The organism is Cryobacterium breve, from assembly GCF_027594785.1.
GTDB classification, from domain to species: Bacteria; Actinomycetota; Actinomycetes; order Actinomycetales; family Microbacteriaceae; genus Cryobacterium; species Cryobacterium breve_A.
Genome location: NZ_CP075584.1, coordinates 1,551,262 through 2,012,634, shown reverse-complemented (window position 1 = coordinate 2,012,634; position 461,373 = coordinate 1,551,262). Strand labels below are relative to the sequence as shown.

Genomic DNA, 461,373 nt, shown 5'->3' with positions numbered 1-461,373 from the left:
CGCGTATAGTGCTCGCCACGGGTATCATCACCCTCCCTCTCGAGGCCCCGCTGCGGGTCGCCGAGGATGCCGCCGTGCTGTGGCTGCTCGCAGACGGTCGCTTCGAGCTCGGCATCGGGTCGGGGGGCACGGCCACGTCCTTCCCGCCGTTCGGCCTCGACGTCGCAGACCGGCCGACCGTGTACTCCGCCAACAAAGCAACCCTGTTGCGCAGCCTCAGGGGCGAGGTGCTCACGTCGGATGGCGGGGCGCTTTACCCGCCGGCTCCCCGGCTCATCGACAGCCTGTGGGAGGCGACCTTCTCTGCCGGCGGTGCCGAGCGCATCGGTCGCGAAGGACATGGGCTGATGCTCTCACGCACCCAGCCCCGACGCGAATACACCGGGCACGGCTCGGTCGACGACCAGGTCGCGCTCGTCGACGCGCACCGCACGGCTTTGCCCGCCGGCGTACCCCCTCGCGTGATGGCCTCGCGGTCTGTGCTCGTCGTGGACACGGACGACGAGGCGCGGCGCTGGCGTGCCCAGGGCATCGCGCGTTCGCTACCCATGCTGGCCGCTCAAGGAGTCACAGTCCCGGACGGTGTCGACGACGCCGAGCTGGCCGCTTATCTCGACCTGCACGTCGGCACTCCCGAACAGGTGCTGGCGACACTCGCAGCCGACCCGGTTCTGCCGCGAGCCACGGACATCGTCTTCCAACCGCATCCGGTCGACCCGCCGCACGAGGTCGTGCTCCGTTCGCTTGAACTCATCGCCGCACACGTCGCCCCAGCACTCGGCTGGGTGACGCAGAACTGAACCCCCGAAGCTTCGGAAAGGAAACACCATGGCCGTCGATGTCATCGACCAGCTGATCGGCGTAGAGGAGGGCGACGCGCTCTTCGAACTGCGACTCCAGCGCCCCGAAGCCAAGAAGAACGCGCAGACGAGTTTCACCGCCCTGTTCGACTCTGCTGAGCTCGAGCACGCTAGCCGGCTCGAGCGTCTCGCCGTCGCGTACTGGACGACGGCACTCTCCGGGAGTCTCACCGCGTCCTTCTACCGCGGGCTGCTCGCGGAGGAGTCTCCCGACACACTCGCCGCATTGGAAGTCGCCCTTCCGGGCGCGGTCACCAGCGGACCGTACGGCGACTACCCGGAGGGGCCTCTCTCGACGGAGAATGCGCCCGGCCTGCACTGGGAGCCCGATGCCGCCCTGGCCATCTCAGCCGGCCCGCGGCTTGCCGTAGCGCTCGCTCACACCCACCTGCTCGTCTACCGCCCGCGCGACTCCTCCGCCGACGCGCTCCAGACCCTCCTGGATGCCGGTTGGACCACAACGGGCATCGTCACGCTCTCGCAGCTCGTGGCGTTTCTCAGCTTCCAGCTTCGCGTTGTCGCGGGCCTCACCGCCCTGAAGGGAGAACTCGCATGAGCGAGAAGGTCATCCGACACGCGTTCGAGGCGCCCAACGCTTTCACCCAGGCCGAGCTGGGCTGGGAGCCGTGGCTGGAACCGCTGCCGCTCGACGAGCTCACCGAGCGCCACTATTCCGGTCTCGTCGACAAGGGGCGCGCCAACAGTTCCTACTTCCGGCTGCTCGTCCGCGATCCAGACATCCTCGGTGCGCGCACCCGCACGGACAACGACATCTTCTACAACGAGAAGGGCGGGTTGCCGCGTGCGCAGCGGGAGCTTTCCGCAGCGGCTGCATCGCGCACCAACGGCTGCATCTTCTGCGCGTCGGTGCATTCCCGGTTCGCAACGCATCGCTCGAAGCGCCATGACGACGTCCAGCGGCTTCTGGACGAGGGCCCCGGCGGTCAGCAGGACGACCCGCAATGGCGGGCGGTTATCGACGCATCGGTGGATCTCACCAGGACTCCGGGCGACTTCGACGCGTCAAACATCCGCCAACTGCGCGAGGCCGGCCTCGATGACCTCGCGATCGCCGACGCAATACACGGTGCCGCCTTCTTCAACTGGGCCAATCGGCTGATGCTCTCACTCGGCGAGCCGACCCCGCCCACGGGCTCGTGAACTGACCCGCTGCCCGCCCGTGCGGGCCAACCCGCGGCCGAGCCATACGGCCGGCCGCGGGCCTGGTTGCTAGGCGCGTGCGAGCACCGGTTCCACGCTCTCCCGCAACGCCCGGAGCACGCTCGGCGGAGTGTCCGAGTGCAGCGTGCATCCGGGAGCCACGATGATGCGGTCGCCTGCATCGGCGCGCGCGGCGAGCACTGTCTCCCTGACCCTGCTCGGCGGCCAGTAGAGAGACTGTACTTCGTCCAGTCCGGACATGGCTACCCGCTTGCCCTCTCGAACTGCGTCGCTGATCGTCGGAGCGGATGTGGCCGGCGACCAGTTCAGAACCTCCGCCGGGTAGTCGTCAAGGAGGGCCAGGTTGAGGTTGTCGCCGTGGGCGTGGATGATGCGCGTCAGTCCCTCTGCGGCGCGGAGAACGCGCCGGTCGAAGGGGGCGATCCAATCCGAGAACTCGTCGGGAGTGATGCCCCAGCTCGACGCATCGCTTGCCGCGCCGGTCACGGCGAGGAAGAGTCCGTCCACGCCGGTGTCGACGGCGTGGTGCACGTACTCTTCGAGTCTGGACGTCACCCGGTCGAGTACCTCCTTGGCCAGCTCAGGTGACCGACGGAAGTAGGGGATGACGGACTCTCCGAGGGAACGCACGACGGTCTGAAGCGGCGAGAAGACGGTGTCGACGACGGCCGCTTCCGGCGCGGCCGACCTGATGAGTCCGAGCACGGCAAAGCTGCGCTGCGAATCCCGGGTAATCCGCGTGCGCATCTCCGAGGGCCGCGAACTGCCCCTCGTCGGTAATCTCAGAAAGGTCGCCAGGAGTGGCAAACCGATAGTCGTTCATCACCTTGATGTAATCCCAGTCGTACTCCCGGTAGAAGCGCAGATGTGCGGCTGCCGAGTCTTCCGGCTGCCAGAGGGCGCTGCCGAAATGTATCCAGGCACCCACAGGGGGGACGATCGGTGGGTATTCCGGCTGATGCCGCAGCGAATCGTTGGCGCTTGCTCATGTCCTGCTCCGTAGTTTCATGCCCTCACTGGGCTAACGGAGGGATTGAAACCAGTCTGGCCGTGCCGACTTTCGACGGGTCTTCTCGGCGTCACAAATCGTATTCGAAGGGCCGTGCCGGCCACCCGTTCCGGGGTCGAGTCAGGTCCACCGCGTCAAATCAGGTCTACCGCGTCGACCCTGCGCGCGGTTCGGGAATCGACTAGAAGTCGCTGAGGTTGTGGCGCAGGCCGCCGGTGCCGAATTCGGTGCGGAGCAGCCCTCGCCGGCGCAGGATCGGCACGAGTTCGTCCAGCATCCGGTGGATCGTGACCGGGTGCAGATCGCCCGAGAAGATGAAGCCATCGTTGTCGGCCTCATCGCCGAGCTCCTGGATGAAATCGGCCACCTCGTCTGCCGTGCCGACGACTCCGGAGCGATCGGAGATCCGGCCGAGGCGCGCCTTTGCTGTCAACAATTGCCGGAGCGGAACCGAGGCGAAACTCTCTGCATCACCCAGCAGAGCCCGGATGCTGCCGCGTGAGACGTGGTCGGCGAAAATGGCGGGGTCGAGGGGCCGGTCGAGATCGAGCCCGGTGAGGTCGGTTTCAAGGTCACTCGACTGGGCCTCGGCGATCCGCAGTAAGGACCCGTCATCGGGCTCGGCGGACGCCCGGACAAGACGGTCGGCCTCGTCGCGACTTGACACGACGATGGGCTTGAACACGAAGAGGATCTTCAGATCGTCGCTGCGCCCGCGCGCACGGGCGGCGGCCAGGACGCGGGCACGGTAGTCGCGCACGGTCGCGATATCGAGCGAGGCGAGGGCCAATTGCACGGTGGAGTTCTTGCCCGCGAAGTCCAGTCCGCGCGGGGAGCCGCCGGGGGAGACGATTGCAGGTTCCCCTTCTGGGAACGGGAGGGCGTTGAGTGGTCCGTCGAAGGTGAAATGTTCGCTGCGGTGCTGGAAGGGCGGCACTTTCGAGCCGTCGGCGAACCGAAACGTTTTCGGATCCTCGACCAGTGCACCGTCCTGCCAACTGTTCCACAACCTCCGCACCCCCGCGAGCCACTCATCGGCCCGGTCGTAGGCGACATCGTGACTGACCGGTTCGGCACCGAAGTGCCGGCTGCTGCCGACGTCGGTGACCACATTGATGCCGAACCGGTGGCCGCTCAGGTGCTGCAGTGTGGCGAACTGGCGTGCGGCGAGGTAGGGCGGGTACGCCAACGGGTTCACGGTCGGCGCAATGCCGATATGGGACGTGACGTCGAACAGGTACGGTGCGAGGAGGAGCGGGTCGTGCTTCGGCCCGCCGTAGGCCGAGCGGATGCGCAGGTCCAGGGTGTCCGCGTTGCCCAGCGAGAGAGCGTCTTCGATGATGAGGAGGTCGAAGCCGGCCTGTTCGAGTTCGCGAATCGAGTGCTGGTAGAGACGGGGCTCCTGCCAGCGGTAGTTCCACTCGTAGTAGGCATGTCCCCAGCCGTGCGGGCCGAAACCCCGGGACAGGAACCAACCGAAGTGCTGCGGTGCCGACATGTGAGTCGTCTACCTCTCTGTCGTGCGGGTGGATACGGTGACGAGCGGCCCAGCCGACAGGCCGGCGGCGACGGCGCCGTCCGGTGGCGAGTTCGTGCCCGAAAATGCGGCCTCGATATCAAACGATCGTGGAATCGCGGCGAGGCCGCGCTCAAGATCCGCGATCAGGTCGGCGGCGTCTTCGACCCCGACCGACAGCCGGATCATGCCGGGTCCGATGCCCTCATAGCGGAGTTGAGCGTCCGTGCGATGGGCATGGGACGTCGACGCGGGATGCTGGATCAAGGAACGCACGTCGCCGAGATGTGCCATGTGAGTAAAGAGCCCGACAGCGTTGATCAGTGCCTTTGCTGCTGCGACGCCACCCCGCAGGGTGACTGCGAAGACCGATCCCTGGCCGCGCGGAAGGTAACGGCGGGCAAGCTCGTAGTGCGGATGCGACGCCAATCCGGCATAGTCCACGGACGAGACCTCTGGTCGTCCCTCCAGCCAGCGTGCGAGGGCGAGGGCAGTGGCCGACTGGCGATCCAGGCGCAGGGACAGCGTCTCGATGCCCTGCTGGATAAGGAATGCCGTGAACGGCGAGGCCGTCGGTCCCAGCCGGGAGACGATGACGCTGCGCGTGTACGCGGAATATGCCGTTCGGCCGAATCGCTCGAGGAAGCCGGGGCCGCCATCGATGCCGGGGTGCGTCAGCTGGGAGAAGCGATCGGGGTGCGCGCCCCAGTCGAAGCGTCCTCCGTCGACGATGACTCCGCCGAGGACAGTTCCGTGACCGGAGAGGAATTTGCTGGCCGAGTGGACGACGATGTCCGCCCCGTGTTCGATGGGTCGCAACAGATAGGGGCTGGCAAAGGTGTTGTCGATGACGAGCGGGATCCCATGCCGCCGGGCGACGTCCGCAATGGCGGCGACGTCGAGGATCCGGTTCCGGGGGTTAGAGATCGATTCGGCGAAGAGCGCTCGGGTGTTCGGCCGGATCCTCCGCTCCCACTCTGCCGGATCGTTCGCGTCCTCTACGAAGGTGGACTCGATATCGAGTGCGGGGAAGTTCTCAAGGAACAGGGCGCGAGAACCCTCGTAGATGCTCGATGCCGACACCACATGGTCGCCCGCGCGCAGCAAACCTAATAGGGCCGAGGAAATGGCGGCCTGTCCGCTGCCCACGAGGATCGCATCGGCGCCGTGTTCGAGGGCCGCGATTCTCTGCTCGACGGCGGCCACCGTGGGATTCGCGTACCGGCTGTAGATGTACCCGGGGTCGACGCCGGCGAAGCGATTCCGTGCGTCGTCGAAGTCGTCGAAGACGAATCCGGCCGTGAGATAGATGGGGGGTGGCGCGAGGGTTCACTCCGGCAACGGCGACCCCGCCCGCGTGTACCTGCTGGGTTGCGAATCCGAAGGAATGGTCGACGACTGTCCGTGTAGTCACGTGCGCACCAGCCCTGTTGCTATCTCCGAGTGCGCGCCGAGGCGGTGCCAGGTGCGGTTGTGATAGACGAGCGGGGCGGATGCCTCAGTATCCTCGGTGATCCTGGACTCCAGGGCGTGCACAGCGACGACCGTCGAACTGCCGGCGGACATCCTGTTGATCACCCGTCCCCTGATCCAGGCGTGAGCGCTCGGGAAATAGGGCTCTCCGGTTTCGAGGCGGTCCCACAGGCTCGTGTCGGCGAAGCGGTCGATGCCGCTCGTCGCGCAGAGTTGCGCGATCTTCAGTTGGTCGGAACCAAGAAGGTGCACGACCACGGTATCGGCCGCGCGGATGGTCGGGGTGCTCGAGGACTGGTCGGAGAGCGAGAACACCAGCAGGGGCGGCTCAGCGCTGACTGAGAACACGGATGTCGCCGTCAGGCCGACGGGGCCGTCTCCCGCGTCCGCGGTGATGACGGCAACCCCCGCCGGGTGGTTCCGGAAGGCGAGTTTGAAGTCGGCGGGGCTGAGACCGCCGAACGGCTCGAAGGCGGGAACCGCCCTCGGCGGTAGCGGATCGGCCTGAAAGGCGAAGTTGTGGGAGCTCACGAGGGTCCGTTCGGTGTCGTGGATCGAAGGATCCATCGTGCGCCTCCGGCGCGGCCGGATGTGTGAGTGTGTCCGAGTATGTCCGAGGTTGCGGAACGTGACGAATGCGGTGAGGGCGGTCGAGCGGCGCCCGGCTGGTGAGAATCCGCCCGTGCGCAAGACGGATTACCGCATGTTGCGTGCATGACTGTTCGTGTCGGCATCCGCCCGCATCGGAAGAGACGAAAACTAACGTCGGTGCCATGACAACAGACACGATCTCACCGACCATCGATAACGCGCATTTCGCCTCCGACTGGGAGGCGTGGCATGCGGCGCACGAGGCACAGCGTGCGGCGCCGGACGGATTCCTCGCCATCACCGGGCTGCACTTCCTGACCGTTGAGTCGGAACGCTTCGACGACGCACCCGGCGCCTGGTCCTTCGACGACAGCGGACCCGTTGTCGACCTCGCCGCGGGGAGAGCAACTGAGCATCGACGGCGTCGAGCCTGACCGGCAGGCACTCGTTCGGTGCAATCAACGAACGCGAGGGCGTCAATGCGCTGGCCGGTGACGCGGTGATCGAAGTCGCCCGGCGCGGCGGCCACCTGCTCGTGCGGCCCCGGCACCCGGACACCGAGTTCCGGGCCGGGTACGCCGGCACTCCGACGTACCTGCCGACCCCGGGCTGGCGTCTCGAGGCGCGCTTTCTGCCCTTCGACGAGCCGCGCGATGTCACGGTCGGTGCCGCCGTCGAGGGGTTGCAGCATGTGTACGCGGCACCGGGCGAACTCGAATTCGCCACGGACGGTCAGATCTTCCGGCTGACGGCGTTCAACGGATACGTTCCCGGTACCCTGCTCGTACTCTTGACGGATGCGACGAGCGGCGTCACGACGTACGCCGCGAACCGGTCCCTCACCGTTCCCGCGCCCGACGCCGACGGACGGACGACTCTCGATTTCACCCGTGCGGTGAACCTCCCGTGCGCGTACACGGACTACGCGACCTGCCCGCTGCCGCCGGCCGAGAACCGCCTGCCGATCCTCGTCGAGGCCGGCGAGAAGACGCCCCTCTCCCGCATCACCGTGACGCTTTGATCCGTCGATGAAATTCCAGATTCTCGACATCATCCCGTACCAGACGAACCCGATCACCGGCCGGATCGTCTCCCCGAGCGACCGCTTTGCGCAGACGATCCAGGTCGCCCACCGGGCCGAGGAATTCGGTTTCGACGCGTTCTCGGTCGGAGAACGGCACGCGGGGCACTTCCTCTCCTCGTCGCCCACCGTGCTCCTCGGTGCGATCGCGGCGGCGACCACCCGCATCCGCCTTCACAGTGGGGTGACTGTGTTGTCGCTGCTCGACCCGGTGCGGGTGGCCGAGGACTACGCCACCGTCGACCAGATCTCGAGGGGGCGGCTCGAACTCACCATCGGCAAGGGCAACGAGGCGAAACACTTCCCCCTGTTCGGTCTGAACATCGAGGACCAGTGGCGGCTGCTCGCCGAGAAATACGAACTCCTGCGCCGACTCTTCCGCGAGGAGGACGTCACCTGGTCCGGTGAGTTCCGTCCGGCCGTTGACCGGGTGACGACCCTGCCCCGTCCCTTTGCCGGGGCCCCGCGCATCTGGCACGGCTCGGCGACGACGCTCGCCTCCGCCGCGCTCGCCGCGAAATGGGGAGACCCGCTCTTCACGGCGAATGCCATCCAGCCGCGGGAGAACTACGCCGTGCTGATCGAGCACTACCGGGCCGAGTACGCCCGCCACGGCCACGACCTGCGCTTCGCCTATCTCGGCTCGGGTTCGGGGAGTCTCTTCATCGCGGACACCACGCAGCAGGCCAAGGAGCAGTACGGCCCCGTCTACGAGGCCATCGTCGCTGCGACGAACGTTCCGGGCAACAACACGCCCTTCCGCGACATCGACCACGCCGTCGCCGAGGGTCCCGCGCTCGTTGGGAGCCCGCAGCAGATTATCGACAAGATCCTGTCTTACCACTCCGTGTTCCGGCACGACATCCAGTCTGTGAGCCTCCCGACGACGATCCCGTTCGAACAGCAGCTCGACATCCTGGAACGGTTCGCGACCGAGGTCATCCCGGTCGTCCGCCGGGAAGCACCGACCACGCTGTGGAGCGCCGCCGACCCGTACGGCCGCCGGCCCGCTTTCACGGGCGCCCAGGTGGCGGATGCCGCGGCCGAGGTCTCGGCGTCGCGCGGGTCCGCGCCGGCAGATGCCGCCCTCGTCACCGCCTGACCATCCAGAACCCCGATGACCTCCCCGATCAAGGACACTCCATGACCCGACCACTCGCACTCGCCATCGAACTCGACGGCGACGGCGCCCATCCATCCGCCTGGCGTGCCGCCGGTCACGCTCCGCGCGCGCTCCTCACTGCCGCCCGCATCACCGAGGTCGTGACCGCCGCCGAACGGGCTGGCTTCACGTTCGCCACCTTCGACGATTCCGGGGCGGCCCCCGGCGCGTACCCGAATATCGTCGCGCGGATCGACGCCGTCCTCCGGGCGGCGTTCGCAGCACCGTTGACGTCCGGGATCGGCCTGGTCCCGGTGATCAGCGTGGCGTACCGGGAGCCCTTCCACGTCGCGACGCAGGCTCGCGAGCCTCGACTATGCGTCCCACGGCCGGGCGGGCTGGATCGTCTCCGTCTCCGGGGACCCGACGGAGGCCGAGGCCTTCGGCCGCGATGTCGTCACCGAACCGGCCGCGCTCGCCGGGGTCGCGTCCGACGTTGTCGAGGTCAACCGCCGGCTCTGGGACTCCTGGGAAGACGACGCCGTGATCCGCGACGAACCGACCGGCCGTTACCTCGACCGCGAGCGCGTGCACCGCATCGATTTCCACAGCGAGAACTTCGCGGTCGTCGGCCCGTCGATCACGCCCCGGCCCCCGCAGGGCCAGCTTCCCGTATTCGGCCGGGTGGGCGAGGTCGATTCCGGCCTCCTCGACGTCGCCCTGGTGAGCGGCCCGACCGTCACCGCCGTCGAGGCCGCCGTCCTGGCCGCACGTGTCTCGGGGGTGCCGCGGGTGATCGTCGAGGTCGAGGTCGTCCTCGACCACGCCGGAGAGCCCGCCGGAGACCGGCTGGGCCGCCTGGATGCCTCCGGATCCTGGCTCGACTCCGGACGATACCGCTTCGTCGGGGACGCGCCCGGGCTCGTCGCCCTCATCGCAGAGCCTGGCGGAGTTCACCGACGGCGTTCGCTTTCTGCCCGCCGTCCTCGACGTCGACCTCGAAGAACTCGGTCGCGCGGTTCTCCCCGCACTCCGGGCTGCCGGGCTGAGTGTCGCGCCGGCGGCCGGATCCACCCTGCGTGAAGCCCTGGGGCTTCCCGCGGCTCTCAACCGTTACGCGACCGGGACTCTCCCGGAACCGCTGTCTGTCTGAAAGGCGCATCATGACCAACGACATTCCCCGCTCCAGCGGCCAGATCCAGTTCGGCGTCTTCTTCCAGGGCGTCAATTTCGGCACCATCTGGTCGGACGAGACGAGCGGGTCTCAGACCGACTTCGAGTCGTTCCGGCGCATCGCCCAGACCGCGGAGCGTGGCCTGTTCGCCGGGTTCTTCCTCGGCGAAGGGCTGCGGCTCCGCGAACACCTCGGCGCGCTGCACCACCTCGACGTCGCGGGGCGACCGGATGCGCAGGTGCAGTTGGCCGCGCTCGCCGCGGTGACCCGGAACATCGGCCTCGTCGCCACCCAGAACACGACGTACAACGATCCGGCGGACCTCGCCCACCGTCTCGCGAGCCTCGACCTGCTGAGCGGCGGGCGGGCGGCCTGGAACATCGTCACCACGGACAACGCCTGGACCGGCGAGAACTTCCGCCGCGGGGGATACCTCGATCACGCGGACCGCTATACCCACGCCGCGTTCGTCGTCGAGACCGCGAAGCGCATCTGGGACTCGTTCCCCGATGACGCCATCGCAGCATCCGCGACGAGTGCCAGCTGGGCCGACCCGGGCATCGCCGCACCGGTCAGCGCCGAGGACGCCTACTTCAAGGTCTTTGCCAGGTCGCGGCTTCCCCGCAGCCCGCAGCAGCATCCCGTCTTGTTCCAGGCGGGGGACTCCGCCGACGGCAGGGATTTCGCCGCCCGCCACGCGGACGTGATCTTCTCCGCGCACAGCGAGTTCGAAGACGCCACGGAATTCGCCGCCGACGTGCGCACCCGGGTCGTTGCGGCCGGCCGCCCTGCCGACGACCTCAAGATCTTCCCCGGGGCGCAGATCATCCTCGGCGACACCACGGCCGAGGCCGAGGAGAAGGCCAGGTGGGTGCGGCGCAAGCAGGTGACCCCGCAGACCGCCCTCGCCTACCTCGAGCAGATCTGGGGCCGTGACCTGTCCGGGTTCGACGCCGAGGGCCCGCTGCCGGATGTCGAGCCCGCGCAGGAGGCGGCCGGTGCGACCCGCGGAACGCTCTTCCACGGCACCCGGCCCGCCCAGATCATCGCCCAGTGGCGGGCCCTGAGCGCGGAACGCGACTTCTCGATCCGCGAGCTGGTCATCCACCTGTCCGCCGAGCGCGGCTTCGTCGGCAGCGTGACGGATGTCGCCGACGAGCTGGCACGCTACGCGCGGCACGGCATCGTCGACGGTTTCAACATCACGCCGTACCTCGTGCCGACGGGCCTCGACGACATCGTCAACAAGCTCGTGCCAGCACTCCAGGAGCGTGGCGTCTACCCAACCGAATACGCGGGAACCACCCTAAGGGAGAATCTCGGCCTGCGCGACCCCCTCACCCGCCGCACCCGCGAGCTGAGCGAGGCTCGACTATAGCGCCTGAGAACGTGCCGCGCACCTATTCGGATCCACCTGACCTCCCGTGACTTTTCCTACGTCCCGTTACACACCACACTCGCCGGACTCAGGACCGCGACTCCACACTGAGAGCCGCCACCAACTACGCCAACAACGAAAGGAATCGCCATGACCGCTGTGGAGACGAGCACCGCAGTCCGCGCGCTCGACACGCTTGCCCGGGAGCTCGCGGAGCGGCACCCCGAGATCGAGGTGTGGCCGGCATCCACTGAGACGATCCGGTACGGCCACGACGCGGGGACCGCGCCACGCGCATCCGCCCTCGACCGGGATGCGACCCCCGACGGGGACACGAGTGGCCCGGCCGTCGCGTTCCCGACGAGCGTGGAGCAGGTGCAGGCGCTCGTCCGCGCTGCCGCCGACCTCGGCGTCACCGTCGTACCCCGCGGGGCCGGTTCCGGACTGTCGGGGGGTGCGACGGCGCACGGGCACCAGCTGGTCGTCTCCGTGGAACGGCTCGACTGCATCACGGAGGTCTCACCGCTCGACGAGGTCGCCGTCGTGGAGCCCGGGGTCATCAACGCGGCGCTCAACGAACACCTGGCTCCGTACGGCCTCTTCTACGCGCCGGACCCGGCCAGCTGGGAGATCTCGACCATCGGCGGCAACATCGCCACGAACGCGGGCGGGCTGCGCTGCGCGAAGTACGGCGTGACCCGCGAGTCCATCCTCGCGCTCGACGTCGTCCTCGCCGACGGCAGCCTGATCACCGTCGGCCACCGGTCGATCAAGGGCGTGACCGGCCTGGACCTCACGTCGCTGTTCGTCGGTTCGGAGGGCGTGCTGGGCATCGTGGTCGGTGCGACCGTGCGGCTTCGCCCGATCCCCGTCGCCCGGAAGACGCTCACCGCCTTCTTCGACAGCACCGAGGCCGGGACCAACGGCCTCGGCGCGATCACGCTCTCGTCCGTGCGGCCGTCGTCCATCGAATTTTTCGACACCACGACGTTGGCGGGCATCGACGAGCACTCCGGTTCCGACCTTCGCGAGCGCGGCGCTTCCCTCATCCTGATCGAGATCGACGGCTACGGCATCGACGAGCAGGCTGCGGACCTCGTCGCCGCGCTGACGCGGGCAGGGGGCCGCGCGCGTGTCGAGACCGACGCCGACGCCGTCCGGCTGTGGGAGCCTGCGGCGACACGGCCGGGGCTTCCCCGAGTCTCACTGGTTCATCGGTGAGGACATCGCCGTGCCGAAGTCGCAGCTCCCTGCCATCTATGCCTCGTTCCCGGCCCTGGAGGCGCGCTTCGGAGTGACGATCTCCGCTGTTTCCCACGCCGGAGACGGCAATCTCCACCCCCTCGTCGCAAAGCAGATCGGACCCGGCGGCGACCCGGCGCATCCGCCCGCCGAATTGCACGAGGCGGCCACCGAACTCGTCCGGATCGCCCTCTCCCTCGGTGGGACCGTGACCGGAGAGCACGGCATCGGCACGCTCAAGCATGACTGGGCAGCACTCGAACTGTCGGAGCGGGTTCGGGACGCCCAGCACGCGATCAAGCGGGCACTCGACCCCGGCCACCTGCTCAACCCCGGGAAGGCCATCTAGGAGCCACCGCCTCCCGGACCACGACCACTCACTTTTTCCACACGGCACAGCACGGCAGCACTGCACAGCACAGCAGCACGGCACGACACAGCAACACAGCCAGCACAACACAGCAGCGCATTCGCACCCATACCCCTGCACCACTCAGAAGGAGAAGCACCATGATTTCCCCCACCAGATTCAGACGATCGCTGCTCGCGATCACGACGGCAGCCGCGTCCCTCGCGCTGCTCGCCGCCTGCACGAGTCCGGCCTCGAGTGTCTCGTCCGCGACGGCATCCGCCACGCCCGTCGACGGCGGCAACCTGACCTTCCTGATCCAGGGCTACGACGTCGGCTGGGTGTCCAGCAAGACGGCGATCTCCAGCTACGAGGGCAACCTCTGGGGAGAGCTCACCGACAAGCTCGTCTACGTCGACTCGAAGGGCGCCCTCAGCCCCTGGATCGCGACCAGCTGGGAGGAGCTCAACGGCGCGAAGGACTTCGTCCTCCACCTCAAGGAGGGAGTGACCTTCTCCGACGGCACCCCGCTCGACGCGGCCGCGGTCGTCGCCAACATCAACCTCTGGGCCAAGGGCGACGCCACCCGCGGCATCACCAAGGTGGGACTGTTCCCGTCCGCGCACTTCGACCGTGCCGAGGTGACGGATGCGAGCACCGTGCACGTCTATTTCAACGCGCCGACCCTCGGGTTCATCCCGACTCTTGCCTATCACGGCACCATCCTGCTGTCGCCGAAGACCCTCGCTCTGCCGGCCGAGGAGCAGGCCGACCTCAGCAAGGAGATCGGCAGCGGGCCGTTCGTGGTCAAGTCCTGGAAGCAGGGTGACAGCTACGTGCTCGAAAAGCGCAAGGACTACAACTGGGGTCCCGCCGCCCTCGGCCACACCGGTCCGGCCTACCTCGACACGATCACGTACAAGGTGATCAAGGATGCCTCGGTGCGCACCTCGACGGTCGTCTCCGGCCAGGCCGACGTCGCGTACAACATCCAGCCTCAGGAGATCAGCTCACTCAAGGACCAGGGTTTCACGGTCGGCACTCCGCAGTACCTCGGGTTCACCGACGGCTTCCAGGTCAACACGACCGCGTTCCCGACGAACGAGCTCGCCGTTCGCCAGGCCATCCAGCACGGCATCGACCGCACCGAAATCGTGAACACCGTGTACACGGGCGACTGGAAGGCGGCGACCTCGTTCCTGCAGGGCAACGTTCCTGAGACGGGCGACTACTCGACCACGATCGCCTATGACCAGGGGAAGTCCACGAAACTGCTCGAGGACGCCGGCTGGACCCTCGGCGCTGACGGCTACCGAGTGAAGGACGGCAAGACGCTTGAGTTCACGCTGACGCCGAACCCCTACGTTCCGTCGACGCAGGCCGAGGACGAGCTCATCGCCCAGCAGCTGAAGCGTGTCGGCATCAAGGTCGACCTCAAGGTCGTCGACGTCTCCGGGTACACGGCCGTGATCGCCGCCAAGCCGCCGCTGTTCCAGCAGTCGCGCAGCTTCGTCGACGTGGGAACCGTTGCCGGCGTCCTGACCAGCCAGAACAAGGGCGAGGACTGGTACAGCCTGGGCACGAGCGACACGAAGCTCAACAAGCTGGCGGATGGCATCGCCACCTCCTCCGACCGGGATGCGCGCGCCAAGCTCGCCGGCGAGCTCCAGCAGTACGTGCTCGAACAGGGCTACGCGATCCCCACCGTGCAGCTCATCCAGCGGCTCTACCTGATCGCGCCGGGAGTGCAGGGCGTTTCCTACAACGGCCTGGCGTACGCGAACTTCTACACCGCGTGGATCGCCAAGTGACCTCGGTGACTCCCGCACCGACTCGAGAGGCCCGCTGACGACATGAGAAGCCACTACCTGCGGTACGCGCTCGCGCGGGCCGCGCAGGCGGTGATCGTCATCCTGCTGGCGTACGTGCTGACCTTCCTCGTTATCAGCGTGTTGCCAGGGGATCCGATCTCCAACTCCCTGCATGACCCGCAGAACGGACTCAGCGACGCGGAGATATCGCAGGTGGTGGCCTTCTACGGGCTCGACAAGCCCGTCATCGTGCAGCTGGGCCTGGCCCTCGGCCGGTTCGTCGTCGGAGACCTCGGGATCTCGCTGCAGTCGAGCCTGCCGGTCGCCCAGATGATCGGGGACGCCCTGCCGTCAACGCTCGCCCTGGCGGTATCCGCCCTGGCCCTGTCCCTGCTGCTCGCCGTGGGCATCGCTTATGGTGTGCAGAACCTTCCCGGAAAGTGGGCGCCGGGCCTGCTGCGGTCCATCCCGTCGTTCTTTCTGTCGGTACCGAACTTCGTGATCGGTCTCGTGCTGATCGAACTGTTCGCCTTCCGGTTGCACGTCTTCACGACGATCGACCCGAACAGTCCCGCCGCGACGTTCTTCGCGGCACTGACACTCGCCATCCCGGTGTCTGCGCCCCTGGCCGAGGTTCTCATCGCGAACCTCGACCAGGGGGCGCGGCAGGAATATGTGCTTGTCGCCCGTTCGCGCGGGCTCACCCAGGCGAAGCTCTTCGCGAAACACCTCGTCAAACCGTCGATGCTCCCGGCGGTCGCCATGATCGCCCTGATCGTCGGCGAGCTGCTCGGCGGCGCCGTCATCACCGAAACGATCTTCGGACGGGATGGCATCGGCACCGTCGTGCAGAAGGCGGTGACGAGTCAGGACCTGCCGTTGTTGCAGGCGGTCGTTTCGCTCGCCGCCGTGGTCTTCGTCGCGGTCAACCTGGCCGCAGACCTCGTGTCGCCGCTGCTGGACCCGCGCCTCGAACTCGGCACCATCCGCCGAGAGCCGGTGACCGCATGACGACCGATTTGTTCACCGGAAGGCTCCGCAGCATCCCGGCCGCCGGCCGCCGCGTCGCGATCGCCGTGCCGCCGACCGTACTCGCCGCCGTGTTCGTGGTCCTCGTCGTCCTGCTCTGGTCGGTCGTTCCGGGGATCTTCACCTCCCACGATCCGGTCACCGGGAACACCGGCGAGAAGCTGATCGCCCCGAGCCCTGCACACTGGTTCGGGACCGACTACCTCGGGCGCGACGTCTATGCCCGAATCGTCTACGGCACGGCCTCGTCCGTGACGAGCGCGCTCGTAGCGGTCCTGATCGGCCTGATCGTGGGGAGTGTCATCGGCCTGGCCAGCGGCTTCCTGGGCGGCGGAGTCGACACGATCCTCGGGCGGGTCGTCGACGTGCTGCTCGCGATCCCCGGCTTCCTGCTCGCTGTCGTCGTCGTGAGTTCGCTCGGCTTCACGACGCTCAACGCCGCGATCGCGACGGGCGTGTCCGCGGTGGCGGTCTTCGCCCGGCTCATGCGAGCCGAGGTGATCCGCACCCGGGGGTCCGTCTTCGTCGAGGCCTCTTACCTTCAGGGTGGCAATCGGCCGCAGGCCCTGCTGCGGCACATCCTGCCGAACGTGTACCCGTCCATCGTGGCGCTCGCCGTCCTCCAGTTCGGGATGTCGATCCTCGTCATCGCCGCGCTCGCCTTCCTCGGTTACGGCGACCCGCCTCCGGCCTCCGACTGGGGGCTCCTGGTGTCCTCGGGCAAGAACTACCCGACGGCCCCCTGGCTGGTGTACGCGCCAGCACTCGTCATCGTCGCAACCGTGCTCTCGGTGAACCGGATCAGCACGTGGCTGCGACAGGCCAGGTGACCGCCGTGGACGGCGCAAACGAAAGGACGAAGGACATGGCCCGACAGCCGCAGATAGCGGACGAACGGAACACGCCCCCACTGCTCAGCGTCGAGGGGTTGTCCGTCGCATACGGGGAGACCGCCGTCGTCCACGATGTGAGCTTCGCCCTGGCCAGGGGCGAGAGCCTTGCGCTCATCGGCGAGTCCGGCTCCGGCAAGTCCACGATCGCCAAGACGGTGCTCAGGCTGTTGCCGCGGTTCGAGACCACGGTGAGCGGGAGCATCCGCCTGGACGGCAGAGACCTGCTCGCGCTGCCGGAGAAGCAATTCCGGCCACTGCGCGGCCGGGCCCTGGGCTTCATCCCGCAGGATCCGTCCGCGGCGCTCAATCCGGTGCGCACGATCGGATCGCAGGCGCACGAGGCGGCCGTTCTGCTCGGCGAGACGGATGCCGACACCCGGCGCTCCCTCATCCTGGCCGTGTTCGAGCAGGTCGGCCTCCCAGACCCGAAGCGGGTCTACGACTCTTACCCGCATCAGTTGTCCGGCGGCATGCTCCAGCGCGTGCTGATCGGGCTGACTATCCTGCCGCGACCGGCGTTGATCGTGGCGGACGAACCCACGTCCGCTCTTGACGTGACCATCCAGAAGCTCATCCTCAACCTGCTCTCCGACCTGCGCGAAGAGCTCGGGATCAGCCTGCTCCTGATCACCCACGACCTCGCCATCGCTGCGGAACGCACGGATTCCCTCGTGGTCTTGAAAAACGGAGCCTGTGCAGGAGAGCGGAACGTCGCGCCAGGTCTTCTCGGCGCCGCGGTCCGAGTACTCCCGCAGCCTGCACGCCGACGTCCCGGCGCTCAATCCCGACCGCTATCGGAGCCAACGCTCGACCGGCGACCTGGGGGTATCCGCACGGGAACCGCGTACGCACATCGAGGTGCGGAACGTCTCGAAGCGATTCCGGGTGGGCAGCACGGATGTCGCGGCGCTCGACGGTGTGTCCTTCTCCGTCGAGCGCGGGAGCACCCACGCCCTCGTCGGAGAATCCGGATCCGGAAAGACAACCGCCGCACGCCTGCTTCTCGGACTGGAGCACCCGGATTCGGGAGAAATCCTGGTGTCGGGGGAGGCCGTCCACGGTCGCAGCCGCGCCGGGCTCCGTGATGTGCGGCGGCATCTCCAGCTGGTCTACCAGAACCCGTTCACCTCGCTCGACCCGACCTGGCGCGTGCACCGGATCGTGAGCGAACCGCTCGATCGGTTCCGGATCGGGGACCGGGCGGAACGGGCCCGGCTCGTGCGGGAGGCCGTCGACCTCGTCGGACTGCCGGACAACGTCCTGGCCCGCAGGCCGACCCACCTGTCGGGCGGTCAGCGGCAGCGCGTCGCGATCGCGCGCGCCCTCGTCATCCGCCCCGACGTCGTCGTCCTCGACGAGCCGACCTCGGCTCTCGATGTGAGTGTGCAGGCCGGCATTCTCGAGCTCCTCTCCCGGCTGCAGCGCGAGCTCGGCCTGACCTATCTGATCGTGTCGCACGACCTTGCGCTCGTCCGGCAGTTCGCCGACACAGTCACGGTCCTGCAACGGGGCCGGGTCGTCGAGGACGGCCGAGTCGAGCAGATCTTCACCCAGCCGAAGCACGCATATACCCTCGCCCTGCTCGACGCCATCCCGCGGGTCGACACCGGCCCCATTCGGCACATCCCCGTGCCCGCACTCGTAAGGACCTGACACCGTGACCGTGACCATCACCGATACCGGTTCGGCACCCAGCCGCCGGCCGACCCTGATCAAGGCTTTGACCGCCCCGAAAGGATTCGGCGACGCCACGCTCCGCGACCGGCGCGAGGACGCCATCGAACTCCTCGGCGGCATTCCAGACCCGGCAGTGCTCCCCGCGGCAGAGCTCGCCGAAGCAACCATTCGCGTTCTGGCCCGGCCCGGCGTTCCCGCCCTGCAGTATTCGCGCACAGAAGGCATCTCGCCCCTCCGGGAGTGGATCGCCGATCGCGAAGGGGTACCGGTGGAGCGGATCATCGTCACCAACGGCGGCTTCCACGGCCTCTCGCTGGCCATCCACACCGTGCTGGAACGCGGCGATCTCGTTGCCGTGGACAACCCGATCTTCCCCCTGTTCCTGCGCGGATTGGAACTCTCCGACGCGCGGATCCTGCCGGTGCGCGTCGGTCCGAACGGCCTGGACATCGACCAACTCGCGGACCTTCTCCGTGACGGGGCGCGGCCGAAGGCGCTCTACACGGTGCCGGACTTCCACAACCCCACCCAGGGTACGGTGCCCTCGAGCGTCCGCGCCGAGCTCGTGCGCCTGGCCGAACGCTATGGTTTCGTCATCTTCGCGGACAACCCCTATCGCGAGCTCTGGTACGAGGGTGGACCGGAAAGCACCGAGGCATTCAACAACTCCGAGCACGTCATCCACATCAACACCTTCACGAAAACCCTGGGCCCCGGCCTGCGCCTCGGCTGGATCGTCGTGCCCGAGTATCTCGCCGGGGACATCGTGGCGCTGCGGAGCCGCCAGGACTCGCACAGCTCGACCCTCGTGCAGGCGATCGTCGGGGAGTTGCTGACCGCAGATGCCGGCCTCTTCGACGCTACCCTCGATCGGGCGCGGCGCCTCTACAAGTCGCGTGCGGAGACTCTCGTGGCCGCGCTCGAGCGTGAGGCGCCCGGAGCATTCGAGGCCGTCGTCCCCGGGGGTGGACTCTTCCTGTGGCCGCGACTCCGGGATGACGCCGTCGACCCGGACCGGTTGGCGGTCGATGCCAGCGACGAAGGCGTCGAGTACCAGCGCGGATCCTTCTTCCCTTCCGGACCCGGCACGGACGCTGACCGGCACCTGCGCCTCGCCTACGGCCACGTCCCCGAAGCGCAACTCGACGACGCTGCCGTCCGGCTGGGTCGTGCCCTCCGCAGGCAGAGCATCCCGAAGGCGTCGTTGTGAGAGCAAACATTCGTGATCCGTCAGCGCTCGAACGGCGTTCCCCGGCCACGGTCGCGCTGTGACCGGGCCGTCAGTTCCGAACCGGCATTACCTCGAAACCGTCGCCGCGGGCACCGCTCTGAAGGCGGCCGAGGCGGCTCCGATCACGTCAAACCATGCCGGTGCGCCAGACGAGATATCCGACCGGATTCGTGCCGCACTGACCTCATTGCGCCCGGAGCCTGATCGCGCTATCTCATCGTATCTTCGACTACGCCGAGGAGGCGTTCGCGGAGATCGAGAGTGCCGCTGATATCGTCGCGGTGCTCCGCGCCAAGGGCATTAATGCCCGCACTGGCGTCTATGGGCTTCCGACCGCCTTCGAGGCCGAAACCGGCTCCGGGTCGGGGCCCACCCTCGTGATTCTCGCCGAGTACGATGCCCTGCCGGGCATCGGCCACGGATGCGGCCACAACATCATTGCCGCGGCGGCCGTCGGAGCATTCCTCGCGCTCGCAACAGTGGGCGAAGAACTGCCGGGTCGGATCCTGCTGCTGGGAACGCCAGCGGAGGAAGGCGGCAACGGCAAAGAGATCCTCGCGAGGGCAGGGGCTTTCGCTGACGTCGACGCAGCCATCATGGTGCATCCGTTCGGCTACGACGCTGCCGATCATCCATTTATCGGACGCAGAATTGTACGTGTGCGTTATACCGGGGTGGCATCGCACGCCTCTTCGAGTCCGTTCATGGGGCGGAATGCCCTCGACGCGGTTGCCCTCAATTATCAAGCTGTGGCGTTCCTGCGGCAACACATGCCGCCGGGCGACCGGATTCACGGAATCATCGTCGCCGGTGGCGATCGGCCGAACATCGTGCCCGCAGATGCCGAGCTTGAGTATTATCTGCGGTCTCCAGCAATTGAGACCCTCAAAGACCTGAGTCAACGTTTCGACGAGATCGCGGCTGGGTGCGCACTGGCCACTGGCACGGGCTTCGAGGTCATCTGGGACCCTTCGCCGTACTCGCTGCCGATCAGATTCAATGGTCCGCTGACGGCTCGCTGGGCTGTTCGCCAGGCCGAAATCGGTCGAACCGTACTCACACGGGCAGTAGTGCCCAGCGAACTCGCGGCGTCGACCGATTTTGGGAACGTGAGCGCCCGTATCCCGGGAATCCACCCGGTCATCCAGGTGAGCCCTCCCGGGGTCGCCCTGCACACTGCTGAATTCGCGGACTTCGCCTCCGGGGAGGGTGGCGATCGCGCGGTCAACGATGGCGCAGGTGGCCTCGCGCTCACCGCGGCAGACTTCCTCTTCGACTCCGATCTGCGGCAGGCCGTCGAGGACGACTTCCAAGCAGCAGGCGGCGTGTTGGATGTCGAAAACTACTTCGCCTGAAGACCAATGACACGTAGCACAGATTCAAAGTGCGGGGTGGCTCATAATCACTGCATTGATCGGACTAACCCCGCATTTACCCCGCACATTGATTGAAATCACCCCATCGCGCAGTGATCACCGGCGAGAAGAAATGCAGGTCAGAGTGACCACTGCGAATCCTCATGAACGGACAAAACTCTCTAATTCAGAATCGTGGTGTCGCGGGTTCAATTCCCGCTCCCGCTACACATAGCCCCGGACTTCTGCGAAGTCCGGGGCTTTTTTGTTGCCGTCCAGAGGGACAACCCCGCACAAGCCCCGCACTTGGATTCAGGGACAATCCTCACGTCTCGTGCCGTGGCCGAGCGGCGACGGCCCCGTGCCACCTCGTGCGGCGATTGTTCGACGGAACGGCGAGCTTGTCGGTGAGCTTCTCGTGTGGATGAAGGATGGTCGACTGGTGGGGATCGAACAGACGTGGTTCACCGAAGAGCCCCCTACACGTTGGCCGTCGGCTGGAGAACTGGCTTTCCGGTGATGGGCCGGGCGGCTACCACGTCAGGGAGCGGGGCGATGTCCCCCCGCCAGCTAAATTCGGTTTGGTTGTTCGTCTGTGGTTTGCGTCAGAATGCTGGCGTCAACGAGGCGGTCGATACACTCTGTCGGCCTCTTCGGTCAGGGCTTGCAGCTCGCGGTTCAGCGACGTGTAAGCCACCCCCTGCCCATGTCTACTACCTCTCCACTGACACGGAACCTCAGAACTTCCGACTTATTCCGCATGGCTCGTAGCCCGGCCTAGCCCGAGCAGCCAGCCGGCACCGAAGGCGAGCGCGACCAACCCGACGATGAACACCACCATCCCGATCTGACTCTGTGGCGAGAGCAGCCCGGCTGGCGGAAAGAAGGTCGAATCGCCGAGCGGCGCATACGCGTACCAGCCGAAGCTCGCTTGATTGCTCGGCAGGAGCAGGAGCACCAGGCCGATGGCGGCTGCCACGGCGCCGAGGATGACCAGGAACACGCTCACCCGACGCGAGGGGTGTGAGTGTGAACCTCCGCCGTGCCCAGCCTCTATCTCGCCCATGAGGTCATGTTAGAGGACGGATCGCGGACGCGAAGCGTCACCCGCGCCGCCGCGACTACCCCGCGAAGTCTCCGAGCGCGAGCCTCGTCACGACCTCGGTGAACACGCGCGCGCCCGCGACCAGGTCGGTGTCGTGGGTGAATTCCTTCTCATTGTGGGACACCCCGTTCACGCTCGGTACGAAGATGAGGATGACGGGAACCGTTTCCTTCAGGTTCGTGGCGTCGTGGCCGGCGAGGGTGAGCACCCGCATGCTGTCGAGCCCGAGGTGCTCGGCGGCCGTCTCGGTGATCGCCAGCCCGGTCTCGAGAAAAGGCCCGCTCTCCCAGACGCTGGAGGTGAGGACTTCGATGCGCACGCCGGTTTCCGACTCGATGGTGTGCATCCGCTGTTTCAGAATTTCGAAGGCACCGGCAAGGATGCTGGATTCCCGGGCCCGCAGGTCGGCGAGCAGCCGCACTTCGCGGGCGATGGTCACGGGGGAGTTGGGCCCGACCGTGAACTCGCCGACGGATGCGTGTAGCACCTCGTCGTCGAACTCGCGGACCAGCTCGTTGATCGCGACGACGAGCCTGGAGGCGCCGAGGAGGGCGTCGCGGCGGTCCCGCATCAGGGTTGAGCCGGTGTGGGACTGCTCTCCGAGCATGACGATCTCGTATTTGTAGGCGCACCAGGTGCTCGCGACGACGCCGATCGGTACCCCGGCGTCCTCGAGCGTGCGGCCCTGTTCCACGTGGATCTCGGCGTAACCGGCCACGTCGGGTCCGACGAAGCCGCCGCGGCCGCCGATGGCGTCGAGCGCTTCTCGCACGCTCGTGCCTCTCGGGTCTGTCGTCGCGAGGGCGACCTCGAGGTCGAGCCGGCCGGTGAAGACGGCGCTGCCCATCATGCTCGGCTTGAACCGTGACCCCTCCTCGTTGAACCAGTCGACCACGGCGATGTTGTACCGGGGAGTGATGCCCGAGGCCGCGAAATCACGGTGTGCGCGGTGCGCGGCATGCCCGGCGGCGAGCACGCCGTACGCGCCGTCGTACCGACCGGCGAGGGGCTGGCTGTCCAGGTGCGAGCCGAACAGCACGTACGGGGCGCCCGGCACGAGCTCGAGCAGGCCGAAGATGTTGCCGATCGGGTCGACCTCCACCCGGAAGCCGCGGTCGGCCAGCCAGGCCGAGAACCAGGACCGCGTCTGGCCGTCGGCCGCGCTCGCCGCCTGGCGGTCGACACCGCCGCCGCTGGTCGCGCCGAATTCGGACATGGTGCGGAAATCGGCCAGGAGCGCTGCGGCATCCGCTTCGGCGTTCGCGTCGACAATCGTGTTCGCGGTCATCGTCTAGCTCCAGTCTCTCTGCAGTTCCATGGTCGAGCAGTGCACGCTGCCGCCGTTCTTGAGCATCTCGCGGTAAGCGACGGGCAGGACCTCGACGTCGTGCCGGTCGCTGAGAATCTCGGCCGTCCGAGGGAAGTGGTCGGGCATGATCACCTTGCGGCGATCGAGGGCGAGCATGTTGCACGCCCACTCCTCCCGGGGATCGACCTCGATGGTTTCGATGCCGAGGTCCCACAGCTGCGCCATGTAGTCGTAGGGCGCCAGCCTCGGGTTGACGAGGGCGAGGTCGTCGTCGAGCATGACGGCGCACATGTCCAGGTGGATGAGGTACCCCGGCAGGGTCACGCGCTTGAGACTGATACCGAATTCCTCGAGGATCCGGGCCAGCTGCCGGTACCCCTCCGGGTTGCAGCGCACCGAGGTGCCGAAGAACGCCGTGTCCGGCCGCACCTTCTGGAAGCTACCGCCCTCGGCGAGGCCGGAACCGGTGACGGTGCCGAGGATGGGCATCCCCGCGGCGGCGACCGTTGCCGTGATCGACTGTTCCTCGCCCCGGCGCATCCGCGGGGCGAGGCGCCCGATGATGGCTCCGCCCGGGATCGTGATCAACGGGTCGCGGGTGTACACGGATTTCGTGAACGTGGCGGGAAGCTCGGGGGCGAACACCACCTCGACGTCGTTGCGGGTGAGGGTGTTGACGAAGTCGTCGTACTGCGCGTTGAGAAGGTCGAGGTCCGGCGTGTCGCGCCCGGTCCAGTACCAGCGCAGTTCCGGGTCGACGAGGGCGCCGAGTTCCTCGTTGTAGGTGTTCGCGCGCACATTCGCGAGGCCCTGGCTCGGGCGTCGCATCAGCACGGAGCGCAGCCGGCCGACCTCGTCTGCGGCGCCCCAGCGACGACCCCAGGTCGCTTCGAGTTCCCCGGTGTCGCCGAACGCGGGGAACGCCTCCGGTCCAAGGAGCCGGTGGAACTTTCCGTCGGATATCTCGAGGGTGGAATCGATCTCTTGCATGAATGCTTCCTTCGCTGACTGGGTGGTGACGCGTGTCGATAGGGTCATGGGCGGATGCCGGATGCCGGATGCCGGGTGCGGCTCGGTGGGGAGGCTCAGGTCCTCGCGGAGAGGTGCTCGTGCACGGCCAGCCACTCGCCGCCCCGGTTCTCCAGAACGATCGACTCGCGTTCGGCGAGAGTCTCCACGGTGCCGTCGAAGCTGACGGTGCTGGCGACGTCGTGGCTGAACACGGCGACCTCGCCGAAGACCTGGATCCGACGCTCAGTTGAGACGCAGGAGATCACCCGGAAGTGGTTCTGCCGTTCCCACTCGTCCCACAGCTGTTCGTAGGCCGCCCGGGACTCGAGCCGAGCAGGCGTCGAATGGAAGAGGAATGTCGACTCCGGTGCGAACCGGGAGAAGTAGGCGTCCCGTCGATGGTTTCCGAAGTCGGAGATCAACGCGTCTGCGGCGGCGAGGGCTTCGGCGCCCGGGGTGCCGGCGACGACCGTGTCGTCGCTCACGACGCACGCCGTGCGGCAGCCCTGGCGTGCACGCGGGCAGCGCTCGAGGCGTGGTCGGTCACGACCTCCTGGAGCGGCGCATTCGAGGAGGGAACCAGCCGCGGGCCTTCCTCACCGAAGACGTAGCGGGGCTCCGGAAAGATCCAGAGGGCGCCGAGGTAGAGCACGGCTCCCGCGACGACGGCTGTCACGAGGCTGAGGTCCATGCCGCCGCCCAGGGAGCCTGAACGGGCCGACGATGACGGGCGGGTAGTTCGCGAAGAGGAGTCCGATCGCGGCAGCGCCGATCCAGGCGACCATGCCGCGCCAGTTGACGCCGGAGTTGAACCAGTAGACGCCACCGGTCTCGCCCTTGTTGAAGACCTGCAGGTTGCGAGCGTCGAAGTGCCCGCGGCGCACGATGAACCCGATCGCCATGATGACCATCCAGGGAGTCGTGGTCACGATGATGGCCCCGATGAAGGCATTGACGGCACCGAGCAGGTCGAAGAACAGCCGCCCGGTGAGGATGAACAGGAAGGCGATGACACCGATTCCGATGGTGGCCTGCACCCGGCTGAAGCGCGGTACTACCGAGGATAAGTCGAGGCCGGTGCCGTAAAGCGACGTGGTACCCGTCGACAGCCCGCCGATGAAGGCGACGACCATCAGAAGCACGGCGTACCAGATCGGGGAGGCCTGGATGAGGGCGAAGACGTAGTCGGCCTGGCCGGCGACGATCGTGGCGGTGGCGACGCCGAACAGGAACGGGATGAGCGTGAGCGCCTGGCCGAGGAAGGTGGCGAGGAGGAGCTTGCTCGTCGGCGTCGATTTCGCGATGTAGCGGGACCAGTCGCCGAGGAACGCGCCGAAGGAGATCGGGTTCGCCATCACGATGAGGGCGGAGGCGACGAAGGTGGGCCAGAAGCCGCCGAGGGCGAGGGCGTCGGGTCCGGGGTTGTAGCCCGCGTCGAAGGTGCCGGAGAAGGCGACGAACGCGAGCAGGATCAGGGCGGTGTTGGCGATGACAGCCGTCTTGTTGACGAGGAGCATGAACTGGAAGCCGAACACGACGACGACGATCACGATCACGCCGATGATGCCGTAGACGAGGGTGCGGAGTCCGACGGAGTCCTCGATGCCGGCGAGCCGGTTGAGGGCGCCGACGAGGGCGTCGCCGCTCACCCAGACCGAGATCGAGTAGAAGGCGATCGCGGTGAGGAGGGACAGGAAGGAGCCGACGACCCGGCCGCGAACGCCGAAGAACGCGCCGGACGAGACGGCATTGTTCGTGCCGGTGCGCGGGCCGAAGAGGCCCATCGGCATCAGGAAGACGGTGCCGACGAGCACGCCGGCGACGGTGGCGAGCACGGCCTGCCAGAACGAGAGGCCGAGCACGATCGGGAAGGTGCCGAGCAGCACGGTCGCGAAGGTGTTGGCGCCGCCGAACTGGATGCGGAGGAGGTCGACCCACGTCGATGTGCGGTCAGGGTGTGGAATGGTGTCGATCCCGTGGGTTTCGACCTCGGTGATCTTGGGGCGGGCATTGAGCACGGCGGTACCGGAATCGCCGGCGCCAGTGTTGCTGCTGGTCATGGTGAACGCCTTGTCTTTCGTAGCGGGTGGGGTCTCCGACTGCGCAGAAGAAGTTGAGATGACATTACGTTCACTGGGAGAAAATTGATAGATATGCAAGAATTATTTACCATGACGAAACAATCGATTGTCGATCTCTCCGTTCCCGTCGGCGCGGGCACGCAGGTCTACCCGGGTGATCCGGTGCTCGAATTCTCCGTGCACAGCACCATCGAGCGGGACGGCTTCAATCTGCTCAACGTGTCCATGGGCTCCCAGACCGGCACCCACGTGGACGCCCCCTTCCACTTCAGCGAGACCGGCCTGAAGATCGACGAGATTTCGCTCGACCGCTTCTTCGGACCCGGCGTCATCGTCGACGCCCGGGCAGCAGGGCCCCGCGGCCGCATCGGCTGGGAGTTCATCGAGCCGGTCGCCGACCAGGTGCAGCCGGGCTCGATCATCGTCCTGCACACCGGCTGGAGCGAGTACTACGGCACCGACCGGTATTTCGAGAACCCGTTTCTCGATGCGGATGCCTGCCGCCGCCTGATCGCGCTCGGCGCGCGAACGTTCGCGATCGATGCGATCAACATTGATGAAACCCCCGATGGAACCCATCCCGGTGAGGGATTCCCCGTGCATCACCTCATCGCGGATGTCGACGGCGTGATCGGGGAGAATCTGACGAATATCGCGGCGATCGACTTCCCTGCGCCGGTGATCTCGCTTCTTCCGATAGCTTTTGAAGCGGCAGATGGTGCCCCGGTGCGAGCTGTGGCGATTCGGCTCGAACCGTAGGGACGTTGAAATGGCACGTCAGATTCCGATTGGAGCGCGGCTCCGCGCTGCCCGGCAGGCCAAGAACCTGACCCTGGAGGCGGTCTCCACCGCGGCGGGAGTCACTTCGGGGTTCCTGAGCCGCATGGAACGCGACCAGGTGTCGCCCTCCGTCTCCTCCCTCGTCGCGATCTGCGATGTCGTCGGGCTCCGAGTGGGAGAACTCTTCGAAGCGCCGGCCACCCAGGTAGTGCGTGCCGGCGAAGGGGCGCCGATCAACTTCGGGGGGCAGGGTGCCGAGGAGTTCCTGCTGACGCCGGGGTGTGCAAACCCACATGCAGGTGATCCACTCCCGCATCCAGCCAGGTGGGTCGGCGGGCCCGGACCTCTACGAGCTCGAGAGCGAAGCGGAGTTCGTCCTCGTTCTGGCCGGAGGCTCTCGAGCCTGGTCATCGGCGAAGACGTCTTCCTGCTCGATACAGGCGACGCGATGACCTTCCGCGGACGGGATCCGCATCGCTGGCGCAACCCGTCCTCGGCAGAATCCTGCGAAGTCATCTGGATGCTCGCCCCCGCGCCGTAGATGCACAAGGCTGGCTCGCACCCGCAGGTCTGCCCCTGCACCGCGCCTCAGCGCGGGGTCGGCGGTCTCAGCGCACCGAACCGGCTGCCGTCGCAGCGGGCACCTCGACGAGCCGGCCTGTCGTCACGTCGTAGATGTAGCCGTAGACCGGGATCCCCGCGGGAACAAGCGGATGCGCCTTGATGCGTGCTACGTCCTCCAGCACGCTCGCTGCCTGGTCGGAGATGGTCAGCCAGTCGACGTACTTCGCCTCGGTCGAGCCGGGGCCGGTGCCGACGTCGTAGAAGCCGGCCTCGCCGAGGGCGGCCGTCTCGAGGCTGTTGCCGAGCAGTCCGCGGATGACCTCGTCGGTGAAGAACTCCATCCCGCAGTTGGTGTGGTGGATGACGAACCATTCCTTGGTGCCCAGAAGCTTGTAGGAGATGACGAGCGAGCGGATGGCGTCGTCGGAGGCGCGGCCGCCGGCGTTGCGGATCACGTGCGCGTCCCCTTCGCTCAGGCCCGCGTACTTGGCCGGATCGAGGCGCGCGTCCATGCAGGTGAGGATGGCGAAGCCCCGGGCCGGCGGCAGGGCGAGCTCTGACTTGTCGCCGAATGCTTCGGCGTAAGCGTTGTTTGCTGACAGGACTTCTTCGAGAACGGTCATGGCTGGTCCTTCACGATGGGGTAAGCGGCCTCGGCTGGCGGACTTTCGAAAAGCGTAGTCAGCGATTCCGGAACAGGGAACTTTTGTTGCGCAGTGTTCCGTCCGTCGACAACGGCGCACATCGACCAGTTCATCGTGGGCAATGAGATCAGAGGCTTTTCGCCCGTGAAGGGGTCAGTAGCTACCGGCCGCTCCGGTCGGGACGGCGCCGGCGAGCAGCGCTGCGCTACCGGAGACGCCGAGCCGGCTCGCGCCCGCTTCGATCATGGCGAGGGCATCGTCGAAGCTGCGGACTCCGCCCGATGCCTTCACCTGGGCCCGGTCGCCCACCGTCCGCTTCATCAGGCGCACGGCATGCACCGTGGCGCCGCCAGCGGGGTGGAATCCGGTGGAGGTTTTGACGAAGTCAGCGCCGGCGGCAACCGCGGCCTCGCAGACGGCGACGATCTCGGCATCGGTCAGGGCCGCGGATTCGATGATGACCTTGAGCACCTTCGGTGCGGGGACGCTGGACCGCACAGCCGAGATATCGGCCTGCACGTCCGCGAAGCGGCCGGACTTGGCAGCGCCGATGTCGATGACCATATCGACCTCGTCGGCGCCTTGCGCGATGGAGAGGGCTGCCTCGGCGGCCTTGATGACGCTGTGGTGCTTTCCGCTGGGGAAACCGCAGACGACCGCGACCTTGAGGTCGGCGTCGGCGGGAATGGTGAGCGGCAGCATCGAGGGGGAGACGCAGACCGAGTAGGTGCCGAGCGCGATGGCCTCGGCGACGAGGGCGGTGACGTCGGCGGTGGTGGCTTCGGGCTTGAGTAGGGTGTGGTCGATGTAGCTGGCGATGCTGATGGTTTCGACGAGGGGTGTTGTCATGGGTGGGTCCTTACCTGGTGACGAATTCGGGGAGCCGCGCGACACGGGCGCGAGCGGTTGGCGTGGGGATGGGGCAAGCGTGGTTGCGATCCACGGCGCCGAGCTGGATGCTGCGGCGACCGAGGACTTCCGGCTGCTGCCCGATGCGCTGATCTCCTCGATCAAGACGAGGTGGCGGTCCAGTCCACCCAGCGAAACCAGGCATCACTCCGGCCGGCTTCGATGGCGATTCGGGCGATTCGGAAGCCGAATACGTTGTGCCGCACCGACGCCCGGAGCCTGTGTCGGCTCACACATCCACTCTACGCTGGGCGTGGGGCGCACGGTCGGGCGAGAGCAGCCGGAAGCGAAACGGGATGGTTCTCCGGCCGCGGCCGCGGCCACGGCCAGGGCGTGGTGTCGCACACCCTGGTGGCCGGGCGGAAGGGTGACTCCCGCCATCGCGAGGACCGATACCCACGTGCCAGGAACGGCAGGGTGCTGAGACAATAACGGCATGCGTTCAACCGGTGCCGTCGATACCCAGGCGGTTCTCCTCCGGCGGGGGCGGCTGCTCGAGTACATCACCCTGGGCTGGAATGTGGTCGGGGTCGTTGTCCTGGCTGTTCTCGCGGCGATGGCGTCGTCGGTTGCACTCGTCGGGTTCGGCTTGGACAGCCTCATCGAGATCGGTGCCAGCACGGTCGTGCTGTGGGAGCTGTCCGGCACCGGCGAGGACCGGCAGCACCGGGCGCTCCGGTGGATCGGTATCGCGTTCGTCGCGCTCGCCGCATATCTCTCCGTGCACTCGACCGTAGCCCTGGTGTCCCGGCAGCACGCATCGCCAAGCGTCGCTGGAATCGCCTGGACCGGCGTGACGGCCGTGGTCATGTTCGCGCTGGCATTCGGGAAGGCCCGCACGGGTCGCGACCTGGGAAATCCTGTGCTGATCACGGAAGGGCGGGTAACGTTCATCGACGGCGTGCTCGCCGTAGCCGTGCTCGGCGGACTCGTACTCGACCTGGTTCTCGGCTGGTGGTGGGCCGATCCGCTCGCCGGTTATGTGATCGTCTACTACGCGGTTCGCGAAGCGATCCACATTTTCCGGCCGGAAGCTCGGCCTCGGCCATGACCTCGGCCATGACCTCGTCCAGTCGACCCGGTCAGAAGGGTGTCGGGTTGCCGGGGTTGTCAGGTGTGGGGTCGAGGTTCCAGACGTCCACGACCGGGGTCGGCGGTTTGGGTGCGGGTGCGGGTTTCCGGGGTGGTCGCATATCGGCGGAGGGTTCGACGATGTAGCTGTACCCGGCCGGGGACGTCCACTCGATCCGACCATCACCGAGGTGTCTCGGTGTCCACCTCGTGTAGCTCTTGACCGCGTGGTGGTACGGGCACAGGTGGGCGAGGTTCATCGCGTCGGTCTCGCCGCCGTGCTGCCACTCGACACTGTGATCCAGGTCCGAGCGTTTCGCGGAGCGGCGGCAGCCGGGGAAGGTACAGGTCTCATCCCGCACCTCCAGCCATTTCTTGAGCGCGGCCGGGACCTTGTAGGTGTCACGTCCCATCGAGAGGACGACCCCGGTCTCGGGGTGGGTGAGGAGCCGGGTGAAGCTCGGCGCCCCGGCCGCGAGCCGCCGCGCGGTCTGGCGACCACGGCGGGCGCCTCCCACCCGCGCGCTCGGCCGCCTCCGCGCGGGCCCGGCCGACATCGGCCAGCACCCGCTGGGCGGTATAGATCGCCGCGGCCCGGCGAGCGGCGGCCTGATTGATTTCGCGGTCCGCGTCCCGGATCGCGTCATAGAAGTCTGCGAGGGACGGCTCCACGAGACCGAGGTGCGGTGGGTTCACATTCGGGTCGGGAGGGGTCCCGGGCGGGGGTTCCGCGGTGCTGTCGACCGGGCTGTCCACCGGGCTCTCCAGAGGGCTTTCCCGGTGGGGTTCTGAGGTATTTTCAGCTGTCATGCCGGTCACTCTACGGACCACCACCGACATTCCCGCGGCATCCACCACCCCACAAACCACCTGTGGATAACCCGGTCAGAACCACTTTGTTGAGGAGTGGCCGTCTCGGAAACCGGTCTCCTCGTCAACGTCCCGGGTGCGGTCACCCAGGCGTCTGAGAGACTGTGCGGATGAATACTTCATCACCGCAGAACAGCTCAAGGGCGGGTGCCCTCGCCAACCGCGGGGTCCAGGCTGCGTTGGTGTCGGCGGTGCTGTTCGGCGCAGGAACGCCGCTGGCCAAGCTTCTCCTCGGCGAGGTCAGCCCGTGGATGCTGGCCGGCCTGCTGTACTGCGGATCCGGGATCGGCCTCGGCCTCATCCGGCTGATTCGCCGGTCGCCCCGGGTCCGGCTCAGCCGCGCCGAGTGGGTGCCGCTCTCCGGCGCGATCCTGTTCGGCGGGATCTTCGGCCCGGTGCTCCTGATGCTCGGCCTCTCGAACATGCCGGCCTCCGGCGCATCCCTGCTGCTCAACGCCGAAGGCGTCTTCACTGCCGTGCTGGCGTGGTTCGTCTTCAAGGAGAATTTCGACCGGCGCATCGCCCTCGGAATGCTGGCGATCGTTGCCGGGGCCGTAATCCTGAGCGCTCCGGGCGGGGCGAACTTCGGCAGCGCCTGGCCGTCGCTGGCCATTCTGGGCGCGTGCCTCTGCTGGGGCCTCGACAACAATCTCACCCGCAAGATCGCGCTGACGGATGCGACGTGGCTCGCCGCCGTCAAGGGTTCCGTCGCCGGCCCGGTCAACCTGGCACTGGCGTTCCTCCTCGGAGCGCACCTCCCGGCAGCCGGCAACATCGCCGCGGCGCTCGTCGTCGGCTTCTTCGCGTACGGCATCAGCCTGGTTCTGTTTATCGTCGCGATGCGCCACGTCGGCACGGCGCGCGCCGGGGCCTACTTCTCGATCGCCCCGTTCTTCGGCGCTGTGCTCGCCATCATTCTCGGTGACGCCGTGACGTGGCCGCTCGTCGTCGCCGGCCTCCTGATGGCTGTCGGGATCTGGCTTCACCTCACCGAACGCCATGAGCATGAACACACGCACGAACCGATCACGCACGATCACTGGCACACCCACGACGAGCATCACCAGCACGCACATGCCGAGCCGGTGTCGCCGGGGACCTGGCACAAGCACGAGCACACGCACGAAGCCCTCACCCACACGCATGAGCACTACCCCGACATGCACCACCGGCACGAACACTGAGGTCGCTGCGCGACCGTTGCTCGTTGATCGTTGTCCGCTTCCCTTCGCGCGCACGGGGAACCGGGACGCGATGACCTCGGCGGCCTAGGACACCTTGCCCGGTCCATCCAGGCCGCCCGTGCAGGGCGAACCTGGTTCTGGCGCGGTGGCGGCGCCCCGGTAAGCGGCGATGAAGGCTGCGAGTCGGGGGTCGGCAGGGTCGGTCAGGTCAAGCTGGGCACCCCAGGCCGAGGCGACGACCGACGTGGGAAGCCCCACGAATGGAGAGAGGATCGCGTACGTCGACGGGATCGCCTTCCGCAGGGTGGCAAGCTGGTCGCCCGTGATGGTAGACGCGTCGTAGGTGATCCAAACGGCACCATGCTCGAGCGAGTGCACAGCGTTCTCATTGGGGACGTTCTCGGAATAGACGCCGCAGTTCAGCAGGGTGACCGAGTGGTCGCCGCCCACGGGAGGCAGCGGGGCGTACGCCACGGTTCCGGTGACGTGCTGGGCAGTCTGTTTCGGGAAGGTTTGCACGCCGGCAATGGCCGAGGGGGTCGCTGTCGACGCACTCGCGTTCTTCGGGGTGCCGCTTGTCGTGATGACGAGGACGACAACGACGACGAGCACAAGGACGGCGGACCAAGCTGCCGCGATTCCGATCTTCCGTTTTCGTTGTGCGACCGATTGTTCGTGCTTCAGGGCCGCGACTTTTTCCTGTCGGGAGGGCGTCTTGGGTGTCATTTCAGGATCCTTTTCGGTCTGGTGATACTTCGGCGGGAGGAATGCGGGTTACAGGCCGGCAAGGAGGTCGTGCATCTCCGTGATCTGTGCGGTTTGGTCGGCGATGATCTTCGTGGCCAGCGCCCGCGCGTCGGGGTTCTGTCCGTCCGTGAGCTCGGCGTTCGCCATGTCGATGGCGCCCTGATGGTGCTGGATCATCTGCTCGAGGAACAGCCGGTCAGCGGCCGGGCCGGTCGCGGCAACCAGGGCGGCCATGTCGCCGTCGGTCATCGACCCGGTGCTCATGTCCATTCCGGGCATGCTGGTGTCCGTCGCACTCCAGGCCGTCACCCAGGAGCTCATCATTGTGATTTCCGGCCCCTGCGCGGCCTTGATCCTTTCGGCGAGGGCCGTGACCCGGGGATCGACCCCGGTCTTGTCGAGCACGGTCTGGGCCATGGTGATCGCCTGCGTGTGATGCTCGACCATCGGCATGGCGAACGACACGTCGGCGTCATTGAAAGTACCGGTCGACTCGCCGGCGGATGCTGGGGTCGACGGGGTGCCACCGGCCACGCTGGTGCCGTTCGAGCACCCGGACAGGGTGAGGGCTGCAGCGAGGATGCCGGCGGCGATGAATGTGATGTGGGTTGTGCGCATGAGGAGAATCCCATCGATTGGAAGGCCAAAAAGGAAGTCGAATACAGGTCGGCGCGGTCGACGAGGGTCGACGAGAACGCCGTGCTACTGCGGGAGGGGTGGCTCGGTGATCAGACTCGACTGATCGACAGTGCGGTCAGCGACGGTGGTCGGGCGACCGGCACACTCCTGGCCAGTGCGGAGCCGGGCCGCGGCACACCGGAGTGGAGGGGAGTCAGCACATGGTGCTGTGTCGCAGCGCCGGTGTTCAGCGCGATCGGGCCGGTCGCACACGGGACCCCCGCCATCAGGCATCCGTCGGCGCACATTCCGACGCAGGTGGGAGACGCATTTCCCGGACGTGAATCCAGCATCGCTGTGACCTCCGCACCGGCGCCGCCCCCAGCGTGATTGCTCGGCAGGGCCGAGTCCATCGAGTGGGAGTGCTCGTCGGTGTCCTGGCCCTCGAGCATCCCGGCGTGCATGAAGAGCATCCCAACGAGGACGACTGTGAGGGAGAGGAAGGCGAAGAGCAGCCGCGTCCGCGAGGAACGCCGTTTGTCGTGGGTCATCGCCACCGCGCCCCTTGCCGATGCTGTGCGTGATGTTCACGCTCACTCTGACACTGTAGCCAGAGCCGGCTCGCGACTGCCTGACAAGTCTCGACGTTCGGGTCCAGTGCGATCGTCGCCGTCAAAGCCCTCATGCTCAAGCGCCTGCGACTACCCACGGAGTCCGAAGCCTCCCGAGCCTGAGCTGGCGCCGGGGGCCCGACCTGGATCAGGCCGTCTCGCCACGGGCAACCGAATGGCGATCGTCATTCCTTGCCCGGGGAGGGACGCTGCATCCGCTGTGCCGCCGTGGCTGGCCGCGATTTCCCGCACCAGGGCGAGGCCGATTCCCGATCCGGAGATCCCCGCCGCATCCCGGCCCCGCCAGAGCCGGTCGAAGACGTGCGGGAGTTCATCGGCGGTGATGCCGGGGCCGGTGTCGGCCACACAGAGCACCGCCTGGCCGTCGTCGGCCGACACGATCAGCGTCACGGAATCGCCCGGCCTGCAGTAGCGGGCGCTGTTGGCGAGGAGGTTCCCGACGGCCTGATGCAGACGTCCGGCGTCTGCGCGCACCCAGACCGGGTCGGCCAGGCGTGCGACAACAGTGAGCCCGGCGACCCGCAGTCGCGGCTCCCACTCGGCCAGTGCGTCGCGGGTGACCTGGGTGAGGTCGACCGTGGCCAGACGCATGGACAGGCCGCTAGTCTCAACAGCCGACAGCTCGGCCAGGTCCGCGACGATTCGTCCCAGCCGTAGCGACTGGTCGTGCAGCCCGGCGAGGCTTGCGGGCGTCGGCTCCGCGAGGCCGTCGCGCAGGCTCCTCGAGGCCGGCCTGGAGGGCCGCGAGCGGGGTGCGCAACTCGTGGGCCACATCCGCGGTGAGGGTGCGCAGATCACGATCGGAACGGACGACCGCGTCGGCCATGCCGTTGAACGCGGATGCCAGCTCGCCGAGCTCCCCAGGCGCTGGGCTCGTGGCCCGGGCACTCCGGTCGCCGGTTGTGAACAAGGTGGCAGCATCCGTCATGGCCCGGATCGGGCGCACGAGCAGCCGTGTGACGAACCAACTCGCGCCCAGCGCGATCACGAGCGCGACGGCGGCGGCGACGGCGATCCACGCCCAGGTGACGTCGAACACGGTAGTTCCCGCCATTGAACCGAACGTCAGCCGGACCGTGCCGACCTGGGTGCCGTCGACCATGACCGGCGCCGAGGCCACGGCCTGACCCATCCCCGAACCCATTCCCATGCCCTGGCCGTCGGTCGTGCCGCCCATCATTCCGCCGCTCGACGTGATCGGCGCTCCCGCCATGTCGAGGACCGTGAGACCTGCGGATGCGGCGTCACCGATGGCGAGGGTGCGCCCCAGTTCTGCGGTCTCCCACCCGCCGGCCGATCGATATGCGTCGGCCGCGGCCGCGGCTGCGGAGTCAGCGACCTGTTCGCGGCCGGCCTGCTGGGTGACCTGCACCCCCCGATCGACGCCGATCAGGGCAGCGACGCTGAGTACGAGCACCGACGACACGGCCACGAGCGCAAACGCGAGCAGGAGCCGTCGCCCCAGGGAGCCGAGACCCAGAACCTTCATGAGGGGTCGTCCTGGCGGAGCGCGAGGCGATACCCGACGCCGAGCACTGTATCGACGATGTCGGCGCCGGAGGGCCCGAGCTTGCGGCGCAGATTCTTGACATGGGAATCGATGGTGCGCTCGTACCCGACGTATTCGTAGCCGCGCACCCGGTTCACGAGCTCGTAGCGGGAGTAGACCCGACCGGGAGCGGCCGCCAAGGCCGCCAGGATGCCCCATTCGGTGGGCGTGAGGTCGAGCGCGGCGCCATCGAGCCAGGCCTGGTGGGCGCTGTCGTCGATCTGCAACCGGTGGCCGCCGTAGTTTGCCGGGCCGGTCGTGGCCGCCGAACCGCCGTACCGGTGGAGCACAGCCTGAACGCGCAGCACCACCTCGTGGGGACTGAACGGCTTTGTCACATAGTCGTCGGCGCCGAGTTCCAGCCCCTGAATTCGGTCCTCCGTCGTGCTGCGGGCCGTGAGGACAATCACCGGGAGGGTTCCGAGAGCGTGGATTTCCCGGAGGATGTCGGTGCCATCGATATCGGGAAGGCCCAGGTCGAGGAGCACCAGCTCACACGCGGACAGGAGGCGCAACGCCTCAGCGCCGGACGCTGCCGTGAGTACCGAGAACCCGGCTCGTTCGAGGTAGCGACGGAGGATATCGCGGATGTCACGCTCGTCCTCGACGACCAGCACTGTGGGCATACCTCACCCTAACGCTGGTGTTTCCGGAGGCGCCGACCCCCCGCTAAACCTCCACACCGTCTCCACACACCCGGCAGCCGGCCTGCACACCGGGCACCCAGAGTGGTCACCATCGACCCACTCGTCAGAGGAGAAACATCGTGCGCAGGAACACACTCATCGCCACCGCGATCATTGGCGCGATCGCGACAATCGTCGGTCTTGCCGGGCTATCCGTCGGCGCCGTCAGCGCCATGAACGGGAATGCCGCGGACGGCACAACCCGAGCCGGATCGTCCTGCACGCCTCCCCGACCGGAAGGAGCGATTGTGAACGTGTCACTACGGAATGCCGGCGGCTCCATGATGGGCGGCAACACCACGATGATGGGCAACGACGCACGGCGACCATCGGAAAGTGGCGGCCACATGCAGGGAAACGGCCAGGGCATGATGTCCGGGAACGGCAATGGAATGATGCCCAGCGGGGAGATGAGTCTGATCATCGACCGATCCAGCGTCCACTCCGGAAAAGTCTCCTTTGTGGCGACCAACGACGGCAGCATCACCCATGAGCTCGTCGTTCTTCCGCTGGCGGAGTCGAAGGCCGCAGGCAACAGCCCGATGTCCACCGAGAACAAGATCGACGAGACCGACAGTCTCGGCGAAGCATCGGCGACATGCGCTGCAGGTGCAGGATCCGGGATCGCTTCGGGCACCGCCGGCTGGGTGACGCTCACCCTCGCGCCCGGACGCTACGAGGTCGTCTGCAACCTGCCGGGACATTACGTCGCAGGGATGTACCGGGAGCTGACCGTCATTTAGAACGGATGCCGTCCAGACTGGCCGACGAGGGCATCCGTTGGTTGGTTCGCTCGATCGAGGCGAACCGGTCTGACCGGCCGTTTCCTCGGGCTACCCGGCCGTGCTGAGCGTACCGTGGGAAGGGAAGGACCGTCGCGGCTTCTCCGAAGAAGTCGCACCCTTGACAACGATGTTGGCGGGTCCACTCAACCAAGGAGGATACCGCTACGTCAATCCTGACTGTCCCAACGATTAAGACTGCACCACCAGCATCCGCTGCACCCACGTCTCCGGCGCTGCCCCGCGCATCCGTTCGATATCGCCGGCTCTTCGAGCCGACGAATATCGGGTCGATGGAGCTCAAGAACCGCTTCTCGATGGCGCCGATGGGGCCCCTGGGTTTCTCCGATGCGGAGGGCGGCTGGAATTCGCGCGGCATCGAGTACTACGTCGCGCGAGCCCGCGGCGGCGTCGGGCTCATCATCACGGGAATCACGCCCGTCACCAACCCGGCGGAGAAGTTCCCGAACGGCAGCGTGCCGATGCCGATGCGGAACCCCGGAGCGTTCCTTCGCACCAGTCGTGAACTTGTCGAGCGGGTGCACGCCTACGACGCCAGGATCATGCTCCAGCTCGGCGCCGGCTTCGGGCGCGTCATCATGAGTTCCTTCCTGCAAGGCGGCGCGCAGCCGGTCGCGCCGTCGCCGATCAAGCACCGCTGGTCTGAGGCCATCTGCCGCGAGATGACGGTCGAGGAGATCCACGCGACCGTGCGCAGCATGGGCGATTCCGCGGCACTGGCCCAGCGCGCCGGGTTCGACGGCGTGCAGATCCACGCTGTGCACGAGGGATACCTGCTCGACCAGTTCGCGACGTCGTTCTATAACCAGCGCACGGATGCGTACGGCGGAAGCCTCGACAACCGGTTGCGCTTCGCCCGGGAGATCGTCGACGAGATCAAGGAACGCTGCGGCGCCGACTACCCGGTCACGCTGCGATTCAGCCCCAAGTCGTTCGTGAAAGACTGGCGAGAGGGCGGCCTTCCCGGCGAGGACTTCGTCGAGAAGGGTCGCGACCTCCCCGAAGGACTGGAGGCCGCGCGCCTCTTCGAGGAGTACGGCTACGACGCCCTCGACATCGATGTGGGCACGTACGATTCCTGGTTTTGGAACCACCCGCCGATGTACCAGAAGAAGGGCCTGTACGTGCCCTTCGCCAAGGCGGTCAGCGACGCGGTCGGCATCAAGGTCATCTGCGCCGGCCGGATGGACGACCCGGACATCGCACTCGCCGCGGTCGAGGACGGCGCGACCGACCTCGTCTCGCTCGGCCGCCCACTGCTCGCCGACGCCGACTACGTCAACAAACTGCATAGCGGGCACCAGAACCTGATCCGCCCGTGCCTCTCCTGCCAGGAGGGCTGCATGGGTCGGATTGAAGCGTTCGCCGCCATCAACTGCGCGGTCAACCCGCAGTGCGGACGCGAGGCCGAGTGGCGCCTGCACCCGGCCCTGCGGTCGAAGACCGTGATGATCGTCGGCGGCGGAGTCGCCGGGTGCGAGGCGGCCAGGGTGCTCGCGCTGCGCGGGCACGTTCCCGTCATCTATGAGGCCTCCGCGGCCCTCGGTGGAAACCTGATTCCGGGAGGCGTCCCCGATTTCAAGGAGGACGACCTCGCGCTGATCCGCTGGTATGAGGCCACGCTCGCCGACCTCGGAGTCGAAGTTCACCTGAATGCGCGGGTCGACGAGAAGATGATCGAGGCATCCGCCGCGGACGAGATCATCGTCGCGACCGGTTCGGTGCCACGGCTCTTCGCGCTTCCGGGCGGCGTGCCGGTATTGTCGGCCGCCGACGTGCTCGAGGGCGTCTCGGATCCGGGCGCGACAACGGTGATCGTCGGAGGCGGCCTCGTCGGGTGCGAGCTCGCCCTGCACCTCGCCGACCGCGGAGTGAACGTCACGATCGTCGAGCAGGCCGAGGACATCCTCGACGTGTCCGGCCCGCTGTGCGAGGCGAACCACATGATGCTGCACGAACTCATCCCGTTCAAGGGCATCGCGACGGTGACGTCGGCCACGGTGCTGCGTGCGACACCGCAGGGTGTCGTCGTGGCCGTCGGCGGCAGCGAGCGGGAGATCGCGAGCGACTCGGTGATCCTCTCGGTCGGCTACGCCTCGAACGACACGCTGTACCGGAGCATCCGCGATTCCGGCAAGGAGATCCACCTCCTCGGCGATGCCCGCAAGGTGTCGAACATCATGTACGGGATCTGGGACGCCTTCGAGGTCGCCTCCGGCCTGTAGGCGGCGGCCTTCGCGCACCGAGCGCGGGTGTTGCGCCCTTCCGCCGGTGGTCCGCCACCCGCGCTGCGGCGCAGCACCCGCGCTCGTGCGAGAGCGAGTCTGGGGCTGAACGTGAGTATCGTCCGCGTTGATTACTAGTATGGTAGTAGTCAACGCAACCAGGGACCATCCGTCTCAGGAAGAGCTCCATCCCCAGGAAGGTGGCGACAATGACCGTCGCACACGCACCAGCACAACCCAAAGCGCACGCCGGCACGTACAAGCTCGTCCCGGAGAATAAGGGCAAGACGCTCGAGCAGATCCAGGTCGAACTGACAACGGCGGGAGCCAAGAACTGATGCTGATGCTCACGACCGAAACCATTCAGAACCTCGCCGCATTCGAAGCGGCCGGCATCACCGTGCCGCACTTCGACCGCGCCGCGGTCACGCGAGCCACCACGGCGAACCCGGCCTGGATCCACTTCGGCGGCGGCAACCTGTTCCGCTGCCTGCACGCCTCGCTGCAGCAGCGACTGCTCAACGCCGGCGAGAGCGACACCGGCATCGTCGTCGTCGACACCTACGACGACGAACTGATCGAGACGATCTACCAGGGTCGCGACAACCTCTCCCTGACCGTCGTGATGAATGCGAACGGTGATATCGAGAAGGAACTGATCGCGAGCATCACTGAGAGCCAGTACCTCGCGGAGTCGAACCCGGCAGGCACGGCACGGGTCAGGGCGATCTTCGCCAACCCGAGCCTGCAGCTCGCCACGGTCACGATCACCGAGAAGGGCTACAACCTGAAGGGTCCGGACGGCGAGCTCTCCGGGCTCGTGCTGGGGGACATCGAGGCGGGCCCGGACCACGCGCGGCACACCATGGCGCACCTCGCGTCGCTCCTCCTCGAGCGCTACAGGGCCGGCGCGACCCCGATCGCGATGGTCAGCACCGACAACTTCTCGCACAACGGCGAAAAGCTCCGCGACGCGATCCTCGTGGTCGCCCGTGCCTGGAAGGACCGGGGCTTCGTCGATGACGGGTTCCTCAGCTACCTCTCCGACCCGGCGAAGGTCGCGTTCCCCTGGAGCATGATCGACCGGATCACCCCGAGCCCCTCGGCCTCCGTCGCGAGCGAGCTGCGGGCGGCGGGATTCGGCGACACCGAGATTCTCGTCACGCTGAAGCACACGACGACGGCGCCCTTCGTCAACACTGAGGAAGTCAACTACCTCGTCGTCGAGGACACCTTCCCGAACGGCCGTCCGCCGCTCGAGAAGGCCGGGGTGTACTTCACCGACCGCGACACCGTCAACAAGGTCGAACGCATGAAGGTGTGCACGTGCCTCAATCCGCTGCACACGGCCATGGCGATCTACGGATGCCTGCTGGGCTTCACGTCGATCGCCGACGAGACCGCAGACGCCGACATTTCGGCCCTGATCGCGGGGATCGGCTACCGCGAGGGGCTCCCGGTCGTGACGAACCCCGGCATTATCGACCCGAAGAGCTTCCTCGACCAGGTCGTGGGGGAACGGCTGCCGAACAAACGCATTCCGGACACCCCGCAGAGGATCGCCTCCGACACCTCGCAGAAGGTCGGCATCCGCTTCGGCGAGACGATCAAGCTCTACCGCAACACCGACACCGTCGACGATCTGACCTTCATTCCGCTCGCGATCGCCGGCTGGTGCCGCTATCTGCTGGCACTCGACGACGAGGGAGAGCCGTTCGAGCCTGAGCCCGGACCCGATGAACGAGCACCTGCGCCGGTACGTGAGCGACATCAGTCTCGGCGACCCGGCGAGCGTCGGCAGGCGGCTGCATCCGATCCTCTCCAACCGGGAGATCTTCGGACTGAACCTGTACGACACCGGACTCGGTGCGCGGATCGAGGGGTACGTCGAAGAACTCGTCGCGGGCCCGGGAGCGGTCCGGAGCACGCTGCACAAGTACGCGAGCACCACAAGCACAAGCACAAGCACCACAAGCACCACAAGCAACGGCACCACAAGCAACACAGAGGAGACAGCATCATGCAAATGACATTTCGGTGGTTCGGACCTGACGACGACAAGATCACGCTCGGGCAGGTACGGCAGATTCCGGGCGTCCAGGGTGTCGTCGGCGCCCTCTATGACGTCCCGGTCGGCGAGGTGTGGCCCAAGGCCAAGATCGCTCAGCTGAAAGCACAGATCGAAGAAGCCGGGATGAGCCTCGAGGTCATCGAGAGCGTCAACATCCACGACGACATCAAGATCGGGCTCCCGAGCCGCGACCAGTACATCGAGAACTACAAGGAGACCATCAGGAACCTCTCCGAGTTCGGCATCAAGGTCATCTGCTACAACTTCATGCCGGTCTTCGACTGGGTGCGCACCGAGCTGGCCAGGACGCTTCCCGACGGTTCGACGACGATGGCCTACGACCAGTCGATCGTGGACACCATGGACCCCGAGGGCATGGCCGCATCGGTCGAGGGCGACTCGAACGGCTACGTCATGCCGGGCTGGGAGCCCGAGCGCATGAAGGGCCTCAAGGCCCTGTTCGCCCAGTACGCGGATGTCGACGAGCAGAAGCTCTCCGACAACCTGCGGTACTTCCTCGAGGCGATCATCCCGACCTGCGAGAAGTACGACATCAAGATGGCCATCCACCCGGACGACCCGCCCCGCCCGATCTTCGGCCTGCCCCGGATCGTGAAGAACTTCGACGACCTCAAGGCCATCGTCGAGATGGTGGACAGCCCGCACAACGCGCTGACCCTCTGCACCGGCAGCCTCGGCGAGAATCCGGAAAACGACGTTCCCGCGCTCATCCGCTATTTCGCGGGACGCGACCGCGTGCCGTTCGCCCACGTGCGCAACATCAAGCACCTCGGCAACGACAACTTCGAGGAGGCCGCGCACCTCTCGGAGATGGGTTCGCTCGACATCTACGAGATCATGAAGGCCTTCCACGACGTCGGCTTCGACGGGTACATCCGTCCGGACCACGGCCGGATGATCTGGGGAGAGACCGGACGCCCGGGATACGGCCTGTACGACCGTGCGCTCGGAATCGCGTACCTGAACGGGCTGTGGGAAGCCATCGACAAGGGCTCCAAGGCCTGAGTCGTCTGGTCGGGCGGGCCCGGACTGCCGCGCCTGCCCGACTGCGCCGTACCATGCAAGAACACCAGCGCCCCATACTAGAAAGATGACGATGGATTCGGGAGCGATTCGGGCCAGGCCCGCGACCACACGGCGCAACGCCCGCACGCACGCCCTCGAGATCATCCGCCAGAAGATCATCACTCTCGACCTGGCCCCCGGCACCCGGCTCTCCGAGAACGAGCTCGCCGGCCAGCTCGGGTTGTCGCGCACCCCGATCCGCGAGAGCCTCATCCTCCTCGCCGAGGAGCAACTCGTCTTCGTGGTCCCCCAGGTCGGCACGCTCGTCGCGCCGATCCTGCTCTCGGAGATCGAAACGGCCCAGTTCGTGCGTGAGTCGCTCGAGCTCGCGGCGCTGAACGAGTCCGTCGCCCGGGTGACGCCCGACGACATCGCCGAACTCAACGCGATCATCGACGCGCAGCGAATCGCGGACAGCCGCAAGACCCAGTCCGGATTCTTCACCCTCGACGAGGAATTCCACGCGACCCTGATGGGCATCAGCGGCCACGGCTCCGCCTGGCGGACCGTCGCCCAGGCCAAGGCGCACCTCGACAGGGCGCGGCACCTGTCGCTCTCCTTCACCGGGATGAGCGTGCTGATCGACCAGCATCAGGTCATCACCGACTCGCTCGCCGCTGGCGATGGGGATGCTGCCGCGAGCGCCATGCGGGAGCACCTGCGTCGGGTCTTCAACGACATCGCCGCGGTGCGGCAGACCAACCCGGAGCCTGTTCACCCTCGACCCGTCCCACTAGGGCTCGACCCAGGTACCCGGCCGGGGGCGCACCGGGCCGCGCCTCCCAAGTCGCGCGCCCGTTCCGCCGCTTCGCGCCAGGCACGCCTGGCGCGAAGCGGCGGAAGTGGCGCGTTGGCTCGTGACGCGGTGGCGCAGCGGGCGCGAAGCTGCGGAAGTGGCGCGTTGGCTCGTGACGCGGTGGCGCAGCGGGCGCGAAGCGGCGGAAGTGGCGCGCGGGGCGGCGGTGAGACAGCGCACCGGGCCGCCCGGGCATCCGCTGCCCGTTCGCATAGACTCACGTCTATGCGAACCGACCCCGCCGAAGCTACTGAGGACGCGTTGCGGCCGCTCGACCGCGCGGCAGCCGAGGACATCGCCCGGAGCCTGCGCGCGATGGCCGATCCCACCCGGGTGCAGCTTCTCGGCATGATCGTCGGTCGGCCGGACGGCCGGGCACTCGTCGGCGAACTCGCCACGGCGCTCGGGCTGAGCCAGCCGACCGTCAGTCACCACATGCGCATCATGACCGAGGAGGGCTTGCTCGCCAGGGACCAGGTCGGGCGCCAGGTCTGGTACTCGGTCGTGCCCGAGCGGGTGGGGGACGTCCTCGAGACGACCAGGAACGACGACGACACGATCGCTGCCGTCGTGGCGGTGCCCGTGCTGGCTCGCATTGCCGACGACCTCGCGACCCGGTTCCGCGGCACGTTCTCGCACGAAACCGTCGAACGGTACGTGCAGGAGAGCTACGAACTCCTCGCCCGGCAGGCGAAGATCACCCGCTACCTTCCCTCATTCACGGCGCGCTTCGCCGGCGACCGGCTGCGGTCGCTGGCCGCGGCAGACGGTGGGACCGCAACGGACGATCGCCTCGGGACAGACGCGCCGGGCATTCCGGGTGCTCCCGACGTTCCGGAGGTGCTGTTCGTCTGCGTTCAGAACGCGGGACGATCCCAGCTCGCCTCGGCCATTCTGCGGTCGCTCGCCGGGGAGCGCGTGCGGGTCCTGACGGCAGGGTCGGCCCCGGCCGGCCGGGTCAATCCGATGGTCGTCGCCGCGCTCGACGAGATCGGCGTTCCCCTCGCCGGCGAATACCCCAAGCCGTTGACGGACGAGGTCGTCCGGGCGGCGGACTACGTGATCACGATGGGCTGCGGAGATGCGTGCCCGGTGTATCCCGGCCGCACGTACCTCGACTGGGACCTCGCCGACCCGGTCGGGCTCCCGATGGAGGGCGTCCGGGCGATTCGCGACGACATCGAGGCGCGGGTCCGGGCCCTTCTCGCCGACCTCGACCGGATGCCGCCAGCCACCACCTGAGGAAGAGCCTCCATCCGGGCGCTCGGGTGTCCGCGCGTCGGGCCGACCGTCGCAAAGTCGGAGGTTTTCGCGACACGCCGTCATCCCGGGCGGCGGATGCCGCGAGTCGCGATTTTCTCCGACATAACTGTTCTCGCCCGCTCCGGGCGCACCCCGCGGGCGGCGGTTTCGGCATGGAACAATGACCTATGACCGTGCGGGCTTCCAGGTGGCTGATCGTGCTCGCGGCCGTCTGCTTCGGCACGACGGGCACCGCCCAGGCCCTCGGCGCCCTCGGCGGAGCCCAGGCGAGTGCGACCTCCCTCGGCGCGGCGCGCATCGTGTTCGGTGGCGCGCTCCTGGCGATCCTCGCATTCGCGGTCGCGCTCACGGAACGCCGGAGGCGGTCGGCCGCGGCAGTCCGCGACGGCGCAGGGGATACTGGCAGCCGTCGCGAGCCGGGCCGGGTCAGGAGCCGGCCGCGCGGGTCGAGCGTGGCGCTCGTGCTCCTCGGCGCGGCAGGCGTTGCCGCGTACCAGCCGGCTTTCTTCACCGGGACCGCGCAGAACGGGGTCGCGGTCGGCACACTCGTCGCCCTCGGATCGGCTCCCGTGCTCACGGGGCTGCTCGAGTGGGGCTGGTTCCGCCGGCCCCCTGGCTTCCGCTGGGCGTGTGCGACGTTCGTTGCGGCGACCGGGGTGGCCGCACTCTCCGGGCTGTTCAGCGGGGGAGGCAGCCCCGTGACCGCGCTCGGGATCGCTGGCTCACTCGGTGCGGCCGCGTCCTACGCGGTGTACACGCTGAGCACCAAGCTGCTTCTCGATCGCGGCTGGTCGCCCGCGACAGCGATGGGCGCAACGTTCGGTGCGGCCGCGGCGCTGATGCTGCCCGTGCTTCTCGCGAGCAACCCGGCCTGGCTCGCCCAACCGGCCGGGCTGGCGACGGCCGCGTGGCTCGCGGTCGTGACGACGGCCCTCGCATACACCCTGTTCGCGCGCGGATTGCGGGGCCTGTCGGCATCCCAGGTGTCGACGCTCACGCTCGTCGAACCGGTGACCGCGACCGCACTCGGCGTGTTCGTGCTGCACGAGGACTTCACGCCGGCCACCGTCGTCGGCGTCGTTCTGCTCGTGGCCGGACTCGGGATCCTCACGATGACCCGGCGGGCCTCGTCCTCAGCGCCGTCCTGATCACGGTTCCCGCGGTCGCCCTCAGCGTTCGCGGAGATCAGGCTGCCCGTGCGGGTCGGGTCCCGGCGGGCCGAGGTCGTCAGCCCGCTGAAGCGGATGCCGCAGCCGGCCGGGTGAGGTCCCTGCCGTACTCGAGCCGCAGCTCCAGTTCGTTCATGACCAGGGCGGCGAGGTCGCGCAGGGTCTCGATCTCGGCATCCGTCACGGTTCTCGGTTCGAAATCGAGCACGCACAGGGTGCCCAGGTTGAACCCGTCCCGGGTGCGCAGCGGGACTCCCGCGTAGAACTGCAGGCCGAAACCGCCGGAGACCAGGGGATTCGTGAGCGCACGGGTATCCGTGCGCGCATCTTCGATCACCCAGGGGCCTTCCTGCATGATCGCAGAGGAGCACAGGCCCGGGTCTCGGGAGATCTGCTCGAGGTCGAGGCCGGGATGGGACTTGAACCAGATGCGGTCGTGGTCGACGATGCTCACGATCGCGATCGGCACGGAGAAGATCCTGGCGGCGAGCGCGGTGATCCGGTCGAAGGTGTCGTCGGGCGGGGTGTCGAGGATGTCCAGGCGCGCGACGGCCGCCATCCGCTCGGCCTCGTCGGTCGAGAGGGGAACCTGGCCGTCGCCGCGGTGCCTGCCCGTTTCCGTGATGACGGCCTGGCGGAGCGCGAGCACGACCTCGCCGATCTCGGGGCGGTCGGCGGGATTCCGCGCGAGCATCGTCGACAGCAGGTCGCGCCAGGCCGGCGACATCGACGCTGGAATCCCGGGGTCGCGCAGCAGGCGTGCGACCGCGGCGGGCACCGGCTGACCGGGGAAGGCCAGTTCCCTCGTGAAACACTCCAACAAGACCAGCCCGAGCGAGTAGATGTCGCTGGGAGGTCCGACCTCATCGCCCTGGGCCTGCTCCGGGCTGAGGTACGCCGCCGTCCCCGACGTCGCTCCGCCCTCCGTGAGGCGCGCACTCGCCGGTGACAGCGCAATGCCGAAATCAGTCAGTTTGGCGCGGGCCCGGAACCGGCTGCTGTACTGCGCGAGGAGGATGTTCGCCGGCTTGATGTCGCGGTGCACGATGCCGCGCCCGTGGATGTAATCAAGCCCTTCGGCGAGGTCATAGCCGATCTGGGCGATGTTCCGCACGGACAACGGGCCCTCGAGCAGCCGGTCCCGAAGGTCGGCGCCGTCGATGAGCTCCCATCACGAGGAAGATCTGGCGCCGTTCCGGCGACGCTGTGTGTACGCCGACGTCGAAGAGCGTCACGAGGCTGTGGTGGCTCAGGCTCGCAAGCACGTTGATCTCGGCCTGCTGGCGCTCGATGTCGCCCTGTTCGATGGCGACGGTCCGGAAGACCTTGATCGCGACATCCCGGCCCAGCCGGTCGTCGGTCGCACGGTAGACGGAGGCCATGCCGCCGCTTCCGATCAGCTCCTTGAGCTGGTATCGATGGCCGAGCGGGCCAGTGGGTTTCGCGGTCATCAGGCTCCCTGTGACCCGAGTATAGGGGATGACCGGGCCCGAATGAGGGGGTCAGAACCCCCGTTCCGCAAGCAGTCCGGGTTGCCCGGCTGGTCCGGACGCGTTCGCCGCGCTTCCCTGCCCCACGGGGAGCATGCTGCCGATCCAGCTTTCTGCAGTCCATCCCTCGAGAGGTGATCCGGTCACGACGATTGTTCCGGTATTGCTGAGCTGATTGTCCGTCACGTAGCCGGCGTGCAGGTTGCTGCAGGAGTACCCCGTCCAGGCGCGCAGGATCGCTCCGTGGCTGACGAAGGCGACGGTCTCGAGCCCGAGATCGTCGGCCTCCGTCACGACCCGGTCGAACCGGGCGAAGGTGTCCCTGCCGGACTCTCCTCCGGGCATCACGGTGTCGAGGTCGCCGTTCGCCCAGGCCAGGAACGTCGTGCAGTACGCGTCGACGGCGGCCCGGTCGTGACGCCCCTCGAGGTGGCCCGCGCTGACCTCGCGGATGTCGCCGCGGACGCGGGCCTCGAGGCCCCGTGCTACCGCGAGTGGTTCCGCCGTCTGCTGGGTGCGCACGAGGGTGGAGACGTAGAGAGCGTCGATCGTGACCGTCGCGAGGGCGGCCACGAGGTTCCCGGCCTGCTCACGACCGAGTGGCGTGAGGTCGGCGCCGGGGTGCGCGGTGTCGAGGAGACCACCGACATTGGACACCGTCTGGCCGTGTCGGATCAGGATGAGGCGCATGGCTACCTTTCGGGACGCCGAGTCGTCGGGCATCCGCTTCTAGGATGCCCAACGTTCGGCTGTCGCGGAAATCAGGCCGGGAGCGGCGTGAGCCAGGTCAGCACGGAGCCGTCGCCCTCGATCAGGTCGCCGAGCGCGCCGTTGAACACGGCCCCGTAAGGTGCCGTGATGTGCGCCTGGAATGCCTCTGCATCGCGATAGACCTCGTAGACGAAGAACTCCCGCGGGTTCGAGGCCCGGCGGTGCGGGTCGAAGGCCAGGTTGCCCGGCTCCCGGCGCACGTCGACCGTGAGCTCGGAGAGCAGGGCTGCGACCTCGTCCTCACGGCCGGGGAGGGCCGTGAACTCGGCGTAGAGGGCGACCGGCTCTCCGGGAACCTGGGAGGGAGTGGTGCTCATGCCTTGCGGGCCCCTGTCATGATTGCGACGGCGTCCGTCATGGAATGTGATTGTGGCGTGATCGTCGCGGCGCATTTGCCGAGACGCTGGATGTGGATGCGGTCGGCGACCTCGAACACGTGCGGCATATTGTGGCTGATCAGGATGACCGGGATGCCGCGCTCGCGCAGGTTCTTCACGAGCTGGAGGACCTGGTTCGATTCCCGGACGCCGAGCGCCGCCGTCGGCTCGTCGAGGACGACGACCTTGGAACCGAACGCCGCCGCGCGCGCGACGGCGACGGCCTGGCGTTGGCCGCCGGAGAGGTTCTCGACCGCGACGGTCACGTCCTGCAGGGTGCTGATGCCGAGGTCGGCCAGCTCCTGCCGCGCGCGCTTGCGCATGCCCTTCTTGTCGACCATGCGGAACACCGAGCCGAGCAGGCCCGCGCGCCGCAGCTCGCGGCCGAGGAACAGGTTCGACGCCACGTCGAGGGCCGGGGAAACGGCGAGGGTCTGGTAGACCGTCTCGATGCCGGCGGCGTGTGCGTCCTGCGGCCGCTTGAACTGCACGGGCTTGCCGTCGAGGGTGATCTCGCCCTCGTCGGCAACCTCGGCGCCGGTCAGGCACTTGATCAGGGTGGACTTGCCCGCGCCGTTGTCGCCGATGATCGCGAGGACCTCTCCGGGGTAGAGCCTCAAGGCTGACCCCGTCGAGGCCGACGACGCGGCCGTAGGTCTTGACGAGCTTCGTCGCCGTGAGGATGGGCGTGCGCAGTGGTGCCGGTGCGCCGGCCGCAGCCGCGCTGTCGTCGATGAGGGTCATTTGCGTACCTTTCGAATCCACTGGTCGACGGAGACGGCGAGAACGATGAGCACGCCGACAGCGAAGGTCTGCCAGAGCACGTCGAGGCCGGCGAGGGAGAGCCCGTTGCGGAAGACGCCGACGATGAGGGCGCCGAGCAGGGTTCCCCAGATGGTGCCGCGGCCGCCGAAGAGGCTCGTGCCGCCGATGACGACGGCGGTGATCGAGTCGAGGTTGAGGTCGGTGCCCGCGTTGGGCGAGGCGGCGTTGCTGCGTCCGATCTGGATCCACGCGCCGATCGCGAGGATGGCACCGGCGGCGAGGTAGACGCTCATCAGCACCCGGCTGACGCTGATGCCGGCCAGGCGGGCAGCCTCCTTGTCGTCGCCGACGGCGTAGACGTGCCTGCCCCATGCGGTCTGGGAGAGGATGAAGGCGATCACGATGTAGAGCACAAGCATGAGCAGCACGCCCATCGTGAAGTTCACCCCGCCGACGGAGAACGTCGTCCCTGTCCAGGTCAGCAGGTCGGGCATGTCGCCGCCACGAACCGTCGCGCCGTTCGAGTAGAGCAGCGTGAGGGCGACGAAGACGTTGAGGGTGCCGAGGGTGACGATGAACGGGGGAGGCGCAGCCGCGTCACGAGGAACCCGTTGAGGGCCCCGGCCGCGAGAGCGACGAGAAGTCCGGCGAGCAGGCCCAGGATGGGCGAGAGGCCGTTCTGGACCGTGAACTGGGCGATCACCATCGAGCCTGAGCACCATCACGGCGCCGACGGAGAGGTCGATGCCCGCGGTGAGGATGATCAGCGTCTGGGCGATCGCGAGGGTGCCGACGACGGCGACCTGCTGGGTGATCAGGGAGAGGTTCGCCGGGTTGAGGAACCGCTCGTTGAGCATACCGAACACGATGATCGCGATGACGAGCACGACGGCCGGGCTGATCGCCGGGTAACGGTGCATGACGCCGCGCAGCCGGCTGAGGGGAGTGGTGCGGTCGAGGAATTCCTCGGCGAGGTCGTGCGCGCCCGTTGCCGGGTGCGCGGTTTGGGTGGGTTGGGTCACGATGGGCTCCGGTTTCCTAAACGCCTACGGTAAGACCCCGTGGGATGCCGGAATCGATTCTCGGCACCCCACGGGAGCGGTAGTGGTTCTGGCTAGCCCCAGCAGATGCCGGATGCCTTCGTCGTGTCGATCGAGTCGACCCCGGTCTGCGGGGCGTCCGTCACGAGCGCGACACCCGTGTTGTAGAAGTCGAGGCCGGGGCTGGTGGTCGGCTTTGCTCCCTTGTTGATGAGGTCGACGATCGCCTGCACGCCGAGTTCGGCCATCTTCACCGGGTACTGCTGGGCGGTCGCGCCGATGATGCCGTCCTTGACCTGCTTGACGCCCGCGCAGCCGCCATCGATCGAGACCACGATCATGTCGGTCTTGCCGGCGGCCTTGAAGGCCTGGTACGCGCCGTATGCTGCGGGCTCGTTGATCGTGTAGACGACGTTGATGTTCGGGTTCTTGCTCAGGAGCGTCTCGGCCGCGGTGCGTCCGCCGTCCTCCGCGCCGTTCGTGGGCTCATTGCCGACGATTTCGTAGTCGCCGCCGCTGTAGGTGCCGGTTTTGGCTTCGTCGCCGTTCTTGGCCTTGTCGGCCGTGTTGATGCCCATCCCGTCGAGGAATCCCTGGTCGCGGTTGACGTCGACGGAGACGATCTTGTCGCCGAAGAGGTCGAGCATGGCGATGGTGGCCTTCTGCCCGGCGAGCTTCGCGGCGGTCCACTTGCCGATGTCCTGGCCGGCGAGGTAGTTGTCGGTCGCGAAGGTGATGTCGACGGAATCCTTGTTCGTCGGCGGCGTGTCCAGGGCGATCACGAAGAGGCCGGCGGCGCGGGCCTTGACGAGCGCGTCCTCCACGCTCGGGCCGGTCGGGGTGATCAGGATGCCCTTGTCGCCCTTGGAGATGGCGTTCTCGACGGCGGTGATCTGGCTCGCCTCGTCGCCGTCGGCCTTGCCCGCCGCGAGGGTCAGGGTGACGCCGGCCGCGTCTGCGGCCTTCTTGGCGCCGTCTTCCATGGCGACGAAGAACGGGTTGGTGGTGGTCTTGACGATGAGCGAGACGCCGATCGGGCCGGACGCGGCCCCCGTGGTGGAGCCTGCTCGAGGCGTTCGAGGAACAACCGGCGAAGCCGATCGTGGCGAGCGTGGCGACCGAAGCGGCTGCAATCATCCGCTTGACGGTGGAAGGTGTGGTCGTGCGATTCATCTTTGAATCTCCTCTTGGTAGGGGGAGGGTGCTCCCTGACAACGATGTCAGTGATCATCCTCAGTGCAGAATGTAATAAGGTCAAGTGCAATCGTGAGGCGGAGACCAAACTGTGACATCGATGTCAGGACCGGAGGACTGGGCGGCGAGCCCGGTCGACGCCGTCGATCCGCGTGCCCGCCCCACGATGAAGAACGTTGCGGCGCTCGCCGGGGTGGGTGTGAAGACCGTCTCCCGGGTGATCAACGGTGAACCGAACGTGTCGCCGGCCACCGTAGCCCGGGTGCGTGCCGCGGCCGAGAGCCTGGATTTCCACCCGGACCTGCACGCGGGCAACCTGCGCAGGGCAGACGGCCGCAGCAGCACCCTCGGTCTGCTCGTCGGCAGCGTCGGCAACCCGTTCTCCGGTGCGATGCACCGCGCCATCGAGGACCTCGCGAGCGCCCGCGGTGTTGCGGTCTTCGCGTCGAGCCTCGACGACGACCCCGACCGTGAAGAAGTGGCGGTGTCCGCATTCCTGCGCCGTCGTGTCGACGGCCTCATCCTCACGACCGTGTCGAAGAGCCAGGGCTACCTGTTGCCAGAACTTCGCCGCGGGACGCCGCTGGTGTTCGTCGACCGAGAGCCCGCGGGTGTCCAGGCGGATGTCGTCGTGAGCGACAATGCGGCGGGAGCGGCGGCCGCGACGCGGCATCTGCTCTCGTATGGGCACCGGCGAATCGCCTTCCTCGGCGACCGGACGGACATCCAGACGGCCCAGGAACGCCGCAGAGGATTCCTCGAGGAACTCGGGCGGGCCGGGGTCGCGACCGCGGACATCCCGGTCATCACCGGCCTGCACGACGAAGACGCCGCGAACCGTGCGCTGATCGCGTTGCTCGAGTCGGAGCATCCGCCGACCGCCGTGTTCAGCAGCCAGAACCTGATTACGATCGGTGCGGTGCGCGGCCTGCGTGAGCGGGGCGCGCACCACACCGTTGCGCTCGTCGGCTTCGATGACGTGCCTTTGGCCGACCTGCTCGAACCGGGCGTCACGGTCGTCGCGCAGAACCCGTATGAGATCGGGCGGCTCGCCGCCGCACGGATCTTTGCCCGACTCGACGGAGACCGCTCCGCCGGGAGAACCTATGTTGTACCAACCGAGCTGATCACTCGCGGATCAGGGGAGATGAGACCGAAATGACAGAAGACCAGTCTGCGCCAGGAACCGAGCGTGCAGGTGACGAGGTGACCCGCCCGCGCGTCGTCGTCGTGGGCGACGCGCTCATCGACGAGATGCGCGAGCCCGACTCTGTGCAGGAATTCCCCGGTGGGGCGGCGCTCAACGTCGCCGTCGGCCTCGCCGTCCTCGGCATTCCGACGACCCTGATCGCGATGGTCGGAGACGACGCAGACGGCGCCGTGCTCCGCGACTTCATCGCCACCTACGACGTGGAACTGATAGCGACGCCCGGACCGTTCGGGAGCTCCCGGGCGACCTCGGACCGCACCGACGGTGAGCCGCGGTACGCCTTCAACGAGGCCGCGCAGAAGCGGCGCATCGAGTTCGGTCCCCGGGAACGGGCCGCCCTCGACGCCGCGCCGCTCGTCGTCGTGAGCTGCTTCCCGTTCGACGACACCGCGCAGACGGATGAGTTCCTCGCCGCGGTCGGTGACGGCGAGCATCGCCTCGTGATCGACCCGAACCCGCGGGCCGGGATGCTCCACGACAAGGCCCGCTTCGTGGAGAACTTCGAGCGCGCCGCGGCACGCAGCCTGCTGACCAAGGTCGGCGACGAGGACGCGGAGGCTCCTCTACGGCAGCAGCCTCGAGGAGTTGCGCGAGCGCCTCGTCGCGAGCGGAACGCACCACGTGCTCGCGACCGCTGGCCGCGCGGGCGCCTCGATCAAAACCGACGACGGCCTGCTCGTGAGTGAGCCGATCGCGTCCTTGCCCGGCACGGTCGTCGACACCATGGGCGGCGGCGACGCGACCCTGGCCTCGAGCGTGCAGACCTTCCTCAGCGACGGCGTCCCGACGGATGCCGCTGGCTGGCAGCAGCTGCTCGCGAGCGCCATGCGCATCGCGGCCGCGACCTGCCGCTCGGAGGGAGCCCTGCTCCGCGTGCCGCCAGCCCTCTGAGCCGCGCCGCCGAGCGGCCGTGAGGTGTCGCAGATCGACGTTCCCGGCGCACAGGAACGTGGATATGCGACACTTCAGCGCGTGGGTGGTGGGCCTCGTGAGGTGTCGCAGATCGACGTTCCCGGGGCTCAGGAACGTTGATATGCGACACCTCAGGGCGTGCGGGGGTCGTTCAGGCGGGGTCGACGGCCGTGAGGAGCGGAATCTTGGGCTCGCGGCCGTCGCCTGAGGACTTCCCGGTCAGGCGCCGCCCGATCCACGGCAGCACGTAGCCGCGGTAGTAGGCCGCGGTGCGCATCCGCTGGGCCGGAGGGGCCGTCGGAGCTCCCGACGCATCCGCGCCCGACCACTCCGCGGGAACCGGCACGCCGAGAGCCGTGAGCACGTTGGACGCGATCAGGGTGTGCCCGCTCGCGTTCAGGTGCAGCTTGTCCGCCGACCAGTACCGGGTATCGGTGAGACGGGCATCCGCCCAGTTGTCGACGAGCGTGACGCCGGGCCGGGTGAATGCCGCACGGGCGGCCTCGGCGAGCTGGTCACCGCGGCGCTGCATGAGCGCGCCGAGGGGGAGCTGCTTCGAAGGGTTGCCGCCGCTCAGCACGAGAACGTGCGCGCCGCGCGCGAGGCCGGCGTCGACGACCTCGCCCATCAGACCGACCACGCGGGAGATCTCCACGCGCGGGCGCATCATGTCGTTGCCGCCGCCGCAGATGGAGAGCAGGTCGGGCGCCTGGACGAGCGCGGGTTCGAGCTGTTCGGCGACGATCGGGCCGAGCAGACGGCCACGGACGGCGAGGTTCGCGTACGAGACCGGGGCAGCGGATGCCGCGGCGAGCCCGAGCGCGACGAGGTCGGCCCAGCCGCGCAGCCGCCCATCGGGGAGTTCGTCGCCGACTCCCTCAGTGAAGCTGTCGCCGATGGCGATGAAGCGCTGATACATCCGACCCCCTGTTGCTGCGGGCGTCCCCGCATCCGTCACCAGCGCGATGTTACCCGCCCGCGGCGGGGCTCAGCGCTCGGGGTGGGCGTGCTTCGTTCCGTGGCTGTGCTTCGTGCCGTGGGTCTGTTCCTCGCCCTGGTTCGGGTCGCGGGAGAGCTGCCAGCGTTCCTGAAGCACATCGCGGGCCTGCTGGGCGGCGCGGCGCACCTCCTTGTCGGGGTCGCGCAGGCGCTGCACGATCGTGGGGAGGTTCTCCTCCGTGCCCTGGGCGGCGAGCGCGTGCAGGGCGGCGGCGCGCACGCGCGGCACCTCGTCCGTCGTGAGACGCACGAGCTTCGGGGCGACCTGAAGTTCGCGCAGCTGGACGACGCGGGCGCACATCTCGCGCACCCGCCAGGCCTGGTTGTTCAGGCCGACGACGATGTACGGCGCGGCGGACTCGCCCCAGACGTAGAGCAGCGCACGTGCGCCCCACAGCTCGGGCCAGTACAGCGCGGGTGCACCCTCGAGGATGCCGAGCGCGTGACGACCTCCGGCGTAGAGGAGGAAGTCCTTGCCGGCGTTCTTGGCGCGCAACAGGGCCACGGAACTGTCGACCACCGCGGTCTCGCCGTAGTGCTCGACGGCCGCGTGGATGCGCTCGGCCGTCGGAAGGTCGATGGGAAGGTCGGGGTGTGGCTCTAATTTGTTATGCATAGCACTCCCCACGGTACTGCCCGGGGAGTCGCAGGGCCACTGCCCGCGCGCGTCGGCTCCTTCTCCTCCTTCCGCGAGAGCGCACTTTTGGCCCTTAAGCGGGTGGTTTAAAGGGCCAAAAGTGCGCTCTCGCGGGGACAACCCCGGGGCGGGGTCGGACGCGGGCGGCGGCGCGGCGGCCCGGTTAGGGGGCGAGGGTCCGCTCGAAGCCGGTCGCGTGCTCGTAGACGCCGTAGTTGCCGATCTCGGTGTAGCCGAGGCTGCGGTACATGGCGAGGGCCTCCGGCTGCTTGTAGCCCGTTTCGAGGCGCAGTCGGGAGTAGCCGAGCTCGCGGGCGAGGTCTTCGAGCGCGCCGAGCACCGCGGCGGCATAGCCCTTCCGGCGGTGGTCCGGGCTGGTCCACAGCCGTTTCACCTCGGCGGTGCCGGCATCGAACCGACGGATGCCGCCGCCCGCGACGGTCACGCCCCCGTCACGCAGCACGATGAAGCCGCCCCGGGGAGCCTCGAAGTCCGCGGCATCGTCGTCGAGAACATCGTCGCCGCCGCCGTAGCGCAGCACATACTCGCGGCTCAGGTCGACAAGGAGGGCGACCACATCGGGGTCGGTCAGGCGTACGCGTTCAAATTCCACTGATCCAGTCTGCCCGGTAAACTCCTCCTGTGTCTGTCAACCCCGAACTGCAGGGCCGGGTCTTCCCGCCCGTCGCCCCTTATCTCGTCGGTCGGGAGAAGGTGCGGGAGTTCTCCCGTGCCGTCTTCGCGCGCAACCCGATCAACCACGACCCAGCGGCCGCCCGTGCGGCCGGATACGCCGACGTCGTCGCCCCGCCGACCTTCGCGGTCGTCGTCCAGGAAGCCACCCTCGCCCAGGCTCCTCGCCGAGCCCGACGGCGGGATCGACTTCAGCCGCGTGGTCCACGGTGAGCAGCGCTTCACGTTCAGCCGTCCGATCGTCGCCGGCGACGAACTGACAGCGACCCTCTCCGTCGCAAGCGTGAAGAGCCTCGGCGGCCACTCGATGGTCACCGCGGAATCCCGCGTCGTCGACGCGACCGGCGCCCACGTCGTCACCGCGACATCCATCCTCGTCGTCAGGGGAGACGAATGACCCAGGAACCCGCGGCCACGCCCGCACTCGATGAGCTCACCCTCGGCCAGATCGTCGCCACCGGCCTCTTCCCGCTGACGCGCGATTCCCTCGTGCGGTATGCCGGGGCATCCGGTGACTTCAACGCCATTCACTACCGCGACGACGTCGCCGTCTCCGTCGGCCTGCCCGGCGTGCTCGCCCACGGCATGCTGACGATGGGCCTCGCCGTGCAGCCGGTCGTCGACTGGGCCGGCGACCCCGCCCGCGTCGTCGACTACCAGGTGCGTTTCACCCGCCCGGTGCTCGTCGACCGCGTGCTCGGCGCCGTCGTGTCCGTGATTGCGAAGGTCGGCCGCATCGAAGCGGATGCCGGCATCGTGCGCATCGACCTCACGGTCACCGCGAACGGCCAGACCGTCCTCGGCAAGGCGCAGGCACGCGTCTCGCTCGCCTAGGTGCCCATGACTGACGCTGGTTCTGCTGCTGCTATGCCGGTCTCTGACGCGAGCGCGGGGGCCGGCGCCGAGCCGGCGGATGCCGCGCCGACGACGTTCGCCGAACTCACCACGATCCGAACCGGCGGGCGACCCCGGTTGTTGCTTGCTGCGGAGACAGAGGACGACCTCGTCGACACCGCCCTGGATGTCTGGGCGTCGGGCGAGGACTGGCTGCTGCTCGGCGGCGGCTCGAACACCGTCGCGGCGGACACCGAATTCGACGGTACCGTCGTGCGGGTACTGACCCGCGGCATCACGGTCGAGCGCTCCGCCGACCGCGTGGTCCTGCGCGTGCAGGCCGGCGAACCCTGGGACGACCTCGTCGCCCACACCGTCGCGCAGGGCTGGTCGGGGATCGAGGCACTCTCCGGAATTCCCGGCTCGACCGGGGCCGCGCCGGTGCAGAATATCGGCGCATACGGCCAGGAACTCGCCAACAGCCTTGTCGCGATCGACTTCCTCGACTACGAGAGCGGCGAACGGCGCCGCATCCCCGCCGCCGAACTCGAACTCGGGTACCGCACCTCCCTGCTCAAACACGGGCTCCGTGGCGTCGTCGTGGCGGTCGAACTGGAGCCTGTGGGACACCGCGGCCGAGGCATCCGTTCTCGGAGGGTCGCTCAGCCGGCCCCTCGCCTTCCCCCAGCTCGCGGATGCCCTCGGCGTGCACCTCGGCGACCGGGTGCCGCTCGCGGACGTGCGCACGACCGTGCTGCGGTTACGTGCCGCGAAGGGGATGCTGCTCAAACCGGGCGACCCGGATGCGACGAGCGCCGGCTCGTTCTTCACGAACCCGATCGTCTCCCTGAGCTTCTCGCGGACCCTGCCGGAGTCCGCGCCGCGCTGGCCGCTGAATGACCCCGAGCTGCCCGACCGGGTGATCCCGCTCGACGACTACTACGGAATCGGCCCCGTGCCCGGCGCGGTCCCGGTGGTTCCGCTCGTCAAGCTCAGCGCGGCCTGGCTCATCGAGCATGCCGGCATCTCCCGCGGGTTCCGGTTGCCCGGGTCCCGTGCGGCGGTGTCGAGCAAGCACACCCTCGCCCTGACGAACACCGGCGGCGCGAGCGGCGAGGAGATCGCCCAGCTCGCCCGCTTCGTGCAGCAGCGCGTGCAGGCGGAGTTCGGCGTCATCCTGCAGCCGGAGCCCGTGCTCGTCGGCCTCGGCCTGTAGCTCCGGTTTCGCGGCATCCGCTTTCACGCGCCAATTGCGCCGCGTCGCGCCGCGCCAGGCATTCCGGCAGCGTAGCGGCGGAACTGGCGCGCGGGACGGGGAGGGACGCTCAACCGACGGGCGAGTTGCCCGGGGCTCGCTGCCCCGGCCTGTTCCTTGGGTCCTGCCGGGCGCAACACCCGCGCTCGAGGAGGGGCCGCGCGTCGATCGTGCCGAGCGCTGGTATTGCGCCGGTGCGCGGGTGGTGGACCACCCGCGTTGCGGCGCAACTCCCGCGCTCGCGCCTCGCAGCGATAGCGCGACGCCGTCGGACCGATGCCGGGGCCGGTCAGGTCGCGCGGCGAGCGGCCGCGGCGATCCCCGCGACGATGAGCACGAGTCCCATCAGGATCACGCCGCCGAGCAGCCAGAGCGCGGGGTCGGTCTCGCCGGGCACGAGCGTGCGGTAGATGATGAAGCCCGAGAAGGCGAGCATCACCGTTCCCCAGAAGATCGTGCCGAAGAGCGGATGCCGCCGCCGCGCCGGCGCCGCCGGCCACGTCTCCGGGGCACTCGCGCCCGGAGCCGCGTAAGCGGGTGCGGTCGGTGCCGGAGGTGCGGGCGGCGGCGTCGGCGATCCGGACGGAGGGGTCGCACCCGCGCTCGCATCCGCAGCGGCGCTCGGGGCCAGGGGTACAGCGGGTTCCCGCGGCGCGGCGAAAGCAGTGAACTCCGGAATGACCGGCTCGGCCGGGAGCACGGCGGTCTCGGCGAGGCCTGAACGGTCCATCGTCCCGAACGGGAGCACATCGGTCTCTGCGGTCGATGCGGCCGTGACGTCGGCCGGCAGGACGGCGGTCTCGGTCGAATCGGCTGAGGTCGTCGGTCCGGATGCGGCGGAGCCGGACTCGAACGGGAGTACTTCCGTATCGGCCTCCGAGATCGGGAATGGAATGGTCGCGTTGACGGGGAGCACGGCAGTCTCGGCGGCCGCGGTGGACTTTGACGATTCGGCGGTTTCGGGTGACGCTGCGGACTCGGGCGACCGGGCGGGCTCGATCGATGCGGCGGTCTCGGACGATTCGACGGTCGCGGCTGCGGCGGATTCGGTCGATTCGGCGATATCGGGGGAGCCGGAGCCGGAGCCGGAGGCGGTCGCGGTCGCGGTCGACACGTCGGAATCGGCGGGACGGCCAGAGCCTGTGGGCGGGGTGACGGGATCGGTCATGGCGGACTCCTAGCGTGCAGTGCCGACGCGGGCGCCGGACTGGGTGAGGTCGACCTGGCCGGCGAACGACCAGACCCGAACGTGGGTGACGGCCCGGGCATCCGTGCCGTTGACGATGCGCACGTCGCGGATGAAGACGCCGGCGCGCTGGGGGTCGCGTGATTCCCCGCCCGTCGACACGACGCCGGCGAGGAGGTTGACCTCGACCTCGACGGGACGGTCGCTCGGCAGCACGAGTGTCGTCACGCCGAATCCGAGCCACACGTCGATCGTGCGGGCGTCCCGTGCCGGAGCGTCGTCGAGGGCGGTGAGGTCGACGGTCGGCGTGCCTGCGAACATCGCGTAGCCGGGGGAGCCCCGGCAGAGGAGGACGGCACGGCCCAGTCGTGCGTGCCGGCGAAGGCGAACTGGGTGCCCTGCGGCATCCAGCCGAGTGCGACGAGGGTGAGCGCCGCGAGGAACGCGAGCCCGCCGAGCGCCCCGCTCTCGCGCCCGCGGATTCCGGACACGATCATCCCGATCGCCGCGACGCCGAGGGCGACGGCGAGGCCGAGCACGAACGCGGAGTTCGACCAGACCCCGTGCGCGTAGAGGAATGCGACGATCGCCCCGGCGAGCAGCGCGAACCCGAGGGTGATCGCCGACAGGGCGGCACTCGGGCGGCGGCCGCGGCGCCAGGCGGAGCGTTCGGCCCGACGCTGGCGCTGGCGCTCCTGCCAGGCGAGGTTCTGCTCGCGCCAGGCACGGTTCTGTTCGGAGCGCGCCCGGTTCTGCTCCTGCCAGGCCTGGTTCGCGGCCGTCGCGCTCGCGGCGTTCGCTGCGTACGCGGCGGCCGCGGGAGTGCCCGGGCCGCCCGGGTAAGCGGATGCCGCCGGGTACGTCCCCGGCGCCGCCGGCGGGATCCCGTTCCGGTTCCGGTAGTCGGCCCGGTACGGGTTCTCGGTTGCGGATGGCGACGCCGTCCACGACGATTGCGGTGCGAAGCCGGCCGCCCCTGCCGGGCCGGCCGTGCCCGCGGAGGTCGTGCCCCCGGGCGCGGGCGGAGCGGGAGGTGCAGGGGGTGCGCCGGGCGCGGGCGGGGTCGCACCGGCATCCGCTGCCGAGCCGTACCCCGAGGTGGGACGCGGGCGCGCGCCGGAACCCGAACCGGATCCCGGACCGGGACTGTACCCGGAACCACCGCCGGAACCGTAGCCGCCGCTGTTTCCGCCGCCGGAACCGCCGCCCTGACTGCGGCGCACGAGATAGAGCACGAGCCAGACGATGCCGGCAACGACCGCGAGGCCCCACGCTGCGCTCAGCGACGTGCTCAGCCAGCCGGGCATGCCCCAGGCGGCGGGTGGGCCGTCCCACCAGAAACCGCGCGTGAACGGCACGATGGTGAGCAGGAGAACGGCGCCGATCCCGATCATGGCGGGCTCGAAGCGGCCGCGGAGCGCCTCTTCGGCATGGATGCGGCCGAGCGCGTTGGGGAGCAGCGCCCAGCCCACCGCATAGACGAAGAGCACGGGCGCCCCGAGCACGGCGAGCACGAACGCGATGCCGCGCACGATCCTCGGGTCGAGGCCGGTGCGGCCGGCGATGGCGCCGCAGACCCCGGCGAACCAACGGTCCGCGCCGCGGACCATGCCGCTGCGGCGGATCCAGTCGAAGAAACGGGTGAGCTGGTCTGGACCCGACGGACCCGGGCCGGCCGGGTATGTCGGATTACGCGGTTGATCGGTCATAACTCGACTCAACCACTCGCGCCGGCGCGTTGCTATGGGGGAGAACCCTGAACGGACCCTGAGATCTGGCCGCACCGGATCGGGGCGGCCTTCGGGGTGCTTGGATGAAGACATGAGAACCGAGCGGATGACCCGGCCGCGCCAGCGGATCATCGCCGGCGTTTGCGCGGGGTTCGCTGAGCACACCGGGTTGTCCGTGACCGTGGTGCGCTCCGCGACGCTGCTGCTCGTCCTCGCCGGCGGGGCCGGTGCGCTGCTCTACGCCTGGCTCTGGGTGACGACGCCGACCGAGACGGCCAACCCGGCTCGGTTCGGGGCGGCCGAACTCCCCAAGGCGAGCCTCGCGCGGCCGGCGCCCGGGCACTCCGGTACTTCCGGCACGGGTTCAGGCGGTCCGGCGGATGTCGCGGCCGAGCGGACAGCCGCCGCCGCGTTGTCGGCCCGGTCGGCTCCGATCACGGAGATTCTGCTCGGGCTCGCCCTTCTCGCCGCCGGGCTCACCCTCGTCGCCAGCCGGCTCGGCGCCGACATCCCGCTCGCCGTCGTCATCCCCGCGATCGTCGTGCTCTCGGGGACCGCGCTGGCCTGGCGGCAGTTCGCGGACATCCGCGATGGGTCGGAGCAGCACTCGTCCGCTCTGCTCGTGCGCGCGCTCGGCGCCCCTCGTGCTCGTCGCCGTCGGCATCCTGTTGTTCTTCGTCACGAGTGACAGCCCCGATGGCTGGACGGTCGTGATCGCCTCCGCTTCGGTGCTGCTCGGCGTCGTCGTCGTGATCGCGCCCTGGCTCGTGCGACTCTCCCGCGACCTCGCCGACGAGCGGGCGGGACGAGCGCGCGAGGCCGAACGCGCCGAGATCGCCGCCCATCTCCACGATTCGGTGCTGCAGACGCTCGCACTGATCCAGCAGAAGGCCGGGCCGCAGAGCGACGCGGCCCGGCTCGCCCGTGCCCAGGAACGGGAGCCTGCGCGAGTGGCTCTTCACCGGGACAGGGACCGGCTTCGGCACCGGTGCGGATGCCGGTGCGGGCGGCAGCGGCAGCGGCACCGGTGCCGGAGCCGAGGGCGTCCCCGACGTCGACCTCCCGACCGCCCTCCGCCGGATCGCGGCGGAGCTCGAGGCCGACTTCCCGGTGCAGTTCGACATCGTGAGCGCCGGCGCGAGCCTCGGCCCAGCACCGGAGGGGCTGCTCGCCGCGGGGCGCGAGGCCATGCTCAACGCGGCGCGGCACTCCGGCGGCCCGGTGTCCGTCTACCTCGAGACGGGGGCGAACGCGGTGAGCCTCAGCGTGACCGACCGCGGACCGGGCTTCCGGCTCGAGGATGTGCCGGACGACCGGCACGGCGTCCGCGAGTCCGTCATCGGGCGGATGCGCCGCCTCGGCGGCACCGCGCTCGTGCGACCCGGCCCCGTCGGCGCCGGCACGGAGATCCTGCTGACCCTGCCCACGGCATCCGCCCCCGCAGACCTCACCAATTCGACGGACTTTTTGATGAAAACGCACGTCACGGGCCCGATTCGGGTCGAAAATTCCACAATCTCCGTCGAATTGGTTCGGCCAGAGCCGGTGCAGCCAGACGAAGCGGATGCCGACGGGAGCCGCTCATGAGCGAACCGCATGGCACCCCGGACCCCGGTACAGACCCCGGCACAGGCCCCGGGACCGCTCCCGGAAGCGCGCCCACACTCCCCGCCTCGACCGCCGGGCTCCCCGTCGTGATCGTCGACGACCACTCGATCTTCCGCTCCGGCCTGCGCGCCGAACTGGACGCGGACATCCACGTGCTCGGCGAGGCCGCGACGGTCGACGAGGCGATCGAACTCGTGGTCGCCCTGCAGCCGCGGGTGGTGCTGCTCGACGTGCACCTGCCCGGCGGGCGCGGCGGCGGCGGCAGCGAGGTCATCCACGACGCCGCACACCGGGCGCCGCACACCCTGTTCCTCGCGCTGAGCGTCTCCGACGCCGCCGACGACGTGGTTCGGGTGATCCGGGCGGGCGCCCGCGGCTACATCACCAAGAGCTCATCGGGTGCCGAGGTCTCCGAGGCCGCCCGCCGGGTCGCCGACGGCGACGCGGTATTCTCGCCCCGGCTCGCGGGCTTCGTGCTCGACGCGTTCGGTGCGGTCGCCGGGGAGACCGCCGAGACGACCGAAGAACTCGACCGCCTCTCCGCGCGGGAGCAGGAGGTCATGCGGCTGATCGCCCGCGGCTACACCTACAAGGAAGTCGCCGGGAGCCTGTTCATCTCGCCGAAGACCGTCGAGACGCACGTCTCAGCGGTGCTCCGCAAGCTGCAGGCTCTCCTCCCGCTACGAACTGACCGCCTGGGCGCTCGAGCGCAAGCTGCTCTAGCTGCCCCAGCGCGGCATCCGCCCGCCGCCCGCACGGTCGCCGAGAGTCGCCGTTTCCGCCGAGTGACCCCGGCGCACTGGCGACACAGGGCGCGAACGGCGAGTGTCGGCGCGGCGGCGGGCGGATGCCGGGCTACAGCAGCCCGAGCTCCATCGCCCGGGTCACGGCGCGGGTCCGGTCGCTCACCGCGAGCTTCTCGAAGGCGTGCAGCAGGTGCGTCTTGACGGTGGCCTCGCTGATGAACAGGGCGCGGCCGATCTGCGGGTTGCTCTCGCCGGCCGACACCAGCCGGAGCACGTCGAGTTCGCGGGCCGACAGGCGCGGCGTCGGGGCGGCATCCACGCGCACCCGGTGCACAAGCATCGCCGCGATCGACGGGGCGAGCGCCGTCTGGCCGCGCGCGACCGAACGCACACCCTCGATGATCTCCGCCTGGGGCGCGGCCTTCAGTAGATACCCGCTCGCCCCGGCCGCGATCGCCGCGAGGATCTGGTCGTCGCTCTCGTAGGTCGTGAGCACCAGCACGCGCGTGCGCTCGTTCGCCGCGACGATGAGCGCGGTCGCTGCGACGCCGTCGAGCAGCGGCATCCGCAGGTCCATCAGCACGAGGTCGGGGTCGAGCTCGGCGGCGAGCGCGACGGCCTCCTCGCCGTTGCCGGCCTGCCCGACGACCTCGATATCGCCGGCGGCACCGAGCAGCAGTGCGATGCCGCCGCGCACGATCGGATGGTCGTCGGCCACGATGACCCGGATCATCGCTCGCCCCGAACCGATTCGACGGAGGGGTGGGCGCTTTCGGCGCCCGCCGCGGGCACGGTCACCCGCAGCACGGTGCCTCCGCGCTCGCCGGCCCCGACCGTGAGCCCGCCGCCGACGAGGGCGAGTCGGTCGCGCATCCCGGAGAGGCCGAACCCGTTCTCGTGGGCGGGAGCATAGGCGCCGAGGCCGCGACCGTCGTCGGTCACGGTGAGCACGGCATCCGTGCCCACCCGCTCGAGGCGAACGGATGCCGCCCCCGCGCGGGAGTGCTTGCGCACGTTCGCGAGGCCTTCCTGGGCGCAGCGGAGCAGCACGACCTCGTTTTCCCGGTCGAGCCGGTCGAGCCCGTCGAGGCCGGTGTCCGCGAGGATCACCCGTACCTGGATTCCGGTCTCGCGTTCGAAGCGCCCGGCGAGGCGGCGCAGGGTCTCGGCGAGGGTCGAATCCCCGACCCGCACGGGCGACATCGCCGCGACGAGGGTGCGCGCCTCGGTCAGGGCCTGCCGGGCGGTGTCTTCGATGAGCTCGACGGTGGGCCGCGCCCCGGCGTCCGGCCCGAGCTCGTTCCCCGCGCGCTGGGCGAGCATGACGAGGCTCGTCAGGCTCTGGGCGATCGTGTCGTGGATCTCCCTGGCCAGCCGTTCCCGCTCGGCCGCGCTCCCGGCATCCCGGTGCAGGGCGGCAAGCTCGTCCTGGGCGACGCTGAGCTCCTCGTAGAGCCGCCGTTGGGTGTTGCCGTCGCGGGCGATGCGGGTGATCCAGGCGCCCATCGCGATCGCGAAAACGAAGGAGATCCCTTCGGTGGCAGACGCCTGCCCCAGGGCGGACGGGGTGCCGCCGATGCCCAGCCAGAGCCCGACCGCCGCCGATGCTGCTAGGAGGGCGCTCAGGGCGACGGAGACGAGGAAGGAATCGGTCAGCGTCCAGAGCAGCGGGAAGGCGATTGCCTGGAGCGTCGCGAGACTCGGGTTGAATGCCGCGGCGACGCCGACGCCGACGATCAAGACTCCGCGGAAGACGGTCGCGGCCAGCGCGGCCGAACCGGTCCCTTCGCTCGGGCACGCGATCGCGCGGCGTCCGAACGCGAGATAGCCGACGCCCATCGCGGCGAGCGTCGCGAGAGCGCCGATCCGCCCGAGCTCGTGTCCGTACCGGTACTGGTCGGAGGCCGCGAGCACCCCCATCAGGAGCAGTGACCCACCGACGGCGACGTCCCACCAGCGCAGGGTCGTCATGGCCGGAATCCTCATGCGCCCAGCCTCCCACGACGGCCGCGGCCGGGGAACACGGCCATGGTCAGCTGTCCTTGCGGATCCAGCGGAACGTCACCCGGCTGAGCACGAGCCCGACCACGAGCCAGATGCCGAGGTTGAGTGCGACGAGCGGGAGGTCCCAGACCCCGTTCTGCTCGAGGCTCGCGAAGCTGTCCGGCAGGAACACCGACCGCATGCCCTGGGCCATCCACTTGAGCGGGAACAGGCTCGCGACGTTCTGCATCCACTCGGGGAGGTTGTAGAACTGCAGGTAGACCCCCGAGATGAACTGCAGGATCAGCACGATCGGGATCACAACGGCCGTCGCGCTCTTGCCGGAGCGCGGCAACGCGGAGAGCGCGATGCCGAGGAACGCGCAGGCGATCACGCCGAACAGGAACACCCACGCGAACGTGAGCCACGCGGCCGGGTCTGTCGGCAGGTCGATGCCGAGGAGGAATCGCGCCACCAGAATGAGCAGGGTCGCCTGGATGGCGCCCGTGACGAGCACCATCCCGATCTTGCCGATGAAGTAGCTCAGCGGGGACAGCGGGGTGCCGCCGAGCCGCTTGAGGGTGCCGTCGCTCTTCTCGCCGGCGATGTCGACCGCGAGGTTCTGCACACCGGAGAGCAGCATCCCCGCCGCAAGCATGCCCGGAAGGTAATACGCGCCGACGCTGATGCCACCGCTGCCGTCCGGTGCGGTGCCGATGTTGCCGGCCGAGCCGAAAGCGGCGGTGAAGATCGCGAGCATGATGAACGGGAACAGGAACGTGAAGAACACGCTGTCCGGGGTGCGGAAGTACATGCGTGCTTCGTAATACACCCGGGCGAGGCCGAGTCGCAGCACGCCGTGACGAGTCGAGCGGATGCTGCCGGTAGCGGTGGTCATGTCGAGCGTGGTCATGCGAGCACCTCCGTGCTGTCGTCAGAAGTGGATGTGCCGGAATTCGCTGTGTCGGAATTCTCCGCGCGGTCCTCGCGCACGAGCCCGAGGTAGACGTCCTCGAGGCTTGGCCGGATCACCTCGAGTTCGGCCGGTTCCGCGCCGCCCGCCGCGCCGCCTGGCCCGCCGCTCGCCGCGACGAGCTCGGCCACGACGCGACCCGGCCGGTCGGTGCGGATCTCGTGCGACTGCCCGGCGGCATCCCGCCAGCGCACGAGCGGCACCCGTGCCTCGGCGCCACCGATCTCGTCGATCGCGCCGATGTCGATCAGCCGGCCCCCGGTGATCACGCCGGCACGGTCGCCGAGCTGGGCGGCCTCGTCGAGGTAGTGGGTTGTGAGCAGGATCGTGGTGCCCTCTGCCTTCAGGCTGCGCACGAGGTCCCAGAACTGGTGCCGCGCCTCGGGGTCGAACCCCGTTGTCGGTTCGTCGAGGAAGAGGAGCTCCGGCCGGCCGATGATGCCGAGTGCGACATCCACTCGCCGGCGCTGCCCGCCGGACAGCCGGCTGATACGGGTCTTCGCCTTGTCCTCGAGGCCGACGGCCGCGATCACCTCCGTCACGTCCCGCGGGTTCGGGTAGAGGCTCGCGAAGTGCGCGAGCCTGCTCGGCGACCGTCACGTTGCCGCTCTCGCCCGTCGACTGCAGCACGATGCCGAGCCGGGCCTTCCAGTCGAGGCCGCCGTGCTGCGGGTCGGTGCCGAGCACGCTCACCTCGCCGCTGGTGCGGTCACGGTAGCCCTCGAGGATCTCGATGACCGTGCTCTTGCCTGCGCCGTTCGGGCCGAGGAGCGCGAAGGTCTCTCCGGGCCGGATGTCGAAGCTGATGCCCGAGACGGCCTCGAATGCGCCGTAGGACTTGTGCAGGTCGCGCACGCGCACGACGGGGTCTGAGCTCTTGAGCGGCGCTGGTGTGGTGGTCATACCGAAAGAATCCCACCAGAGGCCCGGGAACGTAAGCGTCCGCCCGGCCGACCCGGGCATCCACCGGTCGATGGATGCCGACCCTCACCAATTCGACGGAGTTTTTGCGTTTTGAACCGGTTTTAAGACGCGTCTTACGTGTCAGAAGCCCAAAAACTCCGTCGAATTCGTTAGGCGAAGAGGCGCTGCAGGCGGCGGATGCCTTCCAGCAGCTGGTCGTCCCCGAGCGCGTAGGAGAAGCGCAGGTACCCGCTCGGGCCGAACGCCTCACCGGGGACAGCGGCGACTTCGGCCTGGTCGAGGATCAGGTCGGCGAGCTCGAGGGACGTCGTCGGCGTGACCCCGCCCCAGGTGCGGCCGAGCAGGCCGGTCACGTTCGGGTAGACGTAGAACGCGCCCTGGGGCGTCGGCGTCACCATGCCGGGGATCTTGTTCAACTCGGCGACGATGAGCCGGCGGCGCCGGTCGAAGGCCTCCCGCATCGCGATCGCGTCGTCCTGCGGGCCGGTGAGGGCGGCGATCGCGGCGCGCTGCGACACGTTGGACACGTTCGAGGTGAGATGGGACTGCAGGTTCGCCGCGGCCTTGATCGCGTCGAGCGGGCCGACCATCCAGCCCAGGCGCCAGCCGGTCATCGCGTAGGTCTTGGCGACGCCGTTCACGAGGATTGTGCGGTCCGCGAGGGCGGGAACGGCCTCGACGATCGAGACGGCGCGCACGCCGTCGTAGGTCAGGTTCTGGTAAATCTCGTCGGTGATGACCCAGAGTCCGTGCTCCTCCGCCCACTCGCCGATCGCCTTCGTCTGCTCCGGAGAGTAGACCGCGCCGGTCGGGTTGGAGGGCGAGACGAAGAGCAGCACCTTGGTGCGCTCGGTGCGGGCGGCCTCGAGCCTGCTCGACGGTGACGAGGTAGCCCTGGTCGCTGCCGGCGAAGACGTCGACCTGCACGCCGCCGGCCAGCCGGATCGACTCCGGATAGGTGGTCCAGTACGGGGTCGGCACGATGACCTCGTCCCCCGGGTCGAGCAGCGTCGCGAACGCCTGGTAGACGGCCTGCTTGCCGCCGTTGGTGATGACCACCTGGGCGGGGGAGACCGCGAGGCCGGAATCGCGCAGCGTCTTCGCCGCGACGGCCTCGCGGAGGTCGGGCAGACCGGCGGCCGGCGTGTACTTGTGGTTCTTCGGGTCGCGCACGGCGAGAAGCGCCGCCTCGACGATGTGCGCGGGGGTCGGGAAGTCCGGTTCGCCCGCCGCGAAGCTGATCACGGGTCGACCGGCCGCCTGGAGAGCCTTGGCCTTGCTGTCGACCTTGAGTGTCGCCGATTCCGCGATGGAGCCGATCCGGGTAGAGATTCGCTTGAGTTCGTGAGCCACAGAACGAGCATACGGTGGCCGCACCCGCGCGGCCAGCATCCGCACCGACGGCCCCAGCTTTACAGTGGTGCCGGTGTGACCTAGACTTGATCGAGGTAGTTGAAATCTGCCAGGCTTTTTTGCGCCTTTTTCTCGAGTATTTTTCGGGGGGTGGCGTGAGTGAGCGTGGTGATCCGGCTGCATAGGGTGGTGGCTCAATTGGTAGAGCAGCGGTCTCCAAAACCGCAGGTTGCAGGTTCGAGTCCTGTCCGCCCTGCAAGTCGGTGGCATTTCCGTCGGCCCATGAAAGGTGTAACAGGTGGCCCGAAAAGTTGTCGACGAACCCAGTGAGGAAATCGTCGCAGACGCACGACTCGCTCGCGACGCCAAACGCGGTCCGTTCGCACGGATGTCCCTGTTCCTGAAGCAGGTCATGGCGGAACTCCGCAAGGTGGTCACACCGACCCGCAAGGAACTGCTGAGCTACACGGCTGTCGTCCTGATCTTCGTAGCGATCATGATGGCCCTGGTTTCCGCCCTCGACTGGGTGTTCGCACTCGTCGTGACGTACGTCTTCGGAACACCAGGCGGCTGACCGGCTGCCGCCCACCGGCGGCGAGACCGCATGGCCAGGATTCACGGCAACGCTGCGCGGGACACGTCTTCGTGCCCGCGCACTACATAAGGATTGAGATTTAGTGACTGAGACGAATCACGACGACGCCGACTGGGCCACCGCCGCCGAGCAGGCGTCCGACGACGACGAAGCACAGGAAGGCAACGTCCTCGAAGCGGAAGAAGAGTCCGTGGAAGCCGCCGAACAGGTAGCCGTCCACGTGTTCGACCCCAGCGTCGGCGTTGAGGACAACCTCGACGCCGCACTCGACGCCCTCGCCGGCGCGGTCGACCCCGAAGCGGATTCAGAAGTTGACGACGCCCTGGACATCGACTCGAGCGACGAGGCAGAGGCTGCCGCCGAAGCCGTCGACGACGAGGAAGACGTCGACGGAGGCGTTGACACCGCCGATGCAGAAGCCGACGCGGCAGACGCCGCCGACGCATCCGCTGAGCCCGTCGACGAAGATCCATACGCTGAATTCCGCAAGGAACTCCGCTTCCAGCCCGGCAAGTGGTTCGTCATCCACTCCTACGCCGGCTTCGAGCGTCGCGTGAAGTCGAACATCGAGAACCGCAAGCAGTCGATGGCCATGGAAGATTTCATCTACCAGGTCGAGGTTCCGATGGAAGACGTCGTCGAGATCAAGAACGGCCAGCGCAAGATGGTCACCCGCGTGCGCATCCCCGGCTACGTGCTCGTGCGCATGGACCTCAACGAGGACAGCTGGTCCGTCGTCCGGCACACGCCGGGCGTCACCGGCTTCGTCGGCAACGCGCACAACCCGACGCCGCTGCGCTTCGAGGAGGCCTTCGGCATGCTGAAGAGCCTCGTCGAGATCCAGGACGTGCCGTCCGCCAAGGGCGCAGGCACGCACGGCAAGATCGCGACCCGCGCACTGCCCGCCGAGATCGACTACGAAATCGGCGAGACCATCACGATCAAGGAAGGCTCGTTCGCGGGCCTGCCCGGCACGATCAGCGAGATCAAGGCGGAGAGCGGCAAGCTCATCGTCCTCGTCTCCCTGTTCGAGCGTGAGACCCCGGTCGAGCTCAGCTTCGACCAGGTCACCAAGCTTTAGTAAGTTTCCCCACCACCGGGGCCCGACCGGGCCACCGGGAGAGTTGCCTCACGGCCGCTCGTCATCATAAAAGAAGGAAGAATCATGGCACCGAAGAAGAAGGTTACTGGTCTGATCAAGCTTCAGATCAAGGCCGGCGCCGCTAACCCCGCACCGCCCATCGGGCCGGCACTGGGCCAGCACGGCGTGAACATCATGGAATTCTGCAAGGCATACAACGCCCAGACCGAATCCCAGCGCGGCAACGTCATCCCGGTTGAGATCACCGTGTACGACGACCGTTCCTTCACGTTCATCCTGAAGACCCCGCCCGCCGCGGAGGCTCATCAAGAAGGCCGCCGGAGTCACCAAGGGCAGCGGCACCCCGCACACCGTCAAGGTGGCCAAGCTCACCCAGGCGCAGGTCCGCGAGATCGCCGAAGCGAAGATGGTTGACCTCAACGCCAACGACATCGACGCCGCCGCGAAGATCATCGCCGGCACCGCACGCTCCATGGGCGTTACGGTCGAGGCCTAACCTCAACCAGGCATCCGCCACCAGCAGTACGTGGAAGAGCCGGCCAGGCTCGCACCACACTCTCAAATCTTTATATACAGGAGATTCACATGGCACAGAAGTCAAAGGCCTACCGGGCCGCGGCCGAGAAGATCGAGGCCGACAAGTTCTACACCCCCACCGAAGCCGTCGCGATTGCCCGGGAGACCGGCTCCGCGAACTTCAACTCGACCATCGAGGTCGCGTTGAAGCTGGGCGTCGACCCGCGCAAGGCTGACCAGATGGTCCGCGGAACCGTTATTCTTCCTCACGGTACCGGCCGCGTGTCGCGCGTCATCGTCTTCGCAACGGGCCCCGCGGCCGAAGCAGCCATCGCTGCCGGCGCCGACGAGGTCGGTGGCGACGAGCTCATCGAGAAGGTCGCCGCTGGGTACACCTCCTTCGACTCCGCGGTTTCGACCCCGGAGCTCATGGGCAAGGTCGGTCGTCTCGGTAAGGTCCTCGGCCCGCGCGGCCTCATGCCGAACCCGAAGACCGGAACGGTCACGACCGACGTCGCCCGCGCCGTCAACGACATCAAGGGCGGCAAGATCGCGTTCCGCGTCGACAAGCACGCCAACGTGCAGTTCGTCGTCGGCAAGGCATCCTTCACCGCCGAGCAGCTGAACGAGAACATCACGGCAGCGCTCGAGGAGATCGTCCGCCTCAAGCCGAGCTCCTCCAAGGGCCGCTACGTCATGAAGGGCGCCGTCTCGACGACCTTCGGTCCCGGCATCCCGCTCGACGTCAACGCCATCTAGGCACAAGCGCCAGCACCACACCGAAGGGCCCGTCGCAAGACGGGCCCTTCGTCGTACCCGGGGCGTCCACGCGAGAACGTGCTGCGCGCCACGTGCGCCGCTCCGCACCAGGCGTGCCTGGCGCGAAGCGGCGGAGGTGGCGCGCGAGGCGCGTCGACGGCGGGCGGGGCTTTCGTCAGTCAGACACGGATGTCGGGCGCGGGCCCCCGGCATCCGTTGCCCCCGGCGCACCGGGGGCCGCCGACGCGGCGTTGCCCGGGTGCGCCCGAAGCAGAGCCGCGACCGCGATCGCGTCGCCTTCGGGCTGGTGCGAGTTGGTGTGCGGCTTCGCGATGAACAGGTAGAGCAGGCCCGCGCCCATGACGACCGCGAGCCCGATCAGAACGATCCAGTCGTCGAGGAAGACGCCGGTCTTGCCGGGCAGTGCCAGCAACACCATTGCGAACACCCCGTAGGCGAGGGCGACGACGTTGACCACGAAGCCGGCCCTGCCGAGGTTGAACGGCCCGGCCGGGCGCCAGCCCTTGATTCGCTGGCGGAGCGCAGCGAGCACGACGGACTGGAACGCGACGTAGATGCCGATGACCGCGAACGCCGTGATCTGGGTGAGGCTGCCACCCGCGTAGATCAGCAGGCAGAGCGCCAGCGGGATCGAGCAGGCGACGATGAGCGCGTTCACCGGGACGGCGGTGCGCGGGCTCACCCGGGACAGCCAGGCGTGGCCGGGGATCATCCCGTCGCGAGCAAAGGAGAACATCAGCCGGCTGGCCGCGGCCTGCAGGCTCAGCACGCAGGACAGGAACGCCGTGATCGCGACGACCAGGAAGAGCTTGGCGCCGACGGTTCCGAGCGAGGCCTCGAGGATAGCCGGGATCGGGTCGATGTCGTTGCCGTCCACCACCGCCTGCAGGTCGGGCGCCGCCATCACGTAGCCGCCGAACGAGAACAGGGCGGAGACCCCGCCGACGAGGATGGTCAGGATCATGGCCCGTGGGATGCCCCTGGCCGGGTTCGCGACTTCCTCGGCCACGTCCCCGCAGGCCTCGAAGCCGTAGAACAGGAACAGGCCGGCGAGGGCCGCACCGAGGAATGCGACGGCGTAGTTGCCGTCGCCCTCGACGCCCATGGTGTTGAAGAAGACGCTGAACTCCTGCTTGCGCTGGAAGATCAGCAGGTAGAGCCCGAGGCCGATCACGCCGATGAGCTCGGCGCCGAGGCCGATCCTGGCGACCCGGCCGAGCATCTTTGTTCCGGAGAAGTTGAACGCGAAGGCCACCAGCAGGAACAGCACCGAGAGGCCCAGCGTGACCTCCTTCGTGACCGGCGCGTCGATCAGGCTGCCGAGGAAGCCGCTGCCGAACTCGGCGACCGCGGTGATCGTCACGAGCATCGCCCAGACGTAGACCCAGGCGGCCATCCAGGCGTACCGCTTGCCCCAGAGCCTGCGGGTCCACGGGTAGATCCCGCCTGCGATCGGGTACTGCGAGACGACCTCTCCGAAGACGAGGGCGACGAGCAGCTGGCCCGCGCCCACGATCAGGATCCAGAAGATCGAGGGCGGCCCGCCCGTGCTGAGGGCGAGCGCGAAGAGGGAGTACACGCCGACGAGCGGCGAGAGGTAGGTGAAGCCGAGGGCGAAGTTGGCCCACAGCGACATCGAACGGTGGAAAGAGTCCTCGTACCCGAGCACCCTGAGGTGCTCCTGGTCACCGATTCCCTTCGCGGCGGGCGTCTTTCCGGGCTGATCTGCGCTCATCATGACCTTTCGGCTGCGGTGCATCCTGACGTCGTCGGCAGGCTGTGTGTGCCCACCATAGTGACACCGTTACGAGAAAGCTATAGAACCGGATGTTTGCCCCGAACGGGGTTGATCAGCCGATGTAGCTCATCACGTGCTTGATGCGGGTGTAGTCCTCGAGGCCGTACATCGAGAGGTCCTTGCCGTAGCCGGAGTGCTTGAAGCCGCCGTGCGGCATCTCGGCGACGAGCGGGATGTGCGTGTTGATCCAGACGCAGCCGAAATCGAGGCGCTTGGCCATCCGCATCGCACGCGCGTGGTCCTTCGTCCAGACCGAGGAGGCCAGGCCGTACTGCACGTCGTTCGCCCAGGCGAGCGCCTCGGCCTCGTCGGTGAACTTCTGGGCCGTGATGACCGGTCCGAAGATCTCGTTCTGCACCGCGTCGTCGCCCTGCCGCAGGTTAGAGACGATCGTCGCCTCATGGAAGTAGCCGAGGTCGCCCTGGCGGTGCCCGCCGAGCGCGATGTCGGCGTGGTCGGGCAGGCCCGCGATGACGCCCTGCACCCGGGCGAGCTGGTCGGCGCTCGAGAGTGCGCCGAAGAGGATGCCGTCCTCGCGCGGGCCGCCGGTCCTCGCGTTCACCCGGGCGTAAGCCGCGAGTGCTGCGACGAACTCGTCGTGGATTCCGGCCTGGACGAGCACTCGGGTGGCGGCGGTGCAGTCCTGGCCGCCGTTGTAGAACGCGGCCGTCGCGATGCCCGCGACGGCGGCGTCGATATCGGCGTCGTCGAACACGATCACCGGGGCCTTGCCGCCGAGTTCGAGGTGTACGCGCTTGACGTCGAGCGCGGCGGTGCCCGCGACCTCCATGCCGGCCCGTACCGACCCGGTGATCGACACCATCTGCGGGATCCGGTCGGCGACGAGGGCGCGGCCCGTGGTGCGGTCGCCCAGGACGACGTTGAAGACGCCGGCCGGGAAGAACTCCGCCGCGATCTCGGCGAGGAGGAGCGTCGAGACGGGGGTCGAGTCAGAGGGCTTCAGCACGACGGCGTTTCCGGCCGCGAGGGCGGGGGCGATCTTCCAGATCGCCATCATCATCGGGTAGTTCCACGGGGTGACCTGGCCGATCACGCCGATCGGCTCCCGCCGGATGAACGAGGTGTGGTCCTTCAGGTATTCGCCGCCGGACTTGCCCTCGAGCACGCGGGCGGCGCCGGCGAAGAAGCGCACCTGGTCGATCATGACGTCGACCTCGTCGCCGACGAGGCCGGCACGCGGCTTGCCGGTGTTCTCGCTCTCGACGTCCGCGATCTCCTCCGCACGCTCGGACAGGGCGTCGGCGAACTTCAGCAGGGCGAGCTGGCGTTCACCGGGGGTGGTCTCGCCCCACGTCTCGAACGCGGTCGCCGCGGCGGAGTACGCGGACGCGACATCCGCTTCTGTCGACACGGGGGTGCGCGCGTAGACCTCCTCGGTCGCGGGGTTCACGATGTCGAGCTGCTCGCTCGCGGCGGAGGCGACGTACTGCCCGTTGACGAAGTTACGGAGTTCACGGATGGACATGCGCAGGCCTTTCCCAAACGGCTGGTCGGCGCTGGCCAGGGCCACGGCGCCCGGGGTGGAATTCCCCAGAGGCCGACGATACCCTAAATCATCCCAAATGCAATCTTTTATTCGAGGGGGCGGCGGGCGATCACGTCGAAGGGAAATCCGGCGCACGGAGCCCGGTCATAGGCTGCGAGCGGATGCCCAGGGTTCGGCACGATGTCACCGGCGGCGAGCGTGGCTTCCGTCGAGATCACGACGCGGCCGATCGCGTTCACGAGGGCGGCAGGGGCGTCGAGTCCGAGCAGCGCCGGAAGCAGGGACTGCTCCAGGCGGGTGACGGACACGTCGGCCCCGATCACGCCGACCATGCGGCCGTCGACGAGCACGGGAAGGGTGAGGGTGACGATGAAATCGAACGTGCAGAGGTGGTCGACGTACGGACCCGTGACGTGCGCTCGCCCGGTGGCCTCCGGCACCCGGTACCACTCGAGGCCGCGGAAGTCGCGCAGGTATTCGGTGTGCACGCGAGCGGCGAGGTCGAGCCGGGTGGGCGCGAGGGTCGTGCCGAGCAGGGGGTTGCCGGCGAGCGGCCCGAGCCACCAGGCGAAATGCGCGGGGCTGGCCTGCCGGTCGTCCGCCGCCGCGATGAACCCGGCGCCGATCAGGAGCATCGGGGTGTCGTGCGCCGCGACGCCGCCGACCAGGGTCGGCACGACGAGGGATTCCACGAGGGCGTCGAGTTCTGCCGTTGTCGCAACGGGGACCGCGGCGGCGACGCGATCGCGCCAGTCGTCGAGCACCGTGAACACGTCGGCGACCGCCGCGCTGACGGCGGTGGCCACGGGCGCGAGCGCAACCGACGCCGCAACCGACAGATCAGGCACTGACAGCGGATGCCGCATGGAGCGTTCCTCCTCGTTCGATCCTGGTCTTCGCCGCGTGCAGCCACTCGGCGAGTTCGCGCACCTGCCCGGCGACGAGGGTGCGGGCGAGCGGGCCGTCGCCGGCCCGGACCGCCGCGACGACGTCCGTGTTGCAGGCCGCGACCCTCGCGCGGACCGAGGGATCCGCGAGCCCGAGCAGGAGCAACGGACCGAACTCCGCCTGCAGCCGGACCTGTTCACGCACGAGCCGCGCCGACTGGCTGAGCACCGCGAGTTCGAGGTAGAAACCGCCGGCATTGGCGCGGGCGCCCGCGTCCCGGTCCCAGTCGGCCAGGGCGAGCCACTCGGAGAGCCGATCAGCATCATCCGGTGCCGCGCGGAGGGCGGCCCGCTCGGCGCAGCCCTCCATGATCGTGGCGAAGTAGACCGCGAGGTCTGAGAGTTCGACGTGGGTGACACCCCGGAGCCGGGTGTGCAGGAGCGTCTCGTCCGGGGCATCCGCCTGGATCACGAAACTGCCGCCGCCGCGGCCCCGACGGGTCTCGACGAGGCCCGACTCACGCAGGATCACGAGGCCCTCGCGCACCGTGATCAGGGCGACCCCGAAGCGGCGCGCGAGCTCCTGCTCGCTCGGTAGCCGTTCGCCCGACGTGAGGACGCCGAGGATGATGGCATCGGTGAGGCGGCGGGCAACCTGCTCGGCGCGGCCGGCCTCGATGAGCTGGGCGAAGATCGCCTCCCGGGCGCCGGGTCGCAGCTGTGCCTCCATAGACTTCAATGTAGCCGACGGTGGCATGCTGGTAACGGTCGGACGGGTGCCGGAACCGAAAACATTCGGTATAGGATCACAACAGAGTCCCGTCAGTGTGGCCGGCCGGACTCGTCGATGGGGACCGAGGTGAGTTGATGCCGCACGAACCGTCCGCCCGTGCACCCCGGCTGAGGGTCGCCGACTTCTCGCGGGTGCTCGCCGGTCCGTATGCGACGATGATGCTCGCCGACTTCGGCGCCGACGTGATCAAGATCGAGAGTCCGGCAGGGGACGACACCCGGCAGTGGCTGCCGCCCACGGATGCCCAGGGCTCGTCCACCTACTTCGGTGCGGTCAACCGCAACAAGCGCTCGGTCGTCTGCGACCTCGGCACCGACGAGGGATGCGCGGCAGCCTGGCGCCTCGCGACCACGGCGGATGTCGTGGTGGAGAATTTCCGGCCCGGCGTGATGGAACGGTTCGGACTCGGCTACGAGGCCGTGCGCGCCGCGAACCCCGGCGTCGTCTACTGCTCGATCACGGGTTTCGGCGCGGGAGCCGGCGCGCGGCTGCCCGGATACGACCTCCTCGTGCAGGCCGTCGGCGGCCTGATGAGCGTGACAGGTCCGGCGGAGGGGGAGCCGAGCAAGGTCGGCGTCGCCCTCGTGGACGTGCTCGCCGGCCTCAACGCGCTCAGCGGCATCCTGCTCGCTCTCCGCGAACGCGACTCCCGCTGCGCCGCCACCGAGGACCCGGACGAATCAACCGGAGGGCGCGTCGAGGTCGACCTCCTGTCGACCCTGCTCTCGGCACTCACGAACCAGGCCGCCGGCACCCTCGCCACCGGGCACTCTCCGGCCCGCCTCGGCAACGCCCACCCGAGCATCGCCCCGTACGAGCTCTTCACGGCGTCCGACCGCGACCTTGTCATCGCCGTCGGCACAGACTCCCAGTTCCGCACCCTCGTGCGCCTCCTCGGCGCGCCCGGCCTCGCGACCGACCCGCGCTATCTGGGCAACGCCGACCGGGTGCGCCACCGCTCCGAGCTCCGGCCCGCGCTCGAGGCACTGCTCGGCGGCCATCCGGCGGCGCACTGGGTCGACACGCTCACGGACGCCGGGGTGCCCGCCGGACTCGTCAACTCGATCAGCGAGGCCTTCGCCTTCGCAGAGCGGCTCGGAGGCGCGCCCGTCGTCGAGCTCGTCTCCGGCGAGGACCCCCGGCGCATCAGTCGCCAGGTCGCCAATCCGATCCACCTCGGCACGCGTCCGGCCGACTATCGGCTGCCCCCGCCCCGGCTCGGCGAACATGCCGGGGCCGACTGGCTCGAGCCGGGCGGTCGCAACGGCCCCGGCGCGGCCGCTGCGGCGGATCCCGCACCGGCATCCGCCCCCGCACCCGCATTCAGGCCCACTCCCGCACCCCCCACCGCGCTCCGCCGAACCGAACAGGACCTCTCGTGACCGCATCAGGCCGTCCCACCCCGCTCGTCGCCAGTCCTCTCGTCGACTCGGTCTTCGATCTCGACGAGCTCCTCGCCGCAGAGGAGGTCGTCTGGTCGCGCAAGGCCCGCGCGTTCGCGACCAACCGCATCCTGCCCACTATCGAGCAGGACTTCGAGGACCGGTTTTTCCGCGCCGACCTTGTCGCCGAGCTCGGCGCGGCCGGTTTCCTCGGCATGCACCTCGAGGGCTACGGCTGCGCAGGCGCGAATGCAGTGAGCTACGGCCTCGTCTGCCTCGAACTCGAGGCCGCCGACAGCGGCTGGCGCACCCTCGTCTCGGTGCAGGGCTCGCTCGCCATGTCGGCTATCCACAAGTATGGATCGGAAGACCAGAAGCAGCGCTGGCTGCCCGGCATGGCCGCGGGCGCGCTCATCGGCTGCTTCGCCCTCACCGAACCGACCGGCGGCAGCGACCCCGCCGCGATGCGCACGTTCGCCCGTCGCGACGGCGACGACTGGGTGCTCACGGGCACCAAACGCTGGATCGGCCTCGCGAGCGTCGCTGACGTGGCGGTGGTGTGGGCGCAGACGGATGCCGGGGTGCGCGGATTCCTCGTTCCCACCGAGACCGCCGGGTTCACGGCCACACCGATCGCAGGCAAACTCTCGATGCGCGCGTCCATCCAGTGCGACGTCACGCTCGACGGGGTGCGCCTGCCCGCCGACGCCGTGCTGCCCGGCGCCACGGGGCTCTCCGGCCCGTTCGGCTGCCTGAACGAGGCCAGATTCGGCATCGTCTGGGGCGCCATGGGCGCCGCCAGGAGCTGCCTCGACGCTGCGATCGCCCGGTCACGCAGTCGCGAGGTGTTCGGCCGCCCGATCGGGGCGATGCAGGCTCACCCAGGCCAAACTCGCCGACATGCTCGTCGAGTACGAAAAGGGCGTCCTCCTCGCCCTGCACCTCGGGCGGCTGAAGGAACGCGGCACCCTCACGCCGGCGCAGATCAGCGTCGGCAAGCTCAACAGCGTGCGCGAGGCCATCCGGATCGCCGGCCTCGCCCGGTCGATCCTCGGTGGCGACGGCGTGACGAACGAGTTTCCGGTCATGCGGCACCTCGCCAACCTCGAGTCCGTCCGCACCTACGAGGGCACGGACGAGATCCACCAGCTCGTGATCGGTCGCGCCCTCACCGGGCTGTCGGCGTTCTGACACCGCGAGGGCAATCGCAGGTCGTGTCCGGCCGTACCCCCACTTCGCGGCAGGCGCGCCCACCCGGGCCTTCCGTGCCGTCTTCGCCGGAACGCCGTGTGTCATAGTTGAGAGACGCGCACGTGGCGACGAGGACATCGGGTGGAAATAGTGTCGGTAACAGGCGGACAGGCCGCATTCGCATACCTGCGCGGCCGTATCCTCTCCGGTGAGATCCCGGGCAATGCCACCCTGCGGGAGCAAGCCCTTGCCGAGGAACTCGGCGTCAGCCGCACCCCGATCCGCGAAGCGTTGCGGAGACTCGACGAGACCGGCCTCGTCGAATTCGTGCCGAACAAGGGCGCGACGGTCATCGCCTGGACAACCGAGCAGATGCGCGAGACCTACTACTTGCGGGCCATGCTCGAGAGCCGCGCAGCGGGCCTCGCCGCAGTGCGGATCTTCGACGGCGACCTCGCGCGTCTCGCCGACCTGATCACCCTGATGGACGAGTTCGTGCTCGCGGAGGACGACGCCGGTATTTCCCGACTCGGCGAACTCAACGCCGAATTCCACCGCATCATCGTCACCGCGGCCGAGAACGCCCAGCTCACCCGCCTGACCGTGTCCGTCGGCCGGGTGCCGCTCATGGCGAAGGCCTTTCGACGCGACAGCGGCTCTTTCCGCGCGGTGAGCAATCACCATCACCGCGACATCCTCACCGCCCTGCTCTCGCACGATGCGCTCTGGGCGGCAACGGCCATGCGATCGCACATTCTGGCCGCACGCAATTCTGTGCTGAGCTGGGACCAGGGCGAGGACTCCGTCGGCGCGCCGGGCGCGGATCAGTCCGTCGACGCCCATTCGCTCGATTCGGACGCCATCGACGCGGCGGACCTCGCCGATCTGGCCGACTTCACGCCGTAACGCGCGTCCCGGATCTCGGTCACAGACCCCTGCAGGGCGATCCGGCCGGCCTCGAGCACCGCGACCCGGTCACAGGTCTCGGCGACGATCTCGAAATCGGTCGACGCGACGAGGAGTGCGAACTCCTTCGCGTGCCAGACATCACGCAGCAGGGTGGCGTGCGCCGCCCGGGCATCCTCCTCGAGTCCCGCACCGGGGGAGACGGCGATGACGAGGGCGGGGTCGCCGGAGAGGACGGCGGCCAGGACCACCCGGTGGAGCACGATGGGGTCGAGGTCCTGCGGGTATTGCCGGGCCCGGGCGGCCGGATCGACGACACCGACCAGGTCGAGCAGGTCGACGATGTGCCGCCTCGCGACGTCCGGGGTGACGCCGATGCGTTTCCGGAGTGCGCCGGCGAGCTGGTTCCTGACCGAGCGGGTGAGGTCGAAGCTGTTGAGCGGGTTGGCGGGAAGGTAGCCGATCGCTGTACTGAGCAGGCGTGCCGCCGGACGGCGCCCGAGGCCGACCAGCTCGACGCCCTCAACGAGGATCGAGCCCTCCGCGATCCTGGCGCCCTCCGGGAGCTGCCCCGCGATGGCGAGCGCCACCGAGATCGCGCCGGCCGCCACGGTCCCGACGAGGCCGAGCGACTCGCCGTGCGAGACCGACAGGGTGATCGCATCCACCGGGGTCAGGGTCGTGATGGTCGACGAGACGCCGAGGCCGCGCACGTCGAGCACGGAGCTCGCCCGGAAGGCGTGGGAAGGCACGGGGTCCTCGTCGGGATGATCTGCGACGGTGGCCTGTTTCGCAGTTCCCGGTGCCGTGACGGCCAGGTCGGGATCGGGGAAGGGGGTCACGGCCGGGCTGATCATTGCGTCTCCAAGTGCTGTATGCAATCTTGACCATATCCTCCGCCAAATCGCCAAGAATGTCGAATTCTCAGCCCACGATTTTGTCACTTTGCATACATGTCGCGCGGACGGTGTGGCGAAACAATCCCGCAACATGAGGCGACTACGCTCCGACCATGGTTGACCTGTTCACCGGCTACGGTGCCACTACGAAGAGTCGGAAACGGACGGGGTCAGGGAGCGCCTGGGACGAGATGTTCCCGGATCCGTCCTCGCTCACTCCGACGGAAACGCGCGCGGCGTACAAGGACGTTTACGGCGCCCTGGCCAAAATGACCCAGGAGGAGTTGCGCGGCCGCACCGCGGCGCTCGCGAGCTCCTACCTCGCCCAGGGAGTCACCTTCGACTTCGCCGGGGAAGAGCGGCCGTTCCCGCTCGACGCCGTGCCGCGGGTGATCGAGCAGCCGGAATGGGTCACCGTCGAGGCCGGGATCAAGCAGCGCGTTCTCGCTCTCGAGGCGTTCCTCGCCGATATCTATGGCCCCCAGGCCGCCGTGCACGACGGCGTCATCCCGGCGAGCCTGATCAGTTCGTCGAACCACTTCCACCGGCAGGCCGCCGGCATCGTCTCGGCCAACAACGTGCGCATCCAGGTTTCCGGCATCGACCTGATCCGCGACGAAAAGGGTGCCTGGCGGGTGCTCGAGGACAATGTCCGGGTGCCGAGCGGCGTGAGCTATGTCATCTCCAACCGGCGCGTGATGGCTCAGACCCTCCCGGAACTCTTCGTCTCGATGCGGGTGCGCCCCGTCGGCGACTATCCGAACAAGCTTCTCCAGGCGCTGCGGGCATCCGCCCCCGCCGGGGTCGACGACCCCAACGTCGTCGTGCTCACCCCGGGCGTCTTCAACTCCGCCTACTTCGAACACACCCTGCTCGCCCGGCTGATGGGCGTCGAGCCTCGTCGAGGGCCGCGACCTGTTCTGCTCGGGCGGGCGCGTCTGGATGCGCACGACCGCCGGCCCCACCCGGGTCGACGTGATCTATCGCCGGGTCGACGACGAGTTCCTCGACCCGCTCCAGTTCCGTGCGGACTCCCAGCTCGGGTCGCCCGGCATGCTGATGGCAGCCCGGCTCGGAAACGTCACGATCGCGAACGCGGTCGGGAACGGGGTCGCGGACGACAAGCTCGTCTACACCTACCTGCCCGATCTCATCCGCTACTACCTCGGCGAAGACGCGATCATCCCGAACGTCGACACCTGGCGGCTCGAGGATCCCCTCGCGCTCGAAGAGGTGCTCGACCGGCTCGACGAGCTCGTGGTCAAGCCCGTCGACGGCTCAGGGGGCAAGGGCCTCGTCGTGGGGCCCGCCGCGTCGAAGGCGGAGCTCGCGACGCTGCGGAAGCAGCTGCTGCGTGACCCGCGCGGCTGGATCGCGCAGCCCGTCGTGCAGCTCTCGACCATCCCGACCCTGGTCGAGGACGGAATGAGGCCGCGCCACGCCGACCTGCGCCCCTTCGCAGTGAACGACGGCACGGATGTCTGGGTGCTGCCGGGCGGGCTGACCCGCGTCGCCCTGCCCGAGGGCGAGCTCGTCGTCAACTCGAGCCAGGGCGGCGGGTCCAAGGACACCTGGGTGATCGGGCTCGAACCCGACTTCTACCACGAGTCCTCCGCCCGCAACATCCAGGGTCTTGTGGCCGACCAGGCCGCGAACACCCAGGCGACGGCCGCGGGCACGCACCCCGTCGACCACTCGCCCCAGGACAAACCGCTGGGCAACAGCGACCAGCAGGAGCAACAACAGCAGCAACAACAGCAGCAGGGGAAGCAACCGGTGTCCGCAGCGGCGCCGGCGGCATCGAAGTCATCGGCGCAGGAGGACCGGGAATGTTGAGTCGCATTGCAGAAAGCCTGTTCTGGATCGGACGGTACATCGAGCGCAGCGACGGCACCGCCCGCATCCTCGACGTGCACCTCCAGCTTCTGCTCGAGGATCCGTGGATCGAGGAGAACCTCGCGTGCCGGTCGCTCCTGCAGCTGATGGGCAGCCCCGTCCCTGCCGAGGGCGAGCTCACCCGCAAGGACGTGCTCGCGACCCTCGCCATGGACCGCACGCACCCGGCTTCGATCGCGTACTCGATCACCTCGGCACGCGAGAACGCCCGTCGGGCGCGGGAGATCGTGCCGACCGAGCTCTGGGAGTGCCTCAACACGACGAGCGCGCGGATGCCGCGCAAGGTCGCGAGCGAGAAGACCCACGACTACTTCGCGTGGGTGCGGGAACGTGCCGCCCTCGCCGTCGGGATCGTCGAGGCCGGCGCGAGCAGGGACGACGCCTGGCATTTCTTCACTCTCGGGCGCAGCCTCGAGCAGGCCGATATGACGGCACGCCTCCTCGCCACCCGGTCGCTGACCGAGGCGAGCGGGCCGTCGTGGACGACGATCCTGCGTTCGTGCGGCGCGTACGAGTCCTACCTGCGCACCTACCGCGGGGTGCCGTCCGCCCGGAACGCCGCCGAGTACCTGCTGATGGACCGGTTGTTCCCCAGGTCGATCGTGTTCTCGGTTTCGCGCGCCGAACAGTGCCTGCGCGACCTCGAGCCGCGCACGGACCGGGCCGGTGTCACCGGCCAGGCTCAGAGGGTGCTCGGCCAAATCCGCAGCCAACTGGAGTACCGACCGATCATGGACATTCTGAATGACCTGCCGCTGCAGATGATGCGCGTCCAGGACGCGACGAGTACCGCCTCCGAAGCAATCGGAAACAGGTACTTCCCGAAGGGGAACGTTCCGACCTGGACAGGGGAAGCCTCGTGAACCGCCTCCGGATCCGGCACACGACCGGGTACCGCTACAAGGGCGAGGTCGCCGCCTCCTACAACGAAGCGCGGATGCTGCCGGTCAGTTCCGTTGACCAGTTCGTGCTGTTCTCGAACCTCGAGATCAGTCCGGCGGCGGGCAACCACTACTACGCCGACTACTGGGGTACCCGGGTCTCCTCGTTCGAAGTGCTCACCCCGCACTCCGAACTGATGCTCACCGCCAACAGCCTCGTCGAGGTGCGACCGCGTGAGCACGAGACCCACGAACACACCTGGGTCGACCTCGCCGCGGATGCCCTGCGCACCTCCACGCTCTTCGAGCACTCCCGGCAGACCCGCCTGACGAAACCGCCGATGGATGTCGAGGCGCTCGCCGCCGAAATCGCCGCGCGCCACACGAGCTCCTGCTCGGCCGCCTACGAGATCTGTGCCGCGATCGGCGACCAGATGCAGTACGTCCAGGGTGTCACCGGAGTGCACTCGACGGCGGAGGAGGCCTGGAACGACCGGCGCGGTGTCTGCCAGGACATCACGCACATCGCCCTCGGCGCCCTGCGCTCGGTCGGGATCCCGGCCCGGTACGTCTCCGGCTACCTGCACCCGAGGCCGAACGCCGAGGTCGGCGAGACGGTCACCGGTGAATCCCACGCCTGGGTCGAATGGTTCTGCGGAGAGTGGCGCGGATTCGACCCGACGAACCTGATCGAGATCGGTGACCGGCACGTCTCCGTCGGCCGTGGCCGCGATTACAACGACGTGCCGCCGCTCCGCGGCGTCTACGCCGGTTCCGCGGGCTCCCAGCTCTTCGTCAAGGTCGAGATCACCCGCGAGGCCCTCTGACATAGCTCCTGCACATTCCGGGATGCCGGAGGTCCTGCCCCGGAATTTCGGGTAACTTCCGGGCCGAGCCGGAAATGTGCAGGAGTTATGCCAACGGACATCCGCTGGAAGGCCGGTGGCCGCTCAGGCGGTGGGGGAGTGGGATTCCAGGAACTGGTAGACCTCGGTCTGGTCGACGCCGGGGAACGTGCCGGTCGGCAGCGCGGCGAGCAGGCTCGTCGGGGTGCGCGCGGCCGGCCAGGCCTGGCCCGCCCAGCGCTCGGCGAGCTCGCCGGGGGCGCTGCGACAGCAGCTCTCGTCCGGGCACCGTGAGACGGCCCGGTTGTTCGTTTCGCGGCCGAGGAACCACTTCGTCTCCGAGAACGGCACGCCCACGCTCACCGAGTACTCGCCCTCCTTCGCCTTCGCGATGCGGGAGGTGCACCAGAAGGTGCCGGACGGGGTGTCGGTGTACTGGTACCAGGGGCTGAACCGGTCGGCGACGTCGAAGACCGTCCGGGCCGTCCAGCTGCGGCAGACCGTCGTACCCTCGACGGCGCCGAGGGCGTCGCTCGGGAACCGGACAGAGTCGTTCTCGTAGGCCTTGATGATCGTGCCGGACTCGTGCACCTTCATGAAGTGCACCGGGATGCCGAGCCGGGCCGTTGCGAGGTTCGTGAACCGGTGCGCGGCCGTCTCGTAGGAGACCGCGAAGGCGTCCCGCAGGTCCTCCATCGAGATGCTGCGCTGCGCCTTCGCCTCGGCCAGAAGCTTCACGGCATCGTCCTCCGGCAGCAGGATCGCCGCCGTCAGGTAGTTGGTCTCGACCCGCTGCCGCAGAAATTCCGCATAACTTGTCGGCTCCTCGTGCCCGCAGAGCGCGCTCGCGAAGGCCTGCAGGATCGGCGAGCGGGTGTCCCGGGAGGCCGTCTGCTCGATCGGGAGGTAGATCCGGCCGTTGCGCTTGTCGGTGACCGAGCGCGTCGAGTGCGGCAGGTCCGCGACGTAATGCAGCGAATAGCCGAGGTGCGCGGCCATGTCGGCGACGACCCGCTGCGGCACCGGTCCGCCGGTATGGCCGACCGCGCGCAGCAGCCCGAGCGCCTGGGCCTCGAGCTCGGGGAAGTAGTTGTCCCGCGCGCGCATGATGCCGCGCAGGCTCGGCATTCGCCCGCCGTGCCTCCTCGGGTGTCGCCGCCCGTTCCCGGTGCAGGCGCTCGATCTCGTGGTGCAGGGTGAGGATCGTCTGCAGCGCCTCATCGCTCGTTGACCGGCCGATTCGGATGTGCGGCAGCCCGAGGGCCGTGAACACCGGCCCCCGCTGGGCCCGTTCCACGGCGATCTCGAGGGCGGCCCGCTCCGACGGCGCCTCGGTCTTGAGCAGCTCGTCGACGGTCGTGCCGAGCGCGGTCGCGATCGAGCGCAGCATCGACAGGCGCGGCTCCCGTTTGCCGTTCTCGATCATCGACACCTGCGACGGCGCCCGCCCGACCGCGGCGGCGAGGGTGTCGAGGGTCATCCGGCGGGAGCCGCGCAGTTCACGGATGCGCCGGCCGAGAGTCAGGGCGTCGATCCCGTGCTCGTCGGGTTCAGGCTGGGACAGGGCGGTGCGCAGGGAGGGATCGGCGTTGATCATCGCACCATGCTCACACGGTGCAGAACTTCACGCAAGCAGAAGAACTTCATTTCTTCTGTGATCTCGGCAGGGGTTCGGGCCGCCCAACCACCGCAGAGTAGGTGTCACAGGCAAGCAATGACGCAAACCCAAGGAGACAGCATGACCGAGAACGCAGCCCGCCCCGGCGACCAGACCCAGACCGCCGCCGAACTCGCCCTCGAGTGGGCGGCCGACGCACGCTGGAACGGCATCCGCCGCGACTACACCGCGGAGGATGTCATCAGTCTCCGCGGCTCGGTCCGCGAGGACCGCACCCTCGCCCGCCGCGGCGCCGAGAACCTCTGGAACCTCATCCACCAGAACGGCACGGCGGAGAACCCCGAGTGGGTGCGCGCCCTCGGCGCCCTCACCGGCAACCAGGCCGTGCAGCAGGTGCGCGCCGGCCTCAAGGCGATCTACCTCTCCGGCTGGCAGGTCGCCGCCGACGCCAACCTCTCCGGCCAGACCTACCCCGACCAGTCGCTCTACCCCGCGAACTCCGTCCCCTCGGTCGTGCGCCGCATCAACAACGCGCTGCTCCGCGCCGACCAGATCGAGTCGAGCGAAGCAGCCGCAAACGGCGGAGCCGGCACCGGCATCGACTGGCTCGCACCGATCGTCGCCGACGCCGAGGCCGGTTTCGGCGGCCCGCTCAACGCCTACGAACTCATGCAGTCGATGATCGAGGCCGGAGCGGCCGGCGTGCACTGGGAAGACCAGCTCGCGAGCGAGAAGAAGTGCGGCCACATGGGCGGCAAGGTTCTCGTCCCCACCGGCCAGCACATCCGCACCCTGAACGCCGCCCGTCTCGCGGCGGATGTCGCGGGCGTGCCCACGATCATCATCGCGCGCACCGACTCCCTCGCCGCGACGCTCATCACGAGCGACATCGACGAGCGCGACCAGGAGTTCCTCACCGGCGGGCGCACCGCCGAGGGCTTCTACGACACCCAGAACGGCATCGACGTCGTCATCGCCCGTGGCCTCGCGTACGCACCGTACGCCGACCTGCTCTGGGTGGAAAGCTCCGAACCCGACCTGGAGCTCGCGCAGCGCTTCGCCGCCGAGATCCACGCGCAGTTCCCGGGCAAGAAGCTCGCCTACAACTGCTCGCCGTCGTTCAACTGGAAGTCGCACCTCAACGACGCCCAGATCGAGGCGTTCCAGCGTGAGCTCGCGAAGGCCGGGTACGCCTTCCAGTTCATCACCCTCGCAGGCTTCCACGCCCTCAACCACTCGATGTTCACCCTCGCCAAGGACTACTCCGAACGCCAGATGAGCGCATACGTCGAACTCCAGGAGGCCGAATTCGCCTCAGAGGCCGACGGCTACACCGCGACCCGCCACCAGCGGGAGGTCGGCACCGGCTACTTCGACAAGATCGCCACCGCGCTCAACCCGAACAGCGCCACCCTCGCCCTCGTCGGCTCCACCGAGGCCGAGCAGTTCTAACCCGCTCAGCGATTCTCAACCGCTCAATGTTCTGACCCGTCTCACCCCCGAGCGGATGCGGCCACCCGGCGGCCGCATCCGCTCACCACCCAGACCCACCGCGACCTCACCCTCCAGAAGGAGACACACCATGAATTCCCCCTGGCGACGACCGACACGGTCGCCCCGACCACGAACACCGGCAGCTTCGCCATGACGCAGCCGCACCTCGAGGTCACCGGCGACCTCGGCGCACGCTACGACGAGATCCTCACCCCCGCAGCGCTCGACTTCGTCTCCGAGCTGCACGACCGGTTCGCGGGCACCCGGCACGACCTGCTCGCGACCCGGCTGCGGAAGCGCGTGGACGCCGCCAACGGGCGCGACCCCGGCTTCCTCACCGAGACGGCGCACATCCGCCGCGACCCGAGCTGGCGCGTCGCCGGCGCAGGCCCCGGCCTCGAGGACCGCCGCGTGGAGATCACCGGCCCGACCGACCGCAAGATGGCCATCAACGCGCTCAACTCGGGTGCCAAGGTCTGGCTCGCCGACCAGGAAGACGCCACGAGCCCGACCTGGGCCAACGTCATCGAAGGCCAGATCACCCTGTTCGACACCGTCCGCGGGCAGCTCGACTTCACGAGCCCGGAGGGCAAGGAGTACACCGTCACGGGCGACGCGACGGGTGCGACCCCGACGATCGTGATGCGCCCACGCGGCTGGCACCTCGTCGAGAAGAACATCAGCTTCGTCGACCGCGCGAACCGCACGATGAGCGCCTCAGGCAGTCTCGTCGACTTCGGCCTCTACTTCTTCCACAACGCCCAGCGCCTCATCGAGGGCGGCAGCGGACCGTACTTCTACCTGCCGAAGCTCGAAAGCCACCTCGAGGCCCGGCTCTGGGACGACATCTTCAGTCACTCCGAAGACGCCCTCGGCATCCCGTACGGCACGATCCGCGCGACCGTGCTGATCGAGACGATCCAGGCCGCCTTCGAGATGGAGGAGATCCTCTACGAGCTCCGCGACCACTGCGCAGGACTCAACGCCGGCCGCTGGGACTACATCTTCAGCATCATCAAGACCTTCCGTGCCCGCGGGCGCCGGTTCGTCTTCCCCGACCGCAAGCAGATCACGATGACCGTGCCGTTCATGCGGGCGTACACCGAGCTGCTCGTCTCGACCTGCCACGGCCGCGGCGCGTATGCCATCGGCGGCATGAGCGCGTTCATCCCGAACCGGCGCGACCCCGAGGTGACCGCGCGCGCCCTCGAACAGGTCGCGGCGGACAAGAAGCGCGAGGCCGGCGACGGTTTCGACGGCACCTGGGTCGCCCACCCCGACCTGATCCCGACCGCCCAGGCCGAGTTCGACGCCGTGCTCGGCGCGCGGCCGAACCAACTCGAACGCACCCGCGACGAGGTCAGCGTGACCGCCGCGGAGCCTGCTCGACGTCGCATCCGTCGGCGGGCAGATCACCACGGCCGGCGTGCGCGACAACATCACGATCGGGCTGCGCTACATCGAGTCCTGGCTGCGCGGCGTGGGGGCCGCGGCGATCGACAACCTGATGGAGGACGCCGCAACCGCGGAGATCTCCCGCTCGCAGGTGTGGCAGTGGATCCACGACAACTCGGTCACCGCCGAGGGGGTGCGCATCGACGGACCGTGGGTGGACGGCCTGGTCGCCGAGGTGTTCGCCGGCTTGCCGCGCACGCCAGGCGACCGCTTCGACGACGCCCTGTCGGTGTTCCGTACCTCGGCGCTCGAGCCCGAGTTCCCGACCTTCCTCACCGTCGGCGCCTACGCCCGCTACCTCTGACGTCCCCGTCTCGGTTCCGGGAGCCGTGGTCCGCGAGAGTACACTTTTGGCCCTTTAACCCTCGGGTTTAAAGGGCCAAAAGTGCGCTCTCGCGGGAGGCGGTGAGGGAGGGATCCGGGGTTCGGGGTCGGTAGGGTGGGGTGGTGATTGAGATACGAACGGCCGGGGCGGCGGATGCCGGGGTGCTCGCCGAACTGGCTGCTGCGACCTTCGCGCTCGCGTGCCCTCCGCACACGACAGCGGAGGCGATCGCCGCGTTCCTCCGCGACGTCCTGGCCGAGGCGAACTTCGACACCTACCTCGCCGACCCCCAGCGGATGCTGTTCCTCGCCGAAGACCCGGACACCGGGCTCTCGCTCGGCTACACCATGCTGATCTTCGGCGAACCGGCCGATCCGGACGTGCTCGGGGCCATCAGCATCCGCCCGACCGTCGAGCTCAGCAAGTGCTACCTGCGCGCCGAGAGCCATGGGCGCGGAGTGGCCGCGTCTCTCATGACGGCAACGCTCGACGCCGCGCGGGCCCGCGAAGCGCGCGGTGCCTGGCTCGGGGTGAACCAGGAGAACGCCCGGGCCATTCGCTTCTACGAGAAGCACGGCTTCGCGCGGGTTGGCACCAAGCACTTCCTGGTCGGCGACCGGTACGAGGACGACTTCGTGCTCGAGCGCACCCTCTGACCGGAAGTCGCGAGTCCCTGAACTCCCGTGAGGTGTCGCACATCGAGGTTCGTTGTGCCCGGGAACAGCGATATGCGACACCTCATGGATCTCGTCGAGGCTCAGGGCAGGGGAACCGGCGCCGGCGCCTTCGCTGCCTTGACGGACTCATAGGCGGCAAGAGCCGCACGCCGGGTCTCGCCGAGGTCGACGAGCGGCGCGGGGTAGGTATCCGTGCCGATCTCGGGAACGTACTCGCGGATGTATTCGCCGTGCGGATCGAACCGTGCCGCCTGCAGGCTCGGGGTTGAAGACCCGGAAATAGGGGGCCGCGTCCGCACCCGAGCCGGCAACCCACTGCCAGCCGAACGGGTTGCTCGCACCGTCGGCGTCGACGAGGGTGTCCCAGAACCACTGCTCGCCGACCCGCCAGTCGATCAGTAAATTCTTGGTGAGGAATGAAGCGGCGACCATGCGTACCCGATTGTGCATACTCCCCGTCCGCCAGAGCTCGCGCATCCCGGCGTCGACGAGCGGGATGCCGGTGCGGCCCCTTTGCCACGCCTCGAGCACGCGGTCGTCGAGCGGTGGCCACGGGAATCGGTCGAACTCACGTTTGAGATTCTCCGTCGCGAGTTCGGGCGCGTGGAAGAGCACGTGATAGCTGAACTCGCGCCAGCCGAGCTCGGTGAGGAATCGCTGCGCGCTCGACGCGGTGGCGGCATCCGCCCCGCGAAGCACGCGCTGGGTGGCGTGCCAGACCTGGAACGGGCTCACCTCGCCCCAGCGGAGCCGCGGCGACAGGCGGCTCGTCGCGGCCCGGGCGGGGGCATCCCGTTCGTTTGCGTAGCGCGCAAGCGACTCGCGCAGAAATGTGTCGAGCGCCTCGGCGGCGAAGGCCTCACCCGGCTGCCACGCGGCGCGGAGGCCCGCGGCCCAGTCCGGGTGGGTGGGCAGGAGCCCCCAGTCCTCGAGCCGGTCAGAGGGCTGCGCTCCCGACCAGCCGTCGATCGATTCCGGCGCCGGGTGCGGCTCGCGCGGGGGAGGCCCGGCGACGCAGGCGCGCCAGAACGGTGTGAACACCGAGTACGGGTTGCCCTGGCCGGTGCGGATGGTCCACGGCTCGAAGAGCAGCGAGCCGGCGAAGCTCCGTGCCTCGCTACCCTCCGCGTGCAGCCCGGTCTTGATCGCGGTGTCGACGTCCCGCTCCGCGGCACCATAGCGGCGGTTCCAGAACACGGCACCGGCCCCGGTGGCTGCCGCAAGCGCGCCGATGACGTCGGCCGCCGGTCCGCGCCGCAGCAGCAGGCTCCCGCCGAGCGCCTCGAGGGAGTCGCCGAGCGCGCGCAGGCTGCCGTGCAGCCACCAGCGGGACGCCCCGCCGAGCGGCCGCACACCCGGGGATTCTTCGTCGAGGACGTAGACCGCGACAATCGGGCGCCCGCGTTCGACGGCCGCGTGCAGCGCCGGGTTGTCTGCGAGCCGGAGGTCGTCTCGGAACCAGACGATCGTGGGCCCGGCGCCCAAGGCTTGGCTCACGCGCCCGTTCCCGAGACTCCGACATCGGAGATGCGGAGCACGATCTTGCCGCGGGTGTGGCCCTCTTCGATCAGTCGGTGGGCGGCCGGACCTTCCGCGAGTTCGAAGACGTGGTCGATGTGGGGGCGCACCGCGCCATCGTCGATCATTTTCGTGAGCCAGTCCAGGGCGTCCGCGTCTGCGGCCACCTTGAATCCGGTGGCCCGCACGCCGGCCGCCTCCGCGTCGGCTTGCAGGGTCGGCCAGCTGCCGCTCGGCGCATTCACGAGCACCCCGTCGGGCCGGAGGATGCGGAGCGACCGCGTGCCGGTGTCGTCGTGCACATTGCCGATCAGGTCGATCACCGAGTCGACATCCGCGAGCACCTCATCGAAGCGGATGCTCGTGTAATCGATGACCTCGTCGGCGCCGAGCTGGCGCAGGAATTCGGCGTTGCGAGGCGAACCCGTCGTGATCACGTAGGCGCCGAAGGCCTTGGCGATCTGCACCGCGAAGTGGCCGACGCCGCCGCTGCCGGCGTGGATCAGTATCCGCTCGCCCGGTGTGACCTCGGCGATCTCGACGACCATTTCCCACGCGGTCAGGGCCGCGACGGGCACGGCGGCCGCTTCGATGTGGCTGAGGGTGGAGGGTTTGAGGGCGACGCTCATGCTCGAGACAGCGATGTACTCGGCGTAGCTGCCGGTCGTGCGCGGGAAGCGCGTCATGCCGTAGACCTCGTCGCCGGGCTGCAGAGGAAAGGCCTCGTATGGCGAGCTGACCACGATCCCGCTGAAGTCGTAGCCGAGCACGGCGGGGAATGCCGGGATCGCTGCGGCCACACCCGAGCCGGCCCGGGTCTTCGCGTCGATCGGGTTCACCCCCGCGGCGACGACCCGCACGATCAGCTCGTCGAGCACGGGAATCGGCGTCGGCACGGTGTCCAGATGTAGCTCCTCGGCCGCGCCGGTGCGGTCGATCACGAGGGCGCGCATGGTCGGGGGCACGTTCGTTGCATTTCCCATGAGTCCATTGTCTCCCGGTGGACACCGGGTGGACAGCAGCAGAAACCGTCGGCAGCCGGCCGGATTCGGTTAGCGATGTCACTCCATCTGGGGGTGCGAAAACTGTGGATGTGCCTCACCTTGGGGGCTTGGAGGTGTGGATTTGGCAAGGCCCGCCGTCGTAGTCTGTCCACATAAAGGGGGACCGAGGTCCTCATTTAGGGGGACCGTTCGAGTCGAGCTCCACCGGGTGACTGGCGAGGCTTTGGCCTGTATTCGGCGACCCGTTGCCCGTGTTGGAATCCGCGCCGCACCCGAAGCGGCGCGATCCTTCCCACCCGGGCAACGAACGAACTGTCCTGCTCACATTGGTCGGCCGAATCTCGGCCTGCACTTACCCTGATGCCCTCCGCGGCGTCGAAAAGGATCCATCATGAACAAGCTTCTCAAAGGCTCCATCGCTGGCGCGGTCGGCGTGGTCCTCCTCCTCGGCGGCGCGGGCACCTTCGCGTCCTGGAACTCGACGGTGACCGCTGGTGGTGCTGCGAAGATCGCTGCGGGTACTCTCACTGTCACCGATCCGGGCACTACAGCGTCTGCCGGCACCTGGGCGAGCGCGACCGGCCCGATAACAAACATCGCGAACTTCCTGGCAGTTCCTGGCGACGTTCTTACCTACACGAAGACGCTGAATGTCAGCGCCACGGGTGACAACCTCAAGGCGATTCTGTCTCTGAGTGGTGGCGCGATTGTTGCGAGCGACTCTGCGAAGTCAGTCGACACCACGCTGGCGACCATCCTGGCAAGCGGCGCGGTGCTGACCGCAAACCTGGTCCCCGCGACGGGTGGATACACAGTCGTCAACGGTGCCTCCACTGTCACTGTCAAAGCAACCCTCACCTGGCCCTCCAAAGCAGTCACGGTCGACAACCCCGCCCAGGGTGGTTCCGTGAACTTGAGCGCCTTCTCCGTCCTGCTCACCCAGAACTAGTTCGCTAGGCGGGTGCGTCTGGCATAGGCCAGATGCACCCGCTTCATGTCTTCAGAAACGCCATTTGTCGATGATTTGGGGGTGCACGTGTTTCCCCTTCACAAGCCCTCCATGTCGGTTCGAATCCACGAGGTTTTGCGCAAGTGTCTCCGCACGTGGGCTCGGGTCGTCTCCCTTCGGACTATCGCTTCGACCGCGGTCTCTGTGGCGGCCGCGATCTGCCTTGCGATCCTCGGCGCTGGTGGCTCTTACGCATACCTCAATGCGAGTGCCCCGGTGTCTGCGGCCACGACCATCAAATCCGGCACCGCGACCCTGACCGTGTCCACTCTCACCCTGCCGGCCGGCGTGCTCTACCCGGGCGTCACGGTCAGTGCCCCGGTCACCGTCACCAACGTCGGTAACGTTCCGCTCGCACTCCGGATCGCCGGATTCACTCCGCCGGCTCCGGCGACGACCCTCTCGGCGTCCCTGAGCATCGGCCTCTTCGTCGGTGCCTGCCCGGCCTTGCCCGCCCCGACCTGGTCCGCAGTCCTCAACACCACCCCGGTGGTCACGAGCCTGGGCAAGACCCTCCCCGTCGGCGGGTCCACAATCCTCTGCGTCTCTGTCACGCTGCCGTTGTCAGCCCCGGCCACGACCCAGGGCCTCTCCGCCGCGAACTTCGGCATCGTCATCGACGGAATCCAGGCCTGAGCCATGTCCTCCGTGCAGCGCCGCGCCCCACGCATCCGTTCGCCCAAACGGATGCTGGCGCTCGCGTTCGCCCTCTTTCTCACTCTGGCGGGCACGAGCGTCGCCCAGGCGAGCTGGACCGCGCCGGGGGTGACCGCGACCGCGTCCGTGACCGCCGGCAGCCTGGCGGTCACGCAGACCGGCTTCGACACGCTCGCCGTGCTGTATGACTCGAGCACACTGTCGATCACCAAGGTCGTGACCGTCACGAACAAGGGGAACATACCAGCGCCATACACGCTCACACTCACCGCTGACGCGACCACACTTTCGACCGGCGTCGACCTGCAGACCTGGCCCGTCGCGACCACGGCGGCTTGCTCGACGGCGGCCACCTCGACCGGACCCACCGGCCAGCACTGGACCTCGGCGCTGACCTTCTCCGGCAGCGGCGCGACCGCGCTCGCTGTGGGAACGTCCGCATACTTCTGCGTGCGCAGCACGATCACGCAGGCGCAACGCTTCGCACTCGTCGGTATCTCCGCCGTGCCGACCGTCACCCTCACCTCGAGCGTCGGCAACTGGGCGATCGCCCCGCTCGCCATCTACGCGACCCAGACGGTCGCGAACACCCTGACACCGGGCGCGCCAACAGCCACCACGACGGACCACACGGTGACCCTGACCTGGGCCAAACCCGCCGATACCGCAGCCATCACCACCTACCAGGTCTTCCGCAACGGCACCCTCATCGGCACAACCACGGCGCCCACGACCACCCTCACCGACACCGGGCTCGACGTCGGAACGGCATACAGCTACACGGTCAGGGCCCTCGACGCGGCCGGCGATGCCTCGCCCCTGTCCACAGCTGCAGCCATCGCGACCGCCGGCCCCAATTCCGGGGCATGGTACAAGGTCAAGAACGCAACGACCGGACTCTGCGTCGACGGTGAGAACCAGTCGACGGCGGCCGGAACGGCGATGATCAGCTTCGGATGCAAGTCGACTGGCTTCGACAACCAGTCCTGGAACTTCTCGAACCCTGCCGGCGTGTCTGCGGTGAAGGCGAAGTACGCCCCGCAGGCTCTTCTGGGACACCGGCAGGGGCGCCGCCGCCGGCCTCGCCGCACAACTCCAGAACGCCGGGACCTCGAACCAGAGCTGGCGCGTCACGGCCGTCGGGGCTGTTGGAAGCGGTACCTACCGCTTCGTGAATGACAGCGGCCAGTGTCTCGACGTCAGCGGGCAGACCACCGCAACGAAAAACATCCAGCTGGAGCAACAGCCGTGCGGTGCTCTCGGGCTCGCCAGCCAGACCTTCACCATGACGTGGGTGGGCTGACATGCGCCCGCACCCGATCCAGGGTCGCCGGGGGGCGGCATCCGCCCTCGGAATCGCTGCGCTCGCCATGTCACTCGCCGTTTCGGGGGTCGCAGCGCCGGCAAGCGCCTCGGCTGGCGCCACCCCGATCGCCCCCGTCGATCTGCTCCTCAGCACGGACGGCGTGACATTCGCGACGACGCTCTCCGGAGGCCTCTTCGACGGCCTCGGCCTGCTCGTGCCGCGCGGCAGCCAGCAGGCCGCCCTCTGGGTGCGCAACCCGACCGCCGCGCCCGCCGAAGTAAGGGTGAGCGCGCACGACGTGCTGCTTCCCGTCGGCGGGTATGCCGATCACATCACACTCGCCGCGTGGAACTCCGGCACAGGCGACACCCTCACCCGCACCCTCCGCAGGCTCGACAGCTGCGGGATCGTCGTGCCGTCGCAACCGATCTCGGCAGGCGGCACCATGAAACTTGTCGTCACGTTCACCATGGCGGATGTCTCCGGCACAGTCGACCAGGGAGCAAGCGCGAGCCTGGGCTTGCTCGTTGCGATGCGCGATGCCGTCGACGGGCCGTTCGCGGCATCCGCGTGCGATGACCCGGGAACGGTCGTCCCGGTGCTTCCCGGCACTCCGACGACGCCGACGAATTCAACGACGACCCCGACAACGTCGTCCACAGGCGCGGGCATCGGTATCCTTGCCCATACCGGTGTCGAACCTCCAGCACCCGTGTTGATCGTCGGTGGGCTGCTGCTCGGCGTCGGGATCTTCCTTCTGCTTGCCCGACGCCGCCGCCGCGAGGAGGACCCCGAATGACCAGCACCCAGCTTCAGCCGGCGCCTGAACACGCGCCGGCACCCGAAGTATCCACAGCCGTCGCATCCGTGCCCGGCGTGGCCGTGAATGACACCCCGGCACCCGTCGACCCGCACGAGAAGAGCCTGCTGCACTACCTCGGCCTCGCGGTCAGCGGAGCAATTCTGCTCCTCGTGGTCGCCCTGGCGCTGCTGCTGATCGTGGTGCCCAAGGTCACGGGGTCGACCCCGCTCACCGTGCTGACCAGCTCGATGGAACCCGATCTGCCGCCGGGGACGCTCATCATCGTGCGCCCCGTGACCCCGGACGAGATCCGCATCGGCGACGTCGTGACCTACCAGATCCGCTCGGGGCAGCCGGGCGTGATCACCCACCGCGTCACCGCGATCAGCTCGAGCTCCGCGGGCGGGCGCACCTTCACGTTCAAGGGAGACAACAACAGCGTGGCCGACGCCGACCAGGTGCTCCCGGTGCAGATCCAGGGACGCCTCTGGTACTCCGTGCCGTGGGTCGGCTGGGTGAACAACGCCGTCAACGGTCAGAATCGCAGCTGGATCGTGCCCATCATCGCCGGGCTGCTGTTCGCCTACATGGGGTACATGTTCGCCAGCGGCGCCGTGTCCGCGCTGCGCAAGCGCCGCCGGGCCAGGGCCGCCGAGGCCGCGAGGAACGCGCCTACGCCCGAGCCTGCTGCGCCCGGGTCGCCATCGCGTTGAGCACGTCGATCAGCTGGTTCGCGTAGCCGACCAGGATCGCGATCTGGTCCTCGTCGCGTTCGATCCAGCGGCACTCCGGCTGGGACCGGATCGGCACGAAGTCCCGGTGCTGTTCCCAGACCAGCAGCGTCCGGTCGGCGCCGAGCACGTACTGCTGCCACCAGACCTGCCGCATATAGGAGCGCGGGATGCTGCGCCACGCTTTGTTCGTCGTCTTGATTTCCGAGAGTTCGAGCGTCCGGGCATTCGTGCCCACGCCGTCGGGTGTCGCGAGGTGGCGGCGATGACCGGCAGCATGGAACAGGGTCGTGCTCGGCTCGATCCCGTAGTTCTCGAGCACCCAGGCCGCGATCACGGGCTCACGGGCGCGGCCGTGATCGGTGTAGGTATTCCCGCCGAAGCTGCTGCCGTTCATCTTGTCGTTGGCCGCGTTCTGCACCGACTTCGGCGTCGCGAGCTTGGCGACATCCGTTGCCGTGATGCCCTGGTTGCGGGCGCGCATCCAGGCCGCCCAGTCCGTGGAATCAGCGACGATGCGCAACAGGTGCGGCGCGATCGCCGGCGCGCGAACGACGAGCGCGGCAGCAGCGGATGCGGCGGTAGCGGCTGCAGAGGAGAGTGTGGGTGACTCTGCCGGCTCGAAGAGCGGCAGCAGGGTATCGGTCACGCTCCCCATTGTGCCAGCCTCGGAGCGGGCGCGGGGCTGGCGCGCGGGCCGGGGCGGAGCGGGCTTGAACCCCATTCACAGGAACGCCAAGGGCCTCGCATAGGCTTTTCATAGAAAGCTCGCGATACTGAGTAAGTATGAGCACACGTGAAACTGACCACTCGACCCGCGGGCCGCGTCTCCACAAGGCCGACGGAAGTCCTATCCGAGTGCTCGTCGTCGACGACGAACCCACCCTCACGGATCTGCTCTCGATGGCCCTTCGGTATGAGGGCTGGGAGGTGCGCACCGCCGGGGAGGGACGCCAGGCGCTGACCATCGCCCGCGAGTTCCGTCCGGACGCGATCGTGCTCGACATCATGCTGCCCGACATCGACGGCCTGCAGGTACTGCAGCGCGTGCGGGCCGACGGCTATGAAACCCCCGTGCTCTTCCTGACCGCAAAGGACTCCCTCGACGACCGCATCGCCGGCCTCACCGCGGGCGGCGACGACTACGTCACCAAGCCGTTCAGCCTCGAAGAAGTCGTCGCCCGCCTGCGGGGCCTGATCCGCCGCTCGACCCTGGCCGTGTCCGATTCCGTCGACCCGCGTATCTCCGTCGGCGACCTCACCCTCGACGAGGACAGCTACGAGGTCTCCCGGGCCGGCGATGCCATCGAGCTCACCGCCACCGAATTCGAACTGCTCCGGTTCCTGATGCGCAACCCCCGCCGCGTGCTGAGCAAGGCCCAGATCCTCGACCGGGTCTGGAGTTATGACTTCGGCGGCAAGTCCTCCGTCGTCGAGATCTACATCTCGTACCTGCGGAAGAAGATCGATGCGGGACGCGAGCCGATGATCCACACCGTGCGCGGTGCGGGGTACATGCTGAAAACCGCGTGATGACGCCGACCAACCGGCCGGATGCGCTCGACCCGACGGACGCGGTTGACCCGACCCACCCGGCTGATGCGGTTGACGTGCCCGACCGGACTGACCCGTTCGACCCGGCCGGCTCGGCCGCACGACCCGGCACGCAGCATCCGTCACGTCGACCGCAGTGGCTCCGCCGCCCGCTCTGGCTGCGATCCGGACGCGCCCCCTGGACCCTCCGCCGCCGGCTCGTGCTCGCCGTCGTCGGGCTGCTCGCCCTGGTGAGCATCTCGATCGGCGTCGTGAGCGTCACGGTGCTGCGCGCCAACCTGCTCGCGGGCCTCGACCAGCAGGTGAGCTCCGCCGCCGAACGGTCGCACGCGATCCTCGAGGGCCGCCGCGACAACGACCTCGGCACCACGCTGCCGGTGTTCGTGCCCTCCGCGAGCATCATCCTCAACGGCCCCGGTCAGCCCGGTACCCTCGCCCTCGTCTTCTACGACTCCACGCTCACCGCCGGCTACACCGACGACACCGGCACGATCGTGGCACTGACGGCCCACCAGGTCGACCTCCTCGTGCAGAAGGCCGACATCCTCGCAAGCCAGACCAAAAACGCGCAGCCCGTCACCGTCGATCTCGGCGGCGATGTCGGCAACTACCGAATCCTGGCAAGCTCAAGCCGAACCGGCACCCTCTCGATCATCGGCCTCCCGCTCAGAACGGTCGACGGCACAGCGACGCAACTCGCCATGATCATCGGAGTGGTCTCCCTCGTCGGCATCATCGTCGTCGCGATCCTCGCGATGTGGATCGTGCGCCTCGCCCTGCGCCCGCTGCAGCGCGTCACGGCAACGGCCGCCCGCGTCTCCGAGCTCCCGCTCGACCGAGGCGAGGTCAGCCTCGTCGACCGTGTCCCCGCCGCGGACACCGACCCCCGCACAGAGGTCGGCCAGGTCGGCTCCGCCCTCAACCGCATGCTCGACCACGTCGACCTCGCCCTCGAGACCCGCCAGGCGAGCGAGAACAAGGTACGGCAGTTCGTCGCGGATGCGAGTCACGAGCTCCGCACGCCCCTCGCCTCGATCCGGGGTTACTCCGAGCTCACCCGGCGCTCCGGCCAGGAATTGCCGCCAGACGCACTGCACGCCCTCAGCCGGATCGAGTCCGAGTCCGTGCGGATGACCGGGCTTGTCGAGGACCTGTTGCTGCTCGCCCGCCTCGACGAGGGCCGCGAACTCGAACACGGGACCGTCGACCTGACGAGCCTCCTCGTCGACGTCGTGAGCGATGCGCACGCGGCCGGCCGCGACCGGGTGCTCAACCTCGAACTTCCCGACGAGCCGATCCAGGCCATCGGCGACACACCCCGGCTGCACCAGGTCTTCACCAACCTGCTCGCGAACGCGCGCATCCACACCCCGCCGGAGACGACCGTCGAGGTCGCGCTGTCCGAGCAGGACGGGCGTGCGATCGTGACCGTGACGGATGACGGCCCCGGCATCCCGGCGAATCTCCAGACGACCCTGTTCGAGCGTTTTGCCCGCGGCGACAGCTCCCGGTTCCGCGGGACCGGCAGCACCGGACTCGGCCTCGCCATCGTCCAGGCGGTCGTGACCGCGCACCAGGGCGAGGTGTCGGTGTCGAGCCGGCCAGGCCGCACCGAGTTCCGGGTGTCGCTCCCGCTCGCCTGACCCGTGGCATCCGCTCGCCTGCACCGCCCGCCCGGCAACTGTTACCGCAACGGACAACTGTTGCCGGGAGGCCGGCCACGGTTGTCCGGAACGGCCACAGTTGGCGCAAGTCGGCCGCGGGGCAGCGCGGGCTAGGGAGTGTTGAGCTGGGCGAGAAGCGCGGCGAGCTGGTGCAGATCGTCCGTCGGCCAGTCGCTCAGACGCCGGTGCACGATCGCGGTCTCGCCGTTCCGCACCGCGTGGAGCTTGGCCCGGGCCAGGTCGGTCACGGCGAGGAACCGGGCGCGGCCGTCGGCCGGGTCGAGCTCTGTGCGCACGAGACCGAGCTCGCAGAGCCTGCTTCGCCTGGCGGCTGATCACGCTCTTGTCCACGTAGAGCGCCGCGGCGACGGCGCTCGAGTGCGTCGGCCCGTAGCGCTCGATGTGGCGCAGGAGCTTGAACGAGAACGGCTGCAGCGACGGGTCGATGAAGAGCGCGGCATCCCGCATGCTCGCCCGGATCAGCCCGGCGAGCACACTCAGCTGCTCCTCGACCTCTGCGATCGCCGATGCCGACTCAGCGCTCGGGGCGCCGTCGGGCGTGTCGTCCGGTGTGTCATTCCCGGCCCTGTCCGGCGCAGTGCGCGGGGACAGGTCAGGAGTCCCGTCAATCATGGTCACAGACTACTGACTCTGCGCGCGCCGGGCTGGTCGTCCCTCGGTAGGTGAATCACCCCGGTCGGGTTGTTGAGACCGGCGGGGGCGAGACCGGCGGATGCCGCGCTCACCTCGATCATGATGTCTTCCATCTCCTCGACCTCGGTTTCGCGGTCGGCAGCGCGCTCGGCTGCGCTCACGCCGGTGTGCCCGGCAGTGGTGGCGGCCCCGGCGCCCTCGCGGGCCCTGGCGATGCCCGTCTTCCGCCCGAGGGACGCGTTCGGAAGCAGGGTGACCATCACGAGGGTGATCACGGCGAGCGGGACGCCGATCAGGAAGACCGTGCCGACGCCGGACCCGTAGGCGGATTCGACGAGGGTGCGCACGGCGGCCGGGAGGTCGGCGACGCGCGGGATGGTGCCCGAGCCGAGGGCGCTCGCCGCGGCCATCTTGTCGGCGGGACTCAGCGCGACCACGCCGTCGGTGATGTGCTGCGCGACCGCTGAGCCGAGCACGGAGCCGAGCACCGAGACGCCGATGGTGCCTCCGAGGCTGCGGAAGAAGGTGACGCTGCTCGTGGCGACGCCGAGGTGCCTGACCTCGATCGAGTTCTGCACGACGAGCACGAGGTTCTGCATCAGCATGCCGAGGCCGGAGCCGAGCACGAACATGTAGACGCCGACGAGCACGAGGTTGGTCTGGTAGTCGAGAGTGCCGAGCAGCAGCAGGCCGACGATCACGAGCGCTCCGCCGGAGACCATGATCGCCTTCCACTTGCCGGTGCGGCTGATCAGGGTGCCGAAGGTGACCGAGCAGATCAGGTAGCCGCCCATCATCGGGATGGTCAGCAGGCCGGACTGGGTCGGAGTGGCTCCCCGGGCGAGCTGCATGTACTGGCTGAGGAAGACAGAGGTGCCGAACATCGACACGCCCACCGAGATGCTCGCGATCACCGCGAGAGTGAAGGTGCGGTTCTTGAACAGGGTGAGCGGGATGATCGGCTCGCTGACCTTGAACTCCACGAACACCGCGGCGACGAGCAGGACGACAGCTCCACCGACCATCAGGAACGAGGGTACGGATGCCCACTCGAACTGGGTGCCGGCGATGGTCACCCAGATCATCAGGAGCGACATGCCCGCCGTGATCAGGATCGCCCCGAGGTAGTCGATCTTGACGACCCGCTTGACCCTGGCCGGGAGGTGCAGGGTGCGCTGCAGCAGGATGATCGCGAGGATCGCGACGGGCAGGGCGATGAAGAAGTTCCAGCGCCAGCCGAAGGCGTCCGTGACGACACCGCCGAGCAGCGGGCCGCCCACGGTGCCGAGGGCGAGGACCGCGCCGAACAGGCCGGCGTACCGACCACGGTCGCGGGGGCTGATGATGTCGGCCATGATGATCTGGCTGAGCGCGGCGAGGCCGCCGGCGCCGAGGCCCTGGAGCACCCGGAAGCTGATCAGGGTGCCGGTGTTCTGGGAGAAGCCGGCGAGTGCGGAACCGAGCACGAACACCACGAGGGAGAGCTGGATGAGCAGCTTGCGGTCGAAGAGGTCGGCGAACTTGCCCCAGATCGGCGTGCTCACGGTCGTCGCGAGCAGGGTCGCCGTGACGACCCAGGTATATGCGGACTGGTCGCCGTGCAGGTCGGAGAGGATGAGCGGCAGCGAGGTGCTGACGACGGTGCCGGCGAGGATCGAGACGAACATGCCCATCAGCAGGCCGGAAAGTGCTTCGAGCACCTGACGCTTCGACATCGGCGCGTCCGAGTCGCGATGGGGGAGGGCCTGCCGGTTCTGAGGGTGCTGCGGTGGAGCGGTACGAACGGATGAAACGCGAGACATGAAACTCCTGGGCGGTGTAATTGACAAGCGTCAACTATATCTCGATAGTGGACTCAGGTCAACTACCTGTGCCGTTTCGCTCGCTGACGGCCGGCGGATGCCGCGATTTGCGCCGGCCCGCGGCATCCGTTACAGTGAACGAAGCCAAAGACCGCCGGTTGTCGCTGCCCAGTAATGGATGGTGACCGAAGGTTCACTCATGTGAACAGCCCGCGCAGGAATCGAAGTTCAGTTTCAGTTCGCAAGGACTGCTCAGGCTCCGGCGCTTGCGCTGGGGCTTTTTTCATGTCTGCGCCCCGGGCTACCGGCACATGAAACCAAGAGGAGCGCCATGGCGAACAAGGAAGCAACGGTCGCCGAGCCTGACGGAGAAATTCCAGAGCTCGACCGCCGTTCTGCTCACCGAGTACCGCGGTCTCACTGTTGCGCAGGCTCAAGACGCTGCGCGTTTCCATCAGTGCGGACGCCACGTACGCCGTGGTAAAGAACACGCTCACCAAGATTGCGGCCAACAACGCCGGCATCACGTCGTTTGACGACGAACTTGCCGGCCCGTCCGCCATCGCCTTCGTGCACGGAGACCCCGTCGCCGTCGCGAAGACCCTGCGTGCCTTTACCAAGGCAAACCCTCTCCTGGTAGTGAAGGGTGGTTACTTCGACGGTAGCCCGCTCACTGCCGAAGAGGTAGGCAAGCTCGCCGACCTCGAGTCCCGTGAAGTGCTGCTGGCCAAGCTGGCCGGCGCGTTCAAGGCCTCGCTGTTCGGAGCCGCATATCTGTTCAACGCACCGCTTTCGAAGGCTGTTCGCACCATCGAAGCACTGCGTGAGAAGCAGGAGTCCGCGAACCAGGCATAGGCCTGCTAGCGGTGAGTAACTAAGAAACTATAGGGAGAATAATCATGGCAAAGCTTTCCACCGAAGAATTGCTCGAACAGTTCAAGGGCCTGACCCTCATCGAGCTTTCCGAGTTCGTCAAGGCGTTCGAGGAGACCTTCGAGGTCACCGCAGCAGCCCCCGTCGCCGTCGCCGGTGCCGCTGGCCCCGCCGCCGCCGTTGAAGAGGTCGAAGAGCAGAGCGCCTTCGACGTCATCCTCGAGTCCGTTGGCGACAAGAAGATCCAGGTCATCAAGGTTGTGCGCGAGCTCACCAGCCTGGGCCTCGGCGAGGCCAAGGCCGTTGTCGATGGCGCGCCGAAGGCCGTCCTCGAGGGCGTCACGAAGGAAGCTGCCGAAAAGGGCAAGGCTTCCCTCGAGGCCGCCGGCGCCACCGTCACCCTCAAGTAGTCGGGCCCCCAGGGGGTTCACTCGAGGTCGACAGGCGTCAGCCGATCGATTCGCAACACGCCGAGGGCGTCGCATCCACTGGATGCGGCGCCCTCTGCTGTTTGACCCGACTGTTCGACTCGACCCAATCCGGCCGCTCGAGCGGATGTCCATAGCCGGGCTATGGACATAGATAGCCAAGCTATGTACAGTGGGGGAATGCCTTCTGACCTTCCCGCACTCCTCGGTGACCTGATCACCGTGAACCACCGGCTCGCCCGGGTCGCCGCCCATGCCGCGGACGGCCGGGAGTCGCCAGCGGTCTGGCGCACCCTGAGCGTGCTCCGCCAGCTCGGTCCGATCCGTCTCGGCGAGGTCGCCGCCCGCAGCCGCATTTCGCAGCCGACCGCGACCAAGCTCGTCGCACACCTCGTCGAGCGCGGCTGGGCCGCACGCCTCGCCGACCCACTCGACGCCCGCGTCACGAGCACCGTGATCACCCCCGCGGGGGACGCGGCGCTCTCCGCCTGGCGCAGCGAACTCGCCGAAGCCCTCCTGCCGATGTTCGACGGGCTGGCGGATGCCGACCTCGCCACGATCCGCAATGCCGTCGACATCCTCCGCGAACGCCTCGACGGCAGTGAAGTGCCTGCCGAGCGGGTGCCGGCAGGTGCGGCGTCACCCACGGCCGGGAATCCGGCCGGAGCTCGCGCATGAGCCGCGTGAGAGCACTGGCGGAACACGGAACCCCCGCCGCGACCGACGTACACGGTCGCCCGGAAGGCGGCGGCAGCATCCTGCACCAGCCGACCGCGGTCTGGGCCGTCGCCTTCGCGTGCGTGATCGCGTTCATGGGCATCGGCCTCGTCGACCCGATCCTGCCTGCGATCGCCCGCGACCTCGCCGCGAGCCCGACCCAGACCGAGATGCTCTTCACGAGCTACCTGGTCATCACCGGGATCGCGATGTTCTTCACGAGCTGGCTGTCCAGCCGGATCGGCGCGAAGCGCACCCTGCTGATCGGCCTCGCGCTCATCATCGTGTTCGCGCTCGCCGCGGGCCTGTCCCAGAACGTCGAGACCATCATCGGCTTCCGCGCCGGCTGGGGACTCGGCAACGCGCTCTTCATCTCGACCGCGCTCGCGACCATCGTCGGCGCGGCCTCCGGAGGCACGTCTTCGGCGATCATCCTCTACGAGGCGGCCCTCGGGCTCGGCATCGCGATCGGCCCGCTCATCGGCGGGCTGCTCGGCAGCATCAGCTGGCGCGGACCGTTCTTCGGCAGCGCGGCGCTGATGGCGATCGGGTTCGTCGCGATCATCGTGATGCTGAAGAAGGAGCCGCAGAAGCCCGCCCCGATCCGGCTGTCAGCGCCGTTCCGGGCCCTCGCCCGGCCGGGGCTCGGCATCCTCGCGAGCGCCGCACTGTTCTACAACATCGGCTTCTTCGTGCTGCTCGCGTACACGCCGTTCGCGCTCGTGCCGCTCGGCCTCGGCAGTGCGATCACCCTCGGCCTGGTCTTCTTCGGCTGGGGCATCTCGCTCGCCGTCACCTCGGTCTGGGTCGCCCCGCTCCTGACCAGGCGGATGCGCCGCAGCCGGGTGCTCTGGCTCGTGCTGCCCCTGCTCGCCATCGACCTCGCGACCGCCGGCCTGTTCATCGGCTCGGCCGCGGGCGTCGTGACCTGCGTCATCGTCGGCGGCCTGCTGCTCGGCGTGCTCAACACCGTGCTCACCGAGTCGGTGATGGAGGCGACCGACCTGCCGCGCCCGGTCGCCTCCTCGGCGTACTCCGGCGTGCGGTTCCTCGGCGGCGCGATCGCGCCGCCTGCCGCAACGCTGCTCGCCGAGTTCTTCGGGCCGGCGGTCCCCTTCTACGCCGGGGCTGCATCCGTTCTCGTCGCCTGCGCGATCCTCGTGATCGGCCACCGCCACCTCGCCCGCGCGGACGGCGCGATGGAGGACGAGTTCGAAGAGGCAGAAGCGATCGGCGCCGGCGACAGCTAACGGCGTGGCCGGTGCGGGCCGCTCGTGCTCGACCGGATCACGAGGTTCGTCGGCAGCACCGTCAGGTAGCCGTCCTCCTCGGGCCGCGCGTCCGCGTCCGTCGGGCGCGCGAGCTCGGTCAGGAGCGCGCTCACGGCGAGGTGCCCCTGCCTGCGTGGATGCTGTTCCAGGGTCGTGAGGCGGAACATGTCGGCGTACGGATGCCCGTCGATGCCGATCACGGACAGCTCGGCCGGCACCTGGATGCCGAGTTCTCGCGCCGCGACGATGACACCGATGGCGATTTCGTCACTCGCGGCGAAGATGGCGGTCGGACGGGTCCGCGGGTCGCCGAGCACGGACAACCCCACCTCGTAGCCGCCGGGCATGCTGAATTCACAGGGGTAGAAGCATCGGTCCGTCGAGCGGCCGGCGTCGCGCATTGCGGAGTAGAAGCCGCTGAGGCGTTGACTGTGCACCCGGAAGTCCATCTCGTCGATCGGATCTCCGCCGACGTGCACGACGTCGACGTGGCCGAGGCCGAGCAGGTGTTCGGTCGCGAGCCGCGCTGTCGCGACATCGTCGATCGCGATCGTGTGCACATCCCTGATCGGCCCGCCGATGCCGATCAATGGCCTGCCGAGGCGGTGAAGTCGATCGACCTCAGCCTCGCTCAGGGCGACGCCGACCGAGATGACCCCGTCGAACCGCTTGCGAGCGAGGAAGTATTCGAAGACGCTGTCGCGTTCGGCAGACGCCGCCGGGAGGTTGTAGAGAGTCATGTCGTAGCCCTCTGCAAGCAGGGCCTGTTCCAGGCTCTCGAGTACCTCAGAGAAGAACCACCGGCTGATGAACGGGATGATCACGCCGACGTTCTTCGTGCGCCCGGTCACGAGGCTCGCGGCATTCGGTGAAGCGACGTAGCCGATTTCCCTCGCGGCCGCGACGACCCGGAGCCGGGTCGCTTCCGAAACGTAACCGCGACCGCTGAGCGCGCGGGATGCCGTGGCTTTTGCGACCCCTGCGAGGCGTGCCACGTCGGCGATTGCGCTCACGACTCGTCCTCCTTTGGATCGGTAACGAAAGAGTAGCGCTCCTGTCGACGATACTGGAACCGGTTCCAGCAGAAAGTGCTGAACTGTGACACTTTTAATGCCCGCGTGTGCGTGGTCGCGCGATCATTGCCCCAATCTTTGCGATTTCGTGACAAAGATTGTCTTGCCAATCCCGCAGACCTCCCGTAGTTTGTGATGTGGAACCGGTTCCTTACCCACGAAGGCAGGGGGAATCGGGTACCTGCACGATCCCGTATTGCAGTTCTTGATTCCCGCAGTACATACCCGCAACACAGTCCCGCATCACATTTCGGTACGTGAACCGCATAGCTTGCGTACCCGCATCACTCAATGAGGAGAAACGCATGAGCGTGAAGCAGCACCGCCGGCTCTATCTGCCACTGGCCACCGCGGCCGTGGTCGGACTCGCCCTGACCGGATGCACGGGCGATATCGCCGCATCCAGTTCGTCGTCGTCCAACTGTGCCGACTACGCGTCCTACGGGACGTTCAAGGACAGCCCCGAGGTCAAGATCGGCGGCACCATCCAGGACGTCGAGGCCGATCGCCTCGTCAACTCCTGGGCCGACTTCCAGTCCTGCACGGGCATCAAGGTCACCTACCAGGGCACGAAGGAATTCGAGGCCCAGATCGCGGTGCTCGCCGAGGGTGGCAACGCTCCCGACATCGGCATCATCCCGCAGCCGGGCCTCTTCAACAAGCTCGCTGCTGCCGGCTTCCTCAAGAAGGCGCCGGCCGCCGTCGAGGCGAACGTCGACAAGTGGTGGTCGAAGGACTGGAAGGGCTACGGCACCGCAGCCGACGGCACCTTCTACGCCGCCCCGCTGATGGCGAGCGTCAAGGGCTACGTCTGGTACTCGCCCGCGGAATTCAAGGCCAAGGGCTACGAGATCCCGAAGACCCTCGATGAACTGACCGCACTCACCGCGAAGATCGCGGCCGACGGCGACCACAAGCCGTGGTGTGCCGGTGTCGGTTCCGGTGACGCAACCGGATGGCCGGGAACGGACTGGGTCGAGGACTACGTGCTGCGCCAGGCCGGCGCGGACACCTACGACAAGTGGGTCACGCACAAGATCCCGTTCAACGACCCCGCCATCGTGAAGGCGTTCGACTCCGTCGGCGCGATCCTCAAGAACCCGGATGACGTCAACGGCGGTCTCGGCGATGTCTCGTCGATCATCTCCACTCAGTTCGGCGACGCGGGCCTCCCGATCCTCGACGGCAAGTGCTCCCTGCACCACCAGGCCTCGTTCTACGAGGGCTTCTGGAAGAAGGCGGACGGCTCCGCAGTGACGGTTTCCCCCACGGGCGATGTCTACGCGTTCCTCCTTCCCCCGGTCAAGGCCGGCGGCGACCAGGCGGTCACCGGTGGCGGCGAGCTCGTCGGAGCCTTCAAGACGAGCGACGCGATCACCGCGACGCTCACCTACCTGTCCAGTGACACCTGGGCGAACAACCGGGTGAAGGAGGGCGGCGTGATCAGCGCCAACACCGGCCTTGACCCCGCGAACGCCTCGAGCGACCTGCTCAAGCAGAGCATCACCATCCTGCAGGACCCGAAGACGGTGTTCCGTTTCGACGGTTCCGACCTGATGCCCGGTGCCGTCGGCACCGACTCGTTCTGGAAGGGCATCGTGTCCTGGCTGAGCGGCGACAGCAGCCAGAAGGTCACGGACACCATTGAGGCGAGCTGGCCGAAGAGCTAGTTCCCCGGGGCACCCGGTACCGGGTGCCCCAACCGGGGCGGGGCCTGCCGAGAAGTCGGCGGGCCCCGCCACCCGCCTCACGCACGACCCGCACCACCCACAAGACCTCCACGCGACCCCTCGCACGACCGCTTCGCGCACGATTGAAGGGACCGGCCAATGACGACCGCAGACTTACTCGGAAAGATAATCCAGGTAGTGGGGGCACTGGCAGCGTTCGCGCTTGTCATTGGTCTCCTGCTTTTCCTGATAGACAGGGCGCCCAAACGCGGGCGCGACTATTGGCAGCTGACTTTCTTCATCGCGCCCGCCCTCCTCCTACTGCTTGCCGGTTTGATCTACCCGGCATTCCGCACCTCCCTCCTGGCGTTCACCAACAGTTCGGGTGCCTACGTCGGCGCCGAGAACTTCGTCTGGATGTTCACCCAGCCGGCTGCTCTGATCACCCTGGGGAACACCCTGATCTGGGTTGTCGTCGTGCCGACGATCTCAACGGCCATCGGCCTCGGCTACGCGGTCTTCATCGACAAGTCCCGTGGAGAGAAATACTTCAAGGCCCTCGTCTTCATGCCGATGGCGATCTCCTTCGTCGGCGCCGGAATCATCTGGCGCTTCCATCTACGACTACAAGTCGGGAGGAAGCGACCAGATCGGCCTCCTGAACCAGATCGTGGTCTGGCTCGGCGGCCAGCCGGTGCAGTGGCTCCAGACCTCGCCGATCAACACCTTCCTCCTGATCATCGTGATGATCTGGATCCAGACCGGATTCGCCATGGTCATCCTCTCCGCAGCCATCAAGGGGGTCCCGACCGAGCAGATCGAGGCAGCCGAACTCGATGGAACCAACGCCTGGCAGCGGTTCACGAACGTGACGATCCCCGGCATCCGCGGCTCGCTCGTCGTCGTGATCACGACCATCTCGATCGCCACCCTCAAGGTCTTCGACATCGTGCGCACGATGACCGCCGGTAACTTCAACACGAGCGTCATCGCCAACGAGATGTACACGCAGGCATTCCGAGCTGGTGAGCAGGGCCGTGGCGCCGCTCTCGCGATCGTGCTGTTCCTGATGGTGCTGCCGATTGTCATCTACAACGTACGAATCATGCGCAAGCAGAGGGAGATCCGATGAGCGACAACGTAGTCGACCTGCCCATCGTCGGCACCAAGAAGAATGCCCTCGAGGTCGTCACCGTCGGCACCAAGTCGGCCAGGGTGAAACGGCGCCTCACGTCGCGCACGGCGACGGTCGTTTCGCTCGTCATCGCGATCCTCTGGACGCTGCCGACCTTCGGCCTGTTCGTCTCCTCCTTCCGGCCCGCCGGGCTGATCACCACGACGGGGTGGTGGACCATCCTGCAGAACCCGGGCTTCACGCTCGACAACTACAAGGAGGTGCTGCTCTCCACCTCGCAGTCATCCCCGCAGGCTCGGCGCGTACTTCGTGAACTCCCTCGCGATCGCGATCCCCGCCACGATCTTCCCGCTCGTGATCGCCTCGATGGCCGCATACGCCTTCGCCTGGATCAAGTTCAAGGGCAGCGGCGCCCTCTTCGTGCTCGTGTTCGCGCTGCAGATCGTGCCCCTGCAGCTCGCGCTGATCCCGCTGCTCCAGATGTTCACCGCGATCCTGAAGCCCGGTCAGGAGGCGCTGCACCAGCTGATCCCGATGATCCCGGCCCAGAACTACCTTCCGGTCTGGATCGCGCACACAATCTTCGCGTTGCCGCTGGCGATCTTCCTGCTGCACAACTTCATCTCCGAGATCCCGAGTGAGGTCATCGAAGCGGCCAGGGTCGACGGCGCCAGCCACGGCCAGGTCTTCTTCCGGATCGTGCTGCCGCTCGCGGTGCCCGCGCTCGCGTCCTTCGCGATCTTCCAGTTCCTCTGGGTCTGGAACGACCTGCTGGTCGCGCTGATCTTCTCGGGCGGGACCCCGGACGTCGCCCCGCTCACCCAGCGGCTCGCCGAACTCACCGGTACCCGGGGCCAGGACTGGCAGCGCCTGACGGCCGCCGCCTTCGTGTCGCTGATCGTGCCGCTCATCGTGTTCTTCAGCCTGCAACGGTACTTCGTGCGCGGGCTCCTGGCCGGCTCGACGAAGGGCTGACCAGGCCCGGGCATCCGCCCGATCGACGACCGTGCCCGTTACGGACAACTGTTTCCCTCGCACCGGGAACAGTTGTCCGCCACGGGCACAGTTGCGTGCCGTGCAGGCGAGCGGATGTCGCCGCGGCGGCGCTTAGGCTGGCTGCATGAGTGCAATGCACGGCCACGGCGGCGGGTCAGCCCCCTCCGGCCGGCCTGGACAGTACGGACGCCCGCGCGGGCGGATCAGCGGCGGTGACCCGGTCGCCCAGCGCGCCGAGAACGCGGAAGCACCGCGGATCCCGAACCTGCTCGGCCGCATCGCCGCGCTGTTCGCGCCGCACCGCACCGCCCTCACCATCACCGTCGTTCTCGTGATCATCAGCGCCGCGCTGTCGGTCGTGCCGCCCCTGCTCGTGCAGCGTGCCTTCGACGAGGGCCTGTTCCCGCCAGGGGGATTGCCGAACCTGCCGCACCTCGCGACCCTCGTCGGGCTCATGATCGCGATCTACCTCGGTTCCCAGCTGCTCGGGGTGTGGCAGACCTGGCTCACCGCGAGCGTCGGCAACACCGTGATGGGCTCCCTGCGGGTGCGGCTGTTCACCCACCTGCAGGCCATGGAGCCTGAGCTTCTTCACCCGCACCAAGACCGGGATCATCCAGTCGAGGCTGCAGAACGACGTCGGCGGCGTCGCGAGCGTGCTCACCAACACCATCTCGAGCCTGCTCGGCAACGCCGTCACGGTGCTCGCCGCGTTCGTCGCGATGCTGCTGCTCGACTGGCAGCTCACGATCGTCGCCCTCATCCTGATGCCGATCCTCGTGATCGCCCAGCGCCGCGTCGGCCAGGTGCGCGCCCGGATCGCCGCCAAAACGCAGGAATCGCTCTCGGACATGACCGCGATCACCCAGGAGACCCTGAGCGTCTCCGGGATCCTGCTCTCCAAGAGCTTCACCAGGCAGCAGGCCGAGATCGGCCGCTACTCGAACGAGAACGACAACCAGGTGCGCCTGCAGGTCAGCCAGCAGATGAGCGGCCAATGGTTCTTCGCCATGGTCAGCATCTTCCTCTCCAGCATCCCCGCGATCGTCTACCTCGTCGCCGGCCTGCTGATGAGCAACGGTTCAGCAGACATCACCGCCGGCACGATCGTCGCGTTCACGACGGTCCAGTCCCGGCTGCTGTTCCCGCTGCTCGGGCTGATGCGCGTCGCCCTCGACCTGCAGACCTCGAGCGCCCTCTTCGCGCGGATCTTCCAGTACCTCGACCTCGTCCCCGCGATCCAGGATTCCCCGACCGCGCTCGCCGTGCCCGAGAGCGGCCCCGCGACCGGGCGGGTCGAGTTCGACGACGTGACCTTCGCCTATCCGGATGCCGCCGGCGAGTCCCGGCCCACCCTCGACCAGGTCTCGTTCACGATCGAGCCCGGCCAGTTCGCCGCGTTCGTCGGACCGTCCGGGGCCGGGAAGACGACCGTCTCCTACTTGATTCCCCGCTTCTACGAGGCGACGGCGGGGCGGGTCCTGTTCGGAGGGATCGATGTGCGCGACCTTGCCCAGCAGTCCCTCGTCTCCCACATCGGCATCGTGAGCCAGGAGACCTACCTCTTCCACGCGACCATCGCCGAGAACCTCCGCTACGCGAAACCGGATGCCACGGCGGACGAACTCGAGGCCGCGGCCCGGTCCGCGAGCATCCACGACACGATCGCGTCCTTCCCCGCCGGCTATGACACCGTCGTCGGTGAGCGCGGCTATCGGCTCTCCGGCGGCGAGAAACAGCGCATCGCGATCGCGCGCGTGCTCCTGAAGAACCCGGAGGTGCTCATCCTCGACGAGGCGACGAGCGCCCTCGACGCCATTTCCGAGCGGGTCGTGCAGGCGGCACTCGACACCGCGTCCCGCGGCCGCACCACGATCGCGATCGCCCACCGGCTCTCGACGATCGTCGCGGCCGACGTGATCTTCGTCGTCGACGGCGGCCGGATCGTCGAGAGCGGGACCCACGGCGGCCTGCTGGCTGCGGACGGCGTCTACGCGCGCCTCTACTCCGAGCAGGTCGCGGGCCCGAGTCCCATCGAGAGCCCGGCGACCGCGCCGGGCGCCCGCCTGAGTGCGCCCAGCCTGCTGTCCGAAGAGCGGGACTAGAGTTGAAGGATGCTCGTCCGTCTGAAGTGTCCGTGTTGTCTGTCGTGTCCGGTTCGCTGACCGACCCCTGACGCCCCAACGAACACTCCCCGAACACTCCTCGCCCGTCCCGCGCGTGAGCCCCAGGCCGCTCGGCGACATTCACGACACCTCGACGAAGGATCTTCCATGAAGATTGCAGACACCATCCTCGACCTCATCGGCAATACGCCGCTGGTCAAACTGAACAAGGTCACCGAGGGGATCAGCGCGACCGTGCTGGTCAAACTCGAGTACTTCAACCCGGGCGGCTCCGCGAAGGACCGGATCGCCACCCGCATCATCGATGCCGCCGAGCGCGACGGCCTGCTGTTGCCCGGTGGCACCATCGTCGAACCCACCTCGGGAAACACCGGCGTCGGACTCGCCCTCGTCGCGCAGCAGCGCGGCTACCGGTGCGTGTTCGTGCTGCCGGACAAGGTCGGCGAGGACAAGCGCAACGTGCTCACCGCCTACGGCGCCGAGGTCGTCGTGACCCCGACATCCGTGGCCCCCGACGACCCCGAGTCGTACTACAGCGTCTCCGACCGGCTCGCCCGGGAGATTCCCGGCGCCTTCAAGCCCAACCAGTACGCCAACCCGAACGGGCCGCTCAGCCACTACGAGTCGACCGGCCCCGAGATCTGGCGCGACACAGACGGCACCGTCACCCACTTCGTCGCGGGCGTCGGCACCGGCGGCACCATCACCGGCACCGGGCGCTACCTGCGCGAGGTCTCCGGGGACGGCGTCCGGATCATCGGCGCGGACCCGGAAGGCTCGGTCTACTCCGGCGGCACCGGCAGGCCCTACCTCGTCGAAGGCGTCGGCGAGGACTTCTGGCCTGCCGCATACGATCCCGCCGTCGTGCACGAGGTCATCGCCGTCTCCGACGCGGACTCCTTCGCCATGACCAGGCGCCTCGCGCTCGAAGAGGGCATCCTCGTCGGCGGTTCGAGCGGCATGGCCGTCGTTGCGGCCCTCCGCGCGGCCGCGACCCTCCCGGCCGACGCCGTCGTCGTCGTCCTGCTGCCCGACGGCGGCCGCGGCTACCTCGGCAAGATCTTCAACGACAAGTGGATGCGCAGCTACGGCTTCAGCAACGCCCCGGCCGGGCACACCGTGGCCGACCTCCTCGAGAGCAAGACCGGCACCCTGCCTGCCTTCGTCTACGTGCACCCGATCGACACCGTGCGCGACGCGATCGAGGCCATGACGAGCTCGAGCGTCTCACAGCTGCTCGTGTTGACCGCCAAGCCGCCGGTCGTGATGGGCGAAGTGCTCGGCGCGATCGACGAACGCCACCTGATGGAGCTCGTCTTCTCCGGCGAGGCGAACCTCACCGACAAGATCAGCGCCTACGTCGGCGACTCCCTGCCGATGATCGGCGTCAACGAACCCGTCGCCGCCGCCCGCGCCGCCTTCGCCCACGACGACGCCCTCCTCGTCACGGCCGAAGGCAAGCCCCTCGGCGTCATCACCCGCCACGACCTCCTCACCTACCTCAGCGCCTGAGCGCCCCCACTACCTAAGGACCCACGGATGCCCAGCACCCCGAATTTCGACACCCTCGCCATCCACGCCGGACAGGCCTTCGACCCGACCACCGGCGCGGTCATCCCGCCGGTGTACCTCACCTCGACCTACGTGCAGAAGAGCATCGGCGAACTCCGCGGCGGCTACGAGTACAGCCGGGGCGGCAACCCGACCCGCACCGTGCTCGAAACCCTGCTCGCCGCCCTCGAGGGCGGCAAGCACGGCCTGTCCTTCGCGAGCGGCCTCGCCGCGGAGGACACCATCCTGCGTGCCCTCGTCACCGCGGGCGACCACATCGTGCTCGGTAACGACGTGTACGGTGGGACGCACCGTCTGATCAACCGGGTCCACGGCGCGGCGGGCGTGCGCAACACGACGGTGGAGATGTCTGACCTGGCCGCCGTCGAGGCCGCGATCATCCCCGGCGAGACGAAGATCCTCTGGGTCGAGACGCCGAGCAACCCCCTCATGAAGATCAGTGACATCGGCGCGCTGGCCGCAATCGGGCACCGCTTCGGCGTCACCGTGATCGTCGACAACACCTTTGCAAGCCCGGCGCTGCAGCATCCGCTGGCTTTCGGCGCCGATGTCGTCGTGCACTCGACCACCAAGTACCTCGGAGGCCACTCCGACGTGCTCGGCGGCGCCCTCGTGATCAACGATGACGCGCTGTACGAGAAGGCGCAGTTCCTGCAGTTCGCGACCGGACCGGTCTCCGCTCCTCTCGACGCCTGGCTCACCGTGCGCGGCATCAAGACCCTGTCCGTGCGCATGGATCGGCACTGCTCCAACGCGCAGGCGATCGCCGAGCACCTCGACGGCCACCCGGCCCTCGACGCCGTCTACTACCCCGGCCTGCCGAACCACCCCGGCCACGAACTCGCCAAGCGCCAGATGAGCGGCTTCGGCGGCATGCTCTCGATCGCCTTCACCGGCGGGGCCGCGGCAGCACGAGCCTTCGCCGAGTCCACGAAGTTGTTCCAGCTCGCCGAGTCCCTCGGCGGGGTCGAGTCGCTCGTGAACTATCCGGCCGAGATGACGCACGCCTCGGTGCGCGGCACCGAACTCGAAGTCGCGGACAACATCATCCGCCTCTCCGTCGGAATCGAGGACGTGGCCGACCTGATCAACGACCTCGACACCGCCCTCGCCGAGGTCGCGCGCCTCGCCCGCCCCTGACGAATTCGACGGAGTTTATGGGTTTTTGGTACCTGAGAGGCCCGCTTAACCGGTTCAGAATCGAAAATCTCCGTCGAATCGGTTAGGCGGCGGCGGGGCGCATGTTGGCAGGAAATCGATGGAGAGTGTCTCGTCTGCCATTTCGCGGGGGTGTGGTCGTCCGGCAGCATAGGAGCATGACGACGCCGGCGGATGCCCCCGCGAGCCCCGCTCCCATCCGCATCGGCAGCCTGGGCCTCGTCCAGGGCACCGCGCTCTACATCGCCGCCGTTCTCGGCACCGGGATCCTCGTCCTGCCGGGACTTGCGGCGGCGGCGGCCGGGCCAGCCTCCCTCCTCGCGGTCCTGATCGTCTTCGTGCTGTCCATCCCGCTCGCCGGCACATTCGCCGCCCTCGCCGCGCGATACCCGGATCCCGGCGGCGTGGCGAGCTACGTGCGCACGGCCCTCGGCCAGACCTGGGCGCGGATGACCGGCTACTGGTTCTTCTTCGGCGTCGGCTTCGGCGCACCGGTCGTCGCCATGCTCGGTGCGGAATACGTCGTCGCGATCCTCGGGGTGGACCCCGGCGCCGTGCCGGTGGTCGCACTCCTGATCCTGGTTCCGCCGTTCGTGTCCAACTACTTCGGCGTGCGGGTCTCCGGGGCCGCGCAGCTCATCCTCACCGGAGCGCTGCTCATCATCGTCATCGGCGTCGTTGCCGTCGCCTTCCCCGCCGCAGACCCTGGAAACTTCCAGCCGTTCCTGACCCACGGCTGGACCGGCGTCGGCGCCGCCGTCAGCCTGTTCGTCTGGGCCTTCGCCGGCTGGGAGGTCGGAACCCATATCGCGGGGGAGTTCCGCAATCCTCGGCGGGTCATTCCGGCGGCGACGGCGATCGCGCTCGTGGTCGTCGGCGCTGCCTACCTCGCGCTGCAGTACGTGACGGTCGCCGTCCTCGGCGGTGCCGCGGGAACGGGCGCCGTACCCCTGCTCGCCCTCGTCGCCCAGGCGCCCGGCGGCGTCGGCCCGGTCTCGGTCGCGGTGATCGCCGCGATCGTCGCACTCGGTGTGCTCAACGTGTACCTGGGCGCCTTCGCCAAACTCGGAGCCTCGCTCGGCCGCGACGGCGACCTTCCGCTCTGGCTGGCCCGCGGTGTCGAAGCGGGTGGCGTTCCGCGTCGGAGCCTCACCGTTGTCGCCGTGCTCACCGGCGGGTACTTCACGATCATGGTGACGCAGCATCTGTCCCTCTCGGTCTTCATCCTGATCCACACGAGGCTCCATGGTTGCGATCTACACCCTCGGCATGATCGCCGCCGTGCGCCTCCTGGACCGCTACAGCCTTGGCTGGTGGCTCGCAGCGGTGAGCGTGGCCCTCACGGGCGCGCTGCTCGTGCTTGCGGGCCCGAACCTCCTCGTTCCGGCCGTGCTCGCCCTCGTCGCCGTCGTCATCGGCCGGGTCAAAAAGCGTCGGAGGAACACCCTTCGCTCGCCCGCACGCCAACCTGCGCCCGAACGCGCCCGCTTGACACGGCCTCGCCCGACCCGAACCGCCCAGGAGAACAGATGACCGTCACCCGTGCCCGCCTGATCGATCTCAGCCACACCATTCGGGCAGGCCTCGTGACGTACCCGGGGCTGCCTGCTCCCGTCATCGAACCCTTCCTCACCCGCGCCGCGTCTCGCTCGTCCTACGCACCCGGCACCGAGTTCACCATGGACACGATCACCCTGATCGGCAACACGGGCACCTACCTCGACAGTCCATTCCACCGCTACGAGGGCGGGACGGATCTCGCCGGCCTCGACCTCAACACCCTCGTCGACCTCCCCGCCGAGGTATTCCATCTGACGGATGCGTCGACTCGCGGCATTCCGGCGGCGGCATTTAGCGAGCGTGCCTCCGATCTCACGGGTTCGGCCGTGCTCATCCATACCGGCTGGGACCGCCACTTCGGCACCCCGGAGTACAGGGAGGGGGCTCCGTTCCTGGCCGAAGAGGCCGTTGGATTCCTCGTCGCTGCGGGCGTCGCGCTCGTGGGGATCGACTCGCTCAACATCGACGACACTGAGGGGAGCCGGGAGCGGCCCGCCCATTCCGCCCTGCTCTCCGCCGGCATCCACATCGTCGAGCACCTCACCGGTCTGGGTGACGTCCCGGTCTCCGGAGCGACTTTCTCGGCGGTACCGCCGAAGATCGAGGGCTTTGGCACCTTCCCGGTGCGAGCATTCGCGCGGGCACGCCACCCCGTCGAATAGGCGCGATTCTGGCCATGTGACCGTCACATCGCGACCCCCCGGCAGTGCATACTGGGGGTGCAAGATGTTTTGTGACCGTGCTCATAGACGAGGCCCCGATGACTGCCGAACCGCCCACTGGCCGGGCCCCCAGCATCCGGGATGTCGCACGCCTCGCCGGTGTCTCGCATCAGACCGTGTCCCGGGTTCTCAACAATCACCCGAGCATTCGTGACTCGACCAAGGCCCGCGTGCTGCAGGTGATCGAGGAGCTCCAGTACCGGCCCAACCGGGCGGCACGGGCGCTGTCGAGGGGGCGGTCGCGCACGATCGGTGTGCTGTCGGCATCCGGAGCCCAGTACGGCCCGTCGAGCAGCATCAACGCGATTCAGGATGCGGCGCGGGAAGCCGGCTACTACGTGAACACCGCCAACCTGACCGCCGTCGACACGGTTTCGATCGAAGCGGCACTCGACCACCTGATGTACCAGTCGGTGGAGGGGATCGTGGTCATCGCCCCCAGGTCCGCGTCTTCGACGTCCTCGAGCAACTCTCGATCGAGGTGCCGTACGTCACCCTCCAGTCGACGGGCCGGCTGGGCGAGCACGCGCTCTCCGTCGACCAGATCCACGGCGCACGACTGGCCACACGGCACCTGATCGACCTCGGTCACCGGCGGATCTTCCACCTTGCGGGGCCGCAGGACTGGATCGAGGCTGAGGCGCGGATGCGCGGATTCCTGGAAGAGATGGGGGCGATGGACGTTCCGACGACCGCCCCGATCCTCGGGGACTGGACGGCAGACTTCGGCTATCACGCCGGGCGGGAGCTGCTCAGGCAACGGGACTTCACCGCCATCTTCTCCTCGAACGACCAGATGGCGCTCGGGATCATGCACGCCGTCAGGGACGCGGGACTCGACATTCCGCGGGACGTGAGCATCGTCGGTTTCGACGACATTCCGGAGGCGGCACACTTCTGGCCGCCGCTCACGACCGTCCGCCAGGATTTCGCGGAACTGGGCCGCCGGTGCATCGCCCTCCTGCTCGGCACGATCGCCGGCGAAGACCCGGAGAAGTTCCGCGCTTCGATCATTCCCGAACTCATCGTTCGAGGATCGACAGGCCCTCCCGCGTTCTGAATCCGGCCGTTACGGCGTGGTTATCAAAACGCAACCACCAACTTTTCGCCGTGACTTGACAAGAATGCCCACTGCGGGCGTAATGTGAGCAAAGCGATTGTGACCGTTCACATTTCGTGACATCGTAAGTACGCAGATGCCCATGGCCTCTGCACCGCATGACAAAGGAGTCGAATTTCGTGATCGAGAACGCACAGGCCGCGCCCGCAGCCGACGCATCCGCCGAGACGTCTGTCATCGGAGGCGATCGCCGACCGAACGCCCTCACGCGTGACGCGGGATTCTCCACGGGTGCGGTGGCGTTCGCATGAGCACCTACGGACCCCAGATCGAGGTCGCGATCGCCCGCATCCGCGCCGATGTCGCCGACCTCCACGCCGAACTCACCCGCAACGGCCTCGTGGTCTGGACCGGCGGAAACGTCTCCGGCCGCGTTCCGGGCGCAGACCTCTTCGTGATCAAGCCGAGCGGCGTCGACTACGCCGACCTCGCCCCGGAGAACATGATCCTGTGCGACCTCGACGGTGCCGTCATTCCCGGCACCCCCGGTTCCGACCGTTCCCCGTCGAGCGACACGGCCGCCCACGCCTACGTGTACCGCAACATGCCCGAGATCGGCGGTGTCGTGCACACGCACTCCACATACGCGACCGCCTGGGCCGCCCGCGGCGAGGAAATCCCCTGCGTGATCACGGCCATGGCCGACGAATTCGGCGGCCCGATCCCGATCGGCACCTTCGCGATCATCGGGGACGACACGATCGGCCGCGGCATCGTCGAAGCGCTCACGGGACACCGGTCCCGCGCTGTGCTGATGCAGAACCATGGCCCCTTCACGATCGGTAAGGACGCCCGCGACGCCGTCAAGGCCGCCGTCATGGTCGAGGACGTCGCGCGTACCGTGCACATCGCCAGGCAGGGCGGCGAACTCATCCCGATCCCGCAGGCCGCGATCGACTCCCTCTTCAACCGCTATCAGAATGTCTACGGACAAGCACCCCAGGGAGCACTGAAGTAATGCCCGCTCTCAAACACCACGATTTCGCCGAGATCGCTCGCACCGAGCGTCTCGTGATCGATAAGACCACCACCCTTCGGGATTTCACCCGCTAGGTGCGTTGGAACCAGGCCGACTACCCATGGGCACCAGGCCTGTAATCACATAGCAGCACCAATACAACTGCCATCAGAGTTGATAACAGATCCACGAAAGGTAATTCAGTGAAGACAAGTAAGGTCCTCGCAGGCATCGCTGCCATTGGACTCGCACTCTCCCTCGCTGCCTGCTCCGGCGGACGCGGCGACACCGCCACGTCCACCGCTGCAGCGGGCTCCAACGCCGGCGCACTCGTCGGCGTTGCAATGCCCACCAAGTCCAGCGAGCGCTGGATCAAGGACGGTGACGCTGTCAAGGCCTCCCTCGAGAAGCTCGGCTACAAGGTCGACCTCGAATACGGCGAAGACAAGATCCCCACCCAGGTCCAGCAGATCAGCAACATGCTGACGAAGGGCGCGAAGATCCTCATCATCGCGTCGATCGACGGCACCGCGCTCAGCGACCAGCTTGACCAGGCCGCAGCGGCCGGCGTCAAGGTCATCGCGTACGACCGCCTGATCAACGGCAACAAGAACGTCGACTACTACACCACCTTCGACAACAACGAGGTCGGCGTGCTGCAGGCCACGAGCCTGCTCACCGGACTCGGCGTGCTGGACAAGGACGGCAAGGACACCGGCAAGACCGGCCCGTTCAACGTCGAGCTCTTCGGCGGCAGCCCCGACGACAACAACGCCACGTTCTTCTTCAACGGCGCCATCTCCGTCCTGCAGCCGTACATCGACAAGGGCGTCATCGTCGTCAAGAGCGGCCAGACCAGCTTCACCCAGGTGGCCACCCTGCGTTGGGACCCGGCGACCGCCCAGAAGCGGATGCAGAACCTCATCGCGAGCACCTACTCCGACGGCTCCAAGGTCGACGGCGTTCTCTCCCCGTATGACGGTCTCTCCATCGGCATCATCTCGGCTCTGACGAGCTCGGGATACGCCACCGACAAGCTCCCGATCATCACCGGTCAGGACTCCGAGGCCGCTTCGGTCAAGTCGATCATCGCCGGCCAGCAGTACTCCTCCATCTACAAGGACACGCGCCAGCTCGGCGACGAGGCCGTGAAGATGGCTGACGACCTGCTCAACGGCAAGACCCCCGAGGTCAACGACACGAAGAGCTACAACAACAAGGTCAAGGTCGTCCCGACCTTCCTGTTCGCTCCTCAGGTCGTCACCAAGGACAACTACAAGGCACTGCTCGTCGACACCGGTTACTACACCGAGGCCGACCTCAAGTAGGTCCTTCTCTCCACTGGCAGTGGCGGCGGGGTCACCCCGCCGCCACTGCCAGCACCGAACGCATCACAACCACCACCCACCCTCTCTCCACCGGAAGAAGAAGTAACGGTGACAACGAATATTCTCGAGATGCGCAGCATCACGAAAACCTTTCCCGGAGTGAAAGCCCTCCAGGACGTTTCCCTCGCGGTGAAGCGAGGCCACATTCACGCGATTTGCGGCGAGAACGGTGCAGGAAAGTCCACCTTGATGAAGGTGCTCTCCGGCGTCTACCCGCATGGCACGTACGACGGCGAGATCGTCTTCGAAAACGAAACGGTCGCCTTTAAATCCATCAATGACTCCGAGGCCTCTGGCGTCGTCATCATCCACCAGGAACTGGCGCTGAGCCCGTTCCTCTCCATCGCTGAGAACATCTTCCTCGGCAACGAGCAGCAGAACAACGGCTGGATCGACTGGAACAAGACCAACATGGAGGCGGCCAAGCTGCTCGCCCGCGTCGGTCTCAAGGACAACCCGATCACCAAGATCCGCGACATCGGCGTCGGCAAGCAGCAGCTCGTGGAAATCGCGAAGGCCCTGTCCAAGGAGGTCAAACTCCTGATCCTGGACGAGCCGACCGCAGCACTCAACGATGAGGACTCCGCGCACCTGCTCGACCTGATGAAGCACCTCAAGGGCCAGGGCGTCACCTCGATCATGATCAGCCACAAACTGAACGAGATCAAGGCCATCGCCGACGAGGTCACGATCATCCGTGACGGCAAGCTCATCGAGACGCTCGACATGCACACCGATGACATCTCCGAGGAGCGCATCATCAAGGGCATGGTCGGCCGGGACCTCGGTAGCCGCTACCCTGACCACACGCCGAACATCGGCGAGGAACTCCTCCGGGTCGAAGACTGGAACGTCTACCACCCGCTCGACCACCAGCGCCGGGTCGTCAAGGACGCGAACATCACCGTCAGGGCCGGCGAGATCGTCGGCATCGCCGGGCTGATGGGCGCAGGCAGGACCGAGCTCGCAATGAGCGTGTTCGGCCACAGCTACGGGCACAACATCTCGGGCACCGTCTACAAGAACGGCGTCAAGATCAACACGAGCACGGTGGCGAACGCCATCGAGCACGGCCTGGCATACGCCACCGAAGACCGCAAGCGCTACGGGCTCAACCTGATCGAAGACATCAAGCGCAACATCTCCACGGTGGGCATGCACAAGATCGCCAAGCGCGGCTGGGTCGACTCCAACCAGGAGATCGTCGTCGCGGAGGGTTACCGGAAGAGCATGAACATCAAGGCTCCGACGGTCGAGGCACTCGCCGGGAAGCTCTCCGGTGGTAACCAGCAGAAGGTCGTGCTGTCCAAGTGGATGTTCTCCGACCCGGATGTCCTCATCCTCGACGAACCCACCCGCGGCATCGACGTCGGCGCCAAGTATGAGATCTACGGGATCATCAACCGCCTCGCCGACGCAGGCAAGGGCGTCATCGTGATCTCGTCCGAGCTGCCGGAACTGATCGGCATCTGCGACCGGATCTACACCATCTTCGAAGGCCGGATCACGGCGGACGTCGCCCGCGGGCAGACGACGGCTGAATTCCTTATGCAAAACATGACCCAGGAAAGGGACAAGGACAAGCGATGAGCGTGTTCAGATCTTCACTCAATTACCTCGCCGGCCAGCTGCGGCAAATCGGCCTGTTCATCGCCCTGATCGCGATCGTGATCTTCTTCCAGGTAGCCACGAACGGCATCACCCTGAAGCCGATCAACGTCACCAACCTGATCGTGCAGAACAGCTACATCCTGATCCTCGCCGTCGGCATGGTCATGGTCATCATCGCCGGCCACATCGACCTGTCGGTCGGTTCCGTCGTCGCCTTCGTCGGCGCCATGTCCGGCGTGATGATCACGCAGTGGAATGTGCCGTGGTGGCTCGCGATCATCCTCTGCCTCGGCGTCGGCGCCCTCGTGGGAATGTGGCAGGGCTTCTGGATCGCCTACTTCGGGATACCGGCCTTCATCGTCACCCTGGCCGGGATGCTCACCTTCCGTGGGCTCACCCAGATCGCACTGCAGAACAAGCAGATCTCGCCGTTCCCCGACGAATTCCGCGCCCTCGGCAGCGGCTTCCTCCCCGACCTCGGCGGCGGAACCACTGCTGTCGAACCGTTGACCCTCGGCATCGGCATCATCGCGACGCTCTTCCTGGTGCTCCAGGGCATCCGCCAGCGCCGGGCCCGTGCGAAGTACGACGTCGAGGACGAGCCGTTCGCGTGGTTCCTCACCAAGCTGGTGTTCACGGCAGCGATGATCATCGGGATCACCTACCTGCTCGCGAGCTACCGCGGCACGCCCATCGTGCTCATCGTCCTCGGCATCCTGATCGTCGTCTACGCATCCGTGATGTCGAACAGCGTCTTCGGCCGCCACATCTACGCCATCGGTGGCAACCTGAACGCCGCCGCACTGTCCGGCATCAAGACCAAGCGCGTCACGTTCATGCTCTTCGTGAACATGGGCGTCATCTCGGCACTCGCCGGGCTCGTCTTCACCGCCCAGCTCAACCTCGCCAACCCGAAGGCCGGTGACGGCTTCGAACTCGACGCCATCGCGGCCGTCTTCATCGGTGGCGCGGCGGTCACCGGTGGTATCGGTACCGTCACTGGCGCCATCATCGGTGGTTTCATCATCGGGCTCCTGAACAACGGCATGTCGATCCTCGGTGTCGGAACGGAATACCAGCAGCTCATCAAGGGCCTGGTCCTGCTCGGTGCCGTAGCGTTCGACGTCTACAACAAGCGTCGCTCCGGCGGGCGCTGACCCGGTAGTCCACCCAGAGCGGGTCGGTCGTCTTCGGACGCCCGACCCGCTTTTTTGTGCCTCCGACCAGCCGTTACCCAAGCGTGACCCGCAGCGGCCGCTCCGAGCCTGTTGCTCGCGGTCACTGCCGGTTACTATCTGTGGCATCTGGCGCAAGGAGCACAATGATGTCCACCCAGCACGTCATGAACGACGAGCCCATCCCGCGGGACGGGCCGGTCATTCTGGAAATGCGATCGATCACGAAGGAGTTCCCCGGGGTCAAGGCCCTGTCCGACGTGTCCCTCACCGTGAAGGCCGGGGAGATTCACGCCATCTGCGGCGAGAACGGCGCAGGCAAGTCCACCCTCATGAAAGTGCTCTCCGGGGTATATCCGTACGGGACCTACGACGGCGACATCGTCTATCAAGGCACGACCGTGCACTTCCGGGATATCCGCTCGAGCGAAGAAGCCGGGATCGCGATCATCCACCAGGAACTCGCGCTCATCCCCGAGCTGTCCATCACCGAGAACATCTTCCTCGGCAACGAGCCGACCCGGTGGGGCGCCATCGACTGGATCACGGCCAAGAAGACCGCCCTCGAGTTGCTCGCGCGGGTCGGACTCCGCGAGGACCCGGACACCCTGATCAAGAACATCGGCGTCGGCAAGCAGCAGCTCGTCGAGATCGCCAAGGCGCTCAGCAAGTCCGTCAAGCTGCTCATCCTCGACGAGCCCACGGCGGCGCTCAACGAGGCGGATTCGCAGCACCTGCTCGACCTGATCCGGGGCCTCAAAGGCAAGGGAATCACGTCGATCATGATCTCCCACAAGCTCAACGAGATCGAACAGGTCGCCGACTCCATCACGATCATCCGCGACGGGAAGACGATCGAAACCCTCGATGTGGTGAGGGACGGGGTCAACGAGGACCGCATCATCCGCGGAATGGTGGGTCGCAGCCTCGAGAGCCGCTTCCCCGATCACACCCCGAAACTCGGAGAGGTGTTCTTCGAGGTGCGGGACTGGAACGTGCAGCACCCGCAGGTCACCGAGCGGATGGTGGTCAAAAACTCGAGCCTCACCGTGCGGCGCGGGGAGATCGTCGGCATCGCCGGACTGATGGGAGCCGGTCGTACCGAACTCGCGATGAGCATCTTCGGCCGGTCCTACGGCACGTTCCTCTCCGGGCGGATGTACAAGGACGGCAAGGAGATCGAACTCCGGAACGTGGCAGAGGCCATCGACCACGGACTCGCCTATGTGAGCGAAGACCGCAAGGCACTCGGCCTCAACCTGCTCGACGACGTCAAGCGCTCCATCGTGTCCGCGAAGCTCTCCAAGATCTCGGCGGGGCCCGTCGTCAACGACGGCAAGGAGTTTGCGATCGCTGAGGGCTACCGCACGAGCCTGCGGATCAAGACGCCGACTGTCGATTCCGGGGTGAGCAAGCTCTCCGGCGGCAACCAGCAGAAGGTCGTCCTCGCCAAGTGGATGTTCACCGACCCCGACCTGCTCATCCTCGACGAGCCCACCCGGGGCATCGACGTGGGCGCCAAGTACGAGATCTACGGCATCATCCAGAACCTCGCGGCGCAGGGGAAGGGAGTGATCCTGATCTCCTCGGAACTTCCTGAGCTCCTGGGGCTCGCCGACCGCATCTACACGGTCTTCGAGGGTTCGATCACGGACTGCATCCCCGCGGCGGAGGCCGACCCAGAGACCCTGATGAAGAGCATGACCAGCTCCAGAAAGAAGGTTCGCAGCTGATGACAACCGAGACGATCAAGACCGGCGAGTCTGGCAGTGCCCGGAAGCTCTTCGGCGGGGGAAACCTCCGCCAGTTCGGCATCCTGTTCAGCCTGATCGCAATCATCCTGCTCTTCCAGTACCTCACCAACGGCCTCACCCTGTCGTCCGGCAACCTGATCAACCTCGTCAGCCAGTACTCGTACATCCTGATCCTCGCCATCGGCATGGTCATCGTGATCATCGCCGGGCATATCGACCTGTCGGTCGGATCGGTGGCCGCTTTCGTGGGCATCGTCGTGGCGACGTCCATGAAGGATTGGAACCTGCCCTGGCCGCTCGCCATCCTCTTCGGCCTCTTCGTGGGCATGCTGATCGGGGCCTGGCAGGGGTGGTGGGTGGCCTTCGTCGGGGTGCCAGCCTTCATCGTCACCCTCGCCGGGATGCTCATCTTCCGTGGTGGCAACCAGCTGATCGGCAATGCCAACACCGTGCCGGTTCCCCCCGGCTTCACCACGATCGGCTCGGGGTACCTGCCCGAAGTCGGCCCGTACACCGGGTATAACAACCTCACCCTTCTGCTCGGGCTCATCATCGTGATCGCCGTGATCTGGCGGGAGATCAGGGCGCGGCGCGTGCAGCGGATCATGGGCTCGACGCCGTCCCCGCTCTGGGTGAGCGTCGTCAAGGTCGTGCTGCTCGACGCGGTCGTCATCTACGCGACCTTCCTCTTCGCGGGCGGCCGCACCGGAACGAGCTTCCCGGTCTCCGGCATCATCCTCGGGGTGCTCGTGCTGGTGTACTCGTTCATCACCCGGAATACGATCTTCGGCCGCCACGTCTACGCCGTCGGCGGTAACAAGCTCGCCGCCGAACTGTCCGGCGTGAAGTCCCGTCGGATCAACTTCCTCGTGATGATGAACATGTCGATCCTGGCCGCCCTCGCCGGAATGATCTTCGTCGCCCGTTCGGTCGCGTCCGGCCCTCAGGACGGCCTCAGTTGGGAACTCGACGCGATCGCCGCGGTGTTCATCGGCGGTGCGGCGGTATCCGGCGGCATCGGCACCGTTACGGGCTCCATCATCGGCGGCCTCGTGATGGCCGTGCTCAACAACGGCCTCCAGCTCCTCGGCGTCGGAAGCGACCGGGTGCAGATCATCAAGGGTCTCGTGCTTCTCATCGCCGTCGGCGTGGATGTCTGGAACAAGAAACAGGGCCGGCCATCGATCCTCGGGTTCATGACCCGGAACCGCAAGACCACCCCGGCTCCGGACGAGCCGCCGATGGTCGTCCCGGACTCCGGAACGCCGGACACGGCCCGACCGCCGGCGAGCATGCCGTCCTGATCCGCGGCATCCGCTCCACCCCTCACGACCTTGCTCCACAGCCTGCACATCACAATCCCTGCTCCACCACATTGAGTAGAAAGCGATCGAACATGCGAAAACTCCTTGCGACTACAGCAATCGCAGCGGTAGCCCTGATGGCACTGTCCGGGTGTTCCACCCGCACAGACACGACGGGCGGCTCCACAGCGGCCGCCGGATTCCCCGCGGACTCGGTGATCGGTGTCGCTCTTCCGTCGAAGACCTCGGAGAACTGGGTCCTCGCCGGCGGCCTCTTCGAAGACGGCCTCAAGACGGCCGGGTTCAAGGGCGACGTGCAGTACGCCGGCGCCTCGACAACGGTCAAGGACCAGCAGGACCAGATCTCCGCGATGGTCACCAACGGCGCCAAGGTCATCATCATCGGCGCGGCCGACGGCGGCCAGCTCGGAACCCAGGTGAAGGCGGCGAAGGACGCGGGTGCGACGGTGATCGCCTACGACCGGCTGATCCTCAACACGCCGGACGTCGACTACTACGTGGCGTACGACAACTTCAAGGTCGGTGAGCTCCAGGGCCAGGCGCTTCTGGACGGACTCAAGAGCCGGAAGGCGGCCGGGCCGTACAACATCGAACTCTTCTCCGGTTCCTCTGACGACGCCAACTCCGCGGTCTTCTTCAACGGTGCGATGAGCATCCTGCAGCCGAAGATCGACGACGGAACCCTCGTCGTCGCTTCCGGCCAGACCGACATCAAGCAGACGGCGACCGCCGGCTGGAAGGCCGAGAATGCGCAGAGCCGGATGGACTCGCTCCTGACCAGCACCTACGGTGACAAGGCCCTCGACGGTGTCCTGTCGCCGAACGACACCCTGGCCCGGGCGATCATCACCTCGGTGAAGGCAGCAGGCAAGCCCATCCCCGTCGTGACCGGCCAGGACTCCGAGGTCGAGTCGGTCAAGTCGATCATGGCCGGCGAGCAGTACTCGACGATCAACAAGGACACCCGCGTGCTCGTCGCCCAGGCCATCAAGATGGCCCAGGCGTTGCAGAAGGGTGAGGCCGTCGATGTGAACGACACCAAGTCGTACGACAACGGGGTCAAGATCGTTCCCGCCTACCTGCTGCCCCCGGTCATCGTGACGAAGGCGAACGCGGCAGAGGCCTACGCGAACGATCCCAAGCTCGCGCCGCTCACCAAGTAACGCATCAAGCACCGCTGGCGGAGCCGGCCCCGGTCTGGGGCCGGCTCCGTTTGCGTGAAAGGGGAGAGGGCATATGAGCGCTCACAATCACCGCGCGGATGCCCGTGACCCCCTCTGTGAAGGAGATCGAAAAGATATCTGGAGGGCTTGTCAACCCATACTTGTGAGCGCTAACATTTCGGCATCGGCCAGAACGACCTGGTCGCCCGGCACCGAGTCACGCAGCAGAATGTTCCGCCGGGACGCTAAACAAGGAGGTTTAGTCACATGATCAGGAAGATGATCGGAGCGGTCGCCGTCGGCGCCTTTCTCCTGGCCCTCACCGGCTGTTCCACTGCCTCGGACACCGCATCGACGGGCGCCGCGAAAGCTCCGGGCGATATCGTCGTCGGCTTCGCCCAGGTCGGCGCGGAAAGCGGCTGGCGGACCGCGAACACGAAGGACATCCAGGCTGCGTTCGCCGCGTCGGGAATGCAGGCTCAAGTTCTCGGACGCGCAACAGAAGCAGGAGAACCAGATCAAGGCCATCCGCTCGTACATCACCCAGGGCGTCGACGTCATCGCGTTCTCGCCCGTCGTCGAGACCGGCTGGGATGCGGTCCTGAAAGAAGCGAAGGACGCCGGGATTCCCGTCGTCCTCACAGACCGCGCCGTCGACTCGAAGGACGACAGCCTCTACGTGAGCTTCCTCGGTTCGGACTTCGTCAAGGAAGGCCAGAAGGCCGGCCAATGGGTCGTCGACGAGTACAAGGACCAGACCGATCCGGTCAAGATCATCCAGCTCGAGGGCACGACGGGCGCTGCTCCCGCCATCGACCGTGCGGAGGGCTTCGCGGATGTCATCAAGGCGGATCCGAAGTTCCAGATCGTCGCATCGCAGACCGGTGACTTCACCAGGGCCGGCGGAAAGCAGGTCACCGAGGCGCTCCTGAAGTCCAACCCGGACGCCACGCTGATTTTCGCCCACAACGACGACATGGGCCTCGGCGCGATCGAGGCCATCGAAGCCGCGGGAAAGGTGCCTGGGAAGGACATCAAGATCGTCACGATCGACGCGGTGAAGGACGGCATGCAGGCCCTCTCCGACGGCAAGATCAACTTCATCGTGGAGTGCTCTCCTCTCCTCGGCAAGCAGCTGGTCGACATCGTCACGAAGGTCGTCGCCGGCGAGAGCGTCGAGAAGCGCATCCTGACGGAGGAGACGACCTTCACCCGGGAGCAGGCGACCGCCGCGCTTCCCACCCGTCAGTACTGAGCGGGTCCGGCACCGCTCGATGGTCTCCGGCGGCGCGAACCGGCCGGCCGTGTGGCCGGCCGGCCGTGTGGCCGGCCGGCCGTGTTGCCGGCCGGACCCTGCCGCCGGGATCCGGCATCCGCTTGCACAAGACGATGAAGAGAGTACGTGAATGAACGGACAGGCCCCCGTCGTCGAGATGACGAACATCTCGATCTCCTTTCCCGGCGTCAAGGCCCTGGACGGGGTGAGCTTCCGGATGTTTCCCGGCGAGGTGCACTCGCTGCTCGGGGAGAACGGTGCAGGCAAGTCGACCCTGATCAAGGCGCTGACCGGCGTCTATCCGATCGACAGCGGGCCGACCGACAGCGGCGAGATCCTGCTGGCCGGCAACCGGGTGTCGTTCGCGGGCCCGGCCCAGGCCCAGGGCGCCGGGATCAGCACCGTCTACCAGGAGGTGAACCTGCTCGGGAATCTGAGCGTCGCCGAGAACATCATGCTCGGTCGCGAACCCCGCCGGTTCGGCGGCATCGACTGGAGGGCCACCCGGCGCCGGGCGCTGGAACTCCTCCGCGGCCTGCACCTCGACATCGATCCCGGCTCGCTTCTCGGTTCGCACTCGCTCGCCGTCCAGCAACTCGTCGCGATCGCCCGGGCCATCGACGTCAACGCGAAGGTCCTGATCCTCGACGAGCCGACGTCGAGCCTCGACGCCGACGAGGTCGCCGAACTCTTCCGGGTGATCCGCGAGCTCAAGGCCGAGGGCGTCGCGATTCTCTTCGTATCGCATTTCCTCGACCAGGTCTATGAGATCTCGGACCGCCTGACGGTCCTGCGCAACGGCAAACTCGTCGGCGAATACCGCACGGCCGAGATCCTCCGCCTGGATCTCGTGCAGAAGATGATCGGTAAGGAACTCGCCATCCTCGACGCCCTCGAGCGGCGGATCGTCGAACCGGGAGGCGGAGAAGACGACGAGGTGCCCCTGCTGTCCGCGACGGCGCTCGGACGGAAGGGGTCCATCGCGCCGGTCGACCTCCGGATCTACACCGGCGAGGTCGTCGGGCTCGCCGGTCTCCTCGGCTCAGGGCGCACCGAGCTCGCCCGGATCCTCTCCGGCATCGACCGGCCGGACTCCGGGGCGCTCCGGATCGACGGCACCCCGCATCGATTCCGAACCCCTCGCTCAGCTCTCGCGAGAGGGGTTGCGTACTCCTCCGAGAACCGGCGCGCAGAGGGAATCGTTGAGGACCTCACCGTGCGGGACAACATCGTGCTCGCACTGCAGGCCGACCGTGGCTGGTTCCACCCGATCTCACGGAAGCGCCGGGACGAGCTCGCGGTCAGCTACATCCAGGCACTGAACATCCGTCCCGCCAACCCCGACGCCATCGTCAGGAACCTCTCCGGAGGCAACCAGCAGAAGGTGTTGCTGGCCAGGTGGCTCGCTGTCGCCCCGCGGCTGCTGATCCTCGATGAGCCGACCCGTGGCATCGACGTCGGGGCGAAGGCCGAGATTCAGAAGCTCGTGGTCAACCTCGCCGAAAACGGGATGTCCGTGCTGTTCATCTCTGCGGAACTCGAGGAGGTCCTGCGCCTCAGCAGCAGGATCGCGATCATGCGGGACCGCAGGCTCGTCGCCGACATCGTCAATGACGACCTGACCGTCGACAGCCTCCTGGCGATCATCGCCGATGGCGAACTGACGGCGGTGGCACGATGAACCTGAGCCGGATGTTCTCGAGCCGGTTGTTCTGGCCGGTGGTGATGCTGCTCGTCCTGTTCATCATCAACCTCGTGGCCTTCCCCGGCTTCTTCAGCCTCGAGGTCAAAAACGGGCATCTCTTCGGAAGCCTTGTCGACATCGCCCGCAACGGCGCGCCGACCCTCATCATCGCGGTCGGGATGACGCTCGTCATCGCGACCCGGGGGATCGACCTCTCCGTCGGCGCCGTGTGCGCGATCGCCGGTGCCGTCGCGTGCTCGATCATCCTCGGTTCCCCGGAACCGGGCAGCATCGGCACCGTCGCGGTCGCCGTGATCGCCGCACTCCTGATCGCCCTCGTGCTCGGCCTGTGGAACGGGTTCCTGGTGGCCGTGCTCGGGATCCAGCCCATCATCGCGACCCTGATCCTGATGACGGCCGGGCGCGGGGCGGCGATGCTCATCACCGAGGGCCAGATCCTCACCGTGAACAGTCCTCCGTTCAAGGTGATCGGGTCCGGCTTCGTGCTCGGCGTCCCGGTCTCCGTCGTCATCGCGGCCGTCATCTTTGCCGCAGCCGCCCTGCTGACCCGGCGCACGGCCCTGGGTCTCCTGATCGAATCGGTCGGAATCAATCCGGAGGCGAGCAGGCAGGCCGGGGTCCGGTCGCGGGGGCTCCTTGTCACCGTGTACACCTTCTCGGCCTTCTCGGCCGCGATCGCCGGCCTCATCCTGACCTCGAACCAGACGGCGGCCGACGCCAACAACACCGGCCTCTTCATCGAACTGGATGCGATCCTCGCGGTGGTGATCGGAGGAACCTCCCTCGCGGGTGGCCGGTACTCACTCCTCGGCACCCTCGTCGGCGCCCTCGTCATCCAGACCCTCGTCACAACGGTGTACACGGTCGGCATCCCTCCCATCGCGACGATGGTCTTCAAGGCCGCGGTCGTGACGGCCGTCTGCCTGCTGCAGTCGCCGACGACGAACGCCGCGTTCGGCCGCCGGCGCCGGTCACTCGGCCGGGGGCGACCCGGTACCCGAACCGCCGAAAGGGCGTCCGTCTCATGAGCATTGACACCTCCTCCGCACCCGTCGACGCGGGCCGCCGGCTGCTCGGCCGGGTCTCGTCGGCCTTCACGAGCCCGAAGTACGGCCCCGTCCTCGTGACCCTCGTGCTGCTCGTCGCCGTCTTCCTGATCGGCGGGAGCCGCTATCGTGGCTTCGTTTCCGGGCCCGTGATCCTCAACCTTTTCGTCGACAACGCCTACCTGATCGTGCTGGCTGTCGGGATGACGTTCGTGATCCTCACCGGGGGCATCGACCTGTCGGTCGGGGCCGTCCTGGCCCTGTCGACGATGATCGCCGCGAGCCTGCTCCAGTCCGGGTGGTCGGCCTCGGTCGTGATCCCGCTCATCCTCGTGCTGACATCGGTGCTCGGACTCCTGGTCGGGCTGATGATCCACGTCTTCAAGATCCAACCGTTCATCGCGACCCTCGCCGCGATGTTCCTCGCCAGGGGGCTCTGCTACGTGATCAGCAAGGACTCGATCTCGATCACGGACCCCGTCTTCGTCGGCCTCGCGCAGACCAGGATCTCGCTCGGCGGGCGCCTGAGCATCACGGCGAGCGTCGTGATCGCCCTTCTCGTGGTCCTGGCCGCGTTCCTCGTCCTGCACTACTCCCGCCTGGGGCGCACCGTCTACGCGATCGGCGGCGGCGAACAGTCCGGCATGCTGATGGGACTCCCGGTGGCCCGGACCAAGGTCCTCGTGTACGTGATCAGCGGATTCTGCTCCGGTCTTGCCGGGGTGCTGTTCACCTTCTATACGCTCTCGGGCTACAGCCTCACGGCGGTCGGCACCGAACTCGACGCGATCGCCGCGGTCGTGATCGGCGGAACCCTGCTCACGGGCGGCTACGGTTTCGTGCTCGGCTCCGTGCTCGGCGTGCTCGTGCTGGGGACGATCCAGACGATCATCACCTTCGAAGGCACCCTCAGCTCGTGGTGGACCCGGATCTTCATCGGCGCGCTCCTCCTCGTCTTCATCGTCCTGCAGAAGGTCCTGACGGCACGCCGTCGATAACGCGTCCGGCGCGAGCGTGTCGGCCACGGCACCCGCGCGTGAGCCAGAATAAGGGGACAGAGAGACGATGCGTTGATCGCGCGTCGGTGGGAGCCAATGAGCCTGGTGAGCAAGGACGATGAGAAGGCGCGCGTCGCCAATATCTTCGATGTCGCGCGGCTGGCCGGGGTTTCGCACCAGACGGTCTCCCGGGTGCTCAACGACCTCCCGAACGTGCGCCCCGCGACGCGGGAACGGGTCGAGAACGCGATCAAGCAACTCCGCTACCGGCCGTCCCCGGCCGCGCGCGCCCTCGTCACCCGTCGCTCCCGCACGATCGGCCTGATCACCACCGGCGGCCCCGATTACGGACCATCGAGCACCGTCCTGCGTTTCAACGAGGCGGCGAGGGACGCCCGGTACGCGGTGAGCATGGCGAGCATGCTCGAGTCGGACCCGGAATCGCTGCGATCCGCCGTCGAACTCCTCCTGCGGCAGAACGTCGAGGCGATCGTGCTGATCGCAGCGCACCGCAGCGCCCTCGAGGCCGTCAGGGGCATCGAACTCGGGGTGCCGCTCATCGCGGTGGAATCGAGCGGCCGCGGCGGCTTCCACCGGGTCGGCGTCGACAACTATCGCGGCGCGCGGATCGCCGTTGCGCATCTCGCCGAGCTCGGCCACACCAACATCGTGCACCTCGCTGGACCGGCCGACTCCGTCGACGCCATCGAACGGGCCAGGGGGTGGCGTGACGAACTCGGCGACCGCGGCCTCATCGCGAGGGAACCACTGATCGGCGACTGGTCGCCGGCGAGCGGGTTCCGCCTCGGTGTCGACCTGATCCGCTCCGGCTCGTACGGCGACTTCACGGCCGTGTTCGCCGGCAACGACCAGATGGCGCTCGGCCTGATCCACGCCCTCGTCCGAAACGGACTCCCCGTGCCGGACCGCGTGAGCGTCATCGGGTTCGACGATATCCCCGAGGCCGCGTTCTTCTCCCCGACCCTCACGACCATGCGCCAGGACTTCGACGAACTCGGCCGAAATATCCTGCGCACCCTCCTCGCCGTGCTCGAAGACGAGGAGGCGCCCGACCTGCCGGGTTCCATTCCCGAGCTCATCGTCCGGGAGTCGACCGCCCCGCGCGCCTAGCGCACCAGGTGGCGACACGCCCGCGCTGAGTTATCCACAGAGGTGCGGATGCTGTTTCTGCAGAATGTGGATAACCGGGCGGTTTCCGCAGAAAACCGGGCTTCCGAATGCGCCGGCCTGTTGACAACAACTCGAATGTCGGTGGATAACTACATAATTGTAATTACCGCATGTAGTGGCCATTCCCATTCGTTGGCACTACATGTAGTATTGGTCTCCAGCACAGCAACGCCGCAACACACGTGACATCCCGCGTTTCGCCGGACCGCATCGCACTTGCACAGTCGTACTGGCGCACTTACTTCTGAACCACGTTATTTTCTGAACTACCTATTTTTTGAACACGAGAAAGGCCTTCCAGATGGCAATCACGGTTTACACCAAGCCCTCCTGTGTGCAGTGCACAGCCACCTACCGGGCCCTCGACAACAAAGGCATCGAGTACGAAGTGCTCGACCTCTCCGTCGACGAGAACGCCCTCGAGGCCGTCAAGGCTCTTGGGTACCTGCAGGCGCCCGTCGTCATCACCGACGAGGACCACTGGTCCGGCTTCCGTCCGGACAAGATCAATGAACTCGCCGCACGCCTCGCCTGAACGGTCAGCGCTACGGGACTGAAGCGAGCGGTTCGAGAGTGAAGCCGGCAGTGAATGGCTGAAATCGTCTATTTCTCCAGCACCTCGGGGAACACCCACAGGTTCGTGGAAAAACTCGGCAGGCCGGCCGCGCGCATCCCGTTGCACGCGCGCGACGAGCCGCTCCGGGCCACCGAGCCCTTTGTGCTCGTCGTTCCGACCTATGGCGGCGGCGAGGCCAAGGGAGCGGTGCCGAAGCAGGTCATCCGCTTTCTGAACGACGAACACAACCGTTCGCTCATCCGTGGCGTGATCGGCGCGGGAAACATGAACTTCGGCACGGCATTCTGCATCGCGGGGGACATCATCGCGGCCAAGTGCAACGTGCCGCATATGTATCGATTTGAAGTATTGGGAACTCCGGATGATGTGCGCATCGTTCACGACGGATTGGAATCATTTTGGAAGCAACAGCCGTGAAAGTAGCCCCGCACGCGCAGGTCGCGCTCGCGATGGACTATCACTCCCTCAACGCCATGCTCAACCTCTATGGGCCGAACGGGGAAATCCAGTTCGATAAGGACAGGGAAGCGGCCCGGGAGTTCTTCCTGCAGCACGTCAACCAGAACACGGTGTTCTTCCACTCCCTCCGGGAGCGCCTCGACTACCTCGTCGAGAAGGAGTACTACGAGCAGGCCGTGCTCGACCAGTACTCCTTCGACTTCATCACGCGCCTCAACGATCTTGCGTACTCGAAGAAGTTCCGCTTCCAGACCTTCCTGGGCGCCTTCAAGTACTACACGTCGTACACGCTCAAGACCTTCGACGGCAACCGCTACCTCGAGCGTTTCGAGGACCGCGTCGTCATGACCGCCCTCGGCCTCGCCCAGGGTGACGAGAAGCTCGCGACCGGCCTCGTCGAGGAGATCATCGCCGGCCGTTTCCAGCCCGCGACGCCGACGTTCCTGAACTCGGGCAAGGCGCAGCGCGGCGAGCTCGTCTCCTGCTTCCTGCTCCGCATCGAAGACAACATGGAGTCGATCGCCCGCGGCATCAACTCGTCCCTCCAGCTCTCCAAGCGCGGCGGCGGCGTCGCCCTGCTGCTCAGCAACATCCGTGAGTCCGGCGCCCCGATCAAGCAGATCGAGAACCAGTCGAGCGGCATCATCCCCGTGATGAAGCTCCTCGAAGACTCCTTCAGCTACGCGAACCAGCTGGGCGCCCGCCAGGGTGCCGGCGCCGTGTACCTGCACGCGCACCACCCTGACATCATGCGCTTCCTCGACACCAAGCGTGAGAACGCCGATGAGAAGGTGCGGATCAAGACCCTGTCGCTCGGCGTCGTCATCCCGGACATCACCTTCGAGCTCGCCAAGAAGGACGAGGACATGTACCTGTTCTCGCCCTACGACGTCGGGCGCGTCTACGGCGTGCCCTTCGCCGACATCTCGGTGAGCGAGAAGTACCACGAGATGGTCGACGACCCGCGGATCAAGAAGTCCAAGATGAAGGCGCGCGACTTCTTCCAGACCCTCGCGGAGATCCAGTTCGAGTCCGGCTATCCGTACATCATGTTCGAGGACACCGTCAACGCGGCGAACCCGATCAAGGGCCGCATCAACATGTCGAACCTGTGCTCGGAGATCCTCCAGGTCAACACCCCGACCACCTACAACGAAGACCTCTCCTACGACACCATCGGCAAGGACATCTCCTGCAACCTCGGGTCGATGAACATCGCCCTGTCGATGGACTCTCCGGACTTCGGCAGGACCGTCGAAACCGCGATCCGTGGCCTCAACTCGGTCTCCGAGCAGAGCCACATCACCTCGGTGCGCTCGATCGAAGACGGCAACGACAAGTCGCACGCGATCGGCCTCGGCCAGATGAACCTGCACGGCTACCTCGCCCGTGAGCGGGTGTACTACGGCAGCGAAGAAGCGATCGACTTCACGAACATCTACTTCTACACGGTGCTGTTCCACGCCCTCCGCGCCTCGAACGCGCTCGCCATCGAGCGTGGCCACGCGTTCGCCGGCTTCGAGGACTCCACGTATGCCTCCGGCACGTTCTTCGACAAGTACACCGACCAGGCGTGGGTTCCGGCCACCATTCGCGGCGCCGAGCTGTTCGAGAAGGCCGGGGTGCGCATCCCGACCCAGGCCGACTGGGCCGAGCTCAAGGCATCCGTCATCGAGCACGGCATCTACAACCAGAACCTGCAGGCCGTTCCGCCGACCGGGTCAATCTCGTACATCAACAACTCGACCTCGTCGATCCACCCGATCGCCTCGAAGATCGAGATCCGCAAGGAAGGCAAGCTCGGCCGCGTCTACTACCCGGCGCCGTTCATGACGAACGACAACCTGGACTTCTACCAGGACGCCTACGAGATCGGCGCGGAGAAGATCATCGACACCTACGCGGCGGCAACGCAGCACGTCGACCAGGGCCTCTCGCTCACGCTCTTCTTCAAGGACACCGCGACGACCCGCGACATCAACAAGGCGCAGATCTACGCGTGGCGCAAGGGCATCAAGACCATCTACTACATCCGTCTCCGCCAGATGGCCCTCGAAGGGACTGAGGTTGACGGTTGCGTGAGTTGCATGCTCTAAGCACAGCGCCCGCTTCATCTACTGTGGATGCTGTAATCCACAGTGCACGCTGACTCGTCCGATACCGGCCGAAGACTGAGACCGGCCGAAAAGGGAACACGAAATGATTGACAAGCTCAAGCTCATCTCGCATGTCGATGCGATCAACTGGAACAAGATCGAAGACGAGAAGGACGTCGACGTCTGGAACCGGCTGACCAACAACTTCTGGCTGCCGGAGAAGATCCCGCTGTCGAACGACGTGCAGTCCTGGAACCAGCTCACCCCGGTCGAGCAGCAGCTCACCCTGCGCGTGTTCACCGGCCTGACCCTGCTCGACACGATTCAGGGCACCGTCGGTGCCGTCTCGCTGATCCCCGACGCGATCACCCCGCACGAAGAGGCGGTGTACACGAACATCGCGTTCATGGAGTCCGTGCACGCCAAGAGCTACTCGTCGATCTTCTCCACCCTGAGCAACACCAAGGACATCGACGAGGCGTTCCGCTGGTCTACGGAGAACGTCAACCTGCAGCGCAAGGCCTCGATCGTGATGGACTACTACCAGGGCGACGACCCGCTCAAGCGCAAGGTCGCCTCGGTGCTGCTCGAGTCGTTCCTGTTCTACTCGGGCTTCTACCTGCCGATGTGGTTCTCCAGCCGCGCCCGCATGACCAACACGGCCGACCTCATCCGCTTGATCATTCGTGACGAAGCGGTGCACGGCTACTACATCGGCTACAAGTTCCAGAAGGGCCTCGAGGCGGCGACACAGGAGCGTCGCGACGAGATCAAGGACTACGCGTTCAACCTCGTCTTCGAGCTCTACGAGAACGAGGTGCAGTACACCCAGGACCTCTACGACACCGTCGGCCTGACCGAAGACGTCAAGAAGTTCCTGCACTACAACGCCAACAAGGCCCTGATGAACCTCGGCTACGAGGCCATCTTCCCCAAGGAGGTGTGCGACGTGAACCCGGCGATCCTGTCAGCGCTCTCGCCGAACGCCGACGAGAACCACGACTTCTTCTCCGGGTCTGGCTCCTCGTACGTGATCGGCAAGGCCGTGAACACGGAAGACGCCGACTGGGACTTCTAGCCCTGGATCGAAAGTAGGACAGCGGAAGGCCGGGAGCGCACTGCGCCCCCGGCCTTCCGTGTTCGTTCCGGCAGGTTCTAGTGGCCGGAGGTCGCGTCCCCGTGGGCTGACGCGTCGTCGCCCGTGTCGTGGGCGGCTGTGTCTCCGTCGGTCAGGTGCTCGGTGATCTTCTGGATCTCCGGGCCGTAGGTTCCGGCGCCGGCGTCGGTCGCGATCTGCTGCGCCGCCGCATCCTGCTGGTCGGCTGGGAGGGCCGTGAGCGCCGTCAGGGCGCTCTGGAGGTCGACCGGGAGCTTGTCGAAGAGGGCCGGGTTGTCGGCGAGGCTCGAGGCGAGCTTGATGACAGCGGCTCCGCCCCCGGAGTCGGTTCCGGTGCCGCCGGGCGCTGCAGTGTCCGTGCCGCCCGTCGTGCCGGTAGTGCCGGTCGTTCCGGTGGTGCCCGTCGTTCCGGTGGTGCCCGTCGTTCCGGTGTCGAGGCTGCCCTCGAGTGCGGCGTGCAGGGCGGCGCGCAGCGGATGCTCCGGGTCGGCCTGGATCGCACCGGCGAGCGCCTGCGCCTGCTCGCCGTAGTCGCCGGCGAGAGCCGAGGTGGCGATGAATTCGGCGGCGGCGGTGCGGTCCCCGTCCGAGGCCTGCGTGAGGGTGGTCAGGTCGGCCTGCAGATTCGCGGGCAGGCTCGCGAAGAGCTCGGCGTGATCGGAGATCGTCGCGGCGACCTTCTGGGCCTTCTCGCCGAAGTCCTGTCCGTGCGAGACGTCGCCGCGCAGCTCGTGCGCGACAGAGCCGAAGAACGAGGCGCCCGGGGTGGCGGGGGCAGATGCCGACGGGGTCGACGGGGTGCCCGGTTCGGCGGTGCCGCCCAGCGGGGCTGCTGTTGCTCCCTGCATTCCGGTGCCGAGCAGGGCGCCCGCGGCGAGCACGGACGCGGCGCCGATCGTGAGGCGCTTCTTTCGAGAGGTGGCGGTAGCCGAGGAGTTCTTGTTCTGGGTCACAGTTGTTCCTTTCGATTGCGTGCGGCCGATGGTGGGCGCAATCCCGGGAGAACCCCGGATGGCGATCGATGCCGGCTGCACGTGGCGAGTCTAGGCAGCCCGGTCGCCCCGACCCTCCGTGTCTGCTGGGTGCCGGACCGGGGAGACGGTGGAGTGTCGCCGCGACTTCCCGCGCGATGTCGGCAGTCGGCCGGCAGGCATCCACGGCCTGGTTGTCGCCCTCACCGGGCGTTTCCGAGGCTGGCCCACGCCTCCGCCTCTCCGGGAATGGCCGCGCCGGAGCCTGAGCGTGGCAGTGCGGGGATTACGCTCTCGGCTGAGTCGGCGGCTTCGGCGTGGCCCCGTTTTGGGGACTGGTAGAGAACGTGAGATTGTGTCACTATAGACAGATTATCTTGTCCCCTGGTTCCACCCGTTGAGTCTGACGAACAGTCGGCTCCGGCGACGTAAACGCGACACTGAAGTGATTTGACACTGGAGTTACCGGGTTCAGCACCACGATCTGGTACTTCGGAGTCCCCTCACATGAACAAGAAATATCTTGCGGCAGCGCTTGCGCTGTCGCTGGCTATACTCGCCCTCATCGCCCCCACCAATGTCACACCCGCCCAGGCGGCGACGCCGCCGCCGTCCGTCAAGGTCGTCGACTCCGCGAACACCATCACAGACCCGGCCTGGTTCACGCAGGCCTACAGCGAGGGCATTCGCCTCTACGTGATGCACTCGACCGCGTGGGGCAGTTGTGCTCCGTGGGAACGCACCCAGGCGCAGGCTCAAGATGGCGCTCGACGCCGGCCTCAAGATCGCCGTGTACACACGGGATGCGACGTGCTGGCAGGGCGGCATCGCTGCGGCCGGGCCGTACCAGTCGCAACTGCAGTTCTTCGCGCTCGACGTGGAGACCGGCAGCCCGCCGGTGACCCGTGCGATGGTCGACGGGGTGCGCGCAATGGGTGTGCGTCCGGTGATCTACAGCGGCTCGGGGATGTGGCCGAGCATCATGAACAACGGCAGTGACTTCGCCGACGTGCCGCTCTGGGATACCAACGCCGGCGCGGTGAACTACAGCGGCTGGGTCGCTGACACGGGCGCGCCCGCTATGGTCGCCTACGGCGGCTGGAATACCGCCGCGAACCCGCGGATCGGCGTGCAGCAGAAGTTCGAGCACAACCTGAACGGCGTGCTCGTCGATCTGAACTCCTTCGACGCGGCCTTCCTCGGCCTCGGCGCCCCGGCGCCCGTGGTCGTGACGCCGACGCCGACCGTCACTCCGACGCCCACCGCGACCCCGACGCCCACGCCCACTGCAACCCCGACACCGGCTCCCACTCCAGCGCCGGCGAAGGTTCGGATCCGTCACCGGCGCTGACTCGGGCATCCGCTGGCGCGTCGGACCGAGCGCGGGCGTTTCGCCGCCACGCGGGTGGTGGGCCACCCGCATGGCGGCGGAAGACCCGCGCTCGGCTACGCGCTCGGGGCGCGGGGAGAGGTGCGGGTTAGTCCTCGTCGGGGATGACGACGAGGGTCACCGGGATGTTGCCGCGCGTGGCGCGGGAGTACGGGCAGACCTGGTGGGCCGCCTCGAGCATCTCCTGGGCGACGACGGGGTCGACGCCGGGCAGCTGGGCCTCGATCGTGACCTCGAAGTCGAAGCCGGTGGCCATGCCGCCGACGAGGTGTACCTCGAGGGAGACGGCGGAGTCGGTGACGTTGACCTTGCGCTGGCGGGCGACGCCCTTGAGTGCGTTGTGGAAGCACGCCGCCCAGCCGCTCGCGAAGAGCTGCTCGGGGTTCGTGCCCGCTCCGCCGTCGCCGCCCATTTCGGCCGGAATGGACAGGTCGAGGTCGAGTTTGTTGTCGCTCGTGACGACCTTGCCCGTTCGTCCGCCCCAGGAAGTGGCGGATGCGGTGTAGACGGCGGTGCTCATTGTGTCTTCTTTCGTGGCGGGCCGGGGCAGACTGGGGGTGGCCCTTGTGGAAGTGCTTCGTATTCGAAACAACTAGGAGCAAGTCGTGAGTATTCCCCCCGCGGGCAATCCCGTTTCCGGCAATCCGGAACAGGGCGAACCGGAGCGCAGCGGCCCCGCTCCGAGCGTGTCGCCCGCGGAGATGCGTGCCTGGGCCGCCATCGTCGAGACCGCGAACATCGTGCAGTTCGCCGCCGACCGCCAGTTGCGGGACGCCGTGGGACTGACCCTCGCCCAGTTCGAGATCCTGCTCCGGCTCCTCGAGGCGCCAGAGGGGCGGTTGCGGATGACGGACATCGCCGACGCCCTGACGGTGTCCCGCAGCGGTCTCACCTACCAGGTGGCCAGGCTCGAGACCCTCGGGCTCGTCGAACGACGCCCGTCCCCTGGCGACGAGCGCTCCGTGATCGCGCATATCACGCCGGGCGGCCGGGCGGCGCTCGCCGCGGGCGGGCCCGGTTACGTCACGCTGGTCCGTGAGATGCTCTTCGACCGAATCGATCCGGGGGAACTCGCGACGGTCACGGAGATCCTCGATGACGTGCGCACACAGCTGCGTGAGCGGCCCAAGCGGTCCACGTTCCGCCGCAGCCGCGGCGCCCCCGCCGCGGGCGACTGACCGACCTCTACCCGGTCAAACCGTCGGGATCAGCTCGGTGCGGGCGCACGGCTGCCCGCCAACGAGATTGAGACAGGACGCGAACACCGAGGGGTACGGTTCACTCAGCGAAGACCCGAACCAGGTGTTGTAGAACAGCCAGAAATTCAGGTTTCCGTGCGTCGAGCATCCGCCGCCGTCGCCGTTCGTGTCGGCGAGTGCGGCAGCATCCGGCTGGTACGGCGTGTAGTTGTACAGGTTCGCCGTGGCCTGGTTGCGGATCTGAACCGTCGCCGCGCCGCACGCCGAGTCGGGGTTGTACGCGACGCTGACCGCGCCGACCTTGTAGGCGCGTTCGGGCTCCTGGGTGTACTGCCGGAACTGCCACGCGGCCCGGTAGACCTGATTGAAGAAGCCGAAGTACTCCGCATCGCAGTCTGCGGTATCCGGGCAGCCGTAGCCCGTCGCCCGCAGGTAACCGGATGCGCTGGGCCGGGTGAGGAGGGACTGTTCCTTCTGCAGCAGCACGAGGAGAACCCGCGGACTGATCGTGCACGCCTCGGCGACCTTCTCGATGATCGAGCTCGCCCGCTCGTTCGTCGCGCCCTCATAGGCGGCGCAGTGACCGGGGCCCTGCGCGGGTTCGGACGCGGTCGACTCGCGGTACTCCCAGAGGCACGGCGACTCGTCGCGTCGCACACAGTTCCGGCCTTCCAGGAAGGACTGCACCTCTTCGGTCGTCATCGCATCGGGGTTGTAGAAGTTGTAGTCGCTGATCAGGGCGCCGGCATCGAAGACGGCGGGATCGGAGGACGCTGTCTGCGGCACGACGACAGACCGCACAAGGAAGCCGCCGGCGACGATCGCGGCGACCGTCGCGACGGCGATGAGAATTCGTCGCTGGGAGGCGCGGAGAGGCATGACTCCACCCTAACCGGGCCGGGCAAACGATCGGGGTCGGAGCGGGGCTGACGCCGGGGATGACGGTGCGGAGCAGCGCCAGTGGTTTTTCTCGAGGTCGGGGTTGATTTCCGTCGCGCCCCCCTCGCCGGGAGTAGCGTGGGGGTATGTCAGGCATCGATGCAGACCAGTCACCAGCTCCCACGGGCAGTATCGTCGTCGGGCACGACGGCTCCGACTACGCGAACCATGCGCTCGAGGTCGCCCTCGACCTCGCGGGCCCGCTCGGCGCATCCGTCGTCGTCGTTCGGGCCTGGTCGATCGACACGGCCCCGCGCCCGGCCGACTGGAAGTTCGGCTACGTATCGCCCCTCACCGACTATGCCGGCGTGGTACGGGAGAAGCTCGAGGCCGATGCCGGACCGATCGTGGCGCAGCACCCGGGAGTGCCCGTCGAGTACCGGGCGGCGTACGCGACACCGCTCAGCTGCCTGATCAGCGTGTCCCGCGGGGCACGGATGCTGGTCGTCGGCTCCCGCGGGCGCGGCGGCCTCGCCGGGATGCTCCTCGGGTCGGTCAGCGAGCAGTGTGTGCGACACGCGGACTGCCCGGTGCTCGTGGTGCGGCCCAGCGTGCCTGCCTGAGCGGTCCAGCGGTCTAACGTTCCGGCGAGGCGGTTCTGAGGTCGGCAACCGACGCCCGGGGAATGAGTTCCGTCGGGAGCTGGATGTCTTCAACCGGCTGCCCCGGAGACTCGATCTCGGCCACGAGTCGCTCGACGGCGAGCTCTCCAAGTTGCTCGACCGGGCGGGCGACGACCGTGATGCCCGGGACCATGTATGCCGCCCAGGGGCTGTCGTCGACCGTGACCAGGGACACTTCGCGTCCGATTGCGAGCCCGCGCGAACCGGCGACCTTGAGCACGGACAAAGCCATGTCGTTGTTGGACGTGAAGATGATCGAGGGCGGGGCGTCCAGATCGAGCATCGCCGCAACAGCGGCCTCCGATGACTCCGGGACGTCTTCACTGAAGTGCCAGACCTGGTCCTCGGGAGGGATGCCCGCCTCGGCCGCTCCAGCGGCGAAACCATCCGCACGGTCCCGCACGCTCGAGATCAGTGCGGGCGGCCGGGCCACGGTGTGGCCCGCGATATTCGCTGCCGTGACCAGGAAACCGAGCCGGGAGTGCCCGAGGGCCACGGCATTGCGGACCGCCTCCCGCGTACCGGTGTAGTCGTCAGTCGTGACCGTGCTGACCCCCAGATCGTCCAGGCGACGGTCGACGAGCACAAGCGGGCGGCCGCCCAGGTTTCCGGCCTCGAGGTGCTCGCTGTGGCCGGTTGCGGAGGGGAACACGATCAGGCCGTCGACCTGCTTCTCGAGCAGAGTCTCGATGGCCCTCCGCTCCACCTCGGCGTCCTCGTCGGTGTTGCTGATCAGGACCTGGTAGCCGCGTTTTCGCGCCGCATCGACGATGGACTTCGTGGCGCGGTCGAAGAAGGCGTTCGTGAAGTCGGCAATGACCACGAGTCCGATCGTGCCGGTCGAGCCGGCGCGCATCGCCCGCGCGAGTTCGTTCGGGCGGTAGCCGATCTCGTCTGCTGCGCGACGGACGCGTTCCACGGTGGCCGCGGACGTGCGCCCATACCCGGAGAGGGCCCGGGAGGCGGTGGCTCGGGAGACCCCGGCCTGCTCTGCGACGTCGACGATCGTCGGAGCGTGATTTCGTCGTTCAGCCATGAACAATCCTCGTAATCGAAACGTTACCGAACAGGCTTGCGCCGCGGTGCTGTGTGCTGCAATCTTATACAAGTTTGCGAGAACGATCTCGCAAGCGGTTGTTGCACTTGCATCTGCAGTTGCACTTATGTGTCAAAGGAGACCTCCATGAAGCGTTCCTACCGAGCGATCACCACCGTCGGCGTCGCCGCCGCATTCGCCATCTCGATGACCGCCTGCTCCACGACGGCGAGCACCGGTTCGTCGACGACGGCCACCGCGAAGAAGGACATCTCCATCGCGTTCGTGATGGGCGCAGAGTCCGACCCGTTCTTCCAGGCCATGAAGGTCGGCGCAGAGGACGAAGCCAAGGCCGAGGGCGTCAAGCTCATCTGGCAGGGCGACCCGGCGAAGTACTCGGCCGAGACCCAGATCCCGATCGTCGACGCCGTGCTCGCGCAGCAGCCCACCGGCCTCGTGCTCATCCCGACCGACCCGAAGGCCCTGCAGGCGTCGGTCGCCAAGGCCACCGCGGCCGGCATCCCCGTCGTCAACGTGGACACCCACGTGGGCGACCTCAAGGACGTCGTCAGCTTCATCACCGGTGACAACGCCGACGGCGGCGCCAAGGCCGCTGACGCGCTCGCCACCCAGATCGGCTACAAGACCGGTGGCTCGTACAAGGTCGTCGTCGGACTGACCAGCGCCACCGCCACCACCAACGTGAGCCGCCTCGACGGTTTCAAGGCCCAGGTCGCCGCGAAGTACCCCGGTGTGGAAATCGTCGACGTCGCATACTCCGAGTCCAACCCGGAGACGGCCGCCACGAACGTGAGCAACTGGCTGACCAAGTACCCGGACCTCAACGGCATCTTCGCGATCGACGGTACGAACGCCTCCGGTGCGGCCGCCGCGCTCGAGTCGAAGGGCCTCAGCGGCAAGATCGGCCTCGTCGGCTACGACGCATACCCGGACAACGTCGCCAAGATCAAGTCGGGCATCTTCACCGCCCTCGTCGCCCAGGACCCCGCCGCCGAGGCGCGCCTGGCCATCAAGACCCTGGTCGAATTCATCAACACCGGCAAGACGGCGACCGAGCACGAAGTCGTCATCCCCAACGTTGTCCTCGACTCGAAGACCTCCGACGCTGACTTCGCCAAGTACACCTACGTCAAGTAACTGACGCTTCCCGTACTTCACGACAAGAGCCAGGGAGTCATCATGACCAACAGCAATCAAACCACTACGCGGAAGCCGGGCATCCCGGCGGAACAGAAGCCGGTTCCGCTCGCGCTCACGGCGCGGATCAGCACCCTCGCGTCGAACCAGAGCACCATCCTGATCGGCGTGATGGTACTGCTCATCGTCGTCTTCTCGGTGCTGGAGCCCAAGTTCTTCTCCGCACTGACCGCCAGCAACATCCTCACGGACTGGGGATCGGTCGTCCTGATTGCAGTTGGCCAGACCTTCGTGGTGATCAGTGGCGGAATCGACCTCTCGGTCGGTGCCATTATCGGCCTCAGCGGAGTCGTGTCGGCCTGGACGATGGCGAACGTCCTCAAGGTCGACCAGACGGTGTCCGGCTCGGACGCGTCGGGCCCGCTCTTCATCGGCACGCTGGTGTCGGTGGGAGTGGGGCTCCTCGTGGGCCTGACGAACGCTTTCCTGATCAACAAGCTCCGGATCGTCCCCTTCATCGCTACCCTGTCGACGATGGGAGCCGCCCTCGGGCTCTCGGTGATCATCTCGAGCGGGCAGCCGATTGGATCCGCGAACAACTTCGACCTCATCGCCGCAATGGACCCGAAGACGAACCCGTTGTCGTGGGCTCTGATCGTCGTGATCGTCGTAGTGACCATCGCCGGCCTGTTCCTGCACAAGGCACGGTTCGGCCTCTACACCTACGCGATCGGCTCGAACACCTTTGCCGCCCGCGGCGCGGGCATCAACGTCGAACGCCACCTGACGTTGGTCTACGCGCTCTCCGGAGCCCTGGCCGGCCTCGCCGGGATGTACGTCTACCTGCGCCTCGGTGCCGGCTCGCCGTCATCGGGAACCGGGCGTGAGCTCGACGCCATCGCCGCGGTCGTCATCGGCGGCGCCTCCCTGATGGGTGGCATCGGCCGGATTTGGGGCACCGTGCTCGGTGCGCTCATCCTCTTCACGGTGCAGTCCGGACTGATCATGGTCGGCGTTGCACCGGACTGGAAGAAGGTCGTTGTGGCCATCCTGATCGCCGCGGCGGTCGCTGCGCAGACGCTGCAGAGCAAGAACGGAAGAAAATAATGACCGGCGAAGTGATCTACGAAGTCAAGAACGTCTCGAAGCGATACGGGTCGGTCGTGGCCCTCGACGGTGCGAGCCTCAAGCTGCACGCCGGCGAGGTGCTCGGCCTGGTCGGCGACAACGGCGCAGGCAAGTCGACGCTCGTCAAAGTCCTCTCGGGGGCGCACCAGCCCAACGGCGGGAAGATCTACCTCGACGGGGTCGAGCGCACCTGGGGCTCGCCCCGGGAGGCGCTCGAGGCCGGCGTCGAGACCCTCTACCAGGACTCGGGACTCGCCCCGCACCTCACGGTGTCGCAGAACGTGTTCCTCGGCCGGGAGAAGACCGTCAAGGGAATCTTCGGCAAGATGGGCTTCCTGGCCCGCAAGGAGATGGAGCACGACGCCCACGAGGACCTCGAGCGCGTCGGGATCGCCGTTCCGGCGTCCGACCGTCCGGTGTCCCAGCTTTCGGGCGGGCAGCGGCAGGCAGTGGCGATCGGTCGCGCCGTGGCCTGGGCGCGCCGGGTGATCATCCTTGACGAGCCGACCAACCACCTCGGCGCACGGCAGGCCGGGGAGGTGCTCCAGGTGGTACGGGCGGCCAAGGCGAAGGGGCTCGGCGTGATCTTCATCTCGCACACCCTCCCGCACGTGCTCGAGGTCACCGACCGGGTCGTGGTGCTGCGACTCGGGAAGATCGTGATGGATGCCCCCACGTCGGAATTCGACGGTGATCGCCTGATCGGGGTGCTCACCGGGACCATCCAGACGGTCAGGGTCGAGGGCGACTGACCCGCCGGTCGTCCACCACGGGAACCAAACGAATCGGCCCCCGGTGGGAGTACTGCAGAAACTCGCAGTGCTCCGCCCGGGGGCCGTCGTTGTGTCGTAGCTTCCTGAGACCGGGCGTCCTGATCTCAGACGCTCGTGCGGAGCAATCCCCCGACATCCGCTCCTGAACCGTTCGCTCCGGCGCGATTGTCCGCCAGCCAGCCGGTCAGGTCGGCGGCCGACAGGGGACGCGAATAGCGGTAGCCCTGCACCCCACCCGCGCCGAGGTCTCCCAGGAGGCGCTCCTGATCAAGCCGCTCGACGCCCTCTGCGACCGTCGCGATCCCTAGTTGGGCGCACAGGCGCACGATCGCCTCGATGACGGAGCGGTCGGAGGGAATGGACACCGCGCCGGCGACGAAACTCATGTCGATCTTCACGACGTCGACGGGGAGCGCGCGCAATGACGTCAGGGAGGCGTAGCCCGTGCCGAAGTCGTCGAGTGCGATCCCGACGCCGAGCGCCCCGATCGCACGGAGGCGACCGATCGCGGCGGGGGAATCCAGCACGACCGTCTCGGTGAGTTCGACGACGAGATCCTTCGCGAGGGTCCCGGTGTCGGCCAGGCAGCCGATGATCGAGTCGACGAACCCCTCACGGTCGAGCTCGTGGGCCGAAACGTTCACGTGCACGGCCAACGGCGCTCCAGGATTAGCCTTCCGCCACGCCGCGGCGTCGAGGCAGGCGCGTCGCATCACGAAAGCGCCGATACCGATGATCGCGCCGGTCCGCTCAGCGACGTCGATGAAGTCACCGGGGTAGAGCAAGCCGCGTTCCGGGTGTTGCCAGCGGACGAGCGCCTCGACGGCGGTGCACTGCAGCCCGGGGAGGTCGAGGATGGGCTGGTAGTGCACGACGAGCTCATTGGCGGCCGCCGCGGCCGCGAGTTGCCATTCGAAGGTGACCCGGGGATTGTCCACGCGGAGGAGGCCAGGCTCGAAGACCTGGACGCGGTTCTTGCCGTTGGCCTTCGCCGCGTACATGGCCACGTCCGCCTGGTGCACAAGGTCCTCGACGTCGATCCCCGCTGCCGCGGTCGCGAGGCCGATACTGACGCCGACCTGCGCGGTCTGTGCACCGAGACGCACGGGTTCGGCAATCGCCGCGCCGAGACGCCGCGCGATCTCGAGGGCATCCGCTTCGTTCGTACCGGCAAGGACGATGGCGAATTCGTCGCCGCCGAGCCGCGCGCAGACGTCTCCGGGGCGCGTGTGCGTGCGCATCCGGTCCGCGACCGTGACCAGGAGGTCGTTGCCGGCCCGGTGGCAGAGAATATCGTTGACGTCCTTGAAGTCGTCGAGGTCGAGGAAGAGCACATGCAGGCCATCGGTGGGCCTGGCCCCGGCGAGGATCGCGGTCAGCCGGGCGGTGAACGCGGCGCGGTTGTCCAGCCTGGTCAGCGGGTCGGAGCTGGCCTGGACAAGCAGTTCCTCCTGCACCGAACTGTTGCGGAGCGCCAGGGCAACCTGAATGGACAGGGCGCGCACCGCGACGAGGGCTTCCGGAGGGACGACTTTCGGTGCTCCGACGAGGATCCAGGCGTTCGTCCGCACGTCCGAGGCGAGGCACGCCCAGGCCAGCCGCTCACCGACGGCGGCATCGAGAGGCGCGGCATCACCGACCCGCGCGTCGCTCGCGCTGGGGCACAACGTCATGACCGTCGAGGGCACGGCATCCGGGATCGAGGAGAACTCTCCCGACACCGCGTCGACGCGGAGCACCGGGCCGTCGAGGACGGCGCGAAGCACGCGCAGTCCGGGGGTGGCGGCACAAATACTTTGCGCACCGGCCCAGCCGATCACCCCGATGGCTTCCGCGTCGCTGGCGCCGAGAAGCAGCGAGCCGGTCACGGCGAGTTCCCTGTCGCGCAGCATGCCCTGTTCTCGGGAGAGCAGGACGATGCTCAACTGGCGTGCGATCAGCATCGTCAGGAAGAGAAGCGGAATTGCATTAAAGGTATCGGCGACACCGATCCACAGGGGAACCTCGTGAAAGAGGGGCCACAGTGAAACTGAGAGGACAAGCGACAGGGAGGCCAGGCAACTTCGCAGCACCGATCTCAGAGTTGACCCATAGAGGCCACGCACCCAGATGGACGCGAAGACCACGGCGAGCATTCCCACGGGGTTGGGCAACGCCTGGGCGAAGAGGACAAAGGCAACCGCGTCGCCGAATTCGAGCGGGATCGGGACCCGGCCGCGCGTGAAGCAGAGGTACCAGGACGCGATCAGGAACGCACCGGTCACGATCCCGAGGACCAGCAGTCCGCCCCTCGCCGTGAGCACGATGCCCGGCATGTTGAACAGGACCGAGCCGACGGCCGCGAGGCCGAACAGCCATCGCGTTCCCTCGGTCATGCCCCCTGGTCGGCGGAACGGGTTCGGCCAAGGCCGAATTGTCGACGTTTGCCCTGATGTGGCGGCCATCGCGCGTGTTCCCCTGTCAGTGTGTATGCCGGCTAACCCGAAGGTCCCGTGCCTTTGCGACCCCGCCTTTCGACGGGTGTGCCCGTATGAGACCGCAGTGATGGGAGCGTGTTCACACAGGGCCAGCCTAACCTCCGCGTTCGAGGGGCCTCGCCGAATGGAGCACCCATCTGCGTCGGGTAAACTCGAATGTCGGATTTGAGGGGTGTTTCGGTGGTCGACCTGGAGCTTGAACGGGAACAGAACTATGTGGCAACGCTGTACGCGCGTCTCGACGCGCTGCAACGGGAGGCCGAAGACCAGCTGACGGCGGTACGGCTGCTCGATGTCGGGGGAAATCACCAGACTCGCTCGGAGCGGGACACCTTCGCGCGCCTCTACGAGGACCGGATCGTGCAGTTGCGGGAGATCGACGACCGGCTGGCGTTCGGTCGGCTCGAACTCGCCGCGGACGATGCGAGCGGCGACTCCGTGTTCCGCTACATCGGCAGGGTCGGGCTGCGTGACGAAGAACTGCAGCCGATGCTGCTCGACTGGCGGGTGCCGCAGGCCAGTGCCTTCTACCAGGCGACGGCCGCGACTCCGCTGGGAGCCAGGGCCAGGCGTCACCTGCAGTCCAAGGGGCGGACCATCATCCGGATCGAGGACGAGATCCTCGACGCCGAACTGGTCGGCGGAGAGCCCTCCGAGCATCAGGGTGAGGGAGCATTGCTCTCCGCGCTGACCGCCCAGCGCACCGGGCACATGCCCGACATCGTCGCGACCATCCAGGCGGAACAGGACCGGATCATCCGCTCCGACCTCGCCGGAGTGCTCGTCGTCCAGGGCGGGCCAGGGACAGGCAAGACCGCCGTCGCGCTGCACCGTGCCGCGTACCTGCTCTACACGCATCGCGATCGCCTGAAGCACAACGGCGTGCTCATCGTGGGGCCATCCCGCTCGTTCCTGCAATATATCGAGGCAGTGCTGCCGTCGCTCGGCGAGACCGGAGTCGTTCTCGCGAGCGTGGGTCAGCTCTACCCTGGAGTCGAAGCGACCCGCGAGGACGCGCCAGCTGTCGCGGCGCTCAAGGGCCAGGGCTTCATGGCCGCGCTCGTGGCGCATGCGGTGCGCTCCAGACAGCGCATCCCCGTGGGCACCCGGCAGGCTCGAGGTCAACGGCGACAGGCTGACCCTGACCCCGCAGGCTCGTCGCGAACGCGATCGCCAAGGCCCGTGAGGGCGGAAAGCCGCACAACCTCGCGAGGGTCACGTTCGTGAAGACCGCGATCGGCGCCCTCGCGCGGGACTGGCTGCGGCAGTTGCAGCAGGGCGGCGCCTCGATGGACGAGAGCGACCTGCCGATGCTGCGCGAGGACCTGCGGCTTGCCCAGGACGTGCGCGTGGCGCTCAACACCGCATGGCTTCCGCTCACCCCCGAGAAGCTCGTGCAGGACCTCTACGCGCGCCCCCAGTGGCTCGCCGAACTCACCCCGGGCTGGAGTGCGGAGCAGCGGGCGCTCCTGCACCGGGCCAGGGACGCCGAGTTCACGATCGCCGACATCCCGCTGCTCGACGAGGCCGCCGAGCACCTCGGCGAGTACAACGTCGTCGACGTCGCACTCAGGCGCGAGCAGAAGGAACAGCGCAAACGCGACATCGAGAATGCCGAACTCGCGATCGCGAACATGGACGTGAAGGGCCTCGTCAACGCCCGCGCCCTCGCGGACAACTTCGCCGAGCTCGGCGACCGGGCCACGACCGCCGAGCGTGCGGCCGTCGACCGTACCTGGACCTACGGCCATGTCGTCGTCGACGAAGCGCAGGAGCTCTCACCCATGCAGTGGCGGCTCTTGCTGCGCCGTGGACCGCGCCGGTCGTTCACGGTCGTCGGCGACATCGCCCAGGCGGCGTCCGCCTCCGCCTCCGGCAGCTGGAAAGAGGCCCTCGCGCCTATCCTCGACGCCTCCCTCGAGGCCGGGCGCTGGCGCCTCGAGGAACTGACCGTGAACTACCGCACACCCCGACAGATCGCGACCGCGGCCGAGGACATGGCAATCGCGCATGGCCTGCCGGTGACGCCCTCGCGGTCGGTCCGTGCGAGTGAGTGGCCGATAGCCGTCGAAGCGGATGTCGCGACCGCGGTTCGCCGCGACCGCGCGCTGCGTGCGGGCGGCACCCTCGCCGTGATCGCAGCCGATGCGGCGTTGGAGGCCGTCGGGGCGGAACTCGCCGCCGAGTTCGGGGACCGGGTCGGTCTCGGCGCGCTCGGGCTGATGCGGGAGATCGCGCTCCTCGGCCCCCGAGACGCCAAGGGCCTCGAGTTCGACGCCGTGATCGTCGTCGATCCCGCCGGCATTGTGGCCGCCTCGGAGCGCGGGGCCGGAGCGCTGTACGTCGCCATGACCCGTGCGACGCAACGCCTCTACCTCGTCGCCGACGTGAACTCCCCGCTGCCCGCCGGCCTCAACCGCTGACCCCAACGCGCTGACCGCGCTGAGGTGTCGCACATCGACGTTCCCGGGCCTCGGGAACGTCGATCTGTGACACCTCAGAGCGAGAACGGGGTCAGGGGCTGGGCACCTCGAAGTACAGGTGGGCGTGCGCCCGGCAGCCGTCGTTGAAGGGCGCCGTGCAGTGCGGGCACTGGGTCGCCGTGCGGTAGCCGGTGATGCTCAGGGTGCTGCGGCAGACCCCGCAGAGGATCGCCCGTTCCGCCCACAGCCCGACCGGCCACTGCCGCGCGGCGTGATCGGCCGCGTCGGCGTGGCAGAGGTGACAGGGGTAGAACCGGTCGCAGCAGTAGAACCGGATCGCGACGACATCCGCTGCCGTGTTGTAGTGCACACACCGCGTCTGGTCGTCGACGGTCTCGCCGAAGACCTCTGGGGCCGTCACGCCCGGCCTTTCCGGGCCCGGCTGCTGCACCAGCGGCCGCCTACTTCTTGGCGGCTGCGGTGACCTGGTCCTGGACGAAGGTGGAGAACACCTTCGCGTCGGTCAGGGAGCCGGTGTATGCGACGCCGTTCACGAGCACGGTCGGGGTTCCGGCGACCTTGGTGAGGGTCGTCGAGTTGGGCAGCGGGCCGGCCAGGGCACGCTTGGTCGCGTTACCGACCCAGGACTTGAAGGTACCGTCGGTGATGCACTTCGTGACGCTCGCGTCCGTGACACCGGCCGTCGTGACGAGGCTCGTGAGTTCCTGGTCGGTGAGGCCTGCGGTGCTCTCAGCTGGTTGCTTGGCAAACAGGGCTGCGTTCACGGCGGGGAATGCGGCTGGCTGGGAGTTGGCCACGCACACGGCGGCGTTCGCGGCGCGGGTCGAGTACTTCGTCCCTGCCGAGTTGGCGTCGAGGATGGAGATCGGGTGGAACTCGAGCGTCGCGTTGCCCGCCGTGACCCACGAGTTGATCGCGGTGCCGTTGGTGGCCTCGAACTGGCCGCAATACGGGCACAGGTAGTCGGCGTAGACGACGATGTTCGCGGTGTTCGTGAGCTTCGTCTGGTCGGTCGCGACCGGCGCGGCGTCCGCGGCGAGGGCGACCGTGGGGACGGCGGTGATCGTGGTGCCGTCGCCCGTGAGCAGAACGCCATCGCTCGCCATGTTGAGGGGACCGGCCGCGGCGGGGCCGTTGCTGTTCACAATGACGAGGGCGACGACCACGGCGATCGCAACCAGGCCGGCGCCGATGCCGCCGCGCAGGAACAGCTTGTTTCGCTTGTCCTTCTTCTGCTGGGCTTCACGCATCAGGCGGGCGCTCTCCCGTGCCGCGTCGCGGCGGTCCTTCTTCGGGGGCGTGCCTTTGCCGGGGAGGTTGCTGTTCATAGACCCTGTACACCGTTTCGTCGCGAGTGACTTATCGAATTTAGGTTAGGCCGTCCACCTCCACGCCCCGTGCCATCGGGCTGGGAGCCAGCTGTGAGGAGGGTTGGAACCCGGTGCTGAGGTGCGGCGGCTGCCGGTACGCGGCCGGCCGGAATCAGGTCGCGACGGTCGACGACGACGTTCCGGGCCCGGGGGCCGGAAGGACGAGCGCTCGGGCGACCGCCGCGCGACCGACGGCGGCAAGGGACGCCGGCCCCGCCTCGGCGCCGGCACCGCTGCGCGGGACGGTCGAGAAGCCGAGGGAACGCTCGCCGAGCACGACCACCCGGCCACCGCCGGTCTCGAAGGAGCGCAGGCTCCGCCGTGAGCGATGTGCCGTCTGCATCCTCGGGAGACGGCGGTCCGGCGAGGATCAGGATCCGGGGGCGCTGCCCGCGCAGGGACCGGACGAGTGCGAGTTCACGGTCAGGGTCGCCGGCGGTGACGGTCACCGTGACGGTGAGGCCGGCATCCGCTGCCGCGTCGATCACGCCGGACGCGAGGAAGGCGTCGGACGGGTCCGCAATGTCGGAGACGAGGAGCGCGATCGTCCGGGTACTTCCCGTGGCCACCGCCTGCGCCGAGAGGTTGGGGGTGTAGCCGAGCTGGGCGGCGGCCGTGAAGACCCGGTCGCGGAAGTCGCCGTTGACGGTCCGGGAGCTCCCGTTGAGGGCGCGCGAAGCGGTGGCGAGGGACACCCCGGCGGCGGTGGCCACGTCGAGCAGGGTGGGCAGCCTGGATGACGGACTCATCGGTCCATCCCCTTCCTGGGGCTGGAGGGCCGGGTCGCGGTTCGGGTCGCGGTTCGGCAGATGCCTGTCATTGTGGCATGCCGGGCGGGGGGATGGCGCTCGGGAGCCTGAGACTCTCCTGCAGAACCGAGAAAAGCCCCCGGCCGTGGGGCGGCCGGGGGGATTCCTGCTCGCCGGCGGTGGGTCAGGCCTCCACGCGGTGTGCGGCGTACTGCGAGCGGATGACGGGGCGGAAGTCGATCGCCGGCTCCGCCGCGAGCGAGATGCGCCACTCCGGTCGCGCTCCCGTCAGCGTCCACGCCGCCTGGATGGCCGCACCGTCGGCGACATACTCGCCGGGGGACGGAACGACGACGGGGGTGTCGAAGAGCTGCGCCGCGATGCCGCGGACAGCGGGGTTCTGCGCGGCGCCGCCGATCAGGAGCACGCGGGAGACGACGACTCCCTGGCCGCGCACGGCCTCGAGGCCGTCGGCGAGCCCGCAGAGCAGGCCCTCGATCGCCGCGCGGGCGAGGTTCGGCCGGGTGGTCGAGGCGAGGGTGAGCCCGAAGAGCGTCGCGGTCGCGTGCGGCAGGTTCGGGGTGCGCTCGCCTTCGAAGTAGGGCTGGAGTACGAGGCCGTTCGCGCCGGGCTCCGCCTCGAGGGCGAGGCGGCCGAGCTCGTCGTGGTCCACGCCGAGGAGTCCGCGCACCGCGTCGAGCACGCGCGCGGCGTTGAGCGTCGCGACGAGCGGAAGGAACAGCCCGCTCGCGTCGGCGAACCCGGCGACCGTGCCCGTCGCATCCGTTGCCGGGGTCGTGGTCACCGCGAAGACAGTGCCGCTCGTGCCGATCGACACGATGACGTCGCCGTCGCCCGCTCCGAGGCCGAGGGCGGCGCCCGCGTTGTCGCCGGCGCCGACGCCGACGACGATGCCGGCGGGCAACCAATTCGACGGAGATTTCGGGTCGATAAACGATGTACCGGTCGTCTCAGCTATCGAACCGGCAGAATCTCCGTCGAATTCGTCGGTGGCGGCGAGGCTGAGCGCGACCGTCTCTCCGGCGATGTCACCGGGGCCGAGCACTCGGGGCAGCACTGCCTGGTGCCCTAGGGCGCGCTCGAAGAGGTCGAGGTCGTACTCGCCGGTGCTGGGCGACCAGTACCCGGTGCCACTCGCGTCGGAACGGTCGGTGGTCAGCTCGGTCAGGTCGGGGCCGAGGGGGCTCTCGTCGGCCGGGCCGAAGCCGCGCAGCCGCCAGGTGAGCCAGTCGTGGGGAGAGTGCGACCGCGGCCACGCGCGCGGCGTTGCCCGGTTCGGCGTCGCGCAGCCAGCGCAGCTTGGTCGCGGTGAACGAGGCGACGGGCACGAGGCCGGTGCGCTGGGCGTATTCGGCGGCTCCGACCTCGTCGATCAGCTCTGCGGCGGCCGGGGCGCTGCGGGTGTCGTTCCAGAGCAGGGCGGGGCGGATGACGTGACCGTCGATGTCGAGGACCACCATGCCGTGCTGCTGGGCAGCGATCGAGATCGCGGCGACATCGCCCAGTCCGCCGGCGTCGGCGACAGCGACCTGCAGTGCGTCCCACCATTCCTGCGGGTCGACCTCTGTTCCCTCGGGATGCACGGCGCGGCCGCTGCGCACGAGCGCACCGGTTTCCGTGTCACGAACGACGACCTTGCAACTTTGGGTCGAGGAATCGACTCCGGCAACCAGTGACATGACTACATTCTCCGCTTCGAGAGGGGTGACGTGCGGGTGAGGACGTGCGGGTGACGTGCGCGAACGCGCCCCGGCCGGTTTGTCGCGCCCCCCAGATGAGCGTGACACGCCGGCCGGGGCGCGCAGGTTTGCTGTGTGTTAGTTGCGGGCGCCGAGCAGGTGCTCGAGGGCCAGCTGCTGCAGGCGGACGAAGCCGAAGCCCTTGCCACCGAAGTACGCGTCGGTGTCGAAGTCTTCGTAGGAGGCGCGGTCGGCGAGCAGGTCGTCGTAGGTTTCGCCTTCGCCGAGGGTCGGCAGCGCGAGGTCGGGCACCTTGGCGGCGGCGAGCATCTGCTGCACTTCGGGGTCGGCACGGAAGGACGCGGCGCGTTCCTTGAGGAGCAGGTACGTCTGGATGTTGGCCTTGGCGGAGTCCCAGACGCCCGTGATGTCCTCGGTGCGGCTCGGCTTGTAGTCGAAGTGGCGCGGGCCCTCATAGGCCTGGCCGCCGTTCGGGCCGCCGTTTTCGAGCAGGTCGACCAGGGCGAAGGCGTTGTGCAGGTCGCCGTGGCCGAAGACGAGGTCCTGGTCGTACTTGATGCCGCGCTGGCCGTTGAGGTCGATGTGGAAGAGTTTGCCCTGGTAGAGCGCCTGGGCGATGCCGGCGGCGAAGTTGAGCCCGGCCATCTGCTCGTGGCCGACCTCGGGGTTCACGCCGACCATTTCGGGGCGGTCGAGGGTCGTGATGAACGCCATCGCGTGGCCGATCGTCGGCAGCAGGATGTCGCCGCGGGGTTCGTTCGGCTTGGGCTCGATCGCGAAGCGGAGGTCGTAGCCCTTGTCCGTGACGTAGTCGCCGAGCAGGTTGACGGCCTCGCGGTAGCGGAGAGAGAGCCGAGCGGATGTCCTTGGCCGAGTCGTACTCCGCGCCTTCGCGCCCGCCCCACATCACGAAGGTCTTCGCGCCGAGCTCGGCGGCGAGGTCGATGTTGCGCAGCACCTTGCGCAGGGCGAAGCGACGGACGCTGCGGTCGTTCGAGGTGAAGCCGCCGTCCTTGAAGACGGGCTCGCTGAACAGGTTCGTCGTGATCATCGGAATAATCAGGCCGGTGTCCGCACAGGCCTGCTTCACGCGGTCGATCTGCGACTGGCGCTTCTCTTCCGTGCAGCCGAACGGGAACAGGTCGTTGTCGTGGAAGGTCAGGCCGTACGCCCCGATTTTCGCCAGGTTCTCCACGGCGTCGACGACGTCGAGCGGCGGACGGGTCGGACCGCCGAACGGGTCAGCGCCGTTGTAGCCGATGGTCCAGAGGCCAAAGGAGAATTTGTCTGCGGGGGTAGGCGTGATGGCCATGAGGTTCCTTGTCTGTCAGCGACGTTGATGATTTGTTGTAGCTATAAACATATTAGGGGAAAAGCGGATGCTGCGCTACCGTTCCCGCGCAATCGGTGCGACCGGAAATGGGCTGGTCGCGCCCACTGTCGCCGTTGCCGCCGAGTGTCGCCGTTGTATGGGCGACACTCGGCGAGAACGGCGACGAAGGGTGGGCGGGCGGCGGCGGGTCAGAGCGGGGTGACCGTCGCCGCGGCCACGAGGACACGGGTGTGGTCGACGGTGCGCACCGGACCGGTGAGTTGCAGGGCGAGGGTCGCGGCGAACGAAGCGCTCGAGTGCCCGAGTCGCAGGCTCGAGAGCGCCGGGTTCGACGATGCGGTCGCCGGCCCTGCCCGTGAACGCGGCGAGATCGGCGTGCACCGCGAACTCGACGCGGGCGCTCTCACCGGCCCCGAGCTCGACCCGCGCGTAGCCGATCAACCGGTTCACCGGCCGCACGACCGAGGCGACCGGGTCGTGCAGGTAGAGCTGCACGACGTCCGCACCGGGGCGGGCGCCCGTGTTCGTGACCGTGAGCGCGACCGTTGTTGCGGTATCCGTGGTCATCGAGGCCGCGCCGATCGCGGGGTCGGTCCAGTCGAAGCCGCTGTAACCGAGGCCGTGGCCGAACGGGAAGCGCGCGGTCGGGTCGAGGTTGGAGACCTCGTTCCGGCTTCCGAGCGGCGCGGCGAGGTACCCGCCGGGCTGGCCGCCCGCACGATTCGGCACGCTCACCGGCAGCCGGCCGGACGGGTTCACCCGGCCACTGATCACGCCGGCGAGGGCGCCTGCGCCCTCCTCACCGGGGAAGAACGACTGCAGCACGGCTGCGGCCCGTTCGGGCGCATCGTGCAGGAAGTACGGGCGTCCGGCGACGAGCACGGTCACGACGGGGGTACCGCTCGCGAGGACCGCGTCGAGCAGCGGCCATTGCCGTCCGGGCAGGCTCGAGCGACTCGGCGTCGCAGCCCTCCCCGCTGGTCCCGCGCCCGAACAGGCCTGGCCGGTCGCCGAGCACGATGATGACGAGGTCGGCGTCGGCCGCGGCTCGTGCCGCCGACGCGATGCCGGTCTCGTCCGTCCCGTCGACGGTCACGCCGGGGGAGTAGGTCACGGTCGCTGCGGGGTATTCGCTGCGCACGGCCTCGAGCACGGTGCGGATCTCAATGCCGATCGGCACCTCGGGGTGCAGGGTGCCGACATGGCCGGGGAACGAGTAGCACCCGAGCAGGTTGAGCGCGTCGTCCGCGTTGGGGCCGACGACCGCGATCCGCAGTGGTGCGCCAGCGGATGCCGGTGCGACGGGCAACAGTCCGTCGTTCGTCAGCAGCACGACCGATTGCTCGGCGATCCGACGTGCGACGCTCCGGCTGGCGGTGGGGTCAAGATCGACCCGCCCGCGTACGGCCTCGACGTCGGTGAGATCGGCGTCGGTCCAGCCGGCCGGGAGCGGGGACCAGTCTGCATCGAGCAGGCCGAGGTCGAGCTTCTGCAGCAGCACGCGCCGGGCGGCGCGGTCGACGTAGTCGCTCGAGAGCCGGCCGGCCTCGATCTCGGCGAGGAGCGGTTCGGCGAAGGTCTTGACGGTCGGCAGGCTCCACGTCGACGCCGGCGCGCAGGGCCTGCACCGCGGCATCCCCCCAGGTCTCGGCGATCGAGTGCAGGGTCTTCAGGAAGGCGATGCCGAAGTAGTCGGCGACGACCGTCCCGGTGAAGCCCCAGGTGTCGCGGAGGAGCCCGGTGAGCACGGTCGGGTCCGCGGCCGTCGGCACGCCGTCGATGTCGGTGTACGCGTGCATCACGGAACGGACCCCGCTTTCGCGCACCGCCATCTCGAACGGCGGGACGAGCACGTCGTTGAATTCGCGGCGGCCGATCGAGACGGGGGCGAGGTTGCGGCCGGCCTTCGACGCGGAATAGCCGATGAAGTGCTTGAGGGTCGCGACGATGCCTGCGGATTCGAGGCCGCGCACATAGGCGGTCGCGATGGTGCCGACGAGGGTCGGGTCCTCGCCGATCGTCTCTTCGACGCGGCCCCAGCGGGCGTCGCGCACGACGTCGAGCACCGGGGCGAGGCCCTGGTGTACGCCGACGGAGCGCATGCTCGCGCCGATCCGGCCCGACATCTCCTGCACGAGGCCGGGGTCGAAGGTCGCGCCCCAGGCCAGCGGCACCGGGTAGGCGGTCGCGCCCCACGCGGTGAAGCCGGCGAGGCACTCCTCGTGGGCAAGGGCCGGGATGCCGAAGCGGCCGGCCGCGACGATGCGGCGCTGGCTGCGCGCGAGGGAGACGATGCCGACGGCGGCGTCGACGGGCCCGGAGCCGAACGGCCGGGTCAGCTGGCCGAGGCCGTGCGGGAGGAGTTCGTCGAGGTCGAGGGCGTCTTCCATATCGTGCTGGTACGGGGCGACGCCGCCGCCGTCGTTGGAGGCGCCGACCCAGACTCCGTAGAGCTGGGCGACCTTCTCGCGCAGGGTCATCGCGGCGAGGAGGGTGTCGACGCGCTCGGCGGGGGAGCGCGCGGTGTCCTGCCAGGCGTGCGGTGCGGCATCCGCCTGGGCGGGGACCTGGGACGGAGCGGGGGAGAGTGTGTCTGTCATGGTTACTTGCCTCCGACGCCCATGAGGCCCTGAACGAGGGCGCGCCGGGCGAATAGGTACACGAAGAGAACCGGGAGCATCGAGAGCAGCACAGCCGCCATCAGCCCCGGAATGTTGACACCGTACTGCGACTGGAAGTCGAACAGGCCGAGGGTGATCACCTTGGTCGAGGCCGACTGGGTCAGGATCAGGGGGAAGAGGAACCCGTTCCAGGCCTGCAGCGCGGAGAAGACGATGATCGTCGAGATGCCGCTCTTGGAGAGGGGCAGCACGAGCTGGAAGAAGCTGCGCATCGGCGTCGCACCGTCCATGGCCATGGCCTCGTAGAGCTCCGGGGTGATGTCGCGCATGCTGCCGGTCAGGATCAGGGTGCAGATCGGCAGGCAGAACGCCGCCGTCGGCAGGATGATGCCGATCAGGCTGTCGTAGAGCCCGGCGACAGAGATCAGGTAGAAGATCGGCACGATGACGGCCTGGGCCGGGATCGCGAGCCCGAGCAGGAAGGTGCGGAAGATCAGCGAGATGCCCCGGCTCCGGCTGCGGACGACCGCATAGGAGAGCGGCGGCACGACGAGCACGACGATCGCGACGACGCTCACCGTGACGATGACGGTGTTCCAGACATAGGTGAGGAACCCGCCGGTGACGAGGGCGCCGAAGTTGTCGAGGGTGAACGAGCTCGGCAATGACAAGGGGCCGGCGGATGCGTAGCCCTGCTGCGTCTGGATCGTGGCCGTGACCATGACGTAGATCGGGACGAGGACGATCAGGAGCCAGATGATGCTGCCGGCCCCGGCGAAGTAGTTCGGTCTGGGCTTCATCAGATGCCTTCCTGGGCGCTGTTCATCTTGTCGTAGCCGGTGGCCCTGACCATGATGAGCGAGATGGCCGTCGCGATGACCACGAGCACGAGCGCGATCGCGCTGCCGACGCCGAAGTCGAAGGACTGGAACGCCTTCCGGTACATGTAGTACGGCGTGATCGTGGTGTCGGTGCCCGGGCCACCCTTGGTCAGGATGAGCACGGTGTCGAACGTGGTGAGGCCGCCGACGACCATCAGGATGCCGGAGGTCACGATGGTGTTGCGCAGCTGCGGCAGGGTGATGCTGAAGAACTTCCGCATCGTGCCGGCACCGTCGATCTCGGCGGCCTGGTACAGCACGGGCGGAACCGAGCGGGCGGCGCCCTGGTAGAGCAGGGTGTGCAGCGGAGTGAACTGCCAGGCGCCGACGAAGGTCAGCACGGCGATCGCGCCGGCCTGGCTGCCGAGCAGGTTGCCGTCGCCGCCGAAGATCCCGGCCAGCTGGCCGGGGATGCCGAAGTTCGGGTCGAGCAGGGCCCGCCAGAGCACCGAGACGGCCGCGGAGGAGAGCAGCAACGGGATGAAGTAGATCGCGGAGAGGACGGCGCGGTTCTTCTGCTGTCCCGCGGCCCAGACGCCGAGCAGGATGCTCAGTGGGGTCTGGATGAGGACGCCGAGCAGGGTGAGCAGGGCGCTCAGCCAGAGGCTCTGCATCATGACCTTGTCGCCGAGGAGCTTGTTCCAGTTGTCGAGTCCGTTGAACTCGGGAGAGCCGAGTCCGCTCCAGCTCGTGAAGGACATCACCGCGACGCCGATGAGGGGGACGATCGCGAAGAGGGCGAAGAAGATTGTGGCGGGGAGGGCCCAGGCGAAACCCGGGCGGCCCACGTTGGGGCCGCCCGAGTGCCGTGAGCGCCCGGTGGTTGGACGCTTCATGGTCAGTTTCCTAGAGTGCCTGCATCGCGGAGATGAAGCCGGCGACGTCGAGCTTGCCGGTGAAGAACTGCGAGACCGCGGTCTTCAGGTCAGCGGACGCCGACTGGGGGTATGCCTGGTCCCAGGAGAGCTGGAACGCGGGTGCGTCCTTGACCAGGTTGAACTGGAAGGTCGCGTATGCCGGGTCGGCGGCCTGGTCGAGGAATTTCTCGGTCGTGGTCGTCGTGGGGAGGTTGCCGATGGCCAACTGGGCCTGGACGAACTCGTCGGAGTACATCAGCTTCAGGAAGTCGCGGGCGGTGTCCGGGTAGCGGGTGGCCTTGATGACCGAGTAGTAGTTGTTGGTGTTGCCGACGAGGTCTGCGCCGTCACCCTTGCCATCGGCGATCGACGGGAAGCCGGTGTAGCCGAGGTTGGCTTCGGTCCACGCCTTGTCCGCAGTCTGCTGGGTGGAGTACTCCCACGAGCCCATGAGCTCGAAGGCGGCCTTGCCGGTGCGGAGCAGTGCGGGCGAGCCACCGTCGACGAAGCTCACGGAGTCGAAGTTGGTGCCGAAGGCGCCCGCGTCGATGAGGGACTTGAGCTTGGTGAGTGCTGCCTTGCCGTCAGCGGAGTCCCAGACGGTGGTGTCGCCGCCGATGGCCTTCGTGAGGAGGTCGGGGCCGGCAACACGGTCGAAGAGGTACTCGAACCACATCAGGGTCGGCCACTGGTCGGCGCCGCCGAGGGCGATCGGGGTGATTCCCTTCGCCGTGAGGACCTTGACGTCGGCGAGCAGGTCGTCCCACGTCTTCGGTGCGGTGATCCCCGCATCCGTCAGGACCTGCTTGTTGTTGAACAGGATGACCGGCTGGGTGCCGCGCATCGGGATGCCGTACGGAACTTCGTCGATCGCGGCGGCGTTGAAGACGGAGGGCAGGAAGCTCGACTGGAGGGCCGGGTCCGTCTTGATCATGTCGGTGAGCGGCAGGAGAAGGTTGGCCTTGACGAACGGCTGGATGCTGCCGCCGCCCCAGTTGAAGAAGACGTCGGGCGCCGCGTCGGTGCTGATGATCGTCTGGAGCTTCTGCTGGTAGTTCGCGCCGGGGATCCGGTCGAGGATGACCTGGACCTTCGAGGTGGCGTTGAATTTGTCGACCATCGCCTGTTCGACGGTGTTGCCCGCGTCTCCGTAGACGGCGACGTGGATGACATTCTCCGGACGGTTGCTGTTTGCTGTGCTGCCTGATGTGCCGGAGCACGCGGAGAGCGTGACTCCCAACGCGAGTACTGCGGATGCGGCGACGGCTCGTTTGAGCCACCTGCTCGTGTTCGACATTGAACGCCTCTCGAAAGTTTCGGCATAGTTGCCGAAAGTGATTAGGATGACTGGAGTCTATGGCGCAGGGTTTGTTGCGTCAAGCGACAAACCAAACGGATGCACGAGGCCGAGGCTTCGGGGAAGAATGAGCCCATGTCGATCGTCGAAGAAGGCCGGGAGAGCCCGGACCGCGTGACCCTCTCGGCGATCGCCGCGCTCGCGGCCGTGTCGCTCTCCACCGTCTCCAAGGTGCTCAACGGGCGCGGCGACGTCGCCCCGGCGACGCGCACCCGGGTCGAGGACCTGCTGTCCCGCAACGGGTACAGCAGGCGCGGCGACGCCGCGGCCTCCGCTCCCCTGCTCGAGCTCGTCTTCCACGAGCTCGAGAGCGTCTGGGCGATCGAGATCATCCGCGGGGTCGAGCGCGTCGCGCGGGCGAACGGGCTCAGCATCGTGCTCACCGAGAGCGGCGACCGGCACGCGCCCTCGGTCGAGTGGATCGACGGCGTGATCGCCCGCAATCCGGTCGGGGTGATCCTGGTCTTCTCCGACCTCTCGGGAGAGCAGAAGCAGAAGCTCGCGACCCGCGGCATCCCCTTCGTCGTCGTCGACCCGGCGGGGGAGCCCACCCCGGACGTGCCCTCGATCGGCTCGGCGAACTGGTCAGGCGGCCTCGCGGCGACCCGGCACCTCATCGACCTCGGGCACACCCGGATCGGCATGATCGGCGGGCCCGTCGACATGCTCTGTTCGATCGCTCGGATCGGCGGTTACCGCGCCGCGCTCGAAGCGGCCGGCATCGCCTACGACTCCGCACTCGTGCTCGACGGTGACTTCCACCCGGAGGGGGCCCGGGTGCGCGCGGTCGAGCTGCTCGACCGGCCGGACCGGCCGACCGCCATTTTCGCGGGGAGCGACCTCCAGGCCATGGGCGTGTACGAGGCGGCCAGGGCGCTGGGGCTGCGCATCCCGGCCGACCTCTCGGTCGTCGGCTACGACGACCTCCCCCTCGCCCGGTGGGTCGGACCGCCGCTCACGACGATCCGGCAGTCGCTCACCGAGATGGCCGAGGCCGCGGCCAACCTCGCGGTCAGCATGCGGCACTCCCCGGGCGGCACCGTGCAGCGGATGGACCTGGCGACGAGCCTCGTCACCCGCCACAGCACGGCCCCGCTCGCCTGACCTCGAATCCATTCGACGGACTTTTTGGGTTTTTGCGCGTGGGAGCGCGTTTGAAGGGCTTTCCGGGCAAAAACTCCGTCGAATTGGTTAGGGGAGCGGCACGTAGTCGAAGGCGGTGACCGTGACCGGGTGGCCGGGCTCCCCGCTCACGAAGGGCCCGACGAGGGTGCCCACGAAGCCGCCGGCGCGCTCGGTCGTCAGGAGGGCGGCATCCGTCAGGGCGATGACCCGCGTCTCGCCGGTCACCGAGACCGCGAACTCGACCCCAGCGGCGGACAGCTCGGCGGTGAGGTCGAGCACGGAGCCCGTCGCAACGGGGCCGATCGGCACCCTGCCGAGGACCGTGTCGACACCGTCGGCGCGCGCGATCGCGGTCGCGGCCCAGCCGGCCGGCGCGTGCGCGAGCTCGAGGCGCAGGCCGAAATCCCCGCTCTGCCGCAGGGCGAGCCCGGTCGTGACCCCCGGGTGCGGCAGCACCAGGTGGATGCCCGCCCGCACGTCGGGATGCCGCAGCCGATACCCGAGGAACGCGGCCGGCGTCCCCGTCACGGGCTGTAGTGCCGATGTCGGTGTCGGCCCGGCGGGGGCCGTGGACGCGGGCGGCGGCGCAGGAGCCTCGAGGTGCAACCCGGCAGCCGAGGTGTGCGCTCCCGGCACCGGCCCGCGCACGCCGAGCCAGTGCGCCGCGAGCGGCCCGGGCGGGAACGTGTCATGCAGTTCGGCCGGGGTCGGCGCATCCGCGCTCGTGAACGGTGTGCTGCCGCGCTCGCCGAGCCTGCCGGCACCCGGGTTGAATACGGGCCAGCCGGACTCCCAGGCGACGGGTGCGAGGAAGGTCTCCCTGCCGAGCACGTGCCCGCCCGCCCGGACCCGGACGCCGAGGGCGAGGGCCCACCAGGAGCCGTCCCCCGCCTCGACGAGGTCGGCGTGCCCGACGTTCTGCACCCTCGCGGTAGCCCCCAGTTGACGGTGGCTGAGGACCGGATTGCCGGGGTTCCCGACGTATGGGCCCGTGACGGACCGGGACCTGGCGACCGAGACGGCGTGGTTCCGTTCGGTGCCGCCCTCGGCGGCGAGGAGGTGGATCCACCCGTCGTGCGCGTAGAGGTGCGGTCCCTCCGCCCACACCGCACCCGTGACCGCGCCGTTCCAGAGGATGTGTTCCTGGCCGAAGAGTCGCCCGGCGACCGGGTCGAGCTCGCGGAGCCAGATTTCGGTCTGGGCGGGGTATGCGCCGGGTTCGACGAGGCGGCAGCCGGCCCACCAGGCCCTGCCTTCGTGGAAGAAGATCGTCGGATCGATGCCACGCGCGCCCTCAAGGAACACCGGATCGGACCAGGGGCCGGCCGGGTCGGTCGCGGTCAGGAGGAACGACGCGTCCGCCGCGCCGCCGACGACCGTGCAGGCGAGGAAGAACACGCCGTCGTGATGGCGCAGGGTCGGGGCGTAGAGGCCGCCGGAGTCAGGGACTCCGGCGAGGTCGAGCAGGCGCGCCTGGCCGGGGCGGTCGACCGCGTGGCCGACGGGCGTCCAGGTGACGAGGTCGGTGCTCGAGTGCAGCGGGAGGCCGGGGAAGTACTCGAACGACGAGTTGGCGAGGTAGAAGGTGTCGCCGACCCGGCAGACCGAGGGATCCGGGTACATTCCGGGCAGGACCGGATTCGCGAAGACCGTCATGCTTGACCACCCTAGTGACCGGACCGACGGCATCCGTGCCCCACGACCCGTTTAAGTCGATTGTCACAACAAAACGAGTGAGGGGGTGGTTCTGGTTCGCTGGTTCATGGTCCAGACTGTGCGACAAGGCATTTATCAGCGGGGTGGGAAGCGAGGTCGGCGCCATGGCGAGCATCCACGACGTTGCACGGGTGGCCGGCGTCTCGATCAGCACAGTGTCCTACGCTTTGTCCGGCAAGCGGTCGATCGCCGCATCCACTCGCCTTCGGGTACTCGATGCCGTCGAGCGTCTCGGTTATCGCCCGAACGCCGGGGCGAGGATGCTCGCGGGCACCCGCACCAACATCTTCGCCCTCACGGCGCCGTTCCACGCGGACACCTATGCGCCGGCACACATGGCCTTCGTGCTCGCTGTCGCGCAGGCCGCCCGCGAACACGACTACGACGTGCTGTTGCTCACCCAGGACGAGGCGACGAGCGGGCTGCGCCGGGTGGCGTCCAGCAGCCTCGTCGACGGCATCATCGTGCTCGACGTCGCGGGCGACGACGACAGGGTCGCGGTGATCCGCGAACTCGGCGTGCCGGCGACCTTCATCGGCATTCCCAAGGATGCCGCCGGTCTCGTCTGCGTCGACCTCGACTTCGAGGCCGCTGCGGCGCTCGCCGTCGAGAAGCTGGTGGCGGCCGGGCACCGGTCGATCGGACTGATCGGGCACTCTCCCGGGGTCTACGCGCGCGGCTCGAACTTCCCGCCCCGGTTCCGCGACGGCTTCTTTGCGGCCGCGGCGGCCCACGGGATCGAGACGGCCTTCGTGATGCCCGAGCGGGACGGGCCGAGCGTACGGATCGCCCTCGACGCGCTCTTCGCTGAGCGCCCGGAGATGACTGCGGTCGTCCTCCATGCCGAGGAGAGCATCCACGCCGCGGTGCTGGACGTGCTGCGTGAACGCGGCCTGCGGGTGCCCCAGGATCTCTCCGTGCTTGCGGCCTGCGCGAGCTTCGAGACCGACCACTTCGAGCCTCCCCTCGACACGATCCCGCTCGTCGCCGCCGACTCCTGCTGGCGGGCGGTCACGCTCGCGATCGAGCAGGTGAGCGGCCCGATAGAGCCTCGGATCGAACTGGTCCCTCCGCGCTTCTACGAGCGCGGCTCGATCGCGCCGCCGCCGGACCGGCACCTGGCCTCCCCGCGATCCTGAGCCACCCGCGACCCGGGGATCCGGGCCGCGCCGCCGTCGGTCGTTGACGACCCGCTGAGGTGTCGCATATCGATGTTCAACCCGCGTGTGAACCTCGATATGCGACACCTCAGGGGGAGGATTCGGGGGATCGCGGTCGGGGTGGATGCTCGCTCGACGCGGATATGTTGCGAATATCAACAAACATCTTGTGCCAGCATCCGCGGGCCCCTATGCTTCAAAGCGACCCACTGTCGAAGCGTTTCGGCAGACGATAGGCACAGCAATTATCGAAGCGTTTCGATTCGCTCGCGCTGGGGTCGTCATCGGCGACAGGAATCGGAGTCGCCACTACAAGGAGGTAGAACGTGAGATTAGGAAAGCGCGCCCTCGCTGTCGTCGCAATGACGGCGGCAGCGGCACTCTTGACCGGCTGTGCGAGCGGTTCAAGCGGCGGGTCCACAACCGCAGCGAGCAGCGGGCCGGTTGACGGCACCGGAAAGACCCTGACGCTCTGGGACTTCGAGTCCGACACCAGCGCGATGGGAATCGCCTGGAACGAGGCGATCAAGGTCTTCGAGAAGGAGACCGGCGCGAAGGTCAAGTTCGAGGCCAAGAGCTTCGAGCAGATCCGTTCGACCGCGAGCCAGGTCCTCAACTCCGACCAGGCCCCCGACATCCTCGAGTACAACAAGGGCAACGCCACCGCCGGCCTGCTCGCAAGCCAGGGCCTGCTCAGCAACCTCGACGACTACGTCAGCCAGTACGGCTGGGACGCGAAGCTCGCCCCCTCCCTCCAGACCACCGCCAAGTACGACGAAAACGGCATCATGGGCTCCGGCTCCTGGTACGGCGTTCCGAACTACGGCGAATTCGTCGAGGCCTATTACAACAAGGACATGTTCGCGAAGTACAACGTCGCGATCCCGACAACGCAGGCCGAGTTCGAAGCCGCACTGAAGACCTTCAAGGACGCCGGGATCACCCCGCTGTCCGAGTCGGCGGCCGAGTACCCGCTCGGGCAGCTCTGGTACCAGCTCGCGCTGACCAAGGCAGACCGCAGCTTCGTCAACGATTACCAGCTCTACACCGGTGACGTCGACTGGCAGGGCAAGGAACTCACCTACGCGACCAACACCATCAAGGACTGGACCGACAAGGGCTACATCTCCAAGGACGCGACCGGGACCAAGGCAGAGGATGCCGGCACCGCGTTCATCGCGGGAACGAACCCGATCTTCTTCTCCGGCAGCTGGTGGTACAACCGCTTCACGACGGAGATCAAGGGCTTCAACTTCGGCACCTTCCTCTACCCCGGCGCCACGATGTCTCCCGGATCCAGCGGAAACATGTGGGTCGTTCCGGAGAAGGCCAAGAACAAGGACCTCGCCGCCGCATTCATCGACATCACAATGCGCCCGGAGATCCAGGCCCTGATCGGCAACAACGGTGGCGTCCCCGTCGCCGCGAACGCCGCGGACATCACAGACCCGAAGAGCCAGGAACTGATTGCCAACTTCAACACGCTCACCGCGCGCGACGGCATCGGCTTCTACCCCGACTGGCCCACCCCGACCTTCTACGACCAGCTGAACGCCGGCCTGCAGGAGCTCATGAACGGCACCAAGTCGTCCAAGGACGTTTTGAGCGAACTCGGCACCGAATACAACGACGGCATCAAGGACATCAAGAAGTAGTCCGCCGCGGGTCGCGCCTCCCCGGCGCGACCCGCACCCCCTCTTCCTGCCGCGCAGGCCCGGCGTCGTGGCTGCGCGGCAGACCCCTGAACTGAAGAAAGGCAAGGCGATGGTTACGACAGCCCCGCTGGCCACTGAGACAACCGAATCGCACCCGCCCCGGCCGGGCAAGCCTGCGGGCAAGCGCGTTCGCCGCACACCCGTGCAGAGCCTCATCCCCGGCGCGGGCGGCAAGGGCTTCTGGCTCTACCTGGTGCCAGGCCTGCTCCTGCTCACCATCATCGTCCTGGTTCCGCTGGGCTGGAACTTCTTCCTGACCTTCACCAAGTACCGCGGCATCAAGCCCCCGGTCTGGATCGGCCTCGACAACTGGACCAAGCTCTTCGGCGACGACGTGTTCTGGACCTCATTCGGCAACTCGATCGCCATGATCGTGGCCATGGTCGTCGTCCCGACCCTGCTCGGCCTCGTACTCGCGGCCATGCTCTTCGACCTCGTCGGCAAGAAATTCGGCGGCAAGATCGCCAGCTTCCTCCGCGCCACCTACTACCTCCCGCAGATCCTGCCGACCGTGATCGCGGCGATCGTGATCGGCTGGATCCTCCGCCCGGAGAACGGTGCCCTCAACCAGGTGCTCGGCGCCATCGGACTCAGCGGCCTCGAACACAACTGGCTCGGCAGCCCGGACACCGCGATGGCCTGCATCATGGTCATCATGATCTGGGTCCAGCTCGGCTACCCGATCGTGATCTTCATGGCCGCCCTGCAGCGCGTCGACCCGGAGCTCTACGAGGCAGCGGAGCTCGACGGCGCCAACTGGTTCCAGCGGTTCCGCGCCATCACCGTCGGCATCATCCGCCCGGAAATCTTCGTCGTGACCCTGACCTGCACGATCGCAGCCCTCAAGGTGTTCGGCCCGATCTACGCCCTGACCCGCGGCGGCCCAGGCACCTCGACCATGGTGCCGAGCTACTACTCCTACAGCGAGTTCTTCCAGAACCAGCAGGTCGGCTACGGCGCAACGATCGCCACCGCCCTGACCGTCGTGGTCGCCGTCGTCGCGATCATCTTCATCACTTTCCAGACCCGGCTCGAGCGCCAGGACGAGGAGCGCTAGCCATGACTACCCTGACCGACAAAATCCGTCCCCGCCGCGATTCCGGCGCCCCGGAACCCAAGCCGCTCAAACTGCCCAAGGTGCACACCCGCAAGACCACCGGCGACTGGGTCATCCTGTTCATCGCAATCATCATCGGCCTCTTCATCGCGATCCCGTTCGTGATGATCGTGATCAACTCCTTCAAGTCGCCGGCCGACTACAACAGGCTCCGGCCCCCTCGCCCTGCCGAGCAACCTCTACTTCGACGGCATCATCAACTTCTGGACCAGGGTCAACTTCCCGGAGAAGCTCTGGAACAGCGTGGTCATCTCGAGCGTCGTCGCCGTGGCCGCCGTACTCCTGTCGATGTTCAATGCGTACGCGATCGGAATCGGCCGCATCCGCGGCCGCACCTGGATCGTCGTGCTGATCCTGCTCGCCAACATGGTGCCGCAGGAGGCCCTGCTCTACCCGCTCTACTTCATGTTCAAGCAGGTCGGACTGTACGACAACATCTGGGCCGTCATCATCATCTTCACGGTCATCCAGAGCGCCTTCGGCACCTACCTGCTGTCGAGCGTCTACGGCACCTTCCCGAAGGAACTCCTCGAGGCGGCCTCACTCGACGGCGCAAGCCGCTGGCAGATCCTCTGGCGCGTGGTCTACCCGATCAGCCGGTCGACCCTCGCCGTGCTCCTGATCTTCTTCTTCATCTGGACCTGGAACGAATTCCTGATCCCGTTGACCTTCCTGGTCAGCAACGCGAACCAGACGGTCCCCGTCGCGATCAGCGTGCTGCAGGGCGACCGCCTGATGGACGTCACCACCACGAGCGCATCCGCTCTGCTCGGCCTGCTGCCGACGCTCATCTTCTTCCTCATCTTCCAGCGCACGCTGACGCGTGGCATTACCGCAGGAGCAGTCAAGTAATGAAGTTCACCGATGGATTCTGGCACGTGCGTCCCGGCGTCACGCCGCTCTATGCGCAGGAGGCGTACGACCTCGAGGTCGTGCCCGGCGCGACGGGGGACGGCGACGCACTGCGGATCGACGCCCCCACCAAGGTCATCGCCCACCGCGGCGACGTGCTCAACCGGGCCCTGCTCTCGGTGACGCTGTCCTCCCCGCTGCCCGGCGTGATCCGCGTGCGCGTGGCCAAGGACACCGGCGGGTCGACGGAGCCCGGCTTCGAGCTCGACGGCGCCGTCACCGGCAGCGGCATCGTGTCCGTCGACGAGGACGGCGGGAGCGTCACGAGCGGCCCCCTGACCGCGCGCATCGACCGGGGGAGCCCCTGGAGCCTCCGCTTCGAGGCCGATGGCCACACCCTGACCGAGAGCGGACCGAAATCGATCGGCTACCTGCAGCTCGCCGACGGTGCGCCGATCGCGGCGGAACCCACCGGGGTCTCCGGCGTCACGGAGACCGGGCTCGCCCCCGCATCCGTCTACGTGCACGCCCGGCTCGCGCTCGGCGTCGGCGAACTCGTCTACGGTCTCGGCGAACGCTTCGGACCTCTGGTGAAGAACGGCCAGACCATCGACATCTGGAACGCCGACGGCGGCACCTCGAGCGAGCAGTCCTACAAGAACATCCCGTTCTACCTCACCAACCGGGGCTACGGCGTGCTCGTCAACCACGCGGAGCACGTCTCCTTCGAGGTCGGCACCGAGTCGGTCGAACAGGTGCAGTTCTCCGTCGCGGGCGAATACCTCGAATACTTCGTGATCTACGGGCCAACGCCCAAGGAGATCCTCGGCCGGTACACCGAGCTGACCGGGCGTCCGGCCCAGGTGCCGGCCTGGTCGTACGGCCTCTGGCTGTCGACCTCGTTCACCACCCAGTACGACGAGGCGACGGTCAACTCCTTCATCGACGGCATGGCCGAACGCGACCTGCCGCTCTCGGTCTTCCACTTCGACTGCTTCTGGATGCGCGAATTCAACTGGACCGACTTCGAATGGGACCCCCGGGTGTTCCCGGACCCCGAGGGCATGCTCGCCCGCCTGCACGGCAGGAACCTGCACGTGAGCGCGTGGATCAACCCGTACATCGCCCAGCGCGCCCCAATCTTCGCCGAGGCCCAGGCGGCCGGCTATCTCGTGAAGCGGGCGGACGGCTCCGTCTGGCAGTGGGACTTCTGGCAGGCCGGCATGGGACTCGTCGACTTCACCAACCCGGATGCCGTCACCTGGTTCCAGGGTAAGCTGCGGCACCTGCTCGACCAGGGCGTCGACGCCATCAAGACCGACTTCGGCGAGCGGATCCCGCTCGACGTGGTCTGGCACGACGGATCCAGCCCCGAGCGGATGCACAACTGGTACACCCAGCTCTACAACGCTGCCGTGTTCGAGGTGCTCCAGGAGCACCACGGCGTCGGCGACGCGGTGCTCTTCGCGCGCTCCGCGACCGTCGGCGGCCAGAAGCAGCCGGTGCACTGGGGCGGAGACAACTCGTCGAGCTACGAGTCGATGGCGGAGACCCTGCGCGGCGGGCTCTCGCTCGCCCTCTCCGGATTCGGATTCTGGAGCCACGACATCGGCGGCTTCGAAGGCATGCCCAACGCGGCCGTGCTGAAGCGCTGGCTCGCCTTCGGCCTGATGTCGAGCCACTCCCGGCTGCACGGTTCCACGAGCTACCGGGTGCCGTGGCTCTTCGACGACGGAACAGAGGAACCGGGCCAGAGCGCCGTCGACGTCACCCGTCGCTTCACAAAGCTCAAGCTCTCACTGATGCCCTACCTGTACCAGGTCGGCCTCGAGGCGCACCGCACCGGCATCCCCTTCATGCGCCCGATGCAGGCTCGAATTCGCCGACGACCCCGCCGTCGACTACCTCGACCGCCAGTACCTGCTCGGCCACGACCTGCTCGTCGCTCCTGTCTTCAGCGAGGCCGGCGACGTGTCCTACTACCTCCCCGCCGGGACCTGGACGAACTACCTGACCGGCGAGACCGCGGCCGGACCAACCTGGCGCCGGGAGACCCACGCGTTCGACAGCATCCCGCTGTGGGTGCGGGAGGGCGCCGTGATCGCGACGGGCGCGCGGGACGACCGGCCGGACTACGACTACACCCGGGACGCGCTGATCACGGTCTATCCCGGCGGCGACGCGACCAGGACCGTGCTGGTGTCGGATCCGCTCGGCGATTCCGTCGTGACCTTTACGATTGTGGAAGACGGCGACGGGGTCACGGTGCACAGTGACTCGGACGCCGCGTTCCGCGCCAGGCGCGCGGGAGGCGACACCTCAGCATCCGCGAATCGAAAGGCCACCCTCTCATGACCGATTCCCGCCAGGGCAACCCCGACTACCGCGACTCGGGACTGCAATTCCCGGACGGGTTCATCTTCGGTTCGGCGACGGCCGCGTACCAGATCGAGGGCGCCGCCGACGAGGACGGTCGGGGGCCGTCGATCTGGGACACCTTCAGCCACACGCCGGGCGCGGTCCTGGACGGCGACACCGGGGACAAGGCGAGCGACCACTATCACCACCTCGAGGAAGACCTCGACCTGATGCAGCGGCTCGGCCTGCACGCGTACCGGTTCTCGATCTCCTGGTCGCGGATCCAGCCCACCGGGCGCGGCCCGGTCAACGAGAAGGGCCTCGCGTTCTACGAGCGGCTCGTCGACGGGCTGCTCGAGCGCGGCATCCGACCGATCGCGACGCTCTACCACTGGGACCTGCCGCAGGCCCTGGAGGACGAGGGAGGCTGGACCAACCGCGAGACCGCGTACGCGTTCGCCGAGTACGCGCGGATCATGGGCGCGGCTCTCGGCGACCGGATCGACACCTGGACGACGCTCAACGAGCCGTGGTGCTCCGCGTATCTCGGCTACGGCTCCGGGGCGCACGCGCCAGGTCGCACCGATGGTGCGGAGGCGTTGACCGCGGTTCACCACCTCAACCTCGCCCACGGGCTCGCGATCACGGAACTCAGGAAGGTCGTCACGAACGACCCGGACTTCTCGATCACCCTCAACCTGCACGTCGTGCGCGGAGAGGGCGCCGGCGGGCCAGAGGCCGTTCGGCAGATCGACGGCCTCGGCAACCGGGTTTTCCTCGGCCCGCTCCTGAAGGGCGAATACCCGGCGGATGTCCTCGCCGACACCGCCGCGATCACCGACTGGTCCTTCGTGCGGCCGGGCGACACCGAGATCATCCACCAGCCGATCGACGTGCTCGGCGTCAACTACTACTCGACCAATCTCGTGCGGCTCTGGGACGGCGAGACCCCGCGCCAGAACGCCGACGGCCACAAGGACGCCGCCGGCTCTCCCTGGCCCGGCGCCGACCGGGTCGAATTCGTGCAGCAGGCCGGCCCGTACACCGACATGGGCTGGAACATCGAGCCCGCGGGCCTCGAGGAACTGCTCGTGTCCCTCAGCGAGGAATTCCCGGACCAGCCGCTCATGATCACCGAGAACGGCGCCGCCTTCCCGGACACCCTCGTGCAGGAGGCGGACGGTCCCGCCGTGCACGACCCGCTGCGCACCGACTACCTGCAGCGGCACTTCACCGCTGCGCACCGGGCGCTCGCACGCGGCGTCGACCTGCGCGGGTACCAGGTCTGGTCGTTCATGGACAACTTCGAATGGGCATACGGCTACTCGAAGCGATTCGGCATCGTCTACGTGGACTACGACACCGAGGTGCGCACCCCCAAGGACAGCGCGCTCTGGTACGCGAAGCTCGTCGCCACGGGAATCATCCCCGCCGCCTGAGGCGCGCATCCGGGCCGGCGCGCCTCCTCCGCCGCTTCGCGCCAGGCATGCCTGGCGCGAAGCGGCGCTAGTGGCGCGCACGGGAATGCTCCTCTGGTGCGCCGGGAAAACCGTGCAGACGCACGGTTTTGCGGTTGTGGGCAACAAATTCCGTTCCGGCCCGGAATTATTACGTTTCAATTGGCAGATCTGCGCCCCTTGCTCGAAAAAGGGGGTGACTCGGGCCTGAATCCTGGTATATGTTGGATGCGTCAACATAAGCGCGTGTCGTGGAGTTGATGACAGCGTTACAAGGGGGTAATGGTGGTTTTCCTGCCGCCTCCTCGTGCGATCACAGCATTCAGAGCAGAAAGCAGATCATGACGAAAACCAAGAGGCTGTTCACGATTGTCGCTACGGGGGCCGTTGCGCTCTCGCTCGCGGCGTGTTCAACGGCCACCACATCAGGGACCGGAAGCACCACAGCAGCAATCGCGGACTGCAACGTCGGCATCTCGATGCCGACGAGAAGCCTCGAGCGCTGGATCAACGACGGCGAAGGCCTCAAGACCAAGCTCGAAGGGGCCGGCTGCACCGTCGACCTTCAGTACGCCGACAACAAGACCGACCAGCAGATCAGCCAGATCCAGAACCAGGTCGCCGGCGGGGCCAAGATCCTCGTCGTCGCCGCGATCGACGGCAAGGTTCTCGCACCGGCCCTCGCCGATGCGAAGAAGCAGGACGCCACGGTCATCGCCTATGACCGCCTGATCAACGGCACCGCAGACGTCGACTACTACGCGACGTTCGACAACTACAAGGTCGGTCAGCTCCAGGGCCAGTTCATCGAGAAGGAACTCGGCCTCAAGGACGGCAAGGGTCCGTTCAACCTCGAGCCCTTCGCCGGCAGCCCCGACGACAACAACGCGAAGTTCTTCTTCTCCGGCGCGTGGGACGTGCTTCTTCCCTACGTTGAGAGCGGCAAGCTGGTCGTCCCGAGCGGCAAGGCTCCGAAGACGAACGACGCGTGGACCACCATCGGCATCCAGGGCTGGGCGTCTGACAAGGCCCAGGCCGAGATGGACAACCGGCTCTCCTCGTTCTACGGCAACGGCGCCAAGGTCAACGTCGTTCTCTCCCCGAACGACAGCCTCGCGGTCGGCATCGAAGCATCCCTGAAGTCGGCCGGCTACACCGCCGGCACCGACTACCCGATCATCACGGGCCAGGACGCGGACAAGGCGAACGTCAAGGCCATCCTCGCGGGCACGCAGTCGATGACGGTCTGGAAGGACACCCGTACCCTCGGCGCCCAGGTCTTCACGATGATCCAGTCGATCGCGGCCGGCACAACGGTCGAGGTCAACGACACCAAGACGTACGACAACGGCAAGAAGGTCGTCCCGTCCTACCTGCTGGCCCCTGAGGTCGTCACGAAGGACCTCGTGCAGACGAAGCTCATCGATTCCGGGTTCATCAAGGCTTCGGACGTCGGCCTCTAAGCCGTACCGAAGAAACCGAATTCCGCATCGACTGCGGTGGTGGCGGGCCCCTGGGCTTCGCCACCACCGCGGTCCGTACGCACCCGAACGACGAATTCGCTGACAGGAGCGACACACATGAACGGTCCGATTCTTCGGATGATCGACATCGGGAAAGATTTCAGCGGGGTCAAAGCCCTCGACTCGGTCACCCTCGAAGTCGAGCGCGGAAAGGTCCACGGAATCTGCGGCGAGAACGGCGCAGGCAAGTCGACGCTGATGAAGGTGCTGAGCGGCGTCTACCCGCACGGCAGCTACACCGGCACGATCGAATTCGAGGGGGAAGAGGCCCAGTTCAGGTCGATCAACGACAGCGAAGCGGTCGGGATCGTCATCATCCACCAGGAACTCGCGCTCAGCCCCTACCTCTCGATCGCGGAGAACATCTTCCTCGGCAACGAGAACGCCACCCGCGGCGTCATCGACTGGAACAAGACCAACCTCGAAGCCGCGAGCCTGCTCGCCCGGGTCGGTCTCGACGAGAACCCGGCCACGAAGGTGCTCGAGCTGGGCGTCGGCAAGCAGCAGCTCGTGGAGATCGCGAAAGCGCTGTCGAAGCGGGTCAAGCTGCTCATCCTCGACGAACCGACCGCGGCACTCAACGACGAAGACTCCGACCACCTGCTCGACCTGATCGAGCACCTCCGTGGCCAGGGCATCACGAGCATCATCATCTCCCACAAACTCAAGGAGATCCGTCGGATCGCGGACACGGTCACCGTGATCCGGGACGGCAAGACGATCGAGACGATCGACATGCACGGTCCGGACGCGACCCAGGCCCGCATCATCCGCTCGATGGTCGGTCGAGACCTCAACAGCATGTTCCCGCCCCGGGACCCGAAGATCGGCGCAGAGATCCTCCGGGTCGAGCACTGGAACGCGTACCACCCGGTCGACACGAGCAGGAAGGTCGTCGACAACGCCTCGTTCACCGTGCACGCCGGCGAGGTCGTCGGCTTCGCCGGGCTGATGGGCGCCGGCCGTACCGAACTCGCCATGAGCATCTTCGGACGCTCGTACGGCACGAACATCACCGGCCGGGTCTTCAAGAACGGCACGGAGATCTCGGTGCGCACGGTCGACGAGGCCATCCGCAACGGGATCGCGTACGCGACGGAAGACCGCAAGAAATACGGGCTCAACCTGATCGGCGATATCACGGTGAACGTCTCGGCCGCGGCGCTGGCGACCCTGGCCAGGTTCGGCGTGATCGACCGCCACCGCGAGTACAAGGTCGCGGACGACTACCGCAGGCGGATGAACATCAAGGCGCCGAGCGTTTCGTCGATCACCGGGCAGCTCTCCGGCGGCAACCAGCAGAAGGTCGTGCTGTCGAAGTGGGTCTTTACCGGTCCAGACGTGCTCTTCCTCGACGAACCGACCCGAGGCATCGACGTCGGCGCCAAGTACGAGATCTACGGCATCATCAACGAGCTCGCGGCGGCAGGCAAGGCCGTCGTCGTCATCTCCTCCGAACTACCGGAGCTTCTCGGCATCTCCGATCGCATCTACGCGATCTCCGAGGGTCGCATCACCGGCGAAGTCGCCGCGAAGGATGCCACCCAGGAAAGCCTCATGCACCTCATGACTGCGGGAAAGGACTAGACCGCAATGACCACCACCACCCCAGCCACGCGCAAGCCCCGGCTGGCCATCAACTTCCGTCAGTACGGCATCCTCGCCGCGCTCGTCGTCATCATCGTTCTGTTCGAAGTGCTCACGAAGGGCCGCCTGTTGCTGCCCGGAAACGTGAACAACCTGATCCAGCAGAACGCCTACGTGTTGATCCTCGCGATCGGCATGGTCGTCGTGATCATCGCCGGCCACATCGACCTCTCGGTCGGTTCCGTCGTCGCCATGGTCGGAGCCGTCTCGGCCATCGCGACGAACCAATGGGGCTTCCCGTGGTGGGCGGCCGTGTTGCTCGCCCTCGTCGTGGGTGCGGTCGTCGGCGCCTGGCAGGGCTTCTGGATCGCCTTCGTCGGCATCCCCGCCTTCATCGTGACCCTCGCCGGCATGCTGATCTTCCGCGGTCTCACCCTCGTGCTGCTGACCGGAGGAACGATCAGCGGGCTGCCCGACTCGTTCACGGCGATCGGCGCCGGGTGGTTGCCGGGCGTCCTGGGTGAGCTCGGCGGACGGGACGTGCTGACTCTCGCCCTCGGCGCCATCACCTGCATCGCCCTTGTCGCGCAGCAGCTGCGCACCCGCGCGACCCTGCGGCGCCTCGAGCTCCCGATGGAGTCCATCGTGCAGATGGCCGTCAAGTCCGGTATCGCGGTCATCGCGATCATGTGGCTGGCCTGGCTTCTCTCCGGCTATCGCGGCACCCCGATCATCCTGATCATCCTCGCGGTCCTGATTCTCGGCTATACGTTCATGCTGAACCAGACCGTCTTCGGCCGTCACGTCTACGCGATCGGCGGCAACCTCTTCGCCGCCATGATGAGCGGCGTGAAGACCAGGTGGGTCAACTTCTACGTGTTTGTCAACATGGGCGTGCTCGCCGGACTGGCCGGCGTGGACAGCACCGCCCGGGCAGGCGGCGCCGTGGCATCGGCGGGGCAGAACTACGAACTGGACGCCATCGCCGCGGTCTTCATCGGCGGCGCAGCCGTGCAGGGCGGCGTGGGAACGGTCGTCGGAGCCATCGTCGGTGGCCTCGTGATGGGCGTCCTGAACATGGGGCTCTCGATCCTCTCGGTGGATGCCGCGTGGCAGATGGCCATCAAGGGTCTCGTCCTCCTGCTCGCGGTCGCGTTCGACATCTTCAACAAGCGGCGCAGCGGCGGACGCTGACCCCGGGGCGCGGGCGGTAGCCTTGTGCAACACGCGCGGCCGGAGGAGTACCAGGTGCAGGGAAACAACCACGACGACATCCGTCGGCACAACCTGTCGGTCATCCTGCGCCTCGTGCACCGCAACGGGCCCACCTCCCGCGCCCACCTGACCCGCCTCACCGGACTGAACCGGTCGACCATCGCCGCCCTCGTCGGCGAGCTCGCCCAGCTCGGCCTTGCGGGGGAGCGGGACCCGGACTCGACGAACCAGGTCGGCCGGCCGAGCCCCATCGTGCACGTGGACGCCGCGGTCGTCGCGCTCGCTGTGAACCCCGAGATCGATGCGGTCACGATCGGGATCGTCGGCCTCGACGGCACCGTGCACCGCCGCATCCGCTACCCGACCGAACACACCCCGAGCCCGACGGAGGCCGTGAACATCGCCGCTGCCGTCATCGACGGGATGCGCGGTGAACTCGAGGCCCGGTTCCGCGTCGTCGGCATCGGCGTCGCCGTTCCGGGGCTCGTGCGCGCGCACGACGGGCTCGTGCGGCTCGCCCCGCATCTCGGCTGGGTCGACGAGCCGCTCACCGACATGCTCGAGCGCGCCACCGGATTCCCCGTCGTCGCTGCAAACGACGCGAGCCTCGGGGCGCTCGCCGAGCAGTACTTCGGCGCGGGCAAGGGCATCACCGACCTGATCTACCTGAACGGCGGCGCGAGCGGCATCGGCGGCGGCATGATCGTCGGCGGCCTGCCCGTCGGCGGCGTCGCGGGCTACGCGGGCGAGTTCGGCCACACCCGCGTGAGCGGCAGCGACCGCGTCGACTCCGCAGGGATCGCCGGGACGCTCGAGGCCGAGGTGAGTCGGGCGGAACTGCTCGCGGTGCTCGGGCTCTCCGGCCCCGGTGCGGACGCCGACGAACTCGAGCAGGCGCTGCTCGCGACGGAGTCCGCCGAGGTCCAGGCCGAGGTGCACCGCCAGCTCGATTTCCTCGCGGTCGCGCTCGGCGGGGCGATCAACATCCTCAACCCGCAGGCTCGTCGTGCTCGGCGGCTTCCTCGGCGCGCTCTTCAACGCGGATCCGGAACGCCTCCGCGCGGCCGTCGGCACCTGGTCGCTGCCGTCCTCCTTCGGGAGCGTGCGGATCAGCGCGGCGGAACTGGGTTCGAACCTGTTGATGATCGGCGCAGCGGAGCCTCGCGTTCGAGGGAATCCTCGCCGACCCGAACGGATTCGGCGTCACCGACTGATCCGTCCGGTCCGTCCGGCGTGTCTCGGCCCGGCGGGAATAGCCGGCGGGGCAACCGCCTTGGCACCAGTGGGCGAGAGTGCTTTTCGTCGCGTGCACCCGGGCACGCGACAGGCACGGTGACCGTCCAGCCTGCCCCAGCATCCGTCCCAGCGCCAGCCCCCAGCACCCACAGTGAGGACACGTCCGCCGTGAGCACCGCCACCGCCCCCATTTCCGTCGTCCGGCATCCGGGAGATGCCCTGACCCGGCCGCAGCGCCTGGTCTATGTGCTCGTGCTCGGAGCCCTCACTGCGCTCGGCCCGTTCACGATCGACCTCTACCTGCCCGCGTTCCCCACGCTCGAGAGCGAACTCGGCGTCTCCGCGGCGGCCATCCAGCTCACCCTGACCGGAACCATGATCGGTTTCGGCTTCGGCCAGCTCGTCGTCGGGCCGTGGAGCGACCGGGTCGGTCGCCGCCTGCCCCTGCTTCTCGCGACCGGGTTCCATATCCTGGCGAGCGTCGGTGCCGCGCTGTCCCAGGACATCGTGTGGCTCGGCGTCTTCCGGGTCTTGATGGGCTTCGGCGCGGCGGCGGGCGCGGTCGTCGCCCTCGCCATGGTGCGCGACCTGTTCGGCGGCAAACCGCTCGTGCGGATGCTGTCCCGGCTCGCCCTGGTCAGCGGGCTCGCCCCCGTGCTCGCCCCGGTGATCGGGTCCCAGCTCCTCCTCGTGATGAGCTGGCGCGGCATCTTCTGGGTGCTCGCCGGCTATGGCGTCGTCGTCGTCGTGGCGGTCGCGTTCCTGATCGTCGAGACCCTGCCCGTTCGGGAACGCCACGCCTCCGGGCACAACACGCTCGCCCAGCGCTACCGGGCCGTGCTCGGCGACCGCACCTTCGTCGGGGTGGCCATCATCGGAGCGATGACCTTCACCGGGCTGTTCTCGTATCTCTCGGCCTCGCCGTTCCTGTTCCAGCAGGTGTATTCCTTCAGCCCGCAACAGTACGGAGTGCTGTTCGCGGTGAACTCGCTCGGCATCGTCGCGGGCGTGCAGCTCTCCTCGGTGCTGATGCACCGCTTCAACGTCGCCCCGCAGTGGATCATCGCGGTCTCGACGATCGTGCTGTTCATGGCGGCGATGGCGATCCTGGTGCTCGACCGCGCCGGCGCCGGCCTCTGGGGCACCCTCGTGCCGCTCTGGGTGTTCATCGCCGCGTGCGGCTTCACCTTCCCATCGGCGCAGGTGATCGCACTGGATGCGCACGGTCACGAGGCCGGGACCGCTGCGTCGCTGCTCGGAGCGGCCAACTTCGGGGTCGCGGGGCTGATCTCCCCGATCGTGGGACTGCTCGGCGTGGGCACCGCCGTGCCGATGTCGGCGGTGATGGGCGTGACAGCCGTCGTCTCGATCGTCGTACTGTGGACCCTCGTCCGGCCGCGCTCGCTCGGAACCCTCGACGCGGCCTGAACCCCTGGCCGGCGCCGGGCATCCGTTTCACGACCTGACGTGGGTGCCTTCGCCGCGAAAACGCAGGATGAGCGGGTCCCTGAGGCTGTGACAGCCTCAGCGGCGGTGTGGTCCTGCGTTTCGGCGGCTATTCGGGCGGTTCTCAGATGGGTCCGCCACAGTGGGCGGACAGCCGAGCCCACACGTCCGAGGAGACCGCCGTGCCCGAATCCCACCCCGACCCGTCTGACCGCCCCGACCACTTCGACATTGTCGTCATCGGCGCCGGACCGGCAGGGACCGCTGCAGCGCTCCGCGCCGCTGAACTGGGCGCACGGGTCGCCGTCGTGGAAGCGGACCGACTCGGCGGCACCTGTGTCAACACCGGATGCGTACCGACGCGGGTGCTCGCCAAGACGGCGCGCCTGATCCGCGAGGCCCGCACGCTCGGCGGCTACGGGATCGTTGTTTCCGAGCCGTGGATCGAGTGGCCCGCCGTGGTGCGTCACGTGCAGACCCAGGTCGACAAGGTGCGGTCGATCAAGAACGAGGCGGAGCGTTTCGCGGCCGCCGGGATCACGCTCGTGCTCGAGGGCCGTGCCCGATTCACCGATCCGCACACGGTCGTGCTCGACAGCGGCCGCTCCCTGACGGCCGACACCTTCCTGGTCTGCGTCGGAGGGCACTCGCGCCGGCTGCCGGTGCCCGGTGCGGAGCTCGCGACCGTCCCCGAGGCGGTCCTCGACCTTCCCGGGCTCCCGAACCGGATCGCGGTGATCGGGGCGGGCAACACGGGTGCCCAGCTGGTCACCGTCTTCAGCGCCTTCGGGTCCCGGGTGACCGTGCTCGATGTCGCGCCGCGCATCCTGATGGCCTCCGACGCCGAAATCGCCGTGACGGTGAGCGACGCCTTCCGGTCCAACGGCGTGGCGATCCACACCGGGATCGACACGATCACGAGCCTGGAGCGGGGCGGAGACGGAGCGATCACGCTCCGCTGGGTCGAGGACGGGCATCCGCTGGCCGCAGACTTCGACGCCGTGATCATGTCGACGGGCTGGCCGGCGGATGTCGAGGACCTCGGCCTTGCGGCGGCGGGTATCGCGACCGAGCGCTCTGCCATCCCCGTTGATCGCTACTTCCGATCGGTCGTTCCGCACATCTTCGCCGTCGGGGACGCCAACGGGCGCGACATGCTCGTGCAGGCGGCCCAATTCGAGGGCGAGGCGGCGGCCGAGAACGCCGTGCTCGATGCCAACCGTCGCACGCCGCACCACCTGTTGCCCGCCGGCGGGTTCACCGATCCCGACTACGCCGGGGTCGGGCTGACCGAAGCGGATGCGCGGGCGCGGGACCCGCACTGCGTCGTCGCGGTCGTACAGTACTCGGGCCTCGACCGTGCCGTGATTGACGATCGGGAACGCGGATTCCTCAAACTCATCTCCGACCGCCGGCGGGAACTGATCCTCGGGGCGCACGCGACGGGGGAGAACGCGGTCGAAGTGGTCCAGTCCGTGACCACGGCGATGGCCGCGGGCGTCGACGTCGCAACCCTCGCCCGGGTGCGGTTCGCCTACCCGACATACAGCGCGGTGATCGGCATCGCCGCCAGGCAACTCCTCGTCGAGCAACCGGACTGAAGCGGATACCGCAGCCGGCGGAACGCAGGATGAGCGGGTCGCTGAGGCTGTGACAGCCTCACGGCGGCTCTCGTCCTGCATTTCGAGGCGGGCCGAGGGCTGTTCGAGTCTGCCTGCCGGCCTCACCCGGTGCGATACCGGGAGCCGCGGGCCGACCGCGACGTAGGCTGGACGCAGGTGCGACCTGGCACCCTGGGGACTTTCGACGCAGCCGGACCCGGCCTGCGGCATCCGTCGTCCGCGGGAAAGCAACCAGAGGAGCACCCGCCGTGACCACCGAATCGCTGACCGTGATCACTGCGGCGGACCTGCGGGCGACCGGGAGACACCCGGGTGATGCGCTGTCCCGCGGGCAACGGCTCGTGTACGTGCTCATTCTCGGTGCGCTCACAGCGCTCGGCCCGTTCACGATCGACCTCTACCTGCCCGCGTTCCCCACACTCCAGAGTGAGCTCGGCGTCTCCGCGGCCGCCATCCAGCTGACCCTGACCGGCACCATGGTCGGGTTCGGGCTCGGCCAGCTCATCGTCGGGCCGTGGAGCGACAAGGTCGGCCGCCGCCTTCCGCTCATGCTCGCGGCCGGCTTCCACATCGCGAGCAGCGTCGGCGCCGCGCTCTCGCCCGACATCGTCTGGCTCGGTGTCTTCCGCGTGCTGATGGGCTTCGGCGCCGCGGCGGGCGTCGTCGTCGCCCTCGCCATGGTGCGCGACCTCTTCGGCGGCAAGCCGCTCGTGCGGATGCTGTCCCGACTGGCCCTGATCAGCGGGCTCGCGCCCGTTGTCGCGCCCGTTCTCGGCTCGCAACTCCTGCTCGCGATGAACTGGCGCGGCATCTTCATCGTTCTCGCCGGGTACGGCGCGGTCGTGATCTCCGCGGTCGCCATCTGGATCGTCGAGACCCGACCGGTGAACGAGCGCCACCACGCCGGGCACAGCACCCTCGGCCAGCGGTACCGTGCGGTGCTCGGCGACCGCACCTTCGTCGGTGTCGCCGTCGTCGGCGCGATGACCTTCACGGGGCTGTTCTCCTACCTGTCTGCGTCGTCGTTCCTGTTCCAGCAGGTCTACGCGTTCACACCGCAGCAATACGGGGTGCTGTTCGCGGCGAACTCCCTCGGCATCGTCGTCGGGGTGCAGACGAGCTCCCGGCTGATGCACCGCCACAACGTCGCCCCGCAGTGGATCCTGGCCTGCTCCACGGCCGCGCTCGCCGTGTTCGCGACCCTGATGCTCGTGCTCGGCCTTGCCGACGCCGGGCTCTGGGGCGTGATCGTGCCGCTCTGGTTCTTCATCGCGGCGTGCGGGTTCACCTTCCCCTCCGTGCAGGTGATCGCGCTCAACGCGCATCCGCACGAGGCCGGTACGGCGGCGTCGCTCCTCGGGGCAGGCAACTACGGGCTCGCGGGCCTCGTCTCACCGGTCGTCGGGATGCTGGGGGTCTCGACCGCGGTGCCGATGGCCGCTGTCATGCTCGGGACCGCGCTCGCCTCGGTGTGCTCGCTGTGGTTCGTGTTGCGCCCACGCACGGTGCCGCGCCTCGCCCACTGAGCACTCGCCGTTCCCCGCGCCCGCCGGTTGCCGAACCGGTGCCGACACCGACAAGGGTGGCCGGCGCACCGGTGACATGTGTCCGTGGTGGGAACAGGTGCGGCGAGAGCACAGGGTCATCGGCCTAACATGGCCTGATGGACGATGACAGCGCCCGCGCACCCGAGCCAGACCCTGCACCCGCCGTCGCCCCGGAAACCGCGGCGGCCCCGAGTGCCCGCCGCGTCGCCCGGCGCTGGCCCCTCCTCAGCGGTCTCGTGGCGGTACTCCTCGCCGCGGGCCTCGGCGCCCTGATCGTCTTTCGCGACAACGGGAATCCGCTCGTTATCGACACCGAGTGGATGGACGAGATCATCGAGCACCGGGCCCCGATCTGGGAGTACGCCTCACTCGTGATGAACTTCCTCGGCGCGGGAATCGCCGGGGTCATCATCATCCCGATCCTGATCCTGGTCGGCCTGCTCCTGCTGAAACGTCCGTGGGCGGCGGGTTACTTCCTGGTGGCAACGATCGTCAGTTCCGGGCTCGTGCAACTGCTCAAAAACCTGTTCGGCCGCGCCCGCCCCCAGGACATGCTGGTCACCAGTGATTTCGGTTCATTCCCCTCCGGGCATGTAGCGAACGCGGCGACGATGGTCGTCTGCCTCGCCCTGATCTTCCCGAAGGTGTGGGTTTGGGCGAGCGGCGCGATCTGGGTCGTCGCCATGATGGTCAGCCGCACCTACCTCGGCGCGCACTGGCTCACCGACACCATCGGCGGCCTCCTGCTCGGCATCGGAGTCGCCGTGCTGCTCTGGGCGCCCGTCGCCGCGAAACTGGACGGCGAGCGCCGGCTTGCCCGCCGGCATCCGCCCGCCACCGAACCGGTTCGACCGGCTTTGTGAGGTCCGAGGAGCCTGGGACGGCTGTTTCGCACCGCTTGAGGCAATAATTCCGTCGAATTGGTCGGGATGCGGGGCAGACAACAGCGGATGAGCGCGGTAGCGTCATCGAATGAGAATCCTCCTAGTCGGGGCGGGCGGCGTCGGAGACGCGTTCGCGAAGATCATCGCCCGCCGGTCGTTCTTCGAGCGGGTGATCGTGAGCGACTACGATCTCGGCCGTGCGGAACGGACGATCGCAGCCGTCGCCGCGAAGTACGGTGACGAGAGTGCGGCCCGGTTCACTGCGGCCCAGATCGATGCGGGTGACCCGGATCGCGTCGCATCCGTCGCGCGGGAGCACGGCGCGACGCACGTGATGAACGCGGTCGAGCCGAAGTTCGTGCCGAGCGTGTTCGCCGGGGCGCTCGCCGCCGGGTGCAACTACCTCGACATGGCCATGAGCCTGTCAGAGCCGCACCCGACGGACGCGTACACCGAGACGGGTGTGAAGCTCGGCGACGACCAGTTCGCGCTCGCCGCCGACTGGGAGACCGCCGGACGGCTCGCTCTCGTCGGGATGGGCGTCGAGCCCGGACTGTCGGACGTGTTCGCCCGGTACGCCGCCGACCACCTGTTCAGCGAGATCGACGAGCTCGGCACCCGCGACGGCGCCAATCTCGTCGTGCGCGACGAATCCGGCGCGGAGATCTTCGCGCCCTCGTTCAGCATCTGGACCACGATCGAGGAATGTCTCAACCCGCCTGTCATCTTCGAGAAGGACCGCGGCTGGTTCACGACGCAGCCGTTCAGCGAACCCGAGATCTTCGACTTCCCCGAGGGGATCGGGCCGGTCGAGTGCGTGAACGTCGAACACGAAGAGGTGCTGCTGATGCCGCGCTGGCTCGACGCGAAGCGGGTGACCTTCAAGTACGGGCTCGGCGAGGAGTTCATCGGCGTGTTGCAGACCCTGCACCGCCTCGGCCTCGACAGCGTGACCCCGGTGCGGGTGCGCAGCGAGTCCGGGCCCGTCTGGGTCGCGCCCCGCGACGTCGTCGCGGCGAGCCTGCCGGATCCGGCCACGATCGGACCCCGGATGACCGGGAAGACCTGCGCCGGGGTCTGGGTCACAGGCACCGGGGTCGACGGGGCGCCGCGTGAGGTGTACCTGTACCACGTGAGCGACAACGAATGGACGATGCGCGAGTACGACGCCCAGTGCGTGGTCTGGCAGACCGCGCTCAACCCGGTGATCGCGCTCGAACTGCTCGCGACCGGCGCCTGGAGCGGCCTCGGTGTGCTCGGCCCCGAGGCGTTCGACGCGAAGCCGTTCCTCGACCTGATGAGCGCGAGCGAGGCATCCGGCGGGTACGGCGAGCCCTGGGGGATGGAAGACCGCCTGGTGCGGCCTGCTTCCGCGGCAGACCCGGCGTGATCAACGGCGAGGTCTCCTTCTGGTGGAACCAGCTCGGCCGGCCGGCGCAGCGCCAGCCGCTGCCCGGTTCGCTGCGGGCCGACGTCTGTATCGTGGGTGCCGGGTACACCGGACTCTGGACCGCGTACTACCTGAAGAAGGCGGCGCCCGGCCTGCGCATCGTGATCCTCGAGCAGCGCTTCGCCGGCTACGGGGCCTCGGGGCGGAACGGCGGCTGGCTGACCAACTCCATCACCGGCGGCCGCGAGCAATACGTCGCCACGCACGGGCGTGACTCCGCCGCCCGGTTCCAGGCCGCCATGAACGACACTGTCGACGAGGTGATCCGGGTTGCCGCCGCGGAGGGCATCGACGCCGACATCGTCAAGGGCGGCGAGTTCACGGTGGCGTGCGACGTGCCGCAGCAGCGTCGGCTCGAGGCGAGCGCCCGGGCCGAACAGGAGTGGGCGGAAACGGATGTCGAACTCCTGACGGCCGCGGAGGCATCCGCCCGCGTGAACGTCGCCGGAGCCACGGGAGCGATGTGGCACCCGCACTGCGCGCGCATTCACCCGGCGAAACTCGCCGCGGGACTGGGCCGGGTCGTCGAGGTGCTCGGCGTCGAGATCTACGAGGACACCACCGTCACCGAGATCACGCCGCACCGCGCCGTCACGGCACGCGGAGTCGTCGCCGCGGACGTCGTCGTGCGGGCGACCGAAGGCTTCACCGCGGGGCTGCGCGGCCTGCACCGGGCCTGGCTGCCGATGAACTCGTCGCTGATCGCGACGGCGCCGCTCACGCCGGCGGTCTGGGAGAGCATCGGCTGGGAGGGGCGCGAGACCCTCGGCGACATGGCGCACGCCTACATGTACGCGCAGCGCACCGCCGACGACCGCATCGCGATCGGCGGCCGCGGCGTGCCGTACCGCTTCGGGTCGAGGACCGACTCGGACGGGCATACCCCGGCCGGCACGGTCGACGCACTGCGCGGCATCCTGAACCGGTTCTTCCCCGCGACGACCGGGGTGACGATCGACCATGCCTGGTCGGGCGTGCTCGGGGTTCCGCGGGACTGGGCCGCGACCGTGGGTCTCGACCCGGTGACCGGGCTCGCCTGGGCCGGCGGGTATGTCGGCACCGGGGTCGCGACCACGAATCTGGCCGGCCGCACCCTGACCGAGCTGATCCTCGCTCGGGTGGCGGGAGCCGCGGGTGCGGCAGGTGCGGCTGGTGGGCTCAGCGAGCTGCCCTGGGTCAACCACCGGGTGCGGAACTGGGAGCCCGAGCCGCTGCGCTGGCTTGCGGTGACCGGGTTGTACCGCGCGTACGGGATCGCAGACCGCGCCGAGCACGGCGGCCGCCGCACGACGACGTCGCCGCTCGCGACGATCGCCGATCGGGTTTCTGGCCGAGGCCACTGAACTGATTCGACGGAGGGCCGGGCCTGCCGCGGATGTGGTCTACTCGAGGCATGAACGTTCTGCCCCCGTCACATGGCGGTGAGAGTGCGGCCGAGACCCTCGTGGCCGCGTACCGGGTCGCGCTGGCGGCTGCGGACGCGGCCGCGGTCAGCGTGCGCGCGGCCAACCCCGATGACCTTCCCGCCGTCGTCGCGCTCTTTGAGAGCACCTGGGGCGCGGGACGCAGCCCGGACACCTCCCTCCTGCGCGCCCTCGACCACGCCGGAAACACGGTGCTCGTCGCCACGAGCGACTCCGGAGCGGAACCCGCGTCCGTCGGGGCCGCACTCGGCTTCCTCGGCTGGGCCGGCGGCATCCACCTGCACTCGCACATGGCGGCCGTCGCCCCTGGCCTGCGAGGCGGCGGCGTCGGCTACGCGCTCAAGCTCTTCCAGCGCGCGGTCTGCCTCGAGCACGGCGTCGGCGAGATGCGCTGGACCTTCGACCCGCTGATCCGCCGCAACGCGCACTTCAACCTCGCGAAACTCGGGGCGGAGGTGACCGCCTTCCACCCGGACTTCTACGGGCGGCTCGACGACGCGATCAGCGGCAGCGACCGCAGCGACCGCTTCGAGGTGCGCTGGCGCCTCAACTCACCGCGCACTCTGGCGGCGCTCGCCGGGTCCCCCCTTCCGCACTGGGGTGCCGCAGAACCGACCCGCGACGGCTTGCCCGCCCCCAGGCCCCTGCTGCTCGACCCCGACTTCGAACGGCTCCGCGCCGAGGCGCCGGATGCCGCAGCCCGGCAGCGCGCCGACTCCCACGTCGTGTTCGCCGAGGCATTCGCCCGCGGCCTCCGGCCCGAACTCGCCGGCGACTCCTGGGTCTTCACCTCCCGCCCCGCAGACCCCGCCTGACCCGCCTCGTCGGACAACGACGAGGGCACCCCACGGGAGGGGGAATCTGGGGCTAGGATCGCGCCATGAATCCGAGCGACGCCGCCGATCACCTGTCCGAGCTCGAGGCCGCAGCCGAGGCAGCGGTCGCCGCGGCCCGTCAGGCGCAGGCCGACGCCGAAGCCGCCCTCGCGAGGGTACAGGCCGCGGCAGTTCAGAAGCAGTCGGATGCCGCCACGGAGACCGCGCACACCGGGACCGACCCGGCGGCGCCGGCGCCGGCACCTGCAACATCCGCAACATCCGGGGCACCCGCGGCACCGCTCAGCGAGGCCCAGGTCGACGTGATCCGGGCCGGGTACGCCTTCGGCGGGCCGGCACTCGAGATGGGCGCCCTCGTCAACGGCGACCCGCTCGCCGACGTGCCGATCCGGATCCCGCTCGCGATGACCAACCGGCACGGCCTCGTCGCCGGCGCCACGGGAACCGGCAAGACCCGCACTCTGCAGGTGCTCGCCGAACAGCTTTCCGCGCACGGGGTTTCCGTGTTCGCCGCCGACATCAAGGGCGACCTGTCCGGGGTCGCGACCGCGGGCATCCCGAACGACAAGCTGCTCGCCCGCACCCGCGGCATCGGGCAGGACTGGAGCGGCCAGGCCGCCCCGACCGAGTACTTCTCCCTCGGCGGCACGGGCCGTGGCGTGCCGGTGCGCGCGACCGTCGCCGGGTTCGGCCCGCTGCTCCTCAGCAAGGTCCTCGGCCTCAACGACACCCAGGAGTCCAGCCTCGGCCTCGTCTTCCACTACGCCGACCAGGCCGGCCTGCCGTTGCTCGACCTCACCGACCTGCGCGCGGTGCTGAGCTTCCTGACCAGCCCGGCGGGCAAGTCCGAGCTCGCCGGGCTCGGCGGCCTGTCTCCGGCGACGGTCGGCGTGATCCTGCGCGAGCTGATCACCTTCGCCGACCAGGGTGCCGACGTGTTCTTCGGCGAGCCCGAGATCGACACCCGCGAATTCCTGCGCACTGCGCCCGACGGCCGCGGCGTGATCAGCCTGCTCGAGGTGCCCGGGGTGCAGAACCAGCCGGCGCTCTTCTCCACGTTCCTGATGTGGCTGCTCGCCGACCTCTACAACGACCTGCCCGAAGTCGGCGACCTCGACAAGCCCAAGCTCGTGTTCTTCTTCGACGAGGCTCACCTCCTCTTCGCGAACGCCTCCAGGGACTTCCTCACCTCGATCACCCAGACCGTCCGGCTCATCCGCTCGAAGGGCGTCGGCATCTTCTTCGTCACGCAGACCCCCAAGGACGTGCCCGGCGACGTGCTCGCGCAGCTCGGCTCCCGCGTGCAGCACCAGTTGCGGGCCTTCACCCCGGATGACGCAAAGGCGTTGCGCGCGACCGTCTCGACGTTCCCGAACTCCGGTTACGACCTCGAAGAGGTGCTGACCGGGCTCGGAACCGGCGAGGCGATCGTGACGGTGATGAACGAGAAGGGCGCCCCGAGCCCCGTCGCGTGGACGCGGCTGCGCGCTCCGCAGGGCTCGATGTCTCCGACGCCGGATGCCGCGATCGAGTCGGCCGTCGCGGCCTCGCCCCTCCTGGCCACGTACGGCGCCTCGATCGACCGGGAGTCGGCGCGGGAGATCCTCGCGACCAAGCTCGAGGCGGCCAACCGGGCCGCTGCCGAGCAGCAGGCCGCCCAGCAGGCGGCGCTCGACGCGGCGAAGGCGGCCGCGGAGCGAGAGAAGGCCGAGAAGGCCGCCGCCGCGCAGCAGGCGAAGGACGCGCGGGCAGGGGAGCAGGCCGACCGGAAGGCACAGGCCGAATACGACCGGCTGATGCGGCAGACCGCGGGGCCGGCGCGCACCCGCACGAGCGCGAAGCCGCAGAAGAGCGTGCTCGAGGAGGTGCTCGGGTCGTCCGTGACGAAGTCGATCCTGACGGGAGTCGTGGCCGGCATCTTCGGAACCCGCCGCCGGCGCTGAGCCGTCGCCGGCATCCGCTCGCCCGCGCCGCCGCATGACCGCGCCGCCGCTCGCCCGCGCCGCCGCATGGCCGCGCCGGTTTTGGCGGGCCGCGCCGGGTCGTGCTGGCGACCGCGCCGGTTTTGGCGGGGCGCGCCTGCCGTTTCGGGTGCGGCGTGCGCTACCGGGCGCGGCGGCGGATGCTGCGGCGTTTGCGGGGATGGCCGCGCCGGTTTCGGCAGGCCGCGCCGGGTTGTGCTGGCGGCCGCGCCGGTTTTGGCGGGCCGCGCCTGCCGTTTCGGGTGCGGCCTGCGCAAGGGGGCGCGGCGACGGATGCTGCGGCGTTCGCGGGCGCCGATCCGCGGCGTCCCGGGGCCGTGCGCCGCGGCATCCGCTCAGTCGATGTGCGTGGTGAAGCGGCGCTCGAACCAGTAGAGCAGTTCGGGTCTGGACCGGTTGAGGTCCTGCAGCGTCATCGGTTCGGCGACGCGAACGATCGGAGCGTCCAGCTGCTCGACGATCGTTTCCATTGCCCCGCGCGAGTAGAACTGGCCGCGCATCCGCACCAGCAGCCGGCCGTCGACTCCGGTGATGAACAGCTGCGGATGCGTGTCGAGGGCGCCGCTCTCGTAGAGGTCGAGCAGCACGATGGTTCCGATCATGGACTTGTCGTAGCTCGTGACCCTGCCGAGGAAGCCGCGTTCGGAGACGCCGTCCCTGTCGACCCAGATCACGGTGCGGAAGAACGCAATCGTGGCGAGCAGGCAGATGGCGAAGAGGATGACCTGGCCGGCGAAGACAGGTCCCCAGGAGTCGGTCGGGATCGTGAGCCAGTAGAGAACGGCGGAAACCGGGGCGACGAGGGCCAGCACGGACAGGCCGGATTGTCGAAGCAACCGGCCGTGCGGCCTCAGGGCATGCGCCCGGACAAGCGGCCCCCCAGTGACTTTCACCTTAAGTGTTCCCCCTCGCCGGTGTATCCAGATTATCGCTAATAGTGGGGCGGGTCGGTAGCCACCTTAATGGGGACAGCACGCAGCCCTCCCGTGCCGGCTGCGCGGTCGGACGCCGAAACCGGGCGGCACGAGGGGATCGTGCCGCCCGGTTCAGGGTGGCGGCTGCGGGGCAGCCGGTCGTTCTGGCCGGGTCAGCGGCCGAGGATGCCGCCGAGGTCGATTCCGGTGCCGGTGCCGTTCGTGGCGCCGGTGCTGCCTGAGCCGTTGAGGGCGCCGTCGACGATGTCGCTGACGCTCGCACCGATGTCATCGACCGACGCCGAGGTGCCGTTGCCCGCAGGAGCGGTGACCGGAGCCGTGACGGGCGCGGTCGTGTCGGTGGTGAGCGGAGCGGTCACGGGAACCGTGACCGGAGCGGTGACGGCCGTGTCATTGCCGGAGGCGGCCGGGACGTCGTTGCCCGACGCGACCGGGACGGAGGTGCCGTTGCCGATCGAGGCGCCGTTGCCGACGGAGTTGCCCGAGACGACCGGACCGGAGACCAGCGGGGCGTTCAGCACGCCGCCGCCGAGGGCATCCGTGCTGGTGCCGTTCGCGCCGGACCCGTTCAGGCTGGACCCGTTCGCGTCGATGCCGCGCAGCGCGTCGTTCAGCAGGCCGAAGTCGACCGTGTTGGCCAGGCTGCTGCTGTCGCTGCCCGACGGGGAGACGGCACCGGTTTCCGCTGCCTGGGCCGGGGCGACGAAGCCGCAGACGATCAGGGCGGATGCCGCGACGCCGGTGATTCCAAAGGCGGTGAGACGCTTCGTGATGGTGTTCATGAGAGCCCCAATTCGTAGTTGCGTTCCGGCCTCGGGTATTCCCCGGGCCGCACAAGTAGTCCGGAGCCCTCGTCGGAGTGGATTGGAATCCGTAGAGTGGGCTCGTGCCAGACTCTCCCAGCGCGCTTCGTCGCGCGCAGCCACCGAGATTCCGGGCGCACCCGGCCCAGGTCGGCGTCGCGGCCTTCGCCCTGACGATCGCGATCGGCACGGCACTGTTGATGCTGCCGGTCGCCCGAACCGGCCCGGGCGGGTCGACCCTGCTCGAGGCCCTCTTCACGGCGACGAGCGCGGTCTGCGTCACCGGGCTCGTCGTGGTCGACACGGCCACGCACTGGACGCCCTTCGGCCAGGTCGTGATCATGATGCTGATCCAGGTCGGCGGGCTCGGCATCATGACGTTCGCGTCCGTCGTCGGCCTCTCGGTGCTGCGGAAGATGAGCCTCCGGTCCCGGATCACAGCGGCTGCCGAGAGCGGCAGCGTCGGACTCGAGAACGTGCGGGGTCTCCTGCTCGGCATCGTGACGACATCCGTGGTCATCGAGCTGTGCGTCGCCGCGCTGCTGGGCGCGAGGTTCCTCTTCGGGTACGGGGAGCCCCCGGGGCGTGCCGTCTGGCTCGGCCTCTTCCACGCGGTGTCCGCCTTCAACAACGCGGGCTTCGCCCTGTTCAGTGACAGCCTGATGTCCTACGCGACCGACCCGTGGATCTCCCTGCCGATCGCTGCGGCGGTCATCCTCGGCAGCCTCGGCTTCCCGGTGCTCGTGCAGCTGCGGCGCTACCCGCGCCTGCCGCGCAAATGGGTGATGAACACCCGGATCGTGCTCGCCGCGACCGTCGTCCTTCTCGTGGCCGGCACCGTCTACCTCACGGCCGTCGAATGGTCGAACCCCGCGACGCTCGGCCAATTCGCGGGGCCGGACAAGATGCTCGCCGGCTTCTTCCAATCTGTGCAGGCCCGGTCGGGTGGCTTCAACACCATCGACTGGAGTCGGATGGATTCGGCGAGCCTGCTGGGCACTGACGTGCTGATGCTGATCGGCGGCGGCCCTGCGGGTACCGCGGGCGGCATCAAGGTGACGACATTCGCCGTGCTCTTCTTCGTCCTCGTCGCCGAGATCAGGGGAGAAGGCGCGGTCAACGTCTTCGGCAAGCAACTCGCAAGGGCCGTGCAGCGCCAGGCCATCACGATCGTGCTGATCGCCGTGGCCCTGATCGCCGCATCGACGGTCGTCCTCATGCTCCTGACCGACTTCAGCCTCGACGTGTTGCTCTTCGAGGTCATCTCCGCGTTCGCCACGGTCGGCCTGTCGACGGGCATCACGGCGAGCCTGCCCGTCGGTGGCCAGGTGCTGCTGATGCTCCTGATGTTCATCGGCCGGCTCGGCCCCATCACCTTCGCCTCGGCACTCGCGCTCCGGCAGCGACCTGCGTCCTTTGAACTACCGATAGAAAGGCCGATCATTGGCTAAGTTCTCCCTTTTCGGGCGTCGCTCGACCTCCCGTATGACCCGGGAGGACGCCGTCGTCGTGATCGGCCTGGGCCGCTTCGGCAGCTCGCTCGCCCTCGAACTGATGAAGAGCGGCACGGAGGTACTCGGGATCGACGGCGACGCGGACATCGTGCAGGCGCACAACGGCCTGCTCACCCACGTCGTGCGCGCAGACTCGACGAAGGAGGAGACCCTGCGCCAGCTCGGCGTCGCCGACTTCAGCAGCGCGGTCGTCGCGATCGGCGGGGATATCCAGGCGAACATTCTCACGGCATCACTGCTGATCAAGCTCGGCATCGGGAACATCTGGGCCAAGGCGGTGAGCGAACCGCACGGCGCGATCCTCGACCAGCTCGGCGTGACCCACGTCATCTACCCGGAGAAGGACATGGGCAAACGCGTCGCGCACCTCGTGCGCGGGGTGATGCAGGATTACCTCGAGATCGGCGAGAACTTCGCGATGGTGAAGATGGCGCCGCCGCAGGAGACCGTCGGCATTCCGCTGGGGAAGAGCCGGGTGCGACCGGTGCACGGGGTGACGGTGACCGCGTACCTCCGCGACGGCGCCGGCTGGAACTACACGACCCTCGAGACGGTCCTCGAGGCGGACGACGTGATCCTCGTGGCCGGCGAGACCGAGCGGGTCGAGGCGTTCAGCCGCTTGCGCTGACGCGGGTGTTGAGCCCGCGCCGCGTAGGCTCGGCCTATGAGTAGTGCAGCAGAGGCCGCCGCCCGTTTCGTGAGTGGGGCCGCGATCGGAACCCGCGTCGTCGTTCGCCGCACCATCGAGGGCGGGGTGACGGATGCCGTCGGCTACCTTCGCGCGTGCGGTCCGGTCGACTGCGTGGTCGAGACGAAACGCGGTCTCGTCACGATCGTGCTCGCCGAGATCGTGGCCGCGAAAGAGGTGCCGCCGCCGCCGGCGCCGCGTGCGCCGCGGCATCCGTTCGCCGACTGACGAATCTCTACTGGCGGAGAATGGGGGATTCGAACCCCCGAGGGCTCTCACCCAACACGCTTTCCAAGCGTGCGCCATAGGCCACTAGGCGAATTCTCCTGGCCGGTCATTTCCCGAAGGTAACAACCTCGAAGAATCTTACCTGTTTCTGGAGGCACTTGAGAACGCGGTGTGCGGGGACCTGCTTTTGGCTCGGTGCGGCTTTGCGCATAAACTGGGAGCGGCTCCTCGCGTGGCGCTATCTCAGCCAACTCCCCCAGGACGGAAACGTAGCAAGGGTAACTGGGCTCTGGTGGGTGCGCGAGGAGTTTTTTCATGCCCGCGCGGCCTCGAAAAGCGGTTTCCTCAGGGCACTCTGACGCCCTCTCACCCATCGGTCCGGGCATACCGCTCAGTAGTGAGTCCGCGCGCGTCGCATACTGTGCAGAATTCCGTGATAACGATTCCATATCTACTCATAGACTGGGCTATGCGCGGATCGCGCCCCGACAGTGCCGGAGGCACCCATGGTCAACACGTCCGATAAAACCTTCTTGTGGCCCACCCAGCAGCCACGTCCGCTCAGTGATGAAGCGCTCGCGAGCGTAGACGCCTGGTGGCGAGCCGCGAATTATCTTTCGGTGGGGCAGATCTACCTGCTCGACAATCCGTTATTGCGGGAACCGTTGACCCGCGACCACATTAAGCCCCGCCTGCTCGGCCACTGGGGAACGACCCCCGGACTTAACTTCATTTACGCCCACCTGAACCGCGCGATCCAGGAACGCAAGATCAGCACCCTTTATGTCACCGGCCCCGGCCACGGCGGGCCCGGCATGGTCGCCAACGCCTACCTCGACGGCACATACACCGAGATCTACTCCGGAGTCGAGCAGAGCGAACGCGGCGTCAAGGCCCTGTTCCGCCAGTTCTCCTTCCCGGGCGGAATCCCGAGCCACGCGTCACCGGAGACGCCCGGTTCGATCCACGAGGGCGGCGAGCTCGGCTACGCGCTCAGCCACGCCTACGGCGCCGCGTTTGACAACCCCGACCTGCTCGTCGCGGCCGTCGTCGGAGACGGCGAGGCCGAGACCGGCCCGCTCGCCACCAGCTGGCACTCCAACAAGTTCGTCGACCCGCTCGTCGACGGCGTCGTGCTTCCGATCCTGCACCTCAACGGGTACAAGATCGCCAACCCGACCATCCTCGCCCGCATCCCGGAAGAGGAACTCCTCGACCTGATGCGCGGTTACGGCCACAAGCCCTACATCGTCTCCGGAGGCTTCAACGAGGAAGACCCGCTCCTCGTGCACCAGCGTATGGCCGAAACCCTCGACGAGGTCCTCAACGAGATCGCCGACATCAAGGCCCGCGCCCTCGCCGGCGACACCGAGCGCCCGCGCTGGCCCATGATCATCCTGCGCACCCCCAAGGGCTGGACCTGCCCGACCATGATCGACGGCCTCAAGGTCGTCGACTCCTGGCGTTCGCACCAGGTGCCGCTCAGCAACGCCCGCGACACCGAGGCGCACACCCGCCTCCTCGAGGGCTGGCTCGCCTCGTACCACCCCGAAGAGCTGTTCGACGAGTCCGGTGCGCCGGTCGCGAAGATCGCCGCGCTCGCCCCGGAGGGAAACCTGCGGATGAGCGCGAACCCCGTCTCCAACGGCGGGCTGCTCCGCAAGGAGCCTGCGCCTCCCCGACTTCCACGACTACGCCGTCGACGTTCCCTCCCCGGGCGCCACGACGGATGAGGCCACGAAGGTCCTCGGAACCTGGCTCGCGGATGTCATTCGCGACAACCCCGACAACTTCCGGATCTTCGGGCCGGATGAAACGGCATCCAACCGTCTCGCCCCCGCCGTGTTCGCGGCGACGGGCAAGACCTGGGACGCCGAATACCACGAGGGCGACACCAACCTCGAACGCGCCGGCCGCATCATGGAGATGCTCAGCGAGCACCAGTGCCAGGGCTGGCTCGAAGGCTACCTGCTCACCGGTCGCCACGGCTTGTTCAACTGCTACGAGGCTTTCATCCACATCGTCGACTCGATGTTCAACCAGCACGCGAAGTGGCTCAAGGTCACCCGCGAGATCCCGTGGCGCCGCTCCATCTCGAGCCTCAACTACCTGCTCTCCTCGCACGTCTGGCGCCAGGACCACAACGGCTTCTCCCACCAGGACCCGGGCTTCATCGACCACGTCGTGAACAAGAGCGCGGATGTCGTGCGCGTCTACCTGCCCTTCGACGCGAACACGCTCCTCTCGATCTACGACCACTGCCTGCGCAGCGTCGACTACGTGAACGTCGTCGTCGCCGGCAAGCAGCCCGCGCCGAACTGGCTCACCATGGACCAGGCCGTCGCGCACTGCGACCGCGGCCTCGGCATCTTCGACTGGGCAGGCACCGAGATCGCCGGCACCGAACCGGATGTCGTCCTCGCCGCAGCCGGAGAGGTCCCGACCCTCGAGATCCTCGCCGCCGCCGCGATCCTGCGCGAAGCGATGCCCGACCTCAAGGTCCGCGTCGTCAACGTCGTCGACCTGATGCGCCTGCAGTCGGAGGCGGACCACCCGCACGGACTCAGCGACGCCGAGTTCGACGCCTACTTCACCGCGAACAAGCCGATCGTGTTCGCGTACCACGGGTACCCGTGGCTGATCCACCGCCTGACCTACAAGCGCCATGGACACGCCAACCTGCACGCCCGCGGGTATAAGGAGAACGGCACGACGACGACCCCGTTCGACATGGTCATGCTCAACGACCTCGACCGGTATCACCTGGTGATGGACGTCATCGACCGCGTCCCAGGACTCGGCGCCCGCGCCGGTGTTCTCCGCCAGGAAATGCAGGATGCCCGCCTCCGCGCCCGTGACTACACGCGCGCATTCGGTGAAGACATTCCCGAGGTCACCGAGTGGGTGTGGGATGCAAACGGCATCGGCGCCACACCGGTGGATGTGGGACTTTCGACCGGTGGGGATAACGTTTAATCGTGGCTGACAGCATCTACATCACCTCCGCCGAGGGTTATACAGGCAAATCTACGATCGCGCTGGGCGTTTTGGACACCCTGCTTCGTTCGGTCGAACGGGTCGGCGTCTTCCGTCCCGTCGCCCGAACGTCCAACCATCCCGACTATGTGCTCGAGCTCCTGCTCGAGCACCTCTCTGCGGGCAAAGCCGCGAGTGCGACCGCCGCAACGAGCACCCCGCTCACGTATGACGAATGCGTGGGCGTACATTATGACGAGGTCCACCTCGACCCCGATGCGGCCCTCGGCCGCATCGTGCAGCGTTACAAGGCCGTCGAGGCCCAGTGTGACGCGGTCGTCGTCATCGGAAGCGATTACACCGACGTCGGCAGCCCGACCGAGCTCGCCTTCAACCTCCGCATCGCCGCCAACCTCGGCGTCCCGGTGCTGCTGGTTCTCGGCGGTCGCGTCGGCTCCGGCCAGGGCGAGACGCTCAACCAGGACGACCGGCTCGGCCAGAGCGACCCGCGCACCCCGGACGACATCCGCCAGCTGACGGATGTCACCATTGCCGAACTGCGCAATGAGCACGTCTCCCTGCTCGGCGTCATCGTCAACCGCGCCGATCCGACGCGCCTCGACGACGTGATCGGCGCCGTCCGCGACGTCGTCGACGCCCCCGGAAGCGAGCTCACGAACGTGCCGGTCTGGGCGATTCCCGAGGACCCGTACATCGTCGCACCGAGCATGAAGAGCATTCTCAAGGCCGTGAAGGGAACCCTCGTCAAGGGGGACCCGGCGCTCCTGTCCCGTGAAGCCCTCGGAGTCGTCGTCGCGGCGATGTCGATGGTCAACGTGCTGCCGCGCCTCTTCGACGGCGCGGTGGTGCTCATCCCGAGCGACCGCCCCGATGTGCTCCTCGCCGTGCTGATGGCGAACTCCTCAGCGACGTTCCCCTCTATTGCGGGCATCATCCTCGTCGGCGGTTTCGACCTCCCGACGGAGATCGAACAGCTCGTCGAGGGACTCGCTTCGTCTGTGCCGATCATCCGCACTGAACTCGCGTCTTACGAGGCCGCGGTGCGCATCACGCACACCCCCGGCCGGATGGCCGCGGATTCGCAGCGCAAGCTCGACACCGCGCTCGCCCTCTTCGAAGGCCACGTCGAGGCATCCGTTCTGCTCGACCGCCTCAAGGTCAGCCGCGCCGACGTCGTGACGCCGCTCATGTTCGAGTACACGCTGCTCGAACGTGCCCGGAAGAACCGCAAGCGCATCGTGATGCCCGAGGGGGAGGACGACCGCGTGCTGCGCGCCGCCGCGACCCTGCTGGCCCGCGATGTCGCCGACATCATCATTCTCGGCGAAGAGGTCGATGTTCGCTCCCGCGCGATCGGGCTCGGCATCGACATCGGCAAGGCCCAGGTGATCAGCCCCTTCTGACGAGGAGCCTCCGCACCAAGTTCGCCACGGAGTACGCCCGTCTGCGCGCCCACAAGGGCGTCACCATCGACCAGGCCAGGGACGTCGTCACCGACGTGTCCTACTTCGGCACGATGATGGTGCAGATGGGACTGGCCGACGGCATGGTCTCCGGTGCGACGCACACCACGGCGCACACGATCCGCCCGAGCTTCGAGATCATCAAGACCCGCCCGAACACGTCCGTCGTGTCGAGCGTGTTCCTGATGGCCCTCGCGGACAAGGTCCTCGTGTACGGCGACTGCGCCGTGAACCCCGACCCGACCGCCGAGCAGCTCGCCGACATCGCCATTTCCGCTTCGGAGACGGCCGTCGAGTTCGGTATCGAGCCGCGCATCGCGATGCTCTCCTACTCGACCGGCGAGTCGGGCAAGGGAGCGGACGTCGACAAGGTCCGCGCCGCGACCGCACTCGTGCGTGAGCGTCGCCCCGACCTGCTCATCGAAGGCCCGATCCAGTACGACGCGGCAGCGGATGCTGCTGTCGCCGCTGTGAAGATGCCGGCTTCGGCCGTGGCCGGCAAGGCCACCGTCTTCATCTTCCCGGACCTCAACACCGGTAACAACACGTATAAGGCCGTCCAGCGCAGCGCTGGCGCCCTCGCGCTCGGCCCCGTCCTGCAGGGCCTGCGCAAACCGATCAACGACCTTTCCCGAGGAGCACTAGTGCAGGACATCGTCAACACCGTCGCCATCACCGCAATCCAGGCGGCGTCGCTCGACTCCGCCGCCGCTGCTGCCGCCGCGACTGCGACGGTGTCCGCATGAGCGCCGTCCTGGTCATCAACTCCGGTTCCTCATCGTTCAAGTACCAGCTGATCGATATGGCGACGGAGACCGAGCTCGCGAGCGGACTCGTCGAGCGCATCGGCGAGGCGAGCGGGCACGCCCGTCACAACGCCGCAGGCGCCGACCGCGTCGAGCAGACGCTGCCGATCCCGGACCACACCGCCGGTTTCGCCGTGATGCTCGCCGCGTTCGCCGCGAGCGGCCCGCAGCTCAGCACGGCGAACCTCGTGGCCGTCGGCCACCGGGTCGTGCAGGGTGGCAGCATCTTCCAGGGCCCGACCGTGATCGACGACGAGGTGCTCGCCCAGATCAGCGCGCTCTCCGACCTCGCGCCCCTGCACAACCCGGCACACGTCCAGGGAATCAACGCGGCCCGCGCCCAGTTCCCGGACGTGCCTCACGTCGCCGTGTTCGACACCTCGTTCCACCAGACGATGCCGGCACCGGCGTACACCTACGCGATCAACACCGCGCTGGCGGCCGAGTACAGCATCCGTCGTTATGGAGCACACGGCAGCTCGCACAAGTTCGTGTCCGAGGCCGCAGCGGAGTTCCTGGGCCGCCCGCTCGCCGAGCTGAAGACGATCGTGCTGCACCTCGGCAACGGTGCGTCTGCGTGCGCGGTCGACGGCGGCGTCTCGATCGACACCTCGATGGGCCTCACCCCGCTGCAGGGCCTCGTCATGGGTACCCGCTCCGGCGACATCGACCCCGCGGTGCTGTTCCACCTGCACCGCAAGGCCGGCATGTCGATCGAAGAGCTCGACACCCTGCTGAACAAGCAGAGTGGCATGCTCGGACTGACCGGAAACGGCGACATGCGCGACGTCGAAGACGCCGCCGTAGCCGGGGACGCGGTCGCCCAGGCCGCCCTCGACGTCTACTACCACCGCATCCGCGGCTACGTGGGCAACTACATCGCCCAGCTCGGCGGACTCGACGTAATCGTCTTCACCGCCGGCATCGGCGAGAACTCGGGAATCGTCCGGGCCGGCGCCCTCGCCGGACTCGAATTCCTCGGCATCGAGATCGACCCGGCGAAGAACGACCCGTTCTCCCGGGTCGCCCGCGTCATCTCGACCGATGACTCGAGGGTCACCGTGCTCGTCATCCCGACGAACGAGGAGCTCGAGATCGCTCGCCAGACCCTCGAGACGATCAAGGCCGCGTAACCAGCAACCCGCACGACGCGTGACGGCCGTCCCCTCGGGGGCGGCCGTTCCGCCGTTAAAGCGACGCCGAGGCCGCCCTCTGGGTGTGGACGGGGTCCGGGTCGGCGAACGTAATGTCGGAGATTTTCGCGACACACGGCATCCGCTGCCCGGTCGCGCGGCGTGTCGCGAAAATCTCCGACCTTACGTTGCGGCATTGCGGCATTGCGGCATCGCGGCATTCGGCAGCGAGACTCTGTTCTACAACGGGTCATGCTTCGCAAAGAGCACGGGCCCGACGTGGTGTGCCCGCACGAAGACGGCGTCGTCGACCACGCGCTTGATCGCCAGGAACGTCGTCTCCCACTCGAACAGGATCTGGTCGTGCGTGAGCCGAATCGAACGCCGCCCGAGGGCCTCGGTCTTGAGGTCGCGAATGCGGTCCGGGTGGAACCGATCGGGTCCGTGCCAGCGAGCACCGTCGATCTCGAGCGCGACGCAGCCCTCGACGAGCAGGTCTTCGTCGCCGATATCGCGCACCCGCACCTGCGCGACGACTGTGTACCAGGTGTGCCGGAGACGCCGGCGCACGATCGTCTCGAGCCCTGAGTCCGCCGTGAACTCGAGATCGCGGATGCCCGGCTGCAGCCGCGCCGGAGCCGCACGACACAGCACGCCCACCTCTGCCCGCGTCAGCACCCCTTCGTGCACCGCGGACTCGAGGCATGCGATCGCATGCTCCTCGTCGAGGCAGCGCATCGCCTGCCACACCGCCTCCATCGGCCCGACAAGCCAGGATCTCGCCCGGTCCGGGTAGCGCGGCGCGGCCCAGTGGTACACGATGACCCGCCCCTCGCTCGTTCGCGACGGGCGCTTCCCGCGCCCGTTCGGCGGCACTTGCAGGTGCAGGGCGTCGTACGGCAGGCCGGTCCATACTCGCGCCGGCTCCAGGGCGCTCAGGCAGGTAACTTGTGCGTGCACTGCTGCGGCGTCGCGTTGGTCACGGCCGGCGTGTGGGCATACATACGATCCGCGGGCGACGCGTTCGATCGTGCCGTCGGCGATGGCGGCACGGACCCGCGCCACCGTCACCCCGAACCGGCTCAGTTCGGCGGCCGTACTCGCGTGCCCGAAGCCGCAGAGAAACGTCGCAGGGGTGGTGGTCGCCGGAGCCGGGGCAGTTGTGGGGCGCGTGTCGTCGCTCGCGCCCGGGGGCGGGGGCGCAGGGGCGTACCGGTTCCGATTCTCGTCCACGGGGCGAGGATGCCGCGCGCCGGCGACCGCAGGCGGGCGACGGGCGTGCTTGGGGAGAACTGCGCAGACCCCGAGCCTGTGGGGGAGCCGTGCGGCGCTGGTGCGGGCCGGCCCCACGGCCTCACAGACGCAACCTCGGAGATTTTCGCGACTCGCCGCATCCGCTGCCCGGATTCACGGCGTGTCGCGAGAATCTCCGACATTGCGCAATCGAGGCGCGTGTCAGCGGATGCCCGGCGCGAGGGAGTTCCGCAGGGCGTGCACGTGGTCGCTCTGACGTAACGTCGGAGAAGCTCGCGACTCGCCGCATCCGCTGCCCGGATTCACGGCGTGTCGCGAAGATCTCCGACGTTGCGAATCCTCGGGGCGTCATCGTGCTCCGTGCCACTGCCGGAGTCATCTCCTCACGACATGAGGTGCGTGCGAACGGCGCCTCAGGAGGTTCTACGCGCCGTGCTCCCGCGCACCACGAGGTGGGTCGGCACGATCGTGGTGCCCGGAACGGATGCACCGGGGGAGTCGATCTGCCGCAGGAGCTTCTCGATGCAGAGCCGGCCCACCTGGGCGAAGTCCTGGTGCACCGTCGTCAGCGGGGGCCAGAAATCGTCCGACTCGCGCATGTCGTCGAAGCCGACGACGCTCACGTCGGCGGGCAAGGCCCGGCCGGCTTCGTGCATGGCGCGCATGACCCCGAGGGCCATCTGGTCGTTGGAGGCGAAGATGGCCGTCACGAGCGGGTCGGCGGCCAGGGTGACGCCGTGGACATAGCCGCTCTGCGCGCTCCAGTCGCCCTCGAGCACGGGCGGTACCGGGGCGCCGGCCGCCTTCAGGGTGTTACGCCAGGATGCGGTACGGCGACCGGCCGAGAAGGAAGACTCCGGGCCGGCGATGTGCCAGACCGTGCGGTGCCCGAGGTCGAGCAAGTGCTGCGTGGCCAGGCGGGCACCCTCGGTCTGGTCGGTGTCCACGACGGTGTACCGGGCGCCGGCGTCGGAGTCGACGATCACGACGGGAAGCCCGGTCGGCACGCTCACGTCGATCCGGTCGAGCATGTGGGCTTCCATGATGATCACGATGCCGTCAACGGCCTGCTCGGCCAGCCGGGTCACGGCGCCGGTGACCGCCCCCTGAGTGGGCCTCGTCACCGGGATGAGAGTGATCGAGTACCCAGCCTTCGCCGCCGCCATCGCGACGGCGTCGAGGGTACGCATGTTTCCGAAGCTCGACAGGGTGAACATGATCACGCCGATCGTGCTGAACCGGCCGGACTTGAGGGCTCGGGCGGCGCTGTTGGGCCGGTAGCCGATCTCGTCCATGGCCGCGAGCACGCGGTCCCGCGTATCGGAGTCGACATTGCTGCGGGCGTTCACCACCCGGGACACGGTCTGGGAGGAGACGCCGGCCAGGGCTGCGACATCCGCCATCGACGGCAGGCGCTGCACTCCGCGGGTCGACGGGGTCACGGGTGTCGAGGGAGCCAATGGTGTCGGGGGAGTCGCGGGCGCGGAACGGCCAGCGCCGTCGGCGGGGCTGATCTTTGCCACGTGCCCTCCCGGGTCCCGGAAAATACTTCCGTATGTTTACGTAAACATGCTAGCGTGCTTACACGTCATGTTTACGCAAACATGACCAGGAACCTCGAATCCTTCCCCCGCCGCACCACACTACCGAGTCAGAGAAACAGGAATGACGACGCTGTCAACGCTCACCCCCAGTGGCCAGGCGCTTTCGGGCCCCCGGAAGCCACACGTGCAGAAGCGCGACTGGACCGGCTGGAAGTTCATTGCCCCGTTCATGGTCGTCTTCGCCCTTGTCCTGATCGCCCCGGTGCTGTATTCGATCTACCTGAGCTTCTTCAAGGAACAGCTCGTCGGAGGGAACTCCTTCGTCGGCTTCGCGAACTACGGCCAGGCGCTCACGGATCCCAAGTTCTGGGAGTCGATGGGGCGGGTGACCCTGTTCTTCGTCGTCCAGGTTCCGGTCATGCTCGGAGATCGCGCTCTTCGCGGCCCTGGCCATCGACAGTGCCCGCCTGCACCTCTCCAGCTTCTTCCGCATCGCGATCTTCCTGCCGTACGCCGTTCCCGCGCGTGGTCGCGACCCTCATGTGGGGCTTCATGTACGGCACCAAGTTCGGCCTGGTCGGCAACCTCAACGACTTCTTCCACCTCGCCATTCCTGACCCGCTCGGGAGCAGCTGGGTGCTCGCGAGCATCGGCAACATCGTCACCTGGGAATTCATCGGCTACAACATGATCCTGTTCTACGCGGCTCTCCGGGTGATCCCCACCGACCTCTACGAGGCGGCCTCCCTCGACGGGGCCAGTGCATTCCGCATCATCCGCAGCATCAAGATGCCGGCGCTGCGTCCCGCGATCGTGATCGGCGGCATCTTCTCGGTCATCGGCAGCTTCCAGCTCTTCAACGAGCCGAGCATCCTGCAGTCCCTGGCGCCCAACACGATCTCGACCTATTTCTCCCCGAACATGTACGCCTACAACCTTTCCTTCGCGGGCCAGCAGTACAACTATTCGGCCACCATCGCGATCATCGTCGGTCTCTTCACGGCCGTCATCGCCTACATCGTGCAGAACTCCGGTTCGCGGAAGGAGGTCTGAGATGTCCACCACCGACCAGGCCAGAGTGACCGTGCCCGAAAGCCACGCCAAGGCCCCACGGATGTCCCGCTACACCCGCACGAACAAGTCCAACCAGGGCCTGCACACCAAGAAGTCGATCCTGCTCACGATCATCATGGGCGCGCTGGTCCTCTACAGCCTTCTGCCCCTGTTCTGGCTCTTCGTGAACTCGACCAAGACCCAGGCCGAGCTGCTCAACTCGTTCGGCCTCTGGTTCAGTGGCCCGAACGCGCTCTGGGACAACATCGTCGCGACCGTCACCTACAACGACGGAGTCTTCGTCCGCTGGTTCGGGAACACCCTGATGTACGTCGTCGTCGGGGCAGGAGGGGCCACCTTCCTCGCGGCCCTCGGTGGCTACGGACTGGCCAAATTCAACTTCCCCGGCAAGAAAGCCGTCTTCGCGGTCGTGCTCGGTGCCGTGGCGATCCCCGGCACGGCCCTCGCGGTCCCGACCTTCCTCATGTTCAGCCAGATGGGCCTCACGAATACGCCGTGGGCGGTCATCCTGCCCTCGTTGATCAGCCCGTTCGGCCTGTACCTGATCTGGACCTACGCCCTCGACGCCGTGCCGACCGAGGTGCTCGAAGCCGCACGCATGGACGGAGCGGGCGAATTCCGCACCTTCTTCACCATCTCGCTCAAGCTCCTCGCCCCCGGCCTCGTGACCGTGCTGCTGTTCACCCTCGTGGCCACCTGGAACAACTACTTCCTGCCCCTGATCATGCTGAGCGAACCGACCTGGTACCCGCTCACCGTAGGACTCAAGCAGTGGAGCAACCAGGCGCAGACCGTCGGCGGCGACGTGATCTACAACCTCGTGATCACCGGCTCGATGCTCACGATCATCCCGATCGTGGTCGCGTTCCTGTTCCTGCAGCGCTACTGGCAGTCCGGCCTCGCCGCCGGCAGCGTCAAGGCGTGACCCTCCAACCCTCTCGACCGCACAACCTGTCCCGCACCGAAGTTCATCCATTTACAAGGAAGTGAAAGGCATTTCATGAAAGCACCACACAGCACCAGGAAGGCACTGCGTCGCACCGCGGTCGTCGTCGCCACCGGACTCGCGCTCAGCATGTCCCTCGCCGCATGTTCCGGATCCGGAACCGGATCGACCGCAGCGTCGACCGCGAGCGCAGCGGACATCACCGCGGCCCTGAACGAGAAGTCGACCATCACCGTCTGGGCCTGGGCCCCGGCGGTCGCGGACATCGCCACCGCGTTCGAGAAGGAGCACCCGAACGTCACCGTCAAGGTCGTCAACGCGGGAACCGGCAATGACCAGTACATCAAGCTGCAGAACGCGATCAAGGCCGGGTCCGGCGCGCCGGACATCGCCCAGATCGAGTACTACGCTCTTCCGCAGTTCGCACTGTCCAAGTCGCTCGCTGACCTCAGCGCCTACGGCTTCGACTCCTTCGCGTCCGAATACACCGACAGCACCTGGGGATCGGTCAAGCTCGGCGACGGCATCTACGCCCTCCCTCAGGACTCGGGCCCCATGGCCATGTTCTACAACAAGGCCGTCTTCGACAAGTACGGCCTCACCGTTCCCACCACCTGGGACGAGTACGTCGCAACGGCCAAGAAGCTGCACGAGGCCAACCCGAACGCCTACATCACCAATGACACCGGCGACGCCGGCTTCACCACGAGCATGATCTGGCAGGCCGGCGGCAAGCCGTACACCACGACGGACTCCACCAAGGTCAGCATCAACCTCCAGGACGAGGGCTCGAAGAAGTTCGCAGACACCTGGAACACCCTGCTCAGCAACGACCTCCTCGCCGCAACGCCCAGCTGGAGCGACGAATGGTACAAGGGCCTCGGCGACGGCACCATCGCCACCCTCAACATCGGTGCCTGGATGCCCGGCAACCTCGAGTCCGGTGTCAAAGACGCCGCTGGTGACTGGCGGGTCGCACCGCTGCCGACGTACAAGGCCGGAGACACGGCAAGCGCCGAGAACGGCGGCGGTGGAGACGCCATCCTCGAGCAGAGCAAGAACAAGCTCGTCGCGGCCGGTTTCCTCCAGTACATGAACGAGGGCGCGGGCACCCAGATCTCGATCGACGCCGGCGGATTCCCGTCCACCGTCGCCGACCTGAACTCCGACAAGTTCCTGAACGCCACAAGCGACTACTTCGGTGGCCAGAAGATCAATGAGGTCCTCGTGCAGTCCGCGAAGGATGTCGTTCCCGGCTGGAGCTACCTGCCGTTCCAGGTCTACTCGAACAGCATCTTCAAGGACACGGTCGGCCAGGCGTATGCCGCCAAGTCCGACATCAACGCCGGCCTGACCGCGTGGCAGAAGGCCTCCGCCGACTACGGCAACCAGCAGGGCTTCACCGTCACCAGCAAGTAACAGCCTGCGCCACCGTCGGAAAAGGGTGGGCCTGGTCCGGGCCCACCCTTTTCCGTCGCCTTCGAAAACTCACACCGAACACCCGTCGCACCGAACAAAGAGGATCTTCTCCCGTGTTGTACGCCCGGCTCAGCATCACCCGCGACGACGTTGTGGCGCCCGTCTCGCCCCGGATCTTCGGCTCCTTCGTCGAGCACATGGGCCGCGCCGTGTACACGGGATTCTACGAGCCCGGTCATCCCACCGCGAATGCGGAGGGATTCCGCGAGGATGTGCTCGCCCTGGTGCGGGAACTGAACCCGAGCCTCATCCGCTATCCCGGCGGCAACTTCGTCTCCGGCTTCCGCTGGGAAGACAGCGTCGGCCCCCGCGACGCGCGCCCCGTGCGCCTCGACGTGGCCTGGCACAGCATCGAGACCAACGAGGTCGGCCTGCACGAATTCGCCGCCTGGGCAGAGACCGCCGGCGTCGAGATGATGCAGGCCGTGAATCTGGGGACCCGGGGGTTGCGGAAGCCGCGGCCCTGCTCGAATACGCCAACCACCCGGGAGGCACCACTCTCTCCGACGAGCGTCGGACCAACGGTCGCAGCGAACCGTTCGGCATCCGCGTCTGGTGCCTCGGCAACGAGATGGACGGCCCCTGGCAGATCGGTCACAAGACCGCCGAGGAATACGGGCGCCTCGCCGCCGAGACCGCCCGGGTGATGAAGTGGGTCGACCCCACCATCGAACTCGTCGTCGCCGGCAGCTCCAACGCCGAGATGCCCACCTTCGGCAGCTGGGAACGCACGGTGCTCGGGCACACCATCGACCTCGTCGACCACATCTCCCTGCACGCCTACTACGAGGAGAAGCCCGGCGACCTCGGCAGCTTCCTGGCCTCCGGCGTCGGCCTGGACCGCTTCATCGGGGATGTCGCCGCGATCATCGACGAGGTAGCGGCCGAGCGAGGCGTCGACCGCTTCATCGGCGTCAGCGTCGACGAGTGGAACGTCTGGTACCAGACCCGCTTCAACGAGGTCGACAAGGAGAGTCTGCTCACCGGCGACTGGAACGCCCACCCCCGCCTGATCGAAGACGAGTACAACGTCAGCGACGCCGTCGTGGTCGGCTCCCTGCTGATTTCCCTGCTGCGCAACAGCGACCGGGTCTCAATGGCCAATCTCGCCCAACTCGTGAACGTGATCGCCCCCATCCGGTCCGAACCCGGCGGACCGGCCTGGCGACAGACCACCTTCTTCCCCTTCGCGCTGACCGCAGGCGCCGCCCGCGGCGACGTGCTCGCCACCACGATCCACTCCGACACCTACAACACCGTCGCCCACGGCACGGTCAACCTGGCGGATGCCGCTGCGACAGCCACCGACGAGGAGATCGTGCTGTATCTGGTCAACCGGTCCGAGACGGCCCCGCTGACCCTGGCTGTCGACCTCGCCGGTGCCCGTGCCCGCGCCGTGCTGTCCGCGCAGAGCGTGCACGCCCCGGACGGAGGCGACCGGTTCAGCACGAACAACGCCGACCACCCGGAGGCCGTTGCGCCGGCGAAGCTGGACGAGGTGACGCTGTCCGAGGACGGCGATGCGGTCACCGTCATACTTCCGGCCCTGTCCTGGTCGATCGTGCGTCTGGCCGCCGGGAGCGACGCATGAGCCCCGTGACCACGATCACAGCCGCCCGGTGGGTGCGCTGGCCCGAAGCGCACACCCTCGCCGACGGCACCGAGAGCCTGCCCTCCGCAACCGGCCGCCTCGCCTACGGCGCCGATTACAACCCCGAGCAGTGGCCGGAAGAGGTCTGGGCCGAGGACATGCGGCTGATGCGCGAGGCCGGCGTGAACATCGTCAGCCTCGGCATCTTCTCCTGGGCGCTGCTGCAGCCCACGATCGACAGCTGGGATTTCGACTGGCTCGACCGTGCCATCGACCTGCTGCACGACAACGGCATCGCCGTCGACCTCGCCACGGCCACCGCGAGCCCGCCACCCTGGCTGACCGAGGCGCACCCCGAGGTGCTGCCCGTGAACCGGCTCGGCGAGACCATCTGGCCCGGCGGCCGCCAACAGTGGCGTCCGACCTCCCCGGTCTTCCGCCGCTACGCACTGGCCCTCGTCGAGAAGATGGCCATGCGCTACGCCGACCATCCCGCCCTCGCCATGTGGCACATCAGCAATGAACTCGGCTGCCACAACGTCTACGACTACTCCGACGACGCCGCTGCGGCCTTCCGCCGCTGGCTCGCAGGCCGTTACGGCTCGCTCGTCGAACTCAACCGGGCCTGGGGCACCGCGTTCTGGTCCCAGAACTACTCGAGCTGGAGCCAGATCCTGCCGCCGCGCCTCGCCGCCACCCACCCGAACCCCACCCAGCAACTCGACTTCGCCCGGTTCTCGAGCGACGCACTCAAGGACTACCTGGTCGCCGAGCGCGAGATCCTGCGGCAGGCGACGCCCGAGGTGCCGATCACCACCAACTTCATGGTGATGGGGGAGACCCGCGGCATGGACTACGCGGACTGGGCCGACGAGGTCGACATCGTCTCCAACGATCACTACCTGCTCGTCGCAGACCCGGATGCCTTCGAGGAACTGTCGTTCTCGGCCAACCTAACCGGCCAGATCGCGCATCGTGCGCCCTGGTTCCTGATGGAGCATTCCACGAGCGCCGTGAACTGGCAGCCGGTCAACCAGGCGAAGTCGCCCGGCCAGCTGCGCCGCGACAGCCTCACGCACGTCGCGCATGGCGCGGACGCGGTCTGCTTCTTCCAGTGGCGCCAGTCGCTGGCCGGCGCCGAGAAGTTCCACTCGGCCATGCTCCCGCACGCGGGGGAGGACAGTTCGGTCTTCCGCAGGGTCGCCCGCTTCGGCGGCGACCTCGCCGGCCTCGCCGCGGTCGCGGGAAGCCGCACCCGTCAGGCCCGCATCGGCATCCTCTTCGACTGGGACTCGTGGTGGGCCTCCGAGCTCGACTCGCACCCCACCGAGCTGTTGCGCTACAAGGCCGAGGCCATGACCTGGTACACGGCAGCGCTCGCCAACGGGCTCCAGGCCGACATCGTGCCCGCCCGGTCGGTGCTGCACGGATCCGGCCTCGACGGCTACGACCTGGTGATCGCCCCGATGCTCTACGTGGTCACAGCCGACCTCGCGGAAGCCCTGACCGGGTATGTGACCGGTGGCGGCCACCTCGCGGTCGGCGTCTTCTCCGGCATCGCCGACGCCGACGACCACATCCATCCGGGCGGCTACCCCGGCGCCTTCCGGGATCTGCTCGGCGTGCGCGCCGAGGAGTTCGGCGGCCTGCTCGCCGGCCAGGCCGTCGGGCTGTCCGGCGACCTGCCCGCGGGATCGACCGGGACACTGCTCACCCACGACGTCTCCGTGCGAAACGACGTCGACGTGCTCGCGCGCTTCGACGACGGTCCGTTCCCCGGCGTGCCGGCCATCACGGGCCGTGCGGTCGGTGCCGGCCGGGCCAGCTTCGTCGCGACGGTACTCGATAGGGACGCCCTCGTCGCCCTCGTCGCCCTCGTCGGTCGCTTCGCCGCGGATGCCGGAATCGCCTCACCGCTGCCCGCCGATGTGCACGGCGTGGTTCAGCTCGCCGTGCGCGAAACGGACACCCTCGAGTACCTCTTCTACATCAACCATTCCGCGCGGGCGGTGACCGTGGCGCTCACCGCCGTCGACGGATGCCTCACGGCCGTCGATCTCGGAGGCAGCACCCTGGCCGCCGACTCGCTCACGCTCCCGGCGACCGGGGTCGCGGTGCTGAGCCGGCCGAGGGCGGAGCAGTGAGCGTGGGCGACTTCGCGATCGGCGACACGGACTTCCTCCTGAACGGTGCCCCGTTCCGGGTGCTCGCCGGCGCCATCCACTATTTCCGGGTGCATCCAGACCACTGGGCCGATCGCATCCACAAGGCCCGGCTGATGGGGCTCAACACCATCGAGACCTATGTGGCCTGGAACGCCCACTCGCCGGTTCGCGGCCAGTTCCGGACCGATGCCGGGCTCGACCTGGCCCGGTTCCTCGACCTCATCGCCGCAGAGGGAATGTACGCCATCGTGCGACCCGGCCCGTTCATCTGCGCCGAATGGGACAACGGCGGCCTGCCCGGCTGGCTGTTCCGCGACCCGGCCGTCGGCGTGCGCCGCAACGAGCCGCGCTACCTCGCGGCGGTCGCCGAGTACTTCGAGCAGCTGCTGCCGATCGTGGCCTCCCGGCAGATCAACAGGGGCGGCCCCGTCATCCTCGTGCAGATCGAGAACGAATACGGCGCATACGGCAACGATAAGGACTACCTGAGCGCACTCGTCGACCTCAACCGAGCCGGCGGCATCACCGTGCCGCTCACCACGATCGACCAGCCTACCGACGAGATGCTCGCAGACGGCAGTCTGCCTGGCCTGCACAAGACCGGCTCGTTCGGCTCCCGTGCCACCGAACGACTCGCGACCCTGCGCCGCCACCAGCCGACCGGGCCCTTGATGTGCGCGGAATTCTGGAACGGCTGGTTCGATCACTGGGGCGCCCACCACCACACCACCTCGGCCGAGGACTCTGCCCGCGAGCTCGACGACCTGCTCGCCACCGGCGCGTCCGTGTCGCTGTACATGTTCACCGGCGGCACCAATTTCGGCTTCACGAACGGGGCGAACGACAAGGGCGTGTTCCAGCCCACGGCCACCTCCTACGACTACGACGCGCCGCTCTCCGAGAGCGGCGAGGTGACGAAGAAGTACCTCGCGTTCCGCGAGGTGCTCGCGCGGTACGCGTCTGTGCCCGCCGAACTGCCCGAAGCCGTGCCGGCCGCGCCCACGTTCGAGGTCGAGCTCGATGAGTCGGTGACACTCTGGGACGCCCTGGGCGAGCTGGCGGATACGGACAGCGACGCCCTTCCCGAGCTGCCGAGCATGGATGCCCTCGGCCAGTACACCGGGTTCGCGTTGTACCGCAGCAGGCTGGCACCGGGCGCGCACCTGCTCTCCTTCGGGGCGGTCCGCGATCGCGCCCAGGTGTTCGTGGACGGCAACCCCGTCGGCGTGCTGCAGCGCGACCACCACGAGCGGTCGATCAGCCTGCCGAGGGGCGTCCTGCTCGACCTCCTCGTGGAGGACCAGGGCCGGGTCAACTACGGCCCGAGAATCGGGGAAGACAAGGGCCTGATCGGACCGGCGACGGTCGACGGAATTCAGCTCGGGCCCTGGCAGGTGCTGGCCCTGGACCTAGACGGATTCGCCGCGGCCGGAAGCCGGCTCTTCGCCCCGCATCCGCGTTGCCACGACAGGGTCGGCGAGCGCGATCTCGATCCCGACCTCGACGTCGACCTGACCTTCGCCTACGACTCGCTTCGGGCTGCCGAGCCCGCCACCCGCACGGTGGTTCTGCCGGCCCCGGTCGGTTCGCTCAGCGGACCCGCATTCGCGCGCGGCTTGTTCCACGCCGAGACGGGACGCGACCTCTTCCTGAGCACGGCCGGCTGGGGCAAGGGCCAGGCCTGGATCAACGGGTTCAACCTCGGGCGGTTCTGGGATCGCGGACCGCAGACCACCCTGTACGTGCCAGGTCCGGTGCTGTCGGCGAGCAATGAGCTCGTCGTGCTGTTCCTGCACGGAACCGGAAGTACCCGGGCCCGCTTCGTGCCCCGGGCCGACCTCGGCCACACCGATTTCTAGCCGTCCCCGCACGGCACCCCGATCCCCGGGAGGGACTGTCAGCGGTCCCGGCTACGATTGACCCGTGGTTACCGCCCTGTATCGCCGCTACCGGCCAGAGACCTTTGCCGAGATGATCGGCCAGTCCCAGGTGACCGAACCCCTGATGACGGCCCTGCGCACGAATCGGGTGAACCACGCGTACCTGTTCAGCGGCCCTCGCGGCTGCGGCAAGACCACGAGTGCGCGCATCCTCGCCCGGTGCCTCAACTGCGCGGAGGGCCCGACCGACACCCCCTGCGGTGTCTGCCCGAGCCTGCGTCGAACTCTCTCGCGACGGCGGCGGCTCCCTCGACGTCGTCGAGATCGACGCCGCGAGCCACAACGGCGTCGACGACGCCCGCGATATCCGTGAGCGCGCCATCTTCGCGCCCGCCCGCGACCGCTACAAGATCTTCATCCTCGACGAGGCGCACATGGTCACGCCGCAGGGCTTCAACGCCCTCCTCAAGATCGTCGAAGAGCCACCGGAACACGTGAAGTTCATCTTTGCGACGACCGAGCCGGAGAAGGTCATCGGCACGATCCGCTCGCGCACCCACCACTATCCGTTCCGGCTCGTTCCCCCGGGCCCGATGCTCGAATACGTCCAGACGCTCTGCGAGAGCGAGAAGGTCGCTGTTGCGCCCGGCGTGCTGCCGCTCGTCGTCCGCGCCGGCGGCGGTTCGCCCCGCGACACCCTGTCTCTCCTCGACCAGCTCATGGCAGGTTCCGACGATCACTCTGTGGAATACGACCGTGCGGTCGCCCTTCTCGGCTACACGAGCGCATCCCTGCTCGACGAGTCGATCGACGCGATCGCCGCCCGGGAGCCCGCAGCGGCCTTCGACGCGGTCGACCGCGTCATCCAGACCGGCCAGGACCCGCGCCGCTTCGTCGAAGACCTCCTTGAGCGCATGCGCGATCTCATCGTCGTCGCGGCGACGTCCGCAGCGGGCGCGTCCGCCGTGCTCCGCGGGGTCCCGCAAGACGAAATCGAACGGATGGCCGTTCAGGCCGCCAAGTTCGGCCCCGCCGAGCTCTCCCGCACCGCCGATATCCTCAACACCGCCCTCACCGAGATGACCGGCGCGACGTCTCCCCGGCTGCACCTCGAACTCATGATCGCCCGCGTGCTGATTCCCGCGAGCGACGACTCGACCCGGGGGCGCTCGCACGCGTCGAACGGCTCGAGCGCCGCATCGGTGTGGGTACAAGCGGTGTCGATACGAGCTCGGCCGCATCCGTGGCCCCCAGGCTCCGCGACGCCCGCCGTTTCGTCGACGGATGCTTCGCACGCCCCCGCTTCACGCCCCGCGACTGCCGCCGATCGCGGTACGACAGCGCCCGAAGCCCCCACGACCCCCGCGGCCTCCACTGCTCCCGCGAGCGCTCCAGCAGGTCAGGCAGGCGTCGCGCCGGCTGCCGCTGCCGTGGCACGTCCGATCGGGCCGGTCACCTTCCAGCAGGTCAAGGACGCCTGGCCAGAGGTCCTCGAGGCCGTCCAGTCCGCCAAGACGAGCGCGTGGCTCGTGCTCTACACGGCGAACGTGCTCGAATTCCGTGACGGGGACCTCCTCGTGCTGTCGTTCCCGAGCCAGAAGGACGTCGCAGGCCTCAAGCAGACCGCCGCGCCGGGGAGGGGGGTCGGCGACTACCTCAAGCGGGCGGTCAATTCGGTCCTCGGCTTCACGCCGCGCCTCATGGCCAAGGTCAACGAGCCCGGGGCGTCAACCCCCATCGCCGGTCCTTCAGCTGTGCCCAGTGCGTTGCCCGTGCCTGAACCACAGCCGTCGAGCCCTGCCGCCGTCGGGTCGCAGGCTGCACCGGCGGCCGCTGCGGCAGTCGAGGGCGCAGCCGACAAACCGTTCGGTCGCCCGGACGGGTCAGCATCACCTACCGGCCTTTCGGCCGCCGCCGGATCCAACGACCCGGCCCGAACATCCGCTCAGCCGGCATCGGCACCGCGGTCGATTCCCGCAGAGCCGACCGGCTCAGTCACGGCCTGGGCGACAGTCGCGATTCCGGGCGCGGGCGACGCGTCCGCAGAAGAAACGGCGCCCGCGACAGCACCGGCCCCGACCACTGCCCCTGCCACCCCAGCGCCGACCGCAGCAGCCCCGGTAGCCTCGGCTCCGTCGGTACCCGGTCCGACGGCATCCGCTGCCCGCCAGAGCGAACCGCCCTACGACGACGAACCGCCGCCGTACGACGACAGCGACGTGCCGCCGGACGAGGACACCCCACCGGACCGCAACGCGGGCTCGGCCCGACAGGGTCAGAACCGGTCGGCCCCGCGCCAGGTGCCTCCCGCACCCCAGGCCCAACAGGCACCCGTCGACCACAACGTCACGCACACCGGGCCGAACACCATCGCCCCGAACGGCAGGCGCAGCCCGGCCTTCGAGGAGAAGCAGCGCTACGGGGAGTCCGTCGTACGCGAGGTCCTTGGCGCGACCTTCCTCGAAGAACAGCCCTACGAACCGGCACCCCGAACCAGAGGCGACTGACCCATGTACGAAGGAATCGTCCAGGAACTCATCGACGAACTCGGCCGCCTGCCCGGAATCGGACCCAAGTCGGCGCAGCGCATCGCGTTCCACATTCTGCAGACCGAGAGCTTCGACGTCACCCACCTCGCCAACGTCCTCCTCGAGGTGCGCGACAAGGTGCGCTTCTGCGAGATCTGCGGCAACGTCTCCGAGCAGCCCACGTGCATGATCTGCCGCGACCCGCGCCGCAACCCCGCAATGATCTGCGTGGTCGAGGAGGCCAAGGACGTCGTCGCGATCGAGCGCACCCGCGAGTTCAAGGGTCTCTACCACGTGCTCGGCGGGGCGATCAGTCCCATCGACGGCATCGGGCCCGACCAGCTTCGCATTCGACAGCTGCTGCAGCGCCTCTCCGACAACACCGTCCAGGAAGTCATCATCGCGACGGACCCCAACCTCGAGGGCGAGGCGACGGCGGCCTACCTCTCGCGCCTGCTGACGACCCTCGAGATCACGGTCACCCGGCTCGCCTCCGGCCTGCCCGTCGGCGGTGACCTCGAGTACGCCGACGAGGTCACCCTCGGCCGTGCCTTCGAGGGCCGCCGCACCGTCGTGAGCTGACCGCGCGACCGCCGGACCGTCACGAGCCGGCCGCATCGACCGCACGGTCAGTGCGGCGCGTCACGCGCCAGGCTCCGCCGCTGCGCGCCACGTGACCCGGGTGGCGCGCCACGTGCGCCGCTTCGCGCCACGCGTGCCTGGCGCGAAGCGGCGAAAATGGCGCGCCGGGCACAGCTGGGGGAGGCGGATGCCTCCGGTCGGCACGTCCAGCGCGCGGCGTCACATTGCCGGTGTCGAATACATCAGCATTTATGATGGGAGACGGGGCTATGCCCGCCATGCCCGCAGACCCGAACCCCCAGGAGCGCCACGTGAGCTTGATCGTGCAGAAGTTCGGCGGATCATCCGTCGCAGACGCCGAAAGCATCAAGCGCGTCGCCAAGCGCATCGTCGACACCCGCAAGGCCGGTAATGAGGTCGTCGTCGCCGTCTCCGCGATGGGCGACTCCACGGACGAACTCCTCGACCTCGCCCACCAGGTCACCCCGATCCCGGCACCACGCGAGCTCGACATGCTCCTCACCGCGGGTGAACGCATCTCGATGGCCCTTCTCGCCATGGCGATCAAGAGCATGGGCTACGACGCCCGCTCCTTCACCGGCAGCCAGGCCGGCATGATCACCGACGCGCACCACGGCGCCGCACGCATCGTCGACGTCACGCCCGGTCGCATCCGCTCGGCCCTCGACGAGGGCGCCGTCGCGATCGTCGCAGGCTTCCAGGGCTTCAACCGCGACACGATGGACATCACGACCCTCGGCCGCGGCGGTTCGGACACCACAGCCGTCGCCCTCGCCGCGGCACTGAACGCCGACATCTGCGAGATCTACACGGATGTCGACGGCGTGTTCACCGCCGACCCGCGCGTCGTACCCCGGGCGCACAAGCTCGACCGCATCTCGAGCGAGGAAATGCTCGAGCTCGCCGCCGCCGGCGCAAAGGTCCTCTACATCCGGGCCGTTGAATACGCCCGCAGGCACGGGGTGACGCTGCACGTGCGCTCCTCGTTCAACAACAATCTCGGCACGATCGTGTACAACCCCGACACGACCGACCCGGCGACCGCGCTCCCGGACGGAACCGTCGGAACGCCCCCCGTTACCAGCACGACCGAATCCCTGATCGGAGAAAAAGTGGAAGAGCCCATCATCGCCGGGATCGCCGCCGACCTCAGCGAGGCCAAGGTGACCGTCGTCGGCGTTCCCGACATCCCCGGCAAGGCCGCGCAGATCTTCAAGATCGTCGCGAACACCAACGCCAACGTCGACATGATCGTGCAGAACGTGTCGGCCGCCGCCACCGGGCTGACCGACATCTCCTTCACGTTGCCGAAGTCGGAAGGACAGCGGGTCCTCACCGCGCTGACCAACGAGCGGGGCAATGTCGGGTTCGCGAGCCTGCAGTACGACGACCAGATCGGCAAGCTTGCCCTCGTCGGCGCCGGCATGCGCACCAATACCGGTGTCTCCGCGAAGCTGTTCGCCGCCCTCTACGAGGCCGGGATCAATATCGAGATGATCTCGACGAGCGAGATCCGCATCTCCGTCGTCACCCGCGCAGACACCATCAACGAGGCGCTTCGGGTCGTGCACACCGCGTTCGACCTCGACGACGACGCCGAAGCCGTCGTGCACGGCGGCACCGGCCGCTGAGCCGCCCCACCTGCAATCAGACCGACAACCAGCACGCTAGACAGCACGACAGACAGATACTAGGGAAGAAATCGTGAGCAGCACAGCAGGAATCCACATCGGAGTCGTCGGCGCAACCGGCCAGGTGGGCGCCGTCGTTCGGCACCTGCTCGAGCAGCGGGACTTCCCGGTCGCGGGCATCCGCTACTTCGCCTCTGCACGTTCGGCCGGAACCACCCTGCCCTGGAAGGACGATCGGATCGTCGTCGAAGACGCCGCGACGGCCGACCCGACCGGGCTCGACATCGCGATCTTCTCCGCAGGCGCGACCCTGTCCAAGATCCAGGCCCCTCGGTTCGCCGCTGCGGGCGTCACCGTGATCGACAACTCTTCCGGCTGGCGCATGGATCCCGACGTTCCCCTCGTCGTCAGCGAGGTCAACCCCGAAGCCATTCACCACGCGGTCAAGGGCATCATCGCGAACCCGAACTGCACCACGATGGCCGCGATGCCCGTGCTCAAGGTCCTGCACGACGAAGCCGGGCTGCAGCGCCTCATCGTGAGCACCTACCAGGCCGTGTCCGGCAGCGGCCTCGCCGGTGCCCAGGAACTGGCGAGCCAGATCCGCGCCGCCGCGCACAGCGACAACCTCCTCCAGCTCGTCCACGACGGGTCCGCCGTCCCGATGCCCGAACCCGTGCTGTACGTGCGCCCGATCGCCTTCGACGTCGTTCCGCTCGCCGGTTCGATCGTCGACGACGGACTCTTCGAGACGGACGAGGAAAAGAAGCTGCGCAACGAGAGTCGCAAGATCCTCGAACTGCCCGACCTGCTTGTCTCGGGTACCTGCGTGCGGGTGCCGGTCTTCACGGGCCACTCCCTGTCCATCAACGCCGAATTCGCGAACCCGCTCTCGGTCGCCCGTGCGCTCGAGCCTGCTCAAGGATGCTCCGGGCGTCGTGCTCACGGACGTCCCCACTCCGCTCGAGGCCGCAGGCAAGGACCCGAGCTTCGTCGGTCGGGTTCGCCAGGACCCCGGAGTGCCGGATGGGCGTGGACTGGCCCTGTTCATCACCAACGACAACCTGCGCAAGGGCGCCGCGCTCAACGCCGTCCAGATCGCCGAACTCGTCGCCGCGGACCTGCTCGCGTCCTGACCGACGGTGACTTTTCCGGTCGCGGAGGCGACCGCCGGACCGCGTGCACTACTGTGGAACACCATGGGCGGGTATCGCGTTTCAGAGGGCGTGCGGCGCGTGATCATCGCACTCTTCGCGACCATCGCCGGCGTCGTCGTGGTCGCCGCGATCCTGTCGCTGACCGGTCAGCCGGCGTCCGCCTGGTGGGTCGCCGCCACCGGTGTCTTCTGCGCCGCAGCGCTCAATGTCTGCTGGGTGCGCCTGGGCCCTGAACGGCATCGCAGCCCCGTCGTGAGCCTGCCCATCCTGGTGCTGCCCGTGCTCTACACCGTCGTCAGCCCGCTGGCCGCGGCCGGCGCCATCGTCCTCGGAGTGCTGCTCATCGTCCTGGTGCGCTCCCGACGCGTCGACGTCGCCCTCTACAGTGCCGGACTCGCGGGAACCGGTAGTGCCGCGGCCGTCGCCGTCCTCGCAGGCGCGACCGCCTTCGGCCTCCCCAGTTATCTCGCCGCCGGTTGCGCCGGTGCCGCGTATGTCGCGCTCGTGGCGATCATCGAATACCTGCGGATGGTGTTGGTCCGGCCGATCGCGAACCGCACCGGCCCCCTGATCGCGCCGGCGCGGCTGGCGCTGATGGTGCTCGGATGCGCACTCCTGTCCGCGCTCGTCGTGGTCTTCCACGACGCAGGCCTGGCCGTCAGCCGGGACCCGATCGTGTTCGTGATCGCAACCCTGCTCGCCTTCACCCTCGTCGGCGTCGGGATCAAGCTCATCGGCCGCGTCGTCACGATGCGCAGCCGGCTCACCGGACTCATCACAGGCGCTGCGGCGCTCGGCGCCGCCGGGCGCGAGGACATCTCCGCCGGCCGTGTCCAGTCCGGGCCTGAGGACGATGCCGAGGCGACCTCCCGGGTCCTCGCACTGCTTCACGAGGCCGTGCGGACGACCATCGGCGTTGAGTACGTCGCCGTGCGCGACCACGCGGCGCGCGTCGGGGAGATCAGCGCCCCCATCCTGCTGTCCGAGTCCGACACCCGGTTCGTCGTCGCGGGCCGCGAGCCGATGGGTGGCGTCTTCACCGCCGACGACAGGAGCGCACTCAACGCCCTCGCCCGCGCGGCCGAACTAGCGATGAGCGCCCACTACAACATCGGCGGCCTCACCGCCCGCGCCAACACCGACCCCCTCACCGGCCTGCCGAACTACCGGGCCTTCCAGACGGCGCTCGCGAACATCAACGACCACCGTGACTATTCGGAGGCCCTCGCCGTCCTGTTCCTGGACCTCGATGATTTCAAGCGTCTCAATGACCGGCACGGGCACCAGAGCGGAGACGACCTGCTCAGGGAACTCGGCCGCAGGCTGCGCATGGTCGTGCGACCGAGCGACGTCGTCGCTCGCGTCGGCGGCGACGAATTCGTCGTGATCCTCACTCACCTGGCCTCTCTCGGCGAGGCGAAGGAGATCGCCGAACGCATCCTCGAGACCTCCGTGCAGCCGCTCACTCTGGGCTCGAGCAGCTACACCCCGACGCTCAGCATCGGTCTCGCCTATTCGGCCCACCGGGAGACGGATGTCTCCCAGCTCGTGCAGGACGCCGACCGGGCCATGCTCGCGATCAAGAAGTCGCGGCGTCGCGGCGGACCGGCCAACGAGAGCAGCATCAACATCTCGAGCCACCGCTCCTCCCAGATCAACGACATCATCGCGCACGCCATCGACGAGGACCTCCTCGAACTCGCGTTCCAGCCGATCGTCAGCCTCGTCACCGGCCAGATCTGGGCGTTCGAGGCACTCGTCCGCTACAACGACCCCGTTCTCGGTCCGCTGTCGCCGCCGTCCATCGTTGAGAAGGCCAAGGGACTCGGCCGGATGGACGCCCTCACCCGGCAGGTCGCCGTGAAGGCCATGGCCGCGGCCGCCGACTTCCGCCTCGTCGAACCCCGGGTCACGTGCATGGCCATCAACGTCGAGGCCGGGCAGATCGTGCCCGACCGGGTCGGCACCTTCATGGAAGACCTCGCCGGGCGGTACCCGGGAATCTCACTCTGCCTCGAGCTCAACGAGCGTTCGGTCGCACGGGTGACCCCCGCCATCCGCTCGCAGGCCGACCGTCTGCGCGACCTGGGGCTGCTGATCGCCCTCGACGACTACGGCTCCCAGGACTCCTCGGTTGACGCACTCGTGCGGATGCCCATGGACATTCTCAAGATCGACCGCAGCCTCGTCGACGACCTCGACGACATCCGCCAGCGCGAGGTGCTCACCGCCCTGCAGGGCTTCGGCGACAACCTTGAGTACTCGATGATCGTCGAGGGCGTGGAGAACGAGGCCATGGTCAGGCACCTCGCGGCCATCGGCATCCGCAGCGCCCAGGGATTCCACTACGGCGTTCCGGAGAGCTTCGAGAAGACCCTGTCCCGTCTCGAGCGCTACGGAGCCGCCGCGGTCGTACCTGCGGTCGTCCCCGCGGTCGTACCCGCGGTCCTCCCCGCGGTCGACCTCGCGATCGAACCGCCCGTTGCCGCAGAGGCACCTGCTGCAGCCCCGGCACCCTGACCGATAGTCTCAGTCCATGAGTGAGACCGGGACGAACCGCGCGGTGAGGTCGAATCCGTCGCGCCTCGATCGTTCCGTCTTCCTCTCCCAACTCCTCCTCGCCGGCGCGACCCTCTTCCTCGTCGCCGTCACCGGGCTCACCGCGATCCAGCGACTGAGCGCCCCGATGTTCTTCCTCGGCGTGCTCCTGATCTTCATCGTCACGGCTGTCAGCGCCCTCGTCACGTGGAGCGACCACTCCAAGTACTGGATCATCCTGCTGCCCGTCGTCGACATCATCGCGATCGTCCTGATCTGGCAGGCCCAGGCCGCCATCGGCGCGAGTTTCCTGCTGGTGCTTCCCGTGATCTGGCTCTCGACGCACTTCGGAGCGAGGGGTGCAGCGGGCAGCGTCATCCTGGCCGCCGTCATGATCTGGGGCGGGACCCTGTTCCGTTCCGTGCCCATTTCATTGGCCGACGTGCCCCAGCTCGCGATGATCCCGGCCATGCTGGGCTTCGTCGCGGTGACGACCCACCTGACGACAAAACGCGCAGCGGCCCAGCGCGTGCTCCTCACCCAGCAGGCCGGCCTGTTCGAGTCGGCCCTGCGCCGTTCCCGCCGACAGGAGCAGACCCTCGACGAACTCTTCAATGCAGTGGACTTCGGGGTCGTCGGTTTCGATCGCACCTCGACAGCGAATTTCCTGAACCGTGCCCAGCGCGAGCTGCTCGCCCTCTACGGCACGAGCGACAACCGGCCGGCAGTGGTCAGCACGGTCTTCCACGAGGACAGGGTGACCGCGTACGCCGAGAGCGACCGACCCTACTCCCGGGCGCTCCGCGGGGAGACCATCGACCGCCTCACCGTTTGGGTCGGCGAACCAGGTCAGCAGCAGGCGGCTCTCCTGGTCTCCGCGCGGCCGATCATCGACGACAACGGCGACTACGACGGCGGTGTGATGGTCTCGCGAGACGTCACCGCGGAAGTCAGGGCGATCCAGGCTCGCGACGACCTCATCGCCTCGGTGTCGCACGAGTTGCGCACCCCACTCACCTCCATCCTCGGCTACCTCGAGCTCGCTCTCGACGACGAACGGCTCGACCCGTCGACCAGGGGCATGCTCGAGGTCGCGTCGAAGAACTCCGACCGACTGCTCGAGATGGTCTCCGGATTGCTGACCGATGCGAGTGATTCCAAGCACGAGCCGTTGCTCAACGTCGCCCCGTGCGACCTGGCCGGGATCGTCACGGACGCCCTCGAGTCCGCGGGCCCGTCAGCCGCCAAGCGCAGCATCGGATTCGATGTCGACGCCCTTCCCGCTGTCACGGTCGAAGCGGATGCGTTCCGGTTGCGGCAGGTCGTCGACAACGTGCTCTCGAACGCGATCAAGTACAACGTCGATGCCGGGCGGATCGGTGTCACCCTGGCCGTCGATGACGGGCTCGCGTTGCTGCGGATCTCGGACACCGGCAGGGGCATGACGGCAGAGGAACAAACCAAACTCTTCGACCGGTTCTACCGCGCGGACTCCGTACGGAATTCCAGTGTGCACGGCACCGGGCTCGGGCTGAGCATCAGCAGGGACATCATGCGCAAGCACGGCGGCGACCTGCGCCTCGAATCCACCAAGGGAAAGGGTTCGGTGGCGGTCTTCACGCTCCCCCTGACGTCGGTCCCCAGCCGATAGACTGACCCGCAGAAGGGGGCCAGCACTTGGACTCAACCACGCTCTTTATCGTCAGCGCGCTCATCGTCGTGCTCTGCGGGGTGTCGTTCATCCTCAACACAGCCCTCAACCGCAATGACCCTGCGGGAAAACTCTGGAGCCTCGCCTTCATCGCGGGAATCGCCGTCGCCTTCGGCTACGGTGTGGCGATCATCGGCGCATCGAGCTGGTGGGGCCTCATTGTCGGCAACGTCGGCCTTGTCGTGGTGTCCGGTGCGTTCTGGAGCGGGTCGCGCGTCTACAACTCGCGGGAGTCCCTGCTCTGGACCGTCGGGGCAGCCGGCGCGGTCGTCGCGATCTGGACGCTCATCACGGCGCCAGGAGGAGACGCCTGGGGTGCATCAGCCGTGACCTGGGTTGCCATGGCCGCCTTCGGCGCCCTGGGCGGTTCCGAGGCGCTGCGGGGCAGGCTCGGCAGGAACATCAACGGCAGGATCCTGGGGCTGAGCCTCTGGATCGTCGCGATCTACACGTCGGCGCGAGTGGTCGCCTTCGTCGCTCTCGGCACCGATGACCGGGATTTCTCCCGGTTCTTCGGCACTGGATCCGCGTCGATCGTCAACATGTCGCTGATCGTGGTCGGTTCCATCGCCATTTCGATCCTCCGCGCGGAGAAGCTCGGCAACAACGCCGTCGGGGACTTCACCGATGGCATCCACTCTGCCGCGGGTGTGATGACATCGAGCGCCTTCGTGCAGGCCGCGACCGACCACATCGAGAGGGCAGACCGCTGGCAGCTCGGACTCGCCGTGATCGGTGCCGACATCGACAACCTCCCGGAGATCAACACCGCCTTCGGGCGCACCGCCGGTGACGCCGCCATAGCCCGATTCGCCCAGACGCTGCGGTACAGCTCGCCTGTGATGGCCCTGATCGGGCACCCCGCCGCCGGCAGCTTCCTCATTCTGGTGAGTGTCTCGTCCGCAACGGAGGCCCGGGGCATCACCGAACGCATCCAGACGGCGCTTGTCGACGAACCGGTCACGGACTCCTTTCGGATCCGCCTGACCGCGAGTTTCGCCATCGCGGACACCTTCGACCACGGCTACGAGCTCGGCGTGCTCACGTCGGCCGTGACAGAGGCCATCCGCACCCTCAAGCGCGGCGGCGGCAACGACATCACGGTCGTCTCAGAAGCCGTCTGAGGCCCGACGGACCTCGTCGCGGAATCCGCCCGGCCGGCGACTATCCGGCGGGGGTGAGTGCGACGGTGATCTCGTCGCTCGCCGTCGACTTGGCGAAGGCCGCTGAGGTCGGCGTCGACTGCACGAGGATCTCGTAGGTGAATGCCAGCGTGATGCTCGTCGCAGCGGGATCGACGGCGGGCAGGATGAACGTCTGGCTGTAGCTGTACGGCGTCTTGATCAGGTAGCCGGGTGCGATCGAGGCCTGGTCCACCGAGGCGGGCGGGGCGGTCAGCGGGCCGCTGGGGCCCTTGACCGAAGCGACGACGCTCACCCGGGAGAGGTAGACGGCCTGGCCGTCGTCCGTGCCGAGGGTTCCGATCAGCGAGAAGCTGATCGGCTTGTTCGCGGCGGGAGTCCACTCGCCGATGTTGAGCGTCGACCAGTAGTTGACGGCAAGGGTGACGTCTCCGGCCTTGAGGTTGCGGGTCGTCGAACCGGTCGCGAGATCGTTGATCACGGGAATGATCGGTGCCACCGAGAACGTCGCCGTCGGCGTGCTCGAGGAGGCGAGACCCGTCGACCAGGGTGCCTGGCCGCATCCGCTCAGACCCGCAGTGAGCAGAAGACCCAGACCAAGTGCGGGAAGCACTCGTGAGAGGGAACGAGCAGGCATGAGGACTCCCGTGGATCGTGGTTCACACCCGTTCAGGGGGCTTCGCTTGAGCTTATCTTGCGGAGACCTTGACCGGGGATGTGGCAAAAGTTGCGCTTCGGATGTCAGAGTTAGACCTGTGAACGAGAACCCCCAGAATTCCCCGTATGTCAAGGCCCAGCCCCCGGTTGACCCTTCCCTCGCGGCCTACGCGAACGATTTCACGGAAATCGTCGACGCTCTGCCCGTGTTCCGCCCGACCATCGGGTGCATCGTTCCTTCATACAACGAGGCCGACTCCATCGCGTCGGTCCTGGATTCCCTGCTCGCCCAGACCCGCCTTCCGGACGTGATCCACGTCGTCGTGAACAACACGACGGATGACACGGTCGAGATCGCCAGCCACTACGCCGGCCCGCACATGCGGATGACGGATGGCATCGAGCAGTTCACCGAGATCTTCATCCACGACATCGGGGAGAACCCCGACAAGAAGGTCGGTGCGCTCAACTACGGCTTCTCGCTCATCGAGGGTTGCGACTACCTTCTCGGCGTCGACGGAGACACCACCGCTGACCCCCGCGCCGTCTGGCACCTCGAGGCCGAAATCTCGTCCGACACCCGCGTCGGCGGAATCTCCGCCATTTACAGCATCGACGACAGCCAGATCGACGGCACGATGGGCAAGTTCCTCATTGCCGGCCAGCGCACCCAGTTCGCCGCCTTCAACATGCAGAACATGCTCCGCGGGCGCAACATGGCCGTGCTCGGCGGCCAGTTCTCGATCTTTTCGATCCGGACCCTCCAGGAGGTGATGATCGACAGCAAGCAGTCCACCCCCTGGGTGAAGGACAGCGAGGTCGAGGACTCCCTCCTCTCCCTGCAGATCAAGAGCGCCGGGTACCTGACCAAGATCAGCGCCCAGGCCCGCGCCAACGTCGGCGGCATGACGACCCTGCGCGGCCTCGACGCCCAGCAGGTCAAATGGAACTTCGGCGCCATCGAGCTGATGTGGCCCGGCCAGCGCGGCGACACCAAGGGGCAGCCCTTCCACCCCAATCTCCGGCTGCGCTGGCTCGAGAACTTCTCGATGGCCGTCAACATCATCACCCGCGGCCTGTTCATCGTGCTGCTCGCCGCGTCGCTGTCGATCAATGCCTTCGTGTTCAGCCCGATCTGGCTGATCCCGCCCCTCGTCGCCCTGATGCTCAACTTCCGCACGGCCTGGTCGATGAAGAACCGCAACGGGCGGGACTTCTTCTTTGCGCTGGCGTGGTTCCCCGCCGAGATCTACATGTGGGTGAGAATCGGACACTTCCTCAGGGCCTGGACGAAGTTCGCGAGCAACAAACAGGTCGACAACTGGGCGGAGCAGGCCAAGGCCGAGCGCGGGTCCGGCAACGCCTTCCTCTTCCCCCTCATCTTCGCGACGGCCTTCTTCGCCGCGATGGTCTTCATCTGGCTGCAGCCGCCCGTTGTCGCGCAGTCGACGGTGCTCTGGATCGGCTGGCCGATCCTCGGAGTCACCACGATCATCCAGACCCTCACCATGTTCGGCACGCTCGTCAAGCGACACCGGGGCTACCGGGTGTGATCGCTCTACTCGAAGACGGGGCGCTCGAGACGCTGCTCAACCAGGTGGGCGGTGACACCTCGCTGCGCCACCGTTTCTTGCGCGACTTCGTCGCCCTGTGGCCGAGCCGGGCCGAGCGGCTCGCCGAGTCCCTCGCCCGGCCGGACCTCGAAGAAGCGCACGTCGTCCTCCTCAGCATCCGGTCGACGAGCACGATGGTGGGAGCCGTCGTGCTCGAAGCGACCGCTGCCCTCGTGCACACTGCGCTGGCGCGCAATGACGTGCCCGGCTGCCTGCGGCACCTTCCGCGTCTCATCGAGGTCGGGGAAGCGACCTGTGCCGAACTCGCCGTGCTGGCGACCACGGCAGAAGATGCCGAGCGCACGCAGAAGGCCTGGCCGGAGCAGCAAGCGCAACAACAGGCCCACCACGGGCAGCAGTCCCATGACGGTGACCATGCGGTGCCGCCGCGCCGCTGGGAATTCCCCGCGCAACGCGCGCAACACTGACGCAGGGACGGGCCTCAGGCCCGCCCCTGCACAGCTTCGGCGGAGAGCCGAACCTCAGTCGTTTTCGGAAGCCGCCAGGCGGTAGCCGACACCGCGCACGGTCTCGAGCCACCGCGGGGTCGTGAGACTGTCGCCGAGCTTGCGGCGGAGGTTGCCCATGTGCGCCTCGACGGCGCGCTTGTCGGCCTCGTTCACGTAGTACGCGGTCACGTAGCTTTCGCCGCGCAACAGGAGCGCGAGGTCGGCCTTGCTGCGCACCCGGCGCTTGGAGTCGAGCAGAGCCGCGAGCAGGTCGAATTCGGTGCGGGTGAGGTCGAGCTCCGCCGTGCCGAGCACAGCGAGACGCATCTCCGGGCTGAGACGCAGGCCGTTGTGCTCCATCCAGTCCGCTGCATCCGGAACCGGGGCCTGCGGCTCGATCAGTGCCAGCGCGTTCGAGGGGTGGATGCCGGCGGCTGGGCCACCGGGGGAGCCGCAGGGCTCGGTGCGGGCACCCAGCCCTGCGGGGGCGCAGGCGTGTACTCGATCGGGGCCGGTGCCCAACCCGACGGCGCGACGACGTAGCCGGGTGGCGGGGCCTGCTGGTACTGCGCCGGCGGTACGGCCTGCGCGGGCGGGGCCTGCTGGTACTGGGTCGGCGGAGCCTGCTGGTACTGCGGGGCCTGAGCCTGCTGCGCCGCCTGCTGGTACGTCGTCGGCTGCGCGGCGGGCGGTTGCTGGTACTGCGGAGCCGAGGCAGCGGGCCGGTATTCGACCGGCGGCGCGGGCGCATACTCTGGCGCGGATGCGGCCTGAGCGTACTCGGCGCCGGAGTGCTCTGCGGCCGCATGCTCGGCTGGAGCGGCCGGGTAGGCCTGGGAACCGGAGTCGTCGGAGCCGTCCGCGGCTGCGGCATCCGCATAGGTCGAGGACGGTGAGACGAGGGCCTGGCGGGGGCGGCGCATCATCGCGTCGATCCGGGCGCGCAGCTCGCGCGGGCGGAACGGTTTGGTCATGTAGTCGTCGGCGCCGGCCTCGAGGCCCTGGAGGGTGTCGATTTCCTCGTCGCGCGCGGTGAGCATCACGATGTAGGTCGAGCTGAAGGCGCGAATGCGCTTCGCCGTCTCCAGGCCGTCCATGCCCGGCATACTCACGTCGAGGGTCGTAACGATCGGGTCGTACGCTCGCACCGCGCGCACGCCGTCGACACCGTTGCTCGTCGCAATCGCGTCGAAACCGGCCTGGGTCAGAACGGCCTCGAGGAGATGACGGATATCGTCGTCGTCCTCGATGATGACGGCAACGCGTCGCTCACTCTCCGTTGTTTCCATGATCTATCTCCTAGCTGGATCGGCCTGCGACCGAAATCGAACAATGAACGGTGTGCTGTCGAAGTGTGGTGCGCCGGCACCGGGGCCTACCATCCGGCGGCCCTTGTGAGCGCGAGTGCCTGGGCGTTCCACCAGTCCCCAGCGGTAGGGCCGCCGTTGCAGGTCCCGTCGCTCTCGCCCGGCTGCTTGATCCAGAGGTTGGCATCTTGGGCGCCCTGGTTCGTGACGACGGAGGGCAGGACCCCGAGGGCGCGGCCGGGGGGATTGCACCACTCCCCGTTCGAGCCCGCGCCGTTGCGGGAGGTGTCGATGACGTAGTGGGCGCCGTTGGTGAGGCTGGAGAGCTGCTGTGCGTACGCGTGCTCGGCCGCTGAGTCCATGTAATTCGAGACGTTGGTGGCGAAACCGCGCACGGATGCGATGCCGGAGCGGTTGAGCAGCCCGGCCATGGCGGACGGGGCGATCCATTCGGAGTGGCCGGCGTCGAGATAGACCGTGGCCCGCGTCGGCGCGAGGAGGTCGACGGCGGTGTGCACCTCGTGCACTCGCTCTTCGACGTTGTTGCACTGGGTGGCGAGGCTGAGCGCGTCGGGCTCGAGGATCACTACGGCCTCGCGCAGCGTCAGGCTCGTCGCGATCGCCTGAACCCAGCCGGGGTATTCGAGTACCGAGAGCCCGCCTGCGGAGAAGTTGCCGCAGTCCCGGTTGGGGATTCCGTAGACGACGAAGACGGCGGTCTTCCCTTTTTTGACCGCGGCGTCGGTGATCGTCGCGACCTCGGCACCGACCGTGTCGAGCGGATACTTTTCCGGTGTCAGCCAGATCGCCGCCGGCTGGTCGGCGAGCCGGTTCAGGGCGGTCGCTTCGGCTGAACTTGCCCCGGACCGTTCGGCTGCAGCCGCTGCGGCCTGTGATGCCGACGACGACGGGTTGACATAGAACGTCGTCGTCGCGAGCGGGTTCACGGTCTGACCTCCCGGTACCTGAAGGGCGAAGAGGCTGACAAAAGCGCCGAGGGCAAGGACGGGCAGCGCCAGGGCGATGATGCCGAGGACGAGACCTGTACGCGAGCCGGACGAATGCACGAACCTACCCTATAGGGGGGTTCGACAAATATGTTACGCAGGAGTATCGTCTGACAGTTCATTGCCCGTTTAAAGGGCTCTGCCTCGCTGCCCGAACGGGGTGATCAGCGGCAGGCGGACGCGGTCAGGCGCCCGGGCGCGCGGCGTTACACTCGAACGTGTGAATCCAATGGCGCAGGTTGATGTCGTACTCATTGGGGGCGGCGTCATGAGCGCCACTCTCGGCACCTTGATCAAACAGGTGCAGCCCGACTGGAGCATTGAGGTCTACGAGCGACTCGGCGAGGTCGCCCAGGAGAGCTCGAACCCCTGGAACAACGCGGGGACAGGACACGCCGCCCTGTGCGAGCTCAACTACATGCCCCAGGCGAAGGACGGCAGCGTCACCGCCGACAAGGCCGTGAGCATCAACGAGCAGTTCCAGATCAGCCGCCAGCTCTGGTCGTCCCTGGTCATCGACGGCGTCCTGCCCGAGCCGACGAAGTTCATCAACTCGACTCCGCACATGACGTTCGTGCACGGCAAGTCCAACGTCGAGTACCTGCGCAAACGGTTCGCGGCGCTCAAGGACCAGCCGCTGTTCCACGGGATGGAATACAGCGAGGATCCGGCTGTCATCGGCACCTGGGCCCCGCTGCTCACGAAGAACCGGCCGAAGAACCAGCGCATCGCCGCGACCCGGATCGAGTCGGGCACCGACGTCGACTTCGGAGCTCTCACCCGTTACCTCTTCGACGACCTCGCAACCAAGGGCGTCGGCGTCCACGTCAACCAGCAGGTCACCGGCGTGAAGAAGCTGACCGACGGCACCTGGCGTCTGAACCTCCGGCGTCTCGTCGGCGGGCACCCCAGCACGGTCAAGGCGCGCTTCGTGTTCGTGGGTGCCGGAGGCGGTGCGCTGGCCCTGCTGCAGCAGAGCGGCATCCCCGAGGTGCGAGGCTTCGGCGGCTTCCCGATCAGCGGCCAGTTCCTGCGCACGACCAATCCTGCGGTCGTCGCCGAGCACCAGGCGAAGGTCTACGGCAAGGCCGCCGTCGGCGCGCCGCCGATGTCGGTCCCGCACCTCGACACCCGCCACGTGGAGGGGGAGGCCTCTCTGCTCTTCGGACCCTTCGCCGGGTTCACCCCCAAGTTCCTCAAGTCGAGCACCTGGTTCGACCTCCCCTTCTCGGTACGCGGGCACAACATCGGCCCGATGCTCGCCGTCGCCCGGCACAACGTCGGCCTGATGAAGTACCTCTTCGGAGAGGTCTTCGCCTCCCGCGCCACCAAGCTCAAGGCCCTGCAGGAGTTCATGCCGACGGCGAAGATGGCCGACTGGGAGCTCATCACCGCGGGCCAGCGCGTGCAGGTCATGACGAAGGACCCGAAGGAAGGCGGCGTGCTGCAATTCGGCACCGAAGTCATCACCTCGGCCGACGGCAGCATCGCCGGCCTGCTCGGCGCGTCCCCCGGGGCGTCGACCGCGGCTCCGATCATGGTCGACCTGCTCCAGCGCTGCTTCCCCGAGGAGTACCCCGCCTGGGAGCCTCGCCTCCGAGAACTGATCCCGAGCCTCGGCACGACCCTGTCGGACGACCCGGCTCGTGCCGCAGCGTCCCTCGCCGCGACCGCGGCGACCCTGCACCTCACCAACCCCTGACGAATTCGACGGAGTTTGTGAGTTTTTTTGACGTGGGCGTGCGGTTTCGGCCCGTTCTAGACAAAATCTCCGTCGAATCGGTGAGGGCGGATGCCGCCCCACCCTTGCGCAGATATCGAACGTGTGTTCGAATGTGGGTATGCGGTGGAGCGGGCAGGAACTCACGACGGAACAGGCGGGAGCGCTTCCCGGCCTTGCCCGCCTGAACAACCTGGTGCGGAGCGTGCGCACGCCCGAGTTCGCGGGGATCACCTTCCACGAGATCCTGGCCAAGTCCGCGCTCAACCGGGTGCCCGGCCAGAGCGCCATGCCGTTCGGCTGGACGATCAACCCCTACCGGGGCTGCTCCCATGCCTGCAAATATTGTTTTGCTCGCAACACGCACACCTACCTCGACCTCGACGCGGGCAAGGACTTCGACAACGAGATCATCGTGAAGGTCAACGTCGCCGAGGTTCTCCGCAAGGAGCCTGACCAGGCCATCCTGGGAGCGCAGCGCCGTCGCACTCGGAACCAACACCGATCCGTATCAGCGCGCCGAGGGCCGCTACCGACTGATGCCGGGCGTGATCGCGGCGCTCGCCGACTCCGGCACCCCGCTGTCGATCCTGACCAAGGGCACCCTGATCCGGCGCGACCTCGACCTGCTCGTCGAGGCGAGCACGCTCGTGCCCGTCGACCTCGCCCTCTCGATCGCGATCTACGACGACGAACTGCAGTCTGCGGTCGAGCCGGGCACGCCGTCCACGGCAGCGCGCCTCGCCACCGTGACCGCGATCAGGGAGCGCGGCCTCCGCTGCTCCGTGTTCATGATGCCGATCCTGCCGTTCCTCACCGACACCCGCGCCCACCTCGACGATGCCCTCCGCCAGGCAAAGGCCGCCGGGGCCTCCGACGTGATGTACACGGCCCTGCACCTGCGGCCGGGAGTGCGCGACTGGTTCATGCAGTGGCTCGCGAGGGACCACCCCGACCTCGTGCCGCGCTACCACGAGGCTCTACGGCCGCAACGCCTACGCCCCCAAGGGCTACCGGCAATGGCTCGCCCTTCGGATCAAGCCGCTGATCCGGGCCCACGGGCTCGAGCACGGAATCGAGGACCCCGTCACCGGCGGTGTCCGCTCCCGTGCGCTCGCCCGGCCCGCCGCCGTCCCGGCATTCCCGGGCCTGCCTGCGCCGGGCGTCGGGATGCTCATCGCCGGCGAGCTCCCTCCTGAGCCTGCACCCGACCCTGTTCTGAACCCCCGCCATCCGCTGAGGTGTCGCAGATCGACGTTCAACGCTCGCGCGAACCTCGATTCGCGACCCTTCACGCAAGAAGGAGTCCGGCGGATGCGATAATCGACGGAGAACGGAGCGGCAATGACCCTAGGCCTCCCCGACCATCTGGTCGGCACCTCGGTCGGGCGTGCCCTGGCCCAGGCTGCGCACTGGTTCGGCCTCACCTGCCTGATCGGCTCCCTCGTCTCGCTCGCGGTGCTCGGGATCAGCCATCCGAGCGCTCAGATCGGCGTGAGCCTGCTCGGCATCCTCGTGATGGCGATCCTTCTCTTCCTGCTGTCCCGCCACCGCACCGCGCTCCTCTCGGTTGTCTACCTTCTCGTGGGCGCCGTCGTCACCTACGTCGTCAGCGTGACCCTGCTCGGGCTGCCCGAGCTCTTCCACAGCTCGGACGTCTTCCTCGTGTCGATGCCGAAGATGGCGCTCCTGATGGTCGGCGGCGTCGGAACGGGCGCCCTCGTCGGTGTGCTCTGGGGCACCGCCGGCTTCATCCTGGCCGAGACCGTGACCGTGCTCGCCGCCCTCGATACCGGGGTGCCGTACCACCCCGACGCATTCACGGTGTCGACGTACCTCTTCCTCGTCGGGGTGATGCTCGTGAGCGGCCTCGGCCGGCGCAGGCACCGTCCGGTCCAGCTCGCCATGCACCGTGCCCTGCAGGAGGACCAGTCCCGGCTGCTGCGGCACGAACTCGACGTGCGTGCGGTCGCCCTCAGCCAGGACACCACGCTCAACCAGCTCGTCGCGCTCGTGCACGCCCACCCCGGGCCGCTCGGTCCGCACCTGGCCGCCGGCATCCGTGAAACCGTCGACACCCTGCACGGCACCAGCTGGCTCACCGACTCCGACGAGCGGCTCTCCGGACCGGACGGCTGGCTCGACAGCGCGGTCTACTCCGCGATCGAACGCTGCCGCGACCGCGGCCTCGTCGTCGAGGTCACGGGGGAGCGCGCCGCCCTCGGCCGTCTCGACGCGGTCGCCGACCGCGAGCTCGGCCTCGCCGTGCAGCAATGCCTCATCAACGTCATCCTGCACGCCGGCATCGTCTCCGCAGAGGTCGTCATCGAATCCACCGACCACGATCTCTCCGTCATGGTGATGGATGCCGGCCGCGGCTTCACGGAATCGGAGACCGGCGCCGACCGCCTCGGCCTCCGCCAGGCGGTCCGCCGCCGGATCGAACGCCTCGGCGGCTCGGTCACGATCATGACCCGTCCTGGCGCGGGCACCTCCGTGCTCCTGACCGTGCCGGCACCCCCCGGCGACGCCGTCCAACGGCCCGGCACCGGTGCGGCAAGCGGCCCGGCATCCGATCCGTCCGGCGACAGCGCGAGCGACGCCGGGATCGGCTGGCCGCTGTGAGCCGCAGTTCCCTGACCCAGCAGCAACTCGACCCGCTCGGAGCCCTCGCCGCATGGCCGCTCGCGCCGGCGATCGCCGTGATCGTCACAGTGTCCGCGGTGGTGACCACGGTTACCCAGGCGGATCAGGCCGTGCAGGCCGGGAACGCGCCCCTGGGCTCCCTCGCGATCGTGGCCGTCACCCTCGCCGCGATCCTGCTCGTCTTCGCCTCCCGCCCGAGGAATGCGCCCTTCGGGGGCGGCGCGCACTCTGCGATCGCCGCGCTCGCCCTCGTTGCATACCTGCTCGAACAGGCCTCGCGCTGGAACCACAACGCCCTGATCCAGGACGATTTCGGCCCCGTGGCGATCGGCCTGCTCCTGCTGGGCCTCGCCCCGTACCGGCCGTGGCGACAGATCGCGGCATCCGCCGGGGTCCTCGCCGTCATCGTCGCCGCGGTCACCTGGGTGCAGGCCCCTTTCCACTCCATCGACGTGCCTCCCGTGGTGTTCGTCACCGTCGCGGTCACCCAGGTCCTCGCTCCCGCGCTCGCCGGGGCCGCTTACTCCCGTCGGCTCGTCGGCTCCCTCCTGGCCTGGCAGACGGATGCCCGCCGCGCGATCATCGAGCGCACCGAGGAGACCCGGGCACGTGTGGTCAGGGCCGTCGTCGAGCAGCAGCGCACCGAGCTCGCCGCCGGTGTGCTCCCCCTCCTCACCGAGGTGCTCGACCACGGCGAGATCACGAAGGCCGACATCGTTCGCGCGGGTGCGCTCGCCGCCGACGTGCGCAAGGCGCTCCTCCGCGAGCTCGACAAGACCTGGCTCGACGCGGCCGTAGCCAGGGAGCGCGCGGCACTCCTGGCCCGCGGCATCACCCCGCTGCTCGTCGTCGCCGATCCCGACCGCCGCGCCGCCGCATTCCACACCGACCAGCGCGCCGCGACCGCAGCGCTGCTCGGCGCGCTCTGCGCGGCGAAAGGCTTCGACCCCTGCAGCCTCGTCGTGCAGGTCACCGCGGGCGACGAGTTCCGGGGCACCGGGTCCCCGCGGCCCGCCCTGACCAGATCCCCGCTCACCACGACGTCCGAGATCCCGCTGAGCACCTCCCCGCTCCGCACGATCCCCGACCGCGGGCCCCGGCGCGAGACCGCCCCGGGTGCCGGGGCCCCGGCATCCGCCCCCCGCCTCGACCAGGTCACGATCCAGGTTGGCATCGACCTCCCCGCCCGGGCCGTGCGCGCCCTGCTGCGGCCGTACCTCGGCGTCCTGCACGTGGTGTTCGGGCGGGTACGCGTCTCCACGAGCCGGGCGTCCGGCCGTCGTCCGCTCGTAACCCTCGAGTTCGACGCGGAACACGGCCCCGAACGCCGACGCCTCGCACGCCCAGTACGCTGAACTGACCCGGGGCAGACGAACGCGCCGGGTGGCGCAGAGGGGGATTCCAGTACCGTGGCAAAACTGTACTTTCGCTATGGAGCGATGAACAGCGGCAAGAGCACGTCCATGCTCCAGGCCGCATACAACTACGAGGAGCGCGGTCATCGCGTGCTGCTTGCCAAGCCGTCTGTCGACACCAAGGGTGATCGGGGCATCCTCTCGCGCCTCGGCGTGACACGCGGCGTCGACTTCCTGCTCACCCCCGAGACGGATGCGTACGCCCTCTTCCAGGAGCACCGCGCGCAGGTCGTCGCCCGCGACGGGCTCGACGTCAGCGCCCTGCTCGTCGACGAGGCGCAGTTCCTCACCGAGGCCCAGGTCGACGACCTGCTCCGGATCGCGATCCTCGAGAACATCCCCGTCCTGGCGTACGGGATCCGTACCGACTTCCAGACGGTCGCGTTCCCCGGCAGCCGCCGCCTGCTCGAAATCGCGCACAGCCTCGAAGAGCTCAAGACCATCTGCCGGTGCGGGCGCAAGGCCGTGTTCAACGGCCGCAAGATCGACGGGCGCTTCGTCTTCGACGGTGACCAGGTCGCGATCGACGGGGCCTTCGTCACCTATGAGTCCCTGTGCGGCTCCTGCTATCTGGAGGAGAGTGGCGGACGGCTCGGCCATCGGGCCATGAACGCGGGGAGGGGGCGCCCGGCCGGCTCCCCAGAAGACGTCGTCCCTGGCGAGACCGCGAGCGCCCCACATGCCCCCCGGCGCGTTCCCCCGGTTTCACCATAGGACCAGCACATCGTCTTCGAAAAGCCGTCATTTCCGATGGCACCCGAACGGGCGCGGCGGCAATAGGAATACCCCCGGCAGCAGGTTCAGGCTCCGCCGGTCTACAGCACCGCCCCGTAGTACCGTTCAGTACCGCGCCGCCGTTGCCGCCACCAGTATGGCCTACCCGAAGGTTCTCGTGCCCACCTACCGTATTGCCCTGATCGACGATCATGAGATCGTCGCGCGCGGTTTCGCCGCCCTGTTTTCGACGATCCCCGAGATCCAGGTCGTCGCGACGGTCGCGACCGTGACCGAACTGCTCGAATCGACCGCGCAGACGAGCCACCCGGTCGACCTGGTGATCCTCGACCTGCGGCTGTCCGACGACTCCGCTGTCGGGGATAACGTCGACCGGCTACGGGCCGCGGGCTCCGCCGTCCTGGCCTTCACAGCGGGCGATGACGCGCTGCTGATGCGCACGGCCGCCCGCAGCGGGGTGCTCGGCGTGGTGCGCAAGTCCGAACCGACCGCGGTGCTGCTCGACGCTGTGATCCGCGCAGCCTCGGGGGAACCGATCCCTTCGACCGAGTGGGCGGCTGCCCTCGACGGCGACCCCGAGCTCAACGACGCCGGGCTCAGCCCGCGGGAACGCGAGGTGCTCTCCCTCTACGCGGCCGGCGCGAAGGCCCCGCTCGTCGCCGCCCGCACCGGCCTCGCCGAGGCGACCGTGATCGACTACATCCGGCGGGTGCGCTCGAAGTACCAGCGCGTCGGGCGCCCGGCCAACACGAAGATCGACCTGTACAAGCGGGCCCTCGAAGACGGCATCCTGCCGGTCCCCGGCCAGTCGTGAGGCGAACCCGGCGCCCGCTCGCCGGCCTGACCGCCGCCGAGCGCCTCGCCCGGGTGCTCTACACGTCGATCGGTCCGACCGCGGTCGTGTTCTGCCTCCTCAGCTACGGCTCTTTTCTCGCCCAGCTGTGGTCGCCGCATCCGCTGGGAGCAGGTCTGGCCTGGGCCCTCGCCTTCGGGCTGCCCGTCACGCTCGGGGTGCTGTCCCGACGGGCGTCGCTGCGGCTGCTGCGCCGGATCGCGCTCGCCGAGGGGGTCGTGTTCCTCGTGATCCTGGTGTTCTGGCTGTCATTCCGGGCCACGCCGCTCCCGGCCGGCGCGGACATCCCCTGGGCCCTGACCTTCACCGGGGTGCCCGTCCTGGCCGTCGGAGTCGCCACCCGCGACCGCGTCGGTTGGGCCTACCTCATCGTTGCGTGCACCCTCAGCGGACTTGTCCGCGCCGCGACCTCGACGGATTCCCTGCCGATCCTCGTCGGACTCGAAGACGCCGCATACTCGATTCTTCTCGTCGGCGTCTTCCTCGGCCTGATGATGGCGGCCCGCCGCAATGCCGTCCGGGTCGACGCTGTGACTGTCGCCACCCGGGCGGAGATCGCCGCCGCCGCCGCGGGAGTGGCCCGCAGCCGCGAGCGAGTGGCGATCGACGCGCTCGTGCACGACAGCGTCATCTCCACCCTGCTGATGGCCGGCCGCGGCGGCATCCCGGCCGGCGTCCTCGCCGAGCAGGCCGCCACGACCCTGGTGCGCCTCGACGCAGTCAGGGAGCGGGCGTCCGGGCAGCGCGTAACCGGCCCCGAGCTGACCCGCCGGCTCGACACCCTCACCGCCCAGATCACCCCCGATGCGGTCGTGCGCTCCGACCTCGACGACCGCTTCGGCGTGACGGCCGCAGCAGCGACGGCCCTGCTCGGCGCCGTCGGCGAGGCCCTGCGCAACTCCCGGGTCGCAGCCGGGGTCGGCCTCGCCCGGTCGGTGTCCCGCAGCGTCACCGCGCGGATGCTGGGCACCGGCATCCGCATCACGGTCCGAGACGACGGGGTCGGCTTCGATCCCGCCGGCGTCCCGGCTGAGCGCCTCGGCATCGCCCGCAGCATCATCGACCGGATGCGCCGGGTGCCGGGAGGGGCGGCTACGGTCTGGTCGCGGCCGGGCGCCGGCGCCGAGGTCGTGGTCTCCTGGACGCCGGAGGCCACGACCCAGGCCCTGCCGGTCGCCCCGGGAGCCCAGGCGACGCCCGCGCCCATCCCCCTGCTCGTGACCCTGCCACGCAGCCTCGCCCTCGTCCTCCTCGCCGTCTTCGCCGCCGTGCACCTTCTGCTCGCCTTCGGAGACCCCGGGCCCGTTGACACCCGGCCCCTCACGGCGTTCGGCCTGCTCCTGATCGTCGTCGCCGCAATGTGGCTCCTGGTCGTCGTCCCCGACCCGATTCCCCCGTGGGCTCCCCTCACGGTGATCCTGATCGCCACCGCCGGGGCCGCGCTCGCCTCGGCCGCCGTCGCCCCGGCATCCGCCCAACCGTTCGCGCACTGGGCGTTCGGCGCGGTCACCCTTCTGCTCGTCCTGCTCGCCACCCGCGGGCGGCCCGGTCCGGCCTGGGCCGGCTATGGCCTGCTCGTCGCGGTCGGGCTCGGCTGGGCGCTGCTGAACGGCCTGGGCGTCGCCGACGGCCTCACCCTCGTCGTGCGTCACGCCGCCACCCTGCTCGCCGGCGCGGTCTTCGCCGTCGGGCTCACCCGTTCGACCCGCACCCTCGCCGTGCTCAACCGGGAGCGCGCGGTGTCGATCGCGGCCACCGCGAGCGACGTGGCCGCCCTCACCGAACGGGAAACGGAACTCGCCCGGGTCAACGGCCTCGCCCGGCCTGCCCTGGAGCGCCTCGCGGGCGGGGAGGACCTCGACCCGCCGCTCCGCACCGAGTGCCTCATCGTCGAGGCCACCCTGCGCGACGCCATCCGGGCCAGGACGCTCTTCGTCGAGCCCGTGATCACCGCCGCCCGTACTGCCCGGCTCCGCGGCGTCGACGTCACCCTGCTCGACGACTCCGGTGGCAGGCCCCCGAGGCGCTCGCCGAGGTCGCGCGCATCATCGCGGGGCAGCTCGATCTGCTCGACTCCGGTCGCCTCACCGCACGGCTGCTCCCGCCCGGCCGCGACGACGTCGCCTCCCTCGTCATCGACTCCACAGGCACCCGGATGCTGACGGTTTCGCCAGTCGGAGAGCTCCGCACCCCCTGATCGTGGGTCTGTCCCAGACCCGATCCCGGGGTTAGCGTTGGGCGTTACCAACTTTCCCGGGCGTGGAACGATTTGCTGCGTGCGCTCGCGGTTCTCTGCAGCCTGTCCAGCGGGGGAGGATCGCGTGGCTTCACTGACCGAGATTCTCATCCTGCACGGACTGCTGCCGATCGAGGACCTCGACACCCTGATGGCCGGCGATCCCGCCGACGAGAGTGCCGTGCGCGCGCTCGTCGACTCCGGCGTGATCACCGAGGCCCAGTTCGCCCGTGCCCGCGCCGAGCAGGCCGGCCTCGCCTTCATCGAACTCATCGACTACCCCGTCGACCCGCTCGCGGTGGCCCTCGTCACGCCCGCCATGTGTCGCCGCCACGGTGTGCTGCCGATCACCGTCGAGGGCGGCCGCCTCGTGCTCGCCATGGTCGACCCCGGCAACGTGTTCGCGATCGACGACGTGCGCGAGTCCGCGCGGATGCGGGTCATCCCCGTCGTCGCCGAGAAGAACGACCTGCTCGCCGCGATCGCCCGCTACCACCGCGCCGACGACGAGCTCAGCAACCTCACCACCACCATGGAGGACGAGCAGGCCACCGTCGAAGCCGCATCGGCGTTCGGCGTCTCCGACTCCCTCGACGACGACGCCCCGATCGTGCGCTTCGTCAACCTCCTCGTCAGCCAGGCCATCCAGGACAAGGCGTCGGACATCCACATCGAGCCCGCCGAACACAACCTGCGGGTGCGGTACCGCATCGACGGGGTGCTGCACGAGATGCAGCGGGCGCCGAAGAGCATCCAGAATGGCGTCATCTCGCGCCTGAAGATCATGAGCGACATCGACATCGCCGAGCGTCGGAAGCCCCAGGACGGCCGGATGTCGGTCAGCCACGCCGGCCGCCAGATCGACCTCCGCGTCGCGACCCTGCCCACGGTCTGGGGCGAGAAGATCGTCATGCGAATCCTCGACAACTCCTCGACGACGATGGACCTGCACGACCTGAACCTGCTCGAGCACAACTACGAGGCCTACAAGAAGTCGTACACCAAGCCATACGGGATGATCCTGGTCACGGGCCCGACAGGGTCGGGCAAGTCGACCACCCTGTACACCACGCTCAACTCGGTCGCCCGCCCGGAGATCAACGTGATCACGGTCGAGGACCCGGTCGAGTACAGGATGAAGGACATCAACCAGGTGCAGGTGAACCCCAAGGCGGGGCTCACCTTCGCGAGCGCGCTGCGGTCCATCCTCCGCAGCGACCCCGACGTCGTGCTCCTCGGCGAGATCCGCGACCACGAGACCGCGCAGATTGCCATCGAGGCCTCGCTGACCGGCCACCTCGTGCTCTCGACCCTGCACACCAACGACGCACCGAGCGCGATCACCCGCCTGACCGAGATGGGCATCGAGCCCTTCCTCGTCGGCTCCGCCCTCGACTGCGTCGTCGCCCAGCGCCTCGCGCGCCGCCTCTGCGACCGCTGTAAGGCTCCCGCCGAGGTCACCGTCGAGCGCCTGAACCAACTGCGCTTCGGCTACGACCCGACCCGGCCGCTGCCGGTGCTCTACCAGCCGATCGGCTGCCAGAACTGCTCGAAGACCGGTTACCGAGGCCGGCTCGCCGTGCACGAGGTCATGACCGTCTCCGAGAACATCGAACGGCTCGCCGTCGACCGCGCCTCGAGCGCGGACATCGGCCGGGCCGCCCGACTGGAGGGAATGATCTCCCTCCGTGACGACGGCTGGGAGAAGGTCCGCATGGGCCTGACCTCGATCGAAGAGATCCTGCGAGTTGTTGCATAGCGCTCGTCGCATGCCGAAAGGAAAGAAACGCATGGACAAGCCCATCTATGAAATCCCTGCCGTCGAGCCCGAGTCCGCCGTGTCCTGGTGGGATCAGATCGCTGCGAGCCCCGGCGAACTCACCGAGGCCGAACTGGCCGCCCAGGAACGCGCCGCGCTCCTGAAGGCCGCAATCGAGAAGGCAGCCGCCGTGCGCGCGAGTGCCAACCCCGACGAGACCGGCGGGCACGGCTTCGAGCGCCGGAGCTCACGTCGCGCCGAGACCATGTATCCCCAGGGCGACCCCGCCACAGCCCCGGCGGCCCCGTCCTTCGCGAACACCTGGGACGTCCGGGCGCCCGAGCCGGCTCGCACGATCGCGCCGGCGGACGCCGACCTCGTCGACGCAGACCTCGCCCCGGGCGACGCCGAGCCGCCCCGCTCGGCGACCCGGGTGTACCCCACGGAGTTGTACCCCGCACATCCGCACGCCGACCCCTCGACCTTCGACGCTGCCACGGGCGACTTCGCGCCGCCGGCGACGCTCCCGTTCGACGTCACGCCGTCGGGAACGGATGCCTACCCCACCGAAGCCTTCGACGTCGCGTCGGGCGCCCGCCAGGCCGGGTCCGGCCGCAGGGCCGCGATCCAGGCCGAACCCCAGGGGTCGCCCGAGATGGCGCGTGGCCACGCCCCCGTGCACATCGGCCCCGACGGCCGCCCCGCCGACCAGGACCTGATCGACGCCCTCCACCTCGTGCTTGAGCTCGAGGCATCCGACCTGCACATCACCGTCGGCGCCCCGCCCACGATCCGCATTGACGGCGCCCTGCGCCCGATCGAGGGCCTGCCCGTCTGGCTGCCCGAAAAGGTCCGGACGGCCCTGCACAGCATCATCTCGCCCGCCGACCTCGAACGCTTCGAGGACGACCGCGAGCTCGACTTCGCCTACACCGCCGCGGGCGCCCGCTTCCGGGTGAACTTCTACCACCAGCGCAACTCGATCGGTGCGGCGTTCCGGCTCATCCCGCGCGAGATCAAGCCGCTCAGGGAACTCGGCGTGCCCGAGTCCGTCGGCCGGTTCTCGCTGCTGCCCCGCGGCCTCGTCCTGGTCACCGGGCCCACCGGTTCCGGTAAGTCCACGACCCTCGCCGCGATGGTCGACCTCGCCAACAGCACGAGGCCCGACCACATCGTCACGGTCGAGGACCCGATCGAGTTCCTGCACAAGCACAAGAAGTCGCTCGTCAACCAGCGCGAGGTCGGCCACGACACGAAGAGCTTCGCCGCTGCACTCAAGCACGTGCTGCGCCAGGACCCCGACATCATCCTGATCGGCGAGCTCCGCGACCTCGAGACCATCTCGGTGGCCCTGACCGCAGCTGAAACCGGCCACCTCGTCTTCGCGACCCTGCACACCCAGGATGCCGCCCAGACGATCGACCGCATGATCGACGTGTTCCCGCCGCACCAGCAGGGCCAGATCCGTACCCAGCTCGCGGCGACCCTCCGCGGAGTGGTCTGCCAGACCCTCGTCAAACGGGCCAACCAGAAGGGCCGCGTGGTCGCGACCGAGATCCTCGTCACGACGCCGGCCATCGCCAACCTCATCCGCGAGGGCAAGACCCACCAGATCACCTCGATGATGCAGGCCGGCGGCGCCGAGGGCATGCACACCATGGACCAGCACCTCGCCGACCTCGTCGACTCCGGCCAGATCACGCGCCAGGCGGCGATCGACAAGGCCCACGACGTGGAGAGCCTGCAGCAGCTGATCAAGCGCGCCGACACCACGATGGAGGCGTCTTCCCGCACCATGGGCAGCGGTGGCGTCGACTACGGCGACACCTACTCCATCCCGCAGCGCTGATGTCGACTGCGCAAGCCTGGGCCTACGTCGGCCGCGACAACAACGGCAAGACCGTCAAGGGCAAACTGGATGCCTCGAGTGAGTCTGCCGTAGCCAATCGCCTCGGAACCATGGGCATTTCGCCCATCTCGATCAAGGAATCGGCGGACGGCACCGGCCTCAACCGCGAGATCTCGATCCCCGGCTTCACCAAGGGCGTCGGGCTCAAGGACCTCGCAATCATGAGTCGCCAGATGGCGACCATGATCGGATCCGGCCTGTCGCTGCTGCGCACGCTCAACATCCTCGCTGAGCAGACGGAAAACAAGCCGCTCGCGAAGATCCTTGGGCAGGTGCGCGACGATGTCGAGACCGGTGTGTCGGTCTCTGAGTCCTTGGCGAAACATGGCCGGGAGTTTCCCCCGATCATGATCAACATGGTGCGGGCGGGGGAGACCGGTGGTTTCCTCGACCGCGCCCTCGAATCGATCGCAGCGAACTTCGAGAAGGAGGTCAAGCTGCGAGGGACCATCAAGTCGGCGCTGACCTATCCTGTGATCGTGCTCATCATGTCGCTCGTCTCCGTGTTGATCATGCTGATCTTCATCGTGCCGATCTTCGAGGACATGTTCAAAGGACTCGGCAGCGGGCTCCCGGTGCCGACGATGGTCCTGGTCAATATCTCGCATTCGATGATCTATGTCGTTCCCGTTATCGTCGTCACGGGGATTGCATTCAGCATCTGGTGGAATCGGAACAAGAACACGGAGCGCGTCCGCAAGGTCGTCGACCCATTGAAGCTCAGGCTGCCCGTGTTCGGGAATTTGATTAGAAAGATCGCCGTCGCCCGTTTCAGCCGGAATTTCGCCAACATGATCGGCGCCGGTGTGCCCATCCTTCAGTCGCTCAAGATCGTCGGCGAGACATCGGGCAACTGGGTGATCGAGGACGCTTTGACCAAGGTGGCAGAGTCGGTGCGTCAGGGCCAGTCCATTTCCGCTCCCTTGCTGGCCCAGCCCGTCTTTCCCCCGATGGTCACCCAGATGATCGCGGTCGGCGAGGACGCCGGCTCGCTGGAGACCATGCTCAACAAGATCGCGGACTTCTACGACCAGGAGGTCGAGTCGTCCACCGAGCAGCTCACGGCGGCGATCGAGCCACTCATGATCGCATTCCTGGGCGTCATCATCGGCGGAATGGTCATCGCGCTATACATGCCGATCTTCAGCATCGCGAGCGTCATCAAGTAGCCGACGTAGAGGCTTGCCCTCCTTCTGGGGGTGCGATTGGATGCAATACCCCTCATTCATGGGTCGCCGCTGAAAAAGCACTGCAAATACTCTTAGAGTCCGATCGGGCCCGATGGCCGGTTCCTAGCCCTCAAATGAAATGGATCTCACCGTGGTCACTCGTGCGCTCGCCGCCCTTTAACCTCCGTCGCAAGAACCTCAACGAGAACGAAAAGGGCTTCACCCTGATCGAGCTTCTCGTCGTCGTCATCATCATCGGCATCCTCGCCGCTATCGCAATCCCGGTGTACCTGGGTATCCAGAACAACGCCAAGGATGCAGCGGTCAAGTCTGACCTGACAAACGCCAAGATCGCGGTCATCGCATATCAGACTGCCAACGGTGGCTTGCCCGCAACCATTGACGCCACTTTGGTCACCTATGGCTACACATTCAGCACCGATAACACAACGTCCATTGCTTGGAAGGGCACCGTGGCGGCAACTGCTACAACCTTCTGCATCGACGGTGTTGGCAAGACCGGCAACAAGTTCAGCGTCAAGGACTCCGGGGCAGTCGTCAGCGGGGCGTGTGCCTAGGCCCTAGTCCTCGTCGTCCTGAATGCTGGTCGGTATGCCATCCATGGCGCCGGCCAGCATTCATGTTCATTGCTGTCGTCGTGAGTCTGTTCTGTATGGAGGTGAACCGTGAGAGCGTTCCGATCTGAACCGATCCGCCTTTCGGACACGTCCGGCCTGTCCTTGGTCGAGGTCATGGTCGCAATGATGGTGTTTGCCATCATCGCTGTCGGAGTTGCATTCTCGCTAACTCTCGCACTTGCAATGGGAAACGACGCGCGAGCGCGCGAGGTGGCGACTAACCTCGCCGCGCAGGAGCTCGACCTCAATCGAGCAGCCGCCGACGTGTTCTCCCTGCTCGATTCGGACAGGGATTACCTAGTCAACGGCACTACGTTTCACGTGCATCGGGACGCGAGCTGGATCACCAGCACCGGCGTCGACGCGAACTGTGGTTCCGGCGGCGGACAGCTTCAGTACAAGCGCCTGAACGTGAGCGTCACCTGGGACGGAATGCGGTCGACGACAGTCCCTGTCAAGTCAGACACTGTCGTCGCTCCAGGGAACAAGATCAACGACCCGACTCTGGGCACGATCCTGGTCTCGGTCCTCGCAGCATCCGGCACCGGCAGCGCCGGCGTGACGGTTACCGCGACTCCGTCGACACCGGCCAATGGGGCGGTCGCAATCACGGATGTTCCGGACCCGACGGACGCACAGGGCTGCAGCTATGTGCTCAAGGTCGTACCCGGCAACTACGACGTCAAGATTTCCCGTGCGAACTCGATCGACGTCAACCAAGGGACAACATCGACCACGACAGTGGGTGTTGCCGCTGGGGCTGCGGCCTCCGTCGCCTTCCAATATGACCTGGCAGGAACGTTCTCAGCTAAATATGCGGCTAACTACACCTCCGGCTCGACCTTGATTCCCAACAACCTCGACACGACCGTCCGCAGCACCTACGGTGTTTACACGACAACCGCGACGACGAATGCCCTGTCCCGAGTGATCTCGCTGCATCCGTTCACGTCGGGTTACGAACCTATCGCCGGCAAGTACGTTGCACCTGCCGGGACTGCCCCGAGCTGTCTATCGGTCGACCCGGCGAGGTGGACGACCGCTGCCGCGGATGGGGCAGTCGGCCACACCCCGGCGGCCGTTTCCGCACTACCTGGCGGTCCCGCCGTCGACCTGCCGGTACCGATGGGCGTGCTGACGGTGACCGGCCTCTCCGGTAAATACCTCAAAGCTGTCTCCCAGGCGACGGCGCCACTCACTGGCGACCCCGGGTGCACCGTCACGATGACCTACACATTCGGCGCCTTGGGTTCCGGAAACCAACAGATCGGGCTGCCCTATGGTTCATGGCTCTTCTACTGGGGTACGTCCACGACCCAGACCACACTGGTGCCGGCGACTAGCCTCGCCGTACTCAACCGGGGCGTCGTCGCCGCAACTGGCGTCGTAACCCTTGACCCGCGAACGGTCCTCCCATGATCAGGCTGGGGCGCCTTGCGCGGCGCAGGAAGCGGACGAGCACCGATTCTGGTTTGGGTCTCACCGAACTCGTGGTCGCGATGGCTCTTCTTGGGATCATTGCGGCGATTGTCTTCGGGCTGTACCTAAGCGCCACCCGGACCATATCGCAGGCAAGGAGTCTCTTGAGCAACACCCGCGAAGCGTCCAACGGCATGAACGAGATTTCTCGGGTGATCAGGGCCGCGACCGAGAACCCTGTATCGGGTGTCGCAGTCAACGATCCGGCCTTCACCTCAACCGCAGCCGCTCCGATCACGGGGGAGTCCGTTACCCTCTATGCCTATGTGAATCTGACTTCTTCGAGCCAGCAACCGGTCAAGATTCGCCTGGCCCTCGACTCCAGTCGACGGCTGGTCGAAACGGTTTGGCCCGCCACCGTGCTCAGCCCGGGATTCTATGGTTTCACCAGCACGGTACCGACGTCAACGAGAATCATGGCAGGCACCGTGGCGCCGCAAGCGGCTAGTGGCCCTTCCCTCTTCACATACCTCCTGTCGGACGGCAGCGTACTTCCCCCTACCGGCGACTGGCACCTTCACAGCGGCACAGCTGCATACGATCGCGGCTGTCTCAGTTAATCTGACGCTCCAGGCGAGTGCCACAGATGCGCAATCGGCGGTAACGCTTCAGAACACAGTGGGAATGCCGAACCTGCCGCTGACTAGAACGGGACCGTAATGGAGATTCGGACAAAGCCGAGCCGTTCCCCGCACCGTGATGATGCCGGGGTTGCGATGGTGATGGTGTTGGGCGTTGGAATGGTGCTTCTTCTCTTGGTCGCAACAGCAATGAGTTTCTCCGTGAGCGGCGTCGTCAAGGCTAATACTGACCAGAACTGGAACGGCGCGATGTCCGCTGCCTACGCTGGCGTCGCCGAATATGAGAGCAGGCTCGCCAACAACAACGCGTACGTGCAGTATGGCAACTCGGCTGCGACCTTCAGGCTCAAGCAGCGTGGTTACCCTGCCGACAGGGACATTGACCAATCCGGCCTTCGGCGTTGGGTCGGCCGGAACCTGGGCCACGGTTGCAGGAAGCGGCGGTACTGCCTCGTTCCGGTACGAAGTTGACAACTCCGCCTACTCGTCGTCCGGGACTCTGCGAATTCGTGCAACCGGGAGAGTCGGCAGCCAGACGAGAAGCATTGTAGCCAATCTCAAGCAGCAGGGCTTCATCGACTTTCTCTACTTCACCGACTACGAAATCCAGGATCCCGATCAGAGTGGCGCGTCGGTCACGCAGTGCGTGAAGTATGGATGGGCCGGGCGCCCGTTGCCAGGTAGTGGGACCTCGTGCAGCGACATCGCGTTCGGAAATGGCGACGTGATCAATGGACCGGTTCACTCCAATGACAGGATCAGGATTTGTGACGCGACCTTCTCCGGGATGGTCACGACAGCCAACCCCGGAACCGGGCTACTTTACTTGAAGCAAGACTCCAACGGCAACAGTTGTACCGGCCAGTCCATCCCCTTGGGAGTGACCTACAGCCCGGTCGTCGGTATGCCGTCGACCAATTCCCAGATGAAGAAGGAAACGCGCACCGACCTGACGACTGACGTGCCCTTGCCCGGGTGCCTCTACACGGGCCCGACCAGCATCGTGTTCAACAGCGCCGGGACGATGACGGTCAGGTCACCGTGGTCGAAGTTCACGAACGTGATCGGTGATCCTGCCACGTCCGGCGTCAACATCCCGGCGAAGTGCGGCACCGTCGGAACAGCGGCCGGCAGTTTGGGTTCGGCGGGTGGGGCAACGATTCCGGTACTTGTGAACAACCTGGTGTATGTGCAGAACGTCCCATCCGGGACGAGCGATCCGAACGGCTGGCCGACGAGCGGCTCCGGCTCGTATCCGTCCACGTACGCCTCGAACACCTGCGCCTCGGGCAATGGGATCGGGTACCCGATGGCCAACGAGTCCGTCGCGTCGATACCGACGTCCTACGGATGCCGAAATGGCGATATTTTCGTCAAGGGAACGCTCCAGGGCGCGATGACGATCGCTAGCGAGAACTTCGTCTACGTAACGGGCGACATCACCTACTCGAATGCCAGCACGGACATTCTCGGCATCGTCGGTCAGAACGCGGTGTGGGTCTGGAACCCGGTCAACGGTTCGAACGTGGACCTTCTCCCGAACGACCGGCAGATCAATGCGGCAATCCTGTCCGTGAGCCACACTTTTCAGGTGCAGAACTACGACAGGGGCGGTTCGCAGGGAACCCTCACTGTCAACGGAGCCATCGCCCAGAAGTTCCGCGGCATCGTGCGGAGCGGGTCGAACGGTTACATCAAGGCCTACTCGTACGACCAGCGCTTCAAATACGTCGCGCCGCCGAAGTTCCTCTCTCCGGTAGCGACAACCTACGGCGTCAGCGTGCTCGTCGAGGTCAAATCGGCATTCACGACTGGCGGGGTGGCTATTCCGTGACGACCTCGCAACCGACCGACATTCTGCCGATCGCCGTCGTGCTCTCTGCAATTCTCGGTCTTGTGGTCGGATCGTTTCTCAACGTCGTGGTCTATCGCGTTCCGGCGGGGCTGTCGATCGTGTCCCCGCCAAGTGCGTGTCCACGCTGCGGTGCCGCGATCCGACGCCGGGATAACGTTCCAGTGCTCTCCTGGGTCATTCTCCGCGGGAAATGCCGGGACTGTGACACCCGTATTTCTGTGCGGTATCCGCTGGTCGAAGCCGGAACGGCGCTCTTCTTCGTGGCGATCGCCGTCCGAGTGTCGGCTGGTTCGGTAGCTTTGGTAGCGACGGATATTGGTATCAGCACTGTTGCACCGGTTTGGATTCCTGCCTTCCTCGTGTTCCTCGCGCTCTTGTATCTGGGGGAGTGAGCATCGCCCTGGCCCTGATCGACCTCGACACCCACCGGCTCCCAAATCTGATTGTGCTGCCTGGTTACCTGGTCGGGGGAGCCCTGCTCGGAGTGGCGGCCATTCTTTCGGGCGACTATGCGCCGCTGATCCGCGCCGGTATTGGTCTTGCCGTTCTCTACGGCCTATACCTGATCATGGCAGTGGCCTATCCGGGCGGCATGGGTTTCGGTGACGTCAAACTGGCCGGTCTGCTCGGCCTCTTCCTCGGCTACCTCGGCTGGGGGAACTCGCGGTCGGCGCGTTCGCGGCGTTCCTCCTGGGCGGAATCTTCGGCATCGGGCTCGTGCTGCTGCGCCGCGCGAGTCGCAAGACCGGCATTCCCTTCGGCCCCTGGATGCTCATCGGCGCCTGGGTCGGAATCTTCTTCGGCGACGCGATTGGGAACGGCTACCTGTCGCTCCTCGGCGTCCGATAGTTCATGTCGGAAACTAATAGACGGGGGTACCACCTGTGGCCAGTGTTGTAGGCATCGACATCGGCAGCGCTGTTCTGCGCGCCGTCGAGGTGAGCGATCCGCAGTCGGCTAAGCCGACCCTGCTCCGGTACAGCCAGATTCGGCTGACGGATGGCGCGGTCAACAGCGGCGAAGTCATCGAACCGAACACCGTCGCGGCAGCGCTCAAACAGCTGTGGGCATCCGGCGGGTTCAAGTCGAAGAATGTCGTGCTCGGCATGGGGAACCAGAGAGTGCTCGCCCGTGACCTGAGCGTGCCGAAGATGTCACTGGCCCGCATCCGTGAGACCCTGCCGTTTGAAGTCCAGGAGATGCTCCCGATCCCGGTCGCAGACGCGCTGCTCGACTTCTACCCGATCTCTGAGGCGGAGGGTGAAAACGGTCCGGTGGTCAACGGGCTTCTGATCGCCGCGGTGAAGTCGGCCGTGCTGGCAAACGTGAAGGCCACCCAGCTGGCGGGGCTGACGACGGTCGACGTGGACCTCATCCCGTTCGCGCTGAGCCGAGTGCTCGTGAGCAGGCCGGGTGTAACCGGCACGGTCGCGTTGGTCGATATCGGTGGCAGTACCACGAGCGTCGTGATCGCGACAGATGGTGTGCCGCAATTCGTGCGGATCATCGCCACAGGTGGTGATGATATTTCGAGAGCGCTGGAAGCGGAGCTCAAGTCGGAACCGGAGCAGGCCGAAGCCGCCAAGCGTGGCCTCGGTCTTGCGACCGGACAGGTGCCGGAGAAGGACAAGCGTGCCGTAGAGGTCATCTACAAGATCGCGAGCGAACAGTTGACCAGCCTCCGCAACACCATCAGCTACTTCGTCAACACTCGCCCCACCAACCCGGTCAGCCTGATCGTCCTCAGCGGGCGGGGCGCGCAGTTGCGCGGGCTGCCCGAAGCGCTTGCGGAGATGACCCGGATCCCCGTGATTGTCGGTGACCCCTTTTCGACCGTTGGCCTCGCGCGCGACATCGACGCGAATGACCTGCGTCTGAGCGGCTCGACGTACGCCGTGGCGCTCGGGCTCGCGCTGGGAAGTGCAGCATGAGCCGCGCCGACAAGGCCGTGGTTCTCGTCGTCGGTGGGGAGCCCCGAGTCGACTTGCTCCCCCGGAGATCTACAAGGAACGGGCTAGTGCCGTCATCCGGCGCCGTCTGTTGATTGGTGTCTTCGGCGTGATTGCCATAGTGATCGTCGGCACCGGCGCATCAACGATGCTCGCGGTCCAGGCCCAGGGCCAGCTGGCCGACGAACAGGCGCGCACGTCCGCCCTCGTTGCCGAACAGGCGAAGTACGTCGAGGTGCGCTCCGTCCAGGCCAAAGTCAACCTCGTGCATGCCGCCGAGCAGGTGGGTGTCTCGACGGAGATCGACTGGAAGAAATACCTCGACAGCGTGCAGGCCACGCTTCCGTCCACCGTCGCGATATACACCGTAACGATTGACTCCGCTTCACCGGTCGCGATCTATGCCCAGCCGACCGCGCCACTCCAGGGGGCCCGCGTCGCCACGGTCATGTTCTCCGCGAAGAGCACGGTTCTGCCGGACGTCCCGACCTGGCTCAGCTCACTCGCCACCCTGCCTGGATTCGCCGACGCGCTCCCCGGCTCCGTGACACTCGACGCGGCGACCAAGGTGTACACGGTGGACATCACTATGCACGTTAACGATTCCGCATACGCCAAGCGCTTCACGACCGTCGGGAAATGAACATGGACAGAAACCGGATCTGGATCATCGGCTCGATCGTTATCGTGGTCGCTGTTGTCGCGATGGGCCTGCTGCTGGGTATTCAGCCCCAACTTGAGGCCGTAAGCACCGCAAATGATGACCGCATGGCGGTCGAAGCCTCGAACAGCGGTCAGGCCGCCGTTCTGGCCAAGCTCAAAACTGATTTTGCTGGAATCGACAACCTCAAGGCCGAATTGATCCCTCTCAAGGCATCTGTGCCGAGCGGCACCGAGATGCCGAGCTTCGTCACTCAGCTTGACGCCCTCGCCGGATCGACATCGGTGACCCTGTCGGGTATGACAGTCGCTGATGCCGTGCCGTATGCGGCACCGGCGGCTCTCGCATCGACCGGAACGGCCGATGCCGCCGCAGGCTCCTCCGATGCGCCGGCACGATCATCCGCCGCGGCACCACTCACCGATTCCCAGATCACGGCCAAGACGTTCGCCTCGCTAGCCGTGCAGATCACGGTTACCGGAAGCTACGCCCATGCGCTCGACTTCATTAGCGGGTTGCAAAGCGGTCAGCGCCTCTATCTGGTCACGGGGATCACGACGGCGCCGCTGACCGATGCCCCGGTGGAGGGCGCGAAAGCAAGGACGCCTGGGGACGTGCAAGCGACGATCACTGGCCTTGTGTACGTGCTCGTCCCGCCCGCGACCGCGGCTACGCCGGCCGCGACGCCCGCTGCGGTGGCGCCTGCTCCGTAGCCGGAACGGCCGCCGCGCCGAATCGCAAATCGCGCGGCCCAACTCCCGATCGGGGGCCGGGCATGTTGTTATGGTTGCTGCAGAGAGCTACGGCCACCCGGCCCGCGAGGAGTGCAGCATGAGCGACCCGACATCAGACGAGCGCAACACGACCCCCGAGACGGACGCCCCGACGGCCGCGTACGCGCGGTCCGAGACGGACTCGACCGACCAGCAGGCACCGAGCGAGCCGGCGCACGCCGCCGCCGCGGCGCCCACTGACGAGTCGGCACCGGAGCCTCTCGCCGAGCCCGCGGCATCCGCCCCCGTCGCCCCTGTCGTTGTCTCCGAGCCGGTCGGCGAGCCGATCTCCTACGAGACCCCCGCAGCAGTCTCGGCCGCGGCCGCGCACGAAGTCGCCCAGGTCGCCACGCAGGACCAGTCGCCGACAGAGCACGCCGCCGTCACCGACTACACCCCCGGCCACACCCCCGCGGTGCCCGTGCAGGCGCCGGCTGGCCCCATCTACATTCAGGCTCCGGCCCCGCCCGTCGAGAAGGGCAACCGGGGCGCGGGCGTGCTGCTCGTGCTGCTCGCGACCGTGGTCTACGCCATCGTCTACGCGCTCGTCGCCTTCGGCATCGCCGGGGCGGGCAGCGGCTCGGTCGCCGACGCCGCTGCGAAGTTCACCGAATTCATAGTGCTCCCGGTGTTCTACGTGCCGGCCGTGTTCTTCTTCATCGGCTTCTCCCTGCTCGTGCTGATCGTCAACCGCGGCGGCTGGTGGGCGTACGTGCTCTTCGGCTTCCTTGTGGCTGTCATCGTGTACTTCTCCTACATCGGAGCGGCGCTGCTGACCGTGCAGGCCTGGAACTTCACCCCCTCCGAGGCTGTTCGCTTCATCACCGCGCAGTGGCTGAACCCCGGGGCGATCGCCGCCGCCATCGTCGCTCGCGAGGTTCCGATCTGGTTCGGCGCCTGGATTGCCCGCCGCGGACGCACCGTCACGGCCCGCAACGCCGCCGCCCGCCAGGACTACGACCGCCGCCTCGCCGAAGGGCCGCAGGCTCTCGCGTCCGTAATAATCCCCGACAGTCCGGGGTCGACGCCGTGCGGTGGAGGCCCCGTGACGATGCGGCCCCCGCAGCGGGGGAGTGAGGCCCGAGCGATGCGCGAGTACCAGAGATACGCGGCCGTCGTCGCCGTGTTCGCGGCCGTGCTCTACGCGGCCCTGCTCGTCGCCGGCTTCGGCATGATCAGCCTGCTCGCCGACCTCGAGGTCATCCCGGTGACGGATGCCGGCCCGCTCGTCGGTCCCGGAATGGCGGCGGTGGCCGTGCTGCTGGTTTTCGCTCTCCTGCTGTGGCTCGGGCTGCGCGCCTCGCCGCGCCGCCAGCGGGTGGCGCTCGGGTACGCGGTCGGAACCGGCATCGCCGCGTTCCTCGGGTTTGTCGTGGCTGGCTCGGTGCTCTACCTGCTCGGAAACGGGCCGCTCTTCAGCGGGCTGACGTTCGCCGCGGCGGTGCTGCGCGAACCCTTCGCGGCGACAACCGGCATCCTCGCCTTCGTCGTCACCCTGCTCTACTCGCTCGTTCTCGCCTCACGCATGAACGAACACGGCCGGCCACTCTGGCCGTGGGAACGGCCGGACGAATAGGGCGAAATCTCCTCGCCGTTCAGCCGCGGCATCGAGTAACCTTAATGTCCATGGATGGTTCCATCGAAGCGCGGGTCGACCATGTCGTCGACGACTGGCTGAGCTGGCTTCCCAAATGGCGACCTGGCACCCACACCCGCCGCACGCGGCTGTGCCGCACCTGTTTCGGTTCGCCCGTCATCCGAGCCGCCGGCCTCACGACCGATGTCCCGCATGCGGTGCAGCACGCCCTGGCCATGCGCGTCAAGGCCGTGATCGACGGCGCCGTTGATGCCTACACCGAGTCCGCCCTCCCGCTGCTCAGCCGGGAGATCCGCGCGAACGAGGTACGCAAAGCTGCGGCGGCGAGCTATCGCCCGGCCGACGGCCTCGACCCCGAGTACACCGGCCTAGAGCTCGACCCGCCCGCCGAGCGCGAGGCGCCCTACCTGTTCACCTTCGCCGAGCTCTCCCGCCCGGCCTCCCCGGCCCCGTTCGTCGCCGATCCGGCGCCACTCACGACGGAGGAGAAGGCGGCAATTCGCGCCGAACTGCGTCTCGCCGATGAGTACGCGGCCGAGGTCGGTGGCCAGGTCTGCATGGCGTTGTACCGCCATCGTGAGCGGATGCGGGCCGCGGTGAACGAATTCGTCGAGCCCTGGGTGCAGTCCCTGCTCGCCGATCTCGACAGCACTCTCAACTCCCCCTCTGGCAGCACGGCCTCTGAGTCGCGGACCAGTAGGGGCCCGTCGCGTGAGCCACGCGCGCACCCGACTCGCCGCATCCGCTCGACGGAGGCTCACCATTTGACCGGGCTACCCGAGGGGAGTTAGTATTTCGGGGTGTGCGCTTCGTCGTGCGCTTGAGTCATGCCATCGCGATCTCGTCGTGCCGCACCTTAGGCGCCCAGACACGGCACGCATGCTGGGTTTGCTCACCGAGCAGCCCCCACGGCATACCCACTGAAACGCGCGGAACTTGTTCCGTGTGCGCCGGCGGGTCCAGATGAACTCGACAAGGACCGGAAACGGAACGAATCGAATGCTAACCATCAATGAGCTGTCACCGTGCAGCAATAACAAGGAGTAATTAGTGCCAACCATTCAGCAGTTGGTCAGGAAGGGCCGCAGCCCCAAGGTCACCAAGACCAAGGCTCCCGCCCTCAAGGCCAACCCGCAGCAGCGCGGCGTGTGCACTCGCGTGTACACCACCACCCCGAAGAAGCCGAACTCGGCTCTCCGCAAGGTCGCCCGCGTCAAGCTGTCGAACGGTACCGAGGTCACCGCCTACATCCCCGGCGAGGGTCACAACCTGCAGGAGCACTCGATGGTGCTCGTGCGTGGCGGTCGCGTCAAGGACCTCCCCGGTGTTCGTTACAAGATCGTTCGCGGCGCACTGGACACCCAGGCTGTCAAGAACCGCAAGCAGGCTCGTAGCCGCTACGGCGCCAAGATGGAGAAGAAGTAATGCCTCGTAAAGGCCCAGCGCCCAAGCGTCCCGTTATCGCTGACCCGGTATACGGCGCCCCCATCGTCTCCCAGCTCGTCAACAAAATCCTCCTCGACGGCAAAAAGGGCCTCGCCGAGCGCATCGTTTACGATGCACTCGAGGGCGTCGTTGCCAAGAACGGTGCGGATGCTGTCGTCACGCTGAAGAAGGCGCTCGACAACGTGCGCCCCACCCTCGAGGTGCGTTCGCGCCGCGTCGGTGGTTCCACCTACCAGGTTCCGGTCGAAGTCAAGCCGCACCGCGCCAACACCCTGGCCCTCCGCTGGTTGACCAGCTACGCCAAGGCCCGTCGCGAGAAGACCATGACCGAGCGCCTCACCAACGAAATCCTCGACGCGTCCAACGGCCTCGGTGCCGCGGTCAAGCGTCGTGAAGACACGCACAAGATGGCCGAGGCGAACAAGGCCTTCGCACACTACCGCTGGTAGTAGCGCCCCGGTGAGCGAGCCGGGCGGTCATCCGCCCGGCTCGCCTATCGGCTTGTCTTGTTTCGCCCCAAATCACCCCAAAAAACGTCCGGAGGACACCCGTGGCACTTGATGTGCTCACCGACCTGAGCAAGGTCCGCAATATTGGCATCATGGCGCACATTGACGCTGGCAAGACCACCGTCACTGAGCGCATCCTGTACTACACGGGTGTCAACCACAAGATCGGCGAGACCCACGACGGCGCCTCGACCATGGACTGGATGGCGCAGGAGCAGGAACGTGGCATCACGATCACCTCGGCTGCGACGACCTGTTTCTGGGCAGGCAACCAGATCAACATCATCGACACCCCCGGCCACGTTGACTTCACCGTTGAGGTGGAGCGTTCGCTCCGCGTCCTCGACGGCGCGGTTGCCGTGTTCGACGGCAAGGAGGGCGTTGAGCCCCAGTCCGAGACCGTCTGGCGCCAGGCCGACAAGTACGACGTCCCCCGCATCTGCTTCGTCAACAAGATGGACAAGCTCGGCGCGGACTTCTTCTACACCGTCGACACCATCGTCAAGCGCCTCGGCGCGAAGCCGCTCGTCATCCAGCTGCCGATCGGCGCCGAGAACACCTTCGAAGGTGTTGTCGACCTCGTCGAGATGCGTGCACTGACCTGGCGCGGCGACTCCAAGGGTGATGTCGAGATGGGCTCCCACTACGAGATCGAGGTCATCCCGGCCGACCTCGTCGAGCAGGCCGCGGTTTACCGCAAGCTGCTCCTCGAGACCGTCGCCGAGACCGATGACGACCTCATGGAGAAGTACTTCTCCGGCGAAGAGCTCACCGTCTCCGAGATCAAGCACGCGATCCGCAAGCTCACGGTCAACAGCGAGATCTACCCGGTCCTCTGCGGCTCCGCGTTCAAGAACCGCGGCGTCCAGCCGATGCTCGACGCAGTCATCGACTACCTCCCCCCCCCCGCTCGACGTGCCGGCCATCGAGGCCCACGACGCGCGCGATGAAGAGGTCGTCGTCATGCGTCACTCCGACGCGTCCGAGCCGTTCACGGCCCTCGCGTTCAAGGTTGCAGTGCACCCGTTCTTCGGTCGCCTCACCTACATCCGCGTCTACTCGGGACACCTCGACTCCGGCGGCCAGGTCATCAACTCGACCAAGGGCAAGAAGGAGCGCATCGGCAAGATCTTCCAGATGCACGCCAACAAGGAGAACCCGGTGGCCTTCGTGACCGCCGGTCACATCTACGCGGTCATCGGCCTCAAGGACACCACCACCGGCGACACCCTGTGCGACCCGAACCACCAGGTCGTACTCGAGTCGATGACGTTCCCTGACCCGGTGATCGAGGTTGCGATCGAGCCGAAGACGAAGCAGGACCAGGAAAAGCTGGGTCTCGCGATCCAGAAGCTGGCCGAAGAAGACCCGACCTTCCGCACCGAGCAGAACCAGGAAACTGGCCAGACGGTCATCAAGGGAATGGGTGAACTTCACCTGGACATCCTCGTCGACCGCATGCGTCGCGAGTTCAACGTCGAGGCCAACGTCGGCAAGCCCCAGGTCGCGTACCGCGAGACGATCCGCAAGGCCGTCGAGCGTCACGACTACACCCACAAGAAGCAGACCGGTGGATCCGGCCAGTTCGCGAAGATTCAGATCGCGATCGAGCCGCTTGAAATCACTGCCGAAAAGGGCTACGAGTTCCTGAACAAGGTCACCGGTGGCCGCATCCCCAGGGAATACATCCCCTCGGTCGACGCGGGCATCCAGGACGCCATGCACGTCGGTGTTCTGGCCGGCTACCCGATGGTCGGCGTTCGCGCCAGCCTGCTCGACGGTGCCGCGCACGACGTCGACTCCTCGGAGATGGCGTTCAAGATCGCCGGTTCGATGGGCTTCAAGGAAGCCGTCCGCAAGGCGAACCCTGTTCTTCTCGAGCCGCTCATGAGCGTCGAAGTTCGTACGCCCGAGGAATACATGGGCGACGTCATCGGCGACCTCAACTCCCGCCGTGGTCAGATTCAGACCATGGAGGACGCGAGCGGCGTCAAGGTCATTCGTGCCTTCGTTCCGCTGTCGGAGATGTTCGGTTACATCGGCGACCTGAGGTCCAAGACCTCCGGGCGCGCCGTGTACTCGATGACCTTCGAGAGCTACGCCGAGGTCCCCAAGGCTGTTGCCGAAGAGATCATCCAGAAGAACAAGGGCGAATAGCCTGGGGCCCTCGGGCCTTTCCGGGCCTTCGGGCCGAAATCGCTTCGGCCTCCCGGCCCGAGTAATATAAGTACACAAATCCAGCAGTTTCTCCGGCCGCAAACCAGCGGGCGGTGAAGCCGAGAGTCCTGAGGAGGACCCACAGTGGCCAAGGCCAAGTTCGAGCGGACTAAGCCGCACGTAAACATCGGAACGATCGGTCACGTTGACCACGGAAAGACCACGCTGACTGCAGCGATCTCCAAGGTCCTTGCCGACACGTTCCCTTCCAAGACCAACGTTCAGCGCGACTTCGCGTCGATCGACTCGGCTCCGGAAGAACGCCAGCGCGGCATCACGATCAACATCTCCCATGTTGAGTACGAGACCGAAAAGCGTCACTATGCGCACGTCGACGCACCGGGCCACGCTGACTACATCAAGAACATGATCACCGGTGCCGCACAGATGGACGGCGCGATTCTCGTTGTCGCCGCAACTGACGGCCCGATGGCTCAGACCCGCGAGCACGTTCTTCTCGCCAAGCAGGTCGGCGTGCCGTCCCTGCTCGTCGCGCTGAACAAGGCCGACATGGTCGACGACGAAGAGATCCTTGAGCTCGTCGAGGCTCGAGGTTCGCGAACTCCTCACCGCCCAGGGCTTCGACGGCGACAACGCTCCTGTTGTCCGCGTGTCGGCGCTCAAGGCGCTGGAAGGCGACCCGAAGTGGGTCGGCAACATCCTGGAGCTCATGCAGGCCGTTGACGACTACTTCCCGGAGCCCGTCCGCGACAAGGACAAGCCCTTCCTCATGCCGATCGAGGACGTCTTCACGATCACCGGTCGTGGAACGGTCGTCACCGGCCGCGCCGAGCGTGGAACCCTCAAGATCAACTCCGAGGTCGAGGTTGTCGGCATCCGCCCGACGATCAAGACCACGGTCACTGGTATCGAGATGTTCCACAAGCAGCTCGACGAGGCATGGGCCGGCGAGAACTGTGGTCTTCTTCTTCGTGGCACCAAGCGCGAAGACGTCGAGCGCGGCCAGGTCGTCGTCAAGCCGGGTTCGGTCACGCCGCACACCGACTTCGAGGGCACCGCGTACATCCTGTCAAAGGAAGAGGGCGGCCGTCACAACCCGTTCTACGCGAACTACCGTCCGCAGTTCTACTTCCGTACCACCGACGTCACCGGCGTCATCACGCTGCCCGAGGGCACCGAGATGGTCATGCCCGGCGACACCACCGACCTGACTGTCGCGCTGATCCAGCCGATCGCCCTGGAAGATGGACTCGGCTTCGCTATCCGTGAAGGTGGCCGCACCGTCGGCGCCGGAACCGTGACGAAGATCATCAAGTAGTTCTTCACCACCTGCACCACTGAAACGGGTCGGTCCTTCGGGGCCGGCCCGTTTTTGCGTGCCCGGCGACCCTTGTCGCGGGCGGGCCGCGGTTCTATCGTGGGTCGCGGTCGCACTGGAGCGGCCGGACTGGAGTAGATCATGGGACTGGACGACATCACCAAGAAGGCCCAGGAGTTCCTGGGCGACAGCAAGGTCACCGACGCCCTGCACAGCGAGCAGGCCGAGGACATCAGCGACAAGCTGCTCGACGGCACCGCCGATGCGGTCAACAAGGTCACCGGCAACAAGTTCGAGGACCAGATCGAGCAGGCCCGCGCCGCCGCCGACACCCACCTCGGCACCGAATAGCACTCTCGCGGCGAGTACCCGCCGATGCTCGCCGCCGTCGCCCGGTGACGTGCGCGTTACGCCCCACTTCCGCCGCTTCGCGCCAGTTCGCCCGGTTCGCGCGCCGGTTCCGCCGCTTCGCGCCTGGTGTGCCTGGCGCGAAGCGGCGCAATTTGCGCGCGTGGTTTCTGCGGGCGGCGGGCTGCGAGCAGCGTGGCCGGGTGCACCAGGCGGATGCGCCGGGCCGCCAGGCGAGGTCCGCCCCTGCACAGGCCGGTCGAACGTGACATTCTCCACCGATGCCTGGCAGTGCATGTGTGCCTGAGCCAGGCGGCGCAGAGTCAGCGCATGACCCAGCACACAGAGGGCGGAGTCCCCTCCGGCAACCACCTTGAAACCATCACCGGGGACGACAGCGACGAGATCCTGTACTCGGCTCTGTTGCAGCGTGCCTTCCAAGCGGACCTTCGACTACGTCGCCGTGCGGAAGCGGGAACCCTGCACCGCATCGGCCGCGGCCAGTACATCACCGCGACTCGGTGGCTCGAACTCGATGATGATCGGCGGTACTCCCTCCGGGTCAGGGGAGCGGCCACGCTGCGGCAAACCGAGCTCGTGCTCTCCCACCAGTCGGCGGCAGTCCTCTGGGGCCTGCCGAGCCGCGTCCGCTGGCCGGACGAGGTGCACTTCACCATCGAGCGCACCGGTGGCGGTCGTTCCAAGCCGGGCATCGTCAAGCACGCCCTCGGGCTCGATCCCCGCTCCATCACCAGGAAGGACGGCCTGTTAGTCACGACGGTTGCCCGCACCGTGATCGACCTCGCGGCGACCCTCGACCTGCGGGGAGCGATGGCCGCCGCCGACCGTGCACTCGCGATTGATCCCTGGAACAGGGTTCCCCCGCTCACCACCCGAGCCGAACTGCTGGAGGAATGGGAGCGGATGCTGCCGTTCCGGGGGTCCGTCAGGGCCCGGGCGGTCATTGACTTCGCAACGTCGCTCTCCGGCTCGGTCAACGAAACCGATAGCCGCGTCACTATCGCCCTGATCGGTTTCCCGGAGCCGATCCTGCAGCAGCGGTTCATCGTCGACGATCGGGAGTTCTTCCGCGATTTCTTCTGGCTGGCCCAGCGCGGCGTGGGTGAGGCGGATGGCCGGAGCAAATACTTCGACGAGGTCCTGCGCGGAGGCCGCAGCCCCGAGCAGGTGGTCTACGACGAGAAGCTCCGCGAAGATGGCATCCGACGCCAGGTCAACGGGTTCACGCGCTGGGATTCCGCGACCGGCCGAAGTCAGAAACGCTTGCGCGCCCGCCTCGTCCCTCTTGGTCTTCCGATCGGGCGCCCGCGTCTCTTCGTCGGTTGACACGAGCGCCGCGTTCGCGTCCCGTGTCCCCGTGTCCCGTGTCTCCGTGTCCCCGAGTCCCCGAGTCCCCGAGTCTCCCTGCATCGTGCGCCCTTGTCGCGCGCCATTTGAGCCGCTTCGCGCCAGTTCCTCAAGTCGCGCTCCAGTTGCGCCGCTTCGCACCAGGCATGCCGGGCGCGAAGCGGCGCAACTGGAGCGCATAGGCGAGTGGATGCCGGTGGCGGGTTGAGACCGGGGCCTCGGCAGCAGGAAACGGTCGCGAAACGGGCGGGGAAGCGTCGGAAAGGGCGCGAAACGGCGCGAAAGGGGGCGACACGCCGAGCGCGACACGCCCGGGTTGCACAAAGACCTACCCCTGTGGCAGACTCTTCTAGTTCAACACTTTCGACTGCCGCGCTGCACGCGGTGTCGGGATCACTGCCAGGCAGTGCATAGCCGGTGTCCACAGGACGCACGGTTAGGCCGCGGGTAGCAGAACAGAGCTTAAACCAACAGCCGGGAAAGCATGGGAAATCCATGCCTTTCCCCATGCCCCGGTATGGAGAAGCGGTTGGCTCGGTTCAAAGTCGTGCGGCTGGAAGGCTGCGAGACGAGGAATCGAAATTGACAGATGAACAGTGGTGCGACAGCAGCAGTGCTACTACGGCGTCCAATGCAGCCTTCGGGATGTACGAAGCCTTGACAAGAAAGAGAGTTCGACATGGCGGGACAGAAAATCCGCATTCGGCTTAAGTCTTATGACCACGAGGTCATTGACATCTCGGCGCGCAAGATCGTCGACACCGTGACCCGTGCGGGCGCGACAGTCGTCGGCCCCGTGCCGCTTCCGACCGAGAAGAACGTGGTGTGTGTCATCCGTTCCCCTCACAAGTACAAGGACAGCCGGGAGCACTTTGAAATGCGCACCCACAAGCGTCTGATCGACATCATTGACCCCACCCCGAAGGCCGTCGACTCGCTCATGCGTCTCGACCTCCCGGCGGACGTCAACATCGAGATCAAGCTCTAGGGCCCGCGATGTCTTACTCCGATACCAAGACCACCAAGGGTCTCCTCGGCAAGAAGCTCGGCATGACCCAGGTCTGGGACGAGAACAACAAGCTCGTTCCCGTCACCGTCATCGAGATCTCGCCGAACGTTGTCACCCAGATCCGCAGCAAGGAAATCGACGGCTACGCCGGCGTCCAGATCGCTGCAGGCGCCATCGACCCGCGCAAGGTCAACAAGCCTTCCGCCGGACACTTCGAAAAGGCGGGCGTCACGCCTCGCCGTCACCTCACCGAGCTCCGCACCGCGGATGCCGCTGACTACACCCTGGGACAGGAACTCACCGTTGACGGTGTCTTCGTTGCCGGCTCCAAGGTCGACGTCATGGGCACGAGCAAGGGTAAGGGTTTCGCCGGTGTTATGAAGCGTCACAACTTCAAGGGTGTCTCCTCTTCTCACGGTTCGCACCGTAACCACCGCAAGCCCGGTTCCATCGGTGCTTCCTCGACCCCGAGCCGTGTCTTCAAGGGCATGCGCATGGCCGGTCGTATGGGTGGCGAGCGCGTCACCGTGCTGAACCTCAAGGTTCACGCGATCGATGCCGAGAAGGGCCTCCTGCTGGTCAAGGGTGCCGTTCCCGGCGCCAAGGGCCGCCTCGTATTCGTCCGCACTGCCGTGAAGGGAGCGTAACCGCATGGCCACCACGCTCGATCTCATCGATGCAACCGGCGCAAAGTCCGGTTCCGTTGAACTGCCCGCCGAAATCTTCGACGTCCAGACCAACATCCCCCTGATCCACCAGGTCGTCGTCGCGCAGCTCGCTGCCGCACGCCAGGGCACGCACAAGACCAAGCGCCGCGGAGAAGTTTCCGGTGCCGGTCGCAAGCCCTTCAAGCAGAAGGGAACCGGTCGCGCTCGTCAGGGCTCGATCCGCGCGCCCCAGATGACCGGCGGTGGCATCGTCCACGGACCGACGCCCCGCAACTACGAACAGCGCACCCCCAAGAAAATGATCGCGGCTGCACTGCGCGGATCGCTTTCCGACCGCGCCCGCGGCGACCGTCTTCACGTCGTCACCGCACTGTTCACCGCCGAGACGCCCAGCACCAAGGGCGCCATCACGCTGCTCACCCAGATCGCCTCCAGCAAGCACGTGCTGGTCGTCCTCGAGCGCACCGATGAGCTGACACTGCGCAGCATCCGCAACCTCCCGACGGTGCACGTGCTGTCCTGGGACCAGCTGAATGCCTACGACGTTCTCGTCAGCGACGACATCGTCTTCACCCTGGGCGCGTTCGACGCGTTCGTGGCGAGCAAGACCAAGAAGGAAGAGGTGTCCGCATAATGGCTACCCCGATCAACAAGGATCCCCGCGACGTCATCATCGCTCCGGTCGTCTCTGAAAAGAGCTACGGCCTGATCGACGAGGGCAAGTACACCTTCATCGTGGACCCGCGCTCGAACAAGACCGAAATCAAGCTCGCGATCGAAAAGATCTTCAAGGTGGAGGTCGCTTCGATCAACACCATGAACCGCATCGGCAAGACGCGTCGCACGAAGTTCGGTCAGGGCAAGCGCAAGGACACCAAGCGTGCCATCGTCACGCTCAAGTCCGGTTCCATCGACATCTTCACGGCCGTCGGCTAAGCGGCGCGGACTAGAGGAATAAGAAATGGCTATTCGTAAGTTCAAGCCCACGACTCCTGGTCGTCGCGGTTCATCTGTTGCGGACTTCGCAGAGATCACCCGTTCGACCCCGGAGAAGTCCCTGCTTCGCCCCCTGTCCAAGACCGGTGGCCGTAACAACCAGGGTCGCATCACCACCCGTCACATCGGTGGTGGACACAAGCGTCAGTACCGTCTCATCGACTTCCGTCGTAACGACAAAGATGGCGTCAACGCCAAGGTCGCTCACATCGAGTACGACCCGAACCGCACGGCGCGCATCGCGCTCCTGCACTTCGTTGACGGCACCAAGCGCTACATCATCGCCCCGAACAAGCTGAACCAGGGCGACATCATCGAGTCGGGTTCGGGTGCTGACATCAAGCCCGGCAACAACCTGCCGCTGAAGAACATCCCCACCGGTACCATCATCCACGCGGTCGAACTGCGTCCGGGCGGCGGTGCCAAGATGGCCCGCTCCGCCGGTTCGTCGGTTCGCCTCGTTGCGAAGGATGGCATCTACGCCCAGCCTGCGCCTGCCGTCCGGAGAAATCCGTAACGTCGACGCCCGCTGCCGCGCCACGATCGGCGAGGTCGGCAACGCCGAGCAGTCGAACATCAACTGGGGCAAGGCCGGCCGGATGCGCTGGAAAGGCGTTCGCCCGACCGTTCGTGGTGTTGCCATGAACCCGGTCGACCACCCGCACGGTGGTGGCGAGGGAAAGACGTCCGGTGGACGTCACCCCGTCAGCCCCTGGGGCCAGAAAGAAGGCCGTACCCGGCACCCGAACAAGGAAAGCGACAAGCTCATCGTTCGTCGCCGTACTGTCGGCAAGAAGCGTAAGTAGGAGTAGACGATGCCACGCAGTCTCAAGAAAGGCCCTTTCGTTGACGACCACCTGCTTCGCAAGGTTGTCCGGGCGAATGAAGCCAGCAGCAAGAACGTAATCAAGACCTGGTCGCGCCGTTCGATGATCATCCCCGACATGCTCGGGCACACCATCGCGGTTCACGACGGACGCAAGCACATCCCGGTGTTCGTCACCGAGAGCATGGTCGGGCACAAGCTCGGCGAGTTTGCGCCCACCCGCACCTTCCGTGGTCACGTGAAGGACGACAAGAAGGGCCGTCGCCGCTAACGCGGTGACGTGAAGGAGGAGAAGAAATGGTGGAGTCGATCGCACGCGTGCGTCACATCCGCGTTACCCCCCAGAAGGCTCGTCGCGTCGTCAACTTGATCCGCGGCAAGCAGGCCCATGAGGCCCTGGGAATCCTGAAGTTCGCAGCGCAGGGCGCCAGCGACCCGGTGTACAAGCTGGTGGCCTCGGCCATCGCGAATGCACGAGTCAAGGCCGATGCAGCGAACACATACCTGGACGAGCAGGACCTCTTCGTGAGCCAGGCATTCGTTGACGAGGGTACGACCCTCAAGCGTTTCCAGGCCCGCGCACAGGGTCGCGCATTCCAGATCAAGAAGCGTACGAGCCACATCACTGTTGTGCTCGCCACTCCTGAGGAGGGTACGAAGTAATGGGTCAGAAAGTAAACCCGTATGGCTTCCGTCTGGGAATCACGACCGACCACGTGTCGCGTTGGTTCTCTGACAGCACGAAGCCGGGCCAGCGTTACAGCGACTTCGTCGCTGAAGACGTCAAGATCCGCCGCCTGCTGAGCACGACCCTCGACCGCGCGGGAGTTTCGCGCATCGAGATCGAGCGCACCCGTGACCGCGTCCGCGTCGACATTCACACCGCCCGTCCGGGCATTGTGATCGGTCGTCGTGGCGCCGAGGCCGAGCGGATCCGTTCCGACCTCGAGAAGCTCACGAGCAAGCAGATCCAGCTCAACATCCTCGAGGTCAAGAACCCCGAAGTTGACGCCCAGCTCGTTGCCCAGGGCATCGCAGAGCAGCTCTCCGCTCGTGTGGCTTTCCGCCGCGCGATGCGTAAGGGCCTGCAGGGTGCCCAGCGCGCCGGCGCCAAGGGTGTTCGCATCCAGGTGTCCGGTCGTCTCGGCGGCGCTGAGATGAGCCGCTCGGAGTTCTACCGCGAGGGACGCGTGCCACTGCACACCCTGCGTGCGAACATCGACTACGGCTTCTACGAAGCCAAGACCACCTTCGGCCGCATCGGCGTGAAGGTCTGGATCTACAAGGGCGACATCACCAACAAGGAACTCGCCCGCGAGCAGGCCAACGCTAAGTCGTCCCGCCCCGAGCGTCGTGACGACCGACCCCGCCGTGCGCCCCGCGCAGAGGCCGCGGCGCCGGTTGCAGCAGGAGTTGAGGCATAACCATGTTGATTCCACGCAGAGTCAAGCACCGTAAGCAGCACCACCCGGGCCGTACCGGCCACGCAACCGGTGGCACCGAGCTGTCGTTCGGCGAGTACGGCATCCAGGCCATCACCCCCGCGTATGTGACCAACCGTCAGATCGAGTCCGCTCGTATCGCGATCACCCGTCACATGAAGCGCGGCGGCAAGGTCTGGATCAACATCTATCCTGACCGCCCGCTCACCAAGAAGCCGGCCGAAACCCGCATGGGTTCCGGTAAGGGTTCTGTGGAGTGGTGGGTCGCCAACGTGAAGCCGGGTCGTGTGCTCTTCGAAATCGGCGGTGTCACTGACATCGTCGCCAAGGAAGCGCTCACCCGCGCCATTCACAAACTGCCTTTGAAGGCACGCATCATCAAGCGCGAGGAGGGCGACGCATAATGGCGATCGGATCCAAGGAGCTCGCCTCAGTCGAGCTCGACACTTTTGAAAACGAACGACTGTTCGACGAGCTGAAGAAGGCCAAGGAAGAGCTGTTCAACCTGCGCTTCCAGTCGGCCACCGGCCAGCTCGAAAGCCACGGCCGCCTCCGCGCGGTCAAGCGCGACATCGCTCGTATCTACACGGTTCTCCGTGAGCGCGAGTTGGGCATTCGCCCGACGCCCGCACCGGTCGAAGCGGCCGTCAAGGCCGACAAGGCAGAGAAGAAGCCCAAGAAGGCCCCCAAGGCTGCAGAATCCGAAACGGATGCTGTCGCCGAGGCCGTCGAAACGAAGGAGGCCTAGTCATGGCGAAGACTGACGAAACGGTCGTCGCAGCCGAGGCAGAAGCTCTCGTTCGCGGCTACCGGAAGACGCTGCGCGGCTACGTGACCAGCGACAAGATGGACAAGACCATCGTTGTCGAGGTCGAAGACCGCGTGAAGCACCCGTTGTACGGCAAGGTCATCCGCCGTACGTCCAAGCTGAAGGTCCACGACGAGGCGAACATCGCCGGCGTCGGCGACCTGGTCCTGATCAGTGAGACCCGTCCGCTGAGCGCCACCAAGCGCTTCCGCCTGGTCGAGATCCTCGAGAAGGCCAAGTAAGCCTCGCGCTTACTTGATAGAAGGGTATAAAAAGTGCTTCAGCAAGAATCACGACTCAAGGTTGCCGACAACACGGGTGCCAAGGAATTGTTGACCATCCGCGTCCTCGGTGGCTCCGGTCGTCGTTACGCAGGCCTCGGTGACACCATCGTCGCCACCGTCAAGGACGCGATCCCGGGCGGAAACGTCAAGAAGGGCGACGTCGTCAAGGCCGTCGTCGTTCGCGTCAAGAAGATGACCCGTCGTCCAGACGGTTCGTACATCAAGTTCGATGAGAACGCCGCAGTGATTTTGAAGAACGACGGTGACCCCCGGGGCACCCGAATCTTCGGACCGGTCGGTCGCGAGCTTCGCGACAAGAAGTTCATGAAGATCATCTCGCTGGCACCGGAGGTTATCTAAATCATGGCCAGACTCAAAAAGGGTGACCTCGTACAGGTCATCAGCGGCCGCAGCCAGGCACGCGGCGGCGACCGTGGCAAGCAGGGCAAGGTCATCGCCGTGCTCGTGGAGAAGAACCGGGTCCTCGTCGAGGGCATCAACTTCGTCACGAAGCACGTTCGCGTCGGCCAGACCCAGCGCGGCACCAAGACCGGCGGCATCGAGACCATGGAGGCGCCGATCCACGTGTCCAACGTGGCCATCGTCGACCCGGAGACCAAGAAGCCGACTCGCGTCGGCGTCCGCATCGAAGAGGTAACGAAGGACGGCGTCACCAAGACGGTCCGCATCCGTTACGCCAAGAAGTCAGGGAAGGACCTCTGATGACCGACACGATCGTTGCAGCGGGCGAAGCGCCCGTCAAGACGCTGCCGCGTCTCAAGCAGAAGTACCGCGACGAGATCTCCGCCAAGCTCTCCACCGAGCTCGGTTTCACGAACGTTCACCAGATCCCGAACCTCGTGAAGATCGTCGTCAACATGGGTGTCGGCGAGGCAGCATCGCGACGGCAAGATCATGGACGGCGCCGTTTCGGACCTGACCAAGATCACCGGCCAGAAGCCGCAGGTCACCAAGGCCCGCAAGTCGATCGCGCAGTTCAAACTGCGTGAAGGACAGCCCATTGGAACCCACGTCACCCTTCGCGGCGACCGCATGTGGGAGTTCCTGGACCGGCTCCTGAGCCTCGCCCTTCCCCGTATCCGTGACTTCCGCGGCCTCTCGGACAAGCAGTTCGACGGTGCGGGCAACTACACCTTCGGTCTCACCGAGCAGGTCATGTTCCACGAGATCGACCAAGACCGGATCGACCGTCTTCGCGGTATGGACATCACCATCGTGACGACCGCCAAGAACAACGAAGAAGGCCGTGCGCTGCTCAAGGCGCTTGGCTTCCCCTTCCAGACGGCCGAGAACACCAAGTAGTACCGGCTAGTTTTAACCCTGGGGCTGGACAACCGTCCAGCCCCACCACGACCAAGGTCGTCACCCGTGTAACGGATGAACGAAACCAGGCGAGAAAGGCACCACAAATGACAATGACAGATCCGGTCGCAGACATGCTGACCAGACTGCGCAACGCTAACTCGGCGTACCACGACACAGTGTCGATGCCGCACAGCAAGCTCAAAGCGCACATCGCAGACATCCTCAAGGCGCAGGGTTACATCTCCGCCTGGGATGTCAAGGATGCAGAGGTCGGAAAGACCCTCACGCTGAACCTCAAGTTCGGTCCGAACCGCGAGCGTTCCATCGTCGGCATCAAGCGGGTTTCCAAGCCCGGCCTGCGCGTGTACGCAAAGTCGACCGAAATCCCCACCGTTCTCGGTGGCCTCGGCGTTGCCATCCTGTCCACCTCCAGCGGTCTGCTCACCGACCGTCAGGCCGAGAAGAAGGGCGTAGGCGGAGAAGTTCTCGCCTACGTGTGGTAGTCGACAATGTCACGTATTGGAAGACTCCCCATCCCGATCCCCGCGGATGTCACGGTTGCCACTGAGGGCCGCCTCGTCAGCGTCAAGGGCCCGAAGGGTGAGCTTGCGCTCACCGTCGCCAACCCGATCCAGGTGTCGATTGAAGACGGCCACGTTGTCGTCACGCGTCCGGACGACGAGCGCGCATCGCGTTCGCTGCACGGCCTGACCCGCACCCTGATCGCCAACCAGATCATCGGGGTGACCGTGGGTTACACCAAGGGCCTCGAGATCGTCGGTACCGGTTACCGCGTCGCCCAGAAGGGCACCGCGGTCGAGTTCGCCCTTGGCTTCTCGCACCCGGTCCTCATCGAGCCGCCCGTCGGCATCACCCTGACCGTCGAGGGCGTCAACCGCCTCACGGTCGGTGGCATCGACAAGCAGGCCGTCGGCGAGGTCGCCGCCAACATCCGTAAGATTCGCAAGCCTGAGCCCTACAAGGGCAAGGGTGTGCGTTACGCCGGCGAGATTGTTCGCCGCAAGGCCGGAAAGAGTGGTAAGTAACCATGGGTCTCGGAACTAGAGGTAAGAGCAAGGCCGCTGCCCGCGGACGCAGGCACACACGTCTTCGCAAAAGGTCGTTGGGACGGAGCTTCGTCCCCGTCTCGTCGTCACCCGTTCAGCTCGCCACGTCTTCGTGCAGGTCGTCGACGACAGCAAGGGTTTCACCCTTGCGTCGGCATCCACGCTCGAGACGGACATGCGCACCTTCGATGGTGACAAGACCGCCAAGGCCCGTAAGGTCGGTGAACTCGTCGCCGAGCGCGCGAAGGCCGCCGGTATCGACGCCGTCGTATTTGACCGTGGCGGCAGCAAGTACGCGGGACGCGTCGCTGCCATCGCCGAGGGAGCTCGAGAGGGTGGATTGAACCTGTGACCGCTGAAACCAGTAACACAGCAGCCAAGGAGACCGTGGTGGCCGCTGAGGCACCCGTGGAAACCGCTGCGTCAACCGCTCCGGCACAGAACGAGCCTCGTGAGGCTCGTCGTGGTGGCCGTGAGCGCAACCCGAACAAGGATCGCGGCAGCCGCGACGCCGACAAGAGCCAGTTCCTGGAGCGCGTTGTCACCATCAACCGCGTTTCCAAGGTGGTGAAGGGTGGTCGTCGCTTCAGCTTCACCGCCCTCGTCGTCGTCGGTGACGGCAACGGACTCGTCGGCGTGGGATACGGCAAGGCCCGCGAGGTCCCGACCGCTATCTCCAAGGGCGTCGAGGAAGCGAAGAAGAACTTCTTCCGCGTTCCCCGCGTCGGCCTGACGATCCCGCACCCCGTCCAGGGCGAAGCCGCAGCCGGCGTTGTCCTGCTGCGTCCCGCTGCTGCCGGTACCGGCGTTATCGCGGGTGGCCCCGTCCGCGCCGTGCTCGAATGCGCCGGCATCCACGACGTCCTGAGCAAGTCGCTCGGTTCGTCGAACACCATCAACATCGTCCACGCCACCGTCGAGGCACTGCACCAGCTCGAAGAGCCGCGTGCCGTTGCCGCCCGTCGTGGCCTCGCGTACGAAGACGTGGCCCCGGCCCGTTTCCTGCGCGCCGACGCCGCGGCTGCTGCTGCAGCAGCGGCAGCAAAGGCAGGTGCCTGATGGCTCGCCTCAAAGTGACACAGATCAAGTCCAAAATTAGTGAGAAGCAGAACCAGCGCGACACGCTTCGCAGCCTGGGTCTCAAGCGCATTGGCGCCGTCGTGATCCGCGAGGACAACTCGCAGAACCGCGGCTATGTCAACACGGTTGCTCACCTCGTGAAGGTCGAGGAGATTGACTAATGGCTGACGAGAAGGACGCTGCCGCCACGGCAGCAACCAAGCCCGCCACCGCAAAGAAGGCTGCCCCCAAGGCTGCCGCCGCGAAGACTGCACCCGCTGAGAAGCGCGAGCAGGTGCTGAAGGTCCACCACCTTCGCCCCGCTCCCGGTTCGAAGAAGGACCGTATGCGCGTCGGCCGCGGTGAAGGATCCAAGGGTAAGACCGCGGGTCGTGGCACCAAGGGCACCAAGGCACGCTACAACGTGCGCATCGGCTTCGAGGGTGGGCAGATGCCTCTGCACATGCGCACCCCGAAGCTGCGCGGGTTCAAGAACCCGTTCCGCGTCGAGTACCAGGTCGTCAACCTCGACCGTCTTGCCGAGCTCTACCCGAACGGTGGCGATGTCACCATCGCCGACCTGGTCGCCAAGGGCGCCGTTCGCGACAACGAAAAAGTCAAGGTGCTCGGTAACGGTGAAATTGCCGTTAAACTGAACATTGCGGTCGACAAGGTCTCCAGCTCAGCTGAGCAGAAGATCGTCGCCGCGGGTGGCTCAATCAAGTAAGTCCGTAGACGCTGATCGAGCTTGTCGGGCGTCGCCATCGTTCATTCGATAGCGGCCCCGGCAGGCTCGTTTCACGTTAGTAACTGGAGGCCTTTTGTTCAGCGCCATAGCGCGGATCTTCCGCACGCCCGACCTTCGCAAGAAAATCGGATTCAGCCTCGGTATCGTGGCTCTGTTCCGACTGGGCTCGTTCATCCCCTCTCCCTTTGTGAACTTCGGAAACGTGCAAGCGTGTCTCGCGGCGAACCAGGGCACCAGCGGCCTGTACGAACTCGTCAACCTGTTCAGCGGTGGCGCGCTGCTGCAGCTGTCGGTCTTCGCGCTCGGCATCATGCCGTACATCACGGCCTCGATCATCGTGCAGCTGCTGCGCGTGGTCATCCCACACTTCGAGACCCTCTACAAAGAGGGCGCGTCCGGGCAGAGCACGCTCACCCAGTACACGCGCTATCTCACGATCGCCCTCGGCATCCTCCAGTCGACGACGCTCATCACGGTCGCCCGCAGCGGTGCACTGTTCGGCACCTCGTCCAGCTCCGAGTGCTCGCAGCTCATCACCAACGACGCCTGGTACGCCATCATGCTCATGGTCATCACCATGACCGCAGGCACCGGCGTCATCATGTGGATGGGTGAGCTCATCACCGAGCGCGGCATCGGCAACGGCATGTCACTCCTCATCTTCACGTCCATCGCGGCGCGCTTCCCGAACTCCCTCGGCTCGATCCTGAACCAGAAGGGCCTCGACACCTTCCTGATCGTGATCGCGGTCGGACTGCTCGTCGTCGCGGCCGTCGTGTTCGTCGAACAGTCGCAACGCCGCATCCCGGTGCAGTACGCCAAGCGGATGGTCGGACGCCGAACCTACGGCGGCAACAACACCTACATCCCGATCAAGGTCAACATGGCCGGCGTCGTCCCCGTGATCTTCGCATCCTCGCTGCTGTACCTGCCGGCCCTCATCGCGCAGTTCAACCAGCCCGCAGCCGGGCAGGCCCCCGCCGCGTGGGTGTCCTGGGTCACGAACAACCTAACCAAGGGCGACCACCCGCTCTACATGCTGATGTACTTCCTGCTCATCGTCGGCTTCCACCTACTTCTACGTCGCGATCACCTTCAACCCCGAAGAGGTCGCCGACAACATGAAGAAGTACGGCGGGTTCATCCCCGGCATCCGTGCGGGACGCCCGACGGCCGAGTACCTCGACTTCGTGCTCACCCGGGTGACGCTGCCCGGTGCGCTCTACCTCGGGTTGATCGCCCTGCTCCCGCTGATCGCATTCTCTGTGATCGGTGCCGATCAGAACTTCCCGTTCGGTGGCGCCAGCATCCTGATCATCGTCGGCGTCGGCCTTGAGACCGTCAAGCAGATCGACTCCCAGCTGCAGCAGCGTCACTACGAAGGGCTCCTCCGATGACCCGCTTGCTCGTGATCGGCCCGCCCGGCGCAGGCAAGGGCACCCAGGCCGTGCGCCTGGCCGCGGCCTTCGGAATCCCGGCCGTCTCGACCGGCGACATCTTCCGGTACAACGTGACGAACAAGACCGAACTCGGCCTGAAGGTCAAGTCCTTCATGGACAAGGGCGCCTACGTGCCCGACTCCCTCACGAACGAGATCGTGGCCGACCGTCTCGCTCAGGCGGATGCCGCAGGCGGCTTCCTTCTCGACGGGTACCCGCGCACGCTCGAGCAGGTGCACGAGCTCGACCGCATGCTCGAATCCGACGGCGCCGCACTCGACGTTGTCGTCCAGATCTCAGCGGACACCGACGAGGTCGTCGCCCGTCTGCTCAAGCGCGCGGCCGAACAGGGCCGAGCGGACGACACGGCCGACGTCATCCGTCACCGGCTCGAGGTTTACTCGGAGCAGACTGCTCCGCTTATCGACGTGTACGGGGCCCGCGGGCTCGTTGTCACCGTTGACGGCCTCGGTGCCGTCGACGCGGTGACCGAGCGCATTCTGAGCGCCCTCGCGGAGCGCGAGCTCCACGCCGTCGACAACCCGGACGCACCGAGCGCGTCCTGATCCGTTTGCGGGGAACCAGGCAATGAGCCTACGTCGATCCATCTACAAATCGCCGGCACAGATGCGGCTGATGATCGCACCGGGGCTCGCGACCGCCGCGTCCCTCGACGCGGCCCGCGCGCTGATGCGGCCGGGTGTCACGACCCTCGAGCTCGACGCGGCCGCCGAGGCCGCGATTGTCGCCCGGGGAGGCCTGCCGAACTTCAAGCTCGAGCACGGCTACTTCCACACAGTCTGTGCGAGCGTGAACGACGACGTGGTGCACGGCATTCCCGGTGGCCGGGTTCTCGGCGCCGGTGACATCGTGTCCATCGACAGCGGAGCGATCCTCGATGGCTGGAACGGCGACGCCGCGTTCAGCTACGTGATCCCGGACCCGACGCGCCCGGAGGTCGTCGCCGAACGCCAGAAGCTCAATTACGTCACCGAACAGTCGCTCTGGCACGGCATCGCCCGCCTCGCCGAGGCGCGCTACCTGAATGAGGTCGGCGACGCCATCGAGGACTACATCGAGTCCCAGGGCAGCTACGGAATCCTCACCGACTACGTCGGCCACGGCATCGGCCGGTCCATGCACGAGGCCCCGCCCGTGTTCAACTACCGCGTGCGCCAGAAGGGCCCAGAGGTCAAGCCCGGGCTCGTCGTCGCGATCGAGCCGATGGTCGTTCTCGGATCGATCGAGACCTTCGTGCGGGACGACGAGTGGACGGTTGCCACGAGCGACGGCCTCGCTGCCGCGCATTGGGAGCACAGCGTCGCCGTGCACAAGGACGGCATCTGGGTGCTCACCGCCGAAGACGGCGGAGCCGCCCAGCTCGCCCCGCTCGGCGTCACGCCCGTCCCCATCCCCTAACACCTCCCGCCCTGGCGCTCAGCAGCCCCACAACGCGCGCGTTCGTTCCGCGAGAGTACGTTTTTGGCCCTTTAAACGACGGTTTTAAGGGCCGAATTCGTACTCTCGCGGCGTGGAACGGGGAGGAAATGGGGGAGGGGTAGCGGCGCGCCGCGACGCGGCATCCGCTAGCCAAAGACCCCGATTAGCGGGAGGATGGAAGTGGGCAGAGCCCGTCGAAGAAATGAGCAGGTCAATGAGGATTCTCGTAGTTTGCGGTGCCGGAGCGTCCAGCGCCTTCGTCGCCCATCGAGTGCGCCGTACCGGTGAGGACAGGGGCCTTGAGCCTGACGGTTCACGCCGGCAGCGAATCCGACCTCCCCGCGTCACTCGACACCATCGATGTGTTGCTCGTCGGCCCGTACCTCGCCCCGCGTTACGAGAAGATTCGCGCGCAGGCGATCAAGCGCGGCGTCGGCGTCGCCCTGCTGCCCGACACCGTGTTCGCGTCCCAGAACGGCGACGAGGCACTCGACCTCGCCGTCTACGCGTTCAAATCGCGCGGCTGGGCCGAACTTCCCGCCTGACTCCCGGTGCCGGCGAGGGCTACTGGTCCATCAGGTGCACGAGCTCGTCGATGAAGGATGCGAAGTCGACAGACCTCCGGACGAGCCGTTGCACGTCGTTGCGGTCGGAGAAGACCTCGACGAACTGGTCGAAGACGTCCTGGAAGCTCTTGCGTCCCGCGGCGCTGAATGCCACGAGCGCGACGACGTTGACCCGCGCCTCGCCCCAGTCCATCGGGGTGTCGTTGATCACGATCGCGATCGACGTCCTGTTCGCGGTCATCGACATCGAATGCGGCACGGCGAGGTTGTCGGTGAACGCCGTCGAACTCATCAGCTCGCGCTCGATCGCACCGTCGATGTACTCCGGTTCGATGATTCCCTGCGCGGCCATCCGTTCGCCGAGCGCGCGGATCATGGCGTCCTCGTCGCTCGCGTAGAAGTTGTGTGAGAACAGCGAGGCGTCGAAGAACTGGAGCAGGTCGTCCTTGAGGTGCGCCCGCCTGCGCAGCCTGCGCACCCGGCTCGCGGCCTTCCGGATCCGCTCGATGTCGGTTTCGGTCAGGAAGGGCTGGATGACGATGATCCCGTCGCCGAGGAGGCCGGGGTCGATCGTCGTGAGCACGAGGTCGGCCTCGAGGCCGCTCCAGTCCACGTCGCTGCGCGTGACGACGGAGACGACCTCGAGCTCGTCGCCGAGGACCCGTTCGATGCGCTCCCGGAGCAGGACGTGCATGTCGTAGTAGTTCGGGCAGACGATCGCACAGCTGACGAGGTCCACGCGGCGGGACTGCTGCTGCAGGTGCGCGCCGACGTGCATCGCGATGTACGCGATCTCGTCGTCGTTGATCACGATCCGCTCCTGGCGCTGCAGCTGGCTCGCGATGTACACCGCGAGCTCGTAGATCATCGGGTAGCTCGTCTTGATCGACCGGGTCAGGGGGTTGTGCGCGAACGACCGGTCCTGGGCGCGGTTGATCAGGTTCCGCACGTGCAGGGTGAGCCGCACGATGAACGTCTCCTCGGTGAGGTCGACGAGGAACTCCTCGCTCGCGCGCGTCACGATCTGACGCACCGTGTCGAGGTCCTCCGGGCGCACGAAATTCTCGATCAGCTTCTTGGCCGGCTGGTCGTGGCCCGGTGTGATCACCCGGGTCGTGAGGAGGAGACCGATGTAGTCGAGGTCCCCGATCGCGAGCTCGACGTCGAAATGCCGTTTGATCAAGACGGAGAGCGCCCGGGTCATCTCGTCCGGGGGAGTGGCCTGCGGCTCCGCGGGCAGCGGGGCCGCGCGCTTCGTGACGCGGTCGACCGCGATCGCCACGTGCAGCAGCACGTCGTTGGTGCCGTACTCGTTCACGAAGTAGCCCTGGGCGTCGAGCATGGCGATCAGATCGGTCTTGAAGGCGCTGAGGCTCTTCGACGCGAACTCGCGCTGGATGGTCTCGAGGTTGAGCATCCCTCGATCGGTCTCCTCGCGGAACATCCGGCTGAGCAGCCGACGCCGATCGGTCTCCGAACCGGCCAGGGTGACGACGCTTCCGCGCCGCCCGAGAGTGAGTCCGGTCTCCGGGAGCAGCGACCGCACCCGGGCCAGATCGGCTTCGATCGTGGAATCGCTCACGAACAACTCCGCCGCGAGGGTGTACACGTCGAGGCCGTTGTCGGACTCGGTGAGGCGCCTGACCAGGGCATAGAGCCGGTTCTGCCTGGTCTCCGGCTCGGCGGCCTTGTGGCTCGACCGGAACACCGCGTACGCCTCGAGGTCCAGCCGGTACCCGGCCGTCCCCGATTCGATCACGTCGAGCGGATGCGCCGCCGCCTTCACGCTCGTGACGTAACTGCGCACGGTCCGCGGCGTGACACCGAGGTGGTCGGCGAGTTCGCCGGCGGTCACCCAGACCGGCGTCTGCGACAGATACTCCAGCATCCGCGTTTGTTTGTCGCTCATCGCACAAAACTCCACATTGTCTTAGCTAGTCAATCATGCTGCACCCCTCCGGTATTCCCTCCCTCGTCTCCACGCAGTATTCCCGCGCCGTATTTCCGGGGGTGCGGAAACAGCTCTACTGGCCGGGGCCGGGCTACCGGACGAAACTGAAACAGTCGAAACACCGAAAGGCTGAGTCAATGAGGATTCTTGTGATCTGTGGTGCGGGCGCGTCCAGCACCTTCGTCGCACTGCGGATGCGCCGGACCATTTCCGAACGCGGCCTCGCCGCCACGGTCGCCGCGGCCAGCGAAACAGAACTACCCGATGCCCTCGCGGGCATCGACGCCCTGCTCGTCGGTCCGCACCTGGCCGCACGCTTCCCCGAGATCCGGGCGCTGGCGGCCGAGCACGGTGTGGGCTGCGCACTCCTGGCCGACACCATCTTCACTGCCCGAGACGGATCCGAAGCACTCGACGCGGCTCTCGCAGCCGCGGCATGACCCAGTACAGCACGTCACACTCCACCGGAAGGAACCCCACCGATGATTGAACGCATCGTTCGAATCGGCTCGGCGAACGGCCTGCACGCCCGCCCCGCGAAATTCTTCACGAAGGCAGCAGCCGACTCCGGCGTCAAGGTCACCCTCGCTAAGGCCGGCGGCAAGCCCGTCAACGCCGCCAGCATCCTCGCCGTCATCTCCCTCGGCCTCGGCAACGGCGACGAGGTCACCCTCGCCACCAGCGACGACAGCGCCGGTGCGGCCCTCGACACCCTCGTCGCCCTCCTCGCCGCAGACCACGACCTGCCGGTCGCGGACACCGCGACTTCCGCGACGCCGGTCGCGGTATGAGCATCGTGAGCGCATCCGCCGCGGCAGGCACCGACCTGACCGGCACCGGCATCGGCCAGGGCGTCGCCATCGGCCGGGTGCTGCGGATGCCCGAACCGCTCCCCGAACCCACGGACACCCCCAGCGCACTCACCCCGGAGGACGAAGGCGCCCGCGCCGCATCCGCCCAGCGTTTCGTCGCCGTCGACCTCGAGGCCCGCGCCGAACGCGCAGGCGGAGCGGCCCAGGAAGTCCTCGAAGCCCAGGCCATGATGGCGGAGGACCCCACCCTCGTCGACGACCTTACCGAACGGCTCGCGACCGGCAAGACCGCGGAGCGCGCCGTATTCGAGGCCTTCGCCACGTTCCGCGACCAGCTCACCGCTCTCGGCGGGTACCTCGCCGAACGCGCAGCCGACCTCGACGACGTGTCCCAGCGGGTCATCGCCCAGCTGGGCGGCCGGGCAGCCCCCGGCGTGCCGGAGCAGGAAGAACCGTTCATCCTCGTCGCCCACGACCTCGCGCCCGCCGACACCGCGCTTCTCGACCTCACCCGCGTTCTCGGTCTCGTCACGAGTGACGGCGGCCCCACCTCCCACACCGCGATCCTCGCCCGCGACAAGGCGATCGTCGCGATCGTCGGCGCCACCGGGGCGACCGACCTCGCCGACGGCACCCTCGTGATCGTGGATGCCGCCGCAGGCACCGTGACCGTCTCCCCGACCGAGGCAGAGGTCGAATCGGCCGAAGCCCGCATCCGCGCCCGTGCCCTCCGCGCCCAGGCCCCGACCGGCCCGGGCCGGCTCCGCGACGGCACCCCGGTCCCGCTGCTCGCGAACCTCGGCTCCGCAGACGGCGCAGCCCAGGCCGTCGCCCTCGGCGCAGAAGGTGTCGGCCTGTTCCGCACCGAATTCCTTTTCCTCCATTCCCACAACGCGCCGACGATCCTCGAGCAGGCCGAACAGTACGCACGCCTGCTGCACGCGTTCCCCGGCAAGAAGGTCGTCGTGCGTGCCCTCGACGCCGGAAGCGACAAGCCGCTCGCGTTCCTCAACGACGCCGACGAGGAGAACCCCGCACTCGGCCTCCGCGGCCTCCGCGCCCTGCGCGCCTCCGAAGACATCCTCCGCGAACAGCTGACCGCGCTCGCCGAAGCGGATGCCGCGACCGACGCCGACGTCTGGGTGATGGCTCCCATGGTCGCAACAGTCGAGGAGACCACCTACTTCGTGGAGCTCGCCCACAAGCTCGGGCTCAAGACCGCCGGCGTCATGGTCGAGATCCCCTCCGCCGCCCTCCTGGCCGACCGCATCCTGCAGCACGCGGACTTCGCCTCGATCGGCACCAACGACCTCACCCAGTACACCCTCGCCGCCGACCGTCTCCTCGGTTCGGTCGCGGGCTACCAGAACCCGTGGCACCCCGCGGTCCTGCGACTGATTGCTGAGGTCGGCGCAGCAGGCCGTAACCTCGGCAAACCGGTCGGGGTGTGCGGAGAGGCGGCGGCGGATCCCCTGCTCGCCGTCGTGCTCGTCGGACTGGGGGCCACCAGCCTGTCCATGTCCTCTGCGGCACTCTCAGACGTCCGGGCGGAACTCGCCCGGTTCAGCGCGGAGGAGGCCCGGCAGCTCGCCGAGGTCGCCCTCGCGGCAGACGGCGCGGCATCCGCTCGCGCTGCGGCGACGAACCTGGCCGCCACCTTCTCTCCCACGGACTAGTCCGTGCGAGTCGTTTCACAGCTCACCCGCAATCACAACACCCGCAATCACAACCCGAACACACAACGAAAGGCAGAGAAATGACGACGACGTCAACTGACACGAAGAGCGGAGGCGGAGCGCGCGTCCACGTGCAGCGCTTCGGCACCTTCCTCAGCGGCATGATCATGCCCAACATCGCGGCGTTTATCGCGTGGGGCCTCATCACCGCGTTCTTCATCCCGACCGGCTGGACCCCGAACGAGACCGTCGCCAAGATGGTCGACCCGATGATCTTGTACCTGCTCCCGCTCCTGATCGCCAACACCGGTGGCCGCATGGTCTACGGCGTCCGCGGCGGCGTCATCGCGTCGATCGCCACCATGGGTGTCATCGTCGGAAGCGCGATCCCGATGTTCATCGGTGCGATGATCGTCGGCCCGCTCTCCGCATGGCTGCTCAAGAAGCTCGACAGCCTGTGGGCGGGCAAGATCCGCCCCGGCTTCGAGATGCTCGTGGACAACTTCTCCTCGGGTATCCTCGGCGCCATCCTCGCCCTGGGCGCGTTCTTCGGAATCGCCCCGGTCGTGACCGGCTTCAGCACCATGCTGGAAGGCGGCGTCAACTGGCTCGTCGCCAACAACCTGCTGCCGCTCGCGAGCATCCTCGTCGAGCCCGGCAAGGTGCTGTTCCTGAACAACGCCATCAACCACGGCGTGTTCACCCCGATCGGCGTGCAGCAGGTTGCTGAATCCGGCAAGTCGCTGCTCTTCCTGATCGAGGCGAACCCCGGCCCCGGCCTCGGCCTGCTCCTCGCGTTCTCGTTCTTCGGAGTCGGACTGGCCAGGGCCAGTGCACCCGGCGCGATCATCATCCAGTTCCTCGGTGGTATCCACGAGATCTACTTCCCCTACGTCCTGATGAAGCCGATCCTCATCCTCGCCACCATCGGCGGCGGCATGACCGGTGTTGCGATCAACGTCGCGTTCCACACCGGACTCCGCGCCCCCGCCTCGCCCGGCAGCATCTTCGCCGTGCTCCTCCAGACCGCACCGGACAGCTACGTCGGCGTCGTCCTCTCGGTCATCGGCTCTGCAGCCGTGTCGTTCCTGATCGCCTCCGTGATCCTCCGTGCCAGCCGCAAGCGCGACATCGCCGCCGGCCTCGACAACGACCTCACCGAGGCCGTCGCCAAGACCGAGGCCCTGAAGGGCAAGTCCTCCAGCGTCCTGGGCAACCTCGCCGCCGCGGGCACCACGGATGCCGCCACCGCGGCCGCCGCAGGCCACCAGCTGAAGAACATCGTCTTCGCCTGCGACGCCGGCATGGGATCGAGCGCCATGGGCGCCTCCGTCCTGCGCAACAAGATCAAGAAGGCAGGCATCGACGGCATCACGGTGACCAACCAGGCCATCGCGAACCTCGACGGCACCGCCGACCTGGTCATCACCCACCAGGACCTCACCGCGAGGGCCCAGCAGAAGTCGCCGGCATCCGTGCACGTTTCGGTGTCGAACTTCATGAACAGCCCGAAGTACGACGAGGTCGTCGAATTGCTCCAGAGCAAGGCGGACTCAGAGGCCACACTGTGACCGATCAGATCCTCGAGCCCGGCAACGTGGTGTCCGCGGGAACGGCCACCACGAAGAACGACGCCATCAAGGAGGCCGGCGCCCTGCTGGTCGCCGCGGGTGCAGTGACCCAGGCGTACGTCGATTCGATGTTCGACAGGGAGGCGAGCGTGTCGACCTATATGGGCAACTTCCTCGCCATCCCGCACGGCACGAACGAGGCGAAGGAGTCGATCCTTCATTCGGCGCTCTCCCTCGTTCGCTATGACACGCCCATCGACTGGGACGGCAACCCGGTCCGGTTCGCGGTCGGGATCGCGGGGCTCAACAACGAGCACCTCGCGATCCTCTCGAAGATCGCCATCGTCTTCTCGGACGAGGACGAAGTACAGAAACTGATCGATGCAGGAAATGCAGGAGAGATTTACGCTCTCCTCGAGGAGGTCAACGCAGAATGAAAGCAATTCACTTCGGTGCAGGCAATATCGGTCGCGGTTTCGTCGGCCTCCTGCTTCACGACGCCGGATACGAGGTGGTCTTCGCCGATGTGAATGCTTCCCTGATCGACGCCCTCAAGGCCGCGACGAGCTACTCGGTGCACGAGGCGGGGGAGGAGTCGACCACTCGCGTGGTCGACAACTTCCGCGCCATCAACAGCGCGACCGACGAGGCCGCACTGATCCAGGAAATCGCGACCGCCGACATCGTCACGACCGCCGTCGGCCCGACCGTGCTGCGCTTCGTGGCCCCGGTCATTGCCGCCGGGCTCGCGGCCCGCGACGCATCGCTGCCCCCGCTCGCCGTGATGGCGTGCGAGAACGCGATCAACGCGACGGACGTGCTCGCGGAACAGGTCTGGCTCCACGTGGCTGAGGGGGATCGTGCGGCCATCGCTGCGCGCGTCGCCTTCGCCAATACAGCCGTCGACCGGATCGTTCCCGGGCAGGCGGAGGGCAGCGGCATCGACGTCACCGTCGAGGCCTTCTACGAGTGGGTCATCGAGCGCGGCGCCTTCAACGGCGCCGTGCCCGTGATCCCTGGCGCGACCTTCGTCGACAACCTCGCGCCCTACATCGAGCGCAAGCTGTTCACGGTCAACACGGGCCATGCCACGGTCGCCTACCTCGGCTCCGTTGCCGGCGTTACGAAGATCTCGGATGCCCTTCTGGTGCCCGAGGTGCTTGACGGCGCCCGGCGCGTCCTGGAGGAGACCAGTGCCCTCCTGGTGGCCAAGCACGGCCTTGACGTGGATGCCCAGCGCGCCTATCGCGAGAAGATCCTGGTTCGGTTCAAGAACCCGGCCCTTCCCGACACCGTGCAGCGCGTCGGACGCCAGCCGCTCCGCAAGCTCAGCAGGCACGAGCGGTTCATCGGCCCCGCCGCGGAGATCGCCGAACGCGGCACCCGCCCGACGGCACTGCTCGAGGCGGTCGGCGCAGCCCTCCGCTTCGACGTGGCCGATGACGAGCAAAGCGTCGAACTGCAGTCGAAGCTCCGCGGCCTCGACGCGGAGGCCTTCGTGACGGAGGTCTGCGGGCTGGATGCGACGCATCCGCTGTTCTCGGACGTGGTCACCGTCGTCGCGGGCGTGCAGCGCACGCTCTAGGTCGACCGCGGCCGAAAAAAGCACAATCGGCTCCACAAGCACAAAACAGGACAATTCCGCACTGAAACGGGCGGCGGCAGCAGCAATTGCCAAGGGATTATAGGGAAGAATTGCCAAAAGGCAACTTCATACCATAGAGTAAATCCTTGGTGTCTGATGCCGTCGCCTGCGGCGTGTCTAGAGCACCATATCCCCGCACGACCAGCAATCAATACCTAGTGATAGTGAGTTATGGCCAAAAAAGACGGTGTCATCGAAATCGAGGGCGCAGTAGTCGAAGCTCTTCCCAATGCGATGTTTCGCGTTGAGTTGACGAACGGCCACAAAGTTCTTGCCCACATTTCGGGCAAGATGCGTCAGCACTACATCCGCATCCTTCCTGAGGACCGCGTGATCGTGGAGCCTGAGCCCTTACGATCTGACTCGCGGCCGGATCGTCTACCGCTACAAGTAAAAAGTTGCTGTAAGTAACGGCCCGCGGCATTCCGCGGGTACGAAGACAGCGAATACAAGGACACACCATGAAGGTCAAGCCCAGCGTCAAAAAGATCTGTGACAAGTGCAAGGTCATCCGCCGTAACGGCAACGTGATGGTCATCTGCGAGAACCCGCGTCACAAGCAGCGTCAGGGTTAGCCGGTGTGAGTTTGTCATCCGACAGGCTCACCCTGGTGAACGATTCAACTGAATACAGAAAATAGCAGTGCCAGGAACCCCGCGAGGGGGGACACCATCGGTTGGAGGCCGATGAACGGGCACTGCTACAGACCTCCACTCATATACAGGAGAAGCCATAATGGCACGTCTAGCCGGCGTTGATATTCCCCGCGATAAGCGCGTGGAAGTTGCACTGACTTACATCTTTGGTGTTGGCCGCACGAGGGCACTCAAGACCCTCGCCGACACTGAAATCGATGGAAACATCCGAGTCAAGGACCTGACCGACGACCAGCTCGTCGCCCTCCGGGACTACATCGAAGGAACCTTCAAGGTTGAGGGTGACCTCCGCCGTGAGGTTGCCGCCGACATCCGCCGCAAGGTCGAGATCGGCAGCTACGAGGGAATCCGCCACCGCAAGGGCCTGCCCGTCCGCGGCCAGCGCACCAAGACCAACGCTCGCACCCGCAAGGGCCCGAAGCGCACCGTAGCCGGCAAGAAGAAGGCGCGCTAGGCCTCGGCCTGGCCCGTCTTCGCCTTTAGGATTCAGGAGAAATTCATGGCAGCACCCAAGTCGGCCGTACGGAAGCCGCGCAAGAAAGAAAAGAAGAACGTCGCCGTGGGCCAGGCCCACATCAAGAGCACGTTCAACAACACCATCGTCTCGATCACCGACACCACCGGTGCGGTCATCAGCTGGGCGTCCTCAGGTGGAGTTGGCTTCAAGGGTTCACGCAAGTCGACCCCGTTCGCCGCACAGCTGGCAGCCGAATCGGCCGCCCGCCAGGCGCAGGAGCACGGTATGAAGAAGGTTGACGTGTTCGTCAAGGGACCCGGCTCAGGCCGCGAAACCGCGATCCGCTCCCTTCAGGCCGCCGGCCTCGAGGTTGGCTCGATCAACGACGTCACGCCCCAGGCCCACAACGGTTGCCGTCCGCCGAAGCGTCGCCGCGTCTAAAGCACCCGCACTGGCCGGGTCCGTCCTCGTGACGGCACCGGCCGCCGCGGATCGCCGGGCCTGGACTGCTCCTCACGGAGGGGTCCAGGCCCCGCGCGATTCTTTTTTTCTTTCACACTCAACACCTCGCCTCGCAAGTGTCATATAGCGGACACTTTGCCGAAAGGAATCAATAGTGCTTATCGCACAGCGCCCCACGCTCACCGAGGAGAACATCTCGGAGTTCCGGTCCCGGTTCATCATTGAGCCGCTCGAGCCTGGCTTCGGTTACACCCTCGGCAACTCCATGCGTCGCACCCTGCTCTCCTCGATCCCCGGAGCCGCTGTCACCAGCATCCGCATCGACGGCGTGCTCCACGAATTCAGCACGGTTCCCGGTGTCAAGGAAGACGTCACCGAGATCATCCTGAACATCAAGGGACTCGTCATCTCGAGCGAGCACGACGAGCCGATCACGGCGTACCTGCGCAAGCAGGGTGCCGGCCAGGTCACCGCCGCCGACATCTCGGCTCCGGCCGGCGTCGAGGTGCACAACCCCGAACTGGTCATCGCCACCCTGAACGACAAGGCCAAGTTCGAACTCGAACTGACCATCGAGCGTGGCCGCGGCTACGTGTCGGCCACCCAGAACCGCAACGAGTACTCCGAGGCCGGCCAGATTCCGGTCGACTCGATCTACTCGCCCGTGCTCAAGGTGACCTACCGCGTCGAGGCAACCCGTGCCGGTGAACGTACCGACTTCGACCGCCTCGTCGTCGACGTGGAGACCAAGTCGGCGATTTCGCCTCGCGACGCCATCGCATCCGCCGGTCGCACCCTGACCGAGCTGTTCGGTCTGGCCCGCGAGCTTAACACCGCCGCAGAGGGCATCGAAATCGGCCCCGCGCCGGTCGACGCCGTGCTGTCGACCGAACTGTCGATCCCGATCGAAGACCTCGATCTGTCGGTTCGTTCGTACAACTGCCTCAAGCGTGAAGGCATCAACAACGTCAGCGAACTGGTCGCCCTCTCGGAGACCCAGCTGATGAACATCCGCAACTTCGGACAGAAGTCGGTGGATGAGGTCAAGGACAAGCTCGTCGAGCTTGGCCTGTCACTGAAGGACTCGGTGCCCGGATTCGACGGCGCCCACTTCTACAGCGGCTACGACGAAGAAACCATCTAAAAGCAGTCTCCCGACTGACTTTTGACTTTTGATACTGGAGATTACTAATGCCCACGCCCACTAAGGGAGCACGCCTCGGTGGCGGCCCGGCACACGAGCGCCTCATGCTCGCCAACCTTGCCGCCTCGCTGTTCACCCACAAGTCGATCAAGACGACCGAAACGCGGGCCAAGCGCCTTCGTCCGGTCGCCGAGCGACTGATCACGTTCGCGAAGAAGGGCGACCTGCACGCCCGTCGTCGCGTTCTGGCCACCATCGGCGACAAGACCGTCGTGCACGAGCTCTTCACCGAGATCGCACCCCAGGTCGCCTTGCGCGAGGGCGGCTACACCCGCATCACGAAGCTCGGCTTCCGTAAGGGCGACAACGCCTCGATGGTCCAGATGGAACTCGTTCTCGAGCCCGTCACGCCGAAGGTCAAGTCCGCGAAGACGTCCGCCGCTGCAGCTGCTGCAGTCGCACCCGTCGTCGTCGAGGCCCCCGCCGAGACCGAGGCCGTCGTCGACGCCCCGGCCGAGGACGAGGTCGTTGCCGAAGCTCCCGTCGAGGAAGCCAAGTAACCCTCGCTTCACCTGCTCCACCCGGAAGGGCCCGACTTCGGTCGGGCCCTTCCTTTGTGTCTCCCCCTCGTGAGGCATAACTCCGGCACATTCTGCTGTGGGGCCGGATCGGCCGCGTGATTCCACGGGTCCCGGCAGCCGGCCGGAATGTGCAGGAGTTATGCCCAGGGACGGAGGACGACGGGGTCCGGGCCGAGCCGGTAGGGGTCGCGGCCGTGCAGCGCATGCTGCGGGGCGAGCCAGTCCAGCGCCGATGCGACGCAGTCGGCGTAGATGCGCCCTCCGGTGGGGCCGGGGTGGATATTGTCCCCGGCCAGGACGTCGGTGTGCGGCGCGATCGCGTCGTGCCAGCCGGCGATGCCGACGAGGCGGTGCCGGGCCGCGAAACCGGCCAGGGCCTCGTTCACGCCCGCCGTCCAGTCCCGGTCGGCGAATGCCGTCACGAGCACGAGCTTCCGGTCGGGGCCGATCACGGACTCGATCGCGAGCAACTCGTCCGCGGTGATCGGCCCATTGGTGCCGAGCCCCACGACGACAACCGGGCGGAGCGTACCCGCGCTCGCCTGGGCGGCGAGGATGTCGGGAGCGGCACGCATCCCCCGGGACACCGCGGCGTCGATCAGGATCCCCGGGAACCGGTCCTCGAGCTCGGGGGCCGAGGCGAGCATCACGGAGTCGCCGACGGCCGAGATCAGGTCGCCCTCGGCGACCGGCGCCGGCGCCGCGGTCGGGTCGCTCTTCCGTTCCGCGTTCTCGCGCTTCCGGTCGGCCTGGGCGGCGTCGAGCAGCTGGCGGCCCCGGGTGATCTGCGCCTGCGCGCTCGTCTCGGCGGGGGCTACGACGACTGCGGCCGTCGTGCCGCCGACGAGGATGAGGCCGAGCATCGCGGCGACGCCGACGACCCCGAGCCGGGACCACGACTCGGTCGCAAAAGCCGAGAGGGCACGGATGCTGCCGCGCACGCCCCTGCGCCGCACCGGTTGCTCGAGCCACCGGTAGGAAGCCGCGGCCACGGCGACGGCGACGGCGACGGCGAGCAGGCTCCACCCCGATGCCCGCGGCGGGCCAGGCCACACCGGCGAGCACGAAGACCGGCCAGTGCCAGAGATAGATGCCGTACGACCGCTCGCCGAGCCAGCGGAGCACGGGGGTGTCGAGCCATCGGCCGAACCGGTCGCCGCGCACGGCCGCCCAGATCACGGCGCAGGACAGCAGGCTGATGGCGGCGAGGCCACCCCGGTAGGCGAGGGGACCCGCAGCGGGCAGCCAGGCCGCCGCGGCGCCGATGCCGACGAGCGCCGCGAGGCCGAGCCAGGGCCGCAGCCGGGCGGGGGAGACGAGCCGGTCGGCGAAGCGGGTGAAGCCCGCCGAGCCGGTGCGGGCGACGGTGGCGCTCGCGGTTCCGGTCGAGGTGCCGGTCGGAGCGCCCAGGCCGTTCGGGCGCCGCAGCAGGAGCGCGAGGGCCGCACCCGCGAAGAGTCCGAAGCTGTGCGTGTCCGAGCCGTAGTAGACCCGGGTCGGGTCCGCGCCCGGCTGGAACAGGAACCCCATCCACACCAGCGAGCCGAGGCCCAGGGCGCACACGAGCACGAGCCGGAAGCGAGAGGACCGCACGAGCATCAGGGCGAGCAGCGCAAACGGCCAGACCAGGTAGAACTGCTCCTCGACGGCGAGGGACCAGAGGTTCCGGAACAGGCTCCGGGCTCGTCGCCGAGAAATAGCTCGCCGAGCCCGCGATCGACACCCAGTTGTAGCCGAACGTCGCCGCGCCGAGCACCTGCCAGCCGAGGCCGACGAGCACGTCGCCGCCGAGCATCCACGCGACGGTGCAGCAGATCAACACGAGGGGAACGAGGGGCGGAACGAGCCGGCGTACCCGGCGCCCCCAGAAACGGCGCAACGAGATCCGGCGGGACCGGGCGTATTCGTCCACGAGGAGACCGGTGATCAGGAACCCGCTGATCACGAAGAACACGTCGACGCCGACGAAGCCGCCGGGTAGCGCCTGTGGGAAGAAATGGAAGACAAGTACGACGCTCACGGCGATGCCGCGCAGGCCGTCGAGGCCGGATAGCCGCTGCGCAGCCCGGGGTTCAGAGTCCGGGCGCAGAGATACGGGGGTGCGGTAACTGGGTTTCATAATGGTGAGCGGAGCCGGTCCGGGTTCAACGATACCCGGCCCGGCACTTACACTTACGTCCGTGAATCTTCCTGCCGCCCCCGTTGTCTCCCCGCTCCCGGAGAACACCCGGATCAGGCTGGACATCGCCTACGACGGCACCGATTTTTCGGGTTGGGCGATTCAACCGGAGCCCCGAACCGTGCAGGGCCAGATCGAGGCAGGGCTCGCCGCGATCCTGCAGAGCTACCCGCCGTACCCGTCCCTCATCGTCGCCGGGCGAACGGATGCGGGGGTGCACGCCCTCGGCCAGGTCGCGCACTTCGACCTCACCCCCGACCAGGTCGCGAGCCTGCTCCGACGGGGAAGGGGACGGACCCCCGCGACCCTCGCGGTGATGGTGCAGCGGAGGCTCGGCGGGATCCTGGTGACCCAGCCGGAGATCGTGATCAAGGCATCCGCCGTCGCACCCCCGGATTCGACGCGCGGTTCTCGGCGAACTGGCGACGCTACGAGTACCGGATCGCCGACTCCGTACTCGGGCACAACCCGCAGGACCGGCTGCGCACGACCTGGCACGGCTTCGCGCTCGACCTCGAGCCGATGCAGGTGGCCGCGGCGTCCCTGCTTGGGCTGCACGACTTCGCGACGTATTGCAAACCCCGCCCGGGTGCCACGACGATCCGCACCCTGCAGGAGTTCAGCTGGCGGCGGGATCCGGACGGTGTGCTCGTCGCCACGGTGCAGGCGGACGCCTTCTGCCACAGCATGGTGCGTGCGCTCGTCGGGGCGTGTGTCGCGGTCGGGGAGGGACGGCTCGCGGGGGAACGGCTTGCGACGCTGCGGATCAACCGGGCCCGCACGAGCGAGTTCAAGGTGATGCCGCCGCAGGGTCTCACCCTGCTCAAGGTCGACTATCCCGCCGACGACCAGCTCGCGGCCCGCGCCCTCGAGACCCGCGCCCGGCGCGCCCTCGACGAGGACGAAGAGTAGCGCAGCGCGAAGCCGAATCGCGCCGCCGAATTGCGCCGGGGCTCCCGGCGGACTAGCATTGACCTTTGGTGTCTGTGCGTTGCAGCCAGGCACGCGAACGTGAGCCCTCCATCGATCGTGTTCCCCGTCGGGGAACACACCCGGAGCGGGATTCACGAACACCTCCGTTCGAACAAGAAAGCAGCACAACAGTGACGCGCACTTATACTCCCAAAGCAAGCGAAGTCCAGCACGACTGGGTCGTCATCGACGCCACAGACATCGTGCTCGGTCGTCTTGCCAGCCACGCCGCCGTTCTCCTCCGGGGGAAGCACAAGGCAACGTTCTCTCCCCACATGGACATGGGAGACTTCGTCATCATCGTCAACGCCGAGAAGATTGCCCTGACCGGCAAGAAGCTCGAACTGAAGATCGCATACCGCCACTCCGGTTACCCGGGCGGCATTTCCGCCCAGAACTACTCGGAGATGCTCGAGAAGCACCCGACGCGTGCGGTTGAGAAAGCGATTCGCGGCATGCTGCCGAAGAACTCGCTCGGTCGCGCCCAGCTCGCGAAGCTCAAGGTCTACGCCGGCCCGGAGCACCCGCACGCTGCGCAGCAGCCCAAGCCGTACACCCTCTCCCAGGTCGCTCAGTAGCGCCGGCCACCAGACTTCTCGACTCTAAGAAAAAAGGATTCACACCATCGTGGCGAAGATCGCAGATCAGATTGACCAGGCTCCGGAGAGCTACTCCACCGAGACCCCGGCCGAAATCGTAACCAAGGCGCCCCGCGCCGTCCTCAACGTTCCCGGCGCAGCCGTGGGTCGTCGCAAGCAGGCCATCGCCCGCGTGCGCATCGTTCCCGGTTCCGGCACCATCACGGTGAACGGTCGCGAGTTCGGGGACTACTTCCCGAACAAGCTTCACCAGCAGCTCATCAACGACCCGTTCAAGGTCCTCGACCTGATCGGCAGCTACGACGTCATCGCACGCATCACCGGCGGTGGCCCCTCCGGCCAGGCCGGCGCACTGCGTCTCGGCATCGCGCGTTCGCTCAACCAGATCGACGAAGAGAACAACCGCGCCATCCTCAAGAAGGCCGGCTTCCTCAACCGTGACGCTCGCGTCAAGGAGCGCAAGAAGGCCGGACTCAAGAAGGCCCGTAAGGCGCCTCAGTTCTCGAAGCGCTAGTCAGATAGTCGGCGCCGACATGCCTCGACTTTTCGGCACCGACGGTGTTCGGGGCCTGGCCAACCGTGACCTCACGGCTGGCCTGGCCCTGGGCCTCGCCCAGGCGAGTGCCGCTGTGCTGACCCAGGGACGCCGCGCTGAATCGCGACGCGCCGAGGGCCGCCGTCCGGTCGCCGTCCTCGCGCGTGATCCCCGCATTTCCGGCGAATTCCTCGCCTCGGCAGTGGCCGCAGGCCTCGCCAGTTCCGGCGTCGACGTCCTTGACGCCGGCGTCATCCCCACGCCGGCCGCGGCATTCCTGATCGCGGACATCGGCGCGGACTTCGGCGTGATGATCTCCGCCTCGCACAACCCCGCCCCCGACAACGGCATCAAGATCTTTGCCTTCGGTGGCACCAAACTTCCCGACGACGTCGAGGATCGCATCGAGGCCCACCTCGACCACGACAAGCTCACGCCGATCGCCGGCGACGTCGGCCGGATCTCCCGCTTTGCGGACGCAGAAGACCGTTACGTCGTCCACCTTCTCGGCACTCTCCCGCACCGCCTCGACGGTATCCACGTCGTCCTCGACTGCGCCAACGGCGCGGCCGCCGGCGTGTCCCCTCAGGTCTTCACGGATGCGGGCGCGCGCCTGACCGTCATCGGCGCCAACCCCAACGGACTCAACATCAACGACGGGGTCGGCTCGACCCACCTCGACAACCTCGCGAAGGCCGTCCTCGAGCACGGTGCCGACGTCGGTATCGCGCACGACGGAGACGCCGACCGCTGTCTCGCCGTGGACCGGAACGGCAATGTCGTCGACGGTGACCAGATCATGGCGATCCTCGCCGTCTCGATGGCCGAGCGTGGCGTGCTCAAGGACCGCACGCTCGTGGCCACCGTGATGAGCAACCTCGGCCTCCGCCGCGCCATGGCGGCCAATGACATCCGCATGATCGAGACCAAGGTCGGCGACCGCTACGTGCTCGAAGAGCTCAACGCGAACGGCCTGTCCCTCGGCGGGGAACAGTCCGGACACGTCATCATGACCGACTTCGCGACCACCGGTGACGGAATCCTCACCGGACTCCACCTCGTGGCCGAGATGGCCCGCACCGGCAAGCCGCTCCACGAACTCGCCGCCGTGATGACGGTGTTCCCGCAGATCCTCGTGAACGTTCGCGGCGTCGATCACCACGCACTGAAGTCCGACGAGGTCATTGCCGCCGCCGTCCGCGCGGCCGAAGCTGAACTCGGCGACACCGGCCGGGTGCTGCTGCGTCCGTCCGGCACGGAGCCCATGGTGCGCGTCATGGTCGAGGCGGCCGATCAGGCCACCGCCGACCGGCTCGCGCACTCGCTCGCGGACGTCGTGCGCGAGCGCCTCGCCCTCGACTCCCTCTAGGATCCGGGCCCGCTCGCAGCGAACGATCGGTAGAGGATGCCGCGTTCGACGAGCGTCCAGGTCGTCGAGACCGTGAGGTAAAGCGTCGCCGCCAGCGGCACAATGCTCGCGAAGGCGACCGTCAGGAACGGGAGCCAGCTGAGGACGGCGGCGAGCCGTGACTCCGTCGGCCGGGCTGTCGGCACGACCGGCGGCGCGTATGTCCTGGCCAGGCGCCGAGAGAATCCAGCGGCCAGGGCGATGACGGCCAGGAGCGCTGCGAACAGCAGGAGGCCCGGCCACACCGGCGCGGCACCCAGGAACGTGAGGAACGACGTGCCGAGCGGCACGCCGCCCAGTTCCTGCGCGAGCAGCGGGTTCGGCTGCCCGTTGATGCTGGCGAGGATGAAGAGCGCGTACACGGTCGACACGACCGGCGCCTGCAGGAGCGTCGGCAGGCATCCGGCCAGGGGTGACGCCTTCTCGGCCGAGTAGAGTTCTGCGGTCTTGCGGGTGAGGAGCTCGGGGTTGGCCCGGTACCGGTATTGCAGGCTCCCGGAGTTTCGGCGCGAGGCGCCGGCGGACGAACTCGGCGCGCACCTGGGCGCGGCCGACCGGTACGAGAACCGCCCGCAGCAGGAGCGTGACGAGGACGATCACGAGGGCGGTGCTGCTCGCGCCGGTAACGGGTGCGAGCGCGGAGGACAAGGCGGTGACGGCCGCAGAGGCGGCTTGGAGCAGGGCTGCGACGGGCGCAACGGAATAGAAGTCCACGGAGGATATCCCAACGGTCGGAGGAAGAATGGTCGCGTCTGCGGTCGCGCGACCTTGCCCTGCGTTGGAGCTGCCGGCTGGGGACTAGGCGACCGCGGGCGGCCGACCCGGTGCGCGCGGGCGTGGACGCCCGGCGGTGTTGGGATGACTCGGTGCGGCGCGTTCGCTGAGCACCTCGCGGTGTCGGTGCGAGCGACGGCCGACCGTGATCTCGAGGGCGTCTGCGGCCGTGAGCCGGCACTGGACCCCGATCGCGAGCGCGACGCCGAGTACAGCGACTCCGGCGAGGAACATGATCCCCGGTTCGGTCGGCACGAGGATGAGCGTGAGCAGCGGACCGGCCAGGTACAGCACCAGCGCGGTGTACACGGCTCTCACGATCACGCCTCCAGTCGGGTCGGCCAGAACGATTGGTGAGTCGACTCTACGCCGCAGGCGGATGCCGCGCGGGGCTCAGAGCTTCCGGAGCAGCACCTTCGACACAGTGTGGTTCTCGTCCTTGCGGAGCACCAGGGTGGCCCGGGAGCGCGTCGGCAGGATGTTCTGCACGAGGTTGGGCTCGTTGATCTCGTCCCAGATCCGGCGGGCCTCACGGCGGGCCTCGTCCTCGGTCATCGTCGCGTAGCGGTGGAAGTAGGACTTCGGGTTGCTGAACGCGCCGCGTTGCAGGCGCAGGAACCGGTCGACGTACCAGCGGGCGATGTCCTGGGTGCGCGCATCCACGTACACGGTGAAGTCGAACAGGTCGCTGACCGTGAGCCCGTGCCCCGTGGTCGGCGGTGCGAGCACGTTGAGGCCTTCGACGATGAGGACGTCCGGCTGGCGCACCACGATCTGCGCGTCGGGCACGATGTCGTAGTTCAGGTGCGAATAGAACGGAGCCCGCACCTCGGCGGCGCCGCCCTTGACGGCGGACACGAAGCGGAGCAGGGACCGCCGGTCGTACGACTCTGGAAATCCCTTGCGGGCCATCAGTCCGCGCCGGGCCAGTTCGGCGTTCGGGAACAGGAACCCGTCTGTCGTCACGAGTTCGACCCGGGGGTGTCCTCCCAGCGGGCGAGCAGTTCCCTGAGCAGCCGGGCGATGGTCGACTTGCCGACCGCGACGGACCCGGCGACGCCGATCACGAACGGGGTACGGCGGGCGCGTTCGCCGAGGAAGTCGCTCGTCGCCCGGTGCAGCTGGCTCGCTCCGGCGGCATAGAGATTGAGCAGGCGGCTGACGGGCAGGTAGACATCGGTCACCTCGCCGAGGTCGAGCGGCTCTCCGAGGCCGCGCAGCTGCACGATCTCGGTCTCACGGAGGGGGAGCTGGGTGGTGGGTGCAAGGGCCGCCCAGTCCGCTCGATCCAGCTCGACGAACGGTGTGGTGTGGCCGTTGTTCCAGAGGCTCGCGGCTGGATCGGACATTCCACACAGCTTAGTCGGACTAAAATCGGGGCTATGTGCGGAATCGTGGGTTATGTCGGGGAAGATAAAAGCGTCGAGGTCCTGATGAGGGGGTTGCGGAGACTGGAATACCGCGGTTACGACTCAGCAGGGATCGCCGTCATCGACGATGACGGCGTGTTGAACACCAGGAAACGGGCCGGAAAGCTCGCCGTCCTGGCCGGCGACCTCGAGGCCAATCCGATCAACAATGGGCGTACCGGCATCGGCCACACCCGCTGGGCCACCCACGGCGGACCGACCGACGCGAATGCGCACCCGCATCTCGGCGACAACGGCAAGCTCGCCCTTATCCACAACGGAATTATCGAAAACTTCTCGGTCCTCAAGGAGGAGGCTCCTCTCCGAGGGCTTCACCTTCGAGAGCGAGACCGACACCGAGGTCGCCGCTGTGCTCCTCGGCCGCGAATACCAGCGCCTCGGCGACCTGAGCGCCGCGTTCCTGAGCGTCGTCGGCCGCCTGGACGGCGCGTTCACCCTCCTCGCGGTACACCAGGACCAGCCCGGCGTCGTCGTCGGCGCCCGTCGCAACTCCCCTCTCGTGATCGGCCTCGGCGACGGCGAGAACTTCCTCGGCTCCGACGTCGCCGCGTTCGTCGAGTTCACCCGCCGTGCCGTCGCCGTCGGCCAGGACCAGATCGTCACGATCACCCCCGAGGTCGTCACGATCACCGACTTCGAGGGCAACCCCGTCGAGTTCGAGGAATTCGACATCGCCTGGGACGCCTCCGCCGCTGAAAAGGGCGGTTGGTCGAGCTTCATGGCCAAGGAAGTCTCCGAGCAGCCCGACGCCGTCGCCAACACCCTGCTCGGCCGCATCCACGAGGGCCAGGCCGTCGTGCCCGAGCTCGAGGCCTTCGGAGACGACGTGCTCGCGAGCATCCGCCGGATCGTCATCGTCGCCTGCGGCACCGCCGCGAACGCCGGCTATGTCGCCAAGTACGCGATCGAGAAGTGGACCAGGGTCCCCGTCGACGTCGAGCTCAGCCACGAGTTCCGCTACCGCGACCCGGTGCTCAACCCGGAGACCCTGATCATCTCGATCAGCCAGTCCGGCGAGACCATGGACACCCTGATGGCGGTCAAGTTCGCCAGGGAGTCCGGCGCCAAGGCCATCTCGATCTGCAACACCCAGGGTGCGACGATTCCCCGCGAGTCGGACGCCGTGATCTACACGCACGCCGGCCCCGAGGTCGCCGTGGCCTCGACGAAGGGCTTCACCGCCCAGATCGCCGCCCTCTACCTCTTCGCCCTGCACCTCGCCCGGGTGCGCGGCAGCATCACCGAAGCGGATGCCGCGGCCGAGGTCGTCGAGCTCCAGGCCATTCCCGCGAAGATCGCGACCACCCTGCTCCAGGAGAGCGCCGTGCACGAGCTCGCCGCCTGGATGTCGGACACCCGTGCCGTGCTCTTCCTCGGTCGCCACGTCGGTTTCCCGATCGCACTCGAGGGCGCGCTCAAGCTCAAGGAACTCGCGTACATCCACGCAGAAGGCTTCGCGGCCGGCGAACTCAAGCACGGCCCGATCGCGCTGATCGAGCCGGGCCAGCCCGTCTTCGTCGTCGTGCCGAGCCCCCGCGGTTCCGCTCACCTGCACCCCAAGGTGGTCTCGAACATCCAGGAGATCCGCGCCCGTGGCGCCCGCATCATCGCGATCGCCGAAGAAGGCGACGTGGCCGTGCTGCCGTTCGCGGACACCGTCCTGCGGATCCCGCTCGCCTCGCCGCTCTTCGAGCCGTTCCTCGCGGTCGTCCCGATGCAGATCTTCGCGATGGAGCTCGCAACGGTCAAGGGCCTCGACGTCGACCAGCCCCGCAACCTCGCGAAGTCGGTCACGGTCGAATAGACACGGGCGGAACGGGAACGGGCAGGCGGGCACGGGAGTGATTCGCGGCATCGGCGTCGACATCGTCGACCTCGACCGGTTCGACCGGCAGGTGCTGCGCACCCCGGGTCTCGTTCCCCGACTGTTCGCGGCCGGGGAACGTGGCCTGCCCACCCACTCCCTCGCAGCGCGATTCGCGGCCAAGGAAGCACTGATCAAGGCGCTCGGCGACAGTGCGGGCACGAGCTGGCAGGAGATGGAAGTCGTGAACGACGAGCACGGCAACCCCGGATTCCGGCTCAGCGGGGTCATGGCCGAGGTGCTGCGCGTGCGCGGAGTCGACTCCGTGCACCTCACCATGACCCACGATGCGGGCGTCGCCTGCGCCTTCGTGGTGCTCGAGGGTGCGTCGTGAGCGAGTTCCGCGAGGCCGTCATCGACCTCGGTGCGGTGGCCGCGAACGTCGTCCACCTGCGCGCGGCGATCGGCACCCCGCACTTCATGGCCGTCGTCAAGGCCAACGCCTACGGCCACGGAGCGGCCCCCATCGCCCGCACGGCCCTCGCCGCCGGAGCAGACTGGCTCGGCGTCGCCGACCTCACCGAAGCGCACGCGCTCCGCGACGCCGGCATCGAGGCCCCGCTACTGGCCTGGCTGCACGGGCCAGACACCGATTTCGCCCCCGCCATCGCAGCGGACATCGACCTGGGCATCTCGTCCGCCCGCCAGCTGAGCACCGTTGCGGATGCCGCCGGCCGGCTCGGCCGCGTCGCGCACGTCCACCTGAAACTCGACACCGGCCTCAGCCGCAACGGCCTGAACGGGCCGGACTGGGCCGAGGTCTTCGCGCTCGCCGCCGGTTTCGAACGGGACGGCCTCGTGCACGTCCGCGGCATCTTCAGCCACCTCTCCAACGCCTCCCCGGTGGCGGACGACGAGGCCGTCGCCCGCTTCACAACCGGCCTCAACCTGGCCGCAGCGGCAGGGCTGACCCCGGAGCTCGCCCACCTCGCGTCGACCGCGGCCGCGCTGCGCCTGCCCGCCGCCCGGTTCTCGATGGTGCGGATCGGCATCGGGCTCTACGGACTGTCCCCCTTCGACGACGCGAGCCCGCGGGAGCTCGGCCTCGCACCGGCGATGACCCTCCGCGCGAGCGTCGCCGCCGTGCGCCGGGTGCCCGCGGGAGCCGGCGTGTCCTACGACTACCTGTGGCGTGCCCCTGAGGACGGCAACCTCGCCCTCGTGCCCCTCGGCTACGCGGACGGCGTGCCCCGCTCCGCCTCCGGCTCCGCCCGGGTGAACATCAACGGCCGCGGCTACCCGATCGTCGGCCGCATCGCGATGGACCAGTTCGTCGTGAGCGTCGGCCAGGACCGTGTCGACGTCGGGGACGAGGTCGTGCTCTTCGGCGACCCCGACGTGCGTGGGGGGAGGGTCGGAGCCGGTGCCGAGCGCGGCCGACTGGGCGGATGCCGCCGGCACGATCAACTACGAGATCGTCACCCGGATCGGGCACCGCGTGCCGCGCAGCTACCGGGCGGTCCTCAGCGAGAGCAGGGAGCCCGCGCGATGAACCGCCGGGTGATCCCCGACGCCGCCGCGATGCACTCCTGGGGCGTCCGAGTCGCCGCTGGGCTCCGTTCGGGCGACCTGCTCGTACTGACCGGTCCGCTCGGCGCGGGCAAGACCACCTTCACCCGCGGCCTCGGCGTCGGACTCGGGGTACGCGGCGCGGTGACGAGCCCGACCTTCGTGCTCGCCCGCACACACCCGAGCCTCGTCGGAGGCCCGCCGCTCGTGCACGTCGACGCCTACCGGCTGCAGGGCGCGATGGAACTCGACGACCTCGACATCGACTTCGAACACTCGGTCGTCGTGGTCGAATGGGGTCGCGGCCTGCTCGACGGCGTCGCCGAATCCTGGCTCGACATCGAGATCGAGCGGCCGACGGGCGCACTGCAGACCGGGCCGGCGGGCGCGGCCGGCTCCGCCCGGGCATCCGCCGCCCCCGGCCTGGACCTCGACGTCGACCTCGACGAACCGCGCACCGTCACCATCACCGGATTCGGCCCCCGCTGGGCCGGGTTCGAGAGCGCGTGGCTCGGGGAATAGGCTGAACGGGTGCTTCTCGCCATCGATACCTCCGCCGGAACCAGCGTCGCGGTCGTCGACGGGGACCGCGGCGTGCTCGCAGACATCGACACCGCAGACACGATGCGCCACGCCGAGGTGATCGGCACCCTCATCGCCGAGTGTCTCGACCGGGCGAACGTCCGGGTCACCGACCTCACCGGCGTCGTCGGCGGCATGGGCCCCGGCCCCTTCACCGGCCTCCGCGTCGGCATCGCCGCCGCCCGCGTCTTCGCGCTCGGCGCCGGCCTGCCCTTCCACCCGGTGATCAGCCACGACGCCATCGCCCTGGGCCGCTACCGGGCCGGCCACACCGGCGGCCTCGTCGTCGTGACCGACGCCCGCCGGCGCGAAGTCAACTGGTCCGCATACAGCGGGGCGGATGCCGCGGGCCTGCCCGTGCGCCTCGCCGCGCCCGGGGTCGCGAAGCCGGCCGTGCTGCTCGAGTCCGACTGGGCCTACGCCGACCTCTCGCGTGCGGATGCCGTGACCGTGCCCGCCGCCGACCTCGGCCGGGTCGCCGAACTGCTGCTCAAAAACGACCGGGCCTTCGCGACAGACGCCGCCTTCTACCTGCGCTCGCCCGACGTCACCCTGCCCAACGGCCCGAAACGGGTGAGCCTGAGTGACCTGGCAGGCTCCGCCGCGCCCACGCCGGCGACCTCGACGGCATCATGGCCCTCGAGACCCGCCTCTTCGAGAACGACGCCTGGTCCGCCGAGGGCATGCTCCGCGACGTGACCGACCCGGACTGCTACTACCTCGTCGCGGTCCCGCCTGACCAGCCCGACCGCATCGAGGCCTACGCCGGGCTGCTTGCCCCGCGCGGCGCCCTCGAGGGCGACATCCAGACCATCGCCGTGACCGAGACGGCCCGCCGCAAGGGGCTCGGCGGCACCCTCGTGCAGAGCCTCATTACCGAGGCCCGCAAACGCGGCATCCGCGAGGTGTTCCTCGAGGTCCGCGCCGACAACCCCGGCGCCCAGCGGGTCTACCTCCGGCTCGGCTTCGAAGAGATCGGCGTGCGCCGCGGCTACTACCAGCCCGACAACGTCGATGCGCTCGTGATGCGCCTAGCAGTGCCGCCCGCGGAGGCGGCGCTCGCCGCGCCCGACCCGGTGCTGTCCCAGACCGACCCGACGGATGCCGCGGAGGCGACCGAATGAACCGCGACAACCCCCTGGTGCTCGGCATCGAAACCTCGTGCGACGAAACCGGCATCGGGATCGTGCGCGGAAGCCGGCTGCTCTCCAACACGATCGCCTCATCGATGGACGAGCACGCCCGCTACGGCGGCGTCGTACCCGAGGTCGCGGCCCGCGCCCATCTCGAGGAGCTCGTCCCGATGATCCGCGCAGCGACCGAGGACGCGGGCATCCGCCTCGAGGACGTCGACGCGATCGCCGTCACCTACGGCCCCGGCCTGTCCGGAGCACTCATGGTCGGCGTCGGCGCCGCGAAAGCCCTCGCGATCGCCCTCGGCAAGCCGATCTACGCGGTCAACCACCTCGTCGGCCATGTCGGCGCCGACGTTCTCCAGACCGGCACCGAACCGGGAACGGAGCCCCTCGAATACCCGACGATCGCCCTCCTCGTCTCCGGGGGCATACCTCGCTCCTCCTCGTGCGCGACCTCGTCTCCGACGTGGAACTGCTCGGCGAGACCATCGACGACGCGGCGGGGGAGGCCTTCGACAAGGTCGCCCGCATCCTCGGCCTGCCCTACCCCGGCGGCCCGCAGATCGACAGGGTGGCGCTCGGCGGCGACCCGGGATACATCCGCTTCCCGCGCGGCCTCAGTCACCACAAGGACATGGAGCACCACCGCTACGATTTCTCCTTCTCCGGACTGAAGACCTCGGTCGCCCGCTGGGTCGAACAGACCCGCGACGCGGGGGAGACCGTGCCGCTCGCGGACGTCGCGGCGAGCTTCCGGGAGGCCGTCATCGACATCCTGCTCACCAAAGCCGTCGCCGCATGCACCGACCTCGGCGTGCCGCGCCTGCTCCTCGGCGGCGGGGTGATCGCGAACGCGCGGCTCCGTGAACTCGCCGTCCAACGAACGGATGCCGCCGGCATCGCGCTGCGCATCCCGCCGCTCGACCTGTGCACCGACAACGGCGCCATGATCGCCGCACTCGGCGCCCAGCTGATCATGGCGGGACACGAGCCGTCGACCCTCGACTTCGGCGCGGATTCGACACTCCCCGCCTCGGTCATCCAGGGCTGAAACTTCCGTCCCACCTCGCCTTCCTGTGCATCCGCGATACGCTGGCGGGAACAGACCTGGCGCGTCATGCACGTTGACACCCGTTCGATCGGGGTGCCACTATGGCACCGCCAGCTGATCGAAGCCCAAAGGAGCCGTAAGTCATGACCGACCCGAACCAGCCCCCGGTAACCCCGCCCCCGGTGAACCAGCCCCCGATCTATCAGGCACCCGCGGCACCGGAGTACCCGGCATCCGCCGCCCCGGCTTACCAGGCGCCCGCCGCACCGGCATACGGCGCTCCTGACACCTACGGCCAGCAGCAGTACGGCCAGCCGCAGCAGTACGGCCAGCAGCCCTATGGCCAGCCCCTCGCCCAGGACAAGTACAACGTCCTCGCGATCGTGTCGCTCGTCTCGGCATTCTTCGTCTCCCTCGCCGCGATCATCACCGGCCACATCGCGCTCAGCCAGATCAAGAAGACCGGGGAGAAGGGCCGCGGCCTCGCGATCGCCGGCCTCGTGCTCGGCTACCTGGGTATCGTCGCCGGCATCATCGCCACGATCCTCTTCGTGGTGCTGATCAGCACGGCCTCGACCAACGGATACTCCAGCTACTGAGGCCCCAGCTGGCCCGTCACCGCTGACCCGTCGTTGACGCTGACCTGTCGTGGCTGACGCCCCGCCAATACAGTGGAAAGGAACAGCTCATGAGTGATGTGAACGCACCGCGCGCCTCGGGACTTCCTCCCATACCGGAAGTCCCGCAAGTGCCCGACGTGCCGCACGTGCCCGACGTTCCCGAGGTTCCGCCGATTCCGCGCGGCGAGTCCGCCGGGCCCCCTCTCTCGGCTCCTCCAGCGGCGCCTTCCGATGGTCCGCCCGGAACGCCGCCGCCCGCGGCATCCGGCGGCGTTCCGGGCGGTGCCCCGCCATTCGCGGATCCTTCGCCCGGTGGTCCTCCTTCCGCCGGACCGCCGCCACCACCCGCGTCCGGGTACCCGTACCCGCCCGCCCAGGGGACACTGGCTCCGACCCGCCAGCCGCTGCTCAGCATCCTCTCTCTTGTCGCGGGTGTCGTCGGACTGCTGGGTCTCCCGGTTGCCTTCATCCCCTTCGTCGGCGGGGTGCTCACCCTGCTGCTTCCGGCCGCGGCCATCGTGCTCGGTGCCCTCGGCCGCACGAAGGAACCGCGCGCCCGTGCCCTGTGGCTCACCGGCCTGATCACGGGCATCGTCGGCGTCGCCCTCTCCCTGCTGAGCATCGTCGTCTGGATCATCGTCTTCGCAAGCGTGCCGAGTACCGATTACTATCGCTGAGAGCCCGTTCGCCGGGCGCAGTGACCGGACCGGGAGGCCGCAGTGACGGATGCACGACGCGCTACCGCGGCCGGCGACGACGTCGGCCTCGAACTCACGCGCCCGCCGGAGGAAGTCACCGGCGAGCTCGACTACGCCTCAACCGTGACGGCTCCCACCGAGTGGGTGCCGTACGTCTACACCGAGTCCGAGCTTCGCGCCCTCTCCCGCAGGCGCGCCATCGCCGTCGCATCCCTCGGATTCGGCGCCGTCGGACTCGCCGGCGCCGTCTTCGTGGTCTGGGCCGCGCCGCTCTCGCTCACGGCCGTCATACTCGCCGTCTGGGCGAGCCGTACCGAACGCGCGGCCGTGTCGATCTGGGCCTGGGGTCTCGGCACCGGCCTTGCCGGCCTCGTCATCGCCGCCGGCTGGATCGTGCTGATCAGCCAGGCCATCAGCCCCATCCCGCACTGACCACTCCGGGCCAGTCGTGCGCGGCGCCGGCGCACTCAGCGCGGCGGCTGCACCCGCTCCACGAGCAGCGCGACCCTGCGGCCGCCCGCGCGGGTGAGCACGAGCGTGGCCGACTCGGGTCCGTGCAGCTTCAGCCGGGTGCGGAGCACGGCCGGGTCGACGTCCACGCCGCGCTTCTTGATCTCGAGCGTCCCGATCCGGCGTTCCTTGAGCGCGAGCCGCAGTTTCTTCTCGTCCACCGGCAGCGATTCGAGAACCCGGAACGCCGTCGCGAACGGCGTCTCGTGCAGTGACTCGGTTTTCAGGTACGCGATGCCCTCCCCGAGCATCAGCGCGTCCATGCTGCGGGCCAGGTCGCCGATCAACCGTGCCCGGATCACCGCGCCATCCGGCTCGTACAGGTAGGTACCGGGCACGCCCGCGTCACCGGCGACGCTGTCGACGTCCACGCTGTCTGCACCCGCGGTGAGCTCGTGCCGACCGCTCCTGCCCAGGAGCAGGGCCGAGCGGCGGATGCCGTCGCGTGCGAGGGCGCCGAACCAGAGGCCCATCTCGACGAGCTTTCCGTCCACGGAGACCCACTGGGCTTCCGCGGCGGCGGGAATGGCGTCGCGGTCGTGGCCCGGACCGAGCTTCACGCCGATCGGCATCCGCTCGCTCAGGCCGAAGACGAAGTCGAGGTTCGGCGAATAGTCTTCCGGCCGGGTCAGCCGGGAGGTATTGCTGTGGCCGGCGGTGCGGCGGGCCGGGTCGAGCCAGGCCGCGTCGAAGCCGGTGAGGTCGAAGGTCTCCGCGTCGCCGTGCACGACGCTCGCATTGTCGAAGGGAGCGAGGTTGTAGCTCGCGACCGTGGCCGTGACCTCGTCGGTGTCCACGGCGGTCACCTGGATGTCGAGAGCGGCGAGGGCCATCGAGTCGCTGCCGATGCCGCTCCCGAGGTCAGCGACCCGGTTCAGGCCGGCCGCGGCGAACCGGCCGGCGTGCAGGGCGGCGACGTTCAGCCGGGTGGCCTGTTCGAGACCGGCCTCGGTGAAGAGCATCCTCCCGGCGAAGTCGCCGAACTTGGCGACAGCCTTCGCCCGTAGCCGGGACTGGCCGAGCACCGCAGTCACAAGTCCCTGCGGGTGACCGGCCTTGCGCAGGTCGCTCACGAGGCGCACCACATCGGAGGAGTTGTCCCAGGGCGGAAGCGAGTCCAGCAGGCGCAGCCCATCGGGGGACAACAGGTCAACAAGCTCGGAGCGTTCCATTGTCCAAACGATATCAAGCCGTGGCCGCCGCGCCCGGAACGCCCGAGTCTGGCACTCACGTTGCGTGAGTGCCAGATGCGCCCTAAACTCGCTGTTAGCACTCTCGCTGTGAGTCTGCCAACCAAGTCTTAGCTAAGAAAGAGGTCAACCGTGTCGGTCTCCATCAAGCCGCTCGAGGATCGCATCGTCATCAAGCAGGTCGACGCCGAGCAGACCACCGCATCAGGTCTGGTCATCCCTGACACTGCCAAGGAAAAGCCCCAGGAGGGCGAAGTTGTCGCCGTCGGCCCCGGCCGCATCGACGACAACGGCAACCGCATCCCGCTCGACATTGCCGTGGGCGACAAGGTCATCTACTCCAAGTACGGCGGAACCGAGGTCAAGTTCGGTGGCGACGATCTCCTCGTCCTCTCCGCACGCGACGTGCTCGCCGTCGTCGTCCGCTAGGGATCCTTCCCAGGCGCCACGCACGACCGCACTGCACGTATAGACAACACAAAATCCCGGATGGCCTGCTCATCCGGGATTTTGTGTTCCCCAGGCCCGCTTGAACGCGGCCAGAACCACCCAGAGCACGCTGACGCCGGGCACGCCCGCGAAGGGGAATCGTTGTGAGCCGCACACCGAGACAGCCGGCCGAACCGACCAGCGGACTCGCCTTCGCGATCTCCGCGTACGGCCTGTGGGGCCTGCTCCCACTCTTCTTCCTGCTGCTGCACCCGACGGGACCCTTCGAGGTCGTGGCCTGGCGCGTGCTCTTCTCGCTGGTCTTCTGCCTCGCCCTGATCACCGCCACCCGGGGCTGGCCCGCCCTGCTCGTGGTGCTCCGTCGTCCGAAGACGGTCTGGGTGATGGGCCTGGCCGGACTCCTGATCTTCGTCAACTGGCAGACCTACGTCTTTGCGGCGCTCACCGGGCACGTCGTCGAGGCGGCCCTCGGCTACTTCATGAACCCGATCGTCACGGTGCTGCTGGGCGTCTTCGTCCTGCACGAGCGGTTACGGCGCATCCAGTGGATCGCGGTCGCGATCAGCGTGGCCGCCGTGCTCGTGCTCACGCTCGGCTACGGGTCGCTGCCGTGGATCTCCCTCGTCCTCGCCCTGTCCTTCGGTTTCTACGGCCTGATCAAGAAGAACGTCGGCCCCGGCGTCGGCGCGCTCACCGGGCTCACCCTCGAGACCGCCTGGCTGATGCCGATCGCGATCGCGGAGCCTCCTGATCGTGGGCGCCGTGACGGGGCTCACCTTCGGCACTGTATCGCCGTGGCACACCGTCGGCCTCGTATCGACGGGCGTCGTGACGGCCGTCCCGCTGTTGTTCTTCGCCGCGGCCGCCCGACGCCTGCCGCTCAGCGTGCTCGGCCTCGTGCAGTTCATCGCTCCGGTGCTGCAGTTCCTCGTCGGCGTCTTCCTCCTCGGCGAGCCCATGCCGCCCGAACGCTGGGTCGGCTTCGGACTCGTCTGGGTCGCGCTCGTGATCCTCACGGTCGACATGGTCGTCACCGGACGCGCCCCGCGGCGAGCATCCCCCGAACCCCTCTGACCGGAGATACGCTCGAAGGACTCCACCTGTGAAAGGACCACGGATGCCCTTTCCAGCTCTGACCGTCTCCTCTCGTTCCGTTTCCTCTCGTTCCGTCTCCACGACGGGACTCGCCTTCACGGTCGCCGCCATCGCCGCCGTGCTCGTGCTCTCCGGGTGCACCGCAAGCGAAGCCCCCGCCGCCGTGACGAGCACCCCGACGGTCGCGGCATCGATCGCGCCCACCGGCGACGGCACTCTGCTGGTCGGCACGCTGTTCCCGATGACCGGGGAGGCGGGAGCGGTCGTGACCGGTGCCGCGCAGGTCGCGGGCACCGAGCTGGCCGCCCGGGAGATCCAGGAGCAGGCCCTGCCCGGCACCCCGCCGATCCAGCTCGTCCATCGCAATTCGACGGGGAACGTCGCGGTCGCGGTCGCCGACCTGGTGGCGCGACACGTCGACCTCGTGCTCTGGGACGCGACGACTGCCGTACCGGCGGAGGTCGCGGCATCCGTCGCCGCAGCGGGCATCGCTCTGTTGCCGCTCGACGGCTTCACGAACGGCGGCACCCCGCTCGCGGCCGACGAGGCCTTCGCGGTGCGTCTGCGCACCTCCGATCCGGGCCTCGCCGACACCGCGGGAGGCGGGGAAGCCTTCGACGGTGTCGTGCTCGCGGCCCTCGCCGCGACCGAGGCAGGCGACGACGCGGGGCCCTCGCTCACCCCGGCCCTCGACCGGGTCAGCCGCGGCGACACGGTGTGCACATCTTGGGCATCTTGCATCACCGCACTCGGTGAAAAGAAGCAGATCGCGTACCAGGGCGTGACCGGGCGACGCTCTTAGTACAGCGCCTCGTTCGACGGCGTCCCCCAGGGCAAGTGCTGGTGGTGTCACGAATCGCTAACGATGTCCCGTTTGAACGGCAAGAAAACATCCTTGAAACAAAGTGATCCTAGGTTGGAGCCTAATAACGCGAGTGGGCCTCACCCGGAGGCGTACTTACGCGTGCAAGATGAAAGGGTACCCAGGATGATTAAATCCAAGCACGCCCTCCGGACCGCCATCGTGGCGGGAGCAGGCGTCATCGCCGTCATGCTCTCCGGTTGTGCATCCGGCGGCGGTTCTACCGCTACCACGACCTCGGCCGCGGCCGCGTCCTCGTACACCGACGCAGCTTGTGCGAGCGGAGCGTCCACGGACAAGTCGCTGGTCGTCGGCTCGATCCTCCCGATCACCGGTAGCCTCGCTTACCTCAACCCGCCGGAACTCGCCGGCGTCGGCCTCGCCGTCTCAGACATCAACGCCGCCGGCGGCGTCGACGGCAAGGACGCCTGCGTCCTGGCCACCGACTCCGGCGACAGCACGGACCTGACGATCTCGACCGCGTCCGCCCAGAAGCTCATCGCTGCCAAGGTCTCCGTCGCCATCGGCGCCGCGTCCTCGAGCGTTTCGCTCAACGTCGTCGACTCCTTCGCCTCCGCGAAGATCGTCCAGATCTCCCCGGCCAACACCTCGGCCAAGCTCAGCGGCTACGGTCCGTTCTACTTCCGCACCGCACCGCCGGACTCGGTCCAGGGTTCCGCGCTCGGCCAGCTCATCACGGGTGACGGCAACGCCAAGGTCGCCTTCCTTGTCTTCAACGACTCCTACGGCACCGGCCTCCGCGACTTCACGCAGAAGAGCATCGAAGCCTCCGGCGGAACCGTCGTCTACGGCGGCAAGGGCAACGGCCAGGAATTCCCCCCGGCCAGACCACGTTCTCGTCCGAGGTGACCGCCGCCAAGGCGACCAACCCCGACGCGATCGTCATCCTCGCCTTCTGACGAGACCAAGTCCATCATCCCCGAGCTCAAGGCCCAGGGCGTCGACCTCTCCAAGGTCTACCTGTCTGACGGCAACACCGCCGACTACAGCAAGGACTTCGAAGCCGGCACGCTGACCAGCGCACAGGGCACGATCCCCGGCGCCTACCCGGCCGACGACTTCAAGGCCAAGCTCGTCTCCTGGTACAAGGACACCCAGAAGGCCGCCCTCGGCGACTTCTCCTACGCCCCCGAGGCCTACGACGCGACCACCCTCTCCGCCCTCGCGGCGCTGAAGGCCAAGTCCACCGTCTCCGCCGACATCCAGGCGCAGCTCGCGGCCGTTTCCGGCGCGAGTGGCAAGGGCACCAAGTGCAAGAGCTACGCCGAGTGTGCACCGCTCGTCACCGCCGGAACGGACATCCAGTACGTCGGACAGTCCGGCGTCGGCCCGTTCAACTCGCACAACGAGCCGTCGAGCGCCTTCATCGGCATCTACAAGTTCGACAAGGACAACAAGCCGGTCTGGCAGTCCGCCATCGAAGGACAGACCTCCTACCAGTAGGAGAGTGCTGATCTTCGGCTGAGGCCGTAAGAACACACCGAGCGGGGTCCGGCGAAAGCCGGGCCCCGCTCTTTCGTGTGCCCGGCCCCGCGCCTCGCTGCGCCCGCCAGCATCCGCCCTCTCGCTGAGGTGTCGCAGATCGACGTTCGCCGCCCCCGTGAACCTCGATCTGCGACACCTCAGCGAGGTTGCCACCCGCGCCCGCGCCGTCGTTGCGGGAGCGGGCTGAGCAGACGGACGAGGCCGCGGAGTCGCGGGCGACGTGAAAAGGCCCGTACCGGCCCCAGGGGGCTGGCACGGGCCTCTCGGCAGTACGGGCGGGTCAGCGACCCGGCGGGTCAGGCGATGCTGACGGGCTTTTCGTCCTTTTCCGCGTCAACGTCCTTAGCAAGGGTGCCGAGGTAGAGCTCGATGACCTTCGGGTCGTCGGCCAGCTCGCGCCCGGTTCCCGTGTAGGCGTTGCGGCCCTGGTCGAGCACGTAGCCGCGGTCGCAGATCTGCAGGCAGCGGCGGGCGTTCTGCTCGACCATCACGATCGTGACGCCGGTCTTGTTGATCCGGCGGGTGCGGATGAAGGTCTCGTCCTGACGCACCGGGGACAGGCCGGCGGACGGCTCGTCGAGGAGCAGTACGGACGGGTCCATCATGAGCGCACGAGCCATCGCGACCGACTGGCGTTCGCCACCGGACAGCGAACCGGCACGCTGGTTGCGGCGGTCGGCAAGGGCGGGGAACAGGTCGAAGATCGCGTCGAGTCGTTCGACGAGCAGCTTGGGCCGCAGGTACAGGCCCATCTGCAGGTTCTCCTCGATCGTGAGTGAGGGGAACACGTTGTTGTTCTGGGGGACGAAGCCGACGCCGGCCTGCACCAGGCGGTTCGCCTTGAAGCCGGTGATGTCTTCGCCCTTGAGCGTGACGCTGCCGCTGCGGACGGACACCAGTCCGAACAGCGCCTTGAGCAGCGTGGACTTGCCCGCGCCGTTCGGGCCGATGATTCCGATGAGCTCACCGGGGTAGACATCCAGGTTGCAGCCGTTGAGGATGTTGACCCCGGGAACGTAACCGGCGACGAGATCCGTCGCCTGCAGGACCGGAGCGGGGGAGCCTGTGGGTACAACCATGACTACGCGTCGCCTTCCGTGCGGTTTTCGAGTTCGACCTCTTTGGCCAGTTCCTCCGCGACTTCGTCCGTGAGGAGCGCGTCGTCGCCGAGGTCGGTGTCGTGGTGGGCGCCGAGGTAGGCGTCGATCACGGCCTGGTCGTCCATCACGGTGGCCGACGGGCCCTCCGCAACGACCTTGCCCTCGGCCATGACGACGACCCAGTCGGAGATGTGTCGCACCATGTGCATGTCGTGCTCGACGAACAGAACGGTCATGCCCTCGTCGCGGAGCGACTTGATGTGGCCGAGCAACGACTGGGTGAGTGCGGGGTTGACCCCGGCCATCGGCTCATCGAGCATGATCATGGTCGGTTCGCTCATGAGCGCCCGCGCCATTTCGAGGAGCTTCTTCTGGCCGCCGGAGAGGCTGCCGGCCATGTCGTTCTTCTTCTCGAGCAGCTTGAAGCGCTGCAGGAGGTCCTCGGCTTGCGCCGTGATCTCCCGTTCGCGCGCCGCCCAGAGCGGCTTGATCACCGCGGCGAAGAGATTCTCGCCCGGCTGGTCCTTTGCGCCGAGGAGCATGTTCTCGAGCACCGTGAGCCTGCTCAGTGCCTTGGTCAGCTGGAAGGTGCGCACCATGCCGCGCTGGGCGACCTTCGCCGCACCCATGTTGTTGACCGAACGTCCGTTGAACACCGCACGGGAAGCGTGTTCGGCCTTGGGGCCGCCCACGAGGCGCGGAGCGGAGCTCCGGCTTGTCGAAGCCTGTGATCAGGTTGAAGAACGTGGTCTTGCCGGCGCCGTTCGGGCCGATCAGGGCCGTGATGATTCCGCGCTGCACTTCGAGGTGCGGCACGTTGACGGCGGTCATGCCGCCGAACTGGCGAACGATGTTGTCGACGACGAGGATCGGGTCCGGCTTGGGGACGCCGGGAACGGTCGCTACGGTGGCGACGCTCGCGGTGGCGGCGGCGGCGGCCGCGGTCGGGGCGGCGGCGAGTCCGAGGTCAGTTGACATTGAAGCTCAGGCTCCTTCTTGTTACCGAGTACACCCTGGGGTCTGAAGATGACCACGAGCATGAGCACCACTCCGATCAGGATCCAGGAGAACTGTTCGGCCTGCTGGCCGTTCATGATGCTGTCCGGCACGAACTGGCCGGCGATGCCCTGCACGAACAGCCGCAGGGCGAAGAAGATGATCGAGCCGAGCACGGGACCGAACACGGTCGCGGCGCCGCCGAGCAGCAGTGCGGTCCACACGAAGAACGTCATCGAGCGTCCCATACTGTCCGCCTGGACGGATGCCGGCAGCACGTAGATGATGCCGCCGAGCGCGCCGATGGTGCCACCGAGGATGAGCGCCTGCATCTTGTAGCTGTAGACGTTCTTGCCCAGGCTGCGGATCGCATCCTCGTCTTCGCGGATGCCGCGGAGCACGCGACCCCACGGGCTGCGCATGAGCAGGAAGACGAAGAGACAGAGGATTCCGACGATGGACCAGGCCACCAGGCGGATCCACCAGCCGTTCGACCCGGTGTTGTCATAGGTGAACGGGCCGAGGGTGGTCTGGCCGTCGCCCAGGAAGGACAGGTCGGTGAACGGGCCGCGGTAGCTCTGGCCCGTGAGGCCGTTGGACCCGCCGGTGATGTCGGTCAGGAGCGACGAGCGCCCGATCATCCGCACGATCTCGGCGGCCGAGATCGTGACGATCGCGAGGTAGTCACCGCGCAGCTTCAGCGTCGGGACACCGAGGATGAGCGCGAACACCGCAGCGGCGACGAGCGCGATCAGCACGGCGGGGAACAGCGGGATCCCGGCGACGATGGAGATGGCGAAGGCGTATGCGCCGACGAGCATGAACCCGGCCTGGCCCATGTTGAGTAGGCCGGTGTAGCCGAAGTGGATGTTGAGTCCGATGGCGGCGATGGCGAGTGCCGCCGTCGATGGCGAGAAGGCGGAGGCGGCGATCGCCGTCAGGGTCGTCAGAAATTCATTCACGGTCTTGTCCTTCCTAACCGATGCGCTCTCGGCGCCCGAAAATGCCTTGTGGCCTGACGAGCAGGACGAGGATGAGAATGAGCAGTGCCGTGGCGTACTTGAAGTCGCCGGGCAGCACGAGGTTCGTGAGCTCGACGACCATGCCGATGATCATCGCGCCGGCGAGGGCGCCGAACGCGGTGCCGAGGCCGCCGAGTGTGACCGCGGCGAACATCAGCAGCAGCAGCTGCAGGCCGGTCTGCCAGTTCACGCCGTTGAGCACGAGGCCGAGCATCACTCCGGCGAGTCCGGCGAGACCGGCAGATGCCGTCCAGACCAGGCGGATGATGGCGTCGACGTCGATCCCGGAGGCCGCGGCAAGCGAGGGGTTGTCCGAAACGGCGCGGGTGGCCCGGCCGATGCGGGAGCGGAGCAGGAAGAGGCCGACGAGGATGATGACCGCGACGGCGATCCCCATCGCCCAGAGCGACTGCACCGAGAGGGTGATCGGGCCGATTTCCACGGTGACCGGGTTCGCCTTGTCGATCCGGACCGTCTTGGCCCCGATGAAGAACTGGAACGCATACTGCAGCGCGATCGAGAGCCCGATGGTCACGATCATCAGCTGGGTGTTCGGCAGGCCGCGCTTGCGCAGCGGCTTCCAGATCAGCGCGTCCTGGAAGTACCCGGTCGCCGCGCAGACGACGACGGTGAGGAAGGCCGCAAGGAAGAGGTTGAGGCCGAGCTGGTTGGCGAGCACGAACGCGAGCAGTCCACCGAGGGTGACCTGCTCGCCGTGGGCGAAGTTGCTCAGCCCGGTCGTCCCGTAGATCAGCGAGAGGCCGACGGAGGCGAGGGCGAGCAGCAACCCGAGGCGGATGCCCGACGCGGCCTGCTGGAGGAAGCGCTCCCACGTGACGGAGCCGGTCGTGGTGGAGTCACCGGGCGACGGGGCAGCGGTCGAGAGGCCGGTGCTGTCCGCGCTGACCAGCTTGAAGATGGTACCGGCGTTGCGGCCCAGGCCGCCGTTGACGGTTGCCGGGTTGGCGATGCTCGGGTCGAGCGTGTTCCCGCTCGGCAGGCTCGTGGTGTCGAGGGTGACGGTGGAGGGACCGGTGACCGTGATCGCCACGCCCCACTTGCCCGCGGCATCCGTCACGAGGTTCTCGGTCGTGCCACCGGTCGTGACCGTGAGCTTGACGCCGACCGCGGGGTCGCCGTTGCCCTGCTTGATCGTGCCCTGGATGCAACCCGTGGTGGCATTGGCCACACACGCCGTCGTCGGCGTGGCCGTCGCGGCTGATGCGCTCGTCGCGCCGAGGCCCATCAGGCCCAGACTGGCGACTCCGATGAGCAGGAGACCGGCGAGCATCCGCCGGGACGACAGGAGGCCTGCCGTGCGGGTTCGCTGCGTGAGTGGTGTCAAAACGTAACCTCCGTGAACGGGCGGGGCCTAGGGGCGGTCGAGGGGAAAAAACTCGGGTGAACCGGCCCCTGCCAACTTCTTCGTTGACAGTACGTCCCGATTATGTCGCAAATGTTTCGGAGTGGTCCTCGGAATCGATTCCTTCCTCAAGGAATGCGCACGCGGAGAAGTCGCTTAACATTGATGAACCGGTCGTTTCGATGAATTCCCGGACTTTTCTGTAATTACTGTGCACCAGCAAAAGGGGTTTCATGGATCAGCCAGATCCGTTCGGTTTCACCGGGCTCACCTACGACGACGTCCTGCTCCTGCCGGGCCACACCGACGTCATTCCCAGTGAAGCAGTGACAATGTCGCGGTTGACCCGCAGAATCAGCGTCGCGACGCCGCTGCTTTCGAGCGCCATGGATACGGTCACCGAGACCAGGATGGCCATCGCCATGGCCCGCGAAGGAGGGCTCGGTGTCCTGCACCGCAACCTCTCGATCGCGGACCAGGCCGAACAGGTCGATCTCGTCAAGCGCAGCGAATCCGGGATGATTACCAATCCGGTAACAACTTCGCCGGAGGCCACCGTCGCGGACGTCGACGCCCTTTGCCGGCAGTTCCGGATCAGCGGACTCCCCGTCGTCGACGCAGACGGCGTGCTCGTCGGCATCATCACGAACCGCGACATGCGCTTCGTCACGGCCACCCAGAAGCACACCATGCGGGTGCGCGAGGTGATGACGCGGATGCCGCTCATCACCGGCAAGGTCGGCATGGCCCCGATGGATGCGGTGGCCATTTTCGCGACCCACAAGATCGAGAAGCTTCCCTCTCGTCGACGACGCCGGGAAGCTCACGGGTCTGATCACCGTCAAGGACTTCGACAAGAGCGAGGAATACCCGCACGCGACGAAGGACGACGCCGGCCGGCTGCGGGTCGGAGCGGCCATCGGCTTCTTCGGCGACGCCTGGCAGCGCGCTACCGCGCTGCTCGACGCGGGCGTCGACGTGCTCGTCGTCGACACCGCCAACGGCGACAGCGCCGGCGTGCTCGAGATCATCCGCCGCCTCAAGACCGACCCGGCCTTCGCTGCCGTCGACGTCATCGGTGGAAACGTCGCGACCCGGAGCGGGGCGCAGGCGCTCATCGACGCCGGCGCGGACGCGATCAAGGTCGGTGTCGGGCCCGGCTCCATCTGCACGACCCGCATCGTCGCCGGTGTCGGAGTTCCGCAGATCACGGCCGTCTACCAGGCCTCCCTCGCCGCGCGCGAGACCGGGATCCCGGTCATCGCCGACGGCGGCCTGCAGTACTCCGGCGACATCGCCAAGGCGCTCGTCGCCGGCGCGGACACGGTCATGCTCGGCTCGCTCCTCGCCGGCTGTGACGAGAGCCCGGGCGAGCTCGTCTTCGTCAACGGCAAGCAGTTCAAGACCTACCGCGGCATGGGCTCACTCGGCGCGCTGCAGACCCGCGGCACCAAGACCTCCTATTCCAAGGACCGCTATTTCCAGTCGGACGTCCCCTCCGACGACAAGCTCATCCCCGAGGGCATCGAAGGCCAGGTCCCGTACCGCGGCCCGGTGTCCGCCGTCGCGTACCAGCTCATCGGCGGCCTCCGCCAGTCGATGTTCTACGTCGGCGCGCGCACGATCGACGAACTCAAGCAGAAGGGCAAGTTCGTGCGGATCACCTCCGCAGGCCTCAAGGAGTCGCACCCGCACGACGTGCAGATCGTGGTCGAGGCCCCCAACTACCGCCGCTGAACCGGTGCGGCTCAGGTCGCAGCGGCGATGCGCGAGACGGCCTCGCTGAGCACCTCGGGTGAGCAGCCGAAGTTGAGTCGCGCGAAACCGGCGCCCGGGGTGCCGAAGAGCAGCCCGGGCATGAGGGCGACTTTTGCGCGCTCGAGGGCGACCGCGGCCGGGTCGTCACCCCACCCGAGGGAGCGCAGGTCCAGCCAGGCCAGGTAGCCCGCATCCGGCTGTTCGTACCCGACACCGCCCAGGTGCGCGTGGAGCAGCTCGGCCAGCAGCCCCCGGTTCGCCTCGAGCGCCGTGAGCGCGTCGTCGAGCCACGGTCCGCCGTCGCGGAAGGCCGCCGCGCTCGCGAGGAGCCCCAGGTGGCCGGTGCGCTCGCGGATCCCGGGCGGCAGGGCGGAGGTGAGCAGGCGCATCCGCTCTGACGCCGTGACGATGAGCGCGCAGGTGAGCCCGGCGAGGTTCCACGCCGTGCTCGCGCTCGTCACGCAGACGCCGTGCTGGGCGGCGGAGAGGGACACCGTGAGGTACGGCGTGAAACTCTCGGTGCTGTAGGTAAGCGGGGCGCTCACCTCGTCGCTGACCACGAAGGCCCCGTACCGGTCCGCAAGCTCGGCGAGGGCGGTGAGGTCTTCGATGCCGTGTGGGTGGCCGATCGGGTTCTGCGGATTGCAGAGCAGCACGGCACGGGCGCCCCGCCGGAGCGCGGCTTCGAGGCCGTCGAGGTCGAGCGTCCAGCCGGTCTGGCCGTGCAGGAGCGGCACGTCGACGACCCGGCCGCCGGCCTCTGGCACGAGGTCGAAGAACGGCGGGTAGACCGGGGGAGTGATCACGACCTCGTCGCCCGGCTCGAGGATCATCCGCAGCACCTCGACGACGGCCGAGCCGACCTCGTTCGTCGCGACCACCTGCCCGGGGTCGACCGGCCAGTCCCAGCGCCGGGCGGCGAAGGCGGCGAACGCCTGGGCGAGCGGGTCGGCGGATGCGGCGTAGCCGGTGTCGCTGCGGCGCACGGCCTCGAGCAGGGCATCCCTGATCGGCTCTGCGAGCGGGTAGTCGAGCTCGGCGACGAAGAACGGCAGCACGTCGTCGGGGAATGCGCGCCATTTGAGGCTCGTGCGTTGGCGCAGCAGGGACAGCGGTTCGGCGAAGATCTCCATGCCAGCAGCTTGCACCTCCTGTGTCGCCGCCGCACCCGGTGATTGCCTCGCTGAGGTGTCGCACATCGAGGTTCGCGGGCGTCGCGAACGTCGATCTGCGACACCTCACGAAAGCATCTGGACGCGGGGTGCGCGGGTCAGGGGACGGTGGCGGTGCCGCTCACGGTCGCGCTGTTGCCGTGCCCCGCTACAGGCCGACGTAGGGAATCATCGCGGTCAGCGCGGCCGCCACGACGAAGATCACCACACCGGTCGACATCAGGACGAGCTGCACCCTGAACTGCCGCACGAGGGCGGCGATGCCGAGCAGGAAGAGCGAGATGGACATCAGCACGGTGTTCAGGGTGAGCCGGTCGCTGAAGCTGTTGTACACGTCACCCTGGCTGATCGTCGCGACCGACTTCGCCTGCGTCTCCGCGTAGCTGCCGAACAGGGTGCTCTGGTATTCCTTGTCGTCGAGCGGGCTGTGGTACACCGTGGCGTCTGCCGTGTTCTCGGCGTCGGCCCGGGCGATGGCCGCGGCGAAGTCCGTCGACACCGCCTGGAAGGTGAGGGTGTCGTACTTGCCTGCCGCGTCCGCGGCGATCGCGGCATCCGTGCTGTCTTTCTCGATGTCGAGCTCGGCGAGACGGTTCCAGACCTGGGTGTCCTCGAGGAACTGCTGATTGGCCTCGAGGTAGAGGGACTCCGCCTCGGTCGACTGGGTCGATCCCTTGGTGTACGAACCGGCCATCTGGCTGTCGTAGAGGGCCGCCTGGAACGATGCGTACGCCGTGGCAATCGAGACGAGGCCGAGGAGCACCGCGATCACGAGCTCGAGATTGCTGAACATCAGGTTGAGGCGGGGTTTCCCGGACTCGGTGGGGGCGTCGGACGACATCGGGTGCTCCTGGTGCATCGGGCAGGGTAGCGGGTCTCTTCTGCAGGATTTGCGCCAGCCTAGCGGTTCACACCCTCCGGTTACGGGCTGCGCCTAAGCTGGGGGTATGGAAATCGAGATCGGCCGCTCCAAGCGCGCTCGCCGCGCGTACGCCTTTGATGACATCGCGGTCGTGCCCAGCCGGCGCACCCGCGACCCCGAAGACGTCAATGTCAGCTGGACGATCGACGCGTATGAATTCGCGATTCCGTTCCTCGCGGCTCCGATGGACTCCGTGGTCTCCCCGACGACGGCGATCATGATGGGCCAGCTCGGCGGCATCGGCGTTCTCGACCTCGAGGGCCTCTGGACCCGTTACGACGACCCGGAACCGCTCCTCGCCGAGATCCGCGAGCTGCCGGCCGACCGTGCGACGGCCCGCATGCAGGAGATGTACTCCGAACCGATCAAGCCAGAACTCGTCACCGCGCGGCTCGCCCAGATCCGTGCGGCCGGTGTCACCGTCGCCGGGGCGCTCTCCCCGCAGCGCACCCAGGAACTCTACGAAACCGTCGTCGCCGCCGGCGTCGACCTCTTCGTCATCCGCGGCACCACCGTGTCCGCCGAGCACGTCTCGCTCAACCAGGAGCCGCTCAACCTCAAGAAGTTCATCTACGAACTCGACGTCCCCGTCATCGTCGGCGGCGCGGCCACGTACACGGCGGCGCTGCACCTCATGCGCACCGGCGCTGCCGGCGTGCTCGTCGGCTTCGGCGGCGGCGCGGCCTCGACCACGCGGGCCTCGCTCGGCATCCACGCCCCGATGGCAACGGCCGTCGCCGACGTCGCCGGCGCTCGCCGCGACTACCTCGACGAATCCGGCGGACGCTACGTGCACGTCATCGCCGACGGTGGCCTGAGCACCTCCGGCGACATCGTCAAGGCGCTCGCCTGCGGCGCAGACGCCGTCATGCTCGGCACCACGCTGGCACGGGCGACGGATGCCCCCGGCGGCGGATTCCACTGGGGCGCCGAGGTGCACCACCCGCAGCTGCCCCGCGGCAAGCGTGTCGAGGTCGGCACCGTCGCCCCGCTCGAGACCATCCTGTACGGCCCGACGCCCATCGCGGACGGCACCGCCAACCTCGTCGGCGCCCTGCGTCGGTCGATGGCGACTACCGGGTATTCGACATTGAAGGAATTCCAGCGCGTCGAGGTGGTTGTCGCGCCGTACCGAACGAACTAGCGTCGAGGTACGCACCACCACCTCGATGGGAGTACGCACATGGCAACAGGGAATTCGGTCACGCGGTCGAACAAGCTGGGACCGGCGGAACGCGCCGCGGCCATTGAGCGGCTGAAATCCAAGGAGGTCGACATCCTCGTCGTCGGCGGCGGGATCGTCGGCGCGGGAAGCGCCCTCGATGCGGTCACCCGCGGACTGAGCGTCGGCATCCTCGAGGCACGGGACTGGGCCAGCGGCACGTCGAGCCGCTCGTCCAAGCTCGTGCACGGCGGCATCCGCTACCTCGAGCAGCTTGACTTCCGCCTCGTGCGGGAGGCGCTCACCGAGCGGGGGCTGCTGCTGCAGCGGATCGCCCCGCACCTGGTCAAACCGGTGCGCTTCCTGTACCCGCTGAAGAAGCGCGTCACCGAGCGCTTCTACGTGGGCGCCGGCATGTTGCTCTACGACATCTTCTCCTACACCGGCGGTCGGCCGCCCGGCGTTCCGCACCACCGGCACCTCTCCAAGCGCCAGGTGATGGGCATGATCCCGAGCCTCGACGCCGAAGCCACGGTCGGCGGCATCACCTACTACGACGCTCAGGTCGACGACGCCCTCTATACGGCGTCCCTCGTGCGTACCGCGTCGTTCTACGGCGCCCACGCGGCGAGCCGGGTGCGGGTCGAGGGCTTCATCAAGGTCGGCGAGCGGGTCGTCGGGGTGAAGGCACACGACCTCGAGACCGACGAACGTTTCGAGGTGCGAGCCAGGCAGGTCGTCAACGCGACCGGCGTCTGGACCGATGACACCCAGCGGATGGTCGGCGAGCGCGGCACCTTCAAGGTGCGGGCGAGCAAGGGCATCCACCTCGTCGTGCCGCGCGACCGGTTCCAGTCGGCGATGGGGCTGCTGCTGCGCACCGAGAAGAGCGTGCTCTTCGTGATCCCGTGGGGCAGGCACTGGCTCATCGGCACCACGGACACCGACTGGCACCTCGACAAGGCGCACCCCGCCGCGACGGCCGCAGACATCGACTACCTGCTCGAGCACGTCAATTCGGTACTGCGGGTTCCACTGACCCGCGAGGACGTCGAGGGCGTCTACGCGGGCCTCCGGCCGCTCCTCGCCGGGGAATCGGAACAGACGTCGAAACTGTCCCGCGAGCACCTGGTCGGGCACTCCGTTCCCGGTCTCGTCGTGATCGCCGGCGGCAAATGGACCACCTACCGGATCATGGCGAAAGATGCCATCGACGCGGCCATCGACGCCCTCGACGGGAAGATCGCCCCGTCGACGACGCACGAGATCCCCCTGCTCGGTGCGGAGGGGTACAAGGCCGCGTGGAACAAGCGCACCCGGATCGCCACCGCCTTCGGGTTGCACACCGTGCGGGTCGAGCACCTGCTCAACCGGTACGGCACCCTCACCGACGAACTGCTCGACCTCATCCGTGAGCGCCCGGAGCCTGATCGAACCGCTACCGGGAGCCGACGACTACATCCAGGCCGAGGTCGTGTACGCGGCCGGTCACCTGGGGGCCCTGCACCTGGACGACGTGCTCGCGCGCCGCACCCGCATCTCGATCGAGGCGTGGGACCGTGGTGTGTCCGCGGCTCCCGTCGCGGCCCGGCTGATGGCCGGCGTGCTCGGCTGGGACGCCGAGCACGAGGAACGCGAGGTCGCCGTCTACCTCAAGCGCGTCGCCGCCGAACGGGCCTCGCAGGCTCGAACCCGACGACGAGTCCGCCGACCGGGTGCGCCTCAAGGCACCCGACATCGTCCTGACCGAGCGGTCGGCGATGGGCGACTCCGTCACGAGCTAACACGCAGCACCACTCCCGGGCGGATGCCGGGCGCACGTCGTGCGCCTGGCATCCGCCCGCGTCCTGCGCGCCCCCCGCGCCCGCGCCGGTCTTGGCAGGCCGCGCCCGTTTGTGTTCGAGCCCGCGCCGGTTTCGGCAGGCCGCGCCTGTTTGTGTTCGAGCCCGCGCCGGTTTCGGCAGCCCGCGCCCGCGGTTTCGGGTGCGGGCTGCGGAAGCGGGCGCGGCGGCGGCCCCGCCGCCGGTGCGACCGGCGGAGTGTGGGGCAGTGCTGCAGTGCTGCAGCGCTTGAGCGGATGTCCGGCACGGTACTGTTGCCGCGCATCCGCTCGCCCGCGCCGGTTTCGGCAGCCCGCACCCGTTTGTGTTCGAGCCCGCGCCGGTTTCGGCAGGCCGCGCCCGCGGTTTCGGGTGCGGGCCGCTGAAGTGGGCGCGGCGGTGGTCTGTGGATGCCTGCCGGTCCCGCGCTCGCGACCAGGCCCGATCTCGCGCCCGCGCCGTCGGGCCAGGCCGTCAGCGCACCTGCGGAACACCCCGGGCGGTGAGGAATCGGCCGAATGCGGAGGGGTCCTTGAGTAAGTCCCAATCCCACCGAGAAACCGTCGGGCCGCAGGCGCGGACCCGGTCTTCGCGGCGCTTTTCGTCCATGATGACTTGCACCAGCGTGCGCCCCTTGGTGTATTCCTCTTTGACGTACTTGCCGAAACCGTCGAACTCGCCGACCGTCGAGATCGTGCGCCAGTAGAAGTCGACGAAGGCAATGAAGCCGGCTTCGTCGTCGAAGCGCACCTGCAGTTCGGGCACGACGAAGCCCAACATGAATATCAGCGCGCGGCTCACGGACTCGCCCGCCGAACCTGATTCGGGGTTGGCGAAATCGACCGCCCGGAATGCCGCAGACCGACCGATCGCGCGTGCATGGCGGGGAAGCCCGTCGAGCGCGGTCTCGAGTTCCTCCCGGGTCGCCAAGGCCGTGCCGTGTCGCGGTTTGTGGATCGCCCTGTCGACGATCGCGACGGCGGCAGGGAAGGAAACCACGCGCGCGAGCGCGACGGCGGTGTCGGCCGGGGCAGTGACGAGGAGGCCGTCGTGTTCGACGATGGAGACCGGTCCGTCCTGGAATCGCCGGATCGTGCCGTGTTTCGACCGGCCGCCGCTGGCCGCAGCCGTCAGGACCTCGATTCCCGCCGGCCAGCGGCCCACGACGGGCAAGTCCCAGATCGCGGCGGCGGAGTGATGCGAGAAGACGACCGGTGCCTCGCTCATCGCGGCCAGCGCGCGAACGCGGAGCAGATACTGCCTTTCCGGCTTGAGTAGCCTCCATTCGACCGCGAGCGTGTACGCGCCCCAGCGCAGTCGAACGAGGTGGCCACGCTCAACCTCGGAGCGCAGCTCTCGCTCCAGGCCAACGGCCCGCGCATCGCGGCTGAGGATGATCCCGTCCCGGCGGGCGATGGCGACGAGGAGGGAGAGGGGCGTCACTGCTGAGATTGACATATGCCGAGGTTCCACCTGGAGGCCGAACGCGGGGCCGTGAGATCCGGGACTGTGCGGAAACTCCCCGTTGGAAACCCGGTTGAGGAGAGCCCTGCCAGCCTCCCATCGCCGTCGCTCGCTCGCGCCCGCGCCGCCGCTCGCACTCGCGCCCGTTACGGCAGGCCGCTCCGGTTTGGTCCCGCGCCCGCGCCCGCGCCGGTTTGCGCAACCCGCGCCCGCCGTTTCGGGCGCGGCTCGCCGAAACCGGCGCAGTGGTGGGGCCGATGCTGCAGCGCACGAGCGGATGCTTGCGGCGGCCCGCGACTGGCATCCGTTCGCGCCCGCGCCGGTTTGCGCTGGCCGCGCCCGCCGTTTCGGGCGCGGCTCGCCGAAACCGGCGCGGTGGCGTGCGCGAGGGCGCGGGCGGATGCCGGGCGCACGACGTGCGCCCGGCATCCGCCCGTGCGCGTTGCTGCGCCCGGGCTGGGTCGCGGGCGGCTTCGATAGACTAGGGCCCACTTGCCCTTTATCTTCAGGAGTCGTAACCATGGTTGACGTTCGGCGGGTCAAGCTTCCCGGAGTGGGTGTGCTGCACACCTTCATCACCGATGACGGCGGCAAGGTCGGCGTCATCGCCCACCGCTCCGGGCACAGCGACCTCATCACCTTCGCGGACGACGAGGGCGGCCCCGACGCGAGCAAGGTCTCCCTACGCCTCAACGAAGACGAGGCGCACACCCTCGCCGAGCTCCTCGGCGGCACCCAGATCACCGAGTCGCTCACCGCGCTCGACCAGATTCCCGGTCTCAGCATCGACTGGTTCACGGTCGACTACGAGGACCACATCGCCGGCCAGACCCTCGGCAACCCGGCCGACCGCGGCATCGCCGGCCTCACGGTCGTCGCCGTCGTGCGCGGCGAATCCGCGAACCCGGCACCGGCCCAGGACTTCCGGGTCTTCCCCGGCGACACCCTTGTCGTCGCAGGATCCCCGGAGAAGGTCGCCAAGGCCTTCACGTTCTTCCGCACCGGTGAACTCAAGGCCAAGACCGTCGACGCGCCCCCGGGGGCTAACCAATGAACCTTGGCACGGACCTGATCACACTCGGCATCCTGCTGGTCGTGGCCTATGTGCTCGGGCGCGCCGCGAAACTGATCGGCCTGCCGTCGATCCCGATCTACATGATCGTGGGCCTGCTCGCGAGCCCGTACACCCACTGGTTCCCGATCGACTTCCACTCCGCCGACATCGAGCTCATCGCCGTCTTCGGGCTCATCCTGCTCCTGTTCAGCCTCGGCCTCGAGTTCGACCAGGAAGAATTCTTCAACGACGCCGGGAAGCTGCTGCTGTCCGGCGGGTCCTATGTCGTGATCAACATGGGCATCGGGTTCGCCTTCGGCATGATGGTCGGCTGGGGCACCCGCGAGGCCCTCGTCATCGCCGGCATGACCGGCACGTCCTCGAGCGCGATCATCACCAAGCTCCTGATCGAGCCTGCGCCGCCTCGCCAACAAGGAAACACCGATGATCCTCGGCGTGACCGTGGTCGGGGACATCTTCATCGCGGTGTACCTGTCGATCGTCTCGGTCGTGCTGAGCGGCAAGACCGAGATCTGGCCGATCGTGCTGCAACTGAGCATCGCGTTCCTCTTCCTCGTCGTCATGTTCTCTCTCGCCCGCTGGGGCGGCCGGGTCGTGTCCCGCCTGGTCCGCACCAAGGACGACGAACTCTTCACGATCCTGTTCTTCGGGCTTGCCGTGCTCTTCGCCGGCATCGGCGAGATCATCGGGGTGACGGATGCGATCGGCGCGTTCCTGATCGGTGTCGTCCTCGGCGCGAGCACCTACCGCACCCGGCTCGAACGTGTCGCGGTCCCCTTGCGGGACATCTTCGCCGCGTTCTTCTTCCTCAACTTCGGCCTCGCGCTGCACATCGCAGAGTTCGGTTCGGTCATCCTCGTCGTGCTTGCGGCGGTCGTGATGACCTTCGTGCTCAACCTGATCTCGGGGATGCTGCTGGCCCGGTTGCACTCGATGGGAATCTCCGAGGGGCTCAATGCCGCCGCGATCCTGGTGAACCGCGGAGAGTTCACGCTCATCCTCGCGACCCTCTCGGTCGGAGCGGGCCTGAACGGCCTGCTCCAGCCCTTCGCGGGCCTCTACGTGCTCACCATGGCCATCCTCGGTCCGCTCTTCGCCGCGAATTCGGAGAGGCTCGGCGCCCTGCTGCCCGGACGTCGCCGGAAGCGCGCCGCAATCCGCCCCGACCGCGACCCGATGCACGCCGAGGAGTTCCGGCTCGTCGACGCGGCCACGGCCGGCGCACTGAGCGACCAGGACGCGCAGCGCGCCGCCGCCCACCTCGGCGACCAGCCGCTGCCGGCATCACGGCCGGAACCGCGGAAGCGCATGGACCACGACCGCCGCGCCGACCACGACGAACGGGCGGAACAGGCCGAACGCGGCGAATACGTCAAGCACGTGGTGGACGACGGCATCGACGAACTCGACGGTCCGACGCCGCTGCCGGCCTCAGTCCGGTCGAACACGGCCCCGCGCCCAAGCGCACGCGTGAACCCGGAGACCGATACCAATGACGAGGCGCAGGCGCACGTCCCTGCCGACTCGCGCCCGTCCGCCGACGCGCACTCGTCCGCCGACCCGGAATCGGACCTGGATTCCGGCGTCGGTTCCGACCACGCCGCCGACGCAGACGCCGACCCGATGGCCGACTACGCCAAACGACTTTCGCGCACTCGCGCCCAGAGGGACAAGCCGGCACCCGACGCCGGGACAGGTGACTACCAATGATCCGCATGATGCTCCGCCCCCGCTGGATTCTCGCGCTCCTGCTCGCCCTCGCCGTCGCGGCCGGCTTCGCGGCGCTCGGGCGCTGGCAGCTCGAACGCGCCGTCGCATCCGGCGTGGTCGTCGAGAAGACCACGGAAACCGTGAAACCCCTCGTCGACGCCGTGACTCCCGGAGGCGCCCCGCGTGACGCGGCGACCGGCCAGCTCGTCACCGTCGACGGCAGCTACGTCCCCGGCGACGAGCAGCTGATCAGCGACCGTTCCAACGACGGGACCTCCGGCTACTGGGTCGTGAGCCACTTCATCGTCGGTGCGGCAGGCACGGGGAGCGGCGCGGGCGCGAGCATCGCCGTCGCCCGCGGCTGGGCGGCGGACGAGACGACGGCCCGATCGACGATGGCGGGCCTCGCGGCGGCGCCCGCCAACCAGGTCGTCACCCTGGCCGGCCGGTTCCTCCCGACCGAAGCCCCCGTCGTCCCCGCAGACGGGCGCGACCCGCACGGCCTGACGACCGTGTCCACCGCAGCCCTGATCAACCTCTGGGCCGGCTTCGACGGCACCGCGGTCTACCCGGGCTACATCGTCGACGGGACCGCGGCATCCGGTCTCACCGAGATCGATTCGCCCGCACCTCTCACGGATGCCTCCCTCAACTGGCTGAACATCTTCTACGCCATCGAGTGGGTCGTCTTCGCGGGCTTCGCCGTGTTCCTCTGGTACCGCCTCGTCCGGGACGCCTGGGAGCGCGAGGAGGACCTCCGCGAGGAAGCGGCAATCGTCGCCGGTTAGAATTGGCGCATGCCACTCGAACCCAGACCCGCTGATGTCCCCAGCATCCCGGGTGCGCTGAAGCTCTACCAGACCTCCTCGATCATCACCGGCGTCTTCCTGCTGCTGCTCTGCGCCGAGGTCATCCTCAAGTTCGGCTTCCAATACGAGCTCGAGCTCGGCGGCCCCTACGGGCTGCTCGTCCCGCGCGACACCGTCACCGCGTTCAACCTGAGCACCGCGATCCTGATCATGCACGGCTGGTTCTACGTGCTCTACCTCTTCGCGGACTTCCGGCTCTGGAGCCTGATGCGCTGGACGTTCCCCCGGTTCCTGCTGATCGCCCTCGGCGGCGTCATCCCCACCCTGTCCTTCTTCCTCGAGGGCCGCGTCGCCCGCGAGGTCCGCGCCTGGCTTGCCGCCAGGGCGCTTTCCGACGCCGAGGGTGCGGAGGCCCATTCATGACTTCAGTTGCCGACCCGACCGCGGTCGTGACCCCGACGGAGGCGTCCGGCATCGACCGCCCCGTGCTCGTGGTGGACTTCGGCGCCCAGTACGCCCAGCTGATCGCCCGCCGCGTCCGCGAGGCATCCGTCTACTCGGAGATCGTCGCGCACTCGATCACCGCTGCGGAGGTCACCGCGAAGAACCCCGTCGGGATCGTGCTGAGCGGAGGACCCTCGAGCGTCTACGCCGAGGGCGCCCCGACCTTCGACCCCGCCATCTTCGACCTCGGCATCCCCGTGCTCGGCATCTGCTACGGCTTCCAGGTGATGGCGACCGCCCTCGGCGGCGAGGTCGCGCACACCGGGCTCAGCGAATATGGCTCCACCCCCGTGACGGTTGCGACCGACGAGAACGTTCTCCTCGCCGGGCAGCCGAACGAACAGACCGTGTGGATGAGCCACGGAGACTCCGTCTCCCGCGCCCCCGACGGCTTCAAAGTGCTCGCCTCGACCGGCTCGACCCCCGTCGCCGCGTTCGCGAACGACGAGCGCCGCCTCTACGGCGTGCAGTGGCACCCCGAGGTCAAGCACACCGAATTCGGCCAGGACGTGCTCGAGAACTTCCTGCACCGTGCCGCCGGGATTCCCGCCGACTGGAACAGCGGCAACGTCATCGCGGAACAGGTCGCGAAGATCCGCGCCCAGGTCGGCACCGGCAAGGTCATCTGCGGGCTCTCCGGCGGCGTCGACTCCGCCGTCGCGGCCGCCCTCGTGCACAAGGCCATCGGTGACCAGCTCGTCTGCGTCTTCGTCGACCACGGCCTGCTCCGCCAGGACGAACGCCGTCAGGTCGAGGAGGACTACGTCAAGGCCACCGGCGTGCGCCTCGTCACGGTCGACGTCCGCGAGCAGTTCCTCGCCGCGCTCGAGGGTGTCAGTGACCCGGAGACCAAGCGCAAGATCATCGGCCGAGAATTCATCCGCACCTTCTGAGCAGGCCCAGGCCGAGCTCATCCGTGAGGCCGCGGAGCTGGACGGCGACCCGATCCGCTTCCTCGTGCAGGGCACCCTGTACCCCGACGTCGTCGAGTCCGGCGGCGGCAGCGGCACCGCGAACATCAAGAGCCACCACAACGTCGGCGGCCTGCCCGAAGACCTGAAGTTCGAGCTCGTCGAACCGCTCCGCACCCTGTTCAAGGACGAGGTGCGCGCGATCGGCGCCGAGCTCGGACTGCCGCCGGAGATCGTGCAGCGCCAGCCGTTCCCCGGACCCGGTCTGGGCATCCGCATCGTCGGTTCGATCACCTTCGAACGGCTCGAACTGCTGCGCCACGCGGATGCGATCGTGCGCGCCGAGCTGACCGCCGCCGGCCTCGACGGGGTCATCTGGCAGTGCCCGGTCGTGCTGCTCGCGGACGTCCGCTCCGTCGGCGTCCAGGGTGACGGCCGCACGTACGGCCACCCGATCGTGCTGCGCCCGGTCTCCTCGGAGGACGCGATGACGGCCGACTGGACCCGCCTGCCGTATGACCTGCTCGCCCGTATCTCCAACCGCATCACGAACGAAGTGGATGGCGTGAACCGCGTCGTTCTCGACGTCACGTCGAAGCCGCCGGGAACCATCGAGTGGGAGTGACTCTCTCCCGGTGAAGCACGGACAAAGCACCCTCGTCGTCACGACGAGGGTGCTTTGTCCGTAACTGGGCGAGACCTGGGTCGCTCCGAGGTGACAGCTGTCATGGGGGAGCGGTGACAGGGGGGACTTCCCGCGCCGCGGCATCCGCGTGAGGATGGGTGAGAAGCGTCGACGGGAGCCGCTTCGGCTCTCCGGCGTTCCCCGCGGAGGCCTCCTCGCGGCGGCAGCCGGCCGGGCATTCCGGTCGGGGCGCCGTCCCCGGACGAAGGTGACGCCCATGGATTCCACGGTTTCGGACGACGGGTTCGACGATGCGCCAGGCCGGGCGGCCGGCGCGAGCCCGGGCGTCCCCGTCGAGGCCTCCGGTGCCCGACACCGCGTGTCGCCGGACGGCGACGAGATCGCAGCAGAGGCCCTCGCCCTGTTCCGGAACGCGGCGGCCCGGCCGCGGGTCGAGGCCGTCTACACCGGCGTCGAGGGCTGGGTCGACGTGCCGGGCCGTGCCGTGTTCACCCGCGCACTCGCCGACCACTACCGGCAGTCGGGCGTCGCGATGGTCCGCCTGGCCTGGCGGTTCCGCACCCGCACCTTCTCGATGAGCCGGGCGACATCGCGCCCCGGCGGGCCGGGTGAGCAGTGGCGCGTCGAGTCATCGGCGTCCCAGCACTGAACGCTCCGTCTGTGATCGGGACTTCCCTGCAGATTCTTACCCCGTTCGGGGGGTTTTTCGGCGCCGGGGTTTGCTAGAGTCCATACGCGACCTTCCACCTCACAACTGCCGTGATCGCGGGCAGTCGACCGACGTGGGGAGGTGCAGGGATGAGCTTCGAAACCACCCAGCCCGCGCTTCCTGCCCCGGCGCAGGGCCCGCTGATCCGGGTGCTGCTCGTCGAGGATCACGTCCTCCTGCGCACGGCGCTCGAGGCAGTCTTCTCCTTCGAAGCCGATATCGACGTCGTTGCCGCGATCGGAGACGGCGCCGAGGTGCTGTCGACGGTGCTCCGCACCGCTCCCGACATCATCGTCCTCGACATTCACCTGCCCAGGATCGACGGCCTCGGACTGCTCCCGCTGATCCAGGCCGCCGACCCGCGGGTCAAGGTTCTGCTGCTCGCGAGCCATCCGCGCCCCGGTGACGTCCGCCGCGCCATCCAGGGCGGCGTGGACGGCTTCCAGCACACGGACCTGGCCTCGCAGCACCTCCTCGCGGTCATCCGGAGGCTCCAGGCCGGCGAACGCGTGATCGACCCGCAGCTCGCCATCAACGCGATGATGCACGGCGAATCGCCGCTCACCGTGAGGGAGACCGAGGTCCTGTTCCTCGCGGCCGAGGGACGGAGCGCCCCCGAGGTCGCGCGCTCGCTGCACCTGAGTGCAGGGGCCGTCCGGAACTACCTCTCGGCGGCATCCGCCAAGCTGGGAACAAGCAACCGGTCAGAGGCGATCCGCACCGCGACGGACAAGGGCTGGATCTGAGTCGGACCCCGGCTCTGCGACCGCTGCCTTAACGACGTGGAAGTCGGAGATTTTCCTGGCGAAAATCTCCGACTGCGGCGGGGGATTCTGCTCCCGCCGGGGCGCGAGCGGGCTAGTTGCGCGAAATCGCGAAGAGGCGCAGCAGCTCGACGTAGAGCCAGACCACGGTCACCATGATGCCGAACGCTCCGGACCAGCCGTACTTGCGGGCGACCCGGTTGTTGACGCCGCGCTGGATGAAGTCGAAGTCGAGCACGAGGGAGTACGCGGCCATGAGCACGGCGAGGATGCCGATCGCGACGCCGAGGGGGATGCCGAAGATCTTCACGTTGCTGCTGAGGCCGAACGGGCTGTCAACCGCTCCGAAGGCGACGAGGCCGAAGTTGAGGATCGAGAACACGAAGTAGCCGACCATCGCGACCAGGAACACCTTCGTCGCTCGCTTCGAGGCACGGATCTTGCCGCTTGCGAACAGCGCGAGGGTCACGCCGACGACCACGAGGGTCGCGAGCACGGCCTGGACGACGACGCCCGGGTAGATCGCTTCGAAGATGTAGGAGATACCGCCGACGAAGAGGCCTTCCGCTGCGGCGTAGCCGAGGATCAGGCCGGGGAGAGGGCTCCTTCTTGAAGGCGTTGACGAGGCCGAGCACGAGGCCGACGATCATGCCGAGGAACGGCAGGAACGGCATCGTCGGGGTGAGGAGCCACGCAGCGGCCGCTGCGACGAGCAACAGGGCGAAGCTCAGCGTCGTCTTCACGATGGTGTCTTCGTAAGTCATCCGGCCGGTGTCCTGCGAGCCTGCGGACGGCGCTTCGTAGATGCGCTGCAGGTCAGCTTCGGTCAGGCCGGTCGCTGCCGCGGATCCTTGTGCGGCAAAGGCGGGATTGCGCGAGAATGCGGGGTTTGAGGATGCCATGTTCCTAAGATCTCAATCAGCTCGGGTATTGTCAACGCCGGGGATCCGGCACGGCGCCGGTGGGCGTTTCTGAGAGTCTATTCAGCCCTGCTGGGCGTCTGCCTTGTAGATCCTGAGGGGTTGTCCCCGGTGTCCCCGGTGTCGCCTGTTCCGGCCGTCTCGCCGGCGGGCGACGGATTGAGCCGCGCCCAGCGCCGCTGCGCGAGCCACCGGGCGACCCACGCCGCGGCGATCACCGTCACCGAACCGACCACGTCGCCGACCCAGTTCTGCGACGAGTTGTGGAGCGATAATTTGAGGACGAAGCTCACGCCAACGGGGGCGAGCAGCATGAGGTAGCTGATGCCCGGCCGGTGCCGCACGAACAACCAGCACGCGAGGAGCACGGCGAACGCGCCGGTGAAATCGGGGCCGGCCAGGAGTGTGAGCGCGGCGAGTTCCGCGGGAAGGATCACCAGCAGCCGCCTCCAGAGCGCCCCGGGCAGCGCGAGCCAGCCGAGCAGTTGCAGGGCCGGACCGAGGGCGAGGAAGAAGAGACTGTACGTGCTCGTGAGGTTCGTCGCGGCCACGCCGAGCGCGATCGCCGAGACTCCGACCGTCAGGCGGGCGCGATAGACCGACGGCGTGTGGCGCCGGGTGTCGGGTTCGCTCCAGAGTGTCATCGCTTCGAGTCTGCCAGCAGCGCGTATGGTCAGGGAATGCAACCGATCGTGATCGGTCACCGCGGGGCGAGCGGTTACCGGCCGGAACACACCCGCGGCGCCTATGAGCTCGCGGTTGCCCTCGGTGCTGACGCGGTCGAGCCCGACGTCGTCGTGACCCGCGACGGCGTACTCATCGTGCGGCACGAGAACGAGATTTCCGCGACGACGGATGTCGCGGCGCACCCCGAATTCGCCGCCCGCCGCACCCGGAAGGTCATCGACGGCATCCGCACGACGGGCTGGTTCACCGAGGACTTCACCTGGGCCGAGCTGCGCACCCTGCGCGCAAGGGAGCGTCTGCCCGCCCTGCGCAAGGCCAGCGCATCCTTCGACGGTCGATTCCCGCTGCTCCGGTTGCGCGACGTGTTCAAACTCATGGACCGGGTGTCCAGCCGGGCGAGGCGCCCGGTCGGGGTCATCGCCGAGATCAAGCACGCGAGCTACTTCGAGTCGATCGGCCTCCCTGTCGACGAACTCTTCGCGGCGGAGGTGAACACCGCCGGCTGGAACGCGGGCGACGGGCGGCTCACGATCGAGAGCTTCGAACGCACCCTGCTCGACCAGGTTTATGCCAGGGGCGTCTACGGGAAGCGGATCTTCCTGCTCGAAGCGACGGGGAAGCCCGCGGACCAGGTGCGCCTGCTCGGCCGGTCGGCCCCCGACTACGCGGACTACCTGACCGACCAGGGGCTCTACGGGTTGAGCGGTCTCGTCGACGGGATCAGCGTTCCGAAGTCGCTCGTCCTCGAGATCGGGCCGGACGGGCACGTCTCGGGGGCCTCCGACCTCGTCGACGCCGCGCACGCCGCCAACCTCGAGATCTATTGCTGGACCCTGCGCCCCGAGAACGTGTTCCTCGCGAAGACCTTCCAGCGCGGGCGGTTCCGAGCCGACTTCGGCGACTGGCAGACCGAGTTCCGCACGATCATGGGCACCGGGATCGACGGTGTCTTCGCAGACCACCCCGACCTCGCCGTCGCGGTCCGCGACGAACTCGCCGCGGAGGCCCGCGAAGACCGGTGAACCGGGCGGTATCCGGCGGACCCGCGGCGGGTCACGCTGCCGGGGCGCCCCGGCCGGTGTCAGGGGCACCGCTTAGACTTGGAGGCGAGATGATGACGCCCTTCGACCCGGACAACACCCCCGCACGCACTTCCTCGGCAACGCCGATAATCCTGGATGGCTACGGTGCCGGCTATGGCCCCGGCCCCGGCGGCCCCACTGAAGAGCCCGGCCACCGGCAGAGCCCCCTGCTGGACGGGCTCAACCCACAGCAGCTCGAGGCCGTCGAATACCGTGGCCCCTCCCTCCTCATCATCGCGGGCGCGGGAAGTGGCAAGACGAGCGTGCTGACCCGGCGCATCGCGAGCCTGCTCGAGACCCGGGAGGCATACCCGAGCCAGATCCTCGCGATCACCTTCACCAACAAGGCCGCCGCCGAGATGCGCGAGCGCGTCAAAGTGCTCCTCGGAGAGGGGGCCGAGGGAATGTGGATCTCGACGTTCCACTCGTCCTGTGTGCGGATCCTGCGCCGCGAGGCCGAAAGCGCGGGCCTCTCGTCGAGCTTCAGCATCTACGACTCCGCGGACACAAAGGTCACCCTCAAGCGAATCATCAAGTCGCTCGATGCCGACACGTACGGATTCACGCCCGGCAACGCCGCCGCGAAGATCTCCAAGCTCAAGAACGAGCTCGCCGACGTCGATTCCTACGCGCGCAACGCCAATCTCAGTGACCCGCAGGAGGTCATGTTCATCGAGATCTTCCGCCAGTACACGCAACGGCTCCGCGCGGCGAACGCCCTCGACTTCGACGACCTGATCGGCGAGACGGTCTACCTCTTCCGCGCGTTCCCGCGGGTCGCCGCAACCTACCGTCGCCGCTTCCGGCACATCCTCGTCGACGAATACCAGGACACCAACCACGCCCAGTACTCCCTCGTGCGCGAGCTCACTCTCCCCGTCACCCCTGAGCTCGCCGACGAGCTCGAGGCGACCGGCGTGCACGTGCGCAACCTGCGCGAACCGAGCGGCGGCATCCCCGGGGCCTCCCTCACCGTCGTCGGCGACTCCGACCAGTCCATCTATGCCTTCCGCGGCGCCGACACCCGCAACATCAGCGAATTCGAACGCGACTTCCCCGGCACCAAGGTCATCCTGCTCGAGCAGAACTACCGCTCGACCCAGAACATCCTCTCCGCGGCGAACGCCGTGATCGGCCACAACTTCGACCGCAAAGAGAAGAAGCTGTGGAGCGCGGGTGGCGACGGCGAAAAGATCGTGGGCTACACCGCGTACAACGGGCACGACGAGGCCCAGTTCGTCGCGGACGAGATCGAGACCCTGCACGGGGCGGGCATGGCCTACCGGGACATGGCGGTGTTCTACCGCACCAACGCCCAGACCAGGGCGCTCGAGGAGATCTTCGTCCGCGCCGCCGTGCCATACCGCGTCGTCGGCGGCACCAAGTTCTACGAGCGAGCCGAGATCAAGGACGCCCTCGCCTACCTGATCGCCGTTGCCAACCCCGACGACGAGCTCGCCCTGCGGCGCATCCTGAACACCCCCAAGCGCGGCATCGGCCCCGCCACCGAGACCGGGCTCGGCAGCTTCGCCGAGGCCAACCAGATCAGCTTCCGCGAGGCAATGCGCGACTCCGCATCGCTCGGACTCGGCCCGAAGGTCACCGGTGCGATCCTTCAACTGGCCGGCGTGCTCGACGAGGCCGCCCTCAAGATCGACCCCGCGTATCCCGGCGGCCCGGTGAACGTCTCCGAGCTGCTGACCTTCGTGCTCGAGGGCAGCGGGCTGCTCACCGTGCTGCGCAACAGCCGCGACCCTCAGGACGAAGCACGGGCCGAGAACATCGAGGAACTCGTCGCGCAGACGAAGGACTTCAACCGGGAGAACCCGGACGCCGGCCTCGTCGACTTCCTCACCCAGGTGTCGCTCGTCGCTGCAGCCGACGACCTCGACGACGCCTCGGGCACCGTCTCCCTGATGACCCTGCACACCGCGAAGGGACTCGAGTACGAGGCCGTGTTCCTGACCGGGGTCGAGGAGGGGCTGCTGCCCCACCAGATGTCGGCGAACGAGCCCGGCGGCCCCGCCGAGGAACGCCGACTCTTCTATGTCGGCATCACCCGGGCAAGGCAGCGCCTCTACCTCTCGCTCGCGATGACCCGCGCCCAGTTCGGCGAGATCAATGTGGCCATGCCGAGCCGCTACCTGCAGGAAATCCCGGCCACTCTGATCGACTGGAAGCAGTCGCCCGGCATGGCCAACTCGCGAAACGGCACCCAGTCGCGTGCGCTCAATCGCAGGGACGGCTTCGGCGGCGGCTTCAACTCCACCCGCAGCGGTTTCAGCGAGCTGCCGCCCGCCCCGAAACCGAAGACCGAATGGGCGAACGCCGTCACCCAGGTCCGCGACAACGGCGACCTCGAGCTCGCCGCCGGCGACCGGATCCGGCACTCGAGCTTCGGCGACGGTCGCGTCAACCAGGTCACCGGCGAAGGCACCAAGCGGGTCGCACATGTCCAGTTCGACTCGGCGGGCGCAAAGAAGCTCCTGATCAAGATCGCGCCCATCGAGAAGATCTAGTGCCGAGAGAGCTCGTTCCCGGGCCCCCTGAGACTCCGGGGAACCCGGAAACTCCGGCGGCCCCCGAGACCCTGCTCGCCCGGCTCAGGTCCCTGCGCGCACTCGACGTCGAGGTCGCGCTGCGGGCCAGCCTCGCCGTGGCGATCCCCCTCATCGTGCTCATCGCCGCCGGTCGGATCGACTGGACCGCATACGCGTCCTTCGGCGCGATGACCGCCCTCTACGGCCGCGGAGAGCCGTACCGGCTCCGGGCGCGCACGATCACGATCGCCGGCGCCTTTCTGCTCGGGAGCATCGCCCTCGCTCTCGGCGTCGCCGGCGCTGGACTGCCGCTCCTCGTCGGCGGACTGCTGCTCGTGGTCATCGGCGGCATCCTCGTGGCGACGACGGCCGGGCTCGTGCCTGGCACGCCGCTGTTCTTCGTCTTCGCGTTCTCCGTGTGCGCGCAACTGCCGACTCCACCGGGCGAGGTCGGCGAGCGGATGCTCGTCGCCACCGGCGCCGCCGTGCTTGCCTGGCTGCTCACCATGTCCGGCTGGGGCCTCCGGCGGATGTTCGAGCCGCATTCGACCGGCCTGTTCAAGGACCTGCCGCGCGCTCCGCGGCTTCGCCCCGCCACCTACCGCGACCCTCAGGTCTGGCTGGTGATCCTGCAGAACGTGGTCGGCGTGCTCCTCGCCGGAGGCCTCGCCCTGATCGTGGGCATCGGGCACCCCTACTGGGCCGTCGTCGCCGTCGTCGCGGTGCTGCCACCGCCCCGGGCGGCCCACTCGATCTCCCGGGCCGTGCACCGCGTGGCCGGGACGGCACTCGGCGTGGTGGTGACTGGTCTCGTGCTGCTGCCCGGGCCATCCGTCGCCTGGCTCGTCGTCGTGATCACGGTCAGCCAGTTCGGCGCCGAGATCCTGGTCGGCAAGCACTATGGCGCCGCTCTGCTCTTCATCACCCCGCTCGCCCTCTCCGTCGTGCACCTCGGCAGCCCCGTTCCGGTGCCCGCCCTGCTCATCGACCGGATCGTCGAGACCGCACTCGGGGCAGGGGTCGCGATCCTGCTCGTGCTGCTGTTCCGGTTCGGGGCCGGTCTCGCCGTCCCAGATCGCGACCGCCGGGGACCGACCAAAGCCCCCAGCGCTTCATAGCCGGTTCATAGGCTTTCGAAAGCCTCCGCATGGGCGGTGGCCCGATGCTCGGAATATGAGTCTCGACACCAGACCCCTGCTCCTCCAGCAGCGTCTCCCCGAGCCGACGCAGACCAGCCGTCGGCCCGCCCCGCGCGTCAACCCGAACTACCCGAGACGGATGCGCCTCGCCGACACCCTGCAGGTGCTCTGCATCGTCTCGGTCGCGCTCGCCGTTGCCCTCTTCCTCGGCTCCGGCGGGGCAGCCCGCTTCGGCACTCCCGCGGACGCGCTCACCTCGATCGGGATCCTGACCGGCCTCGTCGGCACCGACCTGCTCCTCGTGATGCTGCTGCTCGCCGCCCGGCTGCCCGCGATCGACCGGGCCTTCGGCCACGACAGCGCAATGGCCCTGCACCAGTCGCTCGGCAAGCCCGCGCTCTACCTGATCTTCGCCCACGCGGTGTTCCTGATCATCGGCTACGCCCTCTCGAGCGAGGTGAACGTGTTCGCCGAGACCTGGAGCATGCTCACCGGGATGCCCGACATGCTCCTGGCGTTCATCGCCCTCGGCCTGCTCGTCCTCGTGGTCGTCACCTCGCTCGTCATCGTGCGCCACCGCCTGCCCTACGAGGTCTGGCACATCGTGCACCTGCTCTCCTACGTCGCCGTGCTCGGCGCACTGCCGCACATGCTGACCGCAGGCACGGTCCTGGTCGCCGGTTCTCCGCAGTGGTACTACTGGCTCGCCCTGTATGCCGGCGTGGCCGGATCCGTCGTGGTCTACCGGGTTGTGCTCCCCATCGTGCGGTCGCTGCGCTCCCGGCTCGTGGTCGCCGGCGTCGACCGCGAGGCGCCCGGAGTCGTGTCGATCCGCCTCTCCGACCGAAAGCTGCACCACCTGCAGGCGAGCGCAGGCCAGTTCTTCATCTGGCGGTTCTGGACGCCGGGTCAGTGGTGGCAGGCCCACCCGTTCTCGCTCTCGGCCGCGCCTGCCCACAACTCTCTCCGGGTCACGGTCCGCGCCCTCGGCGACGGCTCGACCGACCTCGCCTCGGTGCCCATCGGCACCCGGGTGAGCTTCGAAGGCCCGTACGGGCTCTTCACCGACCGGGCCAGGACCAGCCCGCGGATCGTGCTCGTCGCCGCCGGCATCGGGGTCGCCCCGATCCGGGCGCTGTTGGAAACGGCGACCTTCGCGCCGGGGCAGGCGACCGTGCTGCTGCGCTCGCACTCGGTGGCCGACAGCTACCTCGTCGAGGAGATCGCCGAGGCTCTGCCGCCTCCGGGGCGCCGAATTCCGCATCATCACCGGCAAGCGTGCCCCCGGAGCCCACAGCTGGCTGCCCGGAGACGCCGTGAACGCGCGGATCTCCCTGAAGACCCTCGTTCCGATGCTCGGCGAATCGGACGTCTATATTTGCGGCCCACGGCGGTGGACCGACGAGGTCGTGCGGGACGCCCGCTCGGCCGGGCTGCCCACGCAACAGATCCACTTCGAAAGGTTTGACTGGTGAGAAAACGAGCAGCGGCTGCGGCCGCTACAGCGTCCCTGTCCGTTCTGGCGATCGGGTGGGCGGTCGGGTCCCCGGCCGTCGCCTCCCTGCAGAACACCCTGGGCGCCGCCCTGACGGATGCGACGACCTCGGCCGCCGCACCGGCCGTGGTCGCGTCGACTCCGACCGCGACGGCCACTGCCGCGGCAGCTGCCTCGACCGCTGCCTCGACAGCCACGGCGACTCCGACCGCGCCCGCGACGACGGCACCAGCGGCAACGACGACCGGGATCACCGGCACCTTCACCGGCTCGGTCGTCGCCACCCGGTTCGGCAACATGCAGGTTTCGGTCACCCTCGCGGACGGCACGATCACCGACGTCACGGCGCTCCAGCTGACCGACAAGGACTCCAGGTCGGTGCAGATCAGCAACCGGGCCGCGCCCGTGCTCAAGACCGAAGTGCTGAAAGCCCAGTCCGCCGCGGTGGCGAACGTGAGCGGCGCGACCTACACCACCCAGGGGTACCTCACCTCGTTGCAGGCGGCGCTCGACGCCGCCGGGTTCTAGCCGCGGGCATCCATTGTGCAGCGGCGGAGGGGAACCTGTGAACTCGTGCAGCGCACATTGGCGACGCACAGGTTCCTCTCAGGTCCTCGATAGAGATTCATTGGATTCGCCGGGGATGCTCACCCTATGAGCCTCGACACGCGTGCACGACAGCACAACGCCCGGCCGCGCATCCACCCGAATTACCCGCGGCGGATGCGTCTGGCCGACACCCTGCAAATCCTCGCGGTTGTCTCGGTGGCGCTCGTCGTCGCGGTCTTCCTCGCCGACGGGGGAGCGGCGAGGATCAGCACGCCGGCCGATGCCATCACGGCACTCGGAATCGTCACCGGGCTGGTCGGCACCGACCTGCTGCTCGTGATGATGCTGCTCGCCGCGCGGCTGCCCGCGATCGACCGGGCCTTCGGCCACGACAGCGCGATGGCGCTGCACCAGTCGCTCGGCAAGCCGGCGCTCTACCTGATCCTCGCCCACGCGGTGTTGCTCACGATCGGGTACGCGCTCGTGCAGCCCGCCGGGTTCTTCGACGAGGTCTGGATCATGTTCACCTCACTCCCGGACATGCCGCTGGCGTTCCTCGGGCTGGGCCTGCTCATCGCCGTGGTGGTCACCTCGCTCGTCATCGTGCGGCACAAGTTCCGCTACGAGGTGTGGCACCTCGTGCACCTGCTGTCCTACGTCGCGGTGCTCGTCGCGATTCCGCACCAGCTCAGCGTCGGCACCCTGTTCCGCGAGGGGTCGCTGCAGCGCTACTACTGGCTCGCCCTGTATGCCGGCGTCGCCGGGTCGATCATCCTCTTCCGCTTCATCGTCCCGATCGTGCGCTCGCTCAGGGCCCGGCTCACCGTGGTCGGAGTCGACCAGGAAGCCCGCGGGGTCGTCTCGATCCGCCTGTCCGGGCGTCAGCTGCGCAGCCTCAAGGCGAAATCCGGGCAGTTCTTCATCTGGCGGTTCTGGACCCCCGGGCTGTGGTGGCAGGCGCACCCGTTCTCGCTCTCTGCCGCGCCGACCCACAATTCCCTCCGCATCACGGTGCGCGGGCTCGGCGACGCATCGTCCACGCTCCCGCGCCTGCCTGTCGGCACCCGGGTGAGCTTCGAAGGCCCGTACGGACTCTTCACCGACTTCGCCCGCACCTCGCCGCGGATCGTCCTGATCGCCGCGGGCATCGGGGTCGCCCCGATCCGCTCGCTTCTCGAGACCGCCACCTTCGCTCCCGGGCAGGCGACCGTGCTCCTCCGGTCGAGCACCGTCGACGACACCTACCTCGTCGAAGAACTCGCGGCCCTCTGCCGGGCACGTGGCGCCGAACTGCGCATCATCGCCGGCAAACGCGCCCCGGGAACCAGTAGCTGGCTCCCCGGCGACGCGGTCCGGGCCCGGATCACGCTCGCGACCCTCGTCCCCAAGCTCCGCGAGGCCGACGTCTACATCTGCGGGCCACGCAAGTGGACGGACGAGGTCGTGCGGGACGCCCGGTCGGCAGGCCTGCCGACCCGGCAGATCCACTTCGAAAGGTTCGACTGGTGAGGGCCCGCGCAGTCAGCCTGGCCACCCTCGCGTCCCTGTCCGTGCTCGCCGTCGGTTGGCAGGTCGGCGCCCAGGCGAACGCCTCGATGCAGGCACTCTCCGCGCCGCAGGCCGCGCCCGCGACGATCCCGGCGCCGAGCGCCGGCCCGGCGACACCGACACCGGCCGCCACCGCACCGACAGTGTCCGGTCCGGCGACGACTGCAGGCTCCGCGGCCACTGCGCCGACCGCGGCGGCCTCGACAGCGGCCGCCCCTGCACCGGCGGCGCCTGCTCCCGCGGCGCCCGCTCCGGCCGCCCGGCCGACCGGGACCTTCACGGGATCATCCGTGCGGACCCCGTACGGGCCCGTCCAGGTCTCCGTCACGATCGCCAACGGCACGATCACCGAGGTCACCGCCCTGCAGCTGACCAACGACGGCGGCCGCTCTGTCGCGATCAGCGCGCAGGCCGCCCCCATCCTCCGCTCCGAGGTGCTCTCCGCCCAGTCCGCGAAGGTCAGCAACGTCAGCGGCGCCACATACACGACGAGGGGCTACCTCACCTCCGTCCAGGCGGCGCTCGACACGGCCGGGTTCTAGGCCGTGCAGCCGGCGAGGGCCGCCGCTAGCGTGGGAGGCATGGACGCGCACACCTTCGAGACCATGGGCACCGTCGTGAGCCTCAGAATCGGCGGCGCGGCGGGCGACGGCGACCGCGCCGGAGTCCCCTCGCCGGAGGCGGCCCTCGACGCCGTGCGAAACGTGTTCACCCGCTGGGACGAGCGGTTCAGCCTGTACCGGCCCGATTCTGAGATCAGCAGGATCTCGCGCGGCGACATCCGCCTCACCCAGGCGAGCGCCGAACTGCGGGACTGCTACGCCGTCGCGCTCGACTGGCGCGATAGGACGGACGGCGTCTTCACGCCGCACCGCGCCGACGGTGTGCTCGACCTGTCCGGGGTCGTGAAAAGCCTCGCGATCGCGGAAGCGGGGGAGGTCCTGCGCGGGCTCAGCCTTTCGGAGTGGTCGGTCAACGCCGGAGGAGACCTGCTCGTGAACGGCGACCAGTCACCGGGCCAGGACTGGGTCGCCGGCATCGTCGACCCGGCAAGCCGGCAGGAACTCCTGGCCTCCGTGCCGCTCGTCGCCCCGGTGCGGGCCGTCGCGACCTCGGGAAGCGCCGAGCGCGGGGAGCACATCTGGACCAGCGTGGGCGGCGGGCCCTCGCCGTACCGGCAGGTCAGCGTGATCGGGCTCGACATCGTGACCGTCGACGTGCTGGCCACCACGATCGTCGCCGGAGGCGAGGCGGCGCTGAACCGCAGCGTCGAGACCTTTCCGATCGAGGTGCTCGCAGTCTTACAGGACGGTTCGCTCGTCGCCACCGCGGGACTGCGCTCCCGCAACGGCTGAGCAGGCCTGCGGCTCCGCACGGGCTCCACGCCGCTTCGGAACGGTTGTGCACAGGGTCGATCGGCCCCTTGTCGGTGGCGGGGCGGTGGCGTACCGTTGCTCGCGCGGGGGCACCCAGCGGGGGACGTCCCTCTTCCGACGAGGAGGCAGCCACAATGAGAATTGACCCGGACGGACTCTGGCCACGGCGCACGGACTCCGGCAGCGATGGACTGGACGAAGATCGCGACATCGACGACGTCGGGCTCACCCTCGAGGATGACCTGGTTCCGGAAGACAACCCGGACGATGATCTCGATTGGACCATCGACGCCGACGACCGCGCCGTCGAGCAGGACGACGAGGACGAGGACGATCGCGGCGTCGACGAGCACAGCATCATCGACATCGATGATGCCGACGAGTTCGACGACGTCGACGACTACGAACGGTAGCCCGGGGCGGCTCAGCTCGGGCGGAGCAGGCGGTGGTCGGGGTCGAGCGTGCCGAGCAGGCTTCCGCAGATTTCGGAGAGCTGGCTGACCTGCCCGGGAGTCAGGGAATCGAAGACGACCGAGCGCACCTCCTCGACGTGGCCGGGCGCGCTCGCGACGACCTTCGCCCAGCCGGCCTCGGTCAGCTGGGCGATCGAGGTGCGGCCGTCGCTCGGCGAGGCGCACCGGGTCAACAGGCCCTGGACTTCGAGCCGGGCGATCACGTGCGACAGCCGGGAGAGCGACGAGTTCGTGCGTGCGGCGAGCTCGCTCAGGGCCAGGGAACGCTCGGTGCTCTCCGAGATCATCGCGAGCACGTAGTACTCGAAGTGGCTCAGCCCGGCATCCCGTTTCAGCTGCGTCTCGAGTCGTCCCGGCAGGAGCATGGTCACGGCCATCAGGCGCAGCCAGGCTTCGCGTTCGTCATCTGTCAGCCAGCGCGGTTCGGTCATGCCGAGAATTCTACCGGTTGACTTGACGGTTCAACTAAAGAGTCCTAGGCTTTAGTTGTTGCTTCAAGTAATTGTGACGGGAATCCCGCCGGAGGCAGCATCCACTCGACACTTTTCCGGAGGAAGAACGACTATGACGAACATCACGATCATCGGCAGCGGCAACATGGCTCGCGGCATCGGCACCCGTGCCGTCGTCGCCGGAAGCGGCCTCCAGATCCTCGATCGCGACCCGGCCAAGGCCGCGTCTCTTGCCGCCGAGCTCGGCGCCGAGGTCACCTCTGGCACGCTGACCAGCCCGCTCACCGGCGAGATCGTGGTGCTCGCGCTTCCGTTCGACGCGGCCAAGGAGGTCGTCACCGCCCTGGGTGCCGCCCTGTCCGGCAAGACCGTGATCGACATCACCAACCCCGTCGACTTCAGCACCTTCGACTCCCTCGTCGTCGCCCCCGGCACCTCCGCAGCCGAAGAACTCGCCGCGCTCGCCGCGCCCGGAGCGACCGTCGTCAAGGCCTTCAACACGACCTTCGCCGGTGCACTCGTCGCGGGCACCGCCGCGGGCCTCCCGCTCGACGTGTTCATCGCCTCCGACTCCGACGAGGCGAACGCGGCCGTCGCCGCCTTCGTCACCGCCGCCGGCCAGCGCCCGATCGTCGTCGGCCCGCTGCGTCGTGCCCGCGAGCTCGAGGGCTTCCAGTTCCTCGTGATGACCCTGCAGGCCAACCCGGCATTCGAGGACTTCAACTGGAACACCTCGCTGAAGGTGCTCGTCTAACCGGCCGACCCCGGCATCCCCTGCCAGCGCCCGCACCCGCGGAGCGCTGGCAGTGCCATGTCCGCCGTTCTTGAGGCATGACTCCTGCGCATTCAGCCGAAGCGACGCCCGAGCCCCGGAAACACCGGGTCACCGCAGCGGCGGCTTTCCCACCGCCCGGAGAGGTGCAGGAGTCATGCCACTGACGGCGAGGTTGCGGAAGGGTGCGGCTACTGGATCTGCGTCGTGGCCTGGCTACGGGCACGGACGCGGCGCACCAGTACCGCGATGCCGCGCCAACCGACGAGGAACAGGCCGAGCACGATCGCCGTCACGACGATGAAGCTCGGCTGTACGCCCTGGCCGCTCACGACGCGGAGCAGCAACCCTCCCGCGACCGTCCAGAGCCAGACGCCGAGCCCGGTGTAGACGATCCGCTGCGGGGCGTGCCACGCGCGCATGATCAGCCAGCCGATCGTGAGGCCGCCCAGGAACGGCCACCAGGTCGTCAGCACGCCGAGCAGGTCCTCGCCGTGGCTCGCACGGCCGATCGCGGCGAAGACGAGCACGAGGGCGGCGTCGATGCCCGCCGCGAGCAGGGCGGATGCGCGGAGCGTACGTGGTGAAGACATGGCACCAGCCTACGGTCAGACCGAGGTGCCGATGAGGCCGCCGATCGCCCACGTGACGCCGAGGGCGAGCAGGCCTCCGACGAGGACCCGGGCGATCGCGCGGCCGCGGGGACTGCCGCCGAGGTAGGCACTCAGCCAGCCGGTGATCGAGAGGGCGACCGCCACCGCGAGAAATGTTGCAGGCAGCCGCCACGCCGGCGGTGGCAGCAGCACGGCGAGCAGCGGCAGGATCGCGCCGACCGTGAACGCGAGCGCGGACGCGAACGCCGCATGCCACGGGTTGGGGAGTTCTTCGGTGCCGATGTGTAATTCCACCTCGAGGTGCGCGGCAAGGGCGTCGTGCGCCGTGAGCTCGTCGGCGACGCGCCGGGCCGTGTCCGCGCTCAGTCCCTTGGCGCGGTACATCTCGGCGAGCTCGGCGAGCTCCTGGTCGGGCAGGTTGGCGAGCTCCCACCGCTCCTTGGCGATCAAGGCGCGCTCGGTGTCACGCTGGCTGCTGACCGAGACGTATTCGCCGAGGGCCATCGAGATCGCCCCGGCGAGCAGGCTCGCGACTCCGGCGATCAGGATCGCCGCGGAATCCGGTGTCGCCGCCGCGACGCCCACCACCAGGGCGGCGACGGAGACGATGCCGTCGTTCGCGCCGAGCACACCGGCGCGCAGCCAGTTGAGCCGTTCGGCGTGGCCGGGGGCGTGCGGTTCGATGCCGTGATCGAGTTCAGTCATGCCGGAAGTCAAGCAGCCCCGGTGCGTTCGCGCTACTCACGGGTGCCCCGGCCCGGCGGCCCCGGCCCGGCGTACCCGTGACCCGGCGCGCCCGTGGCCCGGTGGCCCGCTATCCAGCGCGGCCCCGTTGCCGTGAGATCCGTCGTGCTGGAGGATGGTGTCGTGATTCTGGTGGTCGTGCTGACGCTCGCGTCCGCGTTGTCCTATGGCGTTTCGGATTTCTTCGGAACCCTCGGCGCACGGCGGTTCGGAGTGCTGCCCGCGACGACCCTGACCTACCTGTGGGCGACGGTCGCACTCAGCGCGGGCCTGCTTTCCGTGGGCGGAACCTGGTCGGAGGGCGCCGTGTTCTGGGGCGCGGTCTCGGGGGCGGCGGCCGTCGTCGGTTTCGTGCTGTTCTACCAGGCGCTCACTGTGGGTCCCGTGAGCGTGCTCTCTCCGGTCATCGGCCTCCTGGTCGCCGGTGTGCCGGTCGGCGTCGCCACCGTTGCCGGTACGCAGCTCTCCGGTGCGGCCTGGGTCGCCGTTGGTCTCGCCCTCGCGAGCGCCGTGCTGGTGTCGACCTCGCGCCGCGAGGGAAGCGCGCGGGTGTCCCGCCAGGCCTGGACCGTCGGCATCGGTTCCGGGATCGCGTTCGGTCTGTCCGTCGTCGCCCTCTCGTTCGCCCCCGGCTCCGCCGGGTTGGTCCCGGCCTTCGTGGAGATCGGCCTCGGCCTCCTGCTCCTCCTGGTGCTCGGGATGTGGCGCAGGATGTCCGCCGGCCTGCGCCCGTTCTCGCTCGGTCCGCTTCGCTCGGCGGGTCCGCGCTGGATCGGCGGGAGCATGATCGCCGGCGTATTGCTCGGCGTCGGTGACGCCCTCCTGCTCATCGCCCTCTACTCCGGCAACCTCGCCGTGGTCGGCGTGCTGGTCGCCCTGTACCCCGTTGCGACGATCCTGCTGTCGATCGCCGTCCTCGGGGAGCGCCTCACGCTGCCGCAGTCCATCGGAGTCGGCACCGCCCTCGCCTCCTCCGCCCTCTTCGCGCTCGGCTGACCCCCGCATCCGCCCCCTCGGCCACCGGACCGAACGCGGGTGTTGCGCCGCTCCGCGGGTGGCGCACCACCCGCGCAATGGCGCAACACCCGCGCTCGACACGGGAGCCTCGCGGAGGCTAGCCGGGAAGGGCGGTGCCGGCGAGGTCGGCGAGCGCGTCGTGGTACTGCCGGGTGCGGTAGTACTCGCCGTGGGTGCCGACCGCGCCCGTGTACCCGCTCGTATCGATCTCATCGGCGAACCGGTCGATCGGGTTGCCTGGCGCCCGGTTCGACCAGGCCGGGAACCCGAGCGGATCGGTCGCCCGCCACAGGCTGATCCAGCGCCCCACCGGCAGCGCGGCGGCGCGCGAGGCCGGTTCCGCCGGGAGCGGCGTCGCCCCGGCATCCGCCAGCCACGGGTCCGCGCTCCACAGCCGCGGGCGCAGGCACGGCTGGGTGCCAAGCACCTCCGGCCCGAGGATCTCGGGAAAGAACCGCCCGAAGTACGGCCGCACCTGCACGCCGAAGCTCAGCAGCGTCACCCGGTCCCGCCGCGCCGACCAGTCCGGGTGCGCGGCCAGGGAGAAGAGGGCGGCGATCGCGACGACCGTTCCCATGCTGTGGGCGGCGAGCACGACCTCCCGCCGGCGTGGCGGTGTCCCTTCCGCCCGGCCGTCCAGCCACCAGAGCACCCGGCGGCAGACCTCGGGCACGGCCCGTTCGGTGTAGCAGGGAGCCCCGAGCGGATGCCCGGCGCGCGGTAGGAAGCAGGCGAGGTCCCAGACGATCGCGAGCGGCCTCGTCGCGCGCCCAGGGGCCGGGCGAAGGACGAGCCCGGCGAGGACGATCACGGCGACGCCCGCCCAGCCGGCCATCGACACGTCGAGCCAGGCGAGCAGCCCGGGCGGGGCGGTCACGCCGTCGGCCGGGGCGGACCCCGGCGCCGCGGCATCCGCTGGTAGCAGGCGGGGCACGACGACGGTAAGGATCTCGGTCGCGAGGAGGGCGAGGAAGCCGGCCGCCGCGACGATCCCGGTGACCGGTTCGACGAGGTGCAGGCGAGCGGCGAGCGCGCGTTTCCGGTCGCGCACGGGACGCAGCAGAGCCACGAGTTCGGCCTCGGATCCCGCGGGCATCGGGGTCTCTCCGCCGGGGATGCCCGGGCCGTCTGGTTGGCCGAAGACCGGAGCTCCCGCGCCGCCGGCGGCCGTTCCGGTGGTGGATCCGGCGGCGGCTCCGCCAGAGCTGTCCCGGTGCGCCGCGTCGCCAACCCCGCTGGCCTCGCGCCGCCCGTCGCCGCCTGACCCGGGCGGGACATCGTCCGGGGTCCACTCCGCGACGCGGGGGCCGACCCGGCGCGGCCGGATCAGGGAGCAGCCGACGAAGAGCACCGCCACGGCGAGGAGCGCGAACGCAAGCCCGCCGAACCACGGGTACACGCCCGGCACGGTCAGCACGGGCATCACCGGCGACCCTGCCACGTTCGTCGGCGCACCGAGCAGGGCGCTCGCGCCCGCACCGCCGTTCAGCCAGGTGCCGACGCCGACGGTGAGGAGGCTCGACAGGATGAGCCCGACCGTGAGCGCGAGGGTCAGGAACACCGCGGGTGCGAGGCCGTGCCACGCCTCGAACCGGAGCCGGCCGCGCGGGGCGGGGTACCGGAACACGGCGCTCGCCGCGACGCAGGCGAGCATGCCGCCGAGAAGCGCGAGCAGCGTGATCGAGGAGACCTGGGAGACCGAGGAAACCGCGGCCGCCGCTCCCTGGGTCGCTCCGGCGGCGACCGCGCCGTCGTCCCCCTGCGCGGGCGGGGCAAGCCCGAGAACCAGGAGCGCCGCGACGTGCGTCACGATGGCGAGCAGGACGAGCGCGGTGTGCCACCGGGCCCCCGGCGTGCGCGCGATCGGCTCGACAGGAAGGGTGCGGGTGCAGAACGCGGTCACGAGGGCCGCCAGGAGTAGGGCCCCCGCGACGAGGAAGACGACGCCCGCCGCCGTGCCGGACACACTTGCACTCACCCCGCCGCCCCCGCCGGCCAGGGCGGCGCAGGAGAGCACCGAGGTCAGGCTCAGCCCGGCCGCGAGGTGGGCGAGCGAGAGCCGATGGGTTTCACCGCGTCGGTTCCACAGGTGCGGCGACTCCAGCAGCGGCCGGGGCCCTGCGGGAGACGCAGCCGGGGCTCCGGGTCGCCCGACCGCCGGGCGGACGCTCGGTCGTGCCGCTGCCGGACGGGCGGCGAGGTAGCGGTCGGCGACGTCGTACCGCAGACGCGCCCCGTTCGAGAGTTGCCAGATTCCGAGGATCATCGCGATCGGCGCGAGCGAGAAGAGGGCCATCCGCTGCCCGGCCGTCCACGCGGCGAGGCCGCCGAGCGCCCCGGGTAGCCCGGAGCAGACCAGGGCCCCGCCGGCGTAGCACTGCCGGGCCAACAGGTCGATGCCGAGGTTCGCGACCGTCGCGACGAGCAGCAGCGTGAGCAGCACGCCGAACAAGCGGATGATCCCGGCCCTGACGCTGAGCCCGCGCGGCACAGCCTGGGTCGGGAGCCGCCAGCACCAGGCGGCGGCGTTGGCGATCGAGAACGGGAGCAGCAGGGCCCAGCCGATCCGGGCGAGTGCGGCGAGGACCGCCCAGACCGGCCCGGCCCCGCCCGGGGTGCTGCGTACCAGTCCGCCCCAGGAGTACGCCTCGCGGCGGATCCGGCGCGGGACGTAACCGCGTTGCTCCGCGGCATCCGCTGCCCGGCGATGACGCCGGAGGGAGTCGTCCGTCGGCGTCCAGAAGCTGCCGAGCACGTCGCCCGCTGCGAGCTCGACCTCGTCCGGCGGCAGGTCGAGCAGCGCGAACGGCGACGTGTTGTTGATGCCGTGCACCCGCAGTTCGAGAACGTGCGGGGGAGCGGATGTCCTGAACGGTCCGGCCATGCGCGGTCCCTTCCGGGTGTCGGGGGGTGTGGCTGGCATGGTACTGCCGCCCGGACGGTTTGGCGAGGCGGGGGTTACGTGTGACGCTAGAGTTTGAACTGGTCAGATTGTCTCGACGTCGAGCTACATTCGATGCCGGACGCTGTCCCGTCATACCCCTCGTACCCTGCAGGAACGCTCAGTCGTGGATTGGAAAGAGCAGCGTGGACCTTTACGAATATCAGGCAAGAGACCTGTTTGAGCAGTATGGAGTCCCGGTTCTGCCGGGCATCATCGCGGACACACCCGAGGAGGTGCGCGCCGCAGCGGAGAAGCTCGGCGGTGTCGTCGTCGTCAAGGCCCAGGTGAAGGTCGGCGGTCGCGGCAAGGCGGGCGGCGTCAAGGTCGCCAAGACCCCCGACGACGCCTTCGCGGCCGGACAGGCGATCCTCGGACTCGACATCAAGGGGCACACCGTCAACCGGGTCATGGTCGCCGGCGGCGCGCGCATCAAGCAGGAGTTCTACTTCTCGGTGCTGCTCGACCGGTCCAACCGCTCCTACCTCTCGCTCGCGAGCTACGAGGGCGGCGTCGAAATCGAGGTTCTCGCCGTCGAGAAGCCCGAGGCGCTCGCCTACGTCGCGGTCGACCCGAACCTCGGGATCGACCTCGACACGGCCCGGCGCATCGCCGTCGAGGCGAAGTTCCCCGCCGAGCTCATTGAGAAGGTCGCCCCGGTCTTCGTGCAGGCTCTACAACGTGTTCAAGGGTGAGGATGCGACCCTCGTCGAGGTCAACCCGCTCGTCCTGACCGAAGAGGGCGACATCATCGCCCTCGACGGCAAGGTCACCCTTGACGAGAATGCCGGCTTCCGCCACCCGAAGCACGCCCTGCTCGAGGATGCGGCCGCCGCAGACCCGCTCGAGGCCAAGGCCAAGCTCAACGATCTCAACTACGTCAAGCTCGACGGTGTCGTCGGCGTCATCGGAAACGGCGCAGGGCTCGTGATGTCCACGCTCGACGTGGTCGCATACGCGGGCGAGAACTTCGGCGGCGTCAAGCCGGCCAACTTCCTCGACATCGGCGGCGGAGCATCCGCTGAGGTCATGGCAGCGGGACTCGACGTCATCCTCGGCGACCCCCAGGTCAAGAGCGTCTTCGTCAACGTCTTCGGCGGCATCACCGCTTGTGACGCGGTCGCCCGTGGCATCGTCGGCGCGCTCGCCGAGCTCGGCAGCGCCGCGAACAAGCCCCTCGTCGTGCGCCTCGACGGCAACAACGTCGAGGAAGGCCGCCGCATCCTCACCGAGGCCAACCACCCGCTGGTCACCTTGGCCGCCACCATGGACGAGGGCGCCGCCAAGGCCGCCGAACTCGCCTACGCCGCGAAGTAAGGGATTTTCGAACATGTCTATCTTCCTCAACAAGGACTCCAAGGTCATCGTCCAGGGCATCACCGGCGGTGAGGGCACCAAGCACACCGCCCTCATGCTGAAGGCGGGCACCCAGGTCGTCGGCGGCGTCAACGCCCGCAAGGCCGGCACCACCGTCGTGCACGGCGACGTCGAACTCCCCGTCTTCGGCTCGGTCGCCGAGGCCATCGAGAAGACCGGGGCGGATGTCTCGATCGCCTTCGTCCCGCCGGCCTTCACCAAGGACGCCGTGATCGAGGCCATCGACGCCGAGATCCCGCTGCTCGTCATCATCACGGAGGGCGTCCCGGTGCAGGACTCCGCCGAGTTCTGGGCATACGCCAAGGCGAAGGGCAACAAGACCCGCATCATCGGGCCGAACTGCCCCGGCATCATCACGCCGGGTGAGGCGCTCGTCGGCATCACGCCGGCGAACATCACCGGTAAGGGCCCGGTCGGCCTCGTCTCCAAGTCGGGCACCCTGACCTACCAGATGATGTACGAACTGCGCGACCTCGGCTTCTCGACCGCGATCGGCATCGGCGGCGACCCGATCATCGGAACGACCCACATCGACGCCCTCGAGGCCTTCGAGAACGACCCGGAGACCCTCGCGATCGTGATGATCGGCGAGATCGGCGGCGACGCCGAGGAGAAGGCGGCCGACTACATCCGGGCGCACGTCACCAAGCCCGTCGTCGGCTACGTCGCGGGCTTCACCGCTCCGGAGGGCAAGACCATGGGCCACGCCGGGGCGATCGTCTCCGACGGCGCCGGAACCGCCCAGGGCAAGAAGGAGGCCCTCGAGGCCGCCGGGGTCAAGGTCGGCAAGACGCCGAGCGAGACCGCGACCCTGCTGCGCGAGGTCCTCGCCGCACTGTAGTCCGGCATCCGTACGACAGAGGGGCCCGCCACCACGGCGGGCCCCCTTTTTTTCGCCTGCTTCGGCGGGGGCGCGCGGAGCGGTCAGGCGGGCGAGGTAGGCTCCCACCGGATGAACCGCTTAACGACAGCCCTGCTCGCCGCACTCGAGGCGCTCATTGTCGTAGCCATCGGAGTCGGCGTCTCCCTCGTGCCCCTGACCATTCTCTGGGCCACCCAGTATGGCCTCGCGGTCGACTGGCTCGTCTTCTGGCGCGCCTCGGTCTCCGTCTGGCTGCTCGGCAACGGCGTGGACCTCGCCGTCCAGCTGGATCCCACCGTCGTCGCCGCTCTCGGCCTGCCCGGCGCGGAGGCCCCGTTCTCGCTCACCATCGCGCTCCTCGGCTTCGCCCTGCTCGCCCTGTTCCTCGGCAGGCACACCGGGCGCCGCGCGGCGGACTCGCCGCACCGCTGGACCGGCGTGCTGACCGCGATCCCCGTCTACGGGCTGCTCGCGACCCTGCTCACCCTCACCGTCGGCACGGATGCTCTGCACCCGTCGGTCCCGCAGGGCGTGCTCCTGCCCACGGCCGTGTTCGCCGCCGGGGTGTTCATCGGCGCCCGCCACCGGACCGAGTCACCAGAGCATCCGGTCGCCGGCCAGGCACCGCACCTCGCGGGAGCGTCGGCGCACCCGGCGCCGGGCCGTGGAGCCACCGGCCGCCCGGCCGCGACCGGAGCCGGCGCAGCCGCTTCAGCCAGGCCCCGCCCGGCCTGGCTGCGCGCCCTTCCCGCTTTCCCCGCGCTTCCGGCCCTGCCGCGGTTGCCCGAGGTGCCCGCCGACTGGCGCTCGATCCTGACCGGCGCCCTCCGCGCGGGCTTCGGTGCCGCGACCGGGACGATCGGGATCGCGGCCCTCGCCGTCTTCGTGCTGATCCTCGGCAACTTCGCGACCGTCATCGGCCTCTACGAGACCGTGCAGGCCGGTGTGATGGGTGGCATCACGCTGACCATCGCCCAGCTCGCCCTGATCCCCAACCTCGTGATCTGGGCGGCGGCCTGGTTCGTCGGGCCCGGCGTCGCCGTCGGCCTCGGGTCGAGCGTGTCCCCGGTCGGCACCGTGCTCGGCCCGCTGCCCGGCCTGCCGCTGCTCGGGGTGCTCCCGCAGGGCAGTCTCGCCTTCGGTTTTCTCGGGCTCCTCGTGCCCGTCCTCTTCGGCTATCTCACGGCCGTCGCGACCCGGCAGCGCCAGTACCGGGCGGGTGGGCCCGGCGCCGATCGCGGACGGCTCGCCCTGACCGGAGTCCTCGCCGGCATCGTCGCCGGCACTATCCTCGGTTTGCTGGCCTGGTGGTCCGGCGGGGCACTCGGCCCTGGCCGGCTCGTCGACGTCGGACCGAACCCGATGCTGGTCGGCGCTTTCGCCGCGCTCGAGGTCGGCGTCGCCGCAGTGCTCGGCATGCTGACGCCCCCGATCCGGCGGCGCGGTGCCACCTCCGGTGCCACGGCTCCCGCCCCGGCCTCACCGGCGAGGACCGGCAAACGATAGGCTCGACCAGTGCTGTCATTGGTCGTATTGATTTCCGGCGGGGGATCCAACCTCCGTTCCCTCCTGGAAGCGTGCCAGGACGCCGAGTACCCGGCGCGCATCGTCGCGATCGGCGCGGACCGGGATGCGGACGGCCTCGACCTCGGTGAAGAGTTCGGCGTGTCCACCTTCACGGTTCCGTACAGCTCTTTCTCGTCTCGCGAGGAGTGGGGCGACGAACTGCTCGCTGTGATCCAACAGTGGTCGCCCGACCTCGTCGTGCTGAGCGGCTTCATGCGCCTCCTGCCCGCCCGGGTCGTCGCCGCACTGTCCCCGCACCTGCTCAACACGCATCCGGCCTACCTGCCCGAGTTCCCGGGAGCCCACGGGGTGCGCGACGCGCTCGCCGCCGGTGTTCCCGAGACCGGCGCCAGCCTCATCGTCGTCGACACCGGTGTCGACGACGGCCCCATCGTCGCGCAGGAGCGGGTTCCGGTGCTTCCGGATGACACCGAGGACTCCCTGCACGCCAGGATCAAGATCGTCGAACGACGCCTGCTCGTGCAGGCCGTTCTCGACATCGCCAACGGAAACACGAACCTCAAGGAGCACTCCCAGATATGAGCGGGCACAGCAACGACCAGAGCCTTTACCGCGAACGCGATGTCGTCCCGGTGCGGCGGGCGCTCATCTCGGTGAGCGACAAGACCGGCCTGGTCGAGCTTGCGGCCGCCCTCGTGGCGACCGGCGTCGAAATCGTGTCGACGGGGTCGACCGCTGCGAGCATCCGTGCCGCCGGCTTCGCCGTGACCGATGTCGCCGCCGTCACGGGCTTCCCTGAGTCCCTCGACGGCCGGGTCAAGACCCTGCACCCCGGAGTGCACGCCGGTATCCTTGCCGACCTGCGGCTCGCCGCCCACGAGGCCCAGCTCACCGAGCTCGGCATCGCGCCCTTCGAACTCGTCGTGGTGAACCTGTACCCCTTCGTCGAGACCGTGAACTCCGGTGCTCCTGCCGCTGAGGTCATCGAGCAGATCGACATCGGCGGGCCCGCACTCGTGCGCGCAGCGGCGAAGAACCACCCGAACGTCGCGATCGTGGTCGACCCGGAGAACTACGGCGAGATCGTCACCGCCGTTGCGGCAGGGGGCACGACGCTCGAGCCTGCGCCGCAAGCTCGCCTCGCTCGCCTTCGAGCACACGGCCGGCTACGACCTGAGCGTCTCCGCGTGGTTCACCGAGAACGTCTACGACCAGTGGCAGGACGACACCGAGGCCCTCGACGAGGCCATCCTCGACGAGTTCGACGCCGTGATCGGCACCGCATTCGACGACGAAGGCCCCTTCCCCGGCACCCTCGCGATCGAGGCCACCCGAGGCAGCGTGCTGCGCTACGGCGAGAACTCGCACCAGGCCGCCGCGCTCTACCTCGGCGAAGGCGGAGAAGGCATCGCCCAGGCGGTGCAGCGCCACGGCAAGGAGATGTCGTACAACAACTACGTCGACGCCGACGCCGCCGTGCGCGCCGCCTTCGACTTCGCCGAACCGGCCGTCGCCATCATCAAGCACGCCAACCCGTGCGGCATCGCCGTGGCCAACCCCAAGGCACCGGATGCGATCGCCTCCGCCCACAAGCGCGCTCACGACTGCGACCCGGTCTCCGCCTTCGGCGGGGTCATCGCGGCCAACCGCATCGTGACCCTCGGCATGGCCGAGACCGTCAGCCAGATCTTCACCGAGGTGCTCGTCGCACCCGGCTTCGAGCCGGCCGCGTTCGAACTGCTCAGCCAGAAGAAGAACATCCGCCTGCTCGAGCTTCCGGAGAACTACCACCGATCCTCGCTCGAGCCTGCGCCAGATCTCCGGCGGGCTGCTCGTGCAGGAAACCGACTCCTTCGAGGACTTCGACTCCTCCACCTGGACCCTGGCAGCCGGCGAGGAGGTCGACGCGGCCACTCGCGCAGACCTCGAGTTCGCGTGGAAGGCGTGCCGGTCCGTGAAGTCGAACGCGATCCTGCTCGCCCGCTCCGGGGCATCCGTGGGCGTGGGAATGGGCCAGGTCAACCGGGTCGACTCGTGCCACCTCGCCGTGCTGCGGGCCGGGGACAGGGCCGCAGGCTCCGTGGCAGCCTCCGACGCGTTCTTCCCGTTCGCCGACGGTCTGCAGGTGCTGCTCGAGGCCGGCGTCACCGCGGTCGTGCAGCCGGGCGGCTCGGTGCGCGACCCCGAGGTCATCGCCGCGGCCACGGAGGCGGGCGTCGCGATGTACTTCACCGGGGAGCGCCACTTCTTCCACTGATCCGCGGAGGCTCCTGCCAGCGGGATCTGGCACGATGGAAGGGTCCGGGTCGCCAATCGGGGTTCCGGGCGGAGGGACACCCGTGCCGTTGCTCGATGGTTTCATTGAACCCACCTTCCTGATCGCGTTCGTCGTCGCGGTGATCAGCGCCTTTGTGATCACCGCGATCGCCGCGTTCGTCTTCCGGATGGCCGCGCGCAAGCGGGCCTGGGCGCGCACGTTCATCCGCCTGTGCCGGCGTCCGTTCCGGATCGTGATCCTGGTCGGAGCCCTCTGGATCGCCACGTCCGTGTACCTGGTCACGACACCGGAGCCTGACCCTCGCCGTCGACTTCATCATGCGCGCCCTGTTCATCGCTGCGGCGACCTGGCTCCTCGCGGCACTGCTGTACTTCTTCGAGGAGGTCATCGCCGCCCGGTACCGCATCGACGTGCGGGACAACCGGGTGGCCCGGCGGGTCCGCACCCAGCTGCGCATGCTCCGCCGGATCAGCGTCGTCGTGGTCATCGTCTGCGCGATCGGCACGGTGCTCCTGAGCATCCCCGGTGCCGCGGCGGTCGGGGCGAGCCTCTTCGCCTCCGCGGGACTCCTGAGCGTCGTCGCGGGCCTCGCCGCCCAGTCGAGCCTTGCCAACGTCTTCGCCGGGATGCAGCTCTCCTTCAGCAACGCCCTACGCGTCGACGACGTCGTCATCGTCGAGAACGAATGGGGCAGGATCGAGGAGATCACCCTCACCTACATCGTCGTGCACATCTGGGACGACCGGCGGATGGTGCTCCCGTCCACGTACTTCACGACGACCCCGTTCCAGAACTGGACCCGTCGCACGAGCGAACTGCTCGGCTCCGTCGAGTTCGACGTCGACTGGCGGGTCAGCACCGGGGCGATGCGCGAGGAGCTCAACCGGATCGTCGCGCAGACCGAGCTCTGGGACCGGCGGGTCGCCGTGCTCCAGGTGACGGATGCCGTCGGCGGCTTCGTCCGCATCCGGGTGCTGGTCTCGGCCGGGGATGCCGCGATGCTCTGGGACCTGCGCTGCATCGTGCGGGAGAACCTGGTCGAGTGGCTCGTCGCCGAGAACCCGGACGCCCTCCCGCTCGGTCGCGTCGAGGTGCGTCAGCCAGCCCGCCCGTCCGGGGCCGCGGCTCCCAGGCCGGCGGGGGCACAGCGCCCGGTCACCGAGGCGCCCGGCCTGTTCTCCGGCGACTCCGAGGCCGTGCACCGCGGCGAGGAATTCACCCGCTCGATGCCGATCCAGGAAGTCAACGACCAGAAATTCTGACCCGGCCGGCGCGGGGGCGCGAGGTCGGCCGACCCCCTGACCCACCCTGCTGACTCCGTTCTGACCCATACACTGTCGGGATGGACATCCCCGCACTCGACCCCGCCGCCCGCCGGATCGCCCTGGTCCGCCGCCCCGCGGACAACCTCGCCGAAGGCCAGCTCACGCACATCGAGCGTGTCCCCGTCGATCTCGCGCTCGCCCGCACGCAGTGGGCCGGTTACGTCGCAGCGCTCGCCGCGGAGGGCTGGAACACCGTCGAGGTCGAACCCGCCCCGCTGTTGCCGGACTCCGTCTTCATCGAGGACGCCGTGATCTCGTTCGGCGACATCGCCGTCGTCACGAGCCCTGGCGCGCCGACCCGCCGTGACGAGACCGGTGGGGCAGCGGATGCCGTCCGCGACCTGGGCATCCCGGTGCACCACCTCGCACTTCCCGGCACCCTCGACGGCGGCGACGTGCTCAAGATCGGCCGGACCGTGTACGTCGGCCGGAGCCTCCGCACGAACGACGCGGGCATCGACCAGGCTCCGCGACATCGTGTCCCCGCTCGGCTACACCGTCGTCGCGGTCCCGATCAGCAAGGTGCTGCACCTCAAGTCCGCCGTCACGGCACTGCCCGACGGCACCGTGATCGGCTATCCGCCCCTCGTCGACGATTCCACGGTGTTCGAACCCTTCCTTCCGGTCCCGGAGGAATACGGCACGGCCGTCGTCGTGCTCGGGCCGGACGCCGTGCTGATGTCGAGCGCGGCCCCGCTCTCCGCCGCCCTGTTCGCCGCGCGAGGCTACCGCGTCGTCACCGTCGACATCTCAGAATTCGAGAAACTCGAGGGCTGCGTCACCTGCCTGAGCGTGCGCATCCGCTGACCCGGAACCCGCACCTCAAACGGGTGCTTGCGTCCAGACGGGGTGTGGCCGTACTCTGGAAGGCTGCCTGACCCGGGGAGCACAACGAGGATTCGACGCGCTCAGGAGGCCGACATGACACAGACAGCACAGCCACAGCTCGCGATGGATGCGACCACTGGCGCTGGCTCTGCCGTCCGCGAGAGCGCGGCCTAGCCACTCGATCCGCACCGTGCGCCGGCTCCCTCCTCCCGCACCCCGCCCGTAACCCGCAGCCCGCGACCGGCATCCCGCCGTCGCGCCCGTACGGAAGCGCCCAGCTTCCCGCCCGCTGTCGAACGCGACCCGACGCGACTTCTTCGACTCCTCGACGCCCCTGCAGCCCCGGGGCCTCGCTCAGCACCAGGTATCCGAACAGGCTCCACTCGTGACCCAGATCACACCCACCCCCCTCCTCTCGAAACCACACCACTCACTCCTATGGACCAGACTCCGAACCCCGCGACCGATTCGACGACCACGACCACGGCTGCGGCCCTGGCCGCACCTGCCGGTGAGCAGCCCCGGAAGCGGGCGAGCACGCTGCGCACCCTCCTGCGCCTGTTCCCCTATGTGCGTCCCGCGCTGCCCCGGCTCGTCCTCGGCATGGTCGCGGCCCTCCTGGCGGCCGTCGTCGCCCTCGCGATCCCGCAGGTGCTGCAGGGCCTCGTCGACGGCGCGCTGTCCCGGCAGGACCCCTCCGGGATCTGGCCGGCCGTGCTCGTGATCCTCGGCCTCGGCGTGCTCGAGGCGATCCTGATCGCGCTCCGCCGCTGGTTCGTGCTGGTCCCGGGCACCCACGTCGAGGCGAGCATGCGCAACGCCCTGTACGCGCGCCTCCAGGACCTGCCGGTCTCCTTCCACGACCGCTGGCCGAGCGGGCAGCTGCTCTCCCGCGCGGTGAGCGACCTGAACCTGATCCGGCGCTGGATCTCCTTCGGCCTGGTCCTCCTGGTCGTCAATATCGTCACGATCGTGATCGGCGCCGCGGTGCTCGTGTCGATGAACTGGATCCTCGGCGTCGTCTTCATCGTCTGCTCGGTGCCGCTCTGGATCGTCGGGTACCTGTTCGAGGAGAAGTACTCCGTCGTGGCCCGGCGCAGCCAGGGACCAGGCCGGCGACCTCGCGACCGCCGTCGAGGAGTCCGTCCACGGCATCCGCGTGCTCAAGGCCTTCGGGCGCGGCGGCTTCGCGCTCAAGAACTTCTCCCAGCAGGCCGAAGACCTTCGCGGCACCGAGATCGAGAAGGCGCGCGCGATCGCGGGCATCTGGCTCTGGCTCCTGATGGTGCCCGATGTCGCGTTCGCGCTCTGCCTCGTCGCCGGAGTCTGGCTCGCCGCGCAGGGCGAGCTCAGCGTCGGCGGCCTCGTCGCGTTCTTCGCGACGGCGACGGTGCTCCGCTGGCCGGTCGAATCGATCGGGTTCCTGCTCTCGATGACCTTCGACGCCCGGACCGCGACCGACCGCTACTTCGACGTGCTGGATGCCCCGAACAGCATCACCGACCCCGACCGGCCGGTCACGCTCGCCGCCCCCCCCGGCAGGCTCGCTTTCGAGGACGTGCACTTCCGCTACCCGGACTCGCCCGCGCGGTTCCCCGACCTGCTCGACGGCGTCAACCTCGTTCTGCAACCGGGGGAGACCATGGCCCTCGTCGGCCTGACCGGGTCGGGCAAGTCCACCCTCACCGCCCTCACCACCCGCCTCTACGACGTCACCCAGGGCAAGGTCACGCTCGACGGCGTCGACGTGCGCGCGTTCGGTCGCGAGGACCTGCGCGGCCACCTCGCGATGGCGTTCGAGGACGCGACGTTGTTCTCGGCATCCGTGCGCGACAACGTGCTGCTCGGCCGGCCCGAGTTCGCCGAGCGGTCGGCGGCAGCGGATGCCGCGCTCGAGGAGGCCCTGCAGGTCGCGCAGGCCGGGTTCGTGCGTGATTTGCCCGACGGCGTCGACACCCTCGTCGGCGAAGAGGGCATGAGCCTCTCCGGCGGCCAGCGCCAGCGGATCGCGCTCGCCCGCGCGGTCGCGGCGAAGCCGGCTGTGCTCGTCCTCGACGACCCGCTTTCGGCCCTCGACGTGGACACCGAGTCCCTCGTCGAGGCCGCGCTCCGCGAGGTGCTCGCCTCCACCACGGCACTCATCGTCGCGCACCGGCCCTCGACGGTCACGCTCGCCGACCGGGTCGCCCTGCTCGAGGACGGCCGGATCACCGCGGTCGGCCGCCACTCCGAGCTCCTGCGCACCAACGAGCACTACCGGTTCGTGATCTCGAGCCTGGAAGACGAAGAACGTCGAGACGCCACCAGGCAGAACGCACGAGAGGAGGCCGCACGATGAGCGTCATCGGAGTCGAAGGCGAAGAACGCAACAACTTCACCACGGCCGAGAGCAAGCAGATCCGGGCGCGCTCGCTGCGCCTGCTCGGCTCCCTGCTGCGCCCGGTGCGCTGGCGGGTCACCGCGGCGATGCTCATCGTGGTGCTCTCCACCGCGGCGCAGGTCGCCGGTCCCGCCCTCATCGCGTACGGGATCGACCGGGGGCTGCCCGCCCTGCTCGCCCAGGACTGGCTCCCGCTCGCGGCGACCGGCGGGGTCTACCTCATCACCGGAGTGATCGGCGCGATCCTGATCGCCTGGTACACCATGATGTCGGCGAGGATCAGCCAGGCCGTGCTGATCGACCTCCGCAAGCGGGTCTTCCTGCAGACCCAGCGGCTCAGCCTCGAGTTCCACGAGTCGTACACCTCCGGGCGGATCATCTCCCGGCAGACGAGCGACCTCGACGCGATCCGCGAGTTGCTCGACTCCGGTATCAACCAGCTCGTGCAGGGCCTGTTGTACATGGCATTCACGGCGATCGCGCTCGTGACCCTCGATGGCATCAGCGGCCTCGTGCTGCTGGGCTCCCTGGTCCCGCTGTTCGCCCTCACCCGCTGGTTCCAGGTGCGCTCGCAAACGCTGTTCCGTCGGTCCCGGACCGCATCGGCGAGCCTCATCGTGAAGTTCGTCGAGACCATGACCGGCATCCGCGCCGTCAAGGCGTTCCGGGCGGAGAAACGCAATGAGGAGGTCTTCGGCGGCCTCGTCGAGGACTACCGGAAGGTGAACGGCCGGGTGATCCAGCTGTTCGGGATCTTCGACCCCGGCCTCATCCTGATCGGCAACGTCGCCGTCGCCGTAGTGCTCCTCCTCGGTGGATTCCGCGTCGTCGACGGGCAGCTCGCGATCGGCGCGCTGCTCGCGGCCCTGCTCTACACCCGGCGGTTCTTCGACCCGATGGAGGAGATGGCGATGTTCTACAACTCCTACCAGTCCGCCGCTGCGGCGCTCGAGAAGATCTCCGGAGTGCTCGAAGAACTCCCGGGCGTGCCGGATCCGACTGCTCCCGTCGACCTGTGGGAGGCGCGCGGCGCCCTCACCTTCACCGGGGTGCGCTTCGAGTACCAGTCCGACCGGGTCGTGCTGCCGACCTTCGACCTCGCGATTCCCGCCGGGCAGACCATCGCCCTCGTCGGTTCGACCGGGGCGGGCAAGTCGACGCTCGCCAAGCTGATGGCGCGGTTCTACGATCCCACCGACGGCCAGGTGTCGCTCGACGGCGTCGACCTGCGCCGGCTGCACCCGAAAGACCTCCGCCGCGCCATCGTGATGGTCACCCAGGAGGCGTACCTGTTCAGCGGGTCCGTCGCCGACAACATTGCGATCGGCAAACCGGATGCGTCCCCCGCCGAGATCGTCGCGGCGGCGAAGGCCGTCGGTGCGCACGAATTCATCGAGAACCTCCCCGGCGGCTACGACACCGACGTGAACAAGCGCGGTGGCCGGGTGTCGGCCGGGCAGCGCCAGCTGATCTCGTTCGCGCGGGCCTTCCTCGCGAACCCTGCGGTGCTGATCCTCGACGAGGCGACGTCCTCGCTCGACATCCCGAGCGAGCGGCTCGTGCAGCAGGCGCTGCAGACCCTGCTCGCCGACCGCACGGCCGTCATCATCGCGCACCGGCTGTCCACGGTCGCCATCGCCGACCGGGTGCTCGTGATGGAGCACGGGATCATCGTCGAGGACGGCGCCCCCGACGACCTGATCGACGGCACCGGACGGTTCGCCCAGCTGCACGCGGCCTGGCGGGAATCACTCGTGTAGCGGCATCCGCCGGTATGAGAGCGGATGCTGTTCCGCGAGAGTACGAAAATGGCCCCTTCGCAGCGCGCGAAGGGGCCATTTCTCCGCTCTCGCGAACCAGCTTGTCAGGGACCAGCTTGTCAGGGACCAGCCCGTCAGGAGGTGACGGTGAGGAAGAGGTCGCCGGTGGCAAGGTCGGCGCCGGCTGTGACGGCGTCAGCGAGGGCGATGTTCTCCGCTGTGCGCTCGAGGATGATGACCGGCACGATGGGATTGCGTCCGCCGGCCACGACGGCCGCGGAGTCCCATGTCACGATCACGTCGCCGGCCGCAACCTGGTCGCCCTGCTTCGCCCGCAGCGTGAAGCCCTCGCCGCGGAGCTCGACCGTGTCGATGCCGAGGTGGACCAGGACCCCGATCCCGTCGGGGGAGAGGATCACGTAGGCGTGCGGGAAGACCTTGAGCAGCTTGCCGCTGATCGGCGCGATCGCGTCGATCATGCCGCGCGGCGGGTCGATCGCGGCGCCGGGGCCCACGATCGCCTGAGCGAACGTGGGGTCGGGGACCTCGCCGAGGTCGACGGCGCGGCCGGGGACGGGCGCAAGGACGACGACGGGCGTCACGAGGACGACGGGGGCCCCACGGCTCACAGGAGGTCTTCGATGTCTTCGGCGAGGTTGTCGGCCTCTGGCCCGACGACGACCTGGACGATGGTGCCGGACCGGAACACGCCGTGGGCGCCCGCCGCCTTGAGCGCCGGCTCGTTCACGAGGGCCGGGTCCTTCACCTCGGTGCGCAGTCGGGTGATGCACGCCTCGATCTCGACGAGGTTGCCTGATCCGCCGAGGCCGGCGAGGATTTGCTCCGCTTTGCTGCTCATGGTGTTACCTCCAGTGATGGTGGGCCGGGAACCGGTCGCACGGGCCGGGATACGCGTGAAGCGTTCCTGCCGTGAGCCAAGTCTGCGCCCTGTCTGATTCGGTTTCGGGTGTTCTCAGAGAACCCGAGCGGCTGGGGGTCTTGACAAGCAGGGTGCCGCGGCTTCATCATCGAACTATTGGATCGTACCAGTACGGACCAGAAAGCGAAAGTGGTCCTATGCTGGTATCTACACCCCAACCATCCGGAGGACGCAGCGAGATGACCGACATCGATGAGGTCCCGGTCCTGGAATCAGGACCGGTCTCCAAGCACGCCCAGTTGCGCTCGATCCTCGAGGAACTCGTCGAGACCAGCCTCGCTCCCCACGCCGCGATCCCGCCGGAGCGAAAGCTCATGACGCGCTACGGCGTCAGCCGCTCGACGGTGCGCGAGGCGATCCGGCAGCTCGTCGAGGAGGGCGTCCTCTACCGCGTGCAGGGCAAGGGCACCTTCGTGGCCGGCGAACGCGTGCAAAGTGACCTGCACCTCGCGTCTTTCACCGAGGACATGCGTCGGCGCGGACTCGTCCCCGCGACGATCGTGCGCTCGTCCCGGCTGATCGAGGCGCCCCTCGCCGTGCGGGCGGCCCTCGGCCTCAAAGCAGGCTCGCTGGTGCTCGAGATCGAACGGCTGCGCCTCGCCGATGGCGTGCCGATGGCGCTCGAGCGCGGCTACTATCCGGCGGACCTGCTCCCGGATCTCGACGCCAAGGACCTGACCCGGTCCCTCTACGCGACGTTCGCGACCGAGTACGGCCTCCGGATCGACAACGCCGAACAGGCGGTCTGGGCAGAGGGCGCCGATGCCCTGCTCGCCGCCACCCTCGGCATCGCCGCCAACGCCCCCGTCATGGTCTTCCGTCGGACCTCGTCCGCCGGGTCCGCTTACCTCGAACACGTCACGTCGTGGTACCGGGGCGACCGGTACCAGATCCACATGACGCTCAACCTGCAGCACCAACCCTGACCCACAGACCAGCCTGACGTACAGCCCATCCACCCACCATCCAGACCATCCAACCCAACCAACGCACCACCAGGAGGAGATCCATGTCCAGCATCACCGTAGACGCCGGGACGAAACGGCCGTTCCCCGGCCTCGCGCAACTTCAACGAGTCGGTCGCAGCCTCATGCTGCCGATCGCGGCATTGCCGGCGGCCGGCCTCTTGCTCCGGCTCGGCCAGCCGGACCTGCTCGGGCGCATCCCGGGCTTCGAGACCGGAGCGGCCGTGATCGCCTCGGCAGGCGGCGCCCTCTTCGACGCGCTGCCGCTCCTCTTCGCGGTCGGCGTCGCGATCGGCTTCGCGAAGAAGTCCGACGGCTCGACCGCGCTCGCCGCGGTCGTCGGTTACCTGGTCTTCTCCAAGGTCGGAGAGGCGATGTCGCCCCTCGTCCTGGGCCTTCCCGCAGAGGGCGGCAAGCAAGTCCTCGTCAATTACAGTGTCCTCGGCGGCATCCTGATCGGTATCACCTCCGCCCTGCTCTGGCAGCGGTTCCATCGGATCTCGTTGCCGAGCTATCTCGCCTTCTTCGGCGGCAGGCGCTTTGTGCCGATCATCACCGCCGGAACGGCACTCGTGCTCGGCGTCCTCCTCGCGTTCGTCTACCCGGCATTCGCGACCGGTCTCTCCGCATTCGGCGAGTTCGTCTCCTCGAACAACATCTGGGGCGGCTTCCTCTACGGCACGACCAACCGTCTGCTGATCCCGGTCGGCCTGCACCACATCCTCAACTCGGTGATGTGGTTCGTGATCGGCGACTACAACGGAGCCCACGGCGACATCGCCCGGTTCTTCGCCGGTGACCCCACCGCCGGTTCGTTCATGACCGGGTTCTTCCCGATCATGATGTTCGCGCTGCCGGCAGGCGCCCTCGCCATCTGGCACGAGGCCAAGCCGTCGCAGAAGAAGATCGTCGGCGGCATCATGCTCTCCGGCGCCCTGACGGCACTCCTCACCGGAGTCACGGAGCCCCTCGAGTTCTCCTTCATGTTCGTCGCCTTCCCGCTGTACCTCATCCACGCAGTACTCACCGGGTCCTCGCTGGCTCTCGTGAATGCGCTCGGGATCCGGGACGGCTTCACCTTCAGCGCCGGCACCTTCGACTACGTCCTCAACTTCGGACTGGCCGAGAAGCCGCTTCTGCTCATTCCGATCGGACTGGCGTACGCCGGCATCTACTACTTCCTGTTCCGCTTTGTGATCCGCAAGTGGAACCTCAAGACCCCCGGTCGCGGCGACGACGAGGTCCCCGACGCGACCGTGCCCGACTCCGCGTCGTCCACGGCCGTCTAAACCCACCAACGCCGGGGTCGCGGGCGTGCCCGTGACCCCGGCAGTACCACCACGCATCATCATTGTGAAACTGGAGCAGAACATTGGCTGAAGTAATCGTCCTCGACACCGAGACCGCAGCGGGAACGCTTGCGGCGGCATCCATCCGCGCCCTGATCAGGCGCAAGCCGGACGCCGTCCTCGGCCTGGCCACCGGATCGACGCCGCTCTCCGTGTACGCGGCGCTCGCGGCCTCCCTCGCGGAGGAACCCCTCGACATGTCCCGCGTGCGCGGCTTCGCCCTCGACGAGTACGTCGGGCTTCCCGCGGGCCACCCCGAGAGCTACCGCGCCGTCATCACTCGCGACGTCGTCGTGCCCCTCGGGCTCGACCCCGCGAACATCCGCACCCCGAACGGCGACGTGGCCACCCTCGAGACTGCCGGACTCGACTACGAGGCCGCCATCGTCGCGGCCGGCGGGGTCGACGTACAGATCCTCGGCATCGGGCAGACCGGCCACGTCGGCTTCAACGAGCCCGGCTCCTCCTTCGCGTCCGTCACCCGGATCAAGACCCTGACCGAGAAGACCCGGATCGACAACGCGCGTTTCTTCGCCTCTCCCGACGACGTGCCGATCCACTGCATGACTCAGGGCCTCGGCACCATCCGCCGTGCCAGGCACCTCATCCTGCTCGCGTTCGGTGAAGAGAAGGCGGATGCGATCGCCGCGGCCGTCGAGGGACCGGTCAGTTCCAGCAAGCCGGGTTCGGTCATCCAACTGCACCCGCACGTGACGGTCCTCGTCGACGAGGCAGCGGCATCCCGCCTCGCCAACCGGGACTACTACGCATACGCCTACGCCCACAAGTACGCCTGGCAGGGAATCTAACCCCGTGGCCGACTCGATTCTGCTCAGCGCCGGCACCGTCGTCGCCGCGGACGCCGTGCACACCCCGGGCTGGGTCGAGGTCAGGGCCGGACGGATCGACGCCGTCGGTGCCGGCAAGCCGCCGCGGGTCCCCGATGCTCACTACCCGGACGGCATCCTCGCCCCCGGCTTCGTCGACGTGCACAACCACGGCGGCGGCGGCTACAGCTTCAACGACACGGACACCGCCCTCGCGGCGGCAGGGATCGCGGCGACCCACCGGCAACACGGGACGACAACGCTGATGGCGAGCCTCGTCACGGCGCCGCTCGAGGACATGGAACGCCTCGTGGCCGACCTCGCCGACCACGTCGACTCCGGCCTGCTCGCGGGCATCCATCTCGAGGGGCCCTGGCTCAGCCCTGCCCACCGGGGCGCCCACACGGCGGAGCCTGTTGCGGGTGCCCGACCGGGAGAGCATCGATCGCCTCATGCGCGCCGGCCACGGCACGGTGCGCATGGTCACGATCGCCCCCGAGCTCCCCGGCGGACTCGACGCCGTCCGGCGGATCGTCGGCTACGGAGCGGTCGCCGCGATCGGCCACACCGACGCCAACTACGACATGACCAGGCAGGCCATCCAGGCCGGCGCCACGGCCGGGACGCACCTCTTCAACGCGATGCGTCCCCTGCACCACCGGGAACCAGGGCCGTCACTCGCCCTGCTCGAGAACCCCGCATTGTTCGCCGAACTGATCGCGGACGGAGTGCACCTGCATCCCGCGGTCGTCCGCTTCATCACGGAGAGCCCCTCCCGACCGGTGTTCGTGACGGATGCGATGGCCGCGGCCGGCGCAGACGAGGGCGAGTACACCCTCGGTGGGCTCCCGGTCAGCGTGTCGGACGGCGAAGCACGCCTCGCGGACGGGACGATCGCCGGGAGCGTCCTCACCCTGAGCGAGGCCGTCCGGTTCGCCGTGCACACGGCCGGCGTCGACCTCGCCACCGCGGTGCGCGCGGCCACGCAGAACCCGGCAGACATGCTCGGACTCACCGGCTGCGGCCGCCTCGCCGCGGGGCAGCCGGCCGACCTGATCGTGCTCGACGCCGGACTCTATGTCACCGCGACCATGCGGTCAGGCGACTGGTGCCGTGCCGGCCTGAGCCGGCACGGGACACCGGCCTAGGCGAAGCCCCAGGCCTTCTCTTCGTCGCTCGAGGCGTCGGACAACGGGATCCCGATCAGCGGGCGCGGCGCCGGCCCGAGCGGATGCATGCTCGGGTCGGGGGCCCGCACGGCCTGTTCCTTGAGTTCGACGAAGATCGCATGGGCCGGCGTGGTGCCGATGTTCACGCCGGCGTGTTCCTGGGCGGGGAGCCAGGCCGTCTCGCCGGCCGGGAGCTCGACATCGACCTCGCGGCCCTCGAAGGACAGCCGCCGGGCGTATGCGCTCAGCGTGATCATCACGCTGTCTGGATGCTCGTGCGGGTTGGTGGTGTCGCCGGGAGCATCGAGGAATTCGAGCACGCGAACGCGGTCGTTTTCGAGGAGTACCCGGTAGACGCCGGGATCCGTCACGAGCGGGTCGAGGGGGTGGGTGGCGTTCTGTTCACTGGACATGCCGCACGCTAACACCGATTGCTTGCGACGCGCTAGGAGAAGCCCCAGACGTTCGCCTCGTCGTCGGTGTCCGGAGCGGAGGGGGCGATGGACTGCGGCCCGAGCGGCCGCTCACTGGTGAGCGGGTGGGGATGCCGCGCCAGGCTCCTTGAGCTCGATGAAGATCGAGTGCGTGTCGGTCTGGCCGGTGTTCGCACCGGTGTGCTCCTGGGCGGGAAGCCAGCGTGCGACCCCGGCGGGAAGCTCGACGTCGACGGTGCGGCCGTCGGACGAGATGCGCCGGCTGAACTCGCTCAGGGTGACCATGACGCTGTCCGGATGCCGGTGCGGCGCCGTCGCGGCACCGGGCGTGTCCCGGTACTCGAGCACGCGCACGCGCTCGTTCTCGAGGATCACCCGGTAGAGGCCCGGGTTGGTGACGACAGGGTCCTGAAAGCCTTCTTCGCTGTCCATGGGGGGCACGGTACCCGCTGCCGGCGTTGCCCGCGAGGTGCGTTTTCAGGACGGTGACCAGCGCGCGACCGCATAGTCGACCCGGTAGCCGGCCGCCGCGGTGCTCGCCAGGACGAGGGGCGTGCCCTCGGCTCGGTAGTGCGGCAGCGCCCTGGCCTCGTGAGCGACCGGCGGGTGGCCGCCGGCCCGGATCACTCGCCACCAGGGGACATCCGCCCCGTAGTGCGCCATGATCTGGCCGACGACACGGGCGCCCCGGGAACCGAGCACCGCCGCGACGTCGCCGTACGTCATCACTCGCCCGGCGGGAATCGAGTCGACGATGCCGAGGACGTTGGTGACGAAATCGCTGTCGGGGGCGAGGCGCATGGACCGGGGCCGCGGCCGTTAAAGCTTGAGCGAACCGATCGTCTCGCCGTACGCGGTCTCGCCGATGTCGACGAAGCCGATCCGGTGGAAGAAGGACTCCGGTCCTTCTTCTCCGGGTTCCCAGATCACGGTGATGTGGTCGAACCCGCGCTTCCGGGCCTCCTCGGCGAGCGCGTCGGCGGCAAATTTGCCGACGCCCTTGCCCTGGGCGCTCGCGTCGACGTTGATGCGCCAGATGCAGGCACGGAATTCCTCGTGCTGCGAATCGGGGTCGAAATTGCCGTGGATGAACCCAGCCACCTCACCGTCGAGCAAGACGACGCGCTGCCACGCGGTCGCGGGGTTGATCACGGAAACCGCCACCGCGTAGGAGACCGGAGCGATGTACAGCTCCTGGCCCGGTTTGAGACTGAGGCTATTGGCCGCAACAATGTTGCGTGCGGACAGTTCTTCCAGACGTAGTTCACCCATGGCAACAGGCTAACCTGCGGCCGACCGGCGTGGTAGTCGGGTTTTGTGCGCCGGGCCGAACCGCACCGAAAACTGTCTCGATGTCGAGACAGTTGCGGAGGGCTTGTAGAATTGGCTCGGCCAAGCGGCCGCGCACCATTCTGAGGAGAATTCATTGGCGAAGATCAAGGTTGAAGGCACCGTCGTCGAGCTCGACGGGGACGAGATGACGCGCATCATCTGGCAGGCCATCAAGGACACGCTCATCCACCCGTATCTCGACATCGACCTCGAGTATTACGACCTGTCGATCCAGAAGCGCGATGAGACCGACGACCAGATCACGATCGACGCGGCCCACGCCATCCAGAAGCACGGCGTCGGCGTCAAGTGCGCGACCATCACCCCGGACGAGGCCCGGGTCGAGGAATTCGGCCTCAAGAAGATGTGGGCGTCGCCCAACGGCACGATCCGCAACATCCTCGGCGGCACCATCTTCCGCGAGCCGATCATCATCTCCAACATCCCGCGCCTGGTTCCCGGCTGGAACAAGCCGATCATCATCGGGCGCCACGCCTTCGGTGACCAGTACCGTGCCACGAACTTCCGCTTCGAGGGGGAGGGCACGCTCAGCATGACCTTCACGCCGAAGGACGGCTCCGAGGCGCAGACCTTCGAGGTCTTCCAGTCACCGGGCAGCGGCGTCGCGATGGGAATGTACAACCTCGACAGCTCGATCCGCGACTTCGCCCGTGCCTCGCTCAACTACGGCCTCGTGCGCAACTACCCGGTCTACCTGTCGACCAAGAACACCATCCTCAAGGCCTACGACGGCCGGTTCAAGGACATCTTCCAGGAGATCTTCGACACCGAGTTCAAGGCCCGCTACGAGGCTGCCGGCCTCACCTACGAGCACCGCCTGATCGACGACATGGTCGCATCCGCCATGAAGTGGGAAGGCGGCTATGTCTGGGCCTGCAAGAACTACGACGGCGACGTGCAGTCGGACACCGTCGCACAGGGCTTCGGCTCGCTCGGTCTCATGACGAGCGTGCTCTCCACCCCCGACGGCAAGGTCGTCGAGGCCGAAGCGGCCCACGGCACCGTGACCCGGCACTACCGCCAGCACCAGCAGGGCAAGCCCACCTCGACGAACCCGATCGCCTCGATCTACGCCTGGACCCGCGGCCTCTCGCACCGGGCCAAGCTCGACGGCAACCCGGCGCTCGCCGAGTTCGCCGAGACCCTCGAGGACGTGGTCATCAAGACCGTCGAAAGCGGCCAGATGACCAAGGACCTCGCGCTGCTGGTCGGCCCGGAGCAGGGCTACCAGACGACCGAGGAATTCCTCGCCGCCATCGCCACGAACCTGCAGACGCGCCTGGCGTAACCACGGCACGTTCCGAAAAGGGCCCCGACCAGACGGTCGGGGCCCTTTTCCGTGCCTGGGGGCGGATGTCCCGGTCAGGCGCTGGGGCGGGTGCCGATCACGACGGTCCCGTCGACGTCCTCGTGGTGCGCGCTGCGGGGGACCAGGCCGTTCCTGGCGAACAACGCGCTCGTGACCGGCGCCTGCCGCGCACTCGTCTCGATCAGGAGACTCCCGCCGGGGGCGAGCCAGCCGGCGGCGGCCGCCGCGACCCGACGCTGCACGTCGAGCCCGTCCGTGCCGCCGTCGAGCGCCAGCCGATGCTCGTGCACCCGGGCCTCCGGCGGCATCCGTTCGATGGAGCGGGTCGGAACGTATGGCGCGTTGACGAGCAGGAGCGCGATGCGACCGCGCAGGTCCGCGGGCAGCGGGGCGAAGAGATCGCCCTCGACCACGGTCCTTCCCGGGAGATTGACGCGGGCGCAGCGGACCGCGACCGGGTCGAGGTCCGCTGATATCAGGTCGAGGCCCAGCCCAGGCCGCGCCGAGAGCAGGGCGGCGCCGACCGCTCCCGTGCCGCAGCAGAGGTCGACGACGATCGCGCCGGCCTCGGCGAGCCCGGCGGACTCGCGCACGAGGGCCTCGGTGCGGCGCCGCGGCACGAAGACGCCGGGCTCGACGTGGATCCGCAGCCCGGAGAAGAGCGCCCAGCCGAGCACGTACTCGAGTGGTTCCCCGCCGGCCCTCCGCTCGAGAAGGTGCTCGAGTTCCGCCGCCGACCGGGCCTCGGCGAGGAGGAGTTCCGCCTCCTCCTCCGCGAAGACGCAGCCCGCCGCACGGAGGCGCGCCACGACGGCGGGGAAGGACGCTGGGGGATCGACCAGGGGCACGCGGAACCTTTCCCGTCGGGTATCGTGCGCGGCATGCGCACGGCCGGCGAATGCCCATAAAATTAGGGCGAGAGACACAGTTTCTCACCTGGAGGAGAAAGCGGCGCGGCATGGCACCTGAACGGCATTCGGTGTCCCGTGCGCGACCCTCGCGTCGGATACGGCGCCGCGGATGAACGCCATGGAACGGATCATCGACGAGGGCCTCCTGATCGCCCTCTCCGCTGTGCGGATGGCCGTGAAAAACCACATCATCGTCGGGGCGCTCCGCGAACACGACAACTTCGACGAATCGTCTTATGAGGCGGTCGCGCGCGACGAGTTACTCCACCTCGCCGTGCAGAACGAAGAGGATGCCGTCCGCGTCGCGCAAGAACGACGGGAACTCGCGTCGCGGCGCTGGTCGCAGGGCTTCACCGAGGATGAGCGGCTCGACCTCGGCAGGCTCGCCCGCCGTCGTCGCGCCCACAAGGGCCTCGCCCTCATCCTGCACACGGTCGCGAACGACGACGAGAAACTCGCCACGATCGTCGAGGATGCGCAACACGACGCGAGTTACGAGATCCGGAAGGCCCTCGCCGCACGCCTGATCCGGCAGACCATCGACGGCCACGCCCCCGGCTATGCGCGGATGCGTGAGGAACGGATCAAATACCTGCTCGCGATCGATTTCGCCATGCTTCGGGATCGGACATCGGGCACGAATCCATAGCGATTCTTCGGCTTTCACGACCACGGCTCACCTAGGATTGAAACAATTCAGGTCGTTGCTCTTGCTCCATCTTTCCCGCCCGATTTCCCGCCCGGGATGCGCCCCAGGTCGACGACGACCTTCGGTCTTCGCACGGGAAAGAACACCATGACAGGCTTCGCACACGTCCTCAAACCGGGTCGCATCGGCACCCTCGAACTCCCGAACCGGGTGATCATGGCGCCGATGGGCACCGAGATGGGCACCCCCGAGGGACTCTTCACCGAGCGGGAGATCGCCTATTACACCGAACGCGCGAGCGGCGGAACGGGCCTCGTGATGACCGGCATCAGCGCCGTCTCCGAGGATTACGAAACCCTCAACGCCGGACTCTGCTGCGTGCACACCGACGCCGCGCTCCCTGGCCTCACCGCCCTCGCCGACTCGATCCACGCCGTCGGTGGCCTGGTCTCCCTGCAGCTCACCGCGGGCCTCGGCCGCAACATCAACGTCATCGACCCGGACCGGCTGCCGATCTCCGCCTCCGACAACCCCCACTACGCCGACCCGAGCGTGCTCTGCCGGCCGCTCGAGATCGACGAGATCCACGTGCTCGTCCGCCGCTTCGGCGAAGCCGCCGCCCGCGCTGCCGCCGCGGGAATGGATGCGATCGACATCCACGGCCACACCGGCTACCTGATCGACCAGTTCATGAGTGCGTGCTGGAACCGCCGCACGGATGTCTACGGCGGCAGTGTCGAGAACCGCTGCCGGTTCGCGACCGAGATCATCGCCGCAGTGAAGGCCAACGCTCCTGGCCTGCCCGTCAGCTTCCGCCTCTCGGTCAACCACCGCTTCGCCGGGGGACGCACGACGGCTGAGGGCCAGGCCATCGCCGTCGTGCTCGCCGCGGCCGGGCTCGACCTCATCATCGCCGACGACGGCTCGTACGAGGCCATGGACTACGTCTTCCCGCCCTACTACCTCGGCGACGCGTGCATGGTCCCCGCGGCCCGCGCACTCAAGGACGTCGTCTCCATCCCCGTGATGGCCGTCGGCAACCTCACCCCGGAGAACGCGGAAGCCGCCCTCGCCGCGGGCGACGCCGACTTCGCCGGGATCGGACGCGGGCTGATCGCGGACCCCGAGTGGGCAGGCAAACTGGCCGCAGGCAACCGCGCGGACATCCGCCCGTGCATCCGCTGCAACTCGATGTGCGTCGGCAACGCCTTCTTCGCACTGCCGCTCGGCTGCGCCGTCAACCCGCAGGTCGGCCTCGAACGGGAACGCCGGGTCGAGAAAGCGGATGTTCGGGGGCACGTCGTCGTGATCGGCGGCGGCCCCGGCGGGCTCGAAGCCGCACGGGTCGCCGCGCTCCGCGGCCACTCCGTGGACCTCTACGAGGCGGGGTCGAAGCTCGGCGGCGTGCTGCTGCCCGCCGCGACCCCGGAGTTCAAGAAGGAACTGCGCGCGATGATCGCCTGGTGGGAACGCCAGTTCACCCACCTCCCCGTGAGCGTGCACCTCGACACGACCATCGACGCGGACTCGCTCGCGACCTTCGAGGCGGACGAGATCATCGTCGCGACCGGGTCCCTGCCGCTCCTGCCGCCGATCCCCGGCCTCGACGGCCCGAACGTGATGGACGTGCTCGACTTCCACCGCGGCGCCCCCGTCGGTCACAACGTCGTCATCGCGGGCGGTGGGCTCTCGGGCTCCGACGCCGCCCTCGAACTCGCCGGCCAGGGCTGCAACGTCACGATCGTCGAGCTCGCCGACGAGCTCGCCCGCGACATGATCGTGATCAACCGGATCACCCTGCTGCGCGAACTCGCCGAGAAGGGCGTGCGGATCCTCACCGGCCACACCGTCACCTCCGTCGACGCCGACGGCCTCACCGCGACCGGCCCGGAAGGCGCCGTGCACATCGCGGCGTCCACGGTGATCGCGGCATTCGGGGTGCGTCCCAACACGGCGCTGACGCAGGCGCTCGCCGGCCGCGACAACGTGCATTCGCTCGGCGACTGCGTGCACCCGGCCAAGGTCGGCGAGGCCATCAACGCGGCCTTCATGACCGCGCTCGTGCTGTAGGCGCCTCCTCGAAACGGATGCCCGGCGCGTGTCGTCGGCCGGGCATCCGCTCTCGACAGGCGAGCCTCACCTTGCTGGCGGTGAGCGGGGCACGGGGCGAGACTTGAGGTATGTCCCGTCTGTTCGCCGCCGCACGGCGGTATCCGCTCGTGGCCGCGACCGTCGTGCTCGGGGTGGTCGGAATCGGGTTGGCGCTCGGCGGCCTCGCCGATTCCCTGGCCTGGCTGTTCGGTGGCTTCGGCCTGGTCGTCGCCGCGATCTCCGCCGTGGGCATGGTCAAGCAGCTGCGCCACGGCAGCTTCGGCGTTGACCTGCTCGCGATCACGGCCATCGTCGCCACGGTGCTGGTCGGCGAGTACGTCGCGACCATCCTGATCGTGCTGATGCTCACGGGTGGAGCCTGCGCTCGAGGATTTTGCGGTGAACCGGGCCAAGCGGGAGCTCAACGCGTTGCTCGACCGGGCGCCGCAGATCGCCCACCGGATCCCGTCCGGGGGAGACCAGGCGGACGTCGAGGACGTTCCGGCCACGGATGTGCAGGCCGGGGACCTCCTGCTCGTGCGCCCGGCCGAGATCGTCCCGGTCGACGGGGTGCTCGTCTCCGCGAGCGCGGCCTTCGACGAGTCGTCCCTCACCGGGGAGAGCCTGCCGGTGGAGCGCCGGGCCGGGGAAGGCATCCTCTCCGGGTCGATCAACGGCCAGGCGGCCGCGACTATCCGGGCAACGGCGACCGCGGCGAACAGCCAGTACCAGCAGATCGTGGCCCTCGTCGAGGAAGCCTCCGCGAGCAAGGCTCCCGTCGTGAGGCTCGCCGACCGCTACGCGGTGCCGTTCACCGCGGTCGCGCTCGCCGTCGCGGGTCTCGCCTGGCTGCTCACCGGGGACCCGCTGCGCTTCGCCGAGGTGCTCGTCGTGGCGACGCCGTGCCCGCTGCTCATCTCCGCGCCGATCGCCTTCATGGGCGGCATGAGTCGTGCCGCGCGCAACGGCATCATCGTCAAGGGCGGCGGAGTGCTCGAGTCCCTCTCGACCGCCCGCACGGCCGTCTTCGACAAGACGGGCACGCTCACGCACGGCACCCCGACGATCGCCCGGGTGCTGCCCGCGGCCGGGTTCGACGCTGACGAGGTGCTGGCGCTCGCCGCGTCGGCCGAGCAGTATTCGTCGCACGTGCTCGCGGCATCCGTCATCGCTGCGGCCAAGGCCAAGGATCTCGAGCTCACGGCGACCGACACGGCGAGCGAAGTGCCGGCGCACGGCGTCGTGGCCACGCTCGACGGCCGGGAGGTCTCCGTCGGGAAGTTCTCGTACATCGCAGGGACGGCGCCGGACGCCACCCAGACCCGCCTCGACGGTGGTGAGCTCGCCATCTACGTCGCCGTCGACGGGCGCTCCGCCGGGAGCATCGTCGCGAGCGACCGGCTGCGCGACAACGCCCGCCAGACGATCGCGGACCTCGGCGCCCTCGGCATCCGCAACACCGTGATGCTCACCGGAGACGCCCGGCCGACGGCCGAGCACATCGCCGGGCTCGTGGGAATCGACAACGTGCAGGCAGACTGCTTGCCGGTCGACAAGGTCAACGCCGTTCGCGCGATCACGCAGCGCCCGGTGATCATGGTCGGCGACGGGGTGAACGACGCGCCCGTGCTCGCGGTCGCGGACGTCGGCGTCGCCATGGGAGCGCGCGGCGCCACCGCGGCGAGCGAGTCCGCCGACGTCGTCATCCTGATCGACGATATCTCCCGCACGGCCAGGGCGGTCGCGATCGGCAAGGACACCATCCGGATCGCCCTGCAGAGCATCTGGCTCGGCATCGCGCTGAGCCTGGTCCTGATGGGCCTCGCCGCGTTCGGCCTCATCCCGGCGACGATCGGGGCGTTGCTGCAGGAGGTCGTCGACCTCGCGACGATCCTCAACGCGCTGAGGGCCATCGGCGGGCGGCGCGATGCCGCGCTCGCCGCCGGGGTCAGCACCCCGCATCCCGAACCGGAGACGGTGCTCGCCGGCTGAGCCATGGCATCCGCCTGGCCCGGTAGCCCGGTGGGTCAGCTATCCCGGCCACCCGGCCACCCGGCCACCGGGCCACCCGGCCACCCGGGCGTGCTCTGACCGCTTAGCCTGAGGAGATGCGATTCTTCCGCCCCCGAACCCCGACATCGGCCGCGGACACGCAGCAGCGCCTGTCCCGGGATGTGCTCGTCCTCGGCGTGATCGCCTTCTTCGTCATGGTCGGCTTCGGCGTCGTCGTCCCGGTGCTGCCCGTCTACGTGCGGAGCTTCGGCGTCGGCAATCTCGAGATCGGCGCGGTCGTCTCCGCCTTCGCGCTGATGCGGTTCGTCGCGAGCCCGTTCTGCGGGCGCCTGATCGACTGGGCGGGGGAGCGCACCATCCTCGCGGCGGGCATCGGCATCGTCGCCCTCTCGAGCGGGCTCGCGGGTATCGCCCAGAACTACCCGCAGCTGCTCCTGCTGCGCGGGGCAGGCGGCATCGGCTCCGCGATGTTCACCGTCTCCGCGATGACGCTCCTGCTCGGCTCGACCGCTCCGGGCATCCGCGGCCGGGCGATCGGCTTCTACCAGGGCGGGTTCCTCCTCGGCGGCATGGCCGGACCCGCGCTCGGCGGCCTGCTCGCGACGATCTCGCTGACCGCGCCGTTCTTCTTCTACGCAGGCACTCTCGCGATCGCCGGTGTGCTCGGGCTGCTGCTGCTGAGCCCGGGCTATCGAAACGCGCCGGCGGATGCCTCCGGCGCCCCGGCGCCCCGGGTCCCGTTCCGCAGGGTGCTCGCCGACCCCCGGTTCCGGGCAGCGTGCCTGGCCAACTTCGCGCAGGGCTGGACCTCGTTCGGCGTGCGCAACGCGCTCATCCCCGTGCTCGTCGTCGAGGTGCTGCGCGGCCCGAGCTCGTGGACCGGAGTGGCCTTCGCCGTCGCTGCGGTCGCCCAGACGCTCGCTCTCGCGCCCGCTGCCCGCTTCGTCGACACCGTCGGACGCCGCCCGGCGATCATCGGAGCGTGCCTGCTCGCGGCCGTCACCATCTTCGCCGTGCCGTTCGCGCCCAACATCGTGGTGCTGACCGCGCTGCTCTGCGTCTACGGGGTCGCGTCGGCCTTCCTCGGCACGGCACCGGCCGCCGCGGTCGGCGATGCAGCGGGGGCCGGCGGCGGACGCCCGGTCGCGGTGTTCTCGATGTTCTCCGACTTCGGGGCGATCATCGGCCCGCTCGCGGCGGGCCTGCTCGCCGACTCCGTCTCGTACCCGGTCGCGTTCGGCGTCGGTGCGCTGTTCTTCCTCGCGACGAGTGCCCTTGCCCTGCGGATGCCGCGCGAGACGCGCGCAGTTCGTCCCGCCTGACCTCCGCGCCCGCCAGACCGTCCCGCCCGCCCGTCCCGCCTGACTGTTGCCGTTTCGGACTGTTGCATCCGGCGCGGCGGCAACAGTTGTCCGCAGCGGCAACAGGTGTCGGCGGTCAGGCATCCGCTCACGCCCGCGCCGGTTTCGGCAACCCGCGCCCGCCGTTTCGGCAGCGCCGCGCGGAAACCTGCGCGGCTGCCAGCGGAACCGGGCGCGGCCTGCGGAAACCGGCGCGTGCTTGTGCGCAAACCGGCGCGGGCGCGGTCGCGGGCGCGGGCGAGCGGGCTAGCGGAGTTCGGCGCGACCGGAGAGCACGCCGCTGACCGTCGCGACGACCGCAAAGACGCCGCCGATGATCGGCAGGCCCATGTCCCACCAGGCGATCGCGGCAGCACCGAAGACGGCGATCTCGATGATCGCCTTGCCGAACGGGTCGAGCCGGAAGACGGCCTTGGGCGAGCGGAACAGCGCCCAGAGCGTGATCGCGAACGCGGGCGCGACAATGCCGACGAGGAGCGCAGGCCACGGGAAGGGCCACGTCGTGAAGCCCCAGATCGCGAGGGTGACGAACGCGAACAGTTCGAGCAGGAATCGCAGGATGTCGTTGAACCCGATCTTCGGCAGGGCACGGGAGTCAGTCACCCGCCCACTCTACCGTTCCCCGAACATCACCTTTCCGGTCGAGAGCGGCCGGCGGAACGGTCTCTCCCGACCGGAAGGGGAACGGATGCCGGCCGACTACTTGAAGATGATCGTGCGGGCGCCGTCGAGCAGTACCCGGTGCTCGGCGAACCACGTCACCGCCTGCGTGAGGGTGCGGCTCTCCTCGTCCTGGCCGATCGCGACGAGCTCGGCCGGCGTGCGGGAGTGGTCCACCCGGACCACGTTCTGCTCGATGATCGGGCCCTCGTCGAGGTCGCTCGTCACGAAGTGGGCGGTCGCGCCGATCAGTTTCACGCCGCGCGCGTGGGCCTGCTTGTACGGGTTCGCACCCTTGAACCCGGGTAGGAACGAGTGGTGGATGTTGATGGCCCGGCCCTCGAGGACCGCGCACAACTCCGGGGACAGGATCTGCATGTACCTGGCGAGCACGACGAGTTCGATGTCGTTGTCCTCGATCGCCTCGATGACCCGGGCTTCGAAGGCGGCCTTGCTCGCGGCATCCGTGATCGGGAGCGACTCGAACGGCACCCCGTAGAAGCCGACGAGGTCGCGCAGGGTGCCGTGGTTGCTCAGCACCAGCGGGATCTCGATCGGCACCTGGCCGCCCCGGTGCCGGAACAGCAGGTCGTTCACGCAGTTGCCCGCGGTCGAGGCGAGCACGAGGGTGCGGAGCGGCCGGCCGACGACGTCGATGACCGACACCATGTCGTAGCGCTCGGCGACGGGCGCGAGCGCTGCCGTGAGCTCGTCGCGTGAGGCGTGGGTCTCGATCTGGAGTCGCATGAAGAACCGGCCGGTGTCGGCGCTGGTGAACTGCTGGCTCTCGGTGATGTTGCCCTGGGCCTGCACGATGGCGCCGCTCACGGCGTGGACGATGCCCGGCTGGTCGACGCAGACGAGAGCAATGACCCAGTGATGGTGTGCGGGCAGCGGAGTGGAACTAGTCATCCGTCTAGGCTATCGGCTGCTGCCGGGCCGTCGGTTAGGCTGGATGCGGCCGGCACAAGCGACAGGCCCCGGGCGCGCACGCTGCGCGCACACGATCCGATCCGGCTGCGCCGGCCCTGCCCCGCCCGGGCCCCAGGCCCAGCCCTCTGTGAGCACACCCATGTCCCTGACTTCGCCGATCGAGCCTGCCCCGCTTCGATCCCGCCAACACCGCCACCGCGCACTCCGAGCGCCCCCGCACCGGCTCGGTCGCCTCGACTCCTCCGGCCCGTTTCCCCTGGATCGGGCTGCTCGCCCTCTCCGGCGCCGTGTTCCTCTCCGTCACCTCCGAGATGTTGCCGACCGGCCTGCTCCCCGAGATGAGCGGATCGCTCGGCGTGCCGCAGTCGCAGACCGGCCTGCTCGTGAGCTGGTTCGCGTTCACCGTCGTGCTCACGAGCACCCCGCTCGCCCTGCTCACGAAACGCCTGCCCCGGCACGGCCTGATCGTCTTCGTGCTCCTCGTCTTCGCACTCAGCAACGTACTCACCGCGCTCGCCCCCAGCTACGAACTCGTCGTCGCCACCCGGGTGCTTGGCGGCCTGGCCCATGGCCTGTTCTGGGGCGTCGTCGGCGCATACTCCGCCCACCTGGTGCCCAAGGAACAGATCGGCCGGGCGATCTCGATCACGATCTCCGGCGGTACCCTCGCCTTCGTCTTCGGCGTTCCGCTGGGTACGGCGGCCGGGCATGCGCTCGGCTGGCGATTGTCCTTCATCCTGCTCGCCGTGCTCATGCTCATCGGCGCCGCCCTCGTCTGGCGGTTCCTGCCGAAGGTCGAGCACTACGTGGCCCCGCCGCGCAGCGACCGGGGCGCGCGGGCGCAGCCAGCGGATGCCGCGGCATCCGCCCCCGATGCATCGGACGCGAACGCGGCACCGGTCGAGTCAGACCCGGCAGCCGTGACCGACCCAGCGACCGTGACTCACCCGGCCCCGACAGCGGCTCCGCGTCCCCAGGCCCCCGCGCGCCGGGACCCGACGATCGCTCCCGTCGCCCTGATCTGCGTCATCGCGGCCCTGATCATGATCGGCCACTACTCCTTCTACACGTACATCGCGCCGTTCCTGATCGACGGGCTCGGGGTCGATCCGTCCGCGATCGCCCCGTTCCTCTTCGCCTACGGGATCGCCGGCGCCGTCGGACTGCTCCTGAGCGGCACGGTCTTCGCCGACCGGCCCCAGCTCGGCATCGTGCTCGGCCTCGTCGTGAGCGCGGTCAGCGTCTCGGCGCTGAGCATCTGGAGCGGCATGCTCCCGGTCGCCATCGTCGCGTTCCTGCTCTGGGGTATCGCGTTCGGCGCGCTCCCCGCCCTGCTGCAGACCCGCCTGATGCACACGGCCTCGCGTCGCATCCGCGACACCGCGAGCGCCTTCTACACGACCGCGTTCAATACCGGGATCGGCGGCGGCGCCCTCCTCGGCGGGATCCTCCTCGAACGCTCAGGCATCACCTCCGTGCCGTTCGTCTACGTCGGGATCCTCGTCGCCGCGCTCGTGCTCGTGCTGGTGAGCCAACTGGTGATCCGCCGCCGCTCGGCCGCGTAACGGCGGGTGCGCCGGCGCGCGCGCCCGGCGCACCGATGACCCGATGGTCGACACGGCAACCGAGGCGCGCGGTGGCGGCGGCCGCACCGGCGTCTCGTCGATCGCGTAGATGCTGCGGGCGGCGATCCTCCGGTTGCGGCCCCTGACCCAGTCCGTGACGTAGATCTTCGGCAGGATCTTCGCGACGGCCAGGACGACGTAGATGACCGTGTTGATCCCCACGAAGGCAGAGAAGACGGCGAAGAACTCCGAGGCGAGGATCGTGTCTGACAGCAGGATGCCGGTAGGCAACTGGCTGAGGACGTCGACCGGCATCAGTCGCCGTCCCCGGTCCGGACCTGCATGCTGGCGTGTTCCCAGTGCGCCTGCCGGCCGAGGGTGATGTCGACGATGCCCTTGACGTAGACCACGTTCAGGAACATGTCGAAGCAGAGCTCGGGGAGCACGGTGACCGCGAGCAGGCGGGCCCGCCAGCCGCCCTCCCACACGGTGACCACGCGTTCAGCGACGAAGACCAGGCCCAGGCAGAGCCAGAACGGGAACCAGACCCAGGTGCTGACCGCGAGCAGGGTCACCACCATCAGTGACAGGAACGAGGTCAGGGCGATGACGCTGTACCCGATGCCGAGCTGCTGCGCCCAGTAGCGCAGGGTCGCCGGGGTCAGCCCGTAGGTGCCGATGTTCTCGAGGGCGCCGCGTTGCCATCGGAGGCGCTGCTGCCAGAGCGCACGGAGGGTCGGCATCAGCTCGGTGACCACCGTGCACTGGGTGGGAGAGGTGATCAGACCGCCGAGGGACTTCAGCGCGAGGGTCAGCTCGTTGTCCTCGGTGAGCGCATAGGTGTCGTACACGTCTCCGGGCACCCCGGGGATGGTGACACCGCGATTCTCGGCCACGGACCGCAGTGCGAGGGGCCGGAACAACGACGCCGTCCCGGTCAGGACGAAGACCCGGCCGCGCCGCCTGGCGAGTTCCCGGGAGTAGCGGACGTATTCGTTGCGCTGCAGCAGGCCGAGCAGGCCGAACCCCGGCTCCCCGTAGAAGAGGCCCCCGATCGCCATCAGGGCGCGATCGCTCGTGAATCGGGCAACGGCCTCGGCGAGGAAGCCGTCGTCGAGCGCGGTGTCCGCGTCCATGATCATGACGACGTCGTTGTCGAGCTGTCCGGGAAGGATCCTCTTGAGTGCCTGGTTCAGCGCACCGGCCTTTTTCTGGGTGTTGTCCACGGATTCGACGACCTCGACGCCGTGGTCGCGGGCGATGCTCACGGTGGAGTCGGTGCAGTTGTCCGCGACGACGATGACGCGTTCCGGCGGATGCGACTGGCTCAGCAGGGAGGCGAGGGTCACCGGCAGCGACTGCGCTTCGTTGTGAGCCGGGATCAGCACGGTCACCGTCACCGGCCCCGCGAAGACTCCACCCGGCGGGGCCATCACGATCTTCGGGGCGAGCGGGGTGAGGTGCGCGTTGGAGGATCGGCGGGACCTGTTCGTCGCGCGGCGTTCGAGCAGGGCGATGCCGGCGGCGAAGAGCACGGCGAGGGCGATGGCGCCGAGAATCGCCCGGGGGCCCGGCGCGCTCGGGTCGTACGACACGGGAAGCCCGCCGAAGAGCACGATCTGGGAGGGCGCGGAGCCGGGGGCCTGATCGCCGGAGGCGACGAGGAACCAGAGCAGTGCCGCCGCGCCCATGGCGAGTCCCGCGATGACGAGGCCGACCGCCCGGCCCAGAGATTGTGCCCCCATGCATCAGATCGTATCCGGACGAGCCCAAGATTGTACACAATATTGTGGACGGCCGGAGGGGTATCCGGATGCGCCCCTGTGCAGTCCAGGGCGCGTTCAGCGCGGGCTTAGCGCGGGCTTAGCGCGGGTTCTGCCCGGTCCCGTTCTCGTCCGCGAGCGGCCGGTTGGCTTTGATCGGGAAGGCCCCGGTCTTGCCGTCACGGGCGAGCGCGATCTGCAGGATCCGGCCGCGGCAGGCGAACCAGCCGATCACGAGCGCGGGGATGATCACGATCAGGGAACTGATCGTGAGCGTGCCGACCGGCCAGTCGAAGGCCATCAACACGAGAACCGTTGCCAGGAATGCGAGGCTCGCGTACCCGGTGTACGGCGCGCCGAACAGGCGGAAGTCGGGCCGTTTCAGGATCCCGCGCTTCGCCCACGCCTGCAGCCGCAACTGGCAGAGCACGATCATTCCCCACGCGCTGATGATGCCGATCGCCGCCATGTTGAGCACAATTTCGAACGCCTCATCCGGCACGATCGCATTGAGACCGACGCCGAGCAGGGTGACGACGGCGGTCAGGAGGATGCCGCCGAAGGGCACCCCGGTGCGGCTCACCTTCCCGGCGAAGCGCGGAGCCGACCCCGCGAGCGACATCGAGCGGAGGATCCGTCCCGTCGAGTACAGGCCGGCGTTGAGCGAGGACAGCGCTGCGGTCAGCACGACGAGGTTCATGATCACGTCGACCCCGCCCACACCGATGCTGCCGAAGAAGGTCACGAAGGGGCTGACGCCCGCCTGGTACGCGGTGTACGGCAGCAGTAGCGAGAGCAGCAGGATCGAGCCGACGTAGAACACCGCGATCCGCACGATCACGGTGTTGATCGCCTTGGGCATCACCGTCTCGGGGTGGGCCGTCTCGCCGGCGGTCGTGCCGACGAGTTCGATCGAGGCGTAGGCGAAGACGACGCCCTGCACGACGACGATCGAGGCGAGCACCCCGTTCGGGAACCAGCCGCCGTTGTCCGCGATCAGGCTGAAGCCGGCTTCCTGGCCGGGGATCGGGGTGCCGAAGATCACCATCCAGGTGCCGACGAGCAGGAAGGACACGATCGCGACGACCTTGATCAGCGCGAACCAGAACTCGAGTTCGCCGAACACGCTCACCGACAGCAGGTTGAGGCACAGCACGACGGCGAGGGCCGTCAGCGCATAGAGCCACTGCGGAACGCTCCCGAACGGCGCCCAGTACTTGGCGAAGAAGTTCATGTAGAGCGCGACGGCAGTGACATCCACGATCGCCGTCATCACCCAGTTGATCCAGTACAGCCAGCCGGTGACGAACGCGGCCTTCTCGCCGAAGAACTCGCGCGCATACGAGACGAAGGAACCGGACGACGGGCGGTGCAGCACGAGCTCGCCGAGCGCGCGCAGGATCAGGAACGCGAAGAACCCGCAGATCGCATACACGAAGACGAGGGAGGGGCCGGCCGAGGCCAGCCGACCGCCGGCGCCGAGGAACAGCCCGGTGCCGATCGCTCCGCCGATGGCGATCATCTGCACCTGGCGGCCCTTGAGCCCCTTGTGCAGGCCGGCGTCCTCGTTCACGCTCGTCGCGTCGTGGATGTGCTCGAGCGGTGTCTCGACCGGCAGGCCGTGATGCTCGTGCTCGTGAGGCTGCTCTGCCTCAGCCCCTGACCCGGTCGGATCGGGGCGTTGTGGCCCCCGGATGGCACTTGTCATGGGGGCACTTCCGATCCAGTTGCTTTCGCCCACCCTACCTGCGGGGCGCTGGCGCCCCCTAACAGGGTTCGTCCACCGGGCGCTCGGTAGACTGGATTACCGCTGACCCGAGAAACAGAGCCGGAGGCCGCATGACGACGATCCTGCTCGCTTTCCTCGTGCTGTCGGTCCTGACGCCTGCCCTCACCCGGATGCTGTCGACCAGGGTGTTCTACCTGATCGCGCTCCTGCCTGTCGCGGCGTTCGTCTTCACGCTCACCCAGACCGCGACGGTCACGCAGGGCGGGTCCGTCACGGAGAGTGTGCCGTGGATTCCGCAACTCGGTGTCGCGCTGTCCTTCCGCGTCGACACCCTCGCCTGGCTGCTCGCCCTCGTCGTGACCGGCGTCGGTGCCCTCGTGCTCATCTATTGCGCGCGGTACTTCGAGGCCGACGAACCGGCACTCGGCCGCTTCGCCGCCTGCCTCCTCGCCTTCGCCGGCACGATGTACGGACTGGTGACCGCGGACGACGTGGTCGTGATGTTCATGTTCTGGGAGATCACGAGCGTGCTCTCCTACCTGTTGATCGGCCATTACACGTTCCGCAGGGAGAGCAGGGGTGCCGCGCTGCAGGCGCTCATCGTGACGACGTTCGGCGGCCTCGTCATGCTCGTCGGCGTCGTGATGCTCTCCGTTGAGGCCGGGACCACCTCGCTCGCCCTGCTCGTCACGCACCCCGTCACCGGGCCGGTCGCGACCTGGGCCATCCTGCTCATTCTGGTCGGGGCGCTCTCCAAGTCGGCGCTCGTCCCGTTCCACTTCTGGCTCCCCGCCGCCATGGCCGCCCCCCACCCCGGTGAGTGCCTACCTGCACGCCGCCGCCATGGTGAAGGCCGGCATCTACCTCGTGGCCCGGCTCGCCCCCGGGTACGCAGACACCGAGGGGTGGATGCCGGTGCTCATGACGATCGGCATCTGGACGATGCTCGTGGGCGCGTGGCGTTCCCTGCGGCAGCACGACCTCAAGCTCGTGCTCGCCTACGGCACCGTGAGCCAGCTCGGCTTCATCATGGTCGTCGTCGGCTTCGGCACCCGCGACGCGGCGCTCGCCGGGGCCGCGCTCCTCCTGGCCCACGCGCTCTACAAGGCCGCGCTCTTCCTTGTGGTCGGGATCATCGACCACCGGGCGGGCACCCGCGACCTCCGGAAGCTCTCCGGAATCGGCCGCAGCGACCCGGCGCTCGCCGTGATCGCGCTCGTCGCCGTGGCCTCGATGGCCGGCATCCCGCCCCTGCTCGGGTTCGTTGCCAAGGAGGCGGTTTTCACGGCGTTCCTCGAGGCCGGCCTGCACGGCGACGGCTGGGGCTGGGTGGCGCTCGTCGGAACAATGGTGGGCTCCGTGCTGACCGTGGCCTACAGCATCCGCTTCTTCCCACGGCGCGTTCGGGTCGAGGCCGGAGCCTGGCAACGACGGCCCTGCACCCGAGCCGCTGGGACATCCTGATCGCCCCCGGGTTGCTCGCCGTCGCGACGATCGCGCTCGGCCCCCTCGCCGGGTGGCTCGACCCGCGGCTTTCGCCATACGCGGACACCGTCCCCGGCGGTGGGGACGCGCACCTCGCCCTCTGGCACGGGTTCGAACCCGCGCTGGGCATCACCGTTGTCGTGCTCGCAATCGGCTCGGCGATGTTCTGGAAGCGTCGCAGGGTCGCGGCGCTGCAGGACCGCGTTCCCGCCACCGTCGACGCCGGCCGCGGCTACGGGATCCTCGTGCGCACCGTCGACCGCACAGCGGCGCGGCTCACCCATTTCGCGCAGCACGGCGGACTGCCGCAATACCTCGGCACCATCCTCGTGGTCTTCGTACTCGCCCTCGGCTTCGCCGCCACGGTCAACCGCACCTGGCCGGACACCGTCGTGCTCTGGGACTACCCCGGCCAGGTCATCATCGCCGTGATCCTGATCCTCGCGGCGATAGCCGCCTCCCGGTCCGGCCAGCGGATGACGGCGGTGCTGCTCGCGGGGGTGACCGGCTATGGCCTCGTGGCCCTGTTCGCGTTCCACGGGGCGCCAGACCTCGCCCTGACCCAGGCGCTCGTGGAGACGATGACCCTGGTCGTCTTCGTGCTCGTGCTGCGACGCCTGCCCGCGACCGTCGCCCGGCCGCAGGCGCCCCTGCACCGCAGGCGCCGGGCACTGATCGGCGTCCTCGTCGGCCTCACGATGGGCACGATCGCCGTGATCGCCCTCGGCGCCCGGCAGGACCCGAGCATCGCCCTCGACCTGCCCCGCCTGACCCTCGAGGCCCACGGCACCAACATCGTCAACGTTGCGCTCGTGGACATCCGGGCCTGGGACACGATGGGGGAGGTGTCCGTGCTCATCGTCGTTGCGACCGGCGTCGCGAGCCTGCTCTTCGTGTCCGGGCGCACCGAGACCGTGCCGCGGCTGAAGGGCTCCCGCACCCAGCGGTCGCCGCGCAACCGCCGCCGCGTCGTGGCCGACCCGCAGGCCTCCTCGGCAGGCCACGCCGTCACCCGGCAGTCCTGGCTTCTCGCCGGACGCACGATCAAGCCGGAGGACCGGTCGATCCTGATCGAGGTCATCGTGCGGTTGCTCTTCCACCCGGCGATCGTCGTGTCGGTGTTCCTGCTCTTCGCCGGGCACAACGCGCCAGGGGGCGGCTTCGCCGGGGGACTCCTCGCCGGTCTCGCCCTCGTCGCCCGCTACCTCGCCGGAGGACGCTACGAGCTCGGCGAGGCGGCCCCGATCGACCCGGGCAAGATCCTCGGCCTCGGAGTGGTCCTCGCCGTCGGCACCGCGGTCGCCTCCCTGTTCGTCACCGGCATCCCGCTGCAGTCGGCGTATGCGAGCATCGATGTTCCCGTGCTCGGCCATCTCTCCTTCGGTACCTCGACCATCTTCGACATCGGGGTCTACCTCGTCGTGATCGGCCTCGCCCTCGACATCCTCCGCAGCCTCGGCAGCGAGATCGACCGGCAGAGCGAGGCCGGCGAAGCCCCGCCCGCCGGCTCAGACGCCTCGGCAACAGCTGACGGGTCCGCTGCCGCAGCGCCGGCCGCCGGTGCCGGTGCAGAGCCCGTCCCCGAGGTGATCCCGTGAGCGCCTCCCTGACCCTGGTCCTGATCATGGCCGCGCTCTACGCGACCGGCGTCTACATCATGCTCGAACGCAGCCTCACCCGGGTGTTGATCGGGTTCGTTCTCGTCGGCAACGCGACGAACCTGCTGATCTTCATCATGAGCGGCCGGCCGGGCAGCTCGCCGATCATCACCGGCACCTCGGGCGACGCAGACATGGTCGATCCCGTGCCGCAGATCCTGATGCTCACCGCGATCGTGATCAACTTCGGGGTGACAGCGCTCATTCTTGCCCTCGTCTACCGGGCGTGGTGGCTCGCCCAGCTCGGCGACGAGGGCGACACCCTCACCGACGAGCACGCGGCCGAGACCGCGTCCTCCGCGGAACAGGACTTCCGGTCCTCCGCAGACGACGACGCGGCCGTGCGCGCCTCCCTCGACGGGGGCGATCATGACGACCCCGACGATCATGACGACCCGGACGACTACAACCCGGACGACGACGCCCACGACCACGGAGCGCCCATTCGCCCCGGGAACACGGATGCCGCCCGATGAGCCTTGCAACCATCCTCGTCCCCCTCGTCGTCGCCATCCCGCTCCTCGGCAGCGCGATCACCCTCGCGCTCGGCCGGCGCACCGTGACCCAGATCGCCGTCGGCGTCGCCTCGCTCGCCACGGTCGCCCTGATCAGCGCCACCCTCCTCGTTCTCGTTGACCAGCAGGGGCCCGCCGTCGTGCACGTCGGGGGCTGGCAGGCGCCGTGGGGGATCGTGCTCGTCGTCGATCGGCTCTCCGCGCTGATGCTGCTCGTCTCGGCCGTGATCCTCCTCGGCGTGCTGCTCTTCGCCGTCGGCCAGGGCATCATCGACGGCGACAGCGACACCCCCGTTTCGATCTTCCATCCGACCTACCTCGTGCTGTCCGCCGGGCTGTTCAACGCCTTCATCGCCGGTGACCTGTTCAACCTCTACGTCGGCTTCGAAATGTTGCTCTCGGCCAGCTACGTGCTGCTCACCCTCGGCGGCACCGGTGCGCGCATCCGTGCGGGGGTCGCCTACATTGTCGTGAGCCTCGTCTCCTCGATCCTCTTCCTCAGCTCGATCGCCCTGATCTACGGCGCGACCGGGACCGTGACCCTCGCCCTGCTCGCCGAGCGCATCCCCGCCCTGCCCGGTGACGTGCAGGGCATCCTCGGGCTGATGCTCCTCCTCGCCTTCTCGGTCAAGGCCGCCGTGTTCCCGCTGTCGTTCTGGCTACCCGACTCCTACCCGACCGCACCGGCCCCGGTCACCGCGGTCTTCGCGGGTCTCCTCACCAAGGTCGGCGTCTACGCGATCCTCCGCACCCAGACCCTGCTCTTCCCGGGCAACCCGTTCCAGGTGCCGCTGCTCGTCGTCGCCGCGCTCACGATGCTGATCGGCATCCTCGGCGCGCTCGCCCAGGCCGACATCAAGAGGATGCTGTCCTTCACCCTGGTCAGCCACATCGGCTACCTGATCTTCGGCATCGCGATCGGCACCCCCCTCGCCCTCGCAGCAACGATCTTCTACGTCGTGCACCACATCACCGTCCAGACCACCCTGTTCCTCTCCGCAGGCCTCATCGAACGGGTCGGCGGCACGACCTCACTCGCCCGGCTCGGCGGGATGCTCAAAGCAGCCCCCGTCGTGGCGACACTGTTCTTCATCGGTGCGCTCAACCTCGGTGGCATTCCGCCGTTCTCGGGCTTCCTCGGCAAGTTCGCCCTGTTCCAGGCCGGAGCCCAGCTCGGTACCCCGCTCGCCTGGTCCGTGATCGGCGCCGGGGCGGCGACCTCGCTCCTGACCCTGTACGCACTCGCCCGGGCGTGGAACATGGCCTTCTGGCGCCCGCGCCGCGAGATCGAGAACTACGACTCGCCCATGCTCGACCGCCTCACCGACGACCCGCACGACGACGGAACCGTCGTGACCAAGACCGTTTCCCCGCTCATGGTCGGCGCGACCGCCGGGCTGCTCGTGCTGACCATCGGGCTCACGGTCTTCGCGGGTCCCGTGTTCGACTTCGCCGCGCGGGCCGCCGCCGACATCGAGGCGCCGAGCGACTACATCGAAGCGGTCTTCCCCGGCGGAACACCATGAGCGCCCGGGCCGAGCGCCGTGCCGCACTCCTGAACCAGCTCCCGCTCTGGCTCGGGCTCGTGCTGCTCTGGATGCTGCTCTGGGGCAGCTTCTCCTGGCTCAACCTCGTGACCGGCGCCCTGCTCGCCTCGCTCGTCTCCATCGTGTTCTACCTGCCCGCCGTGCAGCTGAGCGGGCGCCTCGATCCCGCGCGCACCGTGGTCTTCCTGCTGCGGCTGCTCGGCGACATCGTGCGCGCGTCCGTGCAGGTCGCCTGGCTCGCCCTGAAGCCCCTCAGGACGACGGCCGGCCCGCAGAGCGCGATCATCGCCGTGCCTCTCCGCACCCGGAGCGACCTCATCCTGACCTGGACGGCCGTTGCGACCTCGATCGTGCCCGGATCGATCGTCATCGACACCGACCGGGTGAGTTCGACGCTCTACCTGCACGTGCTGGGAGTGCGGACGCACGCCCAGATCGACCTCTTCCGGGCGAGCGTGCTCGCGACCGAGCGGCGGATCGTGGGCGCATTCGGCTCCCGCGAAGACCTCGAACGGCTCGCGCTCGGCGATGCCGTAGCCGCCGTTGCGGCGGCGACGGGCGCCGTGGCCGCGGACGCGCGAGCGGCATCCACCCGGGACGACGACAGCGACCGCAGGAACCTGGACGATACGGGAAAGGAAACCTGATGGGAATCGTCGTGATCGTGGCCGCCGTGCTGTTCGGCGCCGGGGGTCTGTGCGCCGTCTACCGCATCGTTCGCGGCCCCTCCGTGCTCGACCGGGTGATCGCCTCCGACGTGCTCGTCGCGACCGTGATCTGCGCGCTCGGCGCCGAGATGGCGATCAACCGGCACGTCGACACCCTGCCGGTGCTGCTCGTGCTCGCCCTGTTCGCGGTGCTCGGCTCGCTCGCCGTCGGCCGCTTCCTCGGCGGGAAGGAGCACTCGTGACCCCGGCGATCGGCGATGTCGTGACGGCGGTGCTCGTGCTCTCCGCCGCCCTGATGTGCCTCGCGGCCGGCGTCGGCCTGCTGCGCTTCCCCGACGTGCTCAGCAGGCTGCACGCGGCGACCAAGCCGCAGATCTTCGGCCTCATCGCCGTGACGCTGGATGTCGCGGTCAATAACTTCACGCTCGGCACCGTCACGCTCTCGGTCGCGATCGTGGCCTTCCAGGCGCTCACCGCCCCGATGGCCGCGCACCTCATCGCGCGGGTCGCGCACGACACCGACCGGTTCCGGCCGGAACTGCTCGTCGTCGACGAGCTGGGACGTGCGAACCGTCGCGGTGACCGCGGCGACTGATATGATTTCCGTGTCGCAACTGGCGTAGCACGAAAGATGGGTCACCATCGGGGAGCGACTGACACGGTTAGTGGCCGCACGCCTGGGCCACGACGATTAATTCAAGTCTGAGGAGACCCGTGTCCGAATCTGTGCCTGGCACCACGCTGCATTCCACCTTCAATGAGCCGCTCGAGGTCGTCGACCCCGAGATCGCCACCGTTCTCGAGCTCGAACTGGGTCGCCAGCGCGACTACCTCGAGATGATCGCGAGCGAGAACTTCGTGCCGCGCGCCATCCTGCAGTCGCAGGGTTCCGTGCTCACCAACAAGTACGCCGAGGGCTACCCGGGGCGCCGCTACTACGGCGGCTGCGAGTTCGTCGACGTCGCGGAGGAGCTCGCGATCGCGCGGGCGAAGTCCCTTTTCGGAGCGGCATACGCGAACGTGCAGCCGCACTCCGGCGCCACGGCGAACGCCGCTGTGCTCTCCGCGATCGCAACGCCCGGCGACACCATCCTCGGCCTCGAGCTCGCCCACGGCGGCCACCTCACCCACGGGATGAAGCTCAACTTCTCCGGCAAGCTCTACAACCCGGTCGCGTACGGCGTCGACCCGGACACCTTCCTCGTCGACATGGACGTCGTCCGCGACAAGGCCATCGAGCACAAGCCGAAGGTCATCATCGCCGGCTGGTCCGCATACCCCCGCCACCTCGACTTCGCCGCGTTCCGCGCGATCGCCGACGAGGTCGGCGCCCTGCTCTGGGTCGACATGGCGCACTTCGCCGGGCTCGTCGCCGCCGGCCTGCACCCGTCGCCCGTGCCGTACGCCGACGTCGTGTCCTCGACCGTGCACAAGACCCTCGCGGGCCCCCGCTCCGGCTTCATCCTCTCCCGGGACACCGCGCTCGCGAAGAAGCTCAACTCGAACGTGTTCCCCGGCCAGCAGGGCGGCCCGCTCATGCACGTGATCGCCGCCAAGGCGACCGCGTTCAAGCTCGCGGCAGAGCCGGAGTTCAAGGAACGCCAGGAGCGCACCCTGCGCGGCGCCAGCATCCTCGCCGCCCGCCTGACAGCGGACGACTCGCGCGCCGCCGGCGTCGACGTGCTCACCGGCGGCACCGACGTGCACCTCGTGCTCGCCGACCTCCGCAACTCTCCGATCAACGGCCAGCAGGCCGAGGACGCCCTCCACGACGTGGGCATCACGGTCAACCGCAACTCGGTGCCCTTCGACCCGCGCCCGCCGATGGTCACGAGCGGACTGCGGATCGGCACGCCCGCCCTCGCGACCCGCGGCTTCGACGATGCCGAGTTCACCGTCGTGTCCGACGTCATCGCAGAGGCCCTCAAGCCCGGCGCCGACGTGCAGGCGCTCCGCGCCCGGGTCAAGACGCTCACCGAGGCTTTCCCGCTCTACCCCGGCCTGCAGCAGTAGCCCACACGCTCACCCTGCACCCCCCTGACGAATTCGACGGAGTTTCTGCAAGAAAACCACGTGGGAAACCCGTTTTCGGGTCTTTCGCTCAGAATCTCCGTCGAATTGGTTCGGCGAACGCGGAGAACAACCGCGCTCGAAAGCACCAAACGATTGGATCACGCATGACCGCAATCATCCTCGACGGCGTCGCGACCGCGTCCGCCGTGAAGACCGAACTCATCGGCCGCGTCGCTGAGCCTGCGCGCGCACGGGATCGTTCCCGGGCTCGGCACCCTGCTCGTCGGCGACGACCCGGGTTCACGCTCGTACGTCGCGGGCAAGCACCGCGACTGCGCCGAAGTGGGCATCGAGTCGATCCGCATCGACCTGCCCGCCTCGGCAACGACGGCGGATGTCCGCGCCGCGATCAAGGACCTCAACTCCAGCCGTGAGGTGACCGGGTACATCATCCAGTTGCCGCTGCCCGTCGGCAACAACGAAAACGCGATGCTCGAATTGATCGACCCGGCCAAGGACGCGGACGGCCTGCACCCGACCAACCTCGGCAGGCTCGTGCTCGGCATCGAAGGCAAGCTCAGCTCTCCGCTGCCGTGCACGCCGGCGGGCATCGTCGAGCTGCTGCGCCGCTACGAGGTGCCGATCGTCGGCCGTAAGGTCGTCGTGATCGGCCGCGGGCTCACCGTCGGCCGGCCGCTCGGCCTGCTCTTCACCCGCAAGGGCCTGGACGCGACCGTCACGCTCACCCACTCGCGCACGGTCGACCTGCCGGAGGAGGTCCGCCGCGCGGACATCGTCGTGGCCGCGGTCGGTGTGCCGCACCTGGTCCAGGCGGACTGGATCAAGCCGGGTGCCGCAGTGCTCGACGTGGGCATCACCCGCCAGGTCGACCCGGTCACCGGCAAGGGCGCCCTCACCGGCGACGTGCACCCCGACGTCGCAGAGGTCGCCGGCTACCTCTCGCCGAATCCCCGTGGCGTCGGGCCGATGACGCGCGCCATGCTGCTCGGCAACGTGGTCAAGGCCGCCGAGCGCGCCCTGCTCTAGCCCAGCCCCCGCGCTTCCCAGCACCCGCCGCGTCGCCCCCGGGAAACGCTCGCGTGATCGCTGAGGTGTCGCATATCGACCTTCGCGTCGACGTTTAACGTCGATATGCGACACCTCACGGAACCGGCCCGGCCGTCCCGGGCGGGTCAGGCGAGGGCGGCGGTGTGCAGGGCGGCGTGGTCGAGGTAATTCGCGGCGTTCTGGCGGATGCCCGCGACCTCGGCATCCGTCAGGGGTCGGCGCACCTTGGCCGGGACCCCCGCGACGAGCGAGTACGGCGGTACGATCGTGCCCTCCAGCACGACGGCCCCGGCCGCGACGAGGGAACCCGTCCCGATCACGGCGCCGTTGAGCACGGTCGCCTTCATTCCGATCAGGGCGCCGTCCTCGACGACGCAGCCGTGAAGCACCGCGCCGTGCCCGACGGACACGTCCCGGCCCACGATGAGCGGGAAGCCGTGGTCGACGTGGCAGGAGACGTTGTCCTGCAGGTTCGAGCCCGCGCCGATCCGGATCGGTTCCGCCTCCGCGCGCAGCACCGAGTTGTACCAGACGCTCGCGTGTTCGGCGAGGATCACGTGCCCCACGAGGACGGCGCCGGGGGCGACGAACGCGGAGTCCGCGATGCTCGGCCCCGGGCGGTCGGGCAGGGTGATGATGCGGGCGGCGCTGTCGGCAGTCATACGCGCCAGCCTAGTGCGGGCGGGAAGCGGATGCCGTGGATAGGCTGGCCGCATGGTGAACACCGCACACCCCGCCGTCGACCGTGTGCGGGAGGCGCTCGCCGCCTTCGGCCTCGCGCCGGACATCCGCTGGCTGGATGGGGCCGCGACGACCGCGCAGCAGGCCGCCGACGCGCTCGGCATCGAGCCGGGCGCGATCGCCAACTCCCTCGTCTTCACCCTCGACGGCGAGCCGCTGCTCGTGCTGACCTCGGGCGCGCACCGCGTCGACACGGCCTGGCTCGGCGAACGGCTGGGCGGTGCGATCGGCCGGGCGTCGAAGGAACTCGTCAAGAGCGCGACCGGGCAGGTCATCGGCGGCGTCGCGCCGGTGGGGCACCCGGCGCCGCTGCGCACTCTCGTCGACGTGGACCTGGCCGCCTATGCGGAGGTCTGGGCGGCCGCCGGCCACGCCCACACCGTCTTCCCGACCAACTTCGCTGAGCCTGCTCCGCATCACGGGCGGTACGCCGTCCCGGGTCACCCCGCCCGAATCGGCCTAACTCCTGCAGATCCCCGGTCGCCGCGCCGCTTCAGTCGCCGAGTGTCGCCGCAGCCGCCGAGTGTCCCCGGTCGGCCGGGTCATCTCGGCAGGATCGGCGACACTCGGAGGCGAGTGCGCAGGGCGGGTTCAGCCCTCGCGGCCGGCGCCGTTCGCCGCGCGCACCACGAAGGTGTCCGGGGCTGCGAACCCGGCGTCCGCGAATGCGGAGCGCACCGCAGCGGTCACCACGGGAATGAGCTCGTGCGGGGTGAGTGCGATCGCGGCGCCGCCGAAGCCGCCGCCCGTCATCCGCGCCCCGAGGGCGCCCGCGCCGCGCGCTGCGACGACCGCGAGGTCGAGCTCGGGTACCGAGATCTCGAAGTCGTCGCGCATCGAGGTGTGCGAGGCGTCGAGGAGCGCGCCGATCGCGGCCGGGCCGGATTCGCGCAGCGTACGCACCGTGTCCAGCACCCGCTGGTTCTCGGTGATCACGTGCCGCACCCGGCGGAACGTCTCGTCGTCGAGCAGCTCAGCGGCCCGCGCGAGGTCGACGACCCCGAGGTCGCGGAGCGAGTCGACGCCGAGCAGGCGGGCGCCGAGTTCGCAGGATGCCCGGCGCGAGGCATACCCTCCGGTCGAGTGCTCGTGGCTCACCTTCGTGTCGATGATCAGCAGTTCGAGTCCCGCGGTATCGAAGCCGAGCGGGACGACCTCGGACTCGAGTGTGCGGCAGTCCAGGAACACCGCGGAGTCCTTCTCTCCGAGCAGGGAGGCCGACTGGTCCATGATGCCCGTCGGCGCGCCGACGGCCCGGTTCTCGGCGAGCTGGCCGACCCTGGCGAGGGTGCGCCGGTCGAAACCGAGGGCCCAGAGGTCGTTCAGCGCGACAGCGATGGCGCTCTCGATGGCTGCGGACGACGAGAGTCCCGCGCCGATCGGCACGTCGGAGACGATGTACACGTCGAAGCCGGTCACGGCCTGGAGTGGAGCCCCGAATTCGCCGAGTGCCCAGGCGACTCCGAGCGGGTACGCCGACCAGCCCGAGAGGATGTCGGGGCTCAGCCCGTCGAGGGAGACCTCGACGATCTCGTCGGAGAACGAGCTCGCCACCCGCATCAGCCGGTCGCTCCGCGCAGCCAGCGCGATCACGGTGCGCCGGTCGATCGCGAACGGCAGTACGAAGCCGTCGTTGTAGTCGGTGTGCTCCCCGATCAGGTTCACCCGGCCGGGCGCGGACCAGAGGCCGTCCGGCTCGCCGGCGAAGCGCTTGGCGAAGCCGGCGGTGGCTGCGGAATCGAGGGCGCTCATGCGCGGGCCTCGCTCGCGGCATCCGCGGTCATGGACCGTTCGACGGCGGCACGGATGCCCGCAGCGGCCTGTTCGGGAGTGACGTCGCCGATCCAGGCCCCCATCGCGGCCTCGGAACCGGCGAGGTACTTGAGTTTGTCCTCCGCCCGGCGTGGGCTCGTCACCTGCAGCATCAGTCGGATGTCGTCACGGTGGGTCTGCACCGGGGCCTGGTGCCAGGCCGCGATGTACGGCGTCGGGGTCGAGTAGATCGCGTCGATGCCGCGGAGCAGGCGCCGGTACAGCACGGCGAGCTCGTCGCGCTCGGCGAGGCTCGTCGCCGCGAAGTCGGGGATCTGGCGGTGCGGCAGCATGTGCACCTCGATGGGCCAGCGGGCCGCGAAGGGTACGAACGCGGTCCAGTGCTCACCGCGGATGATGACCCGGTCCGCGGCCTGCTCGCTCGCGAGCACGTCGGCGAAAAGAGTCGGGCCGTAGGCTTCGAGCGACGCGATCACGCGCTGGGTGCGCGGGGTGACGTACGGGTACGAGTAGATCTGGCCGTGCGGATGCCGCAGCGTCACGCCGATCGCCTCGCCACGGTTCTCGAAGGGGAACACCTGCTGGATGCCCGGCAACTGGGAGAGCACGTGGGTGCGCTCGGCCCAGGCCTCGATCACGGTGCGCGCCCGGGTGACGGAGAGGCTCGCGAAGGAGCCTTCGTTCTCGGGGCTGAAGCAGACGACTTCGCAGCGTCCGACGGAGGTGCGGGTGCGCTCGAGGCCGATCTCGGCGAGCTCGGCGAGCCCGGCCGGCGCGTTCGCATCGGTCAGCAGCGGGCCGAAGGAGGGCGACTTGTTCTCGAACACGGCGACGTCGTAGTTGCTCGGCACCTCGCTCGGGTTCTCCGGCGTCGACGGCGCGAGGGGGTCGAGGTTCGCCGGCGGCAGGAACACCCGGTTCTGGCGTGCGGAGGCGATCGAGACCCATTCGCCGCTGAGCGGGTCCTGGCGCATGCTCGCCGTCGGCGGGCGCGGGTCGAGCTGGCGGGTATCGGCGGCGCGTTCGGGCGAGAGCCGCGTGTCCGGGTCGTCGAAGTAGATGAGGTCCCGGCCGTCGGCCAGGGTGTGGTGGTGACGGGTGATTCCGGGTGCGGCGACGAAGCCTGCGCTGTCCATGACGGTGTCCATAACCCTTCCCACGTTAGCGGATCTGCGCAACCGAAACCAGTGGTTTCTGATTGATAACCAAAAGAAAGTAAGCGAAGATAGGGAGATGATATCCGACCTGCCCGCCGACCGAGAGTTGCTCCCGCAGCACCAGCGCAGGGAGCAGATCCGAAGGCTCGTCGACGAACGGGGATTCGTGCGGGTGAGCGAACTGCGCGAGGCCTTCGGTATGTCCGGGGTCACCGCGCGCGCCGACCTCGACGCCCTCGAGGCGACGGGCCTCGTGCACCGGGTGCACGGGGGAGCGGTTCCCGCCCAGGCGCCGGGATCGACGCTCGCGGCGGACACCGAACCCTCCTTCGAAGAGTCGCTCGGGGCATCCGTGATCCCGAAGCAGCAGATCGGAGCGCTCGCCGCCTCGCTCGTCGAGAGCGGCCAGAGCGTGATCCTCGACGTCGGCACGACCAGCCTCGCCATCGCCAGGGCCCTGCTCGCCCGCACCGACCTGAACGACGTCGTCGTGATCACCAACGGGCTCAGCATCGCCCTCGAACTCGAGCCCGCCATCCCGCGCTTCCACCGTGATCGTCACGGGCGGCTCGCTCCGACCCCTGCAGCACTCCCTCGTCGAGCCGCTCGCCGCGACCGTGCTCAGCCAGGTGCACGCCGATCTCGCCTTCATCGGCTGCAACGGCGTCGACGTGACCGGAGGCGTCACGAACATCAACCTGCCCGAAGCCGGGATCAAGACGCTCATGCTCCAGGCGGCGACCCGCGCGATCGTGGTCGCTGACGGCTCCAAGCTCGGCCGGGTGCACCTCGGCAGGATCGGCGCCCTCGATGCCTTCGATTCCCTGCTGACGGATGCCGCCGCGCACCCCGACGCGCTGGCCCGGCTCCGCGAGGCAGGGCTGACCGTGCTCCAGGGCGAATAGGCTGGTCCCATGCGCGCAGCCACCGGAACCCAGTACGAACTCACAAACGAGACCCCGGACGGGCGGGCCACCGCGACGATCACCGAGGTCGCCGCGGGGATCCGGGCCTATACCCTGAACGGCATAGACCTCGTGGAGTCCTTCGCTGCGGCGGTCGAGCCGCCGATGTCCGCCGGCATCGTGCTCGTGCCGTGGCCCAACCGGATCAAGGACGGGACCTGGCTGCACGGCGAGGACCGCCAGCAGCTCAGCATCACCGAGCCCCTCCTGAACAACGCCATCCACGGACTCCTCCGCTTCACCGCGTACCGCCTCGTCGAGCGCGACGCGTCAGCCGTGACCCTCGCCGCGACCGTGTTCCCGCAGTCCGGCTTCCCGTTCCAGCTCGACACCACCGTGACATATGCCCTCACCGACACGGGCCTCGAGGTCACCCACACCGTGCACAACGTCGGCGCCGAGAGCGCCCCCATCGCCATCGGTGTCCACCCGTACCTCAAGATCGGCGACGTCCCCACCGAGGAACTCGTCCTGCGCGTCGACGCGGCAACCCACCTCGAAGTGGATGCCCGGCTCAACCCGACCGGCGTCGACACCCCGGTCGACGGCACCGGCTACGACCTTCGCGCCGGCGTGCGCGTCGCCGACCTCGCGCTCGACGACGCCTTCGGCGGCGCCGGACGCGAGCACTCCCTCACCGCGCCGGACGGCCGCAGGGTCACCGTCTGGGGCGACGAGAACATGCGGTACGTGCAGGTCTTCACTCCGACCGAGTTCCCCGTCACGACGAGCGACGACGTGAGCCCCGTGCCTGGCCGCGCGGTCGCGATCGAGCCCATGACCGCGCCGGCCGACGCCTTCAACTCGGGGGCCGGCCTCCGCTGGCTCGCACCCGACGAATCCTGGACCGTGCGCTGGGCCATCCGCCCGACCGGATTCCAGGCCTAGGCTCGCATCCATGGCGCTCACGCGCGAACCGAAGCCCGGCGAGCCGACAGCAGGCTCGTCGGCACCAGGCCAGCCGACAGCAGGCTCGTCGGCACCCGGTCGACCGAAGCCCCGCGGCAGCCGGCCGCGCCGCGCCGCCGTGTTGAGCCCCGCCGACGCGGCCCGGCTCGTGGCCCTGGTCAGGATGAAGCGGCTCGCCCTGGCCCTGCTCGTGCTGATGGCGCTCGTCTTCGCGGTCTCGTTCGCACTGCAGGATCGTATTCCCGCTCTGCAATACGTCAGGGCCGCCGCCGAGGGCGGCATGGTCGGCGCTCTCGCCGACTGGTTCGCCGTGACCGCTTTGTTCCGGTATCCGCTCGGCCTGCGCATCCCGCACACCAACATCATCGCCAGCCGTAAGGACGAGATCGGCGCAAGCCTCGGCGAATTCGTCGGCACCAACTTCCTGTCCGAGCAGGTCGTCCGCGGCAAACTCGACTCGATCGGCGTGTCCCGGAGGCTCGGCATGTGGCTGAAGCAGCCCGACAACGCCCGCAGACTCACCGATGAGATCGCTGTGGCCGGCACCGGGCTCCTCACCCTCCTGAGCGACGACGCGATCAAGGACCTCATCGAGACCGTGGCGCGCGAGCACCTCGTGCGCCCGGAGTGGGCGCCGCCGATCGGTAGGGTCGGCGCGCGGCTTCTCGCGTCCGGGCAGCAACACGCCGTCGTCGATCTGCTCCTCGACCGCGCGGAGGGCTGGCTGCACGAACACCCGGAGGCCTTTGGACGGGCCGTGTCCGCGCGGCTGCCCGGCTGGCTCCCCGGCTTCGTCGACCGTCTCGTCGACGACCGGGCGCATCGCGAGGTGCTCGGGTTCGTCGCCTCGGTGCGGGCGGACGCCGCGCATCCGCTTCGTGAGGCCATCGACCGCTACCTCGTCGAGCTTGCCGACGACCTCGAGCACGACCCGGCGATGATCAACCGGGTCGAGACCCTCAAGCTCGAGCTCCTGGACAGTGCCCGCCTGCGCGAGTTCGCGAGCGAGACCTGGGAGGCCGTGAAGGTGTCCCTCGTGGCGTCGCTCGGTGACCCGGTGAGCGACCTGAGGGACGGCATCCGGGCGACCGTGATCGAGGTGGGCGAGCGACTGGCCGGCGACGGCGCACTGGGCGGCCGCATCGATCGCTGGATCGCCGACTCGGTGAGTTACCTCGTGCGCACCTACCGCGACGAGCTCGCCGGGGTCATCACCGAAACCGTCGAACGCTGGGACGCCGCCGAGACGAGCGAGAAGATCGAGCTGCAGGTCGGCCGCGACCTGCAGTACATCCGGATCAACGGCACCGTCGTCGGCTCCCTCGCTGGACTCGCGATCTTCGCGATCGCCCAGGCTGCCGTCACCCTCTTCTAAACCGAGCGCCCGAGCAGAGCGGGGCCTCCGCAGCCCGACGCGGCGGGGCCCCGACCGGTGTCGCCCGGTCGGGGCCTCGCCCGGTCACGGTCCTGCTCAGGCGGCGCGGCGTAAACGCGCCGGCGCTTCCGCATTGAGCGGATGCCGCGTCCCGGCCGGTCGTGCCTGCGCGTGTGCGGCGGCGGTCACGATGCCGCCCGCCGGGATCCGGATATCGCGGTCGATGACCGCTCCGCTCTGTACCCGGGCGCCGTCGCCGATCCGGGAGTGGCTTCCGAGGCGGGCGGCCGCGCCGATCACGGCGTCGACGCCGACGTGCACGTTCTGGCCGATGAAGGCCCGTGCCCCGACGAGGGCGTTGTGATCGATCCAGCTGCCCGGACCGATCCAGGCGTCCGCCCCCACCCTGGCTCCGCTCTCGACGTACGCCGTTCCGGAGATGAAGGCGGACGGGTCGACCCGTGCCCCGCCGGAAACCAGTCCGCGTCCGTTCGCGTGCCGGCGATACTTTTCGATCGTGCCGGTCTCGGTCTCGACTTCTTCGTTGATTCTTTCCACGTGCGACCTCCTTGAATTGTCGCGTCACCCCGCAGGCTCCCGCTCCGCTGTATGCCCGCAGCGCGCGTGGCGCGACTGCGGAGCGACAAGTCTGGCGGCTGAGCCCGAGTGCTGACCGTGTCAACGCTGTGTGCTCCCCGGGAATTCCCCGGGCGGTGGCCCTGCCCCGGTGCACCGCCCCTCTGCGCCCGGCGGCGCGCCAGTTCCGCAGCTGCGCGCCAGTTCCCCCGAGTCGCGCGCCAGTTCCGCCGTTCCGCGCCAGGCATGCTTGGCGCGAAGTGGCGCACATGGCGCGCGAGCGGAAGCATCCGCTCGGGGTCAGGCGGATGTCGGTGGTGCGGCGGGCGCTCCTGGTGCGGCGGGGGCCCCGGCCGCCTGCCTCCGGGAGGCGACGCCCGCAGCCCCGGTCGCGACGCCGATCGTGATCAGGGCACCCAGGATCAGCGCGGCCGCTTCGCCGGGTGCCAGCAGGTTCAGCTGGGTTCCGATCGTCGCCGCCGCAACCGGCACGCCGAGCTGGGCGGCCGCGAGCAGGCCGTAGCGCAGCGGCAGGCCGAGCAGCCGGGCCGAGGCATGGGCCAGGAGGGCGCCGAGACCGAGGGCAACGCCGAGCAGGATCATTCCGGGCCGCGTCACGAGGTCGAGCACGTTGAGCGAAGCACCGAGCCACACGTAGAACAGCGGTCCGAGGAACCCGTCGGCGATCGCGAACAGCTGCCGGGCAAGGCGCCTCGGCTCCCCGACCATCGCGACGGCGAGCCCGAAGGAGAACCCGGCGAGCATGATCGAGACGTGGCTCACGACCGCGAGGGCTGCGAACGCGAACAGGATCGTCAGCTGCACCCGCAGTTCGAGGGCGAACTTGCGGTCCTCGGACACCCGGTGCAGCCGAAGCCGGGAGCCGTTCTTTTCGAAACGCGAGAGCGCGAGATACAGCAGCAGCGCTGAGACCGCGACCGCGACGGCCCCGAGCGCGGCCCGGCCGGCATTGGCCGGGTCGATCACGATCGGCAGGGCGACGATCGCGGCGACGTCGGCGATCGCGACCTGCGCGGTCGCCTGCAGCACCGACGGGCCGGTCAGTTTCAGCGAGTCGATCACCGGCAGCACGAGCGCCGCAGACGACGAGGCGAGCAGCACCGCGTACAGCGGCGCGTGGCCGGTGCCGAACAGCACCGCCGTCGCCACGCCGAGCACGATCGCGATGAGGGCAGCGAGACCGGCCCGCGCCGTTCCCTTTCCGAGCGCCGAGCGGATGCCGGCATCACGCACCGGCACGTGGGTGCCGGCCACGAACATGATCAGTGCGAACCCGACGTCAGCGAGCAGGGTCAGGGTCGGATCGCTCGAGTCGACGAGGCCGAGCCCGGTGTGGCCGACAAGGATGCCGGCCAGGAGCTCCCCCGAGCATGACCGGAACCCGCCAGCGCCGCGGGGTCGCCAGCAGGGGACCGAGCAGGCCGACGAGGGAGATGATCGCAAGGGTCTGGAACGTCATCGGGGTGTCCGGACGGTCGACCGGCAGTGCACCATGACGCGGTTAGAGCGTCAGGTCCGCCAGCTGCACCGGGATGTCGGTGTTCTCGTTCGTGAGATACGTGGCGCAGACCCGGTGGTACCCGTCCGCGATGTGCAGCGGAACGGCCGCGGGCAGGTTGCCGCGCACGAGCAGGATCGGCGCGAGCCGACCGCCCTCACGGATCAGCTTGAGGTATCTGGCGACATGCGGGTTCTCGGCTGTGAGCAACTGCAGGCCGGCGGCGCGCAGGATGTCCTTGGCCTTGTGGAAGGTGATGGGCGCCGCCTCGAGGGCGAGCGACGTCGCCTCGACGGCGTGCTCGTTCACGACCAGCCGCAGGTAATCCGCCGCCTTCGGGTAGTTCTCCGGGATCGGCTCCTCGAGCCACTTGACCTTCTTGGGCATCCTGACCTCCACGCCATGAACTCGGGACAGCTGTAACCGCCACGCGAAAATACACACTGCAGGAATGACGACACTGGTGGGCCCCGTCGGGCTCGAACCGACGACCCAAGGATTAAAAGTCCTTTGCTCTACCAACTGAGCTAGAGGCCCGCGGTAGATAATCTACCGTGGATTCGGGCGAGGTTTTTCTGGGTACCGTGGGGAGGGGTCCTAGCGCGGACGGAATCGCCCCGCGAGACACGCACGAGACCCGAACAACACACGCAGGAGATACGGAGGATTCGATTGGCAGACGACTTCCACAAGCCCACCCAGTTCTCGGGCAGCAAGTTCGAATCCTTTGAGGGCGGACAGGACCCGGCGAATATCAGTCGGGTCGCGCACGAGACCGCGCACGCGCTGCTCGCCCGGGTGCGTAATGACCCAGACCCCGCGGTTGTCGAGCGGCTCGTCGCCTACACCGACGAACATGGCATCGACGCGGTCGCCGAGCTGTGGTCGCGCGCAACGCCGCGCAGCCTGCCCGGCGCGCTCTGGCGGATCTACCTCGTCCGACTGCTCATCCGCCAGGACCCCGAGGGCACTGCGTTCCTCTACCAGCGCGGCACCGAGGTCACCGTGGCCATCGACCCCGTCATCGCCGGAGCCGCCGCGCCGACCGGCCCCGCCGAGATCATCGCCCTCGCAGACCAGATCCTCCGCGGAATCTTCACGGGCGACTTCGCCGTTGCGCTCGACCGTGCTGCGGCGTTCTGCCGGGTCATCGCAAGCGGATGCGCGAGTGTCGCCGACGACCTCGACGCGACGGAAGTCGGCGCATCCGGGGTATCTCGCGCCACAGAACTGACCACCCGCGCCCTGCGGTTCTCGACGACGGCCCAGGAGTTCGGCTCGTGCGCCCGCTTGTGGCGCAGCGATTCGCTCGACTAGGAATAAACACCCGTCTTCGTCGTTTACACTGAATGCTGGTCGGGCCGCAGTAACCCCGGGCTCCAATATTCGCCGCTCTGAGCGGCCTCGCGCCGAGAGGCGTTCTGCGGCCCGGCCTTCAGCCTTTTCTGACCAATCCATTTCGCGTTCGGTGCCGAACACTAGTCATGGAACGGGATAAGACCTGACATGCTGGTTCTCATGACTGCTGACTTCGCCGCTGACACCGAGTCGACAGCGCCTCCCTCAAAAGAGGAGCCTGCTTACCCGGGTCGCCACCGGAGACCAGGCGGCCTTCGGGGAACTGTACGACCAGATGGCCCCTCGGGTGCTCGGTCTGGTCAAACGCCTGCTCGTCGACCACGCCCAGTCGGAAGAAGTGACCCAGGAGATCTTCCTGGAGATCTGGCAATCGGCGACGCGGTACGAGCCGGCGCGTGGCGGGGCTTCCACCTGGATCATGACCATGGCGCACCGACGTGCGGTCGACCGGATCAGGTCGTCGCAGGCCGGCCGCGACCGGGACACGAAGATAGGCATCCGCGATCTCGCGGTTGCCTACGACGACGTGTCCGAGACCGTAGAAACACGAATCGAGCACGAAAGGGTGGAGAAGGCGATGTCCAGACTGACCGAACTGCAGCGCCAGGCGATCAGTCTTGCCTACTACGGGGGCTTCAGCCAGAGCGAAGTCGCCGCCCAACTGCATATCCCGCTCGGGACCGTGAAAACGAGACTCAGGGACGGGCTCATCCGCCTTCGCGACGAACTGGGCGTGGCCTCATGACCGGCACAGAGAACACCGGAACGGGCACACCGGAGCGCAACCCCGGTGAGCTGTCCGGCGCATACGCCCTCAACGCCCTCGAGGCCAGGGAGCGCGCCGCCTTCGAGGCTCACCTCGAGTCCTCGGAAGAGGCCCGCATCGAGGCCGCAGAACTGAGCGACACCGCGGTGGCCCTCGGCCTCGCAACCGCCCCGGTTCAGCCCTCAGCCGCCCTCAAGGCCTCGCTGATGGCCAAACTCTCCTCCACCCCGCAGCTCGCTCCCCTCGCCGGTCCGGCGAGCACACCGGCAGCGGATGCCGCCCCCGCGTCCCCCCGCCTCGCCGCGGTACCGCCCGTTCCCCCCTCCGCGCAGGCAACCCCGGTGGTCTCCGCGGATCCCTCGGCGGCCGGCACCGGCGCAGGCTCGAGTTCCGGCACGAGCGCCGCAGAGCGGGCACGCAAGCGCTGGTTCCAGAGGCCCGCGAGCCTCCTGCTCGCTGCGGCCGCCGCTGTCGCCCTGTTCGTCGGCGGCACGTTCGTCGGCTTGGGACTGGCCGGCCCGTCGGGCACCTCCGATTCCTTCGCGGCCCAGCAGGCGGCATCCCTCGCCCAGCTGAACGCGGCACCGGACGTCCAGCGGGCTTCGGCGACGACCGCAGACGGCCACGCGGCCACCCTGGTCTGGTCCGACACGAGCAGCCTGTCGGCGCTCGTCGTCGACGGCCTGCCGGCGCTGTCCGGAGACCAGGACTACCAGCTCTGGTACATCGGAGCCGGGGGAGCGGTCTCGGCCGGTCTCCTCGACACGAGCGTCAGCGCGAACGGAGGAACCGCCTGGCGTGTCCTCGACGGCAGCCTCACCGCCGGCGACACGATCGGCATGACCGTCGAGCCCAAGGGCGGCTCGAAACAGCCCACGACGGCTCCGATCGTCGCCATCCAGAGTTCCTGATCCGCAACTAGGCTCGGGGCATGACGCTGCCATTCACCCTGCTGATCGACCCGGTGCCCGCCGATTCCGCCCAGACGGAGTTCGCGGGCACCTTCCACGAGATGGACTCGACCGCCCCGGCGCTCCGGGTGGGGGAGTTGAGCACCCAGCGCGGTGACGGCATCTTCGAGACGCTCAGCGTCGTCGACGGCCATCCGCAGGAGGTCGAGGCGCACATCAGCCGACTGCGCCATTCGGCGGAGATCTGCGACCTCCCGGTGCCGAACGCGGCGCAATGGCGTGAGGCCATCGGCTACGCGGTGTCCCGGGTGCCCCACGAGGGCGAGCTCGCCCTCAAATTCGTGCTCAGCCGAGGCGTCCAGTCCGGACCGGCGCCGACGGCATGGCTGCACGCGACCCGCGCGCCCGACCACTCCGCCGCGCGCGAAAACGGGGTACGGGCGATCACCCTCGATCGCGGCTACCCGCGCGGCGTCGCCGAGGCCGCTCCGTGGCTGCTGATGGGAGCCAAGACGCTCAGCTACGCGATCAACATGGCTGCCCTCCGTGAGGCGCGGCGTCGCGGGGCCGACGACACGATCTTTCTCACTCACGACGGCTACGTGATGGAGGGTCCGACGTCGAGCGTGGTGATCCGTTCGAACGGCATGTACGTGACGCCGGCGCCGAGCGGAGCGATCCTGCACGGCACCACGCAGCAGAGCCTCTTCGAGCACCTCAGGGAGCAGGGCGAACCGGTGGAATACCGGGACGTCACCGTCGCGGAGCCTGCGGGCGGCGGATGCCGTCTGGCTGCTGTCGAGCATCCGCCTGGTCGTGGCGGTGACCGAGCTCGACGGCCTGCCGCTCGCGACCGACCTGCCGCGCACGCGCGTCTTCAACGCGTACCTGCTCGGTCGCACCGCCTAGCCCCGAGCCCTAACCAATTCGACGGAGTTTTTGCGATCTGAACCGGTTTACCCGGCCTCCTAGGGGGTCGAAAACCAAAAACTCCGTCGAATTCGTTCAGCGCTGGTTTAGCCGAAACGGCCGGAGACGTAGTCCTCGGTGGCCTGAACCGACGGGTTGGAGAAGATCGTCGTGGTGTCGTTGTACTCGATGAGCTTGCCGGGCTTGCCGGTGCCGGCGATGTTGAAGAAGCCGGTGCGGTCGGAGACGCGGGACGCTTGCTGCATGTTGTGCGTGACGATCACGATCGTGTACTCCGCCTTCATCTCCTCGATGAGGTCCTCGATCGCGAGGGTGGAGATCGGGTCGAGGGCCGAGCACGGCTCGTCCATCAGGATCACGTCGGGCTGCACGGCGATGGCGCGGGCGATGCAGAGCCGCTGCTGCTGGCCGCCGGAGAGGCTCGATCCGGGCTTGTCGAGGCGATCCTTGACCTCGTTCCACAGGTTGGCGCCCTGGAGTGACTTCTCGATGAGGGCGTCCGCGTCCGGCTTGGACATGCGGCGGTTGTTGAGCTTCACGCCGGCGAGCACGTTGTCGCCGATCGACATGGTCGGGAACGGGTTCGGTCGCTGGAACACCATGCCGACCTGGCGGCGCACAAGCACCGGGTCGACGCCGTTCCCGTAGAGGTTGTTGCCGTCGATGAGCACCTCGCCGGTGACGTAGGCGCCGGGGATGACTTCGTGCATCCGGTTCAGGGTGCGGAGGAAGGTGGACTTGCCGCAACCGCTCGGCCCGATCAGGGCGGTCACCGTGCGGGGCTCGATCGTCAGCGTGACGTTTTCGACAGCGAGGAACTTGCTGTAGTAGACGTTGAGGTCGTTGACTTCAATGCGCTTGGACATATGATCCTTCGAGTTGCGGCCAGCGGCCGGGTGGAGCCTAGCGGCCGAGCTTGGGGGAGAAGTACTTGGCGATGAGCCTCGCGAGCCCATTAAGGAGCATGACGATCAAAACGAGCGTGAGTGCGCCTGCCCACGCCCGGTCGAGGTACGCCTGGGTGTCCGTGCCCTGGTTCGCGTACTGGGTGTACACGAACACCGGAAGGGTCATCATCCGCTGGCTGAACAGGTCGTAGTTCATACTCGCCGTGGAAGCCGGAGATGATCAGCAGCGGGGCGGTCTCGCCGATGACCCGGGAGATCGAGATCATGATGCCCGTGACGATTCCGGCGAGGGAGGTCGGCAGCACCACCTTGAGGATGGTCAGCCACTTCGGCACGCCGAGGGCGTATGCGGCCTCGCGCAGTTCGTTCGGGACGAGCTTGAGCATTTCCTCGCTCGAGCGCACCACGACCGGGATCATCAGCACCGACAGCGCGATGGCACCGCCGAAGCCGAAACGGATGCCCGGGTCGTTGAAGATGAGGGAGAAGAACGCGAAGGCGAACAGTCCGGCGACGATCGAGGGGATGCCGGTCATCACATCCACGAAGAAGGTGATCGCGTGGGCCAGCCGACCGCGTCCGTACTCCGTGAGATAGATCGCGGCGAGCAGGCCGATCGGCACGGAGATGAGGGTCGCGACGCCCGTGATCAGCAGGGTGCCGATGATGGCGTGCAGCGCGCCGCCGCCCGCGCCGACCACGTTGCGCTGGGACTCGGTGAAGAACGTGGGGGTGAGGATGCCGGGGAGACCGTTGACGACGGTCGTGAAGACCAGCGAGATCAACGGCAGCAGGGCGACGACGAAGGCGGTCGTGACGAGGGCGGTGACGAGGCGGTCCTTCGCCCGGCGCACGCCCTCCACGGCGTAGGAGAGCGCGTAGATGGCCACGCAGTAGAGCACCGTGCCGAAGAAGACCGTGCCGACGATGTTGAAGCCGGAGGTGGCCCCGGACAGCTGGAGCACGAGGAACACGGCCCCGGTGACGATCCAGCTCGCGAGGAGCACGTAGAGCGTGGAGTTCTTCGGTAGCTTGCCTGCTGCGTAGGCGTTGGCCTGGGGCATATTCGCGGTCGGCGTCGCGGTCGTGCTGCTCATCAGTTCGCTCCCGAGAAGGCCTTGCGGCGGTTGATGATGTAGCGGGCGATCATGTTGACCGCGAGGGTGATGACGAAGAGGATCAGGCCGGTCGCGAGCAGGATGTTCACGCCGACGCCGTGCGCCTCCGGAAAGTTGAGGGCGATGTTCGCGGCGATCGTCGTCGGGTTCTGCGAGGTCAGCAGCTGGAAGAGCACCGTCGGGCTCGGTGAGAGCACCATCGCGACCGCCATCGTCTCGCCGAGCGCGCGGCCGAGGCCGAGCATCGACGCCGAGATGATCCCCGAGCGGCCGAAGGGAAGCACCGCCATCGAGATCATCTCCCAGCGGGTCGCGCCGAGGGCGAGAGAGGCTTCCTCGTAGAGCACCGGTGTCTGCAGGAAGATCTCCCGGCAGAGGGCGGTGATGATCGGGAGCACCATCACCGCGAGCACGATCGCGACGGTCAGGATCGTACGGCCGGTGCCGGAGACCGGTCCGGCGAAGAGCGGGAACCAGCCGAACCAGTCGACGAGGTTCGCGTAGAACGGCTGCACGAGCGGGGCGAGCACTCCGATGCCCCACAGGCCGAAGACCACGGAGGGAACCGCGGCGAGGAGATCGATGACGTAGCCCAGGCCGGCGGCGATCCGCCGCGGGGCGTAGTGGGAGATGAAGAGGGCGATACCGATCGCGAGGGGGATCGCGATGATCATCGCCAGCAGCGCGGACCAGAGGGTTCCGAACGCGAGGGGCCAGACGTACGACCAGAAATTGGTGAAGCCGCCGCTGAAGTCGGCGGGCGCCGCGACGAACGCGGGCAGGCTCTGAATGAGCAGGAACCCTGCGACGGCGGCGAGGACGGCGAGGATGAGGCTGCCGGAGACGACTGTGGCCGTCGAGAAGATCACATCACCGGGACGCTGCGGAGTGCGGATACGATCGCGGGCAACTACGGAGGTCATGCCGGGCGTCTCCCTGAAGTTCGGATGGTGGAACGAAAACGTGTGCTCCCCCGCACCCCAGTCTGCCCGGTTCGGGCCCCGCCTGTGCGGCGGGGCCCGGACCGGGCAGACTTCAGGATGCTGGTGAAGCGGGTACTACCGGTGATTCGGTGTTACTTGACGGTTGCGAGAACCTTGGCGACCTTGTCGGCCAGGTCGGTCGAGAGCGGTGCGGCACCGCCGGCGGATGCGGCGACCTTCTGGCCGTCTGCGCTTGCCATGTACGTCACGTACGCCTTGACGAGCTCGCCCTGGGCGGGCTTGGCGTATTCCGTGCAGACGATGGCGTAGCTGACCAGGACGAGCGGGTAGTGCGTCGCGTCGGTCGTGGTGCGGTTGATCTTGATGGCGAGGTCGCTCGCGTCGCGGCCCGTGACGAGCGGGGACTCGGCGACGACGGCGGCAGCGGCTTCTGCCGTGTAACCGACGAACGTGTCGCCGACCTTGATCTTCGCAACGCCGAGCTTGCCGGCCTTGGATGCGTCCGCGTAGCCGATGGTGCCGACGCCGTTGGTCACGGCGTCAACGACACCGGAGGTGCCCTTGGCGCCTTCGCCGCCCTTGATCGGGAATGCGTCGGCTGCCTTGTCGGTCCACACGGTCGGTGCGGTCTGGAAGAGGTAGTCGGTGAAGTTCTTCGTGGTGCCCGAGTCGTCCGAGCGGTGCACGGCGGTGATCGCGGTGGCCGGGAGGGTCACGCCGGAGTTGAGCGCGGCGATGGCCGGGTCGTTCCAGGTCGTGATCTCGCCGCGGAAGATGTGCGCGAGGGTTGCGGAGTCGAGCTTGAGGTCCGTGACGCCGGCGACGTTGAAGATGACCGCGATCGGGGAGATGTAGACGGGCAGGTCGACGGCCTTGGCGCCGGCGGCGCAGGACGCGAACGTTCCGGCGAGCTCGGTGTCGTTGAGCGCGGAGTCGCTGCCGGCGAAGTCGGAGCCGCCCGCGATGAAGGTGGAGCGGCCGGCGCCGGAGCCGGACGGGTCGTAGTTGACCGTGACGTTCGGGTTGGACGTCTGGAATGCTGCGATCCAGGCCTCCTGGGCCGAGCCCTGGGCGGACGAGCCGGCGCCGGTCAGCGTTCCGGTGAGGGTGCTGGTTGTCGCTGCAGTGGTGCTCGAGCCGGTTCCGGCTTCGTTGGAGGCGCACGAGGACAGTGCGAGAGCGGCGGCGACGGCGATGACTGCGGGTCGGCCAAAACGCTTGAAATTCACGGGTATTCCCTTTCGAGGGTAGACAGCGCAGAGACTTTCAGAAACTTCACTGCAGGGCGGGGCCGGTGCTGGCCCCGGTCAGACGATAATCCGATCCCTTTAACGACACCCCCTCCAGAAGATGAACGGAAGGTTAACGCAACCGGGCCGTTCAACGAGTTCCGGCAGGTCAGACGCTCGGTCGGTACGTCTCGATGCCGAGGATCCCGGCGCTCGGGTTCTCGCGCGACAGGTGTACGACGGAGAAGGAGCCGATGTCGAGGTGGGAGGCCTCCTCGATGTACAGTCCGAACGTGCTCCCGGTGGCGAGGGCGATCTCGTGCAGGATCTCGGGAAGCACCGGGCCGTGGCTGCAGATGACGGCGGTCTTGCGGGAGCGGATGCGCTTGCCGATGCCGGCCCGGACATCCGCGACGCCCTGCTCGAAGGCATCCTGGCTGAACAGTTCCGTGCGCTTGATGGGGATGCCCGTCGTGGCCGCGAGCGGGGCGACGGTGGTGACGCACCGGGTGGCCGTGCTCGACACGATGCGGCGCGGGCGCCACGCCGTCACGGTCGGCACGAGTTCCACGGCCTGGGCGACGCCGCGTTCGGTGAGGGGCCGCGTGCTGTCGGGGCCTGCCCAGCTCGAACCGGTGACGGCCTTGCCGTGCCGGAGTGCGATCAGGGCGAAGGTCGTCGTCACCCCGCGGTCGGCGAGCTCGGCGAAGGCATCGATGATCTCGACGTCCTGCGCGTAGCTGAGGTAACTGCGTGCCTTCTTGATCGTGACCCATTCGATCGCCGCGATCTCGCTGTTCGGCACGAAGGTCGAGCGCTGGATCTCAGCAGGGTGCACCTCGGCGGCCCAGTACTGCACGACCTTCTCCCGGCCGTTGCCGAGCGAATACCGGGATTCGCCGAGCGGCACGCCGAGGGCGACCGCGAGTCCGGTCTCTTCCTCGATCTCACGCACCGCCGTCTGCGGCATGGTCTCGCCGGGGTCGACCTTTCCCTTGGGAATGGTCACGTCGCCATATACCGTGCGGTGCACGAGCAGGACGTTCATCTTGCCGTCGATCAGGCGCCAGCAGACCGCTCCGGCAGCGTAGACCGGCCCGTTCGGAAGGACCGCACTCATCGGCGACCCGTCGGCCGCACGCGTCGGGAGATCTGCTGCATCAATCGGTCCTGCATATCGTCGAGCGGCTTTCCGGAATCGTCGAGGTGGTGGCGGGTCCATTCGCCGGTGTTGTCGAGCCACCAGGACGCCGTGCGGTCGTCCATGGCGCGGTTGAAGAGGCCATCGATCTCCGTGAGGTGATCGGGGTCGACGAGGCGCACGAGGGCCTCGACGCGTCGGTCGAGGTTGCGGTGCATCATGTCGGCGCTGCCGATGTACACCTGGGTGTCCCCGCCGTTGTGGAAGGAGAAGATCCGGGAGTGCTCGAGGTAGCGGCCGAGGATCGACCGCACCTTGATCGTCTCGCTGACCCCGGGGATGCCCGGCGTCAGGCTGCAGATGCCGCGCACCCAGACCTCGACGGGGACCCGGGCCTGGCTGGCCCGGTAGAGCGCGTCGATGATGGCTTCGTCGACCATCGAGTTGACCTTGATGCGGATGCCGGATGGCTTGCCGTCGAGGGCGGCCTGCGTCTCGAGGTTGATCGCCTTCAACAGCCCGCGCCGCAGGTGCAGGGGTGCGACGAGGAGCCGCTTGAACTTCTTCTCGATCGCGTACCCGGACAGCTCGTTGAACAGGCGGGTCAGGTCCTTGCCGACCTGGGGGTCCGCGGTCAGCAGACCGAGGTCCTCGTACAGCCTGCTGGTCTTCGGGTTGTAGTTGCCGGTGCCGATGTGGCTGTAGTGCCGCAGTACGCCGTTCTCGTTGCGCACGACGAGGGCGAGCTTGCAGTGCGTCTTGAGGCCGACGAGGCCGTAGACGACGTGCACGCCGGACTTTTCGAGCTTGCGCGCCCAGGAGATGTTGGCCTGCTCGTCGAAGCGGGCCTTGATCTCGACGAGGGCGAGCACCTGCTTGCCGGATTCGGCGGCCGCGATGAGCGCCTCGACGATCGGGCTGTCACCGGAGGTGCGGTACAGCGTCTGCTTGATGGCGAGCACGTCAGGGTCGGCGGCGGCCTGCTCGAGGAATGCCTGCACGCTCGTCGCAAAGGACTCGTACGGGTGGTGGAGCAGGATGTCGCGGCGCGCGATCGAGCCTGAAGATATCGGGCTCGGCGTTCGGCTCCGGCGCGAGGAGCCTGCACGGCCGTGGTCGGCACGTGCTTGACGTAGCGCAGGTCCGGGCGGTCCACGCGCAGGTCGAACAGTCCGCCGAGGTCGAGCGGGGCGGGCAGCCGGTACACCTCCTGCTCGGTGACGTCGAGTTCGCGCACGAGCAGGCCGAGGGTGACCTCGTCCATGTCCTCGGTGATCTCGAGGCGGATGGGCGGGCCGAACCGGCGGCGCAGCAGTTCCTTCTCGAGGGCCTTGATCAGGTTCTCGGTCTCGTCTTCCTCGATCTCGACGTCCTCGTTCCTGGTGACCCGGAAGACGTGGTGTTCGAGGATGTCCATGCCGGGGAACAGGTCGCCGAGGTGATTGGCGATGAGGTCCTCGAGCATGATGAAGCGCACGTTGTCGAAGCCCTCGCGGCGGTCGACGCGCACGAAGCGCGGCAGCATCGTCGGTACTTTGAGCCTGGCGAATTCCTGCTTGCCGGTCTTCGAGTTGCGCACCCGCACGGCGAGGTTGAGCGAGAGCCCCGAGATGTAGGGAAACGGGTGCACCGGGTCGACCGCGAGCGGCATCAGCACCGGGAAGATCTGGTTGGAGAAGTAGTCACGGAGCGACCGGTGGTCGGCGTCGTCGAGGCTGTCCCAGGTGGCGATGTGGATGCCGGCGTCCATCATGGCCGGGCTGACGAGCTTCTGGAAGGCGCGGGCGTGCCGGTCCTGGAGCACGTGCGCCATCGCCGAGATGTCGGAGAGGGCGTCCTGCGGTGCGGTACCGATGTTCGTCGGCACGGCCAGTCCGGTCAGGATCCGGCGCTTGAGCCCGGCGACGCGGACCATGAAGAACTCGTCGAGGTTACTCGAGAAGATGGCCAGGAAGTTGGCGCGCTCGAGCACCGGGAGCAGCGGATCCTCGGCGAGCTCGAGCACCCTCTGGTTGAACGCGAGCCAGCTCAATTCCCGGTCGAGATAACGGTTCGTGGGGAGTTCCGGGTCGTCCTTGCCGGTCAGGGGATCGAAATCGTCATCGAAGTCGCTTCCGAGACCCGATTCTTCCTGAATGTTTTCGCCGTCCATGAGTCCATCCTGACACCGCGGGACCTGCCGGTGCGACGGTTCCGGGTGAACAGTGGCTATCGGGTTCGGCGGCGGTACTGTACGTCGACCGTGCGGTCGGTGAATCCGAGGGAGCGATACAGCCGCACGGCGGGCCCATTGTCGGCTTCGACGTAGAGCGTCGCCTGCGTCACCCCGCGCCGTCGCAGCCGTTCGAGTCCGGCGGTCATCAGCCGGCGTCCGAGACCGCGGCCGCTCCACTCGGGGCTCACCCCCACGACGTAGATTTCCCCCTCCGCTGCCCCCTGCTCGAGCTTCAGCCAGTTGTAGCCGATGAGGGCGGTGTCGTGGCGGGCGACGAGGAAGTCGCCCGCGTCGAACCAGTCCTCGTTCATGCGGTCTGCGAGGTCGGCCGCGGTGATGCCGCCCTGCTCGGGGTGCGCCGCGAAGGTCCGGGCGTTCAGGGCGACCCAGGCGTCCGCATCCGTGTCGGGGTCGAAGGCCGTGATGCCGATGTCGTCGGCTGCCGTCGTCGCCGGGGGAACGGCTGCCGGAGGTGCGGCTGCGTCGAGCGCCAGTTGCAGCTGCAGGAGGCGCCGGACCGCGTCGAAGCCGAAACGCCCGGCGAGGGCGCGGGCCGCGGGGTGATCGCCGTGTGCCCACGCGGTCAGGCCGTCCGGAACATCCGCCGCAAACGCGGGATCGCCGAAGAGCTCGGTCAGGGCCGCGGTCGCGTGGCCGTGCCTGCGGAAGTCGGGGTGCACGACGAGGTCGAGCTCGCCGGCGCCGAGGACGAGCGCCCCGACGACAGGGCCCATGATCGCATCGCCGTCGCGCAGCAACAGGGGAGTGCGGCGCCGGGCCGCGACATCGAGGGTGGCCTGCTCGTTGAGCGGGGCGTACCCGTCGACGCGGGCGGCGGCATCCGTCACCGCGGCGAACTGGAGCGCGAAGGCGCTGTCGTCAGGCCCGTGCGACGGACTGATCACGCACGACCTCTGGTTCCTGCACGTTGAAGCGGTATCCGACGTTGCGCACGGTGCCGATCAGGGATTCCTGGTCGCCGAGCTTGGCGCGGAGGCGTCGGACGTGCACGTCGACCGTGCGCGTGCCGCCGAAGTAGTCGTAGCCCCAAACCTCGCTGAGCAGCTGCTCGCGGGTGAAGACGCGGGAGGGGTGGGCCGCGAGGAAGCGGAGCAGCTCGAATTCCTTGTAGGTGAGGTCGAGCGGCCGGCCGTAAACCTTCGCGGAATAACTCGCCTCGTCGATGACGACGCCGGCGGCGCGGATCAGCGCGGACTCCTCGGCCCGCGGCGTGCGCCCTGCGGCGAGGCGGATGCGGGCGTCGACCTCTGCGGGACCCGCCGTGTCGAGGATCACGTCGTCGATGCCCCAGCCGGGGCTCACCGCGGCGAGGCCGCCCTCGGTGATCACGAGCAGCAGCGGAACCTGGCTGCCGGTCGTCTGCATGATCTGGCACAGCGACTTGGCGGCCATCAGGTTGGTACGGGCGTCGACGAGGATGACATCGGAATCCGGGGCGGTGATGAGCTGGTCGGGCTGGGCCGGAATGACACGGATTCCATGCGAGAGCAACGCCAGTGCCGGCAGGACCTCCCCGCCGACCGCGGAGGTCAGGATCAATAATTGCGCCACGCGGGCCCTCCAACCATTGTTGGCCAATCCTAGCGTGCAGCCAATTGCTCGTTTGGCAGGGCAGAATGGAGGAGTGAAGTGGCAGTGGAGAAGCGTCGGCCTGGTCTGGGCGTTCGCCGTGGTCTGTTCGGTGCTCACGGGGGCCCTCGCGGCGCCCGGTCGCTCCCTTGTGTGGATCGGCCTCTCCCTCGCGGGATGCACCATCGGCACCCTCTCCATCCAGCTCGCGACCGGCCAAAAAGAGGGCTACGTACACCGGGTGACGCTGAGCCTCGTCGGCGCGGTCATCGTCCTCGCCGCCGCGACCGGAATCTTCGCGCTCGCCGGGCTTCTGTAACGAACTGGTAAAGCCGCGCCGGGCGCCCGTCCGCAGGCGTTTCGGCTCTCGCCGGCAGCTAAGGTGGTGTCATGTCAATCCTCGCGCTCGAAATCTTCTTCCTGGGCCTCCTCGCGCTCGCGAGTCTCTCGATCGCCTGGGTGTCCGGCCTCGTGTTGTTCAAGCTGTTCCGGGGGCAGCGGTAACCCTCGATGTTCGAGCTACCGACCCAGCTCCCCTCCGAACTCGTTCCGCTCTCGTGGCTCCTCGGCGTCTGGGAGGGGTCCGGCGTCATCGACTACGCCCTCCCGGACGGCCGCAAGGTCACGCGTGAGTTCGGCCACCGGCTGAGTTTCAGCCACGACGGCCTTCCGCACCTGAACTACAGTTCCTATACCTGGCTCGAAGCGGATGCCGCAACTCACATCGACGAGGACGTCGACGATGCAGGCGCCGACCAGGACCCCGACGCCGCCGACGCCGGCGACACGGTCGCGGCAGGGCCGGCCCTCGTCGGGAACACCCCGCTCATGACCGAGACCGGCTATTGGCGCCTGAGCCGCCCCCAGGGTGCAGGCGACCCGGGGCCCGGCCTGCTGCCCGCAGAGGGTACGCACCCGTTCACGACGGCGTCCGCCGTCGAGACGCTCCGCAACGCCGACGGCGGCTTCGACATCGACGTCACCCTCGTGCACCCCGGCGGTGTCGCCGAGATCTACCTCGGCCAGGTCAAGGGACCGCGGATCGACCTCGCGACCGACGCGGTGATGCGCACCCAGGGAGCCAAGGCATACTCGGCGGCGACCCGGCTGTACGGCCTCGTCGACGGTCACCTGCTCTGGGCCTGGGATATCGCCGCCCTCGGGCAGAGCCTGCGCACCCACGCCTCCGGCCGGCTCAAACGGGTCGAATAATCCCGGCGGTTCCCGCGTTGTCCCCGATGTGCGCCTCTGCGTCACGCAAACCCCGGAAGAAGTCCTCATGACCCCGCCGACCGCATCCGCTTCAGCCCTCCTCGACCTGCCGGGCGCCGTGCAGGCCACCGGCCTCGATGCCGGCGTCGCCGCCCACTACGGCAACCCGATGATCGAACAACGGCACCTGCTCGCCGGCGAGGCCATCGTCGACCTCTCCAACCGTGCGGTGCTCGGGGTCTCCGGCCCCGACCGACTGACCTGGCTCAACTCGATCACGAGCCAGGAGCCTGCGGTACCTCCTCAAGCCGGGGGATTCGGCTGAGACCCTCGTACTCGACCCCACCGGGCACGTCGAGCACGCGGTACGGCTCGTCGACGACGGAACAGAGGCCTGGCTCGTCGTCGAGGCCGCCGAGCTGCCCGCACTGCTCGCCTGGCTCGACCGGATGCGCTTCATGCTGCGGGTCGAACTCCGCGACCGCACCGAGGAGTACGCCGTCATCGGCACGATGGGAAGCATCGGCGACCTCGCCGTGGCCGTCTCCGCGCTCGAACCCGCCGCTCCGAACGGAACCCCCTCGTCTGGCACGACCCGTGGGCGGCCGTCGTCACCGGCGGCTTCCAGTACGCGGAAGACCCCGAACATCCCGGCGCCGACTGGCACTGGACCGAGGCCCTCGTGCCGCGCACCGCACTTCCCGCTGTGACGCGCGGCCTGCGCAGCGGCGCCGTCCGCGCGGCCGGGCTGCTCGCCCTCGAGGCGCTCCGGATCGCGGCGTGGCGGCCGCGCCGGGCGAACGAGGTCGACGACAGGACGCTCCCGCACGAGCTCGACTGGCTGCGCAGCGCCGTGCACCTGAACAAGGGCTGCTACCGCGGCCAGGAGACCGTCGCCAAGGTACACAACCTCGGGCACCCGCCGCGGCGGCTCGTGCTGCTGCACCTCGACGGCTCCCAGGGAGTGCTGCCGGTGCACGGAGACGAAGTCCAGGCCGTGCGCAGGCTCCCGGACGGCAAGACCGAACGCCGCGGCGTCGGTGCGATCACCTCGAGCGCCATCCACTACGAGCTCGGGCCGATCGCCCTCGCCGTCGTGAAGCGCACCGTACCGGCGACGGTCGTGCTCCAGGTGCTGAGCGAGGAGATCGCCGTTGCCGCGACCCAGCAGGTCATCGTTCCGCAGTCGGCAGGCTCGGTCGCCGAGATCCCCCGGCTGCCGCGGCTGGGCATCCGCACCCCCTGACACCGAACCCCCGCCGCTGACCCCCGGCCACCGACCACAGGCCCGGCTCTCGATAGAGTTGGAGGCATGTCATACAATCTCATCCTCCTTCGCCATGGCCAGAGCCTATGGAACCAAGAAAACCTCTTCACCGGTTGGGTCGACGTTCGCCTGAGCGAGCAGGGAGCCGCGGAGGCCAAGCGCGCCGGCGAGCTCCTCGCAGAGTCCGGCCTCCTGCCCGACGTCCTGCACACGTCACTCCTTAGCCGCGCCATCCAGACCGCGAACATCGCGCTCGAGGAGGCCGACCGCCTCTGGATCCCCGTGAAGCGCTCCTGGCGCCTCAACGAGCGCCACTACGGCGCCCTGCAGGGCCTCGACAAGGCGGAGACCCTCGCCAAGTTCGGCCCGGAGCAGTTCCAGCTCTGGCGCCGTTCCTTCGACGTACCGCCGCCCGTGCTCGCCGACGATTCCCCCTGGTCCCAGGCGCACGACCCGCGCTACGCCGGCCTCGGCGACGAGCTTCCCCGCACCGAGTGCCTGAGCGACGTCGTCGACCGGATGCTGCCCTACTGGGAGTCCGACATCGCGACGGACCTCCGCGCAGGCAAGACCGTTCTCGTCACCGCCCACGGCAACTCGCTGCGCGCCCTCGTGAAGCACCTCGACAACATCAGCGACGCCGACATCGCCGAGCTCAACATCCCGACCGGAATCCCGCTCGTCTACCGCCTCGACGAGAACCTGGTCCCGATCGGCGCAGGCCAGTACCTCGACCCCGAGGCCGCAGCCGCCGGTGCCGCGGCCGTCGCAGCCCAGGGCAGCAAGAAGTAGCACTCCCGCCCCATTAGCCCACTATCGACAATTCCCAACGAAACGGCCCCGGAAGCATTCGCTTCCGGGGCCGTTTCGTTTGCTTCAGCGTTTCGGGTGATGCAGGCGGGCTACTGGACGCCGGTCGTGCTCTGCTGCCAGGCGCCGGTGCCGAGGTACTGGATCTTCTTGGCGATCGAGACGGCGTGGTCGGCGAACCGCTCGTGGTACCGGCTCGCGAGGGTCGAGTCGACCGTGTCGGCAGCAGCGCCCTTCCAGGTCTCGGCGAGGACCGCGTCGAAGACGCTCAGGTGCAGGGCGTCGACCTTGTCGTCCTCGTTGCGGATGACCTCGGCGAGCTTCACGTCCTGGGTGGTGAGCAACTCGGTGAGCATCGTCGAGATGGTCACAAGCAGGGCCCCCATCTCACCGAAGGTGCCGCGCAGGCTCTTCGGAACAACCTTGTCGGGGAAGCGGTAGCGGGCGAGCTGGGCGATGTGGGTGGAGAGGTCACCCATCCGCTCGAGCGACGAACTGATCCGGAGGGCGCTCACGACGATGCGCAGGTCGCGGGCGACCGGCTGCTGGCGGGCCAGGATCGTGATCGCCAGTTCGTCCAGTTCGATGGTCAGCTCGTCGATCTTGTCGTCTTCGCTGATGGCTTCTTCGGCGAGGCCGACGTCGGACTCGTTGAACGCCCTCGTCGACTTCGCGATCGAGATGCCGACGAGGCGGGAGATCTCGACGAGGCGGTCCTGAACCTCGGCGAGCTCCTGCTGGAATACTTCACGCATAAGTCTGTGTTCCTTCCTGGGCGCGCGGTACGCGCAGATGTGGAAACCACCTGGCCCCCAGCGAATCTTCGTGGACAGAGGTTAACGGCAGGTGCCGGAGTGTTGAATACTACCTAAAGTAGCCGTCCAGCGGCCCGGCACGGTTCGTTCGGCTTTTTTGTGTCAGTAATCTGGTGGAATGGAATCATCGTGGCTCGTGCTGGTGTCTCTGGCACTGGGCCTCATGGTCGGCGCCGGGTTCATCAGCCTGCTCCAGATCGCTGAACGCCACGGCCGACGCGCCTCCGAGGTGGTCAACCCGGCCGTGCCGGACGGCATCGACCAGGTCCTCGACGCACTCGACACCGCGGCCGTCGTGCTCGACCCGTCGAACAACGTGATGAAGACGTCCCCGGCGGCCGTCTCGATGGGAATGGTCTGGAACCGGCAGATCGTGCATCCGGAGCTCCTCGAGCTCGCCGGCAGGGTGCGGCGCTCCGGGGAACCGATCGCCGAAGACCTGATCCTCTCGCGCGGTCCGTTCGGCGACGCGAGCATGCGGGTGCGCGTGCGCCTGGCGACGCTCGGCACCCGGTACGTGCTGCTGCTCGCCGAGGACCGCACGGAGGCCTTCCGCCTCGACGAGGTGCGCCGCGACTTCGTCGCCAACATCAGCCACGAGCTCAAGACCCCGATCGCGGCCGTCGGCCTGCTTGCCGAGGCGCTCAACCAGGCCGCGGACGAACCGGTGCAGGTGCGCAGGTTCGCCAGCAGGCTCACGACGGAATCCGGTCGCCTGACCCGGCTGACGCAGGAGATCATCGAGCTCTCCCGGCTCCAGGCGCAGGACTCCCTGACCGAGCCGGAAAACCTGCAGATCGACGACATCGTCGCTGCGGCCGTCGACCAGAGCAGGGTCGTTGCGGATGCCGCACGCATCACGCTCGCCGTCGGCCAGCCCTCCGGCGCCGTCGTCACGGGCGACGAGCGACTCCTCGTGATGGCCGTGCACAACCTGGTCGCCAACGCGGTGCACTACTCCGCAGAGGGATCGCGGGTGGGTGTGGGCGTACGACACCACGACGGCGTCGTCGAGGTGACGGTGACCGATCAGGGCGTCGGCATCCAGGAGGCGGACCTCGACCGCATCTTCGAACGATTCTTCCGCGTCGACCAGGCCAGGTCGCGCCACACCGGTGGAACGGGCCTCGGCCTCTCCATCGTGAAGCACATCGTGCAGATCCACGGCGGCGACATCCGCGTCTGGTCCCAGCCGGGCAGCGGTTCGACGTTCACCATCCGGCTGCCTGAGGCGAGTCACATCGCCCTGGCCAAAACAGGAGAGACCCCGTGACCCACATTCTTTTGGTTGAGGACGAACAAGCGCTGAGCGAGCCGTTGAGCTTCCTGCTCGAACGCGAAGGCTATGAGGTCACCGTTGCCGAGGACGGGCCGACCGCTATCAGCGAGTTCGACCGGATCGGACCGGACCTGATCCTGCTTGACCTGATGCTCCCCGGCATCCCCGGGACCGAGGTGTGCCGCGAGATCCGCACCCGCTCCCAGGTGCCGATCATCATGCTGACCGCAAAGGATTCCGAGGTCGACATCGTCGTGGGCCTCGAGCTCGGTGCGGACGACTATGTGACCAAGCCGTACTCGACCAGGGAACTGCTCGCGCGTATCCGTGCGGTGTCGCGTCGCCGCACAGACCAGACCGAGGACGACGAGAACATGCTCACGGCGGGGACTGTGCGGATGGACATCGAACGCCACACCGTCGCAGTGAGCGGCACGGTCGTCAACATGCCGCTCAAGGAGTTCGAGCTCCTCGAGTTCCTGTTGCGGAACGCCGGCAGGGTGCTCACCCGCGGCCAGCTGATCGACCGGGTCTGGGGCACCGACTACTTCGGTGACACCAAGACCCTCGACGTGCACATCAAGCGGATCCGTTCGCGCATCGAGGCGACACCGTCCGAGCCGACGATGCTCGTCACCGTGCGCGGCCTCGGCTACCGTTTCGAGGCCTGACCCGGCCCGTTTCGAGGCCTGACCGGGCCCGGTTCGAGGTCGGGTCCGGTCGGGCCTGGCCTGGCCTGAGCAGGCCGGATGCTAGGGCGCCGTGGTCGGCAGCAGGGTCGAGTACTGGGGGAGGGTGCCGTCGAGCACCGGCGCGAGCAACTGGAGGCCGGTCTCGGTGCCGTACTGGAAGTAGACGGGGAACAGCGAGCCGAGCGGGGCGACGATGTTCTCGAGGGTGATCACAGGGCCGCCGGTCGCACCGATCGCGGTGCTCGACTGCGGCTTCAGGGTCAACTGCTGGGTGACCTTGCCGGTCGTGGCCGTGTACTGCACGGACAGGCTGTGCGCCGAGTCGCTCGGATTGACGACGGTGACGAGGAGGCTCCCGGTCTTTCCGTCCTTGGACAGCACGATCGCATTGCGGACCTTCAGGTCGCCGACGTTGCCGCTGACCCCGTCGCTCGCGTCGTAGTGCTTGGTCGTTGACTGCGGGGCCAGCAGGTTGCATCCACTGGTACCCAGTAGGACGCCGGCCGTCAACAACACGGACAGCAAGACTCGAGCCCTCACAAGACCTCCAACAGTTCGACGGTGCGCCTGAAGGCGCGAACGCCGCAGATTTCGCTTTGAGCCTAGCGTATCGGGGAGGCCGGCCACGTGGCGCCGCCTGCCCCTGCCCCGGTCAGGGTCGCAAACCCTACCACCCCTCGCTGTGGTATCCTAGACGATGCTGAAGGGATATCCATACATGCTTTTTGAAGTAGGCGAAACCGTCGTTTATCCCCACCACGGTGCCGCGACAATCACGGAAGTGAAAACGCGGATCATCAAGGGTGAGGAAAAACTGTACCTGAAGCTCAATGTGACTCAGGGCGACCTCACCATCGAAGTTCCCGCCGAGAACGTCGACCTCGTCGGCGTGCGCGACGTGATCGGCCGTGAGGGCCTCGACAAGGTTTTCGAGGTGCTGCGCGCCCCGTTCACCGAGGAGCCGACCAACTGGTCCCGCCGGTACAAGGCCAACCTCGAAAAGCTCGCCTCCGGCGACGTCATCAAGGTATCTGAGGTCGTCCGCGACCTGTGGCGCCGCGACCAGGATCGCGGCCTGTCCGCCGGGGAGAAGCGCATGCTCGCCAAGGCCCGCCAGATCCTGATCAGCGAGCTGGCCCTCGCCGAGAAGACCGACGAAGAGAAGGCCTCAACGGTCCTCGACGAGGTCCTGGCCTCCTAGCCCACCCCACGTTCATTCACACGCTGAAAGGCGGCGCCGCGAGGTGCCGCCTTTCGCACGTTCCGGTGTGACTCATCCCGCAGCATCCACCCTCCAGCAGATAGCCTCCAGACATGACTGAATACGCAGCCCCCGCGGTCGCGGTCATCGTCGTCGCCGCGGGCAGCGGTGCCAGGCTCGGCGCCGCGGAGCCCAAGGCCTTCGTACTGCTCAGGGGCCGCACCCTCCTCGAGCGGGCGCTCGGTTCCGTGTTCGGCATGGTCGAACCCGCCCAAGTGATCGTCGTGGCGCCGCACAGCCACCTGTCCGAGGCCCGGGCGATCGCGGCATCCGCTGCCGGCGTCGCCGCCGGGTACGTCGACGTCGTGGTGGGCGGGCTCACCCGCGCGGACTCCGTCAACCGGGGCCTCGCCATGCTGCGCCCAGGCGTCGAGACCGTGCTCGTGCACGACGCCGCCCGCGCCCTCACCCCCTCCGGCCTGTGCGACGCCGTCGTCGCCGCCGTGCGCCGGACCGGGCACGGCATCGTTCCCGGTCTCGCCCTCGTCGACACCATCAAGCACGTCGACGCCGAGGGCACGATCCTCGCGACGGTCGACCGCTCGGCCCTGTCGGCCGTGCAGACGCCGCAAGGCTTCCCCCGGAGCGTGCTGCTCGCCGCCATGAGCGGTGCTGACCCGGCAGGCACCCCGACCGACGACGCCGAGATCGTCGCGGCCGCCGGGAATTCCGTCGGCGTCATCCCCGGTGACCCCCTCGCGTTCAAGATCACAACCCCGTGGGACCTGCACCGGGCCGAGGCCCTCCTCGACGAGCTCGCACGCACGGATGCCGCAGCGGCACGCCCGCAGTCCGCCTCATTGGTACCGCGGATCGGTTCCGGCCTCGACGTGCATGCGTACGACGAGGCCGCGCCGCTGTGGCTCGCCGGCCTGCACTGGCCGGGAGAGCGCGGCCTCTCCGGGCACAGCGACGGCGACGCCGCCGTGCACGCCATCTGCGACGCGCTCTTGTCGGCGGCGGGCCTCGGTGACGTCGGCGGCGTCTTCGGCGTGGCCGATCCCCGCTTCGAGGGGGCGCACGGCGACGTGTTCCTCCGCGAAACTCTGCGCCGGGTCACCGAGGCCGGCTTCCGGGTCGGCAACGTCACCGTCCAGATCATCGGCAACCGCCCGAAGGTCGGCCCACGCCGTCTCGAGGCCGAGGACTACCTCAGTGGGATCCTGGGCGCGCCGGTCAGCGTGTCCGCGACGACGACGGACCGGCTCGGTTTCACCGGGCGCGGCGAGGGCGTCGCTTCCCTCGCGACGGCCCTGCTCCTGCCCTTCGTCCCGCTGCCGGAAACCGGCCCTGTTCTAAGCTGGGACGTGTGACGATCCAACTGTACGATTCCCGGGCCCAGGCCTTGCGCGACTTCATTCCGACGACCCCCGGTGCGGTCGGGATCTACGTGTGCGGGCCCACCGTGCAGTCGTCTCCGCACATCGGCCACCTGCGCAGCGCCCTGGTCTACGACCAGCTTCGCCGCTGGCTCACCTACCGCGGCTTCGACGTCACGTTCGTCCGCAATGTCACCGACATCGACGACAAGATCCTCGCCAACGCGGCAGGCACCGCAGAGCAGTGGTGGGCGCTCGCGTACCGCTACGAACTCGAGTTCACGGCCGGGTACCAGCGTCTCGGCATCCTCGCCCCCACCTACGAGCCCCGGGCGACGGCGAGCATCCAACAGATGCAGGACCTGATCACGCGCCTGATCGACCGCGGCCACGCCTACCCGGCCGCCGACGGCTCCGGCGACGTCTACTTCGACACCCGCAGCTGGGCGGAGTACGGCGCGCTGACCCGCCAGGGCCGCGGCGACATGGAAGCAGCGGCGGACGCAGACCCGCGCGGCAAGAACGACCCGCGCGACTTCGCCCTCTGGAAGGGACACAAGGCCGACGAACCGGCCTCGGCGTCCTGGCCGTCCCCGTGGGGACCCGGCCGGCCCGGCTGGCACATCGAGTGCTCCGCGATGGCGAGCCGCTACCTCGGCGCGGGCTTCGACATCCACGGCGGCGGACTCGACCTGCGCTTCCCGCACCACGAGAACGAACTCGCCCAGTCCACCGCGGCCGGTGACGCGTTCGCGAAGTACTGGATGCACAACGGACTCGTGCACGTGCACGGCCAGAAGATGTCCAAGTCCCTCGGCAACTCCGTCTTCGCGGCCGAGCCTGCTCGACCAGGCCAGGGCCATCGTCGTGCGCTACTACCTCGGCGCCGCGCACTACCGCTCCACGATCGACTACACCGACCACTCGCTCGTCGAGGCCGAAGCCGCGCTCGAACGCATCGAGAGCTTCCTCGACCGGGCCGACCGCCGTCTCGTCGAGACGCGTTTCGCCTCGAGCGGCGTCGAGCTCGTCCCCGACGAGTTCGCGATCGCCATGGACGACGACCTCGCCGTGCCCCAGGCCCTCGCCGTGCTGCACGAGACCGTGCGCACCGGCAACGCGGCCCTCGACGCCGAAGACCTCCGCGCCGCGGCCGCAGCCCGCGGCCAGGTGCTCGCCATGAGCGAGGTCCTCGGCATCAACCCCCTGTCGCCCGGCTGGGCCGTCGCGACGGACGAACCAGCCATGGTCGCACTCACCGCCCTCGTCGAGCGCCTGCTCTCCGACCGGGAGACCGCCAGGGAAAGCCGCGACTACAAGGCCGCAGACCGTATCCGGGACGAGCTCGTCGCCGCCGGAATTACCATCGAAGACACCCCCTCGGGTGCGCATTGGAGTTTTGACTGATGAAGAACACAGACCGTAAGGCTCGCACCGGGTCCGTGCGCAAGGGCAGCCGCGGCCCCCAGGTCGGCTCAGGCGGCCAGGGTCGCCAGGCCCTCGAGGGCAAGAAGCCCACGCCCAAGGCCGAAGACCGTCCGTACCATCCCGCAGGGAAGCGCAAGGCAGCCCAGGACCGCTTCGCAGCGGCCGGCGGCGGCCGCAGCCGTCCCACGACGGGTTCGCAGGGCGGGCAGCGCTCCACCGCCAACTCCGGCGGCGGTGGCACATCCACCCGCAAGGCCAAGTCGATCGACGAGCACGAGATCGTCACCGGGCGCAACTCGGTGCTCGAGGCGCTGCGCGCGAAGATCCCCGCGAGCACCCTCTACATCGCGACCCGCATCGAAATGGATGACCGGGTCAAGGAAGTCCTGACCCTTGCGACTGGCCGCGGCATCCCCGTGCTCGAAGTGATGCGCCCCGAACTCGACCGCCTCGCCGGCCGCGACGCCGTGCACCAGGGAGTCGCGCTCAAGGTGCCCGCGTACGAGTACGCGCACCCGATGGAGCTCCTCGAGCTCACGATCAGCCGCGGCTTCAAGCCCCTGTTCGTCGCCCTCGACGGCATCACCGATCCCCGCAACCTGGGCGCCATCATCCGCTCGACGGCGGCCTTCGGCGGCCACGGCGTGATCGTGCCCCAGCGCCGGTCCGTCGGCGTCACGGCATCCGCGTGGAAGACCTCCGCCGGTGCAGCCGCGCGCACCCCCGTCGCCATGGCGAGCAACCTCACCCAGACGCTCAAGTCGCTCAAGGAGGTCGGTGTGCTCGTGATCGGCCTCGACGGCGGCGGAGACACCTCGCTGCCCGAGCTCGGCCTCGGCTTCGCTGAGCGCCCGATCGTCGTCGTCGTCGGCAGCGAGGGCAAGGGCCTGTCGCGCCTCGTCACCGAGACCTGCGACGCGATCGTCTCGATCCCGATCAGCGCAAGCACCGAGTCCCTCAACGCCGGCATCGCCGCGAGCGTCACGCTCTACGAGATCTCCCGCCTCCGCGCGGCAGCGAAGGTCGCCAAGGCCGTCAAGCTCGCCGCCGCCAAGGCGGCCGCCGCTACCGCCTAGCCCCTAACGAATTCGACGGAGATTTTGAGTTTTTTGCACGTGAGAGCGTGATTTAAGCGCTTTCCGGGCAAAATCTCCGTCGAATTGGTTAGGGCGGCCCGGCTGTTGCTCGTGCTGCTGCTGCGGGGCCGGGCCGAAGCGGATGCCGCGAGTCGCGGCATCCGGACCGGAGCCCTAGACCTTGAGGCGCCAGTCCTGAGCGTCGTCGGCGCTCGTGTCGCCGGCGGCTGCGGCGACGTCGTCGTTTGTGACGTCGATCGGAAGCGTGATGGACCCGGTCGCGGGTTCGATCACGGTCGCCTCGTCGCGGCGGTGACGCAGGACATCCTGCACGTAGGACGTGACCGCTTCGGCGAGCGGGATGTCCCTGGACTGGTTCTGGGCCATGTACCAGCGGTGGTCGAGCAGCTGGTGGAACACCTCTGCCGGCTCGAGCTTGCCCTTGAGGTCGCGCGGAATCGCGCGGATCACCGGTTCGAAGACCCGGACGACCCACTCGTGGGCGAGGGCTTCCTCGTCGCTCGCCGGGTCGCCGTATGCGAGGCGATACGCGTCCAGGTCGTTGAGCAGGCGCCGGGCCTGGTTCTCCTCGGCGTCGAGGCCGGTCAGGCGCAGCAGACGGCGCTGGTGGTGCCCGGCGTCGACGACCTTGGGCTGGATGCGCACGGTAGAGCCGGTCGCATCCGTCTTGATGGCGAGTTCCTCGATGTCGAAGCCGAGGTCGTTCAGACGCTCGACACGCTCGGTGATACGCCAGCGCTCGGAGCTCGCGAAGGATTCGGAGCCGGTCAGCTCGGTCCAGAGCAGCCGGTAGGCGTTCACGATGCCGTTGCTGACCCGGATCGGGTCGAGCTCGTCTGCGGCACGGCCGCCGGCCTCGAGGTCCATCAGCTCGCCGGCGATGTTGACCCTGGCGATCTCGAGGTCGTTCTCGCGCTGACCCTTGGACAGGCCGCCCGGGTAGAGCTGACCGGTCTCCGCGTCGACGAGGTAGGCGGCGAAGGCGCCCGCGTCGCGGCGGAACAGCGTGTTCGAGAGCGAGACATCACCCCAGAACAGGCCGGCCATGTGCACGCGCACGAGCAGCAGGGCGAGGGCGTCGACGAGGCGGGTCGCCGTCGTCGGGCGCAGGGTCTGCGAGTACAGGGCGCGGTAGGGGAGCGAGAACTTGAGGTGCCGGGTGACGAGCACCGAGTTCAGCGGCTCGCCGTCTTCGTTGGTGCGGTTCGTGATCACGGCGAGCGGCTCGACGCACGGGATCTCGAGACTTTGCAGGGTGCGGAGCATCTCGTACTCGCGCTTAGCCATCTCGCTCGTGGTTTCCTTGATTGCGACGACGCGACCACTGAGGTGAGCGAACCGCACGAGGTGACGTGAGAGGCCCTTCGGCAGGGCCGCGATGTTCTCGTTCGGCCAGGCATCCAGCGGAAGGTGCCAGGGCAGGTCGAGGAGGGCCGGGTCGGCCGTGGCCGAGGTGATATTGACAGAACCGCTCATGGATCGAGCCTACCGGTGCGGGTCAGCGGCCGGGGCCCGATGCCCCGCGCCGACAGGGGCTGTTCCGGGTCGCGGCATCCGCTTCCTTGGGGTGAGACTGTGGCTCGTCCCGGCCCGTGAGGTGTCGCATATCGACCTTCGTGGGCCCGGCGAACCTCGATATGCGACACCTCACGCTGGCAGACCGTGCCGGGGGACGCAGAACGGCCGGGCGGAATGAACCCGCCCGGCCGTTCTTTCGAAGCGTTGTCGACTAGTCGGCGACGGCTCCACCGAGGCGGAGGCCGCTCTCGGCGTCGAAGACGTGCAGGTGGTGCGCGGTCGGCGTCAGGTAGACCGTCTCGCCGGCGTTCGGGTGTGAACGGCCGTCGACGCGGGCGACGATGTCGGTGCGCTTGCCCTCGACCGTGGAGTGACCGTAGAGGTAACCGTCGGCGCCGAGCTCTTCGACCAGGTCGACGCTCACTTCGAGGCCCTCGCCGTGCGTGGTCGAGAGGTGGATGTCCTCGGGGCGGACGCCGATGGTGACCTTCGGGCCGGTCGCGCCGGCGATGATCTCGCGGGCGACGGGGATCGTGGCGGTGCCGAACTTGATGCCACCCTCGACGGTGTCCGCGAGGAAGAGGTTCATGGCCGGGCTGCCGATGAAGCCGGCGACGAAGACGTTGTTCGGCTTGGCGTACAGGTCGCGCGGGGTGCCGACCTGCTGAAGCACGCCGTCCTTGAGCACCGCGATGCGGTCACCCATGGTGAGGGCTTCCGTCTGGTCGTGGGTGACGTAGACGGTCGTGACGCCGAGGCGACGCTGCAGCGATGCGATCTGGGTGCGGGTCTGCACGCGGAGCTTGGCGTCGAGGTTCGACAGCGGCTCGTCCATGAGGAACACCTGGGGCTGACGCACGATGGCACGACCCATGGCAACGCGCTGACGCTGGCCACCCGAGAGGGCCTTCGGCTTGCGGCTGAGGTACGGCTCGAGGTCGAGCAGCTTGGCGGCTTCGAGAACGCGAGCGGCGCGCTCGTCCTTGTTGACGCCGGCGATCTTGAGCGCGAAGCCCATGTTCTCGGCGACCGTCATGTGCGGGTACAGGGCGTAGTTCTGGAAGACCATCGCGATGTCGCGGTCCTTCGGGGGAACATCCGTCACGTTGCGCTCACCGATGAAGATGTTGCCGTCGTTGACCTCTTCGAGGCCGGCGAGCATGCGCAGGGACGTTGACTTTCCACAGCCGGACGGACCGACGAGGACGAGGAATTCACCATCGGCAACCGACAGGTCGAGGTGGTCGACCGCGGGGCGGGTGGAACCCGGGTAGAGACGGGTTGCTTTGTCAAAGGTGACTGAAGCCATTTTTGGTATTCTCCTTCACCGGCAGGTACGTGCCGGACGATCCGTTGTGATGGGATTTGTGCCGGCCTGCGCATCATGGCAGGAGCCAACTGTTCCAGTATGACACGCCCGAACAGGGGGTCTGCGGCGCTTTTGTCGGGCGGATGCCCCGCACGGCACCCCCTGTCTGGTCATTTCCCAGACTGGAGTCCTATTATCTGGAGGGCATTTACATAGGAAATGTCGATACAGAGACCTACCCGAAGCGAGCATTCATGACAATTGGCGGATCTGGCGAGAGTCGACCTTCCCGAAATAAGCGACGCGACGCGGTCCGCACGAAGGCTACCCAGCTGCGTGTCGAGCAGAAGAAGAAGAACCGTCGCAATCGGTTCCTGCTGCAGGGCGGCATCCTGGTGGTCGCACTCGCGATCGTCGCCGTTATCGCGCTCGTCGTCATGAACTCGATCCGTCCCGCAGGCCCCGGGCCCGCAAACATGGCCAGCGACGGCATCCTCATCGGCGAGGGTATGAAGGTCACGGCAACCACCGCTCTCAAGGCCGGCGCAGACGCGGTCCCGTCCACACCGGACGCGACCGGAACCGTCGCCGACATCCGCGTGTACGTCGACTACCTCTGCCCGTTCTGCGGCCAGTTCGAGAAAACCAACAGCGACCAGATCGTGAAATGGGTCACCTCGGGCGCCGCAACGCTCGAGATCCACCCGATCTCAATTCTGACCAGCAAGTCAGCCGGCACCCAGTACTCGCTCCGATCGGCGAACGCTGCCGCGTGCGTCGCCAACTATTCTCCCAATGACTTCTTCGCCTTCAACGCCGCACTGTTCGCCAACCAGCCGAAGGAAGCAACGGCAGGGCTGGACGATGCAGCGATCATGGGGCTCGTGACGAGCTCCGGAGTCGCGTCATCCGTCTCGGAGATCGACACCTGCATCACGGACGTGCGCTACAAGGCCTGGGTGGTCGCCGCGACCAACCGGGCGCTGTCCGGTCCATTGCCCAACACCACTGTCGAGGCCGTGACCGGCACGCCGACGGTGCTGGTGAACGGCAAGCAGTACTCGGGTGCACTCGATGACCCCAAGGAATTCGCCGCATTCGTGCTGCAGTCCGCCGGCGAGACCTACTCGACGTCGACCCCCACTCCCACGCCGACCCCGGCCGGCTGATCCCCGTCCGGACTGCCGCTTTTCCTTCGTAGGCGGTTCCCGTCGGGCGGATGCTGCCGGTCTGGCCCCGGAGACCCCGTTCGTCATTTAGGATGGGGGACCGAGGCGGGAATCCGCCTCATGCCGGCCTGGCGCAATTGGTAGCGCACCACTCTTGTAAAGTGGGGGTTACGGGTTCAAGTCCCGTGGCCGGCCCCACACCCCGTGAAAACACTGGGATCCACACCGATCCGAGTCTCACGGAATCCGCCGCGGTCATGATTTAGTCATGATGAGAAACGACGGCCGGGCCGCGAGCGCCGCGTCGCGAGCACGGCCGACGGCATCCGTCACCTCGTCGAGGCGGTCGGGCCAGAGATGCCCGTAGGTGTTCAACGTCTCGGCCGCGTCCCGGTGCCCGAGCATTTGCTGCAGAACGAGCACGTCGGCGCCGGCGGCGACAGCGGCAGACGCGGCCGTGTGGCGCAGCTTGTGCGGGGTCAGGCCTGGAATGTCGAGGCCGGAGCCCAGGACCGCCAGGCGCCACGTGCGGCTCCGCCAGTTGTGATCGTGGATCGGCCCGCCCCGTGGTCCCTGGAAGACGTAGGAGCCGGGGGAGCGGCCCACGATTAGCGCCCGCAGTTCGTCGACGAGGAAGGGCTGTAGGGGCACGACACGGGTCGATCCGGTCTTGGGCGTGCCCGTGACGCGCTCTCCGGCAGCGTTGAGGGACCAGGTGGCCTTGACCGTCGCCCGGCGGGTCTCCAGGCGCAGATCGTCGACGGTGAGCGCGAGCGCCTCGTTGATGCGCATGCCCGTGTACGCGAGCGTGTGGATGAGCACCCGGTCGGTCTCGTCGGACGTTGCTGCGAAGGCCGCGTCGGCGAGCAGCTCGACCTCGGCATAGCTCAGGTAGATGTGGTGCGCGCGCAGAATGGTCGGCAGCTCGACACCGTTGGCCGGGTTGACCGGTAGCCAGCCAGCCTTGTGGGAGTAGCTGAGCACGGCGCTGGTGATCGCGAACAGGCGGTCGATGCTGGCAGCACTGAGACCCGATGCCTGGCGCGGGTGCTCACCGAGGAAGTTGACGGGTGCTGAGCCGTCCTGCAGCTGAGTCACCCAGGTCTCGATGTCGTGCCGTGTGATCGAGCCGATGGCGACCGCGCCCCAGCGGGGCAGGATGTGCGTGCGCAGGTCACGGTCGTAGCTGTGGCGGGTTGAGGGCTTGATCTTCTTCTTGCCGGCCAGCCACGACTCTGACGCCCGCACGAAGGGCTTGCGGCCGAACTCGACGGGCCGGTAGCTGCCCGCCCGAGTCTCGTGGTCCGTGCGGGTCGCGAACTCTTCTGCGCCCGCCTTGATCGGGAAGGTGCGGGAACGGAGTCGCTTCGTTCCGTCGGGCTGGAGCTCGTACCAGTCCACTCGCCACCGTGAGCCGCTGCCGAATCGCTCGGTCCGGATCTTCTTGCCGGTCTCGGGATCGATCTTTTGCCACAGATCGATTACCCAGGCTCTGGCCATTCGGCTCCTCCTTGATCGCTTGCGGACGAGCGTACATTTCAGGTCCGACAGCGCAGGAAGGCGGGTTGCATGGTATTCAATTCGGCGGCCAACGCGGTCGAAGGACGTGCCAAGTAGGCCGGTGAACCTGCCCGAGCGTGCAGTTCAAGGCGTACATGAGTGGGGCCATCAACGCGGACAACGAGTCGACATCCTACTTAGGCCTGAACGGCATCATCCGCTGCTCTGCCGAAATGCGCGACGACGATTAGGGGCGTTCGAGCAAGGGAGAGTATCCGATCTCGTCGGCGCGAAGGATCACGCGTCGGTGCTCCGAGACGGCTGCCTATTCGTTTGGGTATTCGTTTGGCTATTCGTTGAGAGCGAATAGGCAAACGACCGGGTAAGGGGCCTCTTTCCCTGTCCCACCGCGACCCCCTCGCTGCGCTCGCTTCCCAACCCCCCACACCCAACGGCATTGTGTGGGGGGTTGGGAAGTAAAGGGGTAGCGGTGGGACAGGGAAAGAGAAAGAAGATTATGGGGAAGAGATATGTGAAAGAAAGAAGAAAGACAAGTACAAAAAACCGAGAGACGCACGAGAAAAGCAAGATGCGTTTGGTCAGCGAATCAAGGTGTCAGCGAAGACGGAGATCTGGATGGTTGCGCAATAGACGTACATTGATGAGGCGATGGTCGACTCACTGATGATCGTGCGATCGACTCAGATGGATGCAATCGTCTTCGACCGTTGGCGTCCCTCTGCAGTGCCCGACCTCTCTTGATGGGCGCGGCCAACGATTCGACACGGGTAAACGTGGATGCGGAGTGTCTCGCCTGCGAGGCAACTGGGAGGCTGCGTTTGCGCGGCATCGCGATCCTTGTGCAGCCATACCGTCCTGAGGGTGTGGTGTCAGGCTCGTGTCTGGAACGCGAGGGTGACGTACGGAAGGTGGTCGCGCGCCACCACGGCAGTCAGGATGCGATCACCGAGATCGGCCCCTATCGAGTAGACGTGTGGGTCGGAGTCGATGCGCAGGCCCGGCACTCCAACGCCATCGAGCGGAACCCCGACGCGCTGGATGTGACGCTCGGTCACGGGTGAATCAAGATTCCCAGGGAACTCGCCCAAGACCCGTTGCTCGCGGAACGTATTCATCAGAATGTGGTTTGTGTGAGCGACCAGAACCGACTCGGGCGTTTGCCCTTCCGTGTCCATGACCCTCGTAGTCATCACGGCCTCCCACAGGGACGGGTAACGCATCAGCTTCCGGAACTCCAGCATCCAGTCTGGCAACGGCTTGCTCGGCTCCCGCTCGAGTGAGTCGCGCTCTTTTCCATCAACGTCCGCAAAGTTGGCGGGATCGTCATGATCCTGGGGGTTTCTCCACAGGGTGTAGCTGATAGCTACTGATTCAAGGATGGACGGGCTACCGTTTGTCGATGTGCCGACAGTCCCTACGCCAAGTTCGGAAAGGGAGGCCTGCGGAAGAAAGCCAATCACCGGCGTCCCAAACATCTTGGCGGCGGTGTCGACGGTCGGCGGCGGTGGAACGTCCATCGGCTCACGATCAGTGAAGTACATGGGACCAACCTAGTCAGGCGACATCCTTTTGCGCCGATCCTGAGACAGATCGCTTCGTGGCGACGTCAGGCGACGAGCTCGCGTAGTCGCTGGATGTCCGCGGTGACTCTGTCGAGCGCGGTGGCAACGGACTCGTCACGGTGAGCCGCGAGGGCATCCAGAATCCAGCCGCGCAGGAGGGTGGATACCGGCACGTCGAGCTTGTCCGCAAGAGTCTCGATCACGGCGACGTCGTCGGGTGCGAGTCGAACGGCAACCGGAACGGACTTGTTGGGACGGGTCGGGGTCGCTCCGGCCGGCATCGGTTCATCATGCGTGGCATCTGCCTCGGCGGCGACATTTTCAATCAGCTTCTGGATGCTGTTACTCACTGTTCGATCCCTTCTCGATACGTTCGTCGGTCCGCGGGGCCGGCCCGCCATCCATTTGCACCCCACCAAGCCTGAGTGCGGTCATCCCGATGGACGAGGATGACCACGATCACAGCGCTCGCCGTGTGCGAATAGCCGAGCACTCGCGCGCTGTTGCCCGACGTGCTCTTGGGGTCCGGGTCGAACCACTGCGCGTCGACGTCAGCCAGCGCTTCCATCGCCTCGGTCACGGAGACGCGATGCTTCGACCACATGTGATCACGGCCGTGCGTCCAATCAACGTCGAACCCCATGCGTAAAGTTTACGATTGTAAACACCCGCTCACAAGAGGGCATGCAGGCCGCGCGGCAGTCATGATTTAGTCATGATGCCGAGAGAAACACGGCAGTTTCGGCGCGTGCTGTGGTGATCCCAAACAGGCCTGGATCCCAGTCATAGCAAGGAACTGAGGGTTCTAGCGCGTTCCGGTGATTGGGCCGAAAATGGCCAAAACGCAAGTGGGGGTTACGGGTTCAAGTCCCGTGGCCGGCCCCACAACCCTTGAAAACACTGGGATCCACGCCGATCCGGTTCCCGCGGAATCGCCCGCAGTCATGATCCGATATGCTTGCGCGATCAGCGGGGGATGATCCGAATGACTGGCGTTCACGGGGTAGGCAGACGACTTCGCCGAACGAGTCGTGCGGTTGGTCAGGCGCTCGCCACCGTCTTCTTGGTTGTACTGGATGTCGTCAGTGGATGGACGGGCGGTGCGGCCTCCTCGGTCATCCTGCCCGTCGTTCTTCCGGGATCAGGCGGTGATCCGTCGTCACAGAATGCCGAGACGGTCACTGTGTCGCCGCGGAAGACTCGTAAACGGCAATAGCGGCTCGGTTTCGGCTTCGACGCTTTGCGCTTGACTGCTCGTGGGTGTGCCTCGCCCGTCAATGTTCCCCATGCGGACGACTGTGGCCCAGACACGGGTAACAATTGTCCGCAGCGGCAACGGTTGGCGGCCGCAGAAGAGAGCACCGGCGAAGGAGCAGAGATGTCGTTCCAGGCATACCTCGACAACATCGAAGACAAGACCGGACTGACCCCGCGCGAGTTCATCGCCCTCGCCCATGAGAAGGGGTTCGACGACCCGTCCACGAAAGCCGGGGCGATCGTCGACTGGCTGAAGACGGACTTCGACCTGGGCCGAGGCCACGCGATGGCGCTCGTGCACGTCATCAAGAACGGCGAGAAAATCGACGCCAAGCACGTCGGGACCGGGACCACGCACAGCGACGCGTCCGACACGCTCTGGCTCGACGGGAAACTGAACCGCCCCCAGTGACGGCGTGCATCCGGGCGCCCCGCAGATGTCGGATTTTGACAGAGCGGGAAGACGCCGGGCGCGAAATGGTCGATGATGGCATAGTCGCGCTTGAACGCGCCACAATGCCGACGGATGCCGCCAGACAGGCACCGGACCGGCCAGACCAGAAGGACGCACACCCATGCCGCACGACGCGATCGCCCGAGAGGGCGACCGATGACAGCAGAGCGCTCCGGGCTGCTCGGCTTCGGTCGAGCCGCCTGGTTCAGGCTCGCCGTGGCCGTCATCCTCGCGATCGGCCTCCTGGCCGCAGCAGTGCTCGCCGCGAAGGGTATCCGCTCGCTACCGTCCGTGCAGTCCTTCCTCACCGACTTCCCCGGAGCGTCGCCGCTGCCGTCCGGGGCGCCCGTCGGCTTTCCGGCGTGGCTCGCCTGGCAGCACGGGCTCAACGTTTTCTTTCTGCTCTTCATCGTGCGTTCTGGCTGGCAGGTGCGCACCGCCGGGCGGCCGACCATGTTCTGGACCCGGCGCAATACCGGGCTCATCCGCACGAAACGACCGCCCACCCGGATGGGCATCAACGTCTGGCTCCACCTCTCGGTCGACGTGCTCTGGGTTGTCAACGGGCTGCTCTTCTACGTGCTGCTCTTTGTCACCGGCCAGTGGGTGCGCATCGTCCCGGTGAGCTGGGACATCATTCCCAACGCCGTGTCGGCCGCGCTCCAATACGTCTCGCTGGACTGGCCGGTCGCCGACGGCTGGGTCAACTACAACGCACTCCAGACCCTGAGCTACTTCACCATCGTGTTTCTGGCCGCTCCGCTCGCGCTCGCCACCGGCATCCGCTTGTCGCCGCTCTGGACGTCACGACGCCTCAGCGCACTCGTTCCGCTCCGCGCGACCAAGACGGTGCACGTCGGCGTGATGATGGTCTTTCTGGTCTTTGTCGTCGTGCACGTGACCCTGGTCTTCGCGACCGGGGCGCTGCGCAACCTCAATCACATGTACGCCGTGCAGAGCGACGGCGGCTGGACCGGATTCTGGATCTTCGCCGCCTCGCTCGTCGTGATGATCGTGGCCTGGTTCGCCGCCGGCCCGCGCCTGCTGCGGGCGATCGCCGCGCTCGGCGGCACCGTCATCTCGCGCTGAGCCGCTCTGGCGAGGCTTCGCTGCATGCGCTCGGTCGCAAAGTCGGAGATTTTCGCGACACGCCGCGAATCCGGTCAGCGGATGCCGCGAGTCGCGAAAAACTCCGACCTTGCGTTCTCTGGCGCTCCCCGGGTCTGCTCCGGGAATCCCCATCGATAGGCGCTGGGGGCCGCGCGACTGCGCGTTCCGCGATCCGTCCGGCAACACGGTGCGCACCGCGCATTCCGTGTGACCTAAGCGCGAGCGCCGTTCTCGCCGAAGTCGGGGCTCGACGGCCGGCGGACGCTGCCGGCGCTCGACAGTCCGAGCGCCGGCAGTCCCACAGCGGGGTAGTCCGCCTGCGGCCAGACGATCGGCTCAAGCTCCCGGCTCACCGAGCGGGACCGTGGACCCTTGGCGAGCAGGACTACCCAGACGTAGCAGCCGACGAGCGCCCAGAGGAACCGGAGCACGACATCCACAAGCGGTTCCAGGAAGGTGGGGTCGGCATCGTCGACGCTCGGGCGCCGGGCAACGGCGGAAACGGCGGGAGCAGGAGCTTCGGCGGTCAGGGTCACTGTGACGGCCGGCCGCAGGAGGGTCAGCGTTCCGAGGTAGACGGAGTCGGGCTGGACGAGTGTGCTGATTTCTACGCTCACGCCATGAGGATACGTCGCGCCCTCGCCGTGCCCGGGACATTCCGCCGACGTTCAGGTGAAGAGACGGTGAAGCTTGCGGGTGCTGAACCGCGCCCCGGCGAACGCGCGCCAACTGCGCCGCTTCGCGCCAGGCATGCCTGGCGCGAAGCGGCGTACGTGGCGCGCGAGCCTAAAAGAACCAAAAGGTGAGCGGTCAGGGGAGCCAGTTGAAGGTCAGGGGAGGGACAGGGGGGTGGTCAGTACGCGGTCACAGGGCGGTGAGGTGCACGGCGGGGTCGACCGGCAGCCGGACGCCCGGCTTTGCTCCAGTCGGCACTCCGCCGACGTAGAGCCAGCCGAGCAACTCCTCTGACTCGGTGAGCCTGTGCAACCCGTGCACTTCCGGGGTGCGCGTCAACGCTCCGGTGCGCCACATCACGCCCCAGCCGGCGTGGGCCAACAGCAGGCTGAGGGCGTGTCCGACGCCCGCCGCGGTGACGTCCTGTTCCCAGGCCTCGACCTTGTCGCTCTCCCGATGGCTCGCGACGACCGCGATCAGCAGCGACGCCCGCAGCGGCTTGCCGGCGAGCTTGGCCAGGTCCGCGGCTGACGGGGGTTCCGCACAGGCCTCCGCGGCGAGGCGAGCGGATGCCGCAACGAACGCCGCCCCCAGCCGCGTGCGGGCATCCCCGCGCAGTTCTATCAGGCGCCAGGGGCGCAGGGCCCCGTGGTCGGCCACGCGCGCGCACGCGGCGACGAGCGGGAGGAGCTCTTCGTGCGTGGGGGCATCCGCTGTCACGGCGGAGAACGAACGCCGCCCGCCGATCGCCTCGAGCGGCGTGGACACGGTCTAGTCGACCGGCTTGAACTCGAGCGAGATGGAGTTCATGCAGTAGCGGTCGCCAGTCGGGGTGCCGAAACCATCGTCGAAGACGTGCCCCAGGTGGGAACCGCAGTTCGCGCACCGCACCTCGGTGCGGACGACGCCGAGGGAGGTGTCCTCGATGAGTTCGACGGCCTCGGGGCGCACCGACTCGTAGAAGCTCGGCCAGCCACAGCCGGAATCGAACTTCGTGCCGCTCTTGAAGAGCTCGGCGTGGCAGGCGCCGCAGGTGTAGATGCCGGAGCGGCTCTCGTCGAGCAGGCTCCCCGGTCCAGGCCCGCTCGGTGGCGGCCTGACGGAGTACGGCAAACTTCTCCGGCCCGAGTTCCGCGGCCCATTCAGCGTCTGACTTGGTGACTTCGTAGTCCATGGTTCATCCTTCCCATCGGGCGAGGGCGCAGCATAGTGAACACCGCAACCCTCCCAGCAAGCCTAAACTCAGCTCGGCCGGGCCGTATTCCGATTCCCGGGGCCGTTCAGCACTTTCACATCGAGGCACTCCCACGTCTGCCCGGGCACTTTCCTTCCCGGCCGCTGGACGACCCGCGTGGCCCAGCAAATCCATAGCCGACGCCAAATAGGATTCGAGCAGCGAATGGCGAGGGCGAAAGAGGTGGATGGTGGACGGCGCACGTGACCCGGACCCCGCCGACTCCCCAGGCGGCCTGACCGACCGTGATCGCGGCATCCTGAGCTTCGAACGGCGCTGGTTCACCCACGCCGGGGCCAAGGAGCAGGCGATCCGCTCCGAGTTCGGCCTGTCCGCTGCCCGGTACTATCAACTATTGGGCGTTTTGATCGACTCTCCGCTCGCCCTGGCTCACGATCCCATGCTGGTGAAACGCCTGCAGCGGATGCGTGCGGCCCGGGCGCAGGCACGGGAGCGCCGGACAGTGCGCGCTCCGGAGCACCGAACCAGCCCCGCCCCGTAGGCGCAGCAGGATCTCGCACCCCGACGTTCCACCCATTCGCCCGCGACAAGAGGATCGACCCAGCCCCACAATGCCTCCCACCTATCCGAAAGACCGCTTCGACCACCTGCCGCACTCCCTCGACCGAGTGGGCGCCCATCGCGCCCCCGGCAAGAAGGGGCGCCACTGGGTCGCGTTCTGGTGGGCACTCGGAGCCACGGCCGTCCTCATCGGCCTCGGAGTCTTCGGGATGGCTTCACTCAGCAACAAACTGAACATCGCGATCCCCGGCCTGTCGTCCAGCTCGGCGACCGACACGACAACGGCAACGGATGTGGCATCGGCCGTCCCCACGGCCGTCGCGACGGTCGATCCGAGCCTCACGGTCACCGTGCTCAACGGCACGAAGGGCACGGGCGTCGCCAAGGCCGCAGGGGATCTGCTCTCCAAGGCCGGCTGGACCGTCGGCGCACTCAGCAACGCGAGCACCGAAGACGTGACCAAGACGACCGTCTACTACGCCGACGCGACCCTCGAGGGGGCCGCCCGCGGAGTCGCGGCCTCGCTGCCGGGATCCACCGTGCTCCTCGCGAACGACTTCGCCACATCGGGGGCGGACCTCACGGTCGTCGTCGGAGCCGACTTCGTTTCCAGCGCCGCACCCACCTCCTGACCTGCACTTCGACGCCGGTTCTATAACTCCATTCCGGGCCATTCGTCAACCCCCTTTCCTTCTTTTCGCGCTTCAGTACTCTTTGACTCAGGTCGCTCATCGAGTTCGTCCGGTTGCCCTCAGGGGCATCCGACCGGTCGGATCAGGTGGACGCAGTCACATGCGCCAGGCCCGGTACGGCCAACGGGCAGTAGCCGAAAATATCAGAGCACTGGGGAGTTACACATGGCGAACGGAACCGTCAAATGGTTCAACGCTGAAAAGGGTTTCGGCTTCATCACCGTCGACGGCGGCGGACAGGACGTCTTCGTCCACTATTCCGCCATTGACATGCACGGGTACAAGGTTTTGGAGGAGGGACAGCACGTCATCTTCGAACTGGGAACCGGGGCGAAGGGGCCACAGGCCGAGTCGGTACGTCCCGTCTAACCTGTAGAAATCAGGCGCACCCACATCAGGCGCACCCAATCTCGGGGAACCCCCGAGCCGCGCCGTATCCGCGATTTTGCCGCGTAGTGTGTGGGGCGTGACAGCGAAAAGAACTGCGACAATTCACGGGCGAAGCACGGCACGAATTTTTGGTGCCGTGCTTCTTCCATGCCTGCTTGTGGTGATGACGGCGTGCTCCGGAACCGAGCCGCCGACCACGGCGACGCCGACGTCGTCCGTGGAGCCCAGCACGGCTGCGGTCGATGCCCCGGCACCACTGGCGATCGCACCGCTCCGCGGCACGATCGTGCCGGCCGGAAAGGCCGCGAACCCGTCCCTCGCGGTGAAAATCGACAACCACGAGGCCGCCAGACCCCAGATCTCCCTCGACCGCGCGGACATCGTCTTCGAGGAACTCGTCGAGGGCGGGCTGACCCGTTACGTCGGCGTCTGGCAGTCCGACATCCCCGACGCCATCGGCCCGGTGCGGTCGATCCGGCCGATGGACCCCGACATCATCACGCCGTTCGGCGGGATCGTCGCCTACTCCGGCGGGCAGCAGATCTTCGTCGACATGATGAAGGCCACACCCGTCATCAACTCCGTCTTCGACTACGACACGACCGGCCTGTTCTCCCGAGTCGCCGACAGGGAGGCCCCGCACAATGTCGTGCTCAAGGCCGCCGAACTCGTCGGGCGCAATGCCTCCGTCGCGCCACCGGTGCAGCAGTTCGCCTACGCGGGCTCGATCGCGGCATCGACCGCCGGGATCGACGGCAAGCCGATCACCCAGATCAACGGCCGATTCTCCGCAGCCCGGTATCCCGCCTGGAGCTGGGACACGGCCTCACAGAACTATTTGCGCTCGCAGGAGGGCGCCCCCGACCTCGACACGACCGGCGCCCGTCGCGGCGCCACCAACGTCCTCGTGCTCCGGGTCGACATCGACGGCACCTACGGAGAGGTCCCCAAGACGGTCATGATCGGCTCGGGAGAAGGTTGGGCGTCCGCAGGGGGCAAGACCGTGCACGCCACGTGGTCGAAGGCCGGGCAGGCGGACCCGATCAGACTGATCGACGACAACGGGGTCACCATTCGCCTCGCTCCGGGCAATACCTGGATCGAACTGATCCCGAACGGCACCGGCTCCGTCGAACTCGTCCCGTAGCCTCGCGACGCTTCCCGGCGCTCACTTGCACTCTCGACCCCTGAGTGCCAGAATCGACTTGGCACTCTCTCCTTTTGAGTGCCAACCCATCACCGTTTTGGTAACGTCCGGGAGGGACGAGAAACACATATGGCAAAGATCATTGCTTTCAACGAAGAGGCCCGTCGCGGCCTTGAGCGTGGCCTGAACATCCTCGCTGACACGGTCAAGGTCACCCTCGGCCCGCGCGGACGTAACGTCGTATTGGAGAAGAAGTGGGGCGCCCCCACGATCACCAACGACGGTGTCTCGATCGCCAAGGAAATCGAACTCGATGACCCGTACGAGAAGATCGGTGCGGAACTCGTCAAAGAGGTCGCCAAGAAGACCGACGACGTCGCCGGCGACGGAACCACCACCGCGACCGTGCTCGCCCAGGCGCTCGTCCGCGAAGGCCTGCGCAACGTCGCGGCCGGCGCAGACCCGATCAGCCTCAAGCGCGGCATTGAAAAGGCCACCGCTGCGGTCATCGCAGAGCTGATCGCCAACGCCAAAGAGGTCGAGACCAAGGAAGAGATCGCGGCCACCGCATCCATCTCTGCCGGCGACGCTGAAATCGGCGCGATCATCGCCGAAGCCATCGACAAGGTCGGCAAGGAAGGCGTTGTCACCGTCGAGGAGTCCAACACCCTCGGCACCGAGCTCGAGCTCACCGAAGGCATGCGCTTCGACAAGGGCTTCCTCTCCGCGTACTTCGTGACCGACCCCGACCGTCAGGAAGCGGTCTTCGAAGACCCGTACATCCTGATCGTCAACTCCAAGGTCTCCAACATCAAGGACCTCCTCCCGATCGTGGACAAGGTCATCCAGACCGGCAAGCAGCTCCTCATCATCGCCGAGGACGTCGACGGCGAGGCCCTGGCCACGCTCGTTGTGAACAAGATCCGCGGCATCTTCAAGTCTGTCGCCGTCAAGGCTCCCGGCTTCGGCGACCGTCGCAAGGCCCAGCTGCAGGACATCGCCATCCTCACCGGTGGCCAGGTCATCTCCGAGGAGGTCGGCCTCAAGCTTGAGAACGTCACCCTCGACCTGCTCGGCAACGCGCGCAAGATCGTCATCACCAAGGACGAGACCACCATCGTCGAAGGCGCCGGAGACCCCGAAGCCATCGCCGGTCGCGTTCAGCAGATCCGCAACGAGATCGAGAACACCGACAGCGACTACGACCGTGAGAAGCTCCAGGAGCGTCTCGCCAAGCTCGCCGGCGGCGTTGCCGTCATCAAGGCCGGCGCAGCCACGGAGGTTGAACTCAAGGAGCGCAAGCACCGTATCGAGGATGCCGTCCGTAACGCGAAGGCAGCCGTCGAAGAGGGCATCGTCGCCGGTGGTGGCGTCGCCCTCATCCAGGCCGGCAAGACCGCTTTCGAGAAGCTCGAGCTCGTCGGAGACGAGGCGACCGGCGCGAACATCGTCAAGGTTGCCATCGACGCCCCGCTCAAGCAGATCGCCCTCAACGCGGGCCTCGAGCCTGGCGTCGTCGCCGACAAGGTTCGCAACCTGCCGATCGGTTGGGGCCTCAACGCCGCGACCGGTGAGTACGTTGACATGCTCCTCGCCGGCATCAATGACCCGGTGAAGGTCACCCGCTCCGCGCTGCTCAACGCCGCGTCGATCGCCGGACTGTTCCTCACCACCGAGGCCGTTGTCGCCGACAAGCCGGAGAAGAACGCTGCTCCCGTCGGCGACCCGTCCGGCGGAATGGACTTCTAAGTCCACCCTGCTCGATAGTTAGTCCGCTTCACCGCTTCACCGCTGACAGGGCGTCTCCTCCGGGAGGCGCCCTGTTTTCGCGTCCGCGGACGCCGCTACCGGGCGAAGAGCCGCGCGTTGGCCTGCTCGATCTCGGCATACTGCTGACCGGCCTGGTTGAGCGCCTGGCCGAGGCTTTCCGCGCTCTGCGCAACCTGCTGCTGGGTCGCCCGCCAGTCCGTGACGGCGGCCTGGAACGCGGCGGCGGCCTGCCCGGTCCACGAACCCTCCAGCCCGGTCAGCTGGCCGAGCAGCGCGGCGACCTCCGCCTGAATCCTCCCGAGCGTCGCCCTGGCCGTCGTCGTGGTGCTGAGCACGAGTTCACTGTCTACCTGGTACCGGGGCATGCGCAGTCCTTTCGAAGGGTGAGCTGCCACCGTAAGGCGGATGCCGCGCGCGGCCGACGAGCGCGTCCCGGCTGGGGACAACTCGCCGATACCGTTGCCCGTTGAGGAGCCGCCGGGGCTACCGACCAGGGGATGCGGGCTACGGGGTCGGGTTGATCGAGAGGCGCTGCGGCGCGTTCGGGGACTCGGCGAGCGGGAACCAGACCCGGAAGGTCGCGCCGCCACCCGGGGTCTCGACGACCTGGACGGTGCCATTGTGGCTTGCGACGATCGACGCGACGATCGCCAGGCCGAGTCCACTTCCTCCGGTCTCGCGCGCGCGGGAGGTGTCGGCGCGCCAGAAGCGCTGGAAGATCTTGTCCCGGATCTGCGGCGGGATGCCCTCGCCGTGGTCGATCACGGCGACGGATGCGCGCTGGTTCCGCCGGTCGACGGCGATCTCGAGCTCGATGGGACTGTCGGCCGGGCTGAAGCGCAGGGCGTTGCCCATCAGGTTGGTGATGACCTGGCGGATCTTGTTCTCCTCGGCCATGACGATGGCGGGGAGCGTGTCGGTCGGCGCGGCGGCCGGCAGGGGCTGGGGGAGGACCGCGACGGCATCCGCTTTACGGGGGCGGCGGGTGCGCAGTCGCGCGAGCGTCGCTCCCGCGAAGAAAACGGTGGTCGGATGCGGCACGGCAACGGCCTCGACGGCCCGCTCGGGGACCGTCACGAAGGTGGAGGTCGGGACCTCGCCCGTGGAGTGCGCGAGGTCGATCGCGGGGGCCAGAGGCGCCACGGGCGCCTCGTCGGTGTCGGGAGCCTTCGCCACGACCGTGATGGTGCGACCGGGGGAGGAGGCCATCGCGTCGAGGGCGGCATCGCGGGCGAGGGGGAGCAGATCGACGGGGGTGAGGGCGAGCGGCTTCGTCTCGTCGAGACGGGCGAGTTCGAGGAGGTCCTCGACGAGACCGCCCATCCGGATCGCCTCCTTCTCGATGCGCTCCATCGCCTGGGCGACCTCTTCCGGCGTCTGCAGAGCACCCATCCGGTAGAGCTCGGCGTAGCCGCGTACGGACACGAGCGGGGTGCGGAGTTCGTGGCTCGCGTCGCCGACGAAGCGGCGCATCTGGTCGATCGTGCGGGCCCGTTCCTTGAACAGACGGTCGATCCGGCTGAGCATGGTGTTGAGGGAGCGGTTGAGCCGGCCGACTTCGGTGTTGGGCGTGGCACCGCCGAGGCGCTGGCTGAAGTCGCCGTCCGCGATCGCCGCGGCCGTGCGCTCCACCTCGCGCAAGGGGGCGAAAGTGCTCGTCACGAGCAGCCGGGTGATCAGGCCGCCCAGGAGCACGACGCCCAGGCCGAAGCCTAGGAAGATCGTGAGGTAGGTACCGACGGTGTTCTCGGCCGTCTTGAGCGAGACCGCCATGACAAGGGTGCCGTAGGTGCCGTGGACATTGGTGACGAGCGGCACCGCGACCGCGAGGAACTCGGTGTCGTGTGAGGCGTCCTGCAGGCGCATGGTCTGCCCGTTGAGTGCGTTGACCGACTGCAGGTCGAGGGGCATGGTGACCTGCGGCAGTTCGCGGGCGGGCACGTCGGTCCACGACTGGTAGCGGAGGTCGCCGTTCTCGTCGTACAGGGCGACGAAGTAGTCAGACGGCACGACGGTGCCGGTGTTCTGCCCGAGCGCATTCGCGGTGTACGCGACGGACGTCGTCTGGGCATCCGCCTGCAGTTGCGCGTCGACCTGCTGGATCACGTACTGGCGGAGCATGGCCATCGTGCCGATCCCGGAGACCAGAAGACCGAGCGTGAGCATGAGAACGGTCACGCCGGTGATCTTGGACCTGAGGGATATGCGGTTCCACCGCTCCGTAAGTGACTGATGCATCAGGCCGCCAGTCTATTTGCGCAGTCTGGGACTATGCCTTGGCAGCCTTGAGCATGTAGCCGAACCCGCGCTTGGTCTGGATCAGCGGCTCGGAGGAGTGCGCGTCGACCTTGCGGCGCAGGTACGAGATGTAGGACTCCACGATGCCGGCGTCGCCGTTGAAGTCGTATTCCCAGACGTGGTCGAGGATCTGCGCCTTCGAGAGCACCCGGTTCGGGTTGAGCATCAGGTACCGGAGCAGCTTGAACTCGGTCGGGCTGAGCTCGATGGGCTCTTCGCCGACGAGGACCTCGTGGGTGTCCTGGTCCATGGTCAATTCACCGGCACGGATGACGGCGTCTTCGTCGGCGTGCATCGTGCGGCGGAGGATGGCCTTGATCCTGGCCACGATCTCGTCGAGGCTGAACGGCTTGGTCACGTAGTCGTCGCCGCCGACCGTGAGGCCGGTGATCTTGTCTTCGGTGTCGTCCTTGGCGGTGAGGAACAGGATCGGCGCCGTATAGCCGGCGGAACGGAGGCGTTTGGTCACGCCGAAGCCGTTCATGTCGGGAAGCATGACGTCGAGGATGATCAGGTCGGGTTCCTCTTCGAGCACGGCGGAGATCGCCTGTGCTCCGTTGCCGACGGCCCGCACGGCGAAGCCGGCGAAGCGCAAGCTGGTGGTGAGGAGATCCCGAATGTTGGGCTCGTCGTCGACAATAAGAATGCGGGGGCCATCAGTCATTGGACCAGTATCTGCGCGTTAGCTGGGCCTTTGCTGGGAGTGGCCGGTGCGGTCTGAGCGTGGGTAGATTGTGAGTGGGGTGCGGAGCCGCCGGGGCGACTCTGACGCGGATGCCGAGACGGATTCGAACGGGAGAACACCATGAAGAGCGCAACATACGTGATCGTCGGGGCCGGCCTCGCCGGGGCTCGCGCGGCCGAGGCGCTTCGCGCCGAAGGCTTCGACGGACGAGTCGTCCTGCTCGGCGAGGAGGCCGAGTACCCGTACATCCGGCCGCCGCTGTCCAAGGATTTCCTAGCCGGGACATCCGCCCGTGACTCGATCGACGTGCACCCGACGGACTGGTATGCCGCACAGGACATCGAGGTCGTGCGCGGTCGCGCGGTCACGGCGCTCACCCTTGACGCGCGGCAGCTGACCTTCGCCGACGGCAAGACGCTCCGCTACGACCGGCTCCTGCTCGCGACCGGCGCGACCGCCCGGCCGTTCCCCGGATCCGGGGAGACCTGGCCGGCGTGCACCTCCTGCGCACCGTGGGAGACTCGGCCCGGCTGAAGGCCGCGCTCGCGTCAGGGGGCCGCAGGGTCGTCGTGATCGGGGCCGGCTGGATCGGCCTCGAGGTCGCGGCGGCCGCTCGCGGCTACGGCAACGACGTGACGGTGCTCGGCCAGGGCGCCGTGCCGCTGCAGCGTGCGGTCGGCGCGGAGATCGGCGCGGTCTTCGCGGCGCTCCACCGGGCCAACGGGGTCGACCTCCGGATGGAGACCGGCGTGTCCGAGGTCCTCGGCACGGACGGGAAGGTCACCGGAGTCCGGCTCCACGCGGAGGCGGACGGGACCGCCGGCCGGGACGCGCAGGACGGAGAGGTCGTGCCCGCGGACGTCGTCGTGGTCGGGATCGGTGCGACACCCAACACGCGGCTCGCTCTCGACGCCGGGCTCGAGGTCGCAGACGGCATCGTCGTCGACGCCGCCTTCCGCACCAACGAGCCAGGGGTCTTCGCGGTCGGTGACGTCGCAAGCGTGTTCCATCCGGTTCTCGGACACCATCTCCGGGTCGAGCACTGGGCCAACGCCGAAAACGCCGGCCGGGCCGCCGCGCTCTCAATGCTCGACCGCGCGGTGAGTTACGAGGAGATTCCCTACTTCTACACCGATCAATTCGACCTCGGAATGGAATACTCGGGGTATGGCGATTTGGCGGGAAATGCGGAGCCTGGTGTTCCGCGGTGACCGGGCATCCCGCGAGTTCATCGCGTTCTGGGTCGCAGACGGTCGCGTGGTTGCGGGCATGAACGTGAATGTCTGGGAGGTCAACGGCTCCGTCCAGAACCTGATCAGGTCGCGCGTGCGTGTCGACGTGTCCGCGCTGCGGGACGAATCCCGCAGCCTCGACAGCCTCCTCGGCCCGGCGGGCGCCCAGACGCCGGGGGTCGGTTCCTGATGCCGGGGCACAACGCCGCGCTGCCCGCGCTGATCCACCCGCGCCGCGTGATCGGCGGCCGCGAATTCGATTTCGACCGCGAGGTCGCGGTCATGGCGATCATCAATCGCACTCCGGACTCGTTCTTCGACCAGGGCGCAACGTTCGCCCTGGACAAGGCCGTCGCAGCCGCGCTCCAGGCGATCGCCGATGGCGCGGACTGGGTCGACATCGGCGGGGTCAAGTTCGCGCCCGGTCCTCCGGTCCCCGTCGAACAGGAGATCGACCGTGTCGTCCCGGTCGTCCTGGCGCTGCGCGGCGCCGGCGCGGTCATTTCCGTCGACACGTTCCATCCGGCCGTTGCACGTGCGGCGATCGAGGCCGGCGCGGACGTCATCAACGACACCACCGGCATCCACGACCCGCTGATGGCGGACGTCGTCGCGGACAGCGACGCCACGCTCGTCGTGACGCACAGCCTCGCACGCCCGCGGATGCCGCACCCGGCCCCGCGGTACGGCGACGTGGTCACCGAGGTCGCCGAGTTCCTGCGTGAGCGCACCGAGCTTGCGCTGTCCCGCGGGATTCCGGCGGAGCGGATCATCATCGATCCGGGCCACGACCTCAACAAGAACACCCGGCACTCGCTTGAGGCTCACTCGGCGCCTGCCCGAAATCGCCGCTCTCGGCTACCCGACCCTGGTCGCGGTCTCCAACAAGGACTTCATCGGCGAGACCCTGGGCCGAGCCCGTGACGAACGCGTCGAGGGTTCACTCGCCGCCGCCGTCTTCAGCATCATGCAGGGCGCCCGGATCGTGCGGATGCACAACGTGCGCGCCGCCGTGGACGCCGTTCGGATGACCGAGGCGATCCTGGGCTTCCGCGAACCGGCGTACGAGCGCCACAACCTGGCCTGAGCGATGACCGACTTCAGCCAGGCTGCACTCCTGGACGCCTATCGGATCGAGGACAGGACCGCCCCGCGGCTGCGCGTCAACTTCATCGCGAGCCTCGACGGCGCCGCGACCCACGACGGCCTGAGTGGTGGCCTGAACAACGCTGACGACAAACTCGTCTTCGATACGCTCCGATCCCTCACGGACGTGATCCTGGTCGGGGCCGGCACGGTCCGCGCCGAGGGCTACGGCGGCATCCGCCTGAATGCCGCCGCGGAGGTCTGGCGCGTCGCGCACGGGCTGCCGCCGCAGCCGCGGATCGCGGTCGTGAGCGGGCGGCTGGACCTGGACGTCGGGCATCCGCTCTTCACTGACGCCGCGACGCGCCCGATCGTCATCACGCACGCGGGGTCATCGGCCGAGAAACGCGCCGACCTCGAGGCCGTGGCCGACGTATTCGTCTCCGGGGTGGCCGAGATCGATCTCCCGTTGGCTCTCTGCGAGCTTGCGGCGCGGGGCCTGCGGCAGGTGCTCTGCGAGGGCGGCCCGAGCCTGTTCGGGGCTCTGATCGCCGCCGATGCGGTCGACGAACTCTGCCTGAGCCTGAGCCCGGTGCTCGAGGCGGGCACTTCTGGCCGGATCGCGCACAGCGCCGCGACCGCATCGCGCGCGATGCGCCTGGGTCACGTGCTCACCGCCGGCGACATGCTCTTCCTGCGCTACACCCGCCCGGCGGTCTGACCGATTCCGTCGAACGGTTCGGTCAGCGGATGCCGGCGGCGGCCTCGCCGATGAGGGCGTCGGTGTCAAGGTTGTTCGCGTCGAGGATGGTGTAGCTGTACCCCTGCTCCGCAAGGAAGCGCTGGCGGTTCTGGGCGAAGTCCTGGTCGACGGTGTCGCGTGCGACGAGCGTGTAGAAGTTTGCGGCGAGGCCGGATTCCTTCGGGCGGAGCAGCCGGCCGAGGCGCTGCGCCTCTTCCTGGCGGGAGCCGAACGACCCGGAGACCTGGATGGCCACGGTCGCCTCCGGCAGGTCGACGGAGAAGTTCGCGACCTTGGAGACGACGAGGAGGTTCTCCTCACCGACCCGGAAGGCCTGGTAGAGCCGTTCGCGTTCGTCGACGGGAGTGGCCCCGGTGAGCTTCGGCGCATGGAGCGCCTCGGCGAGTTCATCGATCTGGTCGAGGTACTGGCCGATCACGAGGATTCGCTCGCCGGGGTGCTTGGCGACGAGGCGCTTGACCACGTCGAGCTTGGCGGGGGCGGTCGCTGCGAGGCGATACCGCTCGTCGTCCGCTGCGGCGGCATAGGTGAGCCGCTCGGACTGGGGCAGGTCGATCCGCACCTCGTAGCAGGACGCGGGGGAGATGAAGCCCTGTGCCTCGATTTCCTTCCACGGTGCGTCGAACCGCTTGGGGCCGATCAGGCTGAACACGTCGCCCTCGCGGCCGTCCTCGCGCACGAGCGTCGCGGTGAGGCCGAGCCGGCGGCGTGCCTGCAGTTCGGCCGTGAGCTTGAAGACCGGTGCGGGAAGGAGGTGCACCTCGTCGTAGATGACGAGGCCCCAGTCCATCGCGTCGAGGAGCTCGAGGTGGGCGTACTCACCCTTCCGCTTCGCGGTGAGGATCTGGTACGTCGCGATCGTGACGGGCTTGACTTCCTTGACCTGTCCCGAGTACTCGCCGATCTCGTCCTGGGTCAGCGTGGTGCGCTTGAGCAGCTCGTCGCGCCACTGCCTGGCCGAGACCGTGTTGGTGACGAGGATGAGGGTATTGGTCTTCGCGGTCGCCATTGCTCCGGCGCCCACGAGGGTCTTGCCCGCTCCGCAGGGCAGCACGACGACTCCGGAACCGCCGTCGAAGAAGCTCGCGACGGCCTTGTTCTGGTAGTCGCGCAGCGCCCAGCCGTTCTCGAGCAGCGCGATGTCATGCGGGGTGCCCGGCGTGTACCCGGCGAGGTCCTCTGCCGGCCAGCCGAGCTTGACGAGCTCTTGCTTGAGCCTGGCCTCGGGCCCAGGGTTCGACGAGGAAGGAATCGGGGGTCGGGTGGCCGATGAGGAGGGGGGCGATCCGTTTGGCTCCGGAGATCTCCATCAGCACAGCCCGGTCGTTGCTCTGCAGGACCAGCTGGCCCTCGTCGTCGCGTTCGATGATCAGGCGGCCGTAGCGTCCGACGGTCTCCTCGATGTCGATCCGCACGGTCTGGGGGATCGCGAACTTGGAGTACTTCTCGAGGGTCGCGAGCATGTCCGAGGCGCCGTGTCCGGCTGCGCGGGCGTTCCAGAGGCCGAGCCGGGTGATCCGGTAGGTGTGGATGTGCTCAGGGGCCCGTTCCAGCTCGGCGAAGACGGCGAGGTCATGGCGCGCATCTTCGGCGAGGGGGTGGGCGACTTCGAGCAGAACCGTGCGGTCGCTCTGGACAATCAGTGGGCCATCAGACATAGCCGTTAATCCTACGCCCGCACGGCTGGGAGGCTCCCATCGGGCGACCCCCGCTTATGGGGCGGGAGTGATGCTGATGATGCTCGAGAGCGGCAGGGTGCGTTCGATGTCGGCCCGGCGGTCCCTCGCGCGGAACCGGCCGCCGCCGACGCTCGCCGGTTCGAGCAGGTAGTCGACGACGACCCCGCCCGGCATGGCAATGCTGACGATGACGGTCTGCTTGGACTTGATCGCCGAATCGAGCTGGCGGGCGAGCCAGGCATCGGCGGCGACGTCTTCGCCGCCGTCCGCGGCGCGGAGCTTTTCGACCAGGATGAGGGCGAGGTCTGGAGCCTCTGGGGGGAGGACCCGGGCGAGCTGGTGTCTGCGGAGGTGCAGGATCTCGCCGTCGGCGCCCTCCGCCGCGACGGGGTACTTGGCGTCGTTGAGCGCCCAGAACACCACGTCGGAGGTGAACCGGCTCGTGAGGCGGTGGGCATCCGCGCGGACGAGCCCGAGCGGGCTGAGTGTCTGGTCGACGGCGAGGGTGCCGAGGAGCCTCTTCATCGTCTGAACGGACGTAGCTCCGGCTGAGCGCGGTCGGTGCGGCCCCTTCGCCGACCCGGATCCGTCCGTACCGGCCGGCGGACTCCCGGATCAGGTACTCGATGGGCTGCGGGATGCCGGTGAGCGAGATCGTGCGCAGGAAGTCGACGAGCGATTCTGCGGTTTCCCCCGAGGCGAGTGCCCGGTTGACCGACGTCGCCGAGATTCGATAGCTGAGGGCGAGTTCGCGGCTCTCGACGTCGGCGAGGCCACGGAGCCGGGCGTCGATCGAGGGAGCGAGCGGGCCGGGGGAGACGATCGAGAGGTCGTTCTGCAGGTAGACCGCCCCGACCTCCGCAGGCAGGGGAGGCCCCGATCGTGGCGATGGCGCCCTCGAGGTCTTCGGCGAGGACCGCGGCGCCGGCCGGGCTCGTGGTCTGGTGTGCGGTGATGCCGATCAGCTCGGCGTCGCGGGCGAACTCGGTGACGCGGGTGTCCATCCATTCGCCGCCGGCAGGGTAGAGCCAGGTCACGAAGCTGCGCAGTCCCTCGCCCCAGGAGACGCCGGGGCGGTGCGCGAGGATGCTGCGCACGTCGGCGGGCAGTGCCGCCTGCCAGGAGCCGGCCAGGGCCGCCCAGCGGTGCGCGGTGCCCTCGAGGAGCCAGGCCTCGCCCGCCTCCGTCTCGTTCCAGTACCCGGTCGAGTGCGCGATGAGCTGCGCCCTGGCCGCAGTCGCGACGTAGGTGGCCACGGCTTCGAGTTCGACGCCCATGACCGACGAGAGGCGCTTGGTGTCCGGCAGGCCGAGTCCGCCCCGGCTGAGCTCGCGCACGGGCTCGCGGGAGAGCTCGGTGACAAGCTCGGCGATCGAGGAGACCGCCGCGAACGCGCGTTCGGCAGCGAGGCGATCGGTGAAGCGGCTGTCGGTCGCGATGACCGTCGCCAGCGCGGAGGGGGCGGGTATGGACGCAAGCTCGAGAGCGGACGGCAATCCGAGGTCGGGCCAGGTCGCCAGGTGCTCGGCAACGGCCGGATAGACCCGGAGGCCGTCGTCGGAGAGGAGTGCGAGCATGAGTTCGTCGAGGACGGCCGCGCGGGCGGCGACATCCGCTCGGGTGACGGGCAGTCCGCCGAGCTCGGTGAGGCGGGAGGTGAGTGCATCGAGGCTGATGGCTCCGCTGGACGCGCCTGCGGTGTCGGTCGTTTCGGCCGGCGCCTCGGTGGCCGCGATCGCCAGCACGGCCAGGGTCGACCGGTCCAGCCTGGAGAGCGCTGCCTGGACCGCAGCCGGGTTCAGCAGGGCTTCGGCGAGGTCGAAGAAGTCACGGATTCCGTGGGCTGCGATCGCGCGGACTTCGATCGTGCGGCGCAACGCCGCGTCGTCGAGGGCACGAAGGCGTGAGGCGAGCGTCAGCACGGCGTTACTTCCCGTTCTGTCGTGCCTCGCGAGCGCGGCGGACGGTGGTCGTCACCAGGAGAACGATGATCAGGATGAATCCAATCGGCAGCCCCACGAGCGGGAGTGCGAGGATCGCGGGCCAGACACCCTGGCCGAAGCCGTTGTTGGCGCCGGCGCCGAGCCAGGTGCCGATGATGACGGTGAAGAACGCGAGAATCGACAGGCCGACGGTGGCGGCGACCATATAGGCGAGAATGCGTTCCGGCCGGCCGGCGGCATGTGGAGTTTGATTGGTCACAGTGTCAAGGATACGGGGCGGCGACGGGTGCAACCGAATAAGCTGGGTGCGGTTGGCGCGCATGTCGCGCGCCCGGAATTCAGCGAGGTCCAGATGCCCACCGGCAAGGTCAAGTTCTACGACGAGGAGAAGGGTTTTGGCTTCATCAGTTCCGATGACGGCCAGGAGGTCTTTCTCCACGCTTCTGCGCTGCCCACCGGAGTGACGGTCAAGCCAGGAACGAAGCTCGAATTCGGCATCGCCGATGGCAAGCGCGGCGCCCAGGCGCTCTCCGTGCGTATCATCGAAGCGCCGCCGAGCCTCGTCAAGCTCAGCCGCAAGCCCGCAGACGACATGGCGATCATCATCGAGGACCTCGTCAAGGTACTCGACGGCATCGGTGCAAGCCTGCGTCGCGGCCGTTACCCCGACAGCGCCCACAGCCACAAGATCGCCGCAATGCTTCGCAAGGTCGCAGAGGAACTCGATGCCTGAGCAGACCGAAGACACCACACTCGACGTCCTGACCGTCGACGCCGAGACCGTCGACGCCGGGTCCGTCGAGACCGATTCTCCGGCAGCAGATGCCGTTCCGACCGACGAGACACTCGTCGCGGCCGTCGAGGTGGCCAGGGCTGCTCTGCTCACCTTCACACCGGAAGACACCATCGGCGAGCCCCTCGGGCATGTCGTCGAGGGCGACCGGGTCGTATCGCTGCTCTTCGACTGCACGATGACCGGGTACCCGGGCTGGCGCTGGACGGTGACGCTCTCGCGCATCGACGGGGAGTCCGTGCCGCAGGTGCTCGAAACCGAGCTCACGCCGGGAGACGAGGCCCTCGTTGCGCCCGAGTGGGTCCCGTGGTCTGATCGTCTCGCCGACTACCGCACGGCCCAGGACCTGGCCGCTGCGACCGCGGCCGCCGACGCCCTCGACGATGACGATGACGACGATGATGACGACGATGACGACGATGACGATGACATCGATGACGACGACACCGACGATACCGACGACAACGCTGACGCTGACGTCGACGATGACGACGATGATGACGAAGAAGACGATGACATCGACCCGGATGACATCGACGAGGACGAATAGCGTCTGACAAATCGCCCCTGACGAGGAGCGTCTGACAAAGAGCGGGTGAGGAACTACCGGCGCCTCAGGCGGAGCCAGGCCAGCCCGGCGAGGCCGATGCCGACCCCGGCAACCGCGCACCACATCCACCAGCCGAGCTCGCGGGCCGCGAGTTCGCCCTGGAAAACCAGGGCGAAACCCGCGGCCACGAGCCAGGCGAGGGCTCCGATCAGGATCGGCGTGCGCGCATCCGTTTTCGCCGGCTCAGGATCGGGCCGGCGCTCGCTGTCTTTCAGCCAGAGGCGCACGTGGATCGTTACTTGCCCAGGTTGGCGACGACGAATTCGATGGACTTGACCAGCTGGCGCACATCGTTCGGCTCGATCGCCGTGAACGTCGCGACGCGCAGCTGGTTGCGGCCGAGCTTGCGGTACGGCTCGGTGTCGGAGATGCCGTTCGCGCGCAGCGTCTTGGCGACGGCGGAGGCGTCGATCGCGTCGTCGAAGTCGATCGTCGCGACGACCTGCGAACGGTGGTCGGGGTTGACGACGTACGGCGTCGCGTAGTCGACGGTCGCGGCCCAGTCGTAGAGCACCGAGGAGGACTCGCGGGTGCGCGCGGAGGCCCAGGCGAGGCCGCCGTTGCCGTTGATCCAGTCGAGCTGGTTCTCGATCAGGAGCAGGGTGGCCACGGCCGGGGTGTTCAGGGTCTGGTTGAGGCGCGAGTTGTCGATCGCGTTCTTCAGGCTGAGGAACTCCGGGATGTACCGACCGCTCGCGGCGATCTGCTCGACGCGCTCGATGGCCGCGGGGGAGAAGAGGGCCATCCAGAGGCCGCCGTCGGAGGCGAGGTTCTTCTGCGGGGCGAAGTAGTACGCATCCGCCTGGTCGGCGGCGTAGTCGATGCCTGCGGCGGCGCTCGTGGCGTCGATGACGGTCAGGGCTCCGGCGTCTCCGTGCACGCGCGTGACGGGTGCCATGACACCCGTCGAGGTCTCGTTCTGCGGCCAGGCGTACACGTCGACGCCCTCGGTCGGGACGGCCTTGCTGCGCGAGCCTGCCGGGGCCTTGATAACGTCGGGTGCTTCGAGGAACGGTGCGCTCGCCGCGGCAGCGAACTTGCCGCCGAACTCACCGAAGACGAGGTTCTGGGCTTTCTTGGAAATAAGGGAGAACGCGGCGGCGTCCCAGAACGCGGTGGACCCGCCGTTGCCGAGGACGACTTCATAGCCTTCCGGAGCGCGAAGCAGGCTCCGCGAGGCCGGTTCGGACCCGGCCGACCAGGTTCTTCACCGGCGCCTGACGGTGGGAGGTGCCGATAATGGACGTGCCAGATTTAAGGAGGTACTCGAGCTGTTCCTGACGGACTTTGGACGGGCCGCAGCCAAATCGTCCGTCAACGGGCAAGAGTTCGGAGGGAATTATCAGATTCGACATGAGGCGATTCTAACGACCCCTAACACGGCGATAAGGTTGTGACGCACACGGAGGCACTGGGAGGCCGGCGATGACTGATCTGATCGACACGACCGAAATGTATCTCCGCACCATCCTCGATCTGGAGGAGGAAAGCATCGTCCCCCTCCGGGCCCGGATCTCCGAACGACTGGGCCATTCCGGCCCGACCGTTTCGCAGACCGTCGCGCGCATGGAGAGGGACGGGCTCGTCGTCGTTTCCGGCGACCGCCACCTCGAACTCACGATCAACGGCCGCCGCAAGGCCGTGCACGTCATGCGCAAGCACCGCCTCGCCGAACGTCTGCTGAGTGACGTGATCGGCCTCGAATGGGAATTCGTCCACGACGAGGCCTGCCGGTGGGAGCACGTCATGAGTGAGCAGGTCGAACGCAAGATCCTGGAGATGCTCGGGCACCCCACCGAGTCACCGTATGGCAACCCGATCCCCGGGCTCGACGAATTGGGCGACTCGCCCGCCGTCGCATTCATGGCCGGAGTGACGAACCTCGTCGAGGTCGTCGCCGGCTCCACGACGCCGGTGACCGCAGTCATCCGCCGCCTCGGCGAACCCGTGCAGTTCGACCCGGAGCCTGCTCGCCCAGCTCAAGAACGCCGGCGTGATGCCGGGCAATTCGGGGGTCTTCTCCGCACTCGGTTCCTACGTCCTCGTCGAGGTCGCGGGGTTCGACGAGGGTCTCGAACTGCCGAACGAAGTCGCGAGCCACATCTTCGTGACCACCCCGATCGCCGGGTCGTAACCGCCCGTTCCGCGCGGCAGAATCCGAGCGGATGCGGGGTTTTTGCCGCTCCGTGGCGGACCGTTTCGTTACGCGTTCGTTATTAAATCGTCACCAAGGGGTGACAAACGGAGAAACCTCACGTACTGTCGGACGAGTCCCACAGGCCAGAACCGGCCGCCGGGCTCGAAACCGGACGTCTCCATTCCCGTCTCCTGTTTCGGAAAACACATGCGACCAACGCATTGGACGGGGCAACTCCCTAGTGTTGTCGAGGCGCCGGAGGTAAACACTTTGGCCGAAGACTTAGGTAGAAGACTGTCCCGTCGAGGTTCCACCCCCGACTCCCGCACGGCCGGCCCCGACGCCGGTGCGGCGTGAGGAGGCCCCCGCTCGTGGGATCTTCGCCCGCCCGTCGCGCCGACACGGCGCCATCGCCAACATCGTGATGATGACCCTGGCAGGCGGACTCGTCGCCACCATGGCCATCCCCGCCTATGCCTTTGCGCCGAGTTCTCCCGGAACGGATGCCGCGCACGGCACGACGGCATCCACCGCACTCACCCGGTCGGGCGCCCAAACACTCACCGTCGCCGACCAGGCCTCGACCGTCAGCGTAGCCCGCGACGGCTTCAGCGCCACGACGCCCGAAGAGATCGCCGCGGCCAAGGCTGCGGCTGCTGCGGCTGCGGCGGCGGCAGCCGCCGAAGCGCGTCGCGTCGCCGCGGCCGCCTCCATGACGACGTATGCGGCCGCGTATTCGGGGCCGTCGGTCTCCGACTTCCTGGCGAACCCGTCCTACCCGACGTTCAGCCTCGCATCCGTCTATAACGTCGGCCTGCAGTATCAGGGCGTTCCCTATGTCTACGGTGGGTCCACCCCGGCCGGTTTCGACTGCTCCGGCTTCGTCATGTACGTCTATGCCCAGTTCGGGATCAGCCTGCCGCATTCCGCCGCGGGCCAGGGCGCCGCGGGCACCCGGATCTCCCTCGCCGATGCGCAGCCGGGCGACCTGGTCATCATGGATGGTCACGACGGCATCTACGCCGGTAACGGCAATATCCTGCACGCACCCTATGAGGGGGCTGCCGTTCGGGTGCAGCCCCTCTGGACGAGCTCGTACTACATCGTCCGCCTCGGCATCTGAAGCGCCTCGACGGAGCTCCGCCCGGCGGGAATGCCTGCTACCTCGCCGGGCGGCGCTGATGTGAACAATGCGTAACAGCTTGCCCACGATGCGTTGCGACTGCTGCGCGGCGTGTCGCTTGTGAGTTAACCTGATGCTCTGTAGTACTGCGAGTTTTTTGGGAGAGCCAATGCGCGAGCGATGCACGATCCACACCATGGATGTGCGCTGCCGCTTTGCGCTGCGGCACGGCAGTCAAACATGTCTGAGTTGCGCGTGTTCTCGCGTTGCAGCCCGTCGGGCGTTGTCATTGTGACAGCGCCCTTTTTGTTTGCCCGTTTGCTTCCATCTCTTGGTGCGAGGGAGTAGATCGAATGGCTGGAAGCCGTCCAGCCCTTTTCGAAAGGGAACGCATGCGCACACTTGTCCTGAACGCGGGCTACGAGCCCCTTGCCGTGGTCTCGTTCAAACGGGCCATCGTGCTGGTCATGAACCAGAAGGCCACCATCGTGGCCGCCGACCAGGCCCATCCGGTCTGGGCGACGACCGGTTCGTGGGACCGGCCCAGCGTGATCATCCTCACCCGGTACGTGCATCTGCCGCGTTCGCGTTCGCTGCCGGTGAGCCGGCGCGGGGTGCTTCGTCGCGACGACCACCGCTGCGCATACTGCGGCCGGGCCGCCAACACGATCGACCACGTGCAGCCGCGCTCCCGCGGCGGTCGCGACAGCTGGGACAACCTCGTGGCCTGCTGTCTGCGCTGCAACAACATCAAGAGCGACCGCACTCCCGCCGAGATGGGCTGGGACCTGCTGTTCCACCCGAAGATCCCGATCGGCTCGAGCTGGGTGGTGCGTGGCGTCGAACGCCCGCTGCCGCAATGGGACGAATTTCTCGCGCCAGCCGCCTGATCAGGCAATGTAACGGATGTGTAACGCCGGGGGTGACTTCTCTGACGGTTTCCCCTAGGGTGGGAGGAACCCGAACGATACGCCACGATCCAGAGGAATACTTTTGCCCGAGTCTGGCGTGTCCGATTCCGTAGCGAGCCCCGAGGTTTTTCCCACTCGTCGCGAACTGCGTGCTCAGCGCGAGGCGCTTCCGGCTTTGAGCCCGGCGACGGAGCAATTCCTCGCCCCGAAGCCCGAGTCTGTCGTCGTTCCCACGGCGAAGCCGCGGAGCCGTTTTTCGGTCTCGTCGCCGAAGCCCGTCGGTCGCTTCCCACGCAAGCGACGGCATCCGGTCAAGATCGCCATCGCCGTGCTTGCCATCCCGGCCATCTTCCTCACCGCGGCACTTCCCGCCTACGCCTTCACCCCGCGCGCAGCCGGTGACCTGACGAGCGCCACCCAGTCCTCGGGAAACAAGAGCGTGCAGGGCCTCACCGTCGCAGCCGCGGCGACAGCGGTCACTGTGGCGCGTGACGGCTTCGCCGCCACCACGAAAGAGCAACTGGCCGCCCAGGCGCTCGCGGCCAAGAAGGCCCTCGCTGCACAGCAGGCCGCCTCCGCTCGTGCCGCGTCCGCCGCTTTCGCCGTCTATGGTGTGCGTGCAGAGGGTGATGACTACCCCTGGTACAACATGCCCACTGAGTCGCAGGGCGGTGGCCTGTCCCCGCTCAGCTACTACTACCGCGAGTGTGTCGACTTCGTGGCCTGGCGCCTCAACCGCGACGCCGGCTCGACAGGTTCCTCCTGGCGCTGGACCTGGAACAGCCTGACCCCCGGCGGCGGCAACGCGAGCGCCTGGGCGAGCGCCTGGTCCAACCACGGCTGGACCACGAGCAAGACCCCGGTCGTCGGCGCTGTCGCGTGGTTCAACTACAACCACGTCGCCTATGTGCAGTCGATCGGGAGTGACGGATCCGTCGTGCTCGAGGAGTACAACTGGATGGGCAGCCACTCGTATCACAAGCGCACGGTGTCGCCCAGCGATGTCGCGCTGTTCCTGTACCCGCCCGCGTAATCCCGATCGGGCTCGCACCAGCTAAACTTTGACAGCCAGCCTCTGTAGCTCAACGGAAGAGCAGTTCCGTCCTAAGGAAACGGTTGGGGGTTCGAATCCCTCCAGGGGCACACTGAAATAGCCTTCGATGCCAGTAAAGAACTGGTGAAGTGCATTTCTTCGACATCACTAGTTGCCACGCCGTCAGACCATTGGATGACTGCCGGCTCTGCGATCTCGAAGGCGCAGCCGACGGCAGCCACCCCCGCCGCGTCGGAAAGGGAGTTTCCGATCACAGCGAAGCGCCTTCTTATACGGTTGAGAGTGTTGTGAAGCCGGCCCCGCAACTTCACTTCGTGGGCGGTGATTGCTTCTTCGCGGCCGCGAGCCTATGGGCTGCCTCGAGGTCTTCCTGCTTATTCTTCTCGTCGAAGTTATCCCAGGCTGCGAGGCGCTGGGATTGGGCGCATAGCCCGCGCAAGACAGGGTACGATCGGGCTGCTAGAGGGAACGGCGCAAGCGGGGCTTCTGCCAGCTGGCGCAGCCACAACCGATGGTGGGCTGTCGGGTCTTTGGGGGTAACGATGAATGGCTCAAGCAGGACCCGTTGGATCTGCATCAGTGGTGGATTTCTCGTTGTCGCTTTGCTTGTCCGACTAGCAATTGCCTTCGTCGGCGCGTCACAGCTAGACGGCGCTCAGGGTGGATCTTCCGGCCGGGCTGCGTTACTCATTGGGGTTGCGCTGTCAATATTGATGATCCTGGGTGTGTTCTGGGTCACCATGTGGCGCTGGCCTCGGTTGCTCAAGTCCGTCCGGGATCAGAACCCGGTGGTGCCGGCGTATGTGACAACCGTGTTGCCCGAAGTTTTCGATGCCGTCGCGACTTTCGGCTCGGGCCGTCGGCTCAGGGTGAACACGTCCAGCGTTGTCATGCTTGGTGAGTACGAATGCTCATGGTGGTCAGGGTTGAGCAGGGTGTCTCAAGTGGCCGCAATCAGCTCGCTCGAGAAGATCGAGTACAGGGTCGTACAGGCGCCTTATCTTTCTCGGACGCTTGAAGCACTTCAGGCAACGATTCACACTCCGTCGGGCCCCCATTCCTTCTCAATGTTCCTCAGGGACGACCAGAAGAGTGGACTATTACCTCGTCGCGCGACCGGGGCTGCATTGCAGGACATCGCGGCACGGCTTCGACAAGCGGAGGATTTCCAGTCGTGAGTTTAGGGCGAAGGCGCGTTCAACAGGTTCCCGTCGCTCGGGACGTCATGCAATCGATCGCATTCGCTGCGTTCGCTGTCTTCGGCGCATCTATGTCGCGCAGGGTCTTCCTGCAAGCCAACGGTGACTGGGCCGTGCTGGTCGGTGGAGGTGGACGTAGTCCCGCAGTTCCGATGGGAGTCATGTTCCTCATGGGAATTCTTATAACGCTGATGGGGGTTGTGACAGTGGTTTCATGCGTTGTGGGCGCCAGCAGAACGATCAGGGAACGTCGTATTGAGAAAGACCAGGCGCGAGGTGGGGGCGAATCCAGCTAGCGTCGCTTCGCCATCTGCCGGGCCCATGTTTCCTTCCGCGATCATCGTCTATGAGGTAGTCGGCTACCGCGCTCTGGACGACATTGCCGATCAATCCGTATGTGAACACCGCTGTGTACACCTGAATCAGATCGCCGATTATTATCGCTGATTAGACGGGAAATTTTAGCGAGTGGGGTAGCGTCTTCGGTTGTGTCCTAAGGAAACGGTTGGGGGTTCGAATCCCTCCAGGGGCACACTTTTTTGAGTCAAATTGCGCCTAATCGGCAATTATGGTTGGTTTGACGGTAGTTATCCGCAGTTTCTGCTGCTGCCAATGTGTACACCTTTGTGTATACCAACGAGGAATGCTTTGGGGTTCGGCAGGCTTGCAGCGCGGTGAGTCTGCATACTTGTGGGCCATCCCGGCGGCGGGCTGCAATGATCGAACCAAGGTTGGTTTGGTGGGCAAGGCGAAGCGGGGCTCCGCGCCGGGGCAATCGTGCGAATTCGTATTGATCTGGTCGGGTGCGGGCCCGTGGGAGCTCGGAATTGGCAGCCCGCCTTCAATCGCCTGACGTAGGTCGCCTCTAGACGTCGGGCAGTCGGCGCCACACAGAAGCGCCAGGCTTTCAGTTTCGGTCGATGCGCCTCGGTGAATTCAGCCGGTGAAGGCTAAGCATCCGTGCTCGGAAGGGAGCGTGTGCCTTGCGTCGAGGTTCGTTTTCGGAGGCTCTCCGGAATGCCAGATCGACCTAGCCGGCGAAAGGACCGCCCCCCGAACTCATCTGAAAGAGCGGGGCCGAATTGCCTCCGTAGTCGCCACGCGTGAACCAATCATTGTCGACGATGGCGGCTGGAGGAGCCTCTGCAGGCTCAACAAAACGTGAAGAACCCACTATTCGGAGGAGTGGGACTTCGCGTGCTAGCGTCGGGCCTGTGCTACCGCCAGAGGAACACCGACTATTGTCTCGTTGGCCGTTGTGGACGACCGTCCTCGGGCTTGTAGTTCTTTTCTCGGCCGGACTCGTCATTGCCCTTGATGGTGTGGTCAGTCTGCCCGGCCCGATTGTCGAGGTCGCGCTGCTCGTCGCATTGGCCGCCGCAGTGACGGTGGCCGGCGCCACTTGGGCAGAATCGAGGCGTCGCGGTATCGGGTTGGTGCGCAGTCTCGGTAGATCCCTACGGGCGCTTGGCCGCTTCGTTTTCGACTTCTTCTAGAAGCCGTTCGAATCTGCCGCAGACCGCGATCTCTTAGTACTCGTGAGTGTCACGTGCGGCGACCGTCCTGGCGGCTCAAGATTTCGTCTCGACACGGGTCCTGCGGACGGGCCGCGCCATGTTGTTCTGTTCGGATCTTGGCCGGAATCCACAAGCTATGGGAGGCGCAAGCAACAGGAGACACCTTTGAGCGCCGGAACTAGGACGCACGAGAGAGCCCGCCCGCGGATTCCGCGTCAGTGTCAGACGGCCTGCTTGCGGGGATGGCATCATTGGCGTCTGACACTACGTCCGCCAGGGAATCGCGTAAGTGTGGTTTTCATTGCTTCGATGCTGAAGGTCTTCGCCCTAACTCGAGCCACGCCGACAAGAACGTCGTCGAGGTTTCACCTGACCGCCATAATCCGAACATGACTGGTCAAGGCTTCTTCATGCTGTGGGGCCCGTTCGCCGTGCTCTTCGGTAGCTGCTTCATTGTCTTCCGAGAAAAGATTTCACGGGCAGCACGCGCACAAAGACTCCGTCAGGGCATTCGGCTTCGCGACTGGGAACAGTCACCCAGGCTCATCCTGGTCGCAGGAGCATTTGCAATCATCGTTGGTCTCGTCGCCACGGTCGGCTCCTGGAGCGGGCTGATTCCCTAACGTCGGCGCAGCGCCGTTCGTCTCGAAGGCGGTCCCCATGGCAGTGATCGCGCATCTCTCCGTTGTCTTCATTATCGCAGCGAGAACCAAGGAGTATTCGTAGCCGGCTTGGATCTTCAGGTCTACAGCTGCACAGGACGCGCGCATTGCCGATCAATCCGTATGTGTACGCCACTGTGTACACCTCGATCAGATCGCTGTTTGTTACAGCTGGTCAACCCGATAATTTTTCCGAGTGAGGTGGCGTTTTCGACTGTGTCCTAAGGAAACGGTTGGGGTTCGAATCCATCCAGGGGCACATTATTCCGGTCCGAAACGGGCCTAATCGGCGTTTTCAGTCAGTTCAACAAACGATATCCGCCGCTTCTCACTGCTTCCTTGTGTGTACTCATGTGCGTACCAAATAGGGAATGGTTTGGCCGAGTCGGCAAGCCCATGCCGCGGTGAGACTCCGGACTTCTGGACACTTCGGGCTTCAATGATCAAAGGGCAAGATGAGCGGGCCGCTTGACGTGATTCAAGCCCCGGGCGGGCAGCTTTGTTGCATTCTGGGTTAGCCTTGGCATTCATGCCTCCCACTGTGCGCCAGCTTCTGCAACGCCAGAGTCTCGGGGTCACCATCCTGACCGCGGCGGGTAGTATCGACGAGCCAATTCAGTGGATCTCGAGCACGGATCTCCTCGATCCCACGCCCTTCCTGTCCGACGACCAGATGCTGCTGACGACGGGCACCCAGTTCATGGTGGGCGCTTCGTCCGGCATTTTCGTCGACTACGTGCGGAGGTTGACTGCGAACGGGGTCAGGGCGCTTGGCTTCGGCACCGAAGTCGTCCGGTCGGGCACTCCGCCGTATCTGGTCGCTGCCTGCGCTGGGGCCGGACTTCCGCTCGTGGAGGTGCCGTACCGAACCCCGTTCATCGCGATCATCCGGTGGGCGGCGGACATGCTCGTGCGGGAGGCTAGCGCACGCGATGACTGGGCGCTCAAGGCGCAACAGTCCTTGTCACTTGCGGCACTGGGTTCCGGAGGAGTGCACAACGTACTCGCTGAGCTGGCCCGCCAACTCGAATGCAGGGTGGTGATGTTCGACTCCGGCGGGAACGTCACCTCCGTGCACCCGTTGGGCAGCCTCGGCAGCCACCAGGGCGCCGAGCTAGCTGCGGAAGTGGCGCGTCTGTTGAACTCTGGGCGTCGGTCGAGCGTGGCCGTTCGACTTGGCGAACGGCACGCCGTCATCCAGACCCTGGGCTCGCGGAACGCTATCCGCGGGGCACTCGCCGTGGCCGACGTCGACGTACTCGACGCCGCGGCACAGTCGGTGGTCACCGCCGCTCTGGCTCTCGTGGCGGTGTCCCTGGAGCAGCACGACGCCGCAGACCGGAGCGTGCGCATCATTCGAGAGCAAATGTTGCACCTTATCGTCTCCGGCCACGCGGACGCGGCCGACCAGGTGATGGCCGCAGTCTCCGAGCCCCTGCCCGCAGAGCCCGTCCTCGTGGTGACATGCGATGTCGGGTCCTCCGCTAGCTCCGCTCTCGAGGCGTCGTTCGAGCGTAAGGTCCAAGATGGGGAGGGAAGGGTCTTCTTCGCCCGCGCAGGCGACCAGTTCGTGTTCATCGTGTCGGTAGCCGACCAGTCACGCGTCAGCGAGCTCGTCGATTCCGTCGGGTTGCGTGCGGGCGTTTCCACGCCCGCTGTCTACGCAGAATTCCGATCTGGGCTGGACTAAGCCAGGCGCGCCCTCGCACACGCCCTCCGATCCGGCACCAGGGACCTGCCTCCAGGGCGCTTGGGATTCACCGCCACGGCTTGCGCGCCCGGGTCCAGCGTCTGGCGGCCATCCTGGAATTGGATCTCGATGCCTTCTCCGGACGGGCGGAGGCTCTGGGCATTGCTCGAGGCGTACCACCGTCGTTGACCGACGCCGCTCACCGTCGCTCATCATCACCGAACCGACGGGACCGTGGCCTACAGCGGTGCGACGACCTCGCCATACAGCTCCGGCCTCCGGTCGCCGAACGCGTCGCTGAACGGGGTTATGGTCTTGTCCCTGGAGAGGAGCAGATCCAGGTCGGCCATCGCGATCCCTGTCGAGTCGGCGGTGGCGACGACCCAGCCGCGATCGTCGATGATGCAGCTGGCCTCGTTCCAGTCCTGGCCGCGTTCGGTGCCGCTGCGATCGCAGCAGACAACGCCGACATGGTTGATGTACGCGGCCGCCATGGCGACCGTGACTTCCGGGACGCGCTCGCCCTCTGGCACGGTTTCCCGTGGCCAATTGGTGGGCACGATGATTAGCTCGGCCCCGCGAAGAGCCAGGCTCCGGGTCATCTCG

At 67.9% G+C, this 461,373-nt stretch carries 375 protein-coding genes, 5 tRNA genes, 1 other RNA gene, 74 pseudogenes and 2 riboswitches (2 of these 457 cut by a window edge); of the genes and pseudogenes, 312 read left to right on the top strand and 143 right to left on the bottom strand.

The window, feature by feature from the left end; translation table 11 throughout:
• The 3 genes in view from KIV56_RS09815 to KIV56_RS09805 are tightly spaced (at most 28 nt apart) and all read left to right on the top strand, a layout consistent with a single transcriptional unit that may run on beyond the window.
• Positions 1 to 800: the 3' portion of an LLM class flavin-dependent oxidoreductase gene (locus KIV56_RS09815; protein WP_281533303.1), read on the top strand. It extends 115 nt beyond the left edge of the window; only the last 800 of its 915 coding nucleotides appear in the window; its start codon lies off the left edge, out of view; it ends in the stop codon at positions 798 to 800.
• A gap of 28 nt (positions 801 to 828) precedes the next feature.
• Entirely contained in the window at positions 829 to 1,416 is a 588-nt protein-coding gene (locus KIV56_RS09810; protein WP_281533302.1) for a CMD domain protein, read from the top strand.
• On the top strand, positions 1,413 to 2,021 hold the full coding sequence (locus KIV56_RS09805) for an alkylhydroperoxidase domain protein (protein ID WP_281533301.1): 609 nt from the start codon (positions 1,413 to 1,415) through the stop codon (positions 2,019 to 2,021). Before KIV56_RS09810 ends, KIV56_RS09805 begins: the two co-directional genes overlap by 4 nt.
• A gap of 69 nt (positions 2,022 to 2,090) precedes the next feature.
• Here KIV56_RS09805 and KIV56_RS09800 read toward each other — a convergent pair whose 3' ends face one another.
• The 4 genes from KIV56_RS09800 to KIV56_RS09785 all read right to left on the bottom strand — a co-directional run bounded on the left by KIV56_RS09800 (position 2,091) and on the right by KIV56_RS09785 (position 6,607).
• Complete coding sequence (locus tag KIV56_RS09800) at positions 2,091 to 2,789, bottom strand: uroporphyrinogen decarboxylase family protein (RefSeq protein ID WP_281533300.1); 699 nt, start codon at positions 2,787 to 2,789, stop codon at positions 2,091 to 2,093.
• A gap of 443 nt (positions 2,790 to 3,232) precedes the next feature.
• The gene (locus tag KIV56_RS09795) at positions 3,233 to 4,549 is read right to left on the bottom strand and encodes an LLM class flavin-dependent oxidoreductase (RefSeq protein ID WP_281533299.1); all 1,317 of its coding nucleotides are present in this window, start codon (positions 4,547 to 4,549) and stop codon (positions 3,233 to 3,235) included.
• 9 nt (positions 4,550 to 4,558) lie between these two features.
• Positions 4,559 to 5,878: an O-acetylhomoserine aminocarboxypropyltransferase/cysteine synthase family protein gene (locus KIV56_RS09790; RefSeq protein WP_348648559.1), complete on the bottom strand. Its 1,320-nt coding sequence runs from the start codon at positions 5,876 to 5,878 to the stop codon at positions 4,559 to 4,561.
• Positions 5,879 to 5,977: 99 nt separating this feature from the next.
• A complete protein-coding gene (locus tag KIV56_RS09785; protein WP_281533298.1) occupies positions 5,978 to 6,607 on the bottom strand; it encodes a flavin reductase family protein in 630 nt (209 codons plus the stop codon).
• A gap of 206 nt (positions 6,608 to 6,813) precedes the next feature.
• On the opposite strand from KIV56_RS09785, the gene KIV56_RS09780 reads away from it, so the two are divergent.
• From KIV56_RS09780 to KIV56_RS09720, 13 genes and pseudogenes are all read left to right on the top strand, one after another.
• The gene (locus KIV56_RS09780; protein WP_281533297.1) at positions 6,814 to 7,065 is read left to right on the top strand and encodes a hypothetical protein; all 252 of its coding nucleotides are present in this window, start codon (positions 6,814 to 6,816) and stop codon (positions 7,063 to 7,065) included.
• Positions 7,066 to 7,130: 65 nt separating this feature from the next.
• Complete coding sequence (locus tag KIV56_RS09775; RefSeq protein WP_281533296.1) at positions 7,131 to 7,652, top strand: DUF1684 domain-containing protein; 522 nt, start codon at positions 7,131 to 7,133, stop codon at positions 7,650 to 7,652.
• A gap of 7 nt (positions 7,653 to 7,659) precedes the next feature.
• The gene (locus KIV56_RS09770) at positions 7,660 to 8,814 is read left to right on the top strand and encodes an LLM class flavin-dependent oxidoreductase (protein WP_281533295.1); all 1,155 of its coding nucleotides are present in this window, start codon (positions 7,660 to 7,662) and stop codon (positions 8,812 to 8,814) included.
• A 399-nt stretch (positions 8,815 to 9,213) separates the two neighbouring features.
• Positions 9,214 to 9,897 (top strand): annotated as a pseudogene (locus tag KIV56_RS09765) (hypothetical protein); the annotation flags it as partial.
• An 80-nt stretch (positions 9,898 to 9,977) separates the two neighbouring features.
• Positions 9,978 to 11,366 (top strand): NtaA/DmoA family FMN-dependent monooxygenase, encoded by a 1,389-nt coding sequence (locus KIV56_RS09760; protein ID WP_281533294.1) that lies wholly within the window; start codon positions 9,978 to 9,980, stop codon positions 11,364 to 11,366.
• A gap of 150 nt (positions 11,367 to 11,516) precedes the next feature.
• Positions 11,517 to 12,587, top strand: coding sequence for an FAD-binding oxidoreductase (locus tag KIV56_RS09755; protein ID WP_281533293.1), 1,071 nt, complete (start codon positions 11,517 to 11,519; stop codon positions 12,585 to 12,587).
• A gap of 10 nt (positions 12,588 to 12,597) precedes the next feature.
• Positions 12,598 to 12,957 (top strand): FAD-binding oxidoreductase, encoded by a 360-nt coding sequence (locus tag KIV56_RS09750; RefSeq protein WP_281533292.1) that lies wholly within the window; start codon positions 12,598 to 12,600, stop codon positions 12,955 to 12,957.
• 161 nt (positions 12,958 to 13,118) lie between these two features.
• Positions 13,119 to 14,768: an ABC transporter substrate-binding protein gene (locus KIV56_RS09745; RefSeq protein WP_281533291.1), complete on the top strand. Its 1,650-nt coding sequence runs from the start codon at positions 13,119 to 13,121 to the stop codon at positions 14,766 to 14,768.
• 42 nt (positions 14,769 to 14,810) lie between these two features.
• Positions 14,811 to 15,779 (top strand): ABC transporter permease, encoded by a 969-nt coding sequence (locus KIV56_RS09740; protein WP_281533290.1) that lies wholly within the window; start codon positions 14,811 to 14,813, stop codon positions 15,777 to 15,779.
• The gene (locus tag KIV56_RS09735) at positions 15,776 to 16,627 is read left to right on the top strand and encodes an ABC transporter permease (protein ID WP_281533289.1); all 852 of its coding nucleotides are present in this window, start codon (positions 15,776 to 15,778) and stop codon (positions 16,625 to 16,627) included. Before KIV56_RS09740 ends, KIV56_RS09735 begins: the two co-directional genes overlap by 4 nt.
• 35 nt (positions 16,628 to 16,662) lie before the next feature.
• Positions 16,663 to 18,343: pseudogene (locus KIV56_RS09730) on the top strand (dipeptide ABC transporter ATP-binding protein).
• Between the two features lie 4 nt (positions 18,344 to 18,347).
• Positions 18,348 to 19,577 carry a PLP-dependent aminotransferase family protein gene (locus tag KIV56_RS09725; RefSeq protein WP_281533288.1) on the top strand — a complete coding sequence of 410 codons (1,230 nt, stop codon included), beginning with the start codon at positions 18,348 to 18,350 and terminating at the stop codon, positions 19,575 to 19,577.
• Positions 19,578 to 19,798: 221 nt separating this feature from the next.
• Positions 19,799 to 20,953 (top strand): amidohydrolase, encoded by a 1,155-nt coding sequence (locus KIV56_RS09720; RefSeq protein WP_348648557.1) that lies wholly within the window; start codon positions 19,799 to 19,801, stop codon positions 20,951 to 20,953.
• Positions 20,954 to 21,704: 751 nt separating this feature from the next.
• Here KIV56_RS09720 and KIV56_RS09715 read toward each other — a convergent pair.
• The 5 genes from KIV56_RS09715 to KIV56_RS09695 all read right to left on the bottom strand — a co-directional run bounded on the left by KIV56_RS09715 (position 21,705) and on the right by KIV56_RS09695 (position 26,438).
• On the bottom strand, positions 21,705 to 21,956 hold the full coding sequence (locus tag KIV56_RS09715; protein WP_281533287.1) for a hypothetical protein: 252 nt from the start codon (positions 21,954 to 21,956) through the stop codon (positions 21,705 to 21,707).
• 118 nt (positions 21,957 to 22,074) lie between these two features.
• Positions 22,075 to 23,346, bottom strand: a complete 1,272-nt coding sequence (locus KIV56_RS09710; protein ID WP_281533286.1) for a M20 family metallo-hydrolase — start codon at positions 23,344 to 23,346, stop codon at positions 22,075 to 22,077.
• Positions 23,347 to 23,349: 3 nt separating this feature from the next.
• On the bottom strand, positions 23,350 to 24,357 hold the full coding sequence (locus KIV56_RS09705) for a dimethylarginine dimethylaminohydrolase family protein (protein WP_281533285.1): 1,008 nt from the start codon (positions 24,355 to 24,357) through the stop codon (positions 23,350 to 23,352).
• A gap of 95 nt (positions 24,358 to 24,452) precedes the next feature.
• Positions 24,453 to 24,863: a nuclear transport factor 2 family protein gene (locus KIV56_RS09700; RefSeq protein ID WP_281533284.1), complete on the bottom strand. Its 411-nt coding sequence runs from the start codon at positions 24,861 to 24,863 to the stop codon at positions 24,453 to 24,455.
• Between the two features lie 111 nt (positions 24,864 to 24,974).
• A complete protein-coding gene (locus KIV56_RS09695) occupies positions 24,975 to 26,438 on the bottom strand; it encodes a purine-cytosine permease family protein (RefSeq protein WP_281533283.1) in 1,464 nt (487 codons plus the stop codon).
• A 93-nt stretch (positions 26,439 to 26,531) separates the two neighbouring features.
• Between KIV56_RS09695 and KIV56_RS09690 the strand changes: the two genes are divergently transcribed.
• Both KIV56_RS09690 and KIV56_RS09685 read left to right on the top strand, forming a co-directional pair.
• Positions 26,532 to 27,218: a cyclase family protein gene (locus KIV56_RS09690; protein ID WP_281536117.1), complete on the top strand. Its 687-nt coding sequence runs from the start codon at positions 26,532 to 26,534 to the stop codon at positions 27,216 to 27,218.
• Between the two features lie 10 nt (positions 27,219 to 27,228).
• Positions 27,229 to 27,780 (top strand): helix-turn-helix transcriptional regulator, encoded by a 552-nt coding sequence (locus tag KIV56_RS09685; protein WP_281533282.1) that lies wholly within the window; start codon positions 27,229 to 27,231, stop codon positions 27,778 to 27,780.
• A gap of 67 nt (positions 27,781 to 27,847) precedes the next feature.
• Here the strand turns inward: KIV56_RS09685 and KIV56_RS09680 are convergent, their stop codons facing one another.
• Together KIV56_RS09680 and deoC are read right to left on the bottom strand one after the other, a co-directional pair.
• A complete protein-coding gene (locus tag KIV56_RS09680; protein WP_281533281.1) occupies positions 27,848 to 28,426 on the bottom strand; it encodes a beta-class carbonic anhydrase in 579 nt (192 codons plus the stop codon).
• A gap of 174 nt (positions 28,427 to 28,600) precedes the next feature.
• Positions 28,601 to 29,296 carry a deoxyribose-phosphate aldolase gene (deoC, locus tag KIV56_RS09675; protein WP_281533280.1) on the bottom strand — a complete coding sequence of 232 codons (696 nt, stop codon included), beginning with the start codon at positions 29,294 to 29,296 and terminating at the stop codon, positions 28,601 to 28,603.
• Positions 29,297 to 29,792: 496 nt separating this feature from the next.
• Between deoC and KIV56_RS09670 the strand changes: the two genes are divergently transcribed.
• A complete protein-coding gene (locus tag KIV56_RS09670) occupies positions 29,793 to 30,407 on the top strand; it encodes a cation transporter (protein ID WP_281533279.1) in 615 nt (204 codons plus the stop codon).
• A gap of 31 nt (positions 30,408 to 30,438) precedes the next feature.
• On the opposite strand, the gene KIV56_RS19730 is transcribed toward KIV56_RS09670, so the two are convergent.
• The gene (locus tag KIV56_RS19730; protein ID WP_348648373.1) at positions 30,439 to 30,945 is read right to left on the bottom strand and encodes an HNH endonuclease signature motif containing protein; all 507 of its coding nucleotides are present in this window, start codon (positions 30,943 to 30,945) and stop codon (positions 30,439 to 30,441) included.
• Positions 30,946 to 31,407: 462 nt separating this feature from the next.
• Between KIV56_RS19730 and KIV56_RS09660 the strand changes: the two genes are divergently transcribed.
• Positions 31,408 to 32,481 (top strand): DMT family transporter, encoded by a 1,074-nt coding sequence (locus tag KIV56_RS09660; RefSeq protein WP_281533278.1) that lies wholly within the window; start codon positions 31,408 to 31,410, stop codon positions 32,479 to 32,481.
• A gap of 84 nt (positions 32,482 to 32,565) precedes the next feature.
• Here the strand turns inward: KIV56_RS09660 and KIV56_RS09655 are convergent, their stop codons facing one another.
• From KIV56_RS09655 to KIV56_RS09630, 6 genes are all read right to left on the bottom strand, one after another.
• Positions 32,566 to 33,207 (bottom strand): DUF3105 domain-containing protein, encoded by a 642-nt coding sequence (locus KIV56_RS09655; protein ID WP_281536037.1) that lies wholly within the window; start codon positions 33,205 to 33,207, stop codon positions 32,566 to 32,568.
• Positions 33,208 to 33,255: 48 nt separating this feature from the next.
• Positions 33,256 to 33,846, bottom strand: a complete 591-nt coding sequence (locus KIV56_RS09650; protein WP_281536036.1) for a DUF305 domain-containing protein — start codon at positions 33,844 to 33,846, stop codon at positions 33,256 to 33,258.
• 110 nt (positions 33,847 to 33,956) lie between these two features.
• Entirely contained in the window at positions 33,957 to 34,397 is a 441-nt protein-coding gene (locus KIV56_RS09645) for a hypothetical protein (RefSeq protein ID WP_281536035.1), read from the bottom strand.
• Positions 34,398 to 34,547: 150 nt separating this feature from the next.
• Positions 34,548 to 35,069 (bottom strand): sensor histidine kinase, encoded by a 522-nt coding sequence (locus tag KIV56_RS09640; protein ID WP_281536034.1) that lies wholly within the window; start codon positions 35,067 to 35,069, stop codon positions 34,548 to 34,550.
• A gap of 16 nt (positions 35,070 to 35,085) precedes the next feature.
• On the bottom strand, positions 35,086 to 35,967 hold the full coding sequence (locus KIV56_RS09635; RefSeq protein ID WP_281536033.1) for a HAMP domain-containing protein: 882 nt from the start codon (positions 35,965 to 35,967) through the stop codon (positions 35,086 to 35,088).
• Positions 35,964 to 36,653: a response regulator transcription factor gene (locus KIV56_RS09630; RefSeq protein ID WP_281536032.1), complete on the bottom strand. Its 690-nt coding sequence runs from the start codon at positions 36,651 to 36,653 to the stop codon at positions 35,964 to 35,966. Before KIV56_RS09630 ends, KIV56_RS09635 begins: the two co-directional genes overlap by 4 nt.
• A gap of 140 nt (positions 36,654 to 36,793) precedes the next feature.
• Between KIV56_RS09630 and KIV56_RS09625 the strand changes: the two genes are divergently transcribed.
• From KIV56_RS09625 to KIV56_RS09600, 6 genes are all read left to right on the top strand, one after another.
• Positions 36,794 to 37,456 carry a sulfocyanin-like copper-binding protein gene (locus KIV56_RS09625; protein WP_281536031.1) on the top strand — a complete coding sequence of 221 codons (663 nt, stop codon included), beginning with the start codon at positions 36,794 to 36,796 and terminating at the stop codon, positions 37,454 to 37,456.
• A gap of 212 nt (positions 37,457 to 37,668) precedes the next feature.
• A complete protein-coding gene (locus KIV56_RS09620; protein WP_348648556.1) occupies positions 37,669 to 39,741 on the top strand; it encodes an FAD-dependent oxidoreductase in 2,073 nt (690 codons plus the stop codon).
• A 209-nt stretch (positions 39,742 to 39,950) separates the two neighbouring features.
• Positions 39,951 to 40,079: a hypothetical protein gene (locus KIV56_RS09615; protein WP_255454104.1), complete on the top strand. Its 129-nt coding sequence runs from the start codon at positions 39,951 to 39,953 to the stop codon at positions 40,077 to 40,079.
• 5 nt (positions 40,080 to 40,084) lie between these two features.
• Positions 40,085 to 42,838 carry a mannonate dehydratase gene (uxuA, locus tag KIV56_RS09610; RefSeq protein WP_281536030.1) on the top strand — a complete coding sequence of 918 codons (2,754 nt, stop codon included), beginning with the start codon at positions 40,085 to 40,087 and terminating at the stop codon, positions 42,836 to 42,838.
• Between the two features lie 85 nt (positions 42,839 to 42,923).
• A complete protein-coding gene (locus KIV56_RS09605; protein ID WP_281536029.1) occupies positions 42,924 to 44,936 on the top strand; it encodes a metalloregulator ArsR/SmtB family transcription factor in 2,013 nt (670 codons plus the stop codon).
• Between the two features lie 188 nt (positions 44,937 to 45,124).
• Positions 45,125 to 46,105, top strand: a complete 981-nt coding sequence (locus KIV56_RS09600) for an EamA family transporter (RefSeq protein WP_432432625.1) — start codon at positions 45,125 to 45,127, stop codon at positions 46,103 to 46,105.
• Positions 46,106 to 46,184: 79 nt separating this feature from the next.
• Here the strand turns inward: KIV56_RS09600 and KIV56_RS09595 are convergent, their stop codons facing one another.
• The 7 genes and pseudogenes from KIV56_RS09595 to KIV56_RS09565 all read right to left on the bottom strand — a co-directional run bounded on the left by KIV56_RS09595 (position 46,185) and on the right by KIV56_RS09565 (position 51,742).
• Entirely contained in the window at positions 46,185 to 47,240 is a 1,056-nt protein-coding gene (locus KIV56_RS09595; protein WP_281536027.1) for a GAF domain-containing serine/threonine-protein kinase, read from the bottom strand.
• Positions 47,212 to 47,577, bottom strand: a complete 366-nt coding sequence (locus KIV56_RS09590; RefSeq protein WP_281536026.1) for a protein kinase domain-containing protein — start codon at positions 47,575 to 47,577, stop codon at positions 47,212 to 47,214. Before KIV56_RS09590 ends, KIV56_RS09595 begins: the two co-directional genes overlap by 29 nt.
• A gap of 51 nt (positions 47,578 to 47,628) precedes the next feature.
• Positions 47,629 to 48,306, bottom strand: coding sequence for a histidine phosphatase family protein (locus KIV56_RS09585; RefSeq protein WP_281536025.1), 678 nt, complete (start codon positions 48,304 to 48,306; stop codon positions 47,629 to 47,631).
• A gap of 71 nt (positions 48,307 to 48,377) precedes the next feature.
• Positions 48,378 to 48,704 carry a putative quinol monooxygenase gene (locus KIV56_RS09580; RefSeq protein WP_281536024.1) on the bottom strand — a complete coding sequence of 109 codons (327 nt, stop codon included), beginning with the start codon at positions 48,702 to 48,704 and terminating at the stop codon, positions 48,378 to 48,380.
• Positions 48,701 to 49,508: pseudogene (locus KIV56_RS09575) on the bottom strand (ATP-binding cassette domain-containing protein). Before KIV56_RS09575 ends, KIV56_RS09580 begins: the two are co-directional and overlap by 4 nt.
• A pseudogene (locus tag KIV56_RS09570) lies at positions 49,505 to 50,551 on the bottom strand (ABC transporter permease). The pseudogenes KIV56_RS09575 and KIV56_RS09570 overlap by 4 nt, the downstream one beginning before the upstream one ends.
• A gap of 92 nt (positions 50,552 to 50,643) precedes the next feature.
• Positions 50,644 to 51,742, bottom strand: a pseudogene (locus KIV56_RS09565) (substrate-binding domain-containing protein).
• Positions 51,743 to 51,929: 187 nt separating this feature from the next.
• Between KIV56_RS09565 and KIV56_RS09560 the strand changes: the two are divergent.
• Genes KIV56_RS09560 through KIV56_RS19725 form a run of 3 tightly spaced genes read left to right on the top strand, consistent with a single transcriptional unit; the run spans position 51,930 to position 53,864 of the window.
• Positions 51,930 to 52,925, top strand: a complete 996-nt coding sequence (locus KIV56_RS09560; protein ID WP_281536115.1) for a LacI family DNA-binding transcriptional regulator — start codon at positions 51,930 to 51,932, stop codon at positions 52,923 to 52,925.
• On the top strand, positions 52,922 to 53,659 hold the full coding sequence (locus tag KIV56_RS09555; protein ID WP_348648533.1) for a PfkB family carbohydrate kinase: 738 nt from the start codon (positions 52,922 to 52,924) through the stop codon (positions 53,657 to 53,659). Before KIV56_RS09560 ends, KIV56_RS09555 begins: the two co-directional genes overlap by 4 nt.
• On the top strand, positions 53,595 to 53,864 hold the full coding sequence (locus KIV56_RS19725; protein ID WP_348648532.1) for a hypothetical protein: 270 nt from the start codon (positions 53,595 to 53,597) through the stop codon (positions 53,862 to 53,864). The genes KIV56_RS09555 and KIV56_RS19725 overlap by 65 nt, the downstream gene beginning before the upstream one ends.
• A gap of 172 nt (positions 53,865 to 54,036) precedes the next feature.
• On the opposite strand, the gene KIV56_RS09550 is transcribed toward KIV56_RS19725, so the two are convergent.
• The 3 genes from KIV56_RS09550 to KIV56_RS09540 form a co-directional block, all read right to left on the bottom strand.
• Positions 54,037 to 54,804 (bottom strand): SGNH/GDSL hydrolase family protein, encoded by a 768-nt coding sequence (locus KIV56_RS09550; RefSeq protein WP_281536022.1) that lies wholly within the window; start codon positions 54,802 to 54,804, stop codon positions 54,037 to 54,039.
• Positions 54,805 to 54,873: 69 nt separating this feature from the next.
• The gene (locus tag KIV56_RS09545; protein ID WP_281536021.1) at positions 54,874 to 55,500 is read right to left on the bottom strand and encodes a HEAT repeat domain-containing protein; all 627 of its coding nucleotides are present in this window, start codon (positions 55,498 to 55,500) and stop codon (positions 54,874 to 54,876) included.
• 184 nt (positions 55,501 to 55,684) lie between these two features.
• Entirely contained in the window at positions 55,685 to 56,134 is a 450-nt protein-coding gene (locus KIV56_RS09540) for a GNAT family N-acetyltransferase (protein WP_281536020.1), read from the bottom strand.
• 29 nt (positions 56,135 to 56,163) lie between these two features.
• Between KIV56_RS09540 and KIV56_RS09535 the strand changes: the two are divergent.
• From KIV56_RS09535 to KIV56_RS19720, 4 genes and pseudogenes are all read left to right on the top strand, one after another.
• Positions 56,164 to 56,611 (top strand): annotated as a pseudogene (locus KIV56_RS09535) (FAS1-like dehydratase domain-containing protein).
• Positions 56,608 to 57,048, top strand: a complete 441-nt coding sequence (locus tag KIV56_RS09530) for a MaoC family dehydratase (protein ID WP_281536019.1) — start codon at positions 56,608 to 56,610, stop codon at positions 57,046 to 57,048. The pseudogene KIV56_RS09535 and the gene KIV56_RS09530 overlap by 4 nt, the downstream one beginning before the upstream one ends.
• Before the next feature lie 33 nt (positions 57,049 to 57,081).
• Positions 57,082 to 57,948, top strand: a complete 867-nt coding sequence (locus KIV56_RS09525; RefSeq protein WP_348648531.1) for an FAD-binding protein — start codon at positions 57,082 to 57,084, stop codon at positions 57,946 to 57,948.
• Positions 57,830 to 58,264: a hypothetical protein gene (locus KIV56_RS19720; RefSeq protein ID WP_348648555.1), complete on the top strand. Its 435-nt coding sequence runs from the start codon at positions 57,830 to 57,832 to the stop codon at positions 58,262 to 58,264. Before KIV56_RS09525 ends, KIV56_RS19720 begins: the two co-directional genes overlap by 119 nt.
• A 328-nt stretch (positions 58,265 to 58,592) precedes the next feature.
• Here the strand turns inward: KIV56_RS19720 and KIV56_RS09520 are convergent, their stop codons facing one another.
• The 3 genes from KIV56_RS09520 to KIV56_RS09510 are packed head-to-tail and all read right to left on the bottom strand — an operon-like array spanning position 58,593 to position 61,198.
• On the bottom strand, positions 58,593 to 59,471 hold the full coding sequence (locus tag KIV56_RS09520) for a hypothetical protein (RefSeq protein WP_281536018.1): 879 nt from the start codon (positions 59,469 to 59,471) through the stop codon (positions 58,593 to 58,595).
• A gap of 9 nt (positions 59,472 to 59,480) precedes the next feature.
• The gene (locus KIV56_RS09515; RefSeq protein ID WP_281536017.1) at positions 59,481 to 59,717 is read right to left on the bottom strand and encodes a hypothetical protein; all 237 of its coding nucleotides are present in this window, start codon (positions 59,715 to 59,717) and stop codon (positions 59,481 to 59,483) included.
• Positions 59,714 to 61,198 (bottom strand): PspC domain-containing protein, encoded by a 1,485-nt coding sequence (locus KIV56_RS09510; RefSeq protein WP_281536016.1) that lies wholly within the window; start codon positions 61,196 to 61,198, stop codon positions 59,714 to 59,716. Before KIV56_RS09510 ends, KIV56_RS09515 begins: the two co-directional genes overlap by 4 nt.
• Positions 61,199 to 61,310: 112 nt before the next feature.
• Between KIV56_RS09510 and KIV56_RS19715 the strand changes: the two genes are divergently transcribed.
• The 3 genes and pseudogenes from KIV56_RS19715 (at position 61,311) to KIV56_RS09500 (ending at position 63,550) form a co-directional block, all read left to right on the top strand.
• Entirely contained in the window at positions 61,311 to 61,907 is a 597-nt protein-coding gene (locus tag KIV56_RS19715) for a PspC domain-containing protein (protein WP_348648530.1), read from the top strand.
• A 236-nt stretch (positions 61,908 to 62,143) separates the two neighbouring features.
• The gene (locus tag KIV56_RS19710; RefSeq protein WP_348648529.1) at positions 62,144 to 62,806 is read left to right on the top strand and encodes a sensor histidine kinase; all 663 of its coding nucleotides are present in this window, start codon (positions 62,144 to 62,146) and stop codon (positions 62,804 to 62,806) included.
• A pseudogene (locus KIV56_RS09500) lies at positions 62,803 to 63,550 on the top strand (LuxR C-terminal-related transcriptional regulator). Before KIV56_RS19710 ends, KIV56_RS09500 begins: the two are co-directional and overlap by 4 nt.
• Before the next feature lie 132 nt (positions 63,551 to 63,682).
• On the opposite strand, the gene KIV56_RS09495 reads toward KIV56_RS09500, so the two are convergent.
• The 5 genes and pseudogenes from KIV56_RS09495 to KIV56_RS09475 all read right to left on the bottom strand — a co-directional run bounded on the left by KIV56_RS09495 (position 63,683) and on the right by KIV56_RS09475 (position 68,845).
• Positions 63,683 to 64,306 carry a response regulator gene (locus KIV56_RS09495; RefSeq protein ID WP_281536015.1) on the bottom strand — a complete coding sequence of 208 codons (624 nt, stop codon included), beginning with the start codon at positions 64,304 to 64,306 and terminating at the stop codon, positions 63,683 to 63,685.
• Positions 64,303 to 65,559 carry a sensor histidine kinase gene (locus KIV56_RS09490; RefSeq protein WP_281536014.1) on the bottom strand — a complete coding sequence of 419 codons (1,257 nt, stop codon included), beginning with the start codon at positions 65,557 to 65,559 and terminating at the stop codon, positions 64,303 to 64,305. The genes KIV56_RS09495 and KIV56_RS09490 overlap by 4 nt, the downstream gene beginning before the upstream one ends.
• 46 nt (positions 65,560 to 65,605) lie before the next feature.
• On the bottom strand, positions 65,606 to 66,469 hold the full coding sequence (locus KIV56_RS09485; protein ID WP_281536013.1) for an ABC transporter permease: 864 nt from the start codon (positions 66,467 to 66,469) through the stop codon (positions 65,606 to 65,608).
• Positions 66,466 to 67,432: pseudogene (locus tag KIV56_RS09480) on the bottom strand (ABC transporter ATP-binding protein). The gene KIV56_RS09485 and the pseudogene KIV56_RS09480 overlap by 4 nt, the downstream one beginning before the upstream one ends.
• Before the next feature lie 170 nt (positions 67,433 to 67,602).
• Positions 67,603 to 68,845: pseudogene (locus KIV56_RS09475) on the bottom strand (pyridoxal phosphate-dependent aminotransferase).
• Positions 68,846 to 68,989: 144 nt separating this feature from the next.
• Here KIV56_RS09475 and KIV56_RS09470 point away from each other — a divergent pair.
• The 5 genes and pseudogenes from KIV56_RS09470 to rplA all read left to right on the top strand — a co-directional run bounded on the left by KIV56_RS09470 (position 68,990) and on the right by rplA (position 71,778).
• A tRNA-Trp gene (locus tag KIV56_RS09470) sits at positions 68,990 to 69,062 on the top strand.
• Between the two features lie 42 nt (positions 69,063 to 69,104).
• Positions 69,105 to 69,380, top strand: coding sequence for a preprotein translocase subunit SecE (secE, locus tag KIV56_RS09465; RefSeq protein ID WP_134534380.1), 276 nt, complete (start codon positions 69,105 to 69,107; stop codon positions 69,378 to 69,380).
• Between the two features lie 103 nt (positions 69,381 to 69,483).
• Positions 69,484 to 70,482 carry a transcription termination/antitermination protein NusG gene (gene nusG, locus KIV56_RS09460; protein ID WP_281536012.1) on the top strand — a complete coding sequence of 333 codons (999 nt, stop codon included), beginning with the start codon at positions 69,484 to 69,486 and terminating at the stop codon, positions 70,480 to 70,482.
• Positions 70,483 to 70,566: 84 nt separating this feature from the next.
• A pseudogene (gene rplK, locus KIV56_RS09455) lies at positions 70,567 to 70,999 on the top strand (50S ribosomal protein L11).
• Positions 71,000 to 71,088: 89 nt separating this feature from the next.
• Positions 71,089 to 71,778, top strand: a complete 690-nt coding sequence (gene rplA, locus KIV56_RS09450) for a 50S ribosomal protein L1 (protein WP_281536011.1) — start codon at positions 71,089 to 71,091, stop codon at positions 71,776 to 71,778.
• A 175-nt stretch (positions 71,779 to 71,953) separates the two neighbouring features.
• Here the strand turns inward: rplA and KIV56_RS09445 are convergent, their stop codons facing one another.
• From KIV56_RS09445 to KIV56_RS09430, 4 genes are all read right to left on the bottom strand, one after another.
• A complete protein-coding gene (locus tag KIV56_RS09445) occupies positions 71,954 to 73,558 on the bottom strand; it encodes an APC family permease (protein WP_281536010.1) in 1,605 nt (534 codons plus the stop codon).
• A gap of 91 nt (positions 73,559 to 73,649) precedes the next feature.
• The gene (locus KIV56_RS09440) at positions 73,650 to 75,083 is read right to left on the bottom strand and encodes an aminobutyraldehyde dehydrogenase (protein ID WP_281536009.1); all 1,434 of its coding nucleotides are present in this window, start codon (positions 75,081 to 75,083) and stop codon (positions 73,650 to 73,652) included.
• A gap of 107 nt (positions 75,084 to 75,190) precedes the next feature.
• Positions 75,191 to 75,910 carry a cache domain-containing protein gene (locus KIV56_RS09435; protein ID WP_281536008.1) on the bottom strand — a complete coding sequence of 240 codons (720 nt, stop codon included), beginning with the start codon at positions 75,908 to 75,910 and terminating at the stop codon, positions 75,191 to 75,193.
• 34 nt (positions 75,911 to 75,944) lie between these two features.
• Positions 75,945 to 76,721, bottom strand: coding sequence for a FadR/GntR family transcriptional regulator (locus KIV56_RS09430; RefSeq protein WP_281536007.1), 777 nt, complete (start codon positions 76,719 to 76,721; stop codon positions 75,945 to 75,947).
• A 137-nt stretch (positions 76,722 to 76,858) separates the two neighbouring features.
• Here KIV56_RS09430 and KIV56_RS09425 point away from each other — a divergent pair, with 137 nt between their 5' ends.
• From KIV56_RS09425 to KIV56_RS09415, 3 genes and pseudogenes are all read left to right on the top strand, one after another.
• Positions 76,859 to 78,166, top strand: coding sequence for a CaiB/BaiF CoA transferase family protein (locus tag KIV56_RS09425; protein ID WP_281536006.1), 1,308 nt, complete (start codon positions 76,859 to 76,861; stop codon positions 78,164 to 78,166).
• Positions 78,163 to 79,357 (top strand): annotated as a pseudogene (locus KIV56_RS09420) (acyl-CoA dehydrogenase family protein). The gene KIV56_RS09425 and the pseudogene KIV56_RS09420 overlap by 4 nt, the downstream one beginning before the upstream one ends.
• A 150-nt stretch (positions 79,358 to 79,507) precedes the next feature.
• Positions 79,508 to 80,263, top strand: coding sequence for a GntR family transcriptional regulator (locus tag KIV56_RS09415; protein WP_281536005.1), 756 nt, complete (start codon positions 79,508 to 79,510; stop codon positions 80,261 to 80,263).
• On the opposite strand, the gene KIV56_RS09410 is transcribed toward KIV56_RS09415, so the two are convergent.
• Positions 80,182 to 81,120, bottom strand: coding sequence for an ATP-binding cassette domain-containing protein (locus KIV56_RS09410; protein ID WP_281536004.1), 939 nt, complete (start codon positions 81,118 to 81,120; stop codon positions 80,182 to 80,184). The two genes, KIV56_RS09415 and KIV56_RS09410, sit on opposite strands and share 82 nt — an antisense overlap.
• A 155-nt stretch (positions 81,121 to 81,275) precedes the next feature.
• On the opposite strand from KIV56_RS09410, the pseudogene KIV56_RS09405 reads away from it, so the two are divergent.
• The 3 genes and pseudogenes from KIV56_RS09405 (at position 81,276) to KIV56_RS09395 (ending at position 84,766) form a co-directional block, all read left to right on the top strand.
• A pseudogene (locus tag KIV56_RS09405) lies at positions 81,276 to 82,998 on the top strand (circularly permuted type 2 ATP-grasp protein).
• Positions 82,992 to 83,921 carry an alpha-E domain-containing protein gene (locus tag KIV56_RS09400; RefSeq protein ID WP_281536003.1) on the top strand — a complete coding sequence of 310 codons (930 nt, stop codon included), beginning with the start codon at positions 82,992 to 82,994 and terminating at the stop codon, positions 83,919 to 83,921. The pseudogene KIV56_RS09405 and the gene KIV56_RS09400 overlap by 7 nt, the downstream one beginning before the upstream one ends.
• Complete coding sequence (locus KIV56_RS09395; RefSeq protein WP_281536002.1) at positions 83,918 to 84,766, top strand: transglutaminase family protein; 849 nt, start codon at positions 83,918 to 83,920, stop codon at positions 84,764 to 84,766. Before KIV56_RS09400 ends, KIV56_RS09395 begins: the two co-directional genes overlap by 4 nt.
• Before the next feature lie 123 nt (positions 84,767 to 84,889).
• Here the strand turns inward: KIV56_RS09395 and KIV56_RS09390 are convergent.
• Positions 84,890 to 86,381 (bottom strand): annotated as a pseudogene (locus tag KIV56_RS09390) (helix-turn-helix domain-containing protein).
• A 141-nt stretch (positions 86,382 to 86,522) separates the two neighbouring features.
• Between KIV56_RS09390 and aceA the strand changes: the two are divergent.
• From aceA to KIV56_RS09375, 3 genes and pseudogenes are all read left to right on the top strand, one after another.
• Positions 86,523 to 87,854, top strand: a complete 1,332-nt coding sequence (aceA, locus tag KIV56_RS09385; RefSeq protein ID WP_281536001.1) for an isocitrate lyase — start codon at positions 86,523 to 86,525, stop codon at positions 87,852 to 87,854.
• Between the two features lie 192 nt (positions 87,855 to 88,046).
• A pseudogene (gene aceB, locus KIV56_RS09380) lies at positions 88,047 to 89,655 on the top strand (malate synthase A).
• 143 nt (positions 89,656 to 89,798) lie between these two features.
• Positions 89,799 to 90,332, top strand: coding sequence for a GNAT family N-acetyltransferase (locus KIV56_RS09375; RefSeq protein WP_348648527.1), 534 nt, complete (start codon positions 89,799 to 89,801; stop codon positions 90,330 to 90,332).
• Between the two features lie 101 nt (positions 90,333 to 90,433).
• On the opposite strand, the pseudogene KIV56_RS09370 reads toward KIV56_RS09375, so the two are convergent.
• Both KIV56_RS09370 and KIV56_RS09365 read right to left on the bottom strand, forming a co-directional pair.
• Positions 90,434 to 91,838 (bottom strand): annotated as a pseudogene (locus KIV56_RS09370) (cryptochrome/photolyase family protein).
• An 8-nt stretch (positions 91,839 to 91,846) separates the two neighbouring features.
• A complete protein-coding gene (locus tag KIV56_RS09365) occupies positions 91,847 to 92,854 on the bottom strand; it encodes an NADP-dependent oxidoreductase (RefSeq protein ID WP_281535999.1) in 1,008 nt (335 codons plus the stop codon).
• A 412-nt stretch (positions 92,855 to 93,266) separates the two neighbouring features.
• Between KIV56_RS09365 and KIV56_RS09360 the strand changes: the two genes are divergently transcribed.
• The 6 genes and pseudogenes from KIV56_RS09360 (at position 93,267) to KIV56_RS09335 (ending at position 97,362) form a co-directional block, all read left to right on the top strand.
• Positions 93,267 to 93,824: an alternate-type signal peptide domain-containing protein gene (locus KIV56_RS09360; RefSeq protein ID WP_281535998.1), complete on the top strand. Its 558-nt coding sequence runs from the start codon at positions 93,267 to 93,269 to the stop codon at positions 93,822 to 93,824.
• A gap of 204 nt (positions 93,825 to 94,028) precedes the next feature.
• Positions 94,029 to 94,520 carry a hypothetical protein gene (locus KIV56_RS09355; RefSeq protein ID WP_281535997.1) on the top strand — a complete coding sequence of 164 codons (492 nt, stop codon included), beginning with the start codon at positions 94,029 to 94,031 and terminating at the stop codon, positions 94,518 to 94,520.
• 3 nt (positions 94,521 to 94,523) lie between these two features.
• Positions 94,524 to 95,720 carry an RICIN domain-containing protein gene (locus KIV56_RS20365; protein WP_432432624.1) on the top strand — a complete coding sequence of 399 codons (1,197 nt, stop codon included), beginning with the start codon at positions 94,524 to 94,526 and terminating at the stop codon, positions 95,718 to 95,720.
• Positions 95,662 to 95,844: pseudogene (locus KIV56_RS09345) on the top strand (RICIN domain-containing protein); the annotation flags it as partial. The gene KIV56_RS20365 and the pseudogene KIV56_RS09345, both read left to right, overlap by 59 nt.
• A gap of 1 nt (position 95,845) precedes the next feature.
• Entirely contained in the window at positions 95,846 to 96,646 is an 801-nt protein-coding gene (locus KIV56_RS09340) for an LPXTG cell wall anchor domain-containing protein (RefSeq protein ID WP_281535995.1), read from the top strand.
• Positions 96,643 to 97,362 (top strand): signal peptidase I, encoded by a 720-nt coding sequence (locus KIV56_RS09335; protein WP_281535994.1) that lies wholly within the window; start codon positions 96,643 to 96,645, stop codon positions 97,360 to 97,362. The genes KIV56_RS09340 and KIV56_RS09335 overlap by 4 nt, the downstream gene beginning before the upstream one ends.
• Here the strand turns inward: KIV56_RS09335 and KIV56_RS09330 are convergent.
• Positions 97,322 to 98,029 carry a YqaJ viral recombinase family protein gene (locus KIV56_RS09330; protein ID WP_432432623.1) on the bottom strand — a complete coding sequence of 236 codons (708 nt, stop codon included), beginning with the start codon at positions 98,027 to 98,029 and terminating at the stop codon, positions 97,322 to 97,324. The two genes, KIV56_RS09335 and KIV56_RS09330, sit on opposite strands and share 41 nt — an antisense overlap.
• Before the next feature lie 137 nt (positions 98,030 to 98,166).
• Here KIV56_RS09330 and KIV56_RS09325 point away from each other — a divergent pair, with 137 nt between their 5' ends.
• Both KIV56_RS09325 and KIV56_RS09320 read left to right on the top strand, forming a co-directional pair.
• Positions 98,167 to 98,913, top strand: a complete 747-nt coding sequence (locus tag KIV56_RS09325; protein WP_134446731.1) for a response regulator transcription factor — start codon at positions 98,167 to 98,169, stop codon at positions 98,911 to 98,913.
• Complete coding sequence (locus KIV56_RS09320) at positions 98,913 to 100,577, top strand: sensor histidine kinase (protein WP_281536113.1); 1,665 nt, start codon at positions 98,913 to 98,915, stop codon at positions 100,575 to 100,577. The genes KIV56_RS09325 and KIV56_RS09320 overlap by 1 nt, the downstream gene beginning before the upstream one ends.
• A 131-nt stretch (positions 100,578 to 100,708) precedes the next feature.
• Here KIV56_RS09320 and KIV56_RS09315 read toward each other — a convergent pair whose 3' ends face one another.
• On the bottom strand, positions 100,709 to 100,894 hold the full coding sequence (locus KIV56_RS09315; RefSeq protein ID WP_348648525.1) for a hypothetical protein: 186 nt from the start codon (positions 100,892 to 100,894) through the stop codon (positions 100,709 to 100,711).
• 119 nt (positions 100,895 to 101,013) lie between these two features.
• Here KIV56_RS09315 and KIV56_RS09310 point away from each other — a divergent pair, with 119 nt between their 5' ends.
• The gene (locus tag KIV56_RS09310; RefSeq protein ID WP_281535993.1) at positions 101,014 to 101,247 is read left to right on the top strand and encodes a hypothetical protein; all 234 of its coding nucleotides are present in this window, start codon (positions 101,014 to 101,016) and stop codon (positions 101,245 to 101,247) included.
• Here the strand turns inward: KIV56_RS09310 and KIV56_RS09305 are convergent.
• Complete coding sequence (locus KIV56_RS09305) at positions 101,234 to 102,967, bottom strand: MDR family MFS transporter (RefSeq protein WP_281535992.1); 1,734 nt, start codon at positions 102,965 to 102,967, stop codon at positions 101,234 to 101,236. The genes KIV56_RS09310 and KIV56_RS09305 overlap by 14 nt on opposite strands.
• Before the next feature lie 418 nt (positions 102,968 to 103,385).
• Here KIV56_RS09305 and rplJ point away from each other — a divergent pair.
• The 4 genes and pseudogenes from rplJ (at position 103,386) to KIV56_RS09285 (ending at position 106,322) form a co-directional block, all read left to right on the top strand.
• Positions 103,386 to 103,909: pseudogene (rplJ, locus tag KIV56_RS09300) on the top strand (50S ribosomal protein L10).
• 44 nt (positions 103,910 to 103,953) lie between these two features.
• Positions 103,954 to 104,337: a 50S ribosomal protein L7/L12 gene (gene rplL, locus KIV56_RS09295; RefSeq protein ID WP_134446737.1), complete on the top strand. Its 384-nt coding sequence runs from the start codon at positions 103,954 to 103,956 to the stop codon at positions 104,335 to 104,337.
• A 198-nt stretch (positions 104,338 to 104,535) separates the two neighbouring features.
• The gene (locus KIV56_RS09290) at positions 104,536 to 105,033 is read left to right on the top strand and encodes a MarR family winged helix-turn-helix transcriptional regulator (protein ID WP_281535991.1); all 498 of its coding nucleotides are present in this window, start codon (positions 104,536 to 104,538) and stop codon (positions 105,031 to 105,033) included.
• Positions 105,030 to 106,322, top strand: a complete 1,293-nt coding sequence (locus KIV56_RS09285; RefSeq protein ID WP_281535990.1) for an MFS transporter — start codon at positions 105,030 to 105,032, stop codon at positions 106,320 to 106,322. The genes KIV56_RS09290 and KIV56_RS09285 overlap by 4 nt, the downstream gene beginning before the upstream one ends.
• Here KIV56_RS09285 and KIV56_RS09280 read toward each other — a convergent pair.
• A complete protein-coding gene (locus KIV56_RS09280; RefSeq protein ID WP_281535989.1) occupies positions 106,319 to 107,356 on the bottom strand; it encodes a LacI family DNA-binding transcriptional regulator in 1,038 nt (345 codons plus the stop codon). The genes KIV56_RS09285 and KIV56_RS09280 overlap by 4 nt on opposite strands.
• 365 nt (positions 107,357 to 107,721) lie before the next feature.
• On the opposite strand from KIV56_RS09280, the gene KIV56_RS09275 reads away from it, so the two are divergent.
• The 16 genes and pseudogenes from KIV56_RS09275 (at position 107,722) to KIV56_RS09200 (ending at position 128,849) form a co-directional block, all read left to right on the top strand.
• On the top strand, positions 107,722 to 109,086 hold the full coding sequence (locus tag KIV56_RS09275) for an ABC transporter substrate-binding protein (RefSeq protein WP_134446745.1): 1,365 nt from the start codon (positions 107,722 to 107,724) through the stop codon (positions 109,084 to 109,086).
• A 159-nt stretch (positions 109,087 to 109,245) separates the two neighbouring features.
• A pseudogene (locus KIV56_RS09270) lies at positions 109,246 to 110,218 on the top strand (carbohydrate ABC transporter permease).
• A pseudogene (locus KIV56_RS09265) lies at positions 110,215 to 111,196 on the top strand (carbohydrate ABC transporter permease). Before KIV56_RS09270 ends, KIV56_RS09265 begins: the two co-directional pseudogenes overlap by 4 nt.
• A 154-nt stretch (positions 111,197 to 111,350) precedes the next feature.
• Positions 111,351 to 113,322 (top strand): annotated as a pseudogene (locus KIV56_RS09260) (ABC transporter ATP-binding protein).
• 168 nt (positions 113,323 to 113,490) lie between these two features.
• Entirely contained in the window at positions 113,491 to 114,855 is a 1,365-nt protein-coding gene (locus KIV56_RS09255) for a cystathionine beta-synthase (protein WP_281535988.1), read from the top strand.
• Between the two features lie 27 nt (positions 114,856 to 114,882).
• Positions 114,883 to 116,055 carry a cystathionine gamma-synthase gene (locus KIV56_RS09250; RefSeq protein WP_281535987.1) on the top strand — a complete coding sequence of 391 codons (1,173 nt, stop codon included), beginning with the start codon at positions 114,883 to 114,885 and terminating at the stop codon, positions 116,053 to 116,055.
• Positions 116,056 to 116,231: 176 nt separating this feature from the next.
• Positions 116,232 to 118,295 carry an amino acid permease gene (locus tag KIV56_RS09245; protein ID WP_281535986.1) on the top strand — a complete coding sequence of 688 codons (2,064 nt, stop codon included), beginning with the start codon at positions 116,232 to 116,234 and terminating at the stop codon, positions 118,293 to 118,295.
• A 98-nt stretch (positions 118,296 to 118,393) separates the two neighbouring features.
• Positions 118,394 to 119,415: pseudogene (locus tag KIV56_RS09240) on the top strand (LacI family DNA-binding transcriptional regulator).
• 179 nt (positions 119,416 to 119,594) lie between these two features.
• Entirely contained in the window at positions 119,595 to 119,726 is a 132-nt protein-coding gene (locus KIV56_RS09235) for a hypothetical protein (protein WP_281535985.1), read from the top strand.
• Positions 119,723 to 120,433 (top strand): L-ribulose-5-phosphate 4-epimerase, encoded by a 711-nt coding sequence (locus KIV56_RS09230; protein ID WP_281535984.1) that lies wholly within the window; start codon positions 119,723 to 119,725, stop codon positions 120,431 to 120,433. The genes KIV56_RS09235 and KIV56_RS09230 overlap by 4 nt, the downstream gene beginning before the upstream one ends.
• 203 nt (positions 120,434 to 120,636) lie before the next feature.
• Positions 120,637 to 121,761 (top strand): multiple monosaccharide ABC transporter substrate-binding protein, encoded by a 1,125-nt coding sequence (gene chvE / locus KIV56_RS09225; RefSeq protein ID WP_281535983.1) that lies wholly within the window; start codon positions 120,637 to 120,639, stop codon positions 121,759 to 121,761.
• Between the two features lie 108 nt (positions 121,762 to 121,869).
• Positions 121,870 to 123,411: a multiple monosaccharide ABC transporter ATP-binding protein gene (mmsA, locus tag KIV56_RS09220; protein ID WP_281535982.1), complete on the top strand. Its 1,542-nt coding sequence runs from the start codon at positions 121,870 to 121,872 to the stop codon at positions 123,409 to 123,411.
• Positions 123,408 to 124,589 (top strand): multiple monosaccharide ABC transporter permease, encoded by a 1,182-nt coding sequence (gene mmsB / locus KIV56_RS09215; RefSeq protein ID WP_281535981.1) that lies wholly within the window; start codon positions 123,408 to 123,410, stop codon positions 124,587 to 124,589. Before mmsA (KIV56_RS09220) ends, mmsB (KIV56_RS09215) begins: the two co-directional genes overlap by 4 nt.
• 164 nt (positions 124,590 to 124,753) lie before the next feature.
• Positions 124,754 to 126,340: a multiple monosaccharide ABC transporter ATP-binding protein gene (gene mmsA, locus KIV56_RS09210; RefSeq protein WP_281535980.1), complete on the top strand. Its 1,587-nt coding sequence runs from the start codon at positions 124,754 to 124,756 to the stop codon at positions 126,338 to 126,340.
• Complete coding sequence (gene mmsB, locus KIV56_RS09205; protein WP_281535979.1) at positions 126,340 to 127,665, top strand: multiple monosaccharide ABC transporter permease; 1,326 nt, start codon at positions 126,340 to 126,342, stop codon at positions 127,663 to 127,665. The genes mmsA (KIV56_RS09210) and mmsB (KIV56_RS09205) overlap by 1 nt, the downstream gene beginning before the upstream one ends.
• Positions 127,666 to 127,757: 92 nt before the next feature.
• Positions 127,758 to 128,849: a substrate-binding domain-containing protein gene (locus KIV56_RS09200; RefSeq protein ID WP_281535978.1), complete on the top strand. Its 1,092-nt coding sequence runs from the start codon at positions 127,758 to 127,760 to the stop codon at positions 128,847 to 128,849.
• A 150-nt stretch (positions 128,850 to 128,999) separates the two neighbouring features.
• On the opposite strand, the gene KIV56_RS19705 is transcribed toward KIV56_RS09200, so the two are convergent.
• On the bottom strand, positions 129,000 to 129,392 hold the full coding sequence (locus KIV56_RS19705) for a hypothetical protein (protein WP_348648524.1): 393 nt from the start codon (positions 129,390 to 129,392) through the stop codon (positions 129,000 to 129,002).
• Here KIV56_RS19705 and KIV56_RS09195 point away from each other — a divergent pair.
• From KIV56_RS09195 to nrdF, 9 genes are all read left to right on the top strand, one after another.
• Complete coding sequence (locus tag KIV56_RS09195; RefSeq protein ID WP_348648554.1) at positions 129,301 to 130,104, top strand: ABC transporter substrate-binding protein; 804 nt, start codon at positions 129,301 to 129,303, stop codon at positions 130,102 to 130,104. The genes KIV56_RS19705 and KIV56_RS09195 overlap by 92 nt on opposite strands.
• 151 nt (positions 130,105 to 130,255) lie before the next feature.
• Positions 130,256 to 131,806, top strand: a complete 1,551-nt coding sequence (locus tag KIV56_RS09190; protein ID WP_281535977.1) for a sugar ABC transporter ATP-binding protein — start codon at positions 130,256 to 130,258, stop codon at positions 131,804 to 131,806.
• Positions 131,803 to 132,858 (top strand): ABC transporter permease, encoded by a 1,056-nt coding sequence (locus tag KIV56_RS09185; RefSeq protein WP_281535976.1) that lies wholly within the window; start codon positions 131,803 to 131,805, stop codon positions 132,856 to 132,858. The genes KIV56_RS09190 and KIV56_RS09185 overlap by 4 nt, the downstream gene beginning before the upstream one ends.
• Complete coding sequence (yjfF, locus tag KIV56_RS09180) at positions 132,855 to 133,874, top strand: galactofuranose ABC transporter, permease protein YjfF (protein ID WP_281535975.1); 1,020 nt, start codon at positions 132,855 to 132,857, stop codon at positions 133,872 to 133,874. Before KIV56_RS09185 ends, yjfF begins: the two co-directional genes overlap by 4 nt.
• Positions 133,875 to 133,970: 96 nt before the next feature.
• Positions 133,971 to 135,005 (top strand): LacI family DNA-binding transcriptional regulator, encoded by a 1,035-nt coding sequence (locus KIV56_RS09175; RefSeq protein WP_281535974.1) that lies wholly within the window; start codon positions 133,971 to 133,973, stop codon positions 135,003 to 135,005.
• Between the two features lie 361 nt (positions 135,006 to 135,366).
• Positions 135,367 to 135,600 carry a glutaredoxin-like protein NrdH gene (gene nrdH / locus KIV56_RS09170; RefSeq protein ID WP_134446781.1) on the top strand — a complete coding sequence of 78 codons (234 nt, stop codon included), beginning with the start codon at positions 135,367 to 135,369 and terminating at the stop codon, positions 135,598 to 135,600.
• Positions 135,601 to 135,654: 54 nt separating this feature from the next.
• Entirely contained in the window at positions 135,655 to 136,059 is a 405-nt protein-coding gene (nrdI, locus tag KIV56_RS09165; protein WP_281535973.1) for a class Ib ribonucleoside-diphosphate reductase assembly flavoprotein NrdI, read from the top strand.
• 32 nt (positions 136,060 to 136,091) lie between these two features.
• Positions 136,092 to 138,197, top strand: coding sequence for a class 1b ribonucleoside-diphosphate reductase subunit alpha (gene nrdE / locus KIV56_RS09160; protein ID WP_281536112.1), 2,106 nt, complete (start codon positions 136,092 to 136,094; stop codon positions 138,195 to 138,197).
• Positions 138,198 to 138,300: 103 nt separating this feature from the next.
• Positions 138,301 to 139,275, top strand: a complete 975-nt coding sequence (nrdF, locus tag KIV56_RS09155) for a class 1b ribonucleoside-diphosphate reductase subunit beta (protein WP_281535972.1) — start codon at positions 138,301 to 138,303, stop codon at positions 139,273 to 139,275.
• Between the two features lie 77 nt (positions 139,276 to 139,352).
• On the opposite strand, the gene KIV56_RS09150 is transcribed toward nrdF, so the two are convergent.
• Entirely contained in the window at positions 139,353 to 140,267 is a 915-nt protein-coding gene (locus tag KIV56_RS09150) for a hypothetical protein (RefSeq protein ID WP_281535971.1), read from the bottom strand.
• 742 nt (positions 140,268 to 141,009) lie between these two features.
• Between KIV56_RS09150 and KIV56_RS09145 the strand changes: the two genes are divergently transcribed.
• On the top strand, positions 141,010 to 141,636 hold the full coding sequence (locus KIV56_RS09145; RefSeq protein ID WP_281535970.1) for a hypothetical protein: 627 nt from the start codon (positions 141,010 to 141,012) through the stop codon (positions 141,634 to 141,636).
• Positions 141,637 to 141,763: 127 nt separating this feature from the next.
• Here the strand turns inward: KIV56_RS09145 and KIV56_RS09140 are convergent, their stop codons facing one another.
• A complete protein-coding gene (locus KIV56_RS09140; RefSeq protein WP_134446791.1) occupies positions 141,764 to 142,195 on the bottom strand; it encodes an organic hydroperoxide resistance protein in 432 nt (143 codons plus the stop codon).
• Positions 142,196 to 142,280: 85 nt separating this feature from the next.
• Between KIV56_RS09140 and KIV56_RS09135 the strand changes: the two genes are divergently transcribed.
• Entirely contained in the window at positions 142,281 to 142,853 is a 573-nt protein-coding gene (locus KIV56_RS09135; RefSeq protein ID WP_281535969.1) for a MarR family winged helix-turn-helix transcriptional regulator, read from the top strand.
• Positions 142,854 to 142,868: 15 nt separating this feature from the next.
• On the opposite strand, the gene KIV56_RS09130 is transcribed toward KIV56_RS09135, so the two are convergent.
• Positions 142,869 to 143,753, bottom strand: coding sequence for a hypothetical protein (locus KIV56_RS09130; RefSeq protein WP_281535968.1), 885 nt, complete (start codon positions 143,751 to 143,753; stop codon positions 142,869 to 142,871).
• 146 nt (positions 143,754 to 143,899) lie between these two features.
• Here KIV56_RS09130 and KIV56_RS09125 point away from each other — a divergent pair, with 146 nt between their 5' ends.
• On the top strand, positions 143,900 to 144,376 hold the full coding sequence (locus tag KIV56_RS09125; RefSeq protein ID WP_281535967.1) for a universal stress protein: 477 nt from the start codon (positions 143,900 to 143,902) through the stop codon (positions 144,374 to 144,376).
• Positions 144,377 to 144,389: 13 nt separating this feature from the next.
• On the opposite strand, the gene KIV56_RS09120 is transcribed toward KIV56_RS09125, so the two are convergent.
• On the bottom strand, positions 144,390 to 145,472 hold the full coding sequence (locus KIV56_RS09120; RefSeq protein ID WP_281535966.1) for a LacI family DNA-binding transcriptional regulator: 1,083 nt from the start codon (positions 145,470 to 145,472) through the stop codon (positions 144,390 to 144,392).
• 147 nt (positions 145,473 to 145,619) lie between these two features.
• On the opposite strand from KIV56_RS09120, the gene KIV56_RS09115 reads away from it, so the two are divergent.
• From KIV56_RS09115 to KIV56_RS09105, 3 genes are read left to right on the top strand one after another with little or no spacing between them, the layout of a single operon-like run.
• Positions 145,620 to 146,630 carry a substrate-binding domain-containing protein gene (locus tag KIV56_RS09115; protein WP_281535965.1) on the top strand — a complete coding sequence of 337 codons (1,011 nt, stop codon included), beginning with the start codon at positions 145,620 to 145,622 and terminating at the stop codon, positions 146,628 to 146,630.
• A 42-nt stretch (positions 146,631 to 146,672) separates the two neighbouring features.
• Positions 146,673 to 147,737, top strand: coding sequence for an ABC transporter permease (locus tag KIV56_RS09110; RefSeq protein ID WP_281535964.1), 1,065 nt, complete (start codon positions 146,673 to 146,675; stop codon positions 147,735 to 147,737).
• The gene (locus KIV56_RS09105; protein ID WP_134534316.1) at positions 147,737 to 148,510 is read left to right on the top strand and encodes an ATP-binding cassette domain-containing protein; all 774 of its coding nucleotides are present in this window, start codon (positions 147,737 to 147,739) and stop codon (positions 148,508 to 148,510) included. The genes KIV56_RS09110 and KIV56_RS09105 overlap by 1 nt, the downstream gene beginning before the upstream one ends.
• Positions 148,511 to 148,635: 125 nt before the next feature.
• Here the strand turns inward: KIV56_RS09105 and KIV56_RS09100 are convergent, their stop codons facing one another.
• Positions 148,636 to 150,906 carry a putative bifunctional diguanylate cyclase/phosphodiesterase gene (locus KIV56_RS09100; RefSeq protein ID WP_281535963.1) on the bottom strand — a complete coding sequence of 757 codons (2,271 nt, stop codon included), beginning with the start codon at positions 150,904 to 150,906 and terminating at the stop codon, positions 148,636 to 148,638.
• 88 nt (positions 150,907 to 150,994) lie between these two features.
• Positions 150,995 to 151,068: riboswitch (cyclic di-GMP riboswitch) on the bottom strand.
• Positions 151,069 to 151,164: 96 nt separating this feature from the next.
• Here KIV56_RS09100 and KIV56_RS20360 point away from each other — a divergent pair.
• Positions 151,165 to 153,431, top strand: a pseudogene (locus KIV56_RS20360) (HelD family protein).
• A 91-nt stretch (positions 153,432 to 153,522) separates the two neighbouring features.
• On the opposite strand, the gene KIV56_RS09090 reads toward KIV56_RS20360, so the two are convergent.
• The 9 genes and pseudogenes from KIV56_RS09090 to KIV56_RS09050 all read right to left on the bottom strand — a co-directional run bounded on the left by KIV56_RS09090 (position 153,523) and on the right by KIV56_RS09050 (position 164,281).
• Complete coding sequence (locus tag KIV56_RS09090) at positions 153,523 to 153,852, bottom strand: CHY zinc finger protein (protein WP_281535962.1); 330 nt, start codon at positions 153,850 to 153,852, stop codon at positions 153,523 to 153,525.
• A gap of 40 nt (positions 153,853 to 153,892) precedes the next feature.
• A complete protein-coding gene (locus tag KIV56_RS09085) occupies positions 153,893 to 154,780 on the bottom strand; it encodes a DsbA family protein (protein WP_281535961.1) in 888 nt (295 codons plus the stop codon).
• Positions 154,777 to 155,571: a LacI family DNA-binding transcriptional regulator gene (locus KIV56_RS09080; protein WP_281535960.1), complete on the bottom strand. Its 795-nt coding sequence runs from the start codon at positions 155,569 to 155,571 to the stop codon at positions 154,777 to 154,779. Before KIV56_RS09080 ends, KIV56_RS09085 begins: the two co-directional genes overlap by 4 nt.
• Before the next feature lie 184 nt (positions 155,572 to 155,755).
• Positions 155,756 to 157,271, bottom strand: a pseudogene (locus KIV56_RS09075) (xylulokinase).
• 138 nt (positions 157,272 to 157,409) lie between these two features.
• Positions 157,410 to 158,604 (bottom strand): annotated as a pseudogene (gene xylA / locus KIV56_RS09070) (xylose isomerase).
• Positions 158,605 to 158,813: 209 nt separating this feature from the next.
• Positions 158,814 to 161,225 (bottom strand): annotated as a pseudogene (locus KIV56_RS20355) (beta-glucosidase).
• A gap of 2 nt (positions 161,226 to 161,227) precedes the next feature.
• Positions 161,228 to 162,046, bottom strand: coding sequence for a carbohydrate ABC transporter permease (locus tag KIV56_RS09060; RefSeq protein ID WP_134446835.1), 819 nt, complete (start codon positions 162,044 to 162,046; stop codon positions 161,228 to 161,230).
• Positions 162,046 to 162,963: a carbohydrate ABC transporter permease gene (locus KIV56_RS09055; RefSeq protein WP_281535959.1), complete on the bottom strand. Its 918-nt coding sequence runs from the start codon at positions 162,961 to 162,963 to the stop codon at positions 162,046 to 162,048. The genes KIV56_RS09060 and KIV56_RS09055 overlap by 1 nt, the downstream gene beginning before the upstream one ends.
• 10 nt (positions 162,964 to 162,973) lie before the next feature.
• Positions 162,974 to 164,281: an ABC transporter substrate-binding protein gene (locus tag KIV56_RS09050; RefSeq protein ID WP_281535958.1), complete on the bottom strand. Its 1,308-nt coding sequence runs from the start codon at positions 164,279 to 164,281 to the stop codon at positions 162,974 to 162,976.
• Positions 164,282 to 164,416: 135 nt separating this feature from the next.
• Between KIV56_RS09050 and KIV56_RS09045 the strand changes: the two genes are divergently transcribed.
• A complete protein-coding gene (locus KIV56_RS09045) occupies positions 164,417 to 165,445 on the top strand; it encodes a LacI family DNA-binding transcriptional regulator (protein ID WP_281535957.1) in 1,029 nt (342 codons plus the stop codon).
• 87 nt (positions 165,446 to 165,532) lie between these two features.
• Here KIV56_RS09045 and KIV56_RS09040 read toward each other — a convergent pair whose 3' ends face one another.
• Positions 165,533 to 167,122, bottom strand: a complete 1,590-nt coding sequence (locus tag KIV56_RS09040) for a glycoside hydrolase family 43 protein (protein WP_281535956.1) — start codon at positions 167,120 to 167,122, stop codon at positions 165,533 to 165,535.
• 164 nt (positions 167,123 to 167,286) lie between these two features.
• On the opposite strand from KIV56_RS09040, the gene KIV56_RS09035 reads away from it, so the two are divergent.
• From KIV56_RS09035 to KIV56_RS08950, 17 genes and pseudogenes are all read left to right on the top strand, one after another.
• Positions 167,287 to 168,321, top strand: a complete 1,035-nt coding sequence (locus tag KIV56_RS09035) for a LacI family DNA-binding transcriptional regulator (RefSeq protein ID WP_281535955.1) — start codon at positions 167,287 to 167,289, stop codon at positions 168,319 to 168,321.
• A 347-nt stretch (positions 168,322 to 168,668) separates the two neighbouring features.
• The gene (locus tag KIV56_RS09030) at positions 168,669 to 169,997 is read left to right on the top strand and encodes an extracellular solute-binding protein (protein WP_348648518.1); all 1,329 of its coding nucleotides are present in this window, start codon (positions 168,669 to 168,671) and stop codon (positions 169,995 to 169,997) included.
• 109 nt (positions 169,998 to 170,106) lie between these two features.
• Positions 170,107 to 171,114, top strand: a complete 1,008-nt coding sequence (locus KIV56_RS09025; protein ID WP_281535954.1) for a carbohydrate ABC transporter permease — start codon at positions 170,107 to 170,109, stop codon at positions 171,112 to 171,114.
• Positions 171,115 to 171,116: 2 nt separating this feature from the next.
• Positions 171,117 to 172,026, top strand: a pseudogene (locus tag KIV56_RS09020) (carbohydrate ABC transporter permease).
• Positions 172,026 to 174,381 (top strand): annotated as a pseudogene (yicI, locus tag KIV56_RS09015) (alpha-xylosidase). Before KIV56_RS09020 ends, yicI begins: the two co-directional pseudogenes overlap by 1 nt.
• Positions 174,378 to 175,823, top strand: a complete 1,446-nt coding sequence (locus tag KIV56_RS09010; protein ID WP_281535953.1) for a GH1 family beta-glucosidase — start codon at positions 174,378 to 174,380, stop codon at positions 175,821 to 175,823. The pseudogene yicI and the gene KIV56_RS09010 overlap by 4 nt, the downstream one beginning before the upstream one ends.
• A gap of 359 nt (positions 175,824 to 176,182) precedes the next feature.
• Positions 176,183 to 177,304 (top strand): multiple monosaccharide ABC transporter substrate-binding protein, encoded by a 1,122-nt coding sequence (gene chvE / locus KIV56_RS09005; protein ID WP_281535952.1) that lies wholly within the window; start codon positions 176,183 to 176,185, stop codon positions 177,302 to 177,304.
• 117 nt (positions 177,305 to 177,421) lie between these two features.
• On the top strand, positions 177,422 to 178,951 hold the full coding sequence (mmsA, locus tag KIV56_RS09000; RefSeq protein WP_281535951.1) for a multiple monosaccharide ABC transporter ATP-binding protein: 1,530 nt from the start codon (positions 177,422 to 177,424) through the stop codon (positions 178,949 to 178,951).
• Between the two features lie 6 nt (positions 178,952 to 178,957).
• Entirely contained in the window at positions 178,958 to 180,145 is a 1,188-nt protein-coding gene (gene mmsB / locus KIV56_RS08995) for a multiple monosaccharide ABC transporter permease (RefSeq protein ID WP_281535950.1), read from the top strand.
• A gap of 54 nt (positions 180,146 to 180,199) precedes the next feature.
• Entirely contained in the window at positions 180,200 to 182,830 is a 2,631-nt protein-coding gene (locus tag KIV56_RS20350; RefSeq protein WP_432432622.1) for a Bcr/CflA family efflux MFS transporter, read from the top strand.
• A 200-nt stretch (positions 182,831 to 183,030) separates the two neighbouring features.
• Positions 183,031 to 184,449, top strand: a complete 1,419-nt coding sequence (locus KIV56_RS08980) for a dihydrolipoyl dehydrogenase family protein (RefSeq protein ID WP_281535949.1) — start codon at positions 183,031 to 183,033, stop codon at positions 184,447 to 184,449.
• A 269-nt stretch (positions 184,450 to 184,718) separates the two neighbouring features.
• A complete protein-coding gene (locus tag KIV56_RS08975; RefSeq protein WP_281535948.1) occupies positions 184,719 to 185,996 on the top strand; it encodes a multidrug effflux MFS transporter in 1,278 nt (425 codons plus the stop codon).
• A gap of 137 nt (positions 185,997 to 186,133) precedes the next feature.
• Positions 186,134 to 186,880, top strand: a complete 747-nt coding sequence (locus KIV56_RS08970; protein WP_281535947.1) for a phosphatase PAP2 family protein — start codon at positions 186,134 to 186,136, stop codon at positions 186,878 to 186,880.
• 109 nt (positions 186,881 to 186,989) lie between these two features.
• A complete protein-coding gene (locus tag KIV56_RS08965; protein ID WP_281535946.1) occupies positions 186,990 to 188,291 on the top strand; it encodes a saccharopine dehydrogenase family protein in 1,302 nt (433 codons plus the stop codon).
• On the top strand, positions 188,288 to 189,694 hold the full coding sequence (locus KIV56_RS08960; protein ID WP_281535945.1) for an NAD(P)/FAD-dependent oxidoreductase: 1,407 nt from the start codon (positions 188,288 to 188,290) through the stop codon (positions 189,692 to 189,694). Before KIV56_RS08965 ends, KIV56_RS08960 begins: the two co-directional genes overlap by 4 nt.
• 50 nt (positions 189,695 to 189,744) lie before the next feature.
• On the top strand, positions 189,745 to 190,590 hold the full coding sequence (locus KIV56_RS08955) for a hypothetical protein (RefSeq protein WP_281535944.1): 846 nt from the start codon (positions 189,745 to 189,747) through the stop codon (positions 190,588 to 190,590).
• A gap of 65 nt (positions 190,591 to 190,655) precedes the next feature.
• Complete coding sequence (locus KIV56_RS08950) at positions 190,656 to 192,554, top strand: helicase HerA-like domain-containing protein (RefSeq protein WP_281535943.1); 1,899 nt, start codon at positions 190,656 to 190,658, stop codon at positions 192,552 to 192,554.
• Between the two features lie 374 nt (positions 192,555 to 192,928).
• Here KIV56_RS08950 and KIV56_RS08945 read toward each other — a convergent pair whose 3' ends face one another.
• Together KIV56_RS08945 and KIV56_RS08940 are read right to left on the bottom strand one after the other, a co-directional pair.
• Positions 192,929 to 193,429, bottom strand: a complete 501-nt coding sequence (locus tag KIV56_RS08945; protein ID WP_281535942.1) for a hypothetical protein — start codon at positions 193,427 to 193,429, stop codon at positions 192,929 to 192,931.
• A 251-nt stretch (positions 193,430 to 193,680) separates the two neighbouring features.
• The gene (locus KIV56_RS08940; RefSeq protein WP_281535941.1) at positions 193,681 to 194,310 is read right to left on the bottom strand and encodes a hypothetical protein; all 630 of its coding nucleotides are present in this window, start codon (positions 194,308 to 194,310) and stop codon (positions 193,681 to 193,683) included.
• 104 nt (positions 194,311 to 194,414) lie between these two features.
• Here KIV56_RS08940 and KIV56_RS08935 point away from each other — a divergent pair, with 104 nt between their 5' ends.
• From KIV56_RS08935 to KIV56_RS08925, 3 genes are read left to right on the top strand one after another with little or no spacing between them, the layout of a single operon-like run.
• The gene (locus KIV56_RS08935; RefSeq protein ID WP_281535940.1) at positions 194,415 to 195,782 is read left to right on the top strand and encodes a TrkH family potassium uptake protein; all 1,368 of its coding nucleotides are present in this window, start codon (positions 194,415 to 194,417) and stop codon (positions 195,780 to 195,782) included.
• A gap of 34 nt (positions 195,783 to 195,816) precedes the next feature.
• Positions 195,817 to 196,473: a potassium channel family protein gene (locus KIV56_RS08930; protein WP_281535939.1), complete on the top strand. Its 657-nt coding sequence runs from the start codon at positions 195,817 to 195,819 to the stop codon at positions 196,471 to 196,473.
• A gap of 36 nt (positions 196,474 to 196,509) precedes the next feature.
• Positions 196,510 to 196,761 carry a hypothetical protein gene (locus tag KIV56_RS08925; RefSeq protein WP_281535938.1) on the top strand — a complete coding sequence of 84 codons (252 nt, stop codon included), beginning with the start codon at positions 196,510 to 196,512 and terminating at the stop codon, positions 196,759 to 196,761.
• An 11-nt stretch (positions 196,762 to 196,772) separates the two neighbouring features.
• On the opposite strand, the gene KIV56_RS08920 is transcribed toward KIV56_RS08925, so the two are convergent.
• Positions 196,773 to 196,860: transfer RNA gene (locus KIV56_RS08920), tRNA-Ser, on the bottom strand.
• Between the two features lie 120 nt (positions 196,861 to 196,980).
• Between KIV56_RS08920 and ffs the strand changes: the two genes are divergently transcribed.
• From ffs to KIV56_RS08900, 4 genes and pseudogenes are all read left to right on the top strand, one after another.
• An RNA gene (gene ffs / locus KIV56_RS08915) (signal recognition particle sRNA small type) lies at positions 196,981 to 197,077 on the top strand.
• A 190-nt stretch (positions 197,078 to 197,267) separates the two neighbouring features.
• Positions 197,268 to 199,737 (top strand): annotated as a pseudogene (locus tag KIV56_RS08910) (phosphoketolase family protein).
• 2 nt (positions 199,738 to 199,739) lie between these two features.
• Positions 199,740 to 201,967 (top strand): annotated as a pseudogene (pta, locus tag KIV56_RS08905) (phosphate acetyltransferase).
• Positions 201,964 to 203,160: an acetate/propionate family kinase gene (locus tag KIV56_RS08900; RefSeq protein ID WP_281535937.1), complete on the top strand. Its 1,197-nt coding sequence runs from the start codon at positions 201,964 to 201,966 to the stop codon at positions 203,158 to 203,160. Before pta ends, KIV56_RS08900 begins: the two are co-directional and overlap by 4 nt.
• Positions 203,161 to 203,400: 240 nt before the next feature.
• Here KIV56_RS08900 and KIV56_RS08895 read toward each other — a convergent pair whose 3' ends face one another.
• Both KIV56_RS08895 and KIV56_RS08890 read right to left on the bottom strand, forming a co-directional pair.
• On the bottom strand, positions 203,401 to 204,120 hold the full coding sequence (locus tag KIV56_RS08895; RefSeq protein ID WP_281535936.1) for a hypothetical protein: 720 nt from the start codon (positions 204,118 to 204,120) through the stop codon (positions 203,401 to 203,403).
• 707 nt (positions 204,121 to 204,827) lie between these two features.
• Complete coding sequence (locus tag KIV56_RS08890) at positions 204,828 to 205,817, bottom strand: LacI family DNA-binding transcriptional regulator (protein WP_281536109.1); 990 nt, start codon at positions 205,815 to 205,817, stop codon at positions 204,828 to 204,830.
• Between the two features lie 262 nt (positions 205,818 to 206,079).
• Between KIV56_RS08890 and KIV56_RS08885 the strand changes: the two are divergent.
• The 13 genes and pseudogenes from KIV56_RS08885 to KIV56_RS08820 all read left to right on the top strand — a co-directional run bounded on the left by KIV56_RS08885 (position 206,080) and on the right by KIV56_RS08820 (position 226,385).
• A pseudogene (locus tag KIV56_RS08885) lies at positions 206,080 to 207,011 on the top strand (carbohydrate ABC transporter permease).
• Between the two features lie 61 nt (positions 207,012 to 207,072).
• The gene (locus tag KIV56_RS08880; protein WP_241975181.1) at positions 207,073 to 207,957 is read left to right on the top strand and encodes a carbohydrate ABC transporter permease; all 885 of its coding nucleotides are present in this window, start codon (positions 207,073 to 207,075) and stop codon (positions 207,955 to 207,957) included.
• Between the two features lie 75 nt (positions 207,958 to 208,032).
• Positions 208,033 to 209,397 carry an ABC transporter substrate-binding protein gene (locus KIV56_RS08875; RefSeq protein WP_281535935.1) on the top strand — a complete coding sequence of 455 codons (1,365 nt, stop codon included), beginning with the start codon at positions 208,033 to 208,035 and terminating at the stop codon, positions 209,395 to 209,397.
• 113 nt (positions 209,398 to 209,510) lie between these two features.
• Positions 209,511 to 211,048: pseudogene (locus KIV56_RS08870) on the top strand (alpha-N-arabinofuranosidase).
• A gap of 5 nt (positions 211,049 to 211,053) precedes the next feature.
• The gene (locus tag KIV56_RS08865) at positions 211,054 to 213,192 is read left to right on the top strand and encodes a beta-galactosidase (RefSeq protein ID WP_281535934.1); all 2,139 of its coding nucleotides are present in this window, start codon (positions 211,054 to 211,056) and stop codon (positions 213,190 to 213,192) included.
• A 2-nt stretch (positions 213,193 to 213,194) separates the two neighbouring features.
• Complete coding sequence (locus tag KIV56_RS08860; RefSeq protein WP_281536108.1) at positions 213,195 to 215,072, top strand: glycoside hydrolase family 35 protein; 1,878 nt, start codon at positions 213,195 to 213,197, stop codon at positions 215,070 to 215,072.
• 64 nt (positions 215,073 to 215,136) lie between these two features.
• Positions 215,137 to 217,600: pseudogene (locus tag KIV56_RS08850) on the top strand (DNA polymerase III subunit gamma and tau).
• A 3-nt stretch (positions 217,601 to 217,603) separates the two neighbouring features.
• Positions 217,604 to 218,203 carry a recombination mediator RecR gene (gene recR / locus KIV56_RS08845; RefSeq protein ID WP_281535931.1) on the top strand — a complete coding sequence of 200 codons (600 nt, stop codon included), beginning with the start codon at positions 217,604 to 217,606 and terminating at the stop codon, positions 218,201 to 218,203.
• A gap of 311 nt (positions 218,204 to 218,514) precedes the next feature.
• Entirely contained in the window at positions 218,515 to 219,855 is a 1,341-nt protein-coding gene (locus KIV56_RS08840) for an aspartate kinase (protein ID WP_281536107.1), read from the top strand.
• Positions 219,856 to 219,928: 73 nt separating this feature from the next.
• A pseudogene (locus KIV56_RS08835) lies at positions 219,929 to 220,991 on the top strand (aspartate-semialdehyde dehydrogenase).
• 99 nt (positions 220,992 to 221,090) lie between these two features.
• Positions 221,091 to 223,532 (top strand): EAL domain-containing protein, encoded by a 2,442-nt coding sequence (locus KIV56_RS08830; protein WP_281535930.1) that lies wholly within the window; start codon positions 221,091 to 221,093, stop codon positions 223,530 to 223,532.
• A 16-nt stretch (positions 223,533 to 223,548) separates the two neighbouring features.
• The gene (locus KIV56_RS08825) at positions 223,549 to 225,201 is read left to right on the top strand and encodes a sensor histidine kinase (RefSeq protein ID WP_281535929.1); all 1,653 of its coding nucleotides are present in this window, start codon (positions 223,549 to 223,551) and stop codon (positions 225,199 to 225,201) included.
• A gap of 26 nt (positions 225,202 to 225,227) precedes the next feature.
• On the top strand, positions 225,228 to 226,385 hold the full coding sequence (locus tag KIV56_RS08820; protein WP_281535928.1) for a GGDEF domain-containing protein: 1,158 nt from the start codon (positions 225,228 to 225,230) through the stop codon (positions 226,383 to 226,385).
• 40 nt (positions 226,386 to 226,425) lie between these two features.
• On the opposite strand, the gene KIV56_RS08815 is transcribed toward KIV56_RS08820, so the two are convergent.
• Positions 226,426 to 227,040, bottom strand: a complete 615-nt coding sequence (locus KIV56_RS08815) for a hypothetical protein (RefSeq protein ID WP_281535927.1) — start codon at positions 227,038 to 227,040, stop codon at positions 226,426 to 226,428.
• Positions 227,041 to 227,158: 118 nt separating this feature from the next.
• On the opposite strand from KIV56_RS08815, the gene KIV56_RS08810 reads away from it, so the two are divergent.
• Positions 227,159 to 228,613: a glycosyltransferase family 2 protein gene (locus KIV56_RS08810; RefSeq protein ID WP_281535926.1), complete on the top strand. Its 1,455-nt coding sequence runs from the start codon at positions 227,159 to 227,161 to the stop codon at positions 228,611 to 228,613.
• A complete protein-coding gene (locus tag KIV56_RS08805) occupies positions 228,610 to 229,101 on the top strand; it encodes a hypothetical protein (protein ID WP_281535925.1) in 492 nt (163 codons plus the stop codon). Before KIV56_RS08810 ends, KIV56_RS08805 begins: the two co-directional genes overlap by 4 nt.
• Positions 229,102 to 229,155: 54 nt before the next feature.
• Here the strand turns inward: KIV56_RS08805 and KIV56_RS08800 are convergent, their stop codons facing one another.
• The 3 genes from KIV56_RS08800 to KIV56_RS08790 all read right to left on the bottom strand — a co-directional run bounded on the left by KIV56_RS08800 (position 229,156) and on the right by KIV56_RS08790 (position 231,496).
• Positions 229,156 to 229,482 carry a winged helix-turn-helix domain-containing protein gene (locus KIV56_RS08800; RefSeq protein WP_348648516.1) on the bottom strand — a complete coding sequence of 109 codons (327 nt, stop codon included), beginning with the start codon at positions 229,480 to 229,482 and terminating at the stop codon, positions 229,156 to 229,158.
• A gap of 38 nt (positions 229,483 to 229,520) precedes the next feature.
• The gene (locus KIV56_RS08795) at positions 229,521 to 230,411 is read right to left on the bottom strand and encodes a response regulator transcription factor (protein WP_281535924.1); all 891 of its coding nucleotides are present in this window, start codon (positions 230,409 to 230,411) and stop codon (positions 229,521 to 229,523) included.
• A gap of 86 nt (positions 230,412 to 230,497) precedes the next feature.
• Positions 230,498 to 231,496, bottom strand: coding sequence for a glycoside hydrolase family 6 protein (locus KIV56_RS08790; RefSeq protein ID WP_281535923.1), 999 nt, complete (start codon positions 231,494 to 231,496; stop codon positions 230,498 to 230,500).
• A 169-nt stretch (positions 231,497 to 231,665) separates the two neighbouring features.
• Here KIV56_RS08790 and KIV56_RS08785 point away from each other — a divergent pair, with 169 nt between their 5' ends.
• The 53 genes and pseudogenes from KIV56_RS08785 to KIV56_RS08540 all read left to right on the top strand — a co-directional run bounded on the left by KIV56_RS08785 (position 231,666) and on the right by KIV56_RS08540 (position 276,235).
• Positions 231,666 to 233,138: a malate:quinone oxidoreductase gene (locus KIV56_RS08785; RefSeq protein ID WP_281535922.1), complete on the top strand. Its 1,473-nt coding sequence runs from the start codon at positions 231,666 to 231,668 to the stop codon at positions 233,136 to 233,138.
• A gap of 139 nt (positions 233,139 to 233,277) precedes the next feature.
• A pseudogene (locus KIV56_RS08780) lies at positions 233,278 to 234,479 on the top strand (Rv2578c family radical SAM protein).
• 21 nt (positions 234,480 to 234,500) lie between these two features.
• Positions 234,501 to 235,781 carry a sensor histidine kinase gene (locus KIV56_RS08775; protein ID WP_281535921.1) on the top strand — a complete coding sequence of 427 codons (1,281 nt, stop codon included), beginning with the start codon at positions 234,501 to 234,503 and terminating at the stop codon, positions 235,779 to 235,781.
• Positions 235,778 to 237,157, top strand: a complete 1,380-nt coding sequence (locus KIV56_RS08770) for a hypothetical protein (RefSeq protein WP_281535920.1) — start codon at positions 235,778 to 235,780, stop codon at positions 237,155 to 237,157. The genes KIV56_RS08775 and KIV56_RS08770 overlap by 4 nt, the downstream gene beginning before the upstream one ends.
• Positions 237,158 to 237,211: 54 nt before the next feature.
• Positions 237,212 to 237,931, top strand: a complete 720-nt coding sequence (locus KIV56_RS08765) for a thymidine kinase (protein WP_281535919.1) — start codon at positions 237,212 to 237,214, stop codon at positions 237,929 to 237,931.
• Between the two features lie 157 nt (positions 237,932 to 238,088).
• Complete coding sequence (locus KIV56_RS08760; RefSeq protein WP_281535918.1) at positions 238,089 to 238,766, top strand: response regulator; 678 nt, start codon at positions 238,089 to 238,091, stop codon at positions 238,764 to 238,766.
• Positions 238,763 to 240,967, top strand: a complete 2,205-nt coding sequence (locus KIV56_RS08755) for a hypothetical protein (protein WP_281535917.1) — start codon at positions 238,763 to 238,765, stop codon at positions 240,965 to 240,967. Before KIV56_RS08760 ends, KIV56_RS08755 begins: the two co-directional genes overlap by 4 nt.
• Positions 240,968 to 241,126: 159 nt before the next feature.
• Positions 241,127 to 242,800 carry a GspE/PulE family protein gene (locus KIV56_RS08750; protein WP_281535916.1) on the top strand — a complete coding sequence of 558 codons (1,674 nt, stop codon included), beginning with the start codon at positions 241,127 to 241,129 and terminating at the stop codon, positions 242,798 to 242,800.
• A gap of 31 nt (positions 242,801 to 242,831) precedes the next feature.
• A complete protein-coding gene (locus KIV56_RS08745) occupies positions 242,832 to 244,649 on the top strand; it encodes a PilT/PilU family type 4a pilus ATPase (protein ID WP_281535915.1) in 1,818 nt (605 codons plus the stop codon).
• Entirely contained in the window at positions 244,649 to 245,878 is a 1,230-nt protein-coding gene (locus KIV56_RS08740; RefSeq protein WP_281535914.1) for a type II secretion system F family protein, read from the top strand. The genes KIV56_RS08745 and KIV56_RS08740 overlap by 1 nt, the downstream gene beginning before the upstream one ends.
• A gap of 134 nt (positions 245,879 to 246,012) precedes the next feature.
• On the top strand, positions 246,013 to 246,456 hold the full coding sequence (locus KIV56_RS08735; RefSeq protein WP_281535913.1) for a type II secretion system protein: 444 nt from the start codon (positions 246,013 to 246,015) through the stop codon (positions 246,454 to 246,456).
• Positions 246,457 to 246,564: 108 nt separating this feature from the next.
• A pseudogene (locus KIV56_RS20345) lies at positions 246,565 to 246,666 on the top strand (prepilin-type N-terminal cleavage/methylation domain-containing protein); the annotation flags it as partial.
• A gap of 33 nt (positions 246,667 to 246,699) precedes the next feature.
• The gene (locus tag KIV56_RS08730; protein ID WP_281535912.1) at positions 246,700 to 247,935 is read left to right on the top strand and encodes a type II secretion system protein; all 1,236 of its coding nucleotides are present in this window, start codon (positions 246,700 to 246,702) and stop codon (positions 247,933 to 247,935) included.
• On the top strand, positions 247,932 to 248,555 hold the full coding sequence (locus tag KIV56_RS08725; protein WP_281535911.1) for a PulJ/GspJ family protein: 624 nt from the start codon (positions 247,932 to 247,934) through the stop codon (positions 248,553 to 248,555). The genes KIV56_RS08730 and KIV56_RS08725 overlap by 4 nt, the downstream gene beginning before the upstream one ends.
• Positions 248,556 to 248,931: 376 nt before the next feature.
• A complete protein-coding gene (locus KIV56_RS08720; RefSeq protein ID WP_281535910.1) occupies positions 248,932 to 250,410 on the top strand; it encodes a hypothetical protein in 1,479 nt (492 codons plus the stop codon).
• Positions 250,407 to 250,823 carry a prepilin peptidase gene (locus KIV56_RS19670; protein WP_348648514.1) on the top strand — a complete coding sequence of 139 codons (417 nt, stop codon included), beginning with the start codon at positions 250,407 to 250,409 and terminating at the stop codon, positions 250,821 to 250,823. The genes KIV56_RS08720 and KIV56_RS19670 overlap by 4 nt, the downstream gene beginning before the upstream one ends.
• Positions 250,820 to 251,017 (top strand): annotated as a pseudogene (locus KIV56_RS19665) (prepilin peptidase); the annotation flags it as partial. The gene KIV56_RS19670 and the pseudogene KIV56_RS19665, both read left to right, overlap by 4 nt.
• 131 nt (positions 251,018 to 251,148) lie before the next feature.
• Complete coding sequence (locus KIV56_RS19660; RefSeq protein ID WP_348648593.1) at positions 251,149 to 251,280, top strand: hypothetical protein; 132 nt, start codon at positions 251,149 to 251,151, stop codon at positions 251,278 to 251,280.
• 35 nt (positions 251,281 to 251,315) lie between these two features.
• A complete protein-coding gene (pilM, locus tag KIV56_RS08710) occupies positions 251,316 to 252,362 on the top strand; it encodes a type IV pilus assembly protein PilM (protein ID WP_281535909.1) in 1,047 nt (348 codons plus the stop codon).
• A gap of 127 nt (positions 252,363 to 252,489) precedes the next feature.
• Positions 252,490 to 253,023 (top strand): hypothetical protein, encoded by a 534-nt coding sequence (locus tag KIV56_RS08705; RefSeq protein WP_281535908.1) that lies wholly within the window; start codon positions 252,490 to 252,492, stop codon positions 253,021 to 253,023.
• Positions 253,020 to 253,754 carry a hypothetical protein gene (locus KIV56_RS08700; RefSeq protein WP_281535907.1) on the top strand — a complete coding sequence of 245 codons (735 nt, stop codon included), beginning with the start codon at positions 253,020 to 253,022 and terminating at the stop codon, positions 253,752 to 253,754. Before KIV56_RS08705 ends, KIV56_RS08700 begins: the two co-directional genes overlap by 4 nt.
• Positions 253,755 to 253,872: 118 nt before the next feature.
• On the top strand, positions 253,873 to 255,390 hold the full coding sequence (locus tag KIV56_RS08695; RefSeq protein WP_281535906.1) for a DUF6121 family protein: 1,518 nt from the start codon (positions 253,873 to 253,875) through the stop codon (positions 255,388 to 255,390).
• 44 nt (positions 255,391 to 255,434) lie between these two features.
• Positions 255,435 to 256,202, top strand: coding sequence for a spermidine/putrescine ABC transporter substrate-binding protein (locus KIV56_RS08690; protein ID WP_281535905.1), 768 nt, complete (start codon positions 255,435 to 255,437; stop codon positions 256,200 to 256,202).
• 259 nt (positions 256,203 to 256,461) lie between these two features.
• Entirely contained in the window at positions 256,462 to 256,836 is a 375-nt protein-coding gene (gene rpsL / locus KIV56_RS08685) for a 30S ribosomal protein S12 (protein ID WP_055787040.1), read from the top strand.
• Positions 256,836 to 257,306 (top strand): 30S ribosomal protein S7, encoded by a 471-nt coding sequence (gene rpsG / locus KIV56_RS08680; protein ID WP_066597688.1) that lies wholly within the window; start codon positions 256,836 to 256,838, stop codon positions 257,304 to 257,306. The genes rpsL and rpsG overlap by 1 nt, the downstream gene beginning before the upstream one ends.
• 101 nt (positions 257,307 to 257,407) lie before the next feature.
• A pseudogene (gene fusA / locus KIV56_RS08675) lies at positions 257,408 to 259,523 on the top strand (elongation factor G).
• Positions 259,524 to 259,667: 144 nt separating this feature from the next.
• Positions 259,668 to 260,862: pseudogene (gene tuf / locus KIV56_RS08670) on the top strand (elongation factor Tu).
• Between the two features lie 141 nt (positions 260,863 to 261,003).
• Positions 261,004 to 261,213: an Rv0909 family putative TA system antitoxin gene (locus tag KIV56_RS08665; protein WP_281535904.1), complete on the top strand. Its 210-nt coding sequence runs from the start codon at positions 261,004 to 261,006 to the stop codon at positions 261,211 to 261,213.
• 327 nt (positions 261,214 to 261,540) lie between these two features.
• The gene (locus KIV56_RS08660; protein WP_281535903.1) at positions 261,541 to 262,557 is read left to right on the top strand and encodes a hypothetical protein; all 1,017 of its coding nucleotides are present in this window, start codon (positions 261,541 to 261,543) and stop codon (positions 262,555 to 262,557) included.
• A gap of 700 nt (positions 262,558 to 263,257) precedes the next feature.
• Positions 263,258 to 263,566 carry a 30S ribosomal protein S10 gene (gene rpsJ / locus KIV56_RS08655; RefSeq protein WP_035834607.1) on the top strand — a complete coding sequence of 103 codons (309 nt, stop codon included), beginning with the start codon at positions 263,258 to 263,260 and terminating at the stop codon, positions 263,564 to 263,566.
• 8 nt (positions 263,567 to 263,574) lie between these two features.
• On the top strand, positions 263,575 to 264,234 hold the full coding sequence (gene rplC, locus KIV56_RS08650; RefSeq protein WP_134534173.1) for a 50S ribosomal protein L3: 660 nt from the start codon (positions 263,575 to 263,577) through the stop codon (positions 264,232 to 264,234).
• 4 nt (positions 264,235 to 264,238) lie between these two features.
• Positions 264,239 to 264,889 carry a 50S ribosomal protein L4 gene (gene rplD / locus KIV56_RS08645; RefSeq protein WP_134449886.1) on the top strand — a complete coding sequence of 217 codons (651 nt, stop codon included), beginning with the start codon at positions 264,239 to 264,241 and terminating at the stop codon, positions 264,887 to 264,889.
• Positions 264,889 to 265,191 (top strand): 50S ribosomal protein L23, encoded by a 303-nt coding sequence (gene rplW, locus KIV56_RS08640; RefSeq protein WP_104100968.1) that lies wholly within the window; start codon positions 264,889 to 264,891, stop codon positions 265,189 to 265,191. The genes rplD and rplW overlap by 1 nt, the downstream gene beginning before the upstream one ends.
• A 25-nt stretch (positions 265,192 to 265,216) precedes the next feature.
• Positions 265,217 to 266,057 (top strand): annotated as a pseudogene (gene rplB, locus KIV56_RS08635) (50S ribosomal protein L2).
• Between the two features lie 9 nt (positions 266,058 to 266,066).
• The gene (rpsS, locus tag KIV56_RS08630; RefSeq protein ID WP_134449888.1) at positions 266,067 to 266,348 is read left to right on the top strand and encodes a 30S ribosomal protein S19; all 282 of its coding nucleotides are present in this window, start codon (positions 266,067 to 266,069) and stop codon (positions 266,346 to 266,348) included.
• Positions 266,349 to 266,374: 26 nt separating this feature from the next.
• Positions 266,375 to 266,740, top strand: coding sequence for a 50S ribosomal protein L22 (rplV, locus tag KIV56_RS08625; protein ID WP_134449889.1), 366 nt, complete (start codon positions 266,375 to 266,377; stop codon positions 266,738 to 266,740).
• On the top strand, positions 266,740 to 267,501 hold the full coding sequence (gene rpsC, locus KIV56_RS08620; protein ID WP_134449890.1) for a 30S ribosomal protein S3: 762 nt from the start codon (positions 266,740 to 266,742) through the stop codon (positions 267,499 to 267,501). Before rplV ends, rpsC begins: the two co-directional genes overlap by 1 nt.
• A 2-nt stretch (positions 267,502 to 267,503) precedes the next feature.
• On the top strand, positions 267,504 to 267,923 hold the full coding sequence (gene rplP, locus KIV56_RS08615) for a 50S ribosomal protein L16 (protein WP_134449891.1): 420 nt from the start codon (positions 267,504 to 267,506) through the stop codon (positions 267,921 to 267,923).
• Complete coding sequence (gene rpmC, locus KIV56_RS08610) at positions 267,923 to 268,267, top strand: 50S ribosomal protein L29 (protein WP_134449892.1); 345 nt, start codon at positions 267,923 to 267,925, stop codon at positions 268,265 to 268,267. The genes rplP and rpmC overlap by 1 nt, the downstream gene beginning before the upstream one ends.
• 2 nt (positions 268,268 to 268,269) lie before the next feature.
• Positions 268,270 to 268,569, top strand: a complete 300-nt coding sequence (rpsQ, locus tag KIV56_RS08605) for a 30S ribosomal protein S17 (protein ID WP_134449893.1) — start codon at positions 268,270 to 268,272, stop codon at positions 268,567 to 268,569.
• A 33-nt stretch (positions 268,570 to 268,602) separates the two neighbouring features.
• The gene (rplN, locus tag KIV56_RS08600) at positions 268,603 to 268,971 is read left to right on the top strand and encodes a 50S ribosomal protein L14 (RefSeq protein ID WP_134449894.1); all 369 of its coding nucleotides are present in this window, start codon (positions 268,603 to 268,605) and stop codon (positions 268,969 to 268,971) included.
• A gap of 3 nt (positions 268,972 to 268,974) precedes the next feature.
• Positions 268,975 to 269,334 carry a 50S ribosomal protein L24 gene (gene rplX, locus KIV56_RS08595; protein WP_281535902.1) on the top strand — a complete coding sequence of 120 codons (360 nt, stop codon included), beginning with the start codon at positions 268,975 to 268,977 and terminating at the stop codon, positions 269,332 to 269,334.
• Positions 269,334 to 269,934, top strand: a pseudogene (gene rplE, locus KIV56_RS08590) (50S ribosomal protein L5). Before rplX ends, rplE begins: the two are co-directional and overlap by 1 nt.
• Before the next feature lie 107 nt (positions 269,935 to 270,041).
• Positions 270,042 to 270,440, top strand: coding sequence for a 30S ribosomal protein S8 (gene rpsH, locus KIV56_RS08585; RefSeq protein WP_066597609.1), 399 nt, complete (start codon positions 270,042 to 270,044; stop codon positions 270,438 to 270,440).
• A gap of 6 nt (positions 270,441 to 270,446) precedes the next feature.
• Positions 270,447 to 270,983 (top strand): 50S ribosomal protein L6, encoded by a 537-nt coding sequence (rplF, locus tag KIV56_RS08580; RefSeq protein WP_134449897.1) that lies wholly within the window; start codon positions 270,447 to 270,449, stop codon positions 270,981 to 270,983.
• Between the two features lie 2 nt (positions 270,984 to 270,985).
• Positions 270,986 to 271,356: pseudogene (gene rplR, locus KIV56_RS08575) on the top strand (50S ribosomal protein L18).
• Positions 271,357 to 271,391: 35 nt separating this feature from the next.
• Entirely contained in the window at positions 271,392 to 272,063 is a 672-nt protein-coding gene (gene rpsE, locus KIV56_RS08570) for a 30S ribosomal protein S5 (protein WP_104101028.1), read from the top strand.
• Entirely contained in the window at positions 272,063 to 272,245 is a 183-nt protein-coding gene (rpmD, locus tag KIV56_RS08565) for a 50S ribosomal protein L30 (protein WP_174774564.1), read from the top strand. Before rpsE ends, rpmD begins: the two co-directional genes overlap by 1 nt.
• Entirely contained in the window at positions 272,245 to 272,790 is a 546-nt protein-coding gene (rplO, locus tag KIV56_RS08560) for a 50S ribosomal protein L15 (protein ID WP_281535901.1), read from the top strand. The genes rpmD and rplO overlap by 1 nt, the downstream gene beginning before the upstream one ends.
• Before the next feature lie 94 nt (positions 272,791 to 272,884).
• Positions 272,885 to 274,208 (top strand): annotated as a pseudogene (gene secY / locus KIV56_RS08555) (preprotein translocase subunit SecY).
• Positions 274,205 to 274,816, top strand: a complete 612-nt coding sequence (locus KIV56_RS08550; protein ID WP_281535900.1) for an adenylate kinase — start codon at positions 274,205 to 274,207, stop codon at positions 274,814 to 274,816. The pseudogene secY and the gene KIV56_RS08550 overlap by 4 nt, the downstream one beginning before the upstream one ends.
• 22 nt (positions 274,817 to 274,838) lie before the next feature.
• Positions 274,839 to 275,669 carry a type I methionyl aminopeptidase gene (map, locus tag KIV56_RS08545; protein WP_281535899.1) on the top strand — a complete coding sequence of 277 codons (831 nt, stop codon included), beginning with the start codon at positions 274,839 to 274,841 and terminating at the stop codon, positions 275,667 to 275,669.
• A gap of 320 nt (positions 275,670 to 275,989) precedes the next feature.
• On the top strand, positions 275,990 to 276,235 hold the full coding sequence (locus tag KIV56_RS08540; RefSeq protein WP_281535898.1) for a hypothetical protein: 246 nt from the start codon (positions 275,990 to 275,992) through the stop codon (positions 276,233 to 276,235).
• 19 nt (positions 276,236 to 276,254) lie between these two features.
• Here KIV56_RS08540 and KIV56_RS08535 read toward each other — a convergent pair whose 3' ends face one another.
• Entirely contained in the window at positions 276,255 to 278,165 is a 1,911-nt protein-coding gene (locus KIV56_RS08535; protein ID WP_281535897.1) for a BglG family transcription antiterminator, read from the bottom strand.
• 179 nt (positions 278,166 to 278,344) lie between these two features.
• Between KIV56_RS08535 and KIV56_RS08530 the strand changes: the two genes are divergently transcribed.
• The 12 genes and pseudogenes from KIV56_RS08530 (at position 278,345) to rplQ (ending at position 287,190) form a co-directional block, all read left to right on the top strand.
• The gene (locus tag KIV56_RS08530) at positions 278,345 to 278,647 is read left to right on the top strand and encodes a PTS sugar transporter subunit IIB (protein WP_281535896.1); all 303 of its coding nucleotides are present in this window, start codon (positions 278,345 to 278,347) and stop codon (positions 278,645 to 278,647) included.
• A gap of 42 nt (positions 278,648 to 278,689) precedes the next feature.
• Positions 278,690 to 278,998 carry an HPr family phosphocarrier protein gene (locus tag KIV56_RS08525; protein WP_281535895.1) on the top strand — a complete coding sequence of 103 codons (309 nt, stop codon included), beginning with the start codon at positions 278,690 to 278,692 and terminating at the stop codon, positions 278,996 to 278,998.
• Complete coding sequence (ptsP, locus tag KIV56_RS08520) at positions 278,995 to 280,695, top strand: phosphoenolpyruvate--protein phosphotransferase (RefSeq protein WP_281535894.1); 1,701 nt, start codon at positions 278,995 to 278,997, stop codon at positions 280,693 to 280,695. Before KIV56_RS08525 ends, ptsP begins: the two co-directional genes overlap by 4 nt.
• A gap of 80 nt (positions 280,696 to 280,775) precedes the next feature.
• Positions 280,776 to 282,266 carry a PTS mannitol transporter subunit IICB gene (locus tag KIV56_RS08515; protein WP_281535893.1) on the top strand — a complete coding sequence of 497 codons (1,491 nt, stop codon included), beginning with the start codon at positions 280,776 to 280,778 and terminating at the stop codon, positions 282,264 to 282,266.
• Entirely contained in the window at positions 282,263 to 282,703 is a 441-nt protein-coding gene (locus KIV56_RS08510; RefSeq protein ID WP_281535892.1) for a PTS sugar transporter subunit IIA, read from the top strand. The genes KIV56_RS08515 and KIV56_RS08510 overlap by 4 nt, the downstream gene beginning before the upstream one ends.
• Positions 282,700 to 283,851, top strand: a complete 1,152-nt coding sequence (locus tag KIV56_RS08505; protein WP_281535891.1) for a mannitol-1-phosphate 5-dehydrogenase — start codon at positions 282,700 to 282,702, stop codon at positions 283,849 to 283,851. Before KIV56_RS08510 ends, KIV56_RS08505 begins: the two co-directional genes overlap by 4 nt.
• Positions 283,852 to 284,082: 231 nt before the next feature.
• Positions 284,083 to 284,305: pseudogene (infA, locus tag KIV56_RS08500) on the top strand (translation initiation factor IF-1).
• Positions 284,306 to 284,372: 67 nt separating this feature from the next.
• A complete protein-coding gene (gene rpmJ, locus KIV56_RS08495) occupies positions 284,373 to 284,486 on the top strand; it encodes a 50S ribosomal protein L36 (RefSeq protein WP_035834639.1) in 114 nt (37 codons plus the stop codon).
• Between the two features lie 160 nt (positions 284,487 to 284,646).
• Positions 284,647 to 285,021: a 30S ribosomal protein S13 gene (gene rpsM, locus KIV56_RS08490; RefSeq protein WP_134534147.1), complete on the top strand. Its 375-nt coding sequence runs from the start codon at positions 284,647 to 284,649 to the stop codon at positions 285,019 to 285,021.
• Positions 285,022 to 285,066: 45 nt separating this feature from the next.
• Positions 285,067 to 285,465, top strand: a complete 399-nt coding sequence (gene rpsK, locus KIV56_RS08485; RefSeq protein WP_022883249.1) for a 30S ribosomal protein S11 — start codon at positions 285,067 to 285,069, stop codon at positions 285,463 to 285,465.
• A gap of 175 nt (positions 285,466 to 285,640) precedes the next feature.
• Complete coding sequence (locus tag KIV56_RS08480; protein ID WP_134449911.1) at positions 285,641 to 286,630, top strand: DNA-directed RNA polymerase subunit alpha; 990 nt, start codon at positions 285,641 to 285,643, stop codon at positions 286,628 to 286,630.
• A gap of 47 nt (positions 286,631 to 286,677) precedes the next feature.
• The gene (gene rplQ / locus KIV56_RS08475) at positions 286,678 to 287,190 is read left to right on the top strand and encodes a 50S ribosomal protein L17 (protein ID WP_134557999.1); all 513 of its coding nucleotides are present in this window, start codon (positions 286,678 to 286,680) and stop codon (positions 287,188 to 287,190) included.
• Positions 287,191 to 287,348: 158 nt separating this feature from the next.
• Here the strand turns inward: rplQ and KIV56_RS08470 are convergent, their stop codons facing one another.
• The 3 genes and pseudogenes from KIV56_RS08470 to KIV56_RS08460 form a co-directional block, all read right to left on the bottom strand.
• Positions 287,349 to 288,266 carry an SGNH/GDSL hydrolase family protein gene (locus tag KIV56_RS08470; protein ID WP_281536270.1) on the bottom strand — a complete coding sequence of 306 codons (918 nt, stop codon included), beginning with the start codon at positions 288,264 to 288,266 and terminating at the stop codon, positions 287,349 to 287,351.
• 43 nt (positions 288,267 to 288,309) lie between these two features.
• Positions 288,310 to 288,822: pseudogene (locus tag KIV56_RS08465) on the bottom strand (hypothetical protein); the annotation flags it as partial.
• 178 nt (positions 288,823 to 289,000) lie between these two features.
• Positions 289,001 to 289,330 (bottom strand): annotated as a pseudogene (locus KIV56_RS08460) (acyltransferase family protein); the annotation flags it as partial.
• Between the two features lies 1 nt (position 289,331).
• Here KIV56_RS08460 and truA point away from each other — a divergent pair.
• From truA to glmM, 4 genes and pseudogenes are all read left to right on the top strand, one after another.
• Positions 289,332 to 290,302: pseudogene (truA, locus tag KIV56_RS08455) on the top strand (tRNA pseudouridine(38-40) synthase TruA).
• Positions 290,303 to 290,493: 191 nt separating this feature from the next.
• The gene (gene rplM, locus KIV56_RS08450; RefSeq protein ID WP_134449915.1) at positions 290,494 to 290,940 is read left to right on the top strand and encodes a 50S ribosomal protein L13; all 447 of its coding nucleotides are present in this window, start codon (positions 290,494 to 290,496) and stop codon (positions 290,938 to 290,940) included.
• A gap of 49 nt (positions 290,941 to 290,989) precedes the next feature.
• Positions 290,990 to 291,475, top strand: coding sequence for a 30S ribosomal protein S9 (gene rpsI / locus KIV56_RS08445; protein WP_134449916.1), 486 nt, complete (start codon positions 290,990 to 290,992; stop codon positions 291,473 to 291,475).
• A gap of 19 nt (positions 291,476 to 291,494) precedes the next feature.
• On the top strand, positions 291,495 to 292,865 hold the full coding sequence (gene glmM / locus KIV56_RS08440) for a phosphoglucosamine mutase (RefSeq protein ID WP_281535890.1): 1,371 nt from the start codon (positions 291,495 to 291,497) through the stop codon (positions 292,863 to 292,865).
• Here the strand turns inward: glmM and KIV56_RS08435 are convergent.
• The gene (locus tag KIV56_RS08435; RefSeq protein WP_281536106.1) at positions 292,862 to 293,395 is read right to left on the bottom strand and encodes a YidC/Oxa1 family membrane protein insertase; all 534 of its coding nucleotides are present in this window, start codon (positions 293,393 to 293,395) and stop codon (positions 292,862 to 292,864) included. The genes glmM and KIV56_RS08435 overlap by 4 nt on opposite strands.
• A 92-nt stretch (positions 293,396 to 293,487) precedes the next feature.
• Between KIV56_RS08435 and KIV56_RS08430 the strand changes: the two genes are divergently transcribed.
• On the top strand, positions 293,488 to 293,610 hold the full coding sequence (locus tag KIV56_RS08430; protein WP_281535889.1) for a hypothetical protein: 123 nt from the start codon (positions 293,488 to 293,490) through the stop codon (positions 293,608 to 293,610).
• A 92-nt stretch (positions 293,611 to 293,702) separates the two neighbouring features.
• On the opposite strand, the gene KIV56_RS08425 is transcribed toward KIV56_RS08430, so the two are convergent.
• Together KIV56_RS08425 and coaA are read right to left on the bottom strand one after the other, a co-directional pair.
• The gene (locus KIV56_RS08425) at positions 293,703 to 294,002 is read right to left on the bottom strand and encodes a DUF6412 domain-containing protein (protein WP_281535888.1); all 300 of its coding nucleotides are present in this window, start codon (positions 294,000 to 294,002) and stop codon (positions 293,703 to 293,705) included.
• A gap of 69 nt (positions 294,003 to 294,071) precedes the next feature.
• Positions 294,072 to 295,027, bottom strand: a pseudogene (coaA, locus tag KIV56_RS08420) (type I pantothenate kinase).
• A 33-nt stretch (positions 295,028 to 295,060) separates the two neighbouring features.
• Here coaA and glmS point away from each other — a divergent pair.
• The 9 genes and pseudogenes from glmS (at position 295,061) to KIV56_RS08375 (ending at position 303,000) form a co-directional block, all read left to right on the top strand.
• Positions 295,061 to 296,912, top strand: a pseudogene (glmS, locus tag KIV56_RS08415) (glutamine--fructose-6-phosphate transaminase (isomerizing)).
• A 37-nt stretch (positions 296,913 to 296,949) separates the two neighbouring features.
• On the top strand, positions 296,950 to 297,306 hold the full coding sequence (locus KIV56_RS08410) for a holo-ACP synthase (RefSeq protein WP_281535887.1): 357 nt from the start codon (positions 296,950 to 296,952) through the stop codon (positions 297,304 to 297,306).
• Positions 297,303 to 299,003 carry an alanine racemase gene (gene alr, locus KIV56_RS20340; RefSeq protein WP_281535886.1) on the top strand — a complete coding sequence of 567 codons (1,701 nt, stop codon included), beginning with the start codon at positions 297,303 to 297,305 and terminating at the stop codon, positions 299,001 to 299,003. The genes KIV56_RS08410 and alr overlap by 4 nt, the downstream gene beginning before the upstream one ends.
• Before the next feature lie 9 nt (positions 299,004 to 299,012).
• Positions 299,013 to 299,762, top strand: a complete 750-nt coding sequence (gene tsaB, locus KIV56_RS08400; protein ID WP_281535885.1) for a tRNA (adenosine(37)-N6)-threonylcarbamoyltransferase complex dimerization subunit type 1 TsaB — start codon at positions 299,013 to 299,015, stop codon at positions 299,760 to 299,762.
• Positions 299,696 to 300,187, top strand: coding sequence for a ribosomal protein S18-alanine N-acetyltransferase (gene rimI / locus KIV56_RS08395; RefSeq protein ID WP_281535884.1), 492 nt, complete (start codon positions 299,696 to 299,698; stop codon positions 300,185 to 300,187). The genes tsaB and rimI overlap by 67 nt, the downstream gene beginning before the upstream one ends.
• Positions 300,184 to 301,250, top strand: a pseudogene (tsaD, locus tag KIV56_RS08390) (tRNA (adenosine(37)-N6)-threonylcarbamoyltransferase complex transferase subunit TsaD). Before rimI ends, tsaD begins: the two are co-directional and overlap by 4 nt.
• Before the next feature lie 143 nt (positions 301,251 to 301,393).
• The gene (locus tag KIV56_RS08385; protein WP_281535883.1) at positions 301,394 to 301,849 is read left to right on the top strand and encodes a DUF4190 domain-containing protein; all 456 of its coding nucleotides are present in this window, start codon (positions 301,394 to 301,396) and stop codon (positions 301,847 to 301,849) included.
• 89 nt (positions 301,850 to 301,938) lie between these two features.
• Positions 301,939 to 302,547, top strand: coding sequence for a hypothetical protein (locus KIV56_RS08380; RefSeq protein ID WP_281535882.1), 609 nt, complete (start codon positions 301,939 to 301,941; stop codon positions 302,545 to 302,547).
• Between the two features lie 42 nt (positions 302,548 to 302,589).
• On the top strand, positions 302,590 to 303,000 hold the full coding sequence (locus KIV56_RS08375) for a hypothetical protein (protein WP_281535881.1): 411 nt from the start codon (positions 302,590 to 302,592) through the stop codon (positions 302,998 to 303,000).
• 35 nt (positions 303,001 to 303,035) lie between these two features.
• Here KIV56_RS08375 and KIV56_RS08370 read toward each other — a convergent pair whose 3' ends face one another.
• The gene (locus KIV56_RS08370; RefSeq protein ID WP_281535880.1) at positions 303,036 to 304,250 is read right to left on the bottom strand and encodes a class I SAM-dependent methyltransferase; all 1,215 of its coding nucleotides are present in this window, start codon (positions 304,248 to 304,250) and stop codon (positions 303,036 to 303,038) included.
• Positions 304,251 to 304,400: 150 nt separating this feature from the next.
• On the opposite strand from KIV56_RS08370, the gene groES reads away from it, so the two are divergent.
• The 4 genes from groES to KIV56_RS19640 all read left to right on the top strand — a co-directional run bounded on the left by groES (position 304,401) and on the right by KIV56_RS19640 (position 307,545).
• Positions 304,401 to 304,697 carry a co-chaperone GroES gene (gene groES / locus KIV56_RS08365; protein ID WP_092339382.1) on the top strand — a complete coding sequence of 99 codons (297 nt, stop codon included), beginning with the start codon at positions 304,401 to 304,403 and terminating at the stop codon, positions 304,695 to 304,697.
• 164 nt (positions 304,698 to 304,861) lie between these two features.
• The gene (rarD, locus tag KIV56_RS08360; protein WP_432432621.1) at positions 304,862 to 305,824 is read left to right on the top strand and encodes an EamA family transporter RarD; all 963 of its coding nucleotides are present in this window, start codon (positions 304,862 to 304,864) and stop codon (positions 305,822 to 305,824) included.
• 11 nt (positions 305,825 to 305,835) lie between these two features.
• Positions 305,836 to 306,615 carry a hypothetical protein gene (locus KIV56_RS08355; RefSeq protein ID WP_281535879.1) on the top strand — a complete coding sequence of 260 codons (780 nt, stop codon included), beginning with the start codon at positions 305,836 to 305,838 and terminating at the stop codon, positions 306,613 to 306,615.
• Between the two features lie 186 nt (positions 306,616 to 306,801).
• Entirely contained in the window at positions 306,802 to 307,545 is a 744-nt protein-coding gene (locus KIV56_RS19640; RefSeq protein WP_348648513.1) for an ABC transporter substrate-binding protein, read from the top strand.
• A gap of 932 nt (positions 307,546 to 308,477) precedes the next feature.
• On the opposite strand, the gene KIV56_RS08345 is transcribed toward KIV56_RS19640, so the two are convergent.
• From KIV56_RS08345 to KIV56_RS08330, 4 genes and pseudogenes are all read right to left on the bottom strand, one after another.
• Positions 308,478 to 309,260 carry an ABC transporter ATP-binding protein gene (locus KIV56_RS08345; RefSeq protein ID WP_281535878.1) on the bottom strand — a complete coding sequence of 261 codons (783 nt, stop codon included), beginning with the start codon at positions 309,258 to 309,260 and terminating at the stop codon, positions 308,478 to 308,480.
• 2 nt (positions 309,261 to 309,262) lie between these two features.
• Positions 309,263 to 310,259: pseudogene (locus tag KIV56_RS08340) on the bottom strand (ABC transporter ATP-binding protein).
• A complete protein-coding gene (locus KIV56_RS08335; protein ID WP_281535877.1) occupies positions 310,184 to 311,239 on the bottom strand; it encodes a branched-chain amino acid ABC transporter permease in 1,056 nt (351 codons plus the stop codon). The pseudogene KIV56_RS08340 and the gene KIV56_RS08335 overlap by 76 nt, the downstream one beginning before the upstream one ends.
• Before the next feature lie 13 nt (positions 311,240 to 311,252).
• A complete protein-coding gene (locus tag KIV56_RS08330) occupies positions 311,253 to 312,644 on the bottom strand; it encodes a branched-chain amino acid ABC transporter permease (RefSeq protein ID WP_281535876.1) in 1,392 nt (463 codons plus the stop codon).
• Between the two features lie 251 nt (positions 312,645 to 312,895).
• On the opposite strand from KIV56_RS08330, the pseudogene guaB reads away from it, so the two are divergent.
• Positions 312,896 to 314,399: pseudogene (gene guaB, locus KIV56_RS08325) on the top strand (IMP dehydrogenase).
• An 11-nt stretch (positions 314,400 to 314,410) separates the two neighbouring features.
• Here the strand turns inward: guaB and KIV56_RS08320 are convergent.
• Together KIV56_RS08320 and KIV56_RS08315 are read right to left on the bottom strand one after the other, a co-directional pair.
• On the bottom strand, positions 314,411 to 315,553 hold the full coding sequence (locus tag KIV56_RS08320) for a MalY/PatB family protein (RefSeq protein ID WP_281535875.1): 1,143 nt from the start codon (positions 315,551 to 315,553) through the stop codon (positions 314,411 to 314,413).
• Between the two features lie 187 nt (positions 315,554 to 315,740).
• Positions 315,741 to 316,433 (bottom strand): hypothetical protein, encoded by a 693-nt coding sequence (locus KIV56_RS08315; protein WP_281535874.1) that lies wholly within the window; start codon positions 316,431 to 316,433, stop codon positions 315,741 to 315,743.
• A 106-nt stretch (positions 316,434 to 316,539) separates the two neighbouring features.
• Between KIV56_RS08315 and KIV56_RS08310 the strand changes: the two genes are divergently transcribed.
• Both KIV56_RS08310 and KIV56_RS08305 read left to right on the top strand, forming a co-directional pair.
• Complete coding sequence (locus tag KIV56_RS08310) at positions 316,540 to 317,658, top strand: GuaB3 family IMP dehydrogenase-related protein (protein WP_134534095.1); 1,119 nt, start codon at positions 316,540 to 316,542, stop codon at positions 317,656 to 317,658.
• Between the two features lie 39 nt (positions 317,659 to 317,697).
• Positions 317,698 to 319,882, top strand: a pseudogene (locus KIV56_RS08305) (glycerol-3-phosphate dehydrogenase/oxidase).
• Between the two features lie 88 nt (positions 319,883 to 319,970).
• Here KIV56_RS08305 and KIV56_RS08300 read toward each other — a convergent pair.
• Entirely contained in the window at positions 319,971 to 320,954 is a 984-nt protein-coding gene (locus KIV56_RS08300; protein WP_281535873.1) for a hypothetical protein, read from the bottom strand.
• A 526-nt stretch (positions 320,955 to 321,480) separates the two neighbouring features.
• Between KIV56_RS08300 and KIV56_RS08295 the strand changes: the two genes are divergently transcribed.
• From KIV56_RS08295 to KIV56_RS08260, 8 genes and pseudogenes are all read left to right on the top strand, one after another.
• The gene (locus tag KIV56_RS08295; protein ID WP_281535872.1) at positions 321,481 to 322,014 is read left to right on the top strand and encodes a cation:proton antiporter regulatory subunit; all 534 of its coding nucleotides are present in this window, start codon (positions 321,481 to 321,483) and stop codon (positions 322,012 to 322,014) included.
• Positions 322,011 to 322,361 (top strand): annotated as a pseudogene (locus KIV56_RS08290) (cation:proton antiporter); the annotation flags it as partial. The gene KIV56_RS08295 and the pseudogene KIV56_RS08290, both read left to right, overlap by 4 nt.
• A 97-nt stretch (positions 322,362 to 322,458) precedes the next feature.
• A complete protein-coding gene (locus KIV56_RS08285; protein ID WP_281535871.1) occupies positions 322,459 to 323,745 on the top strand; it encodes a cation:proton antiporter in 1,287 nt (428 codons plus the stop codon).
• A gap of 5 nt (positions 323,746 to 323,750) precedes the next feature.
• Complete coding sequence (locus KIV56_RS08280; protein WP_281535870.1) at positions 323,751 to 324,533, top strand: SURF1 family cytochrome oxidase biogenesis protein; 783 nt, start codon at positions 323,751 to 323,753, stop codon at positions 324,531 to 324,533.
• A gap of 9 nt (positions 324,534 to 324,542) precedes the next feature.
• Entirely contained in the window at positions 324,543 to 324,977 is a 435-nt protein-coding gene (locus tag KIV56_RS08275; RefSeq protein ID WP_281535869.1) for a DUF3817 domain-containing protein, read from the top strand.
• Positions 324,974 to 326,594 (top strand): annotated as a pseudogene (gene guaA, locus KIV56_RS08270) (glutamine-hydrolyzing GMP synthase). Before KIV56_RS08275 ends, guaA begins: the two are co-directional and overlap by 4 nt.
• Positions 326,595 to 326,871: 277 nt before the next feature.
• The gene (locus KIV56_RS08265) at positions 326,872 to 327,264 is read left to right on the top strand and encodes a hypothetical protein (protein ID WP_281535868.1); all 393 of its coding nucleotides are present in this window, start codon (positions 326,872 to 326,874) and stop codon (positions 327,262 to 327,264) included.
• Positions 327,265 to 327,413: 149 nt separating this feature from the next.
• Entirely contained in the window at positions 327,414 to 328,070 is a 657-nt protein-coding gene (locus tag KIV56_RS08260) for a response regulator transcription factor (protein ID WP_281535867.1), read from the top strand.
• Positions 328,071 to 328,182: 112 nt separating this feature from the next.
• Here the strand turns inward: KIV56_RS08260 and KIV56_RS20335 are convergent.
• Positions 328,183 to 328,990 (bottom strand): annotated as a pseudogene (locus KIV56_RS20335) (Bax inhibitor-1/YccA family protein).
• 77 nt (positions 328,991 to 329,067) lie between these two features.
• The gene (locus KIV56_RS08245) at positions 329,068 to 329,652 is read right to left on the bottom strand and encodes a hypothetical protein (RefSeq protein WP_281535866.1); all 585 of its coding nucleotides are present in this window, start codon (positions 329,650 to 329,652) and stop codon (positions 329,068 to 329,070) included.
• 36 nt (positions 329,653 to 329,688) lie between these two features.
• Here KIV56_RS08245 and KIV56_RS08240 point away from each other — a divergent pair, with 36 nt between their 5' ends.
• The 9 genes from KIV56_RS08240 to KIV56_RS08200 all read left to right on the top strand — a co-directional run bounded on the left by KIV56_RS08240 (position 329,689) and on the right by KIV56_RS08200 (position 339,837).
• Complete coding sequence (locus KIV56_RS08240) at positions 329,689 to 330,717, top strand: glycerophosphodiester phosphodiesterase family protein (RefSeq protein ID WP_281535865.1); 1,029 nt, start codon at positions 329,689 to 329,691, stop codon at positions 330,715 to 330,717.
• 89 nt (positions 330,718 to 330,806) lie between these two features.
• On the top strand, positions 330,807 to 333,296 hold the full coding sequence (locus tag KIV56_RS08235; protein ID WP_416173006.1) for an ATP-dependent helicase: 2,490 nt from the start codon (positions 330,807 to 330,809) through the stop codon (positions 333,294 to 333,296).
• On the top strand, positions 333,296 to 334,435 hold the full coding sequence (locus KIV56_RS08230; protein WP_281535864.1) for an FUSC family protein: 1,140 nt from the start codon (positions 333,296 to 333,298) through the stop codon (positions 334,433 to 334,435). Before KIV56_RS08235 ends, KIV56_RS08230 begins: the two co-directional genes overlap by 1 nt.
• Positions 334,436 to 334,490: 55 nt before the next feature.
• Positions 334,491 to 335,924: a ferredoxin reductase family protein gene (locus tag KIV56_RS08225; RefSeq protein ID WP_281535863.1), complete on the top strand. Its 1,434-nt coding sequence runs from the start codon at positions 334,491 to 334,493 to the stop codon at positions 335,922 to 335,924.
• A gap of 3 nt (positions 335,925 to 335,927) precedes the next feature.
• Positions 335,928 to 336,479, top strand: a complete 552-nt coding sequence (locus KIV56_RS08220; protein ID WP_281535862.1) for an FMN-binding protein — start codon at positions 335,928 to 335,930, stop codon at positions 336,477 to 336,479.
• Positions 336,480 to 336,605: 126 nt separating this feature from the next.
• Positions 336,606 to 338,009 carry a ferredoxin reductase family protein gene (locus KIV56_RS08215; RefSeq protein WP_281535861.1) on the top strand — a complete coding sequence of 468 codons (1,404 nt, stop codon included), beginning with the start codon at positions 336,606 to 336,608 and terminating at the stop codon, positions 338,007 to 338,009.
• Positions 338,006 to 338,590: an FMN-binding protein gene (locus tag KIV56_RS08210; RefSeq protein WP_281535860.1), complete on the top strand. Its 585-nt coding sequence runs from the start codon at positions 338,006 to 338,008 to the stop codon at positions 338,588 to 338,590. Before KIV56_RS08215 ends, KIV56_RS08210 begins: the two co-directional genes overlap by 4 nt.
• Positions 338,591 to 338,629: 39 nt before the next feature.
• Positions 338,630 to 339,403, top strand: coding sequence for an FAD:protein FMN transferase (locus tag KIV56_RS08205; protein WP_281535859.1), 774 nt, complete (start codon positions 338,630 to 338,632; stop codon positions 339,401 to 339,403).
• A gap of 155 nt (positions 339,404 to 339,558) precedes the next feature.
• Positions 339,559 to 339,837 carry a hypothetical protein gene (locus tag KIV56_RS08200; RefSeq protein WP_281535858.1) on the top strand — a complete coding sequence of 93 codons (279 nt, stop codon included), beginning with the start codon at positions 339,559 to 339,561 and terminating at the stop codon, positions 339,835 to 339,837.
• Between the two features lie 11 nt (positions 339,838 to 339,848).
• On the opposite strand, the gene KIV56_RS08195 is transcribed toward KIV56_RS08200, so the two are convergent.
• Positions 339,849 to 340,328: a MarR family winged helix-turn-helix transcriptional regulator gene (locus KIV56_RS08195; RefSeq protein ID WP_281535857.1), complete on the bottom strand. Its 480-nt coding sequence runs from the start codon at positions 340,326 to 340,328 to the stop codon at positions 339,849 to 339,851.
• 133 nt (positions 340,329 to 340,461) lie between these two features.
• Here KIV56_RS08195 and KIV56_RS08190 point away from each other — a divergent pair, with 133 nt between their 5' ends.
• Positions 340,462 to 341,103 carry an NADPH-dependent F420 reductase gene (locus tag KIV56_RS08190; RefSeq protein ID WP_281535856.1) on the top strand — a complete coding sequence of 214 codons (642 nt, stop codon included), beginning with the start codon at positions 340,462 to 340,464 and terminating at the stop codon, positions 341,101 to 341,103.
• Between the two features lie 209 nt (positions 341,104 to 341,312).
• Here KIV56_RS08190 and KIV56_RS08185 read toward each other — a convergent pair whose 3' ends face one another.
• Both KIV56_RS08185 and KIV56_RS08180 read right to left on the bottom strand, forming a co-directional pair.
• Positions 341,313 to 341,714: a DUF3054 domain-containing protein gene (locus KIV56_RS08185; RefSeq protein ID WP_281535855.1), complete on the bottom strand. Its 402-nt coding sequence runs from the start codon at positions 341,712 to 341,714 to the stop codon at positions 341,313 to 341,315.
• Between the two features lie 15 nt (positions 341,715 to 341,729).
• Positions 341,730 to 342,440, bottom strand: coding sequence for a VIT1/CCC1 transporter family protein (locus tag KIV56_RS08180; protein WP_281535854.1), 711 nt, complete (start codon positions 342,438 to 342,440; stop codon positions 341,730 to 341,732).
• Positions 342,441 to 342,602: 162 nt separating this feature from the next.
• Between KIV56_RS08180 and KIV56_RS08175 the strand changes: the two genes are divergently transcribed.
• A complete protein-coding gene (locus tag KIV56_RS08175) occupies positions 342,603 to 343,475 on the top strand; it encodes an EamA family transporter (RefSeq protein ID WP_281535853.1) in 873 nt (290 codons plus the stop codon).
• Positions 343,476 to 343,593: 118 nt separating this feature from the next.
• On the opposite strand, the gene KIV56_RS08170 is transcribed toward KIV56_RS08175, so the two are convergent.
• The gene (locus tag KIV56_RS08170) at positions 343,594 to 346,380 is read right to left on the bottom strand and encodes a hypothetical protein (RefSeq protein WP_281535852.1); all 2,787 of its coding nucleotides are present in this window, start codon (positions 346,378 to 346,380) and stop codon (positions 343,594 to 343,596) included.
• A 203-nt stretch (positions 346,381 to 346,583) separates the two neighbouring features.
• Here KIV56_RS08170 and sucC point away from each other — a divergent pair.
• The 9 genes and pseudogenes from sucC (at position 346,584) to KIV56_RS08125 (ending at position 358,774) form a co-directional block, all read left to right on the top strand.
• A pseudogene (gene sucC, locus KIV56_RS08165) lies at positions 346,584 to 347,754 on the top strand (ADP-forming succinate--CoA ligase subunit beta).
• A gap of 13 nt (positions 347,755 to 347,767) precedes the next feature.
• Positions 347,768 to 348,655 (top strand): succinate--CoA ligase subunit alpha, encoded by an 888-nt coding sequence (gene sucD, locus KIV56_RS08160; protein WP_134449963.1) that lies wholly within the window; start codon positions 347,768 to 347,770, stop codon positions 348,653 to 348,655.
• A 111-nt stretch (positions 348,656 to 348,766) separates the two neighbouring features.
• A complete protein-coding gene (locus KIV56_RS08155; RefSeq protein WP_281535851.1) occupies positions 348,767 to 350,182 on the top strand; it encodes a cell division protein PerM in 1,416 nt (471 codons plus the stop codon).
• A 9-nt stretch (positions 350,183 to 350,191) separates the two neighbouring features.
• Positions 350,192 to 350,785: a phosphoribosylglycinamide formyltransferase gene (gene purN, locus KIV56_RS08150; RefSeq protein WP_281535850.1), complete on the top strand. Its 594-nt coding sequence runs from the start codon at positions 350,192 to 350,194 to the stop codon at positions 350,783 to 350,785.
• Positions 350,782 to 352,460, top strand: a pseudogene (gene purH / locus KIV56_RS08145) (bifunctional phosphoribosylaminoimidazolecarboxamide formyltransferase/IMP cyclohydrolase). Before purN ends, purH begins: the two are co-directional and overlap by 4 nt.
• A gap of 338 nt (positions 352,461 to 352,798) precedes the next feature.
• Positions 352,799 to 353,743, top strand: a complete 945-nt coding sequence (locus KIV56_RS08140; protein ID WP_281535849.1) for a mechanosensitive ion channel family protein — start codon at positions 352,799 to 352,801, stop codon at positions 353,741 to 353,743.
• An 80-nt stretch (positions 353,744 to 353,823) separates the two neighbouring features.
• Entirely contained in the window at positions 353,824 to 354,684 is an 861-nt protein-coding gene (locus KIV56_RS08135; protein WP_348648512.1) for a hypothetical protein, read from the top strand.
• 388 nt (positions 354,685 to 355,072) lie between these two features.
• Positions 355,073 to 356,972 (top strand): annotated as a pseudogene (locus KIV56_RS08130) (ABC transporter ATP-binding protein).
• Complete coding sequence (locus KIV56_RS08125) at positions 356,969 to 358,774, top strand: ABC transporter ATP-binding protein (RefSeq protein WP_281535848.1); 1,806 nt, start codon at positions 356,969 to 356,971, stop codon at positions 358,772 to 358,774. The pseudogene KIV56_RS08130 and the gene KIV56_RS08125 overlap by 4 nt, the downstream one beginning before the upstream one ends.
• A 134-nt stretch (positions 358,775 to 358,908) precedes the next feature.
• On the opposite strand, the gene KIV56_RS08120 is transcribed toward KIV56_RS08125, so the two are convergent.
• Entirely contained in the window at positions 358,909 to 359,403 is a 495-nt protein-coding gene (locus KIV56_RS08120) for a PTS sugar transporter subunit IIA (RefSeq protein ID WP_281535847.1), read from the bottom strand.
• Entirely contained in the window at positions 359,400 to 359,633 is a 234-nt protein-coding gene (locus KIV56_RS08115; RefSeq protein WP_281535846.1) for a PTS glucose/sucrose transporter subunit IIB, read from the bottom strand. The genes KIV56_RS08120 and KIV56_RS08115 overlap by 4 nt, the downstream gene beginning before the upstream one ends.
• Positions 359,634 to 359,893: 260 nt before the next feature.
• Between KIV56_RS08115 and KIV56_RS08110 the strand changes: the two genes are divergently transcribed.
• The 4 genes and pseudogenes from KIV56_RS08110 to nagA all read left to right on the top strand — a co-directional run bounded on the left by KIV56_RS08110 (position 359,894) and on the right by nagA (position 364,003).
• Complete coding sequence (locus KIV56_RS08110; RefSeq protein ID WP_281535845.1) at positions 359,894 to 360,640, top strand: GntR family transcriptional regulator; 747 nt, start codon at positions 359,894 to 359,896, stop codon at positions 360,638 to 360,640.
• Between the two features lie 83 nt (positions 360,641 to 360,723).
• Positions 360,724 to 361,968, top strand: a complete 1,245-nt coding sequence (locus KIV56_RS08105; protein ID WP_281535844.1) for a PTS transporter subunit EIIC — start codon at positions 360,724 to 360,726, stop codon at positions 361,966 to 361,968.
• 83 nt (positions 361,969 to 362,051) lie between these two features.
• The gene (locus KIV56_RS08100) at positions 362,052 to 362,837 is read left to right on the top strand and encodes a glucosamine-6-phosphate deaminase (RefSeq protein ID WP_281535843.1); all 786 of its coding nucleotides are present in this window, start codon (positions 362,052 to 362,054) and stop codon (positions 362,835 to 362,837) included.
• Between the two features lie 4 nt (positions 362,838 to 362,841).
• A pseudogene (nagA, locus tag KIV56_RS20330) lies at positions 362,842 to 364,003 on the top strand (N-acetylglucosamine-6-phosphate deacetylase).
• Here nagA and KIV56_RS08085 read toward each other — a convergent pair.
• The 4 genes from KIV56_RS08085 to KIV56_RS08070 all read right to left on the bottom strand — a co-directional run bounded on the left by KIV56_RS08085 (position 364,000) and on the right by KIV56_RS08070 (position 365,730).
• Entirely contained in the window at positions 364,000 to 364,437 is a 438-nt protein-coding gene (locus tag KIV56_RS08085; protein WP_281535841.1) for a cupin domain-containing protein, read from the bottom strand. The pseudogene nagA and the gene KIV56_RS08085 sit on opposite strands and share 4 nt — an antisense overlap.
• 111 nt (positions 364,438 to 364,548) lie before the next feature.
• The gene (locus KIV56_RS08080) at positions 364,549 to 364,890 is read right to left on the bottom strand and encodes a cytoplasmic protein (RefSeq protein WP_281535840.1); all 342 of its coding nucleotides are present in this window, start codon (positions 364,888 to 364,890) and stop codon (positions 364,549 to 364,551) included.
• Between the two features lie 45 nt (positions 364,891 to 364,935).
• Positions 364,936 to 365,259 (bottom strand): MGMT family protein, encoded by a 324-nt coding sequence (locus KIV56_RS08075; protein WP_281535839.1) that lies wholly within the window; start codon positions 365,257 to 365,259, stop codon positions 364,936 to 364,938.
• 18 nt (positions 365,260 to 365,277) lie between these two features.
• A complete protein-coding gene (locus KIV56_RS08070; RefSeq protein WP_281535838.1) occupies positions 365,278 to 365,730 on the bottom strand; it encodes a GNAT family N-acetyltransferase in 453 nt (150 codons plus the stop codon).
• Positions 365,731 to 365,884: 154 nt separating this feature from the next.
• Between KIV56_RS08070 and KIV56_RS08065 the strand changes: the two genes are divergently transcribed.
• Positions 365,885 to 367,099: an NADP-dependent isocitrate dehydrogenase gene (locus KIV56_RS08065; protein WP_134449974.1), complete on the top strand. Its 1,215-nt coding sequence runs from the start codon at positions 365,885 to 365,887 to the stop codon at positions 367,097 to 367,099.
• A 74-nt stretch (positions 367,100 to 367,173) separates the two neighbouring features.
• On the opposite strand, the gene KIV56_RS08060 is transcribed toward KIV56_RS08065, so the two are convergent.
• Positions 367,174 to 367,968, bottom strand: a complete 795-nt coding sequence (locus tag KIV56_RS08060) for a putative protein N(5)-glutamine methyltransferase (RefSeq protein ID WP_281535837.1) — start codon at positions 367,966 to 367,968, stop codon at positions 367,174 to 367,176.
• Between the two features lie 172 nt (positions 367,969 to 368,140).
• Here KIV56_RS08060 and KIV56_RS08055 point away from each other — a divergent pair, with 172 nt between their 5' ends.
• From KIV56_RS08055 to KIV56_RS08040, 4 genes and pseudogenes are all read left to right on the top strand, one after another.
• The gene (locus KIV56_RS08055) at positions 368,141 to 368,680 is read left to right on the top strand and encodes a hypothetical protein (protein ID WP_281535836.1); all 540 of its coding nucleotides are present in this window, start codon (positions 368,141 to 368,143) and stop codon (positions 368,678 to 368,680) included.
• A 147-nt stretch (positions 368,681 to 368,827) separates the two neighbouring features.
• Positions 368,828 to 370,750 (top strand): FAD-dependent oxidoreductase, encoded by a 1,923-nt coding sequence (locus tag KIV56_RS08050; protein ID WP_281535835.1) that lies wholly within the window; start codon positions 368,828 to 368,830, stop codon positions 370,748 to 370,750.
• A 110-nt stretch (positions 370,751 to 370,860) separates the two neighbouring features.
• Positions 370,861 to 372,763 (top strand): annotated as a pseudogene (locus tag KIV56_RS08045) (heavy metal translocating P-type ATPase).
• A 116-nt stretch (positions 372,764 to 372,879) separates the two neighbouring features.
• On the top strand, positions 372,880 to 374,106 hold the full coding sequence (locus KIV56_RS08040; RefSeq protein ID WP_281535834.1) for an MFS transporter: 1,227 nt from the start codon (positions 372,880 to 372,882) through the stop codon (positions 374,104 to 374,106).
• Positions 374,107 to 374,391: 285 nt separating this feature from the next.
• Here KIV56_RS08040 and KIV56_RS08035 read toward each other — a convergent pair whose 3' ends face one another.
• Both KIV56_RS08035 and purU read right to left on the bottom strand, forming a co-directional pair.
• Complete coding sequence (locus tag KIV56_RS08035) at positions 374,392 to 374,748, bottom strand: YrdB family protein (protein ID WP_281535833.1); 357 nt, start codon at positions 374,746 to 374,748, stop codon at positions 374,392 to 374,394.
• Between the two features lie 96 nt (positions 374,749 to 374,844).
• Positions 374,845 to 375,717, bottom strand: a complete 873-nt coding sequence (purU, locus tag KIV56_RS08030; RefSeq protein ID WP_281535832.1) for a formyltetrahydrofolate deformylase — start codon at positions 375,715 to 375,717, stop codon at positions 374,845 to 374,847.
• 308 nt (positions 375,718 to 376,025) lie between these two features.
• Here purU and KIV56_RS08025 point away from each other — a divergent pair, with 308 nt between their 5' ends.
• Positions 376,026 to 377,303, top strand: a complete 1,278-nt coding sequence (locus tag KIV56_RS08025) for an MFS transporter (RefSeq protein ID WP_281535831.1) — start codon at positions 376,026 to 376,028, stop codon at positions 377,301 to 377,303.
• Here the strand turns inward: KIV56_RS08025 and KIV56_RS08020 are convergent.
• The 3 genes from KIV56_RS08020 to KIV56_RS08010 form a co-directional block, all read right to left on the bottom strand.
• Complete coding sequence (locus KIV56_RS08020) at positions 377,199 to 377,618, bottom strand: hypothetical protein (protein WP_281535830.1); 420 nt, start codon at positions 377,616 to 377,618, stop codon at positions 377,199 to 377,201. The two genes, KIV56_RS08025 and KIV56_RS08020, sit on opposite strands and share 105 nt — an antisense overlap.
• Positions 377,618 to 379,048, bottom strand: a complete 1,431-nt coding sequence (locus tag KIV56_RS08015) for a glycosyltransferase family 2 protein (protein ID WP_281535829.1) — start codon at positions 379,046 to 379,048, stop codon at positions 377,618 to 377,620. The genes KIV56_RS08020 and KIV56_RS08015 overlap by 1 nt, the downstream gene beginning before the upstream one ends.
• A 118-nt stretch (positions 379,049 to 379,166) precedes the next feature.
• Positions 379,167 to 380,774 (bottom strand): amino acid permease, encoded by a 1,608-nt coding sequence (locus KIV56_RS08010; protein WP_281535828.1) that lies wholly within the window; start codon positions 380,772 to 380,774, stop codon positions 379,167 to 379,169.
• A 131-nt stretch (positions 380,775 to 380,905) separates the two neighbouring features.
• Here KIV56_RS08010 and KIV56_RS08005 point away from each other — a divergent pair.
• The 10 genes and pseudogenes from KIV56_RS08005 to KIV56_RS07960 form a co-directional block, all read left to right on the top strand.
• A pseudogene (locus KIV56_RS08005) lies at positions 380,906 to 381,556 on the top strand (proton-conducting transporter membrane subunit); the annotation flags it as partial.
• An 82-nt stretch (positions 381,557 to 381,638) separates the two neighbouring features.
• The gene (locus KIV56_RS08000; RefSeq protein ID WP_281536103.1) at positions 381,639 to 382,259 is read left to right on the top strand and encodes a proton-conducting transporter membrane subunit; all 621 of its coding nucleotides are present in this window, start codon (positions 381,639 to 381,641) and stop codon (positions 382,257 to 382,259) included.
• Positions 382,260 to 382,441: 182 nt separating this feature from the next.
• Entirely contained in the window at positions 382,442 to 383,878 is a 1,437-nt protein-coding gene (mbhE, locus tag KIV56_RS07995) for a hydrogen gas-evolving membrane-bound hydrogenase subunit E (protein WP_281536102.1), read from the top strand.
• Positions 383,875 to 384,414: a sodium:proton antiporter gene (locus KIV56_RS07990; RefSeq protein WP_281535827.1), complete on the top strand. Its 540-nt coding sequence runs from the start codon at positions 383,875 to 383,877 to the stop codon at positions 384,412 to 384,414. Before mbhE ends, KIV56_RS07990 begins: the two co-directional genes overlap by 4 nt.
• The gene (locus KIV56_RS07985; protein ID WP_281535826.1) at positions 384,411 to 385,979 is read left to right on the top strand and encodes a Na+/H+ antiporter subunit D; all 1,569 of its coding nucleotides are present in this window, start codon (positions 384,411 to 384,413) and stop codon (positions 385,977 to 385,979) included. The genes KIV56_RS07990 and KIV56_RS07985 overlap by 4 nt, the downstream gene beginning before the upstream one ends.
• Positions 385,976 to 386,647: a Na+/H+ antiporter subunit E gene (locus KIV56_RS07980; RefSeq protein ID WP_281535825.1), complete on the top strand. Its 672-nt coding sequence runs from the start codon at positions 385,976 to 385,978 to the stop codon at positions 386,645 to 386,647. Before KIV56_RS07985 ends, KIV56_RS07980 begins: the two co-directional genes overlap by 4 nt.
• Positions 386,647 to 386,910, top strand: coding sequence for a monovalent cation/H+ antiporter complex subunit F (locus KIV56_RS07975; RefSeq protein ID WP_281535824.1), 264 nt, complete (start codon positions 386,647 to 386,649; stop codon positions 386,908 to 386,910). Before KIV56_RS07980 ends, KIV56_RS07975 begins: the two co-directional genes overlap by 1 nt.
• A complete protein-coding gene (gene mnhG / locus KIV56_RS07970) occupies positions 386,907 to 387,263 on the top strand; it encodes a monovalent cation/H(+) antiporter subunit G (protein ID WP_281535823.1) in 357 nt (118 codons plus the stop codon). Before KIV56_RS07975 ends, mnhG begins: the two co-directional genes overlap by 4 nt.
• A 5-nt stretch (positions 387,264 to 387,268) precedes the next feature.
• A riboswitch (ZMP/ZTP riboswitch) is annotated at positions 387,269 to 387,358 on the top strand.
• 24 nt (positions 387,359 to 387,382) lie between these two features.
• Complete coding sequence (gene glyA / locus KIV56_RS07965) at positions 387,383 to 388,681, top strand: serine hydroxymethyltransferase (RefSeq protein WP_281535822.1); 1,299 nt, start codon at positions 387,383 to 387,385, stop codon at positions 388,679 to 388,681.
• 164 nt (positions 388,682 to 388,845) lie between these two features.
• Positions 388,846 to 389,728, top strand: a pseudogene (locus tag KIV56_RS07960) (bifunctional methylenetetrahydrofolate dehydrogenase/methenyltetrahydrofolate cyclohydrolase).
• 146 nt (positions 389,729 to 389,874) lie between these two features.
• Here KIV56_RS07960 and KIV56_RS07955 read toward each other — a convergent pair.
• Positions 389,875 to 390,411, bottom strand: coding sequence for a gamma carbonic anhydrase family protein (locus KIV56_RS07955; RefSeq protein ID WP_134561609.1), 537 nt, complete (start codon positions 390,409 to 390,411; stop codon positions 389,875 to 389,877).
• A gap of 52 nt (positions 390,412 to 390,463) precedes the next feature.
• Between KIV56_RS07955 and KIV56_RS07950 the strand changes: the two are divergent.
• A pseudogene (locus KIV56_RS07950) lies at positions 390,464 to 390,953 on the top strand (YbaK/EbsC family protein).
• Between the two features lie 128 nt (positions 390,954 to 391,081).
• Here the strand turns inward: KIV56_RS07950 and galK are convergent.
• Positions 391,082 to 392,242, bottom strand: a complete 1,161-nt coding sequence (gene galK, locus KIV56_RS07945) for a galactokinase (RefSeq protein WP_281535821.1) — start codon at positions 392,240 to 392,242, stop codon at positions 391,082 to 391,084.
• Positions 392,239 to 393,399, bottom strand: coding sequence for a galactose-1-phosphate uridylyltransferase (gene galT / locus KIV56_RS07940; RefSeq protein ID WP_281535820.1), 1,161 nt, complete (start codon positions 393,397 to 393,399; stop codon positions 392,239 to 392,241). Before galT ends, galK begins: the two co-directional genes overlap by 4 nt.
• On the opposite strand from galT, the pseudogene KIV56_RS07935 reads away from it, so the two are divergent.
• The 4 genes and pseudogenes from KIV56_RS07935 to KIV56_RS07920 form a co-directional block, all read left to right on the top strand.
• A pseudogene (locus KIV56_RS07935) lies at positions 393,398 to 393,889 on the top strand (DeoR family transcriptional regulator); the annotation flags it as partial. The gene galT and the pseudogene KIV56_RS07935 overlap by 2 nt on opposite strands.
• A gap of 82 nt (positions 393,890 to 393,971) precedes the next feature.
• Positions 393,972 to 394,325, top strand: coding sequence for a hypothetical protein (locus KIV56_RS07930; protein WP_281535819.1), 354 nt, complete (start codon positions 393,972 to 393,974; stop codon positions 394,323 to 394,325).
• Positions 394,326 to 394,334: 9 nt separating this feature from the next.
• Positions 394,335 to 395,273: an aldose 1-epimerase family protein gene (locus tag KIV56_RS07925; RefSeq protein ID WP_281535818.1), complete on the top strand. Its 939-nt coding sequence runs from the start codon at positions 394,335 to 394,337 to the stop codon at positions 395,271 to 395,273.
• A gap of 10 nt (positions 395,274 to 395,283) precedes the next feature.
• Positions 395,284 to 396,669 (top strand): DUF445 domain-containing protein, encoded by a 1,386-nt coding sequence (locus KIV56_RS07920; RefSeq protein WP_281535817.1) that lies wholly within the window; start codon positions 395,284 to 395,286, stop codon positions 396,667 to 396,669.
• A 96-nt stretch (positions 396,670 to 396,765) separates the two neighbouring features.
• Here KIV56_RS07920 and KIV56_RS07915 read toward each other — a convergent pair whose 3' ends face one another.
• From KIV56_RS07915 to KIV56_RS07900, 4 genes are all read right to left on the bottom strand, one after another.
• Entirely contained in the window at positions 396,766 to 397,227 is a 462-nt protein-coding gene (locus KIV56_RS07915) for a hypothetical protein (RefSeq protein ID WP_281535816.1), read from the bottom strand.
• A gap of 318 nt (positions 397,228 to 397,545) precedes the next feature.
• Positions 397,546 to 398,709: a cation:proton antiporter gene (locus KIV56_RS07910; protein ID WP_281535815.1), complete on the bottom strand. Its 1,164-nt coding sequence runs from the start codon at positions 398,707 to 398,709 to the stop codon at positions 397,546 to 397,548.
• Positions 398,710 to 398,767: 58 nt separating this feature from the next.
• A complete protein-coding gene (locus tag KIV56_RS07905; protein WP_281535814.1) occupies positions 398,768 to 399,151 on the bottom strand; it encodes a hypothetical protein in 384 nt (127 codons plus the stop codon).
• Positions 399,152 to 399,225: 74 nt separating this feature from the next.
• A tRNA-Lys gene (locus KIV56_RS07900) sits at positions 399,226 to 399,301 on the bottom strand.
• A 135-nt stretch (positions 399,302 to 399,436) separates the two neighbouring features.
• Between KIV56_RS07900 and KIV56_RS07895 the strand changes: the two genes are divergently transcribed.
• The 4 genes from KIV56_RS07895 (at position 399,437) to KIV56_RS07880 (ending at position 402,750) form a co-directional block, all read left to right on the top strand.
• A complete protein-coding gene (locus KIV56_RS07895; RefSeq protein WP_281535813.1) occupies positions 399,437 to 400,081 on the top strand; it encodes a DNA-directed RNA polymerase subunit beta in 645 nt (214 codons plus the stop codon).
• 208 nt (positions 400,082 to 400,289) lie between these two features.
• Positions 400,290 to 400,868, top strand: coding sequence for an ECF RNA polymerase sigma factor SigK (sigK, locus tag KIV56_RS07890; RefSeq protein ID WP_432432635.1), 579 nt, complete (start codon positions 400,290 to 400,292; stop codon positions 400,866 to 400,868).
• Positions 400,865 to 401,800 carry an anti-sigma factor gene (locus KIV56_RS07885; RefSeq protein WP_281535812.1) on the top strand — a complete coding sequence of 312 codons (936 nt, stop codon included), beginning with the start codon at positions 400,865 to 400,867 and terminating at the stop codon, positions 401,798 to 401,800. The genes sigK and KIV56_RS07885 overlap by 4 nt, the downstream gene beginning before the upstream one ends.
• Before the next feature lie 20 nt (positions 401,801 to 401,820).
• Positions 401,821 to 402,750: an aminotransferase class IV gene (locus KIV56_RS07880; RefSeq protein WP_281535811.1), complete on the top strand. Its 930-nt coding sequence runs from the start codon at positions 401,821 to 401,823 to the stop codon at positions 402,748 to 402,750.
• 66 nt (positions 402,751 to 402,816) lie between these two features.
• On the opposite strand, the gene pstB is transcribed toward KIV56_RS07880, so the two are convergent.
• The 8 genes and pseudogenes from pstB to KIV56_RS07840 form a co-directional block, all read right to left on the bottom strand.
• Positions 402,817 to 403,596 carry a phosphate ABC transporter ATP-binding protein PstB gene (gene pstB, locus KIV56_RS07875; RefSeq protein WP_281535810.1) on the bottom strand — a complete coding sequence of 260 codons (780 nt, stop codon included), beginning with the start codon at positions 403,594 to 403,596 and terminating at the stop codon, positions 402,817 to 402,819.
• Positions 403,597 to 403,633: 37 nt separating this feature from the next.
• Positions 403,634 to 404,735, bottom strand: a pseudogene (gene pstA / locus KIV56_RS07870) (phosphate ABC transporter permease PstA).
• The gene (gene pstC, locus KIV56_RS07865) at positions 404,735 to 405,679 is read right to left on the bottom strand and encodes a phosphate ABC transporter permease subunit PstC (RefSeq protein ID WP_281535809.1); all 945 of its coding nucleotides are present in this window, start codon (positions 405,677 to 405,679) and stop codon (positions 404,735 to 404,737) included. Before pstC ends, pstA begins: the two are co-directional and overlap by 1 nt.
• 152 nt (positions 405,680 to 405,831) lie before the next feature.
• On the bottom strand, positions 405,832 to 406,929 hold the full coding sequence (pstS, locus tag KIV56_RS07860; protein ID WP_281535808.1) for a phosphate ABC transporter substrate-binding protein PstS: 1,098 nt from the start codon (positions 406,927 to 406,929) through the stop codon (positions 405,832 to 405,834).
• A 169-nt stretch (positions 406,930 to 407,098) separates the two neighbouring features.
• Positions 407,099 to 408,049, bottom strand: a complete 951-nt coding sequence (locus KIV56_RS07855) for an NUDIX hydrolase (RefSeq protein ID WP_281535807.1) — start codon at positions 408,047 to 408,049, stop codon at positions 407,099 to 407,101.
• Positions 408,046 to 410,222: pseudogene (locus tag KIV56_RS07850) on the bottom strand (RNA degradosome polyphosphate kinase). Before KIV56_RS07850 ends, KIV56_RS07855 begins: the two are co-directional and overlap by 4 nt.
• A gap of 56 nt (positions 410,223 to 410,278) precedes the next feature.
• Entirely contained in the window at positions 410,279 to 411,190 is a 912-nt protein-coding gene (mshD, locus tag KIV56_RS07845) for a mycothiol synthase (protein WP_281535806.1), read from the bottom strand.
• On the bottom strand, positions 411,165 to 411,857 hold the full coding sequence (locus KIV56_RS07840; protein ID WP_281535805.1) for a winged helix-turn-helix transcriptional regulator: 693 nt from the start codon (positions 411,855 to 411,857) through the stop codon (positions 411,165 to 411,167). The genes mshD and KIV56_RS07840 overlap by 26 nt, the downstream gene beginning before the upstream one ends.
• 73 nt (positions 411,858 to 411,930) lie before the next feature.
• Here KIV56_RS07840 and KIV56_RS07835 point away from each other — a divergent pair, with 73 nt between their 5' ends.
• The 4 genes and pseudogenes from KIV56_RS07835 (at position 411,931) to KIV56_RS07820 (ending at position 415,146) form a co-directional block, all read left to right on the top strand.
• Positions 411,931 to 412,194, top strand: a complete 264-nt coding sequence (locus KIV56_RS07835) for a hypothetical protein (RefSeq protein WP_281535804.1) — start codon at positions 411,931 to 411,933, stop codon at positions 412,192 to 412,194.
• A 191-nt stretch (positions 412,195 to 412,385) separates the two neighbouring features.
• Positions 412,386 to 413,087, top strand: a complete 702-nt coding sequence (locus tag KIV56_RS07830; protein WP_281535803.1) for an FABP family protein — start codon at positions 412,386 to 412,388, stop codon at positions 413,085 to 413,087.
• Between the two features lie 67 nt (positions 413,088 to 413,154).
• Positions 413,155 to 414,333 (top strand): annotated as a pseudogene (locus tag KIV56_RS20325) (YgfZ/GcvT domain-containing protein).
• Between the two features lie 66 nt (positions 414,334 to 414,399).
• Complete coding sequence (locus KIV56_RS07820; RefSeq protein ID WP_281535802.1) at positions 414,400 to 415,146, top strand: phosphoglyceromutase; 747 nt, start codon at positions 414,400 to 414,402, stop codon at positions 415,144 to 415,146.
• A 110-nt stretch (positions 415,147 to 415,256) separates the two neighbouring features.
• On the opposite strand, the gene phoU is transcribed toward KIV56_RS07820, so the two are convergent.
• On the bottom strand, positions 415,257 to 415,919 hold the full coding sequence (gene phoU, locus KIV56_RS07815; RefSeq protein ID WP_281535801.1) for a phosphate signaling complex protein PhoU: 663 nt from the start codon (positions 415,917 to 415,919) through the stop codon (positions 415,257 to 415,259).
• 178 nt (positions 415,920 to 416,097) lie between these two features.
• Between phoU and KIV56_RS07810 the strand changes: the two genes are divergently transcribed.
• Positions 416,098 to 417,252, top strand: coding sequence for a sensor histidine kinase (locus tag KIV56_RS07810; protein WP_281535800.1), 1,155 nt, complete (start codon positions 416,098 to 416,100; stop codon positions 417,250 to 417,252).
• Complete coding sequence (locus KIV56_RS07805; RefSeq protein WP_281535799.1) at positions 417,249 to 417,929, top strand: response regulator transcription factor; 681 nt, start codon at positions 417,249 to 417,251, stop codon at positions 417,927 to 417,929. The genes KIV56_RS07810 and KIV56_RS07805 overlap by 4 nt, the downstream gene beginning before the upstream one ends.
• An 81-nt stretch (positions 417,930 to 418,010) precedes the next feature.
• On the opposite strand, the gene KIV56_RS07800 is transcribed toward KIV56_RS07805, so the two are convergent.
• The gene (locus tag KIV56_RS07800) at positions 418,011 to 418,490 is read right to left on the bottom strand and encodes a hypothetical protein (protein WP_281535798.1); all 480 of its coding nucleotides are present in this window, start codon (positions 418,488 to 418,490) and stop codon (positions 418,011 to 418,013) included.
• Between the two features lie 178 nt (positions 418,491 to 418,668).
• On the opposite strand from KIV56_RS07800, the gene KIV56_RS07795 reads away from it, so the two are divergent.
• The 4 genes and pseudogenes from KIV56_RS07795 to rlmB all read left to right on the top strand — a co-directional run bounded on the left by KIV56_RS07795 (position 418,669) and on the right by rlmB (position 423,034).
• Complete coding sequence (locus KIV56_RS07795) at positions 418,669 to 419,151, top strand: CarD family transcriptional regulator (protein WP_035879449.1); 483 nt, start codon at positions 418,669 to 418,671, stop codon at positions 419,149 to 419,151.
• A gap of 113 nt (positions 419,152 to 419,264) precedes the next feature.
• Complete coding sequence (ispD, locus tag KIV56_RS07790) at positions 419,265 to 420,524, top strand: 2-C-methyl-D-erythritol 4-phosphate cytidylyltransferase (RefSeq protein ID WP_281535797.1); 1,260 nt, start codon at positions 419,265 to 419,267, stop codon at positions 420,522 to 420,524.
• A pseudogene (cysS, locus tag KIV56_RS07785) lies at positions 420,521 to 421,937 on the top strand (cysteine--tRNA ligase). The gene ispD and the pseudogene cysS overlap by 4 nt, the downstream one beginning before the upstream one ends.
• Positions 421,937 to 423,034, top strand: a complete 1,098-nt coding sequence (gene rlmB, locus KIV56_RS07780; RefSeq protein WP_281535796.1) for a 23S rRNA (guanosine(2251)-2'-O)-methyltransferase RlmB — start codon at positions 421,937 to 421,939, stop codon at positions 423,032 to 423,034. Before cysS ends, rlmB begins: the two are co-directional and overlap by 1 nt.
• A 174-nt stretch (positions 423,035 to 423,208) precedes the next feature.
• Here rlmB and KIV56_RS07775 read toward each other — a convergent pair whose 3' ends face one another.
• Positions 423,209 to 424,531: a DUF4032 domain-containing protein gene (locus KIV56_RS07775; RefSeq protein ID WP_281535795.1), complete on the bottom strand. Its 1,323-nt coding sequence runs from the start codon at positions 424,529 to 424,531 to the stop codon at positions 423,209 to 423,211.
• A gap of 253 nt (positions 424,532 to 424,784) precedes the next feature.
• Positions 424,785 to 425,882 carry an ABC transporter ATP-binding protein gene (locus KIV56_RS07770; protein WP_134450030.1) on the bottom strand — a complete coding sequence of 366 codons (1,098 nt, stop codon included), beginning with the start codon at positions 425,880 to 425,882 and terminating at the stop codon, positions 424,785 to 424,787.
• A gap of 254 nt (positions 425,883 to 426,136) precedes the next feature.
• Between KIV56_RS07770 and KIV56_RS07765 the strand changes: the two genes are divergently transcribed.
• Positions 426,137 to 427,051 (top strand): DsbA family protein, encoded by a 915-nt coding sequence (locus KIV56_RS07765; protein WP_281535794.1) that lies wholly within the window; start codon positions 426,137 to 426,139, stop codon positions 427,049 to 427,051.
• A 122-nt stretch (positions 427,052 to 427,173) separates the two neighbouring features.
• A tRNA-Thr gene (locus KIV56_RS07760) sits at positions 427,174 to 427,249 on the top strand.
• Between the two features lie 57 nt (positions 427,250 to 427,306).
• On the opposite strand, the gene KIV56_RS07755 is transcribed toward KIV56_RS07760, so the two are convergent.
• The 4 genes from KIV56_RS07755 to KIV56_RS07740 all read right to left on the bottom strand — a co-directional run bounded on the left by KIV56_RS07755 (position 427,307) and on the right by KIV56_RS07740 (position 430,777).
• Entirely contained in the window at positions 427,307 to 428,551 is a 1,245-nt protein-coding gene (locus KIV56_RS07755) for a tyrosine-type recombinase/integrase (RefSeq protein ID WP_281535793.1), read from the bottom strand.
• 890 nt (positions 428,552 to 429,441) lie between these two features.
• Positions 429,442 to 430,113, bottom strand: a complete 672-nt coding sequence (locus tag KIV56_RS07750) for a hypothetical protein (RefSeq protein WP_281535792.1) — start codon at positions 430,111 to 430,113, stop codon at positions 429,442 to 429,444.
• 65 nt (positions 430,114 to 430,178) lie between these two features.
• Positions 430,179 to 430,484 carry a hypothetical protein gene (locus tag KIV56_RS07745; RefSeq protein ID WP_281535791.1) on the bottom strand — a complete coding sequence of 102 codons (306 nt, stop codon included), beginning with the start codon at positions 430,482 to 430,484 and terminating at the stop codon, positions 430,179 to 430,181.
• A complete protein-coding gene (locus KIV56_RS07740; RefSeq protein ID WP_281535790.1) occupies positions 430,481 to 430,777 on the bottom strand; it encodes a hypothetical protein in 297 nt (98 codons plus the stop codon). Before KIV56_RS07740 ends, KIV56_RS07745 begins: the two co-directional genes overlap by 4 nt.
• 735 nt (positions 430,778 to 431,512) lie before the next feature.
• On the opposite strand from KIV56_RS07740, the gene KIV56_RS07735 reads away from it, so the two are divergent.
• Both KIV56_RS07735 and KIV56_RS07730 read left to right on the top strand, forming a co-directional pair.
• Positions 431,513 to 431,803, top strand: a complete 291-nt coding sequence (locus KIV56_RS07735; protein WP_281535789.1) for a DUF4287 domain-containing protein — start codon at positions 431,513 to 431,515, stop codon at positions 431,801 to 431,803.
• 198 nt (positions 431,804 to 432,001) lie between these two features.
• The gene (locus KIV56_RS07730; RefSeq protein WP_281535788.1) at positions 432,002 to 432,934 is read left to right on the top strand and encodes a hypothetical protein; all 933 of its coding nucleotides are present in this window, start codon (positions 432,002 to 432,004) and stop codon (positions 432,932 to 432,934) included.
• A 233-nt stretch (positions 432,935 to 433,167) separates the two neighbouring features.
• Here the strand turns inward: KIV56_RS07730 and KIV56_RS07725 are convergent, their stop codons facing one another.
• From KIV56_RS07725 to msrB, 3 genes and pseudogenes are all read right to left on the bottom strand, one after another.
• Complete coding sequence (locus KIV56_RS07725) at positions 433,168 to 433,572, bottom strand: hypothetical protein (protein ID WP_281535787.1); 405 nt, start codon at positions 433,570 to 433,572, stop codon at positions 433,168 to 433,170.
• A gap of 247 nt (positions 433,573 to 433,819) precedes the next feature.
• Complete coding sequence (locus tag KIV56_RS07720) at positions 433,820 to 434,398, bottom strand: nitroreductase family protein (protein WP_281535786.1); 579 nt, start codon at positions 434,396 to 434,398, stop codon at positions 433,820 to 433,822.
• 3 nt (positions 434,399 to 434,401) lie between these two features.
• Positions 434,402 to 434,804: pseudogene (gene msrB, locus KIV56_RS07715) on the bottom strand (peptide-methionine (R)-S-oxide reductase MsrB).
• Between the two features lie 247 nt (positions 434,805 to 435,051).
• On the opposite strand from msrB, the gene KIV56_RS07710 reads away from it, so the two are divergent.
• From KIV56_RS07710 to KIV56_RS07700, 3 genes are all read left to right on the top strand, one after another.
• Entirely contained in the window at positions 435,052 to 435,366 is a 315-nt protein-coding gene (locus KIV56_RS07710) for a DUF3263 domain-containing protein (RefSeq protein WP_281535785.1), read from the top strand.
• Between the two features lie 70 nt (positions 435,367 to 435,436).
• The gene (locus KIV56_RS07705) at positions 435,437 to 436,018 is read left to right on the top strand and encodes a LytR C-terminal domain-containing protein (RefSeq protein ID WP_281535784.1); all 582 of its coding nucleotides are present in this window, start codon (positions 435,437 to 435,439) and stop codon (positions 436,016 to 436,018) included.
• A 225-nt stretch (positions 436,019 to 436,243) separates the two neighbouring features.
• Entirely contained in the window at positions 436,244 to 436,447 is a 204-nt protein-coding gene (locus KIV56_RS07700) for a cold-shock protein (protein WP_134362230.1), read from the top strand.
• A gap of 123 nt (positions 436,448 to 436,570) precedes the next feature.
• Here KIV56_RS07700 and KIV56_RS07695 read toward each other — a convergent pair whose 3' ends face one another.
• Positions 436,571 to 436,699, bottom strand: a complete 129-nt coding sequence (locus KIV56_RS07695) for a hypothetical protein (protein ID WP_281535783.1) — start codon at positions 436,697 to 436,699, stop codon at positions 436,571 to 436,573.
• On the opposite strand from KIV56_RS07695, the gene KIV56_RS07690 reads away from it, so the two are divergent.
• Entirely contained in the window at positions 436,686 to 437,615 is a 930-nt protein-coding gene (locus KIV56_RS07690) for a DUF3048 domain-containing protein (RefSeq protein WP_281535782.1), read from the top strand. The two genes, KIV56_RS07695 and KIV56_RS07690, sit on opposite strands and share 14 nt — an antisense overlap.
• 129 nt (positions 437,616 to 437,744) lie before the next feature.
• Positions 437,745 to 439,364 carry a chaperonin GroEL gene (gene groL, locus KIV56_RS07685; protein WP_134450050.1) on the top strand — a complete coding sequence of 540 codons (1,620 nt, stop codon included), beginning with the start codon at positions 437,745 to 437,747 and terminating at the stop codon, positions 439,362 to 439,364.
• Positions 439,365 to 439,459: 95 nt separating this feature from the next.
• Here groL and KIV56_RS07680 read toward each other — a convergent pair whose 3' ends face one another.
• From KIV56_RS07680 to KIV56_RS07670, 3 genes are all read right to left on the bottom strand, one after another.
• The gene (locus KIV56_RS07680) at positions 439,460 to 439,750 is read right to left on the bottom strand and encodes a WXG100 family type VII secretion target (RefSeq protein WP_134450051.1); all 291 of its coding nucleotides are present in this window, start codon (positions 439,748 to 439,750) and stop codon (positions 439,460 to 439,462) included.
• Between the two features lie 139 nt (positions 439,751 to 439,889).
• Complete coding sequence (locus KIV56_RS07675) at positions 439,890 to 441,623, bottom strand: ATP-binding protein (RefSeq protein ID WP_432432620.1); 1,734 nt, start codon at positions 441,621 to 441,623, stop codon at positions 439,890 to 439,892.
• Positions 441,624 to 441,654: 31 nt separating this feature from the next.
• Positions 441,655 to 442,347: a response regulator transcription factor gene (locus KIV56_RS07670; protein WP_134450053.1), complete on the bottom strand. Its 693-nt coding sequence runs from the start codon at positions 442,345 to 442,347 to the stop codon at positions 441,655 to 441,657.
• Positions 442,348 to 442,488: 141 nt separating this feature from the next.
• Here KIV56_RS07670 and KIV56_RS19615 point away from each other — a divergent pair, with 141 nt between their 5' ends.
• The 5 genes and pseudogenes from KIV56_RS19615 to KIV56_RS07655 all read left to right on the top strand — a co-directional run bounded on the left by KIV56_RS19615 (position 442,489) and on the right by KIV56_RS07655 (position 445,407).
• Positions 442,489 to 442,902, top strand: a complete 414-nt coding sequence (locus tag KIV56_RS19615; RefSeq protein ID WP_348648507.1) for an FAD-dependent oxidoreductase — start codon at positions 442,489 to 442,491, stop codon at positions 442,900 to 442,902.
• On the top strand, positions 442,863 to 443,579 hold the full coding sequence (locus tag KIV56_RS19610) for an NAD(P)/FAD-dependent oxidoreductase (RefSeq protein WP_348648506.1): 717 nt from the start codon (positions 442,863 to 442,865) through the stop codon (positions 443,577 to 443,579). The genes KIV56_RS19615 and KIV56_RS19610 overlap by 40 nt, the downstream gene beginning before the upstream one ends.
• Positions 443,554 to 443,790, top strand: a complete 237-nt coding sequence (locus tag KIV56_RS19605) for an oxidoreductase C-terminal domain-containing protein (RefSeq protein WP_348648505.1) — start codon at positions 443,554 to 443,556, stop codon at positions 443,788 to 443,790. The genes KIV56_RS19610 and KIV56_RS19605 overlap by 26 nt, the downstream gene beginning before the upstream one ends.
• Positions 443,790 to 444,687 (top strand): annotated as a pseudogene (gene folP / locus KIV56_RS07660) (dihydropteroate synthase). Before KIV56_RS19605 ends, folP begins: the two are co-directional and overlap by 1 nt.
• Before the next feature lie 3 nt (positions 444,688 to 444,690).
• The gene (locus tag KIV56_RS07655; protein ID WP_281535780.1) at positions 444,691 to 445,407 is read left to right on the top strand and encodes a pyrimidine reductase family protein; all 717 of its coding nucleotides are present in this window, start codon (positions 444,691 to 444,693) and stop codon (positions 445,405 to 445,407) included.
• Positions 445,408 to 445,429: 22 nt separating this feature from the next.
• Here the strand turns inward: KIV56_RS07655 and KIV56_RS07650 are convergent.
• From KIV56_RS07650 to KIV56_RS07635, 4 genes and pseudogenes are all read right to left on the bottom strand, one after another.
• Positions 445,430 to 447,107, bottom strand: a pseudogene (locus KIV56_RS07650) (DNA repair helicase XPB).
• A 54-nt stretch (positions 447,108 to 447,161) separates the two neighbouring features.
• Entirely contained in the window at positions 447,162 to 447,653 is a 492-nt protein-coding gene (locus KIV56_RS07645) for a hypothetical protein (protein ID WP_281535779.1), read from the bottom strand.
• A 7-nt stretch (positions 447,654 to 447,660) separates the two neighbouring features.
• Positions 447,661 to 447,921: pseudogene (locus KIV56_RS07640) on the bottom strand (helicase-associated domain-containing protein); the annotation flags it as partial.
• Between the two features lie 1,133 nt (positions 447,922 to 449,054).
• Positions 449,055 to 449,330 carry a hypothetical protein gene (locus tag KIV56_RS07635; protein WP_281535778.1) on the bottom strand — a complete coding sequence of 92 codons (276 nt, stop codon included), beginning with the start codon at positions 449,328 to 449,330 and terminating at the stop codon, positions 449,055 to 449,057.
• 93 nt (positions 449,331 to 449,423) lie between these two features.
• Here KIV56_RS07635 and KIV56_RS07630 point away from each other — a divergent pair, with 93 nt between their 5' ends.
• Positions 449,424 to 449,804 carry a cold-shock protein gene (locus tag KIV56_RS07630; RefSeq protein ID WP_134450059.1) on the top strand — a complete coding sequence of 127 codons (381 nt, stop codon included), beginning with the start codon at positions 449,424 to 449,426 and terminating at the stop codon, positions 449,802 to 449,804.
• Positions 449,797 to 450,414, top strand: a complete 618-nt coding sequence (locus KIV56_RS07625) for a DUF3027 domain-containing protein (RefSeq protein ID WP_281535777.1) — start codon at positions 449,797 to 449,799, stop codon at positions 450,412 to 450,414. The genes KIV56_RS07630 and KIV56_RS07625 overlap by 8 nt, the downstream gene beginning before the upstream one ends.
• Before the next feature lie 53 nt (positions 450,415 to 450,467).
• On the opposite strand, the gene KIV56_RS07620 is transcribed toward KIV56_RS07625, so the two are convergent.
• A complete protein-coding gene (locus KIV56_RS07620) occupies positions 450,468 to 450,701 on the bottom strand; it encodes a DUF2530 domain-containing protein (RefSeq protein WP_281535776.1) in 234 nt (77 codons plus the stop codon).
• 8 nt (positions 450,702 to 450,709) lie between these two features.
• Positions 450,710 to 451,829: pseudogene (serC, locus tag KIV56_RS07615) on the bottom strand (phosphoserine transaminase).
• Positions 451,830 to 451,899: 70 nt separating this feature from the next.
• Here serC and KIV56_RS07610 point away from each other — a divergent pair.
• The 8 genes and pseudogenes from KIV56_RS07610 to KIV56_RS07575 all read left to right on the top strand — a co-directional run bounded on the left by KIV56_RS07610 (position 451,900) and on the right by KIV56_RS07575 (position 460,767).
• Positions 451,900 to 452,608, top strand: a pseudogene (locus KIV56_RS07610) (metal-dependent transcriptional regulator).
• Between the two features lie 349 nt (positions 452,609 to 452,957).
• On the top strand, positions 452,958 to 453,734 hold the full coding sequence (locus KIV56_RS07605) for a C40 family peptidase (RefSeq protein ID WP_281535775.1): 777 nt from the start codon (positions 452,958 to 452,960) through the stop codon (positions 453,732 to 453,734).
• A 392-nt stretch (positions 453,735 to 454,126) separates the two neighbouring features.
• Positions 454,127 to 454,624, top strand: coding sequence for an HNH endonuclease (locus tag KIV56_RS07600; protein ID WP_281535774.1), 498 nt, complete (start codon positions 454,127 to 454,129; stop codon positions 454,622 to 454,624).
• A 118-nt stretch (positions 454,625 to 454,742) separates the two neighbouring features.
• On the top strand, positions 454,743 to 455,678 hold the full coding sequence (locus tag KIV56_RS07595; RefSeq protein WP_281535773.1) for a CHAP domain-containing protein: 936 nt from the start codon (positions 454,743 to 454,745) through the stop codon (positions 455,676 to 455,678).
• Positions 455,679 to 455,716: 38 nt separating this feature from the next.
• Positions 455,717 to 455,788 (top strand) — tRNA-Arg (locus tag KIV56_RS07590).
• Between the two features lie 636 nt (positions 455,789 to 456,424).
• Positions 456,425 to 456,877 (top strand): hypothetical protein, encoded by a 453-nt coding sequence (locus KIV56_RS07585; protein WP_281535772.1) that lies wholly within the window; start codon positions 456,425 to 456,427, stop codon positions 456,875 to 456,877.
• A 1,756-nt stretch (positions 456,878 to 458,633) separates the two neighbouring features.
• Positions 458,634 to 459,038, top strand: a complete 405-nt coding sequence (locus KIV56_RS07580; RefSeq protein WP_281535771.1) for a hypothetical protein — start codon at positions 458,634 to 458,636, stop codon at positions 459,036 to 459,038.
• 568 nt (positions 459,039 to 459,606) lie between these two features.
• On the top strand, positions 459,607 to 460,767 hold the full coding sequence (locus KIV56_RS07575) for a PucR family transcriptional regulator ligand-binding domain-containing protein (protein WP_281535770.1): 1,161 nt from the start codon (positions 459,607 to 459,609) through the stop codon (positions 460,765 to 460,767).
• Positions 460,768 to 461,006: 239 nt separating this feature from the next.
• Here KIV56_RS07575 and KIV56_RS07570 read toward each other — a convergent pair whose 3' ends face one another.
• On the bottom strand, positions 461,007 to 461,373 hold the end of the coding sequence (locus KIV56_RS07570) for a nitrilase-related carbon-nitrogen hydrolase (RefSeq protein WP_281535769.1). 455 nt of this gene lie beyond the right edge of the window; only the last 367 of its 822 coding nucleotides appear in the window; its start codon lies off the right edge, out of view — the gene reads right to left on this strand; the stop codon is at positions 461,007 to 461,009.

Bases quoted from the DNA above. Each gene is read 5' to 3' on its own strand.
- KIV56_RS08125 (WP_281535848.1), top strand. From the start codon at position 356,969: ATGAGCGTCATCGGAGTCGAAGGCGAAGAACGCAACAACTTCACCACG.
- KIV56_RS09035 (WP_281535955.1), top strand. From the start codon at position 167,287: ATGGCGAGCATCCACGACGTTGCACGGGTGGCCGGCGTCTCGATCAGC.
- KIV56_RS09705 (WP_281533285.1), bottom strand. From the start codon at position 24,357: ATGCAAGAGATCGATTCCACCCTCGAGATATCCGACGGAAAGTTCCAC.
- KIV56_RS09060 (WP_134446835.1), bottom strand. From the start codon at position 162,046: ATGAAGCCCAGACCGAACTACTTCGCCGGGGCCGGCAGCATCATCTGG.
- KIV56_RS09320 (WP_281536113.1), top strand. From the start codon at position 98,913: ATGACGCCGACCAACCGGCCGGATGCGCTCGACCCGACGGACGCGGTT.
- KIV56_RS08690 (WP_281535905.1), top strand. From the start codon at position 255,435: ATGTCCATGGATGGTTCCATCGAAGCGCGGGTCGACCATGTCGTCGAC.
- KIV56_RS09010 (WP_281535953.1), top strand. From the start codon at position 174,378: ATGACCGATTCCCGCCAGGGCAACCCCGACTACCGCGACTCGGGACTG.
- KIV56_RS08775 (WP_281535921.1), top strand. From the start codon at position 234,501: ATGACCCTAGGCCTCCCCGACCATCTGGTCGGCACCTCGGTCGGGCGT.
- KIV56_RS07980 (WP_281535825.1), top strand. From the start codon at position 385,976: ATGAGCGCCCGGGCCGAGCGCCGTGCCGCACTCCTGAACCAGCTCCCG.
- KIV56_RS08925 (WP_281535938.1), top strand. From the start codon at position 196,510: ATGAGTAGTGCAGCAGAGGCCGCCGCCCGTTTCGTGAGTGGGGCCGCG.
- KIV56_RS09245 (WP_281535986.1), top strand. From the start codon at position 116,232: ATGACGACGCCGGCGGATGCCCCCGCGAGCCCCGCTCCCATCCGCATC.
- KIV56_RS07730 (WP_281535788.1), top strand. From the start codon at position 432,002: ATGACAGCAGAGCGCTCCGGGCTGCTCGGCTTCGGTCGAGCCGCCTGG.
- KIV56_RS08955 (WP_281535944.1), top strand. From the start codon at position 189,745: ATGAACGTTCTGCCCCCGTCACATGGCGGTGAGAGTGCGGCCGAGACC.
- KIV56_RS07740 (WP_281535790.1), bottom strand. From the start codon at position 430,777: ATGGGGTTCGACGTTGATTGGACGCACGGCCGTGATCACATGTGGTCG.
- rpsK (WP_022883249.1), top strand. From the start codon at position 285,067: ATGGCAGCACCCAAGTCGGCCGTACGGAAGCCGCGCAAGAAAGAAAAG.
- KIV56_RS08140 (WP_281535849.1), top strand. From the start codon at position 352,799: ATGCGCGCCCTGTTCATCGCTGCGGCGACCTGGCTCCTCGCGGCACTG.
- ptsP (WP_281535894.1), top strand. From the start codon at position 278,995: ATGAGCATCGTGAGCGCATCCGCCGCGGCAGGCACCGACCTGACCGGC.
- KIV56_RS09780 (WP_281533297.1), top strand. From the start codon at position 6,814: ATGACAACAGACACGATCTCACCGACCATCGATAACGCGCATTTCGCC.
- rpsS (WP_134449888.1), top strand. From the start codon at position 266,067: ATGCCACGCAGTCTCAAGAAAGGCCCTTTCGTTGACGACCACCTGCTT.
- purU (WP_281535832.1), bottom strand. From the start codon at position 375,717: ATGACTAGTTCCACTCCGCTGCCCGCACACCATCACTGGGTCATTGCT.
- rplA (WP_281536011.1), top strand. From the start codon at position 71,089: ATGGCACAGAAGTCAAAGGCCTACCGGGCCGCGGCCGAGAAGATCGAG.
- KIV56_RS07645 (WP_281535779.1), bottom strand. From the start codon at position 447,653: ATGAAGAGGCTCCTCGGCACCCTCGCCGTCGACCAGACACTCAGCCCG.
- rpmJ (WP_035834639.1), top strand. From the start codon at position 284,373: ATGAAGGTCAAGCCCAGCGTCAAAAAGATCTGTGACAAGTGCAAGGTC.
- KIV56_RS09120 (WP_281535966.1), bottom strand. From the start codon at position 145,472: ATGGCTGAACGACGAAATCACGCTCCGACGATCGTCGACGTCGCAGAG.
- KIV56_RS07630 (WP_134450059.1), top strand. From the start codon at position 449,424: ATGCCCACCGGCAAGGTCAAGTTCTACGACGAGGAGAAGGGTTTTGGC.
- KIV56_RS09615 (WP_255454104.1), top strand. From the start codon at position 39,951: ATGACCGTCGCACACGCACCAGCACAACCCAAAGCGCACGCCGGCACG.
- KIV56_RS09080 (WP_281535960.1), bottom strand. From the start codon at position 155,571: ATGAGTCCGTCATCCAGGCTGCCCACCCTGCTCGACGTGGCCACCGCC.
- mmsA (WP_281535951.1), top strand. From the start codon at position 177,422: ATGAACGGTCCGATTCTTCGGATGATCGACATCGGGAAAGATTTCAGC.
- KIV56_RS07600 (WP_281535774.1), top strand. From the start codon at position 454,127: ATGCGCACACTTGTCCTGAACGCGGGCTACGAGCCCCTTGCCGTGGTC.
- mmsB (WP_281535979.1), top strand. From the start codon at position 126,340: ATGACAACCGAGACGATCAAGACCGGCGAGTCTGGCAGTGCCCGGAAG.
- mmsB (WP_281535981.1), top strand. From the start codon at position 123,408: ATGAGCGTGTTCAGATCTTCACTCAATTACCTCGCCGGCCAGCTGCGG.
- KIV56_RS08735 (WP_281535913.1), top strand. From the start codon at position 246,013: ATGAAATGGATCTCACCGTGGTCACTCGTGCGCTCGCCGCCCTTTAAC.
- galK (WP_281535821.1), bottom strand. From the start codon at position 392,242: ATGAGCGCCCTCGATTCCGCAGCCACCGCCGGCTTCGCCAAGCGCTTC.
- KIV56_RS09290 (WP_281535991.1), top strand. From the start codon at position 104,536: ATGCCTTCTGACCTTCCCGCACTCCTCGGTGACCTGATCACCGTGAAC.
- KIV56_RS08110 (WP_281535845.1), top strand. From the start codon at position 359,894: ATGACCGACATCGATGAGGTCCCGGTCCTGGAATCAGGACCGGTCTCC.
- KIV56_RS09670 (WP_281533279.1), top strand. From the start codon at position 29,793: ATGCGTTCAACCGGTGCCGTCGATACCCAGGCGGTTCTCCTCCGGCGG.
- KIV56_RS09650 (WP_281536036.1), bottom strand. From the start codon at position 33,846: ATGCGCACAACCCACATCACATTCATCGCCGCCGGCATCCTCGCTGCA.
- KIV56_RS08970 (WP_281535947.1), top strand. From the start codon at position 186,134: ATGGACGATGACAGCGCCCGCGCACCCGAGCCAGACCCTGCACCCGCC.
- KIV56_RS08515 (WP_281535893.1), top strand. From the start codon at position 280,776: ATGACGACGACGTCAACTGACACGAAGAGCGGAGGCGGAGCGCGCGTC.
- groL (WP_134450050.1), top strand. From the start codon at position 437,745: ATGGCAAAGATCATTGCTTTCAACGAAGAGGCCCGTCGCGGCCTTGAG.
- KIV56_RS09605 (WP_281536029.1), top strand. From the start codon at position 42,924: ATGACGATGGATTCGGGAGCGATTCGGGCCAGGCCCGCGACCACACGG.
- KIV56_RS09810 (WP_281533302.1), top strand. From the start codon at position 829: ATGGCCGTCGATGTCATCGACCAGCTGATCGGCGTAGAGGAGGGCGAC.
- KIV56_RS08295 (WP_281535872.1), top strand. From the start codon at position 321,481: ATGGTTGACGTTCGGCGGGTCAAGCTTCCCGGAGTGGGTGTGCTGCAC.
- KIV56_RS08000 (WP_281536103.1), top strand. From the start codon at position 381,639: ATGGTGAAGGCCGGCATCTACCTCGTGGCCCGGCTCGCCCCCGGGTAC.
- KIV56_RS09425 (WP_281536006.1), top strand. From the start codon at position 76,859: ATGCCGCACGAACCGTCCGCCCGTGCACCCCGGCTGAGGGTCGCCGAC.
- KIV56_RS08525 (WP_281535895.1), top strand. From the start codon at position 278,690: ATGATTGAACGCATCGTTCGAATCGGCTCGGCGAACGGCCTGCACGCC.
- KIV56_RS09230 (WP_281535984.1), top strand. From the start codon at position 119,723: ATGAGCACCTACGGACCCCAGATCGAGGTCGCGATCGCCCGCATCCGC.
- nrdI (WP_281535973.1), top strand. From the start codon at position 135,655: ATGGCTGAAATCGTCTATTTCTCCAGCACCTCGGGGAACACCCACAGG.
- nrdE (WP_281536112.1), top strand. From the start codon at position 136,092: ATGGACTATCACTCCCTCAACGCCATGCTCAACCTCTATGGGCCGAAC.
- KIV56_RS08370 (WP_281535880.1), bottom strand. From the start codon at position 304,250: ATGGAACGCTCCGAGCTTGTTGACCTGTTGTCCCCCGATGGGCTGCGC.
- KIV56_RS09760 (WP_281533294.1), top strand. From the start codon at position 9,978: ATGACCAACGACATTCCCCGCTCCAGCGGCCAGATCCAGTTCGGCGTC.
- aceA (WP_281536001.1), top strand. From the start codon at position 86,523: ATGACCGAGAACGCAGCCCGCCCCGGCGACCAGACCCAGACCGCCGCC.
- KIV56_RS09785 (WP_281533298.1), bottom strand. From the start codon at position 6,607: ATGGATCCTTCGATCCACGACACCGAACGGACCCTCGTGAGCTCCCAC.
- KIV56_RS09585 (WP_281536025.1), bottom strand. From the start codon at position 48,306: ATGCGCCTCATCCTGATCCGACACGGCCAGACGGTGTCCAATGTCGGT.
- KIV56_RS09185 (WP_281535976.1), top strand. From the start codon at position 131,803: ATGAACCTGAGCCGGATGTTCTCGAGCCGGTTGTTCTGGCCGGTGGTG.
- KIV56_RS09410 (WP_281536004.1), bottom strand. From the start codon at position 81,120: ATGATCAGCCCGGCCGTGACCCCCTTCCCCGATCCCGACCTGGCCGTC.
- rplV (WP_134449889.1), top strand. From the start codon at position 266,375: ATGGTGGAGTCGATCGCACGCGTGCGTCACATCCGCGTTACCCCCCAG.
- KIV56_RS09695 (WP_281533283.1), bottom strand. From the start codon at position 26,438: ATGACCAGCAGCAACACTGGCGCCGGCGATTCCGGTACCGCCGTGCTC.
- KIV56_RS08280 (WP_281535870.1), top strand. From the start codon at position 323,751: ATGATGCTCCGCCCCCGCTGGATTCTCGCGCTCCTGCTCGCCCTCGCC.
- KIV56_RS09800 (WP_281533300.1), bottom strand. From the start codon at position 2,789: ATGCGCACGCGGATTACCCGGGATTCGCAGCGCAGCTTTGCCGTGCTC.
- uxuA (WP_281536030.1), top strand. From the start codon at position 40,085: ATGCTCACGACCGAAACCATTCAGAACCTCGCCGCATTCGAAGCGGCC.
- KIV56_RS07820 (WP_281535802.1), top strand. From the start codon at position 414,400: ATGTCATACAATCTCATCCTCCTTCGCCATGGCCAGAGCCTATGGAAC.
- KIV56_RS07670 (WP_134450053.1), bottom strand. From the start codon at position 442,347: ATGACTGATGGCCCCCGCATTCTTATTGTCGACGACGAGCCCAACATT.
- KIV56_RS09635 (WP_281536033.1), bottom strand. From the start codon at position 35,967: ATGAAGGTTCTGGGTCTCGGCTCCCTGGGGCGACGGCTCCTGCTCGCG.
- KIV56_RS08965 (WP_281535946.1), top strand. From the start codon at position 186,990: ATGAGAATCCTCCTAGTCGGGGCGGGCGGCGTCGGAGACGCGTTCGCG.
- KIV56_RS09125 (WP_281535967.1), top strand. From the start codon at position 143,900: ATGTCAGGCATCGATGCAGACCAGTCACCAGCTCCCACGGGCAGTATC.
- KIV56_RS09190 (WP_281535977.1), top strand. From the start codon at position 130,256: ATGAACGGACAGGCCCCCGTCGTCGAGATGACGAACATCTCGATCTCC.
- KIV56_RS09200 (WP_281535978.1), top strand. From the start codon at position 127,758: ATGCGAAAACTCCTTGCGACTACAGCAATCGCAGCGGTAGCCCTGATG.
- KIV56_RS09430 (WP_281536007.1), bottom strand. From the start codon at position 76,721: ATGGAGGCACAGCTGCGACCCGGCGCCCGGGAGGCGATCTTCGCCCAG.
- deoC (WP_281533280.1), bottom strand. From the start codon at position 29,296: ATGACAACACCCCTCGTCGAAACCATCAGCATCGCCAGCTACATCGAC.
- mbhE (WP_281536102.1), top strand. From the start codon at position 382,442: ATGTTCTGGAAGCGTCGCAGGGTCGCGGCGCTGCAGGACCGCGTTCCC.
- recR (WP_281535931.1), top strand. From the start codon at position 217,604: ATGTACGAAGGAATCGTCCAGGAACTCATCGACGAACTCGGCCGCCTG.
- KIV56_RS09110 (WP_281535964.1), top strand. From the start codon at position 146,673: ATGACCAACAGCAATCAAACCACTACGCGGAAGCCGGGCATCCCGGCG.
- rpsQ (WP_134449893.1), top strand. From the start codon at position 268,270: ATGGCGAAGACTGACGAAACGGTCGTCGCAGCCGAGGCAGAAGCTCTC.
- pstB (WP_281535810.1), bottom strand. From the start codon at position 403,596: ATGTCCAAGCGCATTGAAGTCAACGACCTCAACGTCTACTACAGCAAG.
- KIV56_RS09495 (WP_281536015.1), bottom strand. From the start codon at position 64,306: ATGATCCGGGTCATCGTGGCCGACGACCATCCGATCGTGCGCGGCGGC.
- KIV56_RS08320 (WP_281535875.1), bottom strand. From the start codon at position 315,553: ATGGAGATCTTCGCCGAACCGCTGTCCCTGCTGCGCCAACGCACGAGC.
- KIV56_RS08740 (WP_281535914.1), top strand. From the start codon at position 244,649: ATGTCGACTGCGCAAGCCTGGGCCTACGTCGGCCGCGACAACAACGGC.
- nrdF (WP_281535972.1), top strand. From the start codon at position 138,301: ATGATTGACAAGCTCAAGCTCATCTCGCATGTCGATGCGATCAACTGG.
- KIV56_RS08170 (WP_281535852.1), bottom strand. From the start codon at position 346,380: ATGGCCGGACCGTTCAGGACATCCGCTCCCCCGCACGTTCTCGAACTG.
- rimI (WP_281535884.1), top strand. From the start codon at position 299,696: ATGGCCCTCGAGACCCGCCTCTTCGAGAACGACGCCTGGTCCGCCGAG.
- KIV56_RS09115 (WP_281535965.1), top strand. From the start codon at position 145,620: ATGAAGCGTTCCTACCGAGCGATCACCACCGTCGGCGTCGCCGCCGCA.
- KIV56_RS07705 (WP_281535784.1), top strand. From the start codon at position 435,437: ATGCCTCCCACCTATCCGAAAGACCGCTTCGACCACCTGCCGCACTCC.
- KIV56_RS07735 (WP_281535789.1), top strand. From the start codon at position 431,513: ATGTCGTTCCAGGCATACCTCGACAACATCGAAGACAAGACCGGACTG.
- KIV56_RS08235 (WP_416173006.1), top strand. From the start codon at position 330,807: ATGATGACGCCCTTCGACCCGGACAACACCCCCGCACGCACTTCCTCG.
- rplP (WP_134449891.1), top strand. From the start codon at position 267,504: ATGTTGATTCCACGCAGAGTCAAGCACCGTAAGCAGCACCACCCGGGC.
- KIV56_RS08260 (WP_281535867.1), top strand. From the start codon at position 327,414: ATGAGCTTCGAAACCACCCAGCCCGCGCTTCCTGCCCCGGCGCAGGGC.
- KIV56_RS08940 (WP_281535941.1), bottom strand. From the start codon at position 194,310: ATGAACACCATCACGAAGCGTCTCACCGCCTTTGGAATCACCGGCGTC.
- map (WP_281535899.1), top strand. From the start codon at position 274,839: ATGAGCCTACGTCGATCCATCTACAAATCGCCGGCACAGATGCGGCTG.
- KIV56_RS09485 (WP_281536013.1), bottom strand. From the start codon at position 66,469: ATGACCACGCTCGACATGACCACCGCTACCGGCAGCATCCGCTCGACT.
- rpsM (WP_134534147.1), top strand. From the start codon at position 284,647: ATGGCACGTCTAGCCGGCGTTGATATTCCCCGCGATAAGCGCGTGGAA.
- KIV56_RS09440 (WP_281536009.1), bottom strand. From the start codon at position 75,083: ATGTCCATCCGTGAACTCCGTAACTTCGTCAACGGGCAGTACGTCGCC.
- KIV56_RS08185 (WP_281535855.1), bottom strand. From the start codon at position 341,714: ATGTCTTCACCACGTACGCTCCGCGCATCCGCCCTGCTCGCGGCGGGC.
- KIV56_RS09275 (WP_134446745.1), top strand. From the start codon at position 107,722: ATGAGCGTGAAGCAGCACCGCCGGCTCTATCTGCCACTGGCCACCGCG.
- KIV56_RS07885 (WP_281535812.1), top strand. From the start codon at position 400,865: ATGACCGGCACAGAGAACACCGGAACGGGCACACCGGAGCGCAACCCC.
- KIV56_RS08310 (WP_134534095.1), top strand. From the start codon at position 316,540: ATGGAAATCGAGATCGGCCGCTCCAAGCGCGCTCGCCGCGCGTACGCC.
- KIV56_RS08730 (WP_281535912.1), top strand. From the start codon at position 246,700: ATGGGAAACGACGCGCGAGCGCGCGAGGTGGCGACTAACCTCGCCGCG.
- KIV56_RS07625 (WP_281535777.1), top strand. From the start codon at position 449,797: ATGCCTGAGCAGACCGAAGACACCACACTCGACGTCCTGACCGTCGAC.
- KIV56_RS08695 (WP_281535906.1), top strand. From the start codon at position 253,873: ATGAGCGACCCGACATCAGACGAGCGCAACACGACCCCCGAGACGGAC.
- KIV56_RS07905 (WP_281535814.1), bottom strand. From the start codon at position 399,151: ATGCCCAAGAAGGTCAAGTGGCTCGAGGAGCCGATCCCGGAGAACTAC.
- KIV56_RS08660 (WP_281535903.1), top strand. From the start codon at position 261,541: ATGACCCAGCACACAGAGGGCGGAGTCCCCTCCGGCAACCACCTTGAA.
- rplL (WP_134446737.1), top strand. From the start codon at position 103,954: ATGGCAAAGCTTTCCACCGAAGAATTGCTCGAACAGTTCAAGGGCCTG.
- KIV56_RS09660 (WP_281533278.1), top strand. From the start codon at position 31,408: ATGAATACTTCATCACCGCAGAACAGCTCAAGGGCGGGTGCCCTCGCC.
- KIV56_RS09525 (WP_348648531.1), top strand. From the start codon at position 57,082: ATGCCGGTCTCTGACGCGAGCGCGGGGGCCGGCGCCGAGCCGGCGGAT.
- KIV56_RS08345 (WP_281535878.1), bottom strand. From the start codon at position 309,260: ATGGTTGTACCCACAGGCTCCCCCGCTCCGGTCCTGCAGGCGACGGAT.
- KIV56_RS09335 (WP_281535994.1), top strand. From the start codon at position 96,643: ATGACCAGCACCCAGCTTCAGCCGGCGCCTGAACACGCGCCGGCACCC.
- glmM (WP_281535890.1), top strand. From the start codon at position 291,495: ATGCCTCGACTTTTCGGCACCGACGGTGTTCGGGGCCTGGCCAACCGT.
- KIV56_RS07880 (WP_281535811.1), top strand. From the start codon at position 401,821: ATGACGCTGCCATTCACCCTGCTGATCGACCCGGTGCCCGCCGATTCC.
- KIV56_RS08505 (WP_281535891.1), top strand. From the start codon at position 282,700: ATGAAAGCAATTCACTTCGGTGCAGGCAATATCGGTCGCGGTTTCGTC.
- KIV56_RS19640 (WP_348648513.1), top strand. From the start codon at position 306,802: ATGATTAAATCCAAGCACGCCCTCCGGACCGCCATCGTGGCGGGAGCA.
- pstC (WP_281535809.1), bottom strand. From the start codon at position 405,679: ATGACCTCCGTAGTTGCCCGCGATCGTATCCGCACTCCGCAGCGTCCC.
- KIV56_RS09025 (WP_281535954.1), top strand. From the start codon at position 170,107: ATGGTTACGACAGCCCCGCTGGCCACTGAGACAACCGAATCGCACCCG.
- KIV56_RS09305 (WP_281535992.1), bottom strand. From the start codon at position 102,967: ATGTCGAAGCGTCAGGTGCTCGAAGCACTTTCCGGCCTGCTGATGGGC.
- KIV56_RS09630 (WP_281536032.1), bottom strand. From the start codon at position 36,653: ATGCCCACAGTGCTGGTCGTCGAGGACGAGCGTGACATCCGCGATATC.
- sucD (WP_134449963.1), top strand. From the start codon at position 347,768: ATGTCTATCTTCCTCAACAAGGACTCCAAGGTCATCGTCCAGGGCATC.
- KIV56_RS08355 (WP_281535879.1), top strand. From the start codon at position 305,836: ATGCCCTTTCCAGCTCTGACCGTCTCCTCTCGTTCCGTTTCCTCTCGT.
- KIV56_RS09175 (WP_281535974.1), top strand. From the start codon at position 133,971: ATGAGCCTGGTGAGCAAGGACGATGAGAAGGCGCGCGTCGCCAATATC.
- KIV56_RS09745 (WP_281533291.1), top strand. From the start codon at position 13,119: ATGATTTCCCCCACCAGATTCAGACGATCGCTGCTCGCGATCACGACG.
- KIV56_RS07975 (WP_281535824.1), top strand. From the start codon at position 386,647: ATGGGAATCGTCGTGATCGTGGCCGCCGTGCTGTTCGGCGCCGGGGGT.
- KIV56_RS08115 (WP_281535846.1), bottom strand. From the start codon at position 359,633: ATGAGCAGCAAAGCGGAGCAAATCCTCGCCGGCCTCGGCGGATCAGGC.
- KIV56_RS08550 (WP_281535900.1), top strand. From the start codon at position 274,205: ATGACCCGCTTGCTCGTGATCGGCCCGCCCGGCGCAGGCAAGGGCACC.
- KIV56_RS07925 (WP_281535818.1), top strand. From the start codon at position 394,335: ATGCGCGCAGCCACCGGAACCCAGTACGAACTCACAAACGAGACCCCG.
- KIV56_RS07750 (WP_281535792.1), bottom strand. From the start codon at position 430,113: ATGTACTTCACTGATCGTGAGCCGATGGACGTTCCACCGCCGCCGACC.
- KIV56_RS08020 (WP_281535830.1), bottom strand. From the start codon at position 377,618: ATGCCGGTCGACGTCCTCAGCCAGTTGCCTACCGGCATCCTGCTGTCA.
- KIV56_RS08665 (WP_281535904.1), top strand. From the start codon at position 261,004: ATGGGACTGGACGACATCACCAAGAAGGCCCAGGAGTTCCTGGGCGAC.
- KIV56_RS09550 (WP_281536022.1), bottom strand. From the start codon at position 54,804: ATGTATCAGCGCTTCATCGCCATCGGCGACAGCTTCACTGAGGGAGTC.
- KIV56_RS09580 (WP_281536024.1), bottom strand. From the start codon at position 48,704: ATGAGCACCACTCCCTCCCAGGTTCCCGGAGAGCCGGTCGCCCTCTAC.
- KIV56_RS09100 (WP_281535963.1), bottom strand. From the start codon at position 150,906: ATGACCGAGGGAACGCGATGGCTGTTCGGCCTCGCGGCCGTCGGCTCG.
- KIV56_RS08530 (WP_281535896.1), top strand. From the start codon at position 278,345: ATGAGGATTCTTGTGATCTGTGGTGCGGGCGCGTCCAGCACCTTCGTC.
- KIV56_RS08155 (WP_281535851.1), top strand. From the start codon at position 348,767: ATGAACCGCTTAACGACAGCCCTGCTCGCCGCACTCGAGGCGCTCATT.
- KIV56_RS08380 (WP_281535882.1), top strand. From the start codon at position 301,939: ATGAGTGATGTGAACGCACCGCGCGCCTCGGGACTTCCTCCCATACCG.
- galT (WP_281535820.1), bottom strand. From the start codon at position 393,399: ATGGACAGCGCAGGCTTCGTCGCCGCACCCGGAATCACCCGTCACCAC.
- rpmC (WP_134449892.1), top strand. From the start codon at position 267,923: ATGGCGATCGGATCCAAGGAGCTCGCCTCAGTCGAGCTCGACACTTTT.
- KIV56_RS08265 (WP_281535868.1), top strand. From the start codon at position 326,872: ATGGATTCCACGGTTTCGGACGACGGGTTCGACGATGCGCCAGGCCGG.
- rplD (WP_134449886.1), top strand. From the start codon at position 264,239: ATGGCCACCACGCTCGATCTCATCGATGCAACCGGCGCAAAGTCCGGT.
- KIV56_RS07700 (WP_134362230.1), top strand. From the start codon at position 436,244: ATGGCGAACGGAACCGTCAAATGGTTCAACGCTGAAAAGGGTTTCGGC.
- KIV56_RS07955 (WP_134561609.1), bottom strand. From the start codon at position 390,411: ATGACTGCCGACAGCGCCGCCCGCATCATCACCCTGCCCGACCGCCCG.
- KIV56_RS09510 (WP_281536016.1), bottom strand. From the start codon at position 61,198: ATGACCGATCAACCGCGTAATCCGACATACCCGGCCGGCCCGGGTCCG.
- rplO (WP_281535901.1), top strand. From the start codon at position 272,245: ATGGCTGACGAGAAGGACGCTGCCGCCACGGCAGCAACCAAGCCCGCC.
- KIV56_RS09445 (WP_281536010.1), bottom strand. From the start codon at position 73,558: ATGCACCGCAGCCGAAAGGTCATGATGAGCGCAGATCAGCCCGGAAAG.
- KIV56_RS09530 (WP_281536019.1), top strand. From the start codon at position 56,608: ATGACCCAGGAACCCGCGGCCACGCCCGCACTCGATGAGCTCACCCTC.
- KIV56_RS09360 (WP_281535998.1), top strand. From the start codon at position 93,267: ATGAACAAGCTTCTCAAAGGCTCCATCGCTGGCGCGGTCGGCGTGGTC.
- KIV56_RS08015 (WP_281535829.1), bottom strand. From the start codon at position 379,048: ATGGGGGCACAATCTCTGGGCCGGGCGGTCGGCCTCGTCATCGCGGGA.
- rpsC (WP_134449890.1), top strand. From the start codon at position 266,740: ATGGGTCAGAAAGTAAACCCGTATGGCTTCCGTCTGGGAATCACGACC.
- KIV56_RS09740 (WP_281533290.1), top strand. From the start codon at position 14,811: ATGAGAAGCCACTACCTGCGGTACGCGCTCGCGCGGGCCGCGCAGGCG.
- KIV56_RS09255 (WP_281535988.1), top strand. From the start codon at position 113,491: ATGAAGATTGCAGACACCATCCTCGACCTCATCGGCAATACGCCGCTG.
- KIV56_RS07795 (WP_035879449.1), top strand. From the start codon at position 418,669: ATGCTTTTTGAAGTAGGCGAAACCGTCGTTTATCCCCACCACGGTGCC.
- KIV56_RS07655 (WP_281535780.1), top strand. From the start codon at position 444,691: ATGACCGACTTCAGCCAGGCTGCACTCCTGGACGCCTATCGGATCGAG.
- yjfF (WP_281535975.1), top strand. From the start codon at position 132,855: ATGAGCATTGACACCTCCTCCGCACCCGTCGACGCGGGCCGCCGGCTG.
- rplF (WP_134449897.1), top strand. From the start codon at position 270,447: ATGTCACGTATTGGAAGACTCCCCATCCCGATCCCCGCGGATGTCACG.
- KIV56_RS08040 (WP_281535834.1), top strand. From the start codon at position 372,880: ATGCGATTCTTCCGCCCCCGAACCCCGACATCGGCCGCGGACACGCAG.
- KIV56_RS07765 (WP_281535794.1), top strand. From the start codon at position 426,137: ATGACAATTGGCGGATCTGGCGAGAGTCGACCTTCCCGAAATAAGCGA.
- KIV56_RS08875 (WP_281535935.1), top strand. From the start codon at position 208,033: ATGAAAGCACCACACAGCACCAGGAAGGCACTGCGTCGCACCGCGGTC.
- KIV56_RS08815 (WP_281535927.1), bottom strand. From the start codon at position 227,040: ATGCCTGCTCGTTCCCTCTCACGAGTGCTTCCCGCACTTGGTCTGGGT.
- KIV56_RS20365 (WP_432432624.1), top strand. From the start codon at position 94,524: ATGTCCTCCGTGCAGCGCCGCGCCCCACGCATCCGTTCGCCCAAACGG.
- KIV56_RS08240 (WP_281535865.1), top strand. From the start codon at position 329,689: ATGCAACCGATCGTGATCGGTCACCGCGGGGCGAGCGGTTACCGGCCG.
- KIV56_RS09680 (WP_281533281.1), bottom strand. From the start codon at position 28,426: ATGACCGTTCTCGAAGAAGTCCTGTCAGCAAACAACGCTTACGCCGAA.
- rplW (WP_104100968.1), top strand. From the start codon at position 264,889: ATGGCTACCCCGATCAACAAGGATCCCCGCGACGTCATCATCGCTCCG.
- KIV56_RS08795 (WP_281535924.1), bottom strand. From the start codon at position 230,411: ATGGAAACAACGGAGAGTGAGCGACGCGTTGCCGTCATCATCGAGGAC.
- KIV56_RS07775 (WP_281535795.1), bottom strand. From the start codon at position 424,531: ATGAGCGGTTCTGTCAATATCACCTCGGCCACGGCCGACCCGGCCCTC.
- rpmD (WP_174774564.1), top strand. From the start codon at position 272,063: ATGGCTCGCCTCAAAGTGACACAGATCAAGTCCAAAATTAGTGAGAAG.
- KIV56_RS09055 (WP_281535959.1), bottom strand. From the start codon at position 162,963: ATGAAGCGTCCAACCACCGGGCGCTCACGGCACTCGGGCGGCCCCAAC.
- KIV56_RS09285 (WP_281535990.1), top strand. From the start codon at position 105,030: ATGAGCCGCGTGAGAGCACTGGCGGAACACGGAACCCCCGCCGCGACC.
- KIV56_RS09340 (WP_281535995.1), top strand. From the start codon at position 95,846: ATGCGCCCGCACCCGATCCAGGGTCGCCGGGGGGCGGCATCCGCCCTC.
- KIV56_RS08180 (WP_281535854.1), bottom strand. From the start codon at position 342,440: ATGACTGAACTCGATCACGGCATCGAACCGCACGCCCCCGGCCACGCC.
- KIV56_RS08205 (WP_281535859.1), top strand. From the start codon at position 338,630: ATGGACGCGCACACCTTCGAGACCATGGGCACCGTCGTGAGCCTCAGA.
- KIV56_RS08315 (WP_281535874.1), bottom strand. From the start codon at position 316,433: ATGTCGTCCGACGCCCCCACCGAGTCCGGGAAACCCCGCCTCAACCTG.
- KIV56_RS07810 (WP_281535800.1), top strand. From the start codon at position 416,098: ATGGAATCATCGTGGCTCGTGCTGGTGTCTCTGGCACTGGGCCTCATG.
- KIV56_RS08075 (WP_281535839.1), bottom strand. From the start codon at position 365,259: ATGCGCCTCGCCCCCGACAGCGATTTCGTCACCAACGTCCTCGGCATC.
- ispD (WP_281535797.1), top strand. From the start codon at position 419,265: ATGACTGAATACGCAGCCCCCGCGGTCGCGGTCATCGTCGTCGCCGCG.
- KIV56_RS09795 (WP_281533299.1), bottom strand. From the start codon at position 4,549: ATGTCGGCACCGCAGCACTTCGGTTGGTTCCTGTCCCGGGGTTTCGGC.
- rpsG (WP_066597688.1), top strand. From the start codon at position 256,836: ATGCCTCGTAAAGGCCCAGCGCCCAAGCGTCCCGTTATCGCTGACCCG.
- KIV56_RS09490 (WP_281536014.1), bottom strand. From the start codon at position 65,559: ATGAGGATTCCGGCCATGACGACCCTGCGCTGGTGGGACGTCGCCGTC.
- KIV56_RS09555 (WP_348648533.1), top strand. From the start codon at position 52,922: ATGACAGAAGACCAGTCTGCGCCAGGAACCGAGCGTGCAGGTGACGAG.
- KIV56_RS09685 (WP_281533282.1), top strand. From the start codon at position 27,229: ATGGCACGTCAGATTCCGATTGGAGCGCGGCTCCGCGCTGCCCGGCAG.
- rpsH (WP_066597609.1), top strand. From the start codon at position 270,042: ATGACAATGACAGATCCGGTCGCAGACATGCTGACCAGACTGCGCAAC.
- KIV56_RS08385 (WP_281535883.1), top strand. From the start codon at position 301,394: ATGACCGACCCGAACCAGCCCCCGGTAACCCCGCCCCCGGTGAACCAG.
- KIV56_RS08700 (WP_281535907.1), top strand. From the start codon at position 253,020: ATGAACATGGACAGAAACCGGATCTGGATCATCGGCTCGATCGTTATC.
- KIV56_RS09600 (WP_432432625.1), top strand. From the start codon at position 45,125: ATGACCGTGCGGGCTTCCAGGTGGCTGATCGTGCTCGCGGCCGTCTGC.
- KIV56_RS08050 (WP_281535835.1), top strand. From the start codon at position 368,828: ATGACAGGCTTCGCACACGTCCTCAAACCGGGTCGCATCGGCACCCTC.
- KIV56_RS09325 (WP_134446731.1), top strand. From the start codon at position 98,167: ATGAGCACACGTGAAACTGACCACTCGACCCGCGGGCCGCGTCTCCAC.
- KIV56_RS09050 (WP_281535958.1), bottom strand. From the start codon at position 164,281: ATGTCGAACACGAGCAGGTGGCTCAAACGAGCCGTCGCCGCATCCGCA.
- phoU (WP_281535801.1), bottom strand. From the start codon at position 415,919: ATGCGTGAAGTATTCCAGCAGGAGCTCGCCGAGGTTCAGGACCGCCTC.
- KIV56_RS07770 (WP_134450030.1), bottom strand. From the start codon at position 425,882: ATGGCTTCAGTCACCTTTGACAAAGCAACCCGTCTCTACCCGGGTTCC.
- KIV56_RS09250 (WP_281535987.1), top strand. From the start codon at position 114,883: ATGCCCAGCACCCCGAATTTCGACACCCTCGCCATCCACGCCGGACAG.
- KIV56_RS07710 (WP_281535785.1), top strand. From the start codon at position 435,052: ATGGTGGACGGCGCACGTGACCCGGACCCCGCCGACTCCCCAGGCGGC.
- KIV56_RS19605 (WP_348648505.1), top strand. From the start codon at position 443,554: ATGCGGAGCCTGGTGTTCCGCGGTGACCGGGCATCCCGCGAGTTCATC.
- rpsJ (WP_035834607.1), top strand. From the start codon at position 263,258: ATGGCGGGACAGAAAATCCGCATTCGGCTTAAGTCTTATGACCACGAG.
- KIV56_RS08055 (WP_281535836.1), top strand. From the start codon at position 368,141: ATGAACGCCATGGAACGGATCATCGACGAGGGCCTCCTGATCGCCCTC.
- KIV56_RS09655 (WP_281536037.1), bottom strand. From the start codon at position 33,207: ATGACACCCAAGACGCCCTCCCGACAGGAAAAAGTCGCGGCCCTGAAG.
- KIV56_RS07985 (WP_281535826.1), top strand. From the start codon at position 384,411: ATGAGCCTTGCAACCATCCTCGTCCCCCTCGTCGTCGCCATCCCGCTC.
- KIV56_RS09645 (WP_281536035.1), bottom strand. From the start codon at position 34,397: ATGACCCACGACAAACGGCGTTCCTCGCGGACGCGGCTGCTCTTCGCC.
- KIV56_RS09045 (WP_281535957.1), top strand. From the start codon at position 164,417: ATGTCGATCGTCGAAGAAGGCCGGGAGAGCCCGGACCGCGTGACCCTC.
- KIV56_RS08275 (WP_281535869.1), top strand. From the start codon at position 324,543: ATGCCACTCGAACCCAGACCCGCTGATGTCCCCAGCATCCCGGGTGCG.
- KIV56_RS19715 (WP_348648530.1), top strand. From the start codon at position 61,311: ATGAGAACCGAGCGGATGACCCGGCCGCGCCAGCGGATCATCGCCGGC.
- KIV56_RS07675 (WP_432432620.1), bottom strand. From the start codon at position 441,623: ATGCATCAGTCACTTACGGAGCGGTGGAACCGCATATCCCTCAGGTCC.
- KIV56_RS09590 (WP_281536026.1), bottom strand. From the start codon at position 47,577: ATGACCGCGAAACCCACTGGCCCGCTCGGCCATCGATACCAGCTCAAG.
- KIV56_RS09805 (WP_281533301.1), top strand. From the start codon at position 1,413: ATGAGCGAGAAGGTCATCCGACACGCGTTCGAGGCGCCCAACGCTTTC.
- KIV56_RS08215 (WP_281535861.1), top strand. From the start codon at position 336,606: ATGAGCCTCGACACGCGTGCACGACAGCACAACGCCCGGCCGCGCATC.
- KIV56_RS08930 (WP_281535939.1), top strand. From the start codon at position 195,817: ATGACCCGGGAGGACGCCGTCGTCGTGATCGGCCTGGGCCGCTTCGGC.
- KIV56_RS07575 (WP_281535770.1), top strand. From the start codon at position 459,607: ATGCCTCCCACTGTGCGCCAGCTTCTGCAACGCCAGAGTCTCGGGGTC.
- KIV56_RS08135 (WP_348648512.1), top strand. From the start codon at position 353,824: ATGGACATCCCCGCACTCGACCCCGCCGCCCGCCGGATCGCCCTGGTC.
- KIV56_RS09755 (WP_281533293.1), top strand. From the start codon at position 11,517: ATGACCGCTGTGGAGACGAGCACCGCAGTCCGCGCGCTCGACACGCTT.
- KIV56_RS08225 (WP_281535863.1), top strand. From the start codon at position 334,491: ATGAGTCTCGACACCAGACCCCTGCTCCTCCAGCAGCGTCTCCCCGAG.
- KIV56_RS08085 (WP_281535841.1), bottom strand. From the start codon at position 364,437: ATGTCCAGTGAACAGAACGCCACCCACCCCCTCGACCCGCTCGTGACG.
- KIV56_RS08880 (WP_241975181.1), top strand. From the start codon at position 207,073: ATGTCCCGCTACACCCGCACGAACAAGTCCAACCAGGGCCTGCACACC.
- KIV56_RS07855 (WP_281535807.1), bottom strand. From the start codon at position 408,049: ATGAGTGCGGTCCTTCCGAACGGGCCGGTCTACGCTGCCGGAGCGGTC.
- KIV56_RS09560 (WP_281536115.1), top strand. From the start codon at position 51,930: ATGAAGAACGTTGCGGCGCTCGCCGGGGTGGGTGTGAAGACCGTCTCC.
- KIV56_RS08800 (WP_348648516.1), bottom strand. From the start codon at position 229,482: ATGGAGCACAACGGCCTGCGTCTCAGCCCGGAGATGCGTCTCGCTGTG.
- KIV56_RS08300 (WP_281535873.1), bottom strand. From the start codon at position 320,954: ATGTCAATCTCAGCAGTGACGCCCCTCTCCCTCCTCGTCGCCATCGCC.
- KIV56_RS08745 (WP_281535915.1), top strand. From the start codon at position 242,832: ATGGACAAGCCCATCTATGAAATCCCTGCCGTCGAGCCCGAGTCCGCC.
- KIV56_RS09085 (WP_281535961.1), bottom strand. From the start codon at position 154,780: ATGAACAGCAACCTCCCCGGCAAAGGCACGCCCCCGAAGAAGGACCGC.
- rplC (WP_134534173.1), top strand. From the start codon at position 263,575: ATGTCTTACTCCGATACCAAGACCACCAAGGGTCTCCTCGGCAAGAAG.
- KIV56_RS09365 (WP_281535999.1), bottom strand. From the start codon at position 92,854: ATGGGAAATGCAACGAACGTGCCCCCGACCATGCGCGCCCTCGTGATC.
- rlmB (WP_281535796.1), top strand. From the start codon at position 421,937: ATGAAGAACACAGACCGTAAGGCTCGCACCGGGTCCGTGCGCAAGGGC.
- KIV56_RS07830 (WP_281535803.1), top strand. From the start codon at position 412,386: ATGTTCGAGCTACCGACCCAGCTCCCCTCCGAACTCGTTCCGCTCTCG.
- KIV56_RS08200 (WP_281535858.1), top strand. From the start codon at position 339,559: ATGAGAATTGACCCGGACGGACTCTGGCCACGGCGCACGGACTCCGGC.
- rplX (WP_281535902.1), top strand. From the start codon at position 268,975: ATGGCCAGACTCAAAAAGGGTGACCTCGTACAGGTCATCAGCGGCCGC.
- KIV56_RS08890 (WP_281536109.1), bottom strand. From the start codon at position 205,817: ATGGCGGATGTCGCAGCCCTGGCCGGCGTCTCCTCCCAGACCGTGTCC.
- KIV56_RS08195 (WP_281535857.1), bottom strand. From the start codon at position 340,328: ATGACCGAACCGCGCTGGCTGACAGATGACGAACGCGAAGCCTGGCTG.
- nrdH (WP_134446781.1), top strand. From the start codon at position 135,367: ATGGCAATCACGGTTTACACCAAGCCCTCCTGTGTGCAGTGCACAGCC.
- rplQ (WP_134557999.1), top strand. From the start codon at position 286,678: ATGCCCACGCCCACTAAGGGAGCACGCCTCGGTGGCGGCCCGGCACAC.
- KIV56_RS09640 (WP_281536034.1), bottom strand. From the start codon at position 35,069: ATGCGTCTGGCCACGGTCGACCTCACCCAGGTCACCCGCGACGCACTG.
- KIV56_RS08245 (WP_281535866.1), bottom strand. From the start codon at position 329,652: ATGACACTCTGGAGCGAACCCGACACCCGGCGCCACACGCCGTCGGTC.
- mmsB (WP_281535950.1), top strand. From the start codon at position 178,958: ATGACCACCACCACCCCAGCCACGCGCAAGCCCCGGCTGGCCATCAAC.
- chvE (WP_281535952.1), top strand. From the start codon at position 176,183: ATGACGAAAACCAAGAGGCTGTTCACGATTGTCGCTACGGGGGCCGTT.
- KIV56_RS07755 (WP_281535793.1), bottom strand. From the start codon at position 428,551: ATGGCCAGAGCCTGGGTAATCGATCTGTGGCAAAAGATCGATCCCGAG.
- KIV56_RS08785 (WP_281535922.1), top strand. From the start codon at position 231,666: ATGGCGCAGGTTGATGTCGTACTCATTGGGGGCGGCGTCATGAGCGCC.
- KIV56_RS08105 (WP_281535844.1), top strand. From the start codon at position 360,724: ATGTCCAGCATCACCGTAGACGCCGGGACGAAACGGCCGTTCCCCGGC.
- KIV56_RS08535 (WP_281535897.1), bottom strand. From the start codon at position 278,165: ATGAGCGACAAACAAACGCGGATGCTGGAGTATCTGTCGCAGACGCCG.
- KIV56_RS09400 (WP_281536003.1), top strand. From the start codon at position 82,992: ATGTTGAGTCGCATTGCAGAAAGCCTGTTCTGGATCGGACGGTACATC.
- KIV56_RS09690 (WP_281536117.1), top strand. From the start codon at position 26,532: ATGCAAGAATTATTTACCATGACGAAACAATCGATTGTCGATCTCTCC.
- mmsA (WP_281535980.1), top strand. From the start codon at position 124,754: ATGATGTCCACCCAGCACGTCATGAACGACGAGCCCATCCCGCGGGAC.
- KIV56_RS09545 (WP_281536021.1), bottom strand. From the start codon at position 55,500: ATGCATAACAAATTAGAGCCACACCCCGACCTTCCCATCGACCTTCCG.
- KIV56_RS09710 (WP_281533286.1), bottom strand. From the start codon at position 23,346: ATGACCGCGAACACGATTGTCGACGCGAACGCCGAAGCGGATGCCGCA.
- KIV56_RS08760 (WP_281535918.1), top strand. From the start codon at position 238,089: ATGGCCTACCCGAAGGTTCTCGTGCCCACCTACCGTATTGCCCTGATC.
- KIV56_RS09105 (WP_134534316.1), top strand. From the start codon at position 147,737: ATGACCGGCGAAGTGATCTACGAAGTCAAGAACGTCTCGAAGCGATAC.
- KIV56_RS09130 (WP_281535968.1), bottom strand. From the start codon at position 143,753: ATGCCTCTCCGCGCCTCCCAGCGACGAATTCTCATCGCCGTCGCGACG.
- KIV56_RS09770 (WP_281533295.1), top strand. From the start codon at position 7,660: ATGAAATTCCAGATTCTCGACATCATCCCGTACCAGACGAACCCGATC.
- KIV56_RS19615 (WP_348648507.1), top strand. From the start codon at position 442,489: ATGAAGAGCGCAACATACGTGATCGTCGGGGCCGGCCTCGCCGGGGCT.
- KIV56_RS07920 (WP_281535817.1), top strand. From the start codon at position 395,284: ATGGCGCTCACGCGCGAACCGAAGCCCGGCGAGCCGACAGCAGGCTCG.
- KIV56_RS08950 (WP_281535943.1), top strand. From the start codon at position 190,656: ATGAATCCGAGCGACGCCGCCGATCACCTGTCCGAGCTCGAGGCCGCA.
- KIV56_RS08190 (WP_281535856.1), top strand. From the start codon at position 340,462: ATGACGAACATCACGATCATCGGCAGCGGCAACATGGCTCGCGGCATC.
- KIV56_RS08070 (WP_281535838.1), bottom strand. From the start codon at position 365,730: ATGGGTGAACTACGTCTGGAAGAACTGTCCGCACGCAACATTGTTGCG.
- KIV56_RS08825 (WP_281535929.1), top strand. From the start codon at position 223,549: ATGAGTGAGACCGGGACGAACCGCGCGGTGAGGTCGAATCCGTCGCGC.
- KIV56_RS07680 (WP_134450051.1), bottom strand. From the start codon at position 439,750: ATGCCCCGGTACCAGGTAGACAGTGAACTCGTGCTCAGCACCACGACG.
- KIV56_RS08285 (WP_281535871.1), top strand. From the start codon at position 322,459: ATGATCCTCGGCGTGACCGTGGTCGGGGACATCTTCATCGCGGTGTAC.
- KIV56_RS08900 (WP_281535937.1), top strand. From the start codon at position 201,964: ATGAGCGCCGTCCTGGTCATCAACTCCGGTTCCTCATCGTTCAAGTAC.
- KIV56_RS08010 (WP_281535828.1), bottom strand. From the start codon at position 380,774: ATGACAAGTGCCATCCGGGGGCCACAACGCCCCGATCCGACCGGGTCA.
- KIV56_RS08725 (WP_281535911.1), top strand. From the start codon at position 247,932: ATGATCAGGCTGGGGCGCCTTGCGCGGCGCAGGAAGCGGACGAGCACC.
- KIV56_RS09040 (WP_281535956.1), bottom strand. From the start codon at position 167,122: ATGACGGTCTTCGCGAATCCGGTCCTGCCCGGAATGTACCCGGATCCC.
- KIV56_RS08080 (WP_281535840.1), bottom strand. From the start codon at position 364,890: ATGGACAGCGAAGAAGGCTTTCAGGACCCTGTCGTCACCAACCCGGGC.
- KIV56_RS09735 (WP_281533289.1), top strand. From the start codon at position 15,776: ATGACGACCGATTTGTTCACCGGAAGGCTCCGCAGCATCCCGGCCGCC.
- KIV56_RS09140 (WP_134446791.1), bottom strand. From the start codon at position 142,195: ATGAGCACCGCCGTCTACACCGCATCCGCCACTTCCTGGGGCGGACGA.
- KIV56_RS09520 (WP_281536018.1), bottom strand. From the start codon at position 59,471: ATGACCGATCCCGTCACCCCGCCCACAGGCTCTGGCCGTCCCGCCGAT.